The sequence below is a fragment of the Nitrospira defluvii genome, assembly GCF_905220995.1.
In the GTDB taxonomy this organism is placed as follows: Bacteria; Nitrospirota; Nitrospiria; order Nitrospirales; family Nitrospiraceae; genus Nitrospira_A; species Nitrospira_A defluvii_C.
The window spans coordinates 402,119-763,107 of sequence record NZ_CAJNBJ010000017.1 but is presented as its reverse complement, the minus strand read 5'-3'; the positions used below and the strand labels follow the sequence as shown (position 1 = coordinate 763,107).

The following is a 360,989-nucleotide window of genomic DNA, read 5'->3' as shown; positions in this document are numbered from 1 at the left end:
TTTCCGCGTCATGGCCCCCTCCTGTGGGGCCCATCTCAACACAGGTGAACTTCCAAGCCAATGGTCTAGTTATCAGGGGGAAAGTCACGATCACCGCCCTGCAGAGGTTTTTCGAAAAACGCACGTCTTGCGACTGGCTCATCTGCCACTGTTGAACGCGCCCCTTCTCGGTGAAGAGGGGCGGGGGCTCAACGGTATCCGAACTGCGTCCTGATCATCCTTTCTTGCCTAATCGGCACCCGCGGAGGAGATTGAGAACTAGTTCATCAGCATATGCTCGATGGGAGAGAGGCCGACTTGAATATATTGGAAGAGTCTTGACCCACAAGAACATTCTGCTGACATTCGCGACAAATACTTAGTCAAGACTGGAGCAAACTGCCACAGGCTGGCTTATCCAGAAGTAGCCGTCTTGACCCCTATCAAATGTGATTGTGACAAAGAACTGAGATTCCTGCGTTTCTCCTTCCCATCCGAGCACGAATTTCCTTGGTACGGCATTGGCATAATCGATAGCTGATACAGAACACCGTTGGTGTAAGACTCTTCGGAAAGACGGTTTGTTGCCCAATGAGATGAGAGGTGACAGCAAACTCAATGCGGCCGAGCGACAATGTATTGATAGGTGGGTGTATCTAGAAAGGACGATGTCTGTATCCATATCGATACTCCAGAGGAGGAGAACGGTACGGTATTCGCAGCTGGACCAAAACCCAGTGTTCATGGATCGGTTCTGAGCCTATGAAAAGAGACTATCGGATGGGTGAGGTAAGCCTAATAATCACAAAACAATAAAGGTACGTATTCAGGCTTCCTCGCAGCCCCCAAAAGGGTTCCCTTTTATCAGAAGGCGAGCCATGTCGAGGCTCCACAGTGAGGAGAGATCGGTCTTATGAGGCATCGTACGATCAAATCTTTACGAACAGCCCCGCTAAGGCACTCCATCTCGCTTGTAGGTTTTCTCCTATCTGAGTCGCGAGAAATCGCCCCTGGTACATGTCCTAGCCGCTGCCGAGAGAGCTGTCCCACCATCCTCCCAAATCTGAAATCATTGGATCGTTTGACATTCGGGCGGCTTCGACAATCGCTGTTGCTCTGCCTGCTGGCGCTTCTCTTCGGGGCTTGTGGCTCGCTTAAGGTGGCTGTGCAATCCGAGGTGCCCCACCGGGATGCGGAAGGTAAGCCGTTACCGGTTGTCGTGCGTTTGTATCAGCTCAGCAACAAGGAGCGTTTTCAAAAGGGCGATTTCCTCTCGCTTACGAGGAGCGACCATAAGGTGCTTGAAAAAGACATTCTCTGGAGGAAAGAGATCACGTTGTTTCCCAATTCCGAGTTGGTTCTCAAGGAAGAGCGCAAGAAGGGTGCGGAATACTTCGGCGTGATGGCGTTGTTTCGCGAAAAGGGAAAGGCATGGCGACAAGTGGTGGACCTCAATAAATTGTGGATCCTCTCGGTGAAGATCAAGATTCGAGAGCGAGAGATTATCGTCGATTGAGCGAAAGGCTCGTCTATGGGGCAGCCCGGCAAAGTCGTTTGGCATGAAGGCATGTTCCTGGCCCCGCACCACTTTCAGCAATGGGATCAGTATTACGGTCAGTTGCTGCAGGAGCGGCTTCGCGTGGTGAATCCTTTCGGGTGGGGGTTGATAGCCGTTCGGTTGGATTCCGACGATTTGGCAAACAATATCGTGCGCATTCTTGCGCTCAGAGGTGTCCTGCCGGACGGGATGGTGATCAGCGTTGCCGCCGGAGAGGAGAACGGGAGCCCGCTGGAGCCCCGCCCCGTTGACCACTATTTCCCTCCCTCCTTGGATCACTTGGATGTGTTCGTAGGAATTCCCGCCGAGCGAACCGATGGACCGAACTGTCTCCTCGACGAGACCGGCGGCAGGGCACCTACCCGCTATGTGGCGGTCAGGGCCAGCGTCGCGGACCTTAATTCCGGAGAAAAACGGGAAATTCTCCTCGCAAGAGCCAACTTACGAATTCTGTTTTCGGGAGAAGATGCGGCCGGTTTTATTACGCTGAAAGTATTGGAGCTTGAAAGGGCTTCCGGTGGAGGCCTGGTGTTGCGAGACAAGTACCTCCCTCCTTGCCTCACCATCGGTGCCTCACCGTGGCTCATGCGCCTATTACGCAGTCTGCTGGAACTGCTGTCCGCCAAGCGCAAGGCGCTGGTGGCCCAACAACTTGCGGCGAGCTTGGGAGGCATGGATCAGGCTCGGTGCTCGCGTCTGCATATCCTCAATGCCCATCTCCCTGTGTTGGCACACTACATTCAGGCAGGTCATGCCCACCCCGAAGGATTGTATCTGCTCTTGGCCAGACTGCTGGGCGAGTTAAGCACGGTCTACCCGATGCTCGATCCGATGGAGGTCCCCCAATACGACCATTTCAACCTGTACTCTGTGTTTCGGGAGATAGACGCGAGAATCAGACAGGCGTTGAAAGAAGAAGAGACACGCATGGAGTCGATTCCACTTGCGCAGCGCACAGAATTTATTTGGGAAGGGGCCGTGGCAGACGAGCTCCTGCTCCAATCCGGTCATCTCTATCTCGTGGTTGCGGGAGGAGTCACGGATGAGCAGCTTCCCAAATTCGTAAAGCAGGTTCGCATCGCGGCGCCGGATGAGGTGGAGAGCATCGTGTCCAACGCTGTCGAAGGGTTGGTGGTCACACATGTGGCGGCTCCTCCACCGACCATGGCGGTCAAGGCAGGGTACAGGTATTTCAGGTTGGAGAATCAGGGGCCGCGCTGGGCGGCCATCTGTCGAGCGCGGGCGCTCGCCGTGTATGTGCCTCCGGCTTTGAAAGAGGCCAAGTTGGAACTCATCTGGACCAGATAGGTGTCGTCCATGTCTGCCTCAGTGACGGAACGGAAGGCGAATCTGATCACCCTCTTCAATGATCTCTTGGTGTTGGGGATCTCCTTACGGGTTGCCGCGGATTGCGGAGAGCCGAGGGCACTGCGGTCTCAACTGCTGGACCTCTTCTATCAGGTCAATCAGGCGGGGAATGAGCTTAGCCTGCCAAAAGAAACCATGAAGGCGGCGGGGTATGCCGTCGCTGCCTACCTGGATGAAATGATCATGGGCTCGAACTGGCCTCAAAAACACCAATGGCCGGAGTTGAGCTTGCAGAGCGAACTCTTTGGCACCGACACGGCGGGGCAAGGGTTTTTCGACCAGATGGACGAGATCTGGGGGGCTCGTCCACTGAATATGGACTTGCTCGAGCTGTACTACCTCTGTCTGGCACTGGGATTTGAAGGCAAATACAAGCTGCAAGGCAAAGATCAGCTCAAGGCCGTGGTGCAAGAAATGGGGCGTGACATCCAAGCGAAACGTGGAGAAGCGCCGCCCTTATCGCTCGGCGAAACAGTGACCGGCATTCCTGCGCCGGCTCGTCACGCGATCACCACCCCTTGGATTGCGGTGGCAGCGGGAACCCTGTTTGTGCTGGGCCTGTTTCTGATACTCATGCTGAACATCAGCCGCCATGCCGACGCAGTCGCTGTACAACTCAAAGAGTTGGGCGAGAAAGTCGTCACGTTGAACCGATGACACACATCAGCGACATCACGTTGCGGTTTCGGGAGTCTGCGAAGACCGGACTCGACCAGGCCAGGTTGTACGTGCAGCGTCACCCGCGTCAGGCGGCATTCTGGTGCAGTCTGTTGCTGGTTGTGCTGGTGTTGACCTTCGGGGCGCTGATCGGCCTGGAGCGGTTTGAGACGCGGGCCTTTGCGGGCGTGGCCGTCTTGGTCGCCTATGGTCTCTATCAAACGATCAGTACATATCGGGAAGAAAAGCAGGCGACGGGCCCGGACGTCTCGTTGAGGGGGCAGATGCCGGATCAGGTAAGCCGAACCTCTTCTGAGTCGCAGACACGGATTGAAGGGCTCAGATCCGAGTTCGAACTAGCCATAGTTGAACTTGCACAATCATCCTTCGGACAAAAGGCCCTTTCGGCGCTTCCTTGGTATCTCCTGGTCGGCCCTCCGGCTTCCGGTAAGAGCACCATGCTGTTGAACTCCGGCCTGCAAGTCATCGTCCCCCGAAAGGATGAGACGGGAGGGAGTGGGACACTCGGGTCTCGGACCTGTGACTGGTGGTGTACGAACGAAGCCCTATTCATCGACACGGCGGGTCACTGCGCCGTGGGGGATGAGGCTCGCGGCGAGTGGTCGGTGCTGTTGGAGTCGATTGCAGCCCACCGCCAAGAGAATGCCGTGAACGGCGTCATGGTCACGGTGAGCCTGCCGGACCTGTTCGCAGCAAGGGAGAAGGATGTAGATGTGCAGGCAAAGCAGATCCGCGCGCGGTTGGAAGAGATCATCCAACGACTTGGTGTGGTCTTTCCCGTCTATCTGGTGTTCACGAAGTGCGACGTGTTGCGTGGGTTCGCTGAGTTTTTTGAGGATTTAGATCACGCCGGTCGCGAGGAGCAGGTATGGGGCCATACCTTTTCCGCGGGAACGGCGTCCAGCGGGACGCCTCAGAAACAGTTCGATACAGCCTTCTCGGAATTGCTACAAACGTTGTTGGTTCGGCGTCATGCCCGACTGCTTTCCGTGCTCGGCTCGAAGAAGGCGAGGGAAATTTTCTGCTTTCCCTTGAACCTGGCCTTGGCCAAGCCGAACCTCACTCGCTTCGTCGATCTGCTGTTCCAGCCCGGCCAGTTTCAGGACAGACCGCTGTTCAGAGGGTTTTATCTCACCAGCGCGACTCAAGAAGGGCCCTCGCTGGACGGTGTCATACAGCTTGTGAATCGTCGTGCCGGCCTCCAGGAACGAGGTGGGGTTCCGCCTATAGAACCACGGGAAAAGAGACCCTACTTCGTGAAACACCTGTTCAGCGGGATCGTCGTTCCGGATCAAGGACTTGCCCACCCTTCGATCGGGGTGCAGCGTCGTCTGCTGCTGAAGACACGGGCGCTGGCTGCCGGGACGGCGGCGGCCGGTGTGGCGTTTGTCGGAGCCTCACTCTATTCCTTTTCCTTGAATCGAGACCTCCACAATCGGATCGAAGCCAGCGCCGGCCACGTGTATCAGGCGATTATCCGAGAGGCCAAACCCTTTATGGAGGGGATACAAGACAGGGATCTTGAACAATTCCGGCAACAGATCGAGGTTCTTCAGGCCGATCACGAAACGAGACCGCCCTTGGCGCGTCGCTGGGGCATGAACCGAGAAACGACTCTCTACCCTGTCGCGCGAGACTTCTACCTCGGCTTGTTCCACAAATTCTATCGAGACCAGACGCGCACGCATATGGAAGAGAACCTCAGAGGATTCGCCGCCGACCCATCCCGAGCGCCACAGGCCCACGACAGCGATTTTTATTATTCCTACCTCAAGACCTACCTCATGCTGTCCTATACGTCGGGGGCGACCGAGCCAGGTCATCTGGACCGGCCGTTCCTTGCCGACTGGCTCAGGCGGATTTGGCAGGACCTCCTTCCGGCCCGGTATGGCCAGAAGGCTGCGACCGCCGATGTGAAAAACACGATCGATCGGCAGATCGACCTCTACAGTCGCCTGTTGCAACCGGACCAGGTTCCCTTCCCACGAGATCTTGGCCTGGTATCGGCGACAAGAGCGGCGTTGCAACAATCGCCCTACCCCGAGCGGATCTACGCTCGCATCCAACGTGAAGTGATGCAGCAATACAAACCGGTCCCTGTGACGCTGGCTTCTCTCCTGCAGGGGCAAAAGACCAGCCTGCTCGAAAGCAGCGACGAGATTCCCGGGTTTTTTACGCCTCAATTCGACAACGGTTTGTTCCGCAAGGTCATGGATCGGATCTTGGATCGGGCCTACGCGGATTCGTGGGTCCTCGATGTGCCTAAAGATCCGCGCGCAGAGGTCGAGAGACGTATTCATACGTTGTATCGCGAAGACTATATCCGCCGCTGGTTGCAATTTCTTGCCGCCGTGAAACTGCGTGCCGTGAGTACGCGGGAAGAGACGATCACGCTCCTGCAAGGGTTGACGCAGGAGAACTCCGTCCTCGTCGCGCTGCTGAAGGCGGTGGACGAACACACGTCGTTCAGCAAATTGTCGGACTTTGTGTGCGATGTCAGCAAAGGTTGGATTCACGGCAGTGCTTCGCCGCATCCCGTCGCGGAAGCGTTTCATTCCCTGCATGAATTCGTCGTGTCCTGCCCAGAAAACCAGGGGGCGCCGTTGAAACAGTATATGCAGGAGTTGCAACAGTTACGGGATGCCTTAAGCCGAAGCGTGGAGGGGGGCGCGCCTTCCTCCGAGCAACTGCAGGCCGAACACCGCCTGGCGGCCATCACGGGCCGTCTCGATCAAAGGATTCGATCCTCAGCGGAACAGCTTCTCCTGCAGCCGATCCACATGGTCGATGTGGAAAAGAGGCAGGAACTCAGTCGAGATTGTGCCCAGGCGATCGGAAGTCTGTACCCATTCCGTCCGGACAGCGCGGATGAAGTGACGATTCCCAACTTGATCGATTTCTTCAATCCTCAAAGCGGGCGGTTGCTGGCGTTTTACAAGTCGAACGTCAGTCCGGTCTCCGCAGAGGAAATTGCGAAGACGGGGGCCTCTGCCGATACCGTCCCCGGAACCGCTCTCCAGCAAGTGAAGGTCATTTCGGACGCCCTGTTCCCCTCGGGCAGTCCGGAGCCAAAAGTTCCCTTCGAGCTGAAGCCCCATGCGACCGGCGGGGTGGGCTTGAGTGAAATTCGCCTGATGATTGAGGGGCAAGAACTGACCTATCAAATGGGTCCGGAATTCTACACGCCGTTCCAATGGACCGGCCGTTCGGACGAACGCGGAGCGCTGCTGCAGATCGCGGTCGGCACCGATGAAGCGCAGCGCAAGAGCTACACGAAACAGTATGAAGGGCGGTGGGGGCTGTTCAGGATGCTGCAGGAAGGCCGCCCTGTTCCGATCAGTCCGACGGAATACCGGTTGTCCTGGAAATTCTCGATCGGCATGAAGGATCCCGTGGTCATCCGGTTTGATTTGAAGGCGGAGCATGTGAAACATCCCTTCGCCCCGGGTTTCTTTGCGAAGTTCAAATGCCCCTGATGGAAGCCATGGGTGAGGGGAGCGAAAGGCGAACGACGACATGGTGACCGACTTAACCATGGAGTGGCAGGCCATCGGAGCCAAACCCATTCGCGCCGATGCACCCGCCGGCAACCCTGTCCGGGACGATGCCGACTTTCTCTCCATGCAGGATGAGATCCAAAAGCTGGAGTCTCTCTCCCACGAACAGGTGAACTGGAGGCAAGTTGTGGCGGGGGGGCGGATAGTCCTGGCCGACAAATCGAAAGACCTCTTGGCGGCGGCCTATGCCTGTCTCGGCTTATTGCATGAAGAAGGGATTCCAGGGCTCGCAGCCGGACTGGCTTGCTTGCGAGACATGCTGGCCCGGTACTGGGATTCGCTCTATCCGGAAGCCAAGCGAGTGCAGAAGCGCATGGACGTGCTGGTCTGGTTGGAGGGCAGACTCCAAACGGCCTTTGGCGAGAGAGGGTTCTCGTCTCACGATCTCGACCCGTTGCGGACCTGCGAAGAACTCCTGCGTGTGCTTGAGACGCTGCTCGTCGAGAAGGCAGCGGACAAGGCCCCCGGTTTTGCGGGACTGCGGAATGAAATCGCACGGCAGATCGAACAGCTGGGGCAGCCCGAACCGAAGCCGGAAGGCAAGGGCCAAGAGAGTCACGGAGCGGCCGGGCCACCGACCACCTCCGGTGGGCCGCGCTCCATCACCACGGCGGACGATTGTCGCAATGCATTGCGCGAAGCCGGAGACCTTATTCGGCGCGCCGCTCTGTTCGCAAGGGGCCAAGACTCCTCGTTGCCGTGGCCCTATCGCTTGGTGCGGGCCACCATGTGGGCGACGCTTCAGATGCCCTCACCCATTGACGATGGCTTGTCGCGCATCCCTCCGCCCACCCCTCATGTCGTCCACCGATACCAAGAGCTGTATGCCAAGGGGGTATGGGCTCAACTTCTGGAGCAGATCGAGTCGCAATGTCCCGAGACCCCGTTCTGGCTTGACCCCCATCGGATGGCGGCTCGTGCGTTGGGCCAACTCGGAGCGTCGTACCGGCAGGCAAAAACAGCGATGGAAGATGAGGTCAGAACCTTGATCGAGCGACTGCCGGAACTCGCGGGCTGCCGATTTTCCGACGATATGCCCTTTGCAGACGAAGAGACCAGACAATGGATCGGTGCACTGCAGGGCACCACCGCTGATGTGACAGATTCCGAGAGAGGAGGCGCGATTAAGCCTGGGCTGGAGGGCAACCGGCTTGACGACCTGTATGTGCAAGCCGCGACGTTGGCGGAGCAGGGACGCCTGAAAGAAGCGATCGCGCTGTTGCAGAACGAATCAGCCGGCTCCTGCTCGGAACGAGAGCGGTTTCTGTTGAGACTGGATGCGGCCAAGCTCTGTCTCCTGGCCGGGCATCTCAAAGTCGCGCTGTCGCAACTGGAAGGCCTCGATGAGGCCATCGTACGGTTTGCCCTCGACGCCTGGGAACCGACCTTGTCGGTCGATGTGTGGAAGACGATGTGGCAGGTCCTCCAGCAGTTGCTGAAGGACGCAAGGCCACCCGCGGCGGAATGGGCCGATCGGGCCGAGGCGGTTCACCGCCGCATTTCCCGGGTGGACATGCTGTCGGGCTTGGATATGGAAGGCAAACACCAATCGGCACGAGTCGAACGATAGCGTCAACCAGCGAGTCCTCCTTGCGAGGATTCACACAGGAAGGAGCGCGCCATGGCAGGTGGCAAAGAAGGGTCGGTGGCACCGGAAGAGAGAGTCAATATCGTCTTCAAACCCGCCACGGAGGGTGTCCCGGAAGAAAAGGAACTGCCCTTGAAAATGGTGTTTATGGGTGATTTCACGTTGAGGCCTGACGATACGCCGTTAGAGGACAGAAAGAAAATTGGAGTCGACAAGAGCAATTTCGACGAGAGGATGCGGAGTCTGAGTCTGGAGTTGTCGATGACGGTGCCGAATCGACTTTCCGGCAAAGAGGGCGAGGATCTTCCGGTCGCCATTCGCATCAACGGCTTGAAGGATTTCAGCCCCGACTCGATCGCGCAACAGGTTCCGGAACTCAATAAGCTGCTGGAGCTGCGGGCGGCATTGCAGTCGTTGAAGGGCCCCCTCGGCAATGTGCCGGCCTTCAAAAAAAAGATCGACAGTTTGCTCAGTGACGTGGAGGCGCGTGAGCGCTTGCTCAAAGAATTGGGCGCGGGAGAACCGCGATAGTCTATTCATGCCGGAGGAGGACAGGCCATGGCGGAAACACAAGAGACCCCATCCACCAAAACACCGGTGGCAGAAGCCGAACCCAGCTTGATCGAGCAGATGTTGGCGTCCATCGATATCCGTCCGCAAGAAGAAGCCTATTCTCCGGCGAGACAGGGCCTTGAGGCGATCGTACGGGCCCTCCTCGTGCCGGAGCGGAAGGATATGAAGGTCAACCAGGCCATGGTCGTCGATATGATCGCCGAGTTGGACAGAAAACTCAGCGCACAGGTCGACGCCATCCTGCATCACGCGACGTTTCAGAAGTTGGAATCCGCGTGGCGCGGGCTGAAGCTGGCCGTGGAGCGGACCGAGTTTCGAGAAAACATCCAGTTCGAGATCTTGAACGTGTCGAAAGAAGAATTGCTGACCGATTTTTTGGAGGCGCCGGATGTCACCAAGTCCGCCCTGTACAAGCATCTGTACACGGCCGAGTTCGGCACGTTCGGCGGAAATCCCATCGGCGCCATGATCGCCAATTATGACTTCGGTCCGGGCCCGCAGGACGTCAAGCTGCTGCAGTATGTCGCTAGTGTGGCCACGATGGCGCATGCCCCGTTCCTTGCGGCGGCCGGACCGAAATTCTTCGGCATGGAGAGTTTTCTCCGCCTGCCGAACCTTAGAGATTTGAAGACGCATTTTGAAGGCCCACAGTACATCAAATGGAACGCCTTCCGCGATTCCGAGGATGCTCGATCCGTCGGTCTCTGCTTGCCGCGGTTTCTGCTGCGGCTGCCCTACAGTCAGGAGGCGAACCCGGCGAAGGTCTTCAATTACACCGAATCGCTCAGCAACGGCCACGAGAGTTACCTGTGGGGCAATACGGCATTCGCATTCGCCACGCGTCTGACCGACAGTTTCGCCAAGTCACGCTGGTATACCAACATCATCGGTCCGATCAGCGGCGGGACGGTGGAGGACCTGCCGGTCCATCTGTTCGAGTCGATGGGCGGGATAGAGACGAAGATACCGACGGAAATCCTGATTTCCGGCGAGCGCGAAAAGGAATTGGCCGATGCGGGCTTCATCGCCTTGACCATGCGGAAGGGCTCGGACAACGCCTGCTTTTTCTCGGCCAACTCCTGCCAACGCCCTAAGACCTTCGGCCAGAGTGCGGAGGGCAAGGTGGCGGAGGCCAACTATCGATTGGGCACGCAATTGCCCTACCTCTTCATTGTCAATCGTTTGGCCCATTACCTCAAGGTGCTCCAAACCGAGCAGCTTGGGAGCACGAAAGACCGGGCGGATCTGGAACGGGAACTCAATACCTGGATCAGCCAGTACGTGTCTGCGCAGGATGTCGTCACGCCAGAAGTGCGGCGGCGGCGTCCACTCCGGGATGCTCAGGTGACGGTCAGCGATGTGGAGGGTAATCCCGGCTGGTATCGGGTCGATCTGAAAGTGGTGCCGCATATCAAATATATGGGTGCCTTTTTCACGCTGTCCCTGGTCGGTCGGCTCGATAAGAAGAAATAGGAAAGGAGGAGCGCATTATGCCGATTCCAGCCTACTTGGAAATTGAAGGAGAAAAACAAGGCAAGATCGAAGGGTCGTGTGATCAGAAGGGACGAGAGGGAACGATTCTCGTCCAGGCGTTCGACCATAAGGTGCACATTCCCTCCGATCCACAAACGGGGCTTGCGTCGGGGAAGCGCGTCCACGGTGCGGCCACGATCGTGAAGGAGGTGGATAAGGCCTCGCCGCTTTTGTATCAGGCGCTCTGCACCGGAGAACATTTGAAGACCATCACGATCAAATGGTACCGCATCGCGAAGGACGGGACGGAGGAACATTATTTCACGACCAAGTTCGAGGATGGGATTGTGATTGAAATGCATCCCTCGATGCAGAACTGTCTCGACAAAGCGTTCGGACACCTGGGCCATATGGAGGAGGTGTCGTTCCGGTATCGAAAAGCCATTTGGCGGCATGAGGTGGATAAGAAGGAGGCCCAGGATGACTGGAAGGTTCCGAAGTAGGTGAGACGGAGAAAATATGGGACGAGAAGGTCGCTTGTTGGAACGATTGGGGGATGAGCGGTCGGCAAGTCCGAAGGCACCCAGGGAAAGCCCCCACCTGCTGGCAGAGTCGATCCTTCGGCACCTCAGGAAACTGCTGAATACCAGGCCGGATCAGGTCTTGATTCAGCCGGACTATGGGATGCCGGATCTCACGGAGTTGGTGCAGGACCAGGCAGCGGCAGTGGAGGAGGTACAGGCTGCGATCCTGCGAACCATTACTCGGTTCGAGCCCAGGTTGCATGACGTCTCGGTCACGCACGTGCCTTCGGAACCGGGGCAGTCGATCCTGCGGTTCGAAATCGCAGGGGCACTCATTAGCGAGAGGGAACCACACGTGGAATTTCGGACGGAGATCAGTCCGGCGGGACGAGTCGAGATCGCCGAGTGATCCGCATACCTGCCGTTTCGTGGGGCCATGCAGAGGTGAAGGCCGTGACGTTCAATCGATACTATAAGGACGAGCTCGAGTTCCTTCGGCAGATGGGACGTGAGTTCGCCGAAGCGCATCCCAAAGAGGCGCACTTTCTGGCCGACGTCGGGAGCGACCCCGACGTGGAACGATTGCTTGAGGGTGTCGCATTCCTGACGGGTCGGATCAGGCAGAAACTGGACGATGAATTCCCCGAACTGATCCACGGGGTCATGAATTTGTTGTGGCCGCATTACCTGCGCCCCATCCCCGCCATGAGTCTCCTGGAATTTGCACCGATTCCCGGCGCGGTCACCGAGCGCAAACGCATTCCAGCCCTCGAAACAGAAGTGGAGTCTGGCAAGGTCGATGGGACGGGATGCCGCTTTCGGACCACTGCCGATGTGGACCTCTATCCCTTTCAGCTCGAACAGGTGTCCTTGGAGGCGGCCAGCGGCGGTCATTCCGCGCTCCGTCTTCGGTTCGTCCTTCTGCCCGGAGCCACATTGGCGCAGGCGCAGGTCGAGCGGCTCCGACTGTACTTGGTTGGGGAGCCTGCCTACACCCTCTATTATTGGCTCTGTCGCCACGTGAGCAAGATCAGGCTGCGCCTGCTCGCGCAGGGTCGCCCGGTAGAAGAAATCGGGCTGCCGGACTGTCAGATTCAGCCTTTTGGCTTGTCCAGGGAAGCGGCACTGCTACCCTACCCCAAGACAGCCTTCGACGGGTATCGCTTGCTCCAGGAATATCTGACCTTTCCTCAGAAGTTTCTTGCCGTGGATCTGTCAGACCTTCAGCCGTTATCCCGGCGAGCCTCCGCCGCGACGTTCGAGATCCTCATCCTGTTCACGAACGCGCCACCGGCGTCCTTGCGGGTGTCCAAAGAGCATGTCCGGTTGTTCTGTACGCCGATCGTCAATCTATTCACCTCTGATTCCCAACCGATCCAGATCAGCCATGAACGGACCGAATACCTCGTCCGCCCGTCGGCTGCCCAGGCCATGCAGTATGAAATCTTTTCGGTCGACGGCGCGAACGGACACCTGCGTGGGACGGGGGAGGAATTGCACTACGAGCCTTTCTACTCATTTCGCCATGGTGATGGCAAATCCACTGCCACGGTCTATTACCAGACACACCTTCGGCAATCCGTGGCGAGCAAAGGCGGAGCCGAGACCTATGTGTCGTTCGTGAATGCGGATGAAATTCCGGTCCGTGGCGCGGAAGTCCCGACCGAGATCGTGACGTTCAATTTGACCTGCACCAATCGAGATGCGGCCGGGAAACTTCGCGTCGGAGACATTCAGGTGCCGACGGACAGTTCGCCGGGATTCGCGCAATTCAAGAACATTATCCGAGTGTCTGCTCCGTGTCGTGCGCCGGTCGGTGGAGATCTCCATTGGCGCCTGCTGTCTCATCTCTCGTTGAACTATCGCTCCTTGACCAGCGTCGAGGCACTGCGTGGGTTGTTGGATCTGTATAATTTTGCAGCGCGCCAGGATGATCAAGCGAGACGTGCCCAGGCCAGATTGTTGGAAGGCATTGTGGATGTCCAGAGTCGAGGGAAGGATCATCTCTTCCACGGCGTTCCGATCCGTGGAACGGAGATCATCCTCTCGCTGAAGCAAGACCACTTCGCCGGGGAGGGGGACTTGTTCTTGTTTGCAAGCGTGCTCTCCGAGTTTTTTGCACTCTACGCCTCGGTGAACTCGTTTACTCAATTGGTCGTGAACGAAATCGAGCAGGGAGAACAGTATTCATGGCCGAGCAGGATCGGACAACAGATCATCCTCTAGTCGAGGATTTGCTTCGGAGGGCGCAGGACTACTCCTTCTTCCAATTGGTCACGCTCGTGGAGCGGCTCTGCCGTCCCAGGGCGGCGGTCGGCGGCGAAGGACCAGCCGAGGGGGAGGCGCTTCGGTTTCGTCCTGAGCTTTCCTTCGCTTTTCCTGTCTCCGATATCGCCGCTCTGGAGAAGAGCAGAATGCAGCCGCTGCGGTTCCGTGTGACCACGACATTTTTGGGACTCTACGGGACCACCTCGCCGCTGCCGCCATTTTACACCGAAGATCTCATGGCTCAAGAGGAGGGGGAGGAGGCTGTTCGCTCCTTCCTGGATCTGTTCCACCACCGGTTGCTTTCATTATTCTACCGCGCGTGGGTCAAATACCGGTACCACATCCAATTCGACCCGTCCGGCGAAGATCCCTTTTCGCAGCGCATGTTGGCCTTTCTCGGCTTGGGTGCGAAGGAGGTGGCGGAAAAGACCGGCCTGCCCGTCAGCCGGCTTCTTCGGTATGCGGGGTTATTCAGTCAGCGGCCGAGGTCGGCGTCGGCGCTGGAGGGGATGTTGAGCGATTTGTTCGATGGGATTGAAGTGCGGATCACCCAATGCACCGGCCGATGGGTGGCGATTCCCCCGGAACAGCAGTCGACCTTGGGAAGGCAGAACTGCGCGCTGGGACGGGATTGTGCGCTCGGAAACCGAGTCATCAACCGGCAATCCAGCTTTCGCCTCACGATGGGTCCCATGAGTCACGACACCTTCGTGAGCCTGCTACCCGGCAGCACGGGAATGGAAAGAATGGAGGCGTTGGTTCGGTTGTTCGTCCAGGATCGATTCGATGCGGATCTGGAACTGCTCATGCCCGAGGAGGGGATTCCGACCTTTCGGCTGCTGTCCAAGCAAGGCGATGGGCCGCGATGCCGTCTCGGGCAAACGACTTGGTTGCCGGCGCGATCAGGCAATGGCGGAGTGCGGAGAGTCCCCTTTCAATTTGCCCCGGCGAGGACAGAGGGACTTTCGCTCAAGCAATAACAAGGAGTGGGAGCCATGGATGTGGTAGATAGACGAGCCTTGATCCGCCGGTTGAATCGCTTGTGCAGCCGATCACTTGAGTCCGCGGCGGGGCTTTGCCTGTCGCGCACGCATTATGAAGTTGCAATCGAACATATGCTGCTCAGATTGCTCGAAGACCCCACCGCCGACATCCAGGTGATCCTGTCCCATTTCGAGATCGAGCCGGCTCGCGTGCAGAAGGCCCTGCAGCGGGCTCTCGAAGAGTTCAAGTCAGGGAACGCAGCTAAACCCGTGTTCTCACCGCGACTCATCGAATGGCTGCAGGAGGCCTGGCTGATCGGATCGATTGATCTGAACCTGACCGAGATCCGGTCAGGGGCGCTGTTCCTGGCCATGGTCAGGGATCTCGGCCGGTTCGCCTATGGTTTCGGGGAGGAGCTCCTGCAACCGGTACGTGCCGACGAACTCACCCACAAGTTTTTCGACATGACCGCGAAATCGTCGGAAGGAGAAGCGGCGAAGGCGGCGGCGAAGGGTGGGGCTGAGGGGCGGGGTGCGGAAACGGCGCTGGGTCGGTTCACGGTGGACTTTACGGCGCGGGCCCGCGCCAACGGTATCGATCCGGTCTTTGGGCGTGATCGGGAGATCCGGCAGATGATCGATATCCTGGCCCGACGGCGCAAGAACAATCCCATCGTCGTAGGGGAGGCCGGAGTGGGAAAGACGGCGGTCGTCGAAGGATTGGCCTTGCGGATTGTGCAACACGATGTGCCGGATCTGCTCAAGAATATGGACATGCTGGCGCTGGATTTGGGCCTACTCCAGGCCGGGGCCGGCGTTCGGGGTGAGTTCGAGCATCGCCTGAAGTCCGTGATCGATGAAGTGAAGGCCTCACCGAAACCCATCATCCTCTTCATCGACGAGGCCCATATGCTGGTGGGCTCGGGGAGCACGGCGGGGATGGGTGATGCCGCCAATTTGCTCAAGCCGGCCCTGGCGAGGGGCGAGTTGCGCACGATCGCCGCCACGACCTGGTCGGAGTACAAAAAGTATTTCGAAAAGGATGCGGCATTGGCCCGGCGCTTCCAGCTGGTGAAGCTTGAAGAGCCGTCTGAAACCGATGCCATTCTGGTGTTGCGCGGCTTGCGGAGTAAGTACGAGGAGGCCCATCAGGTGCAGGTGCTGGACGAAGGCGTCGTCGCGGCGGCACGCATGTCCAGCCGGTATATTTCAGGTCGCCAACTTCCGGATAAGGCGGTGGATCTGTTGGACACGGCTGCGGCTCGGATCAAGATCGGGCTCAGCAGCAAACCGGACCGCCTGGAAGATATCGAACGGACGATCCAAGCGCTGGAGCGGGAGCGAGGCGCCCATCAACGCGACCTGCTCAGCGGGGTGCCGGTGGAACCGGAGCGGATCAGCGCGCTGGACGAGGCCATCGCGAAACGAAGGCAGGAACTGGAGCAGTTAGAGGCGCGGTGGCGTGAGGAGAAAGTGTTGGCGGAATCGGTCTTGGCCCTGCGGGGAAAAATACAGGCGGAAGGGGCCCAGGGCGCAGACCGCTATCGCTCCGACTGGGACCGCGCCAAGGCCGATTTGCGCAAGATTCAGGGGAAGGATCCGCTGATCAGGATCGAAGTGGATACGGATGTCGTGGCCGAGGTCGTGTCCGATTGGACCGGCATCCCTGTGGGCCGCATGATCAGGGACGAAGCCCAGACGATTCTGCAGTTGGATGATCGGCTCAAAACGAGGATCAAGGGCCAAGACCATGCGATTGAGGCCATCGCTCGAGGAATCAGGGCTTCCAAGGCCGGCATCGGAAACCCAGCCACACCGATCGGCGTGTTTCTATTCGTGGGCCCCAGCGGTGTGGGAAAGACGGAGACGGGGCTGGCTGTGGCGGAGGCGCTGTTCGGCGGCGAGCGGTTCGTCGTCACGCTGAACATGTCGGAGTTTCAGGAGAAGCACACGGTCTCGCGGCTCATCGGCTCACCGCCCGGCTATGTGGGATATGGCGAAGGCGGCGCGTTGACCGAGGCGGTCCGGCAGCGGCCCTATTCGGTCGTGTTGCTCGATGAGGTGGAAAAGGCCGACCCCGAAGTCATGAACATTTTCTATCAAGTCTTCGACAAGGGCATGTTGGCCGACGGCGAAGGGCGAGTCATCGATTTTAAGAATACGGTGATCTTCATGACCAGCAACCTGGCCTCGGACATGATCTTCCAGCTGTGTGCGCGCGGGACGCGGCCCTCGCCGGGCGAGGTGACCGCCGCCATCAGGCCGCTGTTGAGCCGCCACTTTAAACCGGCGCTGCTGGCGCGGATGACCATCGTGCCGTTCTACCCGATCGATGCAGCCGCGATGACCATGATCGTGGAGTTGAAGCTGGCCCGCCTGGCCCAGCGGCTGATGGAGAGCCACCGGATTGCCTTCGACTACGAGCCGGCCGTGGTCGAACAGATCGTGCGGCGTTGCAACGAGGTCGAAACCGGGGCGCGCAACATTGACCATATCATGCAGGGGTCGTTGCTCCCGCGCGTCTCGACGGAAATCCTCTCGCGTCTGGGCGAAGGACGCCTGCCTGAACGGCTCAGCCTGACCTTGGGGGCGGACGGCGATTTCAACCTCGCGTTCTCGGAGCGCCAGACCGTGGCGTTGGCGCAAGGATAAGGACCATGCCTCTCATGGACACACAAACCGAAGCGCCCCATCTTTTCAAAGTCGGCGCCTATTCAGCAGACAAACTCCGCGTCGTTCGCTTCGAGGGGAGCGAGGGCCTGTCTCAGGTCTATCGCTTCAGCCTGGACCTTGCGTCGTCCGACCCAAAAATTGATTTCGATCAAGTCGTCGGCCAGCCGGCCCTGCTGACGGCGCGAGGGAGCAGGGGCATCAGGCTCGTTCACGGACTGGTCAGTGCATTCGAGCAGACGGGCAAAGAGGGTAAATGGGGGCTCTATCGGGCCGAAATGGTGCCGGCGATCTGGAAACTGGGGCTTCGAACCGATTGCAGGATTTTCCAGGAGAAGACGATCCCGGACATCATCAAGGACGTTCTGCTCGATGCGGGCCTGACCGCCAACCAATTTCGGTTCGCGCTGACTTCCGGCCGGTACAAAAACCGTACCTATTGCGTCCAGTACGGCGAGTCCGATCTGAACTTCATCAGCCGGCTCATGGAGCAGTATGGGATCTGGTACTACTTCGAGCACCGTGACACGAGCCACGTCTTGGTCTTGAGTGACGACCCCGCCGCCGCCGCGACGCTGCCCGGCGCATCTTCGATCAGATACCATGCGCCCGCGACCGCCGGCCTCTCGAGCGAGGAACATATTGCGTTCTTCTCCTACCACCGCGAGATCCGATGCGGCGCTGTCAAGTTACGGGATTTCGACTTCGAAAAGCCGCGACTGACCGTCACCGGAGACGCGCAGGCCAAGATGGACTACAAATTGGAGGATTACGACTATCTCGGTGAATGCCGCGACAGCAGTGAGAGGAATCTGTTGGCTAAGGTGCGGTTGGAAGGGGCGCAGGCGGTCAGGCAGCTGGGAAGAGGGCACAGTGATTGTTGCCGGATCATTCCCGGTTACCGCTTCACCCTGGACCAATGCCATCGGTCGGACTTGAACCGCGAGTATCTGACCGTGAGGGTGACGCACCAGGGGACCCAGCCGCAGGCGTTGGGGGCTGAGACGGGAACGGTCGCGAATGAGCCGGCCTATCAGAATGAGTTCCACTGCATTCCCTCCGATGTGCCGTTCCGCTCTGCGTCCATTACGCCGAGACCCACGATCCAGGGCCCCCAAACGGCCATCGTGGTCGGACCGAAGGGAGAGGAGATTTACACGGATAAGCATGGGCGCGTGAAGGTGCAATTTCATTGGGATCGCGAAGGGAATCGGGACGAAAAGAGTTCCTGCTGGGTGCGAGTGGCTCAGGTTTGGGCCGGCACGAGTTGGGGCGCCATGTTTATTCCACGGATCGGGCAAGAAGTTCTGGTGGAATTTCTGGAAGGAGATCCCGACCAGCCGATTGTGACGGGACGCGTGTACAACGGCGATAACATGCCACCCTACGCGTTGCCGAGTGAAAAGACCAAGAGCACTCTCAAATCCAATAGCTCCATCGGCGGCGGAGGGTCGAACGAGATTCGCTTCGAAGATGGGAAGGACAAGGAAGAAATTTATCTTCATGGCCAAAAAGACTGGACGATCGCCGTCGAGAACGACAAGAACCAAACGGTCGGCCATGACGAAACCTTGGCCGTGACCAACAATCGCACCAAGACGGTGGGCGTCGACCAAAGCGAGACAGTGGGGGCGAACAAAACGATCAAAGTCGGGGCGAACCATACGGAGAGCATCGGGGGTGCGGAAACCATCGCGGTCGGCAAGGCGTCGGCTCACACCGTTGCGTTGGCTCGGGCCTTGACGATCGGTGGCGCCTATCAGGTCAGCGTCGGCGCGGCCATGAACGAGACGGTGGGAGGCGCCAAGGCCGAAGAAATAGGTGGCGCGAAGACGGTCGTGGTGGGCGCCTTGAGCAGCGAAAACGTGGCAAAGAATAAGTCTGTGGATGTTGGTGAAAGCATCACAGAAAACGCCGCCAAAAACATCGGTGTCACGGCAGGCGACAATATGACCATCTCGGCCGGCAAGAATATGGTCCTCGACGCTGGAGACCAAATCACGATCAAGACCGGGAGCGCGTCGATCACGATGAAAAGCAACGGCGACATTGTCATCAAGGGCGGGAAGATCACGGTGAACGCGTCCGGAGACCTGGCTTTGAAGGGATCGAAGATTACTCAGAACTAAAAGGTGAACGCGGGGGTAGATATGTCCGGCAATCAGCAGTCCATGGATGAGATCGAAACCAGAGAGACATACGAAGCAGGGTTTTCATGTCCTTGCATCGGTCGCGTTGTCGGTTGGAATGAGTCGGGGGACATCCTTGTCGATTATGAAGGACGGACGAACATACCCGCCAGAGTTGTCTCGGGTGCGATGCGCAGTGATCCGGTCGATCCAGGCAATGGGAATCGAGAAGTCCTCCTGGTATTCGAGGGAGGAGATCCTGGCCGTCCCATCATCGTTGGTGTGATGGAGGACCGGATTGAAAGAATCGCATCGATGGTCCTTGCAGCGGATGAGACGGAGAGGCCGAAGGAGATGGTCATCGACGGGGAGCGGCTCATCATCGAAGGCAAAGAAGAAATCGTCCTGCGGTGCGGCAGTGGCAGTATCACGCTGCGCAAGGACGGCAAGATTGTCATCAGAGGCGCCCACATCCTGTCGCGTTCTTCGGGGCCGCACAGGATCCAGGGCGGCAGCGTCAGCATCAATTAGGAGGAGGGCCCTTGCTCCAATTGAAGAACACGACTCCATTTTTCGCCTCGATGGCAGTCTTTCCGAACGAGCAGGGGATAGACACGCTGTACGTGGCGATCAAAGCGACGTTCGAACTCGGCAAGACACTCGCGATCGCTCCAAAGCAGCAACCGATTATCCTTGCGGACGAGTATTGGGGCCAGCCGGGAGCGTCGAGCGTGAAATACGCGTCAGAAATGCATCTCACCAAGCCATCGACGGATGTGGTGTTGATTGGCGAGGCTTCTGCACCGGATCAGCGCGAGGTGACTCAACTCGACGTGGCCGTTGTTGTGGCCGAACGAAAAAAAGTGGTCCGCGTCTTTGGGGACAGAGAATGGCGAGGCGGTTTGTTCGGACTTCGCATGACCAGTCCGGCTCCCTTTCGCTCGATGCCGCTCGTGTACGAGCGCGCATTCGGTGGTATCCATGATCGGACTGCGGAAGAGAAGGGAATTCTGTATGAGGCCCGCAACCCGGTCGGATCTGGGTTCACGGGAAAGAGGCGGCGAAAGGACATCAATGGTATGCCGATCCCAAATCTCGAAGACCCGGCCGATCTGATCTCAGGTCACGGCGCCAGGCCTCACCCGGCCGGTTTTGGATATATCGCTCCCTCCTGGGAGCCAAGAAAATCCTTCGCCGGGACCTATGATGAGGCGTGGCAGAAAAAGCGGGCACCGTACTTGCCTCAAGACTTCAATCCACGGTTCTTCAATATGGCCCATCCCGATTTAGTGTGCGATGGGTACTTGCGAGGCGGAGAGCCGGTGGAAGTGCTCAATGCGTCGCCTCGCGGACCATTCAAGTGTTATTTGCCGGTCTGTCGCTTGGAGGCAGTGGTGCGGCTGGCGGGGAAAAAGCAGGCGCCGCCACTCAATCTGGAAACCGTGCTGATTGAGCCAAATGAATCACGCCTCTCGATGCTGTGGCGCGCGGCGCTGCCCTGTGACAAGCAAGCGCTCAAGGTCGAGCAGATCGACATAGGAATCCAGAGTCTGGATCTTGAAGCGAAGGCAGCCTGATGTCTGCACAAGGAGCGACCATCGTGTCTCTTGGGATGATGTCGCCGGTGGGAATCGGCACTCAGCAGACGGCCTCCTCGGTCAGAGCCGGGATCTCACGATTCTGCGAAACGTCGATCTATGACAGGCGATTCCAACCGTTCACCATGGCGCTGGTTCCGGATGACTGTCTCCCGCCGCTTGAACGCTCGTTGGAAGAAACTATCGGCCTCACGGCACGGCAGGCCAGAATGTTGAGACTCGCAGCGCCGGCACTGAGCGAGGCTCTTAGAGGAGTGCCGAATGTGGGGGAGATTCCTATCTTGGTTGGTACTCCCGACGCGTTGCCAGGCCGCGCGGATCCAGCCGGAGACAAATTCCTTGAGCAGCTGATAGTACAGTCTGGCCTGAAGTTCGATCTAAAACGAAGCAAGATGTTCCCCAATGGTCGCGCAGCAGGCTTGTTGGCGCTCCAAGAGGCCCTCGCGCGCTTGCAGTCCGGCGAGGAGAGCTCTGTGATCGTGGGCGGCGTCGATACCTATCTCGACTTGTATCTGCTTGGCACGCTCGATATGGAAGGTCGGATCCTGGCCAAAGGCGTGATGGATGGATTCGTGCCGGGTGAAGGGGCGGCTTTCTTATTGCTCACGGCTCCAAACAAAAGCACTGCAGACCAAGGTCAAATCTCAAGGATTGCCGCTGTCGCGACTGGGGGCGAGAAGGGCCATCGATATAGTGAGGAACCGTATCGAGGCGACGGACTCGCGAGCACAGTGCAAGAGCTCTTCGCGTCCATCCCATCCGTGAAAGAAAAGGTGCAGACGGTGTTCACCGGATTCAATGGCGAAAATTTCTGGGCCAAAGAGTGGGGCGTCGCCTATCTGCGAAGCAAGGAGAGGTTCCAAGAGAACGTCAGGATAGAACATCCGGCTGACTGTTTCGGGGATCCCGGCGCGGCGCTTGCTCCATTGATGCTCGGTTTAGGAGCGGTCGGAATGCAGAAAGGCTATGTCCAAGGCCCTTGTCTCGTGTGGTGCTCGTCAGATCGAGAGGCACGAGGGGCAGCCCTGATTCATATGAATTAAACAATTACTGGTGGGTGAGGCTCGTATGGCATCGGTCTTTGCGAATTGTCGTGGTGTCGTCCATAAGCGCAGCGGAGGGACGAGTACCGTCTTTCCGGATGTGTGCAAGACGCCCACCCCTGGCGGAACGGTTCCCATTCCCTATCCCAACATCGGCATGTCCTCGAACACGTCGGGCGGACCTAAAAGCGTAAAAACTGATGGGCAAATGCCGATGGTAAAAGGCGCGACCTACAAGATGACCAGCGGCGACGAGGCAGGGAACGCGGGTGGAGGCGTCGTCAGTAATTCATTCAAGGGCGAAGCGGAATTCATGATGTATTCATTCGATGTGAAGTTCGAAGGGAAGAACGTATGCAGATTGGGGGATCCGCTGTTTCATAACAAGAAGAACATTATGGGGTGAGTGTCTACGCCTCAAGCTTAAAGGATGCATTCGATGGACGTGGGAGAAGCGGTTGCTGTCGATATCGCAAGCGCACTTCATGATGAGTCCTGCTATTTCTGCAAATCAAAAGAGCCGCCTCGAATAGAGGAGAATGAACTTCAGGATAGTTACCCGGATGATAATGACCTTGACGGGGCCTTAAATGATGTGAAGTTCAAGAATGACGCTACCAAGCTTGGGAATGCCCTTGGAGGCAAGCCTGATGCGTTGGAGATAACGGTAGGGAGCGGGAAATATACCGCAGCTGTCGCAGCGCATCACCTGATACCCGGTAATGGTTCGCTGAAACAAAGTGACCTGTTCTTGTCAGAGAAATATCTCTGGAAAGATGGAAAAGAGAAGGGGAATATCGGATACAACATAAATGCAGCTTGTAACGGTGTTTGGCTACCAGGCAATTACGGTGTCCGTCCGTGGGGAAGGGATGGAGTGATATTCAAAGCGAAATCAGGTAGCGATCCCAAGGTCTTTGCCTTTGATGCCATCGAAAAGTGGGGGGCTCAATTCCATGATGCACATGAAAATTACAATGACTTTGTTTTTGATGTACTTAACAAGCTCTATGACAAATTGGAGGCTCAGGAGTCTCTATGGTGTCCGGAGGCAAAGAAGCAAGACAAAACGCCTGCCGAGCGCGAGCCACTATATGTTCTGGTTAGTCGCCTCAATACTATTTCTAGCAGGATGAGTAGGATGCTAAGAGTACCAACAACGAACTGGAAGAGGAATATTTACACATCCCGATTTGCATTTGCATATATTCAAGAAAAACCTCACTTGAGTAAAAAGGCCACATAATAAATCTAGCATAGGAGTGTACCATGTATTACGTGCTGGAGCGTGGCATTCAGCCCGGACGATGGATAGGACATTCGCCGTTTATCAAAGGTGTGAAGTGGCGCGCAGGTGTTAAGATTACTCATGCTCTTCCTGACCGGCTTGAATTCACTTTAAAACCTTTCGACCCTGATTCTTCCGATCATGCACCGTATATGCCTGCCTATCTAAAGGCAAGCCCTCCCCTTTTCCGTGATGATCTCCTTGAGGCAATGAGAGAGTGCGGAGTGGAGAACCTGGATCTATATGACGTTGTCATCAGAGACCCAGACAACGACCATGTTCACACAAACTACAAGGCAGTAAACATTATTGGCCTCATTGCAGCGGCCGACATGCTGAGATCTGACGCTATTGTCCATCCTGGTTCCCCGCCTTTAATCGACGTTGACTTCGACCGTCTCGTCTTGGATGAGACCACAACCCATGGGGCACTCATCTTCCGACTGGCGGAATCAACCAATGCTATCTTGGTCCATCCAAAACTAAGAGATTTCCTTTTAGGTCGAGGATTTACAGACCTAGCATTCTATACTCCCGATGAGGTTGCTCTGTAGTACATGAGCAAAAGTGGGAATGTGACCGTGGCCAGATCCTGCGTCGCAATCTTCCGAATAGAACCGATAGCGCTTCAAACAATAAGGTTGCAACCGGTGGCATTTCCCGATGAAACACATCATTGACAACATCATTCAGCAGCACGCCGAAGAAGCCGCTTTTCTGTGGCTTCTTCGGACGAACGCCGTCCGCGCACCGCACTATGCGTTGAAAGATCTGGCCAAACTGGATGAGCGTGTCGAGGCGCATCTGGATGGCTTGCGTGTGGCAGGGGAATCGGGCTGGGAACTGTGCAAAACGGCGCTGGGGACTGAAGAAAACGGGGAGGTCTTTGCTGCTTCGGTGATGACGTGTGAATCGGGAATCGAGTCGCGTATTCAGGCGGTGTGTGATGTTGTGCAACAGAAGCCGGAGTTGAGCGCGGGACTCATTTCGGCACTGGGCTGGATCCCGTTCGACCAAGTTGCTTCACAGGCCCAGCGATTACTCAGTGCTGAATTGCCTCTTCAGCAAATGGTTGGTCTCGCTGCCTATGCTGCGCATCGACAGGATCCTGGTCCAGCGCTGAAGGATGCGCTCTCTTCGACTGATCTTATCTTGAAGACTCGGGCACTGAAAGCAGCAGGCGAACTTGGGAAGACCAGCCTTATTCCTGCCATCAAGGCTGAGCTAACCGCGGAAGATCTGGCCTGTCGGTACTGGGCCGCCTGGTCTGGAGCCTTGTTGAGAGAACCAGCAGCCATTCCCGTACTTCAGCGGCTGGCTGAAAGTGGACATTTCAAACGCGAGCAGGCTTGTGCGATGGCGCTGAGACGCATGTCGATAGACCAGGCGCAAGCGTGGCTTAGGAGCTTGGCGAGCAGTCCTGAGATGCTTCGTCTAGTGGTGCAAGCAGCCGGTGTGACCGGTGATCCAGCGAACATTCCTTGGTTGATTCAGCAAATGTCTGATCCCGTCTTGGCTCGCGTGGCCGGAGAATCCTTCACAATGATTACCGGTATCGACCTAGCCCATGACGATCTGGACACCAACAGGCCAGAGGACTTCGAAGCAGGCCCGACGGAAAATCCGGAAGACGAGAACATCGAACTCGATCCCGACGAAGATTTGCCTTGGCCCAATCCTCAGTTGATTGAACAATGGTGGGTCACTCACCGGCTTCCGTTCACCAATGGAACCCGTTACCTCTTGGGCAAGCCGATCACGGTCGATTCGCTTCATGAAGTGTTACGAACAGGTAGGCAGCGTCACCGTATCGCCGCAGCGATCGAACTGGCCATGCGCCAACCCGGCACACCGCTTTTCAACACCAACGCCCCCGGATTCCGGCAGCAAGCCCTGCTCCAAGCGCGGTAACGTTACCGTGAGTAGCTCTCACACTCAGGACAGCGTTCGATGTATGGCTCATGCGCTGATCAACCAGGCTCTCGTTCAAGAGATTGTAATGATGCCAAGACCGACGAAGTGGTGTGCCTTCACTGGCTTTCCATGGCTGCCCGCCTCTACCACGTCCTGATCCTCCTCTTCGTTGCCGCCGCCTGTCAGGCTCCTTCGAATCAGAAGCCAGGTCCACCGGTCTCGCCCCCATTGCTTTCTCGCCCCGCCCAACCCGACGTCGTCCCCTCGTATAGGATCGGCGCACTGCTGCCCCTCACTGGTCCCATGGCGGTCTACGGCCAGGAATGTTTCCGTGGGATTGAGCTTGCTGTAGACCGTTGGAACCGCGAGGGTGGAACGGTGGTCAGGCTGGTTGTGCGAGACACGAGAAGTGATAGGGCTGTGCAACAACCTCTCAACGCCTTGCTGGATGAATCGCGGCTGTCGGGGGTGATCGGTCCCCTCGCATCTCAGCAGTTGGAAGAAGCCGCGAGGCTCGTTGAGGGCGCCCACCTGCCGCTCATCACCCCTGCAGCCACACGATCTGATGTGCGGCAGCTCAGTCCTTACGCATTCAGCACCGCGTTGACCTACCCATTGCAAGCGGAAGGGATCGCGGCCTACGCGATGGGCCGCTTGGGCTATCGGCGGTTCGCGGTCATCCATCCTGAAACCGGCTATGGGCGACAACTCGCGCAATCATTCGCGGAAGAGGTGCGTCGACGGGGCGGGGAGGTTGTCGACGTGGAGTCTTACCAGGAGGAGGAACAAGATTTTACCTCGCAGGTCACGCGCCTGAAAGTTGCGGTTCGGAGGCGTCTACAAGAAGATAGTCCGACTCACGAAAGAAGACCATCCGGGGCCAGCGCAGCTCAAAAGAAGCATGGCGCTCCATCGCGTCGGGGACTTGATGCCATCTACTTGCCTGGAGCCTTTCGTCAGGCTGCACTGATTGCCGCCCAATTGCGCTTTCAGGATGTGAAAGTGCGTCTGCTTGGCAGCAGTGCTTGGCACAGCTCGGATGTGGCGAACTTTCCCGAGAGGTCACTCTTGGGGGGCATCTTCGTCGACAGTTTTTTTGCAGAGAGCAAAGCGCCTGCCGTTCGAGCATTTGTCGAGGCCTATCGGCTCCGCTACCATGCCGAACCGACTCCCTTCGCCGCCCAGGCCTATGAAGCCACCGAGCTGCTTCTGGCTGGAATCCGTGCAGGGGGCACATCTGGCAAGCGGCTGCGTGCCTACTTAGAGCAGGCCGATGCGCTTCCGACGCTACTGGGTCCTGCCTCCTTCAATGCGAAAGGTGTGCTGAATCGACGGCTGGTTCTGCTGCAGGTCGGCGAGAAGGGAGCACTTGAGCAGGTGCGATGAGCGGCATCGCAGTGTGGGAACTGGTCCGAGTCACCCACCGGGAGGGGATTTGCGTGCCACACTGACTTCTCCTGTTTGAAGAACAGCCTCCCGGTCGTGCCTGACACTGTGCTGCCTTCTGCTACAGATGATGGCCTGCCACTGTAGCGCCTCTCCACGGGCTGGGCCCCTGCGGCGGCTGTGCATGGTGTAAATCCAATTCATTCGACCTGCCGCCTCCATTCGTGTCCGGGCATTGCCTTTGCTCACCCCATTAGGAAGACCTCCCAGGGATTGAGTCTCTATAGCAGGGAGATCGCCTCCAATCCTCCTTTACCCAGGGGTGCAACATGGCAGCGGAACAGAGCACAAAGAGCAGCAACACGATCACGTTGAGTGTGATCAAGGCGGACATCGGCGGGTTTGTCGGCCATTCGGCGATGCATCCGGCCTTGATGGATTGCGCGAATGAGAAGCTGGCCGCAGCCAAGAAGAGCGGGTTGCTGGTCGATTATCATGTGTCGGCTTGCGGGGATGATTTGCAGCTGATCATGACGCATCGCCATGGCGTGGACCACGAGCCGATTCACCGGCTCGCGTGGGATACGTTTGAGGCAGGAACGGCGGTGGCCAAGGACCTGCATCTCTACGGTGCGGGGCAGGATCTGCTGGCCGATGCGTTCAGCGGGAATGTGCGCGGGCAGGGACCAGGCGTGGCCGAGATGGAATTCGTGGAACGGAAGTCAGATCCGGTGCTGGTCTTTATGGCGGATAAGACCTCGGCCGGAGCCTGGAATCTCCCGCTGTATAAGATGTTTGCCGATCCGTTCACGACGGCAGGATTGGTGATCGCCCCGACGTTACACCAGGGGTTCCGCTTCGAGGTGCACGACATCTACAAACACAAGAAGATCACCTTCGATTGTCCGGAAGAGTTGTATGACATGCTGATGTTCATCGGGTCGCCGGGTAAGTACACGGTCAAGGCGGTGTATTCCAGGGCGGACGGCACCATCGCCGCCTCCACGTCTACCGAGCGGCTCTCGTTAATTGCGGGTAAGTATGTTGGGAAAGATGATCCGGTGATGATCGTCCGTGCACAGCAGAATTTTCCAGCGGTTGGGGAAGTCCTAGACCCGTTCCGGTATCCCTGGATCATCGAGGGCTGGATGCGGGGCTCGCACTATGGTCCGCTGATGCCGGTCTCGGTGAAACAGGCCACGCCGACTCGGTTCGATGGCCCTCCGCGCGTCGCCTGCCTGGGGTTTCAACTGGCCGGCGGTCGGTTGATCGGGCCGCGGGATATGTTCGACGATCCGTCCTATGACGAAGCGCGGCGGGATGCGAATCGGATCGCCGATGTCCTGCGCATGCATGGTCCCTTCGAGCCGCATCGGTTGCCCTTGGAGGATATGGAGTATACGACCATGCCGCAGATTATGAAGAAACTTGAAGGTCGCTGGGCGCAGCTTTAAATTCTACGCATCATGTCTCCGGTTGATCAGCAAACGGTAGCTCGGGAGTGGCGGGCGAGGGGCTTCAGTTGTGATCTTTGGGTTGATCCGCCCGGGCAAGTATGGGAGGATTACCGCCACGCGACCGACGAGTTGGTCATGCCGATCGTCGGCCGGTTGGAACTGGAATTCGGAGGGCGGTGTGTGCGGCCCGCTCCCGGGGAGGAAGTCCTGATTCCGGCCGGTGTGTTCCATACCGTCAGGAATATCGGCGGGACGACTGCGCAGTGGCTCTACGGGTATAAGCGGATGCAGACTGGCTGATGGACTGACTCACGGAGGGAGAGGAGCCGATGCCGACAACGACGCAGTTTGTGGTGAGTGGACAGAGCAAGCCTGGAGTACTGGCGGAGGTGGCGTCCGTGCTCGGCGCCGCCGGGGTCAATATCAAAGCCTTTTCCGCGCCTGAAGTCACGGGGCCCGGCAAATTGCGGTTGATTGTCGCGGACGTCGATGCCGCGAGGATCGCCCTGAGAAAATCCAAGATCAAATTCCGCGAAGAGACCGCCTTGATCCTCAGCCTGGAGAACAAGCCCGGTGCGTTGAAACAGGTCGCCGATTCGTTGACCAGGGCCCGCATCAACGTGAAGTGCGGCTACTGCACGCCTTCCCGGGAAGGCAAACGCGCCATCGTCGTCTTGACGGTGTCCAACACGACGAAAGCCCTCGGGGTGCTGCGCACCCATTCACTCGACGAATTCTGATCTCCTCCATGCAGAGGGAGAAGAAGACCGGCACCTCTCGTCTCCTTCTCCCTCTCTTCGTTCTGATTCTGACCTCATGGCTGAACGCGTGCTCTGGCTGGGCTCCGGCCCGTCCTGTGTATCCACCAGGATACCCGGTCGGTTTTGTCGAACGGGGGAGCGCCTCCTGGTATGGCCCTGGTTTTCACGGCAATCGTACGGCGAACGGGGAAGTCTACGACATGCACAAACTGACGGCGGCGCATCGGACGTTGCCCTTGGGGTCGGTGGCCGTCGTGCGCTCCCTGACGACCGGCCGACAGGTCACGGTCCGGATCAATGATCGCGGCCCGTTCGCGCGCGGCAGGATTCTCGATCTGTCTCTGGCCGGCGCACAGGCGGTGGGCATGGTCGGGCGGGGTACCGATGACATCGAACTGCAAGTCGTCAGTTACCAAGGCCGGCCAGGGGAGATGGGTGTCCTACGGGTGCAGGTCGGTTCCTTTGCCGATCCTGCGAACGCGGCTGCGCTGGTGGAACGCCTGCGTGGAGTCTACCCGGGCACGCGGGCGGTGACTGTAGAGTTGCCCGAGGGACGCCGGTATCGGGTGTATGCCGGACAGTATCAGACGGAAGCGGCGGCAGAGCAGGCCGCCGGGCATCTCAGGAGGGCCCTCGATACCGACCCGTTTATCGTACGTGATGACACGGTGAGGAGTCCGTAGGGAATCACGAGTGTCATCGGGCATGGCTATCAAGCGAAATTGTTGATATCCTGATCTTTCGGCGGCGGGTAGGGAATTGTGGTAACGCTTGATGCGACTGCCTGCCTGTGCTAATGGTAGTACGCGATGGATGAAAGTGACCCGAGAGGACCAATTCTGGTCGTCTTCTCACGACATGCGGTAAGTCTTGCAGTTCGACCCTTGCGCGTCGAACTGATCCAAGCTCTTGACGTTCACACACACAACTTGGTTCGGATTCTCTAACCTCGATAGGTCTTATGGACATTATCGTACTGATATTCCTCATTCTATTGTCCGCGGTGATCTCGGTCGTGGAGGTGGGATTTTATTCGGTCAACGACACGAAACTCAGGGCATTGGCCGACACCGGGAGCAAGCGGGCCGAGATGGCCCTCCATCTGCGGACCGACCCACAACGGCTCTTGCTGACCATCTTGGTGGGAGATCGACTGGTTGACACAGCGACCGCGTCACTGGCGACAATCATTGCCTTAAATCGGTTCGGAGGACAGGGGCTGGAGGGTGTGCTCGGTGAGGCCTTTGCGGTTCTGGTCGGAATTCTCACGTTCGTTCTCTTGGTATTTGCCGATCTCGTGCCCAAGACCTTGGCGGCGAAATATTCGGTCCCCGTCGTCCTGAACATGGCTTATCCGGCCTATGCGGCGCAGCAGGTGCTGACGCCCATCATGTTCTTCGTCGTACCGCTCATATACAAGCTCACCGGCGGCAAGGGGCTTAACGTTCCGTTTGTGACCGAAGAAGAGCTCAAGATCATGTTGGATCAGAGCAGCAAGAGCGGGGCGATCGAAGCGCAGGAAGTGAAGATGATCAAGAACGTCTTCCAGCTGAAGGACATCACGGCGGAAGATTGCATGACCCCGCGCATCTATATGTTCTCGCTCGATTGCAATCAATACCTGCGCGAGGCGAAGGAATTACTGTTCAAGTCCAAGTATTCGCGTATTCCGCTGTACGAGGGCACGCTGGACAACATTATAGGCATTCTGTACAAGACGAAGGCCTTGACCGCGTTGGCCCAGGGGCATACTGAGATGAAGCTCCGTGATATCGCCCAGCCCGCCCTGTTCATCCCCCACACGAAATCCGCCGACGACTTGATGAAGCAGTTCCAGCTGGACAAGCGCCACATGGCGATCGTCGTGAACGAATTCGGCGGTGTGATGGGGCTGGTGACGCTGGAAGACTTGCTGGAAGAAGTGGTCGGTGAAATCGTTGATGAGACGGATATTACCGAAGAACTGATCAAGCGTATCGGCAAGAACCAGATTCTGGTGCATGGACGCACCGAGGTGCGGAAGGTCAACGACTTCCTCAAGGTGGATTTAGGCGACGATGCCGTGACGATCAGCGGTCTGGTCCAGCATGAACTGGGGCGGATTCCGAAGGTCGGTGAGGAAGTGCACATTGCCAACTGCCGCCTGGTCATCCATGAAGCGGACCCGCGGGTCATCAAGAGCGTGCAGATCTACAAAGAAGACAAGCACCCGACGATCCACGATCAGCCGGCCGAGGAGCACGTTCCTGTTACGCAGGCGTCACAAGATCGGTAAACTCCGTTTCCGTCAGCACCATCACTCCCAGTTTTCGCGCCTGGTCGAGTTTCGACCCCGGATCGGCGCCAGCCACCACGTACGACGTCTTCTTACTCACACTCGATGAGACCTGCCCGCCACGCCCTTCGACCAGCTGTTTGGCCTGGTCCCGACTGTAGCCTGCCAGCCCACCGGTGAAGACAAACGTTTTGCCGGCCAGCGTCTGACTGTCGGCGGCGCCGTCGGCCGTCGGCGGTGCGATCGTGAGACCCCGCTCGACGAGCCGCTCGATCACCTCGCGGTTCCGGGCTTCGCTGAAAAAGGATGTGAGGCTGGCGGAAATCTCGGGGCCGATTTCGCGAACGTGCAGAAACTCATCCTGGGTGGCGGCCATGAGGCGAGGGAGTGTGCCGAACTGTTTGGCCAGCACCTTTGCAATATGTTGTCCGACCTGACGAATGCCGAGCCCCATCAAGAGCCGCTCAAGCGTGACGGATTTACTCCGTTCAATCGATTCCATGAGCAGCGTGGCGGACCGGTCGGCGAAGCCTTCCAGCGTGAGCAACTGGTCTTTGGTGAGACTGTACAGATCGGCCAAGTTGCGGACCATGCCCGCATCCACGAGTTGCGCGACGGTTTTTTTGCCCATGCCGTCGATGTTGAGCGCGCTTTTCGAGGCGAAGTGTTCGATCGCGCCCTTCAACTGGGCGACGCACACCGTCTGGCCAGTGCAGTAAAAATAGGCGCCCTCGCGGGCAACGGCCGAGCCGCAGACCGGACAGTGGTCGGGCATGACGAACGGGTCACGGCGGACTTCACCGGGAATCGGAACACGTTCGGCGATGGCAGGGATCACGTCGCCGGCTCGCTCGACCTTGACCGTGTCGCCGACGCGCACATCCTTCCGAGCAACCTCATCGGCATTATGGAGCGTCGCCCGGCTGATCGTCACGCCGCCGACTTCGACCGGTTTGAGCAGGGCCAAGGGCGTCAATGTCCCCGTGCGCCCCACCGAGACGGCAATGTCCTGGATGACCGTGATTTCTTTTCGGGGTGCGAATTTGTAGGCGATGGCCCAGCGGGGGCTGCGCGATTTACTGCCGAGTCGATCCTGCCAATCCCGCCGGTCCAGTTTGACCACGACGCCGTCGATCTCAAACGGGAGTGAATCGCGCATCGCGTCGGTGCTCTGGTGGAAGGATAGGACCTCGTCGATCGACCGGCAGCGGCGCCGGTGGTCGGGAACGGGAAGGCCCCAGGCGGCGAGGGCGTCCAGCTCGTCCCAATGGGTCGGCGGGACCTGACCCGACAGCGCCATGATGTCATAACAGGTCAAGGTCAAGGGACGGGACGCGGTGATGCGGCTGTCTAACTGGCGCAACGATCCCGCCGCCGCGTTGCGAGGATTGGCAAAGGCCTCCTCCCCCCGCTCGGTCATCCGGCGATTAAGCGTCTGAAACTCGTCCAGCCGCATGTACACCTCGCCCCGCACCACCAGGTGTGCAGGTAGAGCCGGCTCAGGAATCAGCTGCAGAGGGAGCGCGCGGATCGTCCGCAAATTGATGGTGACATCCTCGCCGACTGTGCCGTCTCCGCGTGTGGCGCCCCGCACAAATCGCCCGTCTTCGTAGACCAGCTCGACCGACAGGCCGTCGAATTTCGGCTCGGCGGTATAGACAACCTGCTCGGTTTCCAACTCACGCTTCATCCGGGTGTCGAACGCGCGGACATCGTCCTGATCGGTAATGGAGTCGAGACTCAGCATCGGTTTCTCGTGCGGCACCTTGGCGAGTTCCGCAAGCGGCGGCGCACCAACGCGTTGGGTCGGTGAATCGCTGGTGATTAAGTCGGGATGGGCGGTTTCGAGATCGACCAGTTCGCGAAAGAGCCGGTCATATTCCGAGTCGGAAATTTCGGGTCGATCCTTCGTGTAATAGAGATGGTCGTGGTGTCTGATTTCCCGACGGAGCGCGGCAAGACGTTGTTCGACGTGACTGCGGGACATGGTCTGGCTACTCACGGATGAATTGCGCGGCAAAACTGCGGATCTCGTGTCCGTTCAACACATGAAACCGGCGCAGGCGATCGATCATCTGGCCGGAAAAGCGACTAAGCGGAATCGGCACCAGGCGCCGGCCGAATTGTTTGGCGATCTGCCGCCACCGCGCTTTGGGGGCAACCGGTGTCACCAACGCCAGATGGGTTTCTCTGGAATGGACAGCCCCGGCGGCGATCAATCGCTCCTCCAGCGTCTTGGCGAATCCCAGGGCCTCGTCGGTCCAAATGTCGGGAATCGCACGAGGCGGAAAGATAAACAACGCCCCGCCGTACCGTGACTGCCCGATACCAGGCGCCACCATGTTCTCCAGAAACGGGGTGGCGTAGAAACAGAGCGTGGATTCCTGCGCATGTTCGGCGTACCAGGTCGCCTGCCAGCTGTACTCGTCTGGGTCGGCAGGGGTGTCGAACAGAAAAATCACCGTATCGACGTTGCCGCGCGCGGGGGGAATCTCCTTGACGTAGAGCTCCAGCCGTTTCGGCTGACCGGATGGTCGTCGCTGGTGCCAGTGGCGCAGGCTTTCCCGGATATCGAGGCCGTCTTTCATCGAGGTCGTAAACTTCTCGCTCTTGGCCAGATCGGCGCCGATGATCGCCTTGGCCTGTTCCCGTACATGGGTGTGAAAGCTTTCGATTTTGGTATCTTCCGGCGGCCAGGAACATTGTCGGTTCGGATTCCAGAGGTAGGACCATCGGCGACTCGTTCGGCGGGCCGGACGAGGACGGAGCGAGAGCGAGCGCCAGGTGACCGGAGCACCCTGGAGCCGGTTCGTGGCCTGCACCACCTGGTTATCCGGTAGGGTCAGTTGACCGAGTCCGGCCGACAGGCGCGGCAGGTGACTGTGCTCGATGTTCTGGTACGAGTAGGTCTTGGCGGTTTCGAGCAGGCGGATCGCAAAATCGTCGCCGGCCATTTGTTTGGCCGCAAGTACGAGCGTATACAGGTCCGGCGTGAGGCGACGGTCCAGCAGCGCGTGGTTTCGCACGTATTGCAGATACAACTGGAGCAGCTGCGGCGTGACCCAGGTGGGGACGCTTTGGCCCTCCTCATCGTGAGCGGTCTGCCAGCGGGTCCGTGTTTCCAGCAGCAATTCCTTGATGCTGTCGATGGACAGGTGCCGGTCGGAATGGACGCTCGCGCGGCGGCGTTCGTAGAGCTCCGTCAGGAACGGTAGTTCTCCCAATGCGAAATAGAGTGATGCCGGATCGACAAGATACCGTTCCGGTCGACTGACGTTCATGTCCGGTTCCTGATAGTCGGCCCTCCGCCGGTAGGCCTGGCGAATCCAGGGCCAATCGGCGAAGTGGCAGAGGCAGAGGATTCGTTCAAACTCCATTTCCAACTGGTGGAGCTGAAATGCCATCCAGGCAATACGGGCTTGCTGTTGGGTGCCCTCTCCGGGCGGCGCCAACGTCGGCAGGATGGCGGCGGCAAAGGCGGCATAGGGCAACTGTTTCAAGGCATACGCATCAGGCGAGACGAACGGCAGCGGCTCAAATGTGGTGGTGTCCCGGTCGATATAGGCCCGGTACATGCCTTCCCCGATGGCCACGCGGATACCCATGATGACGGCCTGACAGGGATCAACGGGGACGTAGTTCACCCTCGGGCCCTGTTCCGCCCCCTGTTCCTGTTGCACGATCACGCTGATCCTGGGCAGATCGACCACCGCTTCTTCCAGCGGCAATTCGAAGGAAGGCGGGAGGGGGACCGCCAGGCAGTCGAAGCGGCGGTCGGTCAGCCGATCACGGACCTCCTGGGCGACATCACCGCTCCCGTGGAGGAGTGGAAACAGTTCGATCCGCGGCGAGAGGCGAAAGACCGCATCGGAATTGGACGAGGGCGATGCCATTATCGGCCGGGGTGTAGAGGGTCGTCACTTTCGAAAAAGAAATCACCAAGCCCTCTGGGCAAGGCCTGATCGCCCAACGCGCGCTTCCGTTTGCGGGACTGGGTCGGCAGATCGAGCGCTTCTTCGCCTAACACCTTGATGAGCGACTCCCTCCAGGCGGCATCGGCCGCCAAGGGGTGGGCGGGGTCCTGGGCGCATCTTTTCAAGGCATATTGCAGGAGGTGAATCCCGTCGCGTACGGAGTATTCGAGGCTGAGTTGATGGGCCTCCTGCAGGAACTCCACCGTCAGGGCCAGCATGTCGGCGGGAGCGAAGGGCAGGTGATACCGCAGAATCGCCAGTTCATCTTCGCGAGTGGGGAAGCCCATGCCGAGGGTCGGTTGGAGCCGCGACAGGATATAGTCGGGCACCTCATACGTCGAGGCGTCTTCGTTCATCGTGACACAACATCGGAATTCAGGATGCGCTCTGATAAGCAGGCCGGTGATGATCGATTCCACGCAGCGCCGGTGATCCAGTAGCGAGGCTAGGGAGGCCCAGCTCTTTTCGTTCATCCGGTTGCCTTCGTCAAGCACGCAGATGCTTCCGGTGAGCACCGCGGTGACCAGCGGCGAGGCGTGATAACTGATCGTGCCGGATTCCGCCAGGACAGGCGTGATCAACAGGTCTTCGGGGCGGGTATCCGCGGTGCATTGAAAGACATAGAGGTCTTGCTTGCGTTCGCGGGCGCCGGCCATGGCCAGCGTGGTTTTTCCGATGCCCGGTTGCCCGGTGATCCGGGGCGAGAGCGGCAAATCACGTTCGTCGATCACGAGCCAGCAGGCGAGCAGCTGCTTGAGAATTTCCCGGTTGCCGATCCACTCCTGGCCCATGGTCATCGGTTGTGCCAGGTGTAGTGAGATGCCTTCGATGGACATCGTACGCGCGGCGGCCGGTTGCTGGCTGGATGACATGGTCTTTCGTGCCGGTGATTGGATAGAATGGTTGGAACGGAAATCTTGAGCGAACGGTAGCATAGGGGCGGGGAGGGGGTCAAACGCCTTCTCGACCCATTTCACTTTGACTTTCGCTGCCTTGGACCGTATCCTACCCACTTTCGCAAGCTGCGAATCGGGAGCGAATGCGGCAAAACCATTCTCCCTCGGGGAATCGACTACCGTCCACTTAGATGGCCGCAACGAAGGAGCGAGATGATGACTGAGCGAGGCGGATCCATGAAACAGGCAGCAGTACGGTCGCTTGGGTTGCTGGTACTGTGCAGCATGGGGTTGAGCGGTTGTGTGATGTCGGAGAAATATGAAGCGGAGAAGGCGCGTAGTCTGAACTTTCAGCGTCTCCTCGCGCAGGAAGAAAAGCGCAGCGCGGAGCTGGATAACGAGGTCAAACGCAGCAGGCGCGAGTTGAGTGAATACGAAGCCCGCAATCGTGAACTCAATGCCCAGGTGGAAGCGGTGCGTCAACAGGCGGCGCAGATCCAGGAAGAAGCGCAGGCCATGAAAGAGGCGAGCCTGCTGGAGAAACGGGCACAAGAGGACATGAAGCGCCTGACGACCATCCCTTCGAAAGCCAAGAAGGCAGCACCCAAGAAGGATTTTGCGGCCGCTGTCGACGAAGCCCTCAAGGCCGAGGTGCCGACCGATCTGAGCCTCGAGCCGGCGAAGGATTCGGCGAAGGATCTTCTCGGTCATGCGGAGACGGCGCTGGAGTCCGCCGGAGCGGCCGCGGCCTCCCTGGGAGGTACCACGCATACGGTGCGTCCGGGAGAAACGCTCTACCGCATCGGGCAGAAGTATCACGTCGGGCTGGATCAGTTGCGCAAATGGAACAATATGACCAACAACACGGTCGTCGTCGGACAGAAGTTGGTCGTCAGTCAGCCGTAGCGTGACGGTCGTGTCGCAGCAATCGGTTCTTTATGGCGAAGCAGCACTATTCATTGACCCTGGAAGAGTTTCGAGCCCTGGCGGCGGAAGGGAATTTGATTCCGTTGTACCGGGAAATTTTGGCGGACTATGAGACGCCGGTGTCGGCGTTTGCCAAGATCGACCACGGAACGACCGCCTATCTGCTGGAGAGTGTCGCCGGCGGAGAGAATTGGGCCCGCTACTCTTTCCTTGGAAGCGGCTCGTCGGCGGTGATCCACGAAGAACAGGGCGATCTGGTGTTGACCCGCGGAAAGAAACGTCTGCGCATTCAAAGCCGTGGGAATCCGCTGGAGCGGCTTCGCGAATTGATGGACGAGTATCGGCCGGTGACCGTGCCGGGCTTGCCGCGGTTTGTCGGCGGAGCCGTGGGCTACTTGAGCTACGACATGGTGCGAACGTTCGAAGAGTTACCGTCTCTCCGAAAAGACAGTCTGGGGCTGCCGGACTTCGCCTTCTTGTTGACAGACACGCTGCTGATTTTTGACAACGTCTCGCAGAAGATCAAGGTCGTCGCCAACGCCTATCTGGAATCCACGAAAGATCGCGACATTCGCGAGGCGTATCGGCACGCGACGGCGCGGATTGAAAAGATGATCGCCCGCCTGAAGCGGCCGGTGCGGCAGCCACGTCAGCAGCGGCGTCGCAAGCCGATTACGTTCACGTCCAACATGAACAAGGCCGACTTTGAGAAGATGGTCGTGGCGACGAAGGAGTATATCCGCGCGGGTGACATCGTGCAGGCGGTGTTGTCGCAGCGCTGGGAAACCCAGATTCACACGACGCCGTTTCAGTTGTATCGCGCGCTACGCGTCATCAACCCCTCGCCCTACATGTACTATCTGCGCGTCGGAGGTGTGGAACTGGTCGGCTCTTCACCGGAGACGTTGGTGCGGTGTGAAGACGGGCAGATTTCGTTGCGGCCTATCGCGGGGACACGTCGCCGCGGGAAGACGCCGGAAGAGGATCAGGAACTGGCACGGAATCTGTTAGCGGATGAAAAAGAACGGGCCGAACATGTGATGTTGGTGGATCTGGGGCGGAACGATGTGGGACGTGTGGCCGCTCGTGGATCGGTGAAAGTCGATTCATTGATGCAGGTTGAACGGTATTCCCACGTCATGCACATCGTTTCCCAAGTGACGGGACAGTTAGAGAAGGGAAAATCGGTCTATGACGTGACGCGAGCCTGTTTCCCCGCAGGGACTGTCTCGGGTGCGCCGAAAATCCGGGCCATGGAGATCATCGAGGAGTTGGAGCCGACGCGGCGCGGGCCCTATGCCGGTGCGGTGGGGTATTTCGGTTTCTCCGGCAATATGGATATGTGCATCAATATCCGGACCGTGGTCATTAAGGGGCGGCAAGCCTACATCCAAGCCGGCGCGGGGATTGTGGCCGACTCCGTTCCCGAACATGAGTATGAGGAAACGTGCAACAAGGCGCGCGCGATGATGAAGGCCATCGAACTCGCCGAGCAGGGGCTGGAATAGGAGAAGAGGGTATCGCACATAGCCTGTAGCTGATGGTGAAACGGATTTCTGACCCTGCTATCAGCCCTAGGCCATCTGCCATGAGCTCCCCGAATCACTATGCTGTTGATGATCGACAATTACGACTCGTTTACCTACAATCTCGTGCAGTACTTCGGCGAGTTGGGGGAAGACGTCGTCGTGTATCGGAATAACAAGATTTCCATTCCAGAGATCGAGGCATTGAAGCCGGCTCGATTGGTGATCTCTCCGGGCCCCTGTACGCCGAACGAGGCTGGTATTTCGGTCGAGGCGATCCGGCATTTCGGCGGGAAACTTCCGCTGCTGGGCGTCTGTCTCGGCCACCAGTCGCTGGCGGTCGCGTTCGGCGGTGAGGTGATCCGCGCTGAGCGGCTCATGCATGGAAAAACCTCGATGGTGCGTCATGACGGTCGCACGATTTTTCGCGATCTTCCCAATCCGTTCGAAGCGACTCGCTATCACTCCCTCATCGTGAACCGGAAGAACCTGCCTGGGTGTTTCGAGATCAGCGCCGAGACCGCCGATGGCGAAATCATGGGGATGCGGCACAAGACGTTGGGCATCGAAGGCGTGCAGTTCCATCCTGAGTCCATTCTCACCACCGCCGGCAAGGAGCTGCTCAGGAATTTCTTGAAACTCTAGCCCACAGCCGTCAGTCATCAGCATACAGGGCTCTCTCCGAGGCCTTTCGACTGATTGCCGACCGCTGATCCCTGATCGCGATCCTCATGATCAAAGACGCAATTCACAAACTGGCCGAACGGGGCGACCTGACCGAGGCTGAGGCCGAGACGGTCATGGGCGAGATCATGGACGGGAGCGCGACCCAGGCGCAGATTGCCGCATATTTGATGGGGCTGCGGATCAAAGGCGAGACCGTCGAGGAAATCGCCGGATCGGTGTTGGCGATGCGTGCGCGGGCGACCAGAATCAGGGTCAGGGATGCGCAGGTCGTGGACACGTGCGGGACTGGTGGAGATCGCGCCCACACGTTCAATATCTCCACCACGGCGGCCTTTGTGGTGGCCGGGACCGGGTTGACGGTCGCCAAGCATGGCAACCGCTCGGTGTCGTCAAAGTCTGGCAGTGCGGATGTGCTGGCCGCGCTGGGCGTGGCCATCAACCTGCCGCCCGAGCGGGTGGCCGATTGCGTCAACGAGGTGGGGATCGGTTTCCTCTTCGCGCCGCTCTACCACAGTGCCATGAAACATTGCGCCCAGCCGCGGCAGGAATTGGGTATCCGCACCTTGTTGAATATCCTCGGTCCGCTCACGAATCCAGCCGGAGCCCGACTACAAGTCGTAGGGGTTTTCGACGCGGGATTGACGGAACTCCTGGCCAAGGTGCTGGTCCACCTGGGCGCGCAACATTGTTTTGTCGTGCATGGCATGGATGGATTGGATGAGATCACGGTGACCGACCGGACTCGGGTGTCGGAAGGCAAGGCCGGGGTGGTATCGAGTTATACAATCGATCCCTCTGAATTCGGCCTCGCGCGAGTTCGCGCGAAAGAACTTGTGGGCGGGAGCGCGGAGGAAAATGCGGCCATCACCCGCGACATTTTCCGTGGTCGCAAAGGACCAAAGCGCGACATTGTCTGCCTCAACGCGGCGCCTGCGTTGGTAGCCGGACGCAAGGCGAAGACCCTGCAGGATGGATTCGAGTTGGCCCAATGGACGATCGACTCCGGGGCGGCGATGGAGAAATTGGAACAGTTGATCGACTTTACCAAGAAGGCCTTGTGAAATCGTGATTCTCGACCGGATCCTCGAGCATAAAAAAGCTGAAATTCGCCACAAGAGCAGTCGCGGCTACCTTGCGGAGTTAAAAACCAAAATCCGTGATGCCGGGCCGACACTTGGATTTGCCGTCACGCTGGATGCGCGCCGTACCCCGACCAGGCCTGCCTTGATCGCCGAGGTAAAAAAAGCCTCGCCCAGTCTGGGGCTGTTACGGCCAGAGTTTGAGCAACGCTTTGAACCGGTCGGTATCGCCGAAGCCTATCGAGAGCATGGGGCCAGCGCTGTCTCCGTCTTGACCGACAAAGACTTCTTCCAGGGTCACTTGGACTATCTTGCTGATGTGAAGGGGCGGGTGGGGCTGCCGGCGCTGAATAAAGAATTCATGGTCGCCGACATTCAGTTTTACGAAGCCCGGGCCTATGGGGCCGATGCGGTGCTCTTGATCGTGGCGGGTCTGGAAAAACGTCAGTTGATCGACTTCGCGGCGCTCGCCAAGGAGTTGTCCCTGGACGTACTGGTGGAAACGCACCATGAACGTGAACTTGATACCGTGCTCGAATGGTTGCCGGATGTGCGGATGATCGGCATCAACAATCGTGATCTCAAAACGTTCTCGACCGATCTCGGCGTGACTCTGCGGTTGGCCAAGCGGATTCCCGCCGACAAACTGATCGTGAGCGAGAGCGGCATTCACAAGCGTGAGGATGTCCTGCGGTTGGTGGAGGCCGGTGTGCATGCCATGCTGATCGGCGAGTCGTTGATCCGGGCGCAGGACATCGGGGCGAAGATACGTGAGTTACTGGGCGACGAACCGAAGGAGGAGGCGCGATGAAGCGGATTCTCGCGTGTGGTGTGACGATCGGATTGTTGAACCTTGCCGGTTGCGTCAGCCAGGAGATTCATGAATTTACCCCGAAGTGGGATTCCTGGATGGGCAGCAGCAAGGACGATCGCATCAAGGAAATGGGCATTCCCACCCGCTGTCACTCGTTTAAGGATGGCGGCGAAGTCTGCGAGTGGATGGTCCCTCAGCAGGACGGGCGTCAGGATCTGATCGGGCTCACCTTCAACCCGAAAGGACAGGCCTGCCAATGGTCGTATCGTGGGTTCTACGGCCTGCAGAAGAGCAAGCAGAGTTGTTGAGGCGATGACGGTTAAGGTCAAGATTTGCGGACTGACGAATGCCGAGGATGCGGCGGTGGCGGTGGAGGCCGGCGCGGATGCCGTCGGATTCGTGTTTCACAAGAAGAGTCCGCGTTGCGCGGAGACAGCGGCGGTGAAGGCCATCATCAAGGAACTGCCGCCTTTCGTCTTCCCGATCGGTGTGTTCGTCAACGAAGAACCGAAAGTAGTCCGCGACGTGATGGACGGTTGCGGCCTGGCGCTCGCGCAATTGCATGGTGATGAGACGGCGGCCTATTGCGAGACGTTGGGACGCCCCGTCCTCAAGGCAATCAGGCTCAGGGACCGTGGATCCTTCCTGGCCCTGGCCGAGTTCCAGGGCCGCGCCGGCGTGCGTGGGTTTTTGGTGGATGCGTTTTCGCCGGACGCGTATGGTGGAACAGGACAGGTGGCCGATTGGTCGTTGGCGGCGGAAGCTGCGGCAGTAGCCCGTATTCTCCTGGCCGGTGGGCTGACGCCGGAGAATGTCGCGCAGGCTCTCAGACAGGTTCGTCCCTACGGCGTTGACGTGAGCAGCGGCGTCGAAGCGCGACCCGGCAAGAAGGATCACGCGAAGGTTCGAGCGTTTGTGCAGGCCGTCAGGTTGGCATCCTCTCAGCAGGATATCGCGTAATTGCCTGGGTTGCGTGTCGTGTGTGCGTGATGGTGGCGGACGTTTCGAGCATGCTGTTATACTTTTGTTCCATGATTAGCTGAAGGACAAGCGATGGCGATACCAGATCGACATGGGCGATTCGGACTCTACGGCGGGCGCTACGTCCCTGAGACCCTGATGCCGGCCCTCCTGGAGCTGGAAGAGGTATATCAGCGTACCCGGCGGGACCGGAAGTTCCAGACCGAATTCAAACATTACTTGAAGGAATATGTCGGGAGGCCGACGCCCTTATATCTTGCGCAGCGCCTGACGAAGCGGCTGGGCGGGGCCAAGATCTATCTGAAGCGCGAAGACCTGTGTCACACCGGCGCCCATAAGATCAATAACGCCATCGGACAGGCGCTGCTCGCGAAACGGATGAAGAAGCCTCGTCTCATTGCTGAGACCGGCGCTGGGCAGCATGGCGTGGCAACGGCGACGGTGGCCGCCATGTTCGGCCTGGAATGCGAAATCTACATGGGTACGGAAGATATGCAGCGCCAGGCGCTGAACGTGTTTCGCATGCGGTTGCTCGGTTCTAAGGTAACCGGCGTGGACGCCGGCAGCCGGACGTTGAAAGATGCCATCAGCGAAGCCATGCGAGATTGGACCACCAACGTGCGGACGACGCACTATGTGCTCGGTTCCGTCCTAGGCGCGCATCCCTATCCGATGATGATCCGTGACTTTCAGTCCGTGATCGGTCGTGAGGCCCGCAAACAGATCCTGACGACGGAGGGGCGACTGCCCGACTGTTTGATCGCCTGTGTCGGTGGCGGAAGTAATGCCATGGGCCTCTTCCACGCCTTTGTCCCGGACAAGAAGGTCAAGATGGTCGGCGTAGAGGCGGGTGGCCTCGGCGTCGAGAGCGGCAAACATGCGGCCCGGTTTGCCGGCGGGCGTCCCGGCGTCCTCCAAGGTACCATGACCTATCTCCTGCAGGATGAAAACGGCCAGGTCAATCTTACCCATTCCGTGTCGGCTGGGCTGGACTATGCCGCCGTGGGACCGGAGCACAGTTACCTCAGGGAATCGAATCGCGCAGAGTACACCTCGGTGACGGATGATGAGGCTCTGGCGGCATTCGATCTGTTGGCCAGGGAAGAGGGCATCATGCCGGCGCTCGAAAGTGCCCATGCCATCGCCGAAGTCGTGAAGCGAGCGCCGAAGATGAAAAAGAATCAGATTCTTGTGGTGAATCTCTCGGGGCGCGGCGATAAGGATGTGCAGCAGGTGGCGAGAATCAAAGGGGTGACCTTGTAGCAGGATGTTGAACCGGACTGCCAGCTGCGTTCTCGCGGCGGTCAGAGGTTCGACGTACGCACCTGAGTACGCTTCACCTTTTTCCTTGCTGCGGCCTTGCTGGACGGCCCGGTTGAACATCCTGCAGCGGACGATGGGGTTGGATGAGTGGGAGACAGGGGTATATCGAAATGAATCGTTTAGATCAGACATTCGGTCGATTGAAGGCGCAGGGAGAGAAGGCGCTCATTACCTACATCATGGCGGGTGATCCGTCGTTGCAGGACACGGAGCACTTGGTGCTCGAACTCGAGCGGGCCGGCGCCGACATCATCGAGTTGGGCGTGCCTTTCTCCGATCCCATCGCCGATGGACCGGTGATTCAGCAGGCGGCGGAACGCGGCCTCCAGAGCGGGACGTCACTTCGCAAGATTCTGGATTCAGTGCGCCGCCTGCGCGCGACGACACAGATTCCCATCGTCCTGATGGCCTATTACAACAACATCCACGCATTCGGGGAAACAGTGTTTTGCGCGAAGGCGGTCGAAGCCGGCGTGGATGGGCTGATTGTGCCGGATATGCCTCCCGATGAAGCCGGCCCCTTGCGCGGTCCGGCCGATGCGGCGGGACTCCACCTGATTTTCCTGCTGGCACCCACGAGCACGTCCTCGCGTCGCGCCTATGTCGCGAAGGAGTCCGGCGGATTTGTCTATTATGTTTCCCTGACAGGCATCACTGGCGCTAAACTGAACGACATGGCGGGGGTGCGGGACAATGTCGCCAAGATCAAGAAACAGACGAAGACGCCCGTCGCTGTGGGGTTTGGTGTCGCGACTCCGGAGGATGCCGCGAGCGTCGCACAAGTGGCCGATGGAGTCATCGTCGGCAGTGCGATCGTTCGTCGGGTAGGAGAGCATGGGCAGGATGGCCGACTCGTTCAGGAAGTGGGGAACTTCGTGCGTTCACTCAAGGTTGCGATGCAGCCGACCTAGGGGCGCGGCGGCCCCCTCGTTTTGTTTATCTTCCGCGCCCTCCATCCAAATCGATCCTCAGTCTGTGCTCCATTTGTGCGTCCAGATTTCCCGGACGCTGCGTTTTCCCGTCAACAAGAGAATACCCAATCCAGACGGAAGAGTTTTGCCGTCTGGCAATGATGGACGCTTCATATGAGGAGATGTCATGGCCGTCATTCGTCGTAAGATTGCTCGAAGCAGCCGCAAGACCACAGCGAAAAAGTCTCCGGCCGGTTCCCGCCGTAAGATCGTGGCGAGGGCTTCTGCGCCTGTGCGGGAGGACCGTCTGCTCCAGGCCCTCCAGCAGGCGCTCTTCAAAAGCCTGTCGCATTCCGAAGGAGAGGGTCGTTCGCCGATTGGTGTGGCTGCCGTCTTCGTGCAATCGTTCCTGCAACTGACCAAGGTCCACGCAATTGCCGTCTATGTGCGGGATGAACAGACTCGCGAGATGGTCTGTCTGGCAGAGGCCGGAAGCAGCGATGCCTCCGTGGCCGGGCAGTGGCCGGCCGGACTGACACAGGCGGAGCAGCAAGCGCGAATCAGTCTTGGCGAACTGCACGGCATCCGCTTGCATCGCATCGGTCGTATGGACGGTGTGGTGATGTTTCACGCCGGGAAGTCGCAGAGGGTACCCTCGAGAACGGCTCTGTCGTTGTTGACCGCGATTGAACCCTGGCTGTCGGTTCTACTGGACCATGCCCGGCTGACCGTCAAGTACGCGGCGAAAATTCTCCGTATTCAGCATATGGAGCAGGTCAGCGACCTGCTGAATTCCGCTCTGGGCGAGCAGGAGAAATTGCGGCGGGCCTTGGACGCCGCGATTCGACTCGTGGAGGCGGAAGCGGGAGCGTTATTTCTGGGGACAGGCGATGGGTCGTTGCGGTTGTCCGCGATCGGCGGGGAACGGGCTGCGGGGCTTACCGCGCTGCAGTCGAACGTTGCAGCCGGGGTGCATCGCACGGGACAAGCCGTCTTGATTACCCACGGTGCACAGGATGCCCGCCTCGTTGCCGGTCAGGGATGGCAATCAGTCCTGCCGGTGGCTTCCCTGGTCTCGGTGCCGGTTCGCATGGGGGCTCGGGCTGTGGGTGTGCTGGAAGTGGTGAATCGGCGGAGCGGCAAGCCGTTCAGCAATTGGGATGTGCTGGAGTTGGCGAGTTTGTCGAATCAGTTCGGCTTGGCTATCGACAATCTGCGACGGGGACCGGTCGGCGAGGCGGGCGTAAAAGAATCCCTCAAGCCCTAACGCTTTTCAGGGGGCATGTACTTGATCATGTCCGAAGCGAGTTTCGTGGCAAGATCCTTCATGTCCGGGCGGATGAATAAGTAGCTTTCCTGCACCTGGTGCCGTGCTTTCCACACAATCGCTCCGTTCACGGCGTCGACCAGGCGCATGCTCAATCCCACGCGGGCGATGTTATCGCCTTCTTCCCTCGTATATTCCCAGGCATTGACCTTGACCACGAGCAGGGAGTCCGCCCCCAAGGCATGTCCGATCTTGATGGCGGAATTCTTGTCCGACTGGCCGGTCGTTTCCATTCGGGAGAAATAGGTGACAAGGGCATCGAACGCATCCTTCGTCGTTTGGAAGGTGTCGGTGACCTGATCCGGGGGGACCACCTTTTCAACCCGTCGGCTCTTGATCAACACCTTGGCCACCACTTCTTCGACGTCTTCACGCGCGCTGTCGTAGGTGCCGGAGATGGGAAGAATTGCCATGGTCTTCGGGTAGAAGCCTCGTGCCGCAGGCCCTTCCCACATTTCCTGCAACCCACCGCAGCCGGCGAGGAGCCCGGAGAGCAGAAGGCAAAAAATCACGCTGAATCGAAAGGAGGTGCGTCGTGTCATGGTACGTATAATAAGTGTAGCAGATTAGTTCACAACCGACAGCGTCCTAGAAGGTCATCGCAATGGAGCCGGACGCCAGGGCGGCCTGATCTCTAAAATCATACCCGCCGGCGATATCGATGCGCAAGGCGAGGATGCGAAGCCCGAAGCCTGCCGTCGGGATAAACGGGGTCTTGGCATCCTGCATATTTTTGAAGGCACCGAGCCGGAACGACAGCAATTCGGACAGAATCGTCTGTTCAGCCCCGAGGCTGAGAACTTGGCTGTAGACGCCGGGTGTCAGCGTGTTGTTCTTGGTAATGTCGACATCAGCGGTGAGTGTCAGAGAGTTGTAGGGGTTGACGGCGATTCCTGTGCGCACTTGCGGCAGCAGTTTGAATTTGTCGCCGTTCGGTGCGTCGAACGTTGGGGCATTGATGTCCTTCGCCACGATGCCCATCCGCAACCAGGAGGAGGGCCGGAACATGGCGCCCACATCGATGCCGAGGGCGGTTGAGATCTTGGCGCGCCCGATGTCCTCAAACACTCTGACGTCGTCGCTTGCGCCTCGGATATTGGTCGCGCCGGTATAGGCCGCACCCTGGATCACCTTTCCGGTGATGCCGATCGAGAACATGCGGTCCATGAATGCGTAGGCATAGGACAGGGCGGCCTGCCGGACTTCAAGGCCATTCATGGCGAATTGTCCGTTCACGGTCAGGTTGGTGCCGTTATTCGTAAACCCGACCGGACCGCGGAGGAACCCGCCTGCTGTGGCGACATCGGAGACATTGAACCCCAGTGCATGCTCTCCGAAGTTGCCCTTCACGTAGAGCCCACCGGAGGCGGCGGCGGTGAGATTGGTTCCGGGCCGGTTCATGCGATCAATTTGCTGCTGGAGGCGCGCGATGTTGCCGGCGGAGGTGTCGTTCAGATTCAGATTGTTGATGTCCTTCAACGTATCGAAAACGTCTCCGCGATCGATGACCTGACCGCCGCCCTGAATGCGCATGTCGAACTTCTTGCTCATCGCCATGCCGGCAGGGTTCCAGTAGGTGGCAAGGGAGTCCGTCGTGGTCGCGACGCCGGCCCCACCCATGCCCATCTGGCGAGAGCCTACGAACACGAACTCGACCGCTGCGGCTTGAATCGGCAGCAGGATGACGAATATCCAGGCGGCAAACCGAAAGCACGGAATCCAGTGTAACGTCATAGGAATCAGTTCACTCCAAACAGAATTGGGAGAATAGCGCAGTCTACGAAAAGATGCGGAAACCGTCAAGAAGTGGTTGTCCGAGCACAGGTGTTTAGGAGGAGATGATCATGCCGTCTTGCATGGAGATGATGCGGTCGGCCTGGGCGGACAGTTTATCGTTGTGGGTGACAATGACGAACGTGGTGCCACGTGAACGGTTCAATTGCCGGAGCAGAGTGAATAGGGCGTCGCCCGTGTGGCTATCGAGATTGCCCGTCGGTTCATCGGCCAGGACTAAATCGGGTTGCTGCATCAGCGCCCGTGCGACCGAGACCCGTTGTTGCTCTCCGCCCGAGAGTTCGCCGGGTTTGTGGTGGAGTCGATCAGCCAGACCGACCTCGCCGAGCAGTTTGGTCGCTTCGCCGATGACATCTGCCATCTCGCGCTTCTGAATCATGGCCGGGAGGCAGGCATTCTCCAAGGCCGTGAACTCCGGCAGCAGGTGATGAAACTGGAACACGAACCCCACTCGCCGGTTGCGAAACTCCGCCTGCTGCTGTTCCGTAAGTTGGAAGAGATTCTGGCCTTCGAACGACACGGTGCCCTTGGTCGGCCGGTCCAGTGTGCCGAGAATTTGCAGGAGCGTGCTTTTGCCGGCGCCGGAGGCGCCGATGATGGCGATCAGTTCACCGCGCGCGATATGCAAGTTGATGTTGTTCAACACCACCAGTTCGCGCCCGCCCATTGGAAATGTTTTATAGAGCCCGACGACGTCAATCATGCGTCAACTGCAATGTACGATGTTCACCGATCAATGCTCAAAGATCTTCCGGCACTGCTTCCCGTTTATTCATAGCGCAGCGCCGCGGCCGGATCGAGTTTTGCCGCTTGAAGCGACGGGTACAGGGTGGCGGCAAAACTGATGACAATCGCCGACCCTGCGACGAGCAACACATCCGATCCCAGCACATGCACGGGGATCTTAGAGATGTAGTAGACAGTCGGATCGAAGGTCCAGAAGGTCTGGATCAGCCAGAGGAACGCATACCCCAGCGGCACTCCGATGGCTGCACCCGAACAGCCGATGATCAGGCCGTTGAGCATAAAAATACGCATGATGCCCTTGCGGGTGGCGCCCATCGCTTTGAGGATCGCGATCTCGCGCTGTTTTTCGGTCACGATCATCGTGAGGGTACTGACGATGTTAAAAGAGGCCACGATGGTGATCAACACGAGCAGCAGGAACATCATCGTCTTCTCGAGCTTCAGTGCCGAGAACAGATTCCGGTTCATTTGCATCCAGTCGCGTGCCCAGAAGGCGAAGCCGAGATGTTGCTCGATGGCGCGGGCCACGTCGCTCGCACGGAACACATCGGCGACCTTGACTTCGATGCCCGTGACGGTGGCGCCCATGTTGAAAAACTTTTGGGCTTCTCCCAGTTCGATATAGGCGAGGGAGGAATCGTATTCATACATGCCCGATTGGAACAAGCCGACGACGACGAATTGCCGGATCTTGGGTGTCATGCTGGCGCCGGTGATCGGACCCACCGGCGAAACCACGTTCAGCGTGTCGCCTGGGAAGACGCCGAGGCGCATCGACAGCTCTTTGCCCAGAATGATGCCGGGCCGCATGGCCGTATCCGGTCCGTTCGGTTCCCGTTCCTTTTCGGGGATGACGACCTTGACCGTATGCGACAGGTCATCCAGGTTTCCGTTGATCAGGTTGTGGGCGAGTTCGGTAACCGCGCCTTCCCGCGCCGGATCAATCCCGCGGAGGATGATCCCCTGCACGCCGGATGGAGAGGTGAGCAGCACCTGTCGGAAAATGAACGGGGTGGCGGCGACGACCTCCGGGACAGTGGAGACTTTCTTCACCTGCTCTTCATAGTCCGTCATGGACTCTTTCATACGGTCGTTCACGAGGATGTGCGCCGTGGTACCGAGAATCTTCGCCTGCACGTCCTCTTTGAAGCCGGTCATGATGCCGACGGTCCCGATCAATGCCGCGACGCCGAGCGTAATCCCGACGATGGAGACGATGGTGTTGAACGAGATGGTGCGATTGCGCCGTTTCGCGCGCAGATACCGAAGGCCGATATAGATTTCGTAGGGCAGCGCCATGTCTTACTTCTCAGGCCTCAGTTGCGGGAAGAGCACCACATCCCGGATGGAGGCCTGATTGGTGAAGAGCATGACCAGACGATCAATGCCGATGCCTTCGCCGGCGGTGGGGGGCATGCCGTATTCGAGGGCCCGCAGAAAATCTTCATCCACCCGATGCGCCTCTTCGTCGCCGGCTGCATGTTGTGCCGCCTGTGCTTCGAAGCGTTCCCGTTGATCGAGCGGATCATTCAACTCGGAAAAGGCGTTGGCCAGTTCGCGCCCCGCGATGTAGAGCTCGAACCGGTCGGTCAGTGAAGGATCGGAATCTTTTCTCCGCGCGAGGGGAGAGATCTCAATCGGGTAGTCGGTGATGAAGGTCGGCTGTTGCAGCTTCGGCTCGACCGTTTCCTCGAAGATGTCGTTGAGAATGTTCACGAGAGATGCCTGTGGATCGACTTCGACCCCGAGTTGCTTGGCCGCAGCGAGTGCTTCGTTGCGATTCGTGAGCACGGAGGGCGCCAGATTATTGACCTCCAAAATCGCCTGGTGGTACGACCAGCGGCGCCAAGGCGCGCCTAGATGGATCTGAGTGCCCTGATACTCGATGATCGTGGTGCCGAAGAGATCCTGGGCCAACCGGCTGAAAAGTTCCTCGGTCAGGACGATCAGGTCATGGTAGTCGGCATAGGCGACGTAGAACTCCAGCATGGTGAATTCGGGATTGTGAATCGTCGAGATCCCTTCGTTGCGGAAGTTACGATTGATTTCGAAGACACGGGGAAAGCCGCCGACGATCAGGCGTTTGAGGTAGAGCTCCGGCGCGATACGCAGGTAGAGCTCGGCGTCCAGGGCGTTGTGATGGGTGACGAAGGGCTTGGCCGCCGCGCCGCCTGGTATTGGATGCATCATCGGTGTTTCCACTTCCAGGAAACCGCGCTCACTGAGAAACGTGCGAATACCCGAGACGATCCGGCTGCGCAGCGCAAAGATCTGATGCACCTGCGGGTTCGCAATAAGATCCACATAGCGCTGACGGTATCGGGTCTCGACATCGGTAAGACCATGCCATTTTTCCGGCAGCGGACGTAGCGCCTTACTCAGAAAGGTCAGCGTCTTGGCTTCGACGGTGAACTCATTGGTCTTGGTGCGAAAGAGGATGCCCGTCACGCCGATCCAGTCACCGAGATCCAGCCCTTCCGAGATCTGGTGGGTCTGCTCGCCCAACGTGTCTTTTTTCAGGTAGACCTGCAGGCGGTCCGATCCGTCCTGCAGCACGGCGAAGGCGGCCTTGCCGAAGCGGCGCAGTCCGACAATCCGGCCGGCAATTGTGCAGCTGATCTGTTCCTGCTCCAGGGTTTCCTTGGTCTTCTCGCCGTGCAGGCGTACGAGTTGGCCGGCCCGGTCCTTGATCTCGAAGCGTGTGCCATAGGGCGCCACACCGAGCTGGCGGAGCTGATCAAGTTTCTTGATGCGCTGCTGACGCTGATCGTTCAATTCATCCATGGTTACTCGGGGCCTATGGTTGATGGCGAATCGCTTGACCATTCGGGATGACCCGTCTCGTTCTGCTATCGGCCATCGGCCATATGCCATCTGCTCCCTTTCTTAGAGGTCGTCATCTTTCATGGCGACCGGCTCGGGTGCCTTTCCGCCGGTCATTTTTCTCTGGAGATAGGCTTCGATGAATCCATCCAGATCGCCGTCCATCACGGCGGAAACCTGGCCGACTTCATGTCCGGTACGATGGTCCTTGACCATCTGGTACGGCTGAAACACGTAGGAGCGGATTTGACTGCCCCAGGCGATATCCTTTTTCTCGCCGACGATGGCGTTGAACTCGGCTTCTTTCTTGCGCTGCTCCAGTTCAAACAATCGGGCGCGTAAAATCTTCATGGCGCCGTTGCGATTTTGGAGTTGCGACCGCTCGTTTTGACATTGCACGACGATGCCCGTTGGGATGTGGGTGATACGAATCGCCGTTTCCACCTTGTTGACGTTTTGTCCGCCGGCCCCCCCGGCCCGGAACGTATCGATTCGGAGGTCCTTGTCCTCGATCACGACCTGCACGTCATCGTCGAGCTCGGGATAGACGAACACGGAGGCGAAGGAGGTATGTCGCCGTTTGTTGGCGTCAAACGGGGAGATCCGTACCAGACGGTGCACGCCGGCCTCGGCCTTCAGGTAGCCATAGGCGTAGGGGCCGTTGACGGACAATGTGGCGCTCTTGATGCCGGCCTCTTCACCGGCCTGCAGATCCAGCGTGTCGACTTTAAATCCTTTTTGTTCAGCCCATCGCACATACATGCGAAGCAGCATTTGCGCCCAATCTTGGGATTCGGTGCCGCCGGCGCCGGGATGGATCGCAAAGATCGCGTTGTTCGCATCCAGTTCACCTGAGAGCAACAGCTCAATGCGAAACTGGGCGACGGATTTTTCAAACGGGTCGAGCTCAGCCGTGAGTTCCTGCTCCAACCCGGCATCACCCGATTCCAGGGCCAGCTCCAGCAGCGCCTCAATGTCGCTTTGCCGGCGTTCGGTCTCTCGCCAGCGGGAGAGTTCACGATCTAAGGCGGCCTTACGGCGATTGACCTTGGCGGCGGCCTGCGTATCTTTCCAGAAGTCGGGCTGGGAGGTTTTGAGTTCGATGTCGTTGAGTTCAGCGGTCATCCGAGCCAGGTCAAAGATGCCCCCGTAGTTGAGCCAACTGTTCACCGAGGGTACGCACACGGGTCCGGACATCATCCAACATGGCACGTTCCTTTCGTTCTTACGCTGGTCTCCCGGCTGGTTCTCCACCGGCGGGCTCTGTGTCGGGCGAGAAGTAGCCGGTCAGGCACAGAAGCGCGATGAGTATAGCACAGGCATAGGCAAAGAGATCACCGTATTGGGAGTAAAAGGTCTGTTGATGAGTGACGGGGATCGTGCCTCGCAGTGCCTCCTGAGTGAAGATCGGTGATTGCTGCAAGACCCGGCCATAGGGGTCGATGAATCCGGAGATACCCGTATTCGCTGCTCGCGCGAATGCAACATGATTTTCCACGGCGCGAAAGACGACCATGCCGAAATGCTGATAGGGCGCCGAAGATGGGCCGAACCACGCGTCATTTGTCACCGTGACCATGAAATCCGCGCCGTTGGCCGCAAACTGCCGCACGAGATTGGGGAAGATGACTTCGTAACAAATGACCACGCCGAATTTGAGATGGAAATCGGGATTGGTCGCGGCTGCCGCCAGCGGAGGAGATTTCTCGTGCGGCTTGAACATCAGGAGTGTCGAACCGGGACCGGCTTCGAAGTCCCCGATCCCTTCCACGAGCTTATCGAGAAAAAACAGCAGCGAGTTGTGAAACGGAATGTATTCGCCGAACGGCACCAGATGTTGTTTGTCATACCGGCCAAGGATTTGGCCGTCCGTTGAGAGAAGGTATGCGCTGTTGAGGAGGAACGGGCGGCCGTCCGGATGCCGCCGCAAAGCCGGACTGCCGAACAGCAGCGGTGCCCCGGCGCGCCGCACCATGTCGCCGACGAGGACCCGGTATTGCGGTTCCATTTCATAGACGAAGGGGGTGGCAGCCTCCGGCCAGACGATGAGATCCAGATTGTCTCCGAGGCCGGTCGTCAGACGGTCGAATCGGCTCATGGTCTCATGCCGGAATGCGACATCCCATTTCTGAGCCTGTTCGACATTCGGTTGCACGACGCCCACGGACAACGTCCGAGGCTGCACCTGTTGGGCGGCGGACAGGAGGGTGGTGCCGTAAAACAGGGCCACCCCGAATCCGGCGGCGGCGGCGACCGATGAGGGCCAGGGGAAGGAACGGAGCTGAAAACCACGATAGGCTTTGAAACTCCAGATCAACGTTTCCGCCAGCGCGGCATTCACTAAGACCAGGAGAAATGAGACGCCATAGACTCCGAAGTGGTCGGCGAACTGGATGATGGGCAGCCATTGGTATTGAGAATAGCCGAACAGGGCCCAGGGCAACCCCGAGAGAAAGTACGTACGGATCAGCTCCAGGGTGACCCAGAGAAAAGGCGCCGGCAGGAAACCCAGGGTTGGAAATGCCGTTCTGATCCACGACAGGGCCCCGGCATAGACGGCAAGATACAGCCCAAGATAGATGGTCAATAACAGCATCACCAGTGTGGCAATCGGCAAGGGCACCTTGCCGTACACGTTCATGGCGGTGATGACCCAGGACATGGCTCCCGTGAAGGCGACCGTACCCGCGAGCCAGCCGACACGAAACGCCCGCCGCGGCGCCGCATATTCGACGGCCATATGCAGGGGAACCAAGGCGAACCAGGCCACGATGCCCAGGTCGAACGCCGGAAAGGAAAGGGGGTAGAGAAAACCGCTCGCGCAGGCAAGCAGGATGAGGCGTGCGCGGGAGATGGTCATTGACGGTAACTTAACGAAAGCATTGAAGAGATTCAACAGCCCTCTTCGGGACGAAATTGATCGGTTTGCGAGAGGGGGCGTGTCCCAATCGTGAAATCAGTGGCTGGGTCCCCTGCCGGGGGGCGCGAATCGGCCCAGGGACCCTGGATCTGTCGGTCGCTGGGGTTGCGGGGTGGTCATCCATTTAGGGGAGAGCGGGAGCAGCGGCGCGGGCGTGAGCCGATTCGGTGGTGTGGGTGTTCCGAACGGAGTGAGCGCACCTGACGACACCCCTGACAAGGTGTTCATGCCGTGAGAGGGGAGCCCCGATCCCAGGGTGGTCGGTTGCTTGTTCCCATGAGCATCCGAGTAAATCGCTTCGTTTCCGCCGAGGGGAGACAAGAGCCCCTGTGTGCCGTCCGGTTGCCGAACGGGAGATGACTGCGCGGCTGCGGGAGAGAACGGACCCAGAAGTGAACTGCAAGTCAGGAGCACGACAAGACTGACGATGAGCATGTGCGTCCTCCCTCACACCGAGTGAAGTGGGGCCGACGGGTCTTGCGGAGATTCTAACAAACGCAACGTCGCTGTTTCGATGACGACTCCGGTGACCTCCGTTACATGACGACGGTTGGGAACCCGCACCGGCGCTCAACTTTTCCCGTATTGACCGATTTTTTCTCGAAGCGTAGACTAATCTCATCACTTCGGTACCACCCCTTCTGCAGGTGGTCGCATGGTCTTCCGTGGCGAACATGACCGCCGCTGTGACCAAGCCAGCCTTGGCCCGAGCCGGTTCTTCGGCCTCTACCCTTATCAACCATCGCTTCAGCAAGCTTCGGCTCATTCGTTGAGCGTCCTGAGTCCGAAGACATCCATAGGTGTGTCCCGGTGTCACCATGTAGAAAAAGGAGGTCTGTCTATGCAGGCTGGACTCCAGGTGTGTGAACGGTAGAGAGCGGCGTGCCGGTGTCCTGCCTGTGTGCCGCGCGCCGAACTTGGCTAAGGCAGGAAGGAGGGTGCCATGGGACGAAAATATGACCACGTCGATGTGATGGCAGCCATTGGATTGGTTGCCACTCTGTTTGGAGGGTATCTCTTGGTGACGGCCGCCGATGGCTTCTGGCAGGCCCCGATCGCTCCTCGCATCCACAGTGCTGTCGTTGGAACGGACCCGGCGGCCGGGATGCAGTACCTTCAACCGGTGTTAGGGCAGGCGATCGTGCAGGACCTGCTGCTCGATCGGGAGGCCAGTGCTACGCTGTCCGTCTCCACCATGGAGCTGAACCGGGCGGTGGCTGAATCACAAGCCATGGCGACATCCATACTGAGCCCGCTCGTCGTTGCGGAACTGCGTGCCTATGGGCAGGAGGCCGATCATTTTGCACGCATGCAATATGTGATGGGAAAATCCGTGGTGAACCAGACCAGGCGAGGGATTCTCAGTGGGACCCTGTCTGCCGAACAGTCTGGCGAGGAGTTCAATCGAAACCTGATTCGCACGGCCGAGTCGACGGGACAGCGGATGCACGACGAATTCGTCGCGACCAGGCAGGCGACGCTCGGTCGGTCGATCGTAGATGCCATTCTAGATGAGGACCGGATGACCGCGGCGGCGCAAGAACGCGTCGGTCGGGCCGTGGTCCAGGTGACGCAGGCGCAGGAAGGGTATGCCGAAGCCAAGGCCGAGCGGCAGACCCAGCTGGCGAGCGCGGCGGTTGCGGCAGTGCGCACCGATGCGTTGATGGATCGGTTGGCACGGCTGGAGGAGATGTCGAAGGAGCGTACGATGGTGGCGCATCACCGGAATGCGAGCGCGGATGTCTCGCGCGGGTTGCTGATTCTGGCTTGCGTGGGGCTGATTGCCTTGTTTGTGGGCGGGTTGGCGTTCAGCAGCCGCAAGGGTGAGGTGGAAGGTATCCCACTCTGGAAGCTGGACACACTGCTGCATCTGCACCGGTCTGGACGATAAGGCGTTCCCCTGGGAATCGATGGGCGATTCCCAGGGGGCTGAGGAGGGTGACCATGTCGTGGGAAAACTGGGCTGTGGCGATCGGGCTTGGTGCACTCCTGATGATGTTCTTTATACTGATGGAAATGTTTTTTGCCGGCTCGCGCCACCCGTTGGATCACTCACAGCGCAAGTAGACGTTGGCTTGGAGAGGAGAGGGAGCATCGATCAACAGGCCTGAAGCGAACGTGTGACAGCCGTGCCGTCGATCTCACGAGAGGCAGGCTCAGTTCAAGCAGGACCACAGTCCGGGGAGCATGACTTTGGCCATGGCCCTGAGTTCGGATTCGGATTGAGGCGGGACTCCCGAGAGAGCGATACCGAAGTCATGCCCCTTCGACCAGCGGACTGTTGCTCTGCGGACCAGCATGGGAATATCCGGCGTCGGTTGGATCACAATCACGACCAACTCCATTCCTACCGTGACGGCCTCTCTTCCTCGAATTCGTCCCCCGACCTGGGTAAAATCCTCCGTGACCCCGATGGTCTGAAACGTACCATTGGAATAGTAGATGGGGTATTGGACGTGGATTCGTTTGGATCCACGTTCACGATAGGTTGTCTTCATATCGATTCGGTTCCTTTCGTCTGCACGCCCGTATGCCTCATTCTCGCGGACAGGCATCGTTTCAAGAGATCTCGCGCAGGTAGCTGATACCGCATCAGTACGGCGGCCATGAGGCTGCCCACCAGATCATTCAGGAGGTCGGGGAGGGAGGCTTCACGGCTGGGAACCGTTCCCTGCGCAACTTCAGTCCAGAGTCCAAACACGAGTGTACCCAAGACACCAACCGGAATCGCATAGAGCACCGGCCATCCTCGCCGGCGCAATCCCCACATGACCATCCACGCCAGCATGCCGTAGGCCGGGATATGTGCCTCGTCGCGCCAGTTCCCCGGCACGAATTCGATGAGGGTGCCGGTCACGCTCGCGCCTGGGGCCGCGACGGCGAGTCCCACGAGTAACCCCATGTAGCTGATGATGACGGCACCGACGAACAACATGTGAGGGAGCGTCTCCGGTAACGGCTTACAACCAGCGCAGAGTACCGTGCAGCGTGGAAGAACCGCCATCGGTCCTTCGGCCGAAGGGCTACTGCTTTGGAGGGGCGGAACGCGTGAGAGATCGGAAGTGATGAAGACAGACCGAAGCGAGTCGACCGGGGCTATCAGGCCTTCTTGTCAGGTGTTTGGTGGTGCCATTGATTAGGTGAAGCTGCAGAGGCCTGATAGGCCTGCCCGAAGCCGAGCACCAGATGGGCGTCTTGCATCCGCAGTTCCCACAAGGCAAAGTCGCCGAACCCGAACATCATCTTCGACTGGGGGAACTTGGCCAGATACCGTTGTTTGACCGACTCATACGATTCGTGGTCGACGGGGAGGATGCGTGCGGTTCCCTGCACATTGAGGCGTTGAAGCGCCAGGGGGTTTTTGCCAGGTTCGTCCGGTTCGGCGATAAACAGGCTGACACGGGAATCGTCCAAGAGGTGGTGGGTGTGCAGCGCCAGGCGACTCAGGTGGAGATAGGCGCAAGACCAATCCGCACCCAGCAAGTACGGGACATGCGAGCCGAACGGATGGCCGTTTCTGAGGGTCAGTAACACGCCGGTTCGCGCTCCTGTGATCAGGTGTTCGTAGGCGGCTTGAATCTCTTCGTTCGGTTTCGAATCCTGCATAGACATTGCCTCACCTCCACTTGCTGCATTGTAGCCGGCCGGAGACAATTGTCCAGTATCAGACGAGGTTGGCACGGCGGGGATCTTGAGTGTGACGCAATCGACTCGTTGCCTGACGTGTCCGGGAAGGCTAAGATGGGACGGCAATTGAACAGTCGACCGGCGACGCGAGGAAGGGAGAGGCAGACGATGAGACATTCGCACTGGGGCATGGCGTTGGTAGGAATATGCATAGTGATCGGGCTGACCGGCTGCGGCGGGAAACAAGCGGAGATCAAGGAAGACCGGCTGACCGTCGGACGGGTACAAGGAGAAGTGAAAGTCGGTATGTCGGCCGCTCAGGTCGCCGAATTGCTGGGGTCGCCGAACATCGTCACCACGGACGACAAACGCCGTGAGGTGTGGATTTATGACAAGGTGTCGACCGACCGAGTGGACACGGCGAGCTCGACCTACGCCGGATTGATCATTTTGGGCGCGAACTCCAGCGATCGTTCCAGTTCGCAGCGGCAACGGACCCTGACGATCATCATCAAGTACGACGAAGACAAGAAGGTTCGCGACTTTGCCTACAACTCGACGCAATTCTAAGTGGATCAGCCGGGGGCAGCCGCGCGTCTTGGCGGCTCTTCTGCTTGCCCTGGCGCTGCTGATGTTCCTGGCTGGCTGTGCCCAGCCGACGCAGCCGGCGGAATTCTTTCAACTGACGCCGGAGAGCAGTGCGAATCGAGCCATGCAAACGCGTGTGTTCGAGACCGCCACCGATCGTGAATTACTGTCGGCCTCAGCGGCCGCCCTCCAGGATCTTGGATTTCAGATCGAAGAGAGCGTAGGGGAGGTCGGGTTTCTGCGGGCTGCGAAGGAGCGGAGCGCTCGTGAATACGGACAGTATCGTGATCGGTTCTTCGTCTGGCTGCTGACGCTCGGCCATGTGCTCATCCCGATCGACCTGCATCAGAAAGTCGCGGCGACCATCGTCGCCAGACCCGTCAGCGGCGACAGTTCCCGGCATGAAGTGCGAATCATTTTCTATCGCGTGGTGTGGAAAGGGGACGGACAGGCTGACCGCAATTACATCCCGCCGGGTGAACAAAAGATGGAGATGATTCGTGATCAGGAGATCTATCAGCAATTTTTCGCGAAGCTGTCCAAAGCCGTCTTCTTGGAACCGCATGCGATCTAAACGTGAGGACACATGAACTGGATTTGGGGGATCAAAGCGATGGCGGTGGTGGCGGGGACCCTCCTCCTGCACGGGTGTGTCGCGCCGGAGCCGCGGCAGGAACTGTTTGCGCCGACCGATGCGCAGATGAAAATTCGGAGCGCGCAGACGCGTTCGTTTGAGGTGAAAGATCAGACCATCGCGATGCGGGGGGTGATTGCCGCTCTACAAGATCTGGGCTTCATCATCGAACGGGCCAATGAGCCGCTCGGGCTCGTGACGGCGGCGCGCTTCGCCGAACCCAATTACTATGACGTGCTCGGCGTCACGGTGACGGTGCGTGCTCAGGAGGCCGGGAAGACCATGATCAGGGCCAATGCGATCTACAACAGCAAGCCCATCGACGATCCCAAGGTCTATCAGAATTTTTTCGCGGCGGTGGAGCGGTCATTGTTTCTGGTGAAGGATTAGCCGGTGCGCCGTCTGTGCTGCCTTAAAAGGTTCGTGGCCCGGACCGGCGGGTTCCGAGGCTCTGCCGCGTCGGTGGGCCTGCTGGTGTGGGTCCTGTCGACGGTCGGGTGTTCGTCCTATGAGTGGCGTCACGAAAACCAGTGGGAGTCGAGGGATCAGATCTGGCTGTCCGAGGCCAGCCAAGTAAAGGTGCGTGCCGCGCAAAGCCGAATCTTCGACACCACCGATCGTCTCAAAACCATCCAAGCGGTCGTCTCTACCTGTCAGGATCTTGGGTTTGCGGTGGACGTGCTCGATGACACGTTGGGTATCGTCTCTGCCAAAAAGTTTGACGACTATGAGCCCTCGCGTCTCCATGACGCGTCGTACCACTTGTACCGGGACGATGGCCTCTTGATCCTCACGCGGCAGTTCCGGAGCTGGGGGCCGTTTTATCATCGCAGCAATCTCGTGCGTCTGACCGTGACCGTCCGTCCGCGAGGGACGACACAGTTGGTCGTACGGGCCAGCGCCCAGTATTATCTCAAAGCCGTCGAATCGCCCGAGCCCTACCAACAGTTTTTTCGTACACTCGAGCAGGCGTTGTTTGTGCAAGCCAACATGCTGCCGTAAGCGGGTGATGCTCCAAGACGGTGTGAATGGCTGGCGGCAACGAACGGTCAGCGGCTGGGTTGGCCTGCGACAGTCTTCTGAGTTCCGTTGAACTTCGCGGAGGTCAACACCGGATCGAGATTAAAGGCCACACTGATCCGAGGCGCCACTCCGTGATACGTGTTCACCGCATGAAATAGCCAACCTGGAAACAGCAGGCATTGGCCTGCGGTCGGGGTATACGAGATGCTGGTGCCGGCATCATGTAATTCGGTCATGCTGTATTGCAGATAGGGCGCCAGCATGCGCGGCAGGCAGCCCCGTGGATCGTAAATCTGCAACTCTCCGCCCTTCTCCTGTTGAGGGCACACTTCTCCCACATCGACGTAATAGACCCCAGCCCAAAAACTGCCCGGATGTGAGTGGGCCGCATTGGCGCCGCCGTGCCGTTGCACGTTGGCCCACACTTCAACCACATTCCAGTCCGGTCGGCGATTTCCATGGCTGCAGCGATCGGACAGGGTCGTGACTTGCTTAGCCACTTCGATCACAGGCGCAAACAAGGCGCGTAACGGCTCACCCGCCCACTCCAGCATCGACAGATCGTGCGGAGAAGACCAACCGATGACCTCCGTATCCCGATGGGTCGGAACCGAGGCTTCACGCTGTAAAATCAGCTCGGAAAGCCTGGCGTTGATGCGTACGTGGTCAGCAGGAGTGAATACCAGCAGAGGCGTGGAAAAAAGCGGCGTGATCTGGATCTCGATCTCGGTCGGCATGGAGGATGTCCCATACTGATCTACGACCGTCGATGCGCCGCACGGTAGCCTTCCGTACAAACGAAAGTCAACCTAGGGGTTTGCCCAGGGGGATCCAGAAGACCGGCGCACCAGCATGGGCGCCTCTATGTGCATGATAGGCTCACACGGGGGTACCTCGTCTCTGTTGTGAAGACGCCAGCCTGCTTGACAGGCCTTTGCGCTAGGCCTAGCCTGGGGGGACATGGGGGGCATTGCTGTGCCGTAACAGTCGGGTATGGGCGCAAAGAATAGGAACGGACGATGAAAAATGTTGAGATGAGCGTCGAGGGAACACTGTTGACCATCAAGGTGGATTTGTCGAAGGAGTTCGGGCCGTCGGCTTCTGGGAAGACCATTATTATCGCATCCACCGAAGGCAATGTGACGATTCCAGGGCGAGAGGAGAAGATCGGGTTGAATGTCTATCGCAAGAAAACAGCATGACCGGGGTCGACCGCGAGACGTCGCTGAAGCGGCCTTCCTGCTCGGTCCTTGTGACGCATCGCATCTATGCCCAATATCCCGCTGGATTCTTGTCGTTAAAAGGAGGACAATGCCAAACAAAGCAGTGGAACGGTCGCACCAAGACCTCTCAGGGTTCGTTGACCGCCATGCTGATGTCCACGCCGGTTTCCACGCAGCCCGCTCCTACGATCCTCATCGTTGATGACGATCCTGACATCACCCTCGTCCTGCAAGATCTTCTCGAACATGCCGGGTATCGCGTGTTGGTCGCCGGTACCGGGGCAGAGGCCCTCGCCAAGGTCAAGACGGAGTCTTTCTCCGCGGTGCTTCTGGATTTGATGCTCCCTGACATGGACGGCCTCTCCGTGTTGACCCTCGTGAAAGAACTTGATCCGGTCCTGCCGGTGATTATGTTGACCGCGTTTGTGGAGGTGGCGAAGAAACATGCCTCGCTCACCGAAGGCGCGTTCGGGTACCTGACGAAACCCTATGATGGCGAGGAGGTGAAGGCGCTGATCAAGAGGGCGGTCGGGGTCAACCATCTTTCCCTGGAAGCCGCCTCGGCTCGGCAGGCCTTGACCGCCAGCGAAGAGCGATTTCGAGAGGTCGTTCAGACTGCCCCCGACGCCATCGTGTTGGCCGATGGAGAGGGCTTTATCCTGTCATGGAATAGCGCGGCGGAACGCCTGTTCGGGTATTCAGCCGCAGAGATTCTGGGGCAGTCGCTCACGAGAATCATGCCGGAACGGTACCGTGCCAACCATGAGCGGGCATTGGCGCGGGTGCGCACGACCGGAGACCTGCGACTGAAGGGGACCGTCGTCACCATGCACGGGTTGCACAAGGACGGACGGGAGTTTCCCATCGAGATGTCGCTCAGTAGCTGGATGTCCGGCGGGCAACGGGTGCATTGCGGCATTGTGCGCGACATCACTGCGCGAAAGGAAGCAGAGGCACGGTTGCTCCAGCAGCAGATCGAGCAGCAGGTTCTCTTGGATTTGATCCCCGCGATGGTTTGGTACAAGGATTCGCACAACCGCATTCTGCGCGCAAATCGGCGGGCCGCCGAGTCTTTGCACAAGACCGTGTCGGAAATTGAAGGCCATGCCACGGATGAATTTTATCCGGAAGAGGCCGAGCGGTATCATCAAGACGATTTAGAGGTGATCGTGTCCGGCCGCGCGAAACTCGGCATCGTCGAGCCGTACCGGACCGGTTCGGGTGAGAAGCGTTGGGTACAGACCGACAAGGTGCCCTATCTCGACACGCGAGGCAATGTGCTGGGTGTCTTAGTGTTCGCACAGGACATTACCGAGCGGAAACAGCAGGAGGCAACCTCTCAGGAGCGGGAGGACTTGCTGCGCCTGGTGATGGAGTCGGCGACGAATGGCCTCTTCGTGGCCGACGCGGAAGGCAAGATTGAGATGGCCAATAGGCGTGCGGAACAGCAATTCGGCTATGAGGCGGGTGAACTTCCAGGGCAACGGCTGATGCAGGTGTTCTCCAATCTGCTGTGCGATACTATTGCTATGACGGCGCCCGGGGTCGAACATGGAACGGGCAGGCGCAAAGACGGTACCGAATTCCCCGCCAGCATCCAGGTACGACGGCTGGAGACGTCGAAAGGTATGCATGTCGTCGTGGCGATCTCTCCCGCGGAAGAGCCCGCATGAACCTTCGCTTCGTGTTCATTATCCTGGTGCTCTGTTTCATCGGCCTCCTGCTCGTTCTCGGCATTCGTACGGCTATCCTGTGGGTGAGAGCGCATTTCCCTCAACGCGCCAATATCATCCTTGCGGGCGCATCCATGACTGCCGCAGCGGCGGTGGTGCTGTTGGTGGTTGAAGTCATGGATCAGCCGCTGTTTCGACCGCATGATCTGCTCACGCTACGGGAACCGGTGGTGGCGAAGACTATCCCTGCTGATCGCGGCGTCGGTAGTATGATGTGCGTGGTGGATGTCCACGAACATCTCGGTGTGTTGGAGGTCGAAGTCGAACGGGGTCTACTCCGAGCGAGGGTGGAGAGTAATAGCGCCACAGGGCCGGCCTTCTGTCCGATCGGGGCTGAGGTGCGTATCGATCTCACTTGGCTTCATCGCGTTTCGGTGACGCGCCGACAGGCACAGGTGAGCGGTTCATAGCCGTGTGTGGCCGCTCTTGACTCACCGGTGCAGAGGGGCCTATCGTAGGCGAGTGGGGGGAGTTAACGCCCCGGGGGAATATGTACAACAAGGGGATTGAGTGTTGAGGATGGTGTGCATGCCCGGCCTGTACCGGGAAGCCTGAAGTCCTCTCGAGATCTCCGCCGTATCTACCTCTCCTCGGTAGGTGCGTCCTCCTCCCACCCAAATCATTCCGCACAGAACCATCCGTCCGTCGGTTATTCCAGTCCGCCTCTCCGACCCTCCGTCACCGTCCATTGACCCGACGAGAATCCCGTCAAGGCTTGACTCTCCTGGTTGTTCCCTGTAAACGACGAAGAGTATACGTATCGTGTCTGCGGGTTGTGTGCTGTCGTTCGTTGTGAATTCCTTGCTTGAGAGGTTGAATGGCCACCAAGACATCACGCCCACGTGCCGCTTCCTCCGCACCCATACCGCCCTCCGATTCGAGTGAGCCAGCCGCGACCATGCCACGCAAGAAGACGCAGGCCGGAGCAACGTCCGCTCCCGTGGTGACGGCCGTGGAGATGGGCGCGCGGCAGCGGGAGATTTCCGTCTCCGAATTTTTCACGAAGAACCGGCATCTGCTCGGCTTTGACAATCCGCGTAAGGCGCTGCTGACCTGCGTCAAGGAAGCGGTCGACAATTCATTGGATGCCTGCGAAGAAGCCGGGATTCTGCCCGATGTGACCGTGAAACTCGAAATCGTGACGGCCGGTCAGACGCCCGTTGCGCCGAGCCAGGCGACGCGGTTCCGCATCACCGTCACCGACAATGGGCCCGGCATTGTCCGCCAGCAGATTCCACGCGTATTTGCGAAATTACTCTACGGGTCGAAGTTTCATCGTATGCGAATGAGCCGTGGACAGCAGGGCATCGGCATCTCTGCCGCCGGCATGTATGGGCAACTGACGACCGGGAAACCCGTGAAGGTCATTTCCCGCACGGGCCCGCGAGCGGCGGCGCATTATTTCGAAGTGCAGATCGACACGAAGAAGAATGAGCCGCTGGTGCACGAAAATAAACAGATCGAATGGCATCAGCCGCAGGGGACCGAGGTGACGCTGGAAGTCGAGGGACGGTATCAGAAGGGGCGCGCGTCGGTCGACGAATGGCTGGAGCAAACCTCGATTGCGAATCCTCACGTGCGGCTGATCTACCAGACTCCGGAGGGGGAGACGAAGGAGTACCCGCGTTCCTATCACGAGCTGCCGCCGTCGCCGAGGGAAATCAAACCGCATCCCTACGGCATTGAATTCGGTGCTCTCCTGAAAATGTTGCAGGACACGAAGAGCCAGACGGTCGCCGGGTTCTTGGCCGGTGACTTTTGTCGTGTCTCACCGGCGCTGGCGGAAGAGATGTGCAAAGCGGCCAAACTCTCGCCCAACACGAAGCCCCGTGACGTGAAACCCCAGGCCGCGGAAGTACTGTATAAAACCATCCAGGCCACAAAAATCATGGCGCCTCCGACGAACTGTATTTCGCCGATCGGAGAAAAGGCGATTCTCTCGGGGCTGTACAAGCAGATCAAGGGCGAGTTTTATACGGCGGTCAGTCGGCCGCCGGCCGTGTATCGCGGCTATCCGTTCATCATCGAAGCGGGGCTGGCCTTCGGGAAAGGCCCGGAGGAGGCGGCAAAGCCTCAGCAGGCTAGCGTGCCGCTTGCAGAGGGTGAAGACCAAGGCCATGAATCGGAATTGGCCCGGGTGATCCGATACGCGAATCGGGTGCCGTTGCTGTATCAGCAGTCCGCCTGTTCGACCTTTAAGGCCGTGCTCAGCACCACGTGGCGGAACTACGGCGTCACGCAATCCCGTGGTGCCTTGCCCGCCGGGCCAATGGTAATTTTCGTGCACATGGCGTCCGTCTGGGTTCCGTTCACCAGCGAGTCGAAGGAAGCCATTGCGGACTACGATGAAATTCAGAAGGAAATCACCCTGGCGCTGCGCGAGGCGGGACGTCGTTTGGGCATCTTTCTGCGTCGGCGTGAGCGGGCGGCGAGCGAATTCCGACGGCGTAATATTTTCGATCTCTATATCGAAGAGGTCGTTGCGGCCTGCAATCGCTTGAAAGGCGGGAAGCTTCCGACTGAGAAGTTGAAAGAGCAGCTGCATAAGATTGCGAGTTCCCGAACGGGAGGCGTCAAGACCGACGAAGCGTTGGGGAAGACCGGTGCCGGGCCTGAAGGATTGCCGCACTCGATCATCGTCACGGCCGAAGGGATTGAAGGTGAGACCGAGATTGCTCAGCAGTCTCCTGCAGCGGATGCCGCCTCTCCACCGCCCATGCTTGCCGACTCCACCCCGACGTCGAAATCGCCCAGACGGGGAAGGCGAGTCGTCAAGCCGACGCTAGCATCCGCAAAAGGCAAGGTGGCCGCGAAGGCCAAAGGCGCAGGTGGGCAGCAGGAGATGTTCGCCGCCGAACCAACGCAGGCGAGGAAGGCGGCGCCTCGAAAAACATCGCCTCGAAAGACATCATCCGGCACAGCGAGGCCCACCCGCAAAAGGACATAGGACAGGTTATGGCACAGGCGAAAGCAAAGAAAAACGGAGTCGTGGCGAAGAAGCTCGTCGGCATGGCCGACGTCGTGATTGCGGCCGCGCAGAGAGCCAAAGACCCGACCTTCGAGATTCCGATGCGCGCCCTGTCGAACGTGTCGTTCAACCCCCGGCGAGGGCTGATCGAGATGGGCGACAAGAAACAAGCGCGCTCGTTCTTTAACGTCGGCATGGCGAAGAAGTTCATGCAGACCATGCTGGTGGCCGATGCACTGGCGGAGTTACAGCAGGCCGATCTGACCACGTCGCTGAGGGAAATTTATTACCGGACCAAGCATACGATTCAGGACTCCCACGAGAACACCTTTGACACGCAGGACGAGTCTGATCCGATTATCGAGGATCTGGAAGTGTCGCTCATCGCCCTGCGCGAGGAACTGCACGTGCGGGCGGAGAACAGCGGGAGCATTGTGGGGCCGGTGGTGTTCGGCGATGACGGTGACCGGGTGGATTGCGCCAAGCTCGGCAAGGGCGGCTATTCCGTACCCTCCATTGTCGAACCGGAATATCTCGAAATCCGCCGTTGCACGGCCGACTTTCTGCTCTTAGTCGAAAAAGGCACCCAATGGAACCGCCTCTCCGAAGACAAGTTCTGGCGGCGCTACAATTGCGTGTTGTTGACCGGCAATGGCCAGCCTCCGCGGGGCGTCAGGAGGCTAGCGCGACGTCTGCACGAAGAGTACAAGTTGCCGGTCTACGTGCTGGTGGACAACGATCCCTGGGGGTACTATATCTATTCCGTGGTGAAACAGGGGTCGATCAATCTCGCGTTCGAGAGCCAGCGCATGGCCATCCCAAAGGCGAAATTCATCGGGTTATCCAGCGCGGACCCGGAGCGGTACGAGTTGCCGAGGAACGTGGGGATTAAGCTGAATGAGAAGGACATCACCCGCGCGAAGGAATTGTTGAACTATCAATGGTTCCAGAAACCATCCTGGCAGCAGGAAATCAAGCGGATGCTCACCAGCGGCCTGAAATACGAACTGGATGCCCTGGCCAACAAAGACTTTCAGTATTTGACCAAGAAGTACCTGCCGCGAAAACTGAAAGAGAAAGATTGGTTGGATTAACCGACCGGTTCCGCCGCATTTGCCCGACCCTCATGTCGAAACAACTATCTGATGCTCCTGGAGTCACCACATGCAGATGCTGATGTTGGCCTTTCGGTCGTCGTTAAAGGAACGAGTGCACGTGTTACTCGAACAGTGTGATGTCCGCGCGTACACGGAGCTGCCTGAGACTATCGGGGCAGGACACACGGGGCCCGTGGAAGGCGTCTCCTTCTATCCGGGGGTCAACCATGTCATCATGGTTGCCGTGGACGATGTCCGGGCCGACAGGGTCGAACAGGCCGTCAAGGCTTGGCGTGACGAAGTGGTTCAACGGCCGGGTGGGCAGAAGCCCTCCATTGCGGTCTTTAGCTGGCCTTGCCGGCAGCTCGTGTAGTCGAAGAAACGGAGTGTCTGTGCGTCTGAATGACAGATCGTATCCAGGGCGGCTTCAGAGGGATATCTGGGTTTTCAGCCTCAGCGTGGTCGTGATGATAACCCCGACGTTCGTGACCGCCCAGACTTCCGCACCGGCATCGCCGCAACAAAGCCAACCGGGACAAACTCCTCAAATGCCGGGCACTCTGCCGCTGCTGCAAAATCCATTTGCGCAACAGTCGATGATCACCTCAACCGCCTCGGGGGCCAGTGCGCCTCAAAGCAATACGATTCCTTCCAGCCAAGGCAAGTCGTTCGGGACCATCGGTAAAGGGTTGCCGGGTATGACCGGCGGGCCGGCGCTGACTGCCCCCATGGGATCGCAGGATCCTTCCTCACGCTACATGCGCCCCACAGTGATTCCGCCGCTGTTTTGTGATCCAGCGATCAATATTCCCTGCTGACAGTCTGCGAACGAACAGGCGGACCAGTCGAGAGAAATGTCGTGGAAGCCGGTCAGGAGTTCCGCTTGAAGCCTGCGCGTGGCTCGATGCGGATACTGCCGGTCGGGGTCATCGTGCCTTGCGGGTTGTCGGCGTCGAGCCACACGTTAAAGCGGACCGTGCCGGGTTTGGCGAAGCAGAGACTGGCGTATTGTTGGGGAGCGATCGTGACCGTGTCCTGCACCACGCCGAATTGGGAGAAGCCTTTCCCGCATTCGAGAAGTGCCGGGGTACCTTCCTCGAGCAGGCGTAGTCGGACAGGCTCAGGGTTTAGGTTTTGCCACCGAATCTCATCGCCGATTTGCGCGATGAGCTGGCGAGGAGCGATGTCCATTCGAATATTCACGTAACGAACCGCACCGGTGAGCTTGGTGCCGACGGTTGTGCCGCAACCGCTGGTCATGCTGGTGGAGAGGAGAAGGAGACAGAGCACAATGATGGAGCGCATGCGCGATCTTACAGAAACCCTGCGGGCCGACGCTACTAGGATTGTTACGGGGGTGAATACATGTCGAAATACCTGTCAACCATAGGCACGAGCGGTCGTTGTCTTGAGTAACGGCAAATACATGGTTCAGAGTGCAGCGCATGCTCCTGACTTACGATGAGGCCCGTCACTTCCTGTCCCGCACCGGTTTCGGCGGAACCCCCGACGAGATTCACCGGTTCATGACGTTGGATCGGCGGGCTGCGGTCGCGCAGGTGCTGGCCATTCCCACGAACAAGGCACGCACTCCGCCCCCGACGTGGATTCATCGGCTGCCTCCCTTGCCCCATGTACGCAAGCAGTGGAGTCAGCGGGATCGGCGTCTCTTTCATGAGGAGTTGAAGACTCACGGCCAGGAGTTGAAAGCTTGGTGGTATCACGAGCTCATCACGACGCCAACTCCGCTGTTGGAGCGGATGACCCTCTTCTGGCATACCCACTTCACGTCCAGTCTGCACAAGGTCAGATGGCCGCCGTTTCTGCATCAGCAGAATGTCCTGCTACGCCTCTATGCCGTGGGTTCCTTTGGGACGTTACTGCATGCCATGGCCAAGAATCCGGCCATGCTGCTGTATTTGGATACGCAGACGAACCGCAGGGAGCATCCCAACGAAAACTTCGCCCGTGAACTGTTTGAACTGTTTACACTCGGCGAAGGACACTATCACGAACAGGACATCAAGGAAGCGGCGAGGGCATTCTCGGGCTGGCACGTGGATCTCCGCACCGGAGTCTTTCGTGTCGATCTGCGACAGTATGATGGCGGGTCGAAAGTCGTGTTCGGCAAGACTGGTCGCTTTGAGGGCGACGATATCCTGTCACTCACGTTAGAGCAGCCCGAAGTCGCACGCCACCTGGTCGGCAAACTGTGGAAGGAGTTCGTGTCCGATCAGCCGGATCAGACGGAAGTGGAGCGCCTTGCCGAGTCGTTCAGGCGCAGCAACTATGACATATCCTCACTCTTGAATGACCTGCTGCTGATTCCACAGTTCTGGGCGCCGGAGAATCGCGGCTCCTTGATCAAGTCTCCGGTGGAACTGCTTGTGGGGACCACCAGGCTCTTCAATCTTTCGATAGAAGACGCCTCGCATCTGATTGGCGCCGCCCGTCGGATCGGCCAGGATCTGTTCGATCCGCCGAACGTGAAGGGCTGGCCCGGCGGCATGCGCTGGATTACCACCTCGACCTTGTTGGACAGGACGCAGATTCTTCATCGAATGATCCGCGGCCATGAACTGGGTCATCCTCAAGGCATGGGGGGGATGCAACAGCGGCACGGAGTGAACTGGCTCACGACCGAACCGCTGGATCTGGTGCAGGCCACGCTGCTGGCGTTGCCCCCGGTGGAACCGCTGGCATCGGAAGAGGATCGAGCTCAGATCGTCCATCAGTTGGTATCGGATCCGGTCTATCACTTGAAATGAGGGCGCAGGATGCCGAACGGATTGACTCGACGGGCCCTCCTCAACGCCGCGATGGCACTGCCGCTTCTCCTCTCTCGCCCTGTCTCATGGGCTGTGGCAGGGGTGGGTGAGGCGAGGGACAGGTCCCGCGTACCCCCTGCTCGTGAACGCATCCTGCTGTTGGTTGAGCTACATGGTGGGAATGACGGCCTGAATACACTCATCCCTTATGAGAGTGACGCCTATTATCGAGCCCGCCCGCAATTGGCCATTCCGCGCGAGCAGGTTCGTCGGCTGACCCCCAAGGTCGGGCTACACCCGGCGCTGTCGCCTCTGATGCTCTTGTGGGAAAGTAAGGAGCTGGCCTGGGTGCAGGGGGTGGGCTACCCCAAACCAAACCGGTCGCATTTCCGTTCGATTGAAATTTGGGATACCGCCTCGGACAGTGAGCGGGTCCTGGATGTGGGATGGCTCTCAGCGTTGTTCGAACGCGTCCCATTGCCCGCGCGGTTTACGGCCGAGGGGATTCTACTGGGCAAAGGAGATGCCGGTCCGTTAAGCGGCGGAACGGCCAGGACTATCGCACTCCACGATCTCGCTCAATTTCTGCACCAGGCCGGATCGGTGAAACCAGCGTCTGTCCCGACGACGAATCGTGCCCTCGCTCATATTTTGGATGTGCGCGGGGAGATCTCTCAAGCGGCGACTGATCTACAAGGGCGTATTCAGCAGGCTCCGCCGATCGGAAGAGAATTCCCTGCGCATCGATTCGGGAAACAGTTGGAGTTGGCTGCCAGGCTGATTTCCGCGAAGGTCCCGGTAGCCGTCATCAAAGTCACCCACGGGAGCTTCGATACCCATGCGGGCCAGTTGGCGGCTCATCAGCGGCTACTAGATGAACTGGCCCAGGGGTTGGTCACCTTCCGTGCGGCAATGGAAGAGCAGGGACTGTGGAATGAGGTTCTGGTCATGACCTATTCCGAGTTCGGTCGACGAGTGGCCGAGAATGCGAGCCATGGAACCGATCACGGCACAGCGGCGCCGCATCTGTTTATGGGGGGTCGGGTCAAAGGCGGGCTCTATGGTACGGCTCCGTCGCTGACGGATCTGCAGGAAGGCGACCTGAAGCATACTCTGGATTTTCGGAGCCTATATGCGACGGTTATCGAGAAGTGGTGGGGTGTGTCCGGCGCCCCCATTGGGCTCGGGCGGTATCCGCTGCTCGATGTGCTCACCTGAGATGCGGGGCTTGATTTCATGCGTGATTCTTCCTATGCTGGCGCCCTCGGACAAGGAGGTGGGCTCATGGGCAAGCAGGGACTGCGAGGGTTTCGAATGGTGGTTGCCGCCGCATTCGTGTCATGCTTCGTGGCATGGGTCGGTCTGACTGTGCCGGTGCAGGCAGAGATGGTCCTGGGCTCGGATGCGCCACCGGGCAGTCAGACGCCGCGAAGCCGCACTCCGGTGCTCCAACAGACACCGGCTCCGGTGGAGCCATCGCTCCCGTTGCTGCTGGCCGAGGGGTCCAATTCCTGTGAGATCGTCTCTTGTGGAATGGGGATTAAGCAAACCTGCCAGATCACCTGTCCCGCCGATAAGACGCCAAAGTGTAGTTGCGACTGCGAGCGGAGTATCGGCCCGATGTGCATGGACTACAAAGCGAACTGTCGCTGTGAGTAGAGGAGTTCAGGCCGGTCAGTCATTGTCCGGTGCAGAAAATTCCGATCCACCCACTGTCAGGCTCGTTCCTGGCACACGGTATTCTTCTCCCGCCCACGCCCCTAAATCGATCAACTGACAACGTTCGGAGCAGAATGGACGCCAGGGATTGCCTTGCCAGGTTGTCGGTTCGTGGCATTCAGGGCAACGGCTCTGGGAAAGGCGAGATGGGGACAAGGCCTATACCTTCTGACGGGCGATGATGAAATTACTGTACCACCCTGGTGCCGAACGCCGCAAATAACTCGCCGGTCAGGTACGCCGTCTGTTCCCCGTCACGCCAGTGTTTTCGGCGCATATAGTCGTTAAGGACCCGACCATTCGGTGAGCGGTGGAGATGTGGTTGTGCCACGTTCATCCGATAGCGCTCGACGGACCCGGCCACCCGGCTGATAAACACGATCGTGCCGTCGCTCTCCACAGCCTCCACGATCCCGACATGCGTGAGCGGATCGTTGACGAGACCGTCCCCGTTGAAGTCCCAGGTGTTGTCGAAGAAGACCAGATCGCCGGGCTGCACGATCGGCCCGCGGTGGAGTCGTCCATGCTTCAGGAGATGGCTGTAAATGAGCCCCACGCCGTTGGTCGGCCCTTGGACTGCGGCCCCCTCGTAGAGATCGATGCCATGGGCCAGATAGATCGCGCGGGTCACGCCGGCACAATCGTAGCTGATACGTCGGCCCTGGCTCTCGATCGTTTTAGCGCCGACCAGGCTCGCGGCGGTTCGGACGATGGCCTGCTGGCGCGCATCGGGCTTCGTGGTGCGGCAGCAATCAGGCAATGGTGTCACGGCGCGGCGAGGTCCCTGCGATGAGGGGGCAGCGCAGGCGCTCAAGGCGATGGCCAGAACCAGGCCGAAGAGGGTACGAGAGAGTACCGGCATACTGCCTTAAGTATAGCTGGTCCCTAGCCAGCATGCTTCATGAGCACTTCTGCTGCAATCGCCGATTCACTGCTGCGGCGGGCCTTCGGCAGGAGGGTTCGCCCCTCGGACCCTCAACGTACTGCACGAGTACGCGTCGGTTCCTCTTGGCTCCGCGCGCCAGTCTCGCCACGTGACTCGGCGATTTCGCGACGAACCGTCATGAATAATATGGGCTAGCGCGTTCGACCCGGATTGGGAGCCGTCCGGTTGGCCCGCCGGTCGCACAGGTATCAGGTATACAGTTGGTCCTCCTGATCGACCCGTCACGCTCCAGCAGCGGCGAACACCTGACCGATCAAGGCTTGGGCGTCCTCCTGAATGCGGCGTAGATGGGCGTGGCCCTTGAAGCTCTCCGCATACAGTTTATAGACATCCTCGGTGCCGCTTGGGCGTGCGGCAAACCATCCGTTGGCGGTGGTGACTTTTAGCCCACCGATGGAGGCGTGATTGCCCGGCGCTTCCGTCAACATGGCGGTGATCGCCTCGCCCGCCAGTTCACGGCTAGGGACCTGTTGCGGCGAAAGTTTTTGGAGGGCAGATTTTTGTGCTCTGGTTGCCGGAGCGTCGATCCGCTCATAGATTGGTTCCCCGAGCGAGGCAGTCAATTCCTTGTAAAGCGCAGCCGGGTCCTTCCCGGTGACCGCCAGCATTTCCGCAGCGAGCAGGTCCAAGATGATGCCGTCCTTGTCGGTCACCCAGGTGGTGCCGTCGAGGCGCAGAAATGCGGCGCCCGCGCTTTCTTCTCCACCGAACCCCAACGACCCATCACTGAGACCCGGGACGAACCATTTGAAGCCGACCGGCACTTCGACCAATCGGCGCTTAAGTGATTGGGCCACCCGGTCGATGATGCTACTGCTGACCACCGTCTTGCCGATGCCTGCGTCGGATCGCCAACCGGGCCGATGGGTAAACAGATAAGCAATCGCGGCAGCGAGGTAGTGGTTGGGATTCATCAATCCTGCGCTGGGGGTGACGATGCCGTGTCGATCCGTATCGGTATCATTGCCGAAGGCGAGGTCGAACCGGTCTTTCAATGTGATCAATGACGCCATCGCGTACGGCGACGAACAGTCCATGCGGATCTTGCCGTCCCAATCCAGCGTCATAAAGCGGAAGGTGGCGTCGACGCGTTCATTGACGATTTGCAGATCCAGCCCGTAGCGTTCGGCGAGGGGACGCCAGTACGCCACGGCTGCGCCCCCAAGCGGGTCGACACCAAGGCGCAGTCTGGCCGCCTTGATCCGGTCGAGATCGACGACGTGGGCCAGGTCGGACACATAGGAACCAACGAAGTCATGGCGCGAGGTGGTGGATGCCTTCAACGCCTGTTCGTAGGGCAACCGCCTCACCCCGTGTAACTTGGCCGACAGCAGTTCGTTGGCCCGATTCTCGATCACCTTTGTCACGTCGGTGTCGGCGGGGCCGCCGTGGGGCGGGTTGTATTTGAAGCCCCCATCCTCAGGCGGATTGTGCGACGGCGTCACAATGATCCCATCGGCTCTGCCTTCGGTCCGCCCACGGTTGGTGGTGAGGATGGCGTGGGAAATCACCGGGGTCGGGGTGTAGCCGTCCTGTTGATCCAGACGGACATGGACTCCGTTCGCCGCCAGGACTTCCAGTGCGCTTCGTTGGGCCGGCGCGGATAGGGCATGGGTGTCCTTGCCGATGTAGAGCGGGCCGGTCACACCCATCTTGGTGCGGTACTCGCAGATGGCCTGCGTGATCGCGAGGATGTGCGCCTCATTGAATGTCTGCTTGAGCGAGGACCCGCGATGCCCGCTTGTGCCGAAACTCACCCGTTGCTGCGGATCGGACGAGTCCGGCATCTCCTGATAGTAGGCCTGCTCAAGTCTGTCCAGGGCGACGAGTTGTTCTGGTTGTGCCGGTTGACCGGCGCGTGGATGGTGAGCCATAGATTCCTCAGGAGACGATGATGATGAATGATGAATGACAGGATCAGTCCCGCGCAGTATATATGGCTCGATCTCGAATGTCAGGCGCCTGCTTGGTTGCACGGTCCTCCGCCCGGGTGTTAAGATCCGCTCACGTTGAGGAGAGAGGTTGCCCATGCCCAATATTACCTTGTTGCATTCACCAACCTGCGGAGCCTGCCCTTCGGCCAAGCGCCTCTGGAAGGAACTGAGGGTAAAGTATAGCTTTAGCTATCGCGAAGTCGACATCACGACGCCGGACGGGCAGGAGCTGGCCAATCGCCATTCTGTTCGGGCGGTGCCCGCGACGATTATCGATGGTCGGCTGACCTTTGTCGGCGTACCCCCTCGTCAAAGCGCCGAAAAGGCGCTTCAGTTGAAGATGAAACCGCAGGGCGCGTGAGATCGGAGCCGTATGACCGTTCCAGATGACGATGATTTCGAACTGCCTGTCCTTCCCATGATCGACAAGGGCCCGCCTCCTGAATGCGGCACCTGCGGCGATCCCATGAAGTTTATCGACGGCGATTGGGCCTGTGTTGATTGCAACGGCGAACTGCTCGGTCCGGAGACCGGGTAGCCGGCTCCGTCGTGCGTCGCCCGTATCTCGTGATGTGGAACACCGGAGCCTGCAAGTGAGAGGGTTTCGCCCCGCTTCACGGTTCACGTCCTACGACTGACGGTCTTCATGCTCCGCCTCGTGACCGGCCCGTTTCATCCCACGCTCGAATCCCGACTCGTTGACGATCTTCGTGCTCTCAAATCGCAGCATCCGCAGGCCGCCCTGGCGCTCATTGTGCCGTCGGACCAGTTGCGGTTGGCGCTCAAGCGGCTGCTGGTCAAGCGGCATGGGCTGGCGCTCCTCAACGTCCATATTCTCTCGTTTCATCAACTCGCCTTACAGCTGAATGGTGAGCGGCGAGCTCGCGCCGGTTTGGTCGGCGGGGAGCGGCAGATCGAGCTGGTGACGGATGTGTTTTTTGAACATCTCCTGAAGCATCTCGGTCAACGGCGCATTCCGCACACGGAGGCCCTGCGCCTTGACAGTCTCCCGCCGGGGGCCTGGCCTGCCCTTTGGGCCAGTCTGCGTGACGTGAAGGATGCGACCGTGGATTCCACCGTGGCCTTGCGCGCGGTAGAGGAGGGACAGTGTGCGCCGGAGGATGAGTCAAAGCTCAAAGGATTATTTACGTTATATGCGGCGATACGGGAGGCGGCTTCCGCGCTTCGTGTAGGGTCGCCCGATGATCTGGCTGCGCTGGTCACGGAGTATGTACCGGAGTCGCTGTTCCTGCGTGGGCTCAGCGGAGTGTGGTACTACGGGTCCTACGATCTGACCCAGACTCAGTTGACCCTCCTGGAAACCCTGGCGGGTTCATACCCTGTGACGGTGTACTTCCCGCTGGAAGCGGCACCAGGGTATGCCTTTGCGCAGCAGTTTCTGGAACGGTACCTCTATCCTATGGCCGGAACTGCACAGGTGCCCTCTGACCCATCATCGCAACCAAGCCCATCTGATCGAGTCAGAGCAAAGGTATCGGTTGAAGTTCAACACGCCGTGGGCGTGGACGATGAACTGACGCTCGTGTGCAAACAGATCCTGACGTTAATTGAATCCAACGGCTATTGTTTCGAAGACATCGGCGTGGTGGGCCGGACCCTCGCCCCCTATCAGTCCGCGCTTGCGCGAATCTTCGACCAGCACCGCATTCCCTTCGTGTCGAGCGCCGTCGTGCCCCTGTTGCATGAGCCGGCGGTGAAGACCCTCGTTCACCTGGCTCAACTGAAGTCGAATGGGTTGCATCGACCATCTATGTTGGATGTGCTGACCTCTCCGTGGAATCGTTATCTGGCACACGATACCAACGGCATTCCGCCTCGGCCTGATCTTTGGCGGAGGGCGGTGCAGGTATTGGGGATTACTCGGGGTGATGCGGAATGGCGACGGTTGGCGACCTTCGCGCAGCTGGAATCCTGGCCTGATGAACGATCATCAGGACCTTGTGACGAAGAGGACGCATTTCCCATCGATGGGGCCCAACTCCGGATGCTTTGGACCTGTCTCTTGCCGCTGCTCGACGACCTGAAGAGGCTGCCTGATTCCGGCGGGTATGCGGGGTTGACGGATGCATTTTGCGCGCTGGCGGACCACCACCTCACGTTGAACCTGACTGAGAATCGTTCCACCGACGCGACGGCGCAAGGTGAGCAGGCGAGGAATGTGACGGAGGCCTTGACCGGGGTCTTTGCGCAGATGCGGATGCTGGATCGCCTTGAGCTAACCGTCAGCTGGGCTGAATGGGCTGAGACGTTCTTGAACATCCTCGAGCGCTCAAGTTGTGCCCTCACCCCCTCTTCGCATCAGGGTGTGCAGGTGTTGGATGCCATGGCGGCGAGGGGAGTCGGGTTTCGCGCGCTGTTCGTGATCGGCATGAATGAACAGGTGTTCCCACGAGGGATTCAGGAGGACGGTTTCCTGCGTGACCGGCACCGGCTCATGTTGAGTGAGACGCTGGGCTATAAGATCGATCAGAAGCTACAAGGGTACGGGGAAGAGGCGCTGTTGTTCGAACTCCTCTCGGCCTCCGCGTCGGATCGACTGTATCTCTCATACCAGCGCGCCGATGTCGACGGACGTCCGTTAGCGCCGTCCGGGTATGTGGATGCCCTCGGCGGTACGCCCCAAGCGACGCCCACGGATCTGCAGCTGGCCCTGCCCCGTCGATGGTCGGATCGTGTTGATCTGCCACTATTTGCGTCGTCGCTGTTGACGAGGGAAGAGCTGACCGTCAGTGCGGTGCTGAGAGGCCGGGACGCGTCGGCGCTGTTGGATATGGTCGGACGCGAGGGGGTGTTGTTCTCGCATGGAGGTGCCGCTCAGGGTGTCATTGAACAGAGCCATGGGTTGTTGAGCGGCTATGACGGCATGCTGGAGGACCAGACCACCCATTGGCAACGGGTCTGCGAACGAGGATTCTCCCCCACGGCCCTGGAAACCTATGCCCGTTGTCCCTTTCAGTATTTTGTCGCACAAATCTTGAAGCTGGAGCCGGTCTGGCTGGAGACCTCAATGGAACTGCCGCCGCCCGCCATGGGGCAACTTTGCCATGAAGCCTTGCGGCGTTGTTACGAGATCCTGATCGAACAGGGATGGGCGGAAACTATACGTTCGTCATCCGCGATCACGGCAGCTGTGGCGCAGGCCGTGGAGCGGACCTGTGCCGTCTACGCGAAGACCCACGGAACCGGGTACTGCCTCACCTGGCAGATGGCGCAAGAGCGGGTGCACCGGATCGTCGCGTCGGTGCTGGCCTTCGACTGCGGGGCTGGGGCCTCGGGGTTCGTTCCGGTCGCGTGTGAAGTTGATGCGTCGGGAACCCTTCCCGATGGGACCGTAGGCGCGACTGTGCCGATTCGTGGTCGATTTGACCGCATAGATCGGCATCCGACCTCTGGTGCGCTGAGAGTGATTGACTATAAATACCGTGCCCATGACCAAGTAGATGCGAAGGATCGCAATCTGCTGCAAGCGGCGGTGCGGGCGCAGCGTCTGCAACCGGCCCTGTATGCCTTGATGACCCTCGCCGGATCCTCGGGTGACGCGGGGCAAGCCTTCCCCGAACAGGTCGATTTTGTGTATCTACTGCCGCAAGGCGAACCTGCGGTTGAACGGGCCTCGTTTGAGGCGTCCGCCTGGCAGGGACCCTCCGGCCCGCTGTTGAGTCAGACGATGCGGACCTTGCTGGACGGCATCAGGGACGGCCAGCATTTTATTGTGCCGGATGCGACCCATTGCAGCCACTGTGACTTTTCCACTCTTTGTCGTCGGACCCACCAACCGACGTGGTGGCGAGCCTATTGTGCGGCTCCCGCGAAAGCGCTCCGGGAGATACGCTCGCAGAAGGTGACGCGTGACTGAACCGGCACAGATCCCCGACCAGGCCGAGCGGGAAGCCGCCGCCACCACCTTCGATCGCAACGTGGTGGTGATTGCCGGTGCGGGTACCGGAAAAACCACCTTATTGGTAAACCGGCTTCTGTATCTCCTCATGCGTCGCGTGGATCCGCTGGATCTCTCGCGTATCGTGGCGTTGACCTTCACCAACAAGGCCGCCACCGAAATGAAGCTCAGGTTGCGCGAACGGTTGCGCGGATTGCTGCAGTCCGAGGGGCGGGAGGATTCGGTCGCGGCAAGCGGAACGGTCTCGATGGCCGACCTGCGGGTCCGGTACGGCTGGACCACCGATGAGATTGTCGCCCGCGCCAGGACTGCATGGCATGATCTCGAACAGGCGCAGATCGGCACCTTGCATAGCTTTGCCGGCCATCTGCTGCGCTTGTACCCGATTGAAGCGGGAGTGACCCCGACCTTCCAGACGGATGAGGACGGCTCCCGCTTCGAGGAACATTTCACCGCTGAGTGGGACATGTGGCTGGATCGTGAGTTGGGGGATGCAGGCCAGGATCACGACCGTTGGCGGCGGTTGCTGATGTCATGGAGTCTCGAATCCATACGGGATCTGGCCTATAGCCTGCATAGCGAGCTCATTGACCTCGATGGGTTGCGGCAGCAGATAGGCCAGAGCCGGTTGGGTGATGGGTTGCGGGCATGGTTTCTTGCTCGACAAGCAGCGGCGGATCGGCTTCTGGCTCGATACGATAGTCCCAAACGGCGCAAGGTGGAATTGATGCTGGCGGCCATCAGTGTGCTATTCGGAGAGCTCATACGTGCAGGGCTTGATGGCGTGAAGAGCCTGCCCGATGAATCTCGTGAGTTACTGACGAAGGAGCTCGGCAAGGCCCCAAACGGCTGGACAGAGGAAGATTTCGCGGTAGTCGAATCGTTACAGCGGATCGCCAAACGACTGTTCAAGATCGATCATGAGGACCTGTCGCAACTGCTGGATATCCTGACTCCGTTCGTGCAGTCCGTGCGACGATCGTTTGTGGATTCCGGCTGGCTCACGTTCGATGGTCTGGTCGGGAAGGCCCGCACCCTGCTTCGGGACCATCCGGCGATCCGAGAGCAATTGAAGCGTGAGTATCGTGCCTTGCTGGTCGATGAGTTTCAGGACACCGATCCTGTGCAGTACGAGATTGTCCTGTATCTGGCCGAACGCCTGGGCGGGCAGGCGGCATCCTGGCGGGATACCGAATTGGAGGCAGGGAAGTTATTTATCGTCGGAGATCCTAAACAGTCGATCTATGCATTTCGCCGGGCTGATATTGAGGCCTTCGATCACGTGGTGGACAGGCTGGAGCGCAACGGCGCGTTGCGCTGTGAACTGGCGACGAATTTCCGCAGCCACGCGCAGGTGCTGGAGGTGGTCAACGGTGTCTTCAACAATCTGTTGGTCGCAGAGCCTTCGGTTCAGCCCCCGAATGTGCCGCTGACCGTGCAGCCGAATCGATCGGATCAGATGGGTGATCCAGGAGTCGAGCTTCGGCTGGTCGTATCGGAAGACGCGGACGATGTAGATTCCTCCGCGGCCACGCGAATGGAGGCGGAGCAGATCGGGCTTACGCTCTCCCGCTTGTTGTATGGATCCGAGCCAGAAGGTGGCGCCACCAAATCGGATACGCGGTTGCGGCCCGGGCACGTGGCGCTTTTGTTTCGAAAACTCACCCAGTCGGAACCCTACCTGGAAGCCCTCCGCCGCCATGACATTCGGTACGTCATCGACGGGGAGAAACACTTCTATCGTCGTCAGGAAGTGGTCGACTTGGTGAACCTCCTGTGTTGCATCGAAAATCCCCATGACCACATTGCGCTGGTCGGCGTGTTGCGGTCGTCGTTGGGAGGCATTCCCGACTCCGTGTTGGTGCACCTTCGAGAGTTGGAGGCGCTGGATTACCGCCGGGCCGGCCGGCTTGCCGACTGGAAGAGTCCGCATGCCGAACCGCTCCGACGCCTGTACGGGATCCTGGCCGCATTGTATGAGCGGGCACGGCGTTGTCCGCTCCCCGAAGCCGTGGACCTCATCTTTCAGCAACTCCCGCTGTTGGAATTGGCCGCCGCGTCACTGCATGGGGAACAAGCGGTGGCCAATTTGTTCAAGGTACGGCAGATGGCTACCGACCTGGCGGATCGCCCCGCGCTGACCTTGAATGGATTCGTTGGGTTGATGCGGGACCGGCTCATCGAGCAACCTGAGGAGGCGGAGAGCGCTCTGTCGGAGGATACGTTGGATGCCGTCCGGGTGTTGACGATCCACAAGGCAAAGGGGCTTGAGTTTCCGCTGGTGATTCTCGCCGGGTTGCACCATGGAGACGGAGCGGCACGAGGCCGGTCGGGGCCACTCATTTGGCACGACTGGTCGACCGGTGTTCAGGGCCTCGATTTCGGTGACTGTTGCTCGGTTGGTGCCGTATTAGCGGCCGAGAAAGCGCGTGCCCGCGAAGAGGCCGAGCGTCGCAGATTGTTGTATGTGGGTATGACCCGCGCCAGGGAATCCTTGTTGTTGTCCGGAGCGTTGCCGAAACGCCGGGTGCGTGGCGCCTTGCTGGAGTTATTGGAGGAGGCAGCCGGGGCTGACTTGAACGGGGAGGCGCACATGGAGATGCCACTCGTCGGCGTGGGGCTACGACACACGATCCTCAAGGGGAGTGGCCGGGCGCCGGCGAAGGAACGCACCAGACCGGTGATGCTGGAGGAAGGGGTGGCCGACAAAGAGGTCGCGCGTCGATGGGAGCAGCGGGATCACACCTGGCAGGTCTACCGATCAGCGTCGCTGCTTGTCTCGCCGTCGGACTTTGTGCGCAAGCCGACGCGGCTCCCCACAGGAGAAGCGGCAGCGACGGGGAGGCGACTGGCCGGGAACGTCTTCGGGACCATGGTCCATCGTGTGCTTCAGCATTGGGACTTTACCGGAGACGTGGAGTCCCAACTGGCTGCCGTGACGGTGACTTCCCTCGCGCTTGATGTGCTGGATGATCGGGATCAGCAAGCCCTGCTGGATGAGCTTCGGCAACTCCTGCGCACATTTGCTGGATCGGATCCGTATACCCGTCTGCGCCGGGCTACGGTGATCGGACGGGAAGTGCCGTTTCTCATGCCGTGGAACGAGGGTCGGCAAATCCTGGAGGGGGTTATCGATGTCCTCTATCACCTCGACGGGCAGCTCTGGATTGCGGATTATAAGACAGATATGATTCCGCTCGATCAGGCGGCGACGCGAGCCCAGGCCTATCGGGAACAGGCGACATTGTATCAGGAGGCGGTCGCGCGTTCGCTGGGAAAGCCGGTTGCAGGGTTTGAGTTCATCTTCCTCCGGCACGGAGTCGCGATCACAGTGTAAGGGAAGGGAGAAGCCATGCGACGCATACTCTGGGCGCTGGTGGCAGTCGTGGCGGTCATCGGGTGTGCGGGACCACGCAAAGTGGAGGTGCGACCGCTCCACGCACCGGCCGGCACGAGCGCAGCAGTCAGTCAGCAGTTGGAGCAGGGCAATCGGTTACTGACGCAGGAGGACTGGGCCGGGGCCCGCCAGATCTATCTCGACACGATCCAGGCCGATCCCACCTTGGCGGAAGCCCATTACAATCTGGCGTTGGTCTTGGATAAATTGGGCGACAAGGCCGACGCCCGGAAGCACTATGTCGCCGCGGCAAATCTGGCTCCCGGCAACAAGGTGATCTGGGATGCTCCACCACTGCGTAAATACGACAGCGAACTTGGATTGAGCAAAAAATCCTGGATGGACGCCAACCCAAAATAATTCATGGCTAGAGGGGGGCGGCGGAGCCGGAATCGGTTCGCAGTGGTCGCTTGCGTTGAGAGGCGATGGCGAGGATCACCGCGCCTGCGACGATCATCGGAATGCTCAACATCTGTCCCATGGAGATTGAGCCGATGAGAAAGCCGATCTGTGCATCTGGTTCACGAAAAAACTCCACCACGATTCGGCAGAGCCCATAGCCCACCAGAAACGCTCCGAACACCGTCCCCGCCGGGGGAAGTCGACGGGTAATCAGCCACAACACCGTAAACAGCAACAATCCTTCCAGGAACGCTTCGTACAGTTGCGAGGGATGTCGGCAGACCATGCCTCCTGCAGGGAAGACCATGCACCAGTCCACGTCCGTCGGGCGGCCGTACAGTTCACCGTTGATGAAGTTGCCGATTCGCCCCAGTCCAAGGCCTACCGGGGTCACACCGGCGGCAAGGTCGGCAATGGTCAAGACCGTCATCCCCTGGCGTTTGGCGAACAAGATCAACGCCACGATCGTGCCGATTAAGCCACCGTGAAACGACATGCCGCCTTCCCAGACCGCCAAGATTTTCAGGGGATTCTCCAGGTAGTAGGAGAGGTTGTAGAAGAGCACATACCCCAACCGTCCGCCGGCAAAGACCCCGACCGCCGCATAGACGATCATGTCGTAGACTTGATCTTTGTCGAGTGGCAAACGTTGCGCTCTCGCCCTTGCTCCGATGATGAAGTAAGCCAGCGTGAGTCCGATCAGATACATCAGGCCGTACCACCGGAACTGGAGGGGGCCTAGACGGAGAAATACGGGGTCGATATCGGGATACGGGATGGCGTGTAACCAGGGCAGCATAGAAGGACTCCACATAGTTTCGCGATCTTATGTGAGCGCGACCGGCATTGCAAGGCAAGCCGAGAACCCTTGCTGGACAAGGCTTGAGGCGGGGTCATGAGTTTCCCCTACATTGACCTGTCGCTTTTCTGAAACGGTTGTCTCCTGCGATTGTTCACAAAACAGCACCGTTTATGAGAAGGGCCTCATGTGACGTCATGAATGTGCCGCAATGCCCCGAAAATCCCGGTCACCCATCTGTGGCACAGTTGATGCTGTACCTCATAGTAGCGCTCGCCGTAATCAGTGAACCGTCAACCTTGTTGTTTAAAAGGGAGGAAGTCACGATGTCTACCAAGGGGCGTGAAGCAGCGAAGATTGCAGCGATCATCGGTGGTGGAGCGGTGGTAGGAGCGGCGTTGGGAATACTGCTGGCTCCGAAGTCCGGGGCGGAGACGCGACGCGACGTCGCCAGGTATGCCAAACGTGCCCAGCTTCAGGCGACGCGCTTTGGTCGATCGGTGAAGACCGGAGTCTCGTCCATGGTGGAACGGAGCCGAGCGTTGGTCAAGAAGGATGATCAGAAGGAGGCTGCGTAAAAAGCCGTCCAGAAGGCCAGACGGCGGCGCGGCTGAACCAGCGGGCGTCGGTGTTGTGCCCCATGCGGATATGCGTCGATTGTGCCGACAAGAGGTGAACAGGGTTGCCACGGCCTGTCTCGCGAGGGACAGGCCCTGTGCACATCATTGGTTCTGCGCTCGGGTGACTTGACCCTCCGGAACCCTGGTGTTAGATTTCGCCGCGTTGCATTGCTCTGCGGGAGTGGTGGAATCGGCAGACACCCAGGACTTAAAATCCTGTGTCATACCAATGGCGTGCGGGTTCAAGTCCCGCCTCCCGCACCACAATGCCGGCCGAGCACAGGTTCCCGGCCTCAGACTCTCTGCCTGTCCGCACTGTCCGCTCTGCCTTCCAAGGAAGGATGTTCGGGGGGTATTAGAGTCCCCGCACTGATCGTGTCGGCTTCATGTAGTTCTGATCTTCGGTTCCCAAATCCTCATGGCAGATGCGCGAGTCGGCAGTGGCTTTCACCTTGTCGATGATGCCGCGCGACCGGAGCGCCTCCCTGAGGGTATCCGGGGTGGGGTAACTGTCCATAATCACGGCTGGGCACACGACAAGGGTTCGCTCGACGGTCTGGTTGAGGATGACCTTGAATTTGGTGTCGGCCAAGGGATCTCTCCTCGGCACCACTGCCTCCACGGCATAGGGAGGTTGAAATTCCGTCTCCAGAAACTCTTTGATGACGTGCACCTTTCGTCGCGCGTAGTCGTCTGTCACGATGATGTTCCTTTCGGGCTCAGTTCCCACCACAGGTCAGGTTCTGCTCGGGCAGACCGTGGTGTGATGCTGGGGCGATCTTAAGAGATACGCGATGCAAATTCCAAGACTGCAGGAGAATGTTGTTCAGGTCAATGCTCCAGCCTGGCCCCAGCTTTCTCTGAAAGCTCAAAACGTTAGAGCAGCCTGATATGCCCCTCTCTGCCATGAAACGTTGCATCGCTCCCATGCCGGAGTCTTCGTGGCGCTCTGATATACTTGCCATAGTTAACCATGGCGATGTAGCCGTGATGAGTGGTGAGGGGAGAGGCGAGAATGGTACCACGCATCGCAGAGGTGTCTGTGCAGCAGGGTGACTCCTCAGGAGGCGGGAAACAGGTGAGTCCCGCACATGAGGCGTGCCATTCGATGCAGGCCGCGTCTTCCGAGCATCGCGATGGGTTGCGTTGTCCTGCCAAGAAGTGCGCAGGGCTGCTGAAAGCCTCTGAGGCGGACTACAATTTCCGCTCCGGTCTGGAGACTTGGGTCTGCGAAGCTTGTGGGCATCGGGGGTTTCGCTCGCGTGAGGGTGTGATTCACCTGTTTCGTGGAGGGTATGAGTTCAATTTCAGTTACGGGCCATCCACGCAGACGATCACCGTGGTGTTGAGTTCCGCGGCTGTCAACTTGTGGAGCACACACGGTGTGAACGAGGAGCGACTGGCAAAGATGGCTGCAGAGTGGACCTTGTTGTGTGGAAATACCAAAAAGCCGGTCAGTCTTGGCCTGCCCTCCGAAGAATTCGCCGATTTCTATCTGTACTCCTGCGGCGATTAACGGCTTTGGATTCTCGCCCTGGCTGTGTGGGAGGCGACCTGCTCTCCTCTTCCGCGACGACTCCTGGCATTCCTGTGTGATCTGTCCCGGTATCCTCTCCCGCCTCTCACCATTTACCCAGCCAGTTCCGACACCCTGCGTAATAAGACGCAATCGCAATCGCGAGGACGAAGAGTGCCTGCATGACGTGCTGCACGAGCACGCTCGGGTCGATCGTTCGCGTGACGAACAGAATGCCTGAGGCCACCAGGGTGACGACGAAGGTGGTGCGCTTCGGACAAAGACTGCCGTCGCGTTTGCTCTGCATGGCCAACACGATCCAGACACAGGCCCATCCGATGGCACCCACCACCAGCGCAGCGGCGAGGTCCGTCATCCCGACCATCAGACTGCTGAGGCCCAGCTCCATTTTGGGACGTCGCGGCAGTTCGATGCGGATGCGATAGAGCTCACCGACCGACAGCGCCAACCAAATCAGGAGAATACCCAGCACGAAACTCCCTCGGCCCATTTCGTCGGAGAACAGACGCTTTCGGGGTTTGGCCTCGCCAGCTGATTTGAGCGGGAAGCCCTGAAAGTGCGGGGTGAAGTCGTAGCCACATTCGCAATACTGTGCAGCATCGGGATTGGCCAGCAGACAGCGCGGACATTCCAGAGGGATGGGTTTGCTCATTTTGCCACGACACTCATGTTAGAATCGCGCGCGGGCTCTGCCCGGAACCATGGTTCTTGAGGAGGATTCTATGCCTGTTTCGCTGCGTCCGTTGCGCTTTGCCTGTCTCGGCGCGCTGTTCGCGGGGACGTCTGTCGCCGCCGGCGCATTTGGCGCCCATGCGTTGAAGTCGATTCTCGATCCACCCATGTTGGCCGTCTACGAGACGGCGGCACGGTACCAAATGTACCATGCTCTCGGTCTCTTTGTCGTAGCCTGGCTCTGGCGCGAAACAGAACATCCGTTGGTGATCAAGGCCGGCTGGTTACTGTGCACCGGTATTGTCTTGTTCAGCGGGAGCTTGTATCTCGTCGCGCTGGCCGGGATCAAGTGGATGGGGGCACTGACCCCGCTGGGCGGGGTCTCATTTATCGGCGGATGGACCTGCGTGGCTCTTGTCGCGTGGCGAGCCAGCCGCACTCAGTGATGCTGACGACGGGGTGACACCGTCGGCTTTCCCCCTCCCTCGTTGAAGCAGGTCGCGGTGCGCTTTCCGGTAATTGATCCCCACCCGCCTGCCGTATTGACGAACGTCCCTTCCAAACGTTGTCCCTCTGCCGAAAAGATCAGGCTGTCTTCCTGCACCCCGGCCCGGGTTTCCCATCGCAGATAGACGCTGTCGCCGAGGACCGTGATCTCGGCGGGACTGTTCGAGGACACGGTTCCCGGAGGCGCAAAGATCACGGATGTCTTCTCTTCGCGGTGATTCTGATGATTGTGAATGGACCATTGCCAGGTGCCGCAGAGACGCGTGAGACCTCGTTGTTGCCGGACCTGATCTTTCCAGTTGTAGATGCGAAACCATTCTCGATGGGCCGTTTCGCTTGCCCAGGCTTGAAGGTCCGCGGCAGCTCCGCCGAGGCGGGCAATCTGTTCCTCCGTCGGTGACTCGCTGCTCAACGCCAGCACCTGCTTCAGTGCTGATTCGAGGGACGTGCCTTCTGTGAGCCACGTCATTTGGGCTTCGACCTGACGTTGCACCGCCTGGCGTTGGTCGGCCGTGGTAGTGGAATTCAGATCCTTAGTGACTTGCGCCAATTGCCAGGCCGCGAGGGCGCGAACCAGTTCGTTGGCCGCTCGTGTGAGATCGGTGATCAGCAATTCCCGGCTCATCGTCGGGGTAAGTCCCTTGGCCCCGATAGTCATAGCAGCATCCTGCAAGCCCAACTGCGGTCCGATGGCCGTCTTGAATAGGGCAAGCGCCTCACCCTGTGCGGGAAGCGCCGCCAATTGGGCGGCATTGGCTTTCGCCACATCGTGAAATGCCGGTAGCCGGTTGACAAGTGCAGGGGGTGGAGGTGCCGGCGTCGGCTCTTCGGCTCGAGCGGCCACCGGAACAGTCAACAGTGCGATCAGCGCGCAGCTGAGAAACAGGGAGCGAGTGGCGTGATTCGGCATGACTGAGGCTGCTTTCTCCATAGTGCGACGCGAGTGGGGTGGTGGTGGTCAGGTTCCCTGGAACGAGGCTTTGAGAAACGACACCGTCGCTTCCCACGCTTGCGCGGTGGCGTCGGCGTGATAGCCGCCCGGCCTGGTCTCATCGCAGAAGGCATGCGTGGTTCCGGGATAGGTCTTGATCTCGATACGTTTCCCTTGGCTCGCCGCGGCGCGGAGAAGGTCCACATCCTGCTGGGTCGCCCAGGTATCGTGTTCAGCTTGATGATAGAGCAGAGGGCTCATCATGTTGGTCAGCTGGTCAGGCGCCGTGACCTTGCCATAGTAGGCGACCGCGGCTCGCAGTCGCTTGCGCTGGCAGGCAAACTGGATGGCCAGGGACGCGCCTAGACCAAATCCGACGACGCCGTGAATGTTTCGCTTGGTACGTTCAGTGGTATTCAGATATTCACAACAGGTGTTGATGTCTTGCAGCAGGAGTTTGTCGTTGCACTTTGCCGCGAGGGCTTCGGCCACCTCTGCGTTGGCGGTGACCATGCCGCCGAGTCGACCATACAACTTCGGGATGATGACGCCGTAGCCCTCACAGGCCAAGCGGGCCCCCAACGCCGTGATCTGAGAATTCATGCCCCACCAGTCGTGCAATAGTACGATACCGGGGTACATCACCTTATCTTGCGGCCAGAACTGGATGCATTCGACATGGACGTCTTTGCTGACCCGCGTGCGGATGTAGGGATCGACCATCGCATCCGTCGGTGTCGGGATCGCCATGCCGCTCGGGAAGCGAGCCGTACCGGTTCCGATCTGATCTAGCGAAAAAGGGGCGGTCTGCGTCGTCATGGGTGGTAGGGTCCTTTCTCCTGTAATCTCTGCGTCAGATGAGGGTCGATCGGTACTATAGGGAGCGGATTTGGGCAATGTCAATCGAGGCGGCGCGTTGGCGGCGGCAGCGTATTGACCGGCGGTGGCGAGGCCGGTAGAGTGCGCGGCAACCATGTCTCACGAACGTCGTCCGCCGCTCGGCATCGGGTTGATTGGGCTTGGCCATCATGGCAGCCGCTACGCTAAACACCTCATTCACGACCTGCCCGAGGCACGTCTGGTCGCGGTCTGTCGCCGTCATGCAGAGGAGGGGAGTGGTCTGGTCTCCGCACCCACCGTGCCTTGTTACGCTGACTACCACGAGTTGATTGCCGATCCCCTGGTCGAGGCCGTGGTGGTCGTGACTCCGCCCTCACTCAATCGTGACATCTGTGTCGCGGTCGCCGAGGCGAAGAAAGCCTTGCTCGTGGAAAAACCTCTCGCGACGACCGCCGACGAGGCGCGCATGATTGCCCAGGCGGCACGAGGCAGCGGGCAAATCATGATGACAGCACAGACTCTGCGGTTTGATGCCACGATACGTATGCTGCGTCAGCGGCAGGCCCAGATCGGCCTCCTGCAGTATCTCAGCCTGTCCAGTCGAATGGAGCCGCACGGCATGAGCGAGGAAAGCCGAGGATTCGGTGGACGCGGCTGTTTGCTCGAGACCGGTATCCATCTGCTGGACTTGGTGCGTCTGGTCACGGGAGAGAATGTCCGCACTGCCGCGTGCGAGATGGATGTGGTTCCTCCGGATGGAGCGGAGCGGCGGATTCTTGGTCGCTTGACCACAGAACGTGGGGCGGTCTGTTTATTTGATGTCTCGCGTGTGACGTCGGGACGGGTGGGACGTATCGAACTCATCGGTGCCGAAGGGCAGTTGTCGGCGGACTGGTGTGGGCAGCGGGTGATGCAGGTCTCGGCCCGACATGGCACAGGGGACTGGCCGACCAAAGCGGAACCGACCGTGCTGAGCGCCCTGCGGGCTTTCGTACGGTCCGTCCGCGACGGCTCACCGCCTCCGGTGTCAATCGAAGACGGCAAGCGCGCAGTAGAGATCGCCGAGACCTGTTATGCGTCGGCCCGGCTGGGCGGCCAGGCTGTACGGGTTGAGTATCGGTAAGCTAGGTTTCTGCAACGATGTGGGTATCGGTCTCTTCCACCCCTTCGATGGAATGAATGCGTGTGATCACGACGTCGGATAACGCCCGTTCATCTGCCACATTAATGAACACAAAAATGTCCGGTTGCCCGAAGCAGGCGTGAATTTGTTCCACGCCGGCAATACCCTTGAGTGCGGTGAGTACCGACTTGCCCTTGCCCGCCTTCACCTTGATGAGAATGTATGCTTTGGTTGCCATGCTGCCTCCTTGGGATACAGGTCGTGAACCATGTCACTGCGTCGGGTGACGCGCGTTGCTGCGAGGGGCGGTTATTCCGTTTTCGCTCCGGGCATCTCCCGGCGACGTTGGGCATAGACTTGCTGGAAGGTTGTCCCCTGTGTGGAAAATGCGCTGCTGCTTTGGCGGTAGAGTTCCGCAAGGATGTCAAAATCCTGCTTGCCGATATTGAATTCCCGGAACCCGTCGCTGAGGCCGCCTGCGCTCCAGGCGTTGTCCTGTTGGCCGGCCGCGATAACAGCTTCGAACGTGTCCGCCGACCACCCACTGAGACGGAAGGCGGCCTCCACCTCCTCCGCGCGGCTGCCGAGCTTGGCGCGGTGGGCGTCCGTAAAAAACTGTCGGATGGCCTGCTGATCGCTTTTTAAGAAGGCGGATTGGAATTGAATAACCGCTTTGATGATTCGATTGGCCTGGGGCGTCCCTTCCGGCGGAAGAATTCCGGCGTCTTCGAACGTCGCGAGCATGGCCATGACTGAGCCAATATAGACCGACGACGTTCGGCCAGACTGGGCGATGGTTTGTAGCGGAACCGCCGAGTCGGCTGCCCGGGGCTGACTCCTGACTCCGGTTGGAAGGAGCAGGCCGGGGATGAGCAGTACGAGCGCAAGGCGCAGGCGGAGCCATCGAGCCTGCGTCTGGTGTGACCGGAGTTCCGACTTTGCCACGTTTTCCCTGGACGTCAACGAGTCGTTCCGATGGTCACGTTGAGTCGGCATGTCGGCATTATACAGAAGCGGCGCAGAGCACGCTACCACGCGGCAATGTGGACGGGAATGCCTGGCCCAGCCGATTGAATTTGGCGCGGGCGACTGCCTATAATCGCGCTACTGGAGCCGATTTTCTGACGATTTGCTCTAGGCGGACACTCGACTCGAATGACGGTGGCGTGGAGGAATTGTGCTGGCCAATGTGTTGAGTGCCGCGATTGTGGGAGTCGATGCGCATCTGGTGGATGTCGAGGTGGACATCTCCGCAGGCCTCCCGCAGTTCTCCATCGTCGGACTTCCCGATACCACGGTACGTGAAAGTCGCGATCGCGTACGTGCCGCTCTTAAAAACAGCGGCTTTCACTTTCCCGTCAAAAAAGTCACGGTCAACTTGGCCCCCGCCAACATTAAGAAAGAAGGCGCGGGGCTCGATCTTGCGATCGCCCTGGGCATCTTGGTGGCTGAGGACATCATTCCGCCCGAGGCGGTGAAGGGGCATGTGTGTGTGGGGGAGTTGTCGCTGGACGGCCGGGTGAAACCTGTGCCGGGGGCGTTGTCGATCGGTGTGGTCTGTCGGCAGCGATATCGCATACTCGTGTCGGCCGACAATGCTGAAGAAGCGGCATTGGCTGACGGAACGGAAGTCTTCCCCGTTCATACGCTGCCCCAGGCGGTGGAGTTCCTTCGTGGTGTCCAGACCATTGTTCCGCAGTCATCCCCACCGGAGCAGCCGGCGCGATCCGCACGGGCTGAGGAGGAAGACTTTGCCGATGTGAAAGGTCAGGCACACGCAAAACGTGCACTGGAGGTGGCGGCGGCGGGTGGTCATAACCTGCTCATGATGGGTCCGCCCGGCTCCGGAAAGACCATGTTGGCGCGACGGCTTCCCGGCATTCTCCCGTTATTGGGGCAGGATGAAGCGTTGGAGACCAGCCGCATTCACAGTGTCGTGGGGCAATTGACTCGGGATCAGCCGTTGCTCCGGCGACGACCCTTTCGTGCTCCGCACCACAGCATTTCCGAAGCCGGCCTGATCGGGGGCGGGACGCTCCCGCGTCCCGGCGAGGTGTCCCTGGCTCACAATGGCGTGCTGTTTCTGGACGAGGCCGGCGAATTCGGTCGCGCCACGCTCGACGGGTTGAGGCAGCCGCTGGAGGACGGCCATGTCACGGTCACTCGAGCGAGCGGATCCCTGCGGTTTCCGGCTCGTTTCATGCTGGTGGCTGCCATGAATCCTTGCCCTTGCGGATATTACGGTGATCGCACCAGAGACTGCGTCTGCAGTGTGACGCAGGTACGACGGTATCGGGGACGATTGTCTGGTCCGCTCTTAGATCGCCTGGATCTTCAAATCGAAGTCCCGGCGGTTCCGATTCGTGCCCTCGGTGATGACGGGTCCCAGACTGACTCGTCGGAGACCATCCGCGCGAGGGTGATCGCGGCCCGGGCTCGACAAGCGGAGCGCTACCGGCGCGACGGGATTTACACCAATGCGCAATTGAAACCGCGCCACCTGAAGCAGTATTGTGCGTTAGACCCGCAAGGGCGGGAGTTGCTGGAGCAGGCCATGGCGCGGCTGGGGTTTTCTGCACGGGCACACGGACGCATCCTGCGGGTGGCTCGGACTATTGCCGACTTGGCTGAGTCTGATAGTATCGGTCCGGCGCACTTGGCCGAAGCCATCCAATATCGCAGTTTCGATCGTCGAGTGGAGTTGTGAAGGAATCGCCTGTCATCCATACCGCTCGTGTGTTTGCCTGGTGGTTTATCGTCGGCGCCACCATGGCGCTGGCGGTCATTCTGCTCCAGGGGGGGATCCGTGAGGCGATGCAAGCACAGGGGTCGGTCTGGGAACTTAAGTTGGTGGAATTTCTGACGACGATTCTTGGTGGTGGCTTACTCGGCGGGTGTATTGCTTTGATCTTGGATCGTATCAAGAAGTCGTGACAGGCGTCTTCGGATGCCGTGGAGGATAAGGAGTCGTGAGCATGGATATTGAAGTTGGGTCGAATCTGTATCGGAACTCCAACGGCATCATCGACATCGAGGGTGTGCCGCAATTTGAAGTGGCCATTAAGGAGCCCTCCCGAGCGTTGTTGGTCAACTTTGCCCTCTTCGACGAAGTGGGGCGGATGATGGCCAAGGTCGTAGACAGCAATCTCACCTTCAACGAGCGTCGCGCCTATCAGTTGGCCAAAAGCCCGACCAGCGTGTCGCTGAAACATGAAGAGTCTGGCACGGTCGTGTTCGCCCTGGAGTTGAAGGACGGCAACCGTGTGGTGTTCAGCCGAGGATCATTCCACACCATTAAAGGCCATCGCCTTGACGTGTCGCAGACGGAGTGGCGCATCGACAAAAAGCGCTTCAGCGGGAAAGACACGGATACCAAGGGTGGGGCGGTCTTCTTAGGGTAACCGCCCCCTTGGGTCTGTTCGGGTCACTGCTGGGGTGTCTGCGGCGCAACTGTTGGCACGATCACGATCTGCCCATCTTTCAGATCCACTACCGCCGTATCCCCATCCCGCAATTCTCCCTTGATCAGTTGGCGTGCCATCGGCGTTTCGATCTCCTGCTGAATGAGACGCTTCAACGGCCTCGCCCCGTACACCGGATCATACCCGCGACGGCCAAGATTCTGGAGCGCGTCCGGAGTCACCGTCAGCGTGATCCGCCGTTCCATCAGGCGGGCCCGCAGACGTTCCAGCTGAATCTCGACGATTTTCGTCAAGTGTTCGTGCCCGAGGGCATGGAACACGACGATTTCATCGACTCGATTCAGAAACTCCGGCCGGAAGTGCGCACGTAGCTCGCTCGTCACTTGCGCCTTCATCGTTTCATACGAAGCTCCGGCCTGCTGGGCTTCAAGAATATGCTGACTGCCGATGTTCGAGGTCATAATCAGAACCGTATTCTTGAAGTCGACGGTGCGCCCCTGGGAATCGGTCAGACGTCCATCATCCAGCACCTGCAAGAGAATGTTAAACACGTCATGGTGCGCCTTCTCGATTTCATCGAACAGGATCACCGAGAACGGATGCCGACGCACGGCCTCAGTCAGTTGCCCTCCTTCTTCGTAGCCAACGTATCCCGGAGGGGCGCCGATGAGCCGGGCTACCGTGTGCTTCTCCATGTATTCGGACATGTCGATCCGAATGAGGTTCGACTCGTCATCGAACAGTGTGACAGAGAGCGCGCGAGCCAGCTCCGTTTTGCCGACGCCGGTAGGGCCGAGGAATAGAAACGACCCGATCGGCCGGTTGGGATCCTTGATGCCGGAGCGTGCCCTGACAACGGCATCGGCCACCGCCGTAACCGCCTGCTCCTGGCCCACGACGCGTGTGTGTAGGAGCTCGTCCAATTTCAGCAGCTTTTCCATTTCGCCCTCGACGAGCCGGGTGACGGGAATGCCCGTCCATCGGCTCACAACCGCCGCAATGTCCTCTTCGTCTACCTCTTCTTTCAGCAGGCGAGTTTCGTTCTGCTTCTTGCCGAGGGATTGCTGCTCCAGTTCCAATTCGCGTTCCAGGCGCGGCAGTTCGCCATAGCGTAACTCAGCCACCTTGTTGAGGTCATAGGCCCGCTCGGACCGATCGATCTGTTGCTTCACGTCCTCGATCTGTTGACGGATCTTCCGGAGTTTGCTGACCGAATTCTTTTCGGATTCCCAGCGTGTCTTCAGTGCCTGGAGATCTCGATTTTTCTCCGCGAGTTCCTTTTCAATAGATTGCAGCCGTGCTTTGCTTCCCGGATCGGTTTCCTTCTTGAGCGCTTCCCGTTCGATTTCCAGTTGGAGCACCTTGCGTGATACTTCGTCGAGCTCGGCCGGGAGACTGTCGATCTCCGTCCGAAGGCGCGCCGCGGACTCATCGACCAGGTCGATCGCCTTGTCGGGCAAAAACCGGTCGCCAATGTAGCGGTTGGAGAGTTTCGCCGCCGCAACGAGCGCAGCATCCTTAATGCGAACCCCGTGGTGGACCTCGTAACGTTCTTTCAGCCCGCGCAGGATCGAGATGGTGTCTTCGACACTCGGCTGATCGACGAGGACGGTTTGAAACCGCCGCTCCAGGGCGGCGTCCTTCTCGATGTGTTTACGGTATTCATCGAGGGTGGTGGCGCCGATCAGATGCATTTCACCCCTGGCCAGCATCGGCTTGAGGAGATTAGCGGCATCCATCGCCCCTTCTGCGGCACCGGCTCCCACTACCGTATGGAGTTCGTCGATGAACAGCAGGACCTGTCCCTGCGCTGCCTGGATCTCCTTGAGCACGGCTTTGAGCCGTTCCTCGAATTCGCCGCGGAATTTGGCGCCCGCCACCAAGGCGCCCATATCCAGTACCACGACACGCTTTTGTTTCAGCCCTTCCGGCACATCGCCCTTGACGATGCGTTGCGCCAACCCTTCGACGATGGCGGTCTTGCCGACGCCGGGTTCGCCGATGAGCACCGGATTATTCTTTGTCCGACGTGACAAAATTTGAATGGTGCGGCGGATTTCGTCGTCGCGTCCGATCACCGGATCCAGCTTGCCTTGTCCGGCCAGTTTCGTGAGGTCGCGGCCATATTTTTCAAGTGCTTGATAGGTGCCTTCCGGATCTTGACTGGTGACCCGCTGGTTTCCTCTCACCTGCTGGAGTGCCGTGAGGAGGCGCTCGCGTGTCAGATTGAGGCGACGGAATACGCCTCCTTCTTCCACCATTGCCAAGACAATGTGCTCCACACTGATGAAGTCGTCCCGCAACTCCTTCATGTGGTCTTCGGCTTTTGTGAGAAGGGAGCCCAGCCGAGGGGTGAGATGGATCTGACCAGGAGCCGCGCCAGACCCCTGAACCTGAGGCAGTTTCGATAACGCTTGATCCGCCGCCTGCCGGACGGCGGCCGGAGACACCCCTGCTTGCTCAATCAGGGAACTCGCGATCCCTTGATCCTGCTCCAAGAGCGCCATGAGCAGGTGTTCGATATCGATCCCCTGATGGTTCCGGCGCATCGCAAGGGCTGAGGCACTCTGCAGGGCCTCTTGTAGTTTGACGGTCATCCGGTTCATGTCCATGTGGCGCACTCCTGGGTGGGTAAGTCTATGTATTGGAAGAACATAATCATACCGGGAGGCAAGTCAATAGCATCGGGTGGTTGTTCCTGATCCGTCTCGGTTCCTCAACCAGAGAACGGCATGGGTGACCGACTTGACCTGCCGGGGGAATCCGGCTTATTGTCCGCGTCCAGGTGCGGTTTTGGCCCCGTGCGCATTCCTAGTCTAATTTTCGACATTGTGATGACTGATCGATGTTGACGGTTGTGACCTCTACATTGCATCTCTATCGGGATGCATTTCACGCCACGGTTCGCTCCCTTATCCGTGGGTGGTTGGTGATTCTCTCCGTCGTTGTCTTCACCATGCTCATGCTCTTGGCCCAGCAAATCGCCCGTCCACTCGGGATGCTCGGCGGATTTCTTCTCGGTGCCGTGAACGCCTTGCTGATCGGAGCCACGTTGAGCCTGATAGAGCAGGCCATCAAGGGCATGAGAACGATCACATTCAACGACGTGCTGGAAAGCATGGGGCATTACTTTTGGGATGTCATTAGTGTGGGGTTTGTCCTCTGGATCCCCACCATGCTGCTGGACACGAGCCTTCGTGCCAATCCGGACAGCCAGTTTTTGGTGACTGCCTGTCTGCTGCTTGTGTTCATCCTGTTGAATCCCGCCCCCGAAGTCATCTACCTCACCAGGCACGATTCACCACTCGATGTCTTAAAGCGAAGTTATGATTTCGTGATCGACAATTGGATTGAGTGGTTTCTGCCGATGGCCTTAGTGTTGGCACCTCTGGGACTGTCGCTTTTTTTTAAACTGTCGAGTCAGTTGGGGAGAGGAGCCGGGCTTGATTTCATTCAACTGGTCTTTGTTCCCTTCACGGTGTTGAGCGCCTGGTTAACGGATCTTGGGATTTCTGCAAGTTTCACCGGTCTGGTTGCACTGCTGCTGACCCCACCCCTGATGGTGTCCATGCTCCTGTTTCGCGGCCATCTATTCGCCGCCTTGTCTTCGACTTCGAGACGGCAACGACTGTATCAATCGCAATTCTCCGACTCTGCTCGATAGGAGGGCCTCCGTCGTCTATCGGTTCCCCGGTGCACTGCACAATATGGAGAACTTGTTGAGGGCCGGCATGATCTGGTGTATGGCTAAGCCTACACCCATGCTTCTCAGGCCCCGGCCTCGACGAGTGACGGGGGAGGATGCCTCATCGTGCGCCTATCGATTTTTGGGCGACTGGTTCTGACATATCTGGTGATCATTGCCGTCATGACCGGTGTGAACGTGTATGCCCTGCTCCAGATCAGAACGTTGGCCGGGCTGAATACGGAGGTCGCCTCCCATCATCATCCGGAAATCGATTCTGCGAAACGGTTACTGGCATCATTCTATGAACAGGTTCAGAGTGAGAAAAAATATGTGGCGGTTCCCGCGTCCACATTCTTGGATCACTTTGACGGGGAGAGCAAAGAGTTTCAGGTGGTCTTACAGGGACTGTTTGCCCGAGAAGCGTCGGAGCCGGAAACCCGTCTGCTGAGGGATGTCGAGCGACTGCAGCAGACCCACTTGGCTCTCTTTCAGGCTCAACTTGCAGAGCCCAAAGGACAATCGGCTGCGGTGGACACTCGGTTTGATGCGCGTCGCGACATGCTGGCGACACAAATCACATCGATCCTTCAACAATATATCGGTCTACATGAAGCGCGTATTGCCGTCGGGGTGAATGCCTCACATGCCAGTTCGGCTCAAGCAGAATCGGTCACCCGCAATCTGGTGCTGGTTGCCCTGTTGTTTGGTCTCGGCATGGCTGCGGTGGCGAGCTACAACATTCTTCATCCCTTGCGCCGGTTGCAAGCCACCATTCAGGAAATGGGACAGGGAAACTTTCGTGCCAGCTTGGATGGACAGGCCCCACGAGAGTTGCGAGAGTTGGGTGACACTGTGAAATGGATGGGTGCGAGGCTTCAGCAGTTAGACGACATTAAGAGTGAGTTTCTGGCTCATGTCTCGCACGAACTGCGGACCCCGATGGCGTCGATTCAGGAGGGAACGCATCTCCTACTTGACGAAATTCCCGGCCCTTTGACCCAGGATCAACGCACGACGCTTCGGATTATGTCCGACAGTAGTCGACGATTGATGAACCTCATTTCGACTATTCTGGATCTCTCCAAAATGGAAGCCGGCATGATGGAATACCGGTTCGTGCCGACCGACCTTCGCCGAGTGGCCGATATTTCCGTGAATAAAATCCGCTTGCTTGCCGATGCGAAGCAGGTTCAGCTGGTGGTAGAGGCGCCGGTGGAACGTCATTGGGTAAGGGCCGACAGCACTCGCATCGAACAAGTACTCGACAATCTGCTCTCAAATGCATTGAAGTACAGCTCCGAGGGGGCGGTGGTGAAATTACAGATGACCCCGAGACGCGAAGAAGGAGTGCTGTACGTCGATGTGTCGGATTCAGGGCCCGGCATACCGGCGGAGGAAGTGCCGCATATTTTTGAGCGTTTTTACCAAGGCCGTACAAAGACCAGACATGCGTCCGTAGGAAGCGGGTTGGGACTGGCTCTTGCGAGGAAAGTCGTGGAAGCCCACGGTGGACGTATTTGGGTGGACAGTGAAGTCGGAAAGGGAACAACCGTGCGATTTATCTTGTGCCTGACGAAACCCGGGATGCTGGTCTAGTGCGGTGCTTGCGCAATAAAGGCCTGCTGCTCTTGCTCGGCATCCTGTCGGCCTGTAGTTCCGTCCCCCCCCCTTCGCTTCACAGTCCGTATTTCCCGGGTGAGGGGAATGATGGAAAACTCTCGCAAGTCATTATACGTAAGGATCCACAACTGACCTCCAAATGTTCTAGTAAAAATACCTGCGATCATGTATTCTTCACACTTGCTCTGACATCCCTGTACGAAAGTCGAGAGTCGGCCATTCACTATTTCGAAAAAGTCATCGCTGTCTCGCCGAAGAGTCAGTTGGCCGTTTCGAGCCGGCTTTGGTTACAGTTGCTTCAGGTCGGCGAACTCCCTCCCGATCCGTCCTGGTGGCGATCGGTGGTGAATGGACCCGCCATAGCTCAGACACAGGGTGTGCTTTCTCAGACAATTGAACGGACCGTCCGCGACTTGCTTGATCGGGAGTTAACCATTCAACAGCTGCGCGCATTACAGGATAGTGAATCGCAATCGCTTGAGATGATGCAACGCGAGTTGCAAGATCAGGAACGCAAAGCAGAATTGTTCAATTCCAGGCGAGAATCTCATCGTATGTCGGTCGATCCGGCCATGCTTCAGAACCTGCAGCGGCAGGTCAATGATCGCGATCGGAAGATAGAAGAACTTTCCAGTCAGCTAGAAGCGCTGAAGCGTATTGATCAGGAAATGCGAGGAAAAACTCGCCCGATCAAACCTCCGTCCAATCTGTTTTCTCCCCAACAGTCGGAGCAGCTCAAACCCTAAGGACCGTTATGGAGCATGAACGCATTCTTGTTGTGGATGATGACGAAGGTCTCCTGCACTTACTGAGGATGCGTCTTTCGGCACTGGGATTTTCTGTAACACCCTGCACAAATGGTCGCGATGCACTCGCTGCGGCACGGCAGGAGACGTTTGATATCGCTGTAACCGATCTGCGGCTGAGAGGGGAAGACGGATTGGAGCTGGCAGAGGAACTTCTCCGAATTCAACCCGGATTGCCTGTCATTATTCTGACCGCTCATGGCAGCATACCCAACGCGGTGGAGGCGATGCAGCGGGGAGCCTTTGGGTATTTGACCAAACCCTTCGACGATAAAGAGTTAAAAGCGACCCTTGATAAAGCATTGATCCAGTTGCGAATGACCCGTGAAATTCAGCGGCTAAAGTCGTTAGTGAAGGAACTATACGGCCTGGAGAACGTCATTGCCAGAAGTCCCGCCATGCAGCGGCTGTTTCAGCAGGTCGCTCAGATCGCCGACTCGGATGCGACCATTCTCCTCACCGGCGAAACCGGGACAGGGAAAGAGGTCCTCGCGCGAGTGCTTCACGCCAATAGTCGCAGGGCAAAGGGGCCGTTCGTTGCCCTGAATTGCGCGGCGGTCAGTGAAGGCCTCTTCGAAAGTGAATTGTTCGGGCACATTCGAGGGGCATTTACGAGTGCGCTGGCCGCAAAGCCGGGCCTGTTTCAGAGTGCGAATGGAGGCACACTCTTTCTCGATGAGATAGCAGAGATGTCACTGCCTATGCAGGTGAAGCTGCTTCGGGCGGTCCAAGAACGTGAGGTGCGTGAGGTGGGGGCAGGCTACGCGACGAAAGTCGACGTACGGATTATTACCGCCACCAACAAAGATCTTGCCGAATGCGTCAAAGCAGGAACGTTCCGTCATGACCTCTATTATCGAATATCGGTCGTGCCTCTGGCCATTCCACCCTTACGAGAACGGAAGAATGATATTCCGCTGCTGGCCCAGCACTTCCTCACGCAGAGTGTGAGACGTTCCAATAAGGATGTGCGTGGGTTTACCGCTGCGGCGATGCATCGGCTCATGGTGTATCCTTGGCCAGGCAATGTCCGAGAGCTAGAGAATGTAATCGAAAAAGCCGTGGTCATGTCTCGCCAGGATATGATAGTGCCGGATTTACTCCCGTCGGTCGGCCCATCGGCGGACATTGGCCTCAAACCATTGACTGAGGCCAAAGAAGAATTTGAACGTTCCTACTTGCGTAACGTGTTGCAGATGACTGGTGGAAATATCTCTCGGGCTGCTCAGTTTGCTGGGAGGTATCGGGCCGATTTCTACAAGATGTTAAAAAAGTATGGCTTGCATCCCTCCATGTTGAAAGAGCGTGTCGACTATGACTCAGGTGGTATCCCTCATGCAGAGGAAGAAGTCAAAGACGTCTAGGGTTAAACATGAGAATCTGCTTGGAACGGCCGGCTTACGAGACGCGCAAGTCTTCTTGTTCCCGCGTCGTGGATCTTTGTGATTCGGACCCCAAAATCTCTCCCGCTGACCCACCGCACGACGGCTTGCTCGATCTCTAAAGGTATTGTGTCCTCTGGGTGATCCATTCGTAGCGTGAGCTTCATTCCCAACTTGACTTGATGGTCACCCTGGATGCGGCACCCTCCTGCCGAAATATCTCGGACGATACCCTTTCCAAGAAAATCATCTGAAAGGTAATAACTGGAACTACAACGCATGACTCGCTGATAGGTGCGTAGCGTAAAATGCTTTGACATAAGCGGCACTCCTGCAGAAAGCAACGTTGTTCTCGGTCCTTCTAGCTATCGGAGGCACCAATGAGAACGACACTGTCGCTCCACCGCGGCGACTGACCCCGACCAGATTGCTGTTTGACAAATTGTGCCAGGCGGCGTTGTTCTTCGTGAGACGTGCGAATGAACTCAACCCCGAGCTTACAACCATCGACCCATCTGACGGCGGCAAGTGCCACGTTCAACGGCGTGGCACGATCAGGGAGAAAAAGCCGCAGCTGAATGTATTCGCCTGCGGTCATATTTTTCGAGCTTTCGAGGAGACACCCGGGTAGAGACAGATCCAAAATTCGTCCTTCACCGACAACGTTCTCACCTGCAAACATCACCGAGCAATCCACTAACACTCGTTGGCTATAGCGAGTCTGCATGGTGCTTCCTCCTTGCTGTGTTTCCCTCGGTTTGCCAAATTCAATGCTACTGGTGAATGAAACTATATGCCAATGTGCTGGTTGGGCCTAGTCCCCAGAATTGCTAACACTTTGGAGGGGGCGCTGCTGTCGGCGGGATACCTTAGCCAGAGGGGGCGCCGGCAATTCGGACAGTGTGGTAAGTGGTAGCCTGGCTTCACCGAAGCCACCAGGTGGTGGCGAACCAGAGGAGCGAGGCGATGAAGAGAACGCGACGGAATCACAGGGCGACGTTTCAGGCGCAAGTGGCGTTGGCGGCGGTCAAAGGCGACAAGACGCTGGCCGAATTGGCGGAGCAGTTTCAGGTCCACCCCACGCAGATCACCGAATGGAAGCAGCAATTGCTGGCGCGCGCGGCCGATGTGTTTGGTGGCACCAAGCCGCCGGCAGAAACTCCGGATCTCAAGACCCTCCACGCCAAGATTGGCCAACTGGCCCTGGAGAATGATTTTTTAGCCGGGGCGCTCACCAAGGCGGGCTTGCGGAGCGCAAAGCCATGATTGATCGCACCCATCCACTGCCTGTGCGGCGGCAATGCCAGCTGCTGAAGCTGGCTCGGTCCACTGCGTACTACCAGTCCACGCCGCTATCAGAGCCGGTGCTCGTGCTGATGCGGCGGATCGACGAGCTGCATCTGGCCCATCCGTTTGCCGGCGCCCGGATGCTGCGCGATCTCTTGCGGCAAGAGGGCCACGCCATTGGAAGACGACATGTGGCCACGCTGATGCGACGCATGGGTATTGAGGCCCTGTATCGGAAGCCGCATCTCAGCCGCCGGCATCCGGCCCATCAGGTCTACCCCTATCTCCTGCGCGACCTGAAGATCTCGCGACCCAATCATGTCTGGGCGGCCGATATCACCTATATCCCGATGGCGCGGGGCTTCGTGTACTTGTTTGCCGTCCTGGACTGGGCCAGTCGCCGGGTGTTGGCGTGGCGGCGCTCCAACACGCTCACGACCGACTTCTGTCTGGACGCGGTACAGGATGCTGTGAGCCGCTATGGCCCGCCCGAGATCTTCAATACCGATCAGGGGTGCCAATTTACCAGCCAAGAGTTCACGGGGCTTCTGACCCACCACGGCATCCAAATCAGCATGGACGGGAAAGGCTGCTGGCGAGACAACGTGTTTGTCGAACGGCTGTGGAAAAGCATTAAATACGAGGAGGTCTATTTACATGCCTACGACACCGTCGAGGCTGTGCACCAGGGCTTGGCGCGCTATCTAACGTTCTACAATCAGACCAGGCCACATCAGGCGCTTGGCGGCCAGACACCTGACCAGATGTACTATGAGAATCTGACAACACGGCGTGCGGCCGCGTAGTCAACAGTCCACCAGGCACCACTTAAGGAAGGCGCGAGACTGTCCAACCAACCGGAGCCACCTCTGCCAATGGGGCAGGGGATTTGAACATAACAGAGCAAAGTAGTAGTTAGGCCCTGATGCAAATAGTGAAGCGAAGGGAAAGAATGGAGCTGGCGAGAGGAATCGAACCCCCAACCGGCGGTTTACAAAGCAGTCCTGAGCCTCTTTCACCCCACCACTCCACAGCATCAGAACCACTGGAATCGCCTGATCCACCATTGGGTTAGGCGATAGTGCCATGTTGCGTGGAGTTGCTGTTCGAAACGCTAAAAAGGGCCGTTACGGTTACAATTTTGGTTACACATTTTCGAGGTGAGGTCGAACGTGGGCGGGAACGAAAAAGAACCGACGCAGCAATCGAGGCTGTCCCGCTCGGCCGGTGATGCCCGTGCGCGGGGTGGCGCAAGCCACCCGCGCAGGGGAGCCGCGCCAGCGGCCTCTCCTAAACTTGACAGGAGGACATTTCTCGGCGACCACACATGGCCTCACATCACACTACCTCCTGCAGGGAATGTCTGGTCCATCACGATTCATGATTTTGGAAAACAATGGGTCGAAATGTCTTGGGGAAGGTTAGACCCGATTCAAGGCAAGAAAGGAGAGAAAGGCGCATCGCGGAATAGAAAGATGAACGAGGCTCGGGCACGAGGCCGGGCCAAGAGCACCATTCGGAAGAAATGCCTGACCATCGGAGCCGACCATCTCGTGACCTTGACCTATCGAGCAAATGTAGAGGATCGAGACCGCGTGTTGCACGATCTAGGGCGGCTACGGCGGGCGCTTTCGCGATCGGGCTGCTCTATGCCCTATGTGGCGGTCCTGGAACGGCAACAGCGTGGGGCGCTGCATCCTCATCTCGCAGTGAAGGGGTTTCAGGATGTGCGGCTCTTGCGGCGCTGTTGGTACAGGATCGTCGGGAACGGCCAGGGGCAAGTCAATGTCCGAGGACCTCGTCCTGGCTGTTCTCCCGTGAAGCTTGCGCGTTATCTGTCGAAGTACATCAGCAAGGATTTCGACAACATGCCGCGTGACTTTGAGGAACACCGGTATTTTTGTTCGTTGGGCGTGAAGGTGCCAACGCAAAAGCATGAGTTTGTGCTCGACCGAACGGCAAAAGACGTTGAAAGAAGAATGTATACCCTCATACGACAAGAGGCATTGCGTCGCGTCGGCGTGTGCTGCCGTCTTACGGAGTGGATAGGTGGGTCGGGCACCTATGGATGGATTGCGGGTTTTGAGGATGCCTCCATACGATGGGATAACGGAAACGCTGAACGGGTGCCAATTACTCCAAGCTCATGACGCACCGCGCCGGCGCTTGCCGAAGTGCGGGCGCTCCTATGGATCTGGGGGGTGTCGAAGACTCCCCCCAGAGCGGTCCGTCGCTTACCTGGTCGCCTCGGTCACGGTGGTTGGCTGGAAGTCAGGGCCAGACTCTCGACCAAAGAACTGTCTCCACAGATCGTCTGCACACGCATCCCCCAAGGTTTGCAGGGCGGCTTTTAGAGCCGTGCCCTTGTCATCCCCGGTAATTTCATCACGATTCAATGTGGGAGTAAGGGTTTGATCTTTCGCATACGTGCAAGTTCCTTCCCAAACTATCTTCTGATCGTGAAGACGAACAAGTCGAGCTCGTCCTGTGTATGAAGGGCGGTAAGTACTATGGTCAGATGACAATCCGCCGTATAACACTGGTTCAATACTCCACTTCTGTGTCTTAAAATCAATCACATATCCTTCATTAAATTGTTCTTGTAGTCTGCGTGCGCTGTCGCTACTCATCAACTGTGCGGCTGGAAGAGCCGTCAACTGCAGCTCTCGTTGCCACGCCCTAAGGAAACGATTCTCGATTTGAGTGACCGGATCCATGAGTTGAGAGGCCGAGATAAACTTAGCTCCAGTCTCTCTAGCCTCGTCAAGTTGTAGTCCTCCCTCTATGGCGCCGCCAATTCCACCAAGCAGAATTCCCAAGGCTATACCACGGCCAGTTTGCCCACCTATCCAAATAGTAAATTTTTCTGGATCGTAATGAGCAATATGGATTTTAGTTTTGCCCGACAGATCGTTCACTGCTTCAGATGGCGCAGGTATCCGAGTCGTGCCGCAACCTGCTAAGAACACAATAGTCAGGGCAACTAGTATCCGAGAGAGTCGCATTCGGAACATCGTTCTATGGCCTTTCGCAAAGGTGTTGTGTTTACTTGTATTTCACGGCGATGCCGCTCACTGATGTGCATGTGAAGCTGTAGACGTTGTAGATCGGAATGAAGCCATACAAGCTGCTGGAGACGGTCACGTTGATCAATGCATCACCACCTTTTTGACTGAGTGCTTCGTCCACAGCTTTTGAAAAGCTGGAATCACCGAATGGAATAACGGCAAGGATGAAGTGCCGACAGCCAGATCCTTCCACTGGTCCAAGTTCCTCAAAACTCACACCCGACTTAAGTCTGTCTGCATTATTGGCCGAAGGTTTCGTGACAATGCCTAAGTTTCCGACCGACGTACAGCCGCTCATCAATGCGCCCCCAAAAGCAAGAAGTGCGCACAATCTGAACAAACGTTTCATAGGGCCTCCGGTGAGAATCAATGTTCTTGATGTCTTCATAACCCCTCTGCTAGACGGGTCAGTTTCCAAAGTGGACGGCAAGTCCACCCACGACATGACTGACGTTGAAGGTATATCGCTCATCCTGGGTGGCACCGGTAGAGCTTGTGAAGCCGAAGGTTTGGGTGGCGTGCGTAAATTTATACTCCGCAAACAAGGAGACGCGTTTGGCAAGGAAGACGTGCATGCCGGCGACGGCTTGAAGTGCTAGATCATAGTCTGATTTTCCGTTGGAGCCGAACGACGATTTTTGAACGCCTGGCCCTCCCCCGAGATATGGATAGAGCCGACCCTGAGGAAACTCAGCTGATACATATATCGGCAGACGGAGTAAGAGGTTGGTCGCGACGATAGTGGCATTCACATCCATGTTGCTACTCCGGCTAGCCGTCGCGACAACGGGAATCCCATTGAGTGTGCCATTTGCTTGGAACCGCCCAGCCTTTACGTCTGGCTGATAATTAGTGACATCCACCTCCAGCCCGAAATCCAGGCCGGTTGACCGTCGTAGCCCAGGAAACCAGACACCGACTTTTCCTCCCAAGGATTTTGAGCTGCCGAAGTCTTGATCCAAGACTGTAAGATTCATTCCGGAATTATTGACTTTCGCATCGGTTTTCGATGGCAACGTCATCCCGCCGAACAGTGCGATATAAGGATCGACTTGAGGTGTGAGACCGTTGTCTTCTGCGCAGGCAATAGGTACTGACCATGCCAGCGTGAGAACCAACACACTTCCACTCAGAAACCGCATGGTGAACATAACGAGTCCTCCTCCGAAGCTGGGGAGAGACTACTTCGAGCCGCATCAAGGCAACTAGTAGTCGAAGGGGGGAAGGCACTCTGCTATCGAGGAAGAACTTGAGTATGTAGGGCTTATCCGACGCGCGTGGATCTGCCCCCTCCTCACCGGACAGCGCCGTGGTTAATGAGGCTTACAAAAGTTTATGAATTGACTTTGATATAGCGCTTCGCTATAAACAAATTAATATAACGGAGGGCTATAAATGAGTCCTAAACCTAAAAACACGCCGCATCGAGTCCTATTGTCGTTGCCCACCGATCTCTATGAAACGATATCGCGCGTATCCGCTGCGATGGAAAAACCACGTGCCGAAATTATCCGCGATCTGCTAAGTGAGCAGCAGCCGATCCTCGAACACATGGCCACGATGTTGGAACAAGCAAAAGCGGGTAAGCTCGATCAGGCTATGAAGGGATGGAAGAAAATGACCGGTGAGGCGTTAAAAGGCCTTGGAGTAATCATGAATCCGCCTGAGCTTAAGAAACCCAAACTAAAATCCTAGCGGTGATTAGCTCCAGTGTGAAAACAATCAGTTCTAAACGAAAGGGGGTGATGGAAATGTCAGAGGAAGTATTCAAACGGCTGTATTCGGTCAGAGAGGCGGCTCGATACCTCGGTATCAGCCAGTGGGCAGTTCGTCATCTCAACTGGTCCAGCAAACTGCCCTGTGTGCGGCAAGGACGGCGCGTCCTGTTCGATATTTTCGATATGGACCGCTTCATCGAAAACAATAAGCGGGAGGGGCATCATGGGGATGATTTACCGACGCAAGAAACGCGATCCGACGACAGGGACTTTGGCCGAACAGGGCCCATACTGGATGAAGTATTACGTTGAGGGCAGACCTATCCAAGAAAGCACAAGGACCAGTGATAAGGACCGAGCAAAACGAATTCTGAAAATTAAGGAAGGGGAGATAGCTGCAGGGCTATATCGTGGGCCCAATATCGACAGAATAAGCTATGAAGACTTGGCTGCCCTCGTAAGACAAGATTACGAATTGAACAAACGTAAGACTGGAAGGCGGGTCAACGAGTACCAGAACCATTTAGAGCCATACTTTCGAAAGATGCGGGTGTCTGCCATTACCACCGAGCGAATCAAAGGCTATATCGTCAAACGTCAAGGGGAGGGCGCAGCAAACGGCACCATCAACCGGGAAACAGGATTTCTGAAGCGAATGTTTCGAATGGGCTTTCAACAAACACCTCAACTGGTCGCTCGGGTTCCCCATATTCCCCAGCTCAAAGAATACAACATTCGATCAGGATTCTTCGAGCACGAGGATTTCCTCGCCCTTCGAGGCGCCTTGCCTGATTATGCCCAGGTTGCTGCGACTCTTGCCTACTACAGCGGGATGCGAATGGGGGAGGTCTGTTCGCTGCAATGGCGGCAAATCAATTGGACGGAGGGAAAGCTATTTTTGCAGGCACAGGATACCAAAACCAATACGCCCAGGGTTCTGTATCTAACGGGCGATCTTTACCGGGTGCTTTTGGCTTGGAAGACACGCTGCGACCTCAAATGGCCTGGTTGTCCCTGGATCTGCCATCGTGGAGGAATTCGCCTACAGAGTTTGAAGCATTCTTGGCGGAAGGCGTGCGAGAGGGTCGGCCTCGGGGGGATGGTGAAAGATGAGAAGAAGAAGCATTTGGTATGGGTAGGTAGAATCCCACATGACTTCCGACGTACTGCTGTACGGAACATGGTGCGAGCCGGAGTGCCAGAAAAGGTGGCCATGTCCATTTCCGGCCATAAGACTCGAAGCGTGTTTGACCGGTACAACATTGTGAATGAGCGGGACCTCGAACAGGCAGCGCGTTCACTCTCTGCGTACTTTGAGCGTCAGACGGTTACACTTACGGTTACACTCGCAGAATTGCGAGGGGAGAGTAGTGGCTCTGTAAGCCGCCAACCGGTTGATTCGTCAGTTGAATTTATGGAGCTGGCGAGAGGAATCGAACCCCCAACCGGCGGTTTACAAATCCGCTGGTCGTCAGTTTTCAAGCCGATTGCAAACGCCGCGCCTAGAGCCTATTTCGACGCTATGGACGCGGCGTTTCTCTGTTTTGAGGGGGTCTGACGGGTCCGACCAGATCCGGGGTGTTTCGGGGTCATCTGTGAAGTCGGTGAACATTTTGTGAACACTTTTTCTGGCGAGAATTCCGGCGCGGCCTGGCTGCCATGCTCCTCTGTATGATGCGCGAGCAGTTTTCTGCCGGCCTCGACCAAATCAGCTTTTCTGACGATATGGTAACGCCGGTACACTGAATCAGTTTTGTGCCCGGAAATCGCCATCGCTACCTTACGCGGGATCCCAGCGTCTTCCATATTTGAGACGGCGGTCCTCCTGAAATCGTGAATCAGGGCGCCGCGATATCGTCGATTCCCGACCTCGGCGCCGTCGGGACGTTCCCAATGCCCCAGGCCCGCGCGCACACACGCGGTCTGCCATGCTGTCTTGTTTGACTTCATCGGCTTCCCTTTGTAGTAACAGACGGTCTTCACGTGAGGATAGGTGGCTTGTGTGAACACGTGCCACGACTTCAGTACCGTGTAGAGATCTCCTCCTAGCACGGCGACGCGTTGCTCTCCCGTCTTTGTATCGATGCTCTTTAATCGGATCTCGACCAGCTGTTTATTATGGTGAAATCGTACCTGTGTCCATTCGAGAGTGAGTGTTTCGCCGGACCGTGTACCGAGCCAGTATTCGATCGTCACCGGGACGACCACATGGGCGGGGAGGAGACCTCGGACCTTAATAAACTCTTGCCACGATCTCGTCCCGGACCGAGGCGGGGATTCCTTCAGGTCGGTCCATTTTGGAATATCATTGACGAGTCCGCGTTCATGCGCGATGCGATAGCCGCGCAGGAGAAATGACATCCGTCGATTCGTGCGCCCTGGAGAGAGTCCTCCCTGCCTCCATTCCTTCGCCCACACAGAGAGCTGATCGGCATCGATCTCATCGGCGCGTCGCGACGGCGCAAACGTGCTCCAGAAACTATGTAAATACTTGGCCCCGCGCTGGTCCTTGTGGGCGTTAGCCGCGTAGTCATCCACGACGAGTGCCACAAGGTCCGCGATCGTGGTCTCTTTTTCTATCCGTATACCGTGAGTTTGCGAGTAGAATTCTTCGCGAATTTTTTGGAGGATTTTTTCGGCGGTCTCACGCGTGCCACTCACTTTGAGACGAATATTTCTCCCGCGCCTGCCTTGGTTCCATGTGATGAGTTGCCTCTTGTGGCCGATGTTTTCAATCTGTCCGCCACGCACGTGCTTGCTTTTCGTGTGCCTCATCTCGTCGCTCCACTTCAGTATCAGTAAGGGGTCCGGCGGCATCGATTCACCGCCGGACCATGACGCCGCCTGCTAGTGCCGACGCGGCCGCGGGGCGGCATCGTAGCACACCAGCTTGGCCTCCTCCCAGGCCTCGAGGTCGCACACACGGACCCGCCATTGTGCGCGGGGCCCGTTGCCGAGTTTGAGCGCGCGGATCCCATCCGGCTGGCCCAAAATGGACCTCCTGAGATGGTCCTCCGTGATGGCTAAACGCGCGGCGACCTGCGAGACGGTGAGATGTTGGCCCGACGACTGTTGATGAGGCATCGCGCCTCCTTTACTGATGAGGGTGGGGGAAACAGCCCGCCGGCATCAGGCGGTTGCCCTTGTCGGGGCAAGCGACGCCATCCGCGCGGTCGCGGGCGATGAGTCCTTACAGTGTAGCAGGGGAGGAATGCACGAACGGGCAGGAACGGCTACCGAGCGCGCCGAGGTGCCTGCTTAGGGGTTGCTAATTTAGCTCGATCGACTTCAGCCACCTTCCTGTTCTTCGGTCTTATCAGTGGAAGAATAAGTCTTTGCATCTCATTTCTTGCAAGCACTTCAGTATCCAACAACCCCCGTCAGCAAGTGCTGTTACCACGAGATCAAATCGCGAAGCAGTTGCATTGCCTCAATCTAAGTTTACCAAGCGTTCCACCGCCCCGCCTCGACCGAGGAGCTCTGGATCCCCGGCGCCCAAGAGCCCCCCGCTGTCCAGCCAGTCGCGACTGGCTCTGGAGTCACACCCGTCGCGACGGGTCCTGAGGCAGCATGGGCCGAGGGCCACAAACAAGCCCTGCGCGACCAGACTCCCCCAGCTCCCCATGACCGCGGCTCCATCATGGCATCTCCGGCCGTTGCGGCGCGTGCGTGCGCTGGGACGCGGATTCCGGCCGGTGTGGCGCACGGCTACTACACTGCCGCTGCCTACAAACCCGCCTGCTACGACTACGATGAACAGCGCGAGGAGCAAGAGGGATGCGGATGGCATGCATCCTCCCTCTTGCTCCTCGCGTGAACCCTCGCGCGAACCTGCCACCACAACGCGTTTAGTGGCGTGGTAATTCCCGCGCTTCTGATCGCCCGCTTCGCATCATGTTCTGTAGTTGCTGGCAATCTCGCCGGCACGGAACAGAGAGTGGGTATGAAACTCTATATCGAATTAAACCAGGGCGAGCAGATCCACGGCCAGGCGTATGGGTATATCGGGAGGAATGAGACCGATAACGACGGAGAGGATATCGCCGGCTACTTCTTCACCTGGCTGGGAGCGACCGCTGTCGTGACGACCCAGGCGGAAAAAGAGGCGGTCCTGGAGTCGCTGGAGTTGGACGAGATCACGCAGGCGGACGAATGGATTCCCCAGGGCGAGCCCTACGACCTCCTCGAGAAAACGCTGGACGAGATCTTGGCGGAGCAAGCCACGTATTACGTCGTCGAGTGCGAATACGTCGGTCCGGACCCAGACCAGCACACCAATACCCACACCTACGAGATCACGACGACACCGCCGCGCCTGAATATGAGTCACGAGATCTGCACCGACGGCTGGCTGGGGACGACCAATGACTGGTCCCGGACGGCCCATGATGCGTTCGAAACCAAGGCGGACGCCCGCGAGTCGGTTCAGGATCTGTTGGCGGGCGAGGGCTACCGGGAACAGGACCTCGCCTCGCACCACGTCGCCGAGGGCGTCGTGGCCGTCTATCTGGTCGGGCGCCATGAGGCGCTGAACGCCGAGGCCAAGGACGAGGAAGGGGACGAGGCGTAGGAGTTGGAGGCCAAGAGGGAGGCAGCATCCGATCATCCTCCCTCTTGCTCATTCGCGTGAAGCCTCGCGTGAAGATGACAGCAACACTCGTTAGTGGCGCGATCTTTCCCGCGTTTATGTGTACTGGATTCGCATAATGATGAGTAGATGGTCGGCAATTCCGCCGATCAAACAAAAGGTGAGGCGATGGAAAATCAAGTGAACAATGCAGAGAAGGCCCAGATCCTGTCAGACGCGATCTTGGGCACAGACGTGCCGGTGGAACAGCTTTATGGGATCGTCGATGTCGTGAGTGAGAACCGGGCGGCTCTGGATGACGCGGGGGAATTCGAGGAACTGTGCTGGTCACAGCTGGATACCGACGGCGTCGAGGGGGAGCGGCTGACGCTCTTGAATGAGGCTCGTCGGCTCTGGCGCTACCCCGCGATCCGGGCAATCGCGATCGAGACGGTCCGGACCCGGTGCTACGAAGAATTGGCTTTGAACGACGTTGAGTAATTGAGGAGGGACACGATCATGAGCATGAGCAAGCGACGGTTTGAAGAATGGGAAGAGAAGCAGATCGTTAAGCGGGCGCTCGAAGAACGGAAGAAGAAGACAGAGGAGTCGGTCAAGTGAAGACGCTGACTATCGAGCAATACCGGACGGCCCAGACCGTCCGGATCGCCCGGCAGGCCGAACAGGCAGCCTACTGGGCGGCCAGGCATCTGGTCGAAACGCTCCTGGCGGCACGGATGGCCGCGGGAGCACGGACAATTAACCTACCCCCGATCAACTACTGATGAAGGGAGAGACGATCATGGCGGACAAGAGACAAGCATTGATGGATCACATGCAGAGCACAGGAGCACAGCTCCTGCGGTCGGTCGTGCTGGAGACGATGCGGTTTGAGGCGGCCGAGGCACTGACCATCCAGGCGCCGGCGGGGGCCGAGACTGACGCCGCGACGATCGCCCAGGCGATGGCCAACGGAACGTCTTACGGGACGATCCTGGGCATGCCCGAGGTCACTCGCTGGCCGGGGCTGTTAGACCGCATGCGCGCCGAGGCGATGGAGGAGCGCCGGGTCCGGGGTGCCGTGATTCTCGATTTTGATACACGCCACGGGGACGTGAAGATCCTCACTCGTGATCGTGGGACCTATATGCTGACACAGTCGCACCCGAGCTATAGCCGCACTTCTGCGGTATTGACGGAAGATCAGACGTGCGCGTATTTGCAAGCGCGGGGCACGACTCCGGCATTTATCGATCTGATGACTGACCCCGAGGCCTGGTCGGAGGAGAAAGTGCGGGGCCGGAGCTGGTTTCGTGAGCATCTTAAATAGCCGGACGGAACCCTGATAGAGAGAGCCACCAGTAATTATTCGTGAGAGATAAGGGGAGGGAGCGATGACGACAGCAACACAGGACATTGTGATTCATTCGAGCCGCATCTCGGTGCTAGAGCCGGAGACGGCGCTGGCGCCGACTGACGCGATCCGCACCGAGATTAAGAGCCTCGCGCGAGAGGTGAGCTCGAAGTTCCTCCGCCTCTCGCAACTGCTCCGGATCGTCCAGCGCGACGGGCTCTATAAACGGTGGGGCTTTGACAGTTTCGAGGCCTGGATCGAGCAGGACGACGTCCTCCACCCAGAGACGGCAAGAACCTTCGTGGCGATGGAAAAGACTCTCGTTGAAGAGGCGAAGATCCCCCGCGAGATGTTGGCGGATATCGGATGGACCAAAGCCAAAGCTCTGGTCCCTCTACAGAAAACGGGCCGCTTGGCCCCGAAGCGATCAGAGATCCTAGAAAAAGCCAAGAGTTTGCCGACGAATCAGTTCAACGACTATGTTCAACAGGTCCGGGTCGGTGCGATCGGTGGACCCGTTGCGACGGGCGGACAGGCCGTGGAGCCTTCCCGCCGGTCCGTGAATTTTTTCTTGTCGGCTGATCAAGAGGAGGCGATCACCACGGCGCGCCGCCTCGCCGAACAGGCGACTGGGAGCCTGGATCCGGGCTTTCAGCTCGCCAGTATTTGCCAGGATTACGTCTCCTCCGTAAGTGAAGACGAAGCCAAGGCCCCGGACGCATGGCGAGCACGACGGGTCTCTATGTTATTAGATGTCCTCGTGAATCATTTTGGTCTGGTCGTCGAGGTTCAGGGAGCGAAGAGTCTAGAGGGCCAGCGAATTCTTCAGCTCGTCAAGGGCAAGCCGATCGACGGCGCCCCAGTCATGTAAGTTCTCTTCTTCTCTCTTTTCTCCGGCGGTCTCTACGGCCGCCGGGGCGCCTCCTTCCTCCTCTCTAAATAGCAACCCCCGCTCGCCGTATCTTTGACCCTGGGAGATCCCCCACAGTCAAAGAGGTCTACGTGCGCCCTGAACAACTCGCCTTTTTTGCCTCTGATACCCGCGCCCCGCTTCAGGAACGCGCACACGCGCGTGCGGAGCTCGAGTCGATCTACCGCCCGACCAGTTCGGAAATGCCCTCACAGGCCGACGTCGCCATGATCCGGGACGCCGTGCTTGAGTGGCAACAGGAAGAGCAATTTGCGAAGGCCCAACAGTTGGCGCCTCGTCTCGTCAGTCCTCGCGGTCCGCGTGAGCCTAAGTCCGTCATTGTCGACGAGATGAGTGGCAACGTGATCGCCGGTGGCTATTGGGAACGGTCCGGCCTCTACGGCACCGACCACCTCCGCCTCCTCGTCGAACAGATGCCGATCATTAACGGCGCGATTGTGCGTCGACAGAACCAGACCGGCCGATTTGCTCGCAGCTACGAACGCGGCCGTGATCTCTACTTTGAGGTCCGTCGCTCTGATAATCAGGACCCGGGACAAGGGAAGCGCGGACGTGAGGAGATGGCCTTGGAGCAATTCGTGCTCCATAGCGGCTGGGAACGACACCCCGTCGCAATGGCTCGCCTTGGCCGCGAACCCATTACCGCGGTCCTCCGTAAAGGTGTGCGCGACCTCTTAACGTATGGGTGTTGGGCGCTCGAGACCATGGGCACGCGCAACGGGCGGATGATCGACGGACTGTCCGTGATCGACGCCTCCACGATCCGATTCGCGTCCGAGCAGGGCTACGATGGGGACGATTCGATCATTGCCGTGCAGGTGATTAACGGCATTCCCCAGACCGCCTACAGCTACCACGATCTCGTCTACACGCTCCTGGATCCGCGCGCCGACGTGCGCAGCGGGGGCTACGGCTACGCGCCGCCGGAAATGATCGTGAAGATCTGTACCGGCTGGTTAAACGCGATGAATTACAATATGGCCGGATTCGATAAGAACGCGATTCCAAAGGGGTTGCTGACCGTCGTCGGCTCCTACGATGCCAAGCAAGCCAACGCCTTTAAGAGGCAGTGGAACGCGATGGTGAAGGGCGTGAATAACGCCTGGAGCCTGCCGGTCCTCTTTAGCGATAACAAGGACGGCGGCGCGTCGTTCGAGCGGTTCGGCATCGAATTCGACGAGATGATGTTTAGCAAATGGATGGTATGGCTCACGTCGATCATTGCTCTTGTCTATGGCATGGATCCGATCGAGCTCCACAGTGAGAGTTTTAGCGCGGGCCGCTCGAGTTTGTCTGGGAGCGATCGCGCCGAGGCGCTCGCGGACGCCAGAGACACCGGGCTCGAGCCGCTCCTTACACTGATTGAGGATACCTACACGAACGGGATCCTGGCCCGGATCGACCCGGACTTCATTCTGCGGTTTAACGGGCTCCGGCCAACGGACATGGCCTGGGAGCACGAGGTCCAGAAGCTCACGATGAGCGTCAGGCAGCTCAAAGAGCGCGAGGGCATCGAATTGTTAGGCGAGGCGTGGGAAGACGCGCCGCTCAACCCTAGCCTCCAATCTATCTACCTCCAACAGCTCCAGGCGCAGCAACAGCAACAGGCCGCCGAGCAACAACAGGCCGGCGGAGGCGCCGGACAACCCGGCGATCAACCCCCGGGCCAACCCGGATCCGACCAGACCACAAGGCAGGGCCAGGAGCAACAGGGCGGCAACGGCCAGCCAGTCGCGACTGACTCGGAGGCTCCAGAGACCGCCGACCGCGACCGGGAACAGTAGCCCGTCGCGACGGGTCCTCACGCCAGACAGCTCTCTTCACACAGCAAGAGGGAGGCGGCATCGCATCTTCCTCCCTCTTGGCCTCGCGCGAAACTCCTGCCAGAAATCAACGCGGTCTGTCCTGCCAAATCGTCCCGCCACGGCCGCCGCCGTCGCATGTTCTCACCATAACAAGGAGGTGAGAGATGGGAAAAGAAACGTTACCGGCGCCGGAGAAAGAATATCTGAAATGTCACGTAGTGGGTCCACTCCAGACCTATAAAGGGGAACGGTGTCTCCCGGTGGTCTGCAAGCGATGCCCCAAGGATCGCGCCGAAGTGCGATTAGTGAAGTATGATCAAGCGTTTATCGATAAGGGCGGCAAATATTGTTGTGGATGCAAAAATAGAGAGATCTTTTCGCTCCCAGATATCGAATATCCAAAATGTGTCGTGGTGAGTGGTCTGCTGGATAAAGAGGGGCGCCCGCATACGCACGGGAAAACGTATATCCAGGTTGTCTGCTTGGCGTGTCTGCCGGATCGCGCACAGCCTCGCCTGGTTGAATTTACTCACGCCTTTGTAAATAGCGGAGGATCACGGTGTCGATCATGCGCGAGCGGGAACAATAGGTTGCAGCATGGTATGCGCGAGACTCGCACTTATCGATGCTGGCAGGGCATGCTGGCCCGTGTTAGGCATTACCCGTACTATCTCAAGAAGGGTATTGGGCTCGAAACGCCGGAGTGGGTCTCGTTCCCCCGATTCCTGCAGGATATGGGTGAAATTCCCGACGAGAAAGTATCGCTCGATCGTATCAATGGCTCGCGTGGATACGGGTGGATCATTGGTCCTGATGGACGGCTCGTGCTCAATTGTCGGTGGGCGACCGCCGAGGAGCAGGCGAACAACATGTGCACGAATGTAATTATCACGGTCGATGGCGTTTCGCTGACCGCGATGCAGGCTGCGAGAAAGTATGACGTCGGCTATTCAGCGTTCCTGGCTCGGATCCATGCCGGCGAATCAGGCGATGATGCCATTGCCGCGCTCAAAGCACGCGAGCACACAGAGTCGCTGGCAGAAATCGCACGGCGAGAAGGGATCTCGTATAATACGTTCCGGGCCCAGATCTTTCGTGGAAAGTCGGTGGAAGACGCGCTCGCATCCATGCGACGCCATGCCACCACCTAGGACCAAGAGGGAGGCGGCATCGCTTCCTCCTCCCTCTCAGCCTCGCGCAAACCCTCTTTCTCCACGCCGATCACTCCTCGCCAGCACCTCTGCGATCCTGTCCTTCAATACCACGCCCTTGCGTCATTCCTGAACCTATCCTCCACACTAGGACGCGCGAAAAACCGTCCCAGTCGTCCCACGCGCCCCAGTCGTGCTGGACGATTTACGATTAACCCGTAAGCTAGGAGGCATGCCTAATGGAACCCAATCAATCCCCCGACTCACCGATCACCACGCCGCCCCAGGAGCCCGCGCATGACCCGGCGCCCGTCGCGACGGCTTCCGTCAAGCCCACGCGCCCGTGGCGCGGCGCCCCAACACGTCAGACCGCGGACGGTGGCATCGAACGCTATTGCCGCGTTTGCCGGCAATGGCACCCGCTCGCCGCATACCGGCCCTACGTCGTGTCGGGCTGCGCGAACACGTTGTGTCGGACGTGTGAGCGGACCGCACGGCGTCTTCGGTATCTGCGGGACCAAGATCTCGAACGCACCCGCGCTCGGGATTGGGACCGCCGGCGGCGGGCGGCCGCGAAGATTCAACACCCCGTCGCGACGGGAGAAGAGGTAAACAGTGAAGCTGACCATTCAAGCCCGGGAGCTGACCCATGCCCTTAACTCTGTGATCGGCGGGACGGACGGCCGTGGACCTATGGCCTCCGTCCTTCTCATGATCGACCCTCTCGCTCCTAATACCCTCACCCTCACCACTACCGACAACGAAATCGCCTGCCGCGCCTCGGCGCCCGTCGCGACGGCCACCCCCGGCCGGTCCTTGCTTCCGATCCGCAAACTCTACGACATCGTGCGGGCCTTGCCCGACATCCCGCTGACTATCACGATCATCAAGCACAACGCCACGCTTCTCGCGGGCTCCTCTCGCTACGCGCTCGCGGGCCTGGAACCCGACCAATTTCCAGATGTGCCTTCACCGCTCGTGGAGAACGGCGTGCAACTGGACGCGGCCCTGTGGCGTGGGATCCTCCGCCGCACGCTCTACGCGATCGGACAGACCGGCGCGAAATTCACGCTCCACGGGCTCTATGTTGAAATTGCCGGCGGCGTGCTGACGGCCGTCGCGACGGACGGGCACCGGCTCTGCCTGGAGACACTGGAGATCCCCGGGGCTGGCGATTTGGCGTGGTCCGGGATTATCCCCCGGAAGGCGATGATCCAACTCGCCAAGCAACTCGACGGCGTGGAAACCCTCACCCTCGGCATCTCCTATCAAAGGCTGGTGCATATACAAGCTGGGTCATACGCCATGACCTCTCGACTCATCGAAGGGACGTATCCGAACTGGCGCGCGCTGGTGCCCCAGAAGGCCGCGCCCAACGCGCTCACGGTCTCACGCGAGGAGCTGATCGGGGCCGTGAAGCGGGCGTCGCTGGTCACGACCAACGGAGTGATCGCTCTGGATTACACCGAAAGCGGGGCGTCGATCACGGCGCGGAGTGCGGAGCACGGGGAGGCGGAAGAGGCGCTGGCGGGGAGTTATATGGGGACGCCGTTTCGGGCCGGCTTTCAGGATAGATATCTCACGGACACGCTCGGCGCGCTCGACGGCGAGGCGGTGGTGTGTCAGCAAGACGGGCCAGCTGGTGCGCTGTCGATCGTGGATCCCGCGGGGCCCGCGTCGCGGGCGTATATCATGCCGATCCGGCTGCAGTAAGTTACTTCTCTCCCCATCACAAGGAAGGCCAGGTCATTATGGCGACACGACCCTGTCATCATCCCAACCGGACCCGCCGTCAACAGGACGCCCGCGTGCGTCAGGAGGACCGGGACACGCGCGGTCCCAAAGAACAACTGACTCGACTCGATGTTGGAGGATACAAGGCAGTCCGGGAGCGGACGAAGATCGCGAAGCAGACCTTGGCGACGAAGAAGGGGAAGGAGTAGATCATGGCGAAGAAACCGAACAAGCGACTCTCCTCCTGGGCGCGGCATAGACAGCGGATCGCTCCGACCGGGCTATTGGTCATTGTCGCCGCGGTGCGCGGAGTGCGAGGGGCGCCGGCGGACGCCTCCTACATGTATGCCGTCGATACGAGTCATCGCCGCCGGACGTCTCCACTAGTGATTCTCCCGCCGGTCTCGGTGCCCAAGGGGCACACCGTGTTACTCATTCCTGGACGATCGGAGGCGGGGGACGAGTCGAGCTATACGTTTTACCGTTCTGCTCCCAACGGAGATCGCTCAACGCTGCGCCCGATTGCGCACGTCGAACCTCTGAAGTCAGCGCACAGCAAGGTCATCGCTGTGGGGTATTATCGCGACGAGCTTGTTCCCTTGGAGTCTCGGGTCTCTGTCGTCCATCGCAGAAGTTTGCGAGAGAGAGGGAAAAGATCGCAGGCGGCGGCCCAGTGAGCGACCAGGCCGCCTGAAGAGGTCTACTTCGCCCGTTCCCGTAGCCGTTTGTCTCTCCACATTTCCGCGGTGTTATCTTCCTGGGGCTCGGCGTGCAGATGGTAGGGATTCACACAGAGCCTGACCACGCACTCATGGCCCAGGGTCAGCACGGGATTCAGTGGCCCGAACTCGGCGCAATAGGCATACCGATGGGCCTTATATTGGACGCCGATCGCGCTATACCGCCCGTAGCCGTCCTGATCGGGCTTGCCTTGCCAGATATGGCACCCGTTCTCATTCTTGACCCATTTCGTCTGAAACCGCGCCAGACACTCCTCATTCGTCAATTCCGGGTATCCCTCCCATCCCCCGTCCGGCGGCTCCACTTTCAAGGTCTGTCCCGCCAACTCCAACCCCTTCCGATGCGACTGTCGGCACACGTCCGCGACCACGCCTCTGATCGTCCCAATCCCTAAGACCAAATCTCCCTGCCGGCTCAACGCCTGGATCGCCCACGTTGCGATCATGGCCGGAAAGGACGGGGAGAACACCGCCTGGCGCTTCGGGACCGGGATGCTCGCGTCCGCCACCGGCGCGTCGATCGTGCCGGCCAGGTAGAGGTCCGTCGCGGCGTGATGTCGGACCGTGAACACTTCATCCAATCCGTCCGGACTACCCCACACCACGAGCGCTCCGTCTTCCTGGAGCAAGAACGCGAAGTTCTCCAGAGTCTCCCTGTCTAATCGCTCCTTGGCCTGATTGAGCAAGATCGCTCCCGCACTATGTGCGCTGATCCGATTCAGCCACTGTCGATCATTTCCGTCCAGCATATGCCCTCCCCATGGTTTCCTCTTGGTGATCCCTAAATCTCAACCTCTCTGGGCCGTATAACGGCCGAATGGGAGAGACACGTCCTGATGGTGAGGATGCGACGCGCTGCGTGCGATGCGGAACCCTACGTCTGCCAGTTTCACGCGAGTCCTGTCGTATTCCCTGTCAGAGATGCGGACACAAAGAATGCTGAAGGGGAGGGGAGGCTCCGAAGCTGAAGACGCTATGGACACGAATGAAGGCCACTGTGCAGGAACCCGGGCGTTATCTACGTTGGGCGCTCTAGCTGAATCACACGCAGAGCCTCTCGCTTATGGAGGCCGGCGTAAACTGGTGCCGCGGGAACCGGTGGGTGTGAAGGATCTGACGCGCCCGCACAATTTCGGATCGGTCGGTATCCGCAAATTAGGAGGGCGTGAAGGCCACGAGGACCCGGCAGAGTTCGAGTCGACCCAACGCGACTGGCTTCTTCAGAAAAGGCAATGGCCCCAGGTGGCGGCTAGTTAATCCTGCGGCTCGTCGGAGGCGCCCCACTCGCCGATCCCGTCCCAGCAGGTCAGCAGGTCGCCATATCGGGCGAGATGGCCGCGAGACAAGAGTCGATAGGCGACGGCCTTCATCGACGCCACGCCGCCGATGTCATGGAGTACCCACCCCAAACTCACGACGCAGAGCAAATACCCGCGGGCGTCTCGGGCCGCCATCGGCGGGCCGGACTCCGGCGGCACGAAGAACCCCATCGGCAACAACGTCACGATCCGGTCATATCCCCATTCGTGACACGCGTCCATCGGCACGTCCTCTTCGGCGGCGAACTGTTGATACATGTCGTCGTCAGCGAGATCCATCGTCGACAGAGTCATGCGGTCCTTTTTTCCTTTCTCGTTAGCCTCGTGGATACGGTCGGTCGTAGGTTTCGCCACGGAGCCGTTGGCGCTCCAGGGAGTCGGCAAGCGGGTGCAAGTGGCGCTCGAGCTTCGCGCTATTCTCTTCGATCTCCTTCGGCACCGATTGAGTCGGCGAGTTCTTCCAGGCCTGCTTCAATTCCTGGGTCGCGCGCTGATGTTCCGCGGTGATTCGAGCGAGGCTGCCCGTGAGCATGCCGGTAGTCTTCTTCTGGTGCTGACGTGCGTTCTCTGCCCACCAGGCCTGGGTCTGAGCATGCCAACTCCGTTCATCGGCTAAGATCTTCGCGCCTTCGATCGTCCATTGCCAGGGCAACTCCATAAGTAACGCCTGCAGCTGGTCGGCCTTCGCCACAGTTCGGGCCCCGGACGGCCAGGAGAGGGCGAGCGTCAGCGGCCCGGCCATCAGCGTGGTGGCGCCCCGGTGCGCGATCGTCCAGGCATGGACCGTCGCCCCATGGACCACGTCGCGGGCGTCCTCGGGGTGCCGCCCCATGACGGTCATGGTCGGCCATTCCACCCCGACTTGAAGTTGAACAGTCGGGCTGCTCGGAGTCGGGAGATACACCTCAATTCCATGTCCGGTCAGGGCCTCGATCAGAAGCGGCAAGAGAGCATGGTGAACGCTCTCAGTCGCGCCCGTAATCACTTGGCCATCAAGGTCAGCCGCGTGAGGGTTCAGGGTGATCCGGGGTCGCTTGGTCGCCACAAAGGCCTCGGCGATCTGCGTCGCAAACCGCTCAAGATGAGGCTGCCAGGCGCCATACGGACGCTCGTCGCCCCAGACCGGCGCGATCAGATTCACGGGAGCTGCCATCGTGGTCCGTCCCATCGGATCGGTCTTCAGCAGATACGCGCGGGACCGGGTGATGCCGTCCCAGGCCCCGCCCCAGAGCAACACGTCGTAGGTGTCGTGTTCGCTCACAACCCGGACCCCGGCCCGTTCCAGGCGGGCACCCAGCGCGCCCTGCATCGCCCGGCGGTCCCGGTAGGTCCCCATGAGCGCCTTCGACTCCGTCGGCCAGGTGATCGGCCCCACCGCCACCCGGTCGCCCTTCTGGATCGTCGTGAGCGCGGCGGCGGTCCATCGTTCAATCACCTGGCTCGCGAGAAACGCGGGCTCGTCATTCGCCTGCGCGTCCGGGGTGCCGAACAGGAGCCCGATCATGACCAGGAGGGGAAGGAGGAACGTGTGGAGCAGGACGGACATGCGGGGCACCAGGAAATACGCCGTCGCCGCCGGGCGGTCCAGTCCGTCCAGGCCATTCCCACACTGATAATCATCGTGGGTGCTTTGGAGCAACTGCCCGAGCTGTACCACCGTCTCGTATTGCTCGCGTGAAGAGAGACAACTGAACATGGCGACGTGCTCTTGAAGGGCCTGGGCTCCCACGCCGTCGAACTCCTGGCCCTGATACGGAGTGGCCTGCTCGATGGAGGGAGCGGCCAGCCATTCACGGACCTGGAGGAGGAGCACGTAGGCGGCCACTCGCTCACTTTCCGCGAAGGGGTCTGGGGCGGCGCCGACGGCTTCGATGGTCTGCTTGGCGTCCTGGATCATGTAGCCGGTCATGTGCGTGAGGACGGCGATCGGGGTGTTCATCGGGGGGACCTCCTGGGTGAGACGGGGAGGAAGTATGATAGCATGATATATATATATCATGCTATCCAAATCTGTCAAGGAGTAAGAGGGAGGACAGACGAAAAAAAGAGCAGGGACCGGCCTAATTGTGAGGCCGGATCCGTGCGAGAACAGACGGGTTGGGCGCGATCACTTGATTCACCAGGGAGGAACTAGCTATGGCACATTCAACACAGGATCACGCGAAGGAGAAGAACACCGGACCGGGGAAGGGATGGAAGACCAAGCAGAAGGCGGCGGGGGTCCGGCGGGACGCCCAGCTCTCGGCGCTCACCCAGATGGTCCGCGTGTTGGCAGGGGACTGCCTGCGACTGTCAGCGAAGACGAAAGTGTTAGAGGACGTTCTCGCGAAGCGGTGTGGGATTACCAAGGAGGACTTCGACGCCTCGACGGCGGCGGTGCTGTCGGCTGATCAAGGAGCGACCCCAACGGACCAGGCGCCGGCTCCACCGGCTCCTGTGCCCATGGGAGGTCCAACCCAGACGCCGGTGGTCGTGGATACACCCGTCGCGACGGGCGACGCGCTCGCAGCCGCCTAACGCGTCTTCTTCCCTCGCGCGAACCACTGCGTGAGGGCTTGGCGGACGATCTCTGATTGGCTCTGTCTCGTTTGAAAGGCGGCGAGGCGGAGCTGCTCAGCTAATTCCAGCGAAATATGGAACAACTTCTTGACAGGCTCGGTCTTCTTCGGTGTCATCCTAATAGCATGTTGTCCGGATAGCCTTTATGTCAATCGTTTCCTCATTCATCCCCTGATTGAACCCCTTCTTCCAGCTCTTGCGGTAGGGTGAGTACGTAGATTATTGATGGCTAAGAGGGAGGCGGTCGATGTCGCGGATATTCAAGGCGATTTTGGCGCGAAGTCGACTACAGCACGACTGGCACTGATCGCCAACGAGTTTGTCGTGTTCTAGTCGACTTCGTTCCTAGCAGCGCCCTGAATTCAAGAACTTACACGAGAGCGCTGGAACTCTTGCGGTGTGCTCTTGCGGATATGTTTAGAGCGATGCGTATGTGGCGCATTCTTGGGGGCCCCATGGCGCTCCCCAAGGTCGCCGTCCGACATCACCGGAGCACCTGCTGTCCCCCCTTCCCGGACCCCCGTGGCTTCTTTGGCCTCGCCTCTCGTCCGTTCTCTCACGCCAAGGTGCCCGCCTGGGCTGTCTCTTCTCGCTGCTGGCCTCCGTCTCTCTCTCACCTCCCGTTCTACCCCGCTGGCCTTTCTTGCCCTCGCGTGACGGCCTGCTGCTCTCTCTGCCTCTGATCGATCATCCTCCTTATCTCCTCCCTCTCGCGCTGTCATCTGTGATCCGTGGGCCCTGTGAGGCCGGGCGCTCATGTGTGCCGGTCCGGCCTGATGCGATCAGGTCGTGAGCCGTTCCCCGTGAGCCTCGTCCCGGTGAGCCCCGGTCTGAATGGGTTGACTCCGGTCTGTCCTGGCATCCCGCTCGCCGATCATCTTTCTCTCGTTCACGCGAAGGGTTTCACGCGAAACAGTCGCGACTGGCTGGATGGGTGGGAGTCCGGGTGTGAGCTGGGTCCGATCATGAGCCCTTCGGTTTGATGACCTCCCGGTGATGCTGTCCCCGGTGAGTCCTGGGTTCTAGTGAGACCAGGTCCTGAATGGATCCGTCTCTCGTTCGTTCCTCACAGGACGCAAAAGCGATCCGGGGGCGTGTGCCATTACCGACTCATGACGGAAGGACCGGGTCTGTGACAGCCTCTGCAACCTCTGTCTGAAGGCCACCTCGAAGCTGGGGAGCGCACCATGTCTTGCGAGCCCTTGACGGAGGCCATAGAGCAATCGCGGGATTCCTTGCTCGCGAAGGCAATCTGGATCTGGAGCCCTATACGATCCACCTCGAGCCGCTAAAAGGAAGCCAATTCGTGGCTCTCCGACCTCGGTCGGTCCGTTGATGTCCGGTTTGATAATGGCTGCGTGTCCTTCAAAGACGTGATCAAATTATGTACTGCCGCGATGGCTGCTCGCGCGAATGAGTATTGGGAGAGCATCACGGCCCTCCAGCCATCAGGACGGCGACGTCGCCCATCGCGAGGTTGGTGTCCCAGATGAAGAAAGACCGGGGCTCCTGGCGATCAGCGTGGAACAACATCGGCTTTGTGCGTGACGCCATGAACGTGAATGTTCCTGCGGTGATTCAAATACCGCTCGGTGTGTTCACGAAAGGTTGGGGCGGAGGTGGTCCCAGGTTAGCCGACGCCGTGATCACAATCTGATTGGCAGTGAGACGTCTACCGCTCTGATCGGCGGCGAGGCGCTCCGGGCTGACAGGCTACGAACGGCATAGAGTAGGGGATGTTGAGTATCGACTTCCAGGTAAAGGCTATGTGGAGCCATGGTTTGATTCTGGTGTAGAACGGAAGACGTACAATCCGTCGCGACGGGCCGATGATCTTGACCAGATTCCAGTTATCCAACTCGATTAGTCTTAACGTCAGCTACTGTGTGCCGCTTTATCGTCAAGGTGATGATCGCCAAGATTACGGTGGGCTTGGAGCACCGTGGCCCGACCTTCCTCGGAGCCGTCTCTGGGGACCCGGCCGGCTATGATAAAGCCTTGGTTGAAGGCACTGCCTAATTCACGCAGGACAGTGAGGGGAGATCGGCAAGGGATGGGATGAACCGTTTGTGGTGAGGGAAACGAAAATTTTGAGGAGTGGGACTACAGGCTCAGGGCCTGTTTGCCGATGATAGAGGGACAGGAGGACTTGATGATGGATAATGTAAAAGAAGACATGCTCTCGCTTGAGGCTGTCGTGAAATTGTTGTGGCAACACGACGTAGATTCGCAGGACCACTTCACTGCCGCCGCAGGCGGAGACTACGGCTTCGTCTGCGCTTGGGCACTGCCAGATGGCAGGTTTCTTGTTCTCTGTGAACACATCGGACATTCGAGCTACGCGTTGAGTGATCACTCGGACTACCTTGAGCAGTATCTGTTTCATCCGGGCCTCCTTGACGAGGTTGCTATCGCTCACAGGGCAAACGTCCTAGGAGAAGACCAGGTTGAAACCGCAGCGATGGATGATCTGGGTCCATTTGTCGTGTTGAGGACACGGCACTACGAGGTCGATGAGGAAGAATTCGAGAGAAGGGAATATAGCGACTGTGCTGGGGAGGATCTGCCGGGTGGAGCTATCAAGTTCCGTTCATATTTGGAAGCCCAGGCGTGGATTGATAGGGCCCCAGCCAGCGAACTGGACAATGACAATGATGTGCCATTGACTTACAAGATCGTTGCACTGCCCTGACCTCAGGAGGGGGTTGGCACTTGGGGGGGGCTCCCTCCTGCCCTTGTATCTGATCCGCCCCCATACTCGTATCACCCTCTCCGTGCGTCATGCATCCGAATTGACGCAGGGCGACTCTTCACTCACCGGTCTGTGAAAATAGAGTAGAAACCCTGGCTCGAGGCCATCGGAGACCATATACCTCCAGACCTTAGCCATTGACATGATGCCAATGTTATCAAAGGCTTATACAGGTCTGCCAAGATGCTCATCGGCTCATGGTGTTGGCCAATGGATAGCTTTCCCAATTGCGTCTCTTCTCATTGCGTTACCTCGCAAGCTGGGGTGATTTCGAGAAAGGAAAGGGGTATTCTTTCACCGCACTGTAGGTCATTCACCTTTGAACGGTCCTAAATGAATGGCGACTTCTTCTCGAAACTCGTTCTCAATCACGCCCATTTCCTTGGAGCCAATGATTCCTGCAGCGAGATGGATTGAGAATCGTGGGCTTCACCCGGATATCTTCCGGGCATTAGCCAATTCAACATCCTGGCGCATCGCTAAGACACCTATCAACGATTTGGACGATGAAGGGATGAAGGTCCTGAAAGTGACCGAAGGTCGAACAAGATTCGAGTAACCGTACAGGAGTAACCCACACTATGTCCGACGAGCACTCGCATTCCCACAGCGTGGTTGGATGGTTCAAGAAATTCGTTCGGCCGATCTTCGAAAAGTCTGAGCCAGCACCTGTTTTGGAGGAGCTGGACAAGCAAGCGTCCAGAATTGAAGAGCTAGAGCGGAGCAAAGGAAGCCTGTTTCCCATCTGTCTCCTGGGCCAGGCGGGCGTAGGAAAAAGCACTCTCATCAATACCCTGATCGCAGACACGGGTATCGTCGTGCCTTCAGGTGGGGGCACTGGTCCTCTTACCGCGAATGCCCTGCGGGTAATTCACGGCGAACGCGCGTCGTTTGTCGTGCGATACCATTCAGGAAAACAGGTTGGTCAAACTCGGTTTATTCTCGAAGCGGAGATCCAGCGCCAATCAAAGCATGAAGTCTCGCTGGCCCAACCAGAGGCTAGTGAAGAGCTGGAAACTATCGCCATCGAGTTGGATGCTGAGGAACAGAAGAAAACTCGCACTCAAGAGGCGATCGGACGGGCTTGCCTGCTCGTTGCCGGATCGCAAACAGCTCAGCGAGAATTAACCTATCTGGTCGACGCTTTGCGCTGGGTTTTGGGACAGGCACCAAAGTTCCAGACACAGATTCTCCCAGAGGACCTGGACCGGCTACGGCATGCGCAGGAGGCTTTAACGCATGGGACAAACGATACGCCCCGACACTTTGATAGCTTGGACAATCCAGATTTTGGGCATCGCCTGCGTGATCATGCGTGTGGTTTTTTGGCTCCGCTAATTCTGGAAATGTCTATTCACTGGCCGTCGCCTCTGTTGCGCGATTCCTTGGAACTGATTGACCTCCCCGGGATCGGTATTCTGAGTGATGCGTATGCCTCGGTCACTTCGGATTACCTCCGCAATCGGGCCAAGGCTGTAATGCTCGTCGTAGACTCCAGAGGCATTCGCCGGGAGGATGCGGAGCTCTTGAACAACAGCGGTTTCTTGAACCGGTTGCTGCATGCGGGCAATGACCTGACCTCCGATCGGGTCGCGTTGATTGTCGTCGCGGTAAAGATCGACGATGTGGCAGTTGAAAATTGGAGAAACGATAAGGCTCTCAACGGCACACCGCTCAAGAGTAAAGCACAACATTTTGCCGACCAGGTGGAACGGTGCCGAAACGATATTGCGCAGCGCCTGCAATCTTTTCTGCGAGAGGTTTGGGAGGATAACTCCGAGGGTAAACGTCTCGTGATCCAGTCCATCCTGGATAATCTGCAGGTATTCCCTGTTTCGGCTCCGCAATACCGTCTCCTGTGTGCCGATGATCCCGACGACGATAGACCGTTTCTCCCGGATGTCGAAGCAACCAACATTGTTGCTCTGCGCGTAGCGATTTCTGACGTCGCCCGGCAGTGTCTGACTGAACAAAGCCGACAGCGCGAGGAGACCCACCAACGTTTTTTCGGGCAACTGCGCGCCAGGTTGGAGGTCCTGAGTGCGCAGAGAAGTGAGGAGCGGAAGGCAGAAGCAGAAATTGTAACGTTCAGGCAAAGCTTGGAGGAATTCATGGCCCCGCTTCAGCGTGAGTTTGACACGCGTCGTGGGGGCTTCAGGAGCTTTCTACGGAAGACGATTCCGGCACAAATTGAAGCCAGAGTCCAAACTGCCTCCAGCAAGGCCAGCAAAGACATTCAAAGCTATCTTGGTAAGTTGCGAGATGCGCACTGGAAAACATTACAAGCCGCTGTGCGGAAAGAGGGGACCTTTTACGGTAGTCGTCATATCAATTTGCCCAATGACTTTGCTCTCCGTTTTGAGGCACCCGTCGCTGAGGTCTGGAGTCGAGAAATCTTGGTGGATATCCGGCGCGAAACTCGGGAATTTTCAGACTATCAATCTAGGGCAGTAACCGAGGTCCTTGATTGGGCTCGCGGGCAGGGCATTCGTGTGTCTACACAGCTGCTCGAAGCTTTGGTCGAGGTCGTCAAGCAAAACCGACAACAAGTGAACGCGGTGGGAAAAGAGGCCGTGGACGAGCTTCGTGATCAAGTGCGCCGCGAACTGATCAAGAAAATCGAAGGCCCAATCCGGCGCAAGTGCCAGAAATTCGTTGCCGACCAGAAAGATCATGGGATCGGTGTAAAGTCTCGCATCCTTGAACTGTTCGAGCAATTGGCAGAAGAAGTAGTGGACGCCGCCGCGGTTCCTGCGGTTAGTTTACTCGTTGAGAAATTCAAGGAAGTCGACAAAGAAATCTTGGCAGCATTCGGCGAGCATGGCGAGCCCCTCGGCGAGGCAGCGGATGCCCTGATTCAACGCCAAGAGAGAAACGTACAGCGCAAGGATGACCAGCTCGGGGTCGCGATTGAGTCAGCCTTGGCCGCCCTGCCTGGTGAGGCTACGGTACTCTCGAAAGGGCTCGCATGAGTTCTCATGTGGTTCTCTTTGAGCGCATTCCGCACGCCGTTCTCCGGGAGGCGAACGACTGGGGAATTCGTGTTCTTGATTTAGCCTCTCCTCCACGGCGTCTATGGGGAAGCCAGGCGGCCCTTCCGGCTCCGGTTCGCACCCATATCGACCCCTATCAAACGCAGCCCTATTCGCTGCCCGGGGAATTGCTCACCGCTCCATTGTCCGATGGGGATACGTGGAGCGCCATGAGCAAGCGGAGTCTCGCCCGGTTTGAAGCATTCTTCCTCGTCGCCGAAGACCCTCAGCGTCGCTTGGATACCAGGGAAGTCGTCACGCTCGCCCATCAAGTGAGTTTGGTTCGCCACATTATCGACACCCCTGGCCGCCGTCGGGTCCTTATTGGTGATGAAGTTGGCCTTGGGAAAACGGTCGTGGCTGGGCTCATCATCCAAGAGTTGCTTGCGGCCAATTCAGGGCTGAGGGTTCTGTATCTCGCACCAGCACGCCTGGTTGCGAATGTCGGTCGCGAGTTCAAGCGATTGTCCTTATTCTTCAGAGAGTGGAAGTCCCAAGATGGCGATGCTCGGCTCGAAACAGACAGTCGGATCATCGCCAGCATTCATCGCGCGGTGCATCCCAACCATTTTGAGCGGCTGCTTCAATCGCGCCCTTGGGATCTCATCGTCGTCGACGAGTGTCATCATCTGAGCGCCTGGGGCGATGGAGGCGTTGACCCTGTCAGGAAGTATCGCTTGGTTCGGGATCTCGTGTCCGCGCAGTCCGCCGAGAGTCGTTTACTGCTCTTGTCCGGGACCCCTCATCAAGCTCACGCAGCTCGTTTCGATAATCTCCTGCGGTTGCTACAACTGCCAGGCGAATCACAAGACGCGGCGGCAGGCCGTGTCATTTACCGCACCAAGGAAGATGTTCGCGATTGGGATGGCAATCCTCTGTTCCCACGGCGGCAGGTCAATCCGCCGATCGTGGTTGATCTTGATCCAGACCACCGGTCCTGGCTGGCGGACATTCACGGCTTTTTTCAGCCTCACCCGATTCCAGGAAGTCAGGCTGTACAGCGTGCGGCCGGCTGGAAGTGTGCGCAAGCCCTGCAATGGGCCGCGTCCAGTCCCAATGCCGGCCTCGGCTACCTTGTGCGTCAGTCGCTCCGTGCGGGATGGACCTTGGAACAAGCTCCGCTCTCCGAAGCGATCGCTGCATTGCGCCCGTATCGCTCGGGTGCTCCGGACGAACCCGTTGAATCTGTCTACGGGCGGCTGGTTGCCGAGATCGGTCGCCAGGCTTCTGACGATGATGTTGAAGATATTGAGGAAAACGTCGACGAGCTGAGCAGCGAAGTCGACCATGGCGCCCTGGCCTCGCTGATCCGACAGGGAATCAAGCTGGTTCGCTCGCCGCGCCAATTGAAATGGGAACGGCTCTGGCGCGATGTCCTTCAACCGGCCGGGCGGGAAAAGATTGTTCTCTTCGCCCAGCCCATTGAAACCGTTCTGGCGTTGGCTATCTGGTTACAAAACAAGACCGGCCAGCGGCCTGCGATCATCATTGGAGGGCAAACCGATGCAGAGCGGGATGGGGAAGTCGCACGCTTCAAGGATGCAACTGGCCCGCAATTCCTCATCTCATCCCGCGCCGGCGGTGAGGGCATCAATCTCCAGTTCTCCCGACGCTTGGTGCATCTTGATGTGCCCTGGAACCCGATGGAAATGGAACAGCGGGTTGGTCGCGTGCATCGGTTCGGTTCTCGCGAAACCATCCTGGTTGATACCATTGTGGTGCGTGATAGCCGCGAGACCCAAGCTTGGAGCGTGGCCCGGGAAAGACTCACGGCGATCGCACAAACGCTCGTTGCCCCTGACCGATTTGAGACCGTCTTCTCGCGCGTCATGTGCCTCATTCCGCCAGAGGAATTACAGACAGTGCTCATCAACAGTTCCGCCTCACCTTTGGCGGACAACGAGGTTCAGCGGTTATCGTCTCTCGTAGAATCAGGATTCCGCGACTGGCAAAATTTCCATGACCGCTATGCTGCGAACCAACGCCAGATTCGTGAGCAACCGGCTGGACTTGCTCGGTGGCGTCACGTTTCAGATTTCCTGACCCATTACGGTGGAGCTGAAAAAGCTATCGGCATTGCTAGAACCCGCTTTGTCCAACGTGATGGGCAGGTCGAAACGGTGGAACAGTCAGCCGATGTTCTGAAGCTCAGTGATGGGTCGCTGTGTTTTGTCGGTGACTTCGATGGCGGTCTTTTTACTGGCCAATCTTCCAACCTGGTTGGACCGCTCGGCTTGAACCTTCCACCCGTGGCTGAACTGCTGCGTACTTGTGCCAGCCCTGCGTCTCCCACTGGAGCAGCTCACTTACGTTGGGGCGACGATCAAAAGCAACTCCGTTCACGGCTCGGCCATGAGGTCATCTTTCTCGCGTTTGTTCGTCAGACCTTTCGGCTCGATTCCATCGGGGGCATCCACGAGGTGGGCACCGAATTGGCCGCTTATGTTGTGGGCCAAGATCAAACGTCCCTGCTTTCCCCCGAGGATCGCGCTGGACTTTTTGATATGAGTCGCTTGGCAACGGTTAGGGTCCGTCCTGTTGAGTCTCCATTGTTCGTGCGTACCGTGGCGGAAGAGTTACGGCTCATCAATGAATTGCGCCGTCCTTCCGAAGAGGACATCAAGCAGGGCCTGCGTTACGCGGTCTGGCCGATTCTCGCTTTGCACCTGAGCGCATAGCATTGGGGGAAGTCATGTGCTGCCTCACCTTGGACGCACCAAGCATTATCAGCTCTGAGAGGGAAGCGAAATTAGGAAACTAGTGCGATCTACTTGACCAAGCTTTGGGCGCCCGTGCCGAGAATGGCTGGCCTTGCTTCTTCCTTCTTCCCTCAGGTGAAGGTGCACACCCGCTCTTCCTCCTTCTTGCCTCTGACCTCCGGCTGTCTCTTGTGCTTTCGTCACCTCCCGCGCTCCTTTCTGCTCCTCGCGTGACAGTCTCCTCGTTGTCCTGTCCGCTTCCCGCTTCTCCTCCGATTTCCCATTACCTGTGAGCCTGCTCTGGCGGTGAGCCCAGGTCTGAACTGAGTGTGTTCCGGTCTGACCTTTCGTCCGGATCGCCGTCCGTCTTGTCGAGTTTCTTCACGCGAAGCCTTCCCACACAGTCAGTCGAGACTGGCTGGATCCGGCTCTGGTCCAGGTGCGCCAAGGGTCTGCTCGTGAGTTTCTCCGGCCCTCTGCTGTTCCCGTGTGTCTTTGCTCCCGGCCGTCGCGTGAGTCCGGGTTCGACGGGGAGCCAGAGTGTGGTCGGGCGTGGGTGTGTGCTATCTCACCGACTCATGAGGGGACGACCGGATCTTGGACAACCTGTGACGTTCCCGAAGCTCGAACCGGGGAAGCGCGGGCCGTCGGGCGTCGCACCTTGTGCTCCGCCCGGGAGGAAGGCAGAGGAAGGGAGTTAGATGGTGCATCTTTAAGAAAAAAAGATATGTCTAGAAACTCCGGAATGACGACGACTTACGAAGCCATATCCTCGGTTTCGAACTGGGTCGTTGGGTCACTGGGTGAGTCGGGAGGGGTCACCTGGTGGGTACCGACCGGCAGGGGTTGAATATTCTTTAGGCAGTACAGAGTAACCGCAAGAGGGTTTTCGATGGGTTCGATGAGGGAACTGCCACAGTAGGTAGCAGTGTGCTCCAGCTCGCCATTCCGTTTAGCGAATGTTTGGCCGAGGTCCGCCCACATCCCCGGAATTTCTTTTGCGATTTCGAGGTGCTTATTCTCAAGCAGGGATAAGTGATCCTCGGTCAATCGAATCAAGAGATGAAAATGTAGGGCTTGGTCTTTGCCGAACCGAATGTGTCTCTTTATCTGGCGTGATTTTTGTTGGCGCCGGAGTTTCCTGCTGGTTTTCTCATCGCTCCCCGTATCACTAAACGCAATCACCAAGGCGGAATCTTCGCGTTTGGTGGATTTGGCGAAATTCCGCCCTAAGAGCAATCGGTTGAGGCGCTTGGAAAATTCCCGCACGAGCTTGTACGCGAGGTCTTTATCCTTAGTTAGGTCACGCGAGAAGGTGAGAGTGCAAAAATGGGTGCAGCACTGATTGAGAATAAATTCGACCCACGCTCCCTTATAATCACGCGGGCCATACTTGTGCAGTTGGTCAAGAATCGTTTTCAAATGGCGCTTCCGGCGCATAGTCTGCAAGGAAATATCCCCTGGCCGAACGGATTTGAGCATTTGCAGGGCTCGCGCCCCCTTGTGCAGGGGGAATGCGTTCAGAGGTGTTCCTTCAAAAGGTAAATCCTCCACAGGGTATTGCGGAAATGGGGAAATCCAGATGTCCGTGGGCCCTATGGCCCGAAATCTGTCGTTAGCGATCCACCGTTTCATGAAGACCTTTCCTCAGGGAGAAACGCCCTGAATAAACACACGACGATTCGGTCCTGGGGCACGGATGAACGCAGAGGTGTGCTCCAGCGCAACAGGTGTCGCGAAAAGTCACGGGCACAAGTTATGTGCGGGACCGACCTTGCGGATCAGTCCAAAGTGGGATGGCGCGTTATCGGGCCATCAACGGAGAGCAGGCCTATCGCCTGGTCTGAGGTACCTCGCGCGACACGCGTTCAGCGTGAGGGGCAAGGCGTACTGCCCTGAGTGGGCAGCGGAAAGCAGAACCCATCCGTCATCCGAATGGATACTATAATCAACAATACCAAATGCCCATTGTCAAGCAGAGTGAACGATGAGCCGACAAAATGCTGGCAGGCCGCTGGGGGAAAACTGGGGGGTAGGGATGAAAAAGGTTAGACGCTGAATGGAAGCAAGGCAGCTGATCCTCAGAGGAACAGGTTGACTGGTTCTTTTGAATGTTATACGCTAATCAGCGTAATAGCGTTCCAGGGAGGTTTATGAGTCCGAAAGACATGACGACGTTTGGCCTCGCGATAAGTCAGGCTCGGAAGGACAAGGGGTGGGCGTTAAAGGATCTTGCTTCACGAGTGCTGCGCGAAGATGGGAATGCCATTTCACCGCAGTACTTAAACGACATCGAACATGACCGGAGAAGCCCTTCCTCCGATCATATGGTCAAGCAGTTTGCCGAAGCACTGGGTATCGATCGCGACTGGCTCTACTACCTTGCCGGCCGGTTCCCCGAAGACGTGCGGAAGAAGCAACTGTCTGAGAATGAAGTGGCCGAGGCGATGATCGCGTTCAGAAGTGGTCCGAAACCCAAGGGGCGACAGTAGTGGTGAAATACGTTCCTGATAGGACCGGTCGGTTTTCGCAGCGCCCTCATTATAGGGCAGAGGACTTGGATCAGGAGTGTGAAGATCTAATCCATAGCTTCCTGAAAGACTGTTATGGCGTGGCTTCATTTCCCGTTTCGACAAGCGATCTCACTCGTTTGGTTGAGCGCGATGCAGAAGACCTTGATCTTTTCGCAGATCTTTCGGTCTATGGAGCAGATGTAGAAGGACTTACTGAGTTCTTTCCAGGTCGGAAGCCAAGGGTGAAAATAGCTTCTCTCCTCGCCGATGATGAGCGCCGAGAAAATCGTCTGCGGACGACGCTCACTCATGAATATGGGCACGTCCATTTTCATGCCTACCTGTGGGAACTTGAATCCACTCGGGGCACATTATTTCAGGCTAAGCTAAACGGCAATAGACAGATCTGCAAACGAGACAACATTCTGGATGCGGCTCAGAGTGACTGGATGGAGTGGCAGGCTGGCTATGCCTGCGGTGCCCTATTAATGCCCGTAAGTCCAGTCCGCCGTCTTGTGGGAGAATATCAAGAGTCCAATGGGCTGTATGGAATCATTGGGTTAAATGATTCGCATGCTCGAAACCTCATTGAAGCTGTACAGGCCAGTTTTCAGGTCTCCGCTGACGCCGCCCGTGTACGGCTGAGTAAGCTGGGAATTCTCGGCGAAACGGGCGGAGGCGCTTCTCTCTTCGGTCGTTAAAGAAATACCCCATGGATGTTTGTGGTCAACGCTGTTTGCAAATTGATGTGATTCATGCTACGCTAATTAGCAGATGAGCGGATAAGCGTTATTCACAAAGGGAGGACAATCGCATGAGTAAGAGGCGAAATCAGCATGTGGTGCCGCATCAAGATGGATGGGCTGTAAAACCGGAGGACGGGCGGAGAGCTTCATCTATTCATGAGACGCAGCGAGAGGCAATTGAGCGGGGGAGGGCAATTTCGCAAAGCCAAAACTCCGAGCTCATTATTCACGGGCGTGATGGCCGCATCCGTGAGCGTGACACGCATGGACGGGACCCGTACCCGCCCAAAGGCTGAGAAGAAACCACAACCACATCCAAAGGAGCACGCACAATGACCGAAGCAAAGAACAATGAGAGCACCAAGCAGGGTCCCTTTCAGATCATCGTGGATCACAAACCTCATAAATGGGATGAGCCTTTTATTACTGGCCTCCAAATCAAGAGCCTCGCCGGTGTTGACCCGTCAACTTACGCTGCGTGGCAGGATGTGCCGGGACCAGAGGATGTTCTGCTCAACGACGATACGAAGGTAGATTTGCGCAAACCAGGTGCAGAACGTTTCTTTACCGGCAAGAAGACGACAACGGAAGGGTAGACCTATGAGTTATTTGCCAGAACCAGACCGTCAGTACCTAACTTCGAAAGGCATAATCTTCGAGGAAATGGAGGGGGACGGGAAAAAGGCGGTTGTTCTGAAGGAGCGTCCTCTCCCGGCTAATCGATACGATGCGAAAGTTGTGGATGTGTTGATCCTGTTGCCATCGAGTTATCCAGACGTAGGCCCGGATATGTTCTATGTCTTACCCTGGATAAAAATCTTCCCGGCGAACAGATTTCCGAATGCTGCCGATCAGCCCCTCGATTTTGGTGGCCAGAGGTGGCAACGTTGGTCCCGCCATAACAATGAATGGCGTCCGGGGATCGACGGAATGAGGACGATGCTCAAGCGGGTCGAGCATGCCTTGGAGAGTGCTGTGTGAAGAGTCACAGTCTAACCATTCGAGAAGAGCACCTTTTGCAGTTAAAGCATCATCTCCTACGGGATGATGCGTGCGAACGAGCCGTCTATCTCCTGTGCAATCAGGCGTCGATCGGCTATGACCCGTGGGATCGGTGCGCCCACAGCAAGTATCTGGTGGCGAAAGTCATCCCGGTTCCGGATGCGGAGATCCTTCAGTCGACGCCAGATAGGGTCACCTGGGGCACAGCATCTTTCGTGCGACTTCTCAAAGAGGCCGCGACGCATAAGCAGGTTTTGGCTATCGTTCACAACCATTCTGGGGGTATGGCGTCGTTCTCGTCACAGGACGATGAGAATGAACCAGATCTTGTGCAGTTGGCAGTCAACCGTAACGGTCCCGGAACGAAACTTATCAGCATGATCTTGACCAGTGATGAGACGCTTATCGGTCGAGTATGGCTATATCCCGCATATCGTGCCTATGAGAGTTTGGGCATGATCCAGGTGATAGGCGCCCAGTACAGATTGCATTATGCGGGACGTGGGGGTGGCGCTTCCATTCCGGCGCTCCACCGACAGGCACTCGCATTCGGGAATGCACTCAATGGCGATCTGAGAAAGTTAAGAGTCGGCATCGTAGGTTGCGGTGGGACGGGCAGTGCGGTTGCCATACTGCTGGCGCGGTTGGGTGTGGGGCAACTGGTGGTTATCGACAATGATATCGTGGATCAGACGAATTTGAATCGGCTACATGGTGCGCGGCAGGCGGATGCCGACGCAATGCGGCCGAAAGTCGAAGTTGTGGCACGCGAGATCACAGAAATGGGTCTTGGTGTGAGGGTTGTTCCCATTGAGACATGGGTCGGCGATCCGGGATGCCGGGATGCATTACGAGCCTGCGACGTCTTATTCGGCTGCACTGATGACCATGATGGTCGCCTTTTTCTAAATCGGTTCTCTTATTACTACTTGATTCCTGTGATTGACGTAGGATTGGCCATTGAGGTGGATCATGGCAGCCCACCTTCCGTGAAAGCGCTCGATGGCAGAGTAACCGTTCTCGGGCCTCATCATGCGTGCTTGTTATGTCGTGAGGTCATCAATCCTGAGACCGCGAGGGCCGAATCGATGCGGCGTGATGATCCTGCAGAATATGAACGGCGCAAGGCCGAATCCTATGTGGCTGGGGAGGGCAATCCCAATCCTGCTGTGGTGACTTTCACGACAGAACTTGCCTGTATGGGAGTGAATGAATTGATCCACCGCCTCCAGGGCTTTCGCGGTTCTGAAGGCGCCGCTGCCAATCGCGTACGAAAATTTCACCTCAGCGAGGATCGCCGGCCTGCCCACAAACCAGGACCTGCGTGTGGCATTTGCGCCGGTGACGGCATTTGGGGAAAAGGCGATACGGAGCCGTTTCTCGGAAGGGTCGGTTAGGGATGAGCAGTATCAAAGCATGGTGGAGAGTATTGCAGATCTGGTTAGGGCTCATCCCTCGGCCAGACTTTGTGGTCCGAGTAGTTTCCGACCATCCGACCCCTGAGTCTATTGCGCCGGGGGTTATTTATGTTGTGGGCGGGCCAGGATACAAGAAGTGGGCTTATTTGCGCTGTCCAGCCGATAAGAGTGAGATCATTCAGTTGTCGCTGATGCAAAAGCGCAAGCCGAGATGGGATGTAACCTTAGATTCTTTGAATCGTCCCACCGTATTTCCTTCAGTACGGCAGCTAGAGGGTTCATACGCGCATTTCTGGATCAAGAAGGGGAGTGTCGAGTGGTGTGAGGATACTGGAAGAAAACCAATATTCGGGCGTAAATCACTTGACGTGACCGGTTAAACACTTTCGTTGCCGGTTGTACTTGATATCACTTCTTCGAGTAATTGCTTACCTTCTCTGCTTTAAATCCATCTCTTTAAGAGTCGACTTTCGCCGGAGCTCTTCAAAATGAGAGAAGAGACTTTCGACCATTGTCGGATCTCGTAGAGTCACACCCAGCTCCATGTTCCGATTGAAAGCATCGTCGGTAAAGTTGGCGCTCCCGACCAGCGCAGTGTTATCGACGATAGCACACTTTGCATGGAGCTTCCCCGGTCGCCCCGCTTCATTACGCTCTCTATTCTCAATTGGCCAATACAGCACCCGTGTTTGTTCTAGTGGCAGTTCCCGAAACGCATGAAGCGCATCGGCGGTCAATTGGCCTTCTGATTCGTCTTCTCGTTCAACGATCAGTGTTAGGGCGACACCGCGAGCCACTGCCGCCGAGAGATGCTGGCACAGGTGCTGGATCCGATGAGCAGCGAAGGTCACGAGTAAAATCCTTTGTTGTGCAGCCGCCATGAGGTCATAGAGCACTTGGTCGATTCGACGAACCGGGAACCTGCCATTGGCAGGACCAGTCCAGATGAAGTCTGCGATCGGCCCGTTTTGACAAACGAAATAATCTATTGCGAGCATGCCTCCGGCGATCTGGCTCCATTTCGTGTCCAATCCTGAGAGAAAGGCCTCGGATAGAAGCCAGGCAGTATGGGAATTAGCCAGCCCTGCCGTGGCCTGTGCAATCGATTCACGGTTGGGATAGGCTTCTGAGAATGAGATCCGCTCAATCAGTTGTCTCCAGACATCAGCGGTACAGTGCCGCCGAGCCTCGGTTAACGCGGAAACTGTTTTGGACGAAAGCATCGCTATAGACCGTTAAAGAACTCAACGCCTTTGCCTGCGAATGTCGCAATTAGTGCACTCCGATCAAGAAAACGATTACCTTTCTCACACGAGGTTTCCGGTGCGAAGAGGCATGCATGACAACAGGCTCCGTGCACAGTGCGGCCTTCTCCCTGAGGAGCATGGTCGGCACAAAGGGGATCCGATCCACAGATCCGGATCGCTTCGAGCCCTTGAGATAACTGGCGACCAAGGGTGCCTGGTTGCCCCAAATGCACAAGTCCCCCCAACGTTCCCTCGCTGTCAGAGGCGGCGGTATAAATCAGAATCCCAGCCATAGGGCCAGTATCTTGTCCCGGAGTCCGCACATAGAGACGCTCACGCACACTGGCCGCGGTGTAGCCACATTCCAGTACGATCTGTCTCATCAACACGTGTGAGAGTGAATGAAGCAGCACATATCGGATTGCAGGAAACCCACCTTCAGGTGGTTGCTGCTTCCGCAAGCGTCGCCAGCTCTTGTGGGCCTGCAAGAACTCTTGCTCAAGTTGCCGCACTTCGGGCCGCTGTTCCCAGGCCTGCAACGCATCCTCCTTCAGACGAAGAAAGATGCCTTCCCCGCGTACTTCTGAGGCGGGCAACCAAGTCGGGGGTTGCCGGCTGAGTGAGGTCTGACGATCATCATCAACGTAGTCCGCATCAGCAAAGTCGCCCTTCGACTCAATTCGAGTAAACGCGAGCAGCGCCCGTACCTCTCTGAGACGCTCTAGGAGGATTGTTGGCTCAAACAGAGCCTCAAAGCCGGTTGGTGCAGGCGCTCGCGTAATCCGAAAGTCCTTAGTCGCAGCTGGCAGCTGATGCTTCGTAAGGAGATTCCATTCAGGGATCTTAAGGTCACTTCCCTCCTGTCCCGCTTGATCACCGCCTCGTTGTCGCACCTCTATGGCTGCCCATATTTGCTCGGCTGAAAAAGCAGCGAATGCGGGCATGCGAGAGGGCGCAGTCGCGTAGCGCGCTACATCGAATGAGGGAATATCCTTGAGATCTTTCCAATTCTCCTCAATTAAGAGAGTCAACTTGTCTTCTGCATTTGGAGGAAGGGACAGGGCGGACATCACCAGTGGAAACCAGCTATTGGACGAACCGAGGAGGATGGTGCGCGCCTCTTCTGGACAACCGGCCGTGTCCACCGTTCGGAGATGAGGATGGTGACCGCTACAGCCAATTTGGAATCGGTCACGATCAAACGCGTCGCCCATGCGGCGATCCTCATTGCATTCCAAACACTTCACAATGATGTCCGATGCATCCCCCGATGCGCCATATTCCCGCAGTGTCAATCGTGCAGGCTTACACGGAACTCGGCCGTTATGGACGTACTCAACCCATGGGAAATCCGTGAGGTGTCCCTCCCGACATGCCAAGAGAAAACGAACTGGCAAGCCTGTGGGCGGGTTGGTCCCTCCTGATCTTCCGCAAGTCTGATGAACATATCGAGTCCGATCCGGACGCCATTGATCTTGTACTAGCCTGAAAATACCGGACTCGATGGTGGCAAGGGTGTCACAGAGGGGACAGCGGAGCCACCGAGGAAACAGCGCAACCGGAATACCAACGGCTGGAGCGGCCGGATCTCGATGGTCGTCATCGAAGCTAATTGGCGGGAGGTATAACTGCTTCACCTGAGCCCCAAGCTTACGTTGAATCGCTCCCAGCAGGCGATCCTCCGTAATTTCCGTACAGTAGCGTGTATCCCAGTCATCGAGACCGAGTATCAGCCCTGATGTGTTGGGCAGATCGAGAAGTGCACCAATCCCGAAGGTATAGATGAGTTGGCTGGGTCTGAGCTCGCCAAGTTCGTTCAAGGGCGTTATCCTCCTACGAGTCGACCCGAAGGCCTGATGGATTAGGATCGAGAATGAGGTCCGCAGTTCCTTCTACGTCTCGCAGGCTATTGAGACAGGTGAAGAGTTCCCAGCCTGTGACCCCAGCTTGCTTGAGAAGTCCGACAACACCATTGGAATCGTCACGATAGCCGAGACGGAAATCGCGCTGGCTGCGCACCCGAGCCAGCCAATGATCGCGGCGCTCCATCACCATTTGCCGAACCAACGCTCCCACTGTCGGGTCATGGAGGGCATTCTCTGCCCGAGCCACTAGACGTTCGACCATGTCACGCATGGCAGGATCGGTATCCTGGAGGCTACCAGCTTGTTCGTTGCCGTTCAGCCGCTCTTCGCGCAAGCGCATCAATGCCACGAGCACACCCGCGAGACCTCTGTCGAGTGCCCGAGGGGAAAACGGTGTGACAGATAAGGCTTCGACATGCTTGTAGAATGTTTCGTGATAATGCTCGAACGTCTCATAATGTGAAAGGTCGCGTGGTCTGGCCCAATTGAACACCGTGATGACCAGACCAGGCCCTAACCGGGAACGTCCTACGCGACTCGTCGCCTGAATGTATTCCGACGTGGTCTTGGGCTGACCCGCCATCACCATCAATCCGAGTCGATCAATATCTACGCCCACTGAAATCATGTTGGTGGCGAGGATGGCATCGTACGGTCGAGTTGTTGGCTGCCGGCCAGCTTTTCGATCGGCCTCCCGTTGAACCTCCTGGGCGTTGTCAAAGATGATTTCCAGACGTTCGAGGATCTTGGGAATGTCCGCGCCAGATTTTCTGGAGGTCAACTCTTCAACCGCCCCATATCTGATTAGGCGTTTTGCCAATCCCCGCTGATCGGCATCACGCAAGCGAGTGCGAATGTCATCCTCTACCAGACGACGAGTTCCCGCCAACTCACGAATGGAGTTGAAGTAGCCCGTCAACGTCATCCAGGGATCAGCCAGGTTATCGTATTGTTCAAACAACTTCTGAGCGGCGGCCATCAGGGCGACATAGACGCGGATCATGGTCACGGGATATCGCCGGCCAAAGGCACAGATGCCTAGATACCGCCGGCCAGGATATTCAGGTCCCGCAGGACGCTGGAGCGCAAAGAAGCTGTCTGTAATCGAGGTGCCCTGTGGTGGAAATACGTCAAGCTTGCGGAGGAAGAGTTTCTGCACCTGATCCGATGCCCTCCGGATCGTAGCCGTTGAAGCGATGACTTTCGGCCGCACCTGCTTGCCGTTAACCGTCCAGGTGCAGAGCTCATCGACTGCTGTTTCGTACAGCGTAACCATGGAACCTAGTGGCCCGCTGATCAAGTGCAACTCGTCCTGGATAATGAGGTCGGGTGGGCGAAGCGGACCGTGGGCTTGACGCTGTATCCGCGGCAACGGACCACGTGCGGGGTGGTTGCCGGTATCATCTTCCTCGATCTCAGGGGACAAGAACCCATGTCGAAGACAGAGGCCATTCACTTGCCCAAAAAGATGCTGTGTTTCTCCCTTCCATGGCATCTGGGCAAACTTATCAACCGTGGCAATAAGAAGGGATGGAGGCCTCCGGTAGATGTCCTCGTCGACGACCATTACGGGGAGGCCTTCTTTTGGTGCCTGTGCCTCAGAAAACTCGCAGCTTCCGGTGGCATCCCCGCAATACGTCACGCAGCGGCCGATGTCGTTGGGAGATTCGTAGACCTTCACGTTATGAGGCTTGATCTCTCGACCGCACCAGGGGCAAGACACAAGCTGATGGGGCGTGCCTCCTGTCGTGGGACGGCCTCCAATATTTCCTTGGCGTAGTGCTTCCGCAGCTTGTTTAAGCGTATTCGGGGTAGCCTTACTTCCCACCCATAACCCAAGGCGAAATGGCACGGTTCCCCACTTGGCACCGTTCGCCTTGCGGATCACCTCACAGGCGCAGAGCAGGGCCGCGGCGCGTTGAAATTGTTGGAGAGTGAGGAGCCTGAGCGTGTACCGCATTAACACGGCGACGCCATGGTCTCCTGGACGGCCTTCAACCTCTCCCTGCAGGCGACGGAGCGCGAGCGTATAGGCAGTGAGGCCGAGATACGCTTCGGTCTTGCCGCCACCAGTCGCGAACCAGAGAAGATCGGCCACGGCGTCGGTTGGGTGACTCCGATCCGGATGATCGAGTCGGGTCAGACTCGGCAGGTTGATGAGGACAAACGCAAGCTGGAAGAGTCGCCAGCTTCGGATCTCTGGCACATCCAGTGGCTCCATCGGCGCACCTGCTGAGACTTCACTCTTTCGCACCTTCCGGGCGTAGGTCGAACGCAAACGTTGTTGCCACATCGCCTGATTGGCAAACCGGAATGCGTCTTCTGCCTGCTGGTTGTGCTCAATCAGATCAATCCCCTCTTGCAGACGCATAGAGGCCCGCTGGCATCGAGCGATGGTTCGTTGAGCTGCTGACTGATGCTCTTCCAGACGCTGTGCCGGATCGTCAGGCTTGGCACCCTCATGCTCAATCCATGTTGCATACGCGATCTGGAGCCGCCGAAGACTGCTTAACAGGTCCGCCTTGGGCATACTGCAGAGAACTTTCATGTCCAAGACCACTGCGGTGAGGTCCGGGTTATCTGTCGCGGTTGGAGGAGTCTGTTGTTCAACCTCTGAGCGAGGGACAAACTCAGTTTCTAAAAGAGTCGCTCGCGTGGAGTCCTGCTCGGGCGAGGTGACGTGAATGGAAACCCCATGCCCAACGGCAAATTCAAGCCGATGGCGATACAGCATTTCCAAGGTCTCAGTTTCTTCGCGCGTGATCGGGTCCATTTTGGTGAGGTCATGACGCCAATCTCGCCGCTGCACAAAAATTGGCTGAGGTGGCTGCGCTGCGTCCAGCACCCAGAGTTTCGGCTGGAAGACCCACGCTTCATCCTTCTTCCGATCTTGTTCAGGAGAGGTATTCACGAAGAACACCGTCACAACCCACCCGCGTGACGTCTGTTGCATCTTCCCCTGAATGACCACAGTGGGGTCGGTATCAGGCCGTGGGCATAGAGGGCCAAAGAATCCCGCCTTGAGCAGCAGCGTGAGGGGATCTCCAACGAGAGGTTCACGCTTCCAGACGGTGGCTTCCGCACCAGTCTTCTTGTTGATCTGAGTCTCGCTCTTTACCCGGCGGTAACGGCCCCATTCCGTTTTAACAAGAATTGCTTTTGCCGCAGAATCAACGAGAAAGCTCAGGCCCATCGAATTGGGAAAGAAGGTGTCGGTGGGAGGGGTTGAGACATCCGTGGGACCAACTTCGCTGTCATCTTGTTCTGCCGTCCCCAGGGCATCCTGTTCCTCTGGCTCTACCCGAGTAGATTTTGGGGCCAGCATGCCGATGAGATAACGCCCATTTGCTCGATCCTCACGTTGATCGAGTTCTTCATCCAGTCCACCCGCTGGCCCCAGGAGGTCCTTCACGACCATCTCCGTGAGCTCGTCGCGGATTGCGTGAGGAGAGGGGAGAGAGGTATCGAGGACTGGTCTGGCTTCTGATCCTTGCGTGGGCTCCATCATATCCTCTTATGCAAAACCCCAGATGGCCTTAATTGCAGCGTACGTGGCTTTCTGCCGCTCCTCGACTTTGTCCTTTGGGAAGACCCCGTCAGCAGTAGGCTCAATTTTCTCCAATTGCAGCTCTTCTGGAAGTTCTCGCATGTCTACATTCTGTAGATGCCCAACAAGTAACTCGTTCCACACCAAATTACTCTTGCTGTACGTATCACACTTGTCACGATAGATATCATCGTTGCTGCTCAGGTTGTGTTTGTCTTTGAGAAGCAGAACCATCCCCAGAAGATTTCGCGTCTGCTGGAATCCTGACTCATCGAAAACTCCGTCCTTTGTAAAAAGGACCCTGTTGGCCGGATGTTGTGTATAGATGTGCTCCAGATGCATGCCGTGTCGCCGATTCCCAGTCCGGTTAAACTGATTCTCCAGGTCGGCTAGATTTCCGCCCGCAAAAGAAGGTTTGTTCAGCACCGAGGCCAGGTGGCGATCAATGCGCATCAGCACATATTTGCTGAAGTTCAGCCACTTGTTCGACATGCCCTTAAATCTCTCGTAGGTGAAGAGTTCTCCCGCTGTCGTGTGCTGTCCCTCGTCGATCACACCAGCAGACACCAAGGTGGTAATAAGTTGCTTATCAAATGAACATACTGCCTCAGTAATGTCTTTTCCCCGAACCATCGAGAACAACGGATAGATCAACCGCTGAAACTCATTGCTGTCATAGGCATCTAATAGCCGCAGAATGACGTGCATCTGATCAAACTTTCGTGCAATGCCTTCGATCTTTTCCTTCTTAGCCGGATCATCGAGGCGGATGCTGGAGAGGATGAGAAGATATTGCTGATTCTGATCCAACAACTTATTGAAGATTACTGATTCATTGTCGTAGCCGACTCGCAAAGTCAAGTAGAGGTCAGCGAAGTATTTAAGATCTTTTGTAATGCGCTTGAACAGTAGATCTCTATCCTTGAACTCGCCGAAAAACGTTCGAATCTTGTCGTTTCGGTACATCTCGTAGTGGTAGTCGCTCTCGAGCCTCTCATATTCCGTTTCTGTGTCTGCGAATTTGGCTCGGAAGAAGCCCCGGAAGAAAGTGTCCAGATCCACGCTCTTTTCTGTTGTGTTGCGCAGCTCCGCGTTGAAGTACTTCTCTTGAAGCTCTGTCCACGTCTTGTTCGCTTCCTCCTTCTGTCGTTCTGGCAATCCACCAATTAACTTTCCCTTTAAGATCTCGTAAGGTTTCAGCCCCAAGCCTCGATCATTGACAACCTCGAAAATCATGGCCACGTTGTCTTGCCGTTCGATGCGGATCTCCACGATAGAGATCCGGTCAAGCAGGTACGTAATGTAGTACGTCGTTTTCGCCAGGTCCCATAGCCCGTCTCTCCCCTTCAGGAACGAGTCGAAGTATTCGCTGATAAGTGCAAAATTCTCCTTGATCCGTCGCCTTGTCTCATCCTTTGCCTCTACAACTCGTCCCTCGACAAGGGCGCGAAAGGCATCATCCCGATTTTCATTGAAGATCTTGAACCGTGCTACACCGCCGAAGTCGTTGCTCTCGAAGATCAATTCTTCTAGTTTTTGGCTACTGAAAGTTCTGCCTTTGTTGGCACTATCTTTCTCAATGTCCTTCAGGACCTGGTACAACTTGATCAGAATCAGAAGCAGAGTGGTCAACCGCTGTTGTCCATCCACGATTGAAGAATTGCCGGTCGCGTTGTGCGTGAGAAATGTGTTCAGGAAATACGGGTCGAATCGTTTAAAAACATCCTGCTTGATGTCTTCGGGGTGTGTTTTCGGACGATCATACTGTAGGAAGCGCGCCTCTACGTCATTTAGCAGGGTACGAACTTCTTCATCCTTCCATTTGTACTCTCGCTGATAAATATCGATGAAGTACGACCGCTGCTCACCAAACACAGCCCGCAGTGTGATGTCTTTCGGTGTAATGAGACTCTGTTTCTGCTCTGTGTCCGCCATGCAGTTCCTCGTTTCTTAAAAGTCTAGTTTCAGCGTTCCGTATTCCGCCTCGTCTTCTTGCACCATACCTTCTGCCTTCCGCCTACCTTTGCCAGACTTCCCCTTCCTCTTATGCAAGCCGGCGCGGACTTCTTCCTCGTAGCGCTGGTGGTTGAGGGCTAGGAGACGGTCCAGGACGGTGCGGCGGGCAGGCTCACTGAGTGTATAGCGCACGCCTTGCTTGGTGTCGCGGAATCGGTGGCCCAAGTCCAAATCGATCCAGCCGTAGGCAGCAGCCACGGCTTGATCCATTTCCAGGTGCAATGCCCGCAGACGGGCGATGTCCTCAGAATTATTCTTGGGATCGTGCAAACGGTTGTAAGTTCTTGTCAGTCCTTCACGCCTCGCCAGCATGAGCTGCCGCCGGTACCTGCTATATGCTTCGCCAACGGTCTCCAAGCCTCGCAGGTCCGGTGGAAATGGGAAGGTCGAATAGGCCCAAGTCGGCAAGTATGTAAGACGCGTTTCGTGCGTTGTGGCACCTGGTCGGTGTGCCCACGCTGCATGAATTGACGAGGAGATGATGGCGAAGCTGCCCCAGTCTTCGCGTGCGATTACAACAAGGCGGTCGGAAAACACCACATTTGTGGGCACAAGAACGAAGTTGTGATGAGCGGTTACTCGTGAAGACACTAATGCGCTACTACGGCCCGCCAGAGCAGAAGTCATTGCTGGACGCCACAAATAGAACTGCCACCATCGTTCCTTGAGCGTTCGTTCCTGGGGGGTGCGGCCCTCCAATTGCATCCGTTCCGGCTTAACGCGAGATTCCACGATCGAAAGGGCATCAGGGAAATCTCTTGCAACCGGGGAGCAATGAGGTATCGATTCATCTCGTTCGAGTGGAAAGTCACGGAAGTTGATAATCCATCGGCTCGGACAGTGCTCTGGGTGCGTATTTACATCCTCACCGTTAAGGTAAGGTTTGACCACTTCTCGACTATCTGGATTTGCCGATAGGAGCTGGTGAGCCTCTTCCTCCGTGATCACGAAGCCCATGCCCGCAGTCTTCGCCCCTTCGAAAGCTTGGCCTGCGTTGGCCTCAAGAGTAAAGGCAATTGTTGCGCCTTCTTCTGAGAGATGCGCACTGATGCTCGAGACCTCGCGACCGTCAAGCATCGGTGTTATCCCAATGTGACGCTTTGAAAACCACACATGCGCAACTTCCAGAGACGCCGCGCCAGGCCAAGGTGACGATGAATTAGCGCGGTAGATTTGTGCACCGCTGTTAACAATTCTTTCCAGCCCCACAGTTGCAGAGTCACCTTGCGCCAAAGAGTTGGTGCCAATTAGACCAGCAGAGCCATTTGAGCTCAGCAATTGGCTTGCACGGAGAAAAAAGTAGCTACACAAGTCCGCTGCGCCGCGCATACCGCGAACGCCGCACGCGATGCGCTCAACCAAGTATTCTCGGAAATCAGTTCCAAACACAGGTTCTAAACGTGTTCCCCCCATGAATGGCGGATTGCCAACAAAAGCATCGAACCCACCACGAGCGAACACCTCGGGAAATTCAACGGGCCAGTGAAACGTGCGGTGAGCGCGCAGAGACTCACGAGCGGTACGAGCGAGTTGAGATTGTGGGTTTGCAGTTTCAATTCCTGCGTCGACATCATGCTTGATCAGGAGTTGCAATTTCTCCGCTTCGTCAGCGCGTTGTTCCTCGTAGGCGTCGCTGTCGAGGCCGCGCAATTCAAAGGCGATGAGGCAGTCGGCCAGGGCCTTGACCTTGGCCGTGGCTGCTTCGGCTTCAGCGTGCAGACGGTTTTTGGTTTCGATCTGGGTGTGATGGTTAGAGGGCAGGTCTTCGAGGGCGCGGCGTTTATCGGAGGCAGCCTCCACGTAGCGGAACAGATTGGCAGTGGCAAAGGTCATCTGATGTTCGCCTGGACGGAGGCTGAAGTTTTCGATTTGCTGGACGGAACTTGCACCGAGAAGGGAATCGCCGCACTTGAGTGCATGATTGAGAAATGTGAAGGGCCGGTCGCGCTGCAGTGTGATGAGCCAGAGACTCAACTTAGCCATTTCCACTGCCATCGGGTTGATGTCGACGCCATAGAGGCAGCGATCGGCTACGGTGCGCCTGGCGATCGCGAGGCGTTCGGCAGCATCGGCAGGAATGAGGCGCTCAGCGACTGAACCTGTCGAGATCTCTCCTTCCGGCGTTGTGACAAAAGTACCTGCGTGTTCCTTTTCGACTTTCTCCCATGCTTCGACAAGTCGTTCGGCGAGGTAGCGGCAGGCCTGCACGAGAAACGCACCGGACCCCATGGCCATGTCACAGACTTTAAGATCCAGGAGTTCTTTAGGTGACTTAAGTTGCCACTCCTCCTTCGGTTTGCCCTCTGCCGGGCCAACGTAGACCAATGGTTCGAGGGTGTACTGGACAATGGGCTCCGTCAGGCTGCGCGGGGTGTAATGGGTGCCTGTGCTGCGGCGGTCTGACCCGCGGGTAACGTAGACGCTGCCCTCAGGGACAACGACGAATTGGCCGAAACTGTCTTCACGCAGGAGGGCAGCAAATGGTCTGACTCGCTGAAACAGGAGTGCATCTTGCCTACAGGCAATCAAGAGCGTGTGGTCATCGATTTCCGACGATTCTCCTAGCAGGCGCTTCAGGCCGTTCTCGCTCTTACCGGTTTCCTCATGGAGAAACTCGACCAGGTCCACGGTCCCTTTTGTAGCAAACTCCTCCAGCTTTGATAGTGGGATCTCGGGTTCTTTATCTTTCGAACCCGCCAGACCAAGAATCAGCTCAGGAGCACGCTTGGCAGTATGGTCGAGTAGACCTTCGTATACATGGCCGATCTGTTCGATATCGAGCGCGCGGAACGACAATCGCCGCGCTTCCGCTGGTCCGCCCCCCGGCACTTTGACCCGTAACAGCTGCAAGGCTTCCAACAGATGCAGAACTACGCGATTGTTAATGGGCAGCGGCTTAGCCGCGGTGTTAGTCCACTTCGTATCTTTCGCCCGCCCTTCAAGAAAGGGGTAGCGGTCTGGGTCGAAAAGCGTACCGCCATACCCAGGCAGACGCATACCCTCATGTTGCACACCCGCAAACACGGCGCGGAAGGTCGCCAACAAGCGGCACCAGGCGTCGTGACGGCGCTCCAACACTTCCTCTCCATGCTGGTCAGCTCGTTCACGAAGTAACTCGCTCAACGTGGACACGGCGTAGTGCTGATCGTAGAGCGGATCGCCCAGCAGGAGAAGTTTGCGCTCCTCCGCTGAGAAGAGAAATACCAACCGCATCATCACCGTGAGTGCACTGTCATACAGTTCCTTCTCCGGCATACCTGCGAGTAGCTGGCGACCCAATTCCGCGTCGATCCGGTCAAATGCTTGGACCAGCATCTCGACTGCCCGCCGAACCTGATAACCAAGCTGATCGGTGACTTCCTGTTGATCCTTGCTGCTTGCGGCAAAGAGAGCTGGAAGGGTTTCATCCGCAGCAACGCCAAGGAATCGCCGAAGGTGAAGGAGTGACTGGAACGCCCTGAGGGTGATCGGCTCTTGCACCCACAAGTCGGCATACCAAGAGGCGAACCCCGTTGTTTCACCGCGTGGGGCATAGACGAGCATCCAATGCTCGCCATTGGTGAGGAGACCGAGCGGTACATTCGCAGCGTGGAGCAACTCCATCATTCTAGTCCCAGGCGATGCCTTCCACACTTTGCCAGCTACGGGACTATCGAGTTTTTGTATGGGGGGATAGAGAGAAATCAATAACTGTGGGCGGCCCTCTGGATCTCGATGCTTGAGAACCCAATCTGGGCGGAGAGTCTCTCCAAACTGCGGCTGCATCGATTCCAGTCCCGGCGGGATTGCTTGTCCTTCGGCCAATAGATGAGATGGATATTCTAGTAAGTCTCTGAGCACATGTTGAACCCAGGTCCGGTGAATAGCCGGCTCGTCCTTCCGGTCAAGCCACTCTTCGTAGACTTCACGCAACCTGCTAGCACGGTCGCTCTCCCTCGCATCAAGCCCTTGTGGGAATGCCCGTAGGAGCACAGGCATTGAGAGGAATGGACCGGATGTCTCAACCAGGGAGAGCCACTCGGCATGGTGACGGGCGATGCTCACCGGCTTCCTCCCTGTTGCAGCTGTGCAATGGCACGATGCGGCACGAGGAATGTGACGGCAATCGGGAAGAGCCGCGGCTGAGGGTTTCGGTACCGGCTGCGAAGATGTTCAGTCTCCCGAGCTAGTTCGACGGGGATTTCTTTAAGGCGAGTGCGAAGACCATTAAGGTCGCGTTCTCGTTGCTGCCGTTCGCCCTCGCTCCACTCAAAGCGTTGCTGAGGCTCGTCCTTTTCATCCAAAGTTTCGCGGATGGACTTTTCGAGTTCGCGCATGATCGCCGCCAGTTTGGCTACTTCCTGCTCCGAACGCTCATCGAGGAATTTCTGAAGATTCTTGGTGCGTTCTGTCATCCGGACTTCAAGCGCCTGAAGCAACGGCACTTCCATCTTTGGCCACAGTTCTTTGAGCCGATCCTCGACGAATCCCGGTGCACTTTGCCCTTCGATAGCTTCATATGCTGCCTGGGTTTCGCCGACATTCATGCGGGCGAATCGCCCTTCGCGAATAAACCCACCAGCGAGAATAATCTCTTCATGTACTCGCTGGCTGTCTCCACCAAGCACCAGCAGTCGGCCATGGACGACGACAGCCGGCGTCTGCAGCGCGGTATCCGGAACAAGGCGGCTGGTGAAACGATTGAGTTTCTGCGTGAGCCCTTGCGACCAAACTTCGGCGCGCAAGAGACGGACACACATCTGAACCAGCCGGTGGTTGAGGTGACAGAGCACCACATCGTCACGCCCCTCAGCCAATGCATGATCAAACACGATGGGGCGAGTGACCTTGGTATGCGGGTGGGCCAGTCCATCGGCACAGAGAGCCCAACTGCCCGTCAACGTAGGGAGATGGAAGACAGGGCAATCGCGATGCGCACCGCTTGGATCTGGCCAGAGCCCTGGCACTTCGGCAGGTCTCAGGGCAGGCTGTCCGGCCAATGCAAGGCCGGTCTGCACCACGTTTCGAATGTTGTCTGGGCTGAGGTGCAGCTCACGTTCTGTTTCATGCAGTTGCTCCGCTAGCTTCTGCAGCTGTTCGCGCAACGTGCGCTCGAACTTCAGCATGGCTCGGACCGGCTCGGACTCGCGTTCGGCACGGGCCGTGTCGAGGCGTTGGCGGCGTCCGAGCATTGCCTCCTCCACCTGATCGGCGATAACCGGACCTACCTTGCCGAGATCTTCTCGAATGGTTTCTACCTTAAGAACGGCCCGGAGCAAAAACTCCAGATCCCCTTCGAGATCCCCTGGCGCCTGTCCAGGCTTGGTCTCGTCAAATCCAGCTCCCACAAAGTGAAAGACCTCTACTTCTGAATTCTTTTGGCCATGGCGGTCTACTCGACCGTTACGCTGCTCCATGCGATTGGGATTCCAGGGAATCTCGTAGTGGATGAGTTGCCAGCAATGGTTCTGGAGATTGACGCCTTCGGAAGCTGCATCTGTTGCAAGCAGAATCCGGACGGGAGCGACCACAGGGTTCGCTTGGAACGCCGCTTTGATCTTCTCGCGGTCGTCCGAGGGCATCCCCCCGTAAATGGTGAGCAACCGGTCTTGCCCAGCCAATCCTTCGGCAGCCAGCAGATCGTGCAGCCACTTCTGGGTTGCCCGGTATTCGGTGAAGATAATGACTCGCCGGTTGGACCACTTACCGCCCGGCTTGAGGGTCTGTTTCAACCACTTGATGAGTGTGCGAGCCTTGCTGTCGGCATGCGCTGCTGCGTGTGTGGCGAACTCCCGCAGTTGCTTGAGAAGACTTTGTTCTTCAGCTGACAGGGTCGTGCCATGGCGGGAGGCTATCTCCACCGCCTCAAGTGAGGTGCTCTCGTAGTCTTCATCGTTTGCGAAGTCGTGGTCGACTTCTTCTAGCTGGCGCTGCCAGGCACCACTCGCGGCGCCGCCTTTGGCTGTTGTGGCGGCGCGTGCGTGTTTCTCCAATGTGATGGCAAAGGCGGCTGGCGAAGAGAACAGGCGCTTCTTAAGTAGCTTCAGAACAAACTCGGAAGCAAAGCGTTCGCCCGCGGTATGGGCCGATTGGGCACGCAGCTCTGCATAGCGTTGCAGATTGTGGTGAGCATTCCGTTCAGCGTCGGAATAGGACACCTCAAGATGTTTCACCATGCGCTTCGCAAATCGTCGTGTACCATCCCAGCGAAGCTCCAACTCGCTTTTCATCCGGCGGACCATGACAGCCTGCAACTGTGTTCGATTTGGCCGCACGGCCCGTGCGAAGCGTTGATTATCGAGAAGTTCTAAGAGTGCGGCGAAGCTCTCACCGTATCCATTGTGCGGTGTGGCGGAGAGGAAGAGCTTGTGCTCGAATGACGGAGCAAGGGTCCGGATAGTCGTGGTACGGAGAGAATCAGTTGCGTACTTGCCTCGTCCGGATGGTGCGACGTTGTGCGCTTCGTCGAGGATCAGCAGGTCATATGGCCTGGGATAGGCTGGCTGATCTCCCGCCGGCAACGTTTCCCGAAATAAGCGCATGGGCCGCTCACGCTTGAGAAAGTCAATCGAGGTGATAAGTCGCGGGAAATGAGACCAGGGATTGACATGGATGCCGCGGCGGCGGCGGAGATCGGCAAAGAGATCACTGTCGACGATTCGAAACTCCAAACCGAACTTGTCGCGCATTTCTTCCTTCCACTGCACCTGAATGGAGGAAGGGCACACGATTAAGATGGTGCGGGCCCGATGACGCAAGATAAGTTCCTGCGCGACCAAGCCAGCTTCGATTGTCTTGCCGAGCCCTACGTCGTCAGCCACGAGGAGATTCACCCGCGGCATTGAAAGAGCCCGCACGACGGGGTCGAGTTGATAGTCATCAACATCCACCCCGCTGCGAAAGGGAGCTTGTAAAGCTTTGTCATCAGCGGAAGAGACAGATCCCCATCTCACTGCATCGAGGAAGGCGTCGAATACCTTTGGGGGATCAAAGCTGTGCAAAGCAGGAAGTGCCGCTTTTTCACGACAGCTGGCGCCAGGCTCCAATTCCCAGACGACTTCCATTTCTTCGCCTAGCCCCTCATCTTCGACGGATGACAAGCGCACCAAGTGTTGTCTGGTTTGTGAGTCCTGAAGGTGTGCAGGGAGGGGAAGCTGTGAGGCCTTGACGTCAACGACCGTGAATGGTCGCTGCCTGACGATAACGACTTGGCCGGGTTCAGGTAATTGGGAGGGCATCACATAATGGCTCTAATTAAGACACCAAAATTTCCGACTTATGAATGCGATGTATTCGGACTCATTCTTCCCAGACACAGAAAACAGTGTCTTCAAGAAAGAGGGAATTCAAAGCTTCCGGATTGGGCATCTCAACGCCCCTTCAGAAAAGCGAGACGGCCTCTCTGCTTAATTGATAACAGGTGGAAAGGCTTACCCATTTCTATGCGCGAAAGCAACCATTCAGAAGGTGGACATAGCGAAAAGTGGCCACTCAGAATTTGATGGGGCTGGAAGCTGAAGAGGAAAATACAGCGTGATAGGTTTGGATCTCCGGCAGTATCTGTTTAGATACGCATTGGTCAATTGGTCGTGTATAAGCTGCTTCTGGCTGTGACCACCAATACTTTCTGTAGGGCTATAACCTACGCCTGGCTAGTGGGCTGTTTCGATTTTAGAATGATTTTGTTGACCTTTCCCTGTGGAGGCACGCACTCGTTCTTTCCACGCGAAAGCTCAGGAACGGTAGAAGTGGGGCCAGCAACTATCGCAGCCTAATAGTTAAAGGAGGCCCACATGACAGGCTCAGAGAACATCACAGTATCGGATGCACAGACAGTCGGTTGGGAACTAACCCAACGGACACCCGATAACCAGCTAGACACCTGGCAGCGACTGTTCTATCAACTTGCGCAGGCCTTGCCGGCCAACTTCGACTGTGCCAGGCGGCTTTCGGCGATGAACGATGTGTTCTTCCTCCTTCGGCGGTTCCCGTGTTCAAATGTTGAATTAAGCGTGCCGGTCACGACTGAGGAAGCGGTGCGCCTCATGATGCCGGGTATACAATTGGGCTACGACAATCTCCTGCGACTACAATCGCTTCTTTATGAAGTGGCCAACGAGCTGGGAGACCATCCCGCAACAATGCCGCTTTATGCTTTGTGGGACGCGCTGGACAGCCGGAGCTATGAACTGATCCGGGAAGTGACCTTCGGAAAAGAGGGGGAAGAAGGGGGAGTCTGGTGAAGTTGTCGCAACGGATTCGCAGCAGGACATGTTGAAAATTTTAACATGCGTCGTATTCTGCTCAAAACGGCCACCTATTATGACGGAATCCAGCCACTCAAAATGCTGCTACAAACCAGCCGACCGAACTGGCCAAGACTAACTGGGTTGTTTGAGTCTTGCAGACTTCCCGACTCGGGTAAGGAAGGGCGCTGGATTGATGGTTTCTCGTTGTCCTGAACGGCTGCTTCCGACCGAGGCTGTGTGAAAACGTGGGCCGCATCCGTACAGGACAGTGAGTTCTTGTCCACGTCACATACTTCAGTGACCGAGTGGACTGTAGCAATGCATTCGGGAGTCGGTTGCCATTGCGATGCCGTTCGATACGTTGTATTTTCCGCCACATGATCACGCGTCCCATCGTGACGATGCACCGACGGATCTCATCGGCACAGTCCACTAGCCTGACGAGGTGTACCTGATGAAGCGCTTCATTGCAGGGCAAGACCGGTCGCAACACACCCTGTTTCCGGAGTCACTTGAGGACTACATCGCCGAGGACAATCCCGTTCGTGTGGTTGACGTCTTCGTCGACGGGCTCGACTTGGCCAAGCAGGGGTTTGATGGCGTACAACCGGAAGCGACCGGCAGACCGTCCTACCATCCCGCGGTGCTGCTCAAGCTCTATATCTATGGGTACCTCAATCGGATTCAGTCCAGCCGGCGCCTGGAACGCGAGGCCCAGCGCAATGTCGAGCTGATGTGGTTGCTCACCCGGTTACGGCCTGACTTTAAGACCATTGCGGACTTCCGGAAAGACCAGGGTTCGGCGATCCGTCGCGTCTGCCGCGAATTCGTCCTGCTGTGCCGGCGGCTCAACCTGTTTTCCGACGCCCTCGTCGCCATCGACGGCAGCAAGTTCAAGGCCGTGAACAATCGCGACAAGAACTTCACCGACCGGAAGCTCCAAGCCCGTATCGAGCAACTCGAAGCCAGTATCGCACGCTATCTCACCGAACTGGATCGAGCCGATCGCGATCCTGCGTTGGTGCCCGAGGCCCGGGTGCATCATCTGAAGGAGAAACTGCAGACCGTCAACACGCAGATCCAGCGCCTGAATGAAATTGGTTCGCTCATGCGTGACGCGCCCGATGGCCAGATATCACTCACCGACCCAGACGCCCGCTCCATGGCCACAAGCGGTCGCGGCACCGGCATGGTGGGCTACAACGTGCAAATCGCCGTGGACACGAAACACCATCTGATCGTGACGGACGAGGTGACGAACCACGGACACGACCGTCAGCAGCTCTCGCCTGTGGCCCAACACGCGGCGCAGGCGACCGGCCAGGCACGCCTCACGGTGCTGGCCGACCGAGGCTATTTCAATGGCGAGCAAATCCGGGAATGCGAGCAGCAGGGGATCACCACCTTGATGCCCAAGCCGCTGACCTCCAACAACAACGCGGCGGGCCTGTTCGACAAGCGCGATTTCGTCTATCTCCCCGAGCACAACGCCTACCGATGCCCTGCCGGGGAGCACGCAATCTATCGCATGACGAGCCTTGAACGCGGCCTCACGCAGCACCGCTACTGGTCCTCGGCCTGTCCGCGCTGCCCGCTGAAAGCGCGCTGCACCACGGGCGACTACCGGCGTATCTCGCGCTGGGAACATGAATCGGTCCTGGAAACCATGCAGGATCGGCTGGATCGAACACCGAACGCCATGAAACTACGCCGGCAGACCGTGGAACACGTCTTCGGCACGCTCAAGGCGTGGATGGGGGTGACACATTTCCTGATGAAAACGTTGCCGAAGGTCAACACGGAGATGAGTTTGCACGTGCTGGCGTATAACCTGAAGCGCACCATGCGAATCTTCGGCGTAAAACCCCTGATGGCGGCCATGACAGGGTAGCAAGCCCGGTCTTGTTGCCAAACTGAACGGCCTGTCCGCCACGCCTAGTCAAACTTAGCCCCACTGCCGCAGGTACAAAGATTTCACTCGCTCGGCATTTCTGTTTTCACACGGCCTCGACCCAAAGCGGTAGTTGGAAAGATGAGAAAGCAGACGCTCAGCGACGAGGTTAGGCCGCAGGCCTGTTGACGGGATGCCATCGGCTTTAGCTGATTGTGAGGCCCTACACATATATTAGTGAAGACTCGCATTTCACACGAAAGAGTTGCGACGTTCGTCCAGTAGAGGTCACCTCTGCCCCGCGCCTGGGCGGGTCATAAAACAAGAGCTTCCAGCGTGGGCGAAAGAGTGGTAAAGTGCACCAATAGTATGAACATGGTGGAGGTCGCAACATGGGAACCACACGAAAGACTATTACCGTCACGGAACAGCAGGATCAGTGGATCAAAGCCCAGATCGAGCGCGGCAACTTCACGAACGACAGCGAATATATCCGTGATCTGATCCGGCGCGATCAAGACAGTGCCAAATTTCAATCACTGAAGGAAGCCATTCAGGAAGGGTTGGACAGTGGCGTCAGCGACCGAACCGTGTCGCAAATCATGGAGGGAGTGGAAACGCGGCTGAGGACGAATGGCCGTCTATAGCCTCTCGTCGAAAGCCGCCGCCGATCTCGATAGCATCTATGAATACACGATCCTTCATTTCGGACTGGAACAGGCGCGGGTCTATCTCTTGGGCTTGCATGAGCGGTTCCGGATGCTTGCGGAACAGCCGACGCATGGGCGCAAGGCCGATGAACTCGCGCCGGGGTTGCGGCGGTTTGAGTATCAATCCCACATGGTATTCTACATACCCAAGGACAACGGGATTCGGATCGTGCGTGTCCTGCACCAACGCATGGACGTCACAAGGCATGTATAGCAGCCGGCCAGCGGAGCATGCGGGATGAGCTCACACATCTCGCACGTATCCAATGCGTGTTTGACAAACTCATTCTGAGGTAACTTGGCGCACACTAGCTAAGATGCGGCCTCTTTTCTAGCCTAGTGTCACCCGAAGCAGACTTGCCTCTCCGAACAACCACAAGCCCTTGAGGGCTAAGCCAGGAAGTATCGATTGCAGGTCAAACTACCGGCGGTATGGGCGCTTGACGCGAAGGTTGCCAATCTCGGTCACATTCGACAGTTGCTTCTACCAGCGCGGGAAGTGCAATGCAAGGCAGTCCGATACACTCGTGAGAAGGATCCTGGTCACCTTCTCCAAGACGAAGCCGACCAGACGCTCGCGTATCTCCTTTCAAAAAAGCCAAAGTCAGCTGCCTTTAACCGAGGTGAACCCGTACTTATTGCACAGTACGACTCGGTCCTGGTTGACAACCTGGACCTCACCGACGGCTTCTGGCTGCACCACCCACACCTGCGGGATGAACGCCCGCTTCCGAGCCAGCTTGCGGCGGCTGCACAAGAGTCCTGGCGAAGTGCCTTTCGGTTTGTAGAAGAGGATGCGGACCGAGGCATCCTCGGGCTGCGTCGGCCGCAAATTGGTGCATTACATGCCATTCATGCTCACTGGGCCATCAGTAGAGAAACCGCCACCGTCGTCATGCCCACTGGAACAGGCAAGACGGAAACGATGCTGTCGATCCTGACCTCCGCGCTCTGCCACCGGGTGCTAGTAGTTGTTCCGACAGATGCCCTGCGGACACAAATCGCCGGAAAGTTTGAGACCCTAGGTGTTCTCAAGTTCCCCACCAGTGGGGTCCTGGCTCCCGAGGCGCGTTGCCCGGTAGTCGGGACGCTACTGTCACGTCCAAAGACAACCGGGGAGGTAGAGACGTTCTTCTCCCAGTGCAACGTAATTGTGACGTCCAGCGCTCTCGTCGGGGGATGCAACGCAGAGGTGCAGGCACGAATGGCTGAGTTCTGCAGCCATCTCTTCATCGACGAGGCACATCACGCCGAAGCGACAACTTGGAAGACTTTCCGCCAACACTTCGAGGACAAGTTAATCGTACAGTTCACGGCAACGCCATTCCGAGAAGACGGACAGAAGGTAGACGGAAAGTTGGTTTTTGTGTATCCGCTACGCAAGGCGCAAGAGGAGGGTTACTTTCGACCTATCAGGTTCCGGCAAGTCCATGAGTTTGATGCCGCGCGAGGTGATAGAAAGATTGCTGAGTCAGCGCTCGACGAGCTTGATGAGGATGTCACCGGCAAACACATCGTCATGGCGCGCGTTGATAGCGTGCCACGTGCTGCGTCAATCCTCTCGCTGTATCGCTCGTTCAGTCGCCATGAAACCGTAGCAATTCACTCTTCGATGCCAGTTAGAGAGCGAGAAGAAGCCAAACGGAAACTGTTCTCGGGTGCAGCACGCGTGGTCGTATGCGTAGACATGCTTGGCGAAGGCTTCGACCTTCCCGAGCTAAAGATCGCTGCCTTCCATGACATCCGTAAGAGCCTTGCGGTCACGCTGCAGTTGGCAGGCCGGTTCACTCGCTCTCGTTCCGACTTAGGTGATCCTGTATTCATCGCCAATACTGCGCTCATTGATGTAACCGATGAGCTTCGAACCCTCTACGCGCAAGACCCGGATTGGAACGTCTTACTTCCAGCGCTGAGCTCGGCCGCCATCCACCAGGAGGTAGCATCACAGGAGTTCTTTCGCGGGTTTGAGAACTTCCTCAGCGAGGTTCCGCTCAAGGACCTTCGTCCTGCAGCGAGCATGGTCGTTTATAAGACGCACTGCGCCAACTGGAGGCCTAGGAGCTTTAGGAAGGGGTTCCGTGGTTTAACCTCGCGAGACAAACTCTACCACAGTCTCAATAACCAAGAGAACGCGCTCGTGGTGCTTGCAGCTACGGAGCAAGGCGTGCGTTGGAGCGATGTCGAATCGATTAGGGAGATGGGCTGGGAACTACTCATCGCTGTGTGGGACCGGGAGCGTCACCTGCTCTATCTTCATGGCTCCAACATTAACGGCTCATACAAGGAGCTTGCAAAGGCCATCTGTGGAAGTGACGTTGAGCTATTGATTGCGCCGGATCTCTTTCGCTGCTTCCACGGCATAAAGAGACTGGTTCTCAACAATGTTGGACTGAATGAACATCTGGGACGCCAGGTACGGTTCACCGCACGAATGGGGTCGGATGTTGAGGCTCGCATCGGACAGGCAGCCCGGCAAGGCGCAACGAAGGCCGTTCTGGCAGGCCAAGGCTTTGAACGTGGCCAGCGTTCGTCAGTGGGGGCTGCGAAGCGCGGTCGAGTTTGGTCAAACCTGAGGCTTCGCGTCGATACCTTTTCAGCCTGGGCAAAGGGCATTGGCCAGAAGCTGATCGATGAAACGATAGACCCAGATGCCGTGCTGTCGGGCACTCTCAAGCCGGTAGCGATCGGTTCGGTCCCGCACAAGGTAGCCATTGCCGCTGAATGGCCGATCGAACTGCTCATCCGACCTGAACATGCTACGTATTTCCTGGCCTCAGGAGTAACGGAAGAACCCCTCACAAATGTCGATATCGAGGTCTGCCCTCGGTCTGACGACGATCCGATTACCCTGAGAGTTTTCTCTGACAGATGGGAGCGCTTCTTACGACTCGAACTACTCGGGACCAATAACAGCATTGATTTCAAGTTCACTCAAGTCGGCAGGCACCAACTGGATATTCGTCGAGGTGAAACTGTAGAACCATTGGCGGAGTTCTTTAACGAATTCCCTCCAGTAGTCTGGTTCGCTGACGGGTCCTCACTGGAAGGATGCGAATATGTTGAACTACCCTCAACCACGCTATCGCCGTATTCGACCGGTCGTCTGACAGCCATCGACTGGACCGGTGTGAACATCAAGAAGGAGTCGCAGGGAGAGGCACGAGAAAATGAGACTGTGCAGTACAGACTCATTGAACAGTTGCAAAACGACTCCACGTATGAGGTCATCTTTGACGACGACGGTGCAGGTGAGGCAGCGGACGTCGTCGCTGTGCGGCTACAGGCAGAAGGAGACCGCAGCACTATCGAAGTGGAGTTTTACCACTGCAAGTATGCTCTAGGTGAACCAGGTGGGCGTGTGGATGACCTCTATGTAGTTTGCGGCCAAGCTCAGCGGAGCATTTGCTGGCTTACTAATCACGAGCGACGCATCGAGCTCTTCACGCATCTTCTGAAGAGGGATGCCATGCGAACGTCGAAGGGACGCTCCTCGCGTTTTGAGCGAGGAAATGTAGACTCCCTCATTCGGATACGCGACATAAGTAGAAGGAGTGAGGTCAAGCTGCGAGTCGCTGTAGTTCAACCCGGCTTGTCGATCGCCGCAGCCACAAGAAGTCAACTTACGCTGTTGGCTGTCACGGAGCGATACCTAAGCGATACCTACGAGGTTCCACTCCAGGTGCTTTGCAGTGCTTAGCTGCCTTGGCGTTCGCGTCCGTCGCGGCTGCGTTACGGTCCATGCGATTGAGGCAACTCTGCTCGGTGTTTGGCCCGATGCACTGGATTGCCTTGAACCAGACAGTGGCGACCGACCGATTCTGGCCGATGGCAGTCCTCGACCCAAACCGGTCGATCAGTGAATTGAAAAGCGGTCGTTCACCGCCTGCGTGTTGCGGTAGGGAGGTTCTCCGTTCGCTGGAATGTCCGGGGCAGGCGGCGGCAAATCTGCGACATGGCCGTGGTCCTTCAACAGACCAGCCCGACAGCGGCGCACCAAGTCCTCGCCAGCAAGAGCACAGCTGCGTCGAGCCTCACGGTCGAGTTGTTGTGCCATCGCGGTCAGGAGAGTTCCTCCAGTTTACGATGGAAGGGGATTGCTTCGTGATCCCGGCCATAATATTCGTACAGGTGTATCAGAAAGTGGAGGGCCAGGCGAAGAATGGGCAGGAGGCGGTGGGGATCGGTTTCGGCCATAGCGAGAATCGACCGAAAGCGCTGTTCAGCGTCTGCGGTCTGATGCTGACTTTCACGGTTGGCAGCCAGATAGAGTTGGGCATGCAGGGTCTCCGGATGGGTCGGCCCCAGGACGCGCAGCGCGAGGGGCACGACGGTTTCGAGAATGGGCGTCGCCTCTGTATGCCGGGAGAGGGATTGGAGCGTGATGGCCCAATGAATGGCCACGAGAATCCCGTCGAGGGTGGCCACGATCTCGGGGTCGCGCGTGAGGGCATAGGCCTGCTCTAAAAACGGTGCCGCATGATCAAATTGCTGGAGCGACATATAAGCGTTGCCGAGATTGGAGAGACAGGGAATGCGCATTCTGGCGGCCGGACCCGTGAGATGGGCCGTCTCGTTTAAGAGTTGTTCATAGTGGGCGATCGCCCGCTCCCATTGTTCCTGTCCGGCATAGACGGAGGCCAGATTGTCGCGCGCCGCGGCGCGGAGGGCGAGCAGGTCCGGACGCGATTCGGTGTGGGCGAGGACGGTGAGCAGGAGCCGTTCGGCTTCGTCAAACCGTCCGAGGTGTGTGGCTTGGGATCCAAGATTGTTGGTCGTTTTGAGCGTGTCCTCATGGGTGGGGCCGTAGGTCTCACGTCGGCGTTCCAGGAGATCGTGGGTGAGCGCATAGGCGTCGTCAACCTGGTAGAGATCCGTCAAACTTTCGGCGAGTTCATGCAGGGCAAGTAGCGTGTCTGGATGGGTCCGCCCATGGATGCGTTCCATGGTATAGAGCCAGGTGCGTAAGACCGGGAGGGTGTCGATGAGCCGCTCGTGCTCTCGGAGGACGGCGATCAGATGGAGGACTAGATTCGTGAACGCATCGAGCGACGCCGGGGGATCGACGCTCAGGAGTTTCCCTTCCAACTGCGTCCATTCGGTCTGTGGGAACGGGACCTCCTCGTCGAGTAGTGTCGTGAAGATGGTTAAGGCCTGGCTGAGCGCGTGATAGGGGGTCGTGGCAGGCCAGCGTTCGCTGATCGCCAATGCGTGCGGGAGGTGTTTCTGGGCAATGAGCTGGTCGTTCTGCCGAAGCGCGATTAGAATTTGTATGATCGTTTCGTTCCATTTCGCGGCGCGAGGAAGGGTCGTGGGGGCCTCTGGAAGGTGAAGCGGGTTGAGATAGTGAGAGGTGGTAGGCCGGTACACTCTTTGGCTCTCGTCCTCATCCCAGATAATCGGTTGTTGATGCGGCTTGTCCACCCAGGTCTCTCCGGACATACTTAGGACGGTCAGAAAGAAACAGCCGAGCTGGTTGGGCTCCGTGGTGGTGATGCGGGTGACGTCGAGGAGCGGGTCGTTGACCTCGGGGTCTGCTCCCGGTTCGCCTTGGTCCATCATCATCGACACAAACATCGTCCCGACACAGAGCATTTCGTACACGGTCCAGTGCTGGGCCGAGAGGAACGCGGCCATGGTTTTGGCGTGCGTTTCTATCGAAAGATCGGCGTGTCCCTCTGAGGAGAGCAACTTTACTGACTCTGCGGGAATCGTGACGATCTCATGGAACCACGGGGCCTTCCATTGTGGTATGGGGTGTGGCCCTGAGTCTGTGGCTTGCTGAAGGACAAAGGCGGCGATGCCTTGCCAGAATGTCGCTCGGGTCCTCATGTGGGGGGTCTGTAGGAGCTGTCGGACCAGAGGGCGCGCGGTTGAGTCGGCCCAGGGGAGGAGTTGCGCATGCTGGCCACTCGCACGGTCCATGCAGAGGACGGTTTGGATGAGCAGCATCGCCATGGACGCTTGTTCCACGGTCCATTGTTCGTCAGACACCCACCGCATCAGGGTATTGAAATGCTGTTCGAGTCGCTTGATGTAGTCGTGGACTGAGGTGTGGCGGCTCGACATGAGAGGGTCCTTGTGTAGTGGGTGGAAAAGGAACTTGTGTTGGCGGCGTCTAGCATTACTGATTCTGAGAGTGCTGGCCCGATGTCTTCGTGGGGCCTGTGTGAAAGTCCAGACCAGTTGGGGTCTCATCGGATGGTTTGGGGATAAGCTTGAGGGTTAGATTGGGTGTGAGGGGGCTCCGGAAATTCGGACAGTATGGTAAGTGGCAGCCTGGCTTCACCGAAGCCACCAGGCGGTGACGAACCAGAGGAGCGAGGCGTCGGGGTAGGGGCGAGATTTTAAAACTCTAGAGCCCTAGAGACAACAGGTTTCGGTCTTTCTGCATCATTCAGTTCTCAAGGCATTCCGTCGAGCCCACGATGCTTATATCCTTGCAGCCCACTCTCAATGCTGACACCAGTTTGCAGTCTTCGTCCCACCGTCATAGGGCACTGCCAATCCGGCCTCAATCAGCTGGCGAGCCACATCGCGGCCATCAGTTCTGATCCCAGCCAGGACTCTAAAATATTTATCCCGGCGGAGGTCCACCAATTCGATCTGTTTGGCCTCGTTTAACATTCCTTCCGTCACAGCTTTCGCCTGCCGGGCCATGATCTTTTCACGGTCACACTTACCATGCATCTCGGGTGTATCGATACCAGCCAGCCGAACTGGAATGCGGTTACCAAAGGGAGGTGGAACAGTGGGGAGCGTGAACGTGCATGTGTCGCCGTCATGGCAACCGTGAAAAATGACGACCTGTGAAGGGGGAAGGGTGCCCTCGCCACCAAACTGTGGGGACAGCAACTCTGAGCAGTGAATGCGCGGGGCGCATCCCACAACGAGAACTAGACCAATAGTTCCAAACAGAAGCCGCAGCGTATGCACAATAATAACCTCATCGTACCCGGATTCTTTGCCGGTTATGAGACCGAGGGTGGCTTTCGGTCTTGGAATGTCCTGGCCTACTTCTGCTTTGCCACAATCTTGTACTTGATCCCTTCATAGGTCGCCCGTGGGATAATCTTCTTCTGCGCGAGCTCATCCTTCCTTTGATACGGCCGACCCTTGATGATCTTTTCGGAGTAGGCGTCTCCGATTCCAGGAAGCGCTTTGAGTTGGTCGACGGTGGCCGTGTTGATGTCGAGGGGCTCGCCTTTCTCAGCTGCGTGGCCCACCGGAGAATTTATCACACCAAGGGGGAAGAGGGGGAGCGCGAGCAGGAGCACGGTGCCCAGTCCTACACGGAGTGTCCACTTCATGAATTGTGATCTCATCGCAGTCTCCTTGTTAGTGAGTCGTGCCCTTTGGCAATTGTTGTCCCAACTCAATGATCCGCCCCAACCGTTCCAGCAAGTTAAGTGACTGGTGCGAGGTCAGCCCGTTGTTGTTGAGCAAGGCGAGAATATCGTCGATGATCTTGTTTTCAGTTTCGATGAGCAAATATGGCTCAGGGAAGGCGGTTTCAGGAATGCGGGCGCGAGTATTCTTCTTCCGAAACTCGGTGATGATGTCGTAGAGGTCTTGCTTCGTGCAGAGGCCTTTCCGTTCCAGTACTTCTACAATCGCAGCAATCTCCCACATGTTAGAGACGGTCGCTTCTTCAAGGGACATGGCCTCGCGTTTGGGACGTTGTTCGCTCATGGGAACCTCTTCCCGGGCTCCTGCACTAATCGTTTCACGTAATGCTCCAGACGCGCCTGGGTGTGCGGCTCAATCAACCGAGTTTCGGCGGCAAATTCCTCTCCTCTCGACCATCGGACCACGGCTTCAGGAATCTCGATGCGTTGCTCATTCGGGAGGGTGACTGTCAGCGAAAGCGTTTCCCCTGGCCGCATGGGGAGATCACCAGAAAGACGCAATCCGCTGAGTGAAAGATTCCAGACGGTGCCTTGCCCCTGAAATGAGCCTGCGTTGTATGTGACGGAAGATTGCGCAGGAAAGCGACGGTAGGGGCGAATCGAGAACGGCATAGGGGCCTCGCAAGAAAGCCCATTCTAGGAGGGTTACAAACTACGACGCAAGAGCCGAACGGGAGATTAGTTGCATTGATGTACTAGGCCGTCACGATTGGCAACGCAGTCCAATCCGTCGTATAGGCCGGCGAACGGTGCTGAAACTGCGTCTTCCAGGCTTTGTGAATACCGCTGGAAGCATAATGGAGGGTGCCGGCGCCCCACCGATCATTGACCGCATCGAGTGCGGACATCAGCCGCTGGGACTTTCTCCTGTCTTGAGAGTCGAACAGATCGGCCTGTGCCTGACTGGCAGAGACCAGGCCTGTCAGGGTCACCCCCGCTTTCTTGTAGCGATACCCCTCTCGATAGATGGTGCGGATTCCCTGAAGCGCTGACTTGATGAGGTCGGAGGTAGAGTCGGTCGCAATCGGCAGCTTCAGTGTCAGTGTGTTGCTGTACTGTGGACCTTCTTTGAATTCGTTCGTCGTAAGACACACCGTTACCACGGTCGCGGCCAGTCGTTCGTGTCTCAACTTCTCCGCCACACGTGACGTATAGGACGAGACCGCCTCTTCCATGTCGACTAGGGTACTGATGAGCTGCCCAAACGCCCGTGAGCATGTCAGGCTCTGCTTCGGAGCGGGACACTCTTCCAGGTCTAAGCAGGAGATTCCACGTAACTCCATCACCAAACGAAGTCCCACGATGCCCAGATGCTTTCTGATCCACTGGTCATCAGCCTCGCGGAGTTGGAGCGCCGTCATGATGCCATGCTGATTCAGAAGCCTGATCAGGTTTCGCCCGATCCCCCAGACATCCTCAATCGGCACTCGGCCTAGCAAGGCGTCTCGATCGGGACAGGCCAGTAGATCGAACACCCCGTTCGTATCTGGTGTGCGTTTTGCCACACGGTTGGCGATCTTGGCGAGGGTCTTGGTCTCCGCGATGCCGACCGACACCGGAAGGCCGGTCCAGCGCTTCACCGTGGTCCGAATGGTACGGCCGTACTTCGTGAAGTTCCTAGAGGTGAACCCGGACAGACTCAGGAAGGCTTCATCAATCGAGTAGATTTCGAGATCCGGGCAGAACTGTTCCAAGGTTTCCATGACCCGCTGAGACATATCCCCATACAGGGTGTAGTTCGAGGAAAACACCTGCACCTGATGGGCACGCAGGAGCGGGCGAATCTGAAACTCTGGCACACCCATCGCAATGCCAAGCGCCTTGGCTTCATTGGAGCGAGCCACCACACAGCCGTCATTGTTGGACAAGACGACAATAGGTTTACCATCCAGCTTTGGGTTAAACACCCGCTCGCAGGAGGCATAGAAGTTATTGCAATCGACGAGGGCAAAGATGGGAGGCATGGGACCGCTCAGAGCGCGTGGATGACGTTGGTGACGACACCCCAAATCTCAAAGGACTGTTGGGCCTGAATCTCGATGGGCTGATAATTCTTGTTGGCTGGGAGAAGGCGTAGGATATTGTTCCGCTTATAGAGACGTTTGACCGTCAATTCTCCGTCCAGAGCCGCCACGATCACGTTTCCGTCAATGGCTTCTAGGGAACGATCTACGATCAGGATGTCACGAGAATGAATCCCGGCCTCCAACATCGAGTCGCCGGTCACGCGCACAAAGAACGTGGCGGCCGGGTGCTTGATGAGGTGCCGATTTAGATCGAGCTTCCCCTCGATATAGTCGTCAGCCGGAGAGGGAAAGCCTGCGGGCAGCCGACCAAGAAAGACGGGGAGGGCATACCGCGTCGAGAGATCAGGGGCGTAAATGGCATCCACATTCATCGGCATCGAAGATCCTCACCAGATTGGCCTTGCCTAGTGTAGGCCTAAACCGAGACAGACTCAAGGCAGTCCGGGGCATCATGTCGCGGGTTATTGACAAGCGTACTGACCGGGTAGACCGTGAGCTCCTCAGTCGGATAGGGACGGAGCAAGGCTTTCAGGGAGTCTGCCTGATGGACGGTTGGGTCGAGCCACTGGTCGTAGGCTGATGGCGCCAGAATGACCGGCATCCGATTGTGGATCGGTCGCAGCAACTCGTTCGGTTCCGTCGTGAGGATCGTACACGATTCGATGTCCGCGCCTTCCGGGGGATGCCAGTGTTCCCACAAGCCGGCAAAGGCAAAGGGACGGTGACTCTTCATGCCGATCCACATTGGCTGCTTTCTCAGTCCCTGGACCTGCCACTCATAGAATCCCGTCGCAATGACAAGACAGCGTCGGGTCTTGAACGCGGCACGAAAGGAGGGTTTCTCCGTCACGGACTCGGCTTTGGCATTTATGCACTGCTGCCCGATTTTCGGGTCTTTGGCCCAAGACGGAATCAGCCCCCAGCGCAACAGCACCAGCTGACGGGTGGTTGTCCCCGGCTCGATCCGGATCGCGGCCACCGGTTGAGAGGGAGCAATGTTGTAACGAGCAGTGAACAGGGGAGGACTCGCGACGCCAAACTGTTGAGCGATCACCGCTGGCGAGGCCGTTTGGGTAAAGCGTCCGCACATCTTGTTGTACGTCGAAGCCTAGGCCGTCCGTGAGGAAGTGTCAAGGACAGGGCGTAGCATAACAGCCATCCTGTATCATTGTTATACGTTGCCGTATCGAGATCGATACGCCCGCACAGCTAATTCAGCTGCTCATCTCTACGCAATCTGAATGAATCTCCATTGTGACGGCCCTTAGCGCATTCGGCACGCGTGTTGCTGAGATCCTTGTACGCATCACACCTCACCTCACACAAGGAGAACCCACCATATCGAACACTTCGACCGTCCCAACGATTGCCCCCGTAGCCCCCGGCATTTATGTCGACGAGATTGATCCTGGTGCTCCGGATATGCCCGCCGTCATGCGAGAACTGGTCCGGGCCTTGCTGGAGCAAATCTGTGAATGTGAGCTCGTCGGGTTGGTCTATGAGGAGAATTCGCTCGAGACCCGAGCGCAGCTCATAGCGACCTTGCGCGGGCATCTTGTGATGCGCTGGGCGAAGGATTTTCTCAAGGGACGGTCCGTACAAGAAGCTTTGTTTCTCCGTTGCGATCACACCACCACAACACAGACCGATCTCGACAGCGGATTTCTGATCTGTGAGGTCGGCATGGCACCTGTAAACCCGTCGGAGTTTGTCGTCTTCCGCATGCTCATCCGATTTGCCCCCAGACCGTGAGCCTCTCGTCAGGGGAGAGGAAGCCTGCTAGCATGCGGTCTATGCGCTTTCTTCTCGTGGCTCTTTTTACCGTTCTGCTTGCGGTGCCTGTATTAGCAGGGGTGTATTCTGGCCAAGTGGTCGGGGTGATTGACGGTGATACGATTGACGTTCTGCATAACGGTAAAGCTGAACGTATCCGACTCAATGGCATCGACTGCCCTGAGAAAAGCCAATCCTACGGGCAGAAGGCTAAGCAGGCCGCCTCAGCCCTCGTGTTCAGCAAAGAGGTCACGCTGCACACGTTCGAGGAAGACAAGTATGGGCGCACCATTGGAAATGTGCTCCTAGCCGATGGAACGAACGTCAACCAGGAGCTAGTCAAAGAGGGCTGGTGCTGGTGGTATCGGAAATATGCACCAGGAAATACGGTGCTCGAAGGGTTAGAGAACGAAGCGCGAGAGGCTCGAAAAGGCCTGTGGGTTGATCCGCAGCCGGTGCCGCCGTGGCAGTGGCGGAAGCGTTGAGCTATTTTTAGGTAAGCGGTTCCAATAGAAGCTGACTTGTAAATGGTCGTCTGCCGTTTGGCTCTGCTCCTACTGCAACTTTTGTTCGGTCGAGCAATCTAGATGCAAACGAATGAAGTCCGTCAGTATAGTTTGCGTTCTGAAACTCTTTAGGAACTCCTTCGCCATACTGCAACAGAATTTTCCTTATTTGATCGCAGTCCCTTGCTGAAAGAACTCCAATTTGGAAGAAGAGTGTCACCACATCAAACATCCTGGCGACCGGAGCTGGCGTCTGCATTCCTAAATTGTGAAGGGTATTCACCGCTATTCCGTCATTACTCAATGACGGCATCTGCAAAGTGACAGCAGCAGCATGCGTATAAGCTTCACCCGTTCCTACGCGTATTCCATACTGGCGCCCACTTGCCTGAATAGTATCCCAGGTCGCCTGAACTGCTGCTGGTGGAAGAAACGAATTAGAATCGAGGAGACTGGACTGGAGAATGGTGGAGTCGAAAACCTGGAGGACCCGAGAGGTTAGTGCCTTGTCGAATTGAGGTTCGACTTTCGTCCGATACTTCTTGTGCTGTCTGAGCTCATTCTCAACCTCGAATACTATTACAGGCTGAATGCCATATTCAGTTTTGAAACTTCGCAGAAGCTTATTTTGGTCTGTTAGGAACAGCTGAATGAGAGCATCCGAATCACAGAATAGTAGTGCGGGATTACTCATCGGAGGACAGGTTGGAACTATTCAACATATTCAGGCATTTGACTCCCAAATCGAGAGTAGAATGTTGATTCATCTATCATCAAGAACTCAGCTGCTTTACTTGGACTGATCTGGCCAGCAACTGTTGCCTCTACTACACGCTTAATATAGTTGGCAGGGAGCCTGAGAGTTCTTGAGTAAATCGTTGTATTCCGCCTATCTCTCCATTCGTCCTTCTTGCTGTCGTGTCTTTTTAGGAACTGCTCTGTTGTCAAAGCTCTCACTGATAACTCCGAGAGGTCAGACGCTATGTCAAATCTGGCGTATTGCTCTGCCTCTTCAGGAGAAATCAAGTCATTGCTAAGTGCTGCCGAGATCACCGTTTTCTGCTCAGTATGAGTTTTTGCAATCAATGTGGCCAGCTGCTTGGGCGTAAGCGCATGCAAGTTCAAGCCTAACGTCGAGCTCATGTGTATTAGCACGTCACGTGGTGCCAAGCTTTCTTGCGCAAATGCCTGAGCCCTTTCTTCAGATAAGCTGGATTGGGCCTCTTGATTTTGAAGAGGGAACAGATCAATAGACGCACCATCGGTATATGCATCAAAAATAGCATGGGCAAGCTCGTGCAGTAGTATGTGGTTGCCCCTAAACCATGTGCGCTTATATGAATTAGAGAAAAGGCATGGGCGCTCTAAAGAAGTAGCTCCTAGGTAAAAGCAGCACCCTTCAACGCTCGACTCTGGCATCGGGCTCTCAATGATAAGAACCCCTCTATTTCTAAGATTTCCCCTGAAAGCTTCCCCTATACCTGTTTTGCCCTTGTCTAGGCCTGAGAGTTGCCTGAAAATCCTCGCTGCCTGTCGGCCTTGTTCTCGGGGCGGAGCCTGAAGGTCTGTTTCGCGACGGATATTCTCAAATATCAATTGCCACCCAGTTGCCCTGCTATCAGTGGCTTGCTCAAGCTGATCGAAGTAATACCCGAGGTGACGTATTAGAAGAACGTATTCGCGATCAACGTCAGTAAGGCCATTTCCGCGGAACTTAAACCAGATAGCTGGAGCTACATCACCTTGCTGTCTCTGTTCGCTTCGAGTACTACGCAGAGTCAGAGGTGATACGCCCAAGACTGTCGATAGGCGTGACACCATCGAGTCAGGGATAGAGCGATTACCTGCAACCCACTCCTGGAATATCTTGGGACTAACTCCAAGAAGTTCGGCTGAGGTTTGTAAGTCTAATTTAGCTGAATCCAGGATCTGCTTGAGCATCTATGCTATTCCCCAGGGAGGTGCTTAATTCACAACTTAACAACTTCTCTCGTTCAGCACTAGAGGTCAACCACTTGTGCCTGGTTTATGGTTGTCTAGCTTGGCAGTCTTTCCGTGGCAAGCGATTTTGGCAGAGAGTGCACAGATATACTGATGAAGAAAAGTAAGCACGTGGAACATAGCTTATATAGTACCCAAGGAAGGGCTTAAGACAAGGTTAATTTAGCATTCTGAAAACGGTCTCTTCAAGGCCCAGGGAAGTAAAGAGGGACGGAAAGAGGAACCGGCCATTTTGCCGTTTCATCGAATCGTCTAAACTAATGTCTGGGGTGGTAGTTTAGTGGTGCCGAGGGACTGAATCGAACTGTCGACACCAGCCTTTTCAGGACGTGGTTGTTCTATGCAAGGGCCTGAATCTTCTTGTGATTTCTCGCCGTAGTGAGCGTGGACAACTAAATGGACCACCGGTCTCAGTGCATGTCTTGGTAAGTTATTGGGCTTTGTGGTCGCTCAGTTCGCGTAAAATTGCTTCAGATCGCGTGCACTCATGATATTTCAGCCTTGACAGGGTGGACTAGCCCGCGTTAGGTATCTGGGCTGATAATTGAGCAATCTCTCGGATGCCCGCTAGGGCGTAACAGGGAAGTCCGGTGAAAAACCGGCGCGGTCCCGCCACTGTAAGTGGGAAGCTCTCCCGTTTTAGCCACTCAACAAACGTGTTGGGGAAGGCTGGGGGTAGCGGTGAAGGTTCGACCTTCTGAACCCATGAGCCAGGAGACCTATCCGAGCTGACATAGTACGGTTTCTCCGCGCGGTAACGGAGGATCGCTCCTGCCTTTTTGGCATGCGACCTCTTGTTCCCCATGCGGGACGGAGGTTTTTTTATGCCCTCGTTTTTGTGGGAGCAGCGTGTGACTGCTCCCAACGTTGACACGCCATTCACATCCCAACATTCGGAGCAACCCTCATGAGCACGGGATTGCTCATCGTCGGACACGGCAGCCGCGATCCCAACGCGAACGTCGAGTTTGAGGCGTTGGTGACGGCCTATCGTGCAGGGCGTCCTGATCTTCACGTCGCGCACGGCTATGTGGAGCTGGCCCGCCCGTCGTTGGCGGCCGCGCTTCGCGAGTTGGCGCAACGGGCCGACTCCGTTGTCGTCCTGCCGTTGTTTCTGTTTGCCGCGGGGCATGTGAAGAACGATATCCCTCTCGCGCTCTCGCAGGCTCGGCAAGAGCATCCTTCCGTCCAGTTTATCGTGGCCCATGCCTTGGGCATCCATCCCAATCTCGTGGAGCTGGCGTTCGAGCGGGCGCGGGCGGCGTTGGAAGGCGCCCGTGAATCCGCGAAGACCGCCGTGGTGGTGGTGGGCCGTGGTTCAAGCGACCCAGACGCGAACGGGGACTTTTGTAAAGTTGTTCGTCTCCTTGCCGAAGGGCGCGATCTTGGGTGGGTGGTGCCCTGCTTTATTGGCGTGACGAGACCGCTATTTGAGGAGACGGTGGAACTGGTTGCGCGTGCGCGCCCAGAGCGGATCGTCGTGGCGCCGTATTTTCTTTTCGGCGGAAGACTGATCACGAAAATTCGCGAACAGGTGGATTCGTTTCAAGCCCGGTATCCCTGGATCAAGACCGAACTGGCGCCCCATTTGGGAATTGACGACCGATTGCTCCGCTTGATGGACGAGCGCCTGGCCGAAGCGACAGCGGGAGAACGTCCGCTGCCCTGCGATACGTGTCAGTATCGAGTGCCGGTGTCCGCGGTGACCGGGCAGGTGGGCGGGCTCAAAGCGCTGCTCTGGAGTTTGCGGCACGGGTTTACCCACGCGCAAGCCATGCCTCATGTGCATGCCCATCGTCCGCTGGCGAAACATGTGTTGGTCTGCGGGAATGTCGATTGTGCCGACGGCGGGAGCATTCCGCTCATTGCCACATTGCGGCGGCTGTTGAAGGACGCTGGGCGGGATCAGGATATCCGCGTGACGAAGACCTCCTGCATGGGCCGCTGCGGGGAGGGGCCGACGGTCGCGGTCTATCCTGACGGCATCTGGTATCGGGCTGTGAAAGAGACGGATGCCAAGGAATTAGTCGACGAACATTTGCTGGGCGACCGGTTGGTCAGCCGCCTGGTTGACAACATCATGCAGTAACGGAGGATGTCTGATGGCCTGTCACGAAATTGCAGGATTGCGGTTGGGGTTGATGGAAGTGCTGGGAGTGAAGAACGAAGCCGAGCGGCAGCATGAACTGGCCGAACTGGGCACCGGGGCCGATCAGCCGGGACCGATCCGTTCCATGTGTGGAGCCAAGGATCTGGCGTCCCTCAAGCAGTATTACGAGAGCGCAGTCTCCGCGCTGGAACAGCGCGTCGCCGCGACCAGGCCGGATGATCCGAAGCTTCCGTACCTGCGCACGCTGATTGTGCTGACCAAGAAGGTGGAGCTCGATTTGACGCATCAGATCGAGGGGCTCATGCATCTCTATCGGGACCTTGATGAGATGCATGATTTTGTCCATGAGATTTACCCGGCGGAGTAGATCCAATGGCGGTGGCGAAGACGGCTCGAGTGGTGGGAACCGACAGGCTGGGCCCCGATACGCTGCTGCTCGATCTGTGCGCGGCCGAACCGGTGGGGTTCGTCGGCGGACAGTATCTCATCCTTGACAGCCGCATCGTCTTGCCGAGCGGCAAGGCTGTGAAGCGGGCCTATTCGTTTCTGACAGGCGATGCGGAGCAACGGAACTTTCAGCTCGCCGTGAAGCGCATTCCTGATGGACCGGGTTCCGCTTTTGTGCATGGGCTGACAGCGGGAACGGATATTTCGTTCAGCGGACCCTGGGGCAAGTTCGTTCCGCGGGAGGGGGCCTCTGGCAGGACGCTGATCCTGGCGACGGATACAGGAATTACCGCCGCGCTGGGGTTTCTGCGAGCGACCCGGTTCGCTCCATTGCTGCCACAGGCATTGCTTATCTGGCTGCGAGCTTCGGCAGAGTATTTTCTTCCGGATGAGTTCGTGCAGCAGCAGGTTCCTGCTGCCTGTGGTGAGGTGAGGATTGCAGCGATCCCCGCGGTCGGCCATCACGACCGGATTCCTCAGGCCAGAGCCATTCTCCGTGAGGTGTTGGTGCGCGGCGATATTGCTCAGGTCTTCATCGCGGGTGATGGAGCCGTGAACCAGGTGTTGTCTGATGATGCGATGGCCGCCGGAGTGGCCGTGGGCAAGGAGCAGGTGGAGTCGTTCTTCAATATGCCGAAGAAATCCGTATGACCGGACGGGTGCAGATTCTTGCCGCGCTAGAAGCCGCGCTGGCATGTGGGGAGACGAGCGTCATCGTCCGCTCATCCGGCGCGATTGCCGAGGTTCATGGGCTCGTGACCCTGCGGCAGGGGGCCGAGTGGGTTACGTTGGGCGAAGAGGGACAGACCCATGTGCATCTCAAGATCGAGGAGCGGAGCACGCTTCGCTACCGGCGGCACGATGAGGCCAATGCGGTGCTTGAGTTGGCAGGGCCGGATGGGTCGTTGCTCTGCCGCGTGACGTTTCGGGGCACGAACCGGGCGAAGACGGAGCAATATTGCCCTGAACGCGCGGCGAAAGTTCATGAACAGTTCGGCTGTTGGGTGGAATGTGCCGGGATATGACTGATGGAGAAGAGGGGACCGCCAAAAGATCGGAAGGGGCTGCGCACCGGGTTCACTACCGGCGCATGCGCTGCAGCGGCAGCCAAGGCTGCGGCTCGGTGTCTCGTGAAGGGGGCCCTGCTGTCTGAAATTGAAACGACCTTGCCGAATCGAACGCGCGTGACCTTCGCGCTCGCCCGGTGCGAGCGAATGGATCGCCGAGTGATTTGCAGCATCATCAAGGATGCGGGCGACGATCCCGACTGTACGCATGGGGCCGAGCTGACGGCGGAAGTTGAACTGCGTACCGAACCGGGCATCGAGATCAGGGGAGGGCAGGGCGTGGCCACGGTCACCAAAACCGGGTTGGGTTTAGAGGTCGGCGGGCCTGCGATTAATCCGGTTCCGCGGCGCAATATTACGGAGATGGTGGAAGAAGAGCTCGCGGGTGCTCCTTACGGGGGCGCGGTCGTGACGATCAGCGTACCGAGCGGCGAAGAAATGGCCAAACAGACCACCAACGCGCGGCTCGGCCTCCTGGGTGGCATCTCCATCCTCGGCACGACCGGCATCGTGAGGCCCTATTCCACGGCAGCGTTCAAGGCGAGCGTGATGCAGGAGATCGATGTCGCCGCGGCGGGCGGTTTGCGTGAACTCGTGCTCACGACCGGCGGTAAGTCGGAGCAGTATGCGATGGCGCTGTATCCGCAGTTGCCGGAGCAGGCCTTTATTCAGGTGGGCGACTTTATCGGCGTCGGCATCAAGCAATGTGCGAAGCGAGGGATGGCGCGGGCCATCATCGTCGGGATGATGGGGAAACTCTCGAAGATGGCCAACGGCAAGATGCAGACGCATGTCGCCGGATCGGACGTGGATATGGAATTTTTGGCGTCGCTGGCGGTTGACTTATCCGCCTCGAACGAATTGGTGGCGGCCATCCGCCAGGCCAATACAGCCCGCCATGTGTTGGAATTGTGCCGTGAGGCTGGTCTGGTCGGTATCACATCGCTGATTTGCAAGAAGGTCGTCGAGCAGTGTCAGGCCCACGCGGGAGGCACGCTAGCGGTGGAAACCTGTTTGGTGGATTTCGGAGGCTCGCTGCTCGGTCGTTATCCGGAGGTACAGACATGAATGATATGAGACAGATGACCGCGCTCGGGCGGAGCATAGAAGATGGCAGTTTCACGATCATCGACCAGGAAGCCGGTCCGCACGAGTTCAGGCTGGATGAATGGGAAGTCGTCCGCCGGGTGATCCATGCCACGGCGGATTTCGAGTTTAAGACCTTGATGCGATTCCATCCCGATGCGGTGCGCGCCGGGGTGGCGGCCCTTCAAGGAGGCTGTCCCCTCCTGGTCGATGTGAAGATGATTTCCGCCGGCTTAAATGAGGAGCGGCTGTCTTCCTACGGCTGCAAAGTCCATTCGTTTATTTCGGACGAGGATGTGATCGCGACGGCCAAGGCCAACAACTCGACGCGCGCGATCGAGGCCATGAAAAAGGCCCATCGTCTCAACCTGCTCGATGGAGCGGTGGTGGCGATCGGCAATGCCCCGACGGCCTTATTGGAGGTGGTCCGCCTGATTCGTGAGGAGGGGGCGAAGCCGGCTCTCATCATCGGAGTGCCAGTTGGATTTGTCTCGGCGGCTGAATCGAAGGACGTCACGCTGGAACTGTCGACTCCTTACATCGTCGCCCGTGGCCGTAAGGGAGGGAGCCCCATCGCTGTCGCGATCATCCATGCCCTGTTGCTCCTTTCAGCAAAGGTGTCTGCATGAGTCCACGACGCGCCATTACCTTGATCGGGATCGGGGACGACGGCTGTGCAAGCCTGACGAGCCGCGCCGTGAATGCGGTCATGAAGGCGGGAGTGCTCGTGGGTGGCGAGCGCCATCTTGAATTCTTCCCGCAGTTTCAGGGCGAGAAGATCGTACTCGAAGGCGGCGTGGCGTCGGTGCTCGACCGGGTGGCGGAACTGGCAGAAGAACAGAATGTCTGTGTGGTGGCGTCCGGCGATCCATTGTTTTTTGGCATCGGCAGTCTGGTGATCAAGCGGATGGGGGCCGAGCATGTCGAGGTGCTGCCTCAGCCCAGTTCGATGCAATGGGCCTTTGCGCGAGCTGGATTGAAGTGGGACGACGCAGCCTTTGTGTCTCTGCATGGCCGCTCATCCGAAGGATTTCTCACCAGACTCAAGAGCCAGGCCAAGGTGGCGATCTTCACCGATGACAAGAACTCTCCGTCTGTCTTGGCCCAGCGGATGATCGAACAGGGTGAGACCGCCTGGGAGGCCTGGGTCTGTGAGAGTCTTGGCGGCCCAGATGAACGGGTCCGGCGATTCGATGTGGCGGCTCTCGCTGCCTGCCAAGATATCGGGCCTCTCAATGTGCTGTTGCTCGTTCGTTCCGATCCCTCCTGGCGCGTTCCCGCCACGATTCCCTTTCTCCATGAGGATCAATTCGCGAAGCGGATGCCGAAGAAGGGCCTCATTACGAAGCGGGAAGTGCGGTTGTTATCGTTGGCTGCGATGGGGATCAGGCCGGACAGCGTGGTCTGGGATATCGGGGCCGGTTCCGGGTCCGTATCGATCGAGGCGGCCTTGCTCGCGCCGAAAGGCCTGGTCTATGCGATCGAGGTCGATCCGGAAGGCGTCGAGATCTGCCGCGACAATCTGTTGGCCCATGCGGTGGACAATGTGCGCGTTATCGCAGGCCGGGCGCCGGAGGCGCTGACAGGCTTGGAGGCGCCGGATGCGGTCTTCATCGGAGGCAGCAAGGGGAGCATGGAAGAGATCATTGAGGTCGTCATGGACCGGCTGCAACCGGGCGGCCGCCTGGTCGTGAACGCCATCACGCTGGAGAATGTCGCGGAGACCTATCAAAGCCTGCGGAAGCGTGGGTTGGTGCCGGATGTGACGTTGCTCCAAGTGTCGCGGGCTGAACCCTTGGCCCATTATCTTCGGTACGAATCCTTGAACCCGATCCAAATCTTTGCGGTCGAGAAGCCTGGTCAGACAGGAGCGGTCGCATGAATTATGGAACATTATATGGAGTTGGGGTTGGACCAGGCGCGCCGGATCTGATCACGTTGCGCGCGCTCAATGTCTTGAAACAGGCGCAGGTTCTCGCGCTGCCTCGCAGTTCCGATTACGGAGAATCGATGGCGTGGAAGATCCTCAAACCGACCTTGGGCGAGATTCCCGGGCAGGAGCGGATCTTTTTAACGTTCCCGATGAACAAGGACCCGGAGCGGTTGCGGCCTGCCTGGGATGCCGCCTTCACGGCCATCGGAGAACGGCTGGAAAAAGGGCTTTCGGTCGCCTTCGCGACGGAAGGAGATCCGTCGCTCTTTAGCACCTTCATTTATCTGCGCCGTGAAGCTCCGCTGCGCTGGCCCGGTATCCGCATCGAAGTTGTTCCTGGGGTGTCCTCGATCATGGCGGTGCCTTCCGTGACCGGCATCCCGTTGGCAGATGGACAGGAGCGGATCGCCATCCTGCCTGCGAGTTACGGGGTTGAGGATCTGAATCAAGTGCTGGAGCTGTTCGACACCGTTGTCTTGATGAAGATGGGCACTGAGATCCCCAAGGTGGTCGACGCGCTTGAGCGCCAGGGACTCGTCGATCGCGCGGTCTATGTGTCGAAAGCCACGATGGCGGAACAGCGGATCGTCCGGGACATCCGCACGATTCAGACCGAGCGGGGCGATTGCTTTGCGATGATGATCGTGTCACGCAAAGAACGGAGTGGTCTGTTGGCCGGTGTGGTCCCGGCTACGCCACGGCCGGCCGCGAGAGAGACCGGAGCATGATCGTCGAGCGGAAACCATTTGCCGTTTATGCCATCACGAAGCATGGGATCGCGATTGCGTCCCGGTTACTGCCGCAGTTGTCGGGTGCGGATCTCTTCGTGTCGGAGAAGCTGTTCGACTCGGCGCCGGCCGGTTCGGTGCGGCTACCGCTGCCGATGGGGCCGACGCTGAGCGAGACGTTTACGGCCTATGATTGCCACATTTTCATTATCAGTGTCGGGGCCGTAGTGCGGATGATCGCACCGCTTTTGAAGAACAAGAAGGTCGATCCGGCGGTGGTCTGCATCGACGACGCCGCGCGGTTTGCGATCTGCGTCCTGTCGGGTCACGTCGGCCGCGGCAATGTATTCACCGAGCGAGTCGCCCAGGCCTTGGGCGCGCAATCGGTCGTGACGACGGCGTCTGATGCCATCGGCACCTTGACGGTGGATATTTTGGGGCGCGATCTGGGATGGACGCTCGACGATCTGGACCGGAATGTGACGAGGGGCTGCGCAGCGGTGGTGAATGCGGCCAAGGTGTTGTTTGTGCAGGAGACGGGAGAGCCGGACTGGTGGCCGGCTGAGAAGCCCTTGCCCGACGGAGTGCGCTACGCTACGTCGCTGGAAGGCGTGAACCCGAACGAGTTTGAAATGCTCTTGATCGCCACGGACCGCGAGATCGGCTTGTCCCATCCGGCCCATTGGAAGAAGGCCGTCATCTATCGCCCGAAGAGTCTCGTGCTCGGGATCGGCTGCGATAAAGGCACGGCTCCCGATCTGGTGGAGCGAGGAGTCCTGGCCCTCTTGGCAAAGCACGGCCTTTCTCTCAAATCCGTCAACGAGCTGGCGACCATCGACGTAAAAAAGGATGAGCCGGCCTTGCTGGCCTTGAGCGAGAAATATGGCTGGCCGCTGCGGACCTATCCGCCGGAGCAACTGGACGTGATGCCCGGCATCCTGAATCCCTCGGAGACGGTGAAACGGCATGTCGGTTCGCGCGGGGTGTCTGAGCCAGCTGCATTACTTGCGGCAGGGGTGGACGAGCTTCTCGTTCCCAAGCAGATTTATACGGAGCCGGGAGCGGGCCGATCGATGACCTTGGCCGTGGCACGGCGGACCTTCGTGAAACGGCCGATGGAGGCGGGCAGCCTATGAGCGAGGCAAAGGGAATTCTCTATGTCGTGGGCATCGGGCCGGGTGCGCAGGACCATGCCACTCCGGCGGCCTTGAAGGCGATTGCCGAGTCCCAGCTTGTCGTCGGCTACAGCACCTATATCAAGCTTGTCCGCCACCTGCTTGAAGGGAAAGAGATCATCAAGACCGGGATGACGGAAGAGATCGGCCGTGCCCGCGCCGCCATTGAACGGGCGAGAGATGGTGCCACTGTGTCGCTGATTTCGTCCGGCGATGCGGGGGTCTATGGCATGGCAGGCCTGGTCTTTCAGGTGTTGAAAGAAATTGGTTGGACGCGAGACGATTCGCCGGAGCTTCGCCTCATCCCAGGGATGACCGCGCTCAACTCCTGCGCGTCGTTGGTTGGCGCGCCGTTGGTCCACGACTCCTGTTCGATCTCGCTGTCGGATTTGCTGACGCCCTGGTCGGTGATCGAGCGACGGATCGAGGCGGCGGCCAGCGCGGATTTCGTGATCGGTCTCTACAATCCCGCCAGCGGCAGACGCACGAGGCAGATCGTGGATGCGCAGGCGATTATCCGGCGTCACCGCGACGGGAGCACGCCGGTAGCTCTGATCAAGAGTGCCTATCGCGAGATGCAGCATGTGGTTCTGACCGACCTGGATACGTTTCTGGATTATGAGATCGGGATGTTGACGACCGTGATCGTTGGGTCGAGCAACACTTTTCTCTTCGAGGGCTACATGGTGACGCCGCGCGGCTACACCAATAAGTACAGTTTTGACGGGGCGGTGCTTCCTGGTCAGAGGCCTGGGTTTTCACTTGTTGTACCTCCGGCCTCGGAGGTGGACTGATGGCGAAGGTCGGACGGTTAGCCGGAGCCATTCTGGCTGAGACGGAAGGACAGTTCTTTCTGGTGGGCAATCCCAAGGAGCCCTGCGATTTTGTCGCGGTGGGGTTCGAGAATCCCGGCGTGATCGATGCTCTGACCTGTCCGTTCATCAAGTTGTCAGCCATTCGCCCGGTGCAGGTGCCCCAACCGTACCTGACCATGACAGTCGAGGGAGACGCCTTAGCGAGATTGTTAGTCGATCGGTTCGTCATTCAGCGGAATGGATCGGTGAGCGATCGCCTCTGGCGGCTGGTGACCGATCCTCAGCAAGAACACCGCGCCGCGCCTGCTGGAGTAATCGACGCGCGGTGGCTGGGAGAGATCCCGGCAGAGATTTGGCGGATTGTGCGAGAGACTGTATTGAAGTGTACGTAAAGGAGTGCTGATGCGTGTCTATATTATTGGCGCAGGTCCGGGCGATCCGAAATTGCTGACGCTGCGTGGCGCGGAGCTGATTTCGTCCTGTCCGGTCGTGCTCTATACCGGTTCGCTGGTCCCCAAGGACGTGATCGCCCGTGCGAGGCCCGATGCCAAGGTGATGGATTCGTCCGGGTTGACGCTGGATCAGATCATCGAGGTAATTGTGGCGGCCCGTGACGCGAATCAGGATGTGGCGCGGGTCCATACGGGCGACCCGATGATCTTCGGCTCCACCGCCGAGCAGATGCGCCGGTTGACGGAGCTGGGTATTGCCTACGAGATCATTCCCGGCGTTTCTTCCTTTACCGCTGCTGCTGCGGCGCTGGGCCGTGAACTCACGCTCCCGGAATTGTCCCAGACGGTGATCCTGACCAGGGCTGAGGGACGGACCTCGATGCCGGCGGGGGAAAAACTGGAAGATCTGGCGAAGCATCAAGCGACCTTGGCGCTCTTTCTGAGCATCACACTCTTGAAGGATGTCGTGTGCGATTTGACCCCGTCGTATGGGGCTGATTGTCCCGTGGCTATCGTGCATAAGGCCTCCTGGCCGGATCAGGTGATCGTAACCGGGACCTTGGCGGACATTACGGACAAGGCCAAGGCGGCCAAGCTCAACTCGACCTCGATGGTGTTGGTGGGGCGTGTGCTGACGGCGACGGAGTTTGCCAATTCCAAGTTGTACGATCCGGAGTTTACCCATCGGTTCCGGAAGGGCGAGCCGGCGGTCACGAAGCCAGGAGAGAAGCGTGCCGACTGAGCCTGCCACTCAACGAGGCATGGTGTATCTGGTCGGGGCGGGACCGGGCGATCCAGGCTTGCTCACGGTCCGTGCGCTGGAATTGCTGCGTGCGGCCGATGTCGTGGCCTACGATGAGTTGGTCTCGAAAGCTATTCTTTCTCTCGTCAATCCGGAGGCTGAACTGCTGCCGGTGGGCCGCCGTCATGGCGAGGGGACGATCGGCTATCGATTGCATCCGGAGGTGCTGGCTCGCGTCAAGGCCGGCAGAACGGTCGTGAGGTTGAAGGCCGGAGATCCGCTGATCTTCGGGCGGGGCGGAGAGGAAGCGGAAGAATTGGCGGAAGCCGACATTCCCTGCACGATCGTTCCAGGGATTTCATCTGCTCTTGGCGCCGCAGCCTATGCGGGCATTCCACTGACGCATCGCCTGCATGCTTCCGACGTGACGTTCCTGAGCGGCCACGATGTCGAGGGGGGCCGGAGCCTTACTGATTGGGCCAAGGCTGCCAGCGGCAAGGGCACTTTGGTGTTGTTCATGGCGGCTAGAAAACTGTCGGCGAACCTACAGAGATTGATCCAGGCTGGCCGCTCGGCGGAGACTCCCGCTGCCTATATCGCCTCCGCCACCACTCCCGAACAAAATGTGATTGTCGGAACCGTGGCGACCCTTCCAGGAAAAATACGGGATGTCGATCTTGCCATTCCGGCCCTCGTCATCGTCGGCGACGTCGTGGGAGTGCGTGAACGAATTGCCTGGTTCGAGCGCCGCCCGTTGGCGGGTCGGCGGCTGCTCGTGGCGCGCGCGCGTCCGGGCCGCTCCGCGATGGCAGCGGAACTCCGTGCGCTCGGCGCGGAGGTGCTGGAAATCCCCGAGGTCGAAGCGGCCTCGTTACACGGAGGCGCGTCCATCAAGACCGCTCTGGCTCGGTGCCATGAATTCCGCGGCATTGTCTTCGGCTGTGCCGCCGGGGTTGAGGCGGTCTTGTCGCATGTCCCAGCCCTCGACCTGCCGGTCATCGCGGTCGGAGAGTCGGCGGCGCAGGCGCTGTCACGGCATGGCATTGCACCTGCCGTCACGTTACGTGGCGCTTGTCAGGAGGCGGTGAACGAGCAGTCGGCGGTTTTACAGAAGGGGCCATGGCTTCTCGTGACAGCGGAGGAAGGCCGGCCGAACTTACATGAGGCATTGACGAAGGCTGGAGTAGAGGTTGAAGCGGTGGCGGCCTATCGGTCTGTGCATCGGTTGCCGATGGGGCCCTTGCCGTCGATTGATCTTGTGGTGCTGCCCAGCTCCTCGGCGGCTCGCACTGTGTTGTTTGGCGACTTCGGTCAGGCCTTGCTGGGGGTGCCGATGGCGGCGATCGGGCCGCAGACCGAACAAGCGGCGCGCCAATGTGGAGCGCAGTCTGTCGCGTTGGCGCAAGAGGATACGGTGGCAGCGCTGGTTTCTTGTGTGGTGTCGATGGTAGGGAAACTATGACGGATCATGCCTTTCCCGAAACCTGGCGCCGGGGCCTGTACGAAACGATCACGCGCCGCCGCGACATGCGAGCCTTTCTGCCTGATCCCATTCCGGATGAAACGCTGGCTCGCATCCTCATGGCTGCTCATCAGGCCGGATCAGTTGGGCTGTCCCAGCCTTGGAACTTTCTCGTGGTGGAGAATCTCGAGATCCGTGCCAAGGTGCGCACCCATGTCGAGGCCGAACGGCTGCGCGCAGCGGAAATGTTTGACCAGGAACGCCGTGAGAAGTATCTCACCTTCAAGCTGGAGGGGATTCTTGATTCGCCGCTCAACATCTGTGTCACCTGCGACCAGGAACGGTTCGGGCCGACGGTGATCGGGCGGAATACAATTCCGGAAACCGCTGTCTATAGCACCTGCTGTGCGATTCAAAATCTCTGGCTGGCCGCGCGGGCGGAAGGGGTCGGAGTCGGCTGGGTGAGTATCATGGAGCCGGCAGTCCTCCGCACGATCCTCGGAATTCCTGAACGGATCATTCCGGTTGCCTATCTTTGCGTCGGGTTCGTGGAGAGTTTCCCCGAGCGGCCTATTTTCGAAAGCAACGGCTGGTTGCCAAGGCTGCAACTGCATGAGTTGGTGTTTCATGATCAGTGGGACGAGCGGCCCAGGCCGGATCTGCTCCGTGCGCTGGAAACGAGCCGGATCGACGGAGCGAAAGCCACGCCGACGGAGATCGACTCGTGACGATTCCACGGCTTGTTATCGCCGGGGTTTCCAGCAACGTCGGCAAGACGACTGTCATGGTTGGGCTCGTCCGGGCCTTGCGCGCGCGGGGACTGAAGGTGGCCGTCTTCAAGTGCGGTCCGGATTATCTCGACCCGACCTATCACGTCCGCGCGGCTGGTGCGCCTTGCCACAATCTCGATGGATGGATGATGGGGCGCGAGGCGGTTCTTTCGACGTTCATGCACGCGTCGCAGGGAGCTGACATTGCGATTCTCGAAGGGGTGATGGGTCTCTTCGATGGCGCATCGCCGACCAGCGACGAAGGCTCGACCGCCGAGATTGCCAAGTGGCTTCAAGCGCCGGTGCTGCTTGTCTGCGACGCAGGTGGCATGGCCCGCAGCATTGCGGCACTGGCCAGAGGGTTTTCGACTTTCGACGCAGATCTTCAGATCGCCGGCCTCATCTGTAACAGGCTCGGCAGCCGAGGGCATCTGGATTTGCTTCGCAAGGTGACGGAGGGGAAGCCCCCCGTCCTGGGCGGGTTGCCGAAGGAAGCAGCCTTGGCTTTCTCGGACCGGCATCTGGGCTTACATAGCGCAGACCGGGCGACGGTCCCGGAGGGTGTCTTCGTGTCCTGGGGTGATCGGGTGAGCGAGTGGTGTGATGTCGATGCGATCATCGCGTTAGCGAAATCCGCGCCGGCTCTTCCTGAAATTTCTGCGACGGCACGGATCGTCGGGGAGGGAGTCAGTTGTCGAATCGGTCTCGCCTTCGACGAGGCGTTCCATTTCTATTATGACGACAATCTCCGTCGTCTTGAGGGTCTGGGTGCGGAGCTCGTACGGTTTTCCCCCCTTCACGATGCGCACTTGCCGGATGTGGATGGCCTGTATTTCGGCGGCGGTTACCCGGAAGTCCATGCCGAAGCACTGTCCCGGAACCAGTCCATGCGCAAGGAGGTAGCGGCGTTTGCCGAGGCCCAAGGGCCTATCTATGGCGAATGTGGTGGCCTCATGTATTTGTCCAATGGCATCAGGACGCTCGATGGCACGCTGCATCCCATGGTGGGGCTCATTCCAGGCGAAGCGGAAATGAAAGACCGTTTGCAGGCGCTCGGTTATGTCGAGGTGGACACGAAGGACGAGACGATGCTCGGTCCGTCCGGTCTGCGATTTCGCGGACATCAATTTCGCTATTCGGACTTTCGATTCACGGCGGAAGTCGAATGTGCCTACCATGTGCGCCGCCGCCGCGGAGGCGAGGCCTTTCAAGAGGGGTATCGTCAGGGCAATACGCTGGTGTCCTATGTGCACGCCCATTGGGCTTCGAACCCGCTCCTGGCCGAGGGATTTGTGCAGGCTTGTGTGGCCCATGCCAAGAGGGTGTCGTGAGGGACTATGAATCCTGCTGACGGCAATCTGTGGGCCTTGCTCGGTCTCGCGTTTGCCTTGGGGCTCAGCCATGGCGCCGATCCCGACCATCTTACGGCCATCGATGGCATGACGAGGGCCTCGGTGGATCGGCATCCGAGAATGAGCCGGTGGGTGGGGACCTGGTTTGCGTTCGGGCATGCGCTTTCCGTTTTGTTGATCGCGGGATTGATCGCGTTGGCGGCAGAGTATCTGCAATCGTTCAGCCATTCCGTGCTGCAAGTCAGCGGTGTCCTGTCAGCCCTTCTTCTATTCGCCATCGGGACTTTGAATCTGGCGAGGTTGGCCACATTGCCGGTTGGCGCCACGGCTCCAAGCCACGGCGTCATCGGCCATTTCCTGCCAAGGCAGTTGCTCAACATCACTCATCCAATGAGCGCCGTGCCGATTGGCGCGTTGTTCGGGCTGGGGTTTGAGACGGCCAGCCAGATGTCGGCCTGGGCCTTGGCCGGCACAATGGGCTATGGGCTGCTGGGCGCGCTGTTCATCGGAGTGGCATTCAGCCTGGGGATGGTCGTCACAGATTCACTCAACGGACTTGTTGTGCGACGGATGTATCTGGCTGCGACCAGGATGGCTCTCCAGGGGAATCGCATGATGACGCTGACTGTCGTGGGGTTAGCCTATGTTATCGGGATCATCAAACTGCTCCAGCCCACCTCCTTTGCTTTGCCAATCAGCGACATGGGTCTCACACTCATGGTGCTCGGGGCGGTGCTGTTGGCATTTATGGCAGCCTTAGTGAAAGTCAAGTGCAAGGTGGCGTAACTGAAAGGAGGCGTTCTAGCGGAACATTTTTCTATCTAATGAATTGATAGCCCACGTACCCCAAGGGAAGCGCGGTGAAAAGCCGCCACTGGTCCGCAACTGTGATCGGGGACGAAATCTGCATAGCCACTGTCCTATGGGATGGGAAGGCGCAGAAAGTAGGACGAGCCGAAAGTCAGGAGACCTGGGTGCTGGGATCCTTTATGCAAACCTTTCGAGAGCAAAGGGGCATGAGTTGTGTTTGCCCAAATCCTTGGGCGTATGATCGTTGTTTCTGCGTTGTTCTGGAGTTCAGTCGGTCGGGCCGATGATGCGGATGAAGCTCTGATCCTGCCCGACGTCGTCGTAACCGGGACGCAAGAATCGGCGTTCGAAGCCGCCTCTCAACATATCGTTACGGAGCGGGATCTCGAGCTTCAGGCCGTTGATCGGCCTGCCAACGTGCTTCGCCTGGTTCCGGGCCTCATTACCACCAACCCGGGTGGTGGGCCAGGCAAACCGGATAACTACTTGCTCCGTGGCTTCGATGCCGACCACGGGACCGATCTGGCCGGGTTTCTGGACGGCATGCCGCTCAATCTTCGCAGTCATGCCCACGGTCAGGGCTATCTCGATCTGAACTTCCTGATTCCTGAAACGATGAAGCGCATCGACGCCCATAAGGGGCCCTATCAAGTCCAGTTCGGAGATTTTGCCACGGCGGGGGCGGTGAACTTTGTGACACGGGATATGGTGGAGGAAGGGGTGGTGCAGGCCTCAGGCGGACAATTCAATACGCAGCGGCATCTGCTGATGTTCTCGCCCACGAAGGATCAGGTCCGTTCGCTGGTTGCGCTCGAAGGGTTTTATACCGATGGCCCGTTTGTGAATCCCAACCGAGCCCTCCGGCTCAACGGATTAGCCAAAGCGACGATGAATCCGACCGCCCACTCGGAACTCAGCATCATCGGCACCTACTACCAAGGCCGCTGGAATAGTCCTGGAGAAATTCCACTGCGGACCGTGGAGTCCGGGTTGTTGAGCCGGTTCGGCTCGGTCGATCCCTACCAGGGAGGTCGAACCCAACGGTCTACCGGCCATGTGCGCTACCGCTACGATACTCCGTCAGGCGGGACTGTATTTGCTGCGACATATCTTCAGTACTATGCCCTGAATCTTGTGTCCGACTTCACGTTCTTTCTCACCGATCCGGTGAATGGCGATGGGATTGAACAGGTCGATCGGCGCTATGTCTATGGCGGAGAGGTGGGATATCGCCAAAGCGGGAAGCTGCTGAATGTTGAAAGCTCCGTCACCGTCGGCGTGCAGACCCGCAGGGACGATGCCGAGGTTCGTCTGGGGACCCAGCGGCAATGGGTCCCGCTGGGAACTACGTCGGATAGCCGGATTCATGAGGCCTCGTATTCGCCCTATCTGAGATTGGAGTTTCAGCCGGCACCCTGGGCGAGGCTGACGGGCGGAACGCGAGCGGACTATTTTCAATTCAACGTGCGGAATCTCTGCCAGGCCGGGTGTCCACAGAACCCGAGCGGGAGCGTCAATGCTGTGATCACAACGACGAAGGGAAACCTCATTCTTGGCCCCTGGGCAGGCACGGAGATCTTTCTCAATGCTGGTACGGGCTTTCACAGTAACGACGCACGAGCCGTGGTAAGTGCGTCGAATGTGCAGGCCTTACCGAAGGCGACGGCATATGAAGTGGGGATTCGCACTCGCCCGTGGGATCGGCTTGAGGTCACGGCGTCGTTCTGGCTCATGGACCTGACCTCTGAACTGGTCTATCAGGGCAACCTGGGAACCACACAGATCCTTGGTGCCACCCGCCGCTACGGCATGGATCTTGGGAGCCGGATCCAGTTGCTGGACTGGCTGTCTTTTTCCGGAAGCGCTACACTGAACACTGCGGAATTTCGCGAGACGGGCAATCCGATCCCTCAGGCCCCGACCATGACCGGACGCGGCGAATTGACGGCGCGTCTTCCGACAGGATTAGCGATGTCGTTGCAGATGGTGCATCTGGGAGCCAGACCGCTGACGCAGGATCGCAGTATCAACGCCCAAGCCTGGACCATCTTCAACTTCGTGGCTCGTTACCGCCCGCAGTCGAAGGGGTGGTGGCAGCGTATGGAAGGGTTTCTCAGTATTCAAAACATCTTCGATGTTTCGTGGCGGCAGACCCAATTAGCCTATGAAACCAAGTTAACTACGGATGCAGTGCCGGTGAATGGGCTTCAATTCACACCGGGCGGCCCACGGACTGTATCGGTAGGCCTGGCTTGGCATTATTGACTGTGAGCGAGTGCATACTGGCACGCGTCGTCTTTCCGCGTGAGGGAAGAGGTGATGCCTATAGAGGTTTAGGAGAACCATGAGCCCTTGCCCGGCTGTGGCCGGCCGTCTAAGCCTCTAATGACTCTGGTGTTTCAGCCTCGCGGATCCTCGCGGACAACCACGCGGACAACCCATCCTGTCCGATCGACGCGCCCAGCCGGGCTGTTGCGTCGACGATGTTCTGCCATCCAGCGTGGGTGTAGATTGTATGAATCTTGGTGGACTGCTGACCGAGCAATTCCATAACCTCATAATCTTTCGCGCCTAATTGCCGGTTATGCGTGGAGTTATAGTGCCGCAGGATGTGATGTGTCATCCGCTTCGAGATCCCCGCGGCTTTGGCCAGCGACAGGATCGCGGTTCGGAGATTGCCATGTGCGTCGTGTGTTCACGGTAGCGAGGTCAAGGAAAGGAAGGCCTGGGCGTCTTATAGAAAGAGCGTTCGAAGGTCTTTTAGGAGCATGAAGAGATGCAACGGATCGCTGGGGGAGGGGAGGAAATCGAAGTGTTCGTAGAACTGTTTTGCTTTCTCATCTTTGGCATGGACCACCAAGGCACGGATTCCGGCAATATCCGCAGCCTGTAGAGTCCGCAGGGTTGCATCCTTGAGGAGCGCGGCACCCACTCCTTGCTTCTGCCAGTGAAGGTCTACGGCTAACCGGGCAAGCAGCATGATTGGAATGGCATGTTTGGCGAGCCCTTTCTTCACTCGTTCCGGGGCCATGGCGTGCTCAACCGATCCGACCGCGAGTGCGTAATAGCCGACAACGGTGTCATCGACTACTCCCACATAGGTTTGTGATCCCCCGCTCTGTTGATTGTGGAGGGCGTGTTGCCGGAGAAAACGATTCAGATCTTCTCGCCCACAGTCGAATGCCTCAACGGCGTGGTGGCGCTGAAGCTTTTCGATCGTTCGAGTCAACGCTATTCTGTCGTGCGGTGAAGAGGGCGGGCGTCAAAGAATCCTGGCTCAGTCAGGAGTTCTTTCATGCGAGGGAGGGGGCGAGTCGGAGCATCGAGCGCCGCCTGAAACTCAGCCCATTGTGCTTTGCTCAGGAGGAAGGTGCGACGATCCGCCAGGGTTTCATCAGCGCGCGCCAGCGCACTTTCACGGACAAAGTCACTCACTGATCGACTGGAAACGGAGGCCGCTGCTTCCAGTACTCGTTTATCTGAGGCGCTCAGCCGAAGATCCAGTTTTTCGCTTCGAATAGCACGGACTGCCATCTTGGCACCTCTCCTTGGTATTAAAGGTAGCGTAAGAGGGAAGCGATGTCAAGACAGTGTCATGACAGTGTTGCGCGATGAGATAAATGCGGCCCGCATAGATTTTTCGACAACGATTGTGAGCCGTAACGAGGAAGGGACGGTGATGGTGGCGAACATAAAACGGGGTGTAAGACAGGGTGTTGTCGAGCCTAAAAATTGATCATCTCTATGCCCTGGGAGCTGGTTTGCCGCTCATGGTCTTGGACAACCATTTGGACAACCAATCGGGCGAAATAGGCTGAAAAATGCTGAAATCGTGGCTTTTTGACGGGGTCGAATGAAGCTGGATTTTGTTAATATTTTGAAGGGGATGTGGTGCCGAGGGACAGAATCGAACTGTCGACACCAGCCTTTTTAGGGCTGGTTGAATGAGCCAGCTTCGCCAGACCTCCGAACACTTACACCCAGGAGGCCCACGTGGCGAAGTCGCAATTTCTCACCGATTCTGACGCCGAGACGATCGGCTGGGAACTCGCCCAGCGCACGGCGGACAATCAGCTCGACATCTGGCAGCGGCTCCTGTACCAGCTCTCCCGCGCGGTCTCGCAGGCCGATTCGCCCTGCCACGATCGTCTCTGGACGATCAACGACACCCTTTACCAGCTCCGACGCTTACCATGCCCCTATTTGGATCTCTGCGTGCCGATGACACCAGCGGAAGCCTACCGCCTCTCACAGCCGGGTATTCAGTTGGGCTTCGACGGACTCATGCGGCTGCAGTCGCTGCTCCATGAGACCAGCGAACAACTAGGTGATCACCCTGCCGCGCTGCCGTTACTGTGGGTACGCGATGGAATCGAAGAACGGAATGCCGCACTCATGCGTCGGCTGACGGTGACGATGGAAGGGGAGTCCGGATGGGCCAAAGAGGAGTAATGGACCGTTTACGCTGAACATTTACTGAACACTTTTGAAGTTTCAGGGAACCGACTGCCTCGTAAGTTGTTGATTTATGGAGCTGGCGAGAGGAATTGAACCTCCAACCTGCGGTTTACAAAACCGCTGCTCTGCCAATTGAGCTACGCCAGCCCGTGGGTCTAGTTGCGAGATGCCGGATACTTCAACACGGTGGTGAACATCGAACCCTACATTGCCTGGGCGGGGCTGTCAAGATGCGAGCGAATCGTCGGGTCTGCTTAGGCCCTTCCTGCTCGGTCCGGTCTTGATCCGAATTCCCCCCAGCAGCCCACTTTTACTTGAATAAAGTCTTGATTCCCCATAAGCTGAATTCAAGACAAGTCATGATGCTGCGCAGTCGTAAGGCGATAGGTAGATTGGGGAAGTCATCCACTCAGCCGGACGTCCCCGACTTCCAGAGAGGAGCCTGTTTTTATGAGTCAATCACACATTCTTGTGATCGATGATGACCCTGCAGTACGCCAGCTCTTGGCGGAGACCCTGACGGGGGAGGGCTATCAGGTCACGGTCATGTCGAGTGGTCTGGAAGGGGTAGAAGCGGTCAAGGACCAGCCGGTGCACGTGGTGTTGACCGATCTGCAGATGCCAGGGATTGACGGACTGGAAACCATAGATCGCATTTCGAAAATCGATTCCAAAATTATTGCGATCGTCATGACCGGATACGGCACGATTGATTACGCCGTGCGTGCGATGAAAGCCGGAGCGTTTGACTTCATTACAAAGCCGTTTGAGCCCGACACGGTGACGGTCGTTGTGCGCAAAGCGTTGGATGTGTACAAGCTCAAACAGGAAAATCACCTGTTGCGAAAAGCCGTGCGGGATCAATACCGCCTTGAGCACCTGGTCGGGAACAGCGCGCCAATGCGAATGGTATTGGATTTTGTGGAAAAGGTGGCGGACAGTGACAGCACAGTGCTCATTGAAGGTGAAAGCGGCACGGGTAAGGAGTTAATTGCTCGCATGTTGCACTTCAACAGCATGCGTCGTGAGCGCCCGTTGGTCCCGGTCAACTGTGGTGCGATTCCCGAAACGCTGCTTGAATCGGAATTGTTCGGCCACGAAAAGGGGGCTTTCACCGGAGCCGCACACACTCGTCTTGGACGGTTTGAATTGGCTCACGGCGGAACCATTTTCTTGGATGAAGTGGGTGAGATGAGTCTACCCTTGCAGGTGAAATTACTGCGAGTGTTGCAAGAGCGCTGCTTCGAGCGTGTCGGTGGTACCAGGACCATCAATGTCGATGTCCGCATCATTGCAGCCACCAACCAGGATCTTGCCCTGGCAGTCCAGGAACGTCGTTTCCGGCAGGACCTGTACTATCGCTTGCATGTGATCCCTATCCACATTCCTCCGTTACGGGAGCGTCGTAGTGATATTCCGCTTCTGGTGACTCATTTCATTTCCCAATTCAATCAGTTGCGGAGAACGGAAATTCTTGGAATGGAGCCGGACGCGCTGGCGCGAATGACGGAAGAGGAATGGCCGGGCAACATCCGCGAGCTGGAAAATATGGTTGAACGCCTGTGCGTGTTGAAAAAGCGGGGAATGATTACGCTGGCCGATCTGCCTGAACGCGCGGTGAAAACTGCGGCTGGCAAATCTGTTGAAGCGCCGGAGCAGTTTATTCGCTTCACCGAGGATGGCATCAATCTGACAAAAGAACTGGAGCATTACGAGAATCGGCTGATCGGCGAAGCTTTACGAAAGGCCAACGGCATCACGAGCCGAGCGGCACAGTTGCTTCAAGTCAACAGAACCACCCTCGTAGAAAAACTCAAACGGAAGGGATTTGACCCTAAGAGCCACGGCTACTCCATCCAAAACTAGGTGAAGGGCTACGGCGGTTTTCTTCCTACGTCATTTTTTTGACCCACCTAGATCGATGCCTGTCGGGATTTCTGACGACTCCTCTGAGCGCCCTCCGCGCGTCTTGCTAAATCTTCAAGACACACCTCGATTTCCATCATTCCGATAGGGGCACAGGACTTGCTGTTTTGGGCCCTGTGCGAATCCTATTCACGAGATCTCGGCGTACGCAGGCCTTCGCTGCACTGGCAGTACTCCTCGCCCTCCTGTTCCCCCTAGGTGTAGTTCCTCCCACGGCTCGTGGTGGTGTGCCGACGATGCGTCAGGAATTGCCGGCCATGATGCCGGAGCCCTCAGAATTAGTTCGAGGTGTCCTGCCTGATGCAGGCCCTCGCTTCGAACGTCTCACGGACCTCCCGGAATGGGCTCAGTTCGAGAGGGGCATCACCATGTTTAAGCAAGGGCAGTTTCTGGAGGCCCGCTTGCACTTTACCAACCTGCTCCGCGATCACGCGGACAGTCAGCTGAAATCCTCGATTCAGGCGTTTCTGGCGGAAAGTATGCTGAGAGCCAGCGATCGTGAAGTGCGGCCCTTGGAAATTATCGATCAGTACAAGACGTTGATGCGCGAAGAGCCGCATGCGACCAATGCAAAGCGGGCAGCCTGGCGGATCGGTGATGTCTACCGTATGGAAGGCTGGTATCAGGAAGCGCAAATTGCCTATCAGCACGCCCTCAGTTTGGCGGAGCGAGATTCGTATGATGCCAATCGCGCCATGCTGGGCCTGGCTTATGTCTTGCGCGGGTTCAAGAATTGGAAAGACAGTGTGCAAACCTTCGACCATGTATTGAAGCGCACCGTTGATCCGACCCTGTTGGTGTCCGCCTCCCTCGGGCAGGCACACAGCCTGTATCGACTTGGCCGGATTAAGGATGCGGACGCGCTCTTTGAAAGCATCAACAGCCGATGGCCAGCCGCTCTTCGAAGAGATCCCGTTGCCCTGCTCCGCTACGCCGACACGGCCGGCGAGGCTCAACGCGGCCCCGTCGTTCGGGAACAACTGCTTCATTTTTACAATCTGTACCCCTCACGTCCTGAGACGCCCTTTGTGTTGACCCATCTTGCGGACAGTTACCGGGACGCCGGGCGATGGATCGAATCCAGTATCTTCTACGCCGCACTGTTGAGCCAATATCCGAACGCTCCGACGGCACCGATGGCCCGTCTCCGTTATGCCGACGTGCAGGAGCATCTCGAACCTGAGGGGGAGGAGCTGAAGCTGCGGCACACCATTGCCGCTCATCTGGCGAATATTCCCTTGAAGCCGGGCGAAATGATGAGTCCGCGGCAAGTCTTCGAAGAGAGCGCCAAAGAACATGAGGACTCGACTGTCGGCAGCGAAGCGTTGTTCCACCTCGGGGAAGCGTTGGAGCGGGCAGGCAAACGGGAAGACGCGTTGCACGCCTATGAACAAGTCGTGAAACGCACGGGTAAGTTCGAAAATGATCCCTGGCCGGAGAAAAGCGGAGCGCAGGTTGTCAGATTTCTTCGCCCTCGTCTCGAGGCGGCGCAAAAAGCGGGTGATGATTTTGATCTGATCAACTTGTTCCACCGACACGGCCCCTTTGCAGACCGCCTGTATGCCGGTACCGAATTATTACTCAAGATCGCGGAGGCGCATCGCCGTCTGGGATTTCCCGTTGAGTCGGCACGGCTCTTTCAGGCGTTGATCAGAGATCCTAAAGCCGAGGCCTTTCATGAAACAGCTTTGATGGGGCTGGGACATAGCTATCTGGAGCAAAAAGATATGCGTGCAGCTCGGGCTGTGTTCGAACGGTATCGACTCCAATTTCCCACGGGGCGTTCCGCAGCGGAAGCCTTGCGGGGGATTCTTACGTCGTATGAAGGGGAAGGGAATACCGGGGCGCTACTCAAGCTCGGGAGACAGTGGCTCGCCCACAATCCTCGTCATCCCGATCGAGCGCTTGTGCAATTAAAACTGGCCGGCGTGTTAGCGCAAGCCAAACACGATGGGGAGGCAGCCGCACTCTACGAGAGCGTCGTGAAGGCAGGTTTGGAGCTCTCCGCCTTAGACATCCTGCGGCATGCCGATGTGCTGGCTCGGCTGCATCGATCAGACGCGGCCTTAGCCACATACAAGCGAGCGGTGGTCGCCGGCTTGGAACCAGACCAGGAAGCCTGGGCTCAAGTCCAGATGGTCCAACTTGCGCGAGGGGCGAAACGTGAAGACTTTGCGCGGAACGGACTCCGGGCTCTTAGCGTCAATCAAGACAGTCTGGTTCGCCGTCTGGCAGCGGTGTTAGAAACCGATGTGCCGGAGCCCAAGCCTGTGCCAGGAGGCAAGAAACCATGATGCGCCAAGATGCGGAGAGTGCCAATAACGATCTACTGACGCGGGCGTTTCGCGACTTTGATCAGGCCGCTACGGTATTGCAGCAATCCTACGACGCGCTGACGACCCGGCTCCAGCAAATGGACCTGGAATTGGCGCAAACCAATGCCAGCCTTCGCGAACATCTTCGCGAAACCGAGGACATGCGCGCGCATCTCACGGCGGTGCTGGAATCGTTGGATACCGGTGTGATTGTGGCGGATTCGCACGATGTGGTGGTGCGCTGCAACCATTCCACCGAGCAGCTGTTAGGGGTCTCCCAGACGCACTTAAAGGGCCGCTTGGCGACCGACGTGCTGGCGGACATCCGGAAGGATCACGACGAGTATCCGCTGGTGCTTCCCTCGGGTGTCACGATTGCGCTCACGCAAACCGATCTCACCGATGAAGCCGGGAATTTGACCGGTAAGTTAGTCTTGATTCATGACGTCACGCGCATCCGCCAGTTGGAGGATCGTCTTCAGCGACGGAACCGGCTGGAAGCCATGGGGCAAATGGTCGGCAGTATCGCGCATGAAATTCGGAATCCTCTGGGAAGCGTGGAACTCTTCGCCTCCATGCTGCGAAAAGATCTTCGAGCCCAGCCGCAATTGAGAGCCTACGCAGAACACATTTCTATGGCGGTCCATTCCATGGATCGCCTGTTGTCCAACCTGTTGGTCTATACCAGGCCGGATTGTTCCAAGTTGCGTTGGCAGGACACCGAACGCTTGCTGCGCGAGGTACTGACCCTGGCCAGTCATGCCATATCGCAGGCTGCGATCTCCGTTCGCTGCGATGTGGACCCGTTGGTGCCGCAACTCTGGTGTGATGGATCGAAAATGAAACAGGTGTTGCTGAATCTGGTCTTGAATGCCGTTCAGGCGATGCCGGAGGGCGGCGTCCTGACCCTCGCAGCCGCCTTGGTTCCCGGACACATGCACGGGAGGACAGCAGTACAACTCACCGTTACCGATACGGGCATTGGCATCCCGGCAGAAGTCCAGTCCCGCGTGTTTGATCCGTTCTTTACCACCAAGGACGACGGGACAGGTTTGGGGCTGGCCATCGTACACGCGTTGGTGGAGGCGCACCATGGACGGGTCGATGTGGTCAGCAGCCCGGGGCGTGGCACATCGTTTGTCATCACCTTGCCGCAGGAACGCCCCGAACCAACAGCACCGCCGCTCGCGGCGGCGGCTTGCGCCAGGCAGGCGGGAGCCCACGATCACAGTCTGACCGTAGCCAAGGAGGAGATGTCCGAATGAGCGTGCAACAGACTATCCAGGGACCGTCACCTGCCGCTGAGGAGAGCCGAACCGTGTTGATCGTCGACGACGAACCGTCGATGCGCACTGCCCTGTCGGAGACCGTCCGTCGATTGGGGTACCAGGTACGAGGAGCGATCGACGGGGCGGACGCGATCGAACAGGTCGAGCGGTTGAAGCCCTGGTTGGTGGTCACTGATCTGAAAATGCCACGAGTCGCCGGGCTTGAACTGGTGAAGGCGATCAAGCAGAAGGCGCCTCAGACCTTTATCATTCTGATGACGGCGTACGGCACGGTGGAGACCGCCGTTGAAGCCATGAAGTGCGGCGCGAACGACTATATTCTCAAACCGTTCTCGACCGATCTGGTAGAGCGAGTCATTCTGAACTTACAGGCCACCACGGCATTGGATGAACAGGAGACGCCGATGCCGGCGGAAGCCCGCGCAATCTTGACGCAAGACGCCGGGATGATCCGTCTCCTCACCACGCTGGAAGGGGTCGCGGCGAGCCAGGCCACCGTGCTGATCAGCGGTGAGAGCGGTACAGGAAAAGAACTGTTGGCGCGCTATATCCATGCCCGAAGCCCCCGCGCCCATCGCCCCTTCGTGGCACTCAATTGTGCCGCCCTTCCGGACAGTCTTCTGGAGAGCGAGCTCTTCGGCCACGAGCGCGGAGCCTTTACGGGCGCGATCCAAAAAAAGCTGGGCAAATTCGAAATGGCCCATACCGGCACATTGTTTCTCGACGAAATCAGCGAAATGAATCTGGGGTTACAGGCTAAACTGCTGCGTGTCCTCCAGGAACGGGAGGTGGACCGTATCGGCGGGCGTGAACCGGTGCCGGTCAACATCCGCGTGATTGCCACGACGAATCGCTCGCTCTACCACGAAGTGACGCAAGGGCGATTTCGGGAAGATCTGTTTTATCGATTGAACGTGTTTCCGGTTACGGTGCCACCCCTCCGTGAACGACCGGGGGATATTCCTCTGCTGGCGAGACACTTTCTCCGTTCCTCGGCGCAACGCAATGGCCTGACGGCGCCGACCTTGTCTGATCGGGCGATTGCGGATCTGCAACAGCGCCCCTGGAAGGGGAATGTCCGCGAACTTGAAAATGTCATGGAACGCGCCATTTTAGTGGCGGCAGGCGGGGCGGTTGACGTCGACCATCTCATGCCGGGTGACGGGGTCGTGCCTGTGCGGGAAATGGAGACGGTCGAGGCGCTGGTCGCTCCCTCGGCGCACGGCTCGCTGTGGGAAATGGAACGGGATCTCATCGTGAAGACCTTGGCGCGCGTGAAAGAGAATCGCACCCATGCCGCGAAGGAATTGGGCATCAGTATTCGCACGTTACGTAATAAGTTGCGGGAATATCGCGACATGGGCTATCAGGTCGAGGCGGAGAAATCCTAAGGACTCCCGTGGAGGTACTAGGCAAATCTTTCCCTCTCTCGCCATTTTTGCCGGGTGTCTGATCAGGGGGCGAGCGGACTGAGCGCGCAGAGTCAGCGTCGTTTCCTACACCCGTGACGAGGTACATAGATTGCACACTGGTGGGCAGAATTTTCTGAGGAGCGCAGATCATGACCATCTTCGATAGGACCATGCAGCTGCTGGAGCGGTCGTTGGACTTGCGTGGGGCCCGCCAACAGGTGATTGCCGCCAACATCGCCAACGAAGAAACGCCCAAATATCGCGCTACGGATTTGAACTTCGGGCAGGCGCTTGCAAATGCACAGCAAGGCAAGCTCCCGATTACCCTGGTCTCCACACACCAGCATCACATCGGCCCCAAGGGGAATGGATTCCAACGGGTGACGGGGCGGCTGGAAGAAGTGCCTGCAGGCGATCTCCCGCTTGATGCCAACTCAGTCAACATCGAATTGGAAATGGCCAAGATGTCGGACAACGCCCAGCAATACAACACGGCGGCGACGATTATCAGCATGCGCCTTCGCCAGCTGCTCAGTGCGATACGTGAAGGACGGTAAGCGAAGACCGTTGTGTCAGGTCGTGTTCCAGTGTGAGTTGAAGAGAAAAGAGGTGCGATATGGATTTAACGGATAGTCTCGCAGTCTCGGTGTCCGCACTCGATGCGCATCGACATCGCTTGAATGTGATTGCCAGCAACCTGGCGAACGCTCAGTCCACCAAAACGAGCACGGGCGGCCCCTATCGTCGCCGCGATGTGGTTTTTCAAGCCGCGCCGGTGTCATCCGCGTTTCAGCGTGCGTTTAAGCAGGTTTCGACGGGGCCTGGAAAGCATGCGCTGGACGGCGTGAAGGTCGCTCGGGTGATCGAGGACCAGAAGCCGGGACAGAAGGTGTACGACCCTCGCCATCCGGATGCCGATCAGAAGGGTTTCGTCACGATGCCCAATGTGAATGTCATGGAAGAGATGGTGAATATGATCGGCGCGTCTCGGGCGTATGAAGCGAACGTGCAGGCTGTCAATGCGTCTCGCACCATGTGGAATCGCGCGTTGGAGATCGGGAGGTAACCATGACTGACTTGCGGATCGCAGGAGCGAATCAGCCTCATCCGATCGAAATTCCCGAGATCAAGGAGTCCGGGCAGGCGGGGGGAGCGAATTTCGTCGATTCGCTGCAAGAGGCGATCGGGCACATCAACGATGCGCAAACCGGAGCCAGTCAGGCTGTCGACGCGCTGGTTACCGGTCAGAACACCAACATTCATCAGGCGATGGTGGCCCTGCAACAGGCCGATGCCTCGTTTCAGCTCATGATGCAGGTCCGGAATAAGTTAGTGACGGCCTACGAAGAAATTCAACGGATGCAGATTTAAGAGGCAGCGTAGCCGTCATGTGGCGCTGTCGGCAAGGCGTCTCACCACCCCTCCAGCCCGTTGTTACTCGCTCTTGAATGGTAGGGATAAAGGACTCCATCGCGTATGTTCTCAAAATTCAGCCACTTCACGATCAATCAACGCCTCATCATCCTGCTGGCCCTCGCTGGCTCCATTGCCGGACTCGTGGCGGTGACGCTCTGGACACAGCAGCCGGACATGCAGGTGCTCTACGCTAATCTGGCGGTCGATGATGCCGCAGGGATTATCGACAAATTGAAAGACGCGAAGGTGCCCTATGAGACCACCAACGGCGGGACCACCATCCTGGTGCCGAATGCACAGGTGCACGACCTGAGGCTCGAAATGGCCGGGCAGGGCCTCCCGCACGGTGGAGGGGTCGGGTATGAAATCTTCGATCGGACTACCATGGGGATGTCGGATTTTGTGCAGAAGTTGAATTATCGGAGGGCCTTGCAAGGAGAACTGGCCAGGACGATCACGCAAATGCCGGAAGTCGAACGGGCGAGGGTGCATCTGGCCATTCCGGAGCGGCGGTTATTTGCAACCGAACAGGATCGGGCACGTGCCTCCGTCGTTGTGTCCTTGCGAGCCAACCAATCGCTGTCGAAGGCGCAGATCCAGGGGGTGGTGCATCTGGTATCCAGCAGCGTCGAAGGACTGCAGGCCCGTGACGTGACGGTGGTCGATGGTCACGGCAATCTGTTGTCGAACAGCTCCAGTGACGAGTCGGCCGGTTTGTCCGGGACACAAATGGAGTTTCAACGGACGCTGGAGAAGGATATCGAAACCCGAATCCAGACGATGTTGGAGCGGATCGTCGGCGTCAACAAGGCGGTCGTGCGTGTGTCCAGCGTGCTTGATTTCAGGAAAGTCGAGACCACCGAGGAACGGTACGATCCCAACGGTCAAGTGGTCCGGAGCGAGCAACGCGGCCAGGAGAAGTCCAACGGCATGAACGGCACCAGTGGTGGTGTGCCCGGTGTCGAGTCCAACGTGCCGGGCGGCGCGGAGGCGGAGGCCGGACAAACCAGTTCGAACAGCAATCAAACGAAGAATGAAACCGTGAACTATGAAATCAGCCGTACGGTCTCGCGCATCGTGGAGCCGACCGGGACCATCAAGAAACTGTCGGTCGCGGTGTTGGTAGACGGAATCTATGAGGGCGGGGGCAAGGCCAGTGAAGCGGGTGCCGAACAGCAGCCGAAGAAGTACGTGCCGCGGTCCGAAGAAGAAATGAAACGGATCGAGGAGATCGTGAAGAAGGCCATGGGTTATTCCACGGAGCGCCAAGACCAAGTCGAAGTGGTGAATGTGCAGTTTGGTCTCGGCGTCGAAGAGCCGACGGGCGCCGCGGTTGAAGCGGCCGCGGATTCGACGAGGGCGTGGATGCCGTATATCCGCTATGCGGTAGGCGGTGTGCTCTTCTTCCTCATTCTCTTCATGGTGGTTCGTCCGTTGATGGCGATGCTCGTGGCATCGCCACCGGCTCCCGCCGAGAGTGACACACCGGCGCTACCGGCCTCGGTAGGTCAGGTCGAAGCGGCCATGAGCGGCAAACAACCGGGACAGATCCTCGATATGGCCAAGAATAACCCCGCCAACACGGCAGTCGTCGTCAAGCAATGGCTCAAGAGTAACGCCTAACGGACGTCTCCATGAATAAAGAACTCTCGGGTGCCCAAAAGGCCGCGATTCTCCTCCGCGCTATCGGAGAAGAGGCCGCGGCCCAGGTCATGAAAACGCTGGATCCGAAAGATATTCGCAAGCTCGGCATGTTCATGAAAGAGACGGCGAATATCACCAAGCAGGAAGAAGAGAGCGTGATCGCCGAATTCGAACAAGCCAGCGCCAGCGGTGAAGTGCAGTTTGAAGGCCGTGAATTCATGGAGGCGATTCTGAAAAAGGCCTTGGGTCCCGAGAAGGCCGCTCGCATGATCGAATCCTTGAATACCAAGACGTATCCCGGTATCGACGCGTTGAAATGGGTCGATTCCCGTACCGTGGCCCAGATCCTCAAGATCGAACATCCTCAAACCATCGCCGTGTGTCTGGCACAAATGGAGGCCGAGCAAGCCAGCGCCGTGCTGGCGTTGTTGCCGACGCATCTGCACGCGGATGTGTCTCTGCGTCTTGCGACCATGCAGGAGGTGCAACCGGAGGTGCTCTCGGAACTCAGCGACAGCCTGCAGGAGATTCTGTCGGCGTCTATGGGGATGTCGAGTATGTCGGTGGGCGGGGCTGAGTTGATGGCCGATATTCTCACCCGCGTCGACAAGAACACCGAAGGCGCCATCATGGCGAAGATCACCGAAAAGGATCAGGCCCTGGCGGATAGCATCCGTGCGCTGATGTTCGTGTTCGACGACCTGGTGGGATTGGACTCGCGTGCGATGCAGGAACTGATGAAGGAAATCAGCAAAGAGGACCTGCCGATCGCCCTGCGGGGCGCCACCCCGGAGATCAAGGAAAAGTTCCTCAAAAATATGTCCAGCCGGGCGGCGGAGATGCTCAAGGAAGACATGGAAACACGCGGGCCGGTCAAAGTGTCCGACGTCGAGAAATCCCAACAGAACATTCTCAAAGTGTGCCGCAAGCTGGAAGAAGAGGGCCGGATCGTCATCGGAGGTGGTGGAAGCGAGGAGATGCTCTAAATGGGCGGCGCGGCCTTGGGCTCGGGGATGCCGGCGGCGTCTCCGGTCGAATCAGACAAAGAGTTATCACCGCGGGCGGTGCTGATTGTCGATGACGAGCCCTCGATCTGCCTCTTGCTGGCTGAGATGCTGCAGGCCACCGGCCACCCGATTCTCACGGCGGGATCTGTCGTCGACGCGATGGGCCATGTCCGGACCCGCACCGTCGCGGTCGTCATCGTTGATGTCCAATTGGGAGGGGCAGACGGTATCGCATTTTTGCAGCAGGCGTTGGATGTCGACAACCGCCTGATGGGTATCGTGATGACGGGGCACGGCAACATCGAGCTCGCTGTTCGAGCCATGAAGTCAGGCGCCTCAGATTTTCTGACGAAACCGTTTCAAGCAGAACTGGTGCGGGTATCGGTTTCCCGGCTATTGGAACTCTACCGTCTCCGACAGGAAAACACCGTCCTCGCCCGTACGCTGATCCGCTCCGGCAATATTCAACTGCGCACGATCCCGCTGGCGGATTTCAGCCGCGGGAATCGCCCGTTTGGAGTCGACGATCATAGCGAGTTCGAACGAGGGCTGGCGGAGGGGGAGAAGCGGGCCACCGAGCGGGTCGCGGCGGCACGACAACGCGAACAGGCCCTTGTGGCGTCGCTCGCCGAAAAATTCGAGGAGGTCTGGCAGAGCCTGCACGAGACCGTCGAAGAGGAAGTGGCCTCCCTCTCCTTCATGATTGCCCAAAAGGTGCTTCGCGATATCGTCTCGGAACGGCGGGACCTGATTGTCACGCAAGTGAAGGCGGCGTTAGGGCATCTTCACGAAAGCGGCCTCGTCCGTGTCCGTGTCCATCCGTCGGATGTGCAGGCTCTGGAGTCGGCGCGCGCCGGGTTGAGCCAAACCCCTCATGGCTTGTTGACCCTGAAATTTGAGACGGACCCGGCCATCAGTCCAGGCGGATGCCTGGTTCAGGCACAAAGTTTGTTGATCGATGCGACGCTGGATACGCAACTGTTGCGGCTGGGTGAAGCCTTGAGAGGACGGGATACCGGTGAAGCTTAGCGAACGGCTGGAACATATTGAGCCCTTGTCGGTGACGGGGCGGGTGGCTCAGGCAGTGGGTATTGTCATCGAAGCCTCCGGGCCGTTCACCTCCGTCGGGGAGGTCTGCGAGATCACCAGAGAAGGCGGCCATGGAGCAGTGATGGCCGAAGTCGTGGGATTTCGGGAGGATCGTGTGCTGCTGATGCCCTTGGGAGAAATGCAGGGCATCGGTCCTGGGAGTCGTGTGGTGATGAAAGGTCATGTCGCCTCCGTCCCGGTGGGCCCGCAGATGCTGGGGCGGATCTTTGACGGCCTCGGGCATCCGCTGGATGGTCAACCCGCGATCCGCAGCGACCTGCGCGTTCCTCTGTATGCCTCGCCCTTGAATCCGCTGCACCGGGCACGCATCACCCAACCGGTCGATCTGGGAATCAGAGCGATCAATGCCCTGTTGACCTGCGGGCAAGGACAAAAGATCGGGGTGTTTGCAGGATCGGGGGTGGGAAAGAGCGTGTTGCTGGGCATGATCAGCCGATACACGCAGGCCGATGTGCGGGTCATCGCATTGATCGGCGAACGGGGACGCGAGGTCAAAGAGTTTCTGGAGCGCGATTTGACGCCGGAAGCCAGAGCCCGGTCCATCGTCGTCGTTGCCACGTCGGATCAACCGCCGCTGGTCCGTATTCGAGGGGCCTTGGTCGCCACCGCCATTGCCGAATATTTCCGTGATTGCGGCAAGCATGTGCTGCTGATGATGGACTCGCTCTCCCGATTGGCCTATAGCCAGAGAGAAGTCGGGTTGGCCATCGGGGAACCGCCCACGACCAAAGGCTACACGCCCTCCGTTTTTGCAGTGTTGCCGAAATTGTTGGAACGGGTGGGGCCGGCACAGAGCGGCGGCAGCATCACCGGACTGTATACGGTGCTGGTCGACGGAGACGATCTCAACGACCCCGTGGCGGATGCCGTGCGCTCCATTCTTGACGGACATATCGTGCTCTCACGCGAATTGGCGGCCCGCAATCATTTCCCCGCGATCGATATTCTGCAGAGTACCAGTCGGGTGATGCGGGATATTGTCACACCCGCTCACTATGCCGCCGCGCGGCTGGTGTTCGAACGGACTGCGCTCTATCGACGGTCGGAGGATTTGATCACGCTGGGGGCCTACAAACCGGGGACGAGCAAGGAACTCGATAAGGCGGTGTCGGCTCATGACGGGATCACGGCCTTTCTACGCCAGGAAACCAAGCAGGCATTCGGCTTGTCGCCATCGATCGACGCGCTCCTCAGCCTGGCGGGATCGATTCAATGAACGTCACGGTGCTTCGCCAGTATGCCGTACAACTTGAGGAAGTGGCCAAGTTGGAGTTGGCGGAATTAGGCCGCGCCCTGCAACAGACGATGGATCATATGGCTCTCCTGGAGGTTAGGGCGGGCGCAGATGCCGAGCGCTATCTCACGCAGGTGGCGCAAGGCGGCACTGTCGATCAGGTCGTCAGTCATCTTGATGCCATGGAGCAGGCCGTCGCCGCTCGGCGGCGCTTGGAGCAGGCCGTCGTTCTGCAACAGGCGCAGATGGAACAGAAACGAGGCGAACTGCTGGAGGCGATGCAATACCGGAAGAAGTTGGATTTGCTCGACGCCCGTGCGGCTGCGGACTTGCGCCGTCGTCGTGACCGGCAGGATCAGCAGTTGCTGGACGAACGCGCCTGGCGCCGAGGTCCACTGCAAAAGGGAGAGCGGGTATGAGGGCGATCGATGGAAGCAAAACCAGGGGATTGTCCGCTCGCATCTCGATGGAGACGGTCCTTCTCGTGGCTCTACTCGGGGCGGGACTGAGCCAGGCAGCGACGGAGGAGGCCAAACCGGTTCCCGCAGTCCAGAAGGAGGCTGCCAAGGGGGACGCGCCAAAAGCCGATACGCCGAAAGTCGACGCCGGAAAAGCCGAGACGGTCAAGAAAGAGATTCAGGGGCCGGCGCTGAGCGCCCCTCGGGAGATGTTCGAGTTGCTGGAACAGCGGAAGCGGATGCTGGACAAGCGGGAAGCGACCCTGCGCGGATCAGAGACCCATTTGTTGGAACTCAAGGCCGAGTTGGAGCAGATCGTCACGCGGCATGAACAGGCGGTGGAAGCCGAGAAAAAGCGACGACAAGCCGCTCAAGCCAAGGGCGGCAACGAGCCGGAGAAGGCCAAACCATCGGCGAAGGCTGCGCCGGCCGTGAATCTGAATCAAGCACAGTTGGCAAAGATCTATGAAACGATGCCCCCTGAAGAGGCCGCGGCGCGTCTCGAACGTATGCCTGAACGGAAGGCAATCGAGGTACTGCGCCTCTTAAAAGGAAAATCGGCAGGAGCCATTCTCGCCGAAGTGAAGCCAGATCGCGCTGCGCGCCTGACTGAACAACTGCTCACGAGCCCATAGCCTCTCGTTTATCCTTTCTCCTCCGGCAAGTTTTGCCGAGCCATCCTGCAGAAACTTCCCGCTCCTCATCGATCTATTCCCGTCCCGGTAGCCAAATCCTTCGCCAAACGCGAGTTTCCGCACGTTTCGTCATGGCACGGCCTTTGTAAAGATGTTCCATGACGACGAGAGACTTCACAGTAAAAGGAACGTCTATGGCTACGGACATGCACACGCTCTTTGGAGGACTCCCAACACCTTCTCCATCTTCCCTGTCGGATGCACGCGATCGTTACCAGGCTGCTCAGAGTACCGGCTCTTCGCATGATTTCGAGTCCATGCTGGGCAGGGCGGAAGCGCGCCAGGCGAATCCAAGGCGTGAGGCGGCTGCCAGCACACCAGACTCAAAGAATGGAGTGCCGTCCCGCTCCAAAATGTACTCGAAACCAGAATCCACTACGCAGCAGTTTGAACGATCTGCGGATGTGACGTCCCGAGAACAGGTAGTGACCAGAAAAGAAGTCACCGGAGAACGCAAGGATCAGCTTTCAGAGCAGGAAGCACCACGCGAGCACTCGGAGTCTGACGAACCTTCGGACGAGCAATCGACAGCGGTGAACGATGCCATGGTGGTCGCCATGAATACCTCCGTGAACGCAGCCCCGCCGCCGACGGTTCAGGCTCATGATACGGCCGAGCTTGGTACTCAACCAGTCCAAGATGCCATGAACACGGTCACCGCTGTCGGCGATCCTGGTCCCGCCATCACGGAAGCTTCTGCCCCAGCGATGAATGTTTCGATGACGGCAGGCGAGCAGGCGAAGACAGGCGCGGTTCCCGGCACGACGAGCGTACCGGTCGCTGAAGTGCAAGACACCGCCGCACCGCCCAAGGCGGGGAATGCGCCTTCAGAGCCGCAGGCGGCTGCGGCAGTACAAGGGGAGTCCATTGCGACCCCTACCCAAGCGAATAACATCGAGGCACCTGTGGTCCCTGAGAAGGCCGAACCGGATACGGCGAAACAAGCGGTCGCCGCCGTGACGCTCAGGAAACAGGATGGACAGGTTCAGCCGCAACTCCAGCCGAACCAGGCCGACGGTTCAGCCCTGGTGGATGCAATGGCTCAAGGCTCCGCGATGAGTGGATCCCAGGGGAGCGGCGGCGCAGAACAACACCTTGCACAGGACTCCGGAAGATTTTCTGACTCATCAGGCGAATCACATCGCCCCTCCGCGAATGTTCTTCCGACGGGCGAAGGAAACAATCGGGCGCTGTTTCTCGATCGTATGAACGGGCTGGGTCAGCCGGTCAGCGTAGCCACCGAGGGCTCATCCGGCGGAAATGACAGCGGACAATCGACAGGCGCCTTGCATGCGTCGGATGCCGACCGACTGGGGGAGTTTCGAGGGCCCACACCGTTCAGCCAGACTGTCACCCTCGATCTCGATCCGTTGGATATGGGGCCGTTGCGTGTTCGAGTCATGATGAACGATCAGACGGTGCATGCGCATATCAGGACCGAGCATGGAGAGTTAGGGCAGGGGTTGCTGCAACAGGGGCAATCGCTTGAATCATCGCTCCGTACGACCGGCCTGGAAATGGGCATGTTGCGGGTGACGGTGGATCAGCAACAGGGGCGAGGCGACAACGCGTGGATGTTTCAACAACAGCAGCAACAACAAGGCCGTTCATCGTCTTCGAACATGTCGCACGCGGCGGGCCGAGAAGATGAACGCGGGGTGAGGGGAGAGCGTGGTGTCGGATCGAATGACCGTGTGAGTATTTTTGCCTGATTTGGGAGGATCCATGGATATCAGCAAGGTGATTACACAGACGGCTCCGACGGATTCAGCCACTCCGACGACCGATGGGCCTAAGCCGCTCGGCAAAGATGATTTTTTAAAACTACTCGTGACGCAGCTTCAGCATCAGGACCCCCTGAAGCCTCTGGAGAACGAGGCGTTCATCGCACAGACGGCGCAGTTCTCCCAGTTGGAGCAAATGGCGAAGCTGGTGACCCTCATGGAGAAAAGCGTGGCGCTCCAGGAGTCGGCCCAGAGCAAGACCACCCAGAGCGGTACCACGGCGGTGGCATAAGCGAGCGCGAACAGGTTCGTGAAGGCGTCGGGCGTTCGCAAGCAGGGATGGTAACAAGGAGGACGGACACATGGGTATTTTGACATCGATGTTCACGGCAGTGACCGGCTTGAGTTCCTACGGCAACGCCATGGGCGTCATCGGTAACAACATCGCCAACGTCGGGACGGCGGGATTTAAGTCGAGCCGGGCAACCTTTTCCGACCTGATCTCATCGAGTCTCGGGGCCGGAGCCGGCGGCAATCAAATCGGCCTCGGTGTGTTTCTCAACGATGTGCAGACGAATTTTTCGCAGGGATCGATGACGACCACCGGGAATACCTTCGACCTGGCGATCGACGGGAACGGTTTTTATCAAGTGCGCAATCCATCCGGGTCCGTGTTCTATACGAGGGCCGGACAATTCAAGGTCGACAGCTCGGGACAGGTGGTCGATGCGAGCGGGGCTTTGCTTCAAGGATACCAGGCCGATACGGCAGGGAACATCACCAGCACGATCGGCGGCATTACGTTGACGTCCAGTGCCGTCGCTCCGCTGGCGACGACCAGCGCGGAGATCCTCGGTAATCTGAATGCGAATGCCACCGCGCCGACGGCGGCGTTCAGCGTGACCGATACCACGTCGTACAACTTCTCCACGGGTATGACGTTTTACGACTCGCTGGGGAATTCGCACCAGATGCAACTGTATTTCCGGAAAACCGCCGCGAATGCCTGGAGCGTCTATTCTCAGATCGACGGCGGCGCGGCCGCCGCGCAAACGAACATGACGTTCAACGCGAGCGGTGCCGTCACCGCCGGCGGCACGCAGACCCTCACCGCCACGTTGACGAACGGAGCCACCACCCCACAGACCATCACGGTGGACGTATCGTCGTTGACGCAATTCGGAGCGGCGTCCGGAGTGGAAAGCCAGACACAAGACGGGTATTCATCCGGCACCCTTGATCGGATCAGCGTCGATAAGGAAGGCAGGGTGATGGCCCAGTTCACGAACGGACAAACTCGCGCCCTCGCGCAAGTCGTGTTGAGCCGCTTTACGAATCCGGATGGCTTGGCAAATGTCGGTGACAATCACTTTCTGGAGACGCTGGAATCCGGTGCTGCCCTGGCTGGTGCGCCGACGTTAAACGGCCTGGGCCGAGTGCTCTCCGGCACCGTCGAGCAGTCCAACGTTGATCTCGGGAAGGAGTTCGTCGACATGATCATCACGCAGCGGGCGTTTCAAGCGAACTCCCGTGCGATCACGACCAGCGACGAAATGTTGCAGGAACTGGTGAACTTGAAACGATAACGCGTGAGCCGTCCGGCGCGGTCTCGTAGAGGCCGCGCCGGATGCCGTCTCGGCAATTTCTGCCTAGGTGCTCTCCTCACGTCACTCGTCTACGTCTCCGATCGCTCGTCAACAAACTGTCGGTGCTCCTCCTCCGTCTGTCACCAGCGTGACAACCGTGCGCGGCCTCTGATCCAGACGCTGCTCCGGGTGCGGTCTGCATGCCCAACTCCTTGTGTTATCACAGGATCTCGTGTGCTGAACAAACCTTTTCGGCGTGAGTCGTGGGGCCGCGCGTGGCATATGCATTGCACAACCGACCAACACCGGCAATCACCGTCCGCAGGAGGTCTGTATGTCAGAAGCAACAGAAGAAAAGGCGCCCGCAGCACCGGCAGGCATTCCCATGAAGATGGTGATCATCATCGTCGCTGGGGTGTTGGTCTTGGCGTTGGGCGGCGCCTTCGCGATGTTCAAGATGATGGGCGGGTCCTCTGCCGAAAAGCCGCAGGCCGAGGCCGGAGCGGACAAGGCTGCCGCGCATGGCGCGGCGGAGGAAAAGTCGGGAGAACATGGGGCCGTTGCGGACGCCAGCGCCATTGCCGACCTGGATCCGTTTATCGTGAATCTCGCGGATTCGCCGGAAATTCGTTATCTCAAGGTCACGCTGAAGGTGGAGGCGGATGGCTCAGGAACCGTCGAACAAATCAAGGCCCGCACACCGCAGATTCGTGACGCCATCCTCGTGCTCTTGACCAGTCTGGATTCGGCTACCGCCCGTTCGCCTCAGGGAAAACACAAGCTGCGCGAAGATATCACCGAGCGCATCAACGGCCTGCTGCCGAAGAAATCGGTCAAATCGACCTACTTCACGGAATTCGTCATCCAGTAACTGTTCGGGCTTCGTCGAGGATCTCATGGACAAGATACTCTCCCAAGAAGAAATCGATGCCTTGATGGGCGGAGTCATGTCCGGCGAGGTCGAGACGGCCCCGAAAGAAGAGGAAGAGCCGGGCGGCGTCAAAGCCTATAGTCTCACCAGCCAGGAGCGGATCATTCGCGGGCGCATGCCCACGATGGAAATGATCAATGACCGCTTCACGCGACAACAGTCCATCTCCTGGACAAGCCTCCTGCGGGAGAAGATCGAGTTCAGCGTGATCGGGACCCAGATCATTAAATTCGGCGATTTCATCCAGAAGGTGCCGGTGCCGTCTTCCTTCAACCTGTTTGCGATGGAGCCGTTGCGGGGGAACGGCCTCTACATCATGGACGCCATGCTGGTGTACCTGATCGTAGACTTCTTCTTCGGCGGAAAAGTCCAGACGCATGTGAAGCCGGAGGGCCGCGAGTTCACGCCGATTCAGCTGCGTTTGATCAAGAAGCTTGTTCAACAGGCGCTGGCCGATCTCGAAAAGGCCTGGCACGCGGTGATGCCGGTGAAGATCAGCTATCTGCGCTCCGAAAGCAATCCACAGTTCGCCATGGTCGTGACCACGTCGGAAATCGTCGTCGTTGTGACGCTGCAGGTCCATCTTGGCGACATCACCCGTGAAATGTTCATTGCCTATCCTTACTCCATGTTGGAGCCGATCAAAGAGAAGCTGTATTCCGGCCTCTTTGCCGACAACGTGGAGCAGGACAGCAGCTGGGGCAGTCGCTTCAAGGAATCTCTGCAGGAGTGTGACGTGGCTGTCGCGGTGCAACTCGGCACCGCACGGATCAGCGTGCAGGATCTGATGAACTTCGGCCCCGGCGACGTCCTCATGCTCGATCAACATCCCGGCGATCCGATGCTGTGTTTAGTCGAGGGTGATCCGAAGTTTCACGGGCAACCTGGGGTATTCAAAGGCAACCACGCGTGCCGCGTCACCAAAGTGTTGGGGTAAGGCGGAGCGGACCTAAAGGAGATTATTGCATGGGCAACGGTGACAGCACGGCACAGACAGGCTCCCCGAACGGCGAAGTCAGTCCGCAACCCACCTCCTTCCCCCCCGTGGACAACCAGGGGGCGGTGCCGACCAACAAGAATATCGAATTCGTCCTGGATATCCCGCTTCAGGTCACGGTGCAGATCGGGTCCACCAGGATGTTGATCCGCGAATTACTGCAGCTCGGGCAAGGCTCAGTCATTGAGCTCAACAAGCTCGCAGGTGAACCGATGGAAGTGCTCGTCAACAACAAGCTGGTCGCCCGCGGCGAGGTGGTCGTCGTCAACGAAAAATTCGGTATTCGACTGACTGATGTCGTCAGCCCGAATCAGCGCATTCAGCAACTGGGCTGAGCTGCGGTCCCGGTCGCGCATTCCGCGCTTGTACGCCAGAGAGAACCAACGGTCCTATGGAAATGTGGGAAAGTGTCGTGCGCATGGTATCCGCGCTCGGGATTGTGCTGGCGCTCATCCTGGGACTTCTGGCCGTGGCCAGGTCGACGATCGGTCGACGATTTCTTCCGGTCGGCGGAACTCCGATCGTGCAAATTTTGGGGAGCGGTCCATTGGGATCTCGCAAGCATGTGATGGTGGTGGCGGTCGCAGGGGAAGTCTTTATCCTCGGTACCACTCCGACCGATCTGGTGCCGCTGGGAAAAGTCACAGATCCGGAACAGGTGAAACGCCTGATGGCGAATGCCGCGCCCCTGTGTACGCCCGCATCGTTTCGGACTCCAGAGGTGAACGGTGAGGAGACATCGCGTGCGAACTAACGTCATCGGCGACTACGCACAGACCACGCGATCCTTCTTCGGACAATGGAAACCGGTCACCATCCTCCTGGTCTTGATGGTCTGTCTGGTGAGCGCCTCCATCGCTCACGCGGAAGGTCCCACGCTGACGCTCGACCTTGGCGGCGGCGGCACGAAGCAAACCGCCGTCGTGCTCCAGATCCTCGCGCTCCTCACCGTCCTCTCGTTGGCGCCGGCCCTGTTCATCATGGTGACGTCGTTCACCCGCATGGTGATCGTGCTGTCGTTTCTCCGCCAAGCCCTGGGCACCCAGCAGGTGCCGCCCAACCAAGTGTTGATCAGCCTGGCGTTGTTTCTGACGATGTTTGTCATGGCTCCAGTGGGGCAGACGGTCTACAAGGATGCCCTCCAGCCCTTGCTCGCGGAACAAATCGGGTACGACGAAGCATGGAATCGGGGAATTCGACCGATTCGCACCTTCATGTTGAAGCAGATGCGCGACAAGGACCTGGAACTCTTTCTGGAACTCTCGCACGCGCCGAAACCGGCGCAGGTGGACGACGTGCCGACCCACGTCATCATCCCGGCTTTTGTGTTGAGTGAATTGCGGATTTCGTTTCAGATCGGATTCCTGCTCTACATTCCCTTTCTGATCGTGGATATGGTGGTCGCCAGCGTGCTGATGTCCATGGGCATGATGCTCCTGCCGCCGGTCATGATTTCGCTTCCGTTCAAACTGATCCTCTTTGTGTTGGCCGATGGCTGGTATCTCGTCGTCGGGTCCATGGTCAGAAGCTTTCAATAGGTTCAATCATGATGACAATTGAAACCGTGACAGAAATCGGACGGCAGGCCATCGAAACGTGCATGCTCGTGTCCGCGCCGGTTCTTGGGCTCAGCCTCGTGGTGGGGTTGATCGTCAGCACGTTCCAAGCCATGACCCAGATCAACGAAGCTACCCTGACGTTCGTGCCGAAGGTCCTGGCAGTCTTTGCTGCGACGCTCCTGTTTCTCCCGTGGATGCTGGGTGTCCTGATTACGTTTATGACCCACATCATCACCAGCATTCCGACGCTGATTCACTGAAACCGAACCACCGCATGAACACCGCACACACCCTGCATCTGGCGCTGCCGCAGTTTCAGGCTTTTTCCATCCTACTGGTGCGGATTGCCGGCATCATCAGCGTCTTTCCCATTCTGAACACCCGCACGATTCCCATGCCGGTAAAGGCCGGGCTTGTCACCATGCTGGGACTGGTGCTGGCGCCGATTATCCAGCTGCCGAGCCTGCCCGCGGATCCCGTGCTGGCAGTGGCCGGTATCGGCAGTGAATTCTTGATCGGGTTGACGATCGGGTTGGCCGTCCGGTTGTTGTTTTCCGGATTTCAGGTCGCCGGGGACATGATCGGCACCCAAATGGGGTTCAGTGCGATTCAGATGATCGACCCCATGAGCCATCAAAATGCGCCGATCATCGCACAATTCCAGCTCACGCTCGGCTCGTTGGTGTTTCTATCCCTGAATGCGCACCTGTTGGTCGTGCATGCGATCGGGATGAGTTACGAATTCGTTCCGCCGTTCGCTGCCAAATTGTCCGACAGCATCGCGATGGACATCATTCATCTGGCGCAGAATATGCTGCGCGTGGCTCTAAAGATGTCTGCCCCCGTGTTTGCGACCCTGCTCATCGTCAATACAGTGCTGGCCATCATGGGACGGGCTGTGCCGCAGATGAACGTGTTTGTGCAGAGTTTTCCGATCACGATCGGGGCAGGGCTGCTGGCGATGAGTCTCGCGCTACCGTTTACACTCGGCTTGTTCGAGAAAGAATTTGAGATGTTGGTGGAGACCATTCTCGGGCTCCTGAAAGCGTTGGGGCATGGCTGACAGCGCGCAAAACCGTACAGAACAGGCGACTCCGAAACGGAAATCCGAGGCGAGGGCGAAAGGACAAATCGCGCTCAGCCGGGATGCCGCCATGGCGGTGGCGCTCCTGGGAAGTTTCGGCGCGTTGTATTGGATGACGCCGACGATTCTCAATGGACTGCGTGCCAGCCTGCAGGCCTGGCTCTCTCGTTCGATGGAGGAGGCGACGCATCAGGCGCTCAGCCTCGATCATCTCCATGTGATTCTCCGTCAGATCGGCTTGGAAGTGTTTGTGATGCTGGGACCGGTCGTGGCCGGGATCGCCGTCGTGGGGGTCGGCGCCAACCTCATGCAGACGGGGTTTCTCTGGAAAAAAGACGGGTTCAGTCTGGACTGGTCGCGCATCAACCCGATGGGAGGATTCTCGCGCCTGTTTTCCATTCGATCCCTCGTCGAACTGATCAAATCCTGGCTCAAGATCCTGGCCATCGGCGGTGTGGGCTACCTCACCATCAAGCAGGACATGCTGGCGTTCATTTCGCTGACGCAATTCGGCATGGAATCCCTGCTGCCGACGGTGGGGTGGGCGACCCTCAAGGCCGCGCTCACCATGAGCGGCGCCGAGTTGGTGATCGGTGCCGCGGACTATGGGTATCAGCGGTTTCAATGGGAGCGGGACCTCAGAATGTCGCGTGATGAAATCAAGGAAGAAAGTCGTGCGGCGGAAGGAGATCCCGGGGTCAAGGCGAAGATCCGCAGCACCCAACGCGAAATGTCCCGCAAGCGCATGATGGCGGCCGTGCCCATAGCCGACGTGATCATCACCAACCCGACCCACCTGGCGGTGGCATTGAAATACGACGCGAAGGCCAATGGCGCACCGGTCGTCGTGGCCAAGGGCGCAGGATTCATCGCCGAAAAGATCCGGGAAATCGGGCGTCAACACGGCGTCATGATCGTGGAAAACAAACTGGTCGCGCGGACCCTGTACAAACTGGTCGAGGTGGGTCGGGAGGTTCCGGAAGACCTCTACCGCGCGGTGGCGGAGATCTTGGCGTTTGTGTATCGCGTGCGCGGCAAGTTGCCGCCCGCATAATCCTGTTGGCTAGGAGTAGCGATGGCATCCGACAATACCTCGATCCCCAGCACGTCGCTGGTCAAACACCCGGACATTCTCATGTCCGTGGGCGTGGTCGGCATTTTGATGGTGATGCTCGTCCCGCTCCCGCGGTTTTTCTTGGACCTCCTGCTGAGCTTCAACATCACGCTGTCGATCATTATTCTCTTGGTCGGGATGCAGGTGCGTCGCCCGTTGGAGTTTTCCGTCTTCCCGTCGATTCTGCTCATGGTGACGCTGCTTCGGCTGGCGCTGAATATCGCCTCGACGAGGTTGATTCTCCTGCACGGCAACGAAGGCGCTGCGGCAGCGGGAGAAGTCATCCGGGCCTTCGGCAATTTCGTCGTCGGCGGCAACTACACCGTCGGCTTGGTGGTGTTCACGATCCTGGTCATCATCAATTTCGTCGTCATCACCAAGGGTGCGGGTCGCGTCGCGGAAGTGGCCGCACGTTTCACCTTGGACGCGATGCCGGGTAAACAAATGGCCATCGATGCCGACTTGAATGCCGGCCTGATCAACGACAAAGAGGCGCGTCAGCGACGAAAGGAAATCGCCCAGGAAGCGGATTTCTACGGAGCGATGGACGGTTCGAGCAAGTTCGTGCGGGGAGATGCCGTGGCGGCGGTCGTCATCACGCTGGTGAATATTCTTGGTGGCCTGACGATCGGCGTGCTTCAGCAGGGGATGACCCTTTCCGCTGCCGCGCAAACCTACACGTTGCTGACGGTCGGCGAAGGCCTGGTGGCGCAGGTGCCGGCGCTGATTGTCTCGACTGCCGCCGGTATCGTGATCACCCGCGCCGCCTCAGAAGTGAATCTCGGGTTCGAAGTCACCAGGCAGGTCCTCATTTCGCCGAAGGCCATCGGCACCGCCTCCGGCATTCTCCTCGCCATGGGCCTGGTGCCCGGCTTGCCTCATCTGGCGTTCTTAGCGCTCGGCAGTCTGACCGGGTGGATGGCGTTTCAACTGAACGAGCAACAAAAAGCCGCCGCTGCGCTGCCTGAACAGGCTACGCCACAGGCGAAGGCCGAAGAGGCCGCCACCCAAGTGGTGCCGTTGGATCTCATGGAAGTGCAGGTGGGCTACGGCCTCATCGGACTGGTCGATGGGGGACAGGGCGGGGCATTGCTGGATCGCATCAAAGGCTTGCGACGGCAATTCGCCGAACAGATGGGTTTCGTTCTGCCGCCTATTCATATTCGAGACAACTTACAACTGCGGCCGAATGAGTATGCGGCGCTCTTGAAAGGTGTCGAACTAGCCAAGTCCGAAGTCATGCCGGCCCATGTTCTGGCCATCGACCCAGGCACGGCTCAACGGGGCATCATTCATGGATTGCCGACCAAGGAGCCGGCCTTCGGCCTTCCGGCGCTCTGGGTGCCGGAACAGCAGCGGGAACAGGCGCAGATGGCCGGGTACACCGTCGTCGATCCTGGGTCCGCCATTGCCACGCATCTCTCCGAACTCATCAAGCGGCATGCGCATGAACTGTTGGGTCGGCAGGAAGTGCAGGGGCTGCTCGATCAACTGGGAAAAAACCACCCAAAGTTGGTGGAGGAAGTGATTCCTAATCTGATTCCGCTGGGAAGCCTGGTCCGCGTGTTGTCGCATCTGCTGCGCGAAGGCGTGCCGATTCGTGACCTGCGGACGATTCTGGAAACGATTGCCGATCATGCAGCGACCACGAAGGATCCCGACATTCTCACCGAAGTGGTGCGCCAGGCACTCGGACGGACGATTACGAAGCAATATCTCGCACCGGACGGCTCGTTGCCGATCATCGGACTCGATCCACGTTTGGATCGCTCTCTTGCCGATCAGGCGAATGCAGCAGGTCAGGGGAACCAGTGGGCGCCCGATCCACTGGTGGCACAGAAACTGCTCGCTGCATTAAAGCAAGCGGCCGAACGGATGGTCGGACGAGGACATCAGCCGGTGATTCTCTGCTCGCCTTCGTTGAGACGCCATCTCCGAAAACTCACGGATCGGATATTGCACTCGGTTCCCATTCTCGGGCTGAACGAGGTGGACAGCGTGACACGATTGCAGGCGATGGAAACGGTCCGTCTCGATCTCGAAGTCAGTGACACGAGGAGCTTGGCATGAAGGTACGGACCTTTCACGTCGCGTCGATGCATGAGGCCATCCGCTCCATCAAGGAGACGCTCGGGCCGGATGCCGTCATTTTGTCCACGAAGCGAGTGCGGTCATGGGACAACGGGTTCGGCTTACTGGGGCGCTCTGTTCTCGAAGTGATGGCGGCGATTGAGGATGACGCGTCCGTCCCTGACGCAGCCCCCCTCCTTGATGACGCCGACCAGGCCGGTTCCGCGACGAATTCCGCTCCGGCGGTGCCGGCGGAGGAATCACGCTTCCAGAAAACACTCCAGGGCGCCATGGAGCAGAAGCCTGATAGAGCGAAATACAGCAATCATCCGCTGCTGACGCCTCCACGTCATGCTCAGAATCCTGGGATGATGTCACCCGCACAAGCCCAAGGAATGGCCGTACAGTCCTTCCAACGGGTGTATGAAGATTTACTCGCGCAAGGCGTCGAGCATGCCACCGCGGAAGCCTGCCTGCGAGAGCTCCGAGAAACATTGGTGGAGCAGGGAGCGTCTCAACGCAACTCCTCCCTGCAATTGTTACGCACGGTGTTGCTCGATCGAGTGACCACGGCGGGACCTCTGCTGAGCACGGCCGGCGAACAGAAAATTGCCTTGTTCGTCGGCCCCAGTGGTGTCGGCAAAACGTCAACGATCGCCAAATTGGCGACGCATTTCGGCATCGTCGAGCAGCGGAGCGTGGCGCTGATCACCATGGATACCTATCGGCCCGCTGCAGTGGAGCACCTACGGCTCTATGCGGAGGTGTTGGGCGTGGAGTTATCGGTGGCGGCATCCTGTGATGAAGTCCAGGCGGCGATCGATCGTGCACGGGAGGCGGAGCTCATCCTGATCGATACGGCGGGATTTAATCCGTACGAACCGATCACCGCGCAGCGCTGGAGGGGCCTGCTGAATCGCGGACTTCCAATGGAAGTGCATTTGGTGCTGGCCGCCGGCACGCGGGTGCCCGACCTTGTCGTCAGCACTAGTCAATGTGTGGATGTCCCCTCGCTGCGGCTGCTGTTTACCAAGCTGGACGAAACTACCGGGTACGGTGGAATTTTCGAGGCGACGCACCGCACAGGCATTCCCCTGTCGTACTGGGGAACCGGGCAACGGGTTCCCGATGACTTGGTGCAGGCGCAGGTCAATCGACTGGGGGACCTCCTGTTGGGCGGACAGGTGCGGACTCCGGGCGGTGGCACCAAGACTGCATGGGATTCGCAGGCACCATCGACGGTCACACCGGGGAATACGACGTACTCGCGGTAGTCGGTAGTCGAATAACAGGGGAGAGACGATGGCGATGCAACCAGGAATTTTGGATCCGCAACTGAGACTCTGTGACGGGAGCGTCGGTCCCTCCCGAACACAGGTGATCACGGTCACCAGCGGCAAGGGCGGTGTGGGAAAAAGCAACGTGGTGGCCAACACCGCTATCGCGTTGGCGCAAATCGGCAAAAAAGTCCTGGTGCTCGACGCTGACCTCGGATTGGGTAACGTCGATATTCTGCTCGGGCTCACGCCGAAATATACGTTGGAGCATGTGCTCGCCAAGACCTGCAGGCTCGAAGACATCGCGCTGACCGGCCCCCATGGCATCACCGTGCTGCCCGCGAGCACCGGGATCTCGCAATTGACCGTCCTCACGGAAGCGCAACAACTGATCCTCCAGGAGGAGTTAGAGCGATTGGCCTCGACGATGGACGTCCTCTTGATCGACACCGGCGCAGGGATCTCCTCCACCGTCACCTATTTCGCGGCGGCGGCGCAATCGATCGTGGTGGTGGTATCCCCAGAACCGACGTCGCTCACCGATGCCTATGCGCTGATGAAGGTGTTGTTGCGACAGTACCGCGAGCGACGGTTTCACGTGCTGGTGAACATGGTGAAGTCGCCACGGGATGCGGCCCGTATTTACCGAAAGTTGGAAGTGGCGGTGAGCCGGTTTCTCCACATCTCGTTGGACTACCTGGGAGCGATTCCCCAAGACGACTATGTGCCGATGGCGGTCACCCAGCAACGGGCCGTCATTGATCTCTTTCCCCACGCTCCGGCCAGCCGCGCGTTCCGAGAATTGACGGAAGCGGTGGCGCAATTGACGCCACCGGCGCTTCCGAAGGGAACCGTCCAGTTCCTGTGGCAACAACTCTTGCGGACGCATTGAGCGAAAGGATTGTCGCGCATGACGCACGCTCGCAAAGCCCTTGCAGCCGGAAACGCTCCGCGCCGAGTGATCGAGGAAGCGGATCGTGAACGGGTCATTCAGGAGTTTACCCACGTCGTCAAAGCCATGGCCCATCGATTGGCGTTTCGCTTGCCGGCCTATATGGACGCGGAAGACTTGATGTCCGTTGGCATCATGGGGCTCATGGATGCGATGGATAAATACGATCCGACGCGCGAGGCCAAATTCAAAACCTATGCAGAATTCCGTATCCGAGGGGCCATGCTCGACGAGATCCGCTCCATGGATTGGATTCCGCGCTCGGTCCATGAACGCATCACCCTCTTGCAGAAGACCTATTCCGAGCTCCTCCATCGCCTCGGTCGTCCACCGACGGATCAGGAAGTCGGCAAGGAGCTGAAGATGTCGCAAGAGGAGCTGGATGAGTTCTTGACCCGATCACGGGGAGCGGTTGTCATCAGCCTCGACGATCTGGGTGTGCAAGATGCCGATGGGCACAAAATCATCAGCATGCTGACCGACTCCAACCAACCGGATCCGCTGTCTATGCTGGTGAGCGAGCGGGCCCGCCATGTGTTGGAAACCGCGATCCAGGATCTGCCTGAAAAGGAGCGGCTCGTCTTGTCTCTCTACTACTTTGAGGAACTGACCATGAAGGAGATCGGGCAGGCGCTCAAGGTCACTGAGTCACGAGTCTGTCAGATCCATTCGAAAGCCATTCTCCATCTCAAGGCCAGACTTGAACCGGTCGATGTATAGCAGACGTACGTAAATACTGCTTCCCGTTACTATCCGTTGTTTCCGGCTCCGCCTTGAGGGCCTCGCAGCGGCACTCCTTCCTACAGTTTCCCCACTACTCCTCCGATACCGTCTAGACCCTGTGGTCCATCATCCATCAATCCTGTGTGCCTGCGCCTATGAGCGTGCCCCCATCCGTATCTACCGACGGCCGCGACTCCAACGGATCGAAGTCCGTCTACCGGCCCTGCTGCTCGGAATCTCTCACCCATTCAGGTTCGAGTGATGCCGCCAGATTCGGCGTCGTGGCCTGTATCCTGTTTATGGCGGGAGGATTGTACTGGACCGCTTCCGTGGGGCTGCTCACCCTGTCGGCGTTAACCGCCTATCCGCTCATGGTCATGGTGGGAGTGGTCTTTTCCCTGTTGATTTTCGGGGCGGCCAGCTGGACCACGCGGAACCCCGTGGCTGATTCCGCTACGGCTACGGCGACGCCGATTTCCTTGGTCGGCGCGGTGCATACGTACGACGCGGTGACGGGGTTGCCGATGTATCGCTTGTTTCTTTCCCTTCTGAAGCAAGCGTTGATCCGGGCCCAGAAGGAAGGAGGGCAGGCAGCCGTTCTGGTGATTGAACTTGAGCACTTCACGCCGGAAACCGACGCCTATGCCATGCTCAACCGGAATCTGATGTACCGTGTACAGGCCGCACGCGTGAAAAGCGCATTGCGGACGACCGACGTGGTCGCCAGGCTTGCGGAAGCGCGGTTCGCGGTTCTATTGGAGGATGTGACGACGTCGGAGGAGGTCCTGGCGATTGCGAAGAAGATGCAGGCCACGATCGCCCATCCAGTCACCCTCGATCGACAAGAGTTACTCCTTAGCAGCCGCATCGGCATCAGCCTATCCAGTCGTGATGGAGTCGATGCCCAGGAGTTGATTGATGCCGCGGTTCGCGCGTTGGAACGAACGCGTGTGGAAGGCGGCAGCCTGAGGGGGACTGCCGTTGCCGCTGAGGCGTCGCTTCCCCATCCGACCTCCACGCTTGCCGCCTAACATTTCGCCCCCTCATCCGCATCTGTAGGCAGGACTTTCCTAGTCACCGGCAAAGACTTCCACGGATCGTGTGTCCTTGACGGCCTTCGCTGACGTTCTCACGAACCTCTCCTGTGTCCTTCGCTCCGACTCCACGCGCATCTATCGGCAATCGTTCACATTTTATTTCAGATACCCATCGAGTCCTTATTGCGGCGACGGCCGGGTGGAGATGGCATGTGCATTGCTATCTCTCCCGGTGGAGCATTAGGAAGGCAGGACAGAAATACATGAATCGAGCGATCTATCCCATTCTTTCCGGCGCAGTTGCTCAAGAAAAGCAACTGCAGGTATTCGCCAACAATTTGGCGAACGTCAATACGGCCGGCTTCAAACAAGACCAGCAAGGGTTCCGTGGACTCTTTGCCCGCGCGAGCTCGGTTGGCATGGGCGGTTCCACACACGGAATCGTGTCGACGATCTCCACTCGCCCGCCCGGTCCGAGCGAACGGGTGTTTGCGGAAGCCCATGGTGTGCGCACGACGTTTGAGCCGGGCCGCATCCGCATCACCGGCAACCCGCTCGATGTCGCCATCCAGACGGATGGGTTTTTTGAGGTCAAAACCCCCAACGGGGTCGGCTATACCCGCAATGGCATTTTCTCCCTCGACGGCCAGCGCCGACTCGTGACGAACCTCGGACAGCCTGTGATGGGCACCAAAGGCGAGATCAGGGTTCCGCCCGGCAATATCCAGATCAACACCGAAGGCGCGATTCAGGTCGACGGCAACACGATCGGCAACATCAAGGTGGTCGAATTTCCGGAATCCGACATGCCGCATAAATACGCGGAAGGACTGTTCGTCGGCGGCAAACCGACCACCGTGGTGAAGCCACGGCTGCAACCGGGGCATATCGAGGAGTCGAACGTCAATTCGTTAACCGAAATGGTGAAGATGATTCAGGGCATGCGGAGTTATGAGTCGGCGCAGAAGCTGATTCAAACACTCGATCGGATGACGGAGACGGCTATTCAGGATCTGGGTCGAGTGTAAGAGGAGGGTTTTATGATTCGTGCTATGTGGACTGCGGCGACGGGTATGACGGCTCAGCAACTCAACGTCGACACCATCGCCAATAACCTTGCGAACGTCAACACCAACGCCTTCAAGCGCAGTCGGGCGGAATTCGGCGACCTGCTGTATCAAATCCAGCGGTTGCCCGGCACGAATGCCTCGAACGTCGGTGTGTTTCCCGTCGGCGTCCAGGTCGGCGGCGGCGTCCGTCCCATCACGGTGGCCAAGGAGTGGATGCAGGGCAACATGCGACAGACGAGCAACGATCTCGATCTGGCCATCGACGGAGCCGGCTTCTTCCAGGTGGCCAGACCGGATGGCACGATCATGTATACCCGCAATGGCTCGTTCAAGCGCGACAACGTCGGCAACCTTGTGACCGGCGACGGCGATCAGCTCACCCCTGTGATCACGATCCCATCCGGCGCGCTGAAGATCGATATCGGCCAAGACGGCACCGTCTCCGTGCTGCTTCCCGGTGTGACCCAAGCCTCACAGGTCGGCCAGATTCAGCTTGTGCGGTTCGACAATCCGTCCGGCCTGGTTGCAATGGGCAGCAACCTGTTCCTGGACAGCTTTGCCTCAGGTCCGGCGCAGCAGGGAACCGGCGGATTCTCCACCGGCTTCGGCACCTTGCAACAGGGGTTTCTGGAAAGCTCCAACGTCAATTTGGCGGAAGAAATGGTCAACATGATCATCGCCCAACGAAGTTATGAAATTAACTCGAAGACGATCCAGGCATCCGATGAAATGATGCAGATCGCCAACAATCTCCGTCGGTAATCGGCGCCGTACCTTCAACGAAGGGTGATACCAGTGAACCACGTCGGCCTCATCAGTGTTGTTACGCTCAGCCTGGTCACGGGCGCGGTGTTGCCTGCATCGGCAGGGGAGAAGACACCGGTCCGGCCGTTGTTCCGCGTACATGAAGCCCTGGCCCACAGCGCGCAGGGTCTGCCGCACGCACGCGGGAAACGTCTCATCTATCCGGAGCAGCTGCGCGGGGTCATTCACGATTTCGTGAAGCGGGAGCTCGCAGGCCGGGCCGCCGATTGTCAGGTGTCACTGGGCGAGCCGCAACAGCCGATTTCGGTGCCAGCAGGATCCCTTGATGTACAGGTCAGCGGCACTCGGTCGGAGGAGCCGCTCGGCCGACGCGTGTTTCAAATTCATCTGGCAGTGAACGGCCGCTTTATCAAGACCATTGAAGCCACGGCCGATGTCGCCGCTCTGGTCGATGTGGTGGTCCCGGTGCGTGCGATCAAGGCCGATGAGGAGATCGCGGTCGATGACGTCTCTACCGAGCGAATTGTCCTGTTCGATTTGAAGCAACCGTTTGCGACCACTCCTGCCGACGTCATCGGCAAAGCCGCCATTCGCCCGCTGCCGCCGCAGAATGCGATCAGGCTGACCTCGGTCCGGCGACCCTTTGTTGTCCACAAAGGCGATCGAGTCACGATTGAAGCTCGACAGGGAGGGCTGTCGATCCAAACCGTCGGCGTTACCAAGTCGCACGGGGAGTTGGGACAAACCATCACTGTCTCCAATGTCGATTCCGGGAAAGATTTGCGGGCGACGGTCGTTGCTCCGGGGGTGGTACGTGTCAGCTTCTAAGCGATCGAATGTTGGGTGTCGGCGAATCGGCATACTGCTGTGCGGCCTGACGCTGTGCGTCATGACCGGCTGTTCCAGTTCGCCGACCGCGAAGCCAAGCAAGACCGAAGTGGCGAAATTGCTGCCGCCGAAGACGACAGGGTCGCTCTGGCAAGAAGAAAACGGCCGGGCCTATCTCTATGAAGACCTGCGGGCGATGCGGGCGGGCGACATCATCACGATTCTGATCTCTGAAAAACACAAGGGGTCGAAGAGCGCCGACACGAGTGCGGAGAAGGACTCCACGATTTCCAACGGCTTCGGGGGGACCGGCATGGGCTACCTCGGTCTGCCGGGAATCAGGTTGGGCGGAGAGGCCAAGCGCGGATTCGGCATCGACGCCAGTGCGAAAAACAAGTTCGGCGGGAAGGGGGCGACCAACCGCGAGGATACGTTGACGGGAACCATCTCCGCCATCGTGACCGAAGTGCTCCCGAACGGCGATTTGCGCATCGAAGGGCGTCGGGAGGTCACCGTCAACTCGGAACGGCAGATCATGACGATCGGCGGCATCGTCCGACGGGTCGACGTCAACACCAAGAATACCGTGCAATCCAGCGCGATTGCCGACGCCAAGATTGAATACTCTGGGCTAGGAGTCGTAGACGACGTCCAACGGCCGGGGTGGTTCGTGCGATTGCTGGACTGGGTCTATCCGTTCTGATTGCAGGATCGTGATACGCCACGGGAGCGAGACAGGAGTCATCATGTCGATGCCACGTAAACAACAACGGGCGATGATCATGCAAACGTTTCGTCTGATGATGTCCAGCGGGGTGCTGCGCACGCCCGGCGTGGACCCGGAGCAATTGACGCGCTCATGGATGCCTCCTCAACCGAAAGCCGCTCCAGCCACCGCACCCCCGCCACCGGTACACGCCTGGTTTCGTCGAACCGCGGTCGGCATGCTCGCCTTCCTGACTCTGTCGTTGTTCAGCGTGTCGATGGCTCATGCCGTGCGTGTCAAGGATGTGGCCACCATCGAAGGCGTGCGGGAAAACCAATTGATCGGGTATGGTTTGGTGGTCGGTCTGGATCGCACCGGCGACCAGGTCATCGGCGGACAATTTACCATTCAAGCCATGATGTCCATGTTGAATAAGATGGGCATCAACTTGGTCATCGATCCCATCCAATTGCTCACGCGTAACATTGCATCGGTGATGGTCACGGCCAAGCTGCCGCCGTTTGTGAAGCCCGGCATGACGCTCGACGCCGTGGTCTCCTCGATGGCCAATGCGAAGAGTCTGCAAGGCGGCACGTTGCTCTCGACCCCGTTAAAGGCTCCCAACCAGCAGGTCTTTGCCGTCGCTCAAGGGCCGGTCTCCATCGGCGGGTTTCTAGGCGGCACCGGAGGGGCAGGCGGGGCGACGGTCACGAAAAATCATCAGGCGGCAGGGGTGGTTCCCGCCGGCGCCATCGTGGAAAAAGAAGTCGCTGTGGACATCGACACCTGGGACACCGTCTCCGTCTTGCTGCGGCACCCTGACTTCACCACGGCGATTCGCACGGCGGAAGCCATTGACGGGACCTTCGGGAAGGGAACCGCAGTCCCGGTCAATGCGGGGCTGGTCAAGACCACACTTCCCTCATCGTTTCACGGGCGGGTAGTGGAATACATCGCCACGATGGAAGGTCTGGATGTCAGCGTCGACGTCGCCGCGAAGGTCGTAGTGAACGAGCGCACCGGTACCGTGGTACTCGGCGAGCACGTTCGGCTCTCTACCTGCGCGATTTCGCATGGGAACCTCACGATCTCCGTGAAGAACACGTTGAATGTGTCGCAGCCTCCGGCTCCGGTGATCGGCTCGACTCAGGGCCAGACCACCGTCACGCCTGATGTGCAGACGGATGTCGCTGAGGAACAGTCACGGCTGATTGTCGTGGATCAGACGGTGACCCTCGGAGAAGTAGTGCGGGCGCTGAATGCCGTCGGGGTGACCCCACGGGATCTGGTGGCGATCTTGTCGGCCCTCCGCGCCGCCGGTGCCCTTCAAGCGAATCTTGAGATTGTGTAAGAGAGGATACTAAAACTCCATGGAAATACGAGATTTTTTGGCCGGTCAGATGGATCTGGCGCAGATGTCCGCCGCCCAACCAGCCGGGCTAGAGCGTACAAATGGGCAGGGCCAGATTGCACAGACATCCACCTCGGCACTGCATAAAGCCGGGCAAGAATTCGAAGCCTACTTTATCTCCTATCTTATTAAAAACATGCGGGAAACTGTTCCGAAAGGCCTTTTGGAACGGAAGGGAGAGCAGGTCTGGTACTCCTTCTACGACCAGGAAATTGCCAAATTGGCGACCCAGGCCGGAGGGATCGGCATTACAGCCTTTGTGGATGCCTATGTGGAAAAAAATCGCTAATCCGTCCGCTTCTCCTAAAGTTCCCTGCCTTCCCCGCCGATAGAGGACTCGACTAGGGGAAAGCCTTTCGGAACACCCTGGCAAGGGGAGGAGAAGCAGTTATGGAGATCTCAAACAACGGCCGGGCGGCGGATCTCGCAAAAATTCTGTTGGGCGTTCAGGAAACCGATCGGACGCACAATAAGAAGACCGCATCTCAGCAGACGCAGTCCCAAGACCGCGTCCAGATTTCCGAGCGTGCCAAAGAACTCCAGCGCCTGAGGGCGGCAGCTGAACAGCCGGATGCGGAACGTGATGCCAGAGTCGGCCAGATTCAGCAGTCGGTCGAAGGGGGTACCTACACCGTCGACGGGAAGAAAGTTGCAGATGCCATGATCCGTCACGTCTTGACGGACGCGGTTCTGTAGTCAGCCACACCGGCGGTCGGCCCCTTCGCTCACATGTCCTCGTAGGCCTGAACCCTATCGTCGAGGAGGAGACAAGGTGTCGACCGTGCCACACGCTATCTCTAACGAGTCCGACGCGCTCATGGAGCGCATGCTCGAGCGGATCCTGGCCTTCCAGTCATTGTTGCGTGAAGAGCAGGAGGCGATTCGCTGCCTGTCGTTCGGCCAGTTCACCTCAGTCACGATGCGAAAAGCTCAATTATTAGATGAGATTCGTGATCTGGAACAGGAGCGCCGAACCAGACCGGTTCCCGCGGCAACTGTGGCCGGCGATGCAGGCCGGAATCAGCGGGAGCAGGAGTTGGTGGCGGCGATCGGGGAGACGGATCGATTGAATCGGTTCAACGCCACACTCATCGGGCAATCGCTCGATTTCTTGCACGGAGCGCTCAAGCGTTGGCAGCACTCCCCGGAGTCAGCGGCACTCTATTCGTCATCCGGCGCAGCAGTCGCGGCAGGCGCCGGCCTGGTGAGAGCCAAAGGGTAACGAGTGATTCTATGTCGGGACTGAACGGATTATTCGGCGTGGGCTCGAACGCACTGGCCAGTTTCCAGCGCGCCATGTCCGTCACCGGACAGAACATCGCCAACGTCAGCACCCCCGGCTACTCACGGCAGGAAGCGGTGCTCACCCAAACCCTGCCGGAGAACGGCCGCCCAGGCCAGATCGGAACAGGCGTTCAGGTCTCGGAAATTCGCCGCTCCGTCGACAGCTTTGTGGAACAGCAACTGCTGGGTTCCAGCGAGCGGATCGGGCAATTCGGCGCATCCCAGAAGGCCCTTTCTCAAATCCAGATTTTGTTCAACGATTCGAATGACCAGGGTATTGCGGCAGGACTGAATGATTTTTTCAAAGCCTGGCAGGACGTGGCGACCAATCCGGCGGACCTGACCGCGCGCACCGTACTCCTGACCAAGGCCGACGGGTTGACCAAAGTCTTGAACCAGGCATCTTCCCAGCTGTCCACACAGCGGCTGTCGCTTGATGGTCAGGTTCAAAGCGGGATCAATGACATCAATGCGCTGGCCAGCAAGATCGCTGATTTGAACGCCCAAATTAAACTGACCGAGGTGAGCGGGCAGCAGGCGAACGATCTTCGGGATCAGCGCGGCCGGTTCTTGAACGACCTCGCAGGTCTGGTCGATATTTCTTCGATCGAAGATGGAAGTGGCCAGGTGACCGTGTTTGTGGGGATCGGGCAGATTCTGGTCACCGACCACACGGCGTACAAGCTCACCGGCGTTTCCGACGTGACCAACGGTGGGTTGCTCGACGTACGGTATGACGGGGGAACCGGCCCCAACACGGATATTACCTCCTCGATCAGCGGCGGCCGGCTGAAAGGGCTGCTCGATGCGCGGGATACAACCGCCGCGGGTTTGCAGACCTCCTTGGACACCCTCACATCGCAACTTGTGTCGCAAGTCAACACGCAACACCGACTGGGGTACGGGTTGGACGGCTCCACCACGCAGGACTTTTTTACTGCCTCTGGAACCACCGCCGGCACAATCAGTATAGCGCTGACCGATCGGCAAAAAATCGCCGCTTCGTCGACCGCCACCGGACTCCCCGGCAACAATGTGAATGCCCTGGCGGTAGCCGACCTCCAGACGGCCGCGGTGGCCGGATTGGGCAATACGACGTTTCAGAGCTATTACAGCGCCATGGCCGGAAGTTTCGGCGCGACACTACAGGGTGCGACGCGGGACTTGCATGGGCAGGAAATTTTGAACGACCAATTGCTCGCACACCGAGCGGAGATTTCCGGTGTGTCCATGGATGAAGAGCTCATCAATCTGTTGAAGTATCAGCGGGCGTTTCAAGCTGCCTCACGGCTCATCACCACCAGTGATGAGATGTTGCAGACCATCTTGTCGTTGAAGCGCTGATCGTTTGATCAGGAGAAGAGGGGAGCGTTCGTATGAGAGTCGCCGATCAACAGATGTACAATACCCTGCTCGGCAATCTCCAACGCTCACGCTTGCAGATGCTGACCTCGCAGGAGCAGATCTCCAGTCAGAAGCGCGTGAACAGGCCAGAAGACGATCCGAGTTCGTATGGCCAGATCGTCCTCGACAAATCCGCGCTCTCGCAAACCACCCAATGGCTGCGCAACATCGATTTCGGCACGTCGCGTGTGAACGCGGCCGATCAGGCCTTGGGACAGGTGCAGAACCTCATCACACGAGTACGTGAACTGACCATTCAAGCCAGCAGTGACACCACCTCGGCGGAAGGACGTCAAAGTATCGCGAAAGAAGTTCGCCAATTGCAGCGGCAATTGGTCCAACTCGGCAATACCGAAGTCGCCGGCCAGGCGGTATTCGGCGGTACAAAAACTGATGTCAGTCCCTATGTGATCACCACCGGGGATACGGTGACTTATCAGGGCAACACGGAGACCCAGTCGATCGCAGTGGGTGAAAATCAGACCGTGCAGATCCTGGTTCCGGGAAGCAGCATTTTTACCGGCGCGACGACGAACATGTTCGATTCGCTCCGGGACTTGCTTACCGCGCTCGAAAGCGACAATCGCGCGGGGATTCAGGTGGGAATCGGCAATCTGGACCTGGCCACGGCACAGATCAGTGATGCGCAGGGGACGATCGGGGCTCTGGCCAACCGTCTGCAAGTCACCCACGACGCACTGGATACGGCCACCCTGACCATTTCCAAAGCCATTTCCGACAATCAGGATGCTGATCTCGCAACGGCGATCAGCCAGTTGAGCCTTCAACAGGTCGCCGTGCAGGCCGCCAGTCAGACATTCAGCAAGATTTTCGACTCCTCATTAATCAATTATCTGCCGTAACCGACGCTTAAGTTCATCCTCACCGGAACCGATATACCCAATGTACCCGTATCCACACGCCAAGGAAGGCTTGTATGCTGGTCTTAACACGACGTCGGGGAGAAGGCGTCACCATCGGGCCGGATGTTCGTATCGTGGTGCTTGGCATCAAAGGCGGACAAGTGCGGCTCGGTATCGAAGCGCCGCCCAATGTGCAAGTGCATCGGGATGAAGTGCATGCGCGGATCCAGGACGAGAATCGCATCGCGGCGGGGCCCGGCGTCATTCCGCTGGAAGCCTTCCGCCAATTGTCCAACAAAGCCGGCCGCCGGGGAGGCTGAAAACCATTTATGAAATGTCAGTCGACCAGGTTCGGGACCTTGGACGTCAAAGATGAGAGTCTGCTGGTGTTTCCCTCCGGGATCCTGGGATTCCCGGACTGGACCAAATACGTCATGCTGGATCATGACACGGATGCGCCGTTCAAGTGGTTGCAGTGCGTCGAAGAACCGCAACTGGCGTTTGTCATTCTGGATCCGGCTTACTTCAAGCCGGACTATCAGATTACGGTGACGACGGATGCCCTGATCGAGATCCAAAAGCAAGATGACGACGAGCTCTCAGTGGTGACGATTCTCACCATCCCGTCCGATGATCCCAGCGCCGTGACCGCCAACCTGCGCGGTCCGTTGGTCATGAATCATCGCACCAGACTCTGCAAACAATTGGTGCTTTCCGAAGACCTGCCCACGCGCTACCCCCTGTTCACTCCTTCTGCACAGAGTCACGCATTCGCTGTAGCGGTGTAGTCTCCGCTTCACTCACGAGTGCTCCCGTCGAATAGTGCCCGGATCGCGTCCCAACTATGCTCGAACGGACGCCCGGCTCAAGCCATCGTGTGGCCGAGGTCGTGCGGCGCGCTGTCGGAGCGATCGTATAAAGCGTTTAGGTTGATGGGGGAGGTGCGACTTGACGCGACAGGACCGACACCAGTTCCTGAACCGTGCGGTCCAACTGCACAAGAAGGGACGGGGCCTCCGTCAAGGTCCCCAGACGACCGGTCGCCTCTAACTGGCCCGCCAGCAAGACGACGTCGGGCGCGCAGAGGTTGGCGGCGGTGCCCTTGAGGCTGTGTGCCGCCCGTTCAAGCGCGGACGCATCGGCTTGACCGATGGCAGTTTCGATTTCTTTCATCAAGAGGCTATGCCGGTCAAGGAAGAGCCGGATCAGTTGTTCGAACAGTTCGGTATCACCGCCGATATTGGCCAACATCGCAGATGCATCAAACACCCGCGCGTCGGTCTTGGTCATTTCGCGGCGTGGAACCGGCGCAGGAGCGTCCGCCGCGGTCGGCAACGGAGCCCAACGCTGCAGGATGAGACCAAGATCGTCCGTCTTCACCGGCTTGCTCAGATAGTCGTCCATGCCCGCGGCCTTGCATCGCTCGCGGTCGCCCGGCATGGCATTGGCCGTTAACGCAATGATCGGAATGTGCGCACGCGTTCGGGAATCATCCGGGCGTTGTTCCTGCGCGCGGATCTGCTTGGTGGCCTCGTACCCGTCCATCGTCGGCATCTGACAATCCATCACGATCGCGGCATACGATTCCCGTTCAAAGGCCGTCACCGCCTCCTGGCCGTTGGAGACGACATCCGACTGGTAGCCGAGTCGATCGAGCATGCGGACGGCCAGCTTCTGATTGACCACGTTGTCTTCAGCGACGAGAATCCTGGGACGCCGAGCTTGCTCGGCCAAGGTGTGCCTGGTAATGAGGGGAGGCGCGGCTATCTGGCTCTTGCCGATGCCGGCTCCGCTGGTTCCTGGCCCCTGTTGCAGCCCGAAGACGACGCGGAGGCAACCCTGCAGTTGATCGTGACGCACCGGCTTTGTCAGATACGCGGAGAAACCGGCGCGGCGGGCCCGTTCCGCATGCCCAGGCTGAATCAATGAGGTCAAGACGACCAATCGCACGCCGGCGCCATGGGGGTGAGCCTTGATGTCTTGGGCCAATTGAAGCCCGTCCTTGCCCGGCATGAGCATGTCGAGGACAGCCGCCTCGTAGGGTTCTCCCTTGGCGGCGGCCTGGCTCAGCATCTCCATCGCCTCTGTCGCATTGCGGGCCTGGCCGTCCTGCATGCCCCATCCTGAGACAAGATGATGCAGGATCGTGCGATTCGATTCATTGTCATCGACGATGAGGACACGACGACCGCTCAGTTCGGCGGACGGCACAATCGCCGGGGCACAGACCGGCTGCTTCTGGAAGACGGCGGTGCACCAGAAGGTGGTCCCCTCACCGGGTCGGCTCCGCAAGCCGACCTGACCGCCCATCAGTTCCACCAGCTGCTTCGAAATCGCGAGGCCAAGACCCGTTCCACCATATTTGCGGGTGGTGGAACTGTCGGCTTGTGCAAAAGCCTGGAACAGTCGCCCTTGCACCTCGTCACTGATGCCGATGCCGGAGTCGGTGACCTCGAACTTGATCGTCACGCCGGCCGGAGAGTCCTGTTCCAGGAAGGCTTGTACCGTAACTTCGCCGTGCTCGGTGAATTTAACGGCGTTTCCTACGAAATTCGTCAGCACCTGCCTCAGGCGGCCGGGGTCGCCACGGAGCGCGTTTGGAACCGAGGCATGCACCAGGCCGGTGATTTCAAGACCTTTGCGCTGAGCCCGTTCGGCGAACTGTGATAGGACGTCTTCCACCGTGGTGCGTAACTGGAAGTCGAGGCTTTCGAGTTCTAACTTGCCGGCTTCGATCTTGCTGCACTCGAGCACGTCGTTGATCAGCGACAGTTGCGCTTCACCGCATTGCTGAATCGTCTGCGTGAACGATCGCTGTTCCTCCGTCAACGAGGTATCGAGCAACAGACTGGCCATGCCGATGACGCCGTTCATCGGCGTGCGCAACTCATGGGTGATCATGGCCAGGAATGAGGACTTGGCTTGCGCCGCCGCTTGCGCCTGTTGGAGCGCCTGGTCCAATTGGCGATTACTCTCACGAAGGTGATCTGCCGTGGCGTTCAAGGCCCGATGCGTTGCGTGCACTTCGGTGAGGTCGACGCCGTACGCGCGCACGAGTTGATTGCTGGGCACAGGGCACAAGGTCCAACTGTAACAGGCCTCGCCTCTGACCACGTCCTGAGAGCGAAGTGTGCGTCCCTCAAGCAGGCAGGTCGCGACCAGCGCAGGGAGATTGTCCGGAAGAATATCCGGTCTGCCGCTGAGGTCGTACCCGAATCGACAGAGGACCTCCACCATGGCCGGATTCACATAGAGAATGTTGCCATGCCGATCGATTTCGACGATCGGGTAGGGGCTTTCCTCAGCCACGGTGGCAAGCCGGTCACGATCGGTTTCCAACTCGCATTCGCGGGTCACATCGCGCAGCGTCAGCAGCGCGGCGACGCCCGGGATGCCGGACATGCGCAATTGTTCCCATTCGACCAAGGCATAACCAGGAGACTCGTCCTCCTCGCTTTCCGTCGTCTCTGCGGAATCGCCCACCGTTGCTTCCGGTATTTTCCAGACGCCGGAGGATCGCAACGAGCTGCTCAATTCGACCGTCTGTCCCAAGAGATCGGTCAACGATCTGTGGAGACACTCTCCCGCAGTCCGGTGAAACAGGCGAGCTGCGTTGCGGTTGGCAAATGCCACGCGCGAGTCCGCCGTCAGGAGACATACACCCAGAGGGACGGCGTCCCACAGCAAAGAAAGCGCTTCGCTGGGTAGGTCAGGACCTCCGGGAGGCTGTGCATGGGGAAACGGCGAATGTGACCGATGGCTCATAGCGGCGCTCCACCCACCGCAAGGTCAAGATATTGCGGCAGGTCTATCTGTTCCGTGCCAGGATCCAACGCCCGGAGGATGGAGCGTGCGGGCTGGTCGGCCGGCTGGTTCTGCAGATCGATATCTACTGGTTGCTGACCTTCTCCGTCCACGCCTTTGATGATACGCACACGCGGACGCAAGCGGTCTTCATGGTTCAGGCCGATCACCACGGCGGACTCGTTGGTATTGAGCTTGATGAGACTCCCCAGCGGATAGACGCCCAGTACTTTGATTGCGACCTCAACCAACGTCTTGTCGTACCGCCCTTTCGCCCCCAACACGAAGAGCTGGCGAATGGCATCATGGGGCAGCAGGGGCGGACGGCCGTATCTGGTCGTGACCAGGTCGTCATAGGTGTCGGCCAAGGCCATCAGTTGAGTCAAGGGCGACACCGCGCCGGCTTTGACCAGTTTGGGAAACCCGGTACCGTCCTGAAATTCGTGATGTTCCGCGATGATCTTCGTCACCGTCTCCGGCACCCGGTCACCTTGCGACAGGACGGAGGCCGCCAGTTGCGGATGTTGCCGCATCAGCGCCTGTTCCTGCTCGGTCAAGGCTGTCGTTTTTCGATAGAGGTTCCGCGGCAGGCGGACGAATCCGATGTCGTGGAGCAGCGCGCTCAAGCCGAGCGCTTCCATATCCGATTCCGTGCAGCCGTTTTCCACGGCCAGAATCAACGTCAGGACGCAGACATCCATGCCGTGATTGGCGAGGGTGCCGTCGAAGCGACGCATCTTATCCAGGCAGAACTGAATCATCATCGCTTCCGGCTGTTCGATGATTTGCTTGAGGAGATCGCGCACCACCGGCTTCAATGCTGTGGCTTTTGGCGGCTGACCGGCTTCGATGTCTCGGAAGACGCGATCGACGGCTTCCATAGCCTGCCGGTAGACGGCGGCGGACGCCGCCGCCGGAGATGGCTTTCCGCCGGCTGGGGGATCGGCGACCTCTGCCGGGCCTGGTGTGGGTTCTTCTTGAACGGCGGGTGCCTCCGGCGCCGGGGCGGGCGCAGCGCCGACGTCCAGCCCACGCTTCGTATCGATGGTGACGATCTGAATGCCGTGCCGTTTGAGCTGCACAATGTCGTCGGGGTTGGACAGCAGCCATTTGTGGAGAAGAAACGGCGTCCGATACCAGGGTTGGTCCAGGCCGGCGATGAACATGCCGACGGTCAACTGATCGATGGGAATGCGTTTGGTCGAATCCATGTCCGAGTATTGATGAGTCCTTGTCAGAACCGCTGCGTAGGTCCACAGTGGCGATGCGCGAAGCTACCGCAGAATACATATCGGTTGATGCGGGGAGGTCCTTTACAGGAAAGCCAGCAGTCCAGCCGAGCGATACGTCAAGTTTTGAGCAGAAAGACCGATACCGATGATTGGGGCGCACCTGCGTAGTGCGTCACGGGTGAGGGACAGCATGACCAGCGACCTGACGGCACATCGTCATCCCGCGTCATTCCTTGAGGTCGGGCTCTCGCTTCAGCTCAGTCTGGCCGGGGAAGAGAGCGGCGCACAATATGGCTCCACGGTCCTCGGTTGGAAACACCGCAGTTGGATCCTGTGTGAATGGCCGTTTCATTTCGGAAAGCCGATTCCCTGTGCGGTCGGTACCACGTGCGTACTGCGCTACATCTATGCCGGACGAATCATCGGCTATCGTACCGAGGTGCTGGATTTGCAACTGCAACCCTTTCCGTTTCTCCTGTTGGCGTATCCCTCGAACATCGAAGCCGTCCCCTTGCGCAAGCAGGGACGGGTACTGGCTCACGAGCCTGTCGTGCTCCTACAGGTGACCGGCGGTGTCGGCGAGCGGCAATCCGCACACCAGCCGAGAATCGGCGGGCTGTTGACGGATCTGAGCGCATCCGGATGCGCCGTCCGGCTCCAACGGCCGATCCAGGACTTTTTCCCGGGAATGGTCTTGCGCGTGGAATTCGAAATCATCGGGACCGGTCACGTCAACAATCTGACAGCCCTCGTGCGAAACGTGTCACTGCAATCGGACGGCACGCTCCTCGGCCTGGAATTCCAGTTTGACGGCAAGGAGACGATCGAGTACCGCGGGTGGGGCGGATCGGTCAAAAAAGCCCTCGAATCGTTTGTGCTTCAGAAACACTCCATCGAATCCGCCTAGACTGCAGCGGTTGCCGTCAACTGGGAAGTTTTTGCCCGGTTACTCGCGCCGGCTCTTCCTCAGCGCCTGAAACTCCTCTGTTTTTCCTCGCGCATGTGAATATCCCAAGTGGCATGCATCTTGATTGGTGTCCCAATGCCACCCCTCGTCTTGTAACGAGGCGGTGCCTGATTGGACCGGGAGGGGACGACGACCATGACGATTCATGCCCAGAACGCCAAACTCAATCCGCGATGGTGCCTTGCGCAGGATACCATCGACCGTCAGGACATCGATCGATTGATCGACTGGCTCAAGACCTATCCACGACTGACCAAGGGAGCGGTCACGCTGGAGTTCGAACGGCAATGGTCCGAGTGGCTCGGGCGTCCGCATTCCGTCAATTGCAATTCAGGCTCGTCAGCCAACTTGCTCATGTATTACGCCTTGCTGCGTTCGGGCAAGTTGCGCAATACGAATGTGATCGTCCCCAGCGTCGGATGGGTCACATCCATCGCCCCGGCGATTCAGTTCGGCTTTACGCCCCACATGTGTGAGGCGGACCCGGACACGTTCGGGCTTGATCTGAACCATCTTGAAGACCTCTTGAGGCGGCATCAGGCGCAGACCGTCCTGTTGGTGCAGGTCCTGGGGGTGCCGCATCGTATGCACGAATTGCAAGCGTTGAAGGATCGCTACGGATTTTATTTGCTGGAAGACGCCTGTGCGGCCATCGGAGCCGAATACGAAGGCCGCAAGGTCGGAACGTTCGGCGACATGGCCAGCTTTTCCTTTTACTTCGGCCACCAGATGTCCACGATCGAAGGGGGCATGGTGTCCTGCAGCGACCGGCAGTTCGCCGATCTGCTCCTTATGCTGCGCAGTCACGGATGGAGCAAGGATCTGCCAAGCGCACGGCATGAAGAATTGGTTGAGCAATATGAGATCGACGACTTCCACTCACCCTTCGTGTTCTACGAGCCTGGATTCAACCTGCGCTCGACCGACCTCAATGCGTTTATCGGTATCGAACAGGTGCGCAAGCTCGATTGGATGACGGGGCGCCGACAGGCCAATCATGATCGGTATCTGCAGCAGTTGGGTGGGCGCTTCTACACGCAACGTCCGCCGCGTCACAGCAAGGTGGCGAGCATTTCTTTCGGGTTGTTGGCCGATTCCCCGGATCAGCGCAAGCGCATCGTTCGCGCCCTGGTTGCCGAAGGAGTGGAAACCAGAATTTTTTCGGCCGGCAATCTGGGCCTGCATCCGTTCTGGATGAACCGGTATGGAAAAGCCAGTTTTCCCGTGGCCGATCGGGTCCATCATTGCGGGTTTTTCCTGCCCAATCACGCCTCGATGACAGAGCAGGACGTGGTGCACATCTCCCGCGTCGTGCTTGAGGCCGCATGAGCCGACACAGGACCGGCAACCGCGCACCGATGGCGCAGCCGGTGCCAGGCAAGACAGATCCTTCACGTATGCAGAAGGAGCTCGTTCGATTATGACGACGTCATCCCCCCATGTGCTCGTGACCGGAGGGGCCGGCTATCTCGGTTCCGTGCTCACCAGACGGTTGCTCGATCGCGGCTTTGCGGTCACGGTCCTCGACAATTTCATGTACCGGCAAAACAGTTTGATGGACTGTTGCGCGGAAGAATCGTTTCGGATCGTGCGGGGAGACTGCCGGGACGAACGGATACTCACGGACCTTCTCCAGGACGCCGACATCATCATTCCACTGGCCGCGCTCGTCGGCGCGCCACTGTGCGACCGGGATCGCGTCGGGGCCTACACCGTGAATTTCGAAGCGGTGCAGTTGCTGTGCAAATTGTCGTCGCCGCAGCAACGGATCATCTTCCCCGTCACCAACAGCGGGTACGGCATCGGTCAACCGGGAGTGCCATGCACGGAGGACTCGCCCCTTCGGCCCATCAGCCTCTACGGCGAAACCAAGGTGAAGGCGGAGAGGGTCGTGCTGGATCGCGGCAATGCCATCACGCTGCGCCTGGCGACGGTATTCGGCGTGTCGCCAAGAATGCGCATGGACTTGCTCGTGAACGATTTTGTCTGGCGAGCCGTGCATGATCGCGCGGTCGTCGTCTTTGAAGGCCACTGCAAACGGAATTACATCCATATCCAGGATGTCGTACGAACATTCCTTCACGCGATCGATCATTTCGAGCAGATGAACAATCGCCCCTACAATGTGGGGCTGGAAGACGCGAACCTCTCCAAACTGGAACTCTGCCGCGAGATCCAACGATTGCTCCCGCAATTCGTGTCCTTCGAAGCCCAGATCGGCGAAGACCCGGACAAACGCGATTACATCGTCTCGAATCAGCGTCTGTTGGCGAGCGGTTTTACACCGGAATGGTCGCTCGAGCGGGGCATCCGTGAGCTGATCAAGTGTTACACGATCGTCAAAGCGGGACAGTACGCCAATGTGTGATGCAGGCATGGGCGAAGAGGGGAGGCGACGATGATTATCAGCCGAACACCGTTTCGAATCTCGTTCTTCGGCGGCGGCACTGACTATCCCGTCTGGTTCCGTGAACATGGCGGCGCGGTGCTGGCCACCACTATCGATAAGTATTGCTACATCAGCTGCCGGCAACTCCCGCCGTTCTTCGAACATCGCACGCGCATCGCCTATTCGCGCATCGAACTGGTGAACAACAATGAGGAGATCGAGCACCCTGCCGTTCGTGGCGTGCTGAAGTATCTCAATATCAATGAGGGCTTGGAAATTCACCATGACGGGGACTTGCCCGCGCGAACGGGGTTGGGTTCCAGTTCCTCCTTCACCGTCGGTCTGCTGCACACCTTGTACGCGTTGCAGCATGTCATGCCGAGCAAGGCGCAGTTGGCCCAGGCGGCGATTCATGTCGAGCAGGATGTGCTCGGGGAATCCGTGGGCTGCCAGGATCAAGTGCTCGCAGCCCACGGCGGGCTCTGCAAGGCCACATTCTTCCCCAACGGAGACATCGGCTATACGCCGATCATCATGCGTCCGGATCGTCTGGCGTCGTTTCAGAGTCACCTGCAACTGTATTTCACGGGATTCTCCCGGATCGCCTCCGAAGTGGCCCGCGAACAGATTGATCGCACCAAACACCGACAACGAGAACTCTCCACCATGTTGCAGATGGTCGAGGAGGGCATCGCGATCCTGACCGGTGAAGGTGATCTCGCCGACTTCGGCGCCATGCTCCATGAAGCCTGGATGCTCAAACGGCGCCTGACCTCGCGCATCACCACCCCGGCCATCGACGAGATCTACACGGCGGCCCGGCAGGCGGGCGCGTTGGGAGGCAAGTTGCTGGGTGCGGGCGGGGGTGGGTTCATGCTGCTCTTTGCCCGGCCTGACGATCACGAACGCATTCGAATGGCTCTGCCAGGATTATTACAAGTGCCGTTCAAGTTCGAGGGCTTGGGAACACAAATCGTGTTCTATCAGGAAGATCAGCTGATGTTGGACGACGTCTGGGCACAGAGTTCGGCGCAGACTGCATCCCGGCTCAAAGCCGCGCTCATCGGAAAGGCAGCATGACCAAGCACCGCATGGCAGACTGCGACGTGATCATTCTCTGTGGTGGCCTCGGCACCAGGTTGAAGTCCGTCCTGTCCGATCGTCCGAAACCGATGGCCGATATTCACGGACGGCCGTTCGTGTCGTTGATTGTCGATCAGTTTCGACGCCATGGCGCGCGACGGTTCATCTTCAGCACCGGGCACTACGGCGAGATCATTGAGGAGTGGTTCCTGCGCCACGGGCAGGGGTATGAAACCATCTTTGTCCGGGATCCTTCCCCTCTCGGAACCGGCGGGGCGTTGGCAGCGGCCATGAGGGTGGCGCGCAGTAGTCTGTTGTGGGTTCTCAACGGAGACTCACTCTGCGAGCTAGATCCGGAACGACTCCTGCGCTTTCACCTGCGGAAACGGGCCTTGGCGACCATGGCCGTGACGGAAGCCGATAGCCGGCAGGATACGGGTGCCGTCGGGTTAGGGGAGGGCGATCGAGTGCTCTCGATGGTTGAAAAGCCCAGTGCGCGAACCACGCGGTATCAGAATGCCGGAATCTACCTGTTCGACCGTTCCGTATCCGCACACTTGCCGCAAAGACCATCCTGGTCTCTGGAGCAGGAACTGCTTCCCGAGCTCGTCGCACAGCAGCTGTACGGATTCGTGACTGCCGGCCCGCTCTACGACATCGGTACCCCGGAGCGCCTGGAGCACTTCCGCGAGACGTGGAGAGACGTCGGGTCCTATTTCCCAGCTTCGGAGCGCCAGGGATACAAAACGGTGGCTACATGACTCAGGCGGAAATGTCGTCGGCGGCATTGTCCACACGATTCCGCTTTTCGTCGCGCGGGGAACAGCTGATCGGCCAGGAAATGTTCCGGGTACTGGACCGCGCACAGGCACTGGAACGCCAGGGCCACCGCGTCTACCACCTGGAACTCGGAAATCCGCGCATGGCGCCGCCGGCGGAGATACTTGAGGCCACCAGGCAGTCGCTGGAGGCTCAACAGATCGGGTATGCGTCGATGGCGGGGCTGACCGAACTCCGATCAGCGCTGGCGACACGCTACGCCGCGCTCATCGAAGAGCCCGTGACCGGGTCGCATATCGTCATCAGTCCGGCGAATCTGCTCATTCATCAGTTTCTGGATCTCACCTGCAATCCCGGTGATCGAGTCGCCCTATTTACGCCGGCCTTCCCCTCTTATTGGGCGGCTGCGGCACACCTCCAACTGAATGTGGTGCCTGTTCCTCTGTCCCAACGAAACGGCTTTCAGTTGTCACATCCGGCCATCGAGGCGGCGTTAGCCGCCAACCCACGCGCGGTCATCGTAAACAATGCCAACAATCCGACCGGTGCGGTGTACGACCCGGCGATCGTACGGCACTTGTCCGCACGATGCGAAAAGGACGGAGTCTGGCTGCTCAGCGATGAAACGTACGCTGATCTGACGTTTGATGGGTCGTTTCTCACCCTTACTGCGCCCGGGGCAGGGCATGTGGTCGTCATCTCTTCCTTTTCGAAAGTCCTGTCGGTTCCCGGCTTTCGCACCGGTTACGCGATCGCGCACGAGGCCGTCGCCGCCAAACTCGCCCTGTCGAATTCGACGTTGTATTCCTGTCTCCCGGCATTCACCCAGCGAGGGTGTCTTGCCGGCCTATCGGTGCTCGACCGGTATGCTGCAGAAGTTCGACAGCGCAACGCGCGGGTGACGACCTCGTGTCACGACCAGATCAATCGCTCCGGTCTGCTCCGTAGCCACACACCGGCCTCAGGCTTTTACCTCTTCATCGACATCAGTGGAACCGGTCTCGACGATCTGCAGTTTTGCCGGCGTCTGTTGGACGAGTATCACACAGCGGCAACCCCCGGGCGCTCGTTCGGAGATGCCTATCGCTCATTTATCCGCCTGGCCACTTGCGGAGCGGAGGAGGACGTGCTGGAGGGGGTGTCACGCACGATCGCGTTTGCACAGAAACTGGGAGGGTGCCATGTCCAAGCCGCTTGACGTCTTGCTAGTGACGCCACCCAGCCGCGTCCAGGTCTATCAGGACCTCAGCCGGGACTTCGCCGCCATCGAACCGCCGGTGTGGTCGGGACTGATCGCCACCTACCTTCGCCAACACAGTTGCTCTGTGGCCATTCTTGATGCGGAGGCTCAAGGTCTCACGCATCAGCAGACAGCTGAGCACATCGCGGCCATCGCCCCCAGGCTGGCGGTCTTCGTCATTTACGGACAACAACCATCGGCCTCCACGCAGTGCATGCCCGCCGGACGGAAGGTGTGTGAGATTCTCAACACGCTCGCCGATATTCCCACACTGGTGATGGGCACACATCCATCGGCTTTGCCAAAACGCACGCTCTTGGAGGAGCCCTATACCTATGTCTGTCAAGGGGAAGGGCCGGCGACCATTCTCGGCCTCGTCGTGGCCTTGCGAGCGCCACAGCATTCGCTCCGCGACGTCCCGGGATTGTGGCACCTGGAGGAGGGGAATGCGGTCGGCAATGTGCCTGCACCGCTCTTTACCAATCTCGACCATGACTTACCGGGACAAGCCTGGGATCTACTCGATATGAGCCGCTATCGCGCGCACAATTGGCACTGCTTCGGGAACCCTGAATCCAGAACCCCCTACGCCTCGCTTCAGACCAGCCTGGGATGCCCGTTTACCTGCTCCTTTTGCTGCATCAACGCGCCGTTCACCACGCCCATGTTGCGTGTCTGGAGTCCCGACAACGTCATCGGACAGATCGACCGCCTCGTGCGTGAGTACGGCGTCTCGAATATCAAAATTCCCGATGAGATGTTCGTCTTGAACCGTCGCCACGTCATCGGCATTTGTGACCGGATCATCGAACGGGGGTATCACCTGAATATTTGGGCCTACGCGCGAGTCGATACGGTGCAGGATGAAGTGCTGGAGAAGCTGGCGCGCGCCGGCTTTACATGGCTGGGTCTCGGCATCGAATCCGGCAGCCAGCATGTCCGGGACGGGGTCGAGAAGGGCCGCTTCGGCGAACGGGAGATTATCGCCACGGTGGGCCGCATCCGTTCCCACGGCATTCATGTCGCGGCAAATTACATTTTCGGGCTCCCGGACGACACCCTCGAGAGCATGCGGGCCACATTGGATTTAGCGCTGACGCTCAATACCGAATGGGCGAATTTTTACTGTGCCATGGCCTATCCAGGCTCGGCGCTCTACGGCCTTGCCAAACAACACCAGTGGACGTTGCCGGATGATCAGGGCGGCCCAGGTTGGATCGGGTATTCCCAACATGCGTATGAGTGTCTGCCGCTGCCGACTGACAGCCTGACCGCCACTCAGGTCCTGGATTTCCGCGACCGCGCGTTCCTGGAGTACTTCGGCCATCCCGGCTATCTGACTATGTTGCAACGAACGTTCGGTTCGCGCTGCGTCGCTCACGTAGCGGAGATGTGCCGGCATCAGGTGCGCCGTCGCCATCATGATCAGGCGTCCAGTCAGGCAGCATAGATGAACGCAGGGAAAGGAGCATCCATGATCAAGGTGGCAGACTACATCATCAATACGTTGGCCGAACGCGGCATCGATAAGATGTTTGTCGTGTACGGCGCGGCCAACGGCGATTTGATCGATGCGTTTACCCGCACCGCCGCGACCCAGTACGTCGCCGTCATGCATGAACAGGCCGGCGGATTTGCGGCTGAAGCCTATGCCAAGGTCAAGGGGATCCCCGGCGTGGCGATTGCAACCAGCGGACCGGGCGGCATGAATCTCCTTACCTCGATGGGCAACTGCTTCTATGACTCGGTGCCGTGCGTGTTCCTTACCGGCCAGATCAATTCGCGATTTCTCCGCCCAGATCCTTCGATCCGTCAAATCGGGTTTCAAGAAACCGACATTGTGGCGATGGCTGCGCCGGTGACCAAATACGCGAAGATGATCTTGAATCCCGAAGACGTCCGATTCGAGCTGGAAAAGGCTCTGTGGATGTGCCAGGAGGGCCGACCTGGACCGGTGCTGCTCGACATTCCCCTCAACGTGCAGAAAGCCATGGTCGATGCAAAACAGTTGACGGGCTTCGAGCCGCCCGCGGCGATGAGTTTCGACCTGACGGTCGTCGACCAGCAGATCGCAAGGTTGATCAGCGACCTCCAGCAGGCGGAACGCCCGGTGATTCTGGTGGGAGGAGGCGTGCGCTTAGCCGATGCACAGGACGATGTGCGGGCCTTGGGTCGTCGATTAAACGTGCCCTGCTTTCCGACCTGGAACGCGCTGGATGTGATCAGTTCCGACTATGAGAACTACGGTGGACGGGTGGGGACCTATGGTGGCGCAGGCCGCAACTTCGGCATTCAGAACAGTGATCTGCTCCTGTCCATTGGAAGTCGCATCTCCGGACGCATCACCGGCGGTAATGTCCAAAGTTTTGCGCGACAGGCCAAGAAGTATCTGGTCGAAATCGATCCGGCCATGGTGCAGCGCAAGTTTCAGCAGGTGCCCTTCGACGTCAACATCCTCTGCGACGCGAAAGCATTTACCCAGCGCTTGCTGATCGCACTCGATCGACGCAGCAAACCCTTGCCAGATTTCTCGGCCTGGACGGGGCGCGTCATGGAGTGGAAACGGCGATACGATCCGGTGCGGCCGGAGTTCTTCGCGCAACGTGAGCGCGTCCATCCCTATGCGTTCATGCGCCGCCTGTCTGAAAAGATGGGAGCGACGGATGTGCTGGTCGGCGACTGCGGCGGCAATATCGTCGTCAGCAACCATGCCTTCGAAACCAAGTACGGCCAGCGCAACCTGACGAACAACGGCAATTCCCCCATGGGGTTCTCCTTCGCGGGAGCGATGGGTGCCTGGTTTGCCGATCCCACAAGACAAGTCGTCTGCACCATCGGCGACGGCGGCTTCAATATGAACCCGCAGGAATTACAGACCTTCGTGAACTATGGCGTCAAAGTCAAAACGTTCATTCTGAACAACCATATCTACGGCATTACGAAGGCCTACCAGGAAACCAATTTCCAGGGTCGCGCTGAAGCCTGTGGGCCGAAGGGCTACCATCCGCCGGATTTCCTCAAGATCGTCCAGGCCTACGGCATCAAGACGGTTGCCATTGGAAACCATGCCGAGATGGACGCCAAGATCGACGAGGTGCTGCGGTTCGACGGGCCGGTCGTCTGCGACGTGGACATGCACGAGTTCCACACCTACGAACCGAGGATCTTCGGTTGGAAGACGCCCATCGAGGATATGTATCCCTATCTGCCTCGCGAAGAATTTCGCGCCAACATGGTCATCGAACCGGCAGAGGGATGGATGAATCCCGAGTATCCCGATGTCGTGCGACGGGACGGGCAATCACAGCCATAAGAGGGTCGCTATGTCGCAGACGGATACCGAGGCGAATCGAGTCACTGCACTGGATGCCGAATACTACCAGTTCTGCCGCGAGCAGATGCGTCCATACTTCGGCCGGGTGATGTGGGCGTCACAGGGGTTGCCGCTTCGTCACGTCGTCATGCAGGAATTGGTCCGATTGGAGGCCGGGCGGCGGGCAACGGCGCCGTTCGAAATTCTTGAAGTCGGCTCCTGGGCCGGGGGATCCGCCATTACCTGGGCAGACGCGCTGACTCGTCATCACCAGGCCAATGGACGCATCGTCTGTGTCGACCCGTGGAAACCGTACTTTGATATCAACAAGCGCCCCGATGCCGCGGTCTATCGGGAAATGTCGGAAGCGTTAGCCAAAGACACGATCTACGATCTCTTTCTTCATAACATTTCCACCGCCGGCCACGCGCGCCTGATCCTGCCCCTGCGAGGGGCCAGCACGATCATGTTGCCCGCACTGCCGCGCAACTATTTCGACCTCGTCTTTGTCGATGGCGACCACTCGTATGCCGCCGTGCTGGCGGACATCGGGGCGGCGGCAGCCCTGATTAAAGACGGAGGCCTGCTCTGCGGCGACGATTTGGAGCGACAGACGTTCGAGATCGACGAAGCCTATGCCCGCACGCAGATCGAATCGGACTACATCCGTGATCCACGCTCCGGACAGGAATATCACCCGGGTGTGACACTGGCCGTCGGGGAGTTGTTCGGCGAGGTAGCGCAGGTGGCCGGCTGCTGGGCGGTTCGCAAACGAGGCTCCGGGTGGGAGCGTGTTGATCTGTCGCCGGTGCATTGTTCGGAGCAGCGGATTCCGGCTCATCTGATTCGGCGTAATTATGTCACCGATCCCGAGTTTCAGCGATGGCGCCAGGCGCGTCGTCGAACCGTCCGTGTGCCCGTAACTCTGAACGACCAGGCGACAGGCGTTCAGTCCAATTTCTCAGGCCATAGTCTCGTTGCCGCAAGTGATAAGCCGCGCGCCTTGTTGATTCAGCTCGATTTCCAAACCTGGGCCACCGCCAAGCCTTGGACTTATAGCGCCGCATTTGGTGTCCAGGAAGGGTTGAGCGCCAACGGCATTGAATGCGTCACAGTTCCAGCGATCGCAGAAAATCCCTGTTCGTCGCCGGCCTCCTGGGTCTACCATGCGAAACAGGCCTTGGCTGGGCAACGATTCGATCAGGTCTGGCTCTGGCTGATTCATACGCCCTTGGATGCCCGCATCATGGAATGGGTCGCCGAACTTGCTCCTGTGCGTGTCGGCGTCTTGATGGAGTCGCTGCATTACGATGCGGAGGACTATGCCTGGGCGCCGCAGTTGAAGTCACGCCCGGCACAACTGGATGCACAGTTGCCGTATCTGACCCACGTGCTGGCTCCGGATGAGCTGGATGCCGCCGAATTGGCCGCACGTGGCATCAAGGTGCTCTGGTGGCCTCCGATGGTTCCGGATCGGTTCATCAGCGGCCCCGTGCAGTCTCCGACTCACGCTCAGGCCGTGTTCCACGGCACGCCCTATGGCCGACGTCAACACTGGGTCGAGAATCCAGCACTCGAAGACCGATTACACTGTGCCAAGGCGGAGCAGCCTCAGACGAGAAATCAGCAGTTGTTTGATCAATTGCAGCAGGTGGCCGCGCAGTATCTGGCCGAGGGCCATACGGTCACGGAAGCGGCGATCCGGGAATATGCACAGTCGCTACGCACCATCAGGCTGGCTGAGTTCACCGAATGGATGGCTCAACTCGCGCGATGGCCGGCGATTGTGAATCTCCCCAGCCTCGCGAAGTTCTACGGTGGCCGAGTCATGGAAGCGATGGCGGCCGGCCGGCCGGTGATCTCATGGCAGATTCCCGACCATCCGAAGAATCTCGGTTTGTTCGAGCCTGAGCGCGACATCCTCCTGTTCCCCGGCGATCAACCGGAGGTCCTGGCCCGTCAAATCGACCGGGTGCTACAGGACCCGGCCTTTGCCGGCTGCTTGGCGCAACGTGCGCAGGAAAAAGTCCGCCGGTATCACACCGCCGAACGACGGCTGCGGGACACGCTGGCTTGGATCGGGAACGGGCAACAGCCGGATTACGGGTTGATCAACACCACGCAGCCGGCGAGGTTGCAGGATCATACCATCCCGTCAGCCGCTCTTCCTGTGGCGGTGCATCAAAAGCAGCAACCGGAGACCGCTCCTCACCCTTCATCCAAGGCGGCCATGGATCAGAATGCGTTTTATGTGAATCTGTTCGTGAATCAACCGGCCTGGTCGACCCCGGAACCCAATCCCGACGAAGCCGCGCGTTGGTCGAAAATCGCGTCGTTTCTTGAATATATCCTCCGTCACACGCATCGGGACGCTCCGGGTCGCACACTCCGCATTCTCGATGTCGGCTGTGGACGAGGCTGGCTCACAAATCTGGCCACCGCCTACGGGACCTGCGAGGGGATTGAGCCGGTCGCCGGGGTGGTGGAACACGCACGCCGCATGTTTCCGCACATTCGCTTCGAAGCCGCCACGCCTGATTCCGTCCTGAAGAGACCGGATTTTACGCCCTATGACGTCGTGCTCTGCTCGGAGGTGATCGAACATGTTCCCCACCCGCAGAAGCCCGAGTTTGTGAATCAGTTGGCCAGCCTGCTCACGCCGGACGGGTATCTCATTCTCACGACGCCCCGAGGGGATGTCTGGGAAGAATGGCGCCGGATCGCCCCGCCGAATCAACCGGTGGAAGATTGGGTGACGGAAGCACAACTGGCCGACCTTCTGGCCAAGAGCGGTTTCCAGCATCTGGGGATGGAGCGAATTCCCATTGAGGTTCCGTCGCTTCGCTACGTACCCGCCGCGACGGCCCATGACGCTCGGACACTCACGCTGCTGCCGATCTATCAAGTCTGGGCCTGTCGGCGCGGGTCAGCCGGGGGCCGGCAACCCCTGTCGTTCACGCGGAAACCCATGGTGTCGGTGATCGTGCCGACCTACAACCGTCCGCAGCTCCTGCGTGTGGCTCTGGAGAGTCTCCATCGCCAGCGCTATCAGGATTTTGAAGTCATTGTGGTCAATGACGGCAGCACCCCGGTCGAATCAGTCATTGCTGATCTGAACCAGCAGGGGAGGATCACGCTGGTCAATCACGACCGTAATCGCGGACTGGCTGCCTCGCGCAACACCGGCCTGCGCATCGCACAAGGGACGTATGTGGCCTATCTCGACGATGACGATCGGCTGCTTCCTGACCATCTCGGAACGTTGGTCGAGTTCTTGGAACGCGGAACTCATCAGGTCGCCTATACAGATGCCTGGCGTGTCACTGAACGAGGCGTCGAAGGGGCGAGACAGGAAGTCAGCCGGGATCAACCGTACTCCTGTGAGTATGACTACGGGCGCCTGTTAGTGGAAAACTATATTCCGGTGTTGTGCCTCATGCACCGGCGTGCCTGCCTCGACGAGGTCGGCATGTTCGACGAAAGCCTCTTCGTGCATGAGGACTGGGATCTCTGGATCAGGCTGGGCAGCGTCTATCCCTTCGCCCATCTCGCCCGTACGACCGCCGAATTTACGTGGAGAACCGACGGCACGTCCATGACCAGTCGGGACCACGATGCCTTCTGTCGCACCACCGATATTATTTATCGAAAATACTTTCCCTCTGTCGCCGCTCACCCGAAGATGCTTCAGGCACAACGGAATCACCTTGCGGAATTAAAAGGACGTCGTCCGCAGCCGACCTACGACTGCTCGATCATCATCCCGGTGTGGAACAACGCCGCTCTGACTCAACAATGTCTCCATGCCTTGGCCGAAGTGACGGACGGCGTGAGTTATGAAGTGGTGGTGGTCGACAACGGGTCGACGGACGGCGTGGAGACGTTTCTTCGCGACCTCGGCGGCGATGTGCAGATCATCCGAAATGAGCAGAACCTCGGGTTCTCCAAGGCTTGCAATCAGGGCGCACGCGCTGCGCGCGGTGAATTCCTGGTGTTCCTTAATAACGACACCATTCCGCTCAAGGGATGGCTGTCGGCCCTGGTGGAAGAGGCCCGCGTCCATGCGGACGTGGCGGTCGTCGGCAGCAAGCTGTTGTTCGAAGACGGCACGATTCAACATGCCGGTGTCGCCTTCTCGAGAGAGTGGTTTCTGCCGTACCATCTCTATCGCGGCGGCAACGCCCAAGCGGCCTGCGTGTCCCGCCGGCGTGAGCTGCAATGTGTCACGGCGGCCTGCATGCTCGTCCGTCGGACCGTCTTCGAACAGGCCGGCGGGTTCGATGAAGGCTACCGGAATGGCTTTGAAGACGTCGACCTGTGCCTCAAGATCAGAAAACTCGATTGGAAGATCGTCTATCAGCCGAAGAGTGTACTGTATCACTTGGAGAGCAAGACACCGGGGCGAAAGGCCCACGAACAGGACAACAGTCGCCGACTGCATGAGCGCTGGGGAGCCTGTTGGTGGTTGGCTGACGAAGACCTCCTGCATTTTGAAGACGGCTATGCGATCCACACCTACGTCAAAGACGGCATGTTGGGATACAGCCTTGAACGGTTGGCCGATGCGCACACGAGAACCCAACGCGCGATGCTCGCAGATATTCAGCGTGCCGCGCTGCGTCAGGACAGCGAGACTGTGGCCGGCTACCTTCGACGAGTGCAGGAGTGGCCGGGCGATGTCTGGATTTTACGCTGGGGCACTTTGCTGTGCACCGGAATCGCGCAACCACAGTTGGCCATGCCATTTTGGGAACGCATTCTGAGCCTGGAAGAAGATCCCTACGCCAGGATCGGGTTGGCGAAGCATGCGTTGGAGACCGGGGCGTTTCACGACGCCGACCAGCATCTGACGGCGCTACTCAAGCATGAGCCTTCGCATGGAGAAGGATGGCTGCTGCGAGGAATCGTCGCGATGCAACGGCTTGCCTATGGGGAAGCAGAACAGTCGTTCAAACAAGCCAAACGTTTGGGAGCCGATCAGCGAAAAGCGACCATGGGAGTGGTGATGGCCGCCATGGGCGACAATCGGCCTGAGGCGGCATGGGAGCAGATCTGCGAACTCTGTGCGCATGAACCGGACGATGAAGAATGTATGCACTGGCTGCTTCGGTGCGGAACGATGTTGCAACGATGGAATGATGTCGGAGCACGACTCTCAACATTTCTCGGTCGCAATCCCGGCAGCCTCGCCATGCGATTTGCCTTCGCCGGCGTACTCCTGCGAGCCGGCCGACGCGGAGATGCGCAACGGGAATACGAGTGTCTGCGGGCTCTGGCGCCGGACATGGAAGGAATGGACGAATTGGGGCGACAACTCGCAGCACCTCAGCTGGCACCGGATCATGCGGCCTGAGTCGAACAAGGATCCACGCCACCTGGTGATTCAACTGGCCAGACTGGGTGATGTCGTGCAAACCCTGCCCGCACTAGACGCACTACGGCAGGCGCATCCACATCGGGGATTTGACCTCCTCTGTGCCGCTCCCTTGACGGCAGTGGCAGCAGGAAGCGGCCTGTGCGATCGAGTCCTTCCCTGGGATGGTCCCAGGTGGCATGCCTGGGCGACACGTTGGGCAGACAACGCGATTGACACGTTGCGCGAGGCGGAGGATTGCATTGCATCACTTGGCGCCTTGTCTTATGGGCGAGTGTATCCTTTGAATCAACATGCCAGGACCCGCCTGCTTGCCCAACTCTGTGCCGATCCGATGATGCGCGTTTCGGACACCGAGGCCTGGGAGGAACAGATGCGCCCATGGGCGCAGTATCTCCGTCAGGTGGCTAGGGAACGGGGGAAGAACCGGATTCACCTGGCCGACGCCTGGTGCGGCATGTGCGGTGTCAGACCGCGGGGCCGGGCCCCGATCTACGATCAGAGTACTGGGGACATTCCGTCGCACGTGGCCGCGATCGGTGAACGGGAAGGTCTGTGGGTTGCGCTGGCAGTGGGGGCAGGGGAGACGGATCGCTGCGTCCCGACTGAGATTTGGAGCCGATGGATTCAGACATTTCTCTCGCGACGGGATGACGGGCACGTCGTCCTGATCGGCAGCGGGCAAGAACGGGAAGCCGGACAGGCCGTTCTTGAGGGGGTGCCGGCGCTGCTTCAGGGACATGTCTGGGACTGCACCGGACGGACCACCCTCACGCAGTTGATGGAGGTGTTGCGCCGGTGCCAGTGGATCGTCGGCGCGGATACGGGACCCCTGCACTTGGGGACCTTGGTGGGAGCCCGCGCATTAGGTTTCTATTTTTCCCGTGCCCGCGTCCATGAAACCGGCCCCTATGGCACGGGACATTGGGTCTATCAATCCGCGACAACGCAGCAGCCGAATACCTGGCCAATCGCGGAAAGCATCGCATTGATGTGTGATGATCAGCCAGCGAGCTCTGACGATTGGACGCTGTGGAGGAGCCATATGGATGAGTGGGGCGTCTGTTTCGATGACGGATCGGCATCTCAGGCTTCGGAGGCCACGCGCGCTACGATCTGGCAATCCCTTGCACCCGCACTCTGTCGTTCGGCAGCCGCATGAGCACGTTACACGACAACATCACGCAACTCGCCGCTCGTAACCCGGACCTCGCCGGTGCCGTCACGAACGCGGCCGGTGGTGTGCTGACGATTGAACCGGCACGAAGCGGGGTTCCATCGGCGCGGCGCGCAGGACGATGGATTCACAGCGCCTACGATCCGCTGCGTGAGGCGCAGACCTGGGCGGAGGCCCATGCGCCTGCCTGTCGGCCAGGCGAGACCGTCGTCGTCGCGGGGGTGGGATTGCTGTATCACGTGGAAGCATTACGCCAAGCGCTTTCGTCGGACATCGAGCTTGCGGTGCTGGTCCCCAATGTCGACGAACTACACGATGCCCTCACGGCACGGCCGGTTGGAGCCTGGTGCGCACAGGTCCACTGGCTCTCTGGAACAGCAGCGGACATCGCCGAGCAGTTGAGCCGAAGCGGTCGTCCCCTGCGATGCCTGTCCTATATGCCGGCGGCGTCTGCGGACGCTGAATTTCATCGAATCGCTGAAGAGACGCTGCGTCGCGCCTTGGCCAGGCAGTCCAGCGGGCAGTTGACCATCGCGTTGGTCGGGCCGATTTACGGAGGCTCTCTCCCGATCGCGCGGTATGTCAAACGCGCGTTGGAAACGCTTGGACACAAGGTGCAGTGGATTGATCACAGTGTGCATGCCGCCAGTTACGAAGTCATGAGCTCGTTGAAAGATGGGCGGAATCGTCAAGTCATGCAGGGCCGCATGGCGGATCTCCTCAGCCAATGGACCCTGGCGTCACTCGCCGAATCACCACCGGACCTCGTCCTCTCGCTGGCACAGGCTCCGTTGACATTGCCGATGCTGGAGCATTTGCGGAAGAAAAAGTTTCTCACCGCGATGTGGTTCGTGGAGAACTACCGCCACCTGACCTATTGGCAACAGATGGCACCGGGTTATGAACACTGGTTCGTCATTCAGAAAGATGCCTGCCTGGAGGCCTTTCGGCAAGCGGGTGCACGACACGTCAGTTATCTGCCGATGGCCGCGGATCCGGATGTGCATCGCCCCATGTCCCTCTCACAAGACGACCGCCGACTGTTCGGGGCGGACCTGTCTTTCGTGGGGGCCGGCTATGCGAACCGGCGATGCCTCTTCCCAGCCTTACTGCGCCACCCCTGGTCGTTTAAGTTGTGGGGCAATGAGTGGGAAGGTGCGGAGGATCTGCGATCCGTGATCCAGTTGAACGGAGCCAGGATCGATACCGCGACCTGCATGAAGGTCTTTAATGCGACGACGATCAATCTCAACCTCCATTCGACGACCGGTGAAGGGCTCGATCCCCTGGCGGATTTCGTGAACCCCCGCACCTTTGAACTTGCGGCCTGCGGTGCGTTTCAGTTGGTCGACCATCGGTCATATTTGCCTGAGTGTTTCACTGATCGGGAAATTCTGTCATTCCGGGATTTCGGCGACGTCCCGGCGCTCGTGCGCAAGTGGCTGGGAGACCAGGCCGCTCGGCAGGCCATGGCGCATGCCGCGCGGGAGCGCGTGCTCGCCGCTCATACCTATGTGCATCGCATGCAGGACCTGCTGGGACAGATCGGCTTGTCGCAGCCTGATCGAGTCGGGGCCATCTTACGGGGCGAACGGCAGCAGGAGTTCCTGCTCACCCGTTGTAACGATGATCAGCCGCTGCAGGCCCTGCTCAAGGACTGTCCTTCCGGACAACGGATCGAATTAAAGGACGTCGCCGCCTGTATCCGTAGCAAAGGTCCGATCTCCGCCCTCACACGGGAGGAACTCATGGTCCTGATGCTGGATGAGTATCGAAGTGAGACACGTGATTTAGCATGACCCGACAGGTCCTACTGATCAACATCACCCGGATGGGCGATCTCGTGCAAATGGGCACGTTGCTGCAGCGATTGCAACACGAGTGGCCAGGTGCCGCGGTGGATTTGGTCGTGGATGACCGCTTTGCTCCGGTCGCGAAGTTGTTGCCGCACCTCAGGCATGTCATCAACTATGACTTCCATCGGTTAGTGGACGACAGCCGGGCGCAAACCACGGACGTCGTCACCCTGTATCGAGAGATGACACGCTGGGCAGCCCCCTTGGTGGAGGCTGGATACGATCGGGCCGTGAATTTGACCTTCAACCGGCGAAGTGGGTTGCTGACCTCATATGTCGGTGCCAAAGATATCCGGGGGATCGCGGCGCCGAAACAGGGGGATGTGACCATTCACAATCCCTGGATGGCGTATTTGACGGATGTGCATACACAACGGCGATTCAATCAGTACAACCTGGTGGACATCTATGCGTTAGGGGGAAGCGGGATCGGCCCGTTTGCGCCCTTGTCGTTGACTATTCCTTCGGATGTTGCGCAATGGGGGAGAGAATTCCTCGCGACTCAGACCCAGCAAGACATCCCCTGGATGGCGGTGCAAGTCGGCGCGAGTGATCCCATGAAAGCCTGGCGGCCTGAACTCTTCGGCCGGACCCTGGCTTCGCTCAGCCGTCAGGCCAAGATCGGCTATGTGTTCATCGGCACCGAGGAGGAACGCAAGGCGATTCGGGCCGCTCAGTCCATGTATCGTCAGGCAGGCGGAACGGGTCCGCTCTGTGATGCAGTGGGACGCACCACGTTGCCGCAACTGGCTGCAATCTTAGCGCGCTGTCGCGCACTCCTGACCAACGACACGGGCCCCATGCACCTTGCCGTGGGCGTCGGCACACCGGTTATCGATCTCTCGGTCGGACATGTAGATTTTCGGGAGACCGGACCCTATGGACCGGGACACTGGATCGTGCAGCCGGATTTTTCCTGCGCTCCCTGCGGATTCGATCAGGTGTGTTTCCATCACGCATGCAAGGACCGGCTGGATCCCGATCAGATCGCCGGGCTCTGTCTGCATGTCGTTACCGGGGCGGCATTCACGCGCTCGACGACGGGCGTCAGGATCTACCGGTCTTGCGCGGATGAGGACGGGCTGGGCAACGTCGAGCTCGTGGCAGGGCAGGAAGATCCGACGGTCAGCTGGTATGGCCGGTTTTGGCGGCGCTATTGGTTCGAGGAGTTTACGGGTCGGCCCAGTCTCATCCCTGCTGTGACCACCCCGCCGCCGGACTTGTCTGAGGCCTGCAGCATGCTGGAGCATCTCATTCCTCTTGCCGCGACACTAGTCGCGACGGCAGAGGAGTTGGCTCGTCTGACAGCGCGGCGTCCATTGCCCGTTCGAGCCTTGCAAGAGGCTCAGGCGCGAGAGGGGAAGGCGCGGCAACAAGTCGTGGCCTTGAGCATGCAGATGCCGGCCACAGCTTCTCTGGCTGTGGCGCTGGTGCGGGATACTCACAACGATGAGGGGAGCGAGTTGGCCGAGATGGCGCACACACGTCTGGCCACGTATCGACGATGGCGATCTCGCTTGCAGATCGTCGCCTCGCATCTTCGCTCCATGCGCACCCCATTGAGCACCGCACATTCGGAAGCGCGGCAGGCGCTTCCCATGGCACGATCGGCATAGTTGATCACCACGACGTGAAGGTCACGTTTTCCAAAGGAGTCGCACCATGCAGATTACACTTGATGGTCAACAATGGCAGGTACCGGACGACAGCTCGCTGTTAACGGTGCTGGCATTCGTGAGCGACAAGGCGCACGAGCAGCACCGAATTGTGACATCGTTGTCGATCGGCGGACATACCATCAGCGATCGGGATCTTGATCAGACCTTGCTGAATCAACGCGCGCAGGAAGCGGGCGCAGTGGTGGCCGTGTCTCAATCGCTCCATACCATCATCGCCGACGCCAAACAGGCTATCGAAAGATTTGCCGCTCAATTGCGTGCCGATGGACAGGGGTTGCTCGCGCCGTTGCGCTCGGGCGCCGCTCAAGTGCGGTGCATCGACGCCTGGCTCGGGCGGTTGGCCGACTATACCGAGATGTTGGAAGCCGGTCAGGCCCAGGGCGTCTCTGGGCTGTCGTCAGGGCCGTTACTGCCGTGGATTGAAGAATTGCTGGGCGCGCGAACCGGAGCCGACTCGATTCGTGTCGCGGACTTGCTGGAATATGAATTGTTGCCCCGCCTCACCGAGGACGGTCTCGCCGCTTAGTATCCGTTGTTGTCCGATACAACACAGTGGCGGGGAATGTACCCTGTTGCAGACGTGTGCTCCAGCCTCTCACGCACTTAAGTCTTCCTCGTCGATTGCCGATAAGGGGCACAGCAATACGGTAACAAGGCCAGGGAGGATGTGGCCACATCTTCACGACACCCGGTTACCACCTCGTCGGCACGGACGCTGGCGATCCCGAGAGTAGTGCGGAAGCTTCAGGAGGAAGTACGTCATGGCATTAGTAGTCAATACCAACGTTGCGTCACTGGCAGCCCAGCGGAACCTTTCGGTCAACCAAGCTCAATTGGGTCGTTCGGTCGAACGGTTATCGTCGGGTTTGCGTATCACCCGTGCAGCGGACGACGCGGCCGGATTGGGCGTGTCTGAAACGTTGCGGGCGCAAATTCGTAGTATCAATCAGGCCAATCGGAACGCCGGAGACGGTATCAGTTTGACACAGGTTGCTGACGGCGCGGCAGCGACGATCGGCAGCCTGTTGTCTCGTATGCGTGAATTGGCGACTCAGTCAGCCAGCGGAACGTTGGGAACGACCGAGCGCTCGTACCTGGACCAGGAATTTGTGGCGTTGCGATCGGAAATCGACCGGATTTCGACGACCACGGAATATAACGGTCAGCCGCTTCTGAGCGGGAGCAGCAACACGTTTGAAGTCTTTATCGGCTTCAAGAGTGGATCCGGCAATTCGCTGAATGTGGTGTTGGATGACCTCGACGTGGCGGCGACCGGGTTGACCGGCGCAAGCGTATCGACGGCGGCAGCTGCGCAGTCGATGCTGGCCAAGATCGACAGCGCGATCAGCGCTGTGGCTACCGCCCGCGCGAATTACGGGTCGATTCAGAGCCGGTTCGAAGTCGCGATCCAGAATCTGACGGTCACGGCTGAGAATTTCACGGCGGCAGAATCCCGAATCCGGGATGCGGACATTGCCCAAGAGACATCTGTGTTCACGAAGAACCAGATCCTCACTCAATCCGGCATCGCGATTTTGGCACAAGCCAATTCGCTGCCACAGCAAGCGTTGGCGCTGCTGCGAGGATAAGGCATCACCCGTCGGATAGCCCTCCCGTGAGGGGGGCTATCCACGGACTGATCCTAGGAGGGTAACATGCTCCCAGAGGTTTCGAACTATAAAGACCTCTCCGCCGCCGCCATCCATGCGAGTCAGAATGGGCCGCAGCCTTCTGCAGAAAAGAAGGCTGAGGTACGCACGCCTGAACCTGAACCGGAGCCTGCGAAGGCCGAGGGGAAGGCGAAAGACCTGGAACAGGCCCTGTCACGGGTCCGTGAGGTGTTCCAAAAGGCGGATTCCAGATTGGAGTTTACGGTTGATCCAGATCTGGATCGGGTGGTGGTCAAGGTCATGGACGGGGATTCCGGTACCGTTATCCGCCAGATTCCGCAACAGGAAGTGATTGATCTGGCTAAGAGGCTGGAGACGCCCACCGGGCTTCTTTTGCACCACAAGGTGTAGCCTGCTTCGCGACATGAAAGGGATGTCATGGCGATCAGTTTCGGCGGGTTAGGCAATGGCGTGGACTTTGGCCAGGTTGTCACTGAGCTGGCTAAAGTCCAACGCTTGCCCATCGACGCCCTCACGGCGAAGAAGAAAGACCTGCAGACCAAACTGACGGATTACGGGACTCTCGGCAACAAGCTCCTCGCGCTGCAAAGTGCAGCCAACGCGCTCCGGCTTTCAAGTAGTTTTGACCGCACCACGACCACAGTCAGCGATGACACGGTGTTGACGGCGCAAGCCGGCGCGGGCGCGGCGACCGGTAGCTACAGCATTCAAGTGTCACAGTTGGCAAAAGCCAATCAAATTACCAACAAAGCCGCCAAGGCCGTGGCCGGCACCACCAGCGCCATTGTATCCGGCGGCACGGGAACATTTACATTTAGGGTCGGCAGCGGGAGTAATCAGACCGTCACCCTCGCCGATGGCGCCACCCTCGATGACCTGCGTTTCGCTATCAACGATCTCGGAGCCGGCGTGACCGCCTCCGTCATCAATACAGGAACGACCGCAAGCCCGGCCTATCGTTTGACATTGACGGCTACTGCGTCCGGCGCAGCCAATACGGTTTCGGTCCTCACGGATACCACCAGCCTGGATTTCACCAACACCAGCGGCACCGGCGGCAGCGATACGCTACAGGCGGGACAGAATGCCATCGTGGTGATCGGAGACCCGAGCGAGACGACGATTTCCATCGAGCGTGAGTCCAACGTCATCAGCGACGCGATTCCGGATGTAACCCTCACCTTGAAATCCAAGACCGTCACGACGCCGACGCCCGAGCCGGTCACGGTCAACATCACTACCGACCCCAACAGCGTGAAGACCAATATCAAGGCGTTAGCGACCGCCTACAACGACGTGGTGAAGTTCGTCAATGAGCGCACGACCTATGACATCACCACCAAGACCGGCGGTATATTTTTTAATGAAGCGACCGCCAAAAGCGTGTTGAGCCAGCTGCGTACCGCCATCTCAGGTGAGGTGCCTGAACTGTCCACCTATAAGACCCTAGGCGCAGTCGGGTTTAAGACGGAGCGCGACGGGACCATCACGATCGATGATGCAAAGCTGGATACCGCCCTCGCAAGCAACTACTCTGCGACCAAAGCCCTGTTCATCACACAAACGACGTCGAGTGGAGTGGCCGATCGTATGGTCAAGGCCGTCGATTTCTTGGACAGTGTCGACACTGGATCGTTTACTATTCGAAAAAACTCCATCACCAGCCAGATCAGCAGGTTGACTGCGGAGATCGGCCGGAAAGAAGATCTTGCTGCACAGTACGAGGAGCGGCTTCGCATTCAATTCGCATCGTTGGACGGGCTCCTACAGAAGCTCCAAGGACAATCTACTGCGCTTCAGGCGCTGCAATAACTCAATAGGGTCAACATGATCGCTGCCGCTGCAAATGCCTACCAACAGACGCAAGTCTTGACCGCCAACCGGGTGCAACTGATCGTGTTGCTTTACGACTCTGCCATCCACTCCATGGAACTCGCCCGGGAGGCGATTCTCACGAACAACTACAAGGATAAGGCCAGGTTTCTCGACCGCAGCATGGCGATTGTCGGGGAATTGTCCAGCGTCCTTGATTTCGAGCGAGGCGGGGAGATCGCCATCTCATTGCACCGCTTGTACGACTATATGGTGCAGCAATGCATCCAGGCGAATCTGCGACACAACGGCAAACACCTGGATGGGCCTATTCGATGCCTGACCACGTTGCGGGAAGGTTGGCAGGTCGTAGCTCGGCAGGAATCGGTGACTCATGTCGGTGGCTAGCTCCTCTCAGACAACTCCTCGTGACGACTTCCACATCATTGAACTGTTAACCACGCAAGCACTTGAGGCCGCCCAGTGCGGCGATTGGGATCGCGTGGATGCCTGTTACGACGCGCGAGCCAGAGGGTTGGCTTCCTGCAAGATCGATCGCGCATGCGCTCAGCGAATTCTGGCGGTGGATGACCGGGTGCGGGAGGCGATTCTGGTCGCGCAAGCCGGCCTCTCCAGTCTGCTGGCCGATGCGGCTCAGGCACGACGGCACTTGCGCCGACTTCGCGAATCTCATGGACAACATGAGCCTGAGCATGGAACCCTACACCATGAGGCCTGAAGCCGCCATGATCAGGAATCACGAGCACTCGCTCACGGCCTCGGGCCGGAAGATGGCATGACTCCCTCACCGGAACCGACTATGCCGAACATTCAGTCCATGCTGAACAATGAGGAACGCCGGGAATGGTTGCGCATCGAAGATCGTCTGTTGCTCGAGTACCGGCGCATTGATGAGACGGCGGACGCGATGAACGCGTATCTGCCGCCTGTCACCGAAGATACGATCGCCACCGCGGTGTCAAAGCCGACGGTCGACTTGCTGGTACGGGGAGGGGAAACGTTTGCCGGGTCTCCGCTTCTCCCGTGGGTGTCCAAGATCGATTGGATGTTGGAGACTATTCTGAAATCACTGGTGAAGAGTCATCCGGGGAGTGTGGCGATCGCCAGACTGAGCGAGGTCGACATCAGCGCCGGCGGTTTGGGATTTACTACGCCGCGGCGGTTCGAAGCGGACGATGTGCTGGTCATCAAATGCATTCTCCCGCCGTTCAGCATGATCGAAACGAGTGCGCGTATCATCCGAGTCACTTCCCTCAACACAGACCCCGCCCAATTCCACGTTGCCACCCAGTTCATCGAATTAGGGGCAGACGAGCAGGAACTCATCATCCGACACATTCTTCAAGTTCAGGCAGAACGACTGCGGGCGAGGAAAGCCGCGCACTGATTCCAGTCGCGGAACGTCGTCAGGAAGGAATGGGACTGTGCGCGGCCTGTTGAGGTTCGGGGACAGCCTCTGCGGGTGTCTCGACGCGGCGTGCCATCGCAGCGAGCAACGCGTCGGCCGCTTGATTGAGGGCAAGTGACGCCGGTGCCGTCGGCTCACATTCGACGACCGGCAGAAAGCTCCTGACCGCGCGCGTGACGGCCGGATCATCCGGAATTTCCCCCAGCGTCGTCAGGTCGCCCCCGACATATTCCTGCAGCAATTTCTTCAAGTGCAACACGTTCACGCGAGACTTGCCTGACACCCGATTGACGATCAAGTGCGGTTGGAATCCTTGCAGGGTGCGGCTGGCCACCTCACTGGCATTGGGATCCGTCTCGCCGACTGCCTGAATCACTTCATCAATGCTTGAAAAATCCCGTTCGGAGAGGGCCTCGCTGACGGCATCGCGAGACAGAAACGCCGACAGCACACGACGAATTGCGGCGAGCTTGATGAAGCGGTAGAGGTCAAGAACTGAGGTGGGGTCGGGAGTCGCAACCGTCACGTAATGGTCGGCCATGAGAAAAAAATCGAGCGCATGGTAGCTGGTGCCGGCACCGATGTCGACCACGATCACATCAGCCTGTAACTGAGCGAAGTGGCGAATCAGCCGCCTTTTCTTGGCGTAGGGCAGGTTGGCCGTAGCGAGCGTATCGCCGGTACCAGGCAACAACTGCAGAAAAGGGTGCGCCGAGATCGGTTGCAGCACCTCGTCCAACCGCGCAACACGCCGGTCGATAAAATCGGTCAGCGTACGAGGCGGGTTCAGCATGCCGAACAGGATGTGTGCGTCGGCGCCGCCCACGTCCAGATCAGCGAGGACCACTCGCTTCCCCCGTTTCGCCATCAACATGGATAAATTGGCGGCGATAATGCTTTTCCCGACACCGCCTTTTCCTGACCCGATCGATACAATTGTTGCCATTCGGATTGGTCTCTCACCGTGGGTTGTGGGTGTCGCTCATGCGGTCAGCCATTCGGATCACAGGCCTGAGCAGAATGGGGCCTGGCGCCTGAGGTCTGTCTGGCTCGATGGCCTGTTCTCATGAAGCCTATTTAACCCCATCGCTCAAGAACCGGCAACTAAAGTTTGAGACGGCGCACACCGATACCATATCCGTTATGAACGATGCTATTGCGACAACAACCAGCGTAAGCCTCGACAGTGTATCGCCTTCGGAAGGGGAGATTCTCACCGTCTCTGAGGTGGCGCGTTTCCTACGCGTGCCGAAATCTACGGTGTATAAGCTCGCTCGCCTCGGTGAATTGCCTGCGTCCAAGATCGGAAAGCATTGGCGATTTGTTCGGCGCGATATTCACGAATGGATGCACGGCCGGACGCAGCACAACTGATCTCCCTCGGAGACAGACGGTCCGGCATGCGGGAGTCGATCCGAAACACAGGTCCAGTCTGGCCCTGACGGACTCGCATATCACGACGCACGATTCACACGAGGTTATCGATGGCTGACAGCAATGCAGTGAGAAAAACAGAGGCGCCTGTCCCGAAGCTTGTTCCTGACACCTTCAAACAACTGAGGGATCTCATCTACGAAAAGACGGGCATCTATTTTCAGGACAATAAGACGTATCTGCTCGAGAGCCGGCTGTTGCCGCGCCTGAAAGCCTGTCGCTGTCAGACCTTCGAAAGCTATCTGAACTTTCTGCGATTCGATGCCTACCGCGACCGTGAGGTCACGGAACTCTATACGGTCATCACGACTAATGAAACCTATTTCTTTCGCGACGAAGCTCAATTGGAAAGTTTCATGAAGGTCATGATCCCGGAAGTGATGAAGACCAACGCAGGCACGAAACAAATTCGTATTTGGAGCGCCGCCTGTTCCACCGGAGATGAGCCCTATACGTTGGCCCTGCTCCTCAAAGATTACCCGCCGCTGTCCGGATGGACGATCGACATCCTGGCGACGGACATCAGCGAGAACGTCTTGAACGTGGCGCGAAGCGCCACCTATGGTTCCCATTCACTCCGCAAGGTTCCTCCGGCCATGCTGGCGCGGTATTTCACCGGCAAGAGGGAGGAGCAAACACTCGTGACGCAAGTGAAGGACATGGTGCGGTTCATGAACGTGAACCTCTACGATCGTCCACGGCTCAAGCTCATCCGCGGCATCGATATCATCTTCTGCCGCAACTGCCTCATCTATTTCGACGAGAAAGCCAAGGCCCAGATCGTGTCGGACCTCCGGGACGCCTTGCGCCCGAACGGGTACTTGATGATCGGATTTTCGGAAACCCTGCACGACACCACCGGCCTCTTCAAAACCATTCACGCAGGCCGTTCAGTGATTCACGAGAAACAGTAAGGAGGATATCGCATGCCAGCTGATCCAAACATGAAGATTCTGGTCGTCGATGACATGTCCACGATGCGACGCATCGTGAAGAATATCTTGAAGCAACTCGGGTTCAACAACCTGGAAGAGGCCGAAAACGGCCAAGATGCGCTCACCAAGTTGCATGCCGATACCTACGGGTTCGTGGTCTCCGACTGGAATATGCCCGTCATGATGGGCATCGACATGCTCAGGGCCATTCGCGCCGACGAGAAGCTGAAAAAGATCCCGGTGTTGATGGTCACCGCCGAAGCGCAGAAGGAGAATCTCATGGAGGCCGTCCAGGCCGGCGTCAGCAACTACGTCGTCAAGCCGTTCACCGCAGAGACGATGCAAGACAAAATCAACAAGATCTTCAAGTAATCGGCTCTTAACCGGTGAGGGTGACGATGGCACAACCACGCGTGACGCCAAAAGCGCAAGAGGCGGTGGATGAGGACGAGCAGACGGGGAAGGCGCCTGATGCCAAGCTGTACGAGGAGTTGGGTGAATTAGCCCGTTTCATCGATACCACGATGAAAACGCTCTCCGAATTCAGCGCCCCGGTCAATGCATCCACGGAGCAGTTGCCGCAAGCGCAAACCCATCTCTTGAATCTCAAAACGCAGACCGAACAGGGAACGCATCGAGTGATGCTGGAAGTGGAGGCCATTCAGGATAACCACGCTCAGGTCAACAAGATGCTGAAGGAGATAACACAGGCACTCCAGCAAGCGAAGGTCGTCCCCGCGCTCATACAACAGATGCAGGCACTGGGACAGACACTCGGACAGAACGACAAGCGGCTGCTCGATATCATGACGGCCCTCTCGTTCCAAGATCTGGTGGCACAGAGCGTCAATAAACTCGTCACGATCCTGGATGAAGTCGAGCACAGACTGCTTCAACTCGTGGTGGTGTTTGGTCCCTATCAAAAGCAGGCAGCCAAGACCGATCAGAGCAAAGCCAGCGAAATGTTGAAACAGTTGGAAGCGACCAAGAATACCTCCATGGACCAGGATCTCGCCGACGAGATTCTCAAGCAATTCGGTTTTAACTGAGGTGGGCTATGAGCGATGAAATGCAGGAAATACTCAACGACTTTCTGACCGAATCGAACGAGATGCTTGAGGTCCTCGATCAGCGTTTTGTCACGCTGGAGGCGGACCCCACCAACACCGACCTGCTGAATGAAATCTTTCGTGCGATGCATAGCATGAAAGGATCGGCCGGATTTTTGGGGTTCAATCATTTGGTCGACGTCGCGCATCGCGGGGAAAATATTCTGAACAAGCTTCGGCAAGCCGAGATGGCGGTCAGCCCAGCGATCATCAGCGTCATTCTCGAAACGGTCGATGTCATCAAGGCCATCATGGCCGACATTAAAGACTCCGGAACGGACAGTCACGTGCCGACCGGTGCCATCTCCGCGAAGCTCGACGATATCCTGAACGGAAACCTGGCCTCGCCCTCGCCAGCCGCACCGGCTCCGACCACGGCAGCGCCGAAAGCCGAGCTATCAGCTGCTACGGCACCTGAAGCCACTCCTGTTCCCCCGGCACAAACTCTCGGTGAAATTCTGGTCGATGAAGGTCTGGCATCGAAAGAGCAGGTGTTCGACGCCTTGACGGCTCAACAGCACCAACCGGAACCCAAGACGCCGTTAGGCGAGATCCTGCTTCAGGCGAAGGCGATTACCGAGCGCGCACTGGATCAGGCGCTGCACAAACAGGACAAACAGCCGAAACCGGTGGAAGAAGACGCCACCATCCGGGTGGAAACCAAACGGCTGGACAGTGTGATGAATCTCGTGGGTGAACTGGTGTTGGGGCGCAATCGTCTCATCAAGATCGGCACCCAGTTGGAGCAGCAGCACGAATCGGATCCACAGGTTCGCGTGCTCAGCGAAACCCTGGCACAACTCAACCTGGTGACGACCGATTTGCAGTTGGCCGTCATGAAGACGCGCATGCTGCCCATCAAGAAGGTGTTTGCCAAATTACCTCGCATGGTACGTGACCTCTCTCAGAAGCTGAATAAACAGGTCCGCCTCGAAATGCATGGTGAGGAAACCGAACTCGACAAGTCCGTCGCGGACGAAATCGGTGACCCGCTGGTGCACCTTGTTCGTAATGCCATCGACCATGGCATTGAAACCCCGGCGGAGCGACAGGCTAAGGGAAAGACAGGAGAGGGCCTGCTGACGATCGCCGCCAGCCAGGAAGGCAACAGCATCGTCATTCGCATCAATGACGACGGGCGAGGCATTCAAGTCGAAAAGATCAAAGCCAAGGCCCTGGGCAAAGGTCTGGTCAGCGAAGCGGAACTCGCGACCATGGAGCATCGTGAAATCCTGAATCTGATTTTTCTTCCCGGATTCAGCACCGCCGAGCAGGTCACCGACGTGTCAGGCCGCGGCGTCGGCATGGATGTCGTGCGCACCAACATCCGGAAGATCAACGGCAGCGTGGACTTGGAGTCGGAACCGGGAAAAGGCAGTCAGATCATCATCAAGCTGCCGCTGACGATCGCGATCATCCAGGCCCTGATGGTCGAAGTTGAACGATCGATCTTCGCCATTCCATTGAGCACGGTTATCGAAGCCGTGCGCATTTCCCGGAGCGATATCAAGACCATCAACGGACGGGAAGTGTTGCACTTGCGTGATCGCGTCCTGCCGCTCATCCGCTTGGCGCAGGAGTTTGACATACCGACGGATGCCGACCGCGAGCGGTTCTACGTCGTGGTGGCCGCGTTGGGAGATCGGCGCATCGGCGTGGTCGTCGACGAACTGCGTTCGCAGGAAGAAGTCGTCATCAAGTCGATTTGGGATTACCTGGAGACCGTCAAAGGTGTATCCGGCGCCACCATCACCGGTGAAGGAAAAGTGGTCCTCATTTTGGATACGTCCGAATTGGTGCAGAACGCGCAGGCTTGGCACAACCCGGGCATCGCAGCGTGAAGAACTGATGGCGCAGGGGTTCGTTACACACAGGGAATCATCGGCGGCGCACTAAGGTCACACACACAGTGCGACGCGCGAGATCGGAGGAAGTATGTCCACACTCATCAATGAAATCGATGCCCGGACCAGGCTGGCCGGCGCCAACCAAATGGAACTGTTGCTCTTCAAGCTAGGCACGAACGAAATCTTCGGGATCAATGTCTTCAAAGTGCGCGAGGTAATGAAACTCCCGGAACTGACCCAGATACCGGAAGCCGATAGTCGCATCGTGGGTATGGCCAACATCCGGGGCATCATGGTGCCGGTCGTGGGGCTCAAGCGCAGCCTCGGTCTGGGAACGGAGAATGACGTGCAGGGAGACATCGGGTCGGGGGCAAACCCGTATTTGATCGTCTCCGAATACAACGGCAGCTTGCAAGGCTTCCTGGTGGCAGGTGTGGATCGGATCATCCGGTTCTCTTGGTCGGCCATAAAGACGCCGCCGGCCATCGTCAGAGAAAACAACAAGGGAGCCGTCACCGCGGTGACGATGTTGGAAGACGGTCGCATGGTCCTCATCCTCGACGTGGAAAAGGTCTTGAATGATATCTGCCCTCGCACCGACGACGATGTGTTTGCCAGCATGACGATCGTTCCGGAACTGCGCTCGAAGTGCGTCTTGTTCGCGGATGATTCGTCCGTGGCCCGGATGCAGATTCGCAAAGCGCTCGACCGTCTCTCCATGTCGTATGTCATCGCCACGACCGGCGGCGAAGCCTGGCATAAGCTACAAGCCCTGGCTGATCAAGCCACGGCCGAAGGAAAAGAGCGGGTGGATCAGATCCAATGCATCCTCAGCGACATCGAGATGCCGGAGATGGATGGATTCACCTTGACCAAGCACATTCGTGCGGATCCGAGACTGGCGCACCTGCCTGTGATGCTCCACTCTTCCCTGACCGGGGCCTGCAACATGGAGAAGGGGCGAACGGTCGGCGCGACGGACTACATCACGAAATTTGACGCGAAAATGCTTGGCGAGAAACTCGCGCTCCACATTCAAGCTGGCAACCAGCAGGTGAAAAAGGCGGCCTGAGTACCGACCCCGAAGACTGCGGTCTGAGCAAGAGCCGATTCAAGCTTTTGCCATACACCGCCGATGTATCGGGAAAGACCCTATGGCACTACCACTCACACAGCCGCAGAGCACTGCCAACCCGGTTCGCGTCTTGGTCGTCGACGATTCCGCCTTCATGCGGAAAAGTCTGACCACGATGTTGGAGGAAGGGAAGCAGATTCAGGTGGTGGGAGTGGCGCGCAACGGCGAGGAAGCCGTCCAGCAGGTGCAACAATTGAAACCCGACGTGGTCACGATGGACGTGGAAATGCCGGGGATGACGGGGCTCCAGGCGCTGCAGCAGATCATGACGAAGAATCCAGTCCCGGTGATCATGGTGAGTTCCGTCACGGTCGAAGGCGCGCAAGAGACGTTACAGGCATTGGAATGGGGGGCGGTCGATTTTATCCCCAAGCAATTGGACGGTGTAGCCTCGCGGATCTCGGAAATCCAGAAACTATTGGTTCCCAAAGTTCTCGCCGCCAAATATGCGATCGGCAAACTGAAACGGCTGACCGTGACGGGAACGGCCAAGGTCTCTGTGTCTCCCGCCAAAGCGCTCAGCAGTCGATCTGTGTCTGTGACGCGCGGCACCAAACTGATTGCCATCGGTTGTTCCACGGGTGGACCCCAAGCCCTGTTTGAAATTATCCCGACGATCCCCGCCGATTGCCCGGCCGGCATCGTCATCGTGCAACACATGCCCAGTTCGTTTACCAAACCCTTCGCCGAACGCTTGAACAATCTCTGTGCGCTGGAAGTCCGGGAAGCGGTTGACGGCGATGAAGTGAAGCCGGGACGGGTGTTGGTGGCTCCGGGCGGCATGCAATTCCGGATCGTGAAGAAAACCATCACGACCTCCGTGGTGAAGTTGTCGCCAAACTACGAAAAACATCCCCATGCGCCTTCCGTCGACATCATGTTGCAATCCATTGCCGGGTTGTTCGGAGAACGGAGCATCGGGGTGATATTGACCGGCATGGGACATGACGGACTGGAGGGCATGAAGGCTATCAAGGCCGCAGGAGGTCGAACCGTGGCGCAGGACGAAGCGTCGAGTGTCGTTTATGGAATGCCGAAAGCCGTCGTCGAGGCAGGCTGTGCAGAGAAAGTGGTGTCGCTGTCAAAAGTCATCGGCGAGATTATGAATATGGTGTGAGAATCATCGTCAAGTCAACCGTTCACGCATGGAGAGGTAGGAGGAGGAGGAGTTATGGGGAGCATGATGAAGCACATGTCGATCGGGCCTAAGTTCATTTTATCCATCTCGTTAGTGGCGGTAGTCGTCATCTCGCTCGGACTGTTCGTCTTATATCAGCAGGAAGAGTCAAAGATGGACACGATGCTCACCGGGCGCTCCAACGTCGTGGCCACGCAGATCATGATCAGTCGTGCCTATATCACGCAGAATTACGTCGCTAAAATCAAGAAATCCAAGGCCGGCAGTGAAATCCAGGTCGTCAAGGACCATGCAAGCATGGCCGATGCGATTCCGTTTCCCGCGACCGCTGTTCGTGAAATGGGTGAGGAGGCCAATCGTACCGGGCTGTACAACGTTCGCCTGATCAGCCAGAACCCGATGAACCCTTCGAACACACCGAAGGATAATTTTGAGAATGAAGCCATTCGGGCCATCATGGCCGGTGCCGAGTCCTATGCCCGCCGGGATGAGGTGAACGGGGTACCGACCTTCCGTCGCGCCACGGTGGATAAAGCCACGTCGACAGCTTGCCTGAGCTGCCACACGAATAGCCAGGTCGGCGATGTCTTGGGCATGTTGAGCATGTCGGTGCCGATGACCGAGGCGATCGTCTTGTCAAATCGCTCCATGTGGCAGACGGGCGGCCTGATGGGCGCCATCGTCGCCATCATCCTTGTGGTGACCTACCTGCTGCTACGCAATATCGTCCTGCAACCGATGGCCAAGATGAGCGAAATCTCCCGCGATATCGCCAAGGGCGAAGGTGATCTCACGAAGCGAGTCCCGGCCGATGGCCACGACGAAATCGCGCAGATGGGCAAATACTTCAACGAGTTCATCGAGAAGTTGCAGCACATGATCAAGAAGGTGGCTCATGTGACGGATAAAGTCGCCTCGGCCTCGGTTGAGTTGTCGGCCACTGCCGAGGAGATTTCGAAGGGCACTGATACTTTGACGTCACGCGCCTCCCAGACCGCCGCTGCGGTGGAAGAAATGAACGCCACGGTCGGACAGGTTGCGCAGAATTCCGGCAAAGCTGCCAGCTTGGCACAGGACACGGTCAAGACGGCACAAGAGGGTGGAACGGTCGTGTCGAGCACCATCTCGGGCATGCAGCAGCTGTCCGAGGCAGTGTCGAACTCGGCCACCATCATCTCGGACCTCGGCAAGTCGTCCGATCAGATCGGCGAAATCGTGCGGACCATCGAAGATATCGCCGACCAGACCAACTTGCTGGCCTTGAACGCCGCCATCGAAGCGGCCAGAGCCGGTGAGCAAGGTCGGGGGTTCGCGGTCGTCGCCGACGAAGTCAGAAAGCTGGCGGAGCGGACGACCAAAGCCACGAAGGAAATCGGCGATATGATCCGTCAAATCCAGCAGGATACGCGGGGAGCCGTCGATTCGATGCAGCAGGGCACGCAAAAAGTCACGGCGGGTGTGGACCTGGTCAACAAGACCGGTGAAGCGCTGTCCCAGATCGTCCGCATGGTGTCGGAGAGCGCGGACATGATCAGGCAGATCGCCGTGGCGTCGGAAGAGCAGTCGGTCGCGACCCAGCAGATCGCCAGCGACATCGAAAACGTGGCGAAGGTCACGAAGGAGTCGTCGTCAGGTGCACATGAATCCGCCAAGGCAAGCCAGGACTTGAGCCAGTTGGCGGTCGAGCTGCAGGGAATCGTGGGTGGGTTCAAGCTCTAAGCAGCCAACCACGAGAAGGAGCCCAGCATGAGTGCGACTACACAAGCAGTGCAATCCCACTACCAGGCGGCCGCAGAACAACCTGCGGACCGTCTGGGGGATCGGGCCAGTGATGATCTGTTGCAGTTCGTCATCTGCCTGATCGGCAGTGAGGAGTTTGCCGTCGATGTGCTGAGTGTGCAGGAAATCAACCGCATCGTCGAGGTGACGCGAGTTCCGAAGACCCCTTCCTATGTGGAAGGGGTCATCAATCTCCGTGGACGCATTATTCCGGTACTGGATCTGCGAAAACTATTTGGGCTCACTGGAGCGAAACAAACCACCCAAACCAGAATCGTGGTGGTGTCGGTGCAATCACGTCTGGTGGGATTGATCGTGGATTCGGTGGAAGAGGTTCTCCGTGTGCCACGAAGTGCAATCGAGCCACCGCCATCGGTCGGTACGATGGCAGGGGCTGAGTTCACCCAGGGAGTCGGCCGTATCGACGACCGGCTCCTGATCTTGGTGGATCTCAATCGATTACTGCTGGCTAAGGGGGCTGCTTAACGCGATTCGGGGCGAAGCAGGTAGGCAAGGAGGAGTGCGCCGCTCAGGAGTCATGGGTATCAGAGGAGTCTGTCAGGGAGGGTCCTCGGCCGTTTCTCGCGTCGAGGACCCTCTCCAGCAACTGGATCGACTCGGTGAGCACATCCGACGCGCAACTCAACGTGACATGAAATTGTTGCATGGCTTCCGGCCAACGCCCCTCTTTTTGCAGAGCCTGAAACTTTCGATGTTGTTCGTCGAGGATGGCCTGTTTCGCCTCAAGCATCAAGCTGTCTGCTGGACCCACAACATCACCTCCATGGAAGACGTTTGTGACAGGCTGCACGCTATCAAAATCTTTTCGAGGCGCGCAATCCCACCATTCCGGCTTCATACGGGTACTTTCGAGGAACGTCGGCCGCATGGGGCACCGAGGTAACTGAACCGTGGATATCGCAACAATCCTGGGCATTGTCGTCGCCATCGGGTCGATCATCGGCGGTCAGGCACTCGAAGGCGGGCATCTGAGTTCCATTCTGCAGCTGACGGCCTTCATCATCGTTGCCGGTGGAACCCTTGGCGCCTGTTGTGTGCAAAACCCCCTGTCTGTCGTCATCAAGGCCTTGAGCGGCGTGACGCTCGTGATCACCAATCCGCCGCACGACGTGAAGGGCACGATCACCCAGATTCTCGATCTCGCCAATGTGGCACGAAAACAGGGGCTGCTCGCCCTGGAGGGGAAGCTCAAGGACCTGCACGACCCCTTCTTTAAAAAGGGCATTCAACTGATTGTCGACGGCACCGACCCCAAGCTGTTGCAAGAAATCCTTGAGATCGAGGTGGAACATCATGAGGAAGAAGGCGTCCACGCGGCAAAAGTCTGGGAAGCGGCAGGCGGCTATGCGCCGACGGTCGGAATTCTCGGTGCCGTGCTGGGTCTGATTCACGTGATGGAGAACCTGGCCGATCCGTCAAAACTCGGCGGCGGCATCGCGGTGGCGTTCGTCGCCACCGTCTACGGCGTTGGCCTGGCGAACCTGTTCTTTCTGCCCATCGCCAACAAAATGAAGTTCAAACTGAAGGAAGAAGCCGGTTTACGCACGATGGTCATTATGGGACTCGTCGGACTGGCTCAGGGCGAAAACCCCAGGCTGTTACAGGAAAAGCTCGAGAGCTTCCTCCCTCCGCACGAACGTACCAAGGAAGACAAGAAATGACGCGATCTGTCTTTTCTGGTGCCTCGACACGACGACCTTCCACAATGAACCGCTAATGTGTCACGGCTGACGCCATGGCCAAAAAGAAACACGAAGAACACGAGAATCACGAGCGCTGGCTGGTGTCCTATGCGGACTTCATCACGCTGCTGTTCGCGTTCTTCGTGGTGATGTATTCGGTCTCCTCGGTGAACGAGGGAAAATATCGAACGGTGAGTGATTCCATTAAGGCGGCGTTAAATCCGGTCAACAGCACCCCCACCAGCCGACTGCCGTTTGCGGTCGGCGACGCCAAGCCGAAAATGATCAATACCGACATGGCCAGCGCCAATGAGCCGGTCATTCGACGGATGAAGGAGATACTGAAAAAGATTCACCCCTCGCTGGCACTCGAGATGCCGGACATCAAGATCGTGGAAACCGGCAACGGGACCATCATGATTTCCCTACCCGAATCCATTCTCTTTGCCAGCGGTGAGGCGCGTGTTCGACCCGAGGCGTTACCCTTCCTCAAATCCCTCGCGCAGATTCTGATCGAGATGGATCGCCATGTCCGGATTCTTGGCCATACGGACAATGTCCCGATCCGAACAGCTCAGTTCCCGTCGAACTGGGAACTGTCGGCCGTACGCGCCGTCATGGTGGTCAGAATATTCTCAGAGTTGTATGAAGTGCCGATTTCGCATCTCTCCGCGACCGGATTTGCCGATTCAAAGCCCGTGGCCACGAACGATACCCCTGAAGGACGGACCAAGAACCGGCGGGTTGAAATCATCGTGCTGGAAAAGAATCTGACGGAAGAGACGCTCGATTCACTGCTACCAGGGGAACCACCCCCGGCTCTCCCATTTTGAGCCGATCTCTCAGTCATGAATGAGACAGATGGGCCCATCAGGCATGGGCCTTACAGACACACCCTTACGAGTAAAGAATCTTACAAAACCAACCGATACAGCGCGACGCGGGGAAGCGTGTACCTCTCGAAAGGAATCTCTGTATGACTCTCAAGCCGACTGGTGATTTGACGATATTCGAGGTTGGGGCATTGTGCGAGGAACTGAAGCAGGCCACTGGGACCCATCCTCAGGTCGAATTGGATCTTTCTGAAGTCGACAAACTTGATGCCTCGGCGATTCAACTGCTGCTTGCCGTTCGCCAATCGGAACAGTTCGTCCTGACGGGGATCACTGATTCCATACGTGCGCGAATGGCCGACATGGGTGCGTAAACATCTGGACCGCATGAGTCCGTACGGGAAGAGCTACCAATGATTCTCGACTGGTTATACGTCGTGTGTGCGTTTTGTGCGGGCACCTGCTTGTCCTGGGTCTGGTTTCGTCGAGGAAGTGTCGCAAGTACGAACGAAGTCCAGTCCACGCAGGACGTCATGCTGAAGGATCAGGCGGAGCGCACCGTATTGTGGGAGCAGCTCGGCCATTCGATGATGCCGCTCGTGCTGATCCTCAATGCGCAGATGAAGAGCGTCATTCATCAGACCGAAGAGGCCGCCACCGACCTCGGCCAACGATTCAGCATGATTGCCTCCCGTGCCACGGCGCAGGGCAAGGAATTCATGACCCTCTACGGCGGAGGCGGGGAGCTCAACCTCGATACCGTATTGAAAACTACGGATACCATGCTCGAAGGGTTTGTCAGCGACGTTATGAAGTCGTCGGAGATGGCGCTGAACATCGCCACCATCATGGACGAGGTGGAGCGCAGCACGAAGGCGATTACCGGCATGATCGGCGAAATTCAATTCATCGCGGATCAGACGCGACTGCTCGCGCTGAATGCCGCGATCGAAGCCGCGCGAGCAGGAGAACATGGACGCGGGTTCGCCGTGGTCGCCGACGAGGTCACCAAACTCGCCAACCGGTCCGGCCAGGCCGCGAGCAGCATCAATACCATGGTGAAGGATGTGCAACGAAGTACGACCCACGCGATGAGCACCGTCGAGAGCTTGGCGTCCGTAGACCTCAGTAAGACCCTCTCCATTAAGCATCGTCTTGATCAAATGACCCGCAGCCTCGCCGAGCGAAACAAGACACTACATTCCGCCATTATGAACTCGAAGTCTCACGCCGACGAGCTCGCCCAGGACGTGGGGAAAATCATCATGGCGCTGCAATTTCAGGACATCACGCGGCAGAAGCTTGAACATGTGATCGAGCCGCTCACCGAGGTGCGCGAGGTGATGGACGCGCTGATTCAAGGCCAGTCTCGTGACCAGGTTGCCGCCAAGCTGGGTATCCTCGCGAGGCTCGACAAAAGTTACACGATGGAGGAAGAACGTGCGCTGTTTCATCAATCCACGAACGGGCAGTTTACACGAGCATCGCAGACCGTCGCCCCTGCGGAAGATGCCAATGTCACCCTGTTTTAAGTAACGCCGGATCATCAGAGTAATGAAGGAGTGCGTCATGCCGAAAACAGTCTTAGTGGTCGACGATTCACCGACGATGCGCCAAATGGTGGCGTTTACCCTGAGTAGCGCCGGCTACCAAGTGGTGGAGGCCGGTAACGGCAAGGAGGCGGTCGGCAAGGTCAACGGCGGGACCAAACCTGACCTGGTCGTCACCGACTTGAACATGCCGGAGATGGACGGCATCTCGTTGATCAAGGAAATCCGCAAGATGCCCGCGCTCAAGTTCACGCCGATCCTCATGCTTACCACTGAAGCTTCGGATGATAAGAAAAAGGCCGGACAGGCGGCGGGCGCAACCGGATGGATCGTGAAGCCGTTCAATCCCGAGCAGATGATGGCGGTGATCAAGAAGGTGTTACCTGCATAGGAGCCATCAGCTGTCAGCGGTCACCGGTGAGATCCATTCATTCGGCCGATCGCTGAAGACTGAAGGCTGAAGGCAATTTATGAGCACAGACCTTTCCCATTTTAAAGATGCCTTTTTCGAGGAATCGCAGGAACACCTGACGACCATCGAAGAAGGATTGCTCCAACTCGAACAACGTCCCGGGGACATCGACCTCTTGAATCGAATATTCCGCGGTGCGCATTCCATCAAGGGCAACAGCGGCATGTTCGGCTTCACGGCCGTGTCCCAATTCACGCACAAGATGGAGTCGGTTCTGGACCAGCTCCGGAGCAGCCAGATGGTCGTGACGGTGGAAGTCACCGATCTCCTGCTGCAATCCCTCGATTGCCTGAAAGCGTTGATCGATTGCGCCAAATCCGGCGAGGCGCCGAACGACGAACTGGTATCCGCCTTGGGCGCGCGCCTGGAGGCCTGTCAGAACGGGGCGACCCCCACGAAGACCGTGGCTGTGACGGCCGCACCGGTGCCTTCACACGCCACACAGGAACATCACTATACGATTACGTGGGGACCCCCTCAGTATTTGTTTCAGCGCGGCCTCGATCCCGCCCAGTTCATCAAAGAACTGGGAGAGTTGGGCCGCGTCAAGATTGCGTCCCTCGATACCAGCCGATTGCCAGGTCTCAAAGAGTTGGATCCCGAACAATGCTACTTGGGCTGGACCCTTGAAGTGGAGACGGTCAAGGAGCTGAAAGTCATCGAGGCCGTCTTCGACTTTGTCCGGGACGACAGCACGCTCACAATCGTCGACAGACCGACGTCCGGCGCTCCGGCATCGGCCATGTCGGACGGCCCAAAACCTCTGGGAGAAATCCTTGTGGAAAGCGGGATCGTCTCACAGAGCGAGCTGAATCAGGCGCTTTCTCAACAGAAGCGCGTCGGGGAAATTCTGGTCGAACAGAAAGCCGCGACCCTCGAACAAATCTCCGAGGCATTGAAGAAACAATCCGATAACGCGCCGGCAAAGAAGGCGGAAACGCCCTCCATACGGGTCGATACCGTCAAGATCGATCGACTGATCAATCTCGTCGGTGAACTCGTCATTACGCAGTCCATGTTGAGCGATCTCGGCTCCCGCTTTGAGATGAGTCAATTGCCGGTCCTGCTCGAACGGGTGGCGCAACTTGAACGCAATACCCGCGAGATTCAAGAGCGGGTCATGGGTATTCGGATGGTCCCGATCGGCAATGCCTTCAGCCGGTTCCCGCGCCTCGTCCGAGACCTCTCGGGGAAGGCCGGCAAGAAGATTCATCTGATTCTGTCTGGTGAAGAGACCGAACTCGACAAGACAGTGATTGAATCCATCGGGGACCCGTTGACGCACCTGGTGCGGAATTCAGCCGACCATGGCCTCGAAACCCCGGCGGAGCGCCTGGCGGCAGGCAAACCCGAACAGGGTATCATCCGCCTCAATGCGTTTCATGAAGGCGGCAATATCTGCATCACCGTGGAAGACGACGGACGCGGTCTGAATCGTGAAAAAATCCTCGCCAAAGGCGTCAAGCAGGGATTGATCGCGGAGTCGGACAAATTGTCCGATGAGCAAATCTGGATGCTCATCTTCAAACCGGGTTTCTCGACCGCCGACAAGGTCACCGACGTGTCAGGCCGCGGCGTCGGGATGGATGTGGTCAAGCGCAACATCGAAGGCCTGGGCGGCACCGTCAGCATCAAGACCACGGCAGGGAAGGGCACAACCTTCACTCTGAAGCTGCCCCTCACGCTGGCGATCATCGAAGGCATGACGGTTCGTGTCGGCAAAGATACATACATCGTTCCGCTGCTGTCGATCCTCGAATCGATTCAACCGAAGCGCGAGATGATCAAGACGATAGTCGGCAAAGGGGAACTGGTGAATGTGCGCGGTATCTATCTCCCTCTGATGCGGCTCTACGACGTGTTCCGCTTGGAACCGGAACTGTCGGATCCGACCAAGGCCATCCTGTTGATACTCGAAACCGAAGGCGAACGCGTCGCCGTGATGGTCGACGAAATTCTCGGGCAACAGCAGGTGGTCATCAAGAGCATGGAGCAGAACTTCAGAAAGATCGAAGGCGTCGCCGGCGCCACCATTCTCGGGGACGGCACGGTCGGATTCATTCTGGATGTCCGCGGACTCCTCAATATCTCTCGGAATGGGACGGCCCAAGCGGCGTAAGCGACAGGTGTTCGAACGACAGCGACGACGATTTCACGAACAGGGTGGGAGGACACGATGGCAGAACAGGATTCCGCGAACAAAGAATTGAATCATCAAATGGGGATCAGCACCGACGGCAGTCAGTTTCTGACGTTCCAGCTTGGTGAAGAGCTCTATGGCGTCGACATTCTTCGGGTACAGGAAATCAAAGGGTATACGGCGGTCACGCGTATTCCCAATACCCCTCCTCACATCAAAGGCGTGTTGAACCTCCGCGGGACCATCGTCCCCATTGTGGAGCTTCGCACGAAGTTCGGGATGCCGACGATCGAATACACGATGTTCACCGTGATCGTGGTGGTGGTCGTGAAGGAAAAAATCATGGGACTCGTCGTGGATGCGGTCTCCGACGTGCTCGATATCGATAAGAAAGACATTCAGCCTGCGCCGCAATTCGGCGCGCAAGTCGACGTCAGCTTCCTGAACGGCATCGGCAAAGCCGGAGACAAGCTGGTCGCGCTGCTGGACATGGATCGCCTGTTGACCGACGGAGACATGACGGAATCCGAGAGAATTGCCGCTTAACCATCGTACCCAGGGAGATCACGACATGGGACTAAACGTTGAATTGTTGGAATCGAGCTTCAAACTGGTCGCGCCCCAGGGCGATGCGTTGGTGACCCGCTTCTACGAACGGCTCTTTGAGAAGTATCCGGTCGTCAAGCCCCTGTTCAAAAACGCGTCCATCAGCGAGCAGAAGAAAAAGCTGTTGGCCTCACTGGTGCTGGTCATCCAGAACCTTCGCCATCCGGAAAAACTCACCCCGGTGCTGCAGGATATGGGAGCCAGGCATGTGGCATACGGCGCCAAGCCGGCCTACTACGACGCGGTCGGAGAGAATCTATTGGCTGTGCTTGGCGAATTTGCCGGGGAGGCGTGGACGCCTGAGGTCAGTCAAGCTTGGACGGACGCCTACGCAGCGATCAAGACGATTATGCTCGAGGGAGCAAAACGAGTACCCCACACACAAGGAGAGAAGAAGATGAGCAAGGCACCGGCAAAGAGCAAAACGAAGGCCCTCGCGCAGGTCGACATGAGCGAGTTTTACCTGGGCGCGCTTGAGCAGTCGCAGAACAACATTCTCCTGTGCGACCGCAATCTGGTCATCACCTATGCCAATTCTACGGCGAAGAAGACGCTCACCGCTCTGGAACCGGCCATTAAGAAGGTGTTGCCGAAGTTCAACGTGAGCACGGTGGTAGGCACCTGCATCGATGAGTTCCATTTGGATCCCAGCAAGCAGCGGAGAATCCTGTCCGATCCGGCGAACATGCCGCACCGCGCGGACATCCAGATCGGCCCGTTGACGCTGAGCCTGCTGGTCACCGCTGTGATGAGCCCGAGCGGAGAGTATCTCGGGAATGCGTTGGAGTGGGCCGACGTCACCGAGAAGCGCAAGATGGAGCAGCAGGCTGCGGCCATGAGCAAATCGCAGGCGATCATCGAATTCAACCTCGACGGGACCATCGTTACGGCCAACGACAATTTCCTCAGTTGCCTCGGCTACACCCTGGACGAAATCAAAGGGCAACACCATCGGATGTTCTGCGATCCGGCCTATGTCGGCACCATCGAGTACCAGGCATTCTGGGCAAAGCTGAATCGGGGAGAATTCGACTCCGGTGTCTACAAACGAATCGCCAAAGGCGGGAGGGAAATCTGGATCCAGGCCGTGTACAACCCCATCCTCAACGCCGCGGGAAAAGCGACGAAAGTGGTGAAATTCGCCACCGACATCACCGCGCAAAAACAATCGCAATTCGAAATGGAGAAACTTGTCGCCGAAGCCCAGGCTGTCCTCGGTCGCTTGGCCAACAATGACCTGACGCAAGAGATGACCGAGTCCTATCGAGGCGATCTGGACAAAGTGAAAACCAGCATTAATGCGGTCGTCCAGAACCTCACGCAGACCATCACGGCCGTGCGTGAAGCCGTCCAGGCCGTGTCCTCCGGTGCGGAGCAGATTACCAAGGGGAACGAAGACCTTTCTCAGCGCACGTCGGAACAGGCCAGCGCGTTGGAAGAGACGTCCGCCTCCATGGAGGAGATGACCTCCACCGTGAAGCAGAATGCGGATAATGCCAAGCAGGCCAACCAGCTGGCCATCGCGGCACGCGACATCGCCGACAAGGGCGGATCCGTCACGGTTCGCGCGGTGGAAGCCATGGGTGAAATCAACAAGAGCAGCAAGAAGATCGCGGACATCATCACCGTGATCGACGAGATCGCCTTCCAGACCAATCTGCTGGCATTAAACGCCGCGGTGGAAGCGGCCCGAGCCGGGGAGCATGGCCGGGGCTTTGCGGTGGTGGCGGCGGAAGTCCGGAATTTGGCCCAGCGGTCGGCGACCGCAGCCAAAGAAATCAAAGGATTGATCAACGAGTCGATCCAACGTGTCAGCGACGGCAGCGAGTTGGTGAATCAATCCGGCAAGACGCTGGAGGAGATCGTCAGCTCAGTGAAGCGGGTCACGGACATCATCGCGGAGATCACGGCCGCATCCCAGGAACAGGCCCAGGGGATCGACCAGGTCAACAAGGCCATCATGCAGATGGACGAGACCACCCAGCAGAACGCGGCGCTGGTGGAGGAAACCACTTCGGCCAGCCAATCCATGAAGGATCAGGCCAAGGAGCTGATGAGCCAGATGGAGGTGTTCGTCGTCAACGCATCCGAAGGCCATGCGCCTGTGCGCACAGCCGCGTCTTCGGCGAGGACTGCGGGCAAGCCTGCGGTTGCCGTCACAAAGCCGGGATTGAAGAAACCGAGCTTCTCGGCGAAGCCTTCGGAGATCAAGCAACCGGTTGGTGTCGCAGCCGGGAACGGCCACGATCGCCACAAGAAGGATGACGACTTCGAAGAGTTCTAGCATCCTGACCGCGCGGGTGGGCACTTGTTGTCCACCCGCGTGTTTCCCTCACGTGACGCGCTTTTTCCGCAACTCCCACCCACATGTGCAGCGTGATTCCCCTCAAGAAACAGGTTCACACAACCGATAAGTGAAGGTGCGGGTGTATTCATGCCGGACCCGCTTGGACGGCTCCGGTCGATTTCACCACTAGCCCAAGGACGAATCATGGACTTCAAAACCATCCTCTGGTATCTCGTCCTCACCAGTTTGACCGTGGCATACCTCGTCGTGTTGGCCGGCGTGCGTGCCGCCAAGTCCCACGATGTGTCGCACCATTCCCATCGCATGATCATCGGATGCACCATCGTCGGAATCTGGCTGGTCGCCTACGTGCTCAAACAAGCCCTGTTCGGACGGGAGTCGTTCAAAGGACCGGATAGCGACTATTGGTCCATTTACGTGCCCATCTTCGTCACCCATATGTTGCTGGCCGTCTCAACCATCATCCTCGGTGCGTACAACCTCTACATGGGACTCCATCGCCTTCGATTCGGCAGTGTGGGAGCAATGGTCGCCGGTATGACGACGCATCGCCGCATGGGCAATGCTCTTGTATGGACGTTCAGCGGCACGATGGTTACCGCCTATTTGGTCTATCTGATGTTATTTGTGTGGTATCGGAGCTAACACGATGGAATACGCGATCTCGAAGCAGGAATACGAAAAGATCCGCACGTTGCTGTACGACGAAAGCGGCATCTCTCTGGGAGACAGCAAGCAGTCCTTGGTGGTCTCTCGCCTGACCAAACGGCTCCGTCACCTCCACATGGATAGCTTTGCCTCCTACTGCGAGTATGTGACACAGGACAACAGCGGCGAAGAGTTTACGCGCATGCTGGATCTCCTCTCGACGAACAAGACGGATTTTTTTCGCGAGCCTAAACATTTTGATTTCTTGCGGGAGCGCATCCTGCCGACGCGTGAGAAAGACAAACAGATTCGCATCTGGTCTTCCGCCTGCTCAACCGGCGAAGAACCGTACACCATCGCGATGACGCTGTACGAAAGCGTCCGTACCCCGGAGCAATGGAACTTTCAGATTCTTGCCTCAGATATCTCCACTCGCGTCTTGGCACATGCCGCCAAGGGACTGTACGCGGAGGAGCGGGTACGCGAGGTTCCGGCGGAGATCGTGAAGCGGCATTTTCTCCAGGGACGTGGAGACAGTGAGGGGCTGGTGAAGGTCAAACCACATCTCTCCGCGATCATCACATTTCGACGGTTGAATCTGATGGACGATCGGTTCCCCATCAAGGCCCCGCTTGACCTGATCTTCTGCCGAAACGTGATGATCTACTTCGATCGCCCCACGCAGGAACGGCTGGTGAACAAGTTTTATCATCACCTCAAGCCGGGCGGATATTTGTTCATCGGGCACTCAGAAAGTCTGCAGTGGGTTTCTCATCCCTTCAAATCAATTGCCCCGACCATCTACTGGAAGGAAGCCTGAGCGAGATGCCCGCTATCGACACCGATACATTTTCTCATATCCGCCGGATGCACGATCGCCGGTTTCCTCATGAAATCGCCTGCATTCTGCCGGGCGAATTCTTCGTCAGTCGGGAATCGATGGTGGTGTATACGGTCCTCGGCTCCTGCATTTCCGCCTGCATTCGCGATCCGATCGTCGGCGTCGGAGGCATGAACCATTTTATGCTCCCCGCGCCGAAGGAGCACCAATCCGGAGATTCCTGGGGCGGGGAATCGACGCGCTATGGCTCGTTTGCGATGGAACAGTTGATCAATGAGATTCTCAAACGTGGCGGGGTGAAGCATCGTCTCGAAATCAAACTGTTCGGCGCCGGGAGAATCTACGAAGGCAATATCGATGTCGGGGCCCGCAATACCGAATGGGTGCTGCAATTTCTGAAGACCGAAGGGTATGCCATCGCCAAGAGCGATCTCGGCGACGTGTATCCGCGCAAGGTGTACTACTTTACGGATTCCGGGCGCGTGCTGATGAAAAAGATCGAACGGGTCAAGAATCGTACAATTTACGAGCGAGAGTCCGCCTACCAGCATCGGATCGCAGAGGAGCCCACGACGCAACAGAGCGATATTACGCTTTTCTAAATGTAGACCCCCAGTGGTGGCCCTGTTCGCAGCCACACCACAAGACCTGGAGATGTTCGGCAATGGCTAAAATTCGAGTCTTGACGATCGATGATTCCGCGTTGATGAGACAAGTGTTGGCTGAGCTGCTGTCAAAAGACCCCGACATCGAGGTCATCGGCAGCGCGCCGGACCCGTATGTCGCCAGAGAGAAGATCAAGGCGCTGAATCCCGACGTGCTGACCTTGGATGTGGAAATGCCCAAGATGGACGGCTTGACCTTTCTGGAAAAGCTCATGCGGGGACGTCCCACGCCGGTGATCATGGTCAGTTCATTGACCGAGGCCGGCTGCGAGACCACCCTCCGTGCCATGGAGCTCGGCGCGGTGGACTTTATCACCAAACCGAAGATCGATCTCCGCCAGGGAATGGACGACGTTGCCGCCGACTTGATCGCCAAGGTCAAAGGCGCGGCCACCGCTACGCTTCGACGGACGCCTGCTGCAGGCGCACAGGCTGCTGCGAGGCCGACCCAACTGAACTCGGCGATGATCAAGACCACCGACATGATCATCGCGATCGGATCTTCGACCGGCGGGACCGAGGCCGTCAAGGAGGTGTTGCAGGTGCTGCCACCCAATACCCCGCCGATCCTGATCACGCAGCACATGCCGGAGCGTTTTACCAAGACCTGGGCCGATCGGATGAACGAACTCTGCCGCATCTCCGTGAAGGAGGCCGAAGACGGAGACAGTGTGTTGCCTGGTCATGCGCTGATTGCGCCCGGCAACTACCACATGACCTTGGTCCGCAGCGGCGCGCGCTATTCGGTGCGCATCAATCAGAATGAGCCGGTCAATCGCCATCGCCCCTCGGTCGATGTCATGTTCGACTCCGTCGCGCAGTATGCGGGAGGCAATTCAGTGGGCGTGATCCTGACCGGGATGGGCGGCGACGGCGCGAAGGGATTGCTCAAGATGAAAGAAGCCGGGGCCTATACCATTGCGCAGGATGAGGCCTCCTGCGTCGTCTTCGGGATGCCCAAAGAAGCCATTAAGCTGGGCGCGGCCGACGTCGTGCGCCCCCTCAAAGATATTGCCGCAACCGTGCTGAGTCATGTCACCCGTGCCTGATCGTTCACTTTTGCCATAGAGGAGCCACGATGAAAATCACGAAGGAAGTCAATAACCGGAAGGTGACCTTGAAGCTGGAAGGCAACTTTACGTACACACAGCGTAAACCATTTCAGGAAATGTTGAAATCGGTCGCCGTCGACGGAGTCGACCAGATCGTGATCGACCTCTCACAGGTGGCGTTTCTCGACAGCGCGGCATTAGGACTGCTGATGATTTCCCACCGGCAGTTGCAAGCGGAGAAACGTACGTTGTCGCTGGCCTATCCCCAGCCGACGGTCCGGCAGATTATCGAGTTGGCGAATTTGCACAAGACGATTCCGCTGATCGAAACGGACGCCCCGTCGATGGCCAAGAAGAGCGCTTGAGCCCCTCCACGGTCAGGGAGAGAGCCGGGCATGCAGATTACTGAGCGACGTGTCGGAAATGCCGTCATTCTCGATCTGGTCGGGGAGCTGACCTACGCCAACCGCGCCGCCTTCAAGGGGGCGGTTGATCGCGTCAAATCGACCGGGTGCCGGCAGGTGATTCTGAACATGCACGGGGTTCGCTTCCTGGACAGTTCGGCACTCGGAACCTTGGCACTCGTGGCACAAAGCCTGAGCGGCAGGCCGGGACGATTCGCGCTCCTGAACCCGCAAAGTTACGTGAAGGAAATCATCACTCTAGCCAACCTGCATCAGATGTTGCCGGTCTACCACTCGGAGCAGGACGCCCTTGCGGCAACCACCCTGCCGGCGGCCGGTTGAAGACTCTCAGGAGCAGTGTACGTGGGTGAACCCGCACCGCAGATGACACAGCCGGCCGGCGTTGGGCCGGCTGCCAAACCAACCCCGGTGATTTTGCTCGTCGACGACGATGAAATCACGAGAATCGGCATGGCCGGTCGGTTGAAACGTTTGGGGTATCGTGTGATCGAGGCGGTCGATGGAAGCGCCGGCTTGACCGCGATCCGCGCGCACCGTCCGGACTTGGTGATCCTCGATTGGATGATGCCGGGCATGGACGGTCCCAGTGTCTGCGAGGCGATTCGTGCGGATCCCGAATTACGATCCAGCCAGGTCGTCCTCATGACCGCGCATGACCGGCCCGAGCAGATTGCCGAAGGGCTCTCGCGCGGCGCCGACGATTTTCTCAGTAAAGCCGCCAGCAAACAGGAAGTCTTGGCGCGGGTGCACGCCAGCCTCCGATCCAGCGCCCTGGTTCGTGAGATCGAACGCACCCGGGACGACCTGGATCGGTCGCACAAATTACTCTCAGCCAAACAGCACGAGTTGGAGAGCGAACTCCAGTCGGCCGCGGCCTTCGTGCGTGCGCAACTCCCCCTGCCGGGGATGCCGGCGCCGGGTATCGCCATGCACTGGGCCTATCAACCGTCGCTTGCGTTGGGGGGCGATCTCTTCCAGGTCTGTCCCTGGGGACCGGATGCGCTCGGGCTCTATATTCTCGATGCGTCCGGCCACGGTGTCGCCGCAGCCTTGCGCGCAGTGGGACTCATGAGTTTTCTGCGCGAAGACAATCTCCTGAAAGCCGTGGGCAGTTTCGATCCCGGAGCGATCGTGAACGAGGCCAACCGGCGTTTTCCCCTCACGCAGGACGGCGAGTATTTTACCCTCTGGGTGGGGCGACTCGATCTCGAGTCCTCCCGCTTGTCCTATGCCACCGCAGGCCATGGGGGCGCATTTGTGCATGCCAACAGTGGCGACTCCCGATGGCTCGCCTCCGCCAGTCTTCCGTTGGGATTCGATCCTGACTCGACGTTCGACAGCGTCTCAACGCAGCTGCAGCCGCTCGATCGTCTGTATCTGCTGAGCGACGGCATCTACGAAGCGCCGTCGTCGACCGGTGAACTCTGGGGCCGAGCTCGCCTGCAGGCCACACTCGAGGAGCATCACGCGTCCACACTCGTGCACAGCATCACGGAAACCATGGCCACCGCCCATCACTGGTTAGGCGGGGACATCTTCCCCGACGATGTCGCGCTGCTCGGGCTGGAAATTCAGGACCGGTCGACCACGCACAAGGGGAGGGCATAGTGGAATCTCAATCAATCATGGACCTGGCTGCTGCACTCGAGCGGTTGGACGGGGACCAGGAGCTCTTTCTGACGTTGGCCGGCCTGTTCGTGGAACGCACCCCCCAAGCACTTGCCGCCCTCCGGACGGCGATGACCGCCGGCGACCTCCCGGCTCTGATCAAGGAAGCGCACAAGCTGAAGGGATCAGCCATGGAGTTCTGCGCCAAACCGGCGGTGGCTTCCGCGGCCCACCTCGAAGAATCCGCGCGCAAGGCCGCCGTACAGGAACTCGCCGCACTGGCCGAGCAGGTGCAGACAGAGACCGCGCGACTCACGGCGGCCCTGACCACGATCATCGAAAAGGGCTTTCCCACATGACTGTGCCGGGCTCGTCCCAGACGCTGTTGACCGTCATCCCCGATGCGGACGCATTAGCCCTCACGCTGGAACAAGCCACCTCTCGCAACCTCTCCGTCGTCACCGCTCCGGATCCGAAGGCGGCACTCGCTATGGTCGAGATGGCACGACCTGAGATCGTCATCACCGACCTGTTCTTGCCGGGGCGTATGGGGTTGGTGCTGATTCAGGACATACACAAGCGGGCTCCCGCCACAGCCACGATTGCGTCGACCCAGACAACGGAGCAGGGGACGATCCTCGCGGCCATACGCGCGGGCGCCACAGACTATCTGCCGCTCCCGACCAGCGGGAAGGAGATCGGCCTGGCCCTGGATCGAGCGATCCAACGGCTCTCACGCCCGGTGGAGGCGATTCCCGGCATCGATCGACTGGACTACCGTGTGACCATCGGCACCGATCCCCACCACGTCGAAGCCTGTGTGAGCTGGTTGATGGAGCAGACCGCCGGAAACCTGCCGGAATCTCAACGCCTGCACCTCCAGGCCACCCTCATCGAACTTATCGTCAACGCCGTGGAACATGGCAGCCTCGAAATCCAATATCACGAGAAACGCCAGGCGCTCAGCACCGACCGATTCGATGCGTTGATCGAGGCGCGCCGGCGGGACCCGCGCTTCGCCGAGCGTCGCGTGGTCGTCCAGGCCGGGTACGACCTTCGCCATCGACGACTCCACTACGCGATTGCGGATGAGGGGAACGGGTTTGCCTGGAATCGCCTGCTGACGCGGGGCAACCAGCCCTGCGACAGCCATGACGCCAACGGCCGCGGCGTGTTTCTCTCCAAGGCCTTCTTCCCCGATTTGACCTATAACGAGCAAGGTACCCAGGTGACGTTCTCCGTTCCGCTTCCGTAAGCACCGCCGCTCGCCGACTTGACGCCCCTCCGCTCCGCAGTTTATCTTCCCCTCCCTGAGACCCGCGATGCACCCCCGATTCACCATGAGGCTCTCCATGACGCGTCCCGCTCGCCTGCTGTGCTCAATCATGTTGGTGTCCCTGTTGACCGCCTGCGGTAGCGCAGAGTGGGTCCATCCGACGCGCCCGAAAGACCAGTACGCCCAGGACTACAACAAGTGTCAGGCCGACACCCTGCGCGATCCCAAGCTGCAACAGGGCATTCAACTCCTGATCATTCAAGCCACCGAACGCTGCCTGCAAAAGCAAGGGTGGAGGCTGGTCGAAAAGGAATAACCGTTCATCGCGTCGCGCCTAGCCCCTGCGGGCATCTCCCCTCACGCAGTCCCGCTGTGCATCGTCATCCATCTCGGTCGTCCTCACCGTCCTTTTTGTTGACGGGTTGCGCAAGGTCCGCTATGTAATGAGGAAAGGCGGATCACCATCGCCATATCTCAACTGGAACCACACCCATGAAGCGCATTGACCTGATCGCCGGAGCACGACCCAATTTCATGAAAATCGCGCCGATCATCGACGCCTTGCGCGCCGCACAGGCAAGGGGCGGGAGCGCCCTACGCTATCGGCTGATTCACACCGGGCAACATTACGACAAAGCCATGTCCGGCAGTTTTTTCGAAGAACTGGGCATTCCCGATCCCGACATCAACCTGGAAGTCGGGTCTGGGACACAAGCCGAGCAGACCGCAGGCATCATGGTGGGCTACGAAAAAGTGCTGCTGAAAGACGCGAGTGATCTCTGCCTCGTAGTGGGGGATGTAACCTCGACGATGGCCTGTTCCATCGTGGCCCGGAAAATGGGCATCCCCGTCGCCCACGTAGAGGGCGGCATTCGCTCACTCGACTGGACCATGCCGGAAGAAATCAATCGCGTGGTGACCGACTCCATCACCAATTGGTTTTTCACCACCAGCGACACGGCCAACGACAACCTGCGCCGCGCCGGGGTCACCGAGGACCGTATCTTTTTCGTCGGCAATACCATGATCGACACCCTGCTCAAGCACGAAGGACGGTTGCGGCCGCCGGCCTGCTGGACGTCTCTCGCCCTGACACCGCAGCAATACTGTGTCGTGACATTGCATCGTCCGGCTAACGTAGACGGTGAACACAAACTGCTCGCCCTGTTGCAGGCCATCGCGGACAACACCCAGGGCGTACCGGTCGTGTTTCCCGTCCATCCGCGTACCGCGAAAAATCTCCGTGAAGCGGGCAAGGCGCTCCCGTCGATGCACTATGTCGACCCGTTGGGGTATCTGGAGTTTAACTATCTCGTCAAACATGCCCGTGGCGTCATTACCGATTCGGGCGGAATTACGGAAGAAACGACCGTGCTGGGCGTGCCTTGCTTGACCTTGCGCGACAACACCGAACGACCGGAAACCGTGACGATCGGGACCAACGAGTTGATCGGCACGGATCCGAAGAAGCTCCCGCCGGCTTTGACACGTTTGATGGCCGGGCAGTGGAAGAAAGGGGCGATTCCACCGAAATGGGACGGGAAGGCAGCGGAACGAATTGTCGCCCAGTTAGGGCGGCTGCTTCTTGCATCATGAGTGCATGTCAATGTCCACGGGCAGACGAGGACACTGAAGAGAGAGTAGTTGCATGATTTGCACCGTCAGTGCATATTATCCGCATGTGGATTGCGAGGGACGTTGAGGGGCTCATTCGGCGCATGGCGAAGCAGTTTCCCGCTGTGCTCATCACCGGCGCGAGACAGACCGGCAAGACCTCTCTGCTGCGGCATCTCTATCCCCGTACTTCCTATCTGCCTCTCGATCTCCCCGCGAATGCGGAAGCCGCGCGCACCGCACCCGACGAGTTGCTCAAGGCCTATCCGCCACCGGTGATCATCGACGAAATTCAGTATGCGCCGTCACTGCTGCGGCATCTCAAAGTCCACATCGACCAGGATCGCTCGCCCGGCCGCTTTCTCTTGACCGGATCGCAAGTATTCCCGCTCATGCATGGCGTGTCGGAGAGCTTGGCGGGGCGTTGCGCGGTGCTGAATCTGCATACACTCGCGAGGGCCGAATTGCTCGCGGCAGGCCATGCGATCGAGGAGTGTCGCTACCTGTTTCTCGGCGGATATCCCGAGCTGCACCGTGGGACCGATCCTGACCTGTGGTTTCCCGCCTACGTCGCCACCTATCTTGAACGCGATGTGCGCAACGTGCTGCGTGTTGCGGACCTGCCGGAGTTCAATCGGTTTCTGCGCGCCTGTGCGCTGCGGACGTCTCAGATGATCAATTACTCCGACCTTGCACGAGATACCGGCATTGCTCCCAATACCGCACGTAAATGGGCAGGGCTGCTTCAGACATCGGGAGTGGTGACCATGATCGAACCGTATTTCGGCAATCGCACCAAGCGGCTGATCAAAGCGCCCAAGCTCGCATTCCTCGACACCGGTCTGGCGGCATTTCTCGCAGGATTTCGTTCGGCACGGGAGCTGACGGCATCCACGCTCGCCGCGGCATTCTGGGAGTCGTATGTCTTCGGCCAGATTCTTCGACAAGCGGCCAGCCGCGCCGATGCCGCGCCGGTCGGTTACTGGCGCACTGCGGGAGGGCCGGAGGTGGATGTGGTGATTGATCGCGCCGGTGCCCTCACCGCGGTCGAATGCAAATGGAAAGAGCATCCAGGGCCCGCGGACGCCGACGGGCTCAAAGCCCTAGAGGCCGCTGAGCCAGGACGAGTGAAGCAGAAGATGATCGTGTGTCGCACGAAAGCAGCCTATCGTCTCCCCGATGGAACCTGGGTCGTGAGCCCCTCCGATGCGCTGAAACGGTTGACTGGAACATGAGGCCGGGCGGCATCGGAACGCCCCGGGCGCCCGGCAGATGCTCTCTCCCCCCTTCGCATCTATGCGCACCCTCACTCGGCATCCGAGACATCCCGGAGCGTACTGACAGGGTCGTCGGCTCGCCGACCGACAAGGGGTCCGACGCCATGGTGATCGCCCGTCTCATCATGCGCTCACATCCCTTGCGCGCTGCAATGACTTACGGTACAGTAAGGAATGTCTTTCCTTGTAAGGAGCTCCGATGTCCACATCAACGTTGACGAGCAAAGGGCAAACCACGATACCGAAAGACGTTCGAGAACGGCTCAATCTCCAGCCGGGAGACCGTCTGGAATTTGTGATTGATGAGGACGGCCGCGTAGTGCTGCTCCCGGCCAGCATCGACGCCTCGTTGTTAACCGGTATACTCAAGGCGCCGGCTCGTCCGGTGAGTGTGGAAGACATGAACCGAGCGATTCGTAAACGAGGAAGCCGCCAATGATCGGTCTCGACACGAACGTCCTGGTCAGACATCTCGTGCAAGATGAACCGAGTCAATCGCGTAAAGCCACACACGTGATCACGAAGCAATGTACGCGTGACGATCCAGGGTTCGTCAATCGCGTCGTCCTCTGTGAGTTGGTATGGGTGTTGGAAAGTGCCTATGGGTATTCCAAGGACACCATTGTGGCCGTGTTAGAGAAACTGTTGCAGACCGCCCAGTTGAAAGTCGAAGACCCGCAGACGGCATGGACGGCATTTCGCATGTATCAGTCAGGAAAGGCCGACTTCGCTGACTGCGTACTGGGTGCCACGAACCGACTCCGCGGATGCGACGAGACCGTCAGCTTCGATCAAGCCGCGGGCAAACTCGATGGGTTCCGGCTTCTTTAGCAAGTGGATGAACCGCTATCGTGTCTCGCCGGAAAAACGGCCGCATTCAACGTTGTAGATGGCACCGGCACGCGCCCGCAGGATAGTCGGCTCGCCGATCGACCTCAAGTGCCGACATGGTGCTGACCCCGCCTCGGCAGGTGAGTTGGTCGCGACGTCTTGTGCAAAAACCGGGTGATTCCGCAGTCTGCTAAATCAAACGGATGCGCGTCATAAATTCATGGGGCAGGGGGCCGCGGTGCTCGACGCGGATCGTCGTAATCGGCTCTTTATTGCCATACCGGCTGGATTTCCACCCGGCCATCGGCTGCAGCGACCCTTCGTAGAGCCGGCTGGTCCCACCCTCAATCGTCAGCAGGAGCGGCTGTTCCAGTCCCTCCAATCGATACCCCTCATCGACAGGGACGACGCGGCAGCCGACATGCCAATTCAGTTCGAGATGGTGCGTGCCGCTGCCCGTCAGCCAATCCCAGATCATCCATGAGCCCGACGTGTCGTACGAGATGCCGCGCAAATGCACCACACCCAGGCGTTCCTTGTAGCCATAGTGCCGCGCAATGACCGTCACCTTGCCTTCCGGCGTCTCCTCCCGATAGACCAGATGGGTGTCGAAGGGCTGGGACCAGGTCAGGGCCCCCTGCGGCACCGCTTGATCCAGGCCGTCCACCGTCACGGTATTGTGCCCGCGCGTGCCGCGGAAATACGTACGCCAGGCTTCGTCTCCCAGGTACGTGTAGGTGCCGGGATCGATCAAGAGGTCCTGCGAGCCGATCTGGAGAATCATCGAAAGGGCGTCGGCATGGCCATGGGCATAGCGCGGCGGCATCCCGAGCGGCCCGTGATCGAAGATGGCGCGCTGCGCCCCCCGTCCGCGGATGATGGAGTAGCCAGAGAGGTGAAACGTCGTCAGCCCGGACGCGGGTTTCCGTGCGGGCGTCCGAAAGCGAAGAGAGGGCGCGAGGGCCGTTTCGCCGTCACCGTCGCCGATGGGAGGCAACCGGTCGTCCGCCGCGGCACGAAATTCGTGGAGAAACGCGCGGCTGCGGTCGAAGGCCTGGCGGATCTTCTCAGGAAGCGGGCGCTGCTGATGATCGAACAACGCGACGAGTAACCCGTACAGGTCGCTGCTGAAGCGCAGATAGCCGAGCCCCTGCTCCTGACTGCCGCCATCCTGACTGATGTGCCGCGGCGTGTTGTCCTCCAACAGATACAGGCCGAAGGCCAGCCAGCGCTCCGCCTGTTCCAGCTCCGTGAAGAGACTGCCCGCATGGACCAGCGCAGCGGCCCCCGCCAGCGTTTCGTGCGGAATCGGAGAACGTAACGCCAGACGCTTCCGAATCAATTCCGCATGGCCCGACACCAGCGTGAGCAGCGCGCCCCACACCGCTCGGGGCTCTTGCATCCAGGGACGAATCAAATCCAGCGCGTAACAGCTTGCGAGCAGGCGCAGGGCGCACTCCATCGGCGAGACATAGTGGACGCCGATCAACAGGGGATTGGCCGCGACCCAGGAGAGAAACTGTGTCTCCACGGCCGCCACCGCGCGCGCCCGAACGGCGGGATCGGCCTTTTGCGCGATCAACCCCAGCGTCACGAGATGCTGCAGCCGTGAAGGTTCCCAGACCAGACGGGCGTCGCCATAGGGGTTTCCCCTATCGACCGGAATGCCGGGAAAAAAACGCCGGGGCCAGGTCTGCCCCGTATCCGGCGCCTGGTGCCAGCACGATCCATCGGCCGTCCAGTGCCAGGGGAACCCGAACACCGACAGGCGACCGCTCAAGAGCGCGTCGACCGAGGCCGCATCGAGGTCCACGTGCCAGGAAAGGGGAGGGAGCACCGGGTAGGCACTCCGGCAAAACGACGAAGCGGCAGTGTCCTGTTCGGTAAACGAGCGGGATAACCACCGGCTGCCCAATTGCCGCTGCAGGCGAAAGAGGGAGAAGAGCCCTCGCTCCCTCGCTCCATGCCACCAATCCTCAGGGCGACCGGCCGCGAGCGCCTTGGCCGATTCTTCAAGAGTACGAGGAAACAGATTCGACCTGAACGAGACCGTAACACGCAACGCCTATCCTCCATGACACGCGAGGAGAGATGCCTCTCGAAGACCCCGTCCATCCGGCCCTGGAGGACACCGGTCGTTGGGACGAAACAGTACCTTCGTTCGGCGCATTGGTCAATGCCGAAGTATCACGTACAAGGGGTCGGAGCATATACTACGTAGACATAACGCGGACATGTGCCAGGCTGCGACACTGCATGGGGATACCTGGCGATCCGGCCATTTGGCCCTCACACCTTTTCCGCAAAATATGCTAAGAGAAGACACTTCACGATCATCACGTCACTGAGTAGAACTACAATACAAGGATCTCCGCACCGCTGCGTCAAGACAAGGAGTCGCACAACAGGTGAAAAAAGCTCTCATTACCGGCATTAGCGGGCAAGATGGGTCTTACCTCGCGGAGTTGCTCCTCGCCAAAGGGTACGAGGTGCATGGAATCATCCGCCGGTCGAGCTCGTTTAACACCGGGCGCATCGATCCCATCTACCAGGACCCGCACGTGCCGGAAGCGCGGCTGCGGCTCGTCTACGGAGATCTGAACGACGCCAGTTCGCTCAATCGGATTCTGCGGACGATCCAACCGGATGAAATTTACAACTTAGGCGCCCAAAGCCATGTTCGCGTGAGTTTCGACGTTCCGGAATATACGGCCGAGGTCACGGGGCTCGGAACCGTTCGCCTCCTGGAGGCCATCAGAGAGTCGGGCATCAAGCCCAAGTTTTATCAGGCCTCCTCCAGCGAAATGTTCGGCAAGGTGCAGGAAATTCCGCAGCGCGAACAGACCCCGTTTTACCCGCGCAGTCCCTATGGCGCCGCCAAAGTGTATGCCCACTGGATCACGGTCAATTATCGCGAGGCCTACGATCTCTTTGCCTGCAGCGGCATCTTATTCAATCATGAATCCCCTCGGCGCGGCGAAACCTTCGTGACCAGAAAAATCACGCGGGCCGCGGCTCGAATCAAGTTGGGGGTGCAGAAAGAGCTGTACCTCGGCAATCTCGACGCCAAACGTGACTGGGGATTCGCCGGTGACTACGTCCAGGCCATGTGGATGATGCTGCAGGCCGTCCGGCCGGACGACTATGTCATCGCGACGGGTGAGACACATACGGTCAGAGAATTTCTCGACCGGGCGTTCGGCCACCTTGATCTGGACTGGCAACAATACGTGAAAATCGACCCACGTTATTACCGCCCCACGGAAGTCGACCTGTTGATCGGCGATGCATCCAAAGCCAAGCAGACGCTGGGATGGGAGCCGAAAGTGTCGTTTGAAGAGCTAGTGACCCTGATGGTGGATGCGGACGTACGGGCAGAACGTCAGACCTTGGAGGGAACGGGTAGAGGGGAGATGCTGAAGGCTTGAGGCGCGATGGTTCGAGGGGAGAGAGGCTTCGCACAGTCTGAACGATACATCTTTCCCTTCGAAAGGCTTGAGGTGTGGCAAGAGTCCATCGAATTGGCGGATGTCGTACTTGGACTACTGGAGCGTATCCCTCCGAATAGGCACCTGAGAATGGTGTCCCAATTGGAAGGAGCCGTCACATCAATTGCGCAAAACATTGCTGAAGGAAAAGGGCGGCAACATACGAAAGAATTTCTTCAGTATTTGAGTATCGCCCAAGGATCGCTCTACGAGACGGTCACGTCGACCGAGGTATTCCGCAGAAACAAACTCTTTGACGAAGTGGAATACGTGAAGGTTCGAGGAAAGACTGAACAGATCGATCGAAAGCTCAACGGCTTGATGAATTCAGTAAGGGGAAAGAAACGAGGAGAGCGGGTGTCAGATCTGGGAAGAAAGCAATGATCGCCGACCTCCGGCGGTTCGTGACTACCTCCAGCCTCAGACCTCTAGCCCGGATTATTCATGAATGCCGTCGCGAGGCGTTTGAGACCGACGCCCGCCGGGGCTTCTCGCACGTGAGGCCGACGCAGGCGTACTTGCAGTCCGTCGAGGAGGCTGAACGAGAACAGCCCCGCCGGGTGAGAGGATCGGGCGACGGAGCAGGTATTCATGAATAGTCCGGGCTAGCCTCACACAATCATGACGTCATTCTTCTCAAATAAGCGCGTTGTCGTCACCGGAGGTGCCGGGTTCCTGGGCTCAGTCGTCGTGACACAGCTCCGGGAGCATGGTTGTCGAAGTATCTGGGTGCCCAGGAGTCAGGATTACGATCTCGTTCAGATGGACGCTGTCCAGCGGCTCTATGACGACGGGGAGCCGGATATCGTGTTGCACTTGGCAGCACGGGTCGGAGGCATCGGCGCCAATCAAGCTAATGCCGGCCGGTTCTTCTACGACAACCTCATGATGGGCACGCAGTTGATGGAAATCGGGCGTCAGCGGAGGCTGGAAAAATTCGTGGCACTCGCCACCATTTGTGCCTATCCTAAATACACCCCGGTTCCTTTCCGCGAAGAAGATCTGTGGGCCGGATACCCGGAAGAAACCAACGCGCCTTACGGCCTAGCCAAGAAAATGATGCTGGTCCAGGCTCAGGCCTATCGCCAGCAATATGGGTTCAACGCAATTGTACTTTTTCCAGTGAACCTCTATGGTCCCGGCGACAACTTCGACATGCAAACCTCGCATGTCATCCCGGCCCTCATCAGGAAATGTGTGGAGGCGCAAGCCAAGGGTGAGAAGCAGGTCGTGCTGTGGGGAGATGGCTCACCGACTCGGGAGTTCCTCTATGTGGACGATGCAGCCCGCGCCATTCTGTTAGCGGCTGAACACTACAATGGCGACGAGCCGGTGAACATCGGCACGGGCGAAGAAGTCACGATTCAAGATCTGGCGCATCTGATCGCAGATGAAGTGGGGTTCGAGGGCAAGCTGGTCTGGGATACGACGAAGCCCAATGGCCAACCGCGCCGCTGTTTGGATACCAGACGGGCGAAAGAACTATTTGGGTTTGAGGCGAGCTGTGGCTTGCGCAGGGGAATGAATAACACGGTGCAATGGTTTCAGGCTAATCGTCAGGCGATACGGGAAGCACATTTATAGCAGAAAGATAAAACAGTCAGCCGGCGGAACAGCCGTGCCCTCACCCCGGAACATCGCCTCTTGGCGCGCAGAGGGGCAGGTGTAGGTGAGAACGATGACGCCTTGTCTTCGGGACACTGGACGCTCACAAGAGACGTCCACCTCACCGTCTCGGTGGCGTTCACAAGCGTGCCATGCTTATTCGGTATGGCGTGAACCTCGCGCCCGCCCGTGAACATAACGTTCTTTCTCCAGCGCGTCGAGAGCCCCAAGACTGCTGATCACATTGTAAGCTCGCATGAATAGGGACTAACGGGGATCGCGCGGTGCTCTGCATTGAGGCCTTTTGACGAGCATAGCTTCTCTACAGCCTCCATTCCGGGTCGCTCGATATGGGCTCATAGCCAGCTGGAAACGCCTGTGGCTTATGCTTGACGAAAAAGCGCGTTCATGCAAGGTTTGCAGAATTACGAACAATGCACCCTGATGCAGCCAACTTTTCGCAAGGAGAAGCGACAGATAGACATAGAGGATGCTGGTCATCGTCATGTCTGATCATCCTCTACTATGCCGAAACAGGAAAGAGGTTCCTTTGACTCGATCATTTTCTAGAAGGGAGTTCTTGAAGAGTTGTGGGTACATTTGTGCAGGTGTGGCTATCCTGCCCTTGCCACTATCAGCATTGGAGGAACCCAAGCAGGCCTTACGAAGCCTGTTTGTGGCACCAGACGGAAATGATGGCTGGCCCGGCACGAAATCTCGGCCTTGGCGCACCCTTCACACGGCTTTGAAACGAATTCGCAGTCAAGATGAACTTATCCTTATGGGGGACAAGTTTGTCGTCCCCTCATCATTAGAAATAGAGCGAGTCACCGATATCTCTATCAAAGCTCATTCTGGCCAAAGACCTGTCATCTGGTTCACAGGCTCTCACGAGTATTCATTGCAAATCGGTCAGAGTGTTCGACGCATCTCGGTAGAAGGCTTAGACTTGGTTCGAGCTACTAACGCGCCAGGAAACGTCGTAGGAATCGGAGGGCGAGACGTTGCGTTCAGGAGGTGTCTTGTCTGTTTTGCTGATGGCTTCTCGCCACAGAAGTATGACGGCATCAAGATCTTGTCAGATTACATTGTTATTGAGGACTGCGAGTTCTTCGGTGCGCCAAACCAGTGTATCGATGCGGTCGGGCACAAAGAGATTCTGATCAGGAACAATAAGCTGCACAATTCTTCAATGGGTGTTGTTGTAAAGGGAGGCTGTCGTGATGTTTTGATAGAGAACAATCTCTTCTACAATCTTAGGTATACGGGGATCGGTCTGGGTGGATTTACCGGTCCCATGTGGCACAACCATAATAATACTGAAGCTGAGGTGGAGAATGCCATTGTTAGAAGGAATGTTATTTACTATGACAAGCCGTACAACATCGGGGGCGGAATTTGGCTAAAGGGCGCCAAGAACTGCTCTGTGTATAACAATACTTTGTACGGAGCTGGTATTCACATTAGAACTGGTGGCGACCCCCAAATGCCTAGCCGGTTTTCGACTAATAACGAAATCCTCAATAATATTATATTTCGAACAGGCAATGACGGCATCCTAGTAGTTGATAATGGGAACAGCGACAACTTGAGAATGCGCAATAATATGTACTGGAAGACAGCGGGAGCTGGGGATTTCAAGATTGACGGGATATGGTACAACTTTCAAGAATACGCTACGCACTTCCACTTCGATATTGATTCAATATTCTCTGATCCTAGATTTGTCAATGAGAGGGCGCGTGACTTTAGGCTTCGCCCCGACAGCCTGGGCATAAGAGGCGGTGTGAGACTTAATGCGTCTGCCGAGAGTCGCGGCAGCGACTCCGGTGTCGATATCGGGGCATTTGAGAGCCAATGAGACGGCTAAGCAACTTATCGTGAACCTGTATCTCCTTTTTATAGCGCCAATATTGGGCGCTGTATTCATCGGGACCCTGGTCAATCCGGCCGTAGGTCTTTACTATCTAGTACTCGATTCATGGGTAGCGGGCAAGATTACGGATCTTGGCGAGATTTTGCCGCTGTTCAGCGTCAACAAAATCCTCGTTGTGTTTTCCACGGTGGCACTGATGCTGCATATGGCGCTTGGCGCTTGCAATGTAAATCTGAGGCTTCTCTTTTCGAGGACAGCTCTGTGTGTCTACGCGTTCCTAGCGTATTTGCTTTGGTCAAGTTTGTATCTTATGGGGCGAAATGAGCCGAATCTGTTAAACAATCTTGCTTTCTTCGTTTTGATACTTGCCATTATGGGGTACAAAACGCTTTCGCGATTGAAATGGGTAGTGGCAATTATCATCGCCGCCTCGTTCGGAATGATGCTGAGTACGGCAGGTCTGCGGTTGCTAGATGTCGGATCGCTTCTCGCTGACGTATCGAAAGGCGATCGCATCCAACCCGGCTTTCATATCCTAGTTGCCATACCATTTTTGATAGCCTTTATGAACACGACTCCTAACTCCAAACTCAAGAGACTGACAAAGGTGTTGCTCGTTGCAGCAATTTTTTTCGTATTTGCACAGCTTAGCCGTACGCTGGTTGCATCCTTATTAATTCTAGCGTGCTTTTACATGATTAGAGGGCACGTTAGAGCTATCTGGGTCATGTTCCTGGTACCCGTAATTGTTTCTGTGTTAGCCGTCGGCATGATGACTGACTATGGCCAGAAGCTCTTGAGACTTCCTACCGAGAAAAAAACACAACTCAACGAGCAAGAGATGCAAGCCTTTACGTCTGGCCGTTCCGGCTTGTATTGGATAGCCTGGAAAATGTTCCTCAAGTACCCGCTTGCAGGGAACGGTTATGACAGTTTTAGGCATCCGAAGGGAAACACTCTGGTTGTTGCCCCAGTTGCCGAGGCACTCGAGCGTAGCGCCCTGCATTCGGCCTGGTTGCAGGTACTTAGTGAGACAGGGATCATTGGCACTATACTGTATTTCGGGTTATATCTGAGCGCCTACCTCGACTTCAGAAAGGTACGGCGACGCACACAAGAAGCTAGTATCTATTTCTACAGTGAAGCTGTGCTTGCAGGGATGCTTCTGTTTTTCCTGGGCGGAATATTCGACAATTTCGGATTCAATTACCGCATTTTCTTCCTGTTTATGGCGCTTTCCTCAGTGCTCGCTTCCGTCTCTGTGATATCGCCTGCGCGGGCAAGTTACCAACCCATGGCATTCGAAACTGAGACCAATTACCACAATCCCTTGCTTGAGGGTGCCTCACGCTAAAGAACCATCGATGATCGGAAACAGACCTAATGCACTGAGTGACTTCGCCCTATTCCGAGGCAACTCTCAATCTGAGCCGGCGCCTTCTTCGGCAAACTTCGACCACTTCAAGAGCCCGCTCCTTTTATCAAGGACCGCCGAAGTTGCGAGTCTACTCTCATTGTGACCTACTGCCGTTTTCCGGAGAGACGTCACTCATGAGTTGTTGTATCCAAAAACGGAAGGTGATTTTGGCATGTAGTGCGCACTTATCCCATTGCTGGCTTGCGAGGCCCAAGAATTGTGACTCAGCCTGAAATGTTCGCACAGCCGAGGAAGGGAAGTTAAGGTCTAACCATCTAAAATTGCACGTATGAACGACGAAATTGAGTTTAAAAAATACCTGACGCGCGGTGCCTATCACTGGGAACAGATATCCGCGCATCCTACACGCTCAAATGCTTCGGCGAAGGCGCGCTACCAGCGATGTGTGGCATTGCTAGAGGCAGGAACCGGCTCACTCGTCGATAAGCAGGTGCTGGACGTTGGCTGCGGTGACGGGGTGTTGTCTTGGCTTCTTGTGCAGAGAGGGGCAGTGTGCCATGGCGTCGATCCATCGCAAATCGCAGTTGAATATGCGCGAAAGAAACATAAGGCAAAGGGGTCTCGTGCACAGTTCAGTGTTTCATCAGGCTACGATACTAAGGCTGCGGGTGGATTCTACGACGCAGTGGTTTCGAGCGATGTGATCGAACATGTCCAGGATCCGAATCGGTTATTGCAGGAAATCCTGCGCGTGCTGAAACCAGGGGGAACAGCCGTGATTAGTACACCAGTTCGGCTTACGGAGGACCCACTTGACAAGATGCATGTGACTGAATGGTTTCCCTGCGAATTTAAGGCAATCATCAGCAACGTTTTTCCTTCAGCACATTATGTATACAGCCATCCAATGTTCTGGATGGAATTTATGGATCGTTCGAAGTTTCATCGGGCTGTCATAAACACGCTATCCCTATTGTGGAATCCATTTTTTGCCACGGGATGGCGGCTTTATGCGCTTCAATATGCCATCGTTCACAAGAAACAACCGACTGATCAGGACCCTAATGACGCATGAATATCCTGCATAATACTATGTGTTTGCTGCTCTCGCGCTATCTAGCACTGCCCCTGAACGTCGTCACGGGCATTCTGTTGGCGCGCGTACTCGGGCCGGAGGAACTTGGAAGGTATGCGTTGATGGTATGGCTGCCGTCTGTCCTCGCGGGCCCTATGAGTCTCGGGCTCGGAAATGCAAACCTGTATTTCGGAGCGAGGGACCGCGGTCTTGGGCCATCCTTGGTGGCTAATTCATTTGCGGTGAGTCTGGGGTTTTTTTTCATTGTTATATGCTTACTATGCGGCTTTCCAAGAATAGCGGTCTTCGAGTTTCCCCTAGGGCTGACAATAATGCACTTTGTAGCGCCATTGCTCGACCTCCCATTTCGGCTTGCGACAATGTTCGCCATGAATTTGCTCAACGCCTGGGAGGATCACGCGCACTATAGGATAACCGAGATCATTCAAACCGTCGCATATTTTGTCTGCTGCATAGTCGCAGTATTTGTACTCCATATGGGGCTATGGGGATTCATTGGCGCACAAATCGCAGCCAGTATAGTTACGAGTCTCTATACAATTCGTTGTTTGTGGCGGCATAAGTGTCTTTCGTTGCGTATGGATTGGGACCTTTTGCGACGTTCGCTTAGCTACGGGATGCAAGTTCAGGTCGGCAGCATTACCAGGATCGGCGGGCAGAAGCTCGATGAGTTAATCCTTCTGTATTTTACTGGGATGCGAGAACTGGGTTTGTTGACCCTTGCGCGAAACTTGACGAATAGGTTCCGCGTCATTCCTTACTCGCTTAGTACGATCATCGGCCCCAGATTGTCCAAGGCTGATCAGGAAGCGTTTGTGCTAGCAGCAACGGCAACACGACGTATGACAGTGGTAATGTCTGGCGTCGTCGCCATGTCCGTCATAGCTGTTGGGCCTCTTGTACCACTTGTATACGGGCAGGCTTACATCGATGTGGTACTGCCAGTACGTATTTTTCTGCTGATGCTCATTCCATTAGGAATGCAGAGGATGTTCGCGGTTTTTATGCTTGCGGTGGGAGAGACAACCGTCTTTCTTCAGTCCGTTGCTATTGGCGCCATCGCGGTTGTACTCCTCGACTTCGTACTTATTCCATCACTCGGGGTTAACGGCGCAGTTATTGCCAGCGCGATTGCCATTACAATCGAGACATATTACGTTGGCCGCGCCTTCCTCCGGTATAGCAACATGCGGTGTGCAGAGCTTTTTAAGCCGACGATGGAGGATTCGGCATATTTCGTAAGCCAGTATAAGGTGCTGATTGGGAAAGCCAGGGGCGAAGGATGAAAAATTCCGAAGGCGGGGTTTTGATGGTATGTTTCGTATTTCCACCTCGCTTTAGCGGAGCGGCGACGCAGGCCATCGTGCTGGCTAGGCATCTCGTCAAAAAAGGAGTTCCATGTGAATTTGTAGTTCCAAATGTTTCCCACCGGGCTCTCTTCCGAAGGACAGAGGAGAGCGGGATACCCGTAAATCGCGTTGCAGGCGGATCGTATAGCTTTGCACTAAGTTTTATGGTGTTTTTGCTACTACGACGGAATGATTTTCGAGCTGTCCACTTTCACGGTTTCTCGCCCGGCCATTTCATATGCGTGGGGGTAACGAAGCTGCTTGGTCTGAAAATTGTTCAAAAGATGACTAAAGGGGGGACCAATGACAGTGAAATTAATACCCGCGGGTTCTTCGGGCGATATCGTAGCGGAGTCCTGCAGTTCGTTGATTGCTTTATCGCTATCTCGACACAGTTGCGCCAGGCGCTTCTGAAACATGGTGTGCCGGACTCGAAAATTTACATGATCCCAAATGGTGTAGAATTGGAACCGCTTCGCTCGACTGATGCTAAGGGGCGGACAGCGGTACGCAATACATTTCAGATCCCGGGTGATGCATTCGTGGTCATTTGCGCCGGGGTCATTGATCGACGCAAGAACAATCTTGATATTGCAATGGCTGCTACATACCTTTTTGCCAACAATCCGGAAGCAAGGGAAAGAGTTCGACTTATCTTCGTTGGGCCGTTCCACAATCCGCAATACTCCCGCGAGGTAGTTGAATACGTAGCGAGTTGTAATTTCTCGCGTCTGATTTTATTCACGGGTCAGCTCGACAAGGAGGCGCTAGGCGGCCTATATGTGGCTAGCGATCTTTGCGTATTTGCGGGTTCTAATGAGGGACTGCCCAATGTATTGTTGGAGGCAAAAGCGGTTGGTCTGCCGATTGTCGCGTACCGCACCTACGGCGTTGAGGATGTGGTGCAAGATGGTATAGACGGTTTTCTAGTCCCGTTCGGGGAAGTCCGATCATTAGCAGAAAAGATTGCCCTCCTGATGAGCGATGCTGAGCTAAAACGACAGTTCTCAATTAATGCGTCCCGTGATTGCAAGAGACGATATGATTTCACCCAAATAACAGAAAGGTATGTCAAAGAGGTTTACAGTTAGCAGCCATTTCTGTTACTTGTCCGCATGAACCGTGATTAAAATCCTTTACATAATGCGCACTATGGCTGCCGGGGGTGCCGAGGTATTCCTCCTTTCTATGCTGCGCAATCTCAACCGCCGGGAGTTTAGTCCGGAAGTGCTCGGCATTTATGGCGGGGGTACCCTTCAGAAAGAGTTTGAGGACATCGGCGTGCGCACCCATCTAATGCACTTTCGTGGGTTGGGGGACTTCTCAAGTTATGTGGCACTTTGTAAGTTGATACAAGCACGCCGCTACGACATTATTCATACAAAACTGTTCCACGCAGATCTTGTCGGTCGAGTGTGCGGAAAGCTCTCCGGGACACCGGCAATCTTCTCGACCATCGAGAACCTACACGAATGGACAAAAGAATATACACTCAGACAGCGTTTGAAAGAATGGGCATGTCGTTCTACAGCGAAGGTTAACCACCGCATCATTGCGGTATCAGAAATGGTCCGGGATACACTTGTGCAACGCACTGGTATTACTCCAGGATCTATAGAGGTAATCTACAACGGCGTTGACTTAGATAGGTACGACCCGCGGAAGGTGCATAGCAATGTTAAACAGGAACTTGGTCTCTCGAATAAAGACTACTTGGTCGGCATCATTGGCGCGCTGAACCATAACAAGAACCAGAAAACGCTTATTGAGGCAGCCAGGCATGTGCTCGCCAAGCGCAGAGATGTCCATTTTGTCATGGTTGGAAGGGGGGACCCGCATGACCTTCGACAGTTGTCACAGGAATTGGGAGTAGCGTCGAAAGTCCATTTCCTTGGTGTAAGACGAGATGTTCCTCAGATTCTTAAGTCTCTGGATATCTATGTGGTGACCTCACTCAGTGAAGGCGTCAGTATATCGTTGCTTGAAGCCATGGCGATGAAAAAGCCCGTCATCGCTACACAGGTTGGCGGCAATCCTGAAGTTATCTCGAGTGACGATGTTGGAATATTGGTGTTTCCGAACCGTCCCGACATACTCGCCACAGAGATCCTTAGTCTTTTGGCTGAACCAGAGCGGCTTCTCCGTCTTGGGGAGGACGCGCGAAAGAGAGTGATGGAGGTGTTTAATCTCGACTTGGCCATAGCTCGTTACGAACGACTTTACAGGTCGGTGATAGTTTCGTGATGGGAGCGATCACCAATCGACGGCGGCTCGCGGTTATCTCGCGTGCAGGTTGGATCACGCAAGACGGCGTTAAGTACTTTCAAGACAATGATGGTTTCTACCTGGACGGCATTGCCTGCCACTTCGATTCAGTCGATGTAGTCAGTCAGGAGTTTGCGCACGGTTCAGAGGCCGTTCCGAATTACGGCTACCGGTTTAAGACCTCCCATGTCAGGTTGCTTCCTGGAATGGAGCCGATATCTTTAAGCCAACCACTTCTCTGGTTTCGGCAGGCAGCGGCAACCTTGCACGTTCTCCGCACGGCTGATGTAGTTTATTGCTTTGTCAATACCCTACGCGGCAGTCTTTATCTTCTCATTGCCGCGAATGTCTTTCGCAAGCCTACCATTGCATATAATGGCACTGACCGGAGAGCTCTCCTGCAGACCTCAGGCATAAAGGGCGTCAAAGCGTGGATTCGGCTTGTTCTCGAGGCATCTGCAATGCAGCGAGCGGACGCCAGAATTGTCACAGGCGCCGCTCTCTATGGCCGTTACGAAAGCTTACCACTAACGTTCATGGCGGCACCTGTCTCCGCCGTTATCCGAGCACTGCCTATTCCGATGCCTCGCCAGGTGAGTAGAGGTTCCGAAATTAGATTACTCTGCGTTGCACACCTCCGGGCGCGAAAGAACATTGACGTGCTGATCCGTGCCTGCCGCATCCTCAAGGATGCAGGCATAACATGTTGCCTCAACATCGTTGGAGATGGTCCGGCGAAACTGGAGTTGACGCGCGTTGCAGAATCTCTTGGGATCAGCATTGAGGTGTGTTTCCATGGCTACGTGAGCGATCCTGCCATGTTAGCGAACCATTATCTGAACAACGATATTTTTTTGTTCGCCAGCGCTGTAGAGGGCTTCCCCCGTGTCCTGTGGGAGGCGGTGCATTTTGGCTTATACATTGTCACCAGCTGCGTCGGAGGTATCGACCGACTATTTGGCAGCGATGACATGACCATCCTAAATCGAACAGAGCCGGAAGAATATGCCAAAGCAATCCTCGCAACTGCTGCCGATCCGGAGAAGCGCCGCGTTGCAGTCGAAGCCGCTCGTGCGCGGTTGCTGGAACTTTTCAAGCATGGTCCGATTGAGCAATTCGCACAGTGTATGGAGGTTCTTGCACGTCCGTGACATCCATCCGGCTCTTGGCTTTTTCCAACATTATCGCCCCGTATCGGGTGGCGTTTTTCAATGAAATCAATCGTCAGGCAGACATTACCCTGCATGTGGCGTATTTAGCGCGCACTGAACCCAATCGTTCTTGGACTGTGAACGAATCAGATATCCGGTACCCTCACTCGGTTATTCCCGGGCTACATTTGAACTTGCGTCGAGATAAAACGTTGCATTTAAACGCGGGGGTTTGCGGGCTATTTGGTGAGTTCATGCCAAACATAGTCTTTCTTGGAACAGACATGCTTGGTTCATGCGCATCTTGGCAGGCATGGCACTTGGCTCGCCGGCTCGGCATCCCAATCATTCGCTACGAGGCCCGCCATGCTTTTGCCCATGCAGCAGAGAATGCCATCAAGAAACTTATTTACGGATATTTCATTCGACGCATGGATTGGTATTTCGTCTACTCTTGTTTGACCAAGGCCTATCTTATCGAAGAGTATGGTATTAGCCAGGAAAAAATCACGGTAGGTTATAACGTCGGGGACTCCAAGATTTTCCTCAATAAAGTCCGTACGATTCGGGATACTCCGGAATGTAAAAGAGAGAGGGCGAGCTTACCAGCAGTGATGATGTTGTTCGTCGGCCATCTGGATACAAAAAAGAACATTTTGTCGGTCTTACGCTCCTGCGAAAAGATCGAACATACTTTAGATGTGACCCTGGGGCTGTTCATTGCTGGAGATGGTCCATTGAAAGACCATGTGCTTGCACTGGCTACCAAGATGAAACGGGTTCGCGTGGTATATCTTGGGTACCTACAGAGCACTGAACTCGCCCGCTATTACGCCTTATCCGATATATTTGTGATGCCAACTCTCATGGATTCTGCCTCTATTGCCCTTTCCGAGGCTCTGCATAGCGGCCTATTCTCCGTTGCCAGTACTAGAGATGGAAGCAGCAGCAACTTCATCTGCGAAGGCGTGAATGGTTTTGTCGTAGACCCAACCGATGAGAAAGCATTGATCGCTGCGATCCGAAGAGCCATCCACGTCGTCAGGGAGGAACCTGAGGCAGACAGAAAGGCACGGATATTAGCCAGCGTGGCAGACTATACCATCGAACGCTATGCTGAGCGCTTGGTTAACGTGGTTCGTGAAGTTTACAAGGCGCCGTCCCTGCAGCGTACTTGAATTAGCAGTGAGAATCCTACAGATCCATAATTTCTATAAGGTCCCCGGCGGCGAATGCGGAGTTGTTGAAGCGGAACGCAGGCTGCTCGAAGAGCACGGGAACACCGTTCTGCAGTTCGCTGTTGACAGCCGGGAAATCGACAGCATGCCTCTGCTGAAGCAGGGGCTAGCCTTTGTGCAGATCCCCTGGAATGTTGGGGTGGCACGGCGACTCGTTTCCTTTGTGCACAAGCACCGCCCAGACGTCGTTCATGTGCACAATGTCTTTCCACTGCTCTCACCGTCGGTGTATCACGCTCTTTCGCGATCCGGCGTGTCTGTCGTGCAGACGGTGCACAACTATCGTTTTCTCTGTCCGAATGGTCTGTTTTATGTGAAAGGCAAAGTCTGTGAGGCTTGTCAGGAGCAGAGTTATTGGGCGGCGGTCAAGAATTGCTGTGTACACGAGAGTATGATAACGAGTGCGCTCTATGCGTCAGCAGTTGCATGGGGTTGGCGTAGCGGCACCTTTTCCTCTTGCATCGATCGATACATCGCGCTCAATTCATTCTCCTTCGGAAAGCTCGTGGCGGCCGGTGTGCCCAAGGATAAGGTTCGTGTCTGCGGCAACTTTGTCAGTAATTTCTCCGAGGCACCGCCAGCCAAGCAACCTTATGCGCTGTACCTTGGGAGGTTGAGTGCAGAAAAGGGACTCAAGACTCTTCTTGCCGCTGCTGGCTCTGTGCCAGAATTGTCTCTCAAGCTCGCAGGAACTGGACCGCTGGAAGCTGATCTGCGTCGAGCCATCGGCGTGCCTGGGATGGAGCACATTGAGCTCGTTGGGCATGTTGCTGGAGAGACAAAGCGACGTCTCATTGCCGAAGCCTTATGCACCGCCGCACCCTCGGAATGCTATGAAAACTTCCCTCTCTCGGTGGTGGAGTCATTGGCCCTAGGCACGCCGGTTATTGCGAGCCGAATAGGTGGGTTGCCAGAGCTCATTGAGCATGGCCAAACCGGTCTGCTCTTTTCTCCGACAGATACGGAGTCGCTAGCCGAATGCCTACGTCGAATAGTTCGTCGGCCGACGGACACTGCCGCGATGGCCGCCTGTGCTCTCGCTACCGCGCGAGTACGGTTTTCGCCGCAATGCCATCTCGATCAACTCTTGGGCATTTACCGCGATGCCATGAGCCATACTGAACGCAACGCCAAGGCTAAAGGTGAACGGACACAGCAACAGTCAGTTGCTTTCCGGAGATAGCCCGCGGTTACCTCGGCTTAGCTGGTAAAGCTTAGCGGTCGATTGTGATTCATAGGGGAGGCATAATCTACAGATGACGCTGGTAGGAGGATTCAGAAGTGACAACGAAGGTGCCGCAAGAGCGCTGGCGAATAATAGCCGTCGCACTGGTACCTGCGTCTTGGACTCGTTCATTGATGCAACCTCTTGGCAGAATACGATTGATACGCTTTCTCAATGGGCAAGAACCGGACAATCGCGTTACGTTTGTATCTGCAATGTCCACGTGGTCGTAACAGCGAAGCAACATCCTGAGTTCCAGCGCGTCGTAAACGGGGCGGATATGGCTACCCCCGACGGTATGCCGCTTGCCTGGGTGCTCCGTAGAAGCGGTTTTGAGCACCAGGAACGTATCAATGGCCCTGACCTTATGTGGACCTTGTGCAATCATGCGGAAAGAGAAAGATTGTCTATATTTCTGTACGGGAGCACCCCGCACACGCTCGAAAAGTTGGTTTGCCGCCTAAAGACGGCGTTTCCCCAGCTTATGATTGCCGGTATTTTTTCTCCGCCGTTCAGGTATCTTTCCGTTGAAGAGGACCGGGAGACGACTGACCTCATCAATAGTTCAGGCGCACACATTGTGTTCGTCGGTCTCGGTTGTCCCAAGCAGGAGTTGTGGATGGCAGCTCACCGGGGAAAGGTCCGCGGAGTGATGATTGGGGTCGGAGCGGCCTTCGATTACCATGCAGGTACGGTAAAACGAGCTCCAATTTGGATGAGGCAGGTCGGTCTAGAATGGCTTTGCCGGCTGATGTCCGATCCAAAGCGGCTTTGGAAGAGGTATTTAATCACGCATTCGTTATTCTTGCTTTACCTCGGGTTAGGTTTTTTTAGGCCAAAGAGGCGTTCATTGCTAGTGTCCGCCACCCTTCACAATCACAAGGAGACCGCGCCAGATGATCCATAGATCCAGCATCAGAAGTCGCAACGAAGAGCGGGTAATGTATTGATCGACGTACTCGTATTCGTAAACCGGCTTCCCCATTTCGGAGGTGCCTTTGTTGATGTGGCCCAACCCCAGGAGACCTCCGCGGAGTAGGAATCGCGTGATATTGCCCTGCTTACGATCGCGATCATAGTGCAGTTGCGACAATGGGCGTGGACCGACGATGCTCATGTCTCCTATGATAACGCTGTAAAACTGCGGCAATTCATCCAAGTAGAATTTTTTCACAAAGGATCCAACATGCGTCCGACTACCAGGCTTCCATTCCGCTGAGTAGGCAAGCCAATCGTGTCTCTTGGCCCCCTCGGGGTCGATATATTTCACTTTGATCAGACGAAGCTTGTATTTTCGAATTGCTCTGCCCGCACTCACTGCATTGTAATAGAAAAACATCGGGCCCGCATTTTCAGGAATCAGCCATCCTTCCACGATATACGCAAGTTTTAATAAGAGTAGCACGGGGGAAGCGAGTAACAGCACAAGGCCCGCCAACACCTTGTCAAAGACGGTCTTGATCAGCCGCGGCGGTAAGGGCTCTGTGAGCTGAAAGAGTTCCCGATATCTGTCTCGAATTTCTCGGGTGGGGGGTTGATAGGGAAAAGCTTCACGGGGTTCACGTTGTTCTTCCATCGTTGCCATTACGCTGTTCACTCGAAATGAGAAGAGTGGACTGACTGCTCTATATGCTCCCGCCATTCTGCCGCGATGTTTCTTGAATCGCAATAGAGTTGTCAGCTCACAATTCGCTAGCTCAACCATAGTTATGCTCCGATCCATTTTGAACCACACTTGTATGGTATGGATCGACTATTTCCGGAACCGAACCACTCCGGAGACGGAGTGGCTCGACAGGTGCGTGAGCTGGCAACGTCTGGGTCTCACAGATTTGATTCTTTGGGAATTGCTCAAAGGGATCCGAACGCCACGGGAATCCGAGTCCACTTGTGCGGCGCTGCAACTACTCTACATCTGCTGCAGAACGACCGGGACTACGATCCATTCGAGCAGGCATCAGCAACCATTGTGGGCCATTGACGGTAGTGAGCTGGAGAGAGAGGATGCGGAAGGCCAATGGCCACCGTCGAATCAACGGAGGAGGGTTCAGAAGATTGATGTTAAGGCCTTGGACCTCTAGGAAGCCCGCACACGGTCGGGCAATTCATGTAGACCTGGTCCATATGGCCCTAGTCGTACGGTTTTTTTTGGCACAAGGTACCCGCGCGAATGTTTCATGTTGCTTCACCATAAGTTAACCTCGCACAAACTGCGAAAAAAATGCTGTTTTTTTGCGTTCGGGGGCAGAAAAATCTTGCGTTGGTTTTCCCTTTTAAGTATTCTCCCAAAATAGGTTTCGATTTCAATGCGATTGTGGGTTTTTCTTACGTCTTCCCGTTATATAAACCGTAAGGCTGACCACAGTACAGCCCAAGTAAAGGAGACGCGATGAATATGGGAATGAAGGGGATAGGTGTACGGAGACTGGCCTTGGCCTTGTCAGGGATCTGTGTGTTCATCGCAATAGGGGCCGTGCCCGTTTATGCAGCCAACATCTCGTTTACTTTTAGCGGAACGGTTTCGGACGTGCATGGTGGCGTATTTACCTCTGGCGGGACCGGTACGAATGGCTTCGGTTCTGCCTTACCGCTCTCAGGGGCCTTCTCCTTTAATCCTGCTACATCCGATGTTCTGCCGGGAGATCCCACCTGGGGTCTCTATCCAAACGCCATACAAAACATGACAGTCCAGGTCGGCAACTATACTGCGACCTTTGCTCCCCCACCAGGCTCCAGTGTGATGCAGGTGGTCAACAATGGGCTCGGCAATACGTTCAAGGTAACGCTGAATGGACTCACCGGCAACCCGGTCAATGGCTTGTCGCCTGCGATTTTTGAGATTGAGTTGATCAATCCGAGCGGCAGCGCGTTTGCAAACGACCATCTCCCGACGACCCCCCCCAGTCTCTCATCATTTTCCTCGAATCAATGGCGTTTGGTGTTCAGTGGAGTGGGAAACAGAGTGCAGGGAGCGTTAACTTCCCTCGTGCCTTTGCCGGCAGCCGTATGGTTGTTCGGTGCGGGTTTGATCGCGTTGATCGGGCTGGGTTCGCGTGGTCTGGTCACGAGAAAAGAGTCGTAGGATTGCCACAAAATGCGCAGTCCAGCTTGATTCGAGGCCACTCCGTTTTGTCGCTGCCAGTGTTCAGCGACTAGGTTATTCCCAGCAATACGATTGCGGCCAGGTCGCTTAACTACTTCCCTCCCCTCTCCCGCCCAGGGGAGGGGACTAGCAATACATCCAGGTGTTCAGTGGTTGCCATCGGATTACTGACTGTAGCCGCTCTGGGCTACATGTATGCCGACAGCCTGGTGTTCTTATTGGCCCAGTGGGGAACTGAGGACTACAGTCATGGAATGTTTGTCCCAGTCATTAGCGCGGTGCTGGCATGGCAGCGACGGCACCATTATGCGTGGAGCGACCTGTCCCCATCTTGGTGGGGGCCGGTGATCGTTTTCGCAGGAATTCTCCTCTATCTCGTCGGCAACTTAGCAGCTCTCTATGTATTTCTGCACTTCTCGCTCTGGTTGATCCTTGTTGGTCTGGCCCTCTCATTTCTCGGAACCAGGATAGTACGGGAGCTGCTCTTTCCCTTGGCCTATCTTCTCACGAGCGTTCCGCTGCCCGTCTTTTTCCACAACGCGCTATCGAGTCTCTTACAGCTCTGGTCCTCAGCCCTAGGCGTAGGCGTGCTTCACGCCATCGGAGTCACGGCATTTCGCGAAGGGAATGTCATCGACCTTGGCCCGGTGCAATTACAGGTCGCCGAAGCGTGCAGCGGCATCCGGTATCTTTTCCCCCTCACCGCGCTGGCGCTTCTCTGTGCGCACCTGTACCGCGACCGCTTGTGGAAACGCATCGTGCTCGTCGTATCGGCTGTTCCGGTGTCGATCTTCATCAATGGATTACGTATCGGCATCGTAGGTGTGCTCGTAGAGTGGTATGGACCACAGGCAGCGGAGGGATTCCTGCACCTTTTTGAAGGCTGGATCCTGTTCCTCGCCACCCTTGCCATCCTGGTGCTCGAAATGTGGATCTTGTCGAACCTCCATCCTCTGCCCGGGTCGACAACGTTGTCCGATCGGTTCTCCTGGGCCATTGCTCCTGAATCGGCTCCATCCATAACGGTCACGCCGGGCATGTCACCGAGGAGCCAGCCCAGACTGCCTGCCTATATCGGGAGCCTGGCGCTGATTCTTCCCGTTGCGGTCCTGTTCCCGTCGATCGAACGCCAAGAGATCGTCCCGGATCGTTCGGCGTTTGTGGATTTCTCCATGCGCATTGGGCAGTGGCAGGGAAACCCGCAGCCGGTGGAGCCTCAAATCATCTCGGCCTTACGCTTCGACGATTACCTGCTGGCCGACTATGCATCGCCGGGAGGAGGGCTGCTCACGCTGTATATGGCCTACTACCAATCGCAACGAAAGGGCCAATCCGCTCATTCCCCGCAAAGCTGCATTCCCGGCGGTGGGTGGGAAATCACGTCCAAGCGAACGGTGGATCTGCCGATGGGGAGACTCACCGAACCGGTCAATCGCGTACTCATCCAAAAAGATCGGCAGAAGCAGCTGGTGCTCTACTGGTTTAAGCAGCGTGATCGGATGCTCTCGAACGAGTACCTGGTGAAACTGTATTTGGTGTGGGACGCCATGACCAGACAACGGAGCGACGGGGCCCTGATTCGACTGTCCGCCGCCGTCGACCCCGGTGAGGACGAGCAAGCGGTCGAGCAGCGATTGTTGCAATTTGCGCAAACCATTCAACCTCAACTGCATCGGTATATTCCGGACTGAGCATGACCAGTGCGGTCTTTTTCAGCTTTATTACCTCGCTGTTCATCTGCATGGCGTTGATCCCGCCGTTGCAGGCAAATGCCGGGCGTTGGCGGTTTATGGATCTTCCCGGCGAGAGAAAGGTCCATGCGAATCCAATCCCCCGGATCGGCGGGATTGCATTCGGCTTCGCGGCACTCCTATCCATTTTCTTTTGGGTGCCGCAGGATCCGGTCATTCCGACGGTGTTGGTGAGCGTGTCGATCCTCCTGGCGTTCGGCATATGGGATGACCGTGTCAATCTGAACTACCGCACCAAACTCGTCGGACAGTTGCTGGCTGTCCTGGTGGTGATCGGCATCGGCCATATTCATTTCGAACAGATCCCGTTTTTCTATGAAGAGGAAGTGCCGCTTTGGCTGGCGGTACCCCTGACCCTGATCTTTCTTGTCGGGGCCTCGAACGCGGTCAACCTCTCCGACGGCCTCGACGGTCTAGCAGGAGGTCTAGCCTTTCTGAGTTTTGCCGGCATTGCCTATCTAGCCTATCTGTCGCACGAGACCACCGTGTTGGTGCTGGCAGCGGGATTCTTAGGCGGCTTACTGGGATTTTTGAGGTACAACACCTATCCGGCCAGGATTTTCATGGGCGACGCGGGAAGCCAATTGCTCGGGTTCTCGATGGGAGTCCTCGTACTCCTCATGAGTGACCCTGCGCGCGCCCCCTTTCCTGTGACTGTCGGACTGCTGGTGCTGGGCTTGCCGTTTCTGGATACGCTTGCGGTCATGGGGCAGCGGCTTGCGAAGGGCCGCTCGCCCTTCATCGGCGACCGGAACCATGTCCACCACAAGTTGCTGGCTCTCGGACTCTCGCACCATGAAGCCGTCATCGTGATCTATGGGATCCAGGCGGTGATGGTGGGCCTCGCGTATCTTCTGCGCTGGCAATCCGATGCCCTGATTTTCACCATGTATGGCGCATTTGCCACGGCCATGTTCGCCCTGTTCGTCGCGGCCGAGCGGGGAGGCCTTCTGCTATCGGAAACGTCGAAGGGCCGAGTGCTCTCCGATACCAAATTGGCCCGTGCCGGGATATGGCTCAGCGACATGGCGCCGCGGTTTCTCGCGGTCGTGGTGCCGTTGTTCTTGATCGCGAGCGTGTTCTTGCCGGGACATGTCCCGATGGATGTCGGGTACGCGGCCTTCAGCCTGTTCGCCGTGGTCTTGGGAGGTCTGTGGTTCATGCCCGAATACCGCTCCCATTTTGTTCGGGGTGGGCTGTATGTGGGCAGTGCCTTTCTCATGTATATGGGCGAGCAATCGGGGATGTCCGACATCTGGCCCATCTATGTCACGCACAATACACTCTTGGCCCTGATTGCCCTTCTCGTGCTGTTGAGTATGCGCTTCAGTCGTGGTAATCGATTCCAGACAACCCCGTTGGATTACCTGATGGTCTTTTTTGCCTTGATCGTGCCGCTCCTGCCGGAAATGCGCGCCGACATGCCGACCCTGAGCATTCTGGCGGCCAAACTCATTGTGTTGTATTTTTCATTCGAACTGTTGCTCCATACGTTTACCGATCGAGTCAAGCAACTGGGTCTGGTCTCGTTGTGGATTCTGCTCGGGTTAGGAGTCCGTGCATGGCTGTAGGGGGCGACATGAAAGCGTGGTGCTACATCATCCTGCTGACGACGGGACTCCTCGCGTGCGGCGGCCCGCAGGAGCGTAAGGCCCAATATCGCGCCAAGGCGCAGGGTTACATCCAGGCCGGAAACTTTCCGAAGGCCCGGGTGGCCTTGCGAAACGTTTTGAAGATCGATCCCAAGGACGCGGACGCGTTTTTTCTCGTGGCCCAGGTCGAAGAAAAAGAAAAAAATTGGCGTAATGCCGTCGCTAACTACCAACAGGTCGTCGAGCTCGTGCCGGATCATAAGGAGGCGCTGATTGTCCTGGCCAAGTACTATCTCGAAGCCAAGCTGGGGGATGAGGTGGTGCGTGCGACCGACAAGGTGCTCGCCACACGTCCGCACGACCCTCAGGCGCAGGCCTTGAAGATCGCCCTGCTGGCGCAGCAGGGCCAGGTGAACCAGGCGATGGTGCGGGCGGAGCAGCTGAGCAAACAACATCCGACCGAGCCGGATGTCGCCATTCTGCTGGCCACGCTCTACGGTCAGACGCATCGTGTGGCTGAGGCCAAGGCGACCTTGCAACGTGCGCTCGGAACACATCCGCATCACCTGGACCTCCTCCAAAATCTCAAGACCATCCTCGCTGAAGCTCACGACGACAAGGGCACGGAACAGGTGTTACGCCAGATCATTCAGGAGGAGCCGACGGTCTATGACCATCGGTTGAAATTGGCCCGTTTTTTCGATCAGCTGCACGCGACCGATCAAGCCGAAGCCGCGCTGCGCGAGGCGCTCACGATCTTTCCAGAGAACGACCAGGTTTGGTTGGCCTTGGCCGACTTTCTGAAGATGCGCCGGGGAATGGAGGCCGCGAAGCTCGCACTGCGGCAAGCCGCAAAACAGTTGCCCTATTCCACACAGATCCCCTTCGCCCTCGCCGCGCTGTATGAGTCTCATCAGGATTTCGCAGAAGCAAAGCTGGTCTATGAAGCCCTGGCGAAGGACTACGAGAACAAGCCCGCCGGGTTGGATGCGCAGGTCAAACTCGCGCAACTCGATTTCGCTGGAGGTCAGAGGGCAGAAGCGGAACGCCGCCTAAACGACGTGTTGCAGGTAAATCCTCGCTCCTCCGAAGGGTTGATCCTTCAGGGCAAGATGGCCCTGATCGCAAAAAGCGGAAAGAATGCGGTGCAGGCCTTCCGGACCGTGCTTCGCGATCAGCCGGAACTCGCCCATGTGCAGCATCTGCTCGGCCAGGCCTACCTCATAACGGGTGAGGCTCAACTTGCGCGCGAGAGTTTTGAACGCGCGATAGCCCTCCAACCTGCTGCCGTGGAATCGGGCCTCGCTTTAGCGACAATAGAGAATCAATCAGGACAAGCGCCGCGAGCCCGGGCCCGTTTGCTGGAAATTCTGAAGACCCATCCGGATTACCCTCCGGCTCTCGAGCGGCTCTTTGCTATGGACCTTGCTACCGGTGAATGGTCCCATGCCAAGACGGTCCTGGAACCTCTGCGCCGGACGATGGGCGATACCCCGGTTCTTCTGATGGCCGAGGGTCGACTCTACGAAACCCAGAAGGACTATACCAAGGCTGCCACCGCCTTCGAGCGAGCGGCATCCATGGCGCCCTCCGCCGCGGACCCCCTCATGGCACTTGTTCGACTCGATTTTTCTCAGAAACAACCGGAACGTGCACGCCGGCGCCTGGAAGCAATCGTGGCGACAGACCCTGCTCATCCTTATGCCCGAGGGTTGCTGGCAGAGGTGTGGTCGATCCTTGGCCGGCGAGATGTTGCGGCGACACATTATCGGGAGGCTACCAGGCTCAATCCTACCTGGGTAACTCCTTGGCTCAATTGGGCGAGCCTGCTCCAGGCGCAGCAGCCCGATCTCGCGATCCAAATTCTCAAGGAAGCACTTACCGCAAATGCGTCCAGTGAGGAATTACATATGTCGCTCGCTTCGATGCTGGCCGATCGAGGGCTTGTTGACGAAGCCATAGCGTCTTACGAGACGGTGTTGCGCATGAATCCGCGCAATATCCTCTCTGCCAATAACCTGGCGACGTTACTGGCCGACCACAAGCAGGATCCGCCTCATTTGGAGCGCGCGTTTCTGCTGAGTCGGGACTTTGAAAAAGAGGCGCCTCACCCCCTGTTCCTCGATACCGTAGGGTGGGTTCGCTTGAGAATGGGGCACATGGAGGAGGCACTCCGGCTCATTAAACAGGCAGTCTCCAAGGCCCCAGAGCTTCCGACGCTGAATTATCACCTGGGCGCGGCCCTGTATCAGTCGGGCCGGAATGGTGAAGCCAAGGTGTATCTCGCAAAAGCGCTCAAGAGCACAGAACCATTTCAAGGGCGACGTGAAGCGCAACAGCTGCTCGCCCGGGCAAACGGATAGGAGTCGTACATCATGCAGTCCGGTTGTAAGCTCGTTCAGAACATCACCTGGGGAATGCTCATCGGCATGTTCGTGATTGCGACAGCGGGTTGTCAGTCCATCGATCAGCGCGGCACCGCTCATGAGGCTCCCAATTCGGACCTCGGATACCAGCTCGGCCCCGAAGATGTCCTGCTCATTTCCGTCTGGAAAGATGAACACCTGACCCGGGAGGTCGTCGTCAGGCCGGACGGGTTGATTTCCTTTCCCCTGGTCGGGGATGTGCCAGCCGAAGGTCGAACGGTGGAGGAGCTACGATTAGATCTCGCCAAACGGCTGATGAAATATATTCCTGCCGTGAATCTCACGGTCGCCGTGATCAAGCCATTGAGCTACAAGGTCTATGTCGTCGGTCGTGTTGCGAAGCCCGGCGAATTCCTGGTCGGCCACTATACCGATGTCCTCCAAGCCCTGAGCCTTGCCGGTGGATTGACCCCCTTTGCAGCGGAAAACGACATTAAGGTCGTGCGCCGGGTGATGGGGCAACAGCAGGCCTTCCCGTTCCGGTACGGCGATGTCCGGAAGGGGCTCGATCTGGAGCAGAATATTATCTTGCAGCGCGGCGACGTCGTGATGGTGCCGTAGCTCGTGAAGGCATCACTGTTTTACAGCCGGGGGGGGAGATGCTGGTGTTGGCGGGCGCAGACGAGAGTTCTCTGTCTGCGGCTCATCGCCATCCTCGCATGTTGGAGTGCAACAGGCCTGGCTGCCGAATGGTCACTTGTGCCTTCGATGAGTACCAAGGCCTATTACAACGACAACCTATTACTGACTCCGCTGCCACACGATTCGACCTACGGGTATTGGATCTCGCCAACGGTCGAATTTTCCGGGAAGACAGAACGGCTAGAGGTAAGCGGCAGGGCGGCGTTGGACTTCGTGGATTATTACGGAGGTGAGCCCAACCGGTTCACAAATGTGTTTTTGCCGTTGACGCTGAAGTATCGAACTGAGCGGGACCAATGGGGATTCACCGGGGGATTTACCAGAGACAATACGTTGATGGGGGAATTGTTGACAACCGGCGTGGTCTTGCGCTTTACCCAGCGAAATCTCTGGAATCTTGATCCTTCGTGGACAAGGGTTATAAACGAAAAATTGTCCTTCCAAAGCTCGTTTCAATTCAACGATGCTACCTATCAGGATGGGCTGAGACTTGGTTTGGTCGACTATCAAGTCTTTGGTGGATCTGCAGGGCTGCTTTATCACGCATCGGAACGGTCCGATCTGCAGCTAACGGGAACCTATACGAACTTCCATACGTCCAATGCTCCATTCAGTTTGCGTGCGAGCTATCCTGGGATAGTGTTAAATGTAACCCATGCATTCACAGAACAGCTCAGAGCGAACGCTTATGGGGGACCGCGTTTCATCAGCTCCGCTACAGGATTACAAGGAGGGTCTGAGCGCACACGCGACACTATTTGGATCTATGGAGCCAGCCTCACCCAGCAATTCGAGAAGGCCAGTATCCAGTTCCGCCTGACTCGCGAGATTTTCCCCAGTGGATTTGGGCTGTTATTGCAGACAAATCGCGTTGGTGCGTTGACCTCGTACAATGCCTCGGAATCCGTTAGCGTTTCACTGGACGCAGCGGCATTTATCGTATCCGGAGCCACTACTCAGGGAACGGGAATTAAGATTTCTGACCAACGGTTCTTCTATCTGACACCGAAACTCGCTTGGCATTTTGCAGAATGGTGGAAGGTCGAAGCTTCCTATAGCTACTACTGGCGAGACGTCGCTACATTTCAAGATCCAGCCATGTCTAATATGCTCATGTTCATATTGACCTACTATCCACCGAAACTGGCTGTTTCTAATTAACGACGATATTACAAAGGACCTGTTATGTCGATTCCTCAAGAAACCTCCGCACTGAATACGACGCCGAACCTTCATGAGTTCTTGAATATTTTCCATCGCCGCCGCACCCTCATTCTTCTTGTGATGATGTGTTTCGTGGGTCTTAGCACGACCGCAGCCATAGTATGGTCTCCCACATTCAAATCGACGGCTACCATTTTGATTGAAGAACAAGAAGTGCCTGCTGAGTTGGTTCATAGCACGATCACCAGTTACGCCGACCAGCGGATTGAAATGATCAAACAACAGGTCATGAGTCGTCCAAGCCTCTGGAAAGTAGTTGAGCAATACGATCTGTACCCAGAAATGCGAAAAGAAAGCCCGACGGAAGGAATCATCAAACGGTTCATCAAGGATATCGAAGTCGAAGTTATCAATGCCGATGTCATCGACAAACGGACTCAGCATGCCACCAAGGCGACGATTGCTTTCACCGTCTCCTACAATAGTCGAACGGCTGAAACGGCGCAGCGGGTGGCGAATGAACTGACCAGCCTGTTTCTCGGCGAGAATCTCAAGAGCCGCGAACGCCAAGCACAAGAAACCACTACCTTTCTGAAACAAGAGGCGGAAAGCCTCGCGGCGCATATCGAAGAGGTGGAGGCCAAACTGGCCACGTTCAAGCAACGCGCGGCCGGTGCCTTGCCCGAGTTAATGCCGCTGAATCTCCAAATGATGAACCAGTCGGATCGTGAGCTGATGGACCTCGATCAACAGATCCGCAGCCTTGAGGAGCGGAAGTCGTATCTCGACGGGGAATTGGCAACCATTAAGCCGAATACACCCATCCTGTCCGTCACCGGAGAACGTATCCTCGATAGTGTGGAGCGGTTACGTGGACTCCGGGCGGAATATCCCGGAGTGGCCGCGAATCTGTCGTCGGACCATCCGGACGTGATTAAGATGAAACAGGAAATCTCTGCGCTGGAGCGGGAAACCGGGGCAAATCCGGAGACTGAAGAGGTCGCAAAACAATTGATCGATGCCCGGGCCAGGCAGGCCACACTTGCCGACCGCCTCGGAGAGAACCACCCCGATGTGTTACAGACCCAACGCACGATCGTGGCGCTGGAACGGGAACTCCGTCGGATCGGCACGGGTGCCGGCAACAAGCCGATGCAGCGTCCGGAAAATCCCGCCTACATCAACATTCAGGCGCAACTCAATTCGGTGAATTCATCTCTGCAAGCATTGAAAACCAGCCGTACGACCGTCAAACAACGACTTCAGGATTATGCCAAACGCATCGAGCGGACTCCGGTGCTGGAACCGGACTATCTGACGCTCGCGCGCGACCGCGACACCTCGTCCCAAAAATATCAGGACATTCGCTCGCGACTCCTGGAGGCCAAGGTGTCGGAAGGCCTCGAAGTGCAACGGAAAGGCGAGCGGTTCTCGCTCATCGATCCACCGGGTTTGCCGGAGAGTCCCGAAAAGCCGAATCGGAAAGCCATCGTCTTGCTGGGGGTCATTCTTGCCATGGCAGGTGGCGCCGGAGCCGCTGCCTTGGCCGAACATCTCGACCATTCCATTCGCACGCCGGAGCAATTGGTGCGAGTCACCCAGGCCTTTCCCTTGGCGGTGATTCCGTACATGCCGAACAAGGCCGATGTAGGCCGTGCGCTGAGACGCCGGGGCAGAATCAGAATGGCCGGGTTGGGAGCCGTAGCTGTTCTCCTCCTGCTCTGTCATCTGTTTTGGACCCCATTGGATGTCATATGGTTCGCAACCTTGAGAAAATTCGGCGTCGAATGACCGTAGTCATCTCCTAACGTGAGATCGTTGCACCGGTCTGCCGGTATGGAAAGGGGTCACCATGGAATGGTTTCAAGCGGCGCTCGATCGCTATAAACAACAGCAGCACCACAGTCCTCCCAGATCCGGGCCGAGTCGGACCCAGCCCATCCGGGCGGTACCGGCGACTATCGTGTATACCCACACACGCTCGGTTCAGATCCCCGAACCGGTGCTGCGGGAACAGCGCATTCTGGCGGGATTCGAAGGAGGGCCGTTCGTCGATTCCTTCAAGATCCTGCGTACCCAGGTGTTGCACCGGGTGAGAGAAAAGGGATGGAACGTCATCGGCGTCACCAGCCCCGGCGAGCGGGAAGGCAAAACCTTCACGGCCGTGAACCTGGCGGCCAGCCTGGCCATGGATGTGACGCAATCCGTGCTGCTGGTCGACGCCAATCTCCGGCACCCCAGCGTGCATGAGATGTTCGATCTGGGCGACTGCCAGGGATTGGCCGACTATCTATTGGACGATGTGCCGATCGAACAATTGCTGGTCCATCCCGGCATCGGACGATTCGTGCTCTTGCCCGGCGGACGGACTGTGGCCCATTCGGCGGAAGCCCTGACCTCTCCCAAGATGGTGGCGCTGGTCGACGAGTTTAAACATCGCTATCAATCGCGTATGATCCTGTTCGACCTCCCCCCGATCTTGCAGACGTCGGATGTCCTGGCGTTTTCGCCCTATCTCGATGCCATGCTCGTGGTGATTGAAGAAGGACGCACAAAAGCGGAAGATGTGGAACGGGCCTTAGCGCTGATCAAGCAGTCGACGCCGGTGCTGGGAACGGTGGTCAACAAGGTAGGCCACTCGACGACCACGCCCGCACGCATGAAACGGATGATATAGGCCATTCATGTATAAACGCTTCTACCGCCTCCACAGCAAACCGTTTTCGCTGCTGCCGGACAGTGAGTTTCTCTATCTCGGCTCCACGCACCGCACCGCCTACAGTCTGTTGGAGTACGGCCTCCTCACCGAAGCCCCGTTCATGGTGCTGACCGGCGATCCCGGCACGGGCAAGACGTCGCTGCTGCACAAGTTGATCGGGGACAATCGCGACCTCTACTCCATCGGCTTCCTGACCAATGCCCGTTACGATGTGGACTATCTGCTGCCGTGGATCCTGCTGGCCCTTGGGCTCAATACGAAACAACTCGACCCGGTCGAGGCACAGCATCTGTTCGCGAAGTTTCTGGCGGAGGAAGCGCTTCGGAAGCGCCGCGTGGTGCTCATCATGGATGAGGCGCAGAACCTGGGCGTGAAGCTCCTGGAAGAGTTGCGACTCCTCTCCAATTTGAATCGAGAGAAATCGCTGCAACTGCAGATCATTCTGTCCGGCCAACCGGACCTCCAGACCCTGCTCCGGCGAGTAGACATGACGCAATTTGCGCAACGTGTCGTGGTGGACTACCACATCCAACCCTTCACGGAAGAGGAGGTGGTCCAGTACATCCATCACCGCATCCAGTTGTCCGGTGGAACCAGCCCACTCTTCAGTCCTCAGGCCTGCGCACTGACGTATCGATTGAGCCAGGGGAATCCGCGCCTGATCAATCAGGTCTGCGAGATGGCGCTGACCTACGGCTTCGCCCAGCAGGCTCCGCGCATCACGGCCAAACTGCTGGCGCAGGCCGCGCTCGACCGGAGAAAAAATCGCATTCTTCCGCTGTCCGAGCTTGAGGATCTGGCCGGCATCGCGGCGGGCGAGGGGGAAGCGGCGCCGGAGCGGCCGGAGCAATTCACCCAACCGTTCGCAGCAGCTGCGGCACGACCAGCCTACAGCGATGCAGAGGAACCCGAGGCCGCGGACACTGCCTATCAGCAGGGGATGGCACTCCGAAAGTCCCAGAAGTTTATCGCAGCCATCGCCCGGTTCCAGCAAGCGGCGCAAGATCCCGCCTATCATGTGCGGGCCTTCGGTCAGATCGGGCTCTGTTACCGCGCGCTCGGTCAGGTGCCTCAGGCCGTGGCCGCCTTTCGAAAAGCCTGTGCCGACTACGACGCCCCTCATCAACAGACACTGAGTGTCCGCTACCTGTTGGGTCGCACCCTGGAACAACTGGGTGACAAGCCCGAGGCTTTGGAACAGTACCGGCTGATTTTTCGCACGGACCGCACTTTCAAGGATACGGCCGCCAGACTCTCCAACCTTGAAGACGATCGGACTGCCGATCGGGGCCAGACCCGCGGCGAGTCCTGGGGATTCGGCCTGGCCTGGAAACAGATGCGCCAGCTATTGAAGGGGGAGCGCTAAGATCTGATCCTGTCCAATCGCACCGTCCCGAGTCCATGAAACAGATCCTTCAACATAATCGATCCGCCACGATCCAGGTCGCGGACGTGCCTCCGCCCGCGCTGCGCGGAAGCGGCCTGCTGGTCCTCAATCAAGCTTCGCTCATCAGCCCAGGCACCGAAAAATCGACCGTCCACAGCGCCCAACAATCACTCATGAGCAGGGCCATGGAGCGCCCGGAAAAAGTCAAAAAGGTATTGGCTTCGATCCAGAAGGATGGACTCACCCAGACCCTGTCGCGCGTGTTCGACAAGCTGGATGCCCCGGTGGCGCTGGGCTACAGCTGCGCGGGTACCGTCGTGGAGGTGGCCCAGGATGCAGGCGGCTTCACGATCGGCGACCGCGTGGCCTGCGCGGGACAAAACTATGCGTCTCACGCCGAAATGGTCTACGTCCCGAAACATCTCTGCGTGAAGATTCCCGATGCCGTCGATTTCGAGGATGCCTCGTTTGTCACACTCGGCGCGATCGCCCTCCAGGGCATCCGCCAGGCGGAGCCGAGGCTGGGCGACCGCATCGCGGTGATCGGTCTTGGGCTGCTGGGCCAACTGACGGTGCAATTGCTGAAAGCCTCCGGCTGCCGCGTGCTGGGAACTGACCTCGATCCTTCCAAACTGGAATTGACGCGCCAATTCGGCGCGGACCTGGCCGTCGAGTCCGGTTCGCTGCTTGATGCTTCGGCGACCTTTTCCGACGGCCATGGCGTGGATGCCGTGATCATTACGGCCAGCACCACAGACAACGGCCCCATCGAAATGGCCGGCGCAATCGCCCGCAAGAAGGGGCGGGTGGTGGTGGTCGGTGCGGTCGGCATGAATGTGCCGCGAGAACCCTATTACAAGAAAGAACTCGACCTGCGCCTCTCCATGTCGTACGGCCCGGGGCGGTACGACAGCCGGTATGAGGAACAGGGGCAAGACTATCCCTTTGCCTATGTCCGCTGGACGGAACAACGCAACATGCAGGCCTTTCTCGAACTGGTGGCGGATCGCAAGGTCCTCCTGAAGCCCTTGATCACCCATCGGTTCCCGATCGAACAGGCAGAATCGGCCTACTCGTTAATGATGGAGGGGAAGGCGCCGTACATCGCCATGGTCATTACCTATCCTTCCGACCGCGCGCGCTCCTTGCCGCGTACCATCGCCGTGGGGAAGGGGCAGGCCGGTCGAGCCGTGACGATGGGGATCATCGGCGCGGGCAACCATGTGAAGGATATGCTGCTGCCGCCGCTGCAGGCATTGAACCGCGTCGCGATTCGCGGCATCTGCACCGCCTCAGGGATCAGCGCGAAGACCCTTGCCGGAAAAATCGACGCGGCGTTTTGTACCAGCGACGCCCAGTCGATCCTGGACGACCAGGCGATCAACTGCGTGCTGATCGGCACGCGCCATGACAGCCATGCATCCCTCGTGGTCAGGTCGCTGTTGGCGGACAAACACGTGTTTGTCGAGAAGCCGCTCTGTCTCACCGAGGACGAGCTGCAGGAGATTCGCGCGACGTATGAGAAAAAGTCGGTCGATGGGGTTCGGTTGATGGTGGGATTCAATCGACGGTTTTCGCCCCACGCGAAAGAGGCGCGAAACTTTTTCGCCTCGCGGACGAACCCGCTCGTGATGCTCTACCGCGTCAATGCCGGGCGCATCCCCCCGGACCACTGGGTACAAGATCCTCACGTGGGAGGCGGACGCATCGTCGGCGAAGTCTGCCATTTTGTGGACTATATGCTGTCGCTGTGCGGCGCGCTCCCGACGTCCGTCTGTGCCGGCCGGGTCGGGCGCCACAGTTCCGGCCTTACGGACGATCAGTGCAGTGTCACGCTGACCTTCAGCGACGGATCGATCGGCACGATCGTCTATACCGCCGAGGGTAATTCCGCACTTCCCAAGGAACGATTTGAAGCGCACGCCGACGGCACATCCCTTGTGATGGATGACTTCATGGAGACATCCCTGTACGAAGGTTCCCACCGCCGCAACTTCAAGACACCGAAGCGAGACAAGGGATTTACCGAGGAAATGACCCGGCTCATCCAGTCGATCGAGCAGGGTGGACCGGCGGTGATCCCGTTCGAGCAGATCGAGGCCGTCACCCGCGCCTGCCTCCTGGCCGTCAGGAGCCTCCAGACCGGTGCGACGTACCATCTCTAGCCCGGCGGGGCTTTTCTCGTTCTGCCTCCTCCATCTCGGGGGTCAGATCTTGCATTAACACATCAGCGGTTGCGCGGCGGGGGAGGGACGGTTGGAGGCTGGAGGAAGGGCGTTGGAGGTCAGAGGAGAGATCATGAAGACGGGAGAGGCTCCTAAATTCTGACCTGCCTCACGCCTCTTGCCTCACACGTCCCACCGCACGCACTCAGGATGCATGAAGGTACTGGGTCCAATCGAGGGTCTGCAATCGGAAAATCGCTTTCATCGCCTCGAAGTCGGTATCGCAGTGAACGTAACCTGGTGCTTCATCGCGATCGTGGCAATCAGACAATCCGCTGCCGAGGGAGACACCCCGTGTCTTCTGAGACGCCCAGCCAAGTCCCACACAGTGTCCCACCACTCCGGGTTGAGCGAGAGCCGGGGCACCGGCGAAAACCACTTGAGAAGACTGGAGGGCTGCTCGGACTTGACCAGTCCCGTCACCAGTTCAAGAAGAATCCACTCGGCGACGGTCGTCTGTCCATTGACGATCAAGGGTTTGAGTCTGGCTTGAATCTCGGCATTCCCCGTCGGACGAAGTGCATGGATCCAGACGGAGGTGTCAACGAGATACATGGGAGGGCCGTTTGTGCCGCTGAGAGCGGAGCTGGACAGGCGTCAGATCGAGAGGGATCGTGCCCAGCGCATTAGCCAATTTTTCTAACTGGCTGTGCTGAATGACGGTGCACAAGCTCGCCTCCACCGTGCCTTTAATCGTATCTGTGCCCAGCGTCTTCTGGGCTTGTCGCAAAAGCTGCTGATCGATCTCAATCGTGGTTTTCATGATCTCGTCCCCCGTACTTGGGCTATCGAATGCCCATATCATAACCTTCATTCATATGGGTGTCACTTGAACAAGTTCCCATATTGCCATCAGTGACCACAGTGCGTCCGTTGGAGGACAGAGGTTGGAGGCGGCGGGAGGAGAAAGGTTGGAGGGGGGACGGCTGGAGGTTGGAGGCTGGAGGCCGATGGCTGACGGCGCATGAGCAGGGCAGCGGCGTGAAGAGAGGTTGAGATTTCGACGAAAACCGATCAGCAACCAATCTCGTCTTCCCGGAAGAAATCGCGTTGCATTTTTGTGCAGATCGGTCTATACAAGCAACCTATGAACGCCGAGCAGATGGAAGAGATCAAGCGTCATTTTGGCGTGGTGGCCGAAGCACTCAGGAGCGATATCCGCCACATAGCCGAGGGGCACGCCACTATTCGGCACGAGTTGCAAGAACACCGTGAGGAGATTCGTGACGAGTTCAAAGAAATGCGGGCACTCCTGCGGCTCTCATTTTCTCAGCTCGACCAACGCGTCCACACCCTCGAAACGGATATCTCCGCCTTGAAAGCCCGCATGGACCGCCTCGAATCCAGCCGGGCCTAATTCCCACCGACACCATTCAGTCCAGCTTGAGCGCTTGAGGGTCTTGCAATCACACATCAAGCAGTTTCGCGGCGGGGGAGGACGATGGCATATCAAGATGGGGTCGGGCATGACGAGTGACTTTTTCGCAAACCAGGTCTTGCAACTGTCTCGTGATCCCACTCGATGTCGCGCACTCGGCACAAGCGGCAGACACTATGTTCTGACGCACTTCGATCGACAGGTTTTGGCGAGGAAGCTGACCGATGTCATGCAGCACGTTACGAGCAACGGTTGAGCGGGAGAGGAATGTTGGGCGAAGAACACGGCGTCAGGAACCATTGACTTGGTTGCGGTGAGCCACGCCGCATCTGGCGACGCAATTGTGTGTCCGCCCCTAGGTTCATCCGGCTGGTGCTTCGTCGGCAAATGTTCAGCGTTCCCATGACCTCATTAGCCCAAGATCGACCTGACTCGAACGGTATGCCGATCCTAATGAAAAAGCTGCTTAGGAGCTTACGGGTTATGCCGTGCGAGACCGTGGAGTGCCGTCCGGCTATTCGTAGACCTCGCGCCGGTGCGCAATTCGCACGATGCTCACCAGCTTCACGGTTTCATCGATGAGGTACACCACACGCCAGTCCCCGATCCGAATCCGCCACATGTCCTTGTACCCCTTCAACTTTTACACCCTGCGGGTCGTGGAACATCGGCTAAGGATTCAAGTTCACGAACCACCCGAGCGAGCACGAGATCCGGCAATGCATCGAGCTCTTTTCGCGCAGAAAACTTGACCTCAACGGAGTACTTACCCACGCAGACGTCCCAGTTTGATCAGGTCAGCTTTGACCTTTTGAAGCGGAATGCCCTTTTCGTTGCGGCGAGATTCCCCGCTCAACCCATCCCAAAAGTCTTCTAAGATGGCTCCGTACTTTTTGAGGTCGATTTGCACAGCAATTTTGTGCCCCTTCTCATCCGTGACGAACTGAATTCCAGTCATAGCATTCGCTCCTTTACTGAAGTTCCCGACGATATTCTATCCGTATTCACCACCCCCAGCAATCCTCTCGTGAGGGGCTGTAGCTAGCACATCATCTGTCCGCTTTTTGTAGCACGTGATCTGTCCGGTTTAGGGTGCGCCCTCAAGGAGGGCCACATGACACGGGCGACAGTCCTACAGGAGGTGAGACGGATGCGATTTGAAGAGCTGTACGAGCGGCGACAACGGCGGGAACTCACGATGGTGGAAGCCGCCGAGATCTTGGGGGTGACCGAGCGGACGTTTCGCCGCTGGAGTACCCGCTATGAAGCGAACGGCGTAGCGGGATTGGAAGATCAGCGGCTGGGCCGAGCTTCAGCCCGTGCGAGCCCGGTGGATGAAGCGCTGCAGATGGTGACGCTGTATGAGAGTCGGTATACCGGCTGGACGGTCAAACATTTCCACGAGCACTGGCAAGCAAACCATGGTGGGACCCGCTCCTACACCTGGACAAAGCAGCAGTTGCAGGCCAACGGTCACGTGGCCCATGCGCCCCGGCGTGGCGCGCATCGCAAGAAGCGGCCGCGCAAGCCCTTGCCGGGGATGATGCTCCAGCAAGATGGCTCGACCCATGAATGGGTGCCGGGCTGCCAGTGGGATCTGATCGTGACGTTGGATGATGCGACGAATGAGCTCTACTCGGCCTTCTTCGTCGAGGAAGAAGGGACGATGAGCAGCTTCCACGGTCTGCGGGAGGTCATTGAAGCGAAGGGACTGTTCAGTTCCCTGTATGTCGATTGCGGCTCGCACTATTGGTACACCGCGGAGGCGGGTGGCAAGGTGGACAAGACGCGGCTGACGCAGGTGCATCGGGCCTTGCGGCAATTGGGCATCACACTGATTGCCGCCTATTCGCCGGAAGCGCGGGGCCGGTCGGAGCGCGCCTTCTGCACGTTGCAAGATCGGCTGCCCAAAGAACTGGCGTTCGCCGGAATCACAGACAGGGCGGCAGCCAATGAGTGGCTCCGTACCCGATTCGTCCCGGCCTACAACCAGCGGTTTGCGGTTCCTGCCGCAGAACCCGGCACCGCGTTTGTGCCCTGGGTGGGAGTCAGTCTGGCCGATGTGCTGTGTGTGCAGGAGGACCGCGTCGTCGCCAACGACAATACCGTGCGGTATCAAGGCCGGAGTCTCCAAATTCCGCCCGACTCGCATCGCTTCCATTATGTGAAGGCCACGGTACGGGTCCACGAGTATCCGGATGGGACCGTAGCGGTGTTCCATGGTCCCCGGTGCTTGGTGCGCTATGACGCGGAGGGCCAGCTGATCAAATCCGAGGTTGCGTCTTGGCACCAGAAGGACCCGACCGTTCGGTCACGCGACCGCCCGATCATCAATCCTCGGGTAACTGTGCACGCAAGAATCTCGGCGCGCGGGTGAAAACCAGGGAGGGGAACATACCGGACAGATCCTGTACTACATAAACCGGACAACTTAACTTGCTATCTCCATCCTCTCGTAAGGGAGGGCCCGGTTCTATCTATGGCTGTGTTTTAGGAGTATCTCTTGGGGTCGGGTCTTGTATTAACACATGAACCGGGTTTCTCGGCGGGGGAGGACGATGGCATATCAAGATGGGGTCGGGCATGACGAGTGACCTTTTCGCAAACCAGGGCTTGCAACTGTCTCGTGATCCCACTCCATGTCGCGCACTCGGCACAAGCGGCAGACACTATGTTCTGACGCACTTCGACCGCCAGGTTTTGGCGAGGAAGCTGACCGATGCCATGCTGTAGGTCGCGAGCAACGGTTGCGCTGGTTTGAGGGTGGAGGCGGGAAGAGAGGCTGAGGTTAGAGGCGAGAAGGGGCAACCTGTCTGGGGTGATATTCTTGGCCCAGTCTCCTCTCCGGAGGAATGGGAAGCCTTTCGCCCGTGAAGCTTCTGCTCGATACCCGCATCCTTCTCTGGAGCGTGCTTGAGCCTGACAAGCTTTCGATGGAAGTGAAAGCCGAGCCGGAACACGCGCACATGCTCCAACAGTGGGATGAGTTTGAGCGGAGAAGGAAGAATGGGTCACTATCACAATGTGGAAAAGGTTGTGGTGGAGGAGGGGCGATTGCGTCTTGGCGTGGATGGGAGAACACTTTCCTTTCCACTCGCTGAATTGTCTGATCGGCTCGCGGCATCGACACCGGAACAGCAGCACGTATTTGAGGTGAGTCCATCGGGATACGGCATTCATTGGCCGCTCATCGACGAGGATCTCTCGATCGACGGATTGCTGGGTGCTCGGCACAAACCGAGCAAAAAAGCTTGCGCATAACACGGTGATCCACCCCACAGACAAGGTCACACTCTGCGAAGAAGACGGTACCAATGCTTGAGTTGGCTACGGTGAACGGAAACGGGCATCGTGCCCATGTGTGACTCAGGCGGTGAAGGGGGTGATGAGATCGCTACTGAGAGGGAGTTGTGATTCGGCTTCTTGACGAACCCCTCGTGAATAGTCGGGGCTCACAGGATGCGAATCAGGTCCGCCGGCGGCGTTCTCCACATCCGTGAAGCGTGAATCGTGAAACAGATCTCGTCAGGCCCCCCCGACAGAGCTATCGCGAGCGACGAACGATGGCATTCAAGTTTCATCCGGCCCCAGCCGATGAATGGCTAGGGGAGTGCCGTCGTGAGCCTTGAAGTCATCGAAATCGTCGAGGACGACCAGAGTCAGGCGAGGCTGTTGGATCAGATACTCCGTCAGGCCTCGTTTCGCACGAACGTCGCCTTCGACGGTCCGTCCGGCATCCAGGATGTCTGGCGCATCAAACCGTCGTTGGTCATGGTCGATGACAATCTGCCGGGTCTGACGGGCCGTGAGATGTGCACGCGCTTGCGGCAGGATCCGTCCACCAGGAACATCCCCATCATCGTCTTGTCGGGATTTTCGTCGGAAGAACGCCGCGCCGAAGCCTTCGACTGCGGAGCCGACGACTACATCGCCAAGCCCTACACGGCTACTGAATTACTCGCCCGCGTGCGGGCCATTCTCCGTCGTGCCCGCCACACGCCGGCCCAGGAAGACGATCTTGCCGAGGATCTCGAACTGGTGGAGACCCTGTACGTCGCGGTCTATCGCGAGAAGAAGCTGACCCTATCGGCGCAGGAGTGGAAATCCTTACGCCGGCTGGCGAGCACACCGGGAATGGCGGTGCCACGCGAAGAACTGAACGCGCTGCTCTGGGGCGACGATCCTCTGCTGCACCACAGTGAGCTGGATCGGTGCATCGAACAACTCAACCACAAGCTGAGCGATGGCTCGACCGCGCCCGCCTGCATTAAGGTCGTGTCGGGAGGGTTCCGGTTGACCGCACCGGATTCGTAAGAGGCCTCCGGCCCGCCAGGCACTCGCCGCTACGATGGGCACCATAGTTTGTTGGTACTAAGCGCACGGCGTAACCACGAGAGATCGGCCGGTGCGGCCTTGGCCCGCTTTCGCGCTTTCTTCCAATCGTTCCTGATCCGACCCTGCACCATCGTACTCAACCGTTTCCCCCAGCGACGAAAATCGGCCAACTCTTCATAGGTGCCTAACAGCCCTTGCAGGCGGACGAGCTTTTTTTGCAATGCCCGATGTTCGTCGGTCGGCGGTTCGAACCATTCCCCCTGATACCGAACGGTCTTGAGCCTGAGTCGCAAGGCGTGGAGGCGCTTGCGTGTGGGTGAATCCCGCGCCGCCTCGACCAGCCGCCGCAACCGGCGTTGGTGGTCATGCCGTACCGCATCGAGCCGTTCGAGCAACCACGCGTCCGATTTTGTCGACGACGGGAACGGCAGTTCCCTCACGGCCTGCGCGATCGTCTCGTAGGCCCCGGCCTGCCGGAGTTTCCGCACCTGTTTGTGAATCCTGGCATCTACGAGGGCCAGGTCGGCCTGGGATGCGTCGATCGTGACCAGGTATTGCCCGAAAACGTGCAGCGCGCGCAGTTTGCTGAGACGCCCCACGCAATGCGCCATCAGACGGGCGTTGTCGGCATCGCCATAGAGCTCCAGCAATGCTTGAATTCTTCGCATGTGCGTGCGCAGGGCATGGACCACCTCAGGCGGCGCGTCCTCGTCGAGCAATCGGGCCATCAGCTGCAGCACGGTGGCCTGATAGGCGAGGGCTGTCTGATTCAGCTGTTGAGTACGGGATGTTCTTCCGGTATGAATGGGCGAATCAGGGCGCTTCATCTGCTGTCCTTCTGTCAGGATGCGGAATGCGTCCGTCGGCGGCGTGCTCGCTATCCGTGAGACGTAACATCTGAAGCGTGTCTCGTCAGGATCCTCAACCGGGTTCTCACGAGAGACGAACGACGGCTTATGAGGACAGCCTTTTTGCGCATCCTGTAGCACGTAACGACCGCGAGGGAGCACTTCCTATGGACTGCCTATTCTTCCGACATGGCATTGCCGTCGAACGCGAAGACTGGACAGGAGCGGAACGGCGCAGGCCTCTCACGGAGAAGGGGAGAGGCCGGACCAGACAGTCCGGGAAGGGGCTGCTGGCGATGCGACTCGTGCCGACACATATTCTTTCAAGTCCGCTGACGCGCGCCCGGCAAACGGCGACCATTCTTCAAGCATTGCTTGAGCAATCTATCCCGATTCGTATCACGGCGACACTGGAGCCCGAGGCCGACCCGCAGGCCCTCTGTTCCCTTCTCACGACGCTACCCTCCGATGCCGTGGTGTGGTGCATCGGCCACGAACCGCATCTCAGCGCGACGGCCGGCCTGCTGCTGACGGGCGCCTCCTGCCCTGGACTTTCGCTCAAGAAGGCCGGGGCCTGCCTCATCCATGTCGAGACACACGCGCGTCCGGGAACGGGACGACTCAGCTGGTGGCTCACCGCCTCACAGTTACGCGCTCTGGCATGATCCCGGCCTGCGGAAGCAAACCCTGCTTGTCCGATAACCTCGAACCCGGCAGGTGAACATGGCGGCAGCGGAAGAATCGGAACGGCGAAACGGCGAGGTGCGGGCAGGGGACCTGAATCCCGAATCAGGTGCCGTTGTCATCCTGATTCGCCGTCACAAACTCGACCGGCCGTTTGAATACCTTCTCAAAGAGATCGCTCCGCCCGCGTGCCGCCCACAGCTCCAGTTCGGCGTCTCCGGATGCCTGCACAGCGATCACCACGGGTTTCCCGAGCTTGACCTCCACCTGCTGCACGACGGAGAACTGGCTGCGATCCAACCCATCGGCAATCCGTAACAGGGCGGAGAGCACATTGATGACCTGCTGGCTACTGCCGGGGAGCGCGTCGAATTCGTCGTGTTTCCGGCTGGGAACCGACCGGCGATGGTAACGGGCGATGTTCGCCACCAACTCGATTTCCTCGGCGGTGAACCCGGAGAGATCGCTGTTCTTGATCAGATAGTAGGCATGTTTGTGATGTTGCCGCGAATTGATCAGATATCCGATGTCGTGCAGGATCGCCGAGAACTCCAGCCATTCCCGTTCGCGCGGCCCGAAGCCGTGCAGCGGCTTGGTCTGATCGAAGAGCTGTAGCGCCAATCCCGCCACATGCAGGGCATGGGTTTCGGAGACATGGCACCGATGCGCCAGCGCGAGGATGTTTCGTTTACGCACATCGGGAATGTCCCGCTCGGCCTTGATGCTTTCGTGATGCCGTTGGATGAAGTCGTAAATAATCCCTTCCCGGATCGCCTTGTCGCAAATCGTCAACTCCGACTTCTCGAGTAATTCGAGCAGAATCCGGAACACGATCGTCGCGGGCAGCAACGTATCCACACGTTTGGGATCCAAGCCGGGAATGGCCAGCCGGGTTTTCAGTGTGGCGCCGGCCAGGCGCTTTTCCATCGCCGCAATTTCTTTCTCGGTCACGTGGGCGAGATTGAGCTGGGGCAGCGGGCGTCCGGTGCGCTGCAGATGGATGACTTCGGCCAGATTGCCGGCCATGCCCGAGGTCGCGATGATCTGTTCGACGCGTTTGGTTTTGTACGGGCCCAATCCTGTCTTCAATTGAGCGGTGACGGCCTCCTCCAACTCCCGGAGCATGCCCTTCGAGGGAGGCGTCTTCGTCAAATAGAGGTCCTTCAGCCGGATCGCGCCCAGCTTGAGGCTCCTCGCCTGAAAGACCGTTTCCCGATCGCCGACGATGACTTCGACCGATCCGCCCCCGATATCGATGACCAACGTCGGCTTTTCGGGGAGGGCGACACTGTTCTGCACGCCGAGAAAAATCAGCCGGGCTTCTTCCGCGCCGGTAATGACGCGCACGACCAGGCCGGTTTGTTGCGCCACATGATCGAGGAACTCGCCGCCGTTGCGCGCCTCGCGCACCGCGCTGGTCGCCACCGCTTCGATCTGTTCGTACCCCTTGTTGCGAGCCAGGTTGACGAGCGTGCGGATCACCTCCAGGCCTCGCATCATGGCCTGATCGGACAAGCGCCGCGAGGTGAAGACGCCGTCGCCCAATCTCGTCATGTCTTTGAACCGATCGAGAATCTTATAGGAGTAGTCCGGCTGGACCTCCGCTAAGACCATATGGATGGAGTTGGTGCCGATATCGAGGACGGCCAGTTTGGGCATCTAGTAGCTCGCGGAAGGGGCCACGTGACGGATGTTTTTTCCCTCGACCATGTAGACCACCAGTTCGGCGATGTTGGTCGCGTGATCGGCAATGCGTTCCAGCGACTTCGCGACGAAGGTGAGACGGATCGCGCGGGTGATGGTTCGAGTGTCTTCCAGCATAAAGGAGAGGAGTTCTCGAAACAACTGTTCGTTCACGTCATCGACGAAATCGTCGTCCGTGCAGACCTTTCTGGCCAGCACCGGATCGGAATTGACGAAGGCATCCAGACATTCCTTGACCATCCGCATCGTCCAGTTCGCCATGCGCGGGATATCGATGTAGGGCTTCAGTTGCGGCTCGACATTCAGCTCCAACGCCCGCTGGGCGATATTGTCGGCCAGGTCGCCCATGCGCTCCAGCTCGGAAGAAATCTTCATACCCGTGGTCACGAATCGAAGATCGCGCGCCGTGGGCTGCTGCAGCGCCAACAGTTGGATGCACAACTCGTCGATCTCGACATCCAACGCATTCACGTCGTGATCCTGCTTGATCACATCGACGGCCAGGTCGGAGTCCCGGTCCACCAGGGCCTGGAGCGCCTGTTGAATTTGCGATTCCACGAGGCCGCCCATGCGGAGCAGTTGCTGTTTCAGATGCGCGAGGTCTTGGTCGAAATGTCGTTGCATGGTCCGGTGGCCTCCACGATTTACCCGAATCGGCCGGTGATGTAATCTTCCGTGCGCTTATCCCGCGGCGTGGTGAAAATAGTTTTGGTATCGCCGAATTCGACCAGTTCGCCCATGAGGAAAAACCCGCACTGATCGGAGACCCGCGCCGCCTGTTGCATATTGTGCGTGACGATCGCGACCGTATACGTATTCTTCAAGGTATAGATCAACTCTTCGATTTTCCCGGTGGCGATGGGATCCAGCGCCGAACAGGGTTCGTCCATCAGGATGACTTCCGGCCGCACCGCCAGCGCGCGGGCGATACACAGCCGTTGCTGCTGCCCGCCCGAGAGGCCCAGCGCGCTCTGTTGCAGCCGATCCTTCACTTCATCCCACAACCCCGCGCCCTGCAAACTATGCTGCACCAGTTCATCCAGCGACCGTTTGTCTTTGGTGCCGTGCAACCGCGGGCCATAGGCGACATTGTCGTAGATGGATTTGGGGAACGGATTCGACTTTTGAAAGACCATCCCCACACGTTTCCGAAGATCGGTCACGTTGATCGACGGATCGTAGATATCGAGGCCGTCCAACTCGACCCGACCCGTGTGCCGCGCGCCCTCCACCAGATCGTTCATGCGATTCAAACAGCGCAGCAGAGTGGACTTCCCGCATCCCGAGGGACCGATGAACGCCGTCACGGAATGACTCCGGATGGTCAATCCCACGCGAAACAGCGACTGTCGATGTCCGTAATAGAAATCCAGTTCGCGGACCGAGATCTTGGCGCTCACGGAAGAGGCCAGTCCTGCCTGTGGCCGGGCCGGCCGCAATTGCCCCGTCGGCGGGCGGACCGTCACCATCGGCGCCGTCGCGACCATTTTGCCGGGTTGAACATCCATGAACACTCCTCTCTCCGATTACACTGCCGACGTCGCAAAGCGTCGCCGCAGGCGATTGCGCAACATCACCGCCGCCAGATTCAGCAACACCACGACGAGGATCAGGATCAACGTGGTCATATAGACCATGGGTTTGGCCGCCTCGACGTTAGGCGATTGAAAGCCGACGTCGTAAATATGAAATCCCAGATGCATGAACTTCCGATCGAGGTGCAGATAGGGGAAGTACTCGTCGAGGGGAAGCGCCGGGGCCAGCTTCACGACTCCCGTGAGCATCAACGGCGCCACTTCTCCGGCCGCCCGGGCCATCGCGAGGATCAGGCCCGTCAGAATGCCCGGCAGGGCGCAGGGGAGAATGACGTGCCGGATAGTCTCGAACTTTGTGGCACCGAGCCCCACCGACCCTTCGCGAAAATCTCGGGGGACGGCGGAGAGCCCTTCCTCCGTGGCGACGATCACGACCGGAACGGTCAGCAACGCCAGCGTCAGCGAGGCCCAGAGAATCCCCCCGGTGCCGAAGGTGGGGTTGGGCAGGGCCTCGGGGAACAGCCACTGATCGATCGTCCCTCCGAGCGCATAGACAAAAAATGCCAGACCGAACACCCCGAAGACGATGGACGGCACGCCGGCAAGGTTGTTCACCGCGATGCGGACCAGCCGCACGAGCGGGCCCTGCGTGGCATACTCGCGCAGATATACCGCCGCCATCACGCCGAACGGCATCACCGCGAGCGTCATGAGAAACACCATCAGGACGGTCCCGAAAATCGCCGGAAAGATCCCGCCTTCGGTATTGGCCTCACGCGGCTCCCCCGACACGAACTGCCAAAGGTTCTGCACATAGGCCCACGACTTCTCCAAGAGCGTCATCGCGTTCGGCCGGCTCACCGCCAACACTCGATCCAGCGACAACCGTACCGACGTGCTATTGGAGAGCGTCAAGACCAGCACTTCCTGCCCGGCTTCCGTGCGCAAGCGATCGAGAACTTCCGTTTTGGCGACATAGTCCCGTTCGAGTAGGGCGATCCGCTCGACCAGGCGCCCGTCTTCCTCGGCCTCATCCGGCCCTTGTTGTTTCTTCAAGGCCAGGGCCTGACGCGCCAGCCTGGCCTGTTCGATACGATGGTTGACGGTCCCGATCTCATCGCGCTCAAGATGCTCGATGCGTCGACGAAGCTGATTCGCCCGTTCCACCAACGTGACGACGGTCGACCAGGTGCTCTCCGAGCCGGTCTTTGCCGCACCATCCTGCGTGCCGACCGTGATGCGACCAAAGGCCGGACCCCACTCTCGGCGCTCCACAACGGCCAGATCGTCGGGGGTGGCGATCGATTGAATGTCGGCCTCGTTGATCCACCGGTACTCGGACCCGAACTGATCCCGGTTCCCGACTCGGTATCGAAAGCGCAGCGGGCTTGCTCCCGTCCCTGAAGCGCCGGATTCGGGAATGACCTCTTCACCTACCAGACGGCCGATGACCTGTTCCTGGCTCTTGAGCGTCAGCTGCTGCAGCGTGCCGGGCCAGAATTGGCCGAGCCCGTTGAGCATGATCAACACCATCATGCCGGCGACCATCAACAGACTCAGGGCCACGCCGGATGCCGTCAGCCAGACGAACAGCTCTCCACCGCGCCAAAAATCCTTCATCAGTTTCGAGGGTTCAACCATGGGTGTATTTGTCCCGGAGGCGCTGGCGAACCAGTTCCGCGAGTGAATTCACGACAAAGGTAACGACGAACAGCAACAACGCCGCCAGGAAGAGCACGCGATAGAGACTGCCGCCATGCGGGGCTTCGGGGATTTCCACGGCAATATTCGCCGAGAGGGTCCGGAAGCCGTTGGCCCAACTCCAATCCAGGATCGGCGTATTCCCTGTCGCCATGAGCACGATCATCGTTTCTCCGATCGCGCGCCCGAACCCGATCATGACGGCGGAAAATATTCCCGGGCTGGCGGAGAGCAGCACCAGATGCAGAACGGTTTGCCAGCGCGTGGCTCCCAGGGCCAGCGAGCCGGCAATCTGACTTTTAGGCACATTGGAGAGCGCTTCCTCCGCAATGCTGTAGATCACCGGCACGATCGCAAACCCCATCACAATCCCGACCACGAGCGCATTGCGCTGGTCATACTGAATACCCATATGCGTCGAGAGCCAGACCTTGATGTTCCCCTCAAACCACCAGTCTTCGAAGAACGAGTTGGCCCAGAGACAGCCGCCGATCCCGAAGCCCAAGACGGGGATCAAGACCAAGGCTTCCTTGCCGTGCGGCAGGTAGCGTGTGACGGCCGGAGGGCAGAGGGACCACCCGAGCGAGGCCACCACCACCAACGTCGGCACCACCAGGACCATAGCGACGACCGACGGCAACATCCGTTCGAGGAGGGGAGCCAGCCACAACCCGGCCAGAAACCCGAGTACCACCGTCGGCAGGGCCGCCATCACTTCGATGGTCGGTTTCACGGATGCGCGGAGGTCCTGATGCATGAACTGCGAGGTGCACATCGCCGCCAGGATCGCAATCGGCACAGCGAGCAGGAGAGCATAGAGCGTTCCCTTCAACGTGCCGAAGGCGAGCGGGAGCAGTCCGAGTTTCGGCTCGACGTCGTCCGATCCAGAGGACGACTGCCAGACATGGGCGGGCTGATCGTACCCTTCATACCAGACCTTCCCGAAGAGGGTGCCCAGGGTGACTTCGGGATAGGGATTCTGCAATGCATACAACGACAGCTGCCCGGCGCCATCGAGCGCCATAAACCCGTCGCCTTTTGGCGCGAACGCCACGGCCCGAATCGGAAACTCGCCGGTGGACAGGCGGAGCAAGGTCTGAGAGGAGGTGGCATGGTGCAGGAACAGATTGCCCTGCAAATCGCCGGTCAGGAATCCTTTGATCCGTTGTGAGGGCGCGAAGGACGTGACCGGCCCCTTGTGAGCATGCAGCGCATGCATCCGGCTGAGCGTCCAACCGGCCGGCACATCGGCGCGCCTGACGAGGCCCCAGGTCGAGACCCCGCCGTCCGCGGTCATGATCACGAGACTGCGATCGCCGCTCAGCAACCCGAGTGACGTCACGGCGGTTGCAGGCGGAGCGACAGGATAGGAGGCCCGCAGCTCGGGCGCGGCCGTTTCTGAAAGCGCGAGGTGCGCGACCGCTCCGGTGGAGAGGCCCACGTAGAGATTTTCCAGAAGCGAATCCAAGGCCAGCGCCGTTACCGCACCGGCCGGCTGCGGCAGTTCCGTGATCAGGGGATGGTCGCCGGAAGGATCGTCCGCCGCGAGCCGCACGAGCAGCAACCGGCCGGCCTTGGAGGCCAGGGCAAAGACCGTCCCGTGGTCGGTCGTACGATAGGCCAGCCGGACAATGGGACTGGTCGTCACAGGAATGGGTACGCCGGCTCGAATGTACGGATGCTTCTGTCGCTCGCCGCGATCAGAGAACTGCGTCGTGATACCGATCTTCAGCAAGAGCATCGACCCGTCGGCCGTCCCCACCGCAACTCGTTGCCCCGTCCCGCCGCCCGAGGCCATCGCGGTGATCTGCTGCCCCGCCATTTGCGGCGGCATCTCCATCGGAATGGGCTGCCCGGATTTCAAATCGAAGAACTGAACGGCGCGCGAGGTGAACACTTGCGCAATTTCACGATGTTCATCCACGGCAATTTGCGCGGGTCCCTGTTCTTCGAGCAGGGCGGGCACACTGAGGCGTTGGCTGAGCTTGGCGCTCGGCGGTGAAAAGAGCGGCGTGACCTCACGGAACAAAAAGAAAAAGATGGCGAGAATGCTGACGATGGTCGCCAATCCACCGACCGTGATGATGTGACGAGCGGCTCGGTCGAGCGCTGCGCGGATATTGAACGGTGTGAGCATGGGGAGGATGCGGCTGCGCTCCATCAGCGGATCTTGGCGAGATGTTTTTCAGCCAGCGCCGCGTCGACCGGGAAATAGCCGTCCCTGAGTACGTCCGACTGTCCCTCTTTGCTGTAGACGTAGGTCAGAAACTCTTTGACGATGGGGGACAGCGGTTTGCCCGGAGCTTGATTCACATAGATATACAGGTAGCGCCACAGCGGATAGGTGCCGTTCTTGGTGTTGGCCTCCGTCGGTTCCACGAACGGTTGCCCGGACTTTTCCGCCAGCGGAACCATTCTGACCCCGGAGGTGGTGTACCCGATGCCGCTGTACCCGATGCCGTATCGATCTTCGCTGATGCCTTGCACCACGGAAGCCGACCCCGGCTGTTCCTTCACCTGATCCTTGAAGTCGCCGTTTTTCAATGCATGTTCTTTGAAGAACCCATAGGTCCCCGAGGCCGAGTTGCGACCGTAGAGACTGATCGGGGCGTTTGCCCAATCCCCGGTATGGCCGAGCTGCCCCCAACGGGTGACATCCGTGGCGTGCCCCTGGCGGCGCGATTTCGAAAACAGCGCATCCACTTGCGGAACGGTCAGTCCCGCGATCGGATTGTCCTTGTTCACGAAGAGCGCCAGGGCGTCGACGGCGACCGGGTAGGCGGTGGGGGGATAGCCGAACTTGGACTCAAACGCATCGATCTCACTCGACTTCATCGTTCGCGACATCGGACCCAATTGGGCCGTATTTTCGATCAACGCGGGCGGAGCCGTGCTCGACCCCTTCCCCTCGACTTGGATTTTGACGTTGGGATATTGCTTGCGGAATCCCTCGGCCCACAGGGTGATCAAATTGTTCAGGGTATCGGAACCGATGCTGTTGATGGTGCCGGATACGCCGCTGACCTTCTGGTAGGGGCGCAAGGTCGCCTCCTTCCCGTCGGACGGACCGGCGCAGGCAGGCGGCAGGATGATGACGGCATAGAGCATGGCAAACAACGCGACACACACCGCTCGCTGCATGTTCGTGGGTTCTTGGGACATCACGGGCATCCTTTCGTGTCACACAGTAAAGAGACGAGGTTTCATCACGATAGAAAAATTATTAAGAGCGGGTTAACTCTTGCCCTTCTCGCGGCCTCGATCGCCACCGTACAGGCCTGCGATGCCGGGCGATTCACCCTTGAGTTACTTGCGCGTTAATTCTGATCGATCCGGTTCAGGCCGTCGCAGCGGGCCGGTGGAATTTACGCCGTCGAAACAGGGTATTGAGCCGGTGAAAACACCTGGTACGTAGGCTGCCCTGTCATGAGTGCTCCGTTGATCCAGATCATCGAGGATGAACCGCTGCATGCGCAGTTGCTCGACCGTGCGCTCCGGCAAGCCTCGTTTACGACCGCGCTCGCCGTCGATGGTCATAGCGGATGGCATGAGACTCAACGGTTGCGTCCGTCGTTGATCCTGCTGGACCTCCTGTTGCCGGGTCTCAGCGGGCCTGAGATCTGCCGGCTGGTGCGCAGTACATCGGCCACCTGCCGCATTCCCATCATCATGGTGACGGCCCTCGGCACCGAGGAAGACCGGATCGCCGGACTCCAATCCGGCGCGGACGATTACGTGGTGAAGCCCTTCAGTCCGCGCGAGGTCGTCTCACGTGTGCAAGCGGTTCTGCGTCGAAGCGCGCATTCCGGTGCGCCGGTAGCGACGCTCTCCCATGATGGGTTGACGGTGCAGGAAGCCTGTTTCGTCGTGACCCTGCACGAGCGGCAGGTCACGGTGTCGGAGATGGAATTGTCACTCCTCCGGTTCATGCTGGAGCGGGAGGGTGAACTCGTATCGGCGATGGGTTTTCTCGCCGCAATCGGGAGCGAACGGCACGAGCTGTTCCCGGACGACGTGGCACGGCACGTTCGCACGCTTCACCGCAAGCTCGAGAACAGCCAGGCAGGCTCCATCGAATTCCTGCCGGGATTCCGCTATCGATTGCACGGGGCGCCTCGCCCGGTTTCACCGGCGGGAAAATTGTGATGGGTGAACCGACACCAAAGAAGAGTGCGCGCCTCGTTCGTCGCTCGTGACAGCTCTGTTGCGGATCCTCATGAGTTCCGTCTCATGATTCACGATTCACGGATGTGGAGAACGCCGCCGCAGACCTGTTCAGCATCCTGCTACAGCAATCCGGTGATAAGCCCCAGTCCGATCACCAACATCCCCGCCGCGACGACGATCCGCACGGCGACGAATGTGACCTTCTGCAACAACCGCATCCCCGCATAGGATCCCAGGCAGGCGCAGACCGTCCCCACGAGGACCGGCGCCGCCAGGTCGACGGATCGCGTGAACTGATCGGCCATGAACCCGATGCCATAGCCCAGGAGCCGTGACGCGTCCACGATCACTGCCGAAACAATGCCTGTCGCGATAAAAGCCTCTTTCGAGAGGCCGGCTTTCAGCAGAAATGCCGAACGGAGTGCGCCTTGGTTGCCGGAGAGGCCGCCGAAGAAGCCCGAAAGCGCTCCTCCCAGCGGGAGCCACCGCGGCGCGAAGGTCACGGATTGGAAACGCGGCCAAAATTCCAGCAAAGCAAACACCATGATCAGCACCCCGATCACAGCCTTGACGGGTGTGACGTGAAACGTGGCAGGGCCCAGACGATAACCGGCCAGGACCGGCAGGCGGTCGAACAACGTCAACAGCATCGCGCCACCCAATGCGGCAAAGGCGGCCGGAATGCCGAACCGAGCCACTACCCGCCAGTCGGCATCCTTGGCCATCAATCCGAATTTGAACAGGTTGTTGGCGACATGCACCACCGCGGTGGCGGCGATGGCCATGGGAACCGGAAAGAACAGCGCAAACACCGGCATCAGGATCGTCCCAATGCCGAACCCGGAAAAAAAGGTCAGACCGGCGGCCAGCAAGGCCACCGCTCCGATCAGCAGGATTTCCATCCACACATCCTCACACCTCTGTCCGGATCGGCCTTCTTAACAGGTTGCGGAAACACTCGATTCTTGCCTCATAGCGCGCGGTGAGCTCCACATGCCCTCCCGCGTCAGCAAGCACTGCAGGATGCGCAAAAAGGCCGTCCAGCAAGGCCGCAGTAAGCGAAGGGGCGAATCGTACTCTTGCGGTACGGTGAGCCGCTGAGGTTCACGCCGCGCGGAATAACGTGCGGCACGTTTGTGAACGCCGCCGAGTCGGTGAGGCGGCCGTGTCTTGCGAGAACGCCGCTGGCGGACTTTTTCCGCATCCTGCTAGGCAATAGGGCCTGGGCCGAGATCCGGCGACAAGGTATGGGCCAGTCGCAACTCGCGCAGCATGGCCCGTTTCTTGGTTTGATGCTCCTGCATCCGCCGGAGAATATCATCCAACAACCGCACGGCGCTGAGCATGTGGGGCCCCTTGTTGAGCATGACACATTCCGCGCGGTCGCCCATCGCCGCGTCCGTGATCTCGGCCCGCGACGGCATGCCGTCCTTCGCCAGCGATTCGAGGACTTGTGTGGCCCAAATCACGGGAACATGGGCTGCCTCACAGAGCCAGAGGATTTCCTCCTGCACCTCCGCCAACCGTTCGAAGCCGCATTCGACGGCCAGATCGCCGCGGGCGATCATCACTCCGCAACTGGGGGCTCGCATCGCAGTCAGCAACATATCCGGGAGATTTTCGAACCCGCGCCTGGTCTCGATCTTCAGCACGATGGCCGGCTGCCGGTCGCCCGCGCGCGCGAGATGATCCTGGAGCGATTCGACATCCTCGATCGTATTCGCGAACGATAACTCGACGACATCGGCGTGCTCCGCCACGAAGGCCAGGTCTTCGAGGTCTTTCGACGTCAACGCCGGAAGACGGAGGCGACTCTCGGGGAGGTTGATGCCCTTGTCGCCCCGCAATTTGTCACCCTGCTCCCGGGCATGGGTGATCCGGACGACCATCCGCTGCTGCTCCACGACCTCCACCACACCGCCGATCTTGCCGTCGTCGAACCAGATCGTTTCGCCAGGCCGCACATCGTCGCTCACCTCAGGCAGGGTGCAGCCGATCGTCGCCGACGTGAGCACCGTTCCATCGGCATCGACCGCTGCGGGACGGCCAGGCCGCTGATCCCGCGTGACATGCAGGACGTCACCGCGACGCAGCACAATGGCGGGCTCTCCGGAGGGAATGGCACTCACCGCGGCCTCCCGATATTTTCGCTTGGTAGTGCGCTGCCCCGAGGTCAGGACCGTACCCGGTACCACATAGATCGTCTTACACGCCTCCGCCCAACAACCGCCCTGTATCACCTCAACTACCTCCAGGCTCCGCGTTGCGCCGCGCGCGTCGCACAAGCGGATATCGGTGCCGCGTTTCAGACGGGCCAGCCACTCGCGAGGAACACTTAGACAGGCGTCCGCCGGAACCGGCGGCTGCGCATCCGCCGTCAGCCATACTCGCGCAGGGCTCGTCACCCGTCCATAGGCATCCCGCTGCGGTCGTATCCGCGCAACCGCCAGTTGTGAATCGAGCGGTCCCGTTCGGAGCTTCGGACCGGCCAAGTCCATCACGAGGCGACAGGATCGGTTGAGGGCGCGTTCGGCCCGACGCAAATGCTCGATCATCCGCGACCAGGCGGCAGGATCGTCATGGGCGCAGTTGATTCGCATGCAGTTCATGCCTTGCTGCAGCAGCTTATGGATGAGGAGGGGATCGTCCGCCGCTTCACTCGGCATGGTGACCATGATGCGGACCCCGCGCCCCGAGGTCGCGGGACCCAAGAGGGCATCGGTATGGTCCGCGAGCAATCGCCTGCCGGAGGCAAAATCGAGGCTGCTCTCCTGCGGGTCCGCGGGCGTGGTCCGGCCCGCCAGGCGATGCACCACGTGGAGAGCGGTCTCGACCGTTGCCAGCACGTGCGACTCGCACCGGCCGAGCGAAGAGAGTCCGAGGCAGGCTAACCGATGCTGTAACGGACGCAGGTCGCGGCGCCGAAGGGCCAGGTACTGCAGAAGATTTCTGGCGCTCCACCGATAGTTCGCGTGAAGCTTCGCCAACCGTCCCTGTGAATGGGCGGGCGCGGCGAGTACGTCCTCCTGAAGGTCGAGGAGATCCCGGAGCACCGCATCGAGGTCTTGTTCCGTGTGGGAAACCTTCTGCTCCATGCGGTCAGGATATCACGCCGATGAGAGGGCTGTGAGACGTGCTTACCCGACGCATGAGAGCGCCTTGGGTCTCACGGCCGACCATTCGACTTCATAGGTGAAGCCCCGGCGGAAGAGGATGATCTCGCCGCGACGGCTGAGGTCATCGACGGTGGTGAAGACCTGATTCCAGGTCAGCTCAGGCAACAGGGCCACGAGCTGTTCCAAGGTCAACGACCGGCGAACGCTCAAGAGATCACAGATCAAGGCGGCACTCTCGAAAGACAGGGGTGAAGGCGCCATGGCGGTCCTCCTGGTTTGTGGTTGGCGGGTACAGGATCGAGCGGCCCTGACGGAAGCCACTCAGCGTATAGGATATAGAGTAGGGCGATCGAATCACCGGCGAATCATGGGGACGTTAATGTCGGGTAAATTTTCCCGCAGCGGCTGTCGTGGCATTTACGACACCCAACTCGAAGATCACTTGCCGGCGCTCTCTCCATGGGCAGGGGAACAACGGACCGCCACCACTCGAATCGCGCCGAGCGCCAGGAGAATCGCGCCGAGCGAGACCAGTTTGGCGTGATCGGCGTCCTTGAACCAGAGCGAAATGATCTCCGTCAGCATCACCACCAGGATGGTATCGACGATGAAGGTGACCTTCACGCGGCCTTCTGAAAAGTAGGTCACGGTGGTTTTGAACACTTCCACCACTGCGAGCAGAATCAGCGTATCGACGATGATCTGTCTGAGCCCGATCTCCACCGGAGCGTGCAGCAACATGCCGATATCCAGAAACGTCTTGATCACCCCGCCGGTCAGGGCGGTCAGGATCGTCAGGATCAGCAGACTGAGGACGGCCTTGATCCCTTTCATCCAGACGTCGGTCAGATCGGTATCCAAGACGCGATCGATGAACCCGTTGATCCGATTGATGCGTGGTTGCAGTTCTGAAAACGTCATCCGTTCATAATCCTTTCGTGTGTATCGACATAGGCTTCCCGTTGGACTTCACCACCCGTTCCTGATCATCGCGGACCACACCGCGGCGATCAGCGCGACCAGCAGAAGCATCGAGAGAAAAAATGAGCCGTTGGTGGACACCGGCGTCATCAACCACTCTGACAGCATGGAACACCTCCTTGATGGATTCTCGTTGAATTCTCGCGCCGACCTTCGCTTCAGAGTCTAGAAAACCACTGTTCCAGCCGGCTTATGAGCCGGTTACGGCACCGTTACTTCTCTGGGAAGGACCGGAACGGCAAGAGTTAACACGGAGTTAACGAACAGCTAATAACACAGCAATTGCGTTATTTTATCTTCCGCGCATGGTACGACCGACGAACTTTGTGCACCACGACTCGCGCCGACATTGAGGGAATCAGATTTATTCACACGGAGGAACGACATGAGTGACGTGACAACAGGTCTGGGGATCAGGGGGAAGCGCCTTTCGAGGCTGGCGGCAGTGACCATCGGCACGTTAGTGGCTTTTTCGGCTGGCCATGCTGCAGCCGAACACGCGGGACTGAGCGGCGGCGGCCCCAACGTCGACCCCGCAATCGAGCCCTATGTGAACCACAACGGTCTCCAGGGGAAACTGAGCATCGCCGGCTCGGATACGATGCGGCCGCTGATTGCAAAGCTCGCCGCGCAGTTCTCCAGCCTTCATCCAGCCGCACAGATTGCGGTCGAAGGAACCGGGTCGAGCGCCGCCATCCGCGAGTTCCTGCTGGGTCTCTCCTATCAACGACGTGGGGACAAGGTACAGGGCCGGGGAACGGGTGGATCGAGCACGGTCGAATTGCTCGCCTCTTCCCGGCAGTTGACGGAAGAGGAATCCAAGGGCTTTGAATCCAATTATGGCTATCGCCCCTTGGAAGTGCCTATCGCCATGGATGCAGTCGCCATCTATGTGAACAAGGACAACCCTCTTCAGCGCCTGACCTTGGCGGAAGTGGATGCTATTTTCGGAAAAGATCATAAACGCGGCCTTGGCCCCATCACCAATTGGAGTCAAATCGGAATGGGCAACTCCGCGCTGGCCAAGCAGCCTGTTCACCTGTACGGGAGAGACAAGCGCTCCGGCACCAGGGAGTTTTTCAAACATGTCGCCCTGAAGGACGGGGAGCTCGTGGACGACGTGGTCGAGCAACCGGGCTCGGCCTCGGAGATCATTGCGATCGCCCAAGACCCGCTTGGTCTGGGTTATGCCGGCGCCGGTTTCGACATTTCAGCCGTACGCCAGGTGCCCATTGCCGCCCAGCCCGAAGGACCGGCCCTGTTGCCGTCGATCGAGACCGTCACCTCAGGGGCCTATCCGTTGGGCCGTTCGTTGTACCTGTACGTGAAGAAGGGCCCGAAGGACAAACTGGATCCGGTCGTGGAAGAGTTTCTGGCCTTTGTGAACAGCCGCCAGGGACAGGAAACCGTGGCGCGGGCGAACTTCTATCCGCTGACCTCAACGCAGGTGGCGAAGAATCGCCAGGAGCTGGGGCTGGACAAAGGGGCGATGGTCACCCTCCCGCCTCAGGACCTGCGGATCGCCGAACAACGAACACGGTAACCTCCTTTTCCATCGCATCTGCGACGAGGGAACGGACAGGGAGCGCCTGGTGCAAAAGGCGCTCCCTTTTCTGTTTTTTTTGGTATGATGCGCGCGATTCGGCCCCCGATGTTCATGACCACCGATCATGCGTTCCCACGAACCAGAGACTGGAGAACAGGAATGGATCCCATGTTGCGTCGAACAGTCATCCTCCCCTTGCTCCTTGCCGCCGCGGCGCACTTCGGCTGCAGCACCCCGCCGCCGCCACGCACCTCGTACCAAGATCCCATCACCGCGATCCGGCTGTACGTGGATGACCATGCGCAATCCAGCCATCAGCACCCCGCCGACATCTCCCCGGAACAGATGGCGAAGGTGCTGGGCGGCCTGCGTGTCTTTCCGCGATCCGGCTTCATCGGGTCCTTGATCTCGGGACAGGCTAGCCCCAAGCCCGCCTTTGCATCCACTGAAATCCAGGCCTTGGCTCCGAGACTCAGCCGGGCGCTGACTGAAGCCAAACCCGACGAACTGGTGACGTTTTACCGTCGTTTCTCCGACAACAACACCGGACTGGCCGTCACGTCCGGCGGGATGTTCGTCCAGGACGGGTATCTGACGGTGATCCTCGCCAACGATCGGACGCTCCCGACCGATGGCATGAACCAAAACATGGTAACGGATTTTGATCCGATCGACAGTCCGCTCGTTCCGATTGCGCGCACGAGTTTTCGACTTGAATTCGCGCAGCCTTCGGCGCTGGCCGCGCCCGACAAACGACCCGCTTGGCCCTATATCGACGAAGGCCGCATTCTCGCCATCGACCTTCGGCGGCTGTCCGCCGAGCCTAGATCCTCGGCCGTCCATCCGGCGCCGTAATTCCTTTCCTATCTTAGGATCGTGCCGCCAGCCGACAAGACGTACTGTCTTCTCGGTCGGCGGCCCACATCCTGTGACGAATGGCATCGCCTCTCGTCACGGGCCGGCGGTCCTCCGAGAGGCCGAGGCCTGCACCAGGCGGCTGGTGAGACCACGCGAGCCGAGCTCGTCAGCCGGCCTGCCGGTGTCTGTAGGGGATATGTTCGTGAAGAACGGGGACGAACTTGATGTGAAGACAACGGTCGCAGGCTAGTCGGCTCCCCTCATCACCCGTCGTCCGTGAAACGTCGTTCATCTCGCGTGACAGCACGGGTGAGGATCCTCACGAGATACGCTTCACGATTCACGGATGTCGAGAACGCCGCCGGCGGGCTTTTTCCGTATCCTGCTGGCGGGCCGGGCGAGCAGGAAGGCGGGCGTCCTGGAGATTCATTCCGGACGCCCGCCACAGACTAGACTGTCGTCAGTTCCAGAACCATTGCGTCATGAATCGCATCTGCGAGGCATCGAAGTCGTTTTGGGCACGGTTCGCAACCAGCGTGCTGTTCAAACCGTCCTTGGACATCCACTCCGCCACCACTCTGAAATGCGTATCCGGCTCCCACACCAGACCGATATTCCAGGTGCGGGATTGGCCGTCCGGCGCCCCGTTGATCGATTTGAAGCCGCCATAGTATTCGCCGTAACGCACATACGGCGTCAACATGCCGACATCCGAGTAACGCCAAGTATAGTACCCTTGCACATATCCGCCGACGACGTTGCTCTCTTCGATGAAGTTGGTCTGCGCATTCCGTTTCGGTCCACGCCCCACGGTGAACTCGGCCAAGATACCCCAAGGTTGCGGAGGGGTCCAGACATAGGCCGTGATTCGCTGATCCTTGATATCGCAGCCACTCTCCGAGGTTAATGGGCTGATACACTTCGCAGCCCCGGTACCCGTCGGCGCGCTGGCTCCCTGCACGGAAAACACGCCATGGTAGCCGAGCACACCGGCTTCGAGCAGTCGACCGTTTCGGAATTGGAAGGGATAGGAGAGTTTGGCGCCGATATGTTTATCCTTGTTCAACTCCAACCGGCTCCTGCCTTGTCCGTTGTAGACCATGACTCCGAAGACACCGTAGTCGCCGGGCCCGTTGTGATACGCGGCCAGTTGAGTGAACCGCTCCTGTGCGACCTTCGGACTCCAGTAGTAGGCTACGCCCAGATCGCGTTCACCCGGCGCGCCGCTCTGGATGGATTCGTGCCGGTCCATTTCCTGCCGGTTTGTGCTCGACCGATACGTATCGAACGCGTTGGGAACGCGTTGTAGACCGAAACGGAAGCGGTGCACCTTGTCCTTGGTGAGGTAGTAATCCACCATGGCATCGATCATTTCATTGTTTGCCGGCGTCTGTTGCCCACCTTCGAGCGCGAATTGCATGAAGAAGGCCACCCGTTCCGACACTTGCCCCTGGAACACCAACCGCATCCGGCGGATGTAAAATTCATTGCCCTGCTGGTCGCCGAAGCTGTCGCCCAAAGGATTGTCGAACAGGCGATTCGTGGCCGCCATGTTGTACTTATATTGGATGTACCCGGTCATGCGGATCCGTTCATACCAGCGTGGATTGCCGGACATCTGTAATTCCGATGACTGTTCGAACACGCGGCGTTCTTCCTCGGCCTTGAGACGGATCCAGTCTTCCTGCGTGATCACGCCTTTCTCGAGCAACAGACTTTCGAGCGAGGTGCTCTCGATCGACAGGCGCTGACCCGATGTTTCTCGGTCGGTACTGTTCGCAGTGGGTATCGCCTGTGGGACCGTCTCCATGGCGGAGAGGCCCTGGCTGGATTGAACAGGCCCCTGCGCGACTACCACCGGCGTGGTATCGTTTGCGCCTGCCGATGCCTGCAGCGGCAAGAACAGGAGCGCGCCGGCAATACCGAGCGTCGCCGCAGCCCGTTGTAATACACACATCCCCCCGTACTTCATTCAAGCCTCCTCATAGTGTGATGCTTGTACCGATCGGCCCATGATCGCGGCCCACAGTACAGATGATAAAACCGGATGATTTCACGGGCGCACTATCGGTGCGCTTCGTGACGGCACCGTCACCGCCTGGTTAAGACTGTGTAAACAGCCGCCGGAGAGAGTAAGACCGTCTGAGAATTTACCCTCACGTAACATGTCGATTACCGTCGAACAATCTTTTGCCGCCATAGTCCGATCCGGACACAGGAGGATTCAGACGCATGAGCGACATGGAGAAAATGTTGCTGTTGGTGAGCGCCGACCACACGGCGACCGGTTTACTGGGGAAATTGCTCGAGATGAACGGCTATCGTACCTGCGTGGTGACGACCGTCGCCTCCGCGCTCAGCGAGATTCGGGCGAGACCTCCGGTGCTGATTCTCCTGGATCGACAGCTGCTCGTGAAGGAGGGCGGCCGTCGAGATCAATTTCCCGCTGCGATTCCCATTATCGTACTCCAACCGTTCGACAAGTCCTGCGGCCAAGATGAATGCCTTACCGAGTTGGAGGCCGGATTCGACCTCGTGTTCTGTTCTCCACACTCCCGCGAACTACTGGCCCATATCCGGGCGATTCTGCGTCGACAGCAGATGCCGGCGGCCGCTCCGTCTGTGCTTCGCGCCCAAGGCCTCGCGATGGATACCGCGCGCCATGAGGTAACGGTCGGAGGAACACTTGTCGAGCTCACGCCGAAAGAGTTTCGCATCCTCCATCAGTTTCTGCTCTCGCCTGGCGTTGTGCTGTCCCGGCAGGAATTGTTGAATCGCGTCTGGGGAGAAGATTACGCGCTCGAAGAACATGCGCTGGATGTCCACATTCACTCGCTGCGTCAGAAAATCGAGGCGGATCCTTCCAAGCCAAGATTCGTCGTCACGATCCGCGGCATCGGATACAAACTGCAAGCTTCCTAACTTTCGCCGTTCCACCGCCATGTCGCCATACCGCCGAGCCTGCGGGTCGCCGTCGATTCACCACGCGGGGAGCGTACAAGGCGCCCGTAGGCTGTACCCGAACGGAAAGAACGGCGGGGAGTATGCCGCCAAGGCAGGGGAGAACCCGGGGGAGGGGATTGTACAGGGAAGAATCTATCCGGCTGGGACTCGGCCAGACGCCGATGACGAGGCCCCGATGGGGTGGCGAGTTAGAACTCGTCCACCGACACCGGCTGGAGCAGATCGCGCACCGAGAGCACGCCGACGATCGCGCCGCTCTTCAACACACCCAGATGACGGGTATGGTGATGTTGCATGAGGTCGGCCGCTTCCGTGATCGACCGGCGCTCGTCCAGGCTGATGACAGGGGTGCTCATGATCGATTCCACCGGCACGTAATGCACCGGCTTGTTCTCTCCGACGACTTTCCGGACGATGTCGGACTCCGTCACAATGCCGACCACGCGGTCGTCCTGCTCGATAAACACGCTGCCGACATGGCGCTCGTTCATAACTCGGGCGGCGTCCGCCGCTGACGTTCCGACCGGGACCGTCACCAGCTGTTTCGTCATCAATTGACTGACTGTGACCATATGCATAACCTCCGTGATGTGTTTCCCACCCGGTCTGATGCCTCCGCATCCAGAACCGATGGTTGACGCAGTACGATACGCGCGCCGTGTTCCCGGACGATTAGACGATGGTAAATTGTGTGTTACGTAGGCAAAGGGAGGAGCAGCGAACCGGCGGCATGACCGGATCGGCGCATGCCGCCATGGACGAACGACGTCCGGACGAGGGGCTACTCTTTCACGACGAAGTGGACGCTGCGATTTTTCTGCCAGCACACCGGGTTGTGCTGCAAACACAAAGGACGATCCTTGCCGTAGCTCGTGACATCGACTTGGAGTTGGCTCATGCCCAACGATTCGAGGTACCGCTTGACCGAGAGGGCGCGCCGTTCACCCAACACCAAATTGTATTCCGAGGTGCCGATTTCATCGCACCGGCCTTCCAGGAGCACCTTGGTGACATGATTGTCTCTCAACCGTTTGGCATTGTCCTCCACCGCAGTGAGGGCATCGTCGCGTAAGACGTATTGATCGAAATCGAACAGCACATCCGGAAAGGGAATATTCTGCTCCCCGGTCGCGTTGCGTGCGGCCATCTCCACCGATCGCAAGGGAACGGGCGTCGGCTCCGGTGGGGGCGGAATTTCTTGGACCGGTGCGGCGGCCACCTGTTCCTCGACACGCGGTTTGGACGGCGTCACCGTCTTTCCTCCGCTGGTTCCCGCTTTGCTCGCGCAGCCGTCAAGGAAGAGGAGGGAGGCGACGGCACAGAGTCCGAGCAGGGCAAACGGGCGCAAACATTTCATGGAAACCTCCGGCGCAGAAGTGAGTTCGTGGATTGAATGAGGCACAGAATAATCAAATCGCGCAAACGAGGCAAGTTACTTCTTTCCGGCGCAGGTCTCATACACAGGCTGCGGATGCGACAAGGCGTCCCATCGCAGCATCTGGAGGGCATCGTCTACGTAGGCCGGTGAACGCATGCCGACAAGCACCGAGGTCACACCGGCAGTACTGCGTAGCACCCACAAGCATTTTTGCGACAAGGTCGCCGCGCGCCGCGCCTCCGGAAGCAGGGGATTGAGGGTGCGATGCAAGTCCTCGGTGCGCAGACGGCTGCGCTCCGCCGCTTCCCGTTGCAGACTTCTCAAGAGCGCGAGCAGTTCGGGCACATAGCGATCCCGCCAGGATTCCCATTGCTCCGCCACGGTGCCGGTGAACGCCTCCGCCAGCGCCCGCAGCACTTGGTTCACGTGCGGCGCGATCATGTGCTGTTCGATCTGTTCCCAATGCTCCAGTCCCTGGATCTGCGTCCGGATCCGGTTCAGTTCATCGGCCCATCGAAAGAAGTCACTCGGTACCATGCCCTGTCCACTGTGCGCCACCGCCGGCGCGAGACGCGTACGATACTCCTCTTCAAGCGTCGCAACTTTCTGGCGCTGTTCGTCGAAGGTTGCTTCTACTGCCGGCACCGACACATCGGCCAACCGGACGACTCCGCCGCGCTGAGCCGGCATCGCGTTCAAGGGGCGATTCACCAAGACGGCAATGCCTGCCCGCATCGCTTCCTCCAGCAATGTTCTGCCGTTGCCGGGGCCGGTGTTGGCGACCAGCGCCGCGCCGGATTCGTAGAGATTCATCGGACACTGCAGGACGGTGAAATGATGCGACGAGATGCCGGCCTTGTGTGCAGCCAGGGTCGCCGCATCGATCATGCGGGACAGCGATGTCGCGCCTGGCTCGTCCGCTCCCGCGGTGGAGGTATTCGAGGAGACGCCGTAGCCACGCAGGCGACCGGCTTGGACTTGCCCTTCGAGATACTCGAACGCCCGCTGCAACCGCCGATAGAATTCGACACGGAGTTCAGGCAGCGGACGCGATTCATTCCCGCCGAGCTTTGCGGCATGGGAGAGAAAGTATTCCGGATTGTGCAGCAGGCAGACATCCAGCGTGGCCAGCCCCAACCGATCCAGCGACAATGTCAGTTGATCGGCAAGAAAGTCCGGATGGATGCAATGCCAGATGTCGTCGCCGTATTTCACCATCTCGGGATAGGGCTTTCCGGATTTCTCCCGCGCCTGCGCCTGCGTCAGATTCTGCCCCTGGACGTAGCCGATCTTCGACACCACAACCACTGCTTCCCGGGCGAGGTCTCCGGCGCGGATCAACCCCTGCAAGACCGATCCGACCAGTTGCTCACTCTCTCCATCCATGTAGTTCGTGGACGTGTCGATCAGATTGCAGCCAGAACGAATCGCCTTGATCAGCGCTTCACGCTGTTCCGCTTCGCGCAGGCCCACACGATAGGTGCCGAACCCCAGCCGGCTGACCGTCAGGCCCGTCGCACCGAACGGGCCGAATCCATGGGCCAAGGAGCCGGGGCCGGATGCCGCATGGATGTGTCGCGCGGCATAGGTTGCGGTGCCCTGGGCCGTGGCATGTCCTGGTTGCAACGAACCACTCAAGACCTTCTGGGCTGAGGTCGCCGCAGCGACTTGTTGCTGAGGATCGAGCAACGCAGGAAGTTCCGCCGGATCGGTGATCGGCCGACGGCAGGAGAAGTTCCGGCAGACATACAATGCCGGCTGACCGTCGACCAGGGTTTTGCCCTGCAGCAAGGGATGCGCGGCCGGAGCATCCGGGATGACCTGATGGGCCAGCACACGATTGGGGACGTAGATCCGATTCACGGCGGCGCGCAAGACCTGGGTGCCCGCCGCATCGGCCGCCCCCACGACGGCGATCTCCGCGGGGCCGTTGGTGAGTAAATCCACGACGATCAGGCTTTTGGCGAACGCTCGGGGATACCGCGCGATCTGTCGGCCGTAGGCCCGAACGGCGGCTGCGGCAGCTTGACGAAAGTCCTCCCGCGCGAAATGAAAGGACAGGCGCGCCAGCACGGAGGCGGCGACGGCATTCCCGCTCGGGGTGGCGCCATCCGGTCCTTCACGGCTGCGCAGAATCAACGCTTCATGCCCGATTGCCGTGGTGAAGAAACCTCCCTGTTGCTCGTCGGCGAAGTCGGCGAGGATGTACTCGGCCAGGCGGACCGCCGCAAGCAGGTACCGCTCCTGGCCGCCTGCTTCGTAGGTCTCGATCAGGCCTTCGGCAAAATAGGCGTAGTCTTCGAGGTAGGCGTCCAGGTGGGCGGTGCCCGCGCGGTAGGTCCGCAGGAGTCGGCCGTCCGGCTTGGAGAGCCTGGTCAACAAGAAATCGCAGGCCCGTTGCGCCGCCTCGCGATATCGTGCCACGTCGAATACTCGGCCTGCTTCCGCCATGGCCCTGATCATCATGCCGTTCCAGGCCGTGATGACCTTGTCATCGAGCCCGGGAGGGGTGCGGCGCCCGCGCGCGGCATAGAGTTTCGGTTTGGCCTGCTCGATCGTCTGCCGCAGTTCATCAGCGGACAATCCCAGGTCCTTCGCGACCGTCTCCAGGCTGTGTGCGGTATGGAGCACATTCGTGTGTTCCCAATTGCCGGCAGCGGAGACGTCATAGTAAGCGCAGACCCGGCGCGCCGCCTCGTCGTCCTGGAGGACGGCTCGCACGTCGTCCGGCGTCCACACGAAAAACTTTCCTTCGACCCCTTCGGAATCGGCGTCGGTGGCGGAATAGAAGCCCCCTTCGGACGAGGTCATTTCCTTGAGAATGTAGTCGAGCGTCTCGCAGGCCACCCGGCGATAGTGCTCGTGTCCCGTGACCTGGTAGGCCTCGACATAGACATGCGCCAGCAGCGCGTTGTCGTAGAGCATCTTTTCGAAATGCGGCACCAGCCAACGGTCATCGGTGGAATACCGGGCAAAGCCGCCGCCGATGTGATCGTAAATCCCGCCGGCCGCCATCGCGTCGAGCGTGGTCCGCACCATGGTGAGCGTATGAGGATCTTTCGTGCGGTGATAACAACGGAGCAGCAGCGAGAGGCCCGTCGCCGGCGGAAATTTCGGTGCGCCGCCGAAGCCGCCGAGTGTGGCATCAAAATCTTCGGCAAACTGAGTCACGGCAAGATCGAGCTCGGCTTCGCCGACCGTCGTCGGGGAGGGCGCCGTGATGCCGTCCCGCAACCGCGCGGTCAGATTCGCGGCCTGTGCCACCACACCGTCGCGATCCTTCTCCCAGTATTCGGCGAGTTTCTTCAGGAGGGTCGGGAACCCCGGTCGGCCATACCGGTCCGACGGAGGAAAGTAGGTGCCTGCGAAAAAGGGGGTTTGATCGGGCGTCAGGAACACGGTCATGGGCCATCCGCCCTGATTCCGGTTCAACGCCAGCGTCGCCTGCATGTAGATTTCGTCCAGGTCCGGCCGTTCCTCACGGTCGACCTTGATGCAGACGAAATGACGGTTCATGAGCGCCGCCGTCGCCTCGTTCTCAAACGATTCCCGCTCCATGACATGGCACCAGTGGCAGGAGGAGTAGCCGATGGAGAGGAGGATGGGCCGGTTGAGTGTCGCCGCCTGCGCCAGGGCCTCCGGTCCCCAGGGATACCACTCCACCGGGTTGTACGCATGCTGGAGGAGATAGGGACTGGTTTCGTGAATGAGACGATTGGGGGCGCGAGACGTCGTGTGATCGGTCATGCGCGAACCGTATCACGCACCGACGGAATGGGTCAATGAAGCGGAGCAGAGGATTGGCGCGGGGAGCTGCGGGCAAAAAAAATTGGCCCGCGCCGGCATCCGGAGTCGCGGGCCAATTGTAGAATGCGAAAGAATCAGAAAGCGGGGCTCAGTGGCCGCCCTTCTTCTCTTCCTTCTTCTTATCGTCGCCGAACACGGTCTGGGAGAGGTGACCACCCTTCTTTTCGTCCTTCTTCTTGTCGTCACCGAAGACCGTCTGGGAGAAGTGGCCGCCCTTCTTCTCGTCCTTCTTCTTATCATCGCCCGCGAATGACGGAGCGGTGAACGCAACGAGAATGGCCGCCGCTACGAATGCAAACAGTGCACGCTTCATGGGAACCCCCTCCTTGAAAGTTGAGAATTAAGTGCCCACCACAAGGGCGGGGCGAGGGTAGCCAACCTGTCGGAAAAAGTCAATGCACGTCTTTGGGCCTGTCCAGCCACTGTAGAAATGTCCGGTTCATGGCTTGGCCTCGCGGGGCCGGGCAGGGAGAAGCGCTCGCAACGCCGATCTATCCCCGGTCCTGTTCCTCGGCCCGGCTGTGGTACACTCTTCACAAGCGCCGCACCTCATCGGGTCAACGAGCATGACCACGGACGACATCGGTCCCTACTCGAATTATCGTCTCACCGTCCGCCTCGCCCTCCTCAACAAACCGGGAATCTTCGCCAAAGTGGCTGCCCTGCTCGCCGAGGAGGGGGCCAATCTCGGCGCGGTGGACATCGTCTCGGCCAACGCCGAACGCATGATCAGAGACATCACCTTCGACGTGCAGAATGAAGCGCACGGGGAGCGGGTCCTCGAACGGCTGGAAGCGTTGCCGGAGGTGAACGTGCTCTCCGCCTCCGATCGGATTTTTCTCCTGCACCTGGGGGGCAAAATCAAAGTGCAGAGCAAGGTCCCGGTCACGACGCGGAATGTGCTGTCGATGATTTACACCCCCGGTGTCGGGCGCGTCTGCAAGGCGATCGCGAAAGACCCCTCGAAGGCCTACGCGTTTACCAGCAAGAGCAACAGTGTGGCCGTCGTCACGGACGGCTCCGCCGTCTTGGGACTGGGCAACCTCGGCCCTGCGGCTGCGTTGCCGGTGATGGAAGGCAAGGTCATGCTCTTCAAAGAATTGGCCGGGATCGATGCCTGGCCGATCTGTCTCGGCACCCAGGACCCCGAAGAAATCGTCCGTGTCGTCTGCGGCATCGCGCCGGGCTTCGGCGGCATCAATCTCGAAGACATCAGTGCCCCGCGCTGTTTTGAGATCGAACGCGCCTTGAAACAATCACTCGATATTCCCGTGATGCACGACGACCAGCACGGCACTGCCGTGGTCCTGCTCGCGGCGCTGACCAACGCGCTCACCGTCGTCGGCAAACGGATGGAGGAGGTCCGCATCGTCGTCAACGGCCTGGGCGCGGCAGGCACCGCGTGCTGTCGCATTCTCCTCGCTGCCGGGGCCTGCCACCTGGTCGGCTGCGACAAAGAAGGCATTGTCTTGATGGGGGAGGCGGAGGAGCTTCGGGCCTGCCGTACCGATCTACAAGCCTGTATTCGCCGCGATCGGCCCCGCGGCGCGGTCCACGACGCATTGAAGGGCGCCGACGTGTTCATCGGCCTCTCGGTGGGGAACGTCCTGACGAGAGACGATGTGGAGCGCATGAACCAGGATCGCATCGTCTTTGCCATGGCCAATCCCGATCCGGAGATCGATCCGAAAGTCGGGGACGAGGCCTCGCGCATTTTCGCCACCGGCCGCTCGGACTTCCCGAATCAAATCAACAACGCCCTGTCGTTTCCCGGCATTTTCCGAGGCGCACTGGATGTCCAGGCCGACGAGATCAACGAACCGATGAAACTCGCGGCCGCTCAGGCCATCGCCGACTGTGTGCCGGCGGATGCCCTCTCTGAGGACTACATTATCCCGAGCGTCTTCGACCGCGAGGTGGTGCCGCGCGTGGCCAAAGCCGTGGCTGCCGCCGCCCGTGCCTCCGGGGTCGCCCGGCGCCGCATCAAAATCGACGACGACGCGCGCTGACCTGCCGTTTACACATTCGCCGTATTTGTTCTTCCTCATTGGCGTCAGCCGAGTAATCCAGGTAGAGTACGAGCAGCAGTCATTGCCCCAAGCCGGTGCGTCCGTTCCACGACAGCCCCCCGGTGCGGTGATCTCAATCAGGAACGCGACGTGACGCCGACGACCATCCAAGTGATCGGAACCATCCTATTCGCCACGGCGATCACGCATACCTTTGCCACCTCCTTCTTCCAACACCTGGCCCATCGGCGTCCGGCCCATGCAGGGTTGTGGCATCTCCTGGGTGAGGTCGAAGTCGTCTTTGGTTTTTGGGCGGCGGTCCTCATGGCGGCGATGTTCATCACCGATGGCGCGACCGCTGCGTTGCGGTATATCGACGCCTATCCGTTTATCGAGCCGATGTTCGTGTTTGCCATCATGGTCATCGCGGGATCCCGTCCGATCCTGCAAACGGCGCGGCGATCGACGCAGGTGCTCAGCCGCTTGTTGCCCCTTCCGTCGAACGTGGCGTTCTATGTCACGGTGATGGCGGTCGTTCCGCTGATGGGGTCGCTGCTGACCGAGGCCGCGGCCATGACCCTGGCTGCGCTGATCCTCCGCGATCGGTTTTTTCGCCATGGCCTTTCGTCGAATTTGCAATACGCCACGTTGGGCGTCTTGTTCGTCAACGTGTCGATCGGCGGTACCCTGACCCCGTTTGCCGCGCCCCCCATCCTCATGGTCGCGGCGACCTGGCAGTGGGATATGACCTTCATGGCCTCCACCTTCGGATGGAAGGCGGCGATTGCCGTCTTCGTGAACGCCGTCGTGTTGACGGTGTTGTTTCGACGAGAGTTGGCCGCGCTCCCGAGCGAAGAGCGCCAGAGCGACGGGGCCCCCACACCCTTCCCCTTGGTGGCGATTCATCTGTTCATGCTGGCCGGGGTCGTCGTGTTCGCTCACCATCCGGCCATCTTCATGGGCCTCTTCCTCTTTTTCCTCGGCTTCGCCCATGCCTATGAGCGGTATCAAAACCGGCTGCTCCTCCGCGAGGGGCTGCTTGTGGCGTTTTTTCTGGCCGGGCTGGAAGTGCTGGGCGGACAACAACAATGGTGGCTACAACCGATCCTCTCGCAATTAAGCGAGCACGCCGTGTTCTTCGGCACGACGTTCTTGACCGCCTTTACCGACAACGCCGCGTTGACCTATCTGGGCTCCTTGGTCGATGGCCTCTCCGATGCCTTTAAGTATGCGCTGGTCGCAGGCGCAGTCACCGGTGGAGGCTTGACGGTCATTGCCAACGCGCCGAACCCGGCCGGTCTGGCGCTGCTCCGGAACCATTTTGAAGAAGAAAGCGTGAGTCCTGCCAAACTGGCCCTGGCAGCTCTGCCGCCGACCATCGTCGCGGCCGCCGCCTTTTTACTCCTGTGAGATTCTCCCGCCCTCGCCCCTTAACCATCCGGAAATCGTTGTGCTAAGATGCGGACGACCTTGCCCCACGCCCGCGAGGTCTCGCCGGACGAGGACCTGTGGCCTTCTCAACCAATCGCCTGTTTAAATATCAACGAGGCATGCGACGACGGATCGGCATGCTGCGCGCCAAGAATGTGGACAGCATGGAATTTGCGGTCGATTTCATGATGCAGGAGCGGGTGGACAGCTACTTTCGCATCGAACCGGCGCTTGAAGAAGTGGAACGGTCCTTGGGGCAAATCGAAGACGAATTGGACCGGGTGAGGGATGTCTCCGGCGCCTCGCGCTTGGAGTCGCGTTTGGAATTCGTCGAAGACCGCTGGGATGAACTGGACAGCGAGATACGGGAACGCCCCCGTCGCCGTCGTCGCAAGATCAACCTGGCCGACTTTTTGAAGACCGCCGGAGGAGACGGCAGTCCCGCCGGTACGAGCGGCGAGGTCAACAACGCCTACGACGCCTACCAGCTGCTGGGGCTGGAGTTCGGCACCCCGCTGACCGACGTCACCACCGCGTTCCGGCAACGCGCCAAGGAACTCCACCCCGATGCCCGCAACGGCGACCGGAGCTCCGAACCCGAACTCCGACGCATTCTCGAAGCCTATCAATTTCTCAAAGAGTACCTCAGCCTGAGCAACACCGAACCGCCCATTTCCCGCGGCGACTATCGTCCCACCGAGTAACCCATGGCCACATTACAACCGGACCAATCCTTCATCACCTCCGACGACATGCTCGACGCCCTCTGCGACCGCCTGGCGGAAAGCCGCGTGATCGCGATCGACACCGAATTCATGGGAGAGGACCATTTCATTCCGCGACTGGAACTGATTCAAGTCGCAGCAGAGGGCGTCGCGGCGGTCATCGATTTTCCCGCCGTTCAGGCCGGGGCGCCGATGGCTCGGTTCTGGGAACTCGTCTGCGAAGCCCGGATCGAAAAAGTCCTGCATGCCGGGCGGCAGGACCTTGAGCTGTTCGCGCACCATGCGGGCCGACTCCCGAAACCGTTCTTCGACACCCAGATCGCCGCCGCCATGGTCGGCTATGGTGCGCAGACCGCCTATGCCAACTTGGTGCAGCGGGTGCAGGGCGTCAAGCTCGACAAGGCGCATACGTTTACGAACTGGAGTCAGCGCCCGCTGAGTCAGGAGCAGTTGGTCTACGCGCTGGACGACGTGACGTTTCTGCTGCCCATTCACCGGCACCTGCGCCAGAAATTGTCCGTCATGGGTCGGCTCGAGTGGGTGGACGAAGAATTTTCCCGTTTGGAGGTCTCGCTGGGCGCACAGGCGCGCGACCCGCAAGAGCGGTATCAACGGATTCGGGGATGGGATAGTCTCAAACCGCGCGCCGCCGGAGTCCTCCGCGACCTCGCCGCCTGGCGTGAAGGCGAGGCGCGACGCCGCAACGTGCCCCGGGGACGCGTGATGCGCGATGAGGTGCTGGTTCAATTGGCGCGTCAAACCCCACGGACGCTGGAGCAACTCCGCAGCATGCGAGGCATGTATTCTTCGGAGGTCGAACGCAACGGGCAAGCGTTGCTGGCTACCATGCAGCAGGCGCTGGCGCGCCCCGAGTCCGAATGGCCGGACGTACCGCGTGATCGCAAGCCGGACCCGGAATCCACGGGCATACTGGAACTGCTGCAGGCCGTGCTCAAGTCGCGCGCGGCGGTGGAAAACATCGCGCCGACCATGATCGCCACCTCCGGCGATCTACAAGCTCTTGTCGAACGCGCCTCACCGCTGGAGGAACCGGATATTCCGGTGTTGCGTGGATGGCGACGTCAGTTGGTAGGGGAAACGCTCTTGCATGTCTTGTCCGGAGATCTCAAGGTGTGGATCGACCCGGCGGTCGGCAAACTGCGCTTCGGGCATCTCGATCGATCGTAGCCGTTCCAATCGAAACCTCACGCCCCAGCCGCCCCGCGCTTCACCGGTTCCTACAACAACGGCCACCAAGCTCCCACGTACCCATCAACGGCCGACACGACCGGACGCAGGGGAACGAAGGATGCGGCGCTCTTTCCACATGCCGAAGAGCAACGTGAGGAGCGCGAGCCCGATTTCATCGGCCAGGGGAATCACGTCGGGCACGATGAAGTCAGCCACGGTCAGGAGCGCGAACAACAGAAAGAGCGACGGAAACCGCAGATTGAGACGTTGAAGCAGCCGCCCCAGGAACGACACACGGTCAGTTGAACCATAGGCAAACATCTGAACCCTCACTCTTCCCACGCCGACATCGCACCCGACCATCAGACGGACTGCCTGGAATCCGCTTATAAGAGTTCGCTGATCGTATCGGCCGGGCGCGCCAACATCGCCTTGTCACCCTTTTCCACGATCGGCCGCTGAATCAGATCCGGGTGAGCGATCATCTGATCCAAGAGTTGGTCCTCGCTCAAAGCGGGGTCGGAGAGCTTCAACGACTTGTAGAGATCTTCCTTCGTCCGCAGGACCTCGCGTGCGGAGAGACCGGCCTTTTTCAACAGCGCCTTGAGCTGACTCTTGGTAAACGGCTTCTCGTAATAGTTGATCGCGGTGAACGGTTGCCCGCTCTCGCGCACCAAGCGCACCGCTTCACGGCAGGTTGAACAGGTGGGTTTCTGATAAATCGTGATCTCCGCCATACGCTGCTTCTCGCTCCTTCCTTCCAGGTTCCCTTGACGCTAATTTTTCACCTGTGTTACATGGACGCAGGCCATTAACCTCGAAACACTCGTCATTACCCATGCCAATCTTCGGAACCGACACCAGCGACCAGACCGGCAAGTTTTCTTGTGCCACCGCCACGCAGCGCACCTTGAAAGACCTGCGAACCAAACGCAAAGGCCAGCCGGTCTTTGTGGTCGGACACCGGTTGGAACGAAAGGGCTCGGAAGCCACCTTCGAGGTCTTCAACGACCGGTTGGCCGTGATTCGCTTCGAGGACGACGCCCGCCTGGGATACGATCCGCTGGAATTGCTGCTGCCCACCGAAATCGACGAGAAGGGCGTGGCCTACTTCGAAATCCGCACCTGCCGGGTGTGTGAGCAATTATTCCCGCTCACCGCCGAGGAATGTGATGCGGAGGAAGAGCCGACCGTCTGTCCCGAATGCGCCTCACAGAAGTGATGAGTGCTCAGTGGTGAGTTGTAAGTGATGACTCATCACTTACAACTCAACCCCATTTCATTCAATCTACCAGCGGGGCAATCTCGACGGCCTTCTTGATCAGGCAATCGCCCGCATATCCCTGCAGCGCCATCGGCAGCATGCTGGCATCGAGCACCCGGGCGGAGAACACCTTCAGCCCTTCTGCGATCTTCGCCCCCTCGAGCTTCAACGCGTGACAGACTTCCAACGTCCGCCAGACCGGATTCCCGGCGACCGCATCCCCAGGAATGAGCTTCAGATCCGAGACCGCTCCCTCCGCCAACACCTTCGCGGAAATGCGCATCTTATCTTTCGGCACGGCACTGACGACGGCAAAAAATATCTGTTCGTCCTCGCCCCACACAGGAACGACCGCACTCATCATCGTCAACAGCACCAACGGCAGCCAGTACGACCGGCTCATGCCTCACCTCGTTGTGGCGTCGGAGTGGGTATCGGACCGAATATCTCGCCCGGAGGGCGGAAGACGCCCAGACGGCTCGGACAAGGAACCGGCCGCGGGACCTCCGTGACTCAGCGTGCTGCGTCCGACCCGCTGTGAGCCCGGTGAAACGGTCGACCCTGCTTGTTCGGCCGGCCGTTCACCGCTGCTTAACCACAATGCCGCCGCACCGGCGCCCAGAAGCCCGAGTCCCACCAGGTTGCGCGCCAACCGCGTCACGTCTCGCCCCTCATTCGAACGTCACGATCGTTTCGCGGTAGTATGCCAAGCGAGTGCCATCAATTCAAGGTGACCGCTGGGTCGATCGGCTCGATCATGGTAAGCTGAAGCGGGTCGGCTTCCATCATCAAGCCGGACGGATGCGGACTCCGTCAAACCGTCTACCGCATCGCTCAGAGCCCGTCACCTGTTCTATTGAGAGAGGAGAGTGAGTCTATGCCGCACGATTTTATGCCGGGCCTTGCCGGCGTTCCCGCTGCCAAATCCGCCATCAGCGATGTGGACGGGACGCGAGGAATCCTTGAATACCGTGGCATTCGCGTCGAGGAACTGTGCCAGCACTCATCGTTCCTCGAAACCAGCTACTTGTTACTGTTCGGCCGACTGCCGAACGCCAGCGAGCTGACACAGTGGGTCAACGATGTCACGCACCATCGCCGGATCAAGTTTCGTATTGTGGACCTGCTGAAGGTGATGCCTGAACACGGCCATCCCATGGATGCCTTGCAGGCGGCTGTCGCGGCGCTCGGCATGTTTTACCCCGGTCGCAATGTCAAAGATGTCGAGAACAACTACTGGTCGGCCGTACGCCTAATCGCCAAACTGCCGACCATCGTGGCCGCCTGGGCCAGACTGCGACGCGGGGACGAATACATTCCCCCGCGGGACGACCTGCCGTTTGCCGAGAACTTTCTCTACATGCTGACGGAGAACATGCCCCATCCGCTGTGGAGCGAGGTCTTCGACGACTGTTTGATCCTCCACGCGGAACACACGATGAACGCGTCGACTTTTGCCGGCATGGTCACGGCCTCGACGCTGGCTGACCCGTACACCGTGGTGGCGTCGTCGATCGGCGCCTTGAAAGGGCCACTGCACGGCGGCGCCAACGAAGAAGTGGTCATGATGTTGCGGGACATCGGCACGCCGGCCCAGGCCAAGTCGGCGGTCGAGGCTCGGCTCCAAGGCAAGAACAAATTGATGGGGTTCGGGCATCGGGTCTACAAGGTAAAAGATCCGCGCGCGACGGTCCTGCAGGATCTCTGCATGCGGCTGTTCAATGTCTGCGGGACCTCTCCGCTCTACGAAGTGGCGGTGGCGGTGGAGCAACTGGCAGGGGAGCGGCTGAAGGAGAAGGGCATCTACCCCAACGTCGACTTCTACTCAGGCATTATCTACGACAAGATGGGCATCGAGGTGGATCTGTTTACCCCGCTGTTCGCGATGGCGCGGGTCAGCGGGTGGCTGGCGCATTGGTTGGAGCAGTTGCGGGAGAACAAGCTGTACCGGCCTGACCAAATCTACTCCGGCGAACACGACCGGCATTATGTGCCGATCGACCGGCGGTAGGCCGATGGTGGGCTACTCGGTGCGGCCAATGAACCACCAGACCACCACGGACGTCACGAACATGATGCCGCCGAGCAACGCGTAGGATATGAATTCCAACATGGCGATCACCTCCCTGTATGAAGGGGGCTACTAAATAATGACGGGCACCCTAATGTCAAGGCCCGGCGCGGAACATTCTCCTCTGCTGGACGCTCTTGACTTCAGCAGACAGGAGATTACCTCCAAACTAGTAAGTAGGATGTCGCAAGCGCACTATCGACAATCCACACACACAAGGAGGTTTCTCCATGGCGATCGTACGATGGGATCCGTTTCGAGAGTTGCAGGACATGTCCGACCGTTTAAACCGCATGATTGCGCATCCCTCATCCGCCGGCAACGTCGGGCAGGGGAAGGAAGTCATGACAGTGGCTGATTGGACCCCGACCGTGGATATCAGCGAGACCGAAGCTGAATATGCCATCAAGGCAGAGCTTCCCGAGGTGAAACGGGAAGACGTGAAGGTGACCGTCGAAGACGGGGTGCTCACCATCCAAGGAGAGCGCAAGCAGGAGAAGGAAGAGAAAGGCAAGAAGTACCATCGGATCGAGCGGTCTTATGGCCGGTTCGTCCGAACCTTCACGCTGCCGGATACGGTCGATGAGAGCAAGGTGAAGGCGGAATATGCCGACGGCATCCTGCATCTGCATCTGCCGAAATCGGAAAAAGCGAAGCCCAAGCAGATCGAGGTCAAAGTCGCCTGATCGCCCGACAGGGGTTCTGAAGCAAGGCCCGCGCATGCGCGGGCCTTTTCTTTTTGATTGACCACTCCCACACCCATATCCTCACCCGTGATCCGCCGGACCCCGCGACGACGTCACAGCTAGAGCCGCCTAGGGACACAGCTGATGCTTGTGCTTCCGCAGGGGGAGCGTTTAATATGCGCCGTTCCTGCACGTTAACCGCCAGCCATTCGAGGAGATTCGACGATGAAGAACGCTTCACGCCCGTCCGACCGCACCACATCCCTGACGACCGCCACGCGCATGGAGCGCGACACGATGGGGGAGCTGCCGGTTCCATCCAATGCCTATTACGGCGTGCAAACCGCCCGCGCGATTGAAAATTTCCCGATCAGCTCGCTGCGTATTCCACGATCCATGATCCGGGCCATGGGCCTGATCAAACGCGCCGCTGCATCGGTGAACCACTCGCTCAAACTGCTCGACAAAAAGCCGGCCGACGCCATCGTGCGTGCCGCCACCGAGGTCGTCGATGGGCGGCTCGATGCGGAATTCCCGGTGGACATTTTCCAAACCGGTTCAGGCACATCCACGAACATGAACACGAACGAAGTGATCTCCAACCGGGCGACGGAATTGCTCGGCGGGGCCAGAGGCAGCAAGCTGGTCCACCCGAACGACCATGTCAACCTGGGGCAATCGAGCAACGACGTCATTCCCACGGCGATCCACATCGCAGCGTCCGAAACCATCCAGCGGCAACTGATCCCGGCCTTGACCGAGCTCCATAAGGCGCTCAAAGGCAAGGCCCGCGAGTTCGACAAGATCGTCAAAATCGGACGCACCCATTTACAGGATGCCACGCCGGTTCGACTGGGCCAGGAATTCGGAGGCTATGCCAGACAGATCGAACTGGGAATCGCGCGGATGAAACGGGCCCAGGCTGCCCTGAGCGAAGTCGCACTCGGCGGGACCGCAGTCGGCACCGGCCTGAACTGTCATCCGAAATTCGCCGCCAAGGTCATGGCCATCATTTCCAAGGAAACCGGTTGCAGCTTTAAGGAGGCGGTCAACCATTTCGAAGGGCAATCGGCACAGGACTCCCTGGTGGAAGCGAGCGGGGAGTTACGCACCCTGGCCGTGAGCCTGATGAAGATCGCCAACGATATTCGCTGGCTGGGCTCGGGCCCCCGCTGCGGACTGGGCGAAATCAACCTGCCTGAGACCCAACCCGGATCGTCCATCATGCCGGGAAAGGTCAATCCGGTCATTGCGGAATCCGTCACCATGGTCTGTGCACAGGTCATCGGCAACGACGTCACGAT

Annotated in this window: 336 protein-coding genes, 2 tRNA genes, 4 pseudogenes and 2 riboswitches (1 of these 344 cut by a window edge); of the genes and pseudogenes, 252 read left to right on the top strand and 90 right to left on the bottom strand. The window is 58.3% G+C overall.

The window, feature by feature from the left end:
- The first annotated feature begins 1,060 nt into the window (after positions 1 to 1,060).
- From tssJ to KJA79_RS18570, 27 genes and pseudogenes are all read left to right on the top strand, one after another.
- Positions 1,061 to 1,495, top strand: a complete 435-nt coding sequence (gene tssJ, locus KJA79_RS18695) for a type VI secretion system lipoprotein TssJ (protein WP_213043575.1) — start codon at positions 1,061 to 1,063, stop codon at positions 1,493 to 1,495.
- Positions 1,496 to 1,510: 15 nt separating this feature from the next.
- Complete coding sequence (gene tssK, locus KJA79_RS18690; protein WP_213043574.1) at positions 1,511 to 2,845, top strand: type VI secretion system baseplate subunit TssK; 1,335 nt, start codon at positions 1,511 to 1,513, stop codon at positions 2,843 to 2,845.
- Between the two features lie 9 nt (positions 2,846 to 2,854).
- Complete coding sequence (icmH, locus tag KJA79_RS18685) at positions 2,855 to 3,562, top strand: type IVB secretion system protein IcmH/DotU (protein ID WP_213043573.1); 708 nt, start codon at positions 2,855 to 2,857, stop codon at positions 3,560 to 3,562.
- A complete protein-coding gene (gene tssM, locus KJA79_RS18680) occupies positions 3,559 to 7,059 on the top strand; it encodes a type VI secretion system membrane subunit TssM (RefSeq protein ID WP_213043572.1) in 3,501 nt (1,166 codons plus the stop codon). Before icmH ends, tssM begins: the two co-directional genes overlap by 4 nt.
- 40 nt (positions 7,060 to 7,099) lie before the next feature.
- Positions 7,100 to 8,710: a type VI secretion system protein TssA gene (gene tssA, locus KJA79_RS18675; protein ID WP_213043571.1), complete on the top strand. Its 1,611-nt coding sequence runs from the start codon at positions 7,100 to 7,102 to the stop codon at positions 8,708 to 8,710.
- Between the two features lie 51 nt (positions 8,711 to 8,761).
- Positions 8,762 to 9,259, top strand: a complete 498-nt coding sequence (tssB, locus tag KJA79_RS18670; RefSeq protein ID WP_213043570.1) for a type VI secretion system contractile sheath small subunit — start codon at positions 8,762 to 8,764, stop codon at positions 9,257 to 9,259.
- A 27-nt stretch (positions 9,260 to 9,286) separates the two neighbouring features.
- Positions 9,287 to 10,774, top strand: a complete 1,488-nt coding sequence (tssC, locus tag KJA79_RS18665; protein WP_213043569.1) for a type VI secretion system contractile sheath large subunit — start codon at positions 9,287 to 9,289, stop codon at positions 10,772 to 10,774.
- 17 nt (positions 10,775 to 10,791) lie between these two features.
- Positions 10,792 to 11,277, top strand: a complete 486-nt coding sequence (locus tag KJA79_RS18660; RefSeq protein ID WP_213043568.1) for an Hcp family type VI secretion system effector — start codon at positions 10,792 to 10,794, stop codon at positions 11,275 to 11,277.
- Between the two features lie 16 nt (positions 11,278 to 11,293).
- Entirely contained in the window at positions 11,294 to 11,707 is a 414-nt protein-coding gene (tssE, locus tag KJA79_RS18655; RefSeq protein WP_213043567.1) for a type VI secretion system baseplate subunit TssE, read from the top strand.
- A 44-nt stretch (positions 11,708 to 11,751) separates the two neighbouring features.
- A complete protein-coding gene (tssF, locus tag KJA79_RS18650; protein WP_213043566.1) occupies positions 11,752 to 13,524 on the top strand; it encodes a type VI secretion system baseplate subunit TssF in 1,773 nt (590 codons plus the stop codon).
- Positions 13,488 to 14,546 carry a type VI secretion system baseplate subunit TssG gene (tssG, locus tag KJA79_RS18645; RefSeq protein ID WP_213043565.1) on the top strand — a complete coding sequence of 353 codons (1,059 nt, stop codon included), beginning with the start codon at positions 13,488 to 13,490 and terminating at the stop codon, positions 14,544 to 14,546. Before tssF ends, tssG begins: the two co-directional genes overlap by 37 nt.
- A gap of 15 nt (positions 14,547 to 14,561) precedes the next feature.
- Positions 14,562 to 17,201 carry a type VI secretion system ATPase TssH gene (gene tssH, locus KJA79_RS18640; RefSeq protein ID WP_213043564.1) on the top strand — a complete coding sequence of 880 codons (2,640 nt, stop codon included), beginning with the start codon at positions 14,562 to 14,564 and terminating at the stop codon, positions 17,199 to 17,201.
- A 14-nt stretch (positions 17,202 to 17,215) separates the two neighbouring features.
- Complete coding sequence (locus KJA79_RS18635) at positions 17,216 to 19,348, top strand: type VI secretion system Vgr family protein (protein ID WP_213043563.1); 2,133 nt, start codon at positions 17,216 to 17,218, stop codon at positions 19,346 to 19,348.
- Positions 19,349 to 19,369: 21 nt separating this feature from the next.
- Positions 19,370 to 19,624, top strand: a pseudogene (locus tag KJA79_RS23395) (DUF6484 domain-containing protein); the annotation flags it as partial.
- Between the two features lie 9 nt (positions 19,625 to 19,633).
- Complete coding sequence (locus KJA79_RS18630; protein ID WP_213043562.1) at positions 19,634 to 19,879, top strand: hypothetical protein; 246 nt, start codon at positions 19,634 to 19,636, stop codon at positions 19,877 to 19,879.
- A 50-nt stretch (positions 19,880 to 19,929) separates the two neighbouring features.
- Entirely contained in the window at positions 19,930 to 20,925 is a 996-nt protein-coding gene (locus KJA79_RS18625; protein ID WP_213043561.1) for a DUF2169 family type VI secretion system accessory protein, read from the top strand.
- 23 nt (positions 20,926 to 20,948) lie between these two features.
- Positions 20,949 to 21,989 carry a beta-ketoacyl synthase N-terminal-like domain-containing protein gene (locus KJA79_RS18620; protein WP_213043560.1) on the top strand — a complete coding sequence of 347 codons (1,041 nt, stop codon included), beginning with the start codon at positions 20,949 to 20,951 and terminating at the stop codon, positions 21,987 to 21,989.
- Positions 21,990 to 22,014: 25 nt separating this feature from the next.
- Positions 22,015 to 22,395, top strand: coding sequence for a DUF4150 domain-containing protein (locus KJA79_RS18615; protein WP_213043559.1), 381 nt, complete (start codon positions 22,015 to 22,017; stop codon positions 22,393 to 22,395).
- A 33-nt stretch (positions 22,396 to 22,428) separates the two neighbouring features.
- Positions 22,429 to 23,235: an AHH domain-containing protein gene (locus KJA79_RS18610; protein ID WP_213043558.1), complete on the top strand. Its 807-nt coding sequence runs from the start codon at positions 22,429 to 22,431 to the stop codon at positions 23,233 to 23,235.
- A 23-nt stretch (positions 23,236 to 23,258) separates the two neighbouring features.
- Positions 23,259 to 23,831 carry a hypothetical protein gene (locus KJA79_RS18605; protein WP_213043557.1) on the top strand — a complete coding sequence of 191 codons (573 nt, stop codon included), beginning with the start codon at positions 23,259 to 23,261 and terminating at the stop codon, positions 23,829 to 23,831.
- Between the two features lie 109 nt (positions 23,832 to 23,940).
- Complete coding sequence (locus KJA79_RS18600; protein ID WP_213043556.1) at positions 23,941 to 25,188, top strand: TIGR02270 family protein; 1,248 nt, start codon at positions 23,941 to 23,943, stop codon at positions 25,186 to 25,188.
- Positions 25,189 to 25,320: 132 nt separating this feature from the next.
- On the top strand, positions 25,321 to 26,577 hold the full coding sequence (locus KJA79_RS18595; protein WP_213043555.1) for an ABC transporter substrate-binding protein: 1,257 nt from the start codon (positions 25,321 to 25,323) through the stop codon (positions 26,575 to 26,577).
- Between the two features lie 329 nt (positions 26,578 to 26,906).
- On the top strand, positions 26,907 to 28,031 hold the full coding sequence (fbp, locus tag KJA79_RS18590; RefSeq protein WP_213043554.1) for a fructose-1,6-bisphosphate aldolase/phosphatase: 1,125 nt from the start codon (positions 26,907 to 26,909) through the stop codon (positions 28,029 to 28,031).
- A gap of 12 nt (positions 28,032 to 28,043) precedes the next feature.
- Positions 28,044 to 28,334, top strand: a complete 291-nt coding sequence (locus KJA79_RS18585; protein WP_213043553.1) for a cupin domain-containing protein — start codon at positions 28,044 to 28,046, stop codon at positions 28,332 to 28,334.
- A 29-nt stretch (positions 28,335 to 28,363) separates the two neighbouring features.
- A complete protein-coding gene (locus KJA79_RS18580) occupies positions 28,364 to 28,774 on the top strand; it encodes an ACT domain-containing protein (RefSeq protein ID WP_213043552.1) in 411 nt (136 codons plus the stop codon).
- Between the two features lie 8 nt (positions 28,775 to 28,782).
- Complete coding sequence (locus KJA79_RS18575) at positions 28,783 to 29,478, top strand: septal ring lytic transglycosylase RlpA family protein (protein ID WP_213043551.1); 696 nt, start codon at positions 28,783 to 28,785, stop codon at positions 29,476 to 29,478.
- Positions 29,479 to 29,756: 278 nt separating this feature from the next.
- Positions 29,757 to 31,070, top strand: a complete 1,314-nt coding sequence (locus tag KJA79_RS18570) for a hemolysin family protein (RefSeq protein ID WP_213043550.1) — start codon at positions 29,757 to 29,759, stop codon at positions 31,068 to 31,070.
- On the opposite strand, the gene ligA is transcribed toward KJA79_RS18570, so the two are convergent.
- The 3 genes from ligA to KJA79_RS18555 are packed head-to-tail and all read right to left on the bottom strand — an operon-like array spanning position 31,045 to position 35,916.
- Positions 31,045 to 33,057, bottom strand: coding sequence for an NAD-dependent DNA ligase LigA (gene ligA / locus KJA79_RS18565; RefSeq protein WP_213043549.1), 2,013 nt, complete (start codon positions 33,055 to 33,057; stop codon positions 31,045 to 31,047). The two genes, KJA79_RS18570 and ligA, sit on opposite strands and share 26 nt — an antisense overlap.
- Before the next feature lie 7 nt (positions 33,058 to 33,064).
- Complete coding sequence (locus KJA79_RS18560) at positions 33,065 to 34,963, bottom strand: hypothetical protein (protein ID WP_213043548.1); 1,899 nt, start codon at positions 34,961 to 34,963, stop codon at positions 33,065 to 33,067.
- On the bottom strand, positions 34,963 to 35,916 hold the full coding sequence (locus tag KJA79_RS18555) for an AAA family ATPase (RefSeq protein ID WP_213043547.1): 954 nt from the start codon (positions 35,914 to 35,916) through the stop codon (positions 34,963 to 34,965). Before KJA79_RS18555 ends, KJA79_RS18560 begins: the two co-directional genes overlap by 1 nt.
- A gap of 237 nt (positions 35,917 to 36,153) precedes the next feature.
- On the opposite strand from KJA79_RS18555, the gene KJA79_RS18550 reads away from it, so the two are divergent.
- The 10 genes from KJA79_RS18550 (at position 36,154) to KJA79_RS18505 (ending at position 45,455) form a co-directional block, all read left to right on the top strand.
- Entirely contained in the window at positions 36,154 to 36,846 is a 693-nt protein-coding gene (locus KJA79_RS18550; RefSeq protein WP_213043546.1) for a LysM peptidoglycan-binding domain-containing protein, read from the top strand.
- A 32-nt stretch (positions 36,847 to 36,878) separates the two neighbouring features.
- Positions 36,879 to 38,375 carry an anthranilate synthase component I gene (gene trpE / locus KJA79_RS18545; protein ID WP_213043545.1) on the top strand — a complete coding sequence of 499 codons (1,497 nt, stop codon included), beginning with the start codon at positions 36,879 to 36,881 and terminating at the stop codon, positions 38,373 to 38,375.
- Between the two features lie 99 nt (positions 38,376 to 38,474).
- Positions 38,475 to 39,038, top strand: a complete 564-nt coding sequence (gene pabA / locus KJA79_RS18540) for an aminodeoxychorismate/anthranilate synthase component II (RefSeq protein WP_213043544.1) — start codon at positions 38,475 to 38,477, stop codon at positions 39,036 to 39,038.
- Positions 39,039 to 39,124: 86 nt separating this feature from the next.
- Positions 39,125 to 40,141, top strand: a complete 1,017-nt coding sequence (gene trpD / locus KJA79_RS18535; protein ID WP_213043543.1) for an anthranilate phosphoribosyltransferase — start codon at positions 39,125 to 39,127, stop codon at positions 40,139 to 40,141.
- 4 nt (positions 40,142 to 40,145) lie between these two features.
- Complete coding sequence (trpC, locus tag KJA79_RS18530; RefSeq protein ID WP_213043542.1) at positions 40,146 to 40,970, top strand: indole-3-glycerol phosphate synthase TrpC; 825 nt, start codon at positions 40,146 to 40,148, stop codon at positions 40,968 to 40,970.
- The gene (locus tag KJA79_RS18525) at positions 40,967 to 41,281 is read left to right on the top strand and encodes a hypothetical protein (RefSeq protein ID WP_213043541.1); all 315 of its coding nucleotides are present in this window, start codon (positions 40,967 to 40,969) and stop codon (positions 41,279 to 41,281) included. Before trpC ends, KJA79_RS18525 begins: the two co-directional genes overlap by 4 nt.
- 4 nt (positions 41,282 to 41,285) lie before the next feature.
- A complete protein-coding gene (locus KJA79_RS18520; RefSeq protein WP_213043540.1) occupies positions 41,286 to 41,933 on the top strand; it encodes a phosphoribosylanthranilate isomerase in 648 nt (215 codons plus the stop codon).
- A 93-nt stretch (positions 41,934 to 42,026) separates the two neighbouring features.
- Positions 42,027 to 43,217 carry a tryptophan synthase subunit beta gene (gene trpB, locus KJA79_RS18515; protein ID WP_213043539.1) on the top strand — a complete coding sequence of 397 codons (1,191 nt, stop codon included), beginning with the start codon at positions 42,027 to 42,029 and terminating at the stop codon, positions 43,215 to 43,217.
- 170 nt (positions 43,218 to 43,387) lie between these two features.
- The gene (gene trpA, locus KJA79_RS18510) at positions 43,388 to 44,188 is read left to right on the top strand and encodes a tryptophan synthase subunit alpha (protein ID WP_213043606.1); all 801 of its coding nucleotides are present in this window, start codon (positions 43,388 to 43,390) and stop codon (positions 44,186 to 44,188) included.
- Positions 44,189 to 44,375: 187 nt separating this feature from the next.
- Entirely contained in the window at positions 44,376 to 45,455 is a 1,080-nt protein-coding gene (locus KJA79_RS18505; RefSeq protein ID WP_213043538.1) for a GAF domain-containing protein, read from the top strand.
- Here KJA79_RS18505 and KJA79_RS18500 read toward each other — a convergent pair.
- The 7 genes from KJA79_RS18500 to lnt form a co-directional block, all read right to left on the bottom strand.
- On the bottom strand, positions 45,452 to 46,057 hold the full coding sequence (locus KJA79_RS18500) for a hypothetical protein (RefSeq protein WP_213043537.1): 606 nt from the start codon (positions 46,055 to 46,057) through the stop codon (positions 45,452 to 45,454). The genes KJA79_RS18505 and KJA79_RS18500 overlap by 4 nt on opposite strands.
- Before the next feature lie 46 nt (positions 46,058 to 46,103).
- A complete protein-coding gene (gene traF / locus KJA79_RS18495; protein WP_213043536.1) occupies positions 46,104 to 47,249 on the bottom strand; it encodes a conjugal transfer protein TraF in 1,146 nt (381 codons plus the stop codon).
- Positions 47,250 to 47,343: 94 nt separating this feature from the next.
- Positions 47,344 to 48,012, bottom strand: a complete 669-nt coding sequence (locus KJA79_RS18490) for an ABC transporter ATP-binding protein (RefSeq protein ID WP_213043535.1) — start codon at positions 48,010 to 48,012, stop codon at positions 47,344 to 47,346.
- A 65-nt stretch (positions 48,013 to 48,077) separates the two neighbouring features.
- Entirely contained in the window at positions 48,078 to 49,355 is a 1,278-nt protein-coding gene (locus KJA79_RS18485) for an FtsX-like permease family protein (protein ID WP_213043534.1), read from the bottom strand.
- 3 nt (positions 49,356 to 49,358) lie between these two features.
- On the bottom strand, positions 49,359 to 50,840 hold the full coding sequence (gene lysS / locus KJA79_RS18480; RefSeq protein ID WP_213043533.1) for a lysine--tRNA ligase: 1,482 nt from the start codon (positions 50,838 to 50,840) through the stop codon (positions 49,359 to 49,361).
- A gap of 102 nt (positions 50,841 to 50,942) precedes the next feature.
- Positions 50,943 to 52,086, bottom strand: a protein-coding gene (gene prfB, locus KJA79_RS18475) for a peptide chain release factor 2 (RefSeq protein WP_213043532.1) whose coding sequence is annotated in 2 segments (ribosomal slippage) — positions 50,943 to 52,016 and positions 52,018 to 52,086 — 1,143 coding nt in all. Because the reading frame shifts where the segments join, the coding sequence is not laid out codon by codon here.
- 18 nt (positions 52,087 to 52,104) lie between these two features.
- Positions 52,105 to 53,739, bottom strand: a complete 1,635-nt coding sequence (lnt, locus tag KJA79_RS18470) for an apolipoprotein N-acyltransferase (RefSeq protein WP_213043531.1) — start codon at positions 53,737 to 53,739, stop codon at positions 52,105 to 52,107.
- A gap of 1,003 nt (positions 53,740 to 54,742) precedes the next feature.
- Here lnt and KJA79_RS18465 point away from each other — a divergent pair.
- Both KJA79_RS18465 and KJA79_RS23065 read left to right on the top strand, forming a co-directional pair.
- Positions 54,743 to 55,690 (top strand): hypothetical protein, encoded by a 948-nt coding sequence (locus KJA79_RS18465; protein WP_213043530.1) that lies wholly within the window; start codon positions 54,743 to 54,745, stop codon positions 55,688 to 55,690.
- A 53-nt stretch (positions 55,691 to 55,743) separates the two neighbouring features.
- Positions 55,744 to 55,866, top strand: coding sequence for a hypothetical protein (locus KJA79_RS23065; RefSeq protein WP_281412704.1), 123 nt, complete (start codon positions 55,744 to 55,746; stop codon positions 55,864 to 55,866).
- An 89-nt stretch (positions 55,867 to 55,955) separates the two neighbouring features.
- Here the strand turns inward: KJA79_RS23065 and KJA79_RS18460 are convergent, their stop codons facing one another.
- The 3 genes from KJA79_RS18460 to KJA79_RS18450 all read right to left on the bottom strand — a co-directional run bounded on the left by KJA79_RS18460 (position 55,956) and on the right by KJA79_RS18450 (position 57,411).
- On the bottom strand, positions 55,956 to 56,297 hold the full coding sequence (locus KJA79_RS18460; RefSeq protein WP_213043529.1) for a PilZ domain-containing protein: 342 nt from the start codon (positions 56,295 to 56,297) through the stop codon (positions 55,956 to 55,958).
- Complete coding sequence (locus KJA79_RS18455; protein WP_213043528.1) at positions 56,294 to 56,803, bottom strand: VanZ family protein; 510 nt, start codon at positions 56,801 to 56,803, stop codon at positions 56,294 to 56,296. Before KJA79_RS18455 ends, KJA79_RS18460 begins: the two co-directional genes overlap by 4 nt.
- A 95-nt stretch (positions 56,804 to 56,898) precedes the next feature.
- Positions 56,899 to 57,411 carry a HugZ family pyridoxamine 5'-phosphate oxidase gene (locus tag KJA79_RS18450; RefSeq protein WP_213043527.1) on the bottom strand — a complete coding sequence of 171 codons (513 nt, stop codon included), beginning with the start codon at positions 57,409 to 57,411 and terminating at the stop codon, positions 56,899 to 56,901.
- 183 nt (positions 57,412 to 57,594) lie between these two features.
- On the opposite strand from KJA79_RS18450, the gene bamE reads away from it, so the two are divergent.
- Genes bamE through KJA79_RS18430 form a run of 4 tightly spaced genes read left to right on the top strand, consistent with a single transcriptional unit; the run spans position 57,595 to position 59,650 of the window.
- A complete protein-coding gene (bamE, locus tag KJA79_RS18445; RefSeq protein WP_213043526.1) occupies positions 57,595 to 57,996 on the top strand; it encodes an outer membrane protein assembly factor BamE domain-containing protein in 402 nt (133 codons plus the stop codon).
- Positions 57,971 to 58,588: a hypothetical protein gene (locus KJA79_RS18440; protein WP_246507772.1), complete on the top strand. Its 618-nt coding sequence runs from the start codon at positions 57,971 to 57,973 to the stop codon at positions 58,586 to 58,588. The genes bamE and KJA79_RS18440 overlap by 26 nt, the downstream gene beginning before the upstream one ends.
- A gap of 12 nt (positions 58,589 to 58,600) precedes the next feature.
- The gene (locus tag KJA79_RS18435) at positions 58,601 to 59,038 is read left to right on the top strand and encodes a hypothetical protein (RefSeq protein ID WP_213043525.1); all 438 of its coding nucleotides are present in this window, start codon (positions 58,601 to 58,603) and stop codon (positions 59,036 to 59,038) included.
- A gap of 33 nt (positions 59,039 to 59,071) precedes the next feature.
- Positions 59,072 to 59,650, top strand: a complete 579-nt coding sequence (locus KJA79_RS18430; protein ID WP_213043524.1) for a hypothetical protein — start codon at positions 59,072 to 59,074, stop codon at positions 59,648 to 59,650.
- Between the two features lie 47 nt (positions 59,651 to 59,697).
- Here KJA79_RS18430 and KJA79_RS18425 read toward each other — a convergent pair whose 3' ends face one another.
- Positions 59,698 to 60,408, bottom strand: a complete 711-nt coding sequence (locus tag KJA79_RS18425) for a TIGR02466 family protein (RefSeq protein ID WP_213043523.1) — start codon at positions 60,406 to 60,408, stop codon at positions 59,698 to 59,700.
- A 282-nt stretch (positions 60,409 to 60,690) separates the two neighbouring features.
- On the opposite strand from KJA79_RS18425, the gene KJA79_RS18420 reads away from it, so the two are divergent.
- The 7 genes from KJA79_RS18420 to KJA79_RS18390 all read left to right on the top strand — a co-directional run bounded on the left by KJA79_RS18420 (position 60,691) and on the right by KJA79_RS18390 (position 67,510).
- On the top strand, positions 60,691 to 60,873 hold the full coding sequence (locus KJA79_RS18420; RefSeq protein WP_213043522.1) for a hypothetical protein: 183 nt from the start codon (positions 60,691 to 60,693) through the stop codon (positions 60,871 to 60,873).
- Positions 60,870 to 62,567 carry a hybrid sensor histidine kinase/response regulator gene (locus KJA79_RS18415; RefSeq protein WP_213043521.1) on the top strand — a complete coding sequence of 566 codons (1,698 nt, stop codon included), beginning with the start codon at positions 60,870 to 60,872 and terminating at the stop codon, positions 62,565 to 62,567. The genes KJA79_RS18420 and KJA79_RS18415 overlap by 4 nt, the downstream gene beginning before the upstream one ends.
- Positions 62,564 to 63,037, top strand: coding sequence for a hypothetical protein (locus KJA79_RS18410; protein ID WP_213043520.1), 474 nt, complete (start codon positions 62,564 to 62,566; stop codon positions 63,035 to 63,037). The genes KJA79_RS18415 and KJA79_RS18410 overlap by 4 nt, the downstream gene beginning before the upstream one ends.
- A 488-nt stretch (positions 63,038 to 63,525) precedes the next feature.
- Positions 63,526 to 65,574, top strand: a complete 2,049-nt coding sequence (locus tag KJA79_RS18405) for a DNA topoisomerase VI subunit B (protein WP_246507770.1) — start codon at positions 63,526 to 63,528, stop codon at positions 65,572 to 65,574.
- Positions 65,575 to 65,582: 8 nt separating this feature from the next.
- The gene (locus KJA79_RS18400) at positions 65,583 to 66,689 is read left to right on the top strand and encodes a DNA topoisomerase IV subunit A (protein ID WP_213043519.1); all 1,107 of its coding nucleotides are present in this window, start codon (positions 65,583 to 65,585) and stop codon (positions 66,687 to 66,689) included.
- Between the two features lie 70 nt (positions 66,690 to 66,759).
- Positions 66,760 to 67,065, top strand: coding sequence for a hypothetical protein (locus KJA79_RS18395; protein ID WP_213043518.1), 306 nt, complete (start codon positions 66,760 to 66,762; stop codon positions 67,063 to 67,065).
- Between the two features lie 91 nt (positions 67,066 to 67,156).
- On the top strand, positions 67,157 to 67,510 hold the full coding sequence (locus KJA79_RS18390) for a hypothetical protein (protein ID WP_213043517.1): 354 nt from the start codon (positions 67,157 to 67,159) through the stop codon (positions 67,508 to 67,510).
- 52 nt (positions 67,511 to 67,562) lie between these two features.
- On the opposite strand, the gene KJA79_RS18385 is transcribed toward KJA79_RS18390, so the two are convergent.
- A complete protein-coding gene (locus KJA79_RS18385; RefSeq protein ID WP_213043516.1) occupies positions 67,563 to 67,997 on the bottom strand; it encodes a hypothetical protein in 435 nt (144 codons plus the stop codon).
- Positions 67,998 to 68,137: 140 nt separating this feature from the next.
- Here KJA79_RS18385 and KJA79_RS18380 point away from each other — a divergent pair, with 140 nt between their 5' ends.
- The 3 genes from KJA79_RS18380 (at position 68,138) to KJA79_RS18370 (ending at position 71,119) form a co-directional block, all read left to right on the top strand.
- A complete protein-coding gene (locus KJA79_RS18380; protein ID WP_213043515.1) occupies positions 68,138 to 69,460 on the top strand; it encodes a DUF1800 domain-containing protein in 1,323 nt (440 codons plus the stop codon).
- A gap of 9 nt (positions 69,461 to 69,469) precedes the next feature.
- Complete coding sequence (locus KJA79_RS18375) at positions 69,470 to 70,678, top strand: DUF1501 domain-containing protein (RefSeq protein WP_213043514.1); 1,209 nt, start codon at positions 69,470 to 69,472, stop codon at positions 70,676 to 70,678.
- 66 nt (positions 70,679 to 70,744) lie between these two features.
- On the top strand, positions 70,745 to 71,119 hold the full coding sequence (locus tag KJA79_RS18370) for a hypothetical protein (protein WP_213043513.1): 375 nt from the start codon (positions 70,745 to 70,747) through the stop codon (positions 71,117 to 71,119).
- Between the two features lie 15 nt (positions 71,120 to 71,134).
- Here the strand turns inward: KJA79_RS18370 and KJA79_RS18365 are convergent, their stop codons facing one another.
- The 3 genes from KJA79_RS18365 to pgm form a co-directional block, all read right to left on the bottom strand.
- Positions 71,135 to 71,335 carry a DNA gyrase inhibitor YacG gene (locus KJA79_RS18365; protein ID WP_213043512.1) on the bottom strand — a complete coding sequence of 67 codons (201 nt, stop codon included), beginning with the start codon at positions 71,333 to 71,335 and terminating at the stop codon, positions 71,135 to 71,137.
- A gap of 31 nt (positions 71,336 to 71,366) precedes the next feature.
- Positions 71,367 to 72,041, bottom strand: coding sequence for an NlpC/P60 family protein (locus tag KJA79_RS18360; RefSeq protein ID WP_213043511.1), 675 nt, complete (start codon positions 72,039 to 72,041; stop codon positions 71,367 to 71,369).
- A gap of 305 nt (positions 72,042 to 72,346) precedes the next feature.
- On the bottom strand, positions 72,347 to 73,999 hold the full coding sequence (pgm, locus tag KJA79_RS18355; RefSeq protein WP_213043510.1) for a phosphoglucomutase (alpha-D-glucose-1,6-bisphosphate-dependent): 1,653 nt from the start codon (positions 73,997 to 73,999) through the stop codon (positions 72,347 to 72,349).
- Positions 74,000 to 74,153: 154 nt separating this feature from the next.
- On the opposite strand from pgm, the gene KJA79_RS18350 reads away from it, so the two are divergent.
- The 5 genes from KJA79_RS18350 to KJA79_RS18330 all read left to right on the top strand — a co-directional run bounded on the left by KJA79_RS18350 (position 74,154) and on the right by KJA79_RS18330 (position 81,735).
- Positions 74,154 to 74,420, top strand: a complete 267-nt coding sequence (locus KJA79_RS18350; RefSeq protein ID WP_080877184.1) for a glutaredoxin family protein — start codon at positions 74,154 to 74,156, stop codon at positions 74,418 to 74,420.
- Positions 74,421 to 74,432: 12 nt separating this feature from the next.
- A complete protein-coding gene (locus KJA79_RS18345; RefSeq protein WP_213043509.1) occupies positions 74,433 to 74,597 on the top strand; it encodes a hypothetical protein in 165 nt (54 codons plus the stop codon).
- Positions 74,598 to 74,705: 108 nt separating this feature from the next.
- On the top strand, positions 74,706 to 77,936 hold the full coding sequence (locus tag KJA79_RS18340) for a PD-(D/E)XK nuclease family protein (RefSeq protein WP_213043508.1): 3,231 nt from the start codon (positions 74,706 to 74,708) through the stop codon (positions 77,934 to 77,936).
- Complete coding sequence (locus tag KJA79_RS18335; protein ID WP_213043507.1) at positions 77,929 to 81,315, top strand: UvrD-helicase domain-containing protein; 3,387 nt, start codon at positions 77,929 to 77,931, stop codon at positions 81,313 to 81,315. Before KJA79_RS18340 ends, KJA79_RS18335 begins: the two co-directional genes overlap by 8 nt.
- Before the next feature lie 15 nt (positions 81,316 to 81,330).
- The gene (locus KJA79_RS18330) at positions 81,331 to 81,735 is read left to right on the top strand and encodes a tetratricopeptide repeat protein (RefSeq protein ID WP_213043506.1); all 405 of its coding nucleotides are present in this window, start codon (positions 81,331 to 81,333) and stop codon (positions 81,733 to 81,735) included.
- Between the two features lie 7 nt (positions 81,736 to 81,742).
- Here KJA79_RS18330 and lgt read toward each other — a convergent pair whose 3' ends face one another.
- A complete protein-coding gene (lgt, locus tag KJA79_RS18325) occupies positions 81,743 to 82,555 on the bottom strand; it encodes a prolipoprotein diacylglyceryl transferase (RefSeq protein WP_343224274.1) in 813 nt (270 codons plus the stop codon).
- 347 nt (positions 82,556 to 82,902) lie between these two features.
- On the opposite strand from lgt, the gene KJA79_RS18320 reads away from it, so the two are divergent.
- Positions 82,903 to 83,154: a YtxH domain-containing protein gene (locus KJA79_RS18320; RefSeq protein WP_213043504.1), complete on the top strand. Its 252-nt coding sequence runs from the start codon at positions 82,903 to 82,905 to the stop codon at positions 83,152 to 83,154.
- 217 nt (positions 83,155 to 83,371) lie between these two features.
- Positions 83,372 to 83,460 (top strand) — tRNA-Leu (locus tag KJA79_RS18315).
- A gap of 91 nt (positions 83,461 to 83,551) precedes the next feature.
- Here the strand turns inward: KJA79_RS18315 and KJA79_RS18310 are convergent.
- Complete coding sequence (locus KJA79_RS18310) at positions 83,552 to 83,896, bottom strand: hypothetical protein (RefSeq protein ID WP_213043503.1); 345 nt, start codon at positions 83,894 to 83,896, stop codon at positions 83,552 to 83,554.
- Positions 83,897 to 84,211: 315 nt separating this feature from the next.
- Here KJA79_RS18310 and KJA79_RS18305 point away from each other — a divergent pair, with 315 nt between their 5' ends.
- Positions 84,212 to 84,712, top strand: a complete 501-nt coding sequence (locus KJA79_RS18305) for a hypothetical protein (RefSeq protein ID WP_213043502.1) — start codon at positions 84,212 to 84,214, stop codon at positions 84,710 to 84,712.
- 106 nt (positions 84,713 to 84,818) lie between these two features.
- Here KJA79_RS18305 and KJA79_RS18300 read toward each other — a convergent pair whose 3' ends face one another.
- Positions 84,819 to 85,385 carry a hypothetical protein gene (locus KJA79_RS18300; protein WP_213043501.1) on the bottom strand — a complete coding sequence of 189 codons (567 nt, stop codon included), beginning with the start codon at positions 85,383 to 85,385 and terminating at the stop codon, positions 84,819 to 84,821.
- A 70-nt stretch (positions 85,386 to 85,455) separates the two neighbouring features.
- On the opposite strand from KJA79_RS18300, the gene KJA79_RS18295 reads away from it, so the two are divergent.
- Positions 85,456 to 85,851, top strand: a complete 396-nt coding sequence (locus tag KJA79_RS18295; RefSeq protein WP_213043500.1) for a DUF423 domain-containing protein — start codon at positions 85,456 to 85,458, stop codon at positions 85,849 to 85,851.
- Here KJA79_RS18295 and KJA79_RS18290 read toward each other — a convergent pair.
- Together KJA79_RS18290 and KJA79_RS18285 are read right to left on the bottom strand one after the other, a co-directional pair.
- The gene (locus KJA79_RS18290; RefSeq protein WP_213043499.1) at positions 85,845 to 86,822 is read right to left on the bottom strand and encodes a hypothetical protein; all 978 of its coding nucleotides are present in this window, start codon (positions 86,820 to 86,822) and stop codon (positions 85,845 to 85,847) included. The genes KJA79_RS18295 and KJA79_RS18290 overlap by 7 nt on opposite strands.
- A 48-nt stretch (positions 86,823 to 86,870) precedes the next feature.
- On the bottom strand, positions 86,871 to 87,662 hold the full coding sequence (locus tag KJA79_RS18285) for a dienelactone hydrolase family protein (protein WP_213043498.1): 792 nt from the start codon (positions 87,660 to 87,662) through the stop codon (positions 86,871 to 86,873).
- A gap of 154 nt (positions 87,663 to 87,816) precedes the next feature.
- On the opposite strand from KJA79_RS18285, the gene KJA79_RS18280 reads away from it, so the two are divergent.
- Complete coding sequence (locus tag KJA79_RS18280; RefSeq protein ID WP_213043497.1) at positions 87,817 to 88,806, top strand: Gfo/Idh/MocA family protein; 990 nt, start codon at positions 87,817 to 87,819, stop codon at positions 88,804 to 88,806.
- A 1-nt stretch (position 88,807) separates the two neighbouring features.
- Here the strand turns inward: KJA79_RS18280 and KJA79_RS18275 are convergent, their stop codons facing one another.
- Together KJA79_RS18275 and KJA79_RS18270 are read right to left on the bottom strand one after the other, a co-directional pair.
- Entirely contained in the window at positions 88,808 to 89,044 is a 237-nt protein-coding gene (locus tag KJA79_RS18275) for an Lrp/AsnC family transcriptional regulator (RefSeq protein WP_213043496.1), read from the bottom strand.
- A 71-nt stretch (positions 89,045 to 89,115) separates the two neighbouring features.
- Positions 89,116 to 89,802: a hypothetical protein gene (locus KJA79_RS18270; RefSeq protein WP_213043495.1), complete on the bottom strand. Its 687-nt coding sequence runs from the start codon at positions 89,800 to 89,802 to the stop codon at positions 89,116 to 89,118.
- A 181-nt stretch (positions 89,803 to 89,983) separates the two neighbouring features.
- Between KJA79_RS18270 and KJA79_RS18265 the strand changes: the two genes are divergently transcribed.
- Genes KJA79_RS18265 through KJA79_RS18255 form a run of 3 tightly spaced genes read left to right on the top strand, consistent with a single transcriptional unit; the run spans position 89,984 to position 92,207 of the window.
- Positions 89,984 to 91,513: a YifB family Mg chelatase-like AAA ATPase gene (locus tag KJA79_RS18265; protein ID WP_213043494.1), complete on the top strand. Its 1,530-nt coding sequence runs from the start codon at positions 89,984 to 89,986 to the stop codon at positions 91,511 to 91,513.
- Positions 91,510 to 91,740, top strand: a complete 231-nt coding sequence (locus KJA79_RS18260; RefSeq protein ID WP_213043493.1) for a hypothetical protein — start codon at positions 91,510 to 91,512, stop codon at positions 91,738 to 91,740. The genes KJA79_RS18265 and KJA79_RS18260 overlap by 4 nt, the downstream gene beginning before the upstream one ends.
- Positions 91,741 to 91,781: 41 nt before the next feature.
- The gene (locus KJA79_RS18255) at positions 91,782 to 92,207 is read left to right on the top strand and encodes a hypothetical protein (protein WP_213043492.1); all 426 of its coding nucleotides are present in this window, start codon (positions 91,782 to 91,784) and stop codon (positions 92,205 to 92,207) included.
- 23 nt (positions 92,208 to 92,230) lie between these two features.
- On the opposite strand, the gene clpB is transcribed toward KJA79_RS18255, so the two are convergent.
- Positions 92,231 to 94,840, bottom strand: coding sequence for an ATP-dependent chaperone ClpB (clpB, locus tag KJA79_RS18250; RefSeq protein ID WP_213043491.1), 2,610 nt, complete (start codon positions 94,838 to 94,840; stop codon positions 92,231 to 92,233).
- Between the two features lie 233 nt (positions 94,841 to 95,073).
- Between clpB and KJA79_RS18245 the strand changes: the two genes are divergently transcribed.
- From KJA79_RS18245 to KJA79_RS18230, 4 genes are all read left to right on the top strand, one after another.
- Entirely contained in the window at positions 95,074 to 95,892 is an 819-nt protein-coding gene (locus KJA79_RS18245; RefSeq protein ID WP_213043490.1) for a hypothetical protein, read from the top strand.
- Positions 95,893 to 96,039: 147 nt separating this feature from the next.
- Entirely contained in the window at positions 96,040 to 97,512 is a 1,473-nt protein-coding gene (locus tag KJA79_RS18240; protein ID WP_213043489.1) for a sensor histidine kinase, read from the top strand.
- A gap of 32 nt (positions 97,513 to 97,544) precedes the next feature.
- Positions 97,545 to 98,282, top strand: a complete 738-nt coding sequence (locus KJA79_RS18235) for a hypothetical protein (protein WP_213043488.1) — start codon at positions 97,545 to 97,547, stop codon at positions 98,280 to 98,282.
- Between the two features lie 8 nt (positions 98,283 to 98,290).
- Positions 98,291 to 99,706 carry a sigma-54-dependent transcriptional regulator gene (locus KJA79_RS18230; protein ID WP_213043487.1) on the top strand — a complete coding sequence of 472 codons (1,416 nt, stop codon included), beginning with the start codon at positions 98,291 to 98,293 and terminating at the stop codon, positions 99,704 to 99,706.
- A gap of 2 nt (positions 99,707 to 99,708) precedes the next feature.
- Here the strand turns inward: KJA79_RS18230 and KJA79_RS23390 are convergent, their stop codons facing one another.
- Both KJA79_RS23390 and KJA79_RS18220 read right to left on the bottom strand, forming a co-directional pair.
- The gene (locus tag KJA79_RS23390; protein WP_213043486.1) at positions 99,709 to 100,044 is read right to left on the bottom strand and encodes a PilZ domain-containing protein; all 336 of its coding nucleotides are present in this window, start codon (positions 100,042 to 100,044) and stop codon (positions 99,709 to 99,711) included.
- A 41-nt stretch (positions 100,045 to 100,085) separates the two neighbouring features.
- Entirely contained in the window at positions 100,086 to 100,451 is a 366-nt protein-coding gene (locus KJA79_RS18220) for a PilZ domain-containing protein (RefSeq protein ID WP_213043485.1), read from the bottom strand.
- Between the two features lie 239 nt (positions 100,452 to 100,690).
- On the opposite strand from KJA79_RS18220, the gene KJA79_RS18215 reads away from it, so the two are divergent.
- Both KJA79_RS18215 and KJA79_RS18210 read left to right on the top strand, forming a co-directional pair.
- Positions 100,691 to 101,817, top strand: a protein-coding gene (locus tag KJA79_RS18215; RefSeq protein WP_246507767.1) for an IS3 family transposase whose coding sequence is annotated in 2 segments (ribosomal slippage) — positions 100,691 to 100,946 and positions 100,946 to 101,817 — 1,128 coding nt in all. Because the reading frame shifts where the segments join, the coding sequence is not laid out codon by codon here.
- A gap of 669 nt (positions 101,818 to 102,486) precedes the next feature.
- Complete coding sequence (locus KJA79_RS18210) at positions 102,487 to 103,161, top strand: rolling circle replication-associated protein (protein WP_213043483.1); 675 nt, start codon at positions 102,487 to 102,489, stop codon at positions 103,159 to 103,161.
- A gap of 84 nt (positions 103,162 to 103,245) precedes the next feature.
- On the opposite strand, the gene KJA79_RS18205 is transcribed toward KJA79_RS18210, so the two are convergent.
- From KJA79_RS18205 to KJA79_RS18195, 3 genes are all read right to left on the bottom strand, one after another.
- Positions 103,246 to 103,929, bottom strand: a complete 684-nt coding sequence (locus KJA79_RS18205) for a hypothetical protein (protein WP_213043482.1) — start codon at positions 103,927 to 103,929, stop codon at positions 103,246 to 103,248.
- Between the two features lie 127 nt (positions 103,930 to 104,056).
- Positions 104,057 to 104,428 carry a hypothetical protein gene (locus tag KJA79_RS18200; RefSeq protein WP_213043481.1) on the bottom strand — a complete coding sequence of 124 codons (372 nt, stop codon included), beginning with the start codon at positions 104,426 to 104,428 and terminating at the stop codon, positions 104,057 to 104,059.
- A 58-nt stretch (positions 104,429 to 104,486) separates the two neighbouring features.
- A complete protein-coding gene (locus KJA79_RS18195) occupies positions 104,487 to 105,230 on the bottom strand; it encodes an outer membrane protein (RefSeq protein WP_213043480.1) in 744 nt (247 codons plus the stop codon).
- Positions 105,231 to 105,474: 244 nt separating this feature from the next.
- Between KJA79_RS18195 and KJA79_RS18190 the strand changes: the two genes are divergently transcribed.
- Genes KJA79_RS18190 through KJA79_RS18180 form a run of 3 tightly spaced genes read left to right on the top strand, consistent with a single transcriptional unit; the run spans position 105,475 to position 107,355 of the window.
- A complete protein-coding gene (locus tag KJA79_RS18190; RefSeq protein WP_213043479.1) occupies positions 105,475 to 105,774 on the top strand; it encodes a ribbon-helix-helix domain-containing protein in 300 nt (99 codons plus the stop codon).
- 50 nt (positions 105,775 to 105,824) lie between these two features.
- Positions 105,825 to 106,109 carry a helix-turn-helix domain-containing protein gene (locus KJA79_RS23385; RefSeq protein ID WP_213043478.1) on the top strand — a complete coding sequence of 95 codons (285 nt, stop codon included), beginning with the start codon at positions 105,825 to 105,827 and terminating at the stop codon, positions 106,107 to 106,109.
- Positions 106,021 to 107,355, top strand: a complete 1,335-nt coding sequence (locus tag KJA79_RS18180) for a tyrosine-type recombinase/integrase (RefSeq protein ID WP_213043477.1) — start codon at positions 106,021 to 106,023, stop codon at positions 107,353 to 107,355. The genes KJA79_RS23385 and KJA79_RS18180 overlap by 89 nt, the downstream gene beginning before the upstream one ends.
- On the opposite strand, the gene KJA79_RS18175 is transcribed toward KJA79_RS18180, so the two are convergent.
- Positions 107,307 to 108,572: a tyrosine-type recombinase/integrase gene (locus tag KJA79_RS18175; RefSeq protein ID WP_213043476.1), complete on the bottom strand. Its 1,266-nt coding sequence runs from the start codon at positions 108,570 to 108,572 to the stop codon at positions 107,307 to 107,309. The two genes, KJA79_RS18180 and KJA79_RS18175, sit on opposite strands and share 49 nt — an antisense overlap.
- Positions 108,573 to 108,644: 72 nt before the next feature.
- Positions 108,645 to 108,881: a hypothetical protein gene (locus KJA79_RS18170; protein ID WP_213043475.1), complete on the bottom strand. Its 237-nt coding sequence runs from the start codon at positions 108,879 to 108,881 to the stop codon at positions 108,645 to 108,647.
- A 556-nt stretch (positions 108,882 to 109,437) separates the two neighbouring features.
- Here KJA79_RS18170 and KJA79_RS18165 point away from each other — a divergent pair.
- The 11 genes from KJA79_RS18165 (at position 109,438) to KJA79_RS18115 (ending at position 118,016) form a co-directional block, all read left to right on the top strand.
- The gene (locus KJA79_RS18165) at positions 109,438 to 109,614 is read left to right on the top strand and encodes a hypothetical protein (protein ID WP_213043474.1); all 177 of its coding nucleotides are present in this window, start codon (positions 109,438 to 109,440) and stop codon (positions 109,612 to 109,614) included.
- Between the two features lie 126 nt (positions 109,615 to 109,740).
- Positions 109,741 to 110,367, top strand: coding sequence for a hypothetical protein (locus KJA79_RS18160; protein WP_213043473.1), 627 nt, complete (start codon positions 109,741 to 109,743; stop codon positions 110,365 to 110,367).
- A gap of 186 nt (positions 110,368 to 110,553) precedes the next feature.
- Positions 110,554 to 110,865 carry a hypothetical protein gene (locus KJA79_RS18155; protein WP_213043472.1) on the top strand — a complete coding sequence of 104 codons (312 nt, stop codon included), beginning with the start codon at positions 110,554 to 110,556 and terminating at the stop codon, positions 110,863 to 110,865.
- A 116-nt stretch (positions 110,866 to 110,981) separates the two neighbouring features.
- Positions 110,982 to 111,149, top strand: coding sequence for a hypothetical protein (locus tag KJA79_RS18150; protein WP_213043471.1), 168 nt, complete (start codon positions 110,982 to 110,984; stop codon positions 111,147 to 111,149).
- Between the two features lie 17 nt (positions 111,150 to 111,166).
- Complete coding sequence (locus tag KJA79_RS18145) at positions 111,167 to 111,694, top strand: hypothetical protein (RefSeq protein ID WP_213043470.1); 528 nt, start codon at positions 111,167 to 111,169, stop codon at positions 111,692 to 111,694.
- Positions 111,695 to 111,758: 64 nt separating this feature from the next.
- Positions 111,759 to 112,589: a hypothetical protein gene (locus KJA79_RS18140; protein ID WP_213043469.1), complete on the top strand. Its 831-nt coding sequence runs from the start codon at positions 111,759 to 111,761 to the stop codon at positions 112,587 to 112,589.
- 131 nt (positions 112,590 to 112,720) lie between these two features.
- Positions 112,721 to 114,433, top strand: coding sequence for a phage portal protein (locus KJA79_RS18135; protein WP_213043468.1), 1,713 nt, complete (start codon positions 112,721 to 112,723; stop codon positions 114,431 to 114,433).
- Positions 114,434 to 114,618: 185 nt separating this feature from the next.
- Positions 114,619 to 115,605 carry a hypothetical protein gene (locus tag KJA79_RS18130; RefSeq protein WP_213043467.1) on the top strand — a complete coding sequence of 329 codons (987 nt, stop codon included), beginning with the start codon at positions 114,619 to 114,621 and terminating at the stop codon, positions 115,603 to 115,605.
- 615 nt (positions 115,606 to 116,220) lie between these two features.
- Entirely contained in the window at positions 116,221 to 117,318 is a 1,098-nt protein-coding gene (dnaN, locus tag KJA79_RS18125; protein WP_213043466.1) for a DNA polymerase III subunit beta, read from the top strand.
- A gap of 38 nt (positions 117,319 to 117,356) precedes the next feature.
- Entirely contained in the window at positions 117,357 to 117,548 is a 192-nt protein-coding gene (locus KJA79_RS18120) for a hypothetical protein (protein ID WP_213043465.1), read from the top strand.
- A gap of 3 nt (positions 117,549 to 117,551) precedes the next feature.
- Positions 117,552 to 118,016: a hypothetical protein gene (locus tag KJA79_RS18115; RefSeq protein WP_213043464.1), complete on the top strand. Its 465-nt coding sequence runs from the start codon at positions 117,552 to 117,554 to the stop codon at positions 118,014 to 118,016.
- 23 nt (positions 118,017 to 118,039) lie between these two features.
- Here KJA79_RS18115 and KJA79_RS18110 read toward each other — a convergent pair whose 3' ends face one another.
- From KJA79_RS18110 to KJA79_RS18100, 3 genes are all read right to left on the bottom strand, one after another.
- On the bottom strand, positions 118,040 to 118,828 hold the full coding sequence (locus KJA79_RS18110) for a hypothetical protein (protein WP_213043463.1): 789 nt from the start codon (positions 118,826 to 118,828) through the stop codon (positions 118,040 to 118,042).
- Positions 118,829 to 119,332: 504 nt separating this feature from the next.
- On the bottom strand, positions 119,333 to 119,692 hold the full coding sequence (locus tag KJA79_RS18105) for a hypothetical protein (RefSeq protein ID WP_213043462.1): 360 nt from the start codon (positions 119,690 to 119,692) through the stop codon (positions 119,333 to 119,335).
- Between the two features lie 22 nt (positions 119,693 to 119,714).
- Positions 119,715 to 121,337, bottom strand: a complete 1,623-nt coding sequence (locus KJA79_RS18100; protein WP_213043461.1) for a hypothetical protein — start codon at positions 121,335 to 121,337, stop codon at positions 119,715 to 119,717.
- A gap of 197 nt (positions 121,338 to 121,534) precedes the next feature.
- On the opposite strand from KJA79_RS18100, the gene KJA79_RS18095 reads away from it, so the two are divergent.
- The gene (locus KJA79_RS18095; RefSeq protein ID WP_213043460.1) at positions 121,535 to 121,915 is read left to right on the top strand and encodes a hypothetical protein; all 381 of its coding nucleotides are present in this window, start codon (positions 121,535 to 121,537) and stop codon (positions 121,913 to 121,915) included.
- Here the strand turns inward: KJA79_RS18095 and KJA79_RS18090 are convergent.
- Entirely contained in the window at positions 121,912 to 122,073 is a 162-nt protein-coding gene (locus KJA79_RS18090; RefSeq protein WP_213043459.1) for a ribbon-helix-helix protein, CopG family, read from the bottom strand. The two genes, KJA79_RS18095 and KJA79_RS18090, sit on opposite strands and share 4 nt — an antisense overlap.
- Before the next feature lie 1,315 nt (positions 122,074 to 123,388).
- Complete coding sequence (locus KJA79_RS23060) at positions 123,389 to 123,511, bottom strand: hypothetical protein (RefSeq protein WP_281412703.1); 123 nt, start codon at positions 123,509 to 123,511, stop codon at positions 123,389 to 123,391.
- Between the two features lie 598 nt (positions 123,512 to 124,109).
- Between KJA79_RS23060 and KJA79_RS18085 the strand changes: the two genes are divergently transcribed.
- The 3 genes from KJA79_RS18085 (at position 124,110) to KJA79_RS18075 (ending at position 130,419) form a co-directional block, all read left to right on the top strand.
- Positions 124,110 to 124,649: a hypothetical protein gene (locus KJA79_RS18085; RefSeq protein WP_213043458.1), complete on the top strand. Its 540-nt coding sequence runs from the start codon at positions 124,110 to 124,112 to the stop codon at positions 124,647 to 124,649.
- Between the two features lie 641 nt (positions 124,650 to 125,290).
- Positions 125,291 to 127,681, top strand: coding sequence for a dynamin family protein (locus tag KJA79_RS18080; RefSeq protein ID WP_213043457.1), 2,391 nt, complete (start codon positions 125,291 to 125,293; stop codon positions 127,679 to 127,681).
- Entirely contained in the window at positions 127,678 to 130,419 is a 2,742-nt protein-coding gene (locus KJA79_RS18075) for a helicase-related protein (protein ID WP_213043456.1), read from the top strand. Before KJA79_RS18080 ends, KJA79_RS18075 begins: the two co-directional genes overlap by 4 nt.
- Before the next feature lie 777 nt (positions 130,420 to 131,196).
- Here KJA79_RS18075 and KJA79_RS18070 read toward each other — a convergent pair.
- A complete protein-coding gene (locus KJA79_RS18070) occupies positions 131,197 to 132,075 on the bottom strand; it encodes a hypothetical protein (protein ID WP_213043455.1) in 879 nt (292 codons plus the stop codon).
- Between the two features lie 518 nt (positions 132,076 to 132,593).
- Between KJA79_RS18070 and KJA79_RS18065 the strand changes: the two genes are divergently transcribed.
- The 7 genes from KJA79_RS18065 (at position 132,594) to KJA79_RS23205 (ending at position 136,499) form a co-directional block, all read left to right on the top strand.
- The gene (locus KJA79_RS18065; RefSeq protein ID WP_213043454.1) at positions 132,594 to 132,932 is read left to right on the top strand and encodes a helix-turn-helix domain-containing protein; all 339 of its coding nucleotides are present in this window, start codon (positions 132,594 to 132,596) and stop codon (positions 132,930 to 132,932) included.
- 119 nt (positions 132,933 to 133,051) lie between these two features.
- The gene (locus KJA79_RS18060) at positions 133,052 to 133,654 is read left to right on the top strand and encodes an ImmA/IrrE family metallo-endopeptidase (protein ID WP_213043453.1); all 603 of its coding nucleotides are present in this window, start codon (positions 133,052 to 133,054) and stop codon (positions 133,652 to 133,654) included.
- 113 nt (positions 133,655 to 133,767) lie between these two features.
- The gene (locus KJA79_RS23210; protein WP_213043452.1) at positions 133,768 to 133,995 is read left to right on the top strand and encodes a DUF2188 domain-containing protein; all 228 of its coding nucleotides are present in this window, start codon (positions 133,768 to 133,770) and stop codon (positions 133,993 to 133,995) included.
- 36 nt (positions 133,996 to 134,031) lie between these two features.
- Positions 134,032 to 134,295 carry a multiubiquitin domain-containing protein gene (locus tag KJA79_RS18050; RefSeq protein WP_213043451.1) on the top strand — a complete coding sequence of 88 codons (264 nt, stop codon included), beginning with the start codon at positions 134,032 to 134,034 and terminating at the stop codon, positions 134,293 to 134,295.
- A 4-nt stretch (positions 134,296 to 134,299) separates the two neighbouring features.
- Positions 134,300 to 134,680 carry an E2/UBC family protein gene (locus KJA79_RS18045; RefSeq protein WP_213043450.1) on the top strand — a complete coding sequence of 127 codons (381 nt, stop codon included), beginning with the start codon at positions 134,300 to 134,302 and terminating at the stop codon, positions 134,678 to 134,680.
- Complete coding sequence (locus tag KJA79_RS18040; protein ID WP_213043449.1) at positions 134,677 to 136,098, top strand: ThiF family adenylyltransferase; 1,422 nt, start codon at positions 134,677 to 134,679, stop codon at positions 136,096 to 136,098. Before KJA79_RS18045 ends, KJA79_RS18040 begins: the two co-directional genes overlap by 4 nt.
- Before the next feature lie 2 nt (positions 136,099 to 136,100).
- On the top strand, positions 136,101 to 136,499 hold the full coding sequence (locus tag KJA79_RS23205) for a ubiquitination-like system serine protease family protein (RefSeq protein ID WP_343224264.1): 399 nt from the start codon (positions 136,101 to 136,103) through the stop codon (positions 136,497 to 136,499).
- 48 nt (positions 136,500 to 136,547) lie between these two features.
- Here KJA79_RS23205 and drmC read toward each other — a convergent pair whose 3' ends face one another.
- The 6 genes from drmC to drmD all read right to left on the bottom strand — a co-directional run bounded on the left by drmC (position 136,548) and on the right by drmD (position 152,011).
- Complete coding sequence (drmC, locus tag KJA79_RS18035) at positions 136,548 to 137,342, bottom strand: DISARM system phospholipase D-like protein DrmC (RefSeq protein ID WP_213043448.1); 795 nt, start codon at positions 137,340 to 137,342, stop codon at positions 136,548 to 136,550.
- A 2-nt stretch (positions 137,343 to 137,344) separates the two neighbouring features.
- A complete protein-coding gene (gene drmB, locus KJA79_RS18030) occupies positions 137,345 to 139,186 on the bottom strand; it encodes a DUF1998 domain-containing protein (RefSeq protein WP_213043447.1) in 1,842 nt (613 codons plus the stop codon).
- Between the two features lie 13 nt (positions 139,187 to 139,199).
- On the bottom strand, positions 139,200 to 142,736 hold the full coding sequence (gene drmA, locus KJA79_RS18025; protein WP_281412709.1) for a DISARM system helicase DrmA: 3,537 nt from the start codon (positions 142,734 to 142,736) through the stop codon (positions 139,200 to 139,202).
- Positions 142,737 to 142,745: 9 nt separating this feature from the next.
- Positions 142,746 to 144,713: a DUF262 domain-containing protein gene (locus KJA79_RS18020; protein WP_213043445.1), complete on the bottom strand. Its 1,968-nt coding sequence runs from the start codon at positions 144,711 to 144,713 to the stop codon at positions 142,746 to 142,748.
- 15 nt (positions 144,714 to 144,728) lie between these two features.
- Positions 144,729 to 148,400: an Eco57I restriction-modification methylase domain-containing protein gene (locus KJA79_RS18015; RefSeq protein ID WP_213043444.1), complete on the bottom strand. Its 3,672-nt coding sequence runs from the start codon at positions 148,398 to 148,400 to the stop codon at positions 144,729 to 144,731.
- 434 nt (positions 148,401 to 148,834) lie between these two features.
- Positions 148,835 to 152,011, bottom strand: a complete 3,177-nt coding sequence (gene drmD / locus KJA79_RS18010) for a DISARM system SNF2-like helicase DrmD (protein WP_213043443.1) — start codon at positions 152,009 to 152,011, stop codon at positions 148,835 to 148,837.
- Between the two features lie 555 nt (positions 152,012 to 152,566).
- On the opposite strand from drmD, the gene KJA79_RS18005 reads away from it, so the two are divergent.
- From KJA79_RS18005 to KJA79_RS17985, 5 genes are all read left to right on the top strand, one after another.
- Entirely contained in the window at positions 152,567 to 153,016 is a 450-nt protein-coding gene (locus KJA79_RS18005) for a hypothetical protein (RefSeq protein WP_213043442.1), read from the top strand.
- A gap of 460 nt (positions 153,017 to 153,476) precedes the next feature.
- Positions 153,477 to 154,913 carry an IS1182 family transposase gene (locus KJA79_RS18000; protein WP_213043441.1) on the top strand — a complete coding sequence of 479 codons (1,437 nt, stop codon included), beginning with the start codon at positions 153,477 to 153,479 and terminating at the stop codon, positions 154,911 to 154,913.
- Between the two features lie 392 nt (positions 154,914 to 155,305).
- The gene (locus KJA79_RS17995; protein WP_213043440.1) at positions 155,306 to 155,560 is read left to right on the top strand and encodes a type II toxin-antitoxin system ParD family antitoxin; all 255 of its coding nucleotides are present in this window, start codon (positions 155,306 to 155,308) and stop codon (positions 155,558 to 155,560) included.
- Positions 155,547 to 155,837, top strand: coding sequence for a type II toxin-antitoxin system RelE/ParE family toxin (locus KJA79_RS17990; RefSeq protein WP_213043439.1), 291 nt, complete (start codon positions 155,547 to 155,549; stop codon positions 155,835 to 155,837). Before KJA79_RS17995 ends, KJA79_RS17990 begins: the two co-directional genes overlap by 14 nt.
- 195 nt (positions 155,838 to 156,032) lie before the next feature.
- On the top strand, positions 156,033 to 159,320 hold the full coding sequence (locus KJA79_RS17985) for a DEAD/DEAH box helicase (protein WP_213043438.1): 3,288 nt from the start codon (positions 156,033 to 156,035) through the stop codon (positions 159,318 to 159,320).
- A gap of 156 nt (positions 159,321 to 159,476) precedes the next feature.
- On the opposite strand, the gene KJA79_RS17980 is transcribed toward KJA79_RS17985, so the two are convergent.
- The 9 genes from KJA79_RS17980 to KJA79_RS17940 all read right to left on the bottom strand — a co-directional run bounded on the left by KJA79_RS17980 (position 159,477) and on the right by KJA79_RS17940 (position 166,146).
- Positions 159,477 to 159,677, bottom strand: a complete 201-nt coding sequence (locus KJA79_RS17980; protein ID WP_213043437.1) for a hypothetical protein — start codon at positions 159,675 to 159,677, stop codon at positions 159,477 to 159,479.
- A 5-nt stretch (positions 159,678 to 159,682) separates the two neighbouring features.
- The gene (locus KJA79_RS17975; protein ID WP_213043436.1) at positions 159,683 to 161,689 is read right to left on the bottom strand and encodes a tetratricopeptide repeat protein; all 2,007 of its coding nucleotides are present in this window, start codon (positions 161,687 to 161,689) and stop codon (positions 159,683 to 159,685) included.
- A gap of 384 nt (positions 161,690 to 162,073) precedes the next feature.
- Positions 162,074 to 162,508 carry a thermonuclease family protein gene (locus tag KJA79_RS23055; RefSeq protein ID WP_281412708.1) on the bottom strand — a complete coding sequence of 145 codons (435 nt, stop codon included), beginning with the start codon at positions 162,506 to 162,508 and terminating at the stop codon, positions 162,074 to 162,076.
- Positions 162,509 to 162,633: 125 nt separating this feature from the next.
- Positions 162,634 to 162,945: a ComEA family DNA-binding protein gene (locus KJA79_RS17965; RefSeq protein ID WP_213043434.1), complete on the bottom strand. Its 312-nt coding sequence runs from the start codon at positions 162,943 to 162,945 to the stop codon at positions 162,634 to 162,636.
- Between the two features lie 13 nt (positions 162,946 to 162,958).
- Positions 162,959 to 163,312 carry a hypothetical protein gene (locus KJA79_RS17960; protein WP_213043433.1) on the bottom strand — a complete coding sequence of 118 codons (354 nt, stop codon included), beginning with the start codon at positions 163,310 to 163,312 and terminating at the stop codon, positions 162,959 to 162,961.
- Positions 163,309 to 163,641: a PilZ domain-containing protein gene (locus tag KJA79_RS17955; RefSeq protein WP_213043432.1), complete on the bottom strand. Its 333-nt coding sequence runs from the start codon at positions 163,639 to 163,641 to the stop codon at positions 163,309 to 163,311. Before KJA79_RS17955 ends, KJA79_RS17960 begins: the two co-directional genes overlap by 4 nt.
- Before the next feature lie 83 nt (positions 163,642 to 163,724).
- Complete coding sequence (locus KJA79_RS17950; protein WP_213043431.1) at positions 163,725 to 164,993, bottom strand: Y-family DNA polymerase; 1,269 nt, start codon at positions 164,991 to 164,993, stop codon at positions 163,725 to 163,727.
- Between the two features lie 8 nt (positions 164,994 to 165,001).
- Entirely contained in the window at positions 165,002 to 165,433 is a 432-nt protein-coding gene (locus KJA79_RS17945) for a LexA family protein (RefSeq protein WP_213043430.1), read from the bottom strand.
- Between the two features lie 38 nt (positions 165,434 to 165,471).
- Complete coding sequence (locus KJA79_RS17940; RefSeq protein WP_281412702.1) at positions 165,472 to 166,146, bottom strand: SOS response-associated peptidase; 675 nt, start codon at positions 166,144 to 166,146, stop codon at positions 165,472 to 165,474.
- Between the two features lie 332 nt (positions 166,147 to 166,478).
- Here KJA79_RS17940 and KJA79_RS17935 point away from each other — a divergent pair, with 332 nt between their 5' ends.
- Both KJA79_RS17935 and KJA79_RS17930 read left to right on the top strand, forming a co-directional pair.
- Complete coding sequence (locus tag KJA79_RS17935; RefSeq protein WP_213043428.1) at positions 166,479 to 166,808, top strand: hypothetical protein; 330 nt, start codon at positions 166,479 to 166,481, stop codon at positions 166,806 to 166,808.
- A 41-nt stretch (positions 166,809 to 166,849) separates the two neighbouring features.
- Positions 166,850 to 167,314 carry a thermonuclease family protein gene (locus KJA79_RS17930; RefSeq protein ID WP_213043427.1) on the top strand — a complete coding sequence of 155 codons (465 nt, stop codon included), beginning with the start codon at positions 166,850 to 166,852 and terminating at the stop codon, positions 167,312 to 167,314.
- A 7-nt stretch (positions 167,315 to 167,321) separates the two neighbouring features.
- Here KJA79_RS17930 and KJA79_RS17925 read toward each other — a convergent pair whose 3' ends face one another.
- Positions 167,322 to 168,029 carry a hypothetical protein gene (locus KJA79_RS17925; RefSeq protein ID WP_213043426.1) on the bottom strand — a complete coding sequence of 236 codons (708 nt, stop codon included), beginning with the start codon at positions 168,027 to 168,029 and terminating at the stop codon, positions 167,322 to 167,324.
- 17 nt (positions 168,030 to 168,046) lie between these two features.
- Positions 168,047 to 169,276, bottom strand: coding sequence for an XRE family transcriptional regulator (locus KJA79_RS17920; protein ID WP_213043425.1), 1,230 nt, complete (start codon positions 169,274 to 169,276; stop codon positions 168,047 to 168,049).
- A 601-nt stretch (positions 169,277 to 169,877) separates the two neighbouring features.
- A riboswitch (cobalamin riboswitch) is annotated at positions 169,878 to 170,077 on the top strand.
- Between the two features lie 166 nt (positions 170,078 to 170,243).
- On the opposite strand from KJA79_RS17920, the gene KJA79_RS17915 reads away from it, so the two are divergent.
- From KJA79_RS17915 to KJA79_RS17835, 16 genes and pseudogenes are all read left to right on the top strand, one after another.
- Complete coding sequence (locus KJA79_RS17915; RefSeq protein WP_213043424.1) at positions 170,244 to 171,425, top strand: CbiX/SirB N-terminal domain-containing protein; 1,182 nt, start codon at positions 170,244 to 170,246, stop codon at positions 171,423 to 171,425.
- A gap of 13 nt (positions 171,426 to 171,438) precedes the next feature.
- Positions 171,439 to 171,813 carry a DUF3209 family protein gene (locus KJA79_RS17910; RefSeq protein WP_213043423.1) on the top strand — a complete coding sequence of 125 codons (375 nt, stop codon included), beginning with the start codon at positions 171,439 to 171,441 and terminating at the stop codon, positions 171,811 to 171,813.
- 5 nt (positions 171,814 to 171,818) lie between these two features.
- Positions 171,819 to 172,544, top strand: coding sequence for an FAD-dependent oxidoreductase (locus KJA79_RS17905; RefSeq protein ID WP_213043422.1), 726 nt, complete (start codon positions 171,819 to 171,821; stop codon positions 172,542 to 172,544).
- Complete coding sequence (locus tag KJA79_RS17900) at positions 172,541 to 172,918, top strand: hypothetical protein (RefSeq protein ID WP_213043421.1); 378 nt, start codon at positions 172,541 to 172,543, stop codon at positions 172,916 to 172,918. Before KJA79_RS17905 ends, KJA79_RS17900 begins: the two co-directional genes overlap by 4 nt.
- 3 nt (positions 172,919 to 172,921) lie before the next feature.
- Positions 172,922 to 174,028 (top strand): cobalt-precorrin-5B (C(1))-methyltransferase, encoded by a 1,107-nt coding sequence (locus KJA79_RS17895; protein ID WP_213043420.1) that lies wholly within the window; start codon positions 172,922 to 172,924, stop codon positions 174,026 to 174,028.
- Entirely contained in the window at positions 174,025 to 174,675 is a 651-nt protein-coding gene (locus tag KJA79_RS17890; RefSeq protein ID WP_281412701.1) for a precorrin-8X methylmutase, read from the top strand. The genes KJA79_RS17895 and KJA79_RS17890 overlap by 4 nt, the downstream gene beginning before the upstream one ends.
- Positions 174,672 to 175,928: a precorrin-6y C5,15-methyltransferase (decarboxylating) subunit CbiE gene (gene cbiE / locus KJA79_RS17885; protein ID WP_213043419.1), complete on the top strand. Its 1,257-nt coding sequence runs from the start codon at positions 174,672 to 174,674 to the stop codon at positions 175,926 to 175,928. Before KJA79_RS17890 ends, cbiE begins: the two co-directional genes overlap by 4 nt.
- Entirely contained in the window at positions 175,925 to 176,707 is a 783-nt protein-coding gene (gene cobI / locus KJA79_RS17880) for a precorrin-2 C(20)-methyltransferase (RefSeq protein WP_213043418.1), read from the top strand. The genes cbiE and cobI overlap by 4 nt, the downstream gene beginning before the upstream one ends.
- Positions 176,704 to 177,843: a cobalt-precorrin 5A hydrolase gene (locus tag KJA79_RS17875; RefSeq protein ID WP_213043417.1), complete on the top strand. Its 1,140-nt coding sequence runs from the start codon at positions 176,704 to 176,706 to the stop codon at positions 177,841 to 177,843. The genes cobI and KJA79_RS17875 overlap by 4 nt, the downstream gene beginning before the upstream one ends.
- Positions 177,840 to 179,089, top strand: a pseudogene (gene cobJ / locus KJA79_RS17870) (precorrin-3B C(17)-methyltransferase). The gene KJA79_RS17875 and the pseudogene cobJ overlap by 4 nt, the downstream one beginning before the upstream one ends.
- Before the next feature lie 10 nt (positions 179,090 to 179,099).
- Entirely contained in the window at positions 179,100 to 179,891 is a 792-nt protein-coding gene (gene cobM / locus KJA79_RS17860; protein ID WP_213043414.1) for a precorrin-4 C(11)-methyltransferase, read from the top strand.
- Positions 179,881 to 181,353 carry a uroporphyrinogen-III C-methyltransferase gene (gene cobA, locus KJA79_RS17855; protein ID WP_213043413.1) on the top strand — a complete coding sequence of 491 codons (1,473 nt, stop codon included), beginning with the start codon at positions 179,881 to 179,883 and terminating at the stop codon, positions 181,351 to 181,353. The genes cobM and cobA overlap by 11 nt, the downstream gene beginning before the upstream one ends.
- A complete protein-coding gene (gene bluB, locus KJA79_RS17850; RefSeq protein WP_213043412.1) occupies positions 181,350 to 182,081 on the top strand; it encodes a 5,6-dimethylbenzimidazole synthase in 732 nt (243 codons plus the stop codon). The genes cobA and bluB overlap by 4 nt, the downstream gene beginning before the upstream one ends.
- On the top strand, positions 182,078 to 183,454 hold the full coding sequence (locus KJA79_RS17845; RefSeq protein WP_213043411.1) for a cobyrinic acid a,c-diamide synthase CobB: 1,377 nt from the start codon (positions 182,078 to 182,080) through the stop codon (positions 183,452 to 183,454). Before bluB ends, KJA79_RS17845 begins: the two co-directional genes overlap by 4 nt.
- A 6-nt stretch (positions 183,455 to 183,460) precedes the next feature.
- A complete protein-coding gene (locus KJA79_RS17840) occupies positions 183,461 to 184,261 on the top strand; it encodes a HoxN/HupN/NixA family nickel/cobalt transporter (RefSeq protein ID WP_213043410.1) in 801 nt (266 codons plus the stop codon).
- Positions 184,262 to 184,269: 8 nt separating this feature from the next.
- Positions 184,270 to 184,467: riboswitch (cobalamin riboswitch) on the top strand.
- 55 nt (positions 184,468 to 184,522) lie between these two features.
- Positions 184,523 to 186,550, top strand: coding sequence for a TonB-dependent receptor (locus tag KJA79_RS17835; RefSeq protein WP_213043409.1), 2,028 nt, complete (start codon positions 184,523 to 184,525; stop codon positions 186,548 to 186,550).
- A gap of 109 nt (positions 186,551 to 186,659) precedes the next feature.
- On the opposite strand, the pseudogene KJA79_RS17830 reads toward KJA79_RS17835, so the two are convergent.
- The 3 genes and pseudogenes from KJA79_RS17830 to KJA79_RS17820 all read right to left on the bottom strand — a co-directional run.
- A pseudogene (locus KJA79_RS17830) lies at positions 186,660 to 186,950 on the bottom strand (hypothetical protein); the annotation flags it as partial.
- A gap of 69 nt (positions 186,951 to 187,019) precedes the next feature.
- Positions 187,020 to 187,514 carry a GNAT family N-acetyltransferase gene (locus KJA79_RS17825; RefSeq protein WP_213043408.1) on the bottom strand — a complete coding sequence of 165 codons (495 nt, stop codon included), beginning with the start codon at positions 187,512 to 187,514 and terminating at the stop codon, positions 187,020 to 187,022.
- A 2-nt stretch (positions 187,515 to 187,516) separates the two neighbouring features.
- Complete coding sequence (locus tag KJA79_RS17820) at positions 187,517 to 187,819, bottom strand: type II toxin-antitoxin system TacA family antitoxin (protein ID WP_213043407.1); 303 nt, start codon at positions 187,817 to 187,819, stop codon at positions 187,517 to 187,519.
- 459 nt (positions 187,820 to 188,278) lie between these two features.
- Here KJA79_RS17820 and KJA79_RS17815 point away from each other — a divergent pair, with 459 nt between their 5' ends.
- The gene (locus KJA79_RS17815) at positions 188,279 to 188,737 is read left to right on the top strand and encodes a hypothetical protein (protein WP_213043406.1); all 459 of its coding nucleotides are present in this window, start codon (positions 188,279 to 188,281) and stop codon (positions 188,735 to 188,737) included.
- A 77-nt stretch (positions 188,738 to 188,814) separates the two neighbouring features.
- On the opposite strand, the gene KJA79_RS17810 is transcribed toward KJA79_RS17815, so the two are convergent.
- Positions 188,815 to 188,890, bottom strand: a tRNA-Thr gene (locus tag KJA79_RS17810).
- A 303-nt stretch (positions 188,891 to 189,193) separates the two neighbouring features.
- Here KJA79_RS17810 and KJA79_RS17805 point away from each other — a divergent pair.
- From KJA79_RS17805 to fliW, 41 genes are all read left to right on the top strand, one after another.
- A complete protein-coding gene (locus KJA79_RS17805) occupies positions 189,194 to 190,609 on the top strand; it encodes a sigma-54-dependent transcriptional regulator (RefSeq protein ID WP_213043405.1) in 1,416 nt (471 codons plus the stop codon).
- A gap of 296 nt (positions 190,610 to 190,905) precedes the next feature.
- Positions 190,906 to 192,963 (top strand): tetratricopeptide repeat protein, encoded by a 2,058-nt coding sequence (locus KJA79_RS17800; protein ID WP_213043404.1) that lies wholly within the window; start codon positions 190,906 to 190,908, stop codon positions 192,961 to 192,963.
- Entirely contained in the window at positions 192,960 to 194,249 is a 1,290-nt protein-coding gene (locus KJA79_RS17795; RefSeq protein ID WP_213043403.1) for a two-component system sensor histidine kinase NtrB, read from the top strand. The genes KJA79_RS17800 and KJA79_RS17795 overlap by 4 nt, the downstream gene beginning before the upstream one ends.
- Positions 194,246 to 195,664 (top strand): sigma-54-dependent transcriptional regulator, encoded by a 1,419-nt coding sequence (locus tag KJA79_RS17790; RefSeq protein ID WP_213043402.1) that lies wholly within the window; start codon positions 194,246 to 194,248, stop codon positions 195,662 to 195,664. The genes KJA79_RS17795 and KJA79_RS17790 overlap by 4 nt, the downstream gene beginning before the upstream one ends.
- A 170-nt stretch (positions 195,665 to 195,834) precedes the next feature.
- The gene (flgB, locus tag KJA79_RS17785) at positions 195,835 to 196,242 is read left to right on the top strand and encodes a flagellar basal body rod protein FlgB (RefSeq protein ID WP_213043401.1); all 408 of its coding nucleotides are present in this window, start codon (positions 195,835 to 195,837) and stop codon (positions 196,240 to 196,242) included.
- 59 nt (positions 196,243 to 196,301) lie between these two features.
- Positions 196,302 to 196,751: a flagellar basal body rod protein FlgC gene (gene flgC, locus KJA79_RS17780; protein WP_213043400.1), complete on the top strand. Its 450-nt coding sequence runs from the start codon at positions 196,302 to 196,304 to the stop codon at positions 196,749 to 196,751.
- Between the two features lie 2 nt (positions 196,752 to 196,753).
- Positions 196,754 to 197,056: a flagellar hook-basal body complex protein FliE gene (gene fliE / locus KJA79_RS17775; RefSeq protein ID WP_213043399.1), complete on the top strand. Its 303-nt coding sequence runs from the start codon at positions 196,754 to 196,756 to the stop codon at positions 197,054 to 197,056.
- Between the two features lie 105 nt (positions 197,057 to 197,161).
- On the top strand, positions 197,162 to 198,724 hold the full coding sequence (fliF, locus tag KJA79_RS17770; RefSeq protein WP_213043398.1) for a flagellar basal-body MS-ring/collar protein FliF: 1,563 nt from the start codon (positions 197,162 to 197,164) through the stop codon (positions 198,722 to 198,724).
- Positions 198,725 to 198,735: 11 nt separating this feature from the next.
- A complete protein-coding gene (gene fliG / locus KJA79_RS17765) occupies positions 198,736 to 199,731 on the top strand; it encodes a flagellar motor switch protein FliG (protein ID WP_213043397.1) in 996 nt (331 codons plus the stop codon).
- Positions 199,732 to 200,781 (top strand): response regulator, encoded by a 1,050-nt coding sequence (locus KJA79_RS17760; RefSeq protein ID WP_213043396.1) that lies wholly within the window; start codon positions 199,732 to 199,734, stop codon positions 200,779 to 200,781.
- Positions 200,771 to 202,078: a FliI/YscN family ATPase gene (locus tag KJA79_RS17755; RefSeq protein WP_213043395.1), complete on the top strand. Its 1,308-nt coding sequence runs from the start codon at positions 200,771 to 200,773 to the stop codon at positions 202,076 to 202,078. The genes KJA79_RS17760 and KJA79_RS17755 overlap by 11 nt, the downstream gene beginning before the upstream one ends.
- The gene (locus tag KJA79_RS17750; protein WP_213043394.1) at positions 202,075 to 202,515 is read left to right on the top strand and encodes a flagellar FliJ family protein; all 441 of its coding nucleotides are present in this window, start codon (positions 202,075 to 202,077) and stop codon (positions 202,513 to 202,515) included. The genes KJA79_RS17755 and KJA79_RS17750 overlap by 4 nt, the downstream gene beginning before the upstream one ends.
- The gene (locus KJA79_RS17745) at positions 202,512 to 203,189 is read left to right on the top strand and encodes a MotE family protein (protein ID WP_213043393.1); all 678 of its coding nucleotides are present in this window, start codon (positions 202,512 to 202,514) and stop codon (positions 203,187 to 203,189) included. The genes KJA79_RS17750 and KJA79_RS17745 overlap by 4 nt, the downstream gene beginning before the upstream one ends.
- Positions 203,190 to 203,602: 413 nt before the next feature.
- Positions 203,603 to 204,961, top strand: a complete 1,359-nt coding sequence (gene fliK / locus KJA79_RS17740) for a flagellar hook-length control protein FliK (RefSeq protein ID WP_213043392.1) — start codon at positions 203,603 to 203,605, stop codon at positions 204,959 to 204,961.
- 13 nt (positions 204,962 to 204,974) lie between these two features.
- Positions 204,975 to 205,265, top strand: coding sequence for a flagellar hook capping FlgD N-terminal domain-containing protein (locus KJA79_RS17735; protein ID WP_213043391.1), 291 nt, complete (start codon positions 204,975 to 204,977; stop codon positions 205,263 to 205,265).
- Positions 205,266 to 205,335: 70 nt separating this feature from the next.
- Entirely contained in the window at positions 205,336 to 206,559 is a 1,224-nt protein-coding gene (flgE, locus tag KJA79_RS17730; RefSeq protein WP_213043390.1) for a flagellar hook protein FlgE, read from the top strand.
- Positions 206,560 to 206,893: 334 nt separating this feature from the next.
- Positions 206,894 to 207,430 carry a flagellar basal body-associated FliL family protein gene (locus KJA79_RS17725; protein ID WP_213043389.1) on the top strand — a complete coding sequence of 179 codons (537 nt, stop codon included), beginning with the start codon at positions 206,894 to 206,896 and terminating at the stop codon, positions 207,428 to 207,430.
- 25 nt (positions 207,431 to 207,455) lie between these two features.
- Positions 207,456 to 208,427 carry a flagellar motor switch protein FliM gene (fliM, locus tag KJA79_RS17720; RefSeq protein WP_213043388.1) on the top strand — a complete coding sequence of 324 codons (972 nt, stop codon included), beginning with the start codon at positions 207,456 to 207,458 and terminating at the stop codon, positions 208,425 to 208,427.
- 29 nt (positions 208,428 to 208,456) lie between these two features.
- Positions 208,457 to 208,822: a flagellar motor switch protein FliN gene (gene fliN / locus KJA79_RS17715; protein WP_213043387.1), complete on the top strand. Its 366-nt coding sequence runs from the start codon at positions 208,457 to 208,459 to the stop codon at positions 208,820 to 208,822.
- Between the two features lie 56 nt (positions 208,823 to 208,878).
- Positions 208,879 to 209,241, top strand: coding sequence for a FliO/MopB family protein (locus KJA79_RS17710; protein ID WP_213043386.1), 363 nt, complete (start codon positions 208,879 to 208,881; stop codon positions 209,239 to 209,241).
- Between the two features lie 76 nt (positions 209,242 to 209,317).
- Entirely contained in the window at positions 209,318 to 210,025 is a 708-nt protein-coding gene (fliP, locus tag KJA79_RS17705; RefSeq protein ID WP_343224273.1) for a flagellar type III secretion system pore protein FliP, read from the top strand.
- An 8-nt stretch (positions 210,026 to 210,033) separates the two neighbouring features.
- Positions 210,034 to 210,306 carry a flagellar biosynthesis protein FliQ gene (gene fliQ / locus KJA79_RS17700; RefSeq protein WP_246507758.1) on the top strand — a complete coding sequence of 91 codons (273 nt, stop codon included), beginning with the start codon at positions 210,034 to 210,036 and terminating at the stop codon, positions 210,304 to 210,306.
- Between the two features lie 14 nt (positions 210,307 to 210,320).
- The gene (gene fliR, locus KJA79_RS17695; protein WP_213043385.1) at positions 210,321 to 211,109 is read left to right on the top strand and encodes a flagellar biosynthetic protein FliR; all 789 of its coding nucleotides are present in this window, start codon (positions 210,321 to 210,323) and stop codon (positions 211,107 to 211,109) included.
- Complete coding sequence (gene flhB / locus KJA79_RS17690; RefSeq protein WP_213043384.1) at positions 211,102 to 212,184, top strand: flagellar biosynthesis protein FlhB; 1,083 nt, start codon at positions 211,102 to 211,104, stop codon at positions 212,182 to 212,184. The genes fliR and flhB overlap by 8 nt, the downstream gene beginning before the upstream one ends.
- A gap of 21 nt (positions 212,185 to 212,205) precedes the next feature.
- Positions 212,206 to 214,314, top strand: coding sequence for a flagellar biosynthesis protein FlhA (gene flhA, locus KJA79_RS17685; RefSeq protein ID WP_213043383.1), 2,109 nt, complete (start codon positions 212,206 to 212,208; stop codon positions 214,312 to 214,314).
- Positions 214,311 to 215,588: a flagellar biosynthesis GTPase FlhF gene (gene flhF / locus KJA79_RS17680; protein WP_213043382.1), complete on the top strand. Its 1,278-nt coding sequence runs from the start codon at positions 214,311 to 214,313 to the stop codon at positions 215,586 to 215,588. Before flhA ends, flhF begins: the two co-directional genes overlap by 4 nt.
- Positions 215,589 to 215,616: 28 nt before the next feature.
- Positions 215,617 to 216,483, top strand: a complete 867-nt coding sequence (locus KJA79_RS17675) for a MinD/ParA family protein (protein WP_213043381.1) — start codon at positions 215,617 to 215,619, stop codon at positions 216,481 to 216,483.
- A gap of 18 nt (positions 216,484 to 216,501) precedes the next feature.
- The gene (locus KJA79_RS17670) at positions 216,502 to 217,263 is read left to right on the top strand and encodes a sigma-70 family RNA polymerase sigma factor (protein WP_213043380.1); all 762 of its coding nucleotides are present in this window, start codon (positions 216,502 to 216,504) and stop codon (positions 217,261 to 217,263) included.
- Between the two features lie 284 nt (positions 217,264 to 217,547).
- Positions 217,548 to 218,297: a GGDEF domain-containing protein gene (locus tag KJA79_RS17665; protein ID WP_213043379.1), complete on the top strand. Its 750-nt coding sequence runs from the start codon at positions 217,548 to 217,550 to the stop codon at positions 218,295 to 218,297.
- 269 nt (positions 218,298 to 218,566) lie between these two features.
- Complete coding sequence (locus KJA79_RS17660; RefSeq protein WP_213043378.1) at positions 218,567 to 219,331, top strand: flagellar hook-basal body protein; 765 nt, start codon at positions 218,567 to 218,569, stop codon at positions 219,329 to 219,331.
- Between the two features lie 12 nt (positions 219,332 to 219,343).
- Positions 219,344 to 220,135, top strand: coding sequence for a flagellar basal-body rod protein FlgG (gene flgG, locus KJA79_RS17655; RefSeq protein ID WP_213043377.1), 792 nt, complete (start codon positions 219,344 to 219,346; stop codon positions 220,133 to 220,135).
- Positions 220,136 to 220,168: 33 nt separating this feature from the next.
- Positions 220,169 to 220,966, top strand: a complete 798-nt coding sequence (gene flgA, locus KJA79_RS17650; RefSeq protein WP_213043376.1) for a flagellar basal body P-ring formation chaperone FlgA — start codon at positions 220,169 to 220,171, stop codon at positions 220,964 to 220,966.
- 61 nt (positions 220,967 to 221,027) lie between these two features.
- The gene (locus KJA79_RS17645; protein ID WP_213043375.1) at positions 221,028 to 221,669 is read left to right on the top strand and encodes a flagellar basal body L-ring protein FlgH; all 642 of its coding nucleotides are present in this window, start codon (positions 221,028 to 221,030) and stop codon (positions 221,667 to 221,669) included.
- 241 nt (positions 221,670 to 221,910) lie between these two features.
- Positions 221,911 to 223,023, top strand: a complete 1,113-nt coding sequence (locus KJA79_RS17640; protein WP_343224272.1) for a flagellar basal body P-ring protein FlgI — start codon at positions 221,911 to 221,913, stop codon at positions 223,021 to 223,023.
- Positions 223,024 to 223,042: 19 nt separating this feature from the next.
- Entirely contained in the window at positions 223,043 to 223,372 is a 330-nt protein-coding gene (locus KJA79_RS17635) for a rod-binding protein (RefSeq protein ID WP_213043373.1), read from the top strand.
- 101 nt (positions 223,373 to 223,473) lie between these two features.
- The gene (gene flgM, locus KJA79_RS17630) at positions 223,474 to 223,779 is read left to right on the top strand and encodes a flagellar biosynthesis anti-sigma factor FlgM (protein ID WP_213043372.1); all 306 of its coding nucleotides are present in this window, start codon (positions 223,474 to 223,476) and stop codon (positions 223,777 to 223,779) included.
- 85 nt (positions 223,780 to 223,864) lie between these two features.
- Positions 223,865 to 224,305: a flagellar protein FlgN gene (gene flgN, locus KJA79_RS17625; RefSeq protein ID WP_213043371.1), complete on the top strand. Its 441-nt coding sequence runs from the start codon at positions 223,865 to 223,867 to the stop codon at positions 224,303 to 224,305.
- Between the two features lie 11 nt (positions 224,306 to 224,316).
- Positions 224,317 to 225,711 carry a flagellar hook-associated protein FlgK gene (gene flgK / locus KJA79_RS17620; protein WP_213043370.1) on the top strand — a complete coding sequence of 465 codons (1,395 nt, stop codon included), beginning with the start codon at positions 224,317 to 224,319 and terminating at the stop codon, positions 225,709 to 225,711.
- A 32-nt stretch (positions 225,712 to 225,743) separates the two neighbouring features.
- Positions 225,744 to 226,634 (top strand): flagellar hook-associated protein FlgL, encoded by an 891-nt coding sequence (gene flgL / locus KJA79_RS17615; RefSeq protein ID WP_213043369.1) that lies wholly within the window; start codon positions 225,744 to 225,746, stop codon positions 226,632 to 226,634.
- 74 nt (positions 226,635 to 226,708) lie between these two features.
- Positions 226,709 to 226,954: a carbon storage regulator CsrA gene (gene csrA, locus KJA79_RS17610; RefSeq protein WP_213043368.1), complete on the top strand. Its 246-nt coding sequence runs from the start codon at positions 226,709 to 226,711 to the stop codon at positions 226,952 to 226,954.
- A gap of 9 nt (positions 226,955 to 226,963) precedes the next feature.
- The gene (fliW, locus tag KJA79_RS17605; protein WP_213043367.1) at positions 226,964 to 227,422 is read left to right on the top strand and encodes a flagellar assembly protein FliW; all 459 of its coding nucleotides are present in this window, start codon (positions 226,964 to 226,966) and stop codon (positions 227,420 to 227,422) included.
- A 136-nt stretch (positions 227,423 to 227,558) separates the two neighbouring features.
- Here the strand turns inward: fliW and KJA79_RS17600 are convergent, their stop codons facing one another.
- Entirely contained in the window at positions 227,559 to 230,399 is a 2,841-nt protein-coding gene (locus KJA79_RS17600; protein ID WP_213043366.1) for a response regulator, read from the bottom strand.
- Entirely contained in the window at positions 230,396 to 231,649 is a 1,254-nt protein-coding gene (locus KJA79_RS17595) for a cyclic di-GMP phosphodiesterase (protein WP_213043365.1), read from the bottom strand. Before KJA79_RS17595 ends, KJA79_RS17600 begins: the two co-directional genes overlap by 4 nt.
- A 211-nt stretch (positions 231,650 to 231,860) precedes the next feature.
- Between KJA79_RS17595 and KJA79_RS17590 the strand changes: the two genes are divergently transcribed.
- From KJA79_RS17590 to KJA79_RS17500, 19 genes are all read left to right on the top strand, one after another.
- On the top strand, positions 231,861 to 232,577 hold the full coding sequence (locus KJA79_RS17590) for a flagellar brake domain-containing protein (protein WP_213043364.1): 717 nt from the start codon (positions 231,861 to 231,863) through the stop codon (positions 232,575 to 232,577).
- A gap of 195 nt (positions 232,578 to 232,772) precedes the next feature.
- Positions 232,773 to 233,966, top strand: a complete 1,194-nt coding sequence (locus KJA79_RS17585; RefSeq protein ID WP_213043363.1) for a DegT/DnrJ/EryC1/StrS family aminotransferase — start codon at positions 232,773 to 232,775, stop codon at positions 233,964 to 233,966.
- Positions 233,967 to 234,057: 91 nt separating this feature from the next.
- Positions 234,058 to 235,005, top strand: a complete 948-nt coding sequence (locus tag KJA79_RS17580) for an NAD-dependent epimerase/dehydratase family protein (protein WP_213043362.1) — start codon at positions 234,058 to 234,060, stop codon at positions 235,003 to 235,005.
- Positions 235,006 to 235,035: 30 nt separating this feature from the next.
- A complete protein-coding gene (locus KJA79_RS17575; RefSeq protein WP_213043361.1) occupies positions 235,036 to 236,106 on the top strand; it encodes a GHMP family kinase ATP-binding protein in 1,071 nt (356 codons plus the stop codon).
- A complete protein-coding gene (locus tag KJA79_RS17570) occupies positions 236,103 to 236,870 on the top strand; it encodes a sugar phosphate nucleotidyltransferase (protein WP_213043360.1) in 768 nt (255 codons plus the stop codon). Before KJA79_RS17575 ends, KJA79_RS17570 begins: the two co-directional genes overlap by 4 nt.
- Positions 236,867 to 238,087: a pyridoxal phosphate-dependent aminotransferase gene (locus tag KJA79_RS17565; RefSeq protein WP_213043359.1), complete on the top strand. Its 1,221-nt coding sequence runs from the start codon at positions 236,867 to 236,869 to the stop codon at positions 238,085 to 238,087. The genes KJA79_RS17570 and KJA79_RS17565 overlap by 4 nt, the downstream gene beginning before the upstream one ends.
- On the top strand, positions 238,071 to 239,579 hold the full coding sequence (locus tag KJA79_RS17560) for a B12-binding domain-containing radical SAM protein (protein WP_213043358.1): 1,509 nt from the start codon (positions 238,071 to 238,073) through the stop codon (positions 239,577 to 239,579). The genes KJA79_RS17565 and KJA79_RS17560 overlap by 17 nt, the downstream gene beginning before the upstream one ends.
- 24 nt (positions 239,580 to 239,603) lie before the next feature.
- Positions 239,604 to 241,442 carry a thiamine pyrophosphate-binding protein gene (locus KJA79_RS17555; RefSeq protein ID WP_213043357.1) on the top strand — a complete coding sequence of 613 codons (1,839 nt, stop codon included), beginning with the start codon at positions 239,604 to 239,606 and terminating at the stop codon, positions 241,440 to 241,442.
- A gap of 10 nt (positions 241,443 to 241,452) precedes the next feature.
- Complete coding sequence (locus KJA79_RS17550; RefSeq protein WP_213043356.1) at positions 241,453 to 246,795, top strand: glycosyltransferase; 5,343 nt, start codon at positions 241,453 to 241,455, stop codon at positions 246,793 to 246,795.
- Positions 246,785 to 247,978: a glycosyltransferase family 9 protein gene (locus tag KJA79_RS17545; protein WP_213043355.1), complete on the top strand. Its 1,194-nt coding sequence runs from the start codon at positions 246,785 to 246,787 to the stop codon at positions 247,976 to 247,978. The genes KJA79_RS17550 and KJA79_RS17545 overlap by 11 nt, the downstream gene beginning before the upstream one ends.
- The gene (locus KJA79_RS17540) at positions 247,975 to 249,792 is read left to right on the top strand and encodes a CgeB family protein (RefSeq protein ID WP_213043354.1); all 1,818 of its coding nucleotides are present in this window, start codon (positions 247,975 to 247,977) and stop codon (positions 249,790 to 249,792) included. Before KJA79_RS17545 ends, KJA79_RS17540 begins: the two co-directional genes overlap by 4 nt.
- On the top strand, positions 249,789 to 251,465 hold the full coding sequence (locus KJA79_RS17535) for a glycosyltransferase family 9 protein (RefSeq protein ID WP_213043353.1): 1,677 nt from the start codon (positions 249,789 to 249,791) through the stop codon (positions 251,463 to 251,465). The genes KJA79_RS17540 and KJA79_RS17535 overlap by 4 nt, the downstream gene beginning before the upstream one ends.
- Positions 251,466 to 251,511: 46 nt before the next feature.
- Entirely contained in the window at positions 251,512 to 252,054 is a 543-nt protein-coding gene (locus KJA79_RS17530; protein ID WP_213043352.1) for a hypothetical protein, read from the top strand.
- Between the two features lie 235 nt (positions 252,055 to 252,289).
- Positions 252,290 to 253,117 (top strand): flagellin N-terminal helical domain-containing protein, encoded by an 828-nt coding sequence (locus tag KJA79_RS17525; RefSeq protein WP_213043351.1) that lies wholly within the window; start codon positions 252,290 to 252,292, stop codon positions 253,115 to 253,117.
- Positions 253,118 to 253,183: 66 nt separating this feature from the next.
- Positions 253,184 to 253,549, top strand: coding sequence for a flagellar protein FlaG (locus KJA79_RS17520; RefSeq protein ID WP_213043350.1), 366 nt, complete (start codon positions 253,184 to 253,186; stop codon positions 253,547 to 253,549).
- A 27-nt stretch (positions 253,550 to 253,576) separates the two neighbouring features.
- On the top strand, positions 253,577 to 254,971 hold the full coding sequence (fliD, locus tag KJA79_RS17515) for a flagellar filament capping protein FliD (RefSeq protein WP_213043349.1): 1,395 nt from the start codon (positions 253,577 to 253,579) through the stop codon (positions 254,969 to 254,971).
- A 15-nt stretch (positions 254,972 to 254,986) separates the two neighbouring features.
- Entirely contained in the window at positions 254,987 to 255,379 is a 393-nt protein-coding gene (gene fliS, locus KJA79_RS17510) for a flagellar export chaperone FliS (protein ID WP_213043348.1), read from the top strand.
- Positions 255,366 to 255,710: a hypothetical protein gene (locus KJA79_RS17505; RefSeq protein ID WP_213043347.1), complete on the top strand. Its 345-nt coding sequence runs from the start codon at positions 255,366 to 255,368 to the stop codon at positions 255,708 to 255,710. Before fliS ends, KJA79_RS17505 begins: the two co-directional genes overlap by 14 nt.
- 57 nt (positions 255,711 to 255,767) lie before the next feature.
- A complete protein-coding gene (locus KJA79_RS17500; RefSeq protein WP_213043346.1) occupies positions 255,768 to 256,379 on the top strand; it encodes a PilZ domain-containing protein in 612 nt (203 codons plus the stop codon).
- Positions 256,380 to 256,398: 19 nt separating this feature from the next.
- Here the strand turns inward: KJA79_RS17500 and KJA79_RS17495 are convergent, their stop codons facing one another.
- A complete protein-coding gene (locus KJA79_RS17495) occupies positions 256,399 to 257,346 on the bottom strand; it encodes a nucleotide-binding protein (protein WP_213043345.1) in 948 nt (315 codons plus the stop codon).
- A 197-nt stretch (positions 257,347 to 257,543) separates the two neighbouring features.
- Here KJA79_RS17495 and KJA79_RS17490 point away from each other — a divergent pair, with 197 nt between their 5' ends.
- The 9 genes from KJA79_RS17490 (at position 257,544) to KJA79_RS17450 (ending at position 266,263) form a co-directional block, all read left to right on the top strand.
- A complete protein-coding gene (locus KJA79_RS17490; RefSeq protein WP_213043344.1) occupies positions 257,544 to 257,774 on the top strand; it encodes a helix-turn-helix domain-containing protein in 231 nt (76 codons plus the stop codon).
- 110 nt (positions 257,775 to 257,884) lie between these two features.
- Positions 257,885 to 258,748, top strand: a complete 864-nt coding sequence (locus KJA79_RS17485; protein WP_213043343.1) for a CheR family methyltransferase — start codon at positions 257,885 to 257,887, stop codon at positions 258,746 to 258,748.
- A gap of 12 nt (positions 258,749 to 258,760) precedes the next feature.
- Positions 258,761 to 259,141 (top strand): chemotaxis response regulator CheY, encoded by a 381-nt coding sequence (cheY, locus tag KJA79_RS17480; protein ID WP_246507756.1) that lies wholly within the window; start codon positions 258,761 to 258,763, stop codon positions 259,139 to 259,141.
- Between the two features lie 26 nt (positions 259,142 to 259,167).
- Entirely contained in the window at positions 259,168 to 259,818 is a 651-nt protein-coding gene (locus KJA79_RS17475; RefSeq protein WP_213043342.1) for a protein phosphatase CheZ, read from the top strand.
- Positions 259,819 to 259,826: 8 nt separating this feature from the next.
- Positions 259,827 to 261,719 (top strand): chemotaxis protein CheA, encoded by a 1,893-nt coding sequence (locus tag KJA79_RS17470; RefSeq protein WP_213043341.1) that lies wholly within the window; start codon positions 259,827 to 259,829, stop codon positions 261,717 to 261,719.
- 94 nt (positions 261,720 to 261,813) lie between these two features.
- Positions 261,814 to 262,797, top strand: a complete 984-nt coding sequence (locus tag KJA79_RS17465) for a chemotaxis protein (protein WP_213043340.1) — start codon at positions 261,814 to 261,816, stop codon at positions 262,795 to 262,797.
- Positions 262,798 to 262,879: 82 nt separating this feature from the next.
- Entirely contained in the window at positions 262,880 to 263,977 is a 1,098-nt protein-coding gene (locus tag KJA79_RS17460) for a protein-glutamate methylesterase/protein-glutamine glutaminase (RefSeq protein ID WP_213043339.1), read from the top strand.
- A gap of 63 nt (positions 263,978 to 264,040) precedes the next feature.
- Positions 264,041 to 265,717 carry a methyl-accepting chemotaxis protein gene (locus KJA79_RS17455; protein ID WP_213043338.1) on the top strand — a complete coding sequence of 559 codons (1,677 nt, stop codon included), beginning with the start codon at positions 264,041 to 264,043 and terminating at the stop codon, positions 265,715 to 265,717.
- 27 nt (positions 265,718 to 265,744) lie between these two features.
- Complete coding sequence (locus KJA79_RS17450; RefSeq protein WP_213043337.1) at positions 265,745 to 266,263, top strand: chemotaxis protein CheW; 519 nt, start codon at positions 265,745 to 265,747, stop codon at positions 266,261 to 266,263.
- Positions 266,264 to 266,306: 43 nt separating this feature from the next.
- On the opposite strand, the gene KJA79_RS17445 is transcribed toward KJA79_RS17450, so the two are convergent.
- Positions 266,307 to 266,549 (bottom strand): hypothetical protein, encoded by a 243-nt coding sequence (locus KJA79_RS17445; RefSeq protein ID WP_213043336.1) that lies wholly within the window; start codon positions 266,547 to 266,549, stop codon positions 266,307 to 266,309.
- 139 nt (positions 266,550 to 266,688) lie between these two features.
- Between KJA79_RS17445 and KJA79_RS17440 the strand changes: the two genes are divergently transcribed.
- The 22 genes and pseudogenes from KJA79_RS17440 (at position 266,689) to KJA79_RS17335 (ending at position 285,626) form a co-directional block, all read left to right on the top strand.
- Positions 266,689 to 267,459 carry a flagellar motor protein gene (locus KJA79_RS17440; protein WP_213043335.1) on the top strand — a complete coding sequence of 257 codons (771 nt, stop codon included), beginning with the start codon at positions 266,689 to 266,691 and terminating at the stop codon, positions 267,457 to 267,459.
- Positions 267,460 to 267,533: 74 nt separating this feature from the next.
- The gene (locus KJA79_RS17435; protein ID WP_213043334.1) at positions 267,534 to 268,313 is read left to right on the top strand and encodes a flagellar motor protein MotB; all 780 of its coding nucleotides are present in this window, start codon (positions 267,534 to 267,536) and stop codon (positions 268,311 to 268,313) included.
- A gap of 143 nt (positions 268,314 to 268,456) precedes the next feature.
- Complete coding sequence (locus KJA79_RS17430) at positions 268,457 to 268,687, top strand: STAS domain-containing protein (RefSeq protein WP_213043333.1); 231 nt, start codon at positions 268,457 to 268,459, stop codon at positions 268,685 to 268,687.
- A 519-nt stretch (positions 268,688 to 269,206) separates the two neighbouring features.
- Positions 269,207 to 269,524, top strand: a pseudogene (locus KJA79_RS23380) (methyl-accepting chemotaxis protein); the annotation flags it as partial.
- A gap of 358 nt (positions 269,525 to 269,882) precedes the next feature.
- Positions 269,883 to 270,254 carry a response regulator gene (locus KJA79_RS17420; protein ID WP_213043332.1) on the top strand — a complete coding sequence of 124 codons (372 nt, stop codon included), beginning with the start codon at positions 269,883 to 269,885 and terminating at the stop codon, positions 270,252 to 270,254.
- Between the two features lie 79 nt (positions 270,255 to 270,333).
- Positions 270,334 to 272,454: a chemotaxis protein CheA gene (locus KJA79_RS17415; RefSeq protein WP_213043331.1), complete on the top strand. Its 2,121-nt coding sequence runs from the start codon at positions 270,334 to 270,336 to the stop codon at positions 272,452 to 272,454.
- A gap of 57 nt (positions 272,455 to 272,511) precedes the next feature.
- Entirely contained in the window at positions 272,512 to 273,021 is a 510-nt protein-coding gene (locus KJA79_RS17410; RefSeq protein WP_213043330.1) for a chemotaxis protein CheW, read from the top strand.
- Positions 273,022 to 273,046: 25 nt separating this feature from the next.
- Complete coding sequence (locus KJA79_RS17405) at positions 273,047 to 275,365, top strand: methyl-accepting chemotaxis protein (protein ID WP_213043329.1); 2,319 nt, start codon at positions 273,047 to 273,049, stop codon at positions 275,363 to 275,365.
- 207 nt (positions 275,366 to 275,572) lie between these two features.
- Positions 275,573 to 276,034, top strand: coding sequence for a DUF420 domain-containing protein (locus tag KJA79_RS17400; protein ID WP_213043328.1), 462 nt, complete (start codon positions 275,573 to 275,575; stop codon positions 276,032 to 276,034).
- 4 nt (positions 276,035 to 276,038) lie between these two features.
- Positions 276,039 to 276,857 carry a CheR family methyltransferase gene (locus KJA79_RS17395; protein WP_213043327.1) on the top strand — a complete coding sequence of 273 codons (819 nt, stop codon included), beginning with the start codon at positions 276,039 to 276,041 and terminating at the stop codon, positions 276,855 to 276,857.
- A gap of 5 nt (positions 276,858 to 276,862) precedes the next feature.
- Positions 276,863 to 277,480 carry a chemoreceptor glutamine deamidase CheD gene (cheD, locus tag KJA79_RS17390; RefSeq protein ID WP_213043326.1) on the top strand — a complete coding sequence of 206 codons (618 nt, stop codon included), beginning with the start codon at positions 276,863 to 276,865 and terminating at the stop codon, positions 277,478 to 277,480.
- Between the two features lie 62 nt (positions 277,481 to 277,542).
- Positions 277,543 to 278,592 (top strand): protein-glutamate methylesterase/protein-glutamine glutaminase, encoded by a 1,050-nt coding sequence (locus tag KJA79_RS17385; protein WP_213043325.1) that lies wholly within the window; start codon positions 277,543 to 277,545, stop codon positions 278,590 to 278,592.
- A 29-nt stretch (positions 278,593 to 278,621) separates the two neighbouring features.
- On the top strand, positions 278,622 to 278,960 hold the full coding sequence (locus tag KJA79_RS17380) for an STAS domain-containing protein (RefSeq protein ID WP_213043324.1): 339 nt from the start codon (positions 278,622 to 278,624) through the stop codon (positions 278,958 to 278,960).
- A gap of 30 nt (positions 278,961 to 278,990) precedes the next feature.
- On the top strand, positions 278,991 to 279,341 hold the full coding sequence (locus KJA79_RS17375) for an STAS domain-containing protein (RefSeq protein WP_213043323.1): 351 nt from the start codon (positions 278,991 to 278,993) through the stop codon (positions 279,339 to 279,341).
- A 21-nt stretch (positions 279,342 to 279,362) separates the two neighbouring features.
- Positions 279,363 to 280,628, top strand: coding sequence for a PP2C family protein-serine/threonine phosphatase (locus KJA79_RS17370; RefSeq protein ID WP_213043322.1), 1,266 nt, complete (start codon positions 279,363 to 279,365; stop codon positions 280,626 to 280,628).
- Positions 280,628 to 280,987, top strand: coding sequence for an Hpt domain-containing protein (locus KJA79_RS17365; protein ID WP_213043321.1), 360 nt, complete (start codon positions 280,628 to 280,630; stop codon positions 280,985 to 280,987). The genes KJA79_RS17370 and KJA79_RS17365 overlap by 1 nt, the downstream gene beginning before the upstream one ends.
- Positions 280,984 to 281,883: a response regulator gene (locus tag KJA79_RS17360; RefSeq protein WP_213043320.1), complete on the top strand. Its 900-nt coding sequence runs from the start codon at positions 280,984 to 280,986 to the stop codon at positions 281,881 to 281,883. The genes KJA79_RS17365 and KJA79_RS17360 overlap by 4 nt, the downstream gene beginning before the upstream one ends.
- Positions 281,884 to 281,980: 97 nt before the next feature.
- On the top strand, positions 281,981 to 282,220 hold the full coding sequence (locus KJA79_RS17355; RefSeq protein ID WP_213043319.1) for a hypothetical protein: 240 nt from the start codon (positions 281,981 to 281,983) through the stop codon (positions 282,218 to 282,220).
- A gap of 176 nt (positions 282,221 to 282,396) precedes the next feature.
- Positions 282,397 to 283,500, top strand: a complete 1,104-nt coding sequence (wecB, locus tag KJA79_RS17350) for a non-hydrolyzing UDP-N-acetylglucosamine 2-epimerase (protein WP_213043318.1) — start codon at positions 282,397 to 282,399, stop codon at positions 283,498 to 283,500.
- A 122-nt stretch (positions 283,501 to 283,622) separates the two neighbouring features.
- Positions 283,623 to 284,753 (top strand): ATP-binding protein, encoded by a 1,131-nt coding sequence (locus KJA79_RS17345; protein ID WP_213043317.1) that lies wholly within the window; start codon positions 283,623 to 283,625, stop codon positions 284,751 to 284,753.
- 241 nt (positions 284,754 to 284,994) lie between these two features.
- Positions 284,995 to 285,234, top strand: coding sequence for an AbrB/MazE/SpoVT family DNA-binding domain-containing protein (locus tag KJA79_RS17340; protein ID WP_213043316.1), 240 nt, complete (start codon positions 284,995 to 284,997; stop codon positions 285,232 to 285,234).
- Complete coding sequence (locus KJA79_RS17335) at positions 285,231 to 285,626, top strand: type II toxin-antitoxin system VapC family toxin (protein WP_213043315.1); 396 nt, start codon at positions 285,231 to 285,233, stop codon at positions 285,624 to 285,626. The genes KJA79_RS17340 and KJA79_RS17335 overlap by 4 nt, the downstream gene beginning before the upstream one ends.
- Positions 285,627 to 285,816: 190 nt before the next feature.
- On the opposite strand, the gene KJA79_RS17330 is transcribed toward KJA79_RS17335, so the two are convergent.
- Positions 285,817 to 287,688, bottom strand: coding sequence for a heparinase II/III family protein (locus KJA79_RS17330; protein ID WP_213043314.1), 1,872 nt, complete (start codon positions 287,686 to 287,688; stop codon positions 285,817 to 285,819).
- 346 nt (positions 287,689 to 288,034) lie between these two features.
- On the opposite strand from KJA79_RS17330, the gene gmd reads away from it, so the two are divergent.
- A complete protein-coding gene (gmd, locus tag KJA79_RS17325; protein WP_213043313.1) occupies positions 288,035 to 289,054 on the top strand; it encodes a GDP-mannose 4,6-dehydratase in 1,020 nt (339 codons plus the stop codon).
- Positions 289,055 to 289,060: 6 nt separating this feature from the next.
- Entirely contained in the window at positions 289,061 to 289,498 is a 438-nt protein-coding gene (locus tag KJA79_RS17320; protein WP_246507753.1) for a four helix bundle protein, read from the top strand.
- A gap of 44 nt (positions 289,499 to 289,542) precedes the next feature.
- Here the strand turns inward: KJA79_RS17320 and KJA79_RS17315 are convergent, their stop codons facing one another.
- Positions 289,543 to 289,707 carry a hypothetical protein gene (locus KJA79_RS17315; RefSeq protein WP_213043311.1) on the bottom strand — a complete coding sequence of 55 codons (165 nt, stop codon included), beginning with the start codon at positions 289,705 to 289,707 and terminating at the stop codon, positions 289,543 to 289,545.
- A gap of 28 nt (positions 289,708 to 289,735) precedes the next feature.
- Here KJA79_RS17315 and KJA79_RS17310 point away from each other — a divergent pair, with 28 nt between their 5' ends.
- The 11 genes from KJA79_RS17310 (at position 289,736) to KJA79_RS23200 (ending at position 303,204) form a co-directional block, all read left to right on the top strand.
- A complete protein-coding gene (locus KJA79_RS17310) occupies positions 289,736 to 290,698 on the top strand; it encodes a GDP-L-fucose synthase family protein (RefSeq protein ID WP_213043310.1) in 963 nt (320 codons plus the stop codon).
- A gap of 802 nt (positions 290,699 to 291,500) precedes the next feature.
- Entirely contained in the window at positions 291,501 to 292,580 is a 1,080-nt protein-coding gene (locus tag KJA79_RS17305) for a right-handed parallel beta-helix repeat-containing protein (protein ID WP_213043309.1), read from the top strand.
- Positions 292,581 to 292,599: 19 nt separating this feature from the next.
- Entirely contained in the window at positions 292,600 to 293,949 is a 1,350-nt protein-coding gene (locus KJA79_RS17300) for an O-antigen ligase family protein (RefSeq protein WP_213043308.1), read from the top strand.
- A gap of 352 nt (positions 293,950 to 294,301) precedes the next feature.
- Positions 294,302 to 295,048 carry a class I SAM-dependent methyltransferase gene (locus KJA79_RS17295; protein ID WP_213043307.1) on the top strand — a complete coding sequence of 249 codons (747 nt, stop codon included), beginning with the start codon at positions 294,302 to 294,304 and terminating at the stop codon, positions 295,046 to 295,048.
- Positions 295,045 to 296,355 (top strand): oligosaccharide flippase family protein, encoded by a 1,311-nt coding sequence (locus tag KJA79_RS17290; protein ID WP_213043306.1) that lies wholly within the window; start codon positions 295,045 to 295,047, stop codon positions 296,353 to 296,355. Before KJA79_RS17295 ends, KJA79_RS17290 begins: the two co-directional genes overlap by 4 nt.
- Positions 296,352 to 297,509 carry a glycosyltransferase family 4 protein gene (locus KJA79_RS17285; protein WP_213043305.1) on the top strand — a complete coding sequence of 386 codons (1,158 nt, stop codon included), beginning with the start codon at positions 296,352 to 296,354 and terminating at the stop codon, positions 297,507 to 297,509. Before KJA79_RS17290 ends, KJA79_RS17285 begins: the two co-directional genes overlap by 4 nt.
- Before the next feature lie 61 nt (positions 297,510 to 297,570).
- Complete coding sequence (locus KJA79_RS17280) at positions 297,571 to 298,662, top strand: glycosyltransferase (RefSeq protein ID WP_213043304.1); 1,092 nt, start codon at positions 297,571 to 297,573, stop codon at positions 298,660 to 298,662.
- Entirely contained in the window at positions 298,662 to 299,834 is a 1,173-nt protein-coding gene (locus KJA79_RS17275; protein WP_213043303.1) for a glycosyltransferase, read from the top strand. The genes KJA79_RS17280 and KJA79_RS17275 overlap by 1 nt, the downstream gene beginning before the upstream one ends.
- On the top strand, positions 299,831 to 301,012 hold the full coding sequence (locus KJA79_RS17270) for a glycosyltransferase (protein WP_213043302.1): 1,182 nt from the start codon (positions 299,831 to 299,833) through the stop codon (positions 301,010 to 301,012). The genes KJA79_RS17275 and KJA79_RS17270 overlap by 4 nt, the downstream gene beginning before the upstream one ends.
- Before the next feature lie 7 nt (positions 301,013 to 301,019).
- The gene (locus KJA79_RS17265; protein ID WP_213043301.1) at positions 301,020 to 302,255 is read left to right on the top strand and encodes a glycosyltransferase; all 1,236 of its coding nucleotides are present in this window, start codon (positions 301,020 to 301,022) and stop codon (positions 302,253 to 302,255) included.
- 73 nt (positions 302,256 to 302,328) lie between these two features.
- Positions 302,329 to 303,204, top strand: a complete 876-nt coding sequence (locus tag KJA79_RS23200; RefSeq protein WP_213043300.1) for a WecB/TagA/CpsF family glycosyltransferase — start codon at positions 302,329 to 302,331, stop codon at positions 303,202 to 303,204.
- Here KJA79_RS23200 and KJA79_RS17255 read toward each other — a convergent pair.
- Positions 303,151 to 303,873 (bottom strand): sugar transferase, encoded by a 723-nt coding sequence (locus tag KJA79_RS17255; protein ID WP_213043299.1) that lies wholly within the window; start codon positions 303,871 to 303,873, stop codon positions 303,151 to 303,153. The genes KJA79_RS23200 and KJA79_RS17255 overlap by 54 nt on opposite strands.
- 813 nt (positions 303,874 to 304,686) lie before the next feature.
- Here KJA79_RS17255 and KJA79_RS17250 point away from each other — a divergent pair.
- The 10 genes from KJA79_RS17250 to KJA79_RS17205 all read left to right on the top strand — a co-directional run bounded on the left by KJA79_RS17250 (position 304,687) and on the right by KJA79_RS17205 (position 319,246).
- The gene (locus KJA79_RS17250; protein WP_213043298.1) at positions 304,687 to 305,379 is read left to right on the top strand and encodes a hypothetical protein; all 693 of its coding nucleotides are present in this window, start codon (positions 304,687 to 304,689) and stop codon (positions 305,377 to 305,379) included.
- Positions 305,380 to 305,549: 170 nt separating this feature from the next.
- The gene (gene xrtD / locus KJA79_RS17245; protein ID WP_213043297.1) at positions 305,550 to 307,091 is read left to right on the top strand and encodes a VPLPA-CTERM-specific exosortase XrtD; all 1,542 of its coding nucleotides are present in this window, start codon (positions 305,550 to 305,552) and stop codon (positions 307,089 to 307,091) included.
- A 2-nt stretch (positions 307,092 to 307,093) separates the two neighbouring features.
- The gene (locus KJA79_RS17240) at positions 307,094 to 308,722 is read left to right on the top strand and encodes a glycosyltransferase family 4 protein (protein ID WP_213043296.1); all 1,629 of its coding nucleotides are present in this window, start codon (positions 307,094 to 307,096) and stop codon (positions 308,720 to 308,722) included.
- Positions 308,713 to 311,106 (top strand): tetratricopeptide repeat protein, encoded by a 2,394-nt coding sequence (locus KJA79_RS17235; protein ID WP_213043295.1) that lies wholly within the window; start codon positions 308,713 to 308,715, stop codon positions 311,104 to 311,106. Before KJA79_RS17240 ends, KJA79_RS17235 begins: the two co-directional genes overlap by 10 nt.
- Positions 311,107 to 311,118: 12 nt before the next feature.
- The gene (locus KJA79_RS17230) at positions 311,119 to 311,730 is read left to right on the top strand and encodes a polysaccharide biosynthesis/export family protein (RefSeq protein WP_213043294.1); all 612 of its coding nucleotides are present in this window, start codon (positions 311,119 to 311,121) and stop codon (positions 311,728 to 311,730) included.
- A 147-nt stretch (positions 311,731 to 311,877) separates the two neighbouring features.
- Positions 311,878 to 312,972: a hypothetical protein gene (locus KJA79_RS17225; RefSeq protein ID WP_213043293.1), complete on the top strand. Its 1,095-nt coding sequence runs from the start codon at positions 311,878 to 311,880 to the stop codon at positions 312,970 to 312,972.
- 24 nt (positions 312,973 to 312,996) lie between these two features.
- Complete coding sequence (locus KJA79_RS17220; RefSeq protein ID WP_213043292.1) at positions 312,997 to 314,766, top strand: GumC family protein; 1,770 nt, start codon at positions 312,997 to 312,999, stop codon at positions 314,764 to 314,766.
- A gap of 61 nt (positions 314,767 to 314,827) precedes the next feature.
- The gene (locus KJA79_RS17215; RefSeq protein WP_213043291.1) at positions 314,828 to 315,652 is read left to right on the top strand and encodes a CpsD/CapB family tyrosine-protein kinase; all 825 of its coding nucleotides are present in this window, start codon (positions 314,828 to 314,830) and stop codon (positions 315,650 to 315,652) included.
- Between the two features lie 7 nt (positions 315,653 to 315,659).
- A complete protein-coding gene (locus KJA79_RS17210) occupies positions 315,660 to 317,060 on the top strand; it encodes an AAA family ATPase (protein ID WP_213043290.1) in 1,401 nt (466 codons plus the stop codon).
- A 35-nt stretch (positions 317,061 to 317,095) separates the two neighbouring features.
- On the top strand, positions 317,096 to 319,246 hold the full coding sequence (locus tag KJA79_RS17205; protein ID WP_213043289.1) for a bi-domain-containing oxidoreductase: 2,151 nt from the start codon (positions 317,096 to 317,098) through the stop codon (positions 319,244 to 319,246).
- A gap of 261 nt (positions 319,247 to 319,507) precedes the next feature.
- Here the strand turns inward: KJA79_RS17205 and KJA79_RS17200 are convergent, their stop codons facing one another.
- Both KJA79_RS17200 and KJA79_RS17195 read right to left on the bottom strand, forming a co-directional pair.
- Complete coding sequence (locus KJA79_RS17200; protein WP_213043288.1) at positions 319,508 to 319,861, bottom strand: PIN domain-containing protein; 354 nt, start codon at positions 319,859 to 319,861, stop codon at positions 319,508 to 319,510.
- Positions 319,848 to 320,069, bottom strand: a complete 222-nt coding sequence (locus KJA79_RS17195; protein ID WP_213043287.1) for a type II toxin-antitoxin system VapB family antitoxin — start codon at positions 320,067 to 320,069, stop codon at positions 319,848 to 319,850. Before KJA79_RS17195 ends, KJA79_RS17200 begins: the two co-directional genes overlap by 14 nt.
- A gap of 324 nt (positions 320,070 to 320,393) precedes the next feature.
- Between KJA79_RS17195 and KJA79_RS17190 the strand changes: the two genes are divergently transcribed.
- Positions 320,394 to 320,663 (top strand): hypothetical protein, encoded by a 270-nt coding sequence (locus KJA79_RS17190; protein WP_213043286.1) that lies wholly within the window; start codon positions 320,394 to 320,396, stop codon positions 320,661 to 320,663.
- A gap of 535 nt (positions 320,664 to 321,198) precedes the next feature.
- On the opposite strand, the gene KJA79_RS17185 is transcribed toward KJA79_RS17190, so the two are convergent.
- A complete protein-coding gene (locus KJA79_RS17185; RefSeq protein ID WP_213043285.1) occupies positions 321,199 to 321,306 on the bottom strand; it encodes a type II toxin-antitoxin system RelE family toxin in 108 nt (35 codons plus the stop codon).
- Between the two features lie 144 nt (positions 321,307 to 321,450).
- Positions 321,451 to 321,642: a hypothetical protein gene (locus tag KJA79_RS17180; protein ID WP_213043284.1), complete on the bottom strand. Its 192-nt coding sequence runs from the start codon at positions 321,640 to 321,642 to the stop codon at positions 321,451 to 321,453.
- Positions 321,643 to 321,798: 156 nt separating this feature from the next.
- Here KJA79_RS17180 and KJA79_RS17175 point away from each other — a divergent pair, with 156 nt between their 5' ends.
- From KJA79_RS17175 to KJA79_RS17165, 3 genes are all read left to right on the top strand, one after another.
- On the top strand, positions 321,799 to 323,061 hold the full coding sequence (locus KJA79_RS17175; RefSeq protein WP_213043283.1) for an ISNCY family transposase: 1,263 nt from the start codon (positions 321,799 to 321,801) through the stop codon (positions 323,059 to 323,061).
- Between the two features lie 629 nt (positions 323,062 to 323,690).
- Positions 323,691 to 323,945, top strand: a complete 255-nt coding sequence (locus KJA79_RS17170; protein ID WP_213043282.1) for a DUF2442 domain-containing protein — start codon at positions 323,691 to 323,693, stop codon at positions 323,943 to 323,945.
- A 357-nt stretch (positions 323,946 to 324,302) separates the two neighbouring features.
- Positions 324,303 to 324,998 (top strand): response regulator transcription factor, encoded by a 696-nt coding sequence (locus KJA79_RS17165; RefSeq protein ID WP_213043281.1) that lies wholly within the window; start codon positions 324,303 to 324,305, stop codon positions 324,996 to 324,998.
- Positions 324,999 to 325,027: 29 nt separating this feature from the next.
- Here the strand turns inward: KJA79_RS17165 and KJA79_RS17160 are convergent, their stop codons facing one another.
- Complete coding sequence (locus KJA79_RS17160; RefSeq protein WP_213043280.1) at positions 325,028 to 325,846, bottom strand: CHAD domain-containing protein; 819 nt, start codon at positions 325,844 to 325,846, stop codon at positions 325,028 to 325,030.
- Between the two features lie 188 nt (positions 325,847 to 326,034).
- Between KJA79_RS17160 and KJA79_RS17155 the strand changes: the two genes are divergently transcribed.
- On the top strand, positions 326,035 to 326,532 hold the full coding sequence (locus tag KJA79_RS17155; RefSeq protein ID WP_213043279.1) for a SixA phosphatase family protein: 498 nt from the start codon (positions 326,035 to 326,037) through the stop codon (positions 326,530 to 326,532).
- Between the two features lie 124 nt (positions 326,533 to 326,656).
- Here KJA79_RS17155 and KJA79_RS17150 read toward each other — a convergent pair whose 3' ends face one another.
- Genes KJA79_RS17150 through KJA79_RS17125 form a run of 6 tightly spaced genes read right to left on the bottom strand, consistent with a single transcriptional unit; the run spans position 326,657 to position 334,653 of the window.
- The gene (locus KJA79_RS17150) at positions 326,657 to 328,210 is read right to left on the bottom strand and encodes a Ppx/GppA phosphatase family protein (protein ID WP_213043278.1); all 1,554 of its coding nucleotides are present in this window, start codon (positions 328,208 to 328,210) and stop codon (positions 326,657 to 326,659) included.
- Positions 328,211 to 328,879 carry a phosphate signaling complex protein PhoU gene (gene phoU, locus KJA79_RS17145; protein ID WP_213043277.1) on the bottom strand — a complete coding sequence of 223 codons (669 nt, stop codon included), beginning with the start codon at positions 328,877 to 328,879 and terminating at the stop codon, positions 328,211 to 328,213.
- A gap of 20 nt (positions 328,880 to 328,899) precedes the next feature.
- Positions 328,900 to 329,763: a phosphate ABC transporter ATP-binding protein PstB gene (pstB, locus tag KJA79_RS17140; RefSeq protein ID WP_343224263.1), complete on the bottom strand. Its 864-nt coding sequence runs from the start codon at positions 329,761 to 329,763 to the stop codon at positions 328,900 to 328,902.
- Between the two features lie 18 nt (positions 329,764 to 329,781).
- On the bottom strand, positions 329,782 to 331,431 hold the full coding sequence (gene pstA, locus KJA79_RS17135; protein ID WP_213043276.1) for a phosphate ABC transporter permease PstA: 1,650 nt from the start codon (positions 331,429 to 331,431) through the stop codon (positions 329,782 to 329,784).
- Complete coding sequence (locus tag KJA79_RS17130; protein WP_213043275.1) at positions 331,424 to 333,652, bottom strand: ABC transporter permease subunit; 2,229 nt, start codon at positions 333,650 to 333,652, stop codon at positions 331,424 to 331,426. The genes pstA and KJA79_RS17130 overlap by 8 nt, the downstream gene beginning before the upstream one ends.
- Positions 333,652 to 334,653 carry a PstS family phosphate ABC transporter substrate-binding protein gene (locus KJA79_RS17125; protein WP_281412699.1) on the bottom strand — a complete coding sequence of 334 codons (1,002 nt, stop codon included), beginning with the start codon at positions 334,651 to 334,653 and terminating at the stop codon, positions 333,652 to 333,654. Before KJA79_RS17125 ends, KJA79_RS17130 begins: the two co-directional genes overlap by 1 nt.
- 264 nt (positions 334,654 to 334,917) lie before the next feature.
- Between KJA79_RS17125 and KJA79_RS17120 the strand changes: the two genes are divergently transcribed.
- The gene (locus KJA79_RS17120; protein ID WP_213043274.1) at positions 334,918 to 335,637 is read left to right on the top strand and encodes a response regulator transcription factor; all 720 of its coding nucleotides are present in this window, start codon (positions 334,918 to 334,920) and stop codon (positions 335,635 to 335,637) included.
- A 140-nt stretch (positions 335,638 to 335,777) separates the two neighbouring features.
- On the opposite strand, the gene KJA79_RS17115 is transcribed toward KJA79_RS17120, so the two are convergent.
- The 4 genes from KJA79_RS17115 to KJA79_RS17100 all read right to left on the bottom strand — a co-directional run bounded on the left by KJA79_RS17115 (position 335,778) and on the right by KJA79_RS17100 (position 339,695).
- Positions 335,778 to 336,560, bottom strand: coding sequence for a sulfite exporter TauE/SafE family protein (locus tag KJA79_RS17115; RefSeq protein ID WP_213043273.1), 783 nt, complete (start codon positions 336,558 to 336,560; stop codon positions 335,778 to 335,780).
- A gap of 306 nt (positions 336,561 to 336,866) precedes the next feature.
- Positions 336,867 to 338,753 (bottom strand): pyruvate kinase, encoded by a 1,887-nt coding sequence (locus KJA79_RS17110; protein ID WP_213043272.1) that lies wholly within the window; start codon positions 338,751 to 338,753, stop codon positions 336,867 to 336,869.
- A gap of 42 nt (positions 338,754 to 338,795) precedes the next feature.
- Complete coding sequence (locus KJA79_RS17105) at positions 338,796 to 339,035, bottom strand: hypothetical protein (RefSeq protein WP_213043271.1); 240 nt, start codon at positions 339,033 to 339,035, stop codon at positions 338,796 to 338,798.
- 177 nt (positions 339,036 to 339,212) lie between these two features.
- Positions 339,213 to 339,695, bottom strand: coding sequence for a phosphate-starvation-inducible PsiE family protein (locus KJA79_RS17100; RefSeq protein ID WP_213043270.1), 483 nt, complete (start codon positions 339,693 to 339,695; stop codon positions 339,213 to 339,215).
- Positions 339,696 to 340,140: 445 nt separating this feature from the next.
- Between KJA79_RS17100 and KJA79_RS17095 the strand changes: the two genes are divergently transcribed.
- Both KJA79_RS17095 and KJA79_RS17090 read left to right on the top strand, forming a co-directional pair.
- Positions 340,141 to 341,298, top strand: coding sequence for a PstS family phosphate ABC transporter substrate-binding protein (locus KJA79_RS17095; protein WP_213043269.1), 1,158 nt, complete (start codon positions 340,141 to 340,143; stop codon positions 341,296 to 341,298).
- A gap of 171 nt (positions 341,299 to 341,469) precedes the next feature.
- On the top strand, positions 341,470 to 342,156 hold the full coding sequence (locus KJA79_RS17090) for a hypothetical protein (RefSeq protein WP_213043268.1): 687 nt from the start codon (positions 341,470 to 341,472) through the stop codon (positions 342,154 to 342,156).
- Positions 342,157 to 342,619: 463 nt separating this feature from the next.
- Here KJA79_RS17090 and KJA79_RS17085 read toward each other — a convergent pair whose 3' ends face one another.
- Positions 342,620 to 344,131: a porin gene (locus KJA79_RS17085; RefSeq protein ID WP_213043267.1), complete on the bottom strand. Its 1,512-nt coding sequence runs from the start codon at positions 344,129 to 344,131 to the stop codon at positions 342,620 to 342,622.
- Between the two features lie 260 nt (positions 344,132 to 344,391).
- Between KJA79_RS17085 and KJA79_RS17080 the strand changes: the two genes are divergently transcribed.
- A complete protein-coding gene (locus tag KJA79_RS17080) occupies positions 344,392 to 345,081 on the top strand; it encodes a winged helix-turn-helix domain-containing protein (RefSeq protein WP_213043266.1) in 690 nt (229 codons plus the stop codon).
- A 230-nt stretch (positions 345,082 to 345,311) separates the two neighbouring features.
- Here the strand turns inward: KJA79_RS17080 and KJA79_RS17075 are convergent, their stop codons facing one another.
- From KJA79_RS17075 to KJA79_RS17060, 4 genes are all read right to left on the bottom strand, one after another.
- Positions 345,312 to 345,695 (bottom strand): CBS domain-containing protein, encoded by a 384-nt coding sequence (locus KJA79_RS17075; RefSeq protein WP_213043265.1) that lies wholly within the window; start codon positions 345,693 to 345,695, stop codon positions 345,312 to 345,314.
- Between the two features lie 209 nt (positions 345,696 to 345,904).
- Positions 345,905 to 346,480: an OmpA family protein gene (locus tag KJA79_RS17070; RefSeq protein ID WP_213043264.1), complete on the bottom strand. Its 576-nt coding sequence runs from the start codon at positions 346,478 to 346,480 to the stop codon at positions 345,905 to 345,907.
- Between the two features lie 75 nt (positions 346,481 to 346,555).
- Positions 346,556 to 350,248: an aldo/keto reductase gene (locus KJA79_RS17065; protein ID WP_213043263.1), complete on the bottom strand. Its 3,693-nt coding sequence runs from the start codon at positions 350,246 to 350,248 to the stop codon at positions 346,556 to 346,558.
- A gap of 148 nt (positions 350,249 to 350,396) precedes the next feature.
- Positions 350,397 to 350,621 (bottom strand): hypothetical protein, encoded by a 225-nt coding sequence (locus KJA79_RS17060; protein ID WP_213043262.1) that lies wholly within the window; start codon positions 350,619 to 350,621, stop codon positions 350,397 to 350,399.
- Between the two features lie 253 nt (positions 350,622 to 350,874).
- Between KJA79_RS17060 and KJA79_RS17055 the strand changes: the two genes are divergently transcribed.
- From KJA79_RS17055 to rnd, 4 genes are all read left to right on the top strand, one after another.
- Positions 350,875 to 352,317, top strand: coding sequence for an NAD-dependent malic enzyme (locus KJA79_RS17055; RefSeq protein WP_213043261.1), 1,443 nt, complete (start codon positions 350,875 to 350,877; stop codon positions 352,315 to 352,317).
- Between the two features lie 150 nt (positions 352,318 to 352,467).
- On the top strand, positions 352,468 to 353,727 hold the full coding sequence (locus KJA79_RS17050; RefSeq protein WP_213043260.1) for a putative Na+/H+ antiporter: 1,260 nt from the start codon (positions 352,468 to 352,470) through the stop codon (positions 353,725 to 353,727).
- Between the two features lie 140 nt (positions 353,728 to 353,867).
- Entirely contained in the window at positions 353,868 to 354,452 is a 585-nt protein-coding gene (locus KJA79_RS17045) for a J domain-containing protein (RefSeq protein ID WP_213043259.1), read from the top strand.
- 3 nt (positions 354,453 to 354,455) lie between these two features.
- A complete protein-coding gene (rnd, locus tag KJA79_RS17040) occupies positions 354,456 to 355,661 on the top strand; it encodes a ribonuclease D (protein ID WP_213043258.1) in 1,206 nt (401 codons plus the stop codon).
- Positions 355,662 to 355,745: 84 nt separating this feature from the next.
- Here the strand turns inward: rnd and KJA79_RS17035 are convergent, their stop codons facing one another.
- Positions 355,746 to 355,985 (bottom strand): DUF6116 family protein, encoded by a 240-nt coding sequence (locus tag KJA79_RS17035; RefSeq protein ID WP_213043257.1) that lies wholly within the window; start codon positions 355,983 to 355,985, stop codon positions 355,746 to 355,748.
- A gap of 65 nt (positions 355,986 to 356,050) precedes the next feature.
- Positions 356,051 to 356,401 carry an arsenate reductase (glutaredoxin) gene (arsC, locus tag KJA79_RS17030; protein WP_213043256.1) on the bottom strand — a complete coding sequence of 117 codons (351 nt, stop codon included), beginning with the start codon at positions 356,399 to 356,401 and terminating at the stop codon, positions 356,051 to 356,053.
- 101 nt (positions 356,402 to 356,502) lie between these two features.
- On the opposite strand from arsC, the gene KJA79_RS17025 reads away from it, so the two are divergent.
- Positions 356,503 to 356,886, top strand: coding sequence for a hypothetical protein (locus KJA79_RS17025; RefSeq protein WP_213043255.1), 384 nt, complete (start codon positions 356,503 to 356,505; stop codon positions 356,884 to 356,886).
- A 61-nt stretch (positions 356,887 to 356,947) separates the two neighbouring features.
- Here KJA79_RS17025 and KJA79_RS17020 read toward each other — a convergent pair whose 3' ends face one another.
- Entirely contained in the window at positions 356,948 to 357,331 is a 384-nt protein-coding gene (locus tag KJA79_RS17020) for a hypothetical protein (protein ID WP_213043254.1), read from the bottom strand.
- 474 nt (positions 357,332 to 357,805) lie between these two features.
- Between KJA79_RS17020 and KJA79_RS17015 the strand changes: the two genes are divergently transcribed.
- The 3 genes from KJA79_RS17015 to KJA79_RS17005 all read left to right on the top strand — a co-directional run.
- Positions 357,806 to 358,939 (top strand): citrate synthase, encoded by a 1,134-nt coding sequence (locus KJA79_RS17015; protein WP_213043253.1) that lies wholly within the window; start codon positions 357,806 to 357,808, stop codon positions 358,937 to 358,939.
- Between the two features lie 290 nt (positions 358,940 to 359,229).
- Positions 359,230 to 359,685: an Hsp20/alpha crystallin family protein gene (locus tag KJA79_RS17010; RefSeq protein WP_213043252.1), complete on the top strand. Its 456-nt coding sequence runs from the start codon at positions 359,230 to 359,232 to the stop codon at positions 359,683 to 359,685.
- A gap of 225 nt (positions 359,686 to 359,910) precedes the next feature.
- A protein-coding gene (locus tag KJA79_RS17005; protein WP_213043251.1) for a class II fumarate hydratase crosses the window boundary here: on the top strand, positions 359,911 to 360,989 show its 5' portion. It continues 376 nt past the right edge of the window; 1,079 of the gene's 1,455 nt are visible here — the first part of the coding sequence; the start codon lies at positions 359,911 to 359,913; the stop codon falls past the right edge of the window.

Coding starts and splice junctions, on each gene's coding strand:
- KJA79_RS17200 (WP_213043288.1), bottom strand. CDS start 319,861: ATGTATCTCGTTGACACCTCCGTCTGGATCCATGCACTTCGTCCGACG.
- KJA79_RS17110 (WP_213043272.1), bottom strand. CDS start 338,753: ATGGAGCAGAAGGTTTCCCACACGGAACAAGACCTCGATGCGGTGCTC.
- KJA79_RS17940 (WP_281412702.1), bottom strand. CDS start 166,146: ATGTGCGGACGCTTTACCCAAACGGCCTCGCCAGCGGTGATCGCTCAA.
- KJA79_RS17310 (WP_213043310.1), top strand. CDS start 289,736: ATGACGTCATTCTTCTCAAATAAGCGCGTTGTCGTCACCGGAGGTGCC.
- KJA79_RS17315 (WP_213043311.1), bottom strand. CDS start 289,707: ATGAATACCTGCTCCGTCGCCCGATCCTCTCACCCGGCGGGGCTGTTC.
- KJA79_RS17980 (WP_213043437.1), bottom strand. CDS start 159,677: ATGGCACAACAACTCGACCGTGAGGCTCGACGCAGCTGTGCTCTTGCT.
- KJA79_RS17540 (WP_213043354.1), top strand. CDS start 247,975: ATGAGCACGTTACACGACAACATCACGCAACTCGCCGCTCGTAACCCG.
- lysS (WP_213043533.1), bottom strand. CDS start 50,840: ATGGATGAATTGAACGATCAGCGTCAGCAGCGCATCAAGAAACTTGAT.
- KJA79_RS17290 (WP_213043306.1), top strand. CDS start 295,045: ATGAATATCCTGCATAATACTATGTGTTTGCTGCTCTCGCGCTATCTA.
- KJA79_RS17545 (WP_213043355.1), top strand. CDS start 246,785: ATGCGGCCTGAGTCGAACAAGGATCCACGCCACCTGGTGATTCAACTG.
- KJA79_RS18585 (WP_213043553.1), top strand. CDS start 28,044: ATGTCTCCGGTTGATCAGCAAACGGTAGCTCGGGAGTGGCGGGCGAGG.
- KJA79_RS18345 (WP_213043509.1), top strand. CDS start 74,433: ATGACCGTTCCAGATGACGATGATTTCGAACTGCCTGTCCTTCCCATG.
- KJA79_RS17105 (WP_213043271.1), bottom strand. CDS start 339,035: ATGGCGCCTTCACCCCTGTCTTTCGAGAGTGCCGCCTTGATCTGTGAT.
- KJA79_RS17395 (WP_213043327.1), top strand. CDS start 276,039: ATGGAATACGCGATCTCGAAGCAGGAATACGAAAAGATCCGCACGTTG.
- fliG (WP_213043397.1), top strand. CDS start 198,736: ATGAATAAAGAACTCTCGGGTGCCCAAAAGGCCGCGATTCTCCTCCGC.
- KJA79_RS18610 (WP_213043558.1), top strand. CDS start 22,429: ATGGACGTGGGAGAAGCGGTTGCTGTCGATATCGCAAGCGCACTTCAT.
- KJA79_RS18270 (WP_213043495.1), bottom strand. CDS start 89,802: ATGCCGACTCAACGTGACCATCGGAACGACTCGTTGACGTCCAGGGAA.
- KJA79_RS18140 (WP_213043469.1), top strand. CDS start 111,759: ATGACGACAGCAACACAGGACATTGTGATTCATTCGAGCCGCATCTCG.
- tssA (WP_213043571.1), top strand. CDS start 7,100: ATGGTGACCGACTTAACCATGGAGTGGCAGGCCATCGGAGCCAAACCC.
- KJA79_RS17450 (WP_213043337.1), top strand. CDS start 265,745: ATGAGTGCGACTACACAAGCAGTGCAATCCCACTACCAGGCGGCCGCA.
- KJA79_RS17905 (WP_213043422.1), top strand. CDS start 171,819: ATGGCGGTGGCGAAGACGGCTCGAGTGGTGGGAACCGACAGGCTGGGC.
- KJA79_RS18525 (WP_213043541.1), top strand. CDS start 40,967: ATGAAGCGGATTCTCGCGTGTGGTGTGACGATCGGATTGTTGAACCTT.
- KJA79_RS17435 (WP_213043334.1), top strand. CDS start 267,534: ATGGCCAAAAAGAAACACGAAGAACACGAGAATCACGAGCGCTGGCTG.
- KJA79_RS17995 (WP_213043440.1), top strand. CDS start 155,306: ATGGGAACCACACGAAAGACTATTACCGTCACGGAACAGCAGGATCAG.
- KJA79_RS17750 (WP_213043394.1), top strand. CDS start 202,075: ATGAACGTCACGGTGCTTCGCCAGTATGCCGTACAACTTGAGGAAGTG.
- KJA79_RS18550 (WP_213043546.1), top strand. CDS start 36,154: ATGATGACTGAGCGAGGCGGATCCATGAAACAGGCAGCAGTACGGTCG.
- KJA79_RS23390 (WP_213043486.1), bottom strand. CDS start 100,044: ATGTCAAAGCATTTTACGCTACGCACCTATCAGCGAGTCATGCGTTGT.
- KJA79_RS17500 (WP_213043346.1), top strand. CDS start 255,768: ATGACTCCCTCACCGGAACCGACTATGCCGAACATTCAGTCCATGCTG.
- KJA79_RS17085 (WP_213043267.1), bottom strand. CDS start 344,131: ATGAAGTACGGGGGGATGTGTGTATTACAACGGGCTGCGGCGACGCTC.
- KJA79_RS18455 (WP_213043528.1), bottom strand. CDS start 56,803: ATGGCGGTTCTTCCACGCTGCACGGTACTCTGCGCTGGTTGTAAGCCG.
- trpA (WP_213043606.1), top strand. CDS start 43,388: ATGAATCGTTTAGATCAGACATTCGGTCGATTGAAGGCGCAGGGAGAG.
- KJA79_RS17225 (WP_213043293.1), top strand. CDS start 311,878: ATGAGTACCAAGGCCTATTACAACGACAACCTATTACTGACTCCGCTG.
- KJA79_RS17320 (WP_246507753.1), top strand. CDS start 289,061: ATGGTTCGAGGGGAGAGAGGCTTCGCACAGTCTGAACGATACATCTTT.
- KJA79_RS18370 (WP_213043513.1), top strand. CDS start 70,745: ATGGGCAAGCAGGGACTGCGAGGGTTTCGAATGGTGGTTGCCGCCGCA.
- KJA79_RS18245 (WP_213043490.1), top strand. CDS start 95,074: ATGTTGACGGTTGTGACCTCTACATTGCATCTCTATCGGGATGCATTT.
- tssG (WP_213043565.1), top strand. CDS start 13,488: ATGGCCGAGCAGGATCGGACAACAGATCATCCTCTAGTCGAGGATTTG.
- KJA79_RS17160 (WP_213043280.1), bottom strand. CDS start 325,846: ATGAAGCGCCCTGATTCGCCCATTCATACCGGAAGAACATCCCGTACT.
- tssE (WP_213043567.1), top strand. CDS start 11,294: ATGGGACGAGAAGGTCGCTTGTTGGAACGATTGGGGGATGAGCGGTCG.
- KJA79_RS18425 (WP_213043523.1), bottom strand. CDS start 60,408: ATGCCGACCGAGATCGAGATCCAGATCACGCCGCTTTTTTCCACGCCT.
- KJA79_RS17575 (WP_213043361.1), top strand. CDS start 235,036: ATGATTATCAGCCGAACACCGTTTCGAATCTCGTTCTTCGGCGGCGGC.
- csrA (WP_213043368.1), top strand. CDS start 226,709: ATGCTGGTCTTAACACGACGTCGGGGAGAAGGCGTCACCATCGGGCCG.
- KJA79_RS17935 (WP_213043428.1), top strand. CDS start 166,479: ATGCCCGCCGTCATGCGAGAACTGGTCCGGGCCTTGCTGGAGCAAATC.
- KJA79_RS17800 (WP_213043404.1), top strand. CDS start 190,906: ATGCGTCAGGAATTGCCGGCCATGATGCCGGAGCCCTCAGAATTAGTT.
- flhB (WP_213043384.1), top strand. CDS start 211,102: ATGGCTGACAGCGCGCAAAACCGTACAGAACAGGCGACTCCGAAACGG.
- flgL (WP_213043369.1), top strand. CDS start 225,744: ATGAGAGTCGCCGATCAACAGATGTACAATACCCTGCTCGGCAATCTC.
- KJA79_RS17150 (WP_213043278.1), bottom strand. CDS start 328,210: ATGCCCAAACTGGCCGTCCTCGATATCGGCACCAACTCCATCCATATG.
- KJA79_RS17560 (WP_213043358.1), top strand. CDS start 238,071: ATGTCCAAGCCGCTTGACGTCTTGCTAGTGACGCCACCCAGCCGCGTC.
- KJA79_RS17255 (WP_213043299.1), bottom strand. CDS start 303,873: ATGGAAGAACAACGTGAACCCCGTGAAGCTTTTCCCTATCAACCCCCC.
- trpE (WP_213043545.1), top strand. CDS start 36,879: ATGGCGAAGCAGCACTATTCATTGACCCTGGAAGAGTTTCGAGCCCTG.
- KJA79_RS17725 (WP_213043389.1), top strand. CDS start 206,894: ATGTCAGAAGCAACAGAAGAAAAGGCGCCCGCAGCACCGGCAGGCATT.
- KJA79_RS17095 (WP_213043269.1), top strand. CDS start 340,141: ATGAGTGACGTGACAACAGGTCTGGGGATCAGGGGGAAGCGCCTTTCG.
- KJA79_RS17835 (WP_213043409.1), top strand. CDS start 184,523: ATGATCGTTGTTTCTGCGTTGTTCTGGAGTTCAGTCGGTCGGGCCGAT.
- KJA79_RS17230 (WP_213043294.1), top strand. CDS start 311,119: ATGCAGTCCGGTTGTAAGCTCGTTCAGAACATCACCTGGGGAATGCTC.
- KJA79_RS17115 (WP_213043273.1), bottom strand. CDS start 336,560: ATGGAAATCCTGCTGATCGGAGCGGTGGCCTTGCTGGCCGCCGGTCTG.
- cobM (WP_213043414.1), top strand. CDS start 179,100: ATGCGTGTCTATATTATTGGCGCAGGTCCGGGCGATCCGAAATTGCTG.
- pstA (WP_213043276.1), bottom strand. CDS start 331,431: ATGGTTGAACCCTCGAAACTGATGAAGGATTTTTGGCGCGGTGGAGAG.
- KJA79_RS17340 (WP_213043316.1), top strand. CDS start 284,995: ATGTCCACATCAACGTTGACGAGCAAAGGGCAAACCACGATACCGAAA.
- KJA79_RS17565 (WP_213043359.1), top strand. CDS start 236,867: ATGACTCAGGCGGAAATGTCGTCGGCGGCATTGTCCACACGATTCCGC.
- KJA79_RS18405 (WP_246507770.1), top strand. CDS start 63,526: ATGCCACGCAAGAAGACGCAGGCCGGAGCAACGTCCGCTCCCGTGGTG.
- KJA79_RS17580 (WP_213043362.1), top strand. CDS start 234,058: ATGACGACGTCATCCCCCCATGTGCTCGTGACCGGAGGGGCCGGCTAT.
- KJA79_RS17045 (WP_213043259.1), top strand. CDS start 353,868: ATGCGACGACGGATCGGCATGCTGCGCGCCAAGAATGTGGACAGCATG.
- KJA79_RS17910 (WP_213043423.1), top strand. CDS start 171,439: ATGGCCTGTCACGAAATTGCAGGATTGCGGTTGGGGTTGATGGAAGTG.
- KJA79_RS18090 (WP_213043459.1), bottom strand. CDS start 122,073: ATGACACCGAAGAAGACCGAGCCTGTCAAGAAGTTGTTCCATATTTCG.
- tssM (WP_213043572.1), top strand. CDS start 3,559: ATGACACACATCAGCGACATCACGTTGCGGTTTCGGGAGTCTGCGAAG.
- KJA79_RS18320 (WP_213043504.1), top strand. CDS start 82,903: ATGTCTACCAAGGGGCGTGAAGCAGCGAAGATTGCAGCGATCATCGGT.
- KJA79_RS17975 (WP_213043436.1), bottom strand. CDS start 161,689: ATGTCGAGCCGCCACACCTCAGTCCACGACTACATCAAGCGACTCGAA.
- KJA79_RS17385 (WP_213043325.1), top strand. CDS start 277,543: ATGGCTAAAATTCGAGTCTTGACGATCGATGATTCCGCGTTGATGAGA.
- wecB (WP_213043318.1), top strand. CDS start 282,397: ATGAAGCGCATTGACCTGATCGCCGGAGCACGACCCAATTTCATGAAA.
- fliW (WP_213043367.1), top strand. CDS start 226,964: ATGAAATGTCAGTCGACCAGGTTCGGGACCTTGGACGTCAAAGATGAG.
- KJA79_RS17420 (WP_213043332.1), top strand. CDS start 269,883: ATGCCGAAAACAGTCTTAGTGGTCGACGATTCACCGACGATGCGCCAA.
- fliP (WP_343224273.1), top strand. CDS start 209,318: ATGGTCTGTCTGGTGAGCGCCTCCATCGCTCACGCGGAAGGTCCCACG.
- KJA79_RS18490 (WP_213043535.1), bottom strand. CDS start 48,012: ATGATTGACGTCGTCGGGCTCTATAAAACATTTCCAATGGGCGGGCGC.
- flgE (WP_213043390.1), top strand. CDS start 205,336: ATGGGTATTTTGACATCGATGTTCACGGCAGTGACCGGCTTGAGTTCC.
- KJA79_RS17670 (WP_213043380.1), top strand. CDS start 216,502: ATGACGCACGCTCGCAAAGCCCTTGCAGCCGGAAACGCTCCGCGCCGA.
- KJA79_RS17735 (WP_213043391.1), top strand. CDS start 204,975: ATGGATATCAGCAAGGTGATTACACAGACGGCTCCGACGGATTCAGCC.
- KJA79_RS17090 (WP_213043268.1), top strand. CDS start 341,470: ATGTTGCGTCGAACAGTCATCCTCCCCTTGCTCCTTGCCGCCGCGGCG.
- KJA79_RS17055 (WP_213043261.1), top strand. CDS start 350,875: ATGACCACGGACGACATCGGTCCCTACTCGAATTATCGTCTCACCGTC.
- KJA79_RS17900 (WP_213043421.1), top strand. CDS start 172,541: ATGACCGGACGGGTGCAGATTCTTGCCGCGCTAGAAGCCGCGCTGGCA.
- KJA79_RS18220 (WP_213043485.1), bottom strand. CDS start 100,451: ATGCAGACTCGCTATAGCCAACGAGTGTTAGTGGATTGCTCGGTGATG.
- KJA79_RS18085 (WP_213043458.1), top strand. CDS start 124,110: ATGATGGATAATGTAAAAGAAGACATGCTCTCGCTTGAGGCTGTCGTG.
- KJA79_RS18660 (WP_213043568.1), top strand. CDS start 10,792: ATGCCGATTCCAGCCTACTTGGAAATTGAAGGAGAAAAACAAGGCAAG.
- KJA79_RS17190 (WP_213043286.1), top strand. CDS start 320,394: ATGAACGCCGAGCAGATGGAAGAGATCAAGCGTCATTTTGGCGTGGTG.
- KJA79_RS17950 (WP_213043431.1), bottom strand. CDS start 164,993: ATGCCTCCCATCTTTGCCCTCGTCGATTGCAATAACTTCTATGCCTCC.
- KJA79_RS18605 (WP_213043557.1), top strand. CDS start 23,259: ATGTATTACGTGCTGGAGCGTGGCATTCAGCCCGGACGATGGATAGGA.
- KJA79_RS18200 (WP_213043481.1), bottom strand. CDS start 104,428: ATGAAACGTTTGTTCAGATTGTGCGCACTTCTTGCTTTTGGGGGCGCA.
- KJA79_RS17065 (WP_213043263.1), bottom strand. CDS start 350,248: ATGACCGATCACACGACGTCTCGCGCCCCCAATCGTCTCATTCACGAA.
- KJA79_RS18450 (WP_213043527.1), bottom strand. CDS start 57,411: ATGTCTATGCAGGATTCGAAACCGAACGAAGAGATTCAAGCCGCCTAC.
- fbp (WP_213043554.1), top strand. CDS start 26,907: ATGGCAGCGGAACAGAGCACAAAGAGCAGCAACACGATCACGTTGAGT.
- KJA79_RS18460 (WP_213043529.1), bottom strand. CDS start 56,297: ATGAAGACAACCTATCGTGAACGTGGATCCAAACGAATCCACGTCCAA.
- KJA79_RS18145 (WP_213043470.1), top strand. CDS start 111,167: ATGGCGGACAAGAGACAAGCATTGATGGATCACATGCAGAGCACAGGA.
- KJA79_RS23385 (WP_213043478.1), top strand. CDS start 105,825: ATGGAAATGTCAGAGGAAGTATTCAAACGGCTGTATTCGGTCAGAGAG.
- KJA79_RS17275 (WP_213043303.1), top strand. CDS start 298,662: ATGGGAGCGATCACCAATCGACGGCGGCTCGCGGTTATCTCGCGTGCA.
- KJA79_RS17470 (WP_213043341.1), top strand. CDS start 259,827: ATGAGCGATGAAATGCAGGAAATACTCAACGACTTTCTGACCGAATCG.
- KJA79_RS17280 (WP_213043304.1), top strand. CDS start 297,571: ATGGCTGCCGGGGGTGCCGAGGTATTCCTCCTTTCTATGCTGCGCAAT.
- KJA79_RS17895 (WP_213043420.1), top strand. CDS start 172,922: ATGGAGAAGAGGGGACCGCCAAAAGATCGGAAGGGGCTGCGCACCGGG.
- drmA (WP_281412709.1), bottom strand. CDS start 142,736: ATGGAGCCCACGCAAGGATCAGAAGCCAGACCAGTCCTCGATACCTCT.
- KJA79_RS17130 (WP_213043275.1), bottom strand. CDS start 333,652: ATGGAGCGCAGCCGCATCCTCCCCATGCTCACACCGTTCAATATCCGC.
- KJA79_RS17060 (WP_213043262.1), bottom strand. CDS start 350,621: ATGAAGCGTGCACTGTTTGCATTCGTAGCGGCGGCCATTCTCGTTGCG.
- KJA79_RS17635 (WP_213043373.1), top strand. CDS start 223,043: ATGGAAATACGAGATTTTTTGGCCGGTCAGATGGATCTGGCGCAGATG.
- fliM (WP_213043388.1), top strand. CDS start 207,456: ATGGACAAGATACTCTCCCAAGAAGAAATCGATGCCTTGATGGGCGGA.
- KJA79_RS17875 (WP_213043417.1), top strand. CDS start 176,704: ATGATCGTCGAGCGGAAACCATTTGCCGTTTATGCCATCACGAAGCAT.
- tssB (WP_213043570.1), top strand. CDS start 8,762: ATGGCAGGTGGCAAAGAAGGGTCGGTGGCACCGGAAGAGAGAGTCAAT.
- icmH (WP_213043573.1), top strand. CDS start 2,855: ATGTCTGCCTCAGTGACGGAACGGAAGGCGAATCTGATCACCCTCTTC.
- KJA79_RS18600 (WP_213043556.1), top strand. CDS start 23,941: ATGAAACACATCATTGACAACATCATTCAGCAGCACGCCGAAGAAGCC.
- KJA79_RS18230 (WP_213043487.1), top strand. CDS start 98,291: ATGGAGCATGAACGCATTCTTGTTGTGGATGATGACGAAGGTCTCCTG.
- KJA79_RS18360 (WP_213043511.1), bottom strand. CDS start 72,041: ATGCCGGTACTCTCTCGTACCCTCTTCGGCCTGGTTCTGGCCATCGCC.
- KJA79_RS18375 (WP_213043514.1), top strand. CDS start 69,470: ATGCCGAACGGATTGACTCGACGGGCCCTCCTCAACGCCGCGATGGCA.
- KJA79_RS17345 (WP_213043317.1), top strand. CDS start 283,623: ATGGCGAAGCAGTTTCCCGCTGTGCTCATCACCGGCGCGAGACAGACC.
- KJA79_RS18520 (WP_213043540.1), top strand. CDS start 41,286: ATGACGGTTAAGGTCAAGATTTGCGGACTGACGAATGCCGAGGATGCG.
- KJA79_RS17235 (WP_213043295.1), top strand. CDS start 308,713: ATGGCTGTAGGGGGCGACATGAAAGCGTGGTGCTACATCATCCTGCTG.
- KJA79_RS17745 (WP_213043393.1), top strand. CDS start 202,512: ATGAGGGCGATCGATGGAAGCAAAACCAGGGGATTGTCCGCTCGCATC.
- KJA79_RS18330 (WP_213043506.1), top strand. CDS start 81,331: ATGCGACGCATACTCTGGGCGCTGGTGGCAGTCGTGGCGGTCATCGGG.
- KJA79_RS18285 (WP_213043498.1), bottom strand. CDS start 87,662: ATGACGACGCAGACCGCCCCTTTTTCGCTAGATCAGATCGGAACCGGT.
- KJA79_RS18190 (WP_213043479.1), top strand. CDS start 105,475: ATGAGTCCTAAACCTAAAAACACGCCGCATCGAGTCCTATTGTCGTTG.
- KJA79_RS17555 (WP_213043357.1), top strand. CDS start 239,604: ATGATCAAGGTGGCAGACTACATCATCAATACGTTGGCCGAACGCGGC.
- KJA79_RS17195 (WP_213043287.1), bottom strand. CDS start 320,069: ATGAAAACCACGATTGAGATCGATCAGCAGCTTTTGCGACAAGCCCAG.
- KJA79_RS17530 (WP_213043352.1), top strand. CDS start 251,512: ATGCAGATTACACTTGATGGTCAACAATGGCAGGTACCGGACGACAGC.
- KJA79_RS18075 (WP_213043456.1), top strand. CDS start 127,678: ATGAGTTCTCATGTGGTTCTCTTTGAGCGCATTCCGCACGCCGTTCTC.
- KJA79_RS18625 (WP_213043561.1), top strand. CDS start 19,930: ATGGCAGTCTTTCCGAACGAGCAGGGGATAGACACGCTGTACGTGGCG.
- KJA79_RS17285 (WP_213043305.1), top strand. CDS start 296,352: ATGAAAAATTCCGAAGGCGGGGTTTTGATGGTATGTTTCGTATTTCCA.
- KJA79_RS17795 (WP_213043403.1), top strand. CDS start 192,960: ATGATGCGCCAAGATGCGGAGAGTGCCAATAACGATCTACTGACGCGG.
- KJA79_RS17585 (WP_213043363.1), top strand. CDS start 232,773: ATGACGATTCATGCCCAGAACGCCAAACTCAATCCGCGATGGTGCCTT.
- KJA79_RS17550 (WP_213043356.1), top strand. CDS start 241,453: ATGTCGCAGACGGATACCGAGGCGAATCGAGTCACTGCACTGGATGCC.
- KJA79_RS18080 (WP_213043457.1), top strand. CDS start 125,291: ATGTCCGACGAGCACTCGCATTCCCACAGCGTGGTTGGATGGTTCAAG.
- KJA79_RS18180 (WP_213043477.1), top strand. CDS start 106,021: ATGGGGATGATTTACCGACGCAAGAAACGCGATCCGACGACAGGGACT.
- KJA79_RS18500 (WP_213043537.1), bottom strand. CDS start 46,057: ATGACACGACGCACCTCCTTTCGATTCAGCGTGATTTTTTGCCTTCTG.
- KJA79_RS18385 (WP_213043516.1), bottom strand. CDS start 67,997: ATGCGCTCCATCATTGTGCTCTGTCTCCTTCTCCTCTCCACCAGCATG.
- KJA79_RS18065 (WP_213043454.1), top strand. CDS start 132,594: ATGAGTCCGAAAGACATGACGACGTTTGGCCTCGCGATAAGTCAGGCT.
- tssC (WP_213043569.1), top strand. CDS start 9,287: ATGGCGGAAACACAAGAGACCCCATCCACCAAAACACCGGTGGCAGAA.
- KJA79_RS18280 (WP_213043497.1), top strand. CDS start 87,817: ATGTCTCACGAACGTCGTCCGCCGCTCGGCATCGGGTTGATTGGGCTT.
- fliQ (WP_246507758.1), top strand. CDS start 210,034: ATGATGACAATTGAAACCGTGACAGAAATCGGACGGCAGGCCATCGAA.
- KJA79_RS18295 (WP_213043500.1), top strand. CDS start 85,456: ATGCCTGTTTCGCTGCGTCCGTTGCGCTTTGCCTGTCTCGGCGCGCTG.
- fliF (WP_213043398.1), top strand. CDS start 197,162: ATGTTCTCAAAATTCAGCCACTTCACGATCAATCAACGCCTCATCATC.
- lnt (WP_213043531.1), bottom strand. CDS start 53,739: ATGACCATCTCCCGCGCACGCCTCATCCTGCTTGCCTGCGCGAGCGGT.
- KJA79_RS18105 (WP_213043462.1), bottom strand. CDS start 119,692: ATGACTCTGTCGACGATGGATCTCGCTGACGACGACATGTATCAACAG.
- KJA79_RS23200 (WP_213043300.1), top strand. CDS start 302,329: ATGACGCTGGTAGGAGGATTCAGAAGTGACAACGAAGGTGCCGCAAGA.
- KJA79_RS17120 (WP_213043274.1), top strand. CDS start 334,918: ATGAGTGCTCCGTTGATCCAGATCATCGAGGATGAACCGCTGCATGCG.
- KJA79_RS18175 (WP_213043476.1), bottom strand. CDS start 108,572: ATGAGGCACACGAAAAGCAAGCACGTGCGTGGCGGACAGATTGAAAAC.
- KJA79_RS23065 (WP_281412704.1), top strand. CDS start 55,744: ATGTCGTGGGAAAACTGGGCTGTGGCGATCGGGCTTGGTGCACTCCTG.
- flgK (WP_213043370.1), top strand. CDS start 224,317: ATGTCGGGACTGAACGGATTATTCGGCGTGGGCTCGAACGCACTGGCC.
- KJA79_RS18350 (WP_080877184.1), top strand. CDS start 74,154: ATGCCCAATATTACCTTGTTGCATTCACCAACCTGCGGAGCCTGCCCT.
- phoU (WP_213043277.1), bottom strand. CDS start 328,879: ATGCAACGACATTTCGACCAAGACCTCGCGCATCTGAAACAGCAACTG.
- KJA79_RS18000 (WP_213043441.1), top strand. CDS start 153,477: ATGAAGCGCTTCATTGCAGGGCAAGACCGGTCGCAACACACCCTGTTT.
- ligA (WP_213043549.1), bottom strand. CDS start 33,057: ATGTCCCGCAGTCACGTCGAACAACGTCTTGCCGCGCTCCGTCGGGAA.
- KJA79_RS17400 (WP_213043328.1), top strand. CDS start 275,573: ATGGACTTCAAAACCATCCTCTGGTATCTCGTCCTCACCAGTTTGACC.
- KJA79_RS17405 (WP_213043329.1), top strand. CDS start 273,047: ATGGGACTAAACGTTGAATTGTTGGAATCGAGCTTCAAACTGGTCGCG.
- KJA79_RS17505 (WP_213043347.1), top strand. CDS start 255,366: ATGTCGGTGGCTAGCTCCTCTCAGACAACTCCTCGTGACGACTTCCAC.
- KJA79_RS17535 (WP_213043353.1), top strand. CDS start 249,789: ATGACCCGACAGGTCCTACTGATCAACATCACCCGGATGGGCGATCTC.
- KJA79_RS17075 (WP_213043265.1), bottom strand. CDS start 345,695: ATGGTCACAGTCAGTCAATTGATGACGAAACAGCTGGTGACGGTCCCG.
- tssK (WP_213043574.1), top strand. CDS start 1,511: ATGGGGCAGCCCGGCAAAGTCGTTTGGCATGAAGGCATGTTCCTGGCC.
- KJA79_RS18290 (WP_213043499.1), bottom strand. CDS start 86,822: ATGCCGAATCACGCCACTCGCTCCCTGTTTCTCAGCTGCGCGCTGATC.
- KJA79_RS18130 (WP_213043467.1), top strand. CDS start 114,619: ATGGGAAAAGAAACGTTACCGGCGCCGGAGAAAGAATATCTGAAATGT.
- KJA79_RS17185 (WP_213043285.1), bottom strand. CDS start 321,306: ATGTGGCGGATTCGGATCGGGGACTGGCGTGTGGTGTACCTCATCGAT.
- KJA79_RS18485 (WP_213043534.1), bottom strand. CDS start 49,355: ATGGCGCTGCCCTACGAAATCTATATCGGCCTTCGGTATCTGCGCGCG.
- KJA79_RS17570 (WP_213043360.1), top strand. CDS start 236,103: ATGACCAAGCACCGCATGGCAGACTGCGACGTGATCATTCTCTGTGGT.
- flhF (WP_213043382.1), top strand. CDS start 214,311: ATGAAGGTACGGACCTTTCACGTCGCGTCGATGCATGAGGCCATCCGC.
- trpB (WP_213043539.1), top strand. CDS start 42,027: ATGGCGATACCAGATCGACATGGGCGATTCGGACTCTACGGCGGGCGC.
- KJA79_RS17965 (WP_213043434.1), bottom strand. CDS start 162,945: ATGAGATCACAATTCATGAAGTGGACACTCCGTGTAGGACTGGGCACC.
- flhA (WP_213043383.1), top strand. CDS start 212,206: ATGGCATCCGACAATACCTCGATCCCCAGCACGTCGCTGGTCAAACAC.
- KJA79_RS17430 (WP_213043333.1), top strand. CDS start 268,457: ATGACTCTCAAGCCGACTGGTGATTTGACGATATTCGAGGTTGGGGCA.
- KJA79_RS17820 (WP_213043407.1), bottom strand. CDS start 187,819: ATGGCAGTCCGTGCTATTCGAAGCGAAAAACTGGATCTTCGGCTGAGC.
- KJA79_RS18415 (WP_213043521.1), top strand. CDS start 60,870: ATGACCGGGGTCGACCGCGAGACGTCGCTGAAGCGGCCTTCCTGCTCG.
- KJA79_RS17305 (WP_213043309.1), top strand. CDS start 291,501: ATGGGGGACAAGTTTGTCGTCCCCTCATCATTAGAAATAGAGCGAGTC.
- KJA79_RS18595 (WP_213043555.1), top strand. CDS start 25,321: ATGGCTGCCCGCCTCTACCACGTCCTGATCCTCCTCTTCGTTGCCGCC.
- fliS (WP_213043348.1), top strand. CDS start 254,987: ATGATCGCTGCCGCTGCAAATGCCTACCAACAGACGCAAGTCTTGACC.
- KJA79_RS17250 (WP_213043298.1), top strand. CDS start 304,687: ATGAATATGGGAATGAAGGGGATAGGTGTACGGAGACTGGCCTTGGCC.
- KJA79_RS23205 (WP_343224264.1), top strand. CDS start 136,101: ATGAGCAGTATCAAAGCATGGTGGAGAGTATTGCAGATCTGGTTAGGG.
- KJA79_RS18195 (WP_213043480.1), bottom strand. CDS start 105,230: ATGTTCACCATGCGGTTTCTGAGTGGAAGTGTGTTGGTTCTCACGCTG.
- KJA79_RS18465 (WP_213043530.1), top strand. CDS start 54,743: ATGGGACGAAAATATGACCACGTCGATGTGATGGCAGCCATTGGATTG.
- KJA79_RS17955 (WP_213043432.1), bottom strand. CDS start 163,641: ATGCCGTTCTCGATTCGCCCCTACCGTCGCTTTCCTGCGCAATCTTCC.
- KJA79_RS18070 (WP_213043455.1), bottom strand. CDS start 132,075: ATGAAACGGTGGATCGCTAACGACAGATTTCGGGCCATAGGGCCCACG.
- KJA79_RS18560 (WP_213043548.1), bottom strand. CDS start 34,963: ATGGCATCGCCCTCGTCCAATTCCGATGCGGTCTTTCGCCTCTCGCCG.
- fliN (WP_213043387.1), top strand. CDS start 208,457: ATGGGCAACGGTGACAGCACGGCACAGACAGGCTCCCCGAACGGCGAA.
- KJA79_RS18420 (WP_213043522.1), top strand. CDS start 60,691: ATGAAAAATGTTGAGATGAGCGTCGAGGGAACACTGTTGACCATCAAG.
- KJA79_RS17945 (WP_213043430.1), bottom strand. CDS start 165,433: ATGCCGATGAATGTGGATGCCATTTACGCCCCTGATCTCTCGACGCGG.
- KJA79_RS18410 (WP_213043520.1), top strand. CDS start 62,564: ATGAACCTTCGCTTCGTGTTCATTATCCTGGTGCTCTGTTTCATCGGC.
- KJA79_RS17890 (WP_281412701.1), top strand. CDS start 174,025: ATGAATGATATGAGACAGATGACCGCGCTCGGGCGGAGCATAGAAGAT.
- KJA79_RS17710 (WP_213043386.1), top strand. CDS start 208,879: ATGGAAATGTGGGAAAGTGTCGTGCGCATGGTATCCGCGCTCGGGATT.
- fliR (WP_213043385.1), top strand. CDS start 210,321: ATGAACACCGCACACACCCTGCATCTGGCGCTGCCGCAGTTTCAGGCT.
- KJA79_RS18170 (WP_213043475.1), bottom strand. CDS start 108,881: ATGCCTCATCAACAGTCGTCGGGCCAACATCTCACCGTCTCGCAGGTC.
- KJA79_RS18255 (WP_213043492.1), top strand. CDS start 91,782: ATGGATATTGAAGTTGGGTCGAATCTGTATCGGAACTCCAACGGCATC.
- KJA79_RS17495 (WP_213043345.1), bottom strand. CDS start 257,346: ATGGCAACAATTGTATCGATCGGGTCAGGAAAAGGCGGTGTCGGGAAA.
- KJA79_RS17080 (WP_213043266.1), top strand. CDS start 344,392: ATGAGCGACATGGAGAAAATGTTGCTGTTGGTGAGCGCCGACCACACG.
- KJA79_RS17675 (WP_213043381.1), top strand. CDS start 215,617: ATGGCGATGCAACCAGGAATTTTGGATCCGCAACTGAGACTCTGTGAC.
- flgM (WP_213043372.1), top strand. CDS start 223,474: ATGGAGATCTCAAACAACGGCCGGGCGGCGGATCTCGCAAAAATTCTG.
- KJA79_RS17210 (WP_213043290.1), top strand. CDS start 315,660: ATGTATAAACGCTTCTACCGCCTCCACAGCAAACCGTTTTCGCTGCTG.
- KJA79_RS17170 (WP_213043282.1), top strand. CDS start 323,691: ATGGGTCACTATCACAATGTGGAAAAGGTTGTGGTGGAGGAGGGGCGA.
- KJA79_RS17920 (WP_213043425.1), bottom strand. CDS start 169,276: ATGCTCAAGCAGATCCTGGATTCAGCTAAATTAGACTTACAAACCTCA.
- KJA79_RS17355 (WP_213043319.1), top strand. CDS start 281,981: ATGACGCGTCCCGCTCGCCTGCTGTGCTCAATCATGTTGGTGTCCCTG.
- KJA79_RS18305 (WP_213043502.1), top strand. CDS start 84,212: ATGGTACCACGCATCGCAGAGGTGTCTGTGCAGCAGGGTGACTCCTCA.
- arsC (WP_213043256.1), bottom strand. CDS start 356,401: ATGGCGGAGATCACGATTTATCAGAAACCCACCTGTTCAACCTGCCGT.
- KJA79_RS18630 (WP_213043562.1), top strand. CDS start 19,634: ATGGAGGACCGGATTGAAAGAATCGCATCGATGGTCCTTGCAGCGGAT.
- KJA79_RS17460 (WP_213043339.1), top strand. CDS start 262,880: ATGGCACTACCACTCACACAGCCGCAGAGCACTGCCAACCCGGTTCGC.
- KJA79_RS17415 (WP_213043331.1), top strand. CDS start 270,334: ATGAGCACAGACCTTTCCCATTTTAAAGATGCCTTTTTCGAGGAATCG.
- KJA79_RS17595 (WP_213043365.1), bottom strand. CDS start 231,649: ATGGATTCGACCAAACGCATTCCCATCGATCAGTTGACCGTCGGCATG.
- tssH (WP_213043564.1), top strand. CDS start 14,562: ATGGATGTGGTAGATAGACGAGCCTTGATCCGCCGGTTGAATCGCTTG.
- KJA79_RS17990 (WP_213043439.1), top strand. CDS start 155,547: ATGGCCGTCTATAGCCTCTCGTCGAAAGCCGCCGCCGATCTCGATAGC.
- KJA79_RS17930 (WP_213043427.1), top strand. CDS start 166,850: ATGCGCTTTCTTCTCGTGGCTCTTTTTACCGTTCTGCTTGCGGTGCCT.
- KJA79_RS17035 (WP_213043257.1), bottom strand. CDS start 355,985: ATGTTTGCCTATGGTTCAACTGACCGTGTGTCGTTCCTGGGGCGGCTG.
- KJA79_RS17465 (WP_213043340.1), top strand. CDS start 261,814: ATGTCCACACTCATCAATGAAATCGATGCCCGGACCAGGCTGGCCGGC.
- drmD (WP_213043443.1), bottom strand. CDS start 152,011: ATGCCCTCCCAATTACCTGAACCCGGCCAAGTCGTTATCGTCAGGCAG.
- flgC (WP_213043400.1), top strand. CDS start 196,302: ATGGATTTAACGGATAGTCTCGCAGTCTCGGTGTCCGCACTCGATGCG.
- bluB (WP_213043412.1), top strand. CDS start 181,350: ATGACGGATCATGCCTTTCCCGAAACCTGGCGCCGGGGCCTGTACGAA.
- fliD (WP_213043349.1), top strand. CDS start 253,577: ATGGCGATCAGTTTCGGCGGGTTAGGCAATGGCGTGGACTTTGGCCAG.
- bamE (WP_213043526.1), top strand. CDS start 57,595: ATGAGACATTCGCACTGGGGCATGGCGTTGGTAGGAATATGCATAGTG.
- KJA79_RS17485 (WP_213043343.1), top strand. CDS start 257,885: ATGGCTGACAGCAATGCAGTGAGAAAAACAGAGGCGCCTGTCCCGAAG.
- KJA79_RS17790 (WP_213043402.1), top strand. CDS start 194,246: ATGAGCGTGCAACAGACTATCCAGGGACCGTCACCTGCCGCTGAGGAG.
- KJA79_RS17025 (WP_213043255.1), top strand. CDS start 356,503: ATGCCAATCTTCGGAACCGACACCAGCGACCAGACCGGCAAGTTTTCT.
- KJA79_RS17960 (WP_213043433.1), bottom strand. CDS start 163,312: ATGAGCGAACAACGTCCCAAACGCGAGGCCATGTCCCTTGAAGAAGCG.
- KJA79_RS18210 (WP_213043483.1), top strand. CDS start 102,487: ATGAACGAGGCTCGGGCACGAGGCCGGGCCAAGAGCACCATTCGGAAG.
- KJA79_RS17335 (WP_213043315.1), top strand. CDS start 285,231: ATGATCGGTCTCGACACGAACGTCCTGGTCAGACATCTCGTGCAAGAT.
- KJA79_RS18095 (WP_213043460.1), top strand. CDS start 121,535: ATGGCACATTCAACACAGGATCACGCGAAGGAGAAGAACACCGGACCG.
- cheY (WP_246507756.1), top strand. CDS start 258,761: ATGCCAGCTGATCCAAACATGAAGATTCTGGTCGTCGATGACATGTCC.
- KJA79_RS17380 (WP_213043324.1), top strand. CDS start 278,622: ATGAAAATCACGAAGGAAGTCAATAACCGGAAGGTGACCTTGAAGCTG.
- KJA79_RS17240 (WP_213043296.1), top strand. CDS start 307,094: ATGACCAGTGCGGTCTTTTTCAGCTTTATTACCTCGCTGTTCATCTGC.
- KJA79_RS17180 (WP_213043284.1), bottom strand. CDS start 321,642: ATGACTGGAATTCAGTTCGTCACGGATGAGAAGGGGCACAAAATTGCT.
- KJA79_RS17015 (WP_213043253.1), top strand. CDS start 357,806: ATGCCGCACGATTTTATGCCGGGCCTTGCCGGCGTTCCCGCTGCCAAA.
- KJA79_RS17010 (WP_213043252.1), top strand. CDS start 359,230: ATGGCGATCGTACGATGGGATCCGTTTCGAGAGTTGCAGGACATGTCC.
- KJA79_RS18435 (WP_213043525.1), top strand. CDS start 58,601: ATGAACTGGATTTGGGGGATCAAAGCGATGGCGGTGGTGGCGGGGACC.
- KJA79_RS18615 (WP_213043559.1), top strand. CDS start 22,015: ATGGCATCGGTCTTTGCGAATTGTCGTGGTGTCGTCCATAAGCGCAGC.
- KJA79_RS18380 (WP_213043515.1), top strand. CDS start 68,138: ATGCTCCTGACTTACGATGAGGCCCGTCACTTCCTGTCCCGCACCGGT.
- KJA79_RS18635 (WP_213043563.1), top strand. CDS start 17,216: ATGGACACACAAACCGAAGCGCCCCATCTTTTCAAAGTCGGCGCCTAT.
- KJA79_RS18005 (WP_213043442.1), top strand. CDS start 152,567: ATGACAGGCTCAGAGAACATCACAGTATCGGATGCACAGACAGTCGGT.
- KJA79_RS18045 (WP_213043450.1), top strand. CDS start 134,300: ATGAGTTATTTGCCAGAACCAGACCGTCAGTACCTAACTTCGAAAGGC.
- KJA79_RS18155 (WP_213043472.1), top strand. CDS start 110,554: ATGGAAAATCAAGTGAACAATGCAGAGAAGGCCCAGATCCTGTCAGAC.
- KJA79_RS17410 (WP_213043330.1), top strand. CDS start 272,512: ATGGCAGAACAGGATTCCGCGAACAAAGAATTGAATCATCAAATGGGG.
- KJA79_RS18575 (WP_213043551.1), top strand. CDS start 28,783: ATGCAGAGGGAGAAGAAGACCGGCACCTCTCGTCTCCTTCTCCCTCTC.
- KJA79_RS17645 (WP_213043375.1), top strand. CDS start 221,028: ATGACCGGCTGTTCCAGTTCGCCGACCGCGAAGCCAAGCAAGACCGAA.
- KJA79_RS18110 (WP_213043463.1), bottom strand. CDS start 118,828: ATGCTGGACGGAAATGATCGACAGTGGCTGAATCGGATCAGCGCACAT.
- KJA79_RS23060 (WP_281412703.1), bottom strand. CDS start 123,511: ATGGCGTCACGCACAAAGCCGATGTTGTTCCACGCTGATCGCCAGGAG.
- cheD (WP_213043326.1), top strand. CDS start 276,863: ATGCCCGCTATCGACACCGATACATTTTCTCATATCCGCCGGATGCAC.
- KJA79_RS17600 (WP_213043366.1), bottom strand. CDS start 230,399: ATGAGCCATCGGTCACATTCGCCGTTTCCCCATGCACAGCCTCCCGGA.
- KJA79_RS17520 (WP_213043350.1), top strand. CDS start 253,184: ATGCTCCCAGAGGTTTCGAACTATAAAGACCTCTCCGCCGCCGCCATC.
- clpB (WP_213043491.1), bottom strand. CDS start 94,840: ATGGACATGAACCGGATGACCGTCAAACTACAAGAGGCCCTGCAGAGT.
- KJA79_RS17125 (WP_281412699.1), bottom strand. CDS start 334,653: ATGTCCCAAGAACCCACGAACATGCAGCGAGCGGTGTGTGTCGCGTTG.
- KJA79_RS17155 (WP_213043279.1), top strand. CDS start 326,035: ATGGACTGCCTATTCTTCCGACATGGCATTGCCGTCGAACGCGAAGAC.
- fliE (WP_213043399.1), top strand. CDS start 196,754: ATGACTGACTTGCGGATCGCAGGAGCGAATCAGCCTCATCCGATCGAA.
- KJA79_RS18100 (WP_213043461.1), bottom strand. CDS start 121,337: ATGAACACCCCGATCGCCGTCCTCACGCACATGACCGGCTACATGATC.
- KJA79_RS18050 (WP_213043451.1), top strand. CDS start 134,032: ATGACCGAAGCAAAGAACAATGAGAGCACCAAGCAGGGTCCCTTTCAG.
- KJA79_RS17100 (WP_213043270.1), bottom strand. CDS start 339,695: ATGACGTTTTCAGAACTGCAACCACGCATCAATCGGATCAACGGGTTC.
- KJA79_RS17375 (WP_213043323.1), top strand. CDS start 278,991: ATGCAGATTACTGAGCGACGTGTCGGAAATGCCGTCATTCTCGATCTG.
- KJA79_RS18395 (WP_213043518.1), top strand. CDS start 66,760: ATGCAGATGCTGATGTTGGCCTTTCGGTCGTCGTTAAAGGAACGAGTG.
- KJA79_RS23210 (WP_213043452.1), top strand. CDS start 133,768: ATGAGTAAGAGGCGAAATCAGCATGTGGTGCCGCATCAAGATGGATGG.
- KJA79_RS17220 (WP_213043292.1), top strand. CDS start 312,997: ATGTCGATTCCTCAAGAAACCTCCGCACTGAATACGACGCCGAACCTT.
- KJA79_RS17455 (WP_213043338.1), top strand. CDS start 264,041: ATGATGAAGCACATGTCGATCGGGCCTAAGTTCATTTTATCCATCTCG.
- KJA79_RS18120 (WP_213043465.1), top strand. CDS start 117,357: ATGGCGACACGACCCTGTCATCATCCCAACCGGACCCGCCGTCAACAG.
- KJA79_RS17660 (WP_213043378.1), top strand. CDS start 218,567: ATGAATCGAGCGATCTATCCCATTCTTTCCGGCGCAGTTGCTCAAGAA.
- fliK (WP_213043392.1), top strand. CDS start 203,603: ATGTACTCGAAACCAGAATCCACTACGCAGCAGTTTGAACGATCTGCG.
- cobI (WP_213043418.1), top strand. CDS start 175,925: ATGAATTATGGAACATTATATGGAGTTGGGGTTGGACCAGGCGCGCCG.
- KJA79_RS18160 (WP_213043473.1), top strand. CDS start 109,741: ATGAAACTCTATATCGAATTAAACCAGGGCGAGCAGATCCACGGCCAG.
- KJA79_RS17175 (WP_213043283.1), top strand. CDS start 321,799: ATGACACGGGCGACAGTCCTACAGGAGGTGAGACGGATGCGATTTGAA.
- flgG (WP_213043377.1), top strand. CDS start 219,344: ATGATTCGTGCTATGTGGACTGCGGCGACGGGTATGACGGCTCAGCAA.
- trpD (WP_213043543.1), top strand. CDS start 39,125: ATGATCAAAGACGCAATTCACAAACTGGCCGAACGGGGCGACCTGACC.
- KJA79_RS17925 (WP_213043426.1), bottom strand. CDS start 168,029: ATGAGTAATCCCGCACTACTATTCTGTGATTCGGATGCTCTCATTCAG.
- KJA79_RS17840 (WP_213043410.1), top strand. CDS start 183,461: ATGAATCCTGCTGACGGCAATCTGTGGGCCTTGCTCGGTCTCGCGTTT.
- KJA79_RS18580 (WP_213043552.1), top strand. CDS start 28,364: ATGCCGACAACGACGCAGTTTGTGGTGAGTGGACAGAGCAAGCCTGGA.
- KJA79_RS17215 (WP_213043291.1), top strand. CDS start 314,828: ATGGAATGGTTTCAAGCGGCGCTCGATCGCTATAAACAACAGCAGCAC.
- KJA79_RS18115 (WP_213043464.1), top strand. CDS start 117,552: ATGGCGAAGAAACCGAACAAGCGACTCTCCTCCTGGGCGCGGCATAGA.
- KJA79_RS17020 (WP_213043254.1), bottom strand. CDS start 357,331: ATGAGCCGGTCGTACTGGCTGCCGTTGGTGCTGTTGACGATGATGAGT.
- KJA79_RS17640 (WP_343224272.1), top strand. CDS start 221,911: ATGCTCGCCTTCCTGACTCTGTCGTTGTTCAGCGTGTCGATGGCTCAT.
- KJA79_RS18505 (WP_213043538.1), top strand. CDS start 44,376: ATGGCCGTCATTCGTCGTAAGATTGCTCGAAGCAGCCGCAAGACCACA.
- KJA79_RS17360 (WP_213043320.1), top strand. CDS start 280,984: ATGACTGTGCCGGGCTCGTCCCAGACGCTGTTGACCGTCATCCCCGAT.
- KJA79_RS17805 (WP_213043405.1), top strand. CDS start 189,194: ATGAGTCAATCACACATTCTTGTGATCGATGATGACCCTGCAGTACGC.
- KJA79_RS18340 (WP_213043508.1), top strand. CDS start 74,706: ATGCTCCGCCTCGTGACCGGCCCGTTTCATCCCACGCTCGAATCCCGA.
- pgm (WP_213043510.1), bottom strand. CDS start 73,999: ATGGCTCACCATCCACGCGCCGGTCAACCGGCACAACCAGAACAACTC.
- KJA79_RS17490 (WP_213043344.1), top strand. CDS start 257,544: ATGAACGATGCTATTGCGACAACAACCAGCGTAAGCCTCGACAGTGTA.
- pstB (WP_343224263.1), bottom strand. CDS start 329,763: ATGGATGTTCAACCCGGCAAAATGGTCGCGACGGCGCCGATGGTGACG.
- KJA79_RS17070 (WP_213043264.1), bottom strand. CDS start 346,480: ATGAAATGTTTGCGCCCGTTTGCCCTGCTCGGACTCTGTGCCGTCGCC.
- KJA79_RS18015 (WP_213043444.1), bottom strand. CDS start 148,400: ATGATGGAGTTGCTCCACGCTGCGAATGTACCGCTCGGTCTCCTCACC.
- KJA79_RS17590 (WP_213043364.1), top strand. CDS start 231,861: ATGACCAGCGACCTGACGGCACATCGTCATCCCGCGTCATTCCTTGAG.
- drmC (WP_213043448.1), bottom strand. CDS start 137,342: ATGCTTTCGTCCAAAACAGTTTCCGCGTTAACCGAGGCTCGGCGGCAC.
- KJA79_RS18400 (WP_213043519.1), top strand. CDS start 65,583: ATGGCACAGGCGAAAGCAAAGAAAAACGGAGTCGTGGCGAAGAAGCTC.
- KJA79_RS17205 (WP_213043289.1), top strand. CDS start 317,096: ATGAAACAGATCCTTCAACATAATCGATCCGCCACGATCCAGGTCGCG.
- traF (WP_213043536.1), bottom strand. CDS start 47,249: ATGACGTTACACTGGATTCCGTGCTTTCGGTTTGCCGCCTGGATATTC.
- KJA79_RS18300 (WP_213043501.1), bottom strand. CDS start 85,385: ATGAGCAAACCCATCCCTCTGGAATGTCCGCGCTGTCTGCTGGCCAAT.
- pabA (WP_213043544.1), top strand. CDS start 38,475: ATGCTGTTGATGATCGACAATTACGACTCGTTTACCTACAATCTCGTG.
- cbiE (WP_213043419.1), top strand. CDS start 174,672: ATGAGTCCACGACGCGCCATTACCTTGATCGGGATCGGGGACGACGGC.
- KJA79_RS18275 (WP_213043496.1), bottom strand. CDS start 89,044: ATGGCAACCAAAGCATACATTCTCATCAAGGTGAAGGCGGGCAAGGGC.
- KJA79_RS17525 (WP_213043351.1), top strand. CDS start 252,290: ATGGCATTAGTAGTCAATACCAACGTTGCGTCACTGGCAGCCCAGCGG.
- KJA79_RS18570 (WP_213043550.1), top strand. CDS start 29,757: ATGGACATTATCGTACTGATATTCCTCATTCTATTGTCCGCGGTGATC.
- KJA79_RS18555 (WP_213043547.1), bottom strand. CDS start 35,916: ATGTCATCCAGCCAGCAACCGGCCGCCGCGCGTACGATGTCCATCGAA.
- KJA79_RS17295 (WP_213043307.1), top strand. CDS start 294,302: ATGAACGACGAAATTGAGTTTAAAAAATACCTGACGCGCGGTGCCTAT.
- KJA79_RS17915 (WP_213043424.1), top strand. CDS start 170,244: ATGAGCACGGGATTGCTCATCGTCGGACACGGCAGCCGCGATCCCAAC.
- KJA79_RS17475 (WP_213043342.1), top strand. CDS start 259,168: ATGGCACAACCACGCGTGACGCCAAAAGCGCAAGAGGCGGTGGATGAG.
- KJA79_RS18020 (WP_213043445.1), bottom strand. CDS start 144,713: ATGGCGGACACAGAGCAGAAACAGAGTCTCATTACACCGAAAGACATC.
- flgB (WP_213043401.1), top strand. CDS start 195,835: ATGACCATCTTCGATAGGACCATGCAGCTGCTGGAGCGGTCGTTGGAC.
- rnd (WP_213043258.1), top strand. CDS start 354,456: ATGGCCACATTACAACCGGACCAATCCTTCATCACCTCCGACGACATG.
- KJA79_RS17760 (WP_213043396.1), top strand. CDS start 199,732: ATGGGCGGCGCGGCCTTGGGCTCGGGGATGCCGGCGGCGTCTCCGGTC.
- KJA79_RS18165 (WP_213043474.1), top strand. CDS start 109,438: ATGGCATCTCCGGCCGTTGCGGCGCGTGCGTGCGCTGGGACGCGGATT.